Origin of the sequence: Natronosalvus halobius (assembly GCF_024138145.1) — an archaeon.
In the GTDB taxonomy this organism is placed as follows: Archaea; Halobacteriota; Halobacteria; order Halobacteriales; family Natrialbaceae; genus Natronosalvus; species Natronosalvus halobius.
Genome location: NZ_CP099997.1, coordinates 2,144,056 through 2,597,303, shown reverse-complemented (window position 1 = coordinate 2,597,303; position 453,248 = coordinate 2,144,056). Strand labels below are relative to the sequence as shown.

The following is a 453,248-nucleotide window of genomic DNA, read 5'->3' as shown; positions in this document are numbered from 1 at the left end:
TCGCGTTGCGGAACTCGGCGGCGATCCAACTCTCCGCATGGCGACGCACAAGGACGGGCCCGTGATCACGGACAACGGGAACCTCGTCCTGGACTGTGCCTTCGGTTCGATCGACGACCCGGCCGCACTCGGGCGCGACCTCGCCTCGATTCCCGGCGTCCTGGAGCACGGCCTGTTCGTCGACTTCGCGGACGCGACGTACGTCGGAACCGACGACGGACTCGATGTGCGGTCGTACTAATTCGAAGCCGGGTACGTCGAGGCGCCCGTCTTGTGTACCGTGTCTTGCGTTTTGCGTCCTGCGTCCCGTCTATGGGAAAAGATGCTACTCCAGGCGAGTATTCTCCTCCGATCGGTCGGATCGGTCGGATCGGTCGGATCGGTCGGATCGCTCCGATCACTCCGACCGAGAGTCCTCGCCGGGTGCCGACACGCGCCCGGCGACCGTACCGAGGACGACGTAGCAGAGACCGATCGCCCTCGTCGCCGGAACCACCCACGGTTTCAACTCGAGGTCGTCCGGATTCCGGTAGGCGAGTTCGAGCGCCGTTCGAACGAACCGCTCCGGGGCCAGGAGGGCTGGTACGCCGAGGATGGCGAGAGCCGGCCCGACGGACGGCGCACTATCTCGTTCACGGAAGGCGAGCCACGCGAACAACACGCCCTCGAGTCGAGCCATCGGAACAGTCCACGTGTGCAACTCGCCGGCGTTCGGGTTCTCGAACGCTCTTCGTTCTCCCCACGCGATGATCCGGTCAGGAAATAGGGTTTCGACGACGCTGAAACCGAGGAGGATTGCTCGCCACATGGAGAGTCGTTCGACGGGCAATCGCAAAAACCTTCGAGCGGCGAACCGCCGGGCATGGAAACGTCGGAGCGCCGGCCGTGTGCGGTCGTCACTGATCGAGCGGGCTGCGAGTGGATTTCGAGTGGGTCGCGAACAGGTTGTGAGCGGCTCGCGAGCGGGCTGTGGGCGGCTCCGGACGGGTCGTGAGTGGAGTTGTGGCCCGATCGCGATCAGGGCCGCAATTTTGGGATCCGTTTAACGCGTGCGTGCCACCAGCGAGATACTCTTGACGCCGTAAGTCTGGCACGCGCTCTTGGCTCGATCCGAGGTGAATTCGTACCGATCGTTCTCTCGGAGGTCGATCACGTCGAATCCCGGCGTCTCGATGGCGTCGGCGTAGTCGTCGACTTGCACCGCCCCGCCGATGCAGGCCGCCCAGAGGTCCGCGTTCGTCTTGATGGAATCGGGCATCTGCTCCTCGCTGGTGATGTCAGACAGCGCTAGTCGGCCGCCTGGAGCGAGGACGCGGCGCACCTCTTCGAAGACGCGACCTTTCTCGGCCGAGAGGTTGATCACGCCGTTGGAGATGACCGCGTCGAACGACTCGTCCTCGAACGGAAGGTCCTCGATGTACCCCTTTTCGAAGCTGACGTTGTCGAATTCGCCGTGGTCGCGGTATTTGCGACCGTTCTCGAGCTGGTCGTCGGTCATGTCGATGCCGACCACCGCGCCCTCGTCACCGACGTGAATCGCAGCGACGAAGACGTCCATCCCCGAGCCACTCCCGAGGTCCAGGACGCGCTCGCCAGGCTCGAGGTCCGCGAGGTCGAAGTGGTAGCCGACGCCCGCGAAGGAGTCGATGGCCCCGGCCGGAATTCGATCGAGTACCGAGGGATCGTAGCCGAGGCGTTCGGCCAGGTCACGCCCCATCTCGAAGTGAAAGTCTCCGTCCGGCGACCGTGCGACGTCCTGGTAGACGGCCGTGACCTTCTGCTCGAGTTCGTCCGTATCGAGCCTCGGTGGGTTCGTTTCGCTCATGGCTTCGTGGCGGCGACCAGGTCGGTCTCCACCGGAACCTCGTTCGTGATGCTGTCGATGAGCGGCGAGGTCGCCTCCACGCGCTCGCGAAGTTCGGCCAGTTCGGCCGCCGAGGCGTCTGCGTCCACGTACGCGGTGCAGGTGATTCCCTCGTAGCCGGGCCGAACGGCCTCGTCGATGCCGAGGAAGCCCCGGAGGTCGACGTCGCCGTCCATCTCGAAGCGGAGGTCATCGAGTTCGATGCCCATCGCGGCGGCGTTCGCGGCGTAGCCGACGCTCAGGCACGAACCGAGGGCGGCGAGCAGGAGTTCGACCGCGTTGGGCGCAGTCCGCTGGCCGAGGATCTGCTCGGGTTCGTCGCCCTCGATCGTGAACTCGCGCGTCTGCACGCGCTCGCCCGCCTGGTCGAATTCGTCGATCGTCGTCTCACACCGGAGTCCGTCCGTCCACTCGGTTTCGGCGTGGAATTCGAACTGGCCGACGGCCGGGTCGTCGCCGATCGCGTCGATCGCCTCTCCCAGCGCGTCGACGTCGACGCCGTTTTCGACGCTCATCGGTCTTCTCCCCGGGGTGCTGTTCGGTCGGTGAAGTAACTGTCAGTCATTGGTATCGCCTCTGCGGACCTCTCTATGTGCGGAGAAATTATGTAGGCATCTAGTGAGATGAAGGCATCCGTTGCCAATGGGGCAGAGGGTGCCCGCCGGTCACCCCGTGCAATCAACTGACAACTGACCACCACGACAGGAGATTATCCGATCTCGGTCTCGGCCTCGAGCGCCAGCGGTCGCGCTGCCTGCCGATACTGGTCGAACGTCTGTTCGGCCCAGGTGCGAACCGCCAGCGAGTCGGTGTCGACCATCGCTTGCAGGGTTCCGGTGTCGGGCGCGTAGACGCAGAGACCGACCCGGTCGTCGAAGAGGCTGAGACCGTTCGGGGGCGGGTCGTCGTGGAGCAAGGCGGTGAGGTTCCCGCTCCGGAGCGTTCTCGTCGAGAGGTCAGGATAGGTCGAGCGAATGTAGTTCGCGACGTTGGGCAGGTCGATGATGGTCGCTTTTAACCCGTCTGTGATCTGTCTGCAGAGGTCGTCCATACAGGGTTCGATCAATCCCAGTTCGAAGCCGACGAAACGGAACGTATCGCTCTCCTCGACCAGTGCGAGGAAGCGAGACACCGGCCCGTACGGATCCTCCACGGTGGCCGGCGTCACGACGGCGTCAGCGAATTCTTCGAGTCCTCCGTCGATCTCACCAACCGGCAATCGGTCCCAGATATCGCGAAGGTTTCGCTCGGCCTCCAGTCGCTCGAGCAGGTCAGTGACGCCCGTCGCGACGTACGCTCCGAGCGGCGTCGCCTCGTAACAGTGGCCGTTTCGGACGGCCCAGCGACGTTGCTCGAGCGTCCGGAGCGTTCGGCTGATCGTCGACGCCGATGCGCCTGTCGACTCCTGCAATTCGGCCCGCGTTCTCGGCGCTTCCGAGAGTGACGCGAGCACCGTCACTCGGTGAGAGGAACGAGCGAGGTACTCGACATCCTCGAGTGCTGATCCCATGTACTATGATAACACGACCCAGAATATGAATGCAACTGGTCCGGCGACGGTGGTGATTGAGCTACCGGCGATAGCATCGAGTAGGTGATCCAACCGTCGCGAATGGACACCTTTTCAATACCGCCGGCGAACGACACAGCAGAGACGAAGCGATGCCCGAGACATCCGACCGCAAAGACGACCACATCCGCATTATCGAAGAAGAAAACGTCGAGACCTCGGGGACCGGCTTCGAGGACGTCGAACTCCTCCACGAGGCGCTGCCGGAGATCCACCGGGACGATATCGATACGAGCGTGGATCTCTTCGGCCACGAACTCGCGGCCCCTATCGTCATCGAGAGCATGACCGGCGGCCACCCCAACACCACGAAGATCAACCGATCGCTCGCCGCCGCGGCCCAGGAGACGGGCGTCGCGATGGGCGTCGGCAGCCAGCGCGCCGGCCTCGAACTCGACGACCCGGACCTCCTGGAGTCCTACACCGTGGTCAGGGAGGCCGGCCCCGACGCGTTCCTCTACGGCAACGTCGGCGCCGCCCAGTTGCTCGAGTACGACGTGAGTGACGTCGAGCGCGCCGTGGAGATGATCGACGCGGACGCGATGGCGATCCACCTCAACTTCCTCCAGGAGGCGGTCCAGCCCGAGGGCGACGTCGACGCACGCGGCTGTCTCGAGGCGATCGAAACGGTCGCGAGCAAGCTTTCGGTGCCGGTGATCGTCAAGGAGACGGGCAACGGTATCGCCCGGGGCACCGCTAAGCGGCTGACGGCGGCGGGCGTCGACGCCATCGACGTCGCCGGAAAGGGTGGGACGACCTGGTCGGGCATCGAGTCCTATCGGGCGGCCGCCGTCGGCGCGACCCGTCAGGAACACGTCGGGCGACGCTTCCGAGCCTGGGGCGTCCCGACCGCGGTGAGCACGCTCGAAGCCGCAAGCGTTCACGACACCGTGATCGCCAGCGGCGGCGTTCGCTCCGGTCTGGACGTGGCGAAGGCCATCGCCCTCGGTGCGCAGGCTGGCGGTCTCGCCAAACCGTTTCTCTCGCCAGCCGGGCAGGGAACCGACGCGGTCGTCGACCTCCTCGAGACCCTCCGGGTCGAACTCGAGACGGCGATGTTCGTCACGGGGTCGGAATCCGTCGCGGACCTCCGAAAGGCGGAGTACGTCGTGCTCGGGCGAACGAAGGAGTATCTCGAGGGTCGAGGGCACGGGCGCTGAGGTCCTCGAGGCGGCAACGATGCTGAGATCCCCTGCCCGGTAATGACGCTGGCGGCCCGCTTCGGCCTTCTCCGGCCATCGAGGACCCCGAAAAATTACTTTCGGCGATAATCTCCCAGATCCATCGACCAGTCGTACTCGTCGTACTGGAGCGTCGGCGTCACGTCGGACGGAATCACGTCGTAGCGTTCGAGGAACGACCGAATCCCGCTCGAGCCGCCGAAATCGCCGCGGTACCAGAGGAAGACGCGCGGCACGCGGGCGACGCGTTCCCGTGGCTCGTAGCTCACGTTCTCCTCGAGGAACCAGTCGGTCGCGGTCTCGAGTTCTGTCTCGACGTCGGACGGACTGTAGACGGCGACCGGTGGACAACTTTCGGTGCCGCAGTTCAGCGCGAAGTGGATCCGGGGATCGACCGACTCGAGCCGAAACTGGCGCTCGAAGGCCGTCGGGAACGGTCGTGGCAGGTACCCCATCCCCCAGGGGTGTCTCGAGCCACGAAGGAACCCGTGTTGGATGTCGTTGAGACTCAGCCAGACGCCGGCGATCGGAACGCGATCCCTGGCGAAGAACTTCCAGCGGTCGAGCACACCACCTTCGAGCAGCGAGGGATCGTCCTCGAGGAGGATCTGTACGTAGGCGTTGTAGCAGTTGAGCCAGAAGGCGAGTTTCTCCGCGCGGCCGCCGAGCGCTCGGTCGAGCCGCGATCGCTCGAGCGTGGCGAGATGGTCGCGGAGGGCGCCCCGCTCCCCGTCCGTCTTGACCGTGTAGAGTAGGTCGGCCGAGATCGAGAGCGGGTCGAGCTGGGTCGACATAACCGGTACTTGGCGAACCACGGCCTTGAACCCGTGTGACGAGCGACGAGACAGTCGACACGTACGAACCGTTTACGCCGGTCAACCCCGTGTTTCCCCGATTCCCCAGCAGTAATCGGATCTTCACGTGGACGTCTTCGACGGCGTCCTGGCCGTCACTCTCGACTGCGCACCGCCGTCGGCCTGTACCTGCCGCCACCGCATTTAACCCCCTCCCCGTTGAGTTCGAGGTGTGAATCGATCGAGAGGGACGCTACTCGTTCTCATCGCCGTCCTCCTGCTGTTGTCGGCGCAACTCGTCCTCCCGTATATCCAGTACGTGCTGGCCGCCGTCCTCCTCGCGTTCGTGCTGACGCCGGCCCAGCGTCGCCTGGAACAACGAACATCGCCTGCTATCGCCGCGTTTTCGCTCGTCTTGCTGGCACTCCTTCTCGCCATCGTCCCCGTTGTGATCGTCGTGGCGTACGTCTTTCGCGACGCCCGCGCACTCGTCGAAGGCGCCGACGCCGATTCGCTTCCGCTCGAGCCCTTCCAGTCGGTCGCCGAGCGATTCGGGGTCGACCTCGAGTCGACGGCCATGGACTGGGCCCAGTCCGCAGGACAGACCCTCCTGGAGCGCAGTCCGGAACTGCTGGCGGGGCTCACGCACACGGCCATCGGCATCGGCGTGGCGCTCTTCTTGCTCTACTACCTCCTCCGGGATGGCGACTCCCTGCTCAGATGGCTTCGCGAGGTGACGCCGCTCCCGGACGCCGTCCAGACGAATCTCTTCGAGGCGCTCGAGAACGTGACGTGGGCGGTGCTGGCCGGCCACGTCCTCATCGCGCTAATCCAGGGCGGACTGGCGGGAATCGGCCTGTTCGTCGTCGGCATCCCCAACGCGCTGTTCTGGACGGTCGTCATGATCGTCCTCTCGTTGATCCCCATCGTTGGCTCGTTCCTGGTCTGGGGCCCCGCCGTGATCTACCTGCTCATGGTCAATCAGCCGACGTTCGCGATCGGGTTGGCGATCTACAGTATGGTCATCGTCGGTCTGTCGGACGACTACCTGCGACCGATCGTCGTCGACCGTTACGCCGAACTCAACCCGGCCGTGATTATTGTCGGCGTCCTGGGCGGGGTCACCGCTTTCGGGTTCATGGGGTTGTTCTACGGCCCCATCGTCCTCGGCGCGCTCGTCGCCACGCTCGAGGTGTTCAGCGACGATTACAAGTCGTTGTAGGAACTGACGGACGAACGGCGTGGACACGCATTCGGGCGCGAGACACCGCTTCTCGAGACGAAGACCCAGCACTTCTCGAGAAATCACCACCTTCGGCACGTTTTTCGGGATCCGCTCCCCTACGAAGCATATGACAGCCGTCACGCTCGGCCCCGAAGGGACCTATTCGCATCGCGCGACGCGAGCGCTCGACGACGACGTCGTCTTCCGCCAGTCGGTCACCGACATCGTCGCCGCCGTCGCCGCCGGCGAGTTCGACCGCGGGGTGATCCCCATCGAGAACAGCATCGAGGGGAGCGTCACCGAGAGCCAGGATGCCCTCGCGGAGTACGACGTCGCCGTCGTCCGCGAGATCGTCACGCCGATCCGCCACGCCCTGCTCGCCCAGGGACCGAACTTCGACACCATCGCCAGCCACTCCCAGGCGCTCGCCCAGTGTCGCGCCTACCTCGAGTCCGAGTACCCCGATGCGACCCTCGAGGCCGTCTCGAGCACGGCCCAGGGCGTCGAGTACGCCCGCGAGAACCCCTCCGTCGCGGGCATCGCCCACCCCGCCACGGCGGGCGACGACCTCGAGGTCCTCGCCGCCGACATCCAGGACCAGACGTCGAACGCGACGCGGTTCTTCGCGCTCGCACCCGCCTCCGAGCGCTCGGAGGCCGGCGGGAAGACCTCGCTCGTGGTCTACCCGAACGCGAACTATCCTGGACTGCTCCTCGAACTCCTCGAGCCGTTCGCCGACCGCGACATCAACCTGAGCCGGGTCGAATCGCGCCCGAGCGGCGAGCGACTCGGCGACTACGTATTCCACATGGACGTCGACGCCGGCCTCTACGAGGAGCGCACCCAGGAGGCAATCGCCAACCTGGAGGCCCTCGCCGAGAGGGGGTGGGTTCGCCGACTGGGGTCGTACGACCTCGAACACGTCGTCGAGTGAGAGTGTACGTGGTTGAGTGAAAGTGTACGACCTCGAACACGTCGTCGAGTGTACGAAACCCGCGCGACCCTGCCGGTTCTGTCGTCCTCGCCGGGGCACAATTTATCCTCTTCGAGCGCCTATCGACTCGCATGCGACGCAATCCGTTCGACGACCTCGAGGAGATGCTCGACCGAGTCAGCAAGCAGTTCGAAACGGGCGTCGGCGGTAGCGGCCTCTCGTTTCCGGGTTCGGTCGCCGTCGACGTGGCCGATCACCGCGACGAGTACGTCGTGACGGCCGACCTCCCTGGCTTCGAGACCGAGGACATCGAGTTGACGCTCGTCGAGGGGACGCTCCGCCTCGAGGCCGAACAGGAGACCGATCGCACCGACGAACACGACCGCTATCTCCGCCGGGAGCGGTCGCACAAGTCGGTCAGTCGACGGCTGCACCTCCCCGAACCGGTCGACGAGGAGTCGATATCGGCCAACTACAACAACGGCGTACTGACGGTCACACTGCCGAAATTGCAGGAAAGCGACGACTCGAAGCGCATCGACATCGACTAGCGAAGCGCGAAACCAGGCGGTATCGAAGCCTTTTCACTCGGAAGTACGCGCTCGAGCCGTCGCCCTCATCGGCGCTCGAGAGACAGCCAGAACCGAGTGAGGAACAGGCGAGAATTCCGCCGAGAACGCGTCGGCGGCACACGGATGGATTGTTTCCTCGGTACCCGAGACAAACGTCGGGTCGAACGACGCGTTTAGTCGAGTCAGACGACACGCCTGACCGGGTCGAACGACATGCTGGACCAGGTCGAACGACATGCTTGGCCGGTTGAAAACGCGTTTCGACGACGAAACGGGAAACCGCTCCGAACGGCTCAGATCGGCACGCCGAACGCGCCGACGTTGAGTCCCAGGACTGCGTTGAGCACGAACAGGATCACCAGTGCCGACAGCCAGGCGACCACGCCGATGGTTGCGGCAGTCACCCACCCGCCGGGGTAGCGCCAGTTGATCACGCCGATCCAGACGATCAGGGCGATGATCGGCCCCAGGAGCGGAATCCAGGACGTGAGCGCCCACGCGATGGCGCCGATGATAGCCGTCACGATTGCGTGCTCGTAACTGTGGGCGTCGATGACGACGCTCGCGGCGAGGTAGATTGCCAGGCCGCCAACCAGTAGTGCGACGATGAACGCGACCAGTGCGCTGATGAGTGGTGCCATTGTGGTCCGTCGTTCCGTCGGCGTACGTATATAAAGCCGCGACGGTTGCATCGGTTTTTGATCGTTCCATCTTGTTCCCGTTTCCCTGCCACAGTCTAGCGGTTTCACTCTCGAGAACGGTCCCACTTCGTCCCCTCGACCCGGTTCGAAAACGTACCGGAACGTAACTACTGGTTCGGGTGCTCGCCTCGAGGCGAGCGGGAACTGTCCGTTTGCCCGCCAATGGAAAGGTATAGAACCTCGCCTCCGCCAATCCTATATAAGCAAATGAGCGACTCGGGATACGACCACGCGACGGTCGAACGACGCTGGCAGGAGGCGTGGGACGACGCGAACGTGTACCGAACGCCCGACGACGTCGAGGATCCGACGTACGTCCTGGGGATGTACCCCTACCCCTCGGGCAAACTCCACATGGGCCACGTTCGAAATTACACGATCACCGACGCCTACGCCCGCTACCGACGGATGCGCGGCGACGACGTGCTCCACCCGATGGGGTGGGACGCCTTCGGCCTGCCCGCCGAGAACGCGGCCAAGGAGCGCGACACCAACCCGCGCGACTGGACGTTCGACTGCATCGACACCATGCGCGGGCAGATGGAATCGATGGGATTCGGCTACGACTGGGACCGCGAGATCGCCACCTGCACCCCCGAGTACTACCGCTGGAACCAGTGGCTGTTCACCCGCTTCCACGAGGAGGGCCTGGTCGAGCGACGGGACGCCGAGGTCAACTGGTGTCCCCACTGCGAGACCGTCCTGGCCGACGAACAGGTCGAGGGCGAGGCCGAACTCTGCTGGCGTTGTGACACCCCCGTCGAGACCCGCGAACTCGAGCAGTGGTTCCTCCGAATTACGGAGTACGCCGACGAGTTGCTCGAGGCCATCGACGACCTGGAGGGGTGGCCGAACTCGGTCCGCCAGATGCAGCGTAACTGGATCGGTCGCCAGCACGGGACCGAACTCGATTTCGAAATCGAAGGCCACGGGGACGTCCGGGCGTTCACGACCCGCGTCGACACGCTCTTTGGCGCGACGTACTTCGCGCTCGCCCCGGACCACCCGATCAGCCAGGAACTGGTCGAGGAGGACGAGGACGTCCGTCACTTCGTCGAACACGAGGCCGACCCCGAGGGCGACGAACCGAACGGCGTCGCCACCGATCTGTCCGCCACCAACCCCGCCACGGGCGAGGAGATTCCGGTCTACGTCGCCGATTTCGTCCTCTCGGACGTCGGGACGGGTGCGCTGATGGCTGTCCCGGGCCACGACGAGCGCGACCACGCGTTCGCGACGAAGATGGGCGAGGACATCGTCCCCGTCGTCGCTCCCGAACCGGAGAACTGGGACGGCGAGACGGTCCCCGGCGCGTCGGACGTCCAGGAGGAAGCCTACACCGACGACGGCGTCCTCGTCAACTCGGGCGAATACTCGGGTCTCGACAGCGAAACCGCACGCGAGCGCCTGACCGAAGAGATCGAGAGCGCCGAGCACGCCACCCAGTACCAGCTCAGAGACTGGGGCATCTCGAGACAGCGCTACTGGGGGACGCCGATTCCGGTCGTCCACTGTGCCGACTGCGGCCCCGTGATGGTGCCCGAAGAGGACCTACCAGTCGAGTTACCGGAGTTCATCAATACCACCGGGAACCCGCTGGACGCCGCCGAGCAGTGGAAGGAGACGGCCTGCCCCGACTGCGGCGGCCCGGCCGAACGGGAGACCGACACGATGGACACCTTCGTCGACTCCTCGTGGTACTTCCTGCGGTACGTCTCGCCCGACCTCGAGGACGCTCCCTTCGACATCGAGCGGGCCAACGACTGGATGCCGGTCGACCAGTACGTCGGCGGCATCGAGCACGCCGTGATGCACCTGCTGTACTCGCGGTTCTTCACGAAGGTGCTCTCCGACCACGAGGGTCTCGAACACCGCGAACCGTTTACGAATCTGCTCGCCCAGGGGATGGTCCAACTCGAGGGCGAGAAGATGTCCAAGTCGAAGGGCAACACCGTCTCGCCGCAGCGAATCGTCGAGGAGTACGGTGCCGACACCGCCCGGTTGTTCATGATGCAGGCCGCTCAGCCCGAGCGTGACTTCGACTGGAGCGAGGAGGGCGTCCGGTCGACCTACGCGTTCCTCACGCGATTGCAGGGGATGGTCCAGGACTACGTCGCGGACGCGCCCGCGGGCGAAGACGACGCCGTCGCGAGCTACGTCGAGAGCGAAATCGACGCGACGCTCGCTATCGCCGCCGAGAAGTACGCCGACCTGACGTTCAACCGCGCGCTTCGCGAGACCCAGGACCTGGTCCGAACGCTCCGGCAGTACGCCGACTACGCCGAACCGCACGCCGAGACCTACGAGCGCGGGCTGTCGGCCGTCGTTCGTCTGCTTGCGCCGGTCGCGCCCCACCTCGCGGAGGAACTCTACGAGCAACTCGAGGACGAGGACGGCGGCTTCGTCGTCGAGGCCGGCTGGCCGACCGCGACGGTCGACCGCGATCACGTCGAGAAACGGCGCAAACTCGTCGAGAACACCCGCGAGGACGTTCGCCAGATCGTCGACGTGGCCGGTATCGACGACCCGCAGGAAATCGACGTCGTCGTCGCCCCCGACTGGAAGTACGACGCCCTCGAGATCGCGGTCGAGAGCGACGCGGACAACCTGATCGGCGAACTCATGCAGGAATCACACATCCGCGAGCAGGGCGATGCCGCCGCGAGTTACGGTCAGGACCTGCAAGCAGAGCGAGAGGCGCTGTCGACGACGCTCGACCCCGACGAGGAACACGCGGCTCTCGAATCGGCGGCCTGGCTGATCGAACGAGAGTTCGACGCGCCAGTCAGCGTGGTTCGCGCCGAAGACGCCGACGACTCGGTGCTCTCGAACGCGGAGCCAGGCCGGCCGGCGATCGAGATCGAGGAGTAGCGTTCGGGGTTCTGAAATACCGGAATTGATGACAGGTCTGGCCTGTCACCACGCCAGTATTTTATCGTTCTCGCGAGTAGGATCGAGCATGAGACGACGGCTCGACGACGACTTCGACGCCCAGCGAACTCGAATTCGACCGCCGAACGCGACCTCCTTCCGGGCCACCGACGGGCCGGTTATCGAGGGATCGGTGTGAATCGGGACGCTCGAGGACGGGATTCTCGAGATGCCACTGCCGAGGAGAGTGACGGCTACGAGCCAAAGAAACTCGAGGCGCGCTGGCGCGAGCGGTGGGTGGAGTCGGATCGGTACGAGGCCGATCCGGACGGTCGAGACCCGTCGGAAGCGACGTTCGTGACCGTCCCCTACCCGTACCCGAACGGCGGCATGCACATCGGCCACGCGCGCACGTACACCGTCCCCGACGCGTACGCCCGCTACCGGCGTCAGCGGGGCGACAACGTCCTCTTCCCCATTGCGTGGCACGTCACCGGCACGCCCATTGTCGGCGCCGTCGAGCGACTGAAGCGCGGCGACGCCCACCAGCTCGACAGCCTGCGAAACGCTTTCGAGGTACCTGAATCCGACCTCCGGGACCTCGAGACGCCGATGGGATTTGCCCGATATTTCATCGAGAACCACTACGAGGCTGGGATGCGTCGCCTCGGGCTGTCGATCGACTGGCGCCGGGAGTTCACCACCGAAGACGAGCGCTATTCGCGATTTATCGGCTGGCAGTACGAGACCTTGCACGAGCGCGGCCTCCTCGAGAAGGGGCTGCACCCGGTGAACTACTGTACGAACGAGGAACAGCCGGTCACGACACACGACATCTACGAGGGCGAGGACGCCGAGTTCCAGGAGTACACGCTGATTGCGTTCCGCGCCGCGAGCGACGACTCGAGCGGAGCGGGCGGCGAGGCGGAACCGGGAGCGGAGAGCGAACGCACCGTCTACCCGATGGCAACTCTGCGCCCCGAGACCGTCCGCGGGGTCACGAACGCCTTCGTCGACCCCGACGCGACCTACGCTCGAGCGACCGTGGACGGCGAGGAGTGGGTCGTCTCGCTCGAGGCGACCGAGAAACTCGCGTTGCAGGCGCGCGAGGTCGAGGTGCTCGAGACCGTTCCAGGAACCGAAGTCGTCGGCACCCGCGTCCGGAACCCTGTCACCGACGAGGAGATCGTCGTCCTCCCGGCCGATTTCGTGGACACCGACAGCGCCACCGGCGTCGTCATGTCCGTCCCCGCCCACTCGCCCGACGACTGGGTCGCCCTCGAGGCGTCGAAAGCCCGCACCGACGACCTGAGAGCGTACGGTCTCGACCCCGAGGCGGTGCGGGCCATCGAATCGCGGGCCGTCCTGACCCTCGAGGGTTACGGCGAGTTCCCCGCAGCGGACGCCGTCGCCGAGTACGGCATCGAATCCTCGGACGATCCCGAACTCGAGGCGGCTACCGAGGAACTGTACACCCGCGAGTTCCACCGGGGCGAACTGAACGAGGACTACGGCGAGTTCGCCGGCAGGGTGGTCGAGGACGTCCGTGAGGAACTCGACGCGCACTACCGAGAGCAGGGGGCTTTCGACGCGATGTACGACTTCGCCGAGACGGTCGTCTGTCGCTGTGGCGGACGCGTCGAGGTCGCCGAACAGGACACCTGGTTCCTGCGGTACGACGACGCGGGGTGGCGCGAGAAGGCTCACCAGGCCGTCGCGAACCTGGACGCGATCCCTGAAAACACCCGCGAGCAGTACGACCACACGATCGAGTGGCTCGAGGAGTGGCCCTGCATCCGCAACTACGGACTCGGGACGAGACTGCCGTGGGACGACGCGTTCGTCATCGAACCGCTGTCGGACTCGACGATCTACACGGCCTACTACACCATCGCTCACCGGATCCAAGAGGTCCCGGTCGAGGACCTGACGCGGGAGTTCTTCGATGCGCTCTTGCTGGGGCCCGAATCCGTCGACGAACCCGACGAGCGCGCCCTGGACCTGCGCGAGGAATTCGAGTACTGGTACCCCGTCGACTACCGGTGCTCGGGCAACGACCTGATCTCGAATCACCTGACGTTCTTCCTCTCCCACCACGCCGAGCTGTTCGAGCAGGCGAAGTGGCCCCGGGGAATCACCGTCATGGGCATGGGGCTGCTCGAGGGCGAGTCGATGAGTTCCTCGCGGGGACACGTCGTCCTCCCCGGCGAGGCCATCGAGCGCTACGGGGCCGACACCGTGCGCTTCTTCCTGCTCAACAGCGCCGAACCCTGGCAGGACTACGACTGGCGGGCCGAGGCCGTCGCCGCGACGCGCGATCAACTCGAGCGCTTCTGGAACCACGCCGTGGACCTGATCGACGGACCGGCAGGCGAACGGGACCTCGAGCGGATCGATCGCTGGCTCCTCGCCCACCTCCAGGAGACGGTTCGCGAGGTCACCGGCGCGATGGACCGATTCGAGACCCGGAAAGCCAGCCAGAGAGCCTTCTACCGCTTCGAGGAGTACCTGAAGTGGTACCGCCGCCGGACGGACCTCGGACGCGCGGGGGCGCGATGGACCCTTCGTACTGTCCTCGAGACGCGACTGCGCCTGCTCGCGCCCGTCATCCCGTTCGCGGCGAACGAACTCCACGAGCGACTGACAGGCGAGCTAGCCGAGGACGTGCCGTGGCCCGAGCCGGTGCCCGAATTCGAGGATTCGAGCGTGATCGTCGAGGAACGACTGGTGAGAGCGCTGCTTGAGGACGTTTGCGACATCGTCGACGTGACCGACACCGACCCCGAGACGATTCGCGTCTACGTCGCGGCCGACTGGAAACGCGAGGTGTTCGAGACGGTCGTGAAAACCGGCCCGGACCAGGGAGCCGTGATGGAGCAGGTCATGCAAAATCCTGCCCACCGGGACCGAGGGGACGCCGTCAACGGCCTCGTGGGCGACCTCGTCTCGTTCGTCCGCGAGCGCGAGGACGCCGCACTCGAGACGCTCGCCGGAATCGACGAGCGGGCCGTCTACGAAGCGTCCGCAGACTTCCTCGAGAGCGAGTTCGACGCCGACGTCCTAATCGACGCCGAGGACGCCGATCCGATCGATCCCGCCGGCAAAGCGAGCCAGGCCCGACCGTTCCGCCCGGCGATCCACCTCGAGTAGGCCGTTTTACGGGCGATTCCGTGTCCGCTTTTTCATTCGAGCTCACTCGTTTGAGGCCGCAGCCTCTGTGCACTCGTTACCGGTCCGGACTCCGCGCACTCGCTCCCGATTTGGGCTCCCGATCGAGTTCGTATAGCACTTCGATACATTCACCTGAACTAATTGGTTCCTGAGTGATTTATCCCCGCAGGTAACGTAGAGACGCATATGAATAACGCCGCTGCGACCGACCCCTCGGCGCCGACGAAAGCGCTCGGACCCGTCCCGCTAGGGGTGCTCGCCCGACCGTTCTTCGAACGAGAGGTCGCTCCCTCGCATCGACCATGACCGAACAGCGAATCCTTCACCCCGATTCGGCGACCGTCGAGACGGAGCCGTCGTCCCTCCCCTGGCTGCCACACCCCTTCTCGATGGTGTGGCGCGACGGAGCCTTCCTCCACTGGCCCGTCGACCCGGATCGCCTCCGGCCGCACGTTCCCGATCGGTTCGACCTCGAGACCGTCGAGGGTCGAGCCTGGCTCACGATCGTCCCGTTCGTCCTCGCTCGGGCGGGCGTTCGAGACACGCCGAGCGCGATGCGCGTCACGCGTCCCGAACTCAACCTCCGGACCTACGTTCGCTACCGGGACGTCTCCGGGCTGTACTTCTTCAGCATCGACATCGACGGCCCGTGGCTGGCGTTCCTCGCTCGCAGGGGACTCGACGTCCCCTGTTTCGACGCTCGCCAGCGCGTCGACGGCACCGACGGTCGGGTCACGTTCTCGAGCGAACGCGACGACCCGAGTGGGGGGCCCGCGCGCTTCGACGCAGAGTACCGACCGGTTGCGCCCCCGACTCGCGCGAGGCCCGACTCCCTCACCCACTGGCTCACCGAACGCCGACGGATGCTCGTCCCCTACGGCGATCGAACGCTCGTCGCCGAGATTGCCCACGAACCCTGGTCGCTCGCCCCGGTGGAGATAACGATTCGAGAAAACGACCTGTTCGAGGCGGCGGACGTGCCGACGCCCGCCGGCGACCCGCTCGCTCACTACTGCGAGCGACTCGAGATAACGGGGTCTATTCCGCGGTTCCTCTGATCGTTCGCGGGTCCGGTTTTCGACGCTCGAGGTAGTTCTGGATTCTGGATTCCGGGCTCTGGATTCTGGATTCCGGGCTCTGGATTCTGGATTCCGGGCTCTGGATTCTGGATTCCGGGCTCTGGATTCTGGGCTCTGAAGCCACGACAAACCGAAGGTGAAATACTGCGCCATCCTGATTATCCCGTCATGGTCGAGGTCCGTTTCGAAGACGTGCTGGCGGCCCGGGAACGCTTCGACGACGAGTCAGTCGTTCGCGAGACGCCGGTCGAGTCTAACCGATCACTGAGCGGGATGGCCGATGCGACGGTGTTCCTGAAGATGGAACACCTCCAGCGGACGGGCTCGTTCAAGACGCGAGGCGCCTACAACAAGCTCGTCCAGGTGGCCGAGGAGGGAACCGTCGACCGCGTCGTCGCCGCCAGCGCGGGCAACCACGCCCAGGGAGTGGCCCTCGCCGCGACGAAGACGGGCCTCGAGTCGACAATCGTCATGCCGAAGAACGCGCCGCAGGCGAAGGTCAACGCCACCCGGAGCTACGGCGGCGACGTCGAACTCCACGGAAACGACTTCCAGGAGGCGATGGCCCACGCGAAGACGCTCACCGAAGCCGAGAACGTGGGCTTCGTCCACGCCTACGACGACCCCGACATCGTCGCCGGGCAGGGGACGCTGGGACTCGAGATTCACGAGGCGCTCCCCGAGGTCGATACCGTCATCGTCCCGATCGGCGGCGGTGGCATGATCGGCGGCATCGCTACCGCTCTCGCCGGCCTCGACCCCGAAATCCGCGTCGTCGGCGTGCAGGCGGACTCCGCCGCGACGGTGCCCGAGAGCCTCGACAAGGGCTTCCCACAGGGGATCGACGACCCGACCACCATCGCCGACGGGATCGCCACGGGCGGTATCTCGGAACTCACCTTCGAGATCATCCGCGAGCACGTCGACGAGGTCGTCACCGTCACCGACGACCAGATTGCCCAGAGCACGCTCGTCCTCTTAGAGCGGGCGAAACAACTCGTGGAGGGGGCCGGCGCGGCGTCGGTCGCAGCGCTGCTCTCTCCCGACCTCGACGTCAGCGGCGAAACCGTCGTTCCGGTGCTCGGGGGCGGCAACATCGACATCTCCATGCTCCAGACGGTCCTGGAGCACGCGCTGACCGACCGCGACCAGCTGTTGCGACTGCGCGTCCGCATTGCCGATCAGCCCGGCAAGATGGAGGAAATTTCGGGCGTCATCTCGGACCTTGGAGCGAACATCCGGACGGTTCGTCACGACCGGGCCGTCGGCGATCTCCGGGTCGGGGAGGCCTACCTCGTCTTCCAGGTCGTCACCAGCGGTCGCGAGCACGCCAGAGAGGTCCTCGACGCGATCGAATCTCGTGGGTACGACGCGACCCGCGTCGACTGACGCCGCCTCGCTCGAGATCCGCACGCCCCTCGCTCGAGATCCGCACGCCCCTCGCTCGAGATCCGCACGCCCCTCGCTCGAGATCCGCACGCCCCTCGCTCGAGATCCGCACGCCCCTCGCTCGAGATCCGCACACCCCTCGCTCGAGACCTCGAACACCCCGTCGCTCGGCGCAATACCTGCCCGTTTTTATATCTCGATTGGATTTGCTCTAGTATAATGGTCGTCGGAGACATTTCGACTGGAACGGACGTACTCGTCATCGGCGCGGGCCCAGCAGGCTACGTGGCCGCGATTCGGGCCGGCCAACTCGATCTCGACGTCACGCTCGTCGAGAAGGAGGCCTACGGGGGAACCTGCCTCAACCACGGCTGTATCCCCTCGAAGGCGCTCATCACTGCCAGCGACCTGGCCCACGAGGCCGGCAACGCAGAGGAGATGGGCATCCACGCCGACCCGGCCATCGACCTCGAGGGAATGGTCTCCTGGAAGGACGGCGTCGTCGATCAACTGACCAGCGGCGTCGAGAAGCTCTGTAAGGCCAACGGGGTCAACCTCATGGAGGGGATCGCCCACTTCGACGGCGAGAACACGGTTCGCGTCTCCCACGGCGGCGAGGGGCAGGGCAGCGAATCCATCGACTTCGAACACGCGATCGTCGCCACCGGCTCTCGCCCGATCGAGATCCCGAATTTCTCGTACGACGACGAGCCCGTACTCAACTCGCGGCAGGCCCTCGCGCTCGACTCGGTCCCCGACTCCCTGATCGTCGTCGGCGCCGGCTACATCGGGATGGAACTCGCGACCGTCTTCGCGAAACTCGGCACCGACGTGACGGTCGTCGAGATGCTCGACGAAGCGCTCAACGGCTTCGACCCCGACCTCGCTCGTCCGGTCAAAAAGCGCGCAAAAGACCTCGGGATCGACTTCCACTTCGGCTACGGGGCCTCCCGCTGGAGCGAGCACGGCAACGGCATCCGCGTCGAGGCCGCCGCCGAAGACGGCGAGGACACGCTCGAGATCGACGCCGAGAAGGTCCTCGTGGCCGTCGGCCGCGCACCCGTCTCCGATACGCTCGAACTCGAGGCCGCCGGCATCGAAACCGACGATCGGGGCTTCATCCCGACCGACGACCGCGGCCGGACGAACGTCGAACACATCTTCGCCGTCGGCGACGTCGCCGGCGAACCGATGCTCGCCCACGCCGGCAGCAAAGAGGGCCAGGTCGCCGCTGAAGTCATCGCCGGCGAACCCTCCGCACTCGACTACCAGGCGATGCCCGCGGCCGTCTTCACCGACCCCGAAATCGGTACCGTCGGTATGACCGAGATGGAGGCCGAAGAGATGGGCTTCGAGACCGTCAGCGGCAAATTCCCGTTCCAGGCTAGCGGCCGCGCGCTCACCACGGGCCACACCGACGGCTTCGTCAAGATCGTCGCCGACGAGGACGCCGGGTTCGTCCTGGGCGCCCAGATCGTCGGCCCCGAGGCCTCCGAACTGATCGCCGAACTCGGCCTCGCTATCGAACTCGGAGCCACCCTCGAGGACGTCGCGGCCACGATTCACACCCACCCGACGCTCTCGGAGGCCGTGATGGAAGCCGCCGAAAACGCGCTCGGTCACGCGATTCACACGCTGAACCGGTGACCGGTATCAGATGACCGCTGACCGCTAACCGACCGACATCGCTCGTTGCTGTTCGTCGCCGCTCACCGTTGTTCATCGTCACTCGTCCTTTTTGCTTCCCCTCACACTCGAGCAACCGTTCGCTTCGTCAGCCGTGGAACTCGAGAAGCCGTTGTACTCAGACGATCTCGAGCGCCCCCTTCATCCCACGGTGACGGTGGGGGGTGCAGTAGTAGGTGTAGACACCCGGCTCGTCGAACGTGAACGAGAACGTCTCCCCCTCGCCGTACTGCTCGCCGCTGTCGAACACACCGTCGGTCTCGACCACGTCGTGTCGACCGCCCGAACCCGTCCACTCCCAGGTAACCGTCGAGCCCGCCCCGACCCGAACCGCCCGCGGGGCGTATCCCATCCCCTCGCGACCGGTGCCGACCGCGACGACCAGCGCTTCCTCGCTGGCCCCCGTCCAGTCGACCGTCCCCGGATGGTCGATTCCGTCGAGGTGTCCACCGAAATCGGGTTCGTCGTCTTCGGCGACGAACGATTCGCCCTCGTAGTAGTCACCGTCGTCACCGCGTCCGAAAAGACACCCCGCTAGCCCCGCGGTCGCCGCGAGTCCGACGCCCTCGAGAATTCGCCGCCTGGTCGCTCGCTCGCGCATGTATCTAGCCGTTCGGCTTCGTGGTCATAGTTCTCTCGCTCTCGCTCCCCCGTGCAACGCATCCAACGTCTTCTTACGCGTGCACGCACGACCGTACACGTACGCGGGTACCACTCGATCCGACCCCACCTGCCAGGGAGGGATGACCGATCGACCTCCGCCCGCGGGACACTACTCGACGAGCAACCGCGCCGTTCGACGGACCTGCCCCCGAATTAGGGGATACATTTATTAGCATTTTGACGTTCCTCGAGCACCCGTGATCGGTGGAAAACCGTGCCATGGTAGGGGGTTCCCACGGTGCTACCAGTTCGACGGCCTTATATACTAACCCTCTCCTCGAATAGAATGCAAACGACGTGGCCCACGCCGCCACGTCCCCTCTGGCCGTTTCCCGGCACGGAGGTTGGCACTGCATTCCACCCTTACACCGGGCGTCGAACCGATCCGACGACCTTAAGTGTGTAAGCCAATTCGGATTGGACGCAACCGTGGTCGGCTTCGCCGGCCACACCGATCCAACGGCCTTATATACTTAGGGGCGTTCAGATTGGAACGCGAACGCCTCGCCGGATGCGACTTCCGGCCGGGCCGCGATCCGATGCCCTTAAGTGTGTAAGGCTACTCGGATTGGATGTGAACGAGGTCGGCTTCGCCGGCTTCGATCCGATCCGACGCCCTTAAGTAAACGAGGGCATTCGGATGCAAACGCAAAGAACGCGTGATCGATGGGGCGTTCAACTCGCTCCATCATCTCGGACTCGGTTCGAAGGGGTTATGTACCCCGGACGACCTACAAAGTAGTCCGAAGGAAATGAGGATCTCACCCCTGCGGTCCGCCGTACAGATGGGATCTGATGTTAGCCTTGGTAGTTCGGTGACGCTCGATCGGTTAATCGAGGCAGGTCACCGAACGGACCCATTTAGTGTGAGTGTGTACCTACATTCACCGCCAACTCCTCCAGCTCTGCTGGAGGGATAGCATTCCGGTTGATCCTGCCGGAGGTCATTGCTATTGGAGTCCGATTTAGCCATGCTAGTCGCACGAGTTCAGACTCGTGGCAGATAGCTCAGTAACACGTGGCCAAACTACCCTGTTGAGGGCGATAACCTCGGGAAACTGAGGCTAATAGCCCATACGGCTCGATGCCTGGAACTGGCTCGAGCTCGAAATGCTCAGGCGCGACAGGATGTGGCTGCGGCCGATTAGGTAGACGGTGGGGTAACGGCCCACCGTGCCGATAATCGGTACGGGTTGTGAGAGCAAGAGCCCGGAGACGGAATCTGAGACAAGATTCCGGGCCCTACGGGGCGCAGCAGGCGCGAAACCTTTACACTGCACGACAGTGCGATAAGGGGACTCCAAGTGCGAGGGCATATAGTCCTCGCTTTTGTGTACCGTAAGGTGGTACACGAATAAGGGCTGGGCAAGACCGGTGCCAGCCGCCGCGGTAATACCGGCAGCCCAAGTGATGACCGCTATTATTGGGCCTAAAGCGTCCGTAGCTGGCCGCACAAGTCCGTCGGGAAATCTACTCGCCTAACGAGTAGACGTCCGGCGGAAACTGTTCGGCTAGGGACCGGAAGACCTGAGGGGTACGTCTGGGGTAGGAGTGAAATCCCGTAATCCTGGACGGACCACCGGTGGCGAAAGCGCCTCAGGAAGACGGATCCGACAGTGAGGGACGAAAGCTCGGGTCACGAACCGGATTAGATACCCGGGTAGTCCGAGCCGTAAACGATGTCTGCTAGGTGTGACGCTGGCTACGAGCCAGCGTTGTGCCGTAGGGAAGCCGTGAAGCAGACCGCCTGGGAAGTACGTCCGCAAGGATGAAACTTAAAGGAATTGGCGGGGGAGCACTACAACCGGAGGAGCCTGCGGTTTAATTGGACTCAACGCCGGACATCTCACCAGCACCGACAGTATGCTGTGAAGCTCAGTGTGATGAGCTTAGTGGAGCTACTGAGAGGAGGTGCATGGCCGCCGTCAGCTCGTACCGTGAGGCGTCCTGTTAAGTCAGGCAACGAGCGAGACCCGCACTCCTAATTGCCAGCAACACCCTTGTGGTGGTTGGGTACATTAGGAGGACTGCCAGTGCCAAACTGGAGGAAGGAACGGGCAACGGTAGGTCAGTATGCCCCGAATGTGCTGGGCTACACGCGGGCTACAATGGTCGAGACAGTGGGATGCTACGCCGAGAGGCGACGCTAATCTCCTAAACTCGATCGTAGTTCGGATTGCGGGTTGAAACTCACCCGCATGAAGCTGGATTCGGTAGTAATCGCGCCTCAGAAGGGCGCGGTGAATACGTCCCTGCTCCTTGCACACACCGCCCGTCAAAGCACCCGAGTGAGGTCCGGATGAGGCCGGCGTAACGCCGGTCGAATCTGGGCTTCGCAAGGGGGCTTAAGTCGTAACAAGGTAGCCGTAGGGGAATCTGCGGCTGGATCACCTCCACAGACCGGGACTGGGGCGACGCCCCAGCCCACACGCGGTCCGTTCACCGACCGCTCGATTGGCCGAGCGAGCACCTTTGAACTACCAAGGCTAACGTTGTGCCCCCGAGAGGGGGTGGGCCCATAGCTCAGTGGTAGAGTGCCTCCTTTGCAAGGAGGATGCCCAGGGTTCGAATCCCTGTGGGTCCATCTCTCGGGTGACGATCGTTGTGCTCTTTCGAGTACGGCGTCTGATCCCGAATGAACCGATGCACCACCCCGCGCAAGCGTGGGTGGGAAGGGTCGATGCCACCAGCCGTCTACTGGTGGCAGATGAGACCGTGTGTACGTGTAGTCCAGGCGTCCACTGGACCCGTTCCCGGGTCACAACCGCTGCATTCTGTGCAGCACCGATCCGAAAGAACGTGGCTACTGTGCCAACTGGTGGATCGCTCGGCTCGAGAGCCGATGACGGACGTGCCAAGCTGCGATAAGCCCAAGGGACCCGCACGGAGGGGAAGAACTTGGGATCTCCGAATAGGAATCCTCTTGCAATTGCTTAGCGCAATGGGGAACGTCGAGAATTGAAACATCTTAGTATCGACAGGAAAAGAAAGCAAACCGCGATGTCGTTAGTAACGGCGAGTGAACCCGACACAGTCCAAACCGAAGCCCTCACGGGCAATGTGGTGTTCGGACTGACTCTCAGCACTTGACCATCGACGCGAAATCCCTTGGAACAGGGTACGAAACAGGGTGACAGTCCCGTACCGTCGATCACTAAAGTGTGCGTCAGCTCCAGAGTAGCGGGGGTTGGAAATCCCTCGTGAAAACCGCGGGCATTGACCGCGAAGACTAAACACTCCTCGAGACCGATAGCGAACAAGTAGCGTGAGCGAACGCTGAAAAGCACCCCAAAAAGGGAGGTGCAATAGGGCGTGAACTCAGTTGGCGATAGAGCGACGGGGCATACAAGGTCCCTCTCACAATGAACCAGGTGCGAACCTGTAGTAAGCCGAGAGGGAAGCCGGTGTTCCGTCGTACGTTTTGAAAAACGAACCAGAGAGTGTGCCTGTCTGACGAGTCTAACCCGAGTATCGGGGAAGGCAGAGGGAAACCGATATGACCGCAGTCTTACGACCAGGGTCACCGTGTTCAAGCGCGGGGAGTCAGGCGGGCACGACCCGAAACCGGATGATCTAGGGCATGGGCAGGGTGAAGCGTGGCGAAAGCCACGTGGAGGCCCGCTAGCGTTGGTGTCCTACAATACCCTCGCGTGACCTATGTCTAGGGGTGAAAGGCCCATCGAATCCGGAAACAGCTGGTTCCAACCGAAACATGTCGAAGCATGACCTCCGCCGAGGTAGTTCGTGGGGTAGAGCGACGGATTGGGGGACCGGACTCCGAGAGGAGTTCGCCCCCCTGTCCAACTCCGAACCTACGAACGCCGTCGACGCGGGGAGTCCGGTGCGCGGGGTAAGCCTGTGTACCGTGAGGGAGACAACCCAGAGCTGGGTTAAGGTCCCCAAGTATGGACTAAGTGCGATCGAAGGTGGTCGCAAGCCCTAGACAGCCGGGAGGTGAGCTTAGAAGCAGCTACCCTCTAAGAAAAGCGTAACAGCTTACCGGCCGAGGTTTGCGGCGCCGAAAATGATCGGGGCTCAAGTTCATCACCGAGACCTAGCGACGTGCCTCACCGCACGATTCCGTAGGTTGGCGTACTGTTCGGGTGGAAGCACGGAAGAGATTTCGTGTGGACCGTGCAGTAACGAAAATTCTGGTCATAGTAGCAGCGTTAGTCGGGTGAGAACCCCGACGGCCGAACGAGTAAGGGTTCCTCAGCAATGCTAATCAGCTGAGGGTTAGCCGGTCCTAAGTCAGCCCGCAATTCGAAGCTGACAAAAGGGAAATAGGTTAATATTCCTATGCCAGTGTGCACTCAAAGCCGACGCTTTGGGGCCGCCTCTCCCGGGCTTTCGCCCGGGTGAACAGTCCAAGACCGTGGAAGCCGTAATGGCACGAAGCGGTCGAATGGCTGGATAACGCAAGAGAGGTCAACCCAGAGCCCGTGAAAAGGCAAGCACACTGTCCGTACCGAGATCCGACACAGGTACTCGTGGCGGCGAAAGCCAAGGTCTGTCGGGAGCAACCGACGTTAGGGAATTCGGCAAGTTAGTCCCGTACGTTCGCAATAAGGGATGCCTGCCACGGAAAGTGGCAGGTCGCAGTGACTCGGGCGCTCCAACTGTCTAGTAACAACATAGGTGACCGCAAATCCGTAAGGACTCGTACGGTCACTGAATCCTGCCCAGTGCAGGTATCTGAACACCCCGTACAAGGGGACGAAGGACCTGTTAACGGCGGGGGTAACTATGACCCTCTTAAGGTAGCGTAGTACCTTGCCGCTTTAGTAGCGGCTTGCATGAATGGATCAATGAGAGCGCCACTGTCCCAACGTTGGGCCCGGTGAACTGTACATTCCAGTGCGGAGTCTGGAGACCCCCAAGGGGAAGCGAAGACCCTATAGAGCTTTACTGCAGGCTGTCACTGAGACGTGGTCGCCATTGTGCAGCATAGGTAGGAGCCACTACACAGGTACCCGCGCTAGCGGGCCACCGAGGCATCACTGAAATACTACCCGATGGTGACTGCGACTCTCACTCCTGGCGGAGGACACTGGTAGCCGGGCAGTTTGACTGGGGCGGTACGCGCTTGAAAAGATATCGAGCGCGCCCCAAGGTTTCCTCACTCGGGTCGGAGACCCGAGAAAGAGCGCAAGAGCATACGGAAGCCTGACAGTGTCCGGCACAACAACGGACGCTGACGCGAAAGCGTGGTCTAGCGAACCAATTAGCCCGCCCAATGCGGGCAATTGCTGACAGAAAAGCTACCTTAGGGATAACAGAGTCGTCACCCGCAAGAGCACATATCGACCGGGTGGCTTGCTACCTCGATGTCGGTTCCCTCCATCCTGCCTGTGCAGAAGCAGGCAAGGGTGAGGTTGTTCGCCTATTAAAGGAGGTCGTGAGCTGGGTTTAGACCGTCGTGAGACAGGTCGGCTGCTATCTATTGGGGGTGTTACGGTATCTGACGGGAACGTTCGTATAGTACGAGAGGAACTCCGAATGGGTGCCACTCGTGTACCGGCTGTCCGAGAGGGCACGTGCCGGGCAGCGACGCACCACGGGGTAAGAGCTGAACGCATCTAAGCTCGAAACCCACCTGAAAAAGAGATACCACCGAGATCACTCGTAGAAGACGAGTTCGATAGACTCGGGGTGTACGCACCGAGGCAACGAGGTGTTGAGCCCGCGAGCACTAACAGATCAAGCCACCATTCATTTCGCATGGATCAACCCGTAAGAACGGGTCCAGGCGCTAATTGGACTACACGTACACCACGGTCACAACCGACCAGAGAATCTTAGACACCGTACACCGACCCAGGTATAATCGCGGTTCGACTCCGCGAGTCGGCATTACGGCGGCCAGAGCGGCGGGGCACCACCCGTACCCATCCCGAACACGGTAGTTAAGCCCGCCCGCGTTTCGGCCAGTACTGGCGTGGGAGACCCGCTGGGAACCCCGGCTCGCCGCCGACTACTCATACACTATTCAACCCTCACGAGCGATCGCGCTCGTGGGGGTTTTCGTCTTTATAGCGGGCGCATCGTACCGCTACGCTTAAACGAACGCGGTGGGTACATTCGAGCGCGCCAAGGTGGCAGAGTTCGGCCGAACGCAGTTGCCTGCAGAGCAACCCATCGCCGGTTCAAATCCGGCCCTTGGCTCTTTCACGTTTCGTGCCTGATCCGTCCGTTTAGACTGCTTTGTCTCTTCCTTCGAGCATATGGTTCTGATTCCTGGAGCCCACTCCTTCGAATCGTCGAGTGTCCGTCGGTCGCGACGATCTCGATTGGGTTTGGCTCGACCGAATACTATACCTGGCCCCGCTCTTTCGAGAACTTAGTAACCGTTATACGACGGGCGGACAACGCCTCATACATGCAATTACGCGCAGGGATCGTCTACGCCGTCCTGTTTATGGTGGTCGCTGCGGGCGCGTACGCCGTTATCGCGACCGCGGAATCACCGCAGGTAACGATCGACGAAGCCGATGCGGATCATCAACTCGAGCAGGGTAACGAGATAACAGTCGAGGATCGGACGTACAACGTGTCCGAGGTGGACGGGGCTGCCGGAACGGGGACGTTGGAGCACATCAACGATTCAGTCCCGACGGACGTGGCGTGGTCCGGTGCGAGTGCTGCGAACGGTGATGCCTGGGACGATGGCGATACGGTTCAGTTCGAAGAGGAGGGGACGGAGTACTCCGTCTACATATACGCGCCGCCAGAGGGTGGTGACGGCGAGGATGGTAACGAGAGCGACAGTAACGGTGAGGATGGTAACGAGAGCGACGAGGAAGCCCAACCCGAAACCTTCCTGCTGATTGAGGCAGTCGAATCCGAAGACGGAGAGGGATACACGTTCCTCGAGCGCCCTGACGGCGTCTACGTGATCGTCGAAGAGGACGGCCAGGAGGTCGTTCGCCACGTCACGGAGGTCGACGACATCGACACCCGGGAGTACGCAGTCGGAGACGAAGTGACGTTTTACAACTCCGACCTGGAAGAGCAGGTCGATGGTGAGGTGACGTCGCTCGCAACTGACGAGGTGACCGTCGAGTATACCGGTGAGGAAGTCACGGAGGTATCACTCGCCCACAATGAGGAAGTGATGATCGAGCAGACGCCCTACGGCGTTCACTTCCCGAGCGAGGACGTGGTCTACCTGACCGAGGACGTCGAGAGTTTCCAGGCCCAGCATCAGGCTGTCGACGACCACAACGAGCGAATTCATGGCTTCTGGTGGGCGATCGGGCTGTCGGTGATTGCGATCGTGTTGCTGGCCGGGTTGGCGTTCATGCCGTTGCGAGGCTGAGGGCTTGGATTTCTAGACGATCACGGTTCGCGTGCCGGTTCGTCAACGTGGTTGGTATCGGTGTTCGGTTTTCGGTGGTTCAGTGTTCAATGTCTGTGCTCTGTGGCCGTTCTCGAGTGGCAACTGCGGCTCGCTCGGTGTGGTTCGGTACGGTTCGATACTCGAGAAACTCATCTGTCGGATGATGACGTGGGATCGATCCGAATTCGTCACTCACGAACGTACTCGCGGCGGGGACGCGGGACGGGCGCGATTGTGAACTACGCCCAGAAATGCTCGATTCGCTGTGCCTTTCGAGTCTATTAAACCGCAGGGTCGTTTTGTCACTCGCGAATTTGCTCGTGGCAAAAGCGGGCCGGGCGCGATTTGAACACGCGACCGTCTGGTTAAAAGCCAGACGCTCTGCCGAACTGAGCTACCGGCCCTGTACCCTCCTCTTTCGGGGACGCGTGGTTAAACGTTTCTTTCTCCCACGGTATTATATCGGGGTCCGACGTGGTCTCGCACATGAATTTCCGCATCTGGGAGGATGATCTTCGAGAGTTTGTCGACACGTGCTGTTCGTTCGAGACGACTGCAGGAAACGAGAAGCGGGCCCAGGTGTGGCTGCGCGAGGAACTCGAGGCGGCGGGCTTTCGAACCTACACCTGGGAGGCTAACTCGGCCGTCCTGGCTGAGCATCCGTCGTTTCCGGACGACCCCGACGACATCGAGGTGGCGGATCGGCCAAGCGTCGCCGGGGTTCTCGAGTTTGGGAATCCTGATGCAGGACCGACCCTGGTGTTGAACGGTCACGTCGACGTCGTTCCCACGGGGTCTGGTTGGGAGGGTAACCCGTTCGAGCCTCGGTGGCGCGACGGTCGCCTGACGGCCAGGGGTGCGGCGGACATGAAGTCGGGGCTTGGGGCGTGCGTATTTGCGGCGCGTCACCTCGCGGAGGGCAGTGCGGATGGCAACCTCGGCCACGACTCCGACCTGGACGGTCGAATCGTCGTCGAGAGCGTCGTCGGCGAGGAGGAAGGCGGGATCGGTGCGGCCGCGGCAGCACTCGAGAGCCCGTACCCGTTCGAGCGGGACGCGGCGATCGTCGCGGAGCCGACCGAGTTACGTCCGGTGACGGCGGTCGAGGGGAGCCTGATGGTCCGAATTGGCCTCGAGGGCCGCTCGGCACACGCGGCGACGCGGTGGCGGGGGGCGTCGGTGTTGCCGGCGTTCGAGCGCGTTCGCGAGGAACTCGAGGCGTTCGAACGGGACCGAAGCGAGACCGTGCTCCATCCGTTGTACGACGAGTTCCCGATTCCGTGGCCGATCTGTATCGGGCGAGTCGAGGCGGGACGATGGGCGTCCTCGGTTCCGGACGAACTGACGGCGGAGGTTCGAGTTGGCGTTGCGCCCGGGGAGACGGTGACGGACGTCGAACACGCGCTCCGAAGCCGTCTCGAGTCGCTGTTGGACGAGCCGTCCTGGACGGCCGGGGTCAGCGGACCGACGATCGAGCGGTTCTCGGTGCAGTTCGAGCCGGCGGAAATTGCGGCGGACGAACCGGTGGTTTCGGCGCTCCAGGACGGGATGGCAGCGTGCGGATTCGATGCCGAGGCGGCCGAACCGCGCGGGGCGACGTACGGGGCCGACAATCGACACTACGTCGAGGCGGGGATTCCGACGGTCCTGTTCGGGCCGGGGAGCATCGATCAGGCGCACTTCCCGGAGGAGACGATCGAGTGGGACGAGGTGCTCGAGGCGGGGGCGGTGGTGGCGGAGACGGCGCGGACGTACCTGTCGCAGTGATGGGATTGTGACGCTCGCCTGGGACTGGGACTGGGAGGACTGGGCTGGGACTGGGACTGGGAGGACTGGGCTGGGACTGGGACTGGGAGGACTGGGCTGGGACTGGGACTGGGAGGACTGGGCTGGGACTGGGACTGGGAGGACTGGGCTGGGACTGGGACTGGGAGGACTGGGCTGGGACTGGGACTGGGAGGACTGGGCTGGGACTGGGACTGGGACTATTCGAACGGGTTAGCGAGTGTGTTCGTGACGCTTGCTCCAGAGTGTACTCGAGTGCGTGCTCCAGAGGCTACTCACGCGCGTTTCCGAGGGCGTCAGCAACGATCGTTCCTGGATCGACGCCCTCGAGGGAGGCTCGTCGACGGAGGTCGCGGTAGGCCGACGCCGGGAGGGTGAGTTCGAGGCGACCGAGGGTGACATCGCAGTCGCCGAGTGCGTGCTCGATCGAGGCTCCATCGTTGACCTGACTGGCGACCTGACGGACGTCGCGAACGGTGAGGTCACCGTCGAGGACGGCCCAGGCGAGCAGGAGTCGGTCCTCGCCGCCGACGCGGGCGATGTGTTTGGCAGCGGAGGGGGCGATTTCGCCGAGGGCGACCTGTCGACGAACCGATCGGGGGAGGTCGTGGACGCGGGCCCACTTGCGGATGAACGAGACCGTGACTGTCCCGTCACCCTCGACCTGGTCGCTGGCTCGCTCGGCGGCGGTCTTGTAGGATCCTACCCCGCGGACGAGGGCGGCACAGGCCGCGGCGCCGCGGAGCATGTAGAGGTGATCTTCGTCGACGGAGCCAGTGGCGAACTGGGCGACGGTTTCGGCCGCGAGTGCGAGACTGTCCGGGTCGTCGGGGTCGAACTGGACGGCCTGACGGGCGTGGGTTCCCGTGATCGATTCGTCGCCCCGGATGACCGGTGCGCCGACCGGCGATTTTCGATCCGTCGGGATCGGAGGCTCGTTCCCGGGGTCGCCGTCTCGAGTGCGGCGGTCTCCGGTGTGATCGTCGGTCATGTACCGCTGATAGGGGCGACGTGCCTAAAAAGCGTTCCAGACGGTCCGCTGTGGCTCGACGAGGAGTGCATCCGGGTCTCCTCGCTACTCCTCGCGTCGCTCGGCGAGGTGTTCCCAGATTTCCGTACAGCCAGCGCCGACGTCGACGTCCTCGAGGTGGGTTGCGTCGCTCTCGTCGTGAGTGGCGTCCGGGGTGGTTCGGTCGCTGACGATTTTTCCGTTGTCGTCGCTGCTTCCGTCACCGTCACCGTCGCCGTCGGCGTCGCCGTCGCCGGATTCGTCCAGCTGGCGTCCGTCGGGCGTCGCATTCGTCATCGCGTATCCTCCGGATCGTCAGTCGGAGCAGACCGCGACGGGCCGAGTTCGACGGGAGGACGGTGCAATTCAGGTGCCACGTCGGCGGAGACGTGCTGGCGACTCCGTACCCTACGTTCGGAGGGCTGGCGGCGTGATGGGCGGTCGTGTGGCCGTGACGGATCGTCGGGCATACTCCCCCGTATGGTCGGCCATCGCTTAAGCACGGCTTCGGGTGCAAGCGATACCCCGGCTCCCGTTCTCGGGTAACGATTGCTGGTATCTCTGACGGGACGAAACGAAAGATGGCAACGCCTGCTGGCGATCTCCGCCCAAACAGCCGTCACGACAACGGCGAAGCATTGCACGGGCCGATGGACGAAGGTGGCTTCCACCCGAAGCGAGGGTATGGCAATTTCGTTGCGTACCCTCGACGACGGGGCGTGGATCAGCGTCGACGACTCCCGGACGGTCGGCGCGAGCGACGTCTGGACCCTCGCTCGCGGCCAATTCTGTCGGTGCGAACCGGCGTACGTCCTGCTCGAGGGGTTCACGGACGTCGGCGTCGACGGCACCAGCGTGGTCGCGGGGGCGGTCGGCCGGTGTCTCGAGTGCGGCTGTCACTCCTCGGTCGAGCGCCTGCCAGTCGGCCGGGTCGTCGACGGCGAGTTCGAACGGTACGAGGCGTCGGCCGTCCAGGCGAGGCTCGAGCCGTCGTTCGGCGAGGCAGTCGAATCGGCCCGGCAAATACCGCCGGAAGGGGCGAGAGGCGGGGAGAACTGACGCCACGGCTGGGGCCTTGTAGGCAGTCCGCGTAGCCCGGTGCAGATGCCAAGCGACGTCGAGAACTGGAAAGACGAACTGTACGGGACCGACATCAGGGAGGCGATCGAGGAGTTCGCCGCGTTGGGGTGGGAGTCGATTCCCGAGGACGAACACGACGCCTGGTTCGAGCGCTTCAAGTGGTACGGACTGTACCACCAGCGCGCCGGCCAGGAGTCCTATTTCATGCTCCGGGTCGGTCCGCCGAGCGGGGTCCTCGAGCCGGGACAGTTTCGTGTCCTGGCCGAACTCGCGAAAGAGTACTCGAACGGCCCCGCCACCAATCCGGAATTCGGCAACGGCTGGCTCGACGTGACGACCCGCCAGGCGATCCAACTTCACTGGATCAACCTCGAGGACGTCCCCGACATCTTCGACCGGCTCGAGGACGTCGGCCTCTCGGCGGTGCAGGCCTGTGGCGACTCCTGGCGGAACATCGTCGGCTGTCCGGTCGCGGGGAAAGACGAGCACGAACACGTCGACGCCGGTGCGCTGGCCGACGAGCTTCACGACACGTTCAAGCGAAACGAGGCGCACTCGAATCTCCCCCGGAAGTGGAAGGTGGCGGTAACCGGCTGTGACGAGGGCTGTGGTCAGGGCGACATCAACGACCTCGCGTTCGAACCCGCCGAAAAGGAGATCGACGGCGAGCAGGTCACGGGGTACAACGTCCGCGTCGGCGGCGGTCTGGCTCGCAACGAGCCCCGCTTTGCCCGCGGGATCGACGTCTTCGTCACGCCCGAGCAGGCCGTCGAGGTCGCCGGCGGCATCTCCGGGCTGTTCCGGGACTACGGCAACCGCGAGAACCGCTACGCCGCTCGGATGAAGTTCCTCGTCGACGAGTGGGGGCCCGAGAAGGTTCGCGACGTGCTCCAGGACGAGTACGTCGACTTCGACCTCGAGACCGCGGGCGAGGACCTGCGTTCGTCGTACTCCTACAACGCTGGCGGGGCCACTGGCAAGCACGACCACGTCGGCGTCCACGACCAACCGGACGGCAATTCGTACGTCGGGCTGAACGTCCTCGTCGGTCGGATCGGCGCCGACGATGCCCTCGAACTGGCCGACATCGCCGACGAGTACGGTTCCGGCGAGGTTCGTCTCACCCAGCGCCAGAACGTCGTCTTCACGGACGTCCCCGACGAGAACCTGGACGACCTGCTCGCGGAGCCCCTGCTCGAGACCTACAGCCCCGACCCGCACCCGTTCCAGCGCGGCTCGATCGCCTGCACCGGCACCGAGTTCTGTTCGCTCTCGATCGTCGAGACGAAGAACCGGCAGGTTCGCTTCTCGCGCTGGCTGGTCGAGAACGTCGACCTGCCGGAGGGCGTCGACGACTTCCACATCCACCTCTCGGGGTGTACCGCATCGTGCGCCCAGCCCCAGATCGCCGACGTCTCCCTGCGGGGGATGAAGACCCGAAAGGACGGCGAGCCGGTCGAGGCGCTCGACATCGGCCTTGGTGGCGGCCTCGGCGAGAACCCGCAGTTCGCCTCCTGGGTCGGCGAGCGGGTCCCCGTTGACGAAGTGCCGGGAGCGATCGCGAACCTGCTCGAAAACTTCGCTGATGCCCGGGAGGGCGGAGAGAGCTTCCGCGAGTTCGTCGCCGCGCGTGACGACGACGAACTGGCGGACCTCATCGAACCCGAGGAGACCGACTACGAGGATCCGTACATGCACAACACCAAGCGGACCTGGTACCCCTACGCCGATCAGGACGCCCTGGACGAGAGCCCGGCCCCGGCGACGCCCGACGGGTCGCCGATACCGTCCGACGACTGAACCGATGGTCGACCGACTGATGCGCGTTACCGCGTACACGACGCTGGACCTCGCCGACGCGGTCGTGACGGGACACGACTTCCAGGACGAACAGGATGCGGTGGTGGATGCGACTGCTGCCCGGACACAACCCGACCACGTCAAACTGCAACTCGAACTGGACAACATGATGGAAGACCACTTGCCGGCGCACATGGAGGAAGTTCGTTTGACACCAGATCAGGCACGGGCGCTGGCGGCTGATCTCGAGAAACATGCCGGTCGCGTCGAGGAAGCCGCGGATGCGGATACGGGCTCGGAAGCAGACTCGAGTTCGACCTCGACTGCGGATTCGGATTCTGAATCAGCATCCGAGTAACCCGCCTGCCATCGCAGGCTGACGAGGTTTGGTCGTGCTTGGCGGAGTCCGAATCGGTGGTTCCATGAGCACCGAAACGATCCACGACCTGTTCGAGCACGGACTCGAGGACATCTACCACGCCGAGCACCAGCTACTCGACGCGCTGGAAGACCTCGAGGAACACACCGAGCGTGAGGAAATCGCGAACGCCTTCGTCGAACACCGCGAGGAGACCCAGACGCACATCGACCGCCTCGAGGAGGTGTTCGACGCGTTCGGCGAGCCGCCTGAAAAGGAAGAGTGCGAAGGCATCGAGGGGCTAATCGAGGAGTACGAGGAGTTCCTCGAGACCGACCCCAACCAGGACGTCCTCGACTACCACAACATGGCGGCCGCCGAGAAGACCGAACACTACGAGATCGCGGCTTACGGCAACCTGATCCCGCTGGCGGCCCAGATGGACTTAGGCGACGCGGCCGACCTGCTCGAGGAGAACCTTCGTGAGGAACAGGACGCCCTCGAGGAGTTGAAGACGCTCACCGAGGAGTTCGATCTGGGGGCGATCCCGGCCTGAGACGGCATTCAGCTGAAACGCCGACTTCGAACCGAAATCCACACTCGACGAACGAGGTAAACGGTCGCGTACTTCTTTTACCCCCACGTCGATACTCCCTCCTGTGACGACCCCGACCGAGTCGACGCGGACTCGAGACGGCGTGACGATTCGCCAGGCAGAGCGCGCCGACCTCCTCGCCGTCGTGCGGATCGAGAACACGTCGTTCCCCCAGCCGTGGCCCTACGACGCGTTCACCCAGTTCTTGGGCGAGCCCGGGTTTCTGGTCGCCGAAACCGACGACGGGCGGGTCGCTGGGTACGTCGTTTCGGACGTGACGCCGAACTACGGCCGCGACATCGGCCACATCAAGGACGTCGCCGTCCACTCCGATTGGCGCGGCTCGGGTATCGGCTCGGCGCTGCTGGGTCGATCCCTCGCCGTTCTCGCGAGCCAGGGCGCTCACTCGGCGAAACTCGAGGTCCGGGAATCGAACGACGGGGCGAAACGCCTCTACGATCGGTTCGGCTTCGACCCGCTCCGGCGGGTGCCGCGGTACTACGAGGACGGCGAGGACGCCATCGTGATGGTTCGCGAGCTGTCGTGATCCGTTTGCGATACTCGCGACACCCCGTGAACACGTGACGCTCGCGAACCGAGGAAACCTTGCATAGGCACCCACAGCCGCTATTCTCACGCTCCACGGAGCCTCGAGTATGGACTTCACGCCGGAGTCGAGTACCTGTCTGCGCTGCGGTCGCCCGGTCTCGATCGATTACCGTCGAACTCACGGTGACGAGAACGGATTCGTGGAGGTGTGTCCTCGGTGTCGGCGCTCTGGGTGACGCTAGCATTCGCTAAAATCAGTAGCAGATGGCCGATGGATCACCGGCCTAATTGGGGACCAGAGTTAATAATCTCCGTGAATAATCTGATTTAGTGAGTAACCAGGTCGAGCGCGGTACGCGACAGCGAGGACCGGACCGCGAGGGCGGGTTGGGAGCGCTGCATCAACACTCGGAGCTTCGGGAGTCGATCGAGCCCCAGGACACCCACGACCACTCGAACGACCATTTTGCACTGATCTACGAGCGCCGTGAAGACCAATTTGCATCTGCAATTCCGTTCATCTGCGAAGGGCTCGAACGCGGCGAACAGTGTCTGTACGTCGCCGACGACAACTCCAGGGAAGCAGTCGTGGAGGCGATGCGGGATCACGGTATCGACGTGAACACCGCCCTCGAATCGGGTGCACTCTCCGTCCTCACACCAGCGGATACCTACCGCCGAAACGGCGAGTTCGACAGGACCACCATGCTGGAATTCTGGGAGGAGTCGCTCGAACAGGCGAAAGACGAGGATGGGTACACGGGACTCAGAGCGGCCGCCGAGATGACGTGGGCACTGGAGGGAGACACGAGTACCGACGAACTGGTCGAGTACGAGGCCGTGCTCAACCCCCTCTACCAGGACGAAGACTACGCCGTCATGTGCCAGTACAACCGGGAGCGGTTCCCGGCGTCAGTTATCCACGACGTTATCAAGACGCACCCACACATCGTCTCTAACAGCACCGTCTCACAGAACTTCTACTACACACCACCCGAGAAGTTCTTCGGCTCCGAGAAGGTGGAGACGAAGGTCGATCGCATGCTGCAGACGCTGCAAGAGCGGACGGAGGTGAAGACGGCGTTAACGGAACGACAAGAGTACCTGGAGCGCATTTTCGAGAGCAGTCACGACGGCATCCTCATCGTCGACCCCGAAGCGGACGAGATCGTCGACGCGAACCGGGCCGCAACCGAGATGCTCGGCTATACGCACGACGAATTGATGGCCCTCGCTCCCTCCGACATACACCCCAACGAACTCGACGCGTTCCGGGAATTCGTCGAGGGGGTGTTCGAAGACGGCACTGGGTGGACTGATGAACTCACCTGTCACACCAGCGACCGGGGCCAGATTCCGGCCGAGATCTCTGCGTCTCGAATGGAGCATCACGGCCGGCCAGTCCTGCTCGCGGTGGTCCGCGACAATAGCGAGCGCAGGAAGTGGGAACGGGCCCAACGGCAATTGTACGAGATTACCTCCGATCCCGATCGGACGTTCGAGGAGAAACTCCAGGACTTGCTCGACCTCGGCTGTGAACGGTTCGATATGGAACTCGGTGGTATCGCCGTCGCTGAACCGGACACTGATCACTTCGAGGTGGAGATCACGAACGGGGAGCACGAACACCTCGTTCCGGGCGAATCGTGTCTTCTCTCCGAAACGTACTGCCGTGTGCCTGCGGACGAGGGGGGTACCTGTGCGATTACCGCACCGACGACCGACGGGTTCGAAGGCAAGCTGTGCTACGACACGTTCGGCGTGCGGACGTACCTTGGAACGTACCTCGAATTCGAGGACGACAGTAACCGGACGTTCTGGTTTGTTTCGACCGAACCGAGAGCGGAAGCGTTTTCGGAGGCCGAACGGACGTTTCAGCACCTGATGGGTCAGTGGGTGCAATACGAACTCGAGCGCCGCCACCGCGAGCAGGAACTGCGCGAGCGCACAGAGCACCTGAGTGCGCTCGTCGAGACCGCGCCCGAGTGCATCAAGACCGTTGCCGACGACGGCACTCTGCTCCAGATGAACTCCGCCGGGCTCGACATGGTGGGGGCCGACTCGGAATCGGCGGTGATCGGCGAATCCGTCTACGGGCTGATCGCCCCCGAACACCGCGAAACGTTCCGCGAGTTCAACGAGCGGATCTGTCGGGGCGAGCGAGGCGTCCTGGAGTTCGACATCGTCGGGCTAGACGGCACGCGCCGGCACATGGAAACGCACGCGGTGCCGCTGCATCGCCCCGACGGGACGACATCCCAGCTTGCATTGACGCGCGACGTTACCGAACAGATCGAGCGCGAACGTGAACTCGAACGGACGCTCGACTTACTCGAGAAAACCGAACGCATCGCGGACGTCGGCGGCTGGGAGATCGACCCGGAAACGAAGGACGTGTTCTGGACCGATCACATCTTCGAGCTTCTGGAAGTGGATGCCGAGGAGGAACCGCCGCTGGAGAATGCCCTCGACATGTACCACGAGGACGACCAGGGGATCGTCGAGGACGCCGTCGAGAACGCGCTCGACTCGGGCGACCCCTTCGACGTGGAGGCACGGATTCGTACGAACAGCGGCGACATACGGTGGCTGCGGCTGCAGGGTGTTCCGGAGATCGTCGATAATAAGGCCGCCTCGCTCCGCGGAGCGGCTCAGGATATTACTGAACGCAAACAGCGCGAGCAACGGTTAGAAGAGGTGATCGAGCGACTCGAAGCGTCGAACGAACGGCTCGAGCAGTTCGCCTACGCCGCTTCCCACGACCTGCAGGAGCCACTCCGGATGGTCTCGACGTACCTTCAGCTGCTCGAACGACGGTACGAGAACGCGCTCGACGAGGACGGCGAGGAGTTCCTCGAGTTCGCGGTGGATGGGGCCGACCGCATGCGCGAGATGATCGACGGGTTGCTCGCCTATTCGCGTGTCGAGACGCAAGGCGATCCGCTGGAACTAATCGACCTCGATACCGTGTTCGACGACGTACTGGCGGATCTTCGGATCCAGATCGCGGAGAGCGACGCCGAGGTCACCGTCGACGACCTTCCTCGCGTCAGCGGTGATGCCAGCCAGCTCCGCCAGGTGTTCCAGAACCTGCTGGAGAACGCGATCACTTACAGCGGCGACGAGAAGCCCCAGATCCACGTCTCGGCCAAACGCGATCGATCCGAGTGGATCGTGTCGGTCCGCGACGAGGGTATCGGCATCGATACTGACAATCAGGACTGCATCTTCGAGGTGTTCCAGCGGCTTCACACCCACGGGGAGTACGACGGGACCGGCATCGGACTCGCACTGTGTGAGCGGATCGTCGAGCGCCACGGCGGGGAGATCTGGGTCGAGTCAGAACCGGACGAGGGAGCGACGTTCTCGTTTACGCTGCCAGTAACGGCTGGCGAGCGACGGGATACAGGTGTGAGCGGATAGCCGGAACCAATCCAACAGTCAAACGCGACTGCACGCAGGCGCCGGTTCTGTCTTCCTGAAGAGTTAGCTGTGCCGAACACAGTGTTCCTCTATCCGCGTATGCAGCGCGGACTCAGCCCGAATTAGTCTTCTTCACCAGAGCCGACCTGAGCGTTCGGTATTGGTTACAGCCCTCGAGACGACTATCGGGAATACGTGAAAACGACGAGCTACTTGTCGGTCAGTAACCGGCGCAGAATGTCCCCGTAGGCCGGTCGCGTGATCAGGACCCCGATAAGAACGCCCAGGATCGTGATGATGGCAAACCCACGGAGGTCGCCCAGGCTGAGCACGGCCAGCGGTGACATGGCGACGATCGTCGTCGCTGCCGCAGCGCCGATGACCCAGAACGCCTTCCGGAACCGGGACTCGAAGACGCGTCTCGAGTTGACGTCGCCCTCGTCTAACACCTCGTCGGCGATGATGATCAGGTCGTCCACCCCTGTCCCGACGACGGCGATGAACCCGGCGACGTGCGAGAGATCGAGTGGCATCCGCAGGAGGGCGGCGAACCCGAGGAGGATGACGACCTCCGAGAGGGCGGTGACGATCATCGGGAGAGCGACGCGCCGGTCGCCGTAGCGCAGGTAGACGACGCCGCTGACGGTGAGCACGGCCAGGATCCCGATCAGCAGCGAGTAGTTCTTGAACTGGTCGGCCAGCGCGGGGCTGATCATGTAGGTCTGAGCCCGGTCGAAGTCGAGCGGCGCGCGCAGTTCGCCGGCGCGGAGGTTGATCGAAAGCGTCTGGGCCTCCTGCTGGCTGGGCGTGATCATCTGGAACTGGCCACCGTTTGCCCACTGGCCACTCTCCATGTCTGCGGCGAGCCCCGGGGAGAGGCTGTGTGCGTCGACGACCTCGCCGTCGACCATCGTGAGCAGACAGTAGTTCGATCCTTCGGCCTCGGGGTTTCCGTAGCTACAACTGCTGGGATTCTGGGTGAAGCCGGTCTCGACCATCCGCTGTTGGTACTCCTCGGCGGGACCGGGGTTGACCGAGACGGGGACGTAGTCGTACCCTTCCTCGCCGTTGTAGGAGGCCGTTCCGATGTTCCCGAAGTCCTGCTGGACGAGCGCCGTCTCGTTTTGCTGGCCGCCCTCGCCATCGGGGTAGTGCATGACGATCTCGACGATCCCGCGGTCCTCGAGCAGCGCCCGCAGTTCCTCGTTGGTCATCGCGGGCGCTTCGGTCACGATGTAGTAGGTGCCGCCCATCTCGGCCTGGGAGACCTGACTGCCCGAGAGGCCGGCCTCGTTGATTCGCGACTCGATCGTCATCTGGATGTCGTCGCGGGTGGCCTGGGTGACGCCTTGCCTGACGTCCTCTTCGGTGACGTCGAGGCCGGCTTCCTGGAGCGCCCCGGCGAACTCCGCTTCGGTGACGTTCTCGGTGAACACCTCGACGCTGACCTCGCCGTTCTGGTGGTCCGTCCGGACGAGAGCGTCGCCGGTCTCGAGGTCGAGTTCCTCCGAGACCGTGGCCTGGATCTCCTGGCCGCGTCGGTCCAGTTGGTTCCCTTCAGCGTCGACGCTCACTTCCTCGACCGTCAGCCCCGTGACCGGGGCGCTGATCTTCGTCCCGCCGTCGAGACCGAGTCCGAACTCGAGGTTGTGCATGCTCCTGGAGCTGTCGTTGGTCGCGTACGTCTCCTCGCCGCCGATGACGCCACCGGGGATGAACAGCGCGACGAGGGCGACGGTGAGGAAGACGACCAGGAGCAGGACGCGCCAGTTCGCTTTAATCGACCCGATGGCGCTCATCGGGCCACCCCCTCGAACTTGTACCACCGAAGTAGGCTGAGGTTCAGCAGGTAGGTGTTCATCAGGTCGGCTGCCAGTCCGACGGTGAGGATCAGGCCGATCGAGAGCAGGAGTTCGACGCCCAGCGCCCACGCGGCGACGGCCATGACCAGCATCGCCGCCATCGACGTGACGGTCATGGTGACCCCGGTTCGCATCGCCCGGTGGGTACTCTCGTAAAAGTCACCACCCCGCCTGAGAATGTGGTTGTTCAGCAGGATGTCCGAGTCGACGGAGTACCCGATGATCAAGAGGAGTCCGGCGACGGTCCCGAGCGAGAGCGGAATCCCGAGGACGTTCATGAACGCGAGGGGGATCACGAGGTCGGAAAACGCCGAGATGACGATGGCGACGGAGGGAACGAACGTCCGGAAGAGGACGAACGCGATGACGCTCATTCCGACGAACGCGGCCCCGATGCCGAGCAGCGCCGTCTGCTGGGCGGCCGCCCCGAAACTCGCCGACGTCTCCGCCGAGAGCTGGACGACCTGGTCGTTTCCGGGGGCGGGCTCGAGGTTCGCCTCTGCCTCTGACTGTACGTCCGCGTCGGTTGGCGCGAACTGCACGAGGTACTGATTTTCGGTGGCCTGGACTGACTGTACCGACTCGGGTTGCTCGCTGAAGGCGGCCTCGATCTCCGCTTCGGAACTCGTCGTCTCGATCGTCAACTCGGTTCCGCCGGCGAAGTCCATGCCCAGTTCGACCGGCGTGCCGTAGACGACGTAGCCGCCGAGGAGAACAAGCAACGCGAAGGCAAGGACGGCGAGTGGAACCGCCGCCAGCTGGCGGTTGGTGTACCGGGTGTAATCGATCTCCGGTACCGCGAAAGTCCCCATATACCCTGGGTGTTGCCGTCGGCGAAAGTAAGCCTTCTCAATTACATCACGATATTTCAGCTACCGAATTGACGAACGAAACGGAACCCGTCATCACGCTCGAGCGCGTAGCCCTCGTATGGAACACTCGAGTGATGCGGTTACAGCGCGTGATGGGGCCGCGAAGAGCGACTCGGCTGTGAACGCAGACGGAGTCGATGGACAGACGGCCGCTCGTCTCGTCCTCTCGTATCCCGAGGACCTCTCGAACTGGGGGCGGTTTCAGGTCGAGAAGCCTGCATTTCGAGCCTTCCTTCGCAAGACTCGCGAGCGGGTCGAACCGGGCGACGTCTGGGAGGAGTTCGTCGGCGTCGGCTGCTGTGGGAACACCCTCGACGTCCCCCTGCGCGTCGAGTCCGTCGAGGGAGGGTCGCGGCTAGGGACGGAGACCGAAATCGACTACGAGGTCCGGGAGGCCTGCGGCATCGAGGGAAGCTGGCGCGTCCAGAGCGCGGGCGGGCCACGCCGTTCGTAAGCGGTTCGTCCGGTAGCGTCGGGATCGGTCGGGATAGCTAGCGAGCGCCGAGCCGAGAAACACCTGGGCCACCGGACGGCTCGCTCACCGCTGTGGGCGTGCGAGAAATGAGAACAACGAAACCGGGTCCGACGACCACTACCCCTCGTAACCGCTATCGTTCGGTGTCGTTACTTATGGAAACGTCTCCGTCCGCCCGGACGGTGACGTCGTATCCCAGGTACCTGAACGAAACCTGGCCGGATTCGCGCGATTGACCGCGACTGGTCGGCGCGAAGAGCGCGTTTAGCGCCTCGGGATCGATCACGTCGTAAAGCGGCGGCTGCAACTCCATTGGATCCGTTCCTTCCCGGTCGGCGACGAGTTCGACGACGGTCGTGACGGGCGAATTGGAGGAGACTGATTGCGTGGGTGTAACGGTTTCCATCACTGTTAGGAAGCCGGCGGATACGTATAAATCCCGTCACCGGTTCTGGGAGGCCTGGATTTTACCGCTGAACGCTGCTTATTCCACAGAAAACGGATCGAAATTGCGGGGCGACCGTTTCTCACCCCTCTCTCGAGGGGACGTCCTTGCCGAAGTGATCGAACGGCTGGACGTACTCGTCGTCGAGCACGTCCGATCGAACGATCTCGAGGCCGCACTCTCGAATCGAGTTCGCGATGTTCGACACGTCCTTCGTGTCCGTACCGACAACTCTGATGTGGTAGTTCTCTCGACCGGCGAGCAGTTTCCGGACGGAAACGATGCCGTGTTTCTCCAGTAAGTCCTCGGTGAGCGGTTCGGACGGATCGCTGGCGGTGCAGGTGAAGAGGATCGACAGCTGATAGCCCGCCTGCTCGTAGTCGATCTTCGGGACGTATCCCCTGATCACGCCCTCGTCCTCGAGCGCTTCGATTCGATTCCGGACGGTGCTCGCGGAGACGCCTACGTCCTCCCCGATTTCCCTGGCTCTGTTGTTCCGGGCGTCCATCTGTAGCATGTGGAGAATCCCTCGGTCGACGTCGTCGAGTGTTGACTGTCGTCCACCCATGCTCGCCGGTACCGGGGAGGAAGCGATGTATCTTGTGTGCGCAGGTGCTGGTCGTCTTTACTGAATCGATCGTTACCGAACCAACCGGCAATCGCCGCCGATCGATCGACTCGCCCTCGAAGTACTCGTGTGAGTCGAGGCCTTCATCGGTGCAGCGCGCTTTCGACCGACGACCGTCGAATGAAAGCTATACTATCTATAGTATACGCCGTTGGTCGTTCCCGACCGCCGAGGGCCTCACCCGTCGCGATAGCGCTGAACCCCAAACTGGCTGTAGCCCCCGTAGGCGACCTCGAGCGACCCGATCCACCAGTTCCACCGGTCCGCGGGCGTGCCGTGGGGCGCATCGGCGAGTTCCTCGAGCACCGCCTCGGTGGTCAACTCGGCGCCCACGTCGGCTTCGTACTGTCCGGAGTCTGCGAGGTCGACGGCCTGGCGGACGACGACGCGGGACTCGCCCACCGTCCCGCCGAAGCGGTTCCGGAGGCGAACCTCGAGCGGACCTGGCTCGACGGTCACGGTCGTGAGCACGCGAAACTGGATTGGCGCACTGTACGCTTTCTCCGGTGCAGGTGACGACGGGTAGCGATTCCGGCAGTGTCTGTGGGCGTCATGTGTACCAACCCTGTATTCTTCGCGAGCGATTGAAAAACTGGTCACTGGTTCGTCTCCGTTCGCGCCGCTGGTGGTCACGATTCCGGTCGTTCCATGTCGCCGAGGGTAACAACGACGACTGCGACACGCTTCAGCGAAATGCGTGAAAGAACTTTACACGGGGTTCTCGTCCGTAGGAGTGCTGCGTGCCGTCCAATACGCCGATCTGGTGAGGAAAATGACCATCGACGTATCCCTCGTAGACGACCTGGACGAGTGGAATAGCCTGGTCGAACAGTCGCCCCATCGGACGCCCTTCCACCGCTACGAGGCCCTGGAGGTCATGGAAGACTACGCCGGAACGCTGTATCCGTACGTCGGGTACAAAGGCAACCAGCCGGTCGGCATATTTCCGGTATTCTCCAAATCGAAAGGCCCCGTTCAAACGGCCTATTCCCCGCCGACCGGTTTGCGAATCAACTACCTCGGGCCAGTCCTGCTCAACCAGGAGTCGCTGAAAGAACGGAAGGCGTTGCGGCGTCACAACCGCTTCGTCGCGGCCGTCGACGAGGCGATTCGAGAAACGATCGGCCCAGCGTACATCCACGTTCAGACCGGAACGGACTACGGCGATCCGCGGCCGTTCTTCTGGAACGAGTACGCCGCCCGCAAGCCGTACTTCACGTACGCCGTCGATCTCACGCCGTCGGAAGAGGATTTGCTGATGACGTTCAGCAGCGACCTTCGGCAACACATTCGAAATACGCCGGACGACAGCTACGAAATAACGGAAACGAACGGCGCAGAGATACCCGCTATCATCGACGGGCTACGGAAACGTCACGACGAGTACGCCGCACCGCCGGCGTTCTTTGCGGACCTGTACGGCGTACTTCCCGACGGGATCATGCGCGTGTACCGGTTCGATGCCGACGGCGAACTCGTCGGCGGTCAGATAACCATCGAAGACGATAGAACGCTGGTCACGTGGCAGGGGGTTAGCAATCGCGACCACAGCGTCCCGGTGATGGACCTCATGCTCTGGCACGTCATCTGTCAGGCGCGCGACCGCGGCCTCGAGCGCCTCGACCACGGCGGAGCGAACCTCTACGGTCTCTCCGAGTACAAGGCGAAGTTCGCCCCGGAGATCCGGATGTACCACCGACTGACCTGGTCGAGTCCGCTGGCTACCGTGTACAGCGGGTTCAAAACGAATATCGTCGACAACCTACGGAGTTAACCGGTCCGCCTCCAAGCGCCACGTCAGGGGCGTGCGACGCGAGACAGAAGCGCAGTTGATCCGACGAACATCCGAACGGAGTCGCTCACCACCAGCCGCGGTCACATGAAGTCCGCAATGCCGCTTTGCTTGTTCTTGTCGTTCTCGAAGACGCTCTCGAGGGATCGCTCGAGCACTTCCAGCCGTTGTTTGGTATAGTCCCGACAGCCGTACTCCTCGGCGACGTCGATGGCTGTCTGCATGTACTTGTTGACCGACCCCTTGTGGACGGTCAGGTTGACGCGGCCGCCACACTCCCGGCAGACCTCGGTCAGGGGCATCCGTCGGAACTTCTCCCCGCAGTCGAGACACCGCGTCTCCTGGCGCGAGAACGCCCGCAGATTGCCGATGAGGTCGGGCAGGAAGTGGTACTCGATGACCCGCTCGGCGACGTCCGTCTCGTCGACGGCCTCGAGTTTGCGTGCCAGCTCGAGCTGGGCGTCCATCTTGTCCATCATCGACCCGAGCGTCTTGTAGGCCGACAGATCCGGCCCCATCGCGATGTCGGTTGTGTCGTGGGTGTGCCCGAAGCCGGTGTACTCGCGGTCGGTTCCCAGCGTATCTTCGGCGATTTCGACGATGCCCTCGACGTCGCCGGGGTCGGCCTGCTCGAGGGTGGCCTCGTAGAACTCGCGAGGATAGCGGGAGACGACGTCCATGTTGTGAGCCTCGTCGTCGATCTCGGAGGGGTCGATCCTCGAGGACATGACGAGGGGGGCGTCCATGCGGCCGCCCCGTTTGTCTGGCAAGAAGCTGATACTGAAGTTCAGCAACCCGTCCATGAGAAGCATCACACAATCTTCATCCCCGTCACAGTTGCGTCTTTTTGCTGCATGGAAAAACGGGTGCGCATAGCCGACGGCGGCGCTCGTGAAACCGATCACTCTCCCGACAGTAGCTGCGGAGGTGTGCGGTGCCATACCAAATACTAGCTTGCCGACGAGTTCCTGGCGATCGTCGATCTCGTAGAACGGCTCGAGCCCGTAGTACTGCTCGAGCAGGTCGTCGATGAAGTCCGCAGTCTGCATCATGTGCTCGGCCGCGCCGTCCGAGAGGACGACGTCCTGGACCTTGAGTTCGACCAGCTGGTCCTCGTGGGTCAGCGGTTCGCCGTGAATATCCTCCTCGTAGCCAAGCGCCTCGAGCTGGCCGACCGTCACGTCGAGTTCGCTAGCCCGGACGGCCGTCACGGGGAGGTCGGTCATGTCGTAGCGGACGGTGCCGTCCTTGAACGTCGAGACGTCGTGTTTCGCCCGAAGGATGCCCTTCTCCATCGGCTCCGGCACCTTGGTCGTCGAGGTGAGCCCCTTCACGCCCTTGAGGATCTCGAAGGCGTTCTCGCGCTCGCCGACGGCCTCGAGGGCGTCCCGGTAGACCTCGTGGACGTCGATCTCGGTGTGCTCGACGCAGGTGGCCTCGATCTCACAGCGGTCGCACTCGACGCGGCCCGCCTCGTCCGGGTCGACCCGGGACTCACAGGAGGGGCACTCGTAGTCCGGAACCGTCCGCTCGTTGCACTCCGGACAGCGGTTCTTGAACGTCTCCTCGCCGCAGGCCTCACAGCGTTTGCGCCCGATCTCGAGTTCGACGACGCCGGGCGTGTCGCTCATCGTCTCGGCGTACTTGCCGGCGTCGGCGACGTTGCGCTGGGCGCCGCCGGCCTCGCCGATGGGAAAGAGGGTGTGGACGGGTGGGCTGAGGTCCCGGCGCTCGGACTTCTCGGGTCGGCCCATCCGCGTGCCGATACGGGTCGGCGCGAGCTCGCGAACCGTGACGGGCGCGACCTCGTTGACCGCCTCGATGGCGTTGTCGCCGTCCTCGTCTACCCCCCAGGTGCGTGCCCGTTCGCTCAGGTCCTCCAGGGACCAGGTACGCTCGAGGTCCGTCGTCAACCCCAGACTGCGAACGAAGGGCTCCCAGTCGTCGAGCTCGATCCCGTCGGGGCGCTGGCGGTGCTCGATGACGATGGTCTCGAGCGCCTCGCGAGTGTCGTCGGTGTGCTCCAGGACGAGTGTCTCGCCACCTACGCCCCCCTCTTCGAACGTCCCCTCGCTGACGGCTTCGGCGAGTCCGTCGAACGCCGCGACCGAGAGGTCGTGCCACTGGTAGGTGTATTTCGGGTGCAGCGGCGCGTCGTACTCGAGGGCCCACTCGAGGACCTGCTCGGCGGGCGGGTCCTCGAGGTCGATTCGGGGGTCGTCCTCGAGCGCCTGGACGTCTGCACCGGCGGCTTCGAGGTCCTGGACCCACCACTCGACAGCGTAGGCGGCGGGCGCGAGTGCGTGATTGTTCTCGACGAACTCGCCGTAGTTGACCAGGTACTCGCCGGCGTCCAGGATCTTCTCGATCCCGTTGCGCACCTCGAGGGCCTCCTCGACGTCGTCGATCTGTCGGACGTCGCCGTTGGCCAGGCGGACGGTCGGGCCCTCGATGCTGTCGACGGGAATCACTCCGGCGGCCTTGCCGGGGCGCTCGGTCTTGATCTGGGTGCCCGTCGCGAGGAAGTCGTCCAGGATGTGCATCGAGGCGGGGTGGACGCCCGCGGTCGCGAAGCCGTGGTTGCGCGCGCGGCCGTAGCGCAGGCGGAAGCCACCCTCGGCGCAGGGGTGTGAGAAGACGGGGCGACCGGCGATCAGGTCCCGGAGAAACTTCGTGGCGGGTTCGACTCGCGGGGGTCCCGCAGGCCGGTCGTCCTCGTCGGGTTCGGAACTCGAGTCGTCGGCGTTTGCCCCCTCGTCTCCCTCGCCGTCTTCGTCGTCTCCATCCCCGCCCTCGTCGTCACCCGCTGACGCCTCGTCGTCGTAGTAGCTCCCGTCGATCAGGTCCTGGAGCCACGGCCAGTCGATTTCGTCGAGCTGGGACGTATAGCGCTGGATCTTGGGGGCTTTCAGCGCGATCCCTTCGGCCATCACCAGACACATCCCGCCGCGGGCGGAGTTGGTGTCGACGCGCTCGAGATCCCGAAAGCCCGAGACCTCCTCGTCACCTGTCGCCTCCCCGTCGAGCATGATCGGGAGGTGTCTGGCGATGAACTTCGTCTCCTCGTCCTTCGGCGAGTACTGCAACCCGGTCTCCTTGTCGTAGAGGCCGACCTCCTCGGCGTAGCGTTCGATCTCCTCCTGGCGAGCCTCGTAGGTCTCGAGGCCGACCAGTGCGCGGGTGTAGTCCGCGACCAGCACTGAGAGGGCCTGGGCGGTTCCGCCCGCGGAACGAATCGGACCTGCGTAGTAGACGTTGACGAACTCGGTGCCATCGTCGTTGGTGAGGATCTCGACCCTGTCGATGCCCTCGATGGGCGCGGCGACGACCCCCTCGGTCAGGAGCGCGACTGCGGTCCGGACTGCGCCCTCGACCTTCCCGGCTTTCGTTTCGTAGTCCCCGACGGAGCCGTCGGCGAAGTCCTCCGCGAGCGCGAGAGCGGCCTCCTCGCGGGACATCTGCCCCTCGAGTTCGCGCACGCGCTCGGCGACGCCGTCTATTCCGAGAATGTTCTCGACGCGGTCGGCCATGTCCTTCGCGACCGGAATCTCGACTTCCGGCTTCGGGTCGTCGCCTCGCTGCTTGGCGGTTTCGGCGACGTTCATGGCCTCTTCGAGCTGGGATTCGAGCGTCTCGAAGTAGCGCTCGTCCTCGGCCCGCATGTTAGAGCCAGAGGTCGAGATCGGTGGTCTCGTCGTGCTCGCGCTCGAGGGGTTCCTCGAAGGTGCGCATGTACACTTCGCCCGCGAAGACGGTCGCGGCGTTCAGGTGGCCCGCGAGGGCCGTGCCGTCGGGCCGCGAGAGGACGGCGTGGGTGTGGGCGAATCGCTCCCCCTCCAGCCAGGAGACGTTCCCCACGCAGCTGGCCACCTCGAGCGGTTCGTCGAAGCTCACGGGTTCGTACTCGAGGGTGTCCTGGTTGTAGAACCAGATTTCGGCATCCTGGACGGCGCCGAGGGCGGTGAACCAGGCGGCCTCGGCGTCGACCTCGGCCGCGAGCGATTCGATCTCGGCCCGCCAGTCGGCGCCGTGTTCGAGGCTGGCGACGTACTCTCCCGTCGGTTCGACTGCACGATAGTTCATGCCACCATCCTGGACGCGCAGACAGGAAAATCCCATCGGTTGTCAGGCGGCTTTGGTCGGCGGTGGGTCGAGCGTTCGACCGCTGGAGGCGAAAGACGGTTGCGGTCCCGAGAGTCGGAAGTCGGTTGCGGTCCCGATAGTGTTTAATATGCTCATTCCGTACGGGCGAACGTAATGTCGGAAGTCTGCTCGACGTGCGGGCTGCCCCAGGAACTCTGCGTCTGCGAGGACGTGGCCAAGGGCCAGCAGCAACTCACCATCCGCATTGACGAGCGCAGATACGGTAAAGAGGTAACGGTCATCGAAGGATTCGACCCCAAGGACGTCGATCTCGACAGTCTGTCGTCGGATCTGAAATCGAAGTTCGCCTGTGGCGGGACCGTCGAGGACAGCCACATCGAACTCCAGGGTAACCACCGCGGCCGCATCGAGGACTTCCTCCGCGATCGCGGGTTCAACGTCGCCTGACCGTCGATGCGCTGACCGGACTTCCGATCCACGGCGGATCGTGAACCGAACGAAACTAGCACCTGCGGTGCGGTTTTTCGTTTCGCCGGCGGCTCGAGCGGGAGCGCTGCTCTCGTTTTCACGTGACACTTTCGAGTCACGCCTCGAGTCGCGTCGCTCGCTACCTCTGTCGGTTTCTGACCCACAACTCGAGGACTCGAATACGCCGACAGCAAAACCGGCCACGTGGGGGGTGTGGCCGGGTGCTGATGCGGCTCTCAGCCCGCTGAAATCCTGACGGTCTGTCCCATTGTGGTGCGATGCGGAAGCAGACCATTCGTGTGTGCATCATTCACAGGGAAGATCGTTCGGCCGTCATAGTCAGGGTCGTTACTACGGGAGGGGTGTCGTCCGACGCTCGCTTCGCCAGAGGTGTGTCTCTCAGACCGATTCGGTCGGCTGATGCAGTGATCGTCGTCACGACCACCTTGGCGACCCCGACCGAGAATCAGAACGGCGCACTCGAGTCGGCGTTTCCTCGAGTATCGTGTTCGCCTTCGTTTCGCTCACTTCGTCCGTCTCGCTCGCTTTGCTCGTCGCCCTCGCCGTCGTCGGCCGACAGCTCGTAGGCCTCGGCCCAGGCTTCGAGTCCCCCGGCCATGCTCTCGACGCGGGCATCCGCGCTCCCCTCGTAGGAGCCGATGAGCCGTGCCGCCTGGACGCTCGCCTGCCCGTGCGGGCAGACGGTGACGATCCGGTCGGTGTCGTCGAAGTCCTCGATTTTCGCCGTTAGCTCGTGAAACGGGACGTTCTCGCTGCCGGGAATGTGGCCGCGTTCGAAGCTTGCCTGGTCGCGAATGTCAACGATCCGTACGTCGGCGTCGGACTCGAGCAGTGCCGAGACGTCGTCGGTGGAGATTTCGCCGTCCATTGTGTTGGTCGGAATTGGGTCTCGAGCGGGTTAAACGATACTCCTGGATCAGAACAACCCGTCCTCGCGCGCCAGCAACAGCGCGCTCAGCGTCGAGTCGTTCGCCGGCTCCTCGCGCGCTCGAGCCAGCGCCTCTTCCTTCGGGATCGTCCGTACCTCGAGGAACTCGTTGCCGTCCAGGTCGCGCTCGCCAGGTTCGAGTCCCTCCGCGTAGACCACGCCGCGGTCGTGGCGAAGGACGCCAGTCGCGACGCGATACTCCTGCAAGAGGGCGAGACTCGAGGGACGAAAACCGGTCTCCTCCTCGAGTTCGCGCGCGGCCGCGGCGGTGTAGGACTCGCCCGCTTCGACGATTCCGGCGGGTAACTCGAGGTGTGTCTCCTGAATCGCGGGGCGATACTGCTCGACGAACAGGATCGAGTCGTCGGTCGTGGCGACGATCACGACCGCGGGGGGAAGGTCGGCCCAGTAGTAGCGCTTCTCGGAGCCGTCGGGCTGTTCGACCAGATCGTAGCCGCCGTCGTACCAGCCGGTTTCGTACTCGGTCCGGGACTCGAGCACGGGCCACGCCGGCGCATCCTCGGTGACGCTCGGGTCGGCGTCGCCTTCCCCGTCTTCCGCGTCGTCAGGATCCATCGACATCGCTAGCCGGTGTGATCTCGAGGCGGTAGTAGGTACCGTTTCGTTCGAGATAGACCACGTCAGCCTCGGGGTCGGTCGCTGCGCGGTTCCACGTCTCGAACTCGGAGAACTCGTCGAACGGCGTGTGCGTGAACGCCGACTCGAAGCCGAATCGCCCCTCCTCGTAGGCCGCCGAGCGACCGTCCTCGAGCGCGCCCGTCGTGTACGGGAAGCGATTCTCCGAGAGGTTCTCGGCGGCGATCGTACTCGTGACGTTCGCCTCTGGTGGCTCGCCGTCCTGGAGGTCGACCTCGCTCGCGACCACGTAGTAGACGTCCCCGCCGCCGATCAGTCCGGGGACGGCGCCGAGAGAGACCAGAAGGACGAGCGGCACGAGCACGAAGGCCGAGACGAGGAGGAGGGTCCGTCGACGCATTAGTCGACTATCGGAACCGACGGAGGATACGCGTTTCGTCGTTGCTTCATCGTCGCCTCGCTGGCGTTCCGCCGGCGCTTCGCGGCGCTCCGTCGTCTCGAGAACGCTCCCGCGCAAGTGATAGCGAACGCAGGCCGTGAAACGCGCCAGCACGCTTATATAAACACCCTCGAAGTCACCGCATGGTTGCTATCCCGTTGTGGCCCCTCTAAGGGCCTACATGGACGACCAGGTTGCGGGAGACGACGTCGCCGAATCGGCGTCAGACAAAGTCGCAGGTGAAGACGAAGATGACGTCGGCCGCGAGCACGAGCGCGAACGCGTTCAGAAAGTCGCGGCGATCTGTACGTCCTGCGGGGCGGCGTACGCGGCGGAGCGGTGGTCCGAGGGGAAAATCCGCCCGATAGGGCGACGAGAGGGCTGCCGGTGCGGCGGGACGTCGTTCGAAGTGGTCGACGGTTCGAGTTCGGATTTGGATTCGCGTTCGCGTCTGGATTCGGACTCACGTTCGGATTCGGATTCGAGTTCGAGTTCAATTCCGAACTCGTCCTGATCGCCGTGAGTTCAATTCCGAACTCGTCCTGATCGCCGTGAGTTCAATTCCGAACTCGTCCTGATCGCTGACGCCTGTGCACGCCGGCTTCCACACCGTTACGCGAAGCAATCGCTTTCCTTTCGTGCAGCAAAGTCCGTCCTTTCGTGCAGCAAAGTCCGTCCTTTCGTGCAGCAACCCCCTCGAGGTTCTCTCGAACGTTCGCAGTTCCGCTCCGGGCGACGCGCTCCGGCACTCGGTCGCCGACGGGCCGTTGGCGCTTGGAAGGACACTATAACTGGTCGCGGTACAGTCGTCCGAACGCCTGGCGCCGAAGCGTCGCGATGGCGGCTTCCTCCTTCTCGTGGAAGGTCGCGGCAACGGCCTCGCCGGTCGGGGCGGCGTGCCAGACCACGTGGTCGACGTGCTCGCTTCCTGCTTCGATCACCTCTCCGTCGTACTCCTCGCGCCAGTCCTCGTACTCCTCGCGGGTGCCGACGCGAACCTCGAGCAAGCTCGCGAACAGGGCATCCCGAGCCGTCTCCACCACGTCGCTCGAGACACGGTCGGCGTACTCCTCGCGGCCGAAGTCCATGGCCTTGGCGACCTCGCGGACGACGGTCTGGGCGGCGGGGCCGACCGATTCGTACTGCTCGCTCGCGTCCTGGAGGGTGTCGGGGGCGAAGGTACCGACGGTGTGCATGTCGAGACGGTTGGCGGGAGGACAGTTACGCGTTTTCGTTTCCGGTCTCGTTTCCGGTTTCGTCTCCAGGCCCGTCTTCGGCGCGCGATTTTACCCGGCTCTCGGGTGCACCCTCGCCCTCCATTCGAGCCGTCAACGCCTTCGCCTCTTCGAGGACGTCCTCGGTTTCGGCGGTCACGTCTCCGCGTCCAGGTTTCTGCGCCTGTCGGGCGATGGCGTCCTCGAGTCTGGGGTCACTCGGGCCCCCTGGGTCCTTCTGGTTCCTCGCGTTAGCCTTCCGCCCCGACTGCACCCTCGGCCCCTCGGGAGCGTCTTCCGAGACCGGCAACTCCACCTCGAGCGCGTGCGGGGTGGCGGCGCTGGCGAGTTCGCCCCGCGTTCTCGAGCCCCAGTCCGGGACGTGCTCCTCGAGCCACTCGAGGTGAGCCGTGCGACCGAGCGACGCGGTGACGGCGAGGTGGTCGGCGAGTTGGCGGCCGTCGGTGACGCCCGCCTCACAGATCGGACAGACGTATCCCATGGGTAGCGCTACGACACGAGTCCCAAAAAGTCAATTGCTATCCGGCGGGCGTGCGGGCCAGTGCGGAGACCCACCCGTCCAGCTCGGTCACCGTCACCCGTTCGAACCCGGCCGCCTCGAGCAGGTCCCGGACCGCTCCCGGCTGGTAGGGCTCGAAGTGGCGGTTGCTCCCGTCGCGGGCGGCCAGGTCGGGTCGCTTCACGGAGAGGTACAGGACGCCGTCGGCGTCGAGCACGCGCCGAAACTCGCGGAGCGTCGCGGGCGCGTCCGCTCGGGGGACGTGGAGAAACGATGCGCACACCCAGAGGCCGTCGACCGCGTCGGTCGCGACCGGGAGCGCCCGCATGTCGCCCCGGAGGAACGACGCCGACGGGACGTCCTCCGTTGCCGCCTGAAGGAACGCCTCGGTCGGATCCAGGCCGACGGCGTCGTAGCCGCGGGCCTCGAGAGTCGCCGAGTCCACGCCAGGCCCGCAGCCGACGTCCAGGACGCGCTGCCCGCCGGTGGTCTCGAGCGCCTCGAGGAACGCCTCGCCGTACCGGGCGAGCACCGACTCGGTGCGGTACTTCTCGACGTAGGCGTCGGCGTCCGATTCGTAGGCCTGCAGGGTTCGAGCGACGTCGTCTTCGCTCATACCGGCGTATTTCGGGCGGGGGTACGTCAAAATTGCTCGAGTCCGGTCTGTTCGGCGTCGGCGAGCACGTCGGCGCAGGTCGACCACGACGCGCGGGCGAACGCCGGCAACGCTCCACATCTCACGACGTACTCCTCGAGAAACGCCCGCGTGGTCGGGTCGGAGGGGTAGCCGCTCCCGATTTCACCGTACTCGTCGGCGATGGCGGCGACGTGGGCGTCACGTTCGACCTTGGCGACGATGCTCGCGGCGCCCACGAGCGGGTCGTCGTCGTCGGCGCCGTGGGTCGCCTCGACCGTGGTCTCGAGGGCGCAGGCGTCGGCGACCCGGCGGGCGAAGCGGTCGGCGTCGGTGTCGCAGGCGTCGCAGTGGGCGACCGGCGGTTCCGACGCTCCCCTGTGCTTGAGGTCGGAAGCGAGCTCCTCGGCGGCCGCCTCGAGCGCGCTCGCGTGGGCCTCGACGGCCAGGCCATTCATGTCGGTATCGGGGGCGTCGATCCGCTCGGTGGTAATTTCGGCGACGCCGACCTGAATTCGGTCGTCCGCGCGGATGGTCTCGGCCAGGGTCTCTCGCCGCTCCGGTGAGAGACGCTTGGAGTCGGCGACGCCGTCGGGGAGGGCGTCTCGAGTCGGGGCCCAGACCGCGGCGGCGAACATGGACCCGAAGACGGGGCCTTTGCCGGCTTCGTCGACACCGAAGGGCATGGACGGAGGATTTCGGCTGGAGCAGTTAGCTGTTCCGTTCCTCGCCGTGGGGTTCGTCGATGTGTTCGCCTCCATCGACGTCGTCTCGCGGATCGTTCGTCCCGCTCGTCTCGTTGTTCGTCCCGCTCGTTCCGCTATCGTCGTCCGCCCCCTCCCCACCCTCGCCGTCGCCGTCCTGCCTTCCACCACCATCGCGGTCGCCCTCGAGTTCCTCGACCGGATCGAAGGTCACCATGCCGAGCCCGCTCGTGTACTCGTAGGTGTGCCACTCGCTGATCGCGAGGACACCCCGGAGCTTGCGCACCCGAAGCCGACGAAAGAGCGTGTCTTCGACGATCGAGTTGTCGAGCGCGAGGTCGATCACGCCGTCGACGGCGTACGCGAGGTTCCGGGGGAAGACCTCCTCGCCGCCCGCCACCGTTCCCCCGGCGATCAGCGGCACGAACCGGCCTTTGCAGACCTCGGCGCGGGCGTCCCGGACGAAGTCGTAGGCCTGGACTGGCTGGACGAGCGAGGCGAACTCCGCGATGGAGTCGACGACGACCAGCCCCGTCTCGATCATCTCGAGGTCCTCGAGGCCGTTGTCCAGGACGTTCAGCACCTCGTGGGCATCGCTCGGATCGCGGACGGTGGCCGTCTGTGGCTCGACGACGCGCCGCAGGTGGGTATTCCACTCGGTCATCCGTTCGTGGAGGCGCTCGGGGTCGTCCATCCTGGAGGTAAAGCAGTCGAGGACCCGAAGTCGGCCGGACTCGAGGTAAGGGAGGACGTTCCAGTCCATCGCGAGGAAGTTCTCGACGACCGAGGTGGGCGGTTCGGTGAACGCCACCACGATTGCCGGTTCGCCGCGCTCGAGCGCGCGCCAGACCAGTTCGGCCTGGATGGCCTCCTCACGGGTTCCGGAGTTGCCCACCAGGAGGACGAACGAGTTGCGCGGGAGTCCCTGCGGGAGGCTCGCCTCGAGGGCGGCGACGCCCGTCTGGAGCGTCCGGTGTCCGTTATCGTGCCGAAACCCGTCTTCGTTCTCCTGGAAGGCGTCGCGGCAGGCGCGCGAGCAGAAGACCCGATTCGCTCCCTCGCCCTCATCTGTAAGCGGGTCGAGCGGGCAGGAGTGTCCACAGAACGCACAGCGAGTCTCGTCTGTCGCCGACGCGTCGTTCATGGGGTGCGTTTTGCCTCCCTGGCACAAGAAAGTGCGCGCGTCGACGGCGTTGGGGCGACGGGCTCGTGGCTCGTCGGATTTATATTCGTGCGTGGCATTGACAAACAGTAATGAACGTACGGGATGCCCTCGAGGCCGACGCCGACGCGATTGCCGCCATCGCCGACGCTCCGACCGACGTGGCCCGGAACCTCGTCCACGACCGGACGGTGCGCGTGGCCGAGGACGGTACCCACGACCCGAACGCCGACGTCCCACCTGCGGACGACGCGAGTGACGCGGACGCCTCGCAGTACGGCAAGTCCGATCCCGAAGACCTCCTCGGGTTCGTCAGTTTCGACGCCCAGGGCGACACCGTCCACGTCACCCAGATCGACGGCACGGAGGCCGCCTGCGAGCGCCTGCTGGCCGAACCCGTTCGCTTCGCCGAGTGCGAAGGGATGGCCGTCGAGGTACTCGTTCCGGACGGCCACGGAGCGGTCGAGGAGGCCGCCGAGGAACTCGGCTTCGGCGACACCGGGTCGGGCCCCCGGTTCGACGGCGCGCGGACGGTCCGGTACCGTCTCGAGCCCTGATCGCTGGTCCCTACTCCGGGCTCGACTGGTCGTCGTTTCGAGCGTGCCGACCAGGTCACCTCCGGCGACTCCAGGACGTGCCTCGAAGCCCCGATTCGTCTCCCGGTGTACGTTCGGGGCGACTGATCCCCAGAAACCCGCAGATGGATTGAACTGTCGCCACGCCCCAGAACTGGATATGGTACACTACAAGTCGACGATGGTCGAACCGATCGACCTCCCGTCGCGCGGCGAGCGCGAGCGCGCACTCGAGGAGGCGGGCTACAACGTCTTCAATCTCGACGCCGAGGACGTCTTCATCGACCTGCTGACCGACAGCGGGACGGGAACGATGAGCGAGGACCAGTGGGCAGCCCTGCTTCGTGGCGACGAATCCTACGCCGGATCGAAGAGCTTCCGACGACTCGAGGCGGCTGTCGAGGAGGTCATGGGCTTTCCCCACGTCGTCCCCGCCCACCAGGGGCGCGGGGCCGAGAACGTCCTCTACGGCACCCTGCTCGAGGAGGGTGACGTCGCCCTGAACAACACGCACTTCGACACGACGCGGGCCCACGTCGCCAACCAGGGTGCCGACCCGGTCGACTGCCCGGTCGAGGTAGCGACCGACCCCGGGGCCCCGGGCGACTTCAAGGGCGACTTCTCGATCGAGCGCGGCCGCGAGGTCGTCGAGAAGGTCGGGGCCGACCGCGTCCCCGTGGTGATCCAGACGATCACGAACAACTCGGCGGCGGGGCAGCCGGTGAGCGTCGAGAACACCCGTCGGGTCGCCAAATTCGCCGACGAGATCGACGCCACGTTCGTCATCGACGCCTGTCGCTTCGCCGAGAACGCCTACTTCATCACCGAGCGCGAGGCTGTCCACGCCGAGGCGTCGGTCGCCGACGTCGCTCGCGAGCAGTTGGGCTACGCCGACGCGCTGGTGATGAGCGGCAAGAAAGACGGCCTCTCGAACGTCGGCGGGTTCGTCGCCACCCGGGAGGAGGCGCTGGCCGACCGCTGCAAACAGCGGGCGATCCTCTACGAGGGCTTCCCGACCTACGGCGGCATGGCTGGGCGGGACATGGAGGCCCTGGCGGTCGGCCTCCGCGAGGCCATCGAGGAGGCCTACGTCGCCGACCGCATCGAAGGCATTCGGACGCTCGCAACCTTGCTCGAGGATCGCGGCGTCCCCGTCTACACTCCCACCGGGGGCCACGCGGTCTACCTCGACGCCGCGGCCGTCTTCTCACATCTCGAGTCAAGTGATTTCCCCGGACAGGTGCTGGTCTGTGAACTCTACCGCGAGGGCGGCGTTCGCGGTGTCGAACTCGGAAGCTTCGCGTTCCCCGGCACCGACCGCCCGGAACTCGTCCGACTGGCGGTCCCCCGCCGGACCTACCACCACGAGCACTTCGAACACGTCGCCGACACCGCGGCGGCCGTCCTGGAGCGCGCCGACGAGACGACGGGCCTCGAGATCAAGCGCGAACCCGAGGTGCCCGAACTCCGTCACTTCACGGCCGAACTCGAGCCGATATCCGGGTAGCCCCCGCTCGCAGACGTCCTGAAGCATCTCGAAATCGCCATCGACAGGGTTCTCGAGGGGCCCGAGTCGAACGCTCTTTCCACTCAGGACAACTGCTATCGTGATGCCCCGGGGCCTCTTCCAAAAACGCGTCCGTCGACTCGACGGTGCGAGCCTCGCCCCTCACGACGGCGAGGTCGATGGGGGCACCTCAAAGCTCGTCGAAGTCTGAAAAACGATGGTACGCTTTCGGTCCTTGCTCGAGGCGATTCTACGCTTTTACGAGCTTACGAGCCTACGAGTCTACGAGCCTACGAGCGGACGAAGCCCGTCGCTCGATCCCGCAGCGAGGGTTCGGGCTCCGGTTCCGACTCCCGGCCGAGTCGTTTCTTGGCCATCGACGCGAAGTCGTCGCCGCTCCCCTCGCCCTCGAGCGCCTGGAGGAGCACGTCGGGAACGGATTCGCGCAGTTCCTGTTGTTTCTGCTCTCTGAGGCTGCCGTACTTGTGCAGTGCGATCCCGACGCCGAGGAACAGGGCGGCGTCGAGCAGTTCGCGTTTGAAGCGCCGCTTGTCGTTGCGGACTGCCAGCGCTTTCAGCAGCGAGATGGCGCCGATTCCGAGGTAGAGCATCGAGCTCCGTTTCGGATTGCCGGTGAGGAGTTGTCTGGGGTTCATACCGGGGCCACCTACCACGTTCGCCGGTATAAATCTGCGTCCGGCATCTCCAACGGCGAGCACCCGGATCGAGACGCCTTCGGCTGCCGAGAGTGGATTCGACGACGGCACTCGGAGCGTCCGTTTCCGCTCTTCACGACCGACCACGTTCGTCGTCCTGGCGCTCCGTCCCCGATTCGAGTCGTTGCACTCCACGATACCGCCCCTCCGCGATCGATTCGACATCGAAGCCGAGCGACTCGTAAAACGGCCGCACGTCCGCGTCGAAGTTCGCCGTCAGCGCGCCCGCTCGCTCGAGCGCCGTCTCGAGCAGGTCGGTCCCGATGCCGCGGCCGCGGTGGCGCCGGTGGACGGCAATTGCGGCGACGTGTACCCCCTTCGTTTCGCCTCGAACCGGCGTCTCGAGGACGACCGCGCCGAGGACTCGTCGCGTCTCGCCTGCGGCCGTCGGCCGCGGTTCCGTCGCGACCAGGACGTCACCGTCGTCGATCCGGGACTCGACGTCACCGACCTCGAGCAACGCGCCGTCGACGAGTCGACGGACGGCCAGGGCGTCGTCCGGCGTCGCCCGTCGGACACGGCGATCGGTCACGGACGGCCCTCCGACTCGCTGCCCGTTTGGACGGTGACTGGTCGCTCGTACACGGCGCGGGCTACGCCCCCGGGAACGAAAACAGCCCGGCTTTCGTCGATGGACCGCCAGGATGCCAGAACGTATATCGACTGAACGTCAGGAAGCCAGAACAGTCTTGCTCGCGCGGCAGAGAAGGAGACGTGTGACACGCCGGTTCGTCGCTGCCCTCCTGATGGTAATCGTCCTCGGAAGCGTTCCCGCGAGCGTCGGTGCGGGTGCATTCGTCGCCAGCCCTGCGCCCGCTTCGCCGTCTCCATCGCTCGAAACCCATGGCGCGAACGTGAACGCCAGTTCGAGTGTGAGTGCCGAGCCCGACCTGATTCGCGAATCCGTCGTCCTCCAGCAGCGACCCGACCGTCCCGGCGAGTTCGAGGCGGTCGTCACCTACGACGTGCCGGAGCCGGTGACCCGGCTCACGGTGACGCCCGGATCCGAGGCGACCGTCCTGGAGGCGAACAACTTCGAGGAGACCGACGACGGCGCCTACCGGTGGGCCGAGAGCGACCACGAGGGCCGCTCGCCACAACTCACGCTCAGGCTCCCGGCGAACCGGACGGACGTCGGTCGCCACGGCCACGACGGGAGCGGCTACACGTTCGTCGAAACCGGCGAGTGGGGCATCGTCGCGACGCCGCAACTCCAGTTGGCCTGGCGAGAACGCTCGTCGGTCGACGTCCACCGCGAGGTCGCCGTCGCCGGTGAGGGAGTCGCCGGGAAACACGTCGCGTTCTTCGGGGCCAACGAGGTCCACGAGACGACCGCCGGAAGCGAGACCATCCGCCTCGTCGTGCCCGAGGCCGCAGACCTCGAGGAATCGCCCGGCGACGTGCTCGAGGCGCTCGCTCACGCCAGCGAGGAGCTTCGCGTCGGCAACCGCCACAACGAGGTAATGATCGTGGCCGCGCCCACGGGGTCGGTCGAGTGGGGCGCCAACGGCATCCAGTACGGCGAGCGCGACGCCTGGGTGCGCGACGACGCCCGTCTCGACGTGGCGGGCAGCGTCTGGCTCCACGAGTACGTCCACACCCGCCAGCGGTTCGCCCGCTCGAATCTGGACCGGGCCAGCGGCTGGCTTGTCGAGGCCCAGGCGGAGTACTACGCTAGCCTGCTCACCTACGAACGCGGCGACCTCGACTACCTGACGTTCCGACGCTCGCTCGGCGAGGGCCGGGACTCGCCATACGCCGAGGGCGTCCTCACGGACCCCGGCACCTGGCAGGACCCGCTCACCGACTACGTCAAGGGACCGCTCGTCTACGGCGCCATCGACCGCCAGTTGCGCCTCGAGAGCGACGGCGAGTCGACCATGGAGGACGTCCTCCGGGCACAGAACCAGCGCGAGACGGCCACGTTCGAGGACTGGCTCGCGGACCTCGAGGACCGCGGCGGGAGCGACGTTCGCGAGTTCGCCGAGACCTACGCGCGGACGGCGGCGGCCCCCAACACCTGGAACCGGTTCGAGCACGCCGACGCGTTCGACCAGCCGACGCCGGTGATGACGTACGGACTCGCCGACGGCGAGGGAGTCGAAATCGAGGGCCTCCGCGAGACGACTACCGACGGCGTTCCCCGGACGCTCGTCGTGGGCGAGACGGTCACGTTCCCGGTCGCGGTCGACAATCGCGGCGATCGGGAGGGGCCCTACCGGGCGACCGTCCTGGTCGACGACACCATTGCGGCCGAAGCGACCGGTCGCCTCGAGTCCGGCGAGGCGACCGTCGAACGCCTGTCCTGGACGCCCGAGTCGGCCGGTCGATACGCGCTCCACGTCGGTGACGACCCGTTCGTCGTGGACGTCGTCGACCCCGCCGACCTCACGGTGACGGCCCTCGAGGCCAGCCCCGACCGGGTCGAACGCGGGGAGGAGATCACGGTGACGGCGACGGTCGAGAACGAGCAGTCTCGGGTCGGGCGGACGACCGTCGAGATCCGCACCGTCGACGGCGTGGCCGCCGAGGAGACCGTCACCCTCGGACCGGGCGAGTCGACGACCGTCGAGACGACGTTGTCGTTCGAGGATCGCGGGCGCCACGAGATTGGGGCCGGCGACCAGCGGGTGACGGTAACCGTCGAGTCCGGGATCGAGTCTCGGGTTTCGGAGGGGGCTGAGTCCGTACCGGGATTCGGCGTCGGGGCGGCGATCGTCGCCGTCGCTCTGGGGGTCGTTCTTGGGCGGCGGTTTCAGTAGGCGGCCTCGAGTTCAACCTTACCCTCTTCCTCCGGTCGGCATCCAGAGAGCGTAGAGGATTGCCAGCAGACCCGTCACCTGGCTCGACTGTGAGGCGACGACGACGGCGGATTGGGGGATTCCCGGAATCGCGGCGTACAGGACGAAGAGACTGAACGGCACGGCGAGCACGAGGACGAACCCGAGCGCGAGAAACAGCATCGGTCGACTGTCGTTGCGTCGGTAGCCGCGGTAGGCCTGGTAGGCGATGAACACGCCGATGAGCACGCTCACGATCTGCGTCACCTGCTGGAACGCGATCACCCAGTCCGGCGGCATCGCCGGATCCCACAACTGGAGCGGCTGGAACGCCATCTCACATCCCCTCGATCAGCCGCGTGAATCGGTCCGCGGGGTCCTCGCGGCGGTCGACCCGCAACTCGAGGTGTCCGTCGCGCAGTTCGACCGTGAGTCGTTCGAAGTTCGTCGAATACATGGTTCGGTGGTGGCCGCGTTCGGGGTCCGGTTTCGTCCGCTCGACGAGCAGGTCGCACTCGCGAAGGTCCTCGAGCCGACGGTAGATCGTGGGTTCGGAGACTCCACACCGCTCGCTCAGGGTTCTCGCCGACAGTGGTTCCTGGCTCGTCTCGGTGAGGATGGTCCGCGTTGTCGGATCCTCGAGCACGGTCGCGAGTCGCTCGACGTCCGCGTCATCCTCGGCGTCGGCGTCCGCATCCTCACTCACGATGGCATCATTTCGAGCCTACACTCGTATAGAACTTCCCACGACTACAGAGTCTGAAGCCGTGCTCGAGCCGTTATACTGGTCCTTACCGTCTCGAAAAACGCCATGGTCACGACTACCCCTGGCCGACCGGACGGCTCGAACCTCGAACGCGCGCGACCGCTCTCACTCGGTGGTCTCGTGATCGTCCTCGCGAGCGTCGCGTTGAGCGCCGTCTCGTACGGGCACCTCGCGGACACCGTCCGAATTCGGTGGACGATCGGCACCTACTACGGTCCCGAATATGCGCCGACGCTGGGCGTCCTGGTCGCGTTTCCCGTGGCACTGATCGGGTTGTACGTCGGCGCCCGGTGGCTCCGAACCTGGCTGGTGCGCCGAGGAGCGGTCGACGAGTTCGACGAGTTCCGGCTCGTCTACGACGCCTGCGTACTGGCGACCCTCGGCGTGATCGTCGCGTGCCAGTTCGTCCTCGTAGTCCTGAACCTCTAGTTCCGCTCGAGCCACCGACGCGGCTCACAACACCGCGAGTGCAACCGCGAGCGACACCACGCTCGCGATCATCACCGCGGCGATCACGACGAGCGCGGGAGTGATGCCAGCTCGCCTGAGGTCCGCCACCCGGATCTCCGTCCCGAGGCCGACGAACGCGAGCAGGAACAGCCAGTCGACCGCATTCGCGAGCGACTCCTGCTGGGCCGGCGAGAAGACGCCCGCGCTCGAGAGCGCGACGAGCGCGAGAAACCCCAGCACGAACTTTGGGACGTTCGACCACAGCAGACCCAGGGACGTCGATTCGCCGGAGTTCCGGCGAGCGTAGTAGCTCGCGTAGCCGACCGCGACGACGCCGATGAGGGCGTTGCGAGCGAGTTTCGTCATCGTCGCCCACTGCCCGGCGGTCTCCGAGTGGGCGAACCCGACGGCGACCACCGGACCAGTCGAGAGCATGCTGACGCCGGCCCAGACGCCGAAGACCTGTCCGGAGAGTTCGAGCACGGAGCCGACGATCGGGTAGACGACGAGCGTGATCGCGTCGACCAGTAATACGACGCCCGCCGCGTAGGCGATCTGGGTCTCCCGGGCGCGGATTCCGCCGCCGACGGCGACGACGGCGGAGACGCCACAGATTCCGGCACCCGCCGCGAGCAACGACCCGAAGCGTTCCGGGAGTCCGCCGACGGTTCGAGCGATCGCCTCGACGGTGAGGACGGTCAGCGTCACCGTCGCGGCCAGCAACAAGAGGACCGTCGCCCCCGTCTCGAGGATCGACTCGAGGGTCACCGACGCGCCGAGCAACACGATTCCCGCGGCGAGCCAGATCTTGTGGGTCGCCAGTCCTGGACGGAGCCGATCGGGAACGCCGACTCCGTTCGCCAGCACGACCCCGAGGGCAATCGCCAGGAGCAACTCGTTCGGCCCTGCGAGCGTCGAGAGGCCGCGAGCGAGTACCGCTCCGAGACAGAGCACGACCAGGCCGGGCAGCGTTCTGGCGACGGCCGCTACCATGCGACATCTACGCCGAAACCGCCGACGAGGGCGACGATCACCAGGCCGACGACCACGCCCTGCCAGTCGGTATCGAGTTCGGTCCAGCGATCGACCGCGCCTTCGAGTACGCTGCCAACTCGATCGCCGTTCATGTTGGTAGCTGATCTATCTGGGGCTGTATAGCTACTGATTCTCGTCGTAGACTGCGGCAATTCTTGCCTTCCACGCTCGACGACGTCGGAGACGCATCTGGAAGAATATGCACACGAACTCGAGTGCCAGTTTCTCGTTACTGTCTCGAACGCATACCTGTGAGCGCAATTATTGCAGATTGACATCCTCCCGCGCCTGAAGACGCAGGAATCCCACGGCACCGCACCGCTGAGTTGGGATATTAGGGTTCGCGGTTAGCAACCTGTTCTCGTGGGGCGAAGCGGCCCTCACTACAGTCGAACAGGTGAACCGCTGGCTGTGCCAACCAGCCGTTATCCCTATCTCCCCCATCGTAGGCAAGACTCGGGAGTACCTTTTGCCGAATATTCTCCGCACCGTTCACGTCCGCGTTCGCAACCGTATCACACTCCTCACACACGTACAACCCGCGTTCGACGCGCTGAGTATCGTCTGTGTGGCCGCACGCCGAACACGACTTCGACGTATCGCGTTCGGACACCAACTCCACGTCGATACCTTCGGCTTCCGCCTTGTACTCAAGGAGCGTTGTGAACCGGTCGAACGCCCATCCGTGCAAGTCGAGATTGCCGTGGTCGCCCCAGTTGCGGACCTCACCGCTTTTGTCGTCCTCTCGGATACCACCGAGGTCGCCAACGACAAGCGTCCCGACACTCCGTTCGACACACTCCTCCACGATTGCTTTCGAGAGGGTATGCAAGAAGTGCGTCCGACGACCAGTCCGCTTCCGATCAAGACGAGTGGCCTCTCGGGATGAGGAATCGTCGCACTTGGCTTTCTTCTTCGTGAAGTAGTATTCGTCCTCTTTGAGTGCGCCACCGGGGTACAACACCGACTCGCCGCCGAACGAGACAACGGCGAAGTTGCATATCCCGAGGTCAACACCGGCCACTTCGTCGCCCGGCGGTTCCGGGTTGATGGTGGTTCGGCAGACGAATTGGAGTCGCCACTCGTCGCGCTTGTAGACGGCGCGAACCTGTTGAATGTCCCACTCGGTCAGGTCAACATCAGGACGCGTCTGGTACTCGCACAAGATGAAGTCTGACCGGTGTTCTTTGAGGTTACGGCCTTTTGAGAGGCGGACACGGGTGAACTGTGCGTCGTGCTTGAAGCCAGCCGCTTTGAACGACACGGTTGAACGTGGGTGGGAGTCTCCGTTTTTACGGAAGCCGGGCGGTCGGGCACGGTCGTCGCCGTTACGACGCTTGCCGAGCCAGCCGTTGAACGCTTCAGCGAGTTCTTCGAGAACGCGCTGACTGGATTGAGAATGCAAGTCCGTGTAGCGTTCGTGCCTTTTGAGTTCGGCTTTGAGTTCCCCGTCATCGGGGATCTCGCCCGTTTCATCCCACCGTTCTTGTGCGTAGTAGCGACCGACGTTCCAGAGCTTTGAGGCGGCCCATCCAAGCTGGTCGAGGTCGTCACGGACCTGTCGCTGGTTCGTAATCGTCGCCTCGAACGTTCGGACGGTTCGACTCATTTCTGGCTTCATAAGTGGTTATGAACGCCTTTTTGTTAATAGTATCGGTTGACGTGGAATATCCGGCCTTGCTATCGACGGTGGACTGTGTAGGAGTTGTCGGATTCATCCTGACCCTGAAGGGTCAGGTATTCTCCTCAATTCTGTATAAACCGTTTTACAACCATGTTCTGGACGCTCACCCACCCGGAAACACGCTGGATTTATCAGGCAGGATAGCCCAGTTTGGGATGCTATGGGACAGACGCTCACCGAGAAAATTCTCGACGACCACCTCGTCGAGGGCGATCTCGAGACCGGCGAGGAGATCGGGATCGAGATCGACCAGGTGCTGACACAGGACACGACCGGCACGATGGTCTGGCTCCAGTTCGAGGCGATGGGACTGGACGAGGTCCAGACCGAACTGGCCGCCCAGTACTGTGACCACCAGACCTACCAGTTCGATTTCAAGAACACCGACGACCACCGATTCCTGCGTTCTGCAGCCGGCACCTACGGGGCCCACTTCTCTCGCCCCGGCAACGGCATCTGCCACAACGTCCACCGCGAGAACTTCGCTGCCCCCGGCAAGACCCTGCTCGGCTCGGACAGTCACACCCCGACGCCGGGTGGGCTGGGCGAACTCGCCATCGGCGCCGGCGGGATCGACATCACCGTCGCGATGGGCGGCGCCCCCTACTACATCGAGATGCCCGAGGTCGTCAACGTCCGCCTCGAGGGCGAACTCCCCGAGTGGGCCACCGCGAAAGACGTCATCCTGGAGATGCTCCGCCGACTCACCGTCAAGGGCGGCGTCGGCAAGATCCTGGAGTACACCGGCCCCGGTGCCGAGAGCCTCAGTGCCCCCGAGCGGATGACGATTACCAACATGGGGACGGAACTCGGTGCGACGAGTTCGATCTTCGCGACCGATGAGCAGACCAAAGACTACCTCGAGCGCGTCGGTCGCGGCGAGGAGTACGTCGAACTCCAGCCCGACGACGACGCCGAGTACGACGACGAGATCGTCCTCGACCTCTCGGATCTCGAGCCGCTGATCGCCGAACCGTCGATGCCCGACAAGGTCGTGCCCGTCAGCGAGGTCGCGGGAACGGACGTCGATCAGGTCATCGTCGGCTCCTGTACCAACGGCGCCTTCGAGGACATCCTCCCCGCAGCGAAGATGCTCGAGGGCCGCGAGGTGAACAAGACAACCGAGATGATCGTCGCCCCCGGCTCGAAGCAGGCTTCGGAACTGCTGGCCCGCCAGGGCTGGGTCGCCGAGATGATGGCCGCCGGCGTCAACTTCTCGGAGGCGACCTGTGGTGCGTGTATCGGCATCGGCCACGTGCCCGCTTCCGACTCCGTGAGCCTGCGGACGTTCAACCGCAACTTCGAGGGTCGTTCGGGCATCGAAGACGACAACGTCTACCTCTGTTCCCCGGAGGTCGCCGCCGCCGCGGCACTCAAAGGCGAAATCGTCGACCCGCGCGACCTGGCCGAGGAACTCGGCGACCTCGAGGACCCCGGCTTCGAACTCGCCGAGACCTACGACGCCTCGAAAGCCGACCTCATCAGCCCCGACGAGGCCGTCGACGACGAACTCATCAAGGGGCCCAACATCGGCGACGTCCCCCTCAAGGACCCCCTCGAGGCCGACCTCGAGGGCCCGGCGCTGCTGAAGATGGCGGACAACATCACGACCGACCACATCATCCCCGCGACCCAGGACATCCTGATGTACCGGTCGAACGTCCCCAAACTCTCCGAATTTACGCTCAGCCGCGTTGACGACACCTTCGCCCAGCGTGCACTCGAGTCCGACGGCGGCTTCCTGGTCGCCGGCGAGAACTACGGCCAGGGCTCTTCGCGCGAGCACGCGGCCCTGTGCCCGATGTACCTGGGGGTCGACGGCGTGCTGGCCCAGAGTTTCGCCCGGATCCACCGCGCGAACCTCTTCAACTTCGGCCTGCTCCCGCTGACCATCGACGAGGAGACCTACGACGCCATCGACCAGGGCGACGACATCGAGATCGTCGACGACGTCGAGGAAGCCGTCTCGAGCGGCGCCGAGGAGTTCACCGTTCGCGTCAACGGCGAGGAGGAGTTCACCGCCACGCTGAACGCCTCCGAGCGCGAGCGCGACATCCTCGCTGCCGGCGGCAAACTCGCCTGGACGAAGGCCCAGGCCGAGGGCGGCTCCGGGGCGGCACCCGCCGACGACTGAGTTCGCGTCTGCCGTCGCTATCGCCGACAGCTTCTCTCTTTCAGCACCCGATTAGCCCCGCCGCAGTCCGTTCGCTCGCGTTCCGGTTTTCCCACTTCTCAACCTCGAGTTAGCCCGATTCCCATCCCTCGGCTCGCTCGCGCCACCGTCGCTGCTGTTCGCGCTCGGTGACGTGTCCCTGGCCGTCGGCGAGTTCGTCCCGGACGGTCGCCTCGAAGTCGGTGAGCTCTCGCAGGAACCCGTCGGAGAACTCCTCGATCAACTCGTAGGTCCACCGGTCGCCCACCGAACCGGCGGGCAGGTACTCGTTCCTGAGATCGTTCGCCCAGGTCTCGTGGCCCGCCTCCTGGAGGCGGTCCTCGGCGTCGGCGATCTGATCCATCGCGTGGCCGACCTCGTGGTGACACTCGAGCAGGGCGCCGTAGCCCCGGTGGAGGTGTTCGACCGCGAGCTGGAGGTCGTGGAGGGCGTCCTTCTCGGTGTCGCTCAACTCGAGGTCGGTCGCCTTCGCGTCGTCCGCGTTCTTGTCGTCGGGATCCATACGCGCTCGACATCGGACGGCCGGAAAAATGTTTTCGGGGCACCAGAGCGTCGTCACTGGGTTGGCTGTTGGACTCCCCTCGTCGCTGCTACTTATCGCGGTCGCTGGCCAGGGCGTTGTGGTTGGTCGGCGACTTCTTGGGTTTGTAGTAGCGCTGCCAGCGGTCTCCGCCCTGAATTGGCTAACCGGTGTCGTCCTCAGGTTTGGCGGCCCGGTGCAGCCCACCCCTGTCATTTGCGCCGCTGGGTTCGCAATCGCTGTCGGCATCGGTACAGTTGCCGCTATAATCGTGGTTGACGTCTCAGCCGGACCTCAGCGCTTGCGAGGTTGGACTTATCGCGCTTCAATTCACTCATAATTGGGCAATACGTCCGGAAGAGTCGTTACGGACCCTGACTCGAAGCCAATTATGAAGATCGTCGAGGGGGAGCGTACATAGGAAAGTGCTCCTTCAAGAACGTGGCCCCAACCCCAATTTCCGAATATGGGGCCTCTCGGGCAGTTTGGGGCGCATCTACCTTTCTCGAGGCGGGTACACAGAGTAGGCGGTGAGCGCAGCCGTCTCGTGGCCGGCACTCGCTGCGTAGAGCCAAGCCTCGAGCAGCCATACAGGCATGACCGCCAACGAGATTCCCTATAGTACGCGTTTTCTCTCTCAAAGGCCGTCTCGGCCTTCCTGGCTATTACAGTGCTGGTTCTACTCTCAAAACCGATAGCAGAGAACCGATTATGAACTTTCAGACAGCCTGCTGAGAGCCCACCCGTTCGATTCGAGCAGGTGAACGTGATCTCCGCAGAGAAGGCTCGACACCGCCGAACCCAATTTCGAGATCCCAATTCGAGTCACTCTTCGTCTCGCTTCACTTTCGAGTGGCTACCAACTTGAAAACCGCAAGACTGAAACCGATTATGAATATTTGAGCGGGCGATCTCCGCCACGTTTTCGAACCACTCCCTACTCATCTTCTCCCCGCTAGTGACGACTATCAGTGACTGACCGCTATCTCGAGTTCCCACCGACCGCTCAAACACGTCTTCCTAGTTCCGCCTCCAACTTACGTCTTCACCGTTCTTCCGGATACTCAGTCCGGTTATGAATAGTTACGAGGCGTTCGAACTATGATCGTCTACAAGCGTCGCGAACTCGCCGGCAAACGCCTCGATGTCGTCCCAGTCTGTGTACTCGTGATCTCGGCTGGTGTCGGTCGCCAGTCCCTCCTTGCCGGCAATGCGGCGCACGACGAAGCGCGTGAGCAGTCCGTACTCGCGGTATTTCAGCGCACCGGCGACGATGTGGGTCCGCGTCGGCGACCACCCGGTCTCCTGGAGGACATCCTGAACGTACTCGTTCGTAGTCCGGTCAGCGTCCTCGCTGTCGGTCGCTGCTGTCAGGCTAACCGAGACGAACGCCGAGGGGATGCGTTCGAGCGCGTCGAGGTTTTCGCGGACGAACGACACGGCGTCTGGTTGGTGGTCGCCCATGTGGACCGAGGCGGCGACGACGACTCCGTCGTAGCGCGCGATGTCGATCTCCGGCGGCGGGTGTTTCGTGCTGATCACGAGCGGGTCGTGGCCGGCGTCGGCGAGTACGTCACCGATCCGGTCGGCGATGGCGGCCGTCTGGCCCTCGGTCGAGCCGTACGCGACGAGGACGCGCCCCATCAGTGCTCACCGTGTTGCTCGCCGGAACTTGAGGATCGGCGTGCGTGTCTCGGTGAATGAGGGGGTCGTTTACGCGTGGTCATCTGAAAAGCCACCACACCGATCCCTATCAAGCACTAGTGGAACTCACGTGACGAACGGCCGGTCCCCTGATGGTACTGATGTCCAGTCCGTTTTTGTCGGCCCGCCCTCAACTGCACCTGACGACCAACCATTTAAATATATATTACACTATTTCGATGAACCAGGATATAAATTACAAAATACAATCTGGATTCTGCCCCATACGGCGCTTTTAACGGCAATAGTGACCTGTTGGGTCTAAATGATTTTATAGTAGGAGTCCCATATCTGGTAGTGATATGTTTTCCAGGACTGGTGGACGTGATGGGTCTGGAGAGTCGCGCGATACAACCGTACCGGTCGATCGGCGTTCCGTTCTTCGATCGGGGGCGGTCGTCGGTGGGATGGCCCTCGCCGGGTGTATCGGCGGGGATATGGGAGGCGACGCCGAGTATCAGATGACCATTATCTCGAGCCCAGCGGGCTTCGACGACCAGGCGTTCAACGACAACGCGCTCGAAGGACTGGAAGAGGCAGCCGACGAGTGGGACATCGACGTCAATACGATCGAAGAGACCAACCAGGGCGAGTACGGCCAGCGCCAGGCTGACGCCGCCGAATCCGAGCCGGATCTGATCGTCCTGGTCGCCGACCAGCACACTGAGCCGCTCCAGGAGAACGCCCAGGAGTACCCGGACGTGAACTGGATGCTCATCAACAACGTCGTCGAGGCGGAGAACGTCTCGGGGTGGATCGAGATGAACAACGAAATGTCGTTCCTCGCCGGTGTCGGCGCCGGAACGCTGACCCAGGAGGAGGTCGAACACGAGGGGAGTTCGACCAATCCCGACGAGAGCGTCGTCGGCTTCGTCGGTGGCGAGGAAATCCCGCTGATCGAGGCGTTTCAGGTTTCGTACGAACAGGGCGTCCACTGGGTCGACGACAGTATCGAGGTGCTCACCGGTTACGGCGGCAGCTTCAACGACCCCTCGGGGGTCAACGACCAGGCCGTCTCGCAGATCGAGAGCGGGGCCGACATCGTCTGGCACGCGGCCTCGGCCGCCGGCGAAGGGGCGTTCCAGGCCGCCGAAGACAACGGCCGATTCGCGCTCGGCGTCGACAGCGACCAGTCGGTCGCGTTCGACAGCTATCAGGACGTGATCCTTGGCTCGGCCATCAAAGCCCTCAACGAGGCCACCTACGAGGTCGCCGGAGCCGTCGTCAACGACGAGTGGGAGAGCGTCCAGGGCGAACAGAACCTCTCGACCGAAGGTGGACAGATCGACTGGGTGACTGGGCAGGCGTTCGAGGATAGCATGCCCGACTCCCTCGACCAGAATATCGAGGACGCAAAGCAGGCCATCATCGACGGCGAGATCGACTTCGAGTGCGGACCGACTGGATGCTAGTCGACGAGACGACCGTGCAGTCAGGTTTTCCGTTCTCACATCTTTGACTACTTCATGACTTCGCACAACTCACCACCGGCCGTCCGACTCGAGGGGATCACGAAACGGTTCGGCGACGTCGTCGCCAACGAGCGCGTCGATTTCACGCTCGAGGCCGGCTCGATCCACGCTCTCCTCGGCGAAAACGGCTCGGGGAAGACGACGCTCATGAGCGTGCTCTACGGACTCTACGATCAGGACGAGGGGACGATCGCCATCGACGGCGAGGAACGGACGATCGACACGCCTCGCGACGCGATGGACGCGGGGATCGGCATGATCCACCAGCACTTCCAGCTCGTCGAGCCGATGACCGTCCTCCAGAACGTCATCCTCGGCCACGAACCCGTCGAGAACGGATTCGTCGACGAGGAGGCCGCACGAGGGTCGATCGAGGCGATCAGCGACCGTTACGGGTTCGAGGTCGCCGACCACCTCGACACCCCGATCCAGGACCTCGACCTCGGGACGAGACAGCGCGTCGAAATCGTCAAGAGCCTCTACCGGGGAGCGGACGTCCTCATCCTCGACGAGCCGACGGCCGTCCTCACGCCACAGGAGGTCGACGGGCTGATGGCCGTCATGGAAGACCTCAGAGCGGACGGTCGCTCGCTCATCTTCATCTCGCACAAGCTCGACGAAGTCATGGCGATCGCCGACGACATCACCGTTCTCCGCGACGGGAAGGCGGTCGGCACCGTCCCCGCCTCGGACACCTCCGAGCAGGAGCTGGCCCAGATGATGGTCGGTCGCGAGGTGCTGTTCGATCGTCAGCCTCGCGAAACCGAACCGGGATCACCGCTCCTCGAGGTCGAGGGGATACGGGTCACGGGCGACCGCGGCCTCGAGAAGGTCTCCGGGGTCGACCTCCAGGTTCGGGAGGGCGAGATCCTCGGCATTGCCGGCGTGCAGGGAAACGGCCAGACCGAACTCGTCGAGGCCCTCACCGGTCTCCGGACGCCCGATTCGGGAGCGATCCGATTCGACGGCGACGACATCACCACGCTGTCGCGACGCGACCGCATCGAGGCGGGCATCGCCTACATTCCCGAGGACCGCCACGCCGAGGGGCTGGTGATGGACTACGATCTGGTCCGGAACGGACTGCTCGGCAACCAGACCATCGAGCCGTTCGCGAAAAACGGGTTCATCGACTGGGCGCACGTCCGTGATCACACCGAGGAGATCATCGCGGAGTTCGACGTCCAACCGCCCGACGCCGACACCAGGGCGGCGTCGCTATCTGGCGGGAACCAGCAGAAGTTCATCGTCGGCCGAGAGGTCGGACATAATCCATCGCTGTTGATCGCCTCGCACCCGACTCGCGGCGTCGACATCGGGTCGATCGAGTTCATTCACAATCGGTTGATCGAACTCAGGGATGACGGATTGGCAATCGTTCTCGTCTCGTCGAAGCTCGAGGAGATCCAGAAGCTCTCGGACCGAACCGCGGTCATGTACGAGGGGTCGTTCATCGACACCGTCGATCCAGCCGCGGTCACCGAGGAGGAACTCGGTCTCCTGATGGCGGGCCAGCGCCTCGTCGACCAGAACGAGCTGTCGGAGCCCGACAGCGAGGTCCAGCCATGAGCTCGGCCGACCAGAGCGGTCCCCGTTCGATGGCGGATCGCGTCGCCGGTCGACTCCTCCAGGCGACGGTCCTGGAACGCCTCGGAATCGCCCTTGCGTCGGTCACGACGGCGATTCTCATCGGCCTGGTGATCGTGGCTGCCGCCGGATACAATCCGATACTATTCCTGAACAACCTGATCGTCGGCGCGCTCGGCAGCGAGCGCATCCTGGCGCGGACGTTGCGGCTCTCGACGTTCTTCATTCTGACGGGCGTCGCCGTGGCGATCGCGTTCAGAGCCGGCGTGTTCAACATCGGCGTGCAGGGACAGTTCGTCGTCGGCGGCCTGTTTTGCACCGTGTCGATCCTCTGGACGGCCCCGTTCTTGCCGACCGGGACCGTCGGTGGAATCGGGTTGATGCTCATTGGGACGGTCGCCGCCGCCGTCGGTGGCGGCCTCTATGGAGCGCTTCCCGGTGTGTTGAAGGCGTACGCCGACGCGAACGAGATCATCACGACGATCATGTTGAACTTCATCGCGATCGGTGTCGTCAGCTGGCTGCTCACGAACCCGCTCCGGGCGGAGGGATCGACGAACGTCCAAACCGAACGGCTCCCGGATTACGTCGGCCTCCCGCCGATCGTCTTCGGCGATTCGGGGTTCTCGGTGATCGGTCTCGTCCTGACGCTCGCACTCGTCGCGGTCGTCGCTATCGCGATGACGCGGACGGGGATCGGGTACGACATGGTGACCAGCGGCTACCAGGCCGGGGCGGCGGTGTACTCTGGCGTCGATGCGAAACGGACGATCGTCGCGACGATGACGTTCTCCGGGGCCGTCGCCGGGCTCGCCAGCGCGGTCTACGTCATCATGTTCCAGGGGCGGTTCATCGAACCGGCCAGCATCCACACCTACGGCTACGACGCAATCGCCGTCAGCCTGCTCGCCGCGAACAATCCGCTCGGCGTCCTGCCGGCTGGGCTGTTGTTCGGCGGGCTCAACTCGTCGAGTTCGTACATCCAGACCTACAGCGACGTGCCCGTCCAGTTGATCGACGGCATCGTCGGCATCGTCATCGTCTTCGTGGCCGCACCGGAGCTGTTCCGAATGGCTGCCAAACGAGCCGGTCTCGGTGGTGACGACCGATGAGCGGCCTCGACAGCCTCGAGTACGCTCGTCACCGCGGCGTCCGACTCGTCGGCCTCGTGCTCGTCATGCTGGCAGCCCTCGGGGTCGTCGGGGCCGTCGTCTTCGACGTTCCGCTCGCCGAGGTGCTGTCCGACGGCCTCGAGACCCTCGCCAGCATCGTGACGCCGGGCTACGTCGCCCGGTCGATGGAGATGGCCGCCCCCATCACGCTCGCGGCGATTGGCGGGCTGTACGCGGAGAAAAGCGGCGTGTTCAACATCGGCCTCGAGGGGTTCATGATCTTCGGCGCCTTCTTCGCCGCCGCCGCGACGTACTTCGTCGGCGCCGGCGGGGCCGTCCACGCCTGGGTCGGGATCGTTATTTCGGTCCTGCTCACGATGGGGCTGGCCGTGCTCTTCGCCGTATTGTTGATCCGGTACAAGGCGGATCAGATCGTGGCCGGGCTGGGGGTCTGGTTCATCGGCCTCGGGCTCGTGCCGTTCACGGCGGCCGTCATCTGGGGGAGCAGAAACAGTCCGCGCCTCCCCGGAGTCGGGCGGTTGACGGTTCCGGGACTCAGCGAGATTCCCTTCCTCGGTCGGGTCGTCTTCGACCAGTCGCCGCTGGTCTGGCTCACCGTTCTCGTCGCGGTCGGGGCGTGGGTCTTCCTCTACCGCACGCAGTACGGCTACTGGATTCAGGCAGCCGGCGAGAATCCGGAGGCGCTCGACACCGCCGGTATCGACGTCAATCGAGTCCGCTACGCGACGGTGATCTTCTCCGGTGGGCTGGCCGGCCTCGGCGGTGCGGTGCTTCTCGCACATAGTTCGTCGTTCATCGGGACCGGGCAGACGATGGTCGATGGTCGCGGCTGGCTCGGCATCGTCGCCTACCTGTTCGGCAACTACAACCCGCTCGGAGCGGCGGCGGCCGCCCTCCTCTTCGGCGGCGTCGACATGTTGCAAGGCCAGTTCCAGACGCTCAACATCGAGGCCTCCTCGAAGCTGCTGGGGCTGCTTCCGTACGTCGTCGTCATCGTGGTCCTCACGGGCTGGGGGAAGACGCAGGTTCCCTCCTCCGTCGGCGAACCCTACGAGTCCGAGGAGTGATCTCTGGAGGTCGACCGAGCAGTTCACACTCTTTCTACTCGAGGACTACGCGCTCGCCCAGATCGGGGGCGGACGCGTCGAAGCCGTCGGCCCGGAGTTCCTCGGCGAACCAGCCACAGCGGTCCCCGTGGTTCACGAGCACCCGTGAATCGCGGTAGGACTCGAGGAACGACTCGAGCCCCGCCCGGTCGGCGTGGGCCGAGAAGTCGTACTGCTCGACTTGGGCGCTGACGGGCATCACCCGGCCGTCGATTTCGGCGCTGCCGGTCTCGAGGAGGTCCCGGCCGGGGGTCCCCTCGACCTGGTAGCCCGTCATGGCGATCTTGTTCGCCGGGTGGCCCCGGATCGCGGGGACGTAGGTCATCGCGGGGCCGCCGTGGAGCATCCCGCTGGTCGTTATAATCGCCGCGTTCTGATCCGCGATGCGTTTGCGCTGGCCGTCCTGTCCGGTAACGAATCGCGAGTGAGATTTCGCCTGCTGGAGTGCGTCTGCATCGCGGACGAACCCAGGATGATGCATCAGCATTTCCGCGATTCGCTTCCCCATTCCATCGACGTAACAGGGGATGTCGTACGCGTCACATACCAGCATCATCTCTTGGGTCCGTCCGATAGCGAACGCGGGAACCACGACGGTCCCGCCCTCCCAGAGTGTTCGCTCGACGCTTTCGGCGAACCGCTCTTCGACTTCACCCCGAACGTCGTGTTCGACGTCCGAATACGTGCTCTCACAGATCACTGCGTCCGCGTCGGGGCGGGCAGTCGACGCGGACACGAGCTGCTGATCGTCCGTGTGGAAATCGCCGGTGTAGAGCAGTCGGGTCTCGCGATCGTCGACATCGGACGCCGTCCGATTGCTCGAGGGGCTTCGCCCCTCGCTGATGAGCACATGAGCGCTCCCTGGAATGTGGCCGGCGTCGAAGAAAGTCACCTCGTGACCCGCGACCTCGAACGGCTCCCGGTAGCCATGTGTCTTCGAGACCTGCGTCACGCGCTGGACGTCCGTCTCGGTGAACGGACACTGCATCGTCCCGCCGTGCAGTTTCAGCGTGTCCCGTGCGAGCGTCAACGCGAGATCACGCGTCGGTGGCGTCCAGTGAATCGGCGGTCGGGCGCCGCCACTGAGAAGCGAGGGGATCGCTCCCACGTGGTCGAGGTGGCCGTGGCTCACCACCACCGCCTCGGGGTCGACGTCGCCCGGGAACTGCGGCGGGTTCCCCGACTTCATCCCGTAGTCGAGCAGGAGCCGGTCGTTGACGAGGATTGCGCTCCGACCGACTTCTCCTGCACCGCCCAGGAACCGAATATCCATTAGCGACTGGTAGTCGTTCGTGCTGTTTGACAGCGTCGAATCATCCCGCCTCCAGGAGCCGAATGCTCGAGGAGATCATCGACGATGAACCCGACGATACAGCCCCCGAGATCGGCGAGTCGCGAGGTGATGGTATTGAGCAATACGACACCAGTCAGTGACGGTGCTGCCGTGCTCGGCGAGCGTTGAGCCCTCGCAGAACCAGCGTTCGGCGACTCTCGATGACTCTCCAATACCCAAATCCAGAGGTGGCTGACTCGGAATTGGGTATTCCTTCGTCAGCCGAAAATAACTGTCACACGTCGTGAGGGGGCCACCGAGAGAGCCCTGGACGGACGTTCTCCCAGGTCACCAACTCGAGTATCGGCGGCACGAGCGAGAGCCGTTGCTCGAGGACATTTACCGGATGGTTATCGTAGAATACGGCCGGTTTTCGGGTGTGACCGTTTCGTTACGGCGCGACCGGTAGCGGGCTGGCCTTCGAGATCACCTCGAGGTCGTGCATCGGTGCGTCGCGTTCGGTGCCATGAACCAGAGCGGAAGACGGCAGCCCGACCGAATGGTCGGATCGGGAGTCACGTTACGTCGAGTGCGTACACGTGGCCGTCGTTGCTCGCGATGTACGCGACGCCATCGACGATCGTGGGCGAGGCGTTCACGGCGTTTCCCGTTTCGAATCGCCAGTGGGCCTCACCCGTCTGCGGGTCGAGTGCGTACACGATGCCCCACGAATCACCGATGTAGAGGACGCCGTCCGCGATCGTCGGCGACGAACTCACGTGACCGTACGCGTCAACCTCCCACGTTGACTCTCCCGTCTCGAGATCGACCGCATAGATGTTCGTATCCCAACTGCCGAAGTACACAGTCCCGTCGTGGACCGTCGGTGAGGAGGCGACACCCTCGCCCACTTCTTTCGTCCACAGTGGATCCCCGTCTGCCCGGGAGACAGCGTACACGCGGCCACCCTGATCGGCATCGCCGTGGTCGGCAAAGAGGACCCGATCGCCAGCGATAGTCGGCGTGACTGAAACCCGGTGGTCGGTTGGGACCCGCCACCCGATCGTGCCATCGTCCCGGTGCAACTTGACGAGATCGCCGTCCCCACCGCCGATGTAGACTTCCTCGGAGTCGACTGTCGGTTTCGATAGAACAATACCGCCAATACGCCTCCGCCATATCGCCTCACCACGATCCGATTCGAGCGCGTACAGATACGAATCCCGACTCCCGATTAGTACCCGATCCGCTGTGACCGTCGGCGACGCATGCACTTCGTCTCCCGTTTCGACGGACCAGCGTTCGGTGCCGTCGAGTCCGAGTGCGTAGAGATGGTGGTCGAGACTTCCGATATACAGTGTTTCATCGTCGATCGCTGGCGAAGACTTCACTTCATCGCCCGTTTCGAACCGCCAGATCTCGCGACCGGTATCCGCAGCCAGCGAATAGACGTTGTGATCGTTGCTTCCAACGTAGACCCGACCCTCGCGGACAGCAGGCGTCGCCGAGACGCGTTGCTGGTCGATTGATTGAAACGACCACAGTTCCCGTTCCGGCTCGAGCCCTGGGACGTCCGTCTCGGTCTGCGTGCAGCCGGCAATGGCGATCGAACTGCCGGTCATAGTGGCCAGGAACTGTCTCCGGTTCACTGGCATTACTTCCCGTTTCTTTTCCATATAGCTGTCGTTCAGTTTAGTTCGAACAGTGGGTGAGCGACGCGTTTCTGAAGGCGGCGCGTCGCCGTGAAGTACGTCTCACGGAGTTGTCTGACCCGCTTGCCTTCGTCGTTCCAGAGGGCGGGTGTAGCCGGGGAGCCGCGCTCGTCACGGTGACACCTCTATCAACCAGTCTTCATACATGCGAAGTGATCTTTAGCGTAGTTCCTCCGAACCCTCATCCGGTTATTCTCGTAAACGGGGACCAGTGAACTGGATTACGGAGAGACGCCGTTCACGTTGACGAGATTGCCCTGGCCATCGAACCGGGCCCGCACCTCGTACCAGTTCCCCTCGTCGTCGGTAAGGTAGAGCACTGCCTGTCCGCGGTGTTGGATTTCGTGTTGAATACCGTCTCCGTCCGGGGCACTGACGCCGAACCAGAACGCGCTCCCACTCCCCGCTAGTCCATAGACGTCGGGCCCAGTGCGAGCGGGCTCGCGGTACTCTTCGAAGGTGTACTCTCCCGCGAATCGAACGACGTAGTAGGTGAACTCCTCCTCGAAGTTCGACGCTTCAGGGTCGGACGTTTTGGCTTCGACCGTCACGTCGTCCAGGAGTTCGGCGTCGCGTCGGCGGCGATTGTCGCGCCCCTGGCCCCCCTGGTCCTGCTGTGCGAGGACGCCTGACGTCCCCAAGATGCTTGCTCCCGCGATCCCGCCCGCTGCCTGTAGTAGCTGGCGTCGATTCATGGTGTTCTCCCCCGCTGATGGGGCGATTCAACTGCGACGGTGGATCGTATAAGGGTATTCACCGTTTCCAGTCCAATCCAGGTTTGTTCGTGACTGTCAGTTAGCCCGAGCGTCGTCAGTTTCGTGCCCTCGTCAGCATAATGGGATATTTCTGACATTTGGTCCGCAGTTTGATTTGCGATAAAAATTCTCTTCCACGCAACTGAATTTCAAGCCCTAGTAGATGCTGCAACTCAGTCGATCAACGTCTTCGCTGTACTGGGCACTCCCACTAGGTGAGGCTCAGTTCTTCCCAGAGACCGGCAACGGTCGCGGTCAGTCACGCCGGCCCTCAGTCGCTTCGAACCCATTTCCACGACCCAGTTCGGCCTCGAGCCAACGAAGCGGTCGCTCGAGCCGACCCAGCGCGGTCTCGTCGAGGTGATCGGCGAGGCGTTCGTGGGCGGTCATCGCCGCCTCGAGCCGTGGGACGAGCGCTGTCCGAAGACGGGGGTCGTCGGGGAGCGAACCAGTGATCACTTCGCCCTGGAGACCACGAATCATCGCCTGGCGGACCGTCTTTCGGTGGTCTCGAGCGAGGCGTTCGGGTGGGCTCGCGATTTCGTCGAGCGACCCGCCCGGGACGGCGTCCAGGAGGGTTCCGAGTTGGCGCCCGTACGCTCGAAGCGGGTCGGCCGCGTCGGATCGGTCACCGACGATGGCGCCCAGGACGCAGCCACAGCCGGCGAGGACGGCTAGTGGGCCTGTTTCGACAGTCGGTTCGGGTTCCGGTTCCGATGCCGATTCCGATTCTGATTTTAATTTTGATTCCGATTCCGTTTCCACCTCCTCGTCGCCCGCTCTCTCGCTACGACCGATCGCCGCAGGTAACTCGCTCGAGGCGGCAGTGAACGCACGAACGCTCGCGAGCGCTCGCTCGGCGTCGAGCGGGGCCGTCCCGACCGCGCCGTGGGCGCGAGCGAACAGGTAATCGCTCGCCAGTAGCGCCGTCTCGCGGTCGTCGGTTCTCTCCGATAGCGTCGCGCGTCGCAACCGGACGTACCCCTCGAGGGCGATCAGTGCGCTGGCCAGGGGCTCGAGCGCTGGCGCCTCGGCCGCGACGCTCGAGTCGGCGTCGACGGTCGTCGCGACGGTCCGACAGAGGGCGACCGGAAACGAGTCGTCCGGACGTGGACAGGCACGCAGTGAGAGCGTCCGGACGGGCGGGGTGAGCCCCGTCCCTCGCACGGGTTCGGCACCGTTGCCGTCATCGTCACCGTCGCCATTACCGTCGTCTACGAAGGGATTCGACCCGGTCATCTCAATCACCGGCGGGTGCCGACGCGACGTCCTCGGTCACGACGTTGTCGGTCCAGGTCCCGCGCAGGAACCAGACGGCGGTGACGATGGCCGATAGGACGTACGAGAGGGCGATGGCGTACCAGACGCCGTAGATGCCCAGCCCGAAGTGGAGGATGGCGATCGCCGAGATGGGGATGCGATACATCCAGAGTTCCTGAATCGAGAGGAACATCGCCGCGCGGGTGCTGCCACTGCCCCGGAGGCCACCCAGCAGCACCTGGAAGACGCCCATGAAGATGTAGGAGGGCCCCGCGATCAGGATGAACGCGGCGCCGTAGGTGACGACCTGCTCGCTCCCCTCGCCCTGGATGAAGACGGCGGTAATCGGTTCGGCCAGCGGGTAGGCGACCGCGACGACGGCGACGAAGATTCCGACGACGACGACGGAACTCAGCTTGACGGCCTTCCAGGCCCGGCCCACCTGCTCGGCGCCGAGGTTCTGCCCGACGACGGCTTCCGTGCCGCGGGCCAGCCCGAGCGCCGGCAAGAAGAGCAGCGAGGAGAGCCGGTTAGCGATCCCGTAGGCCGCGACCGCGTCGGTTCCGGCGATTGCCACCAGCGCGGTCAGCAGGGCGATCCCCGAGGAGCGAAAGCCCTGCTCGGTCGCGATGGGCCCACCGATCTCGAGGATCTTCTTCACCGTCGGCAGTTCGAGGCGCAGGTCCGCGAGGGTCGGCTCGAGCCCGACCCGTCCGCTGAAGAGCAGGTAGAGGCCGACGAGGGCGGCGACGCCGCGAGAGAAGACCGTCGCCACCGCGGCTCCCTCGACGCCGAAGCCGGTGAAACCGGTCTGTGCGTAGAGCGTCGACTCGAGACCAGTCGCGCCGATCCAGGCGAAGATCGGGTTGTCGACGAATCCCAGGATGAGGATGGGGTCCAGGACGACGTTCATCGTCACGCTGAGCGCCATCAGGTACATCGGCGTCCGGGTGTCGCCCCAGCCTCGCGAGAGGGCGTCGAAGATGAAGAACCAGAACATGAAACCGACGCTGACGAAGATGATCCGGGTGTAGTTGACCGCGTAGGTGTAAGCGGCGGTGCCCGGTTCGGCGCCCACCAGCTGGATCAGCCAGGGCGAGAGCGCGAAGCCGAGCGCGCCGAAGACGAAGGCGACGACGGTCACGAACGAGAGGGTCTGTCCAGCGACGTGGTGAGATTTCCGGAAGTCCTCCGCGCCCTTGTACTGAGAGACCAGGACGGTTCCCGCGGCGGTGAGGCCACCCCCGATGCTCACCATCAGGAAGACGATAGCCCAGGAATAGGAGAGTGCGGCGACGGCGTCGCTCCCGAGGTGACCGACCCAGAAGGTGTCTGCGAGGTTGTAGCCCACTTGCAGAAGTTGGGAGAAGACGATGGGGGCCGACAGCACGAGGAGGGGCTTGAACAGGTCGCCGTCCGTGACGTTGACCGATCGGTCGCGTTTTCGGCTCATTCGGGGTCGTCACCGGCCGCCGTGTCCGCGTCCGCGGCCTCGAGCGAGACGGCCCCTCGCTCGGGGAAGGATTCGCCCTCGACGAGCAGGTCCGCGACGACGACGTTGGCAACGCCTGACCGCACCTCTTCGAGATAGGCGTCCCGGTCCATCGTCAGCTGCCGGATGCGCGCGCCGTCGAGGGCGGCGATCAGCACCGTCGCCGTCTCCGCGGGGTCGTGGTCGCGAAAGACGCCGGCCTCGAGGCCGTCCTGGAGGATTCCCTCGAACGCTGCACGGAGCGCGTCGTCGCTGCGCCGGAGGTGTGCCTGGAACCGCTCGTTGTACGGCGCCTGGGCGCGTAATTCGAGCATCGCCGTGTGAAAGGATGCGCGCTCGTCGTCGTCGGGGTCGTAGAGGAACCAGTCGACGAGTGCGGCCAGACGGTCGACCGGGGATACCTCCTGGCTGGCCGCGAGGCGCTCGTCGAAGTGCTCGAGCAGGAAGTCGAAAAATGCCGAGACGATGTCGTCCTTGGAGTCGTAGTGATAGAACAGCAGGGACTTGCTCTTGTCCGTCTGGTCGGCGATGGCCTGTGTGGTGAGTTCCGTGTAGCCGTGTTTGCACAGAGCCTCGTAGGTCGCCGTCATAATTTCGTCGCGGGCGCTCTCGTCGGTCACTAACTAACCGGTTAGTCAGCGAGCTACAAGGGAGTTTCGGTTCGAAATGGTCTGGAATCGTCGAACTCGTTACTGCGGCCGCGTTCGTCCAGCCGTCGCGTTCTTCCAGCCGTCGCTACGCTCGATCCACCACCACGCTCACCCAACGGCGCTACTGGTCCTCGAGCCCCTTCGCGATGTCCTGGAGGCTCGTCGACGGCGGTTCGTGGGCGTCGTAGACAGCGCTCTCGCCAGGGGCGCGAACGCCGTAGAGGAAGTCGGGTTCGACGACGTCGAGCAGGACCGACCCGCCGCGGCGAGCGCCGTGGTCGTCGATCCAGTCGGGCAGGGCGTCGACGCCGTCGCGCGGATCTCGCGCCTGGTCCGGCGTCTCGTAGAGACCGGGGACGACCAGTTCGTCGCCGGTCAGGCCGCGATCGACCCGGCCAAATCGCTCGGTTCCGTCCAGGACGAATCGGACGACCTCGCCCGCCTCGTCGGGAAAATGTCCCATCTCGTCGCCGGGGATCTCGATGCGAACGCCGGTGGCGGTCTCCGCCAGCGTCGCTCGAACCGTCTCGACGCTCGGGTTGTCACTCGAAATTCGATCGGTCATAGAAGCGCGGAAGGATTACTCGTCGTCTCCGTCCTCGTCGGACTCGAGGCCCAGCAGGCTCTCGACGCTCTCGGAGCCGCGCTCGGTGATCGTCGCGTTGATCTGGGCGGTCTCGGCGGACATCTCGCGTCCACGAGCGGTGATTCGGCGCCGTTCGCCATCACGGCCGGGCTTGTAACCCGTCTGGCGCTCGTTCATCAGGACTTCCTGGAGCCGGGAGCCCGCGACCGTCTCGTTGTGGGGGCGGCCCGCGTTGTCCGAGCCACCGGTGATCTCGAGCGTGTAGCCGTCGAGGCCGACGGCGCTTCCGTCGACCTCCTGGCCGATCTCCTTGCCGATGAACCGGTTCGCGTCCTGACCCTCCGCCTCGAGCTGGTGGGCGAGCCCCGACTCGGGGTCGCCGACGACGACAGTGAAACTTGCCATGGGCGGGCAAAAACGGTCTGCGGTGAAAAATACGTCGATCGGCCGTTTCTCGGGATGGGGGGTTTCGTCGGCGGCCGGGCTGGTGGGCGTTGTAGTTTTATGCCCGTACTCGTGGGAGCTTCGCCCATGGGAGAAACACCGGCCAGAGAGGGCGACGAAGAAGCCGTCGAAGACGTCCACGAGGTCCAGTTCGGCCAGACCGTCTACGGCGAAGACGGAGAGGAACTCGGAACCGTCCGCGGATTCGACCTCGGCGGCTTCTTCGTCACGACCCGGGAGGGCGTCGAGGCGATGAGCGTCGAACACGCTCGCTCGGGCCACGAGTACGGCGAAGCCGAGTTGATGTGGCGCTGTACCGAATGTGGCGAGATGGGAGCGATCGACGAGGGCTTTCCCGACACCTGTCCGAACTGCGGCACCGAGAAGGAGAACCTCATGTACTGGACGGAAGACTGACTGCGGTTACTCCCACTCGAGGCTACCGCCACTGCGGTACTCGGTCACTTGCGTCTCGAAGAAGTTCTTCTCCTTGTTCAGATCGACCTGCTCGGAGAGCCACGGGAACGGGTTCTCGACCCCGTACTGGGCCGGCAAGCCGAGTTGCTCGAGACGGCGGTCGGCGACGTGTTCGACGTACGTGGCGAACTGATTGGGCCCCATACCCAGTATCTCGTCCGGGCAGGCCTCGTGAGCGTAGACGCGCTCTAACTCGACGGCCCGGGTGATCAGGTCGACCACCTCCTCGCCGAAGTCGTCGGTCCAGGCGCCGGGGTGTTCCCGGCGGAGTTGATTGATCAGGTCGACGCCGAAGCCGACGTGGAGCGATTCGTCACGCATGATGTACTCGAACTGCTGGCCGACGCCGACCAGTTTCTGCTGGCGTTTGAGCCCGAGCATCATGGCGAAGCCGGCGTAGAAGAATATGCCCTCCATGATGACGTAGAAGCCGACGAGGTCCCGGAAAAACTCCCGCAGGTCGTCGTCGGTGTCGATGGTGAACGTCGGGCGATCGATGGCTCGCGTCAGGTCGACGACGAAGGCGTCTTTCTCCTCGATCGCCGGAATCCGGTCGTACATCCCGTAGAGGTACTCCGGATCGAATCCCAGCGAGTCACAGCAGTAGATGAAGGTATCCGTGTGAATCGCCTCCTCGTAGGCCTGGCGCAGGAGGTACTGTCGACACTCGGGTGCGGTCACGTACTCGTACAGTGCGAGGACGATGTTGTTCGCCGTGAGCGACTCCGCCGTCGAGAAGAAGCCGAGGTTCCACTCGACGAGTTGTCGTTCGGCCGCGGAGAGTTCGTCACCGTTCCACTGGGTGACGTCGTCCTGCATCGGAATCTCGGCAGGAACCCAGTTGTTGTCGACACCGGCTTCGTAGTACTCTCGCGCCCAGTCGTACTCGATGGGGAGGATCTTGTTCGGGTCGTGTTCGCTGTCGGTGTTGATGAGAGACATTGGTGGTGAATACTGGTTACTGACAGGCCTCACAGGTCGGATCGTCGAGGGCGGGGAGGTCGTCGCTCGAGTCCTCGTCGGCGTCGCCGGGACCCGATTCGCTCCCTTCGTCCCCTCGCTCGCCACGGTGCTGGGTCTTCCCGTATTCGGCCATGTCGAGGGTCGACTTCTCGATCTGGGAGGCACCGAGGGTGCGCAGGTAGTACGTCGTTTTCAGCCCCAGCTCCCAGGCCGTTTTGTAGACGTCGCCGAGCAACGTGCCGTCGGTCGACGGGAAGAAGACGTTGTGAGATATCGACTGGTCGATCCACGTCTGTCGGTGGGCCGTGAGCCGAAGCTGGTGGCGCGGGTCGATCTCGAACGCGCCCCGGTACAGCGCTTTTACCTCGTCGGGAACCGTGTCGAGCTCCTGGACGGAGCCGTCGTGATACTTGAGCCGATCGACGAGGTCGTCGTCCCAGCACCCTCGCTCTCGCAGGTCCTCGACCAGGTGCTCGTTGACGATCGTAAAATCACCCGACATGTTCGACTTCACGTAGAGGTTCGAGTACATCGGTTCGATCGACGGCGTCGTCCCGTTGATCGTCGAGATGGTCGCCGTCGGCGCGATCGCCATCGTGTTCGAGTTTCGCATGCCGTGTTCGGCGACGTGCTCGCGAACGGTCTCCCACGCGAGCGTCTCCTCGCGATCGGTCGGAATCGCCCGGCCACGTTCGGCCTCGAGGCGGTCCACGGTATCTTGCGGCAGGAGGCCGCGGTCCCACTTCGATCCCTCGTAGGACGGATACGTCCCTCGTTCGGCGGCGAGTCTCGAGGAGTTTTGTATAGCGTGATACGATACAAACTCCTGCCAGCGGTTCGCTTTCTCGATGGCGTCCTCGCTGCCCATCGGGATCCCCAGTTCCATCAGCGCGTCGTGAAAGCCCATCGTGCCCAGGCCGACCGGGCGATGACGTTGGTTCGAGTGCTCGGCCGCATCGGTCGGGTAGAAACACAGGTCAACGACGTTGTCGAGCATCCGCATTGCGGTTTCGACCGTCGAGGCGAGGTGTTCGCGGTCGAGTTCGCCGTCCGCGACGTGGGTCGCGAAGTTGACGCTCCCGAGGTTGCACACGGCGTGTTCGTCGGCGCTCGTGTTCAGCGTGATCTCCGTACAGAGGTTCGAGGAGTGGACGGTCCCGACGTGGTCCTGCGGCGAGCGGACGTTACACGGATCCTTGAACGTCAGCCACGGGTGACCGGTTTCGAACACGCGGGTAAGCAACTGCCGCCAGAGCGACTCGGCGTCGACGCGCTCGTACTGGCGCAGTTCGCCCGCGTCGGCCAGGTGCTCGTACTCCCGGTATCGTTCCTCGAACGCCGCGCCGGTGAGTTCGTGGAGATCGGGTACCTCGTCGGGACTGAACAGCGTCCACTCGCCACCGTCCTGGACGCGCTTGACGAAGAGGTCCGGGATCCACGCGGCGGTGTTCATGTCCGGGGTCCGACGTCGCTCGTCGCCGGTGTTGCGCTTGAGGTCGACGAAGGCGGGAAAGTCGAGGTGCCAGCACGCCAGGTAGGCACAGGCTGCTCCACGGCGTTTTCCGGAGCGGTTGATCGCTGCCGTCACGTCGTTGCTGATTCGAAGAAAGGGGACGACACCGGTCGACTCGACGCCGGTCGACTCGATCAACGCGCCCTCGGCTCGAACGTTTGTCCAGTCGTTACCCAGGCCGCCGCTCCACTTCGAGAGCTGTGCGTGGTGTTTGTAGGCGTCGAAGATCCCCTCGAGGTCGTCCGGAACGGTCGTCAGGTAACACGACGAGAGCTGTGGATGGGCTGTCCCGCTGTGAAAGAGCGTCGGCGTCGACGGCGTGAACTCGAGTTTCGAGAGCACCTCGTAGAATTCTATCGCCCGGTCTTGCGGGTCGTCCTCCTCGAGAGCGAGCCCCATCGCCACCCGCATCCAGAACGCCTGCGGTAACTCCAGTGGCTCGTCGCCCTGTTCGATTCGAAGGACGTACCGCTGGACGAGCGTCTCCATCGCCATGTACTCGAGGTACCCGTCCCGGTCGAGGTCGAGCGCCTCGGCGAGTGCCTCGAGGTCGAATCGTTCGAGGAGGCGTTCGTCGAGACGGCTCGCGTCGACCGCCCGCTCGAGGTTGGCCACGAACGTCGCGCGATAGGCCTGCTCGAGTTCGTCCCCGGAGACGTTCGTGCCGAGGACGGTTCGGTAGTATCGGTGTCGGGCGACCGTTCCGGCGATACGTTTGTACGCGGGATCGCGCTCGATTCGAGCCGTTAGCGCCTGGATGACGGCCTCGTATTGCTCGTCGACCGTCGCTCCCTCGTAGAGGGAACGATCGATCGTATCGAGAAGCGATTCGTCCGCGAGTAGTGACGGTCCGTCGGCAGGCTGTGCGCGCTCGAGAATCGAGCGGACGTCTGGAATCGATGTCGGCGTGTGGTAGCTCATAGGTAAGTTCGTCGTTCGGTGCGAGACGACGGCGCCCGAAACCGGCAGCGTTGCCACTGTCGATACTGGTGTGTGGCTCCTTCGGTCCCGCGTCGCCTCCGCAGTACCGGTATCCGACCGGACTCACATAAACGCTCCCCAATGAAATTGTAGTAGTGAAAGTTTAGTTGTTCAATTGGTCGTTCGACCTTCGCCGTCGGCGGGCTTCTCGAGTTCGCACGCGAGTTCCCGGCGCCGGGAGCGACGCGCTTCGAGCGCTCGGTCGCGAAGGTCGATTTCGGCCGTCGTCGGACAGCGAAGTGCTGGCACGGCCGTCGGCGTCTCGGATTCGTCCAGCGCGATGAAGGTGAAAAACGAGGTCGCCGTCTCGTTCGTTTCGCCGTGTTGGGGGCGCTCGGCACGAACGTCGACTCGGACGTCCATGCTGGTCACCCCCGTGTCGAATACGTAACCGGTCACGGTTACGATGTCGCCGAGTTCGATCGGCGCGATGAAGTCGACGTGGTCCATCGCGGCCGTCACCACCTGCCGTCGAGCGAACCGTTTGCCGGCGATCGCGCCACAGATGTCCATCCAGTGGAGTACGGCGCCGCCGAGCGCACGCTCGAGGTTGTTCGTCTCGTTGGGCATTAAAATCTCGCTCACTTCGGTGTACGACGTTTGAAGTGACCTCGCCCTGCTCACGGACCGCTCGCGGTTCATGATGCGTTCTGGAGTCCCGATCCACTAATTACTATCTAATTTGGACTACTACAAGTGTGGTTTATTACCGGCGGTGGTATCTCGTCGTTGCCGGTGAGCGATCGAACTCGAACGTATTCATGAATCGACAAGTAATACTCAGGCCGAGGAAACCCGGCGTTTACGCCGGGTCTCGGTCGCGCCGCCGGTAGTGGGCGAGAAACTGGACCCCACAGCTCCGACAATTGACCCAGACTTTCCCCCCCGCGTTTGCCTCGTCGTCCACAATGTCGCTGTTCTTCGGGACGATCGCGAACGCCGTTTCGTTACACTCTGGGCACGGTACTGATTTTCCGGTGGGGGTGTCGCTCACGTTTTCACCTGTTGCTGAATCTATGTGTGCTTTTCTCCCTCGGGTATAAGTACGTGTTGGGAATTTTCTAACCTGGCCAACGTACCCTCCCTTCGAAACGACTATCCTAAGTAAGCGTCCAGGCTCCGCTCGGCTCGACGGGCGGCGTTTCCTGGTTCGATCAGTGGTCGTCTGTCGGCTCCAGCCCGCACACGTACTTGAAGGGACGCGTGTATTCAGCCCGGATGAGGTTCTCGTCGTTGATCTCTAGCGCGAGGTCGTCGAGCTGTTCGGCGACGTGAGTGATGTCCGCGTCCTCGGCGCCGACCGCCTTGATGTGGAGGTTCTCCTGGCCCGTCATCAGTTCGGTCACCTCGACGACCTGTGGGAGCGCCAGTGTCTCTTTGGCCACGGCGGACCGCTCGCTGATCCGGGTCGTGCAGGTGAAGTGAAAGAAGAGTCGAAGCCCGGTCGAGTGGTAATCGATGGCCGTCGTGTAGCCGGTGATGATCCCGTCCTCCTCTAATCGAGCCATCCGATTGTGGACGGTGTTGTCGGAGACCCCGATCTCCTCGGCCAGACTGGTCGCCTTGTATCGCGCGTTTTCCTGTAACAGGTCGAGCAACTGTCTGTCCGTTTCATCGAACGGGGGCGTCGCCATACTCGGCATCTCCTCTCCACACCAAAATTTTTTCCGATCTCTTTTATTAATGGGAGCTTTGCTTAGATATCTCCCATTTTATGGGACTCAATGAGAAATCTCTAATTTGAACACACCCTCCTTAAGTACAACTTAATCCCGATGAGAAAACCGATCGTCTCCGCCGTCACAGTTCGAGAGTCAACGTAGCGCCAGTAGCGAGCCTCCCCTCGGCCCGTCGCTATCGACGGTGACCGCCGGCACGCCGGTGAAGACTGAGGCGTTGCTCGGCGAACCGGCCCGTTCCCGTCTACTACGGAGTACCGCTAGTGAGGGCGGAGGGGAACCGTTTTACCACTTCCTCGAGCCATCTCCGCTATGGACATCGTCGTCTTCGGCGCCGGCAGTCTGGGCAGCCTCGTCGGCGGCCTGCTCGCGCGCTCCCACGACGTCACGCTCGTCGCTCGAGAGCCACACGCGAGCGTCGTCGCCGAGGACGGCCTCCAAATCACGGGTACCCTCGAGGAGACCGCCAATCCAGATGCGAGAGCCGACGGGGCCGACCTCGAGGCCGACATCGCCGTCGTCACGGTCAAATCCTATGCCACCGAGGACGCCGCCCGAACCCTCGCGACGGGCACGTTCGAGGCCGCACTCTCGCTGCAAAACGGCATGGGCAACGAGGAGACTCTCGCCGAACACCTGTCGTGTCCGGTCCTCGCAGGGACGGCGACCTACGGAGCGATCCTGGAGGAACCCGGCGTCGTCACCTGCACCGGTCTCGGGGAACTCGTTCTCGGCGCTCGAGACGGTGGCCCATCGCCGGTCGCTGATCGCGTCGGCGAGGCCTTCTCTCGCTCGGGACTCGAGACGATCGTCTCGTCGTCGATGCCACACCGGTTGTGGGAGAAACTAGCCGTCAACGCCGCGATCAATCCCGTGACGGCCCTCGCCGACGCGCCGAACGGGGCCGTCCTGGAGGACCCCCTCCGTGACCTGTCGCGGGCCGCGGCGCGCGAGACGGCTCGGCTCGCCCGCGCGAACGGAGTCTCGCTCGCCAACCGGGAGGCGCTCGCCGCGCTCGAGTCGGTCGCGACAACGACGGCGACGAACGCGTCGTCGATGCGCCAGGACGTTCGCGCCGGAAAACGAACCGAGATCGACGCGATAAACGGCTACGTCTGTGACCGGGCCGCCGCCTGCGGTCTCGCCGTTTCGACGAACCAAACACTCGCGGCGCTCGTGCGGGCGTGGGAACGAGAAACGCTTGACGGGAGGTAGTTACGACGTAGCGTAATCAGAACGGGGCCTGCGGCCCTTCGTCGTCCTCGCCGTCGTCGACGGTCTCGCCGGGGAACGAGGGGCTCATGCCGGCGCCACCGGCGCCGTCCATACCCGTACCCGCGTGGACCTTCGTGACTTCGGGAATTTCCTTGACCATCCGGCTCTTGATCGCCTGGATCGTCATTGGGGAGATGCCACAACCGCTGCAGGCACCGCCGAGCTGAATGTACACCTCGCCGGTCTCGCGGTCGATCTCCTGGATGGCCGCGCTCCCGCCGTGCATCTGGATCTGTGGGAAGTTCCGTCGCAGGAAGTTCGCCACGCGCTCTTCGAGGTCGTCGCCTTCCTGGGTCTCCGTGCTCATACTCACTCGTTGGGCGTCGCCCTCCCTAAACCTTCCGTCGTCAATGTTCGGCCGACGTTTGGCTCCGGTCCGGTTTCACACGTTGAAGACGCGCTCGAGTTCCGTCTCGATGGCGTCGACGTGGGCCTCGAGCACCGTCTCGAACCGTTCCCGGTCGACGACGACGCCGGTGATCCGGTCGTGGGGATCGTCGGGGAGTTCGATCCAGAAGCCGTCTTCCTCGTCGTAAAAGGGCTCGCTCTCGTTGAGTACCTGCTGGTCGATCGCGTGGACGAGCGAGGAGTCGTAGCGCTCGTTGATGCGGCTGAACGCGTTCTTGTAGGCTTGCTGGAGTTCGGGGAAGTAGTGGACGTACTTGTCCTCGAACTTCGCCGGGTCGAACTCGGTCATACCCGGGCAATTGGGACTCGAACGTATAGTACTCGTTGAATCCGTTCGTCCGTCTACGAACACGAAAGCGGGGCTGGCGCCGGCCGTTTGCCCACCGTTTCGAACCGGCCTTTCCCGAGGAGGACTCCCGAGACGACAACCAAACGATCCGGCGACGCTTCACCTGGATCGACTCTCAGAAAACACGATACGGCATGGGGATCCTATTAAGGGTGGTTACTTACGCAAGCCCAATCCACTCGTAAGGCAGTGGCCTCCCATCGGCTGTATGTCACTGGACCACCACCCCATCCCACACGAAGCGTTGCCGCCAGGATGGGGGCCGTCCACCGTCAGCGACGGCCGGTTCGTCTACCGCCGCCACGAGCCGTTCCTCGAGGTTCTCGCCGAGCAGACCGACGGAGACCAGGCGAACCCACGGCTCGGCCTCGGTCGGTGCTGGAAACTCCAGCTTCGCCATCAGATCGGTGAACTCGAGGTCACCGAATCGATCGGTCACGTCTCGACGAAACGCGCAGCGCTCGACGGATTGCTCGAGTGCCTGCACCGAATCCACAACACCGTCGAGACGCCCGACGATCCAATCGCCGTCCAGGCAGCGCTCGACGAGATCGAGCTCGGTGACACTGTTCCAGGCCCGGAGTGAATGTTGGCGGTCCTCTTCGTTCTTCTCTCGTACAATCGTCGAACGGCGTCAGCGGGAACCGCGTCCCGAGTTGACTCGAGAGTCTCTACAACGCGGCGACGCCCGTTCCTCGCCGGAATCGCCGTCGACGCGCTGGATTTCGTGATCGACGAGTTCGTAGCGATCGACGAATCGCTATTTGTCTAATACTGGCGTTCTGTATATCATCATTCGATTTATGACTGCCCGAGAGAGGCATGAGAGCCGGATACAACCGCCGGCGATTGCATGGGTGGTTGACTCCCGCCGTCCGGGCTCGTCCCTGAACGTTCGCTAAATCCGTCGCTCACTTCCCCTTCCGTCCGGACCCGCGCTTTTCTCGGACTCGATCGAAGACGACGCGAAACCAACCACTCCGCTGCGTCACGTTCCTGCGGAACGTTTACACCGGTATCGTCACTCCAGGACGCGTCTCGCCATCGCCGACGAATGGTGGCCCGACGAGTGGTCGAACCGAACGGGGCGGTTCGTTCGAGTGTCCACCAGTTTATCGGCCGATCACGACGGGGAATTGAAGCGGAGTCGTCCGTCCAGGACACCGTCTTCTCGCGCGCTAGTGATGGTGGCCCTCGAGTCCACTCCGAGAGGTTCTTATGTGGGCTCGGGGGTGTGTCGCTGTTGCTCTGGAGCCCCTGGCTTCTCGCTCGTCGATTGGCCCTCGGTCGGTCGTCGCTCGGTTACGTGGGATTAGCATGGCTCGGTTTCTCGCTTCTGTTGGCCAATCTCGAGGAGGCGTCGGGTGCGTCCTCGAGTCGCTCGTCGTTGTCGACCGCCTGCGCGTTGCCGAGTGGGCTCCGCTTTGCCGATGAAACTCGGATCCGAGTCGCCAGTTCCCGATGAAACCCGATTAATGGCTGTTCGAGGGCTCTTACAGAGCATCTGCCTCCGAACGCCAATAGCAGGCATATATCACATGATGATATATGGAATTAGACGGACGTGGACGGTCGGTTCACTGGAGGGACACCGAAGGGTCGGTCGTCGGTGTTCTTGCTTCCCGAGAGTAGAAAGTTTATAACGCGCAACCGGTTATCTCTCATCGAGACCTACTCTCCTCGTATGTCCGCTCACATCCCCTTCGCTATCGATTTTCACGTCCACTCGGAGACTTCCTACGACGGACACGAGCCCGTCGAGCTCATCCTCGAGCACGCGGCAGACATCGGTCTCGACGGTGTCGTCATCACCGACCACGACGAAATCGATGCGTCCCTCGAGGCAGCCGAACTCGCCTCACGTTACGGGCTCGTCGGAATTCCCGGCGTCGAGGTGTCGACGGCACAGGGCCACCTCCTCGCGATCGGTGTCGAGGAGCGACCCGAACCGGGCCGGCCGTTCCAGACGACCGTCGAACGGGTTCGCGAACTCGGCGGCCTCGCCATCGTTCCCCATCCGTTCCAGCGAAGTCGCCACGGGGTTCGACGGCGCCACATCCTCGACGTGGACGCCGTCGAGGTGTACAACTCGATGCTCTTTACGGGCTACCAGAATCGTCGAGCACGCCGGTTCGCGCAGCGACGCGAGTACCCGAAGGTCGGCGGCAGCGACGCCCACTACCTCCCGAACGTCGGCCGTGCGTACACCGAGGTGACCGTGACGAGTGCCGACGAGGACGTCACCAAGACGACCATCGACGGCGACCACCTCGTCGACGCCATCCTCGAGGGGAGAACGCGCATCCAGGGGAAACGGACGCCGATCCGAAAGAGCACCGTCCAGTACGCGAAGGGCGCGGTGCGGAAATCGTCGTACGTGATCACGAAGCGAACGCCGCTGATACCGACGGTGCCGGCGTCGATGGATCGCTCACAGTAGCTGTCGGGGTGGAACTCGTGTCAGTTCTCAGCCGTCAGTGACCAGCTATCAGCCATCAGCTATCGCCGAGTTGCTCACCGACGATTTCGTCGGCGCGCTCGACGAACTCCGCTTGCTTCCCTGCGGGTACCGTCGCCCCGGCAGCGACGTCGTGTCCACCGCCGTCCCCGCCGACTGACCGTGACGCCTCGCCCATCACGACCGAGAGGTCGAGCCCTTTTCTGACGAGGCTGTGGGTCCCGCGGGCGGATACTTTGACCTCCTCGTCGTTCTTGTTCGCGAACGCGAGGATGGGCATGGACCGGCTGATGCCGGCGTTGCCAACGGCCATCCCGGCGACGATGCCGACGATGGTCTCGCGGATGCGGTCGCCCGCGTCGAACCACTGGACGTGGGCTTCCTTCGTGACGCCCTCCCTGGTCACGAGATCGATACCGTTCGAGAGATTGCGGCGGTGTTCCCTGAGCAGTTGGCGAGCGCGCTCGAGGGCCTCGTCTCGATCACCGAGACAGACCCCGAGACCCACGTCGGCGCGCTCGTAGCGGGCCGTCGCGTTGAGCAGGGTCGAGAATTCGCTGGCGTCACGGAGTTCGGTGCCGACGGGCTCGGCCGCGAGGACGTAGCTCGTGCCCACGAGGTCGTCGATCTTGTGCGCCGGGACGCCGCTCGTGACGGCCTTCTTGACGAGCGCGCTCGCGACGGTCTGTTTCTCCTCACTCGTGAGATTTGCCCAGCAGCGCCACTCGCCGTCACGTTTCAACTCGAGGTCGAGGCCGTCCAGGAAGCGGAGCGCGCCGTTGCCGTCGTTCGAGATTCCCGGAATGTTGACGTCGCTCGCGTACTCGAGCAGTTTCGGAAGGGGGCGGGTCTGTTTCCCGTAGAGGGCGAGGTCGGTCGCGGTCTCGAGGACGCCGGCCTCGACGCCCTCGGCGACGATCTTCGCGTTGGCACCGTGGAGTTCGCCGCCGGAGGCCTGCATGTCGCCGACGGCGCCGACGACAGCCAGCGCGGCGAGGTCGCGGTTGTCGGCTCGAGCGGTGGCGCTGCCGCCGTCCGTTGCCGTCGGCTCTCCCGCCGTTTCGGCCGCCCCAGCCGTTCCGGATCCCTCGCCTGCTTCCGCGAGCGCCCGCGCGAGGACGTAACTCGCCCCGGCACCCGAGAGTTCGGAGGCACCATTGATGCCGAACAGGAGGGGGTTGAGGTGGTAGGTGGTGTCGGCCTCCGCGGGCTGGTGGTGGTCGGCGATGACGGGCGTGAAGTCGCCGGCGTCCTCGTGGTCGGCGATCACGTCGAGTTGGCCGCTCCCGAAGTCGGTGAACAGCACGGTGTCGTAGTCGGTGTCGGCGATTGCCTCGATCGCCTCGGCGTCGAGTTGCTTCTCGAAGACGGTCTCGAAGGGCAGCTCCGCTCGTTCGAGGGCGCTCGCGGCGACTGCGGCGCTCGTCAGTCCGTCGGCGTCGATGTGGGAGGCGAGGAGCACGCGGTCGCACTCGAGCAGGTGCTCGGCGCAGGCGGTGGCGCGTTCCTCGAGGGCGGGGATCGGGCCTGCCATCGTATCGATTGGTGGTTGGGTCGGCTTCCGGGATAAACCTGCGGGTGCCCCGCTCCTGGAGATCCGTTCGGTGTCGGGCCGTCCCGCGCCTCCTGGCGCGAGAGTCTCAACGGTTATCACCCGTCCGTCCCTGGTCGCGAACGATGGTGCTCTGGCGCGACCTGCTTCGATGGAGCGCGTTCGTCGCGATTGCCGGGGTGACCCTGCTCGTGCCTGCGTTGCTCCTCGAGTTCGGTTACACGCACGGCCGGTTCGCCCTCCTCGCGGCGCTGGTGCTCTCGGGGTGGGTCGGCGGGTACGGCGTCCGTACCGGACGGACCAGGCCGGCGTACCTGGGAGCACTCGGCCTGGTGATCTTCTCGATCTGGGACGACGTGATCCAGCTCGCGGCGCTCCCGGCCGCGGTGCTGGTCGTTCTCGGGGCGCTCGCGTCGCGGCCCTCGAGCGAGCCGGCGGGCGACAGCGATAGCGATTAACGACTGACGGCGGGTATTCGGGGGCGCTTCGATACCCTTTACCACCTTCGTTCCGAAACTTCGTCCCATGAGTTCCGTTCCCACGCGCTCGGAGATCGAGGAGGAGTACACCTGGGATCTCGAGAGCATCTACGCCACCGACGACGACTGGGAGGACGCCTACGAGGCGGCGACGGACCAGGTCGAGGACCTGGCAGCCTACGAGGGCCAGACGACCGAGGACGCCGAGACGTTACTCGAGATTCTCGAACTGCGCGACCGGCTCATGCGCCAGATCTCGACGATCGCCGCCTACGCCCGGATGCGAAGCGATGAGGACACGACGAACCAGGAGTACCAGGCCCTGAGCGCACGGGCACAGTCGCTGGCCGCCGATGCCCAGTCTGCGGCCTCGTTCATCGAGCCGGAACTGCAGGAACTGTCCCGGGAGGACTTCGAAGCCGTGGTCGAGGACGAACCCGACCTCGTGACCTACGCCCACTACGTCGACGACGTGTTGCGGATGAAACCCCACACGCGCTCGGCCGAGGTGGAGGCGCTGCTGGCGGACCTGAGCGAGGTCACCGGTGCACCCGGCGAGGTCTACAGCATGCTCTCGAACGCCGACATGGGCTTTCCGACGGTCGAGGATCCCGACGGTGAATCCGTCGAGATCACCCAGAGTAACTTCGTCAACCTGCTCAAGCGACCCGACCGCGACTTCCGACAGCGGGTCTACGAGGCCTACTTCGACGAGTGGGAATCGGTCCGAAACACGGTCGCCGCCTCCTACAAGAACAGCGTCAAAGCCGACGTCAAACTCGCCCGGGCACGAAACTACGAGACCGCCCGCGAGGCGGCCCTCGACGGCCCCAACGTCCCCGTCGAGGTGTACGACACGCTCGTCGACAGCGTCCACGACAACCTCGAGCACCTCCACCGTCACGCCGACCTCAAGCGCGAGGCGCTCGGCGTCGACGAACTCCGAATGTGGGACGTCTACATGCCACTGACCGGCGAAGAAGGGCCGGACGTCGAGTACGACGACGCCGCCCAGTACGTCGTCGACGCCGTTGCCCCCCTGGGCGAGGAGTACCAGTCCCGCGTCGCGGAGGGCCTGGAGTCACGGTGGGTCGACGTCTACGAGAACGAGGGCAAGCGCACGGGCGCCTACTCCGGGGGTACCTACGACACCCAGCCGTTCATCCTGATGAACTACCAGGACGACGTCGCCTCGATGTACACGCTGGCTCACGAACTCGGCCACTCGATGCACTCGGAACTGACGAAGCAAGAACAGCCGTACATCTACTCGGGCTACGAGATTTTCACCGCCGAGGTCGCGAGCACGGTCAACGAGGCCCTGCTGACCCACCACCTGCTCGAGACCGTCGAGGACCCCGAGTTCCGCAAGGCCATCCTCAACGAGTTCTTAGAGCGGGTGCGTTCGACGCTGTACCGCCAGACGCTCTTCGCCGAGTTCGAACACGAGGCACACGCGCTCGAGGAGGGAGGCGAGCCGCTGACGGCCGACCGCCTCGACGAACTGTACGGTGACCTCAAGGCCCAGTACTACGAACCCGCCGAAATCGACGACCAGATTCCCCGTGAGTGGATGCGCATCCCGCACTTCTACCGCGCGTTCTACGTCTACCAGTACTCGACGGGAATCTCCGCGGCGCTCGCCATCGCCGACGACATCGTCGAGAACGGTGCCGATGCGGCCGAGGACTACCTCGAATTCCTCCGCCGGGGTTCCCGGGAGTACCCCCTCGAATTGCTCGAGATCGCCGGCGTCGACATGCGCTCGTCGGAACCGATCGACCGGGCGCTGTCGACCTACCGCGACCGACTCGAGGAACTGGACGCCCTGCTCGAGTGAAGGCGTCGGGGTAGCGATTCTGGTTTGCCGATCGATTCGACTTGTCCGAATACGATCCCCTCGCCAGCGACGGGGGCCAGTTCGGAGGCCGAACGTGTGGGTCGGGCTACAGCTCCTTTTGCATGTGCAACACGTCGAACGGCGCCCCCTCGAGTTCCCGAACCCGCACGTCGTGGTAGCCGCGCCGACGGTAAACCTCGGGGAGAAACGGGTGGTCGGCGAACGTCCGCAATCGCATCCGGTCGTGGTCTTCCCGCCGGGCGAGCGTCTCGACGTGCTCGATCAACTCATTGCCGATTCCCTGGCCTCGAGCGCGCGGGGGGACCGCGAGGCGGCCGAACTCGGGGGCGTCGGGGTCGTACTTCCCTTCGTCGCGGTAGCGGATGGCGCCGACGAGTTTGCCGGCGGCGGGCCGGTCGTCAGCCCTGCCGCCTGAGTCCTCTCCAGCGGTGACCGCAACGAATACGCGACTCTCCCGAATCCAGGCCTCGAGGGCCCCGCGGTCGGCGCGCGCCGCTCGCGAAGGAAAGCCGAGGTCGACGTTGGTCGCGTAGGCGTCGCGGTAGAGACGCGCCAGCGTCGGAGCGTCGGCGATCATCGCCGGGCGAATGGACGCGGCGGGGGACATACCTCGTGGTGGTCGATCGAGCGAGATGAACGCATCGACTTCTCGACTACTCGCGGACGAGCAGGGACTCGCCGGTCATCTCCGGCGGCCGGGTGAGACCGATGCACTCGAGCATCGTGGGCGCGAGGTCGGCGAGCGTCCCGCCCTCGCGGATCCGGACGTCGGCACTCGCATCGCCGTCGGGAGCCACGTAGAAGAACGGCACGTCGTTGTATGTGTGGGCCGTGTGTGGCTCCTCTTCGGTTCCCATGTCGTCGGCGTTGCCGTGGTCGGCGGTGACGAAGACGTGTGCGCCGTGGGCCTCGAGGGTCTCGAGCAACCGACCGAGTTGGGTGTCGACGGCCTCGACGGCTTCGACGGCCGCTCGGTAGTCGCCGGTGTGGCCGACCATGTCGGGATTGGCGTAGTTCAGTACCAGGACGTCCGGATCCCGGCTCGCGATGGTGTCGATGGCCGTGTCGGTCACCTCGGGGGCGCTCATCTCCGGCTGGAGGTCGTAGGTGGGGACGTCCGGGCTCTCGACGATCTTCCTGACCTCGCCGTCGAACTCGACCTCGCGGCCCCCATTGAGGAAATAGGTGACGTGGGCGTACTTCTCGGATTCGGCGATCCGGAGCTGGGACTTGCCGGCGTCGGCGAGCACTTCGCCCAGGACCTGTGAGGGCTGGGTCGGCGGGAACGCCACCGGGAGGTCGAACGTCTTGTCGTACTGGGTCAGCATGACGACCTCGATGTCGGGTGGGTGCGTCTCGAACACCCACTCCGGACGGATGTCGGCGAGCATCCGGGTTAACTGGCGGGCGCGGTCGGATCGGAAGTTGAACCAGATGACTGAATCGCCGTCTTGCAGCGCTGGCTGTCCCGCAATGACCGTCGGCTTGACGAACTCGTCGGTCTGGCCGCGCTCGTAGGAGTCGGTGACGGCCTCGACGGCCGAGGACGCCTCGAAGGCGGCGTCACGGTCGACGATGGCGTCGTAAGCTTGCCTCGTCCGCTCCCAGTTCTGGTCGCGATCCATCGCGTAGTATCGTCCGGAGACCGTGGCCATGTCTCCAGTTTCCGCCTCGTCGATCACGGCCTCGAGTTCCGCGAGGTAGCCCTCGCCGCCGTGGGGCGAGGTGTCACGCCCGTCGGTGATGGCGTGGGTGACCGCCTCGACGTCGCGGTCGGCGGCCATCCTGATCAGTGCGTGGAGGTGCTCGTGATCGGCGTGGACGCCGCCGTCGCTGACGAGGCCGAGGAAGTGGACTCGCCCGCCATTTTCGAGGGCGTGGTCGAAGGCGGCGTCGATAGCCGCGTTTCGACGAAAACTGCCGTCGGCGACGGCGTCCGTGATACGGGTGTACTCCTGTAACACGACCCTGCCGGCGCCGATGTTGAGGTGGCCGACCTCACTGTTGCCCATCTGGCCGTCCGGGAGGCCGACGCGTCGGCCGGCGACCTCGAGGCTTCCCGCCGGCCCCGCTCGAGTCAGGCGATCGACGACGGGCGTATGCGCCGCCTCGACCGCGTTCCGGCCGCCGTCGTCGCGTCCGAGGCCCCAGCCATCGAGGATAATGAGTGCCGCGTCCATGCTCGAGGAGTACCGGTCCGACCGTATTTAACTGTCGTCTGGTGGAAATCGTTGCCGACCGATCGCTCGGTCGCCGCGGCGCTCGAGCAACACTATCGATATTATAGCATTGAGTTCCGCTCGAGCGTCGCTTCCCCGAGAGATTGGTTCTCCAGGACCCTATGCTGAACCGTCGAACGACAAGTCGTCGCTCTCGACGACCTCACCGAACAGCCAGTCCGCGTGCTCCAGGGCGTACTCGTGGTGGTCGTCCTCGAGCGCCCCGATGCAGTCCGCAACCATGAGCGGGCGGTAATCCCGGAGTCCCGCGCTCCCGCCGGTGTGGAGGACGCAAACGTTCGCGAGGGTGCCACAGATGACCAGATCCGAGATTTCGCGCGCAGAGAGCCAGCCGTCGAGCTGGGTCTCGTGGAAGGCGTCGTAGGTGTGCTTCTCGACGATCAGGTCCTCCTCACGAACGTCGAGTTCCTCGACCAGTTCGGTCTCCCACGACCCCTCCAGGACGTGTTCGCCCCACCGGTCGAACTCGTCGTAGTAATGGGCGTCCTCGAACTGTTCGGGGGGATGGACGTCACGGCTGTAGACGATTCGACTCCCTGCCTCTCGCGCTCGCTCGACCAGGGTCGCGATTGGGTCGATCACGGATTCGCTGCCCGACGCGTACAGCGCCCCGTCGGGGTGACAGAAGCCGTTTTGCATGTCGACGACGACCACTGCGGTGGCGTCTGGCTCGAGGTGCATAGTCGAAAATATCCACTGTCGAGCCATAAATCCACGCACGGCGGGTCAGTCCAGGCGTAAATCGAACTCGAAACTCGGCCCCATCGACTGCAACGAAGACACACGCTTTTTTCGACGGTCGTTGATACCGATCCATGGGCGCCGAGCGAGCGATCGACGAGACGAAGACCCAGAGCGACCTCGTTCACGAACGACTCCGCGAGTCGCCGGCGCAGCGCTGGGTCCTGCTCGACGGGAATCGCTACGTGTTGACGGCTCTCTTTGCCGGACTGGTGTTCACCGTCTGTCTGGCGATCGGTGCTGCCGGCTGGATTCCGGTCACGAATCCTGCTACGGCGACGACGCTCGTCGGCGCGATCGTCGGTGGCACCCTCCCGTTCATTACCATCGTCCTCGCGATCAACCAGCTCGTCCTCTCCCAGGAACTGGGGTGGACCGGCGACCTGCAACAGCGCTACGAGGCGATGACCGACTTCCGACGAACGGTCGAAGACGCGACCGAGACGCCGGTCAGTCCGGCCGCGCCTGCCGAGTTCCTCCGGCTCATCGTCGACGCCGTCGTGGCGGAGGTGGGCGACCTCGAGTCGGACGCGACGGACGCCGACGGAGCCGTCGCCGCGAGCCTCGAGACGTTCGCCGGAGCCGTCACGGAGGAGGGCGAGACCGTCTCGAAGACGCTCGAGACTGCGGAGTTCGGGACGTTCGATGCGCTCTCAGCGGTCCTGGGTCACTTTAACGGGGCGCACCTCCACGCCGCCCGGACGATTCGAGCCCGGTACGCCGACGAACTTTCGATGGAGGCCATCGAGGGACTCGACTCGCTGATCGAACTGCTCGGCTACCTCGCCGTCGCCCGCCAGTCGTTCAAGACGCTGTACATGCAACACGAACTCGCTCACCTTTCGAAACTCCTGTTGTACGTGGGGTTCCCGACACTGCTCGGCGGCGGCCTGTTCATGATGACGTACCCGTCGATCATCGCGGGCCTCGAGAGCACGCTCGCGCTCGTCGTCGTCGTGAGCGTCGCGGTCACGCTCGCGTTCCTGCCGTTCGTCGTCCTGTTAGTGTACACCTTCAGAATTGCGACGATCGCCAGCAAAACTGCAGATTTCGGACCCTTCGTCCCTCGGGTGGATGTCCAGGTCGACGAGTGAGTGGGCCTCGAGGCGGCCGGTAGTATAGACGAACGATAGACGCGATCAAGTTCGAGACTGGCAAGTGGACGGCTCTCAGTCGTCGCTCCCGAACCCGACGGCTGCCGCATCGGCGAGACACCGCTCGGTCGCCGCCTCGAGGTCCGCCTCGCGGACGACCTCGCCGTCGCGAACCAGCGGCTCGAGCAGCGCGTCGCCGTCCTCGGGAGCGGGCTGGTCGGCCAGCCGGACCTCGTGACCCCCCTCGGCGGTGCGGTAGACCTGCTTATCGCCCGAGAGCTTCCCGCGTTTCGAGGTCATCTCGCCCTCGATTTCGACGATGTCGAGTGCAAAGTCGACGCTGTCGGCGCCCGTCACGTAGCTCCCGATGCCGAAGCCGTCGGCGACGTCCCGAAGCTCCCGAATCGTCTCGGGGGTCAGCCCGCCGCTGCAGAAGATGTCGACGTCCTCACGGCCGCGAGCGTCGAGTTCCCAGCGGACCTCGCGGGTGATGTGGCGGAAGTCGCCGCGTCGTGACCCCGTCGTATCCAGGCGAATCCCGTCGAGACGGTCGCCGAGGGTCTCGGCGGCGAGCAGGGTTTCGCTACTCTCGTCCCAGAAGGTGTCGACCAGCGCGACTCGAGGCACGTCCTCGGGGACGGCCTCGTCGAAGGCCATCCAGGCCGCGTCCTGCTCGCCTTCGCCGAAGATGAGCATCAGCGCGTGGGGCATCGTCCCGCCGGCCTCACGCCCGAGGACGTCGCCCGCGGCGACGTGGGAGAAGCCGTCGAGTCCGGCGAGCAGGGCCGATCGTTCGACCGTAGCGGCGATGGCGGGGTGGACGTGGCGCGCGCCGAAGGAGAGTACTTGGGAGTCGGGCGCGGCCAGACGGGCCTCGAGCGCCGCCGTCGCGAAACCGCTTGGCTGAGAGAGAAAGCCCAGGAGGGAGGTCTCGAGTTCGGCGAACTCGAGGTAGGGCCCCTCGATGCGCATGACCGGCCCGCCGTCGAACAACGTGCCCTCGGGGAGGGCGTCGACGTCGACTGCGCGGCCCGAAAAGAGCGTCGCGACGTCCTGGACGCCCGTGAAGACCTCGAACTCCCCTGTTGGAAACTGGTCGGCCGTCACTTCCGCGACGATGCGGGGGTTGCGACCCGCGTGTTCGAGGGTCGCCCGGGTACGCTCGAAGTAGGCGTCGGTGGCTCGTCCCTCCAGGATGGCCTCGCCGGGGACGATTCCGAACGGATTCGACATACTCTCGCTTTCCGGCGCGAGGCGTTAAAGCTCCCGTCTCGCGTCGGGGTGGGTAGCGGGCTATACCTTCCGTAGCTACTATAGGTACAGCCGCAGTTTGAGCTTGAGGTGTCCTTTTCTACCATCGTACTCTAGTTTCCCTCGTGAAACGTCGACCCTACCTCGCGACCCTCTGCTCGAGTTTCGTCGGTGGCTGCCTCTCGAGCGTCCCTGGCGTCGACGACGACGCGACCAACGTGACCAGTTCGGAACTGGCACCACCGACGAACTGGTCCGACGAGGTAGTTGCCGAGGAATCGTTCGACCGGTCGGCGACACCGATCTGCGCCGACGGCGAGGATCGCAACGGGCGCATCGAGGGTAATCCGGGTGGCACGATCACGGATCACCACTTCTTCGACGACGACGGGACCGATCGATACGGCGTTCGCGGACGCATCGAGTTCGACCGCCCCGGTAGTTACATAGAAACGGTACGGGCGGCGTTCGACCGGGACGACGGAGACCGCGTCGTCGAGAGTAAGCTGTTCGTCGAACGGAGTCGGGAGACGTACCTCTTCGAGATCGTCACGACGGAGGGGAGCGCGGATGGCGTGGATCGATACACGCTCGAGGAACCGGAGGGCGGAACGTCGGGCCCGGGCCCAACGATCGAAGACGGATCGGCGCTCGTCGAGAAGGGTTGGGGCCAGCTAGGGACGGCCGACGGCGAGCCGGTCTACGGGTCCGCCGTCACGTTACGGAACGTGACGCAGGTGAAAACCGGCGAGGTCGGAGTCGTCGTCGAGGCGCTGCTCGAGGACGGAATCGTCGTGTTCAACGATTCTGCCAGCGCCGAACTCGAGCCAGGGGAGACGCACACGTTCTACTTTCCGTACCTGCGGTGCGATCCGGGTGCCGTAGTCGAGACGGCGGTTCAACATTGGTTGCTCGAGTAGCGATTCCGTATCCGTACCCATGGCCGTGGCTCAGGCCCACGAAACTGGGTGAGAGGAGTAAGCCCCCTTCTGTTCGACCCGGCATTCGGCTGAGCGTCCGCGCCGCCCGCCTAAAGCGGTCCTGTCGGGCTACCTGCGACGCGGACTTGCACCGGTGAGGATTCGCCGTTCCATCGATCCTCGGCCGTCCGTGGGGCGGCTACACCGCCTCACGTAACGCGGTCCAAATCGACCACGCAGACTCTCTGCGGGTTACCTCCCCGTCCTCGCGGTTGGGTTCGCGCGCATCATCGATCGGGCCGAGACGTGTCGTTGCTGTTCCAGAGCCAGCGGTCTCCCGCTCCGGACTTGCGTCCGGTCACCCGCCCGACGGGTGGGGGGACTTTCCTCGCAGGCGCGAGCGCCCGAAACCGAAATACGAGCGCTCGCGTGTGGTGGCCGATCCGTTTCCGGACCGGCCATCGCGGCAGCCAGGCTCTCTCTCCCGTCTGCTGGTAGGGTCGGTCGCCGGTTAAGTGTCTCGTTTACGCGTATTTGCGTTCGGGGGCTGACGCTCGGCGCTCAAGTTTCGGCGTTCGAGGTTCGAGGCTCGGCGTTCGGTGGTCGGCGGCTGGCGTTCGGCGCTCGACAATCAGGTTCCGAAAACCGCCCCTCGTTTCGACTCGAGCCCCGCTCACAAACCACCGCGATTAAGAGTATCGACTGTCCACAGCGGGTATGCGCAAAAATCTCGGCCCGCTCGGAATCCTCGGCGTGATCCTCGCGATCGCCGGAATCGCCCTGATCGCCACCCAGAATTACCTGATCGCTGGCGGCCTCGCCCTCATGCTCATCGGGGTCGCCCTCGTCGTCAAGTCGCTGGTCACGGGCGTGCTCCAGTCGTTCGGAATGGTTTAGGGCTCGAAAAAGACACGCCGAATCCGGTCAGACCTCGTTATCGCCCGCCCGGTGCTCGCTGATCAGCTGATCGACCATCTCCGCCTTCTGGTCGCGCTTGCGTTCGAGCGCCCGGTCGTGCCAGTCCTCGATGACCGCCTCGACATCCGATTCGCGGGCCACGGCCAGCTCGTCCACTTCCTGCATCGCCACGTCGTCGCCGGGGCCGACCGGAATCTCGCGGTCGAAGAGGATGGCGTCGGCGATCTCCGAGAGGTTGCCGTTCTTCAGCACGACTCGCGGCTCGAAACTCGCCAGGAGCTCCGCGGTCGAGCGCCCCGCGCCGCTGGCGTCGCGCACGTAGACCACGTCGCCGGGCGCGATGCCGTAGGCCTCCTCGGCCGCCCTGATCGCCCCCTTCGTGAACTTCTCGATCACCTTCACGGGGACGAGGCCGGCCTTCTTCTCGGAAACGTCCGCGAAGTTCGAGTGATCGAGCTTCCAGAGGGTCTTCATCCGCTCGACTTTCTCCTCGAGGGCGTCGACCTCCTCGCGGGCCTCGTCGCGCTCGCTCTCGAGGCGGTCGGCCTTGCGCTCGAGTCGACTCACTTCCCGCTCCTTGCGGATCTGGCGGCGCTCCTCCCGGCGGGTAACGGCGAGTTCCGCCTCGAGGTCCTCGATCTGGTCGTCCCGATCCTCGATCCGACCCTCGAGGGTCTCGACGTGGCCCTCGAGGCGCTCGACCTGGCGCTCGAGGTCGCGGATGCGCCGTTCCTCGGCCGTCAGCTCTCGAGGCTGGTGCTCGCGCTCCTCCTCGTCGCTCTCTTCGTCCTCGGTCAGGTCTTCGAGGACGGTCTCGACGGTCTCGCCGTCCGCGACGACCCGGGCGGTCACCTCGCCGCGATCGATCCCGGCGGGGAGTTTGCGGGCGATGCGCTCGAACTGGTCCTCGTGGGCGTCGACGGCGTAGAGGGCGGCGGCCATCGCGTCGCGCTGGTGGTCGTCGTCGTAGGGTTCGTCCGCCGTGCGGTGCTGTTTCTCGTCGACCGGCAGGTCTCGCTGGGGCGTCCAGCCCGCCGCGTTGAAGCTCCGGCGGATCTTCTCGACGGTTTCGGGCATCGGCGTCACGTCCGCGGCGACGATCACCGGGCGGCCGCGCTCGACGATCCACTCGATCACGTCGGCCATGGTGTTCGTTCGCGAACTCCAGACGTCGAGCACCTCGCCCTGGAGACCGACGATGGCGACCGCGGTGGTCGTCCCGGGGTCGACGCCGACGACGACGTGATCGCGGCGCTTCGCGAGCGGGCGAAACTCGATGCCGTCGCGTCGCTCCCGTTCGATCTCGACGCGCACGTCGCCCGAGCGCTCGTTCGACACCGGAATGTCCTGGGGGCGGGCATCGACGGTAAAAACGGCGTTGGCGAACCCGCCGTAGGCTTCCCGGACCTCGCGTTCGAAGTCGAGGCCGGCGTCCTCGAGGGCACTCTCGACTTCGCGGGCGCGGCGCTTGACCGAGCCGTGAATCCGTCGGGTATAGCGGTCGGCGCTCCAGCCGCCCTTGCCGGTCGAGCGACCTCTGGAGACTTTGACCTCCGTGGTGTCGGTAAAGGCCGACACCTCGTAGCCGACACTGTGGGCCGCCAGGCGGGCCGCGGCCTCGGCTTCCTTCATGGGCTCCTTGCCGTAGGGGACGCCGTGGCGCTTCGCGACCCGCGAGAGGGACTCGGGGCGTTCGTCGCCGGTCACCTGGACGAGTTTGGTCCCGGCGGGGAGCGAGCCGAGAAAGTGGATCAACTGATCCTTGTCCGCGGCCAGTTCGTACATATTGTCGGTCGCGACGATGGCTGGCTCGATGTCGGCGATCAGGCGGCGCAGTTTCCGGTGGGAGACGACGTCTCGCTCGAGGCCGTCCTCGTCGCCGTCGTAGACGACGAGTGCGTAGGAGGGTGCGTCGCCGCGAACGTCACCGCTCTGAACGTCGACGCCGAAGACGACCGCGTCGAGTGCGTTCGTTCGCGTACTCACGGCGCAGTATAGGGCAGAACGACGTATAAATCCGACGCGGAGGCGAAAAACGTCTCAGGACTGCTCGGCGTCGATGCTGCAGACGAAGTGGCGACTCCGGTTGCGCGCGATGTAGGCGTACACGCGGTTGCCGACCATCCTGACCGGCGGGAGCGCCATCAGGAGGACGATCGGGGCAAAGACCCGGAACTGCTTGAACAGCTGGCGGAATGCCTCGTAGCCGCCGTAGGCCTCACCGTCGCGGAACAGGTACATCTCTTCGTCGAGGTCGACGCCGTCGCGGTCGACGAGTTCTCGCGGCGCGTCCGACTGCGAGCGAAACCGAACCGAGTCGTTGACGTCGAGGTGCTTGAAGAGATAGAGGCTCCGGGCGCAGAAGTAACAGCGCTCGTCGTAGACCAGCGTGACGCGGTCGTCCGCATCCGCGGCGAGCCAGCGGTAGGCCACGTCCCAGGCGGCGAACAGCGAGAGGACGAGGATCATGTCGATGAAGTACAGGCCCAGCGTCGCGACTACGGAGAGGTGGAACCCAATCAGGCCGAGCGCGGACAGCGTGATCGGCAGCCCCAGCAGAACCACGACGATGAGCGACGCCTGGACCAGGCCGGTACCGAGGAAACCGATCCAGGCCAGCGCGTCGTACTCGAGGATGGGCTGGGCGAGCGGCCGTACCATACCGGTCATCTCCTGGTTGCGCAGGATGTCCCGTTGAAGGTCGGCGCCGGAGAGCCAGATGTCGATCGGCCCGTTCATGAACTTGCCCCAGGCGGACCCGAGGTAGAGCAGGCCGACGGTGAGCAACCCCCACTTCAGGGCGCGCGCCCGATGCGTTTCGTCACTCCCTTCTTTCAGGAACGTATTTAATTGATCGATCGACCTGTCTTTCGTTCGAATCACGGTATCGACCGACAGCACGTCGTCCTCGCAGAACAGTGCGAACAGGAGAATCATGTACGCACAGGCGAACAGCGACTCGATGGTCCCCGCGAGGTAGATGGTCGACTTGACTGCCAGCATGTGCATCATCAGGAGGCTGGCGAGACCGCCCGACCACCGGGTCTTGTACCCGACGATGAACAGGACCAGCAACCCTGCGAGGACCCACTGCAGGTACGGCAGCAGGGTGAAGAAGACGTCCTGATGGAGGTAGGCGATTGGCGGGTTGAAGTGCCGGGGCCACTCGCCGTAGAAGTCCCAGTCGAGCGAGAGCATTCGCCAGAGCACCCACGATCCGAGGAGCACGCGAACGACGGCGAGGTTGATCGGGGTCGATCGGGTGTCGTCGTCGAAGTAGTTGACGAACGCGCTCATGCCTGCTCACCCTCGATTGCAGTCTCGTTTTCGGTAACGGTCTCGTTAGCGATGTCGATCGTCACGAGGTGCGTTTCCTCGTTGCGCTCGACTGCATCGTTATCCTCGTTAACGACTATGGTTCGCTCGTAGATACGGACTGACTCGAACTCTTCGTAGTTCTTGAGTTGCTCGGCGGTCCACTGCTGGTCGTCGACGTAGCGTGGCGGTTCCAGCGCCGTATAGATCGGGGGACCGCCCGATTCGATCGTCGCTCGATACCTGTTCACCTTCTCGATGTAGAATCTACCCATCTCCATGCGTTCCTCATCGTCGTACTGGTAGGCCATCTTCTGGCCCACAGACGACGTCCGCGAGCCAGTCATCGGCGGCGTAGCACGATCGTCGAGCTCGATTTCGTTCCCCGCTGAGTCGACGATTCGGACCTCGTAGTAGGTCATCTCGTCGCTGTTCGGCTGGGAGTACTTGTGCATCTCGACGACGGGCATGACGGTCATCCCGACGACCGTCACCGCCACCAACAGGGCGAAAAAACACGCCAACCAGACCTTTTTCGCGATGGATCTGTTGGCGAACGCCAGAACGCCGATCGTCCCGATGAAGAACAGGATGTACACCGCCGGAAAGACGATGTCGGTGAAGGGTTTGATGTACTCTAACACTGCGTACTCACCATATCGGCCGGTCGACGATGAGTTATATAGCAATTACGAACGTAAAGTCGATGAACTGAGTCTAAATTCGACTACCGTCTCGTTAAGGTCCGGTCGGCTTTTCGATATGTTTGGTTTATGCGCTTGTTAGTAGCCGAACGCTTCCCGCCATCTGCTGGACGAAACGCCCTCGCTCGTCGCCTCGCATGGTCGACTCGTCGCTTCTCGAGCACCGCCTCACTCGTCCGGATACGGAACATCGATGGAGCCGCCGTCGTCGGGAATTGAAACGACCTCCGGATCGCCGTCGAACGCCTCGCGGGCCTCTGCGAGGTGAGACGTCGGTCGGCCGGCGTACCGCGAGGAGATGTGGACCAGCGCGAGCCGTTTCGCCCCGGCCCGGCTGGCGACCCGGCCGGCCTGGCGCGCCGTCGAGTGAGCCGTGTGGTCGGCCCGGTCGGCCCAGTCGTCGGCGAACGTCGCGTCGTGAATCAGCAGGTCGGGGTCGTCGGCGACCTCGAGGGTCGCCTCGGTGGGGCGCGTGTCGCCCGTGTAGACGAGCGACCGACCAGGACGTGGCTCGCCGACGACCTGTTCGGGCCGGACGACGGCGCCGTCCTCGAGTTCGACCGGCTCGCCCTCGTGGAGTCGCGAAAAGGCGGGGCCGACGGGGACGCCGAGTTCCTCGGCTCGCTCGCGGTCGAAGCGTCCCTTTCGATCGTCCTCGACCAGCGCGTAGCCGACCGATCGGGTGTCGTGGTCGGTGTCGAACGCCCGTACCTCGTAGTCGCCGCCGCGGTAGACGACGTCACCGCCGTCGACCTCGTTGATGCGGACCGGAAACGAGGGTCGATTGCCGAGGAGGGTGACGAGCGACCGAAGGTGACGGCGCGTCCCACGCGGGCAGTGAATAGCCAGCGGCTCCTCGCGGTCGTTGAACGCCATCGTCTGGAGGAGGCCTGGAATCCCGAGGACGTGGTCGCCGTGGGTGTGCGTGACGAACAGGTGAGAAACTGAGAACCCGGTCCCAAAGCGCATCATCTGGCGCTGGGTCCCCTCGCCGGCGTCGAACAGGAACTGCTCGCCCTCGCGGGCGACGAAGAGGCTGCTCGGGTTCCGACCGGTCGTCGGAATCGCCCCGCTCGTCCCCAGGAACGTCACGCACAGTGTCATTGGTCCGTGATCCGTCCGCTGGGGCTAAACCCGCTTCGAATCCAAATTCGACCGTCGACGCGTCCGACATCGAGGTAATGGATTCGCCGTCACTGACCGACCCGGTATTCGACGACTACACCGACAAGTCGACGGGAACGAACCGGTCATTTTACCGTGTGTGTCTCGTAGGACAACGTACCCGAAGCTTCGATGAGTTCGAACCTCACCCTCGGAACGGCCAAACTGCTGCTCGCGTTACTGGTCGCTATCGCCGTCGTCCTCGCCGCCGGACTCGCCGTCGGCCAGGCGCCGGCGTTGTTCGGCGTCGAAGAGGAACCCGAGGCATCGATCACGTTCCCCGATCAGACGACCAACGGCTCGGGCGTCGAGGTCGAGTCGGTCACGCTCTCAGACGGGGGATTCATCGTCATCACGAACAGCGCCGGCGAGACGGTCGCGGTCTCCGATCGCCTCGATTCCGGCTCACACGAGAACGTCACGATCGAGCAGACCGATGAGGACGGCGGCGACCTCGTCGGGCAACTCACGGCGACGGTCCACCAGGACACGGCGGACGAAGGGACCTACACGTTCGAGGAGAGCGACGGCCAGGAGGATCGTCCGTACACCGAAAACGACCTTCCGGTCTCCGATACCGCGAGCGTCACCCTGAGCGAGCGCGAGGGCGACACCCCAACCGACTCGTTCCAGGTAGAGTCGCTCTCGCTGCCGACGACGGCGACGACCAACGAGACGGTCACCGTAGAGGCTGAAATCCGCAACCCAAGGGACGTCGAGAATCGTCAGCGCGTCGAGATTCGTGTCGATGGCGAGGTACTCGAGCGAAAGATCATCGCTCTCGAGGCCGAGGAGACCACCACCGTCAGCTTCGAACTCGAGACGGCGCGGCTCGACCCCGGAGACCGAACGATCGGCATCTACACGACCGACCACGGCCAACTCGACACGCTCACCATCCAGTACGACACGCCCCCCGAACTCGCGCTACTCGAGGCGAACGAGTCGACGGCGACCGTCAACGTCACGCTTCCCGAAGACGGGTTCCTGACCGTCGAAAACGAGTCGCAGGCCGTTCGCGGGATCAGCGAGAACCTCTCCGCTGGGACCCACGAGAACGTCACTCTCGAGTTCGAGGCCGAAGGCGACGAAACCCTGTTCGTCGTGCTCTACTCGGGCGAACCGGACGAGTACGACGAGGAAGAGGGGTTCCCGAACGCCGATGCAATCGTGATCGACGGCGATCGAATTCGGGCAGCGCTCCCGTCGGACGACGACCAGATCCAGGAGGGGTGACGTTGGAATGCTGATTGCGAACCGCTGGCCGCAAACCGCTCGCTAACCGACCGATTCTTACCTCGCCCCTCCCTACGAACAGGCGATGGACGCGCCGCTGTGGACGGAAACGTACGCGCCGACCCTCGAGGAGTTGCCCCAAGACGACGCCCGCGCGTACCTCGAGCGCGCCGTCGAGGAGCCGATCAACCTCATTCTGCAGGGCCCGCCCGGAAGTGGGAAGACGGCGGCAACGAAGGCACTCGCGGCGGCGGCGCACGGGGTCCCGGAGTCGGCTACGAATGACTCCGGGGAACGCCGAACGGGGTCCAGCGGTACTGCGGACAACGACCTGATCATCATCAACGTCGCGGACTTCTTCGGGCGGACGAAGACCGAAATCAAGAACGACCCTCGGTTCGCACACTTCCTGACCGGCCGCTCGTCGATGTCCAAACGCGACATGATCAACCACGTCCTCAAGGAATCGGCGAGCTACGCTCCTGTCTCGGGATCGTACAAGACTGTCCTCCTGGACAACGCCGAGGCCGTTCGCGAAGACTTTCAGCAGGCGCTGCGCCGGATCATGGAACAGCACCACCGGACGACCCAGTTCGTCCTCGCGACGCGCCAGCCCACGAAGCTCATCCCACCGATCCGCTCGCGGTGTTTCCCCGTCTCGATGCGCGCCCCCTCGAGCGAGGAAACGGTCGCCGTCCTGGAGCGGATCGTCGAGGCTGAAGACGTCGACTACGACTGGGACGGCCTCGAGTTCGTCGCGGGCTACGCCGACGGCAATCTCCGGCGGGCGATCCTGGCGGCTCAGACGACCGTCGAAACCGAGGGCGAACTCACGATGTCGACGGCCTACGAGACGATTGGGACCGTCGGCTACGGCGACGAGGTCGAGTCCATGCTCGACGACGCCGAGGCGGGCGCGTTCACCGACGCCCGGTCGACGCTCGACGAGTTGCTCGTCGACGAGGGACTCGACGGTGGGGAGGTCCTCGAGGAAATCCTGACCGTCGCCAGAAAGCGCTACCAGGGTGAGGCGCTCGCGCGGATGCACCGCCTCGCGGCGGATGTCGAGTTCGAGATGACCGAAGGAGCGAGCGATCGCATTCACGTCGGTCACTTGCTCGCTGAACTGGGGCGGAACGCCTGACACCTGGGCGTTGGCGGCTAATGAGCGGTGATAATTCCTGGAATCTCCCGACGTGGAGCCCTCGAGCGCCGCCTCTCGAGCTGGCAACGTACTCGTCGAGTGTCGGAAGTGATCGAACCCGTACAAAAAAAGCCGATCGAGCGCGGTCGGATTCTGGGGCCGCAGCTATCTGGCGTTAGCCGTCGGTCTCGTTGTCGTCGGTCGTCTCGTTGTCGTCGCCTCCGTCGCTATCGCCAGACTCCTGGAGCGTGGCGATGAGCATCTCGTCGTCGCCGGACATCTCGATGGTGGTCTGGGCGCCCTCGTAGCCGTCCGCGGTCACGGTGACTTCGTACTCGCCGTCCTCGAGCTCGAACTCCGCGAATCCGTTTCCGTCGGTCGATTTCTCCTCGCTGTATCCGAAGATCATCCCGTCGTCCTCGACCTGGACGGTAGCGCCTTCGATCGCGTTGCCGTCGTCGTCTTCGACGATGATGCTGAGTGTCGACGTGTCGCCGTCACTCCCGTCGTCGCTGTCGTTGTTATCACCGTCGTCGCCGTCACTGCCATCGTCGCTGCCGTCATCACTCCCATCGTCACCGCTGCTGCCGTCGTCGCTACTACCGTCGTCATCGCTTCCGTCACTGCCATCGGTACTATCACTATCATCACTGTCTCCGCCATCACTGTCTCCGCCATCACTGTCTCCGCCATCACTGTCTCCGCCATCACTGTCTCCGCCATCACTGTCTCCGCCATCACCGTCTCCACCATCGCCATCTTCGCCATCACCACTGTCGCCACCGCCGTCGGTATCCGTCTCGTCACCGTCCGACCCATCTTCGGTCTGCTCGCCGCCATCGCCATCACTATCACCGCTCGAGTCGTCACTTCCGTCGGAATCCCCGTCCTCGGAGGGTTGCTGGAATTCGTCATCGTCGCCCGAAGAGCCCGAATCCCACGGTGCGAGCCCGCCAACTGGACCATCCGATCCGATGAGGCTCGACCCACCTGCGGCGAGTACCAGCCCGGCGACGAGGAAGGCGACGCCGATGAAGACGAGTAACAGCTGTACGCCGGTGTGGATCGATCGCGTCTCGTTCGTCTGTTGGTCGTAATTTTCCATGGTTCTTACCTCTGGGGTGTCGGTCGATTGTGACTCGAGCGCGAACTCGAGACGGCTGTGTCCATACTCACCGTATCGACCGTCAGCCTTTCATTATACGGCTACTAAGCCGCTCGCGACTCGAGCCGTACGATCGCTGTGAGCGGTGCTCGTCGACGGTTCCTTGCTGTGGGTTCGATGACTGTTAGTAGTGGTACTGAGTGCAACGTCGAGTGGGTGGAGAGAAAGGGCCGAGAGAGACTATTCGACCGTGACGCTCTTCGCGAGGTTCCGTGGCTTGTCAATCGGCCGCCCGAGTTGATTCGCTGCGTGGTACGACACCAGCTGGAGCTGTACCGTCGCCAGCAGGCCCGCCCAGACGGGGTGGGTCTCAGGGATTTCGAGTTGAACGTCGGCGACGTCAGTCAGCGGGTTCTCCTCGGGGCCGACGGCGACGATCGGTGCGCCGCGACTCTGGGCCTCGATCGCGTTCGTCTTGGTCTTCTCGTCGTTCGCCCCCGTACAGGTGGCGAAGATCGGCGTCTCGTCGGTCACGAGCGCGAGCGGCCCGTGCTTGAGTTCGCCCGAGGCGAACCCTTCCGCGTGCTCGTAGGTGATCTCCTTGAACTTCAGGGCGCCCTCGAGCGCCACCGGATGGCCCAGGTCGTTCCCGATGAAGAAGTACGACGGGCTGTCGACGTACGCTGCCGCCAGTCGCTCCGCATCGGTCGACTCGAGGAGCGTCTCGACCTGGTCCGGAAGCCGCTCGAGGTCCTCCAGGAGTTCGGCCTGGTCGTCCCGGGGCGTAGCCGACGTTACGTCAGCGGCGAGTCGCTGGCCGAGCAGGGTCAGCGTGACCGCCTGCGAGGAGAACGTCTTCGTCGCGGCGACGCCGACTTCCGGCCCCGCCCGGATGTACAGCGCGTCGTCGGCAGTTCGTGCCGCCGTCGACCCGACGACGTTGGTGACGGCGAGCGTTCGCGCCCCCTGTTCGTCGGCGCTGCGGAGCGCCTCGAGCGTGTCGGCTGTCTCGCCGCTCTGGGTGACGGCGATCGTCAGGGTTCGCTCACAGACCGGCCCCGCAGTCGAGTCGTACTCGCTTGCACGGATGACTTCCGTCCGGATCCCCGCCTTGCGGAGCTGTTGGGTACCGTAGACCGCCGCGTGGTAGGAGGTTCCGCAGGCGACGAACTGGACGTACTCGACCTCGGAGAACGTCCCCGCGGGGAGGTCCTCCAGGACGACCTCGCCGTCGTCGACTCGTCCCTCGATGGTGTTGGCGAGCGAGGTCGGCTGGTTGTGAATCTCCTTGAGCATGTAGTGGTCGTACTCGCCTTTGCCGGCGTCTTCGGGGTCCCACTCGACGGTATCGACCGAGCGCTCGACGGGGGTTCCCTCGAGGTCGGTGATCCAGTAGTTGTCGGGGTCGAGCACGACGACATCGCCGTCCTCGAGGTAGATCACCTCGTCGGTGTGATCCAGGAACGCGGGGACGTCGCTCGCGAGGTACCACTCGTTGGAGTCGAGCCCGAGGACGAGCGGAGAGCCCTTTCGGGCGGCGTATACGGCTTCTTCGCCGTCGACGATGGCGGCGATCGCGTAGCTCCCCTCGAGCGTCGAGACGGCGCGGCGAACGGCCGTCTCCGTGTCGGGGGCCTCGGCCCGGTACTCGTCGATCAGGTGGGGGATGACCTCGGTGTCGGTGTCGCTCTTGAACTCGTGGCCCTTCGCCTGGAGTTCGTCCCTGAGTTCGTCGTAGTTCTCGATGACGCCGTTGTGAACGACGGCGACGTCACCCGCGGTGTCTGTGTGGGGGTGGGCGTTCGCGTCCGTCGGCGGTCCGTGGGTACTCCAGCGGGTGTGCCCGATTCCGATATTCCCGCTGGGTTTCGTCTGGAGACGGGACTTGAGGTCGGCGACCTCTCCCGAGCACTTGTGGACCTTCACGCCGGAGCCGTTCTGGACGGCGATTCCGGCGGAGTCGTAGCCGCGGTACTCGAGGTTCTCGAGCGACGAGAGGAGCGTCTCGGTCGCGTCGTCGTGACCAACTCGCGCGATGATTCCACACATTAGCCGCTCACCTCTGGAGCAGACGCCGCGGTTGGCGGTGCCGTGACGGACGAACGAGACGATCGACCAGCGGTCGACCGGACCACTGTGTCGGTTTCCGTGGTCGTGCTCGTCGAGACAGCGGTGCGTAGATGGCGGCTAGTTCGTATCATGGATGTGTGGTACCCGTGATTGCTCCGCCAGCTGGCGGGTGGGCATCTACTCGTTCACCAGACGGAATGACGGTATTACTATACCTCAGGTAAGACGCATTCCGGCCCCTCATATTCCCCTGTTAAAACCGTTTCACAGGATACGAACGTACTTTTTACTGATTAGTGGTGCCGGTATCAATGGGCTGAACCCCTCAAGCTGCCGATCTTGTTCAGGGCTCGGTTCCCCGACGAGTCGTCAGACGGGTGGCTGACGATCGATATTCCTTCGAACAACCATTACAGTACCGAGTTATCGAGAGCACCACCGACGAATTGGGGTCGGCTCACCGGACAATCCCCGCCGCCTCGCAGCCTGATCGCCGAGTGACCTGACGGACGCGTTCGTCGAGATTGGTCGGGGTCTCGAGTGCGTTCTCGAGCCCGTCGGCCTGCGCCGACGGGCGGGACACCTGGTGGATCCGCTTCGGGTTTCTCCTCGACCCCTTTCGTGAGGACGAGGAAATACGAGACGTTCTCATCGTTTGAGGGACGACCAGCAGATGGGTCCAGGTGGTGCCGAAGCTCTCTCCGGTGATACTGTGGGCCACGCCAGTAGCGGAACGCAGCCAGGACGACGCATCGAAAGAATGGAAGTCGATCCCGAATCGTCTCGGCGGTTCGTTCGACGTGTACCGAGAAAACGCTGGACCGGAGCACCCAGTCGTGATGTGTACTGGTGGTGCGATTGCGGTGGTGGTGCGATTGCGGTGGTGGTGCGATTGCGGTGGTGGTGCGATTTCAATTACAAAACGGCGATCGATACGCCGCACAGACGCGCTGTCTGTTATTCTTGTTGTGCCTCCGGAACCAGCGTGATGTGATTCTCACGACCGATCGAGATCTTCTCTATCACTCCCTCGTCGTGCATATCGGAGAGAATGCGACTTACCTTCGACTTCGACCATCCCGTTTCCGATGCGATCTGGTGTTGACGGAGCGTTCCGTCGTTCTGCATGAGCAGTTTGATCACTTCTCCCTCGTCGCTCAGGAGCAACGAAGGAGTGGAAGCCGAGACGGCGTGGTGGAACTCGTGCCCGGTGCTATGCTGGTCGTCCGTCGGTTCGTCGCCCGCCGGGTCCGAGAGTGAACCCCCCAGGGTGACGCTAATCTCTCGAGCAGACAGGACGTACGCGAGACGAATACCGACGAGACCACCGACGAGCAGCGAGAGCACGGTCACCAGAACCATATCCCAGTCCGACGCGGGCCGGTTCGTGAACCAGTTCACGAACGCGACCGCGGGTGCCCCGTTACCGATAGCCGCCATCCCCGCCGACAGCCCAATTCCGTGCGTGCGGTAGTCGCAGTCACGGGACGGCGATGGACGACTGACGACGTCGGGACGAGACGCACACACCGACTCGGAGCGTGCTGTGGAACCACGGTCGGTGGCGCTGTCGTCTGTCGACCGTACGTTCGCAGGCGCTGGCTGGGGAGTCGAATCGGTCGACTCTCCAGTGTCGGCCCGGGAACGCACGACCCCGGACGGGGCAACATCGATCTGAGAGGTGGGTGCCGTCATATCTTCGGTCCTTCGGAGCTGGTTGATGATCGATTTCGTTTCCGGCTTCGGTATCGGTGATCGTGATCTCGCGAATCGGATGATCACGCACGGCCGAGCCGACCGATCGAAACGACGATCGGGTACGACCGTACGTCCACTAATACGAGACACCCTTTTCATTATAAAGCGCTACAGGGCCGCTTAACGGCAGGCTAAGCCCTCGAGGCACTTCTGTGGCTCAATTTCGGCTCATACCCCGGTGACTGGCCGGTACCGGCCCTGAGGACGATCGTCTCCGCCGCTGCAACAGTTTTACCAGCGGTATAGTAAACGGAGGGAGGCTGGAAAGGGGGAATAGCGCGTCCCGCTCCCGGGATCGCCAAATGAACGACCTTCCGATCGGTCGGACCCGGTCGGCCGGCACACGAAGAAGACGGTGATGTACCCATGAATCCACCACTCAGCAATACGGAATCGCGAAGCGAGAATCGATCGAACGTGCCCGTCGTCACGGACTACTCCCAGCGCGGCCAGGAGGGAACGCTCGAGGAGCCGGCGATCGAACGCGCACGTGAGGCGACGATCTGCGTCGTCGGGCTGGGCTACGTTGGACTGCCACTCGCCGTCCGGTTTGCCGAGGCCAACTTCGACGTCGTCGGATTCGACGTCGACGAGTCGAAGGTCGAGACGCTCCAGAACGGCGTCGACACGACTGGCGACCTCACCGACGATGCCGTCGCGGAAAGCGGCGTATCCTACACGACCGAGGCCAGCCAGATCGCCGACGCCGACTACGTCATCATCGCGGTTCCGACGCCGGTCGACTGCGACAACCGCCCGGACTTCGACTTCGTCGAGGCAGCCGCGAGCACCGTCGGCTCGAAGATGACTGCGGGGGCGACGGTAATCCTCGAGTCGACCGTCTACCCGGGTGCGACCCGCGAGGTCATGATTCCTGCGCTCGAGGAGGCCTCCGGGATGACCGCCGGCGAGGACTTCTTCGTCGGCTACTCGCCCGAACGGGCGACCCCGGGCGACGAGGAACACGGCCTCGCCGACGTCGTGAAGGTCGTCAGCGGGCAGACAGAGCAGGTACTCGAGGACGTCGCCACCCTCTACGAGTCGGTCGTCGACGCCGGCGTCCACCGCGCGCCCACGATCGAGGTCGCCGAGGCGAGCAAGGTCGTCGAGAACACCCAGCGGGATCTCAACATCGCGTTCGTCAACGAGCTGTCGATGGCCTTCGAGCGACTCGACGTCGACACGCGAGAGGTTCTCGAAGCCGCCGGAACGAAGTGGAATTTCCACGACTACCGGCCGGGGCTCGTCGGCGGACACTGTATTCCGGTCGACCCGTACTTCCTGGCCTACCAGTCCGAGCAGGCGGGATTCACGCCGGAACTCATCCAGACGGGTCGCGCGGTCAACGAGCAAGTACCACAGCATGTCGCCGACCTGACGATCAAGGCGCTCAACGAGTGTCAGAAGACTCTCTGTGAGAGCCGCGTTCTGGTTCTGGGCCTCTCGTATAAGGCCGGCGTAGGCGACATTCGGAGTTCGAAGATTGCGAACGTCGTCGAGAAACTCAAGGAGTACGACATCGGCATCGAAGGATACGATCCGTTCGCAGACGCCGACGCCATTCACGACGAGTTCGGAATCGACGTCCAGACCGAACTCGACTTCACCGACTTCGACGCAGTCCTCCTCGGTACACCGCACGAGGAGTTCGTCGAGATGGACCTCGAGCACGCCGCCGCCGAACTCAACGAGAAACCGGCACTGGTTGACGTGACCGCAGCACTCGACGAGAACGCCGTCGTTGATGCTGGCTTCGTCTACCGGAGGGTATAATGTACCGTGGACACACCATCGGCGTCATCGTGCCAGCGTACAACGAGGAAACGCACGTCGGCGGCGTCCTCGAGACGATGCCCGATTTCGTCGACCGGATCTACGCCGTCGACGACCGCTCGACCGACGACACCTGGCAAATCATCCAGGAGTACGCAGCCCGCTCGAGACGGTCGACCGACGAGGGGAGCGTCGATCCGGCTACCGACGAGCAGGTTGCACCGCGCGCCTTGCTCTCCGACGGCGGGGCGATCGGGGGGACAGAGATTGTCGCGATCCGCCACGAGGAAAACCAGGGCGCCGGCGGGGCGCTCAGAACCGGATACGTTCGCGCGCGCGACGACGGAATGGACGTCGTCGTCACGATGGACGCGGACGGCCAGATGGATCCTGACCAGCTCCCGAAGCTGCTCGATCCGATCGTCGAGGGCGAGGCCGACTACGCGAAGGGCAACCGACTCGCCGACCGGGAAAGCCGACGGGAGATGCCGCCGTTTCGCCTGTTCGGCAACTGGGTCTTGACGCAGTTGACGAAGGTCGCCAGCGGATACTGGAGCCTCCAGGACCCACAAAACGGGTACACGGCGATCACCAACGAGGCACTGTCGGCGGTCGACATCGAGTCGCTGCCGGACGATCACGAGTACACCAACGACCTGCTCGTCAGGCTCAACATCGCGAGGATGCGCGTCGCCGACGTCTCGATGCCGGCGAAGTACGCCGACGAGGAGAGCACCATCGACTACAAGCGATTCATCCCGATCACGTCGGTGACGCTGCTGCGTGGCTTCCTCCAGCGAATGCGAGTACGCTTCGCCGACGATCGTAGCGACCCGACCGCGCTCGGGTACCTGATCGGCGTCGCGTCGCTGGTCGGAGCCGTCGCGTTCGCCGGCGGCGCTACCACGAATGCCCTCGAGGGCGAGACGTCACTTCGCGAACTGTTCACGACCGGGCTCGCGTTCGTCGCAAGCGCGGTCGTCTTTCTGGTTGCGATGGTGATCGACGCCGGTGAGAACGCGGAGAAGGGGGTGCGTCGTTAGATGCGCGTCATCGTGACGATCCAGCACCCCGGACACGTCCACTTCTTCAAGCACGCGATCGCCGAACTCGAGTCCAACGGTCACAGCGTTCACGTCTTCGCGCGCGAGAACGAGGTGGTGACGGACTTACTCGAGTGCTACGACATCGACCACGAGATCCTGGCCGGCGAGTCGAACTCGCTGCTCTCGCTGGCGGCGGTCCAGGCGACCTACGAGGCGAAACTGCTGGCGCGAGCGCGTCGCATCAAGCCCGACGTCATCACCGCGATCGGCGGCGTCGCTGCCGCCCACGTCGCGAAACTCGTCGGTGCGAAGAGCGTCGTCTTCTACGACACCGAACACGCGACGATCATCAAGGCGCTCGCGTACCCGTTCGCCGACGTCGTCTGTACGCCGGAGTGTTACGACGGCGACATCGGTTCGAAGAAGGTCGAGTACCCGGGCTATCACGAACTCGCGTACCTCCACCCCGACCGGTTCGAACCCGATCCCGGGATCCTCGAGGAAGCCGGGCTGGAACCCGACGACACGCTCGTCGTGATGCGCCTGAGCAGTTGGGACTCCTCGCACGATATGGGACAGGGCGGCTTCGACGATCCGGTCGAGGCCGTCGAGCGACTCGAGGACGCCGGCGCCGAGGTCGTGCTCACGTCGGAGGTTCCCCTCCCCGACGAACTCGAATCGAACCGGCTCACGACGTCGCCCGACCGAATGCACGACCTGCTCGCGTACGCCGACTGTTTCGTCGGCGAGGGCGCGACGATGGCCGCCGAGGCTGCGGTGCTGGGCACGCCGGCGGTGTACGTCAACTCCCTGTCGCTCGGGTACACGACCGAACTCGAGGAGGAGTACGGCCTCGTGTTCAACTTCAACGGATCGGACCGCCACGCCCGCTCGCTCGAGAAGGCCATCTCGGTGATCGAGGAAGACGACCCCGAGAAGTGGGGCCGTCGACGCGAACGACTGCTTGCTGACCGGATCGACGTGACAGACGTCATCGTCAGGGAGGTCGAAACCGTCTCCGGGACCAGGCCCGACCGACCGGCGCTCGCCGCTAACGCTGACTGACACGACATGCACGTATTACACCTCATCACCTCTACGCGTTCGTTCTTCGAGCAGCAGATTTCCGTCCTCGAGGAACGTGGCGTCGAGTGCACCGTCATCGGCGTTCCCGGCGAATACACTGCCGACTCGCCGCGGACGCCCGTCGACTACCTGCGGTTTTATCCGAAGGTGCTCTCGCACGTCTGGTCGGGAGAGTACGACCTGATCCACGGCCACTACGGTCTCGTCGCGCCGTTCGCGCTCGCCCAGCCGACGCGTCCGGTGGTGATGAGCCTGTGGGGAACCGACCTGATGAGCGACATGCGCTGGCTCGAGTCGATCAGCCGCTACGGCGCCCGCTTTGCGGACGCCACGATCGTTCCGAGCCCCGCGATGTCGCGCGAACTCGACACCGACCACGTCGAGATCCCGTTCGGCGTCGACACCGAGCAGTTCAGACCCGTCCCACGCGCGGACGCCCGTGAACGCGTGGGCTGGGATCCCGACGAACGCATCGCGCTCTTTCCGTACGATCCAAACAGGGATGAGAAGGACTATCCGCGGGCCGAACGCATCGTCGAGCGCGCCGACGCCGACATCGAATTGCGAACGATCGACGGCGTCCCCTACGAAGAGATGCCCTACTACATGAACGCCAGCGACGCCCTCCTCGTGACCTCGAAGCGCGAGGCCGGCCCGATGGTCATCAAGGAGGCCGCCGCCTGCAACGTGCCGGTCGTCTCGACCGACGTCGGCTTCGTCCGCGACACGATCGGCGAGGTCGACAACTGCATCGTGAGCGACGACGACGCCGACCTCGCCGCGGGCCTCGAGACGGTCCTGGACGGCGACCGGCGGTCGAACGGCCGCGAAGTCGTCGACGGACTGAGCCTGGACGCCATGGGCGACCGTCTGCTTGAGTGCTATCGCGACGTCCTCGGACGACGGTCCCGGCCCACGGGTCGGCCCCGCGACCTCGAGGTGACGGAGAATGCGTAACTCGTCGTTTCTGTCGGGGATCCGGCCGTTGCGCCTCGATACCGTCGCCGCGATTATCGGACTCGGACTGGCGCTGGTGATGTTGCCACTCCGGTTGCTCGCGTCCCAGATCTACATCGAAACCGTGCCGATCGTCCTCGGGTTAGCCTGCGGGCTGTACCTGCTGTCGCTGTACGCCCAGAACGACAATCCGGCGATGCCGACGCTGTCGAGACCGGCCCTGATGACGTTACCGACGCTCGTCTTGTTCGGCCTGTCTGCCCTCGTCGCGCTGTCGTTCGTACAGGGCGAGCGGACGATCGCGTTCTTCGTGTTGTCGGGTGTCGTCGGTACGCTGTTGATCGCTCAGATCGTTTTCTCCGAGGACGAGACGTTCAATACGGGACTCGTTTTGCTCCAGCTCGTCCTCTTTGCGTTCGTCTTCCGGTTTACGGCGCTGTACGCGACGCCGGGATACATCGGCATCGACATCTGGACGCACATGGACCTGGCCGGATCGATCCTCGAGGAGCGGTCGCTGAGCGCCATCTCCAACGACAAACACTACGGTTCACCGCTGTACCACCTGCTCGTGGCGTCGAGCGCGCTCGTCTTCGACGTTCCGCTGCGGGCAGCGCTGTACCTGACCGTTGGTGTAGTGATGCCGCTCTCAATTTTGCTCGTCTACGCGACGGCGAACCTGTTGATCTCGCCGCGCTGGTCGGCGCTCGCAGCCTGCCTGTTCGCCATGGCGAGTTACGTCTCCCTGTGGGGGATGCACCTGATCCCGACAAGCATGGGGCTCGTGTTCTTCCTCGGCGTCCTCTACGCACTGATTCGCGTCATGCGGATCGAGTACACGCTTCGGGACTTCACGTTACTCCTGGTGTTGAGTCTCGCGGTCATCCTCACCCACCAGGTGTCGACGTTCATCATGCTCGTGGTGCTCGTGACCGCGTTCCTCGCCCAACTCGTCTTCATGATCGGTCCGTTCGGCCTCAACCGCCTCGATACGAACACGTTCCGGACGAAGAAACCGGTCAATCTGATCGGCCTGGTCGTCTTCAACTTCGGACTGACGATCTTCGTCTGGTCACTCACGCCGTATCGCCAGGATTCGTTCCTGGGTACCGTTCTGAGTTTCTTCACGCAGACGGTCGAGGAGAGCGCCGGATTCCTCAACATCGCTAGCGGATCGGGAGGCGGAGGAACGGAAACCGAGGCCGCGGCGCCGTCGCTCCTCGATCAGGTCGTTCCGTACGTCGATTCACTCGGATTCTTGCTCCTGCTCGGATTGACGTTCGTGGGGTGTTTGTACGTCGTTCATCGGAAACGGGCGGAGCAGTCCGTCTTCACCCTGTTGCTCGCGTCGGCGTTCATGCTCGTCTTCGTGATGGGACTACCGATGTTCGGGATTCGGAACTTCATCCCGACGCGATGGTTCGCCTTCCTCTACGCGCCGATGGCGATCCTCGGAGCGATCGCGATCCGGGTATTTATCCGCGACCTCGATCCTCGGCTCGCAGTCGTTACCGTGCTCCTGGTGGTCCTGATCTACCCCGGAGCGATGGCCTTCGCCGCCGAGACCAACACCGAGAATCCGATATTCGACCAGCAACACGAGCAACTGGCCTACAGCGAATCGGAAATCGTCGCCGTCTCGTCGATCGGCGAGATGACCGGATCACCGACTGGCTCCGAGATCCGTCCCGATCAGCAACTGCACACCGACCACCCGTACTTCACGGTCTTCGGCCGAACGGGTGCCTACCCGTCGTCGGTGTACGTCACGATCCCCGAAGACGGCACCGTCCAGCACGATTACGTGGTGTACCGAACCGAACAGACCGAGAACGTGGTGTACTTCACCAACGAAGATGGGCGAGCGTACCACGACTCGATCGAGCGGTCGCAGCTGTGTCGTCCGACGCAGGCAACGGTGTACGACAACGGTGACGTCAACTTCTGTGTGCCGTCGCCGGTTTCGAACTGATTACGATCGTTCGAATAGTACGCGATCTCCGCGGGGCGCTTCTACGAGCCAAGCGGGAACGGATTTTCCAGCGCGAACGCGCCGTCACGTCTCTCGAGCCAGCAGTGACCTCCGCACCCGGTGTCGGGAGTCGGAAACACTCTCGTGACCTCGAGATAGAAGTCGGTAGAATCCGCGTCACGAACTCGTCAGTGAATCCCAGGTTTGTCATCGGGACGCCAGCAGCGTACTCGTCATTCGGGTTCAGCGTCCCCCAGCTGCGCACACTGACGGGATGCGCTTCCACTCGAGTCGGCCTCGAACGCCGATGCGTCGAGAGCGTACGATCGGCGTTCTCGTCCGCGTGGTACTCACTGTCCAGTCGATATTCGTTGGGTGGCACTCCTCCGTTCCAACACTAGTATCGGACCGGTAACGGATCGAACTAGCGTATGACCTCGTGGCCGACTCGAGAGCGTCCGCTACTGTTGCGCTGTGACGTCACGAGAGTGTGCGATCGTTCGCCTGGTTCGTCTGGGACACCATGATCGACGGTGACGACGATAGCGACGTTCGCAGGACTCACGTGACGAGTGCTCGAGCTACGACCGCCGAGACACCCATCGCCAGCAATCGGCGGCGATCGGTGCCCCGTCGTACACCCACAGGACGACTGTGAGGGCCAGCAGCCCGAGTAGCACCGCCAACTCCTGTGGTAATTCACCGCCGAGAAACATCTCGAGAGACCGGTTGCCGTAGATGACGACGTGATCGAGGAAGTTGCCTTGATCGACCGTCGGCGGCGATGCGACCGGCCACGTGACGGCTCTCGGGTTGAGGTGGCCACCCGTGAGCCACGGATAGACGATGTCCCCAGCGAGATGGGACAGAATTGCGATCGAGAACGCAGTCGCCTGTCGAACCGATCCGCGCTCCCAGCGGTGGAGGAGCACGTAAACAGCCAGACAGACGAATGGAACGACGAAAATCGAGTGGCCGACCGAGTAGCCGGTCTGCGTGATGTCGAACGTCCAGGACAGGGGCTTATCGACGAGATCTGGCAACTGTGAGCCGACGGCAACCGCGAGGGCTTCAGGCCCCGACGGACTGCGTCTCCAAACGACGTTCGCGTATAGCGAGTACAGCAGGTACGCGAACAGCAAGTGCTCCCAGGGCCACATTCACTCCACCACGATCGGTGCGTGCACCGCTCGGTAGGCGTTTTCGGTCGAGGGGTCGGACGGTGGTTCCCCTTTGTACAACAGTACTGTCAGCCGGACGTCGTCTCCTTGCATCGTCGGCGTCATCTCGAGCGTCTGGTTTCGCTGTTCGCCGTCCACGAGTGTAACGGATTCGCTCGTGAGCTGTTCTCGTTCTTCAACCGTTACGTCTGACTCACCGTAGCTCACCCGTTCGAGAAGTATCACGGTAGTGTACGTTTGCTCCGTTCCCTCGTGGTTCGTGATCGAAACGGGCACGTCCGCGGGTTCACCCGCCGCGTAATTGGTCTGGTACACCGTGTCGATATCGCCCGTGATGGGTTCGGTCTCGAACGCGAACTCCGTGAATGACTCTGAGGTCGGTGGGTTGGCGACCGCGAAGCCGGTCGTCGCGACGAGCACTAGGAGGGCGATGACGATCGCGATGTTGAACGGTCGAGTGGACACGCCAGTGGATCGACTCGGTGGACCGAACAGGAGACCGGACATACCGAACGTCAACGCGAATCGCTGATCGGGTGCGCATCGGTATCGTGCGACAATCGCCAGAAGTGTCAATAAACCAGTCAGTCCCGCAATGCCGAGGATGACCGTTTCCGGAGCAATACCCCTAGGGGCTACACTCGCAAAAAGGGCAATCACCGGGACGAGAAAAACACTCGCGACGAATGATAGGATAATTCGCTCTGTAGACGCCAGACCGCCAGAGACTAAAAGCGGGTTTCGAAGCCCAGTACGGTCGATATCGAACGGTTGGTAGTCGTCGCTCGGCGCGTCCGGGAACAGTACGGCGATCAGCGCGTATCCAGGCAAGAATAACACGAGTGGCAGGGCAAATGCCACTCGAGCGACGCCTGGAACGCCGAGCAGGAGGCCGAACGAGAGGAATCCGGTCGCCGCGACGACGGCGGCCAGATCGAGAAACCACCAGTTGTTGTCGCTCATTGGTTCTCGAGAGGTCCTCACGGCCATTTATTATCTGGACGGTAATTCTCGGGGGTCACAGGCGGAAAAAACGAAGGATATGGTCCGGAATGTAACGTTCCAGACACTGTTTCGATATCCTCGATTTGCTTCCGGTACGAGGTTCTCAAATGGCCAAAAAAATGGTCTTGAACGCTAGCTAATATCGTTCTATCCTAGATGAAATTAACAATTAGTTGGGGAACTGATATGTGCGGGATTCTGGAGATAGATGCTTTGAGTGCGCCGATACTACGGTATTAAAACAACGAAAAAAGTCTGGGACGGCCCGTGAACTCAACTAAAATAAATCGTTCATCACTGGACGGTTTCTATCCTTTATTACCTGTAACTGTTTCCAGAAGACTGGTGCGATGAAGTCCGAATATATCAGCCCTGAAGAAGAGGACGAGCAGACGACTGATGGGAGCGCCGATGCTCCGGAAGAGGACGTCCCATTTTCGAAGGACGAACTCTTTCACCTGTTGCAAAACGAACGTCGCCGGCTCGTGCTCGAGTATTTGCGCGATGCGGAGGGGAGCGTCCGCATGCGCGACGTAGCAGAGCAAGTCGCCGCGTGGGAACACGATACGACTGTCGACCAGCTCACGTCCGCACAACGCCAGCGCGTGTACATCCCGCTTTACCAGTCACACCTGTCGAAACTCGACGAGGCCGGCATCATCTCCTACCAGAAGAACCGCGGGATCGTCGAGCGAGAGCCGCTGGCCGATTACGTCGACCAGTACCTCCAGGTCGGAGAACCGACGGATGAAGCGTCTTCAGAGCCCAGCGCGAGCGGCGGGTGGGACGATTACTATCTCGGCGCGACTGCGCTGTGTTACCTGGTCTTCCTGGGCGCGATCTTCGAACTGCCGTTCGTCTCGCTGCTTTCCGGGATCGGCCTGAGCGCGTTGATACTGCTGTTGTTTACGGTACTGACTGCTGGGCGATTCGTTAACTGAATCTCCCGTTGATCGGACGACGGTCGTCTCACCGTGCTGACGACGGCCCTCCTTTCTGTGACAGCTACGTTACCTCGAGAACACCATCGTTATTCCGTTGAGACGGCCGTTGGGTGCTACTGCTACGAATACTACGAATATTACGAATATTAGAACGGGGTCGCCGTCACGACACCGGTAGAGACGAGAAACAGCGTCGTCGCGAGCAAGACAAGCGAGAGTAATCCGAGAACCGGCCGAGAAAACCAGAGCCCTTCGGTGTGACCTTCGGTTTCTCGTACGTGTTCGATTATCCCTTTTTCCGGATCGAACGCCAGCACTCCGCGGGCTTCGAGTGCGGGAAGCCGTTCGTCGTAGAGTAGTTCGTGGACGTCGGCCCACGTTTCGATCGGCGGATCGGCCGGCCAGATGAGGTGGTCAGCGAGCTCATCGACCGTAACGGGTGCATCTAGCTCGGTGATTTCCTCGAGGAGCGCCATATCGGATTCTGGCACGAACGAGGCGGCCGATACCGGAGAAGTCGACGACGAATCCGTCGACTCGTCGGTCGCGTAATAGATTGGTACCTCGGGTGCGGGTGAAGCGCTGTCGTCGGGGGCGGACCGGTTGCCCGAAGACGCGTCTCGCGACGAACGAACCCAAGACGGCGTCAGACGCATATTCCAACCAAACAAGTGATGGGTTATAAGTATTCTCCTCATTTTTCGATTTTGAACAGTACTACGAGTCCCTTAGGGAGCGTTGAGACGAGCAAAACCGAGTATTGATTCATCAATCGGTACGTTCACCAATTCGGACACCTTTGTGAACGAACGTGTGTAAAAGACGGTGACAGAACCACTGTTGAGCAATTTGAAACCGACTGCGAGGCCTCTTTTGAGCTATTACTCACCGAAACGGTCCGCTACTGTCACACGTACGGCCCGCTACTGGGGGAGTGGCCGCGTCGAACGATCATCGTTTCCGTCTCCGTCTTCCGCTACCGATCCTGGGTGAAGCCACGAACGGGCACTGTCGTCGTCGGTCGAAGCACCGATCCACCGGTTAAGATCGTTCAGTCGTAATTTGTGTCTCACCGGTAGCCCGTGTACGTGCTCGAGATCGGGGAGGAGTTTTCGGTCGAGCCCGTAGTGATCGAAGATCCACTCGCGGTCCGGCCACGGCGGTTCGAACGGCTCGAGCAGGGGCGTCTTCCGGCGGACGAACCGCTCGGCCTCGTTGAGCAGGGTCACGTCGTGCGGGCGATCGGGCGGGCGGTGGTGGAGGAGGTCGGAATCGAGGCGTTTGCAGGCCTCGAGGAAGGTATCTGTCGTTCGGTGGGCCGGCGGCGTCTCGAGGTGCCACCGGACGAGCTCGATGTCGGCCGCGAGGAACGACGCGAAGAAGTTGTCCGCGAGGTGATTGTGAAACGGGATCGACGGCTGGTTAGCGATTCCACAGCACGTCAGCGAGTTCTGGGTCGTCACGGCTCGATCACCGACGGCGTCGAACTCCGCCGCAATTGCGTCCCGGACGAATGAATCGGGGTCCTCGTTGAAGGCGATGTGCTCGGCGAGGGCTTCACTCGACTCCCGGTCGTACCCGAATTTTCCGAGGAGGGAGTCGACTGGATCGGGATCCGGATCGAGTCTGTTTCGTGGAACCTCCGTTCCGAAGAGTTCGATCGTGTCCTGTGCGGTGAAGTGACCGCGGAAGAACGTATCACAGAGCAGGCCGTGATACATCGTATCGACGTTTATCTCGTCAGTGTATCCGGAGTGGTGGATGTGGAGCGACTCTTTGATGCCCTGTCCGTACCGGGTCTTCGACTCCTCAGCCAGCAGGTACCGCTCGTCGGGTTTGAAGGCGACGTGATTGGCCCCGTACTGGGTCGCGACGCGCCGCGCGCCGGTGACCTCCTGGGCTGACGGCGTTCCGACCGTGTAACAGCGGTCGATGTCAGGTATCGTCGGCAGGAAAATGCGGGAGTCGTAGCCGGCCGATAGGAGCAACCCCTTCCGTCCCGGGAGGATGGATCGGCGTTCCAGTGCCCGGTTCAGCCGATCAGCCAGTTCTCCGACGTAATCGAACCGGTGGGGCCGGTAGACGAAGCGTTCGAGTGATTCTACCCTGGATCGGGTCAGCCGACTATCTATCGGCAGTCGCGAGAGTTCTTCGAAGGCAGTTTTCTCTCCGAGGGTGACACCCAGGTGGAGGTACTCGAGGACGGCGTTTCGATTCGCCGACGGTGCGTCGATCGTCCGGGCGACGCTGGCCGCGTCGGTCCCGAAGGTTCGGAGGTCCGGCTCGTCGGTGTAGAAACACTCTCGAGAGCGAACCGGGTCGGTCGCGACGAACGCATCGTCGTCGACCGGATCGACGATGGCAAGGTAGGACCCGTTCAACACGTCGAATGCTGCATCGCCTTCGGAATCGTACTGATCGAGCAGCCAGCGGGCCGCGTTGGTTTCGTCGCCGGGAACGTAGGCTTCCCCCCAGACGACGCAGATGCCTCGCTCGTCGGCGTATCGTGCGCTCCACCCGGGGGTGCCGAGACCGGGGTCCCTGATACCGACGGTGACTTCCGTTCCCACGAGTACGTCGTCGAACGCCTCGACCGACCGGTGTCGTTCGAACACCTCGATGCTTCCAAACACGCCGAATAGTTCCTTATTCATCGTCGAATGTCTCCCTCGAACGAACCGTCGACGGCGTCCCGACGATTGTGGTGGGGCCGTCGCGCGTTCGCTTGCGTACCTACCAGTATCTGGCGCCGCGTCGTTTACTATGGCGTCATTAAGCATCGGGCGAGCGACGGGCTCGGTCCGAGTCGCGCCCGATTTCGCGGACTCTGGGGTCGGAACCTGCTGTGGCGGTCTGATGCGGTGTCGGACGGGTGCTCGAGGGGTCTATCGCATCTATAATAATGGGGTCGTTGCCGGTACTGCCGGGTACCAATGACGCGAGACAACACGACGCGGCGACGCTTCCTGGCCACCTCGGGTGCGGCTGCGATGGCGGCCGGGCTCGCGGGTTGTACCAATCGTCTGAACTCCGTGAGAGGTAACGGGGGCGGGAACGGTAACGGTAACAGCACTGGCAACGGCAACGATACCGATTCCAACTCGGACGGCGACAACGACACCGACGAAAACGAGGACGGAAACGGCGTTCCGGCACTCGAGACCGAGTACAACAGCCGCGAGGAGTACCGTCAGCCAGGCGACTCCATCGACGACTTCGAGGACCTCGGTCCGTGGGAGGTCGTACAGGGGTCGGGCGAAGCCGACGAGGAGGTCGTCTTCGACGGGTCACAGAGCTTCCGGCTCACGGCGGGAGAGGACGAGAACATCGTCGTCGAACGCGAACTCTCGGACGTCGACCTGACCGACCTCGACCTGTCGTTCGCCGTGCGAACGACGACTCCCGACCGAATCACCATCAACATCCGTGTCGTCGACTCCTACGGAAGCGAGCGAGTCTACTCCCTCCGGGAGATCACCTATCGCGCGCCCGACGTCGGCTGGTTCCGCTCGAGCCCCGGCGTGTTCGAGGAGAGCTCGATCGAGCCGATGATGGACGACATCGCCACCCTCCAGATTCAGGTACTCCACTCGATGCCGGAGGCGGAGGTGTGGATCGACGACCTTCGCGCGGTTCCGACGGCCGATAATGGATACGTGATGCTATCCTGGGACGACGCGTCTCTGGACTTCTACGAGAAAGCGAGCCCGGTTCACGACGATTACGGATTTAGCGCGATTCAGGCCGTCATTCCCCGGTGGTCCGAGGAGGCCCGCGAGGGAATCATGTCGGTCTCACAACTCAAGGAGCGACAGGATGCGGGTGACCAGATCGTTACCCACGGGACCCACTCTCGGATGCACGAGTACGATGACGAGGACCAGCTGGAGGGTCGCCTTCGCGGGGACAAGAACTGGCTCATCCAGCACGAGTTTATGGGCGCTGACTACATCGTTTACCCGCACAACAGTTACGACGCCACCAGCCTCGAGTACATCTCGAAGTACCACTACTGTGGCGGTTTCAACCAGGCCGGGAACGTGAACCTCACGAACGTCCACGGCTTCGATCCGCTGGCGCTGCCCCGGACGATAGGTCACGACCTCGACATCGCCAAACGCTGTGTGGACCTCGCTGGCACGTACAACCAGTGTACAATCCTGAACTTCCACGAGTTCTCCGCAAACAACACCATGCCACAGGAGGACTACGAGGAGTTGCTCGCCTACATCGACGAGTCGGACGTGGAGGTTATCACGTTCGACGAACTCTGGGAGATGCGCACGTCCGGAAACTGATTCAGCCGAATCGCCAGGAGTCACTCGTCTCGCCGTTTATCGTTTGGCGACGCACGAGCGAGTACCATTACTTCGAGAACTATCGTACGAGACAGTCTGCTCGATAGCACTCGCTCTTCTTTCGAACGAACTGTCTCGAGGCGTCAGGCCGCCTTCTCTCACGAACTAAACGGGTAGTGCAGCCAGTCGCTCTCTTCGAGTGGAAATCAGGAACTCTTCACCGAGAGCGTGATCTTCGCGGTATCGGTTCGTCCCCCGTCGTCTTCGACGCGGAGGACGATCGGGTGCTCGCCCTCGCCGCTGATCGTCACGTCGATCGTCTGTCCGGGTTTGTCGAAACTGCCCTCGTCGTAGACGCTCCCTCGTAGCGAACGATCTTCCCTCCGGCGCACGCGAACAGGAGGCGTCGAGTTCGACGGTATCGTCGACCGAGAGTGTCCGCTCGGCCGCGTCTTCGGGCGTCGTTCGGATCTCGGCGAGCGGATCGCGACCCGGTTCGCCCGCATCGGGGTCGTCAGGTTCAGGCTCCGGTTCGGGTTCCTCCGGATCGTCGACGTCCGGGTCCTCAATGCCGGTCTCGTCGTCTTCGCCACTTTCGTCGTCGACGTAGTCCCGGTCGACGAGGGCTGCTGCTTCCTCGGCGGCGGCCGCCCCGTCATCGCTCGAGTGGAAAATCGCTTGTCCGACCCCGTCGACGTCGTCGCCGGTGTAGACCCCAACCGACTCGTGAAGTCGATGAGGGCGTCGGGTTCGTACTCGAGGAGCACGTCCCAGACCGCGCGAGCGAGGTCGGTTCGTGGCTCCCACCCTCAGGAAACTGCCGGTTGAGGTCGGTGCCTTCCTCGTCAGTTCGCGTCCCGCGTTCGATGGCGGCAACGTTCACTTCGGGGATCGTCACGAGTGTTCCGGCCGTAATCTCCCAGTCAGCGATCTTGCCGGCGGCCGTGTACCCGGCTACCTCGTTCCGGTGTACACCACCAAGAACGACGACCGTCGGCCCGTCGACCTCTGCCTGCGTGACGTATCCGGTCGTCTCCCGGTCAGTGCCAGCCAGGATGGTGAATGTGTCTCAAGTGACGGCCGTTCCCTCGGCCACCGTGTTTCCATCGTTCGCAGTACCTTTGCTCGCGTAGGCGACGCCGACGCTCGCCAGCGCACAGCTACCAGCAGCGGTCAGTAGCGATCGGCGTGTGGATTGGACCTCGGTCCATGCCGGCCCGGACTCATACTCGAACTGGCTGTACTATCTCGGCGCTAACGCTACCGAGCGACGAGGACATTCGAGACACCCGTTCCCGAGCAAATATTTCAACTGATGAAACGTTCGACCGCTTCGTTCCCAACACGTGGACTGCTCGACGGCAGTCGTTACCGCGACGACGAGCGATCAAAAGCGCGGTTCGTGAGCGTTCGTCGACCGAGTGTGCTGGCGACGAAGACCAGCGCGAGCGAGGCGACGATTGGGAGCGGCCGTCGCCGGACGCCCGACCCCGTCGCCCAGAGGAGTCCAGGATAGTGCCGGGCGGAGACGGCGGCCTTCCGCAGGTGCCAGGCCCCCCGGAGCAGTCGCCCCTCCGCGAGGTACCGCTTCGCGACGACGAGTTCGTGTCTCGAGCGAATCTCGTAGCCCTCGGCCTCGTAGCTCTCGACCAGGGCCTCGTGTTTCGAGAGGTACTGCTGGTCGGCTCGACGGACGATGTCTGCCGGCGGGTGGCCCGTCTCCTCGCGGACGACAAGCTTCTCGTCTACGTACGCGAGTTTCCCCTGCTCCAGGACGCGGAGACAGAACTCGGGATCCTGGAAGCGATCCAGGTCCTCGTCGAAGCCGCCGATCTCGCGGGCGACGTCGGTTCGAACGAGCAGCGTCGAGCCGGCACCCGGCTGGACGCCGTCGGAGAGGATTTCACCGATCAGGTCGTCGTTGCCCTCCATCGTCGGCTGGTCGTCCGTCCGCGAGAGGAGACTCGCGGCGACTCCTCGGAGTCGGCCGCTGGTCCCCTCGAGGTCGAAGGCCGTGTCGCAGTAAGTCCCGATCCAGTCGTCGCCGCGGTCCTCGATCGCCGCGAGCTGTTTCTCGAGCTTGGTGGGGTCCCACTCGTCGTCCGAGTCGAGGAACGCGACGTACTCGCCACGAGCGTGCTCGATGCCGGTGTTGCGAGCGACGTTTGCCCCCTGGTTCGTCGCGTGGACGACCGGACGAACCCGCGGGTCGTCGTACTCGGCGAGGACCAGTCCGGTGTTGTCCGTCGAGCCGTCGTCGACGACGACGACCTCGAGATCGTGATCGTGATCGTGGTCGTGGTCGTAGTCGTAGTCGTAGTCGTGACCGTGGTCGTCGATCGTCTGCTCGAGCGCGCTGTCGATCGCGCGCACGAGCGAGCCGGCCCGATTGTACGTCGGGATGATAACGCTAACGCGTGGCATCTACCCCGGATAGCGACGCCGCGTCCATTATTATCAGGTGAATAAGCGCCGTATATGGCGTATTTCCATCGAATAAGGCGTTTCGCTCGAGCCACCTATTACCTCTATAAGAAAGGTGCAACGTGTTGACCACTCTGGTGATGACGAACCGAAATCGACGATCGTTCATTCGTACTGCTGGGACAGTTGGTGCACTCGGACTGGCGGGCTGTCTCTCGAGCGACGGGGACTCGTCTCCGTCAGACTCGAGTGGTAACGAGACGAACTCGTCGGACGACTCAGACACCGGCAACGGTAACGAGACCGAGACCCCCCAGGACTCGGCCGGCGAACTCGATCACCTTCCGGGTGAAACGCTCGAGGACTTCGAATCCCTCGACAACTGGGCCACGTTGCTCGACGGCGGGTCCATCGAGGCGACGACCGACGACCCCTACGCGGGATCTCAGTCTGCGCGGCTACACGCGAGCGAAGATAACCAGTTCGCCGGCTCCTCGTTCATGCTCCCCGAGAGCAAGGACCTGTCCGACGCGGCTTTCTCGATGGCCGTCAGGTACTCGGGCCGAGAACAACTGATGATCACGCTTGAAGTCCTCGCACCGAACGCCCGGAACAAGGTGACGCTGCGTCGGGTGCTCACCGGACCGGTCGACCGCTGGGTTCGCGTCGACTTCGGGACGACGAACGTCGATACCTCACCCGACCTCACGGACGTCCGAGAATTCCGGGTCATCGCTCACCGACGCGGCTCGAACGAGGGACCGATCGACTTTGCGATCGACGACCTTCGCGTAACCGAGCGCCCGGACCAGGGATCGGTGCTGTTCCTCTTCGACGGCACACTCGAATCACACCACGCAACCGCGTTCGAGCACATGGAGTCGTTCGGCTTCGCTGGTGTCGAGGCTGTAATCCCCGAAGCAGTCGACGAGACCGGACGCCTCACGCACGATCAGATGCAAGACCTCGCGGAAGCCGGCTGGGACATGGCTGGTCGCCCACGAACCGGCTCCAGAAACATCAACGAGTTCACGCGCGAGCAACAGGAGGGCGCGATGAAACGGACGAAGAAGTTCCTCGAGCACCGTGGGTTCGAAGACGGAGCCAACTACTTCGTCACGCCGCGTAACATCATGGGGCCGAACACCTACGACCTGGTCCAGGAACACCACGAAGTGGCGTTCCGCTACGGGGGCGGCCCCAACGGCCTGCCGCTCACCGACCCGCACAACGTCGGTACGTTCTCGGGGGCGGCTGGCTCGGAAACGGCCCAGTACGTCGACTACGCCGCCCAGTACGGTCAACTCGCCGTGATCCGATTCGAGGAAATCGGCGGTTCCGATGGAATGTCCGAGGACGCGTTCGTCGACCTGCTCGAGTACGTCGACTCGGCAGACGTCCAGGTCGTGACGGCTTCAGAGTTGGCCGGTGACGCATAATAAGACGTGCGTATCGCCGTCCAGGATCGGAATGAACCGTCGAGTTCGACAGTAAGCGTGACCTCGGCCTCGGCCTCGACCTCGAGTTCGATCTCGGCCTCCTGGTGACCGCAATCGACGCAGTGCTCGTATTGTTCGCGATGTTTTTCAACGTGTTCGTATTCGTATTGTTCGCGATGTTTTTCGACGTGCTCGAGAGCGAACTTCTCGAGCACCAGGTCGAGTGACTGCCGGATTTACCCTCGGCTGTCGGGGAGTCTAGCGGTCGACAGCCAGAACTCCCTGACCGACTCGATAATCTCGAGGAACTCGTCGGGGTCGATCGGCTTCGTGAGGAACGCATTCGCACACTTGTCGTACGTTCGTAGCACGTCCTCACGCGCCTGCGAGCTGGTGAGCACGACGACCGGAATCCGCCGGAGCGTCGGTTCGTTCTTCATCTCCTCGAGGATTTCGTCGCCGTTCTTCCGCGGGAGGTTGAGGTCGAGCAAGACGAGGCCCGGAGTGGGACTGTCGCCGTAGTCCCCGCGCTGGAAGAGGAAGTCGAGCGCCGCGATACCGTCGTGGACGACGGAGAGCGTCACGCCCTCGCTGTGTGTCTCAAAAGCTTCCTCTATCAGGCGGATGTCGCCAGGATTGTCTTCGATCAGCAGCACGTCGGTGTGTTCGTTCCTAGTAGCGTTCATTGCAATCTCTTCGCGGTGATACGTCTGCGGGTATCCGGGACGTCCCACCGACCCGGCTCGCCAGTCGCCGCCCCTGTCGCTTCTCGGCGTTGGTTCCGCCGATCACGAGCACCACAGCCGCCTCGGCCGAATGTCCATTGTGGAATCTAGGAACGTCCATCTTGTAAACCCTTCTTCCAAAAATTTTCGTGTCAGGTTCCCACGGCTGCGGTCATGGGTCTGTGAGTGACCCCGCCGATCAGGGATGGGTCATCCCGATCCCCGGGCCGACCAGGCCGAGAACGAGCCCGGAAACCAGCAGCGACAGTCCGATAGCGACGAGCAGGCTCTGTCCCATCGCGATCGGCGAAGCACCCGGCGTCGTCTGAAGGCGCCGACAGAACTTGCCCGCGACGGAACCGATCGGATCTGGTGCCATCGCGAGAATTTCGAACGGTTCGGAGGGATCGAGTGCGCCGAGTAAGATCGCAAACCCGACGAAGATGGCGAGTCCGACCGGCGGGACCACGAGGAGTGCGAGCCACGGGTTCTGGATGGCGGTCGCGAGTGCGAAGATCGGTAGCCCCGCGAGCCCGGATGTCGCCATGGCCTGGCTAAGCCGCGCGTCCGAGAGCGGGTTGAATCCGATCGTTCGAGCGCTCATGATGTGGAAGGCGAACATCGATCCGTACCCGACGCTCGTCGCGACCGCCGCGCCGTGCATACCGAATCTGGGAATCAACAGGGAGTTGAGGATGACGTTGATTACGGCGGCGACGCCGGTCGCGGCAACGGGATACCGGAGCTGTCCATTCCCCTGTGAAATCGCCAGCACGGGACGGGCGAGTGCGAACCCGAGCGCGCCGGGTAACAGGAGGATGAGCGGCTCGACCGCGGGGCGGGCGTCGTTTCCGAAGTAGATCGGAACCGCCACGTCCGCGAGCGCGGCGAGGCCGATGGCCATGACGGCTGTCAGGAGGAACGTATAGCGGGTCGTTCGGGACGCGAGCGACGAAATCTTCTCGAACCGGTTTTGCGACCAGAGTTCCGAGGTCGAGTGGACGTAGACCGTTTGCAGGGCGAGCGGGACGAACCACAGGAACTCGGCGAGGGTGAGTGCTGCCTTGTAGTTCCCGACCTGCGAACTCTCCCCGAATCGCTGTAACATGATGATGTCGACGTGGTAGAGCGACATCAGGAGGAAGACGAGAACGATGCTCATCGAGTTGAATGTTAGCATCTCCCGGCGGGGGAAATTCGCCGGCGGCGACGAGAATACGCTTGCCAGGGATACCCGTCGGTTGACCAGGAACAGCCCAATCAGGGCCACGAGAATACTCGCGACGATGTGTCCAACGAGCACGCCCATCACGCCGAATTCGAAGTAGACGAGCGGGATCGCGACAACGACGAAGGCCACCTTGTTGAGAACCTTCAGTGGCTCGGAGTAGCGCTCGAGGCCGAACCCCATGAGGGTCTTTCGAGCGTAATCCCGGAACTGGGCGAGAATAACGAGCAACGCCAGGACGTAGAAGTACGCCGAGTACGTGTCTCCGAACGTGGTCGAGATGACCTCGAAGTACGCGGCCACGGCGAGTAACGCCGCTCCGGCGACCGCGAAGCCAGTCGCCAGCCGGAAGTAGAAACCGACGACGTGGCCGCTCCAGTCGTTGGTGTTTCGATCTTCGGCGAGGTACTTTCGAACTCCGTCGGTGATACCGGAGCTGACGAAAATCATGTAAATCGCGAACACCGACATCAGAAACGCGTAGTCACCGAACGCTGAGACACCGAGCAAACGGTACAGTAACGGCGTCGTAATCGCCGTAATAATGAGAACGAGGACTTTGGTGCTGACGACCGAGAGAACGCCACTCGCGATGCTTCGGTTCATCTGTTCACCTGGATTCTGCCGAAATGACCGTCGACGACGTCGTCCGCCCCATCCCATTCCCACGTCCCATTTCGACGCCCGTCCAGCACATTCACAGTACTAAAACGGTGACTCGCGCCGGGCCTTATTATACGGCTCTTAAACGAGCACAACCGTGGATCGGGCTCTGGCACGCCGATTTCGCGGCGCCAATTCGCCCGACCGGACGGACTACACGTCGACCTGGTAGGAATCCCCATTGGGGTCTCCACGTATCGTCGCTATGCCGCTTCGATTTCGTCGTTCGTGAGCGCTGCAATTGCGGTATACAGGACGTACCGGTGCTGGCTGGTGTGTGCACCGCCGCTCCAGGCGACCCGGTTGATCGCCTCCTCGGAGAAGTACTGATCCAGCTCCGACGACGTCCGCACTGCCTCGGCCAGGGCGTGGACGGGACGCTCGTCTGTTCCGTTACCGTTTTGCTTCAACAGACTGGTAACGCGCGATTTCAGCTTTGGATGGTTGGTGAGCCAGTTGTACCCATACTGCTTGATCCGGAACTCGAGCGAGTCGATTGGCGCCCCGAAGTCGACGTAATCGATCCCGACGACCGTCGGTGACAGTCCGGAGAGAAACTCGCGGTAGAGATCGTTCCCCCGCTTCTGTTCGGGCGGGCACGCCATCGCCTCCTCGAAGAACGGCAGCGCGTAGAACGGAGTCGTCGACCACAGGTAGTGTCGGGTTCGGTCCTCGCCATGGTTGAGCCAGTTGACCCCCCGCTCGCGCACGAGAAAGTGAACGTGCTTGGCCTCGAGCGTCGTCTCCGGGTAGGACGCGACCCGTTCGTGAACGGAGCCGACGAGGTCCTCGACGGTCACGTCGACGATGTCGGCGACCTCCTCGGGCGTGAAGAGTTGCTGGCCGTCGAGGAGTGCCTCGACGAGGTCGTCCGTCGTGGTGACTTCTCGCGAGGGGGTCAGGTCCGGAATCGCCTTGTCACCGCCGTCGCCGGTAACGAACACGGCGTTTTCGTGTCGTTCGGCTACCTGCTCGGCGAAGTCGAGCCCGATCGACATCCCCAGGTTGTTCATCCCCTGTGTCGCCTCGAGGAGAAACGACTGGTGGTGTTCCGTCCGATCGGCGATGTACGACGACCATGGGACGTTGAGCGCGTCCGCGACCTGCCTGGCGACGTTGACTTCGGCGGTGTTGCCGCCGTCGGCCCTGGCGGACGTCGCCGCGTACAACTGACAGTCGACGCGGTTGTAGCCGGCGATCACCGCCCGCGAATCGAGTCCACCGCTCAGCGAGACGATGGTTTCGTCGCCGACGCTGGCACGGTTTTCGCAGGCTTCGACGAACCGATCCCGGAGCCGAAGCGCGTTCGCCCGGACGCTCCGATCGGCGTTGGCGTGGCTGTCGAACCGAAACTCGTGTAGCGACGTGATCTCTCCGGTCTCGACCTCGAGAAGTGACCCCGGGGGCAGGTGTTCGACGCCCTCGTACAGCGACCGGGTCCCGAGGGGATACCCGAAGAGCAACTGTTGTCCGAGCGCCAGTCGGTTCGGCTCGAGGCCGTCGTCGAGCGTACGAGCGAGCTTCCGGACCGCTTTGAGTTCGCGCGTGACAACCGTCGTGTCGCCGATGGTCGCCCGATAGGTCGGCAGTCGGCCGAATGCGTCGTTGAGCGCCCACAGCGATCCCGTCTCCCGGTCGGCGACGGTCAACAGGAATTCGGCGTCTCTCTCGGCGAGCCACGACGACAGCTGCTCAGTCTGCCCCTCGCGAACGTACGACGCCGCTTCCGTTACGGCGGCTTCGACGTCGTCGGTCCCGTAGAGGTGCCCCTCGAGTACGATGGTGCAGTCGTCGGTTTCGAAGACGTCGACGGGATACTGTTCGTAACCGGTGGCCGCGACGACGAGTTCGTCCGCCAGCAGAAAATCCTCGCGCGCGTAATCATCAGTAAAGCAAATTGTCTCGAGTACCTCGTCGAGAACGTCGGGTGCCGGTGGCGATTCGACGGCCGTGATTCCAGGCATACACGAACTGTCGCGACCGACGTGGTTTATTATCGGGGGGTTAAATCGCTCGTCGACTCTGACTTGAGCGTCGGTGACGTCGGAGTCATTCGAATAGATGGAGAAACGGCGGGTTTGATTCCAGTATCAGTAGGTGTTGTTATACAGTACGAGGCCGCTAGAACCGAAGTCACGGATGCCGTTTTTCATTCGGCTACTCTTGATTGCGACGTCGTAGCTCTCGTCGTAGAGGCAGGCGGCTTGACGGCCGCTGTACGACTCGGCGTCGACGTCGAGGTACATCGTGTCGTTACCGACTTCGACGATGGGGTACTGGCTGGCCTCGAGCGTCGATTTGTAAATCGTCAGCCCCTGACCGAAGTTGGCGACCGCGTTTCGAGCGGCGCCGTTTTTGCCAGGCTGATAGATCTCACACGCATTCAGTCGGCAGTTGTCCCGATCGATGCGAACGGCGTCGCGGAAGCCGCTTTTGTCGCCGGCCCGACCGTCGATCGTGAGGTATTCACAGAGAAGGCGGTCGTCGTTGCCGGTGCCTCGTGCCCAGAGGGGGTAGCCACCGTCGGAGGTATGCGTGATGTCGGTGTCGACGATGACTACTTCGCCACAGCCCGCCGAGGTAACGATCCCGTGCTGCACAGCGTTGCCGGACAGATTGATCTTCACGTTCTCGATCCAGGCGTCGCTGCAGGAGTTCATCACGCTGATGGCGTAGCAGTTCTCCTTGTCGACGGAGATGTCGATCGCGGCACCTTTGACCGTGGCGCCGCCGCTCTCGAGGCGGATCCCCCGCTGGGACGTGCTCCGGCCGGAATCCGTGTCGACGATCACCTGAGGCCATCGAACAATACTGTCCGTGCCACCGACGCGGAGGCTGGCGGAGGAACTGTTCTTGTAGACGCCGCCGTGAACGATGATCTTCCCCGACCCGTTGATCGCGTACAGGCCCGACCCGGGGAAGTCGTACAGGTGACACCGCCTGAACATGAGTTCTCCCTCGGTTCGGTTCGCAACGATACCGATCGGTCCGCGAGAGGATCTGTGCTCCGCGTGCGGGGTGTTGTCCGTCCACTCGCCGCCGTCTTTTGCGTGGAAGTCGACGACGCGACCGGTGCCGTTCGGGTCGACGACGTTGAACCGGGCGGGACCCCAGGTACCGCTGTCGTGTTTCCCGTAAATCTTGATGTCCTCGACGTCGAGTCGGGTCGTGACGTTGGCCTCGATCGCTCGAATACCGGTGTCGGGAGCCGTCTGATCGACTCGAAGTCCCTCGACCCGCACCTTGCGACCGGGATTTTTGACCGTTCCCAGCCGGAACAGTCGATACTGTGGTCCGTCGAAGTTGTAGTAGTTTGCCGGAACAATTGTCGCGTTGTTGCCGACGATACCGAAGTTATCGAACCCCGTGAATCGGAACTGCTCGTCCATGTAGTACCGTCCCTCGGGGAAGACGAGGAGCGTATCGTCAGCCCGGACTTTCTTGAGAACGGGGGTGATCGACTTCGAACCCGTGTTATCTGCGCCCGCATCGACGATGTTGACGACGTTGTCGTACTCGTCGGCGTACCCGTGGTAGGCGCTCGCGCTCGAACTGAACGCGGCGAGCGAGACGCCGGCAGCGGCAACGCCACCGATAAACCCTCGCCGTGACCGACCACCGGCGGTTGAAGAACGACGCTCGTCCTCTGCCTGTACTTCCGCTTCGGAAGAGTCGAAAGAACCCTGAGTGGGTGAATACTGCGTACCGCTTCGTTTCGCCATTGATATTCACTTTGGTAAGAGTAACGTTCCGGGCCAATATCTATGGATTCGAATAGACAGCTTTTAAGTCAGCCTGGATTATCGGTCTGCTAAGCGTGGAAATTCTAAATTACGACTGTTCCATATAGCACAACATTTGCTAAAACCCCTCTTCAAGCGCCCAAACTACTGAAAACACGAACCGATGTCGCTGTGAGTCATTCGGACCGAGTGCTCGAGGTAATCTTCTCAGCAACAGTCTCACTGCGAGCATCCCATTCAATCCCGCCCACTTTCACGCCGTTATCGGTCGGGCGTTCGGCTGTTCTCGAGGGTCGATTCGATGAGTTCGCCAACGGCACGGCGGATCCGTTGTGATACCGCCGACGTCGAGATCCCGAGCTGGTTCGCCAGGTCGTCCTGCGACGCGCGGCGCGGAATCTCGAAGTAACCCGAATAGTAGGCCTTCGAGAGAATTTCGTGCTGGCGTTCCGTGAGAAAGTATGTGTCGCCATCGTCGTCTGCCGTCGACTCGGACAGCCGATTGACCCGAAAGGAGATCGATCGCGACCGGCAGTACTCGCGGAACGCAGACAGCGTCTCCCGGTCCGGTATGTGGACGCGAACGTCCCACCCGTTGTCGTTGCTGATTGTCTCGAAGACGAAAATACCTCTCACCGAACACCGGTAGGGGACGATCTCGAGCCCGGTTTCGACGGTCATCTGATAGATGGATCGTCCACTGAACGTCGCGACGCGTGTCGGGCTCGAAATTGTGCGATCGTTCGCCATCGTCTGCTCGATGTGGTCGAATTCGTCGCTGAATATCGAGACGAAACAGCGTTCGCGGCTGTCGGTGACGACACCATACTCGAATCGCATCGTTACGTTCGAATGTGCCCGGATCGTCGGCGCGAGTACGAGATCAGGATGTGACAGTGAGACGTGTGCAACGAAGCCCATGGTGCCAGTATAGCTGAACTAGTGGCGGGCAGGGCAATACTTATGAGTAAGATAAGATCGACTGACTGTTTCACACAGTGGGACGATCAATTCATGTAGCCCAGGTCGGCGAGTCGAGCGGTTACCGTCTCGTCTGCGGCGTCTCGAGTCGCTGTCGTCGACTCGCCGGCGGCCGGATATGCTTCGGTCCCGAAGGAGTCGACGATTGGAAGTACACCCCCGTCCATTCGATCGCTGTGGGGCACGCCCAGTGCGGCTAACACAGTCGGTGCCACGTCGTAAATGGTGGGGTGGCCGATCGCCGCCTTCTCGTCGATTCCTCTCCCGCTCGCGGCGAAGACCCCGTCGAGCTTGTGGTTCCACGGTTCGACGGGACCGAACTGCTCGCCACACAGCTCTTCCGAGAGCGCGTGATCGAAGTCGGCGGGAATCGTCACGATGTCGACGGCGTGTTCCTCGTACGGGCCGTGGAAGTACTCCTCACGGGGGGCGACCGTCTCGAAGACCGGCTCCCCGTCGGGCGTCTCGACGGCCCGAAGATCAGCCATCAAGGATTCGCGGAGGGCGTCGTACTTTGACGGTGGGACGATACCGTTTGGCTCTCGTCCTTCGAGGTTGATGCGAACGCCGAGTTCAGTCCGGGCCCTAACGTACGCCTGCGAGGCAGCGAAATCGACCTGCCGATTGGCCGTCCGGGAGACGTTTTGAGGGACGTACTTGATGACGTGGTCAGCGAGACCGACCCGCTCGAGGGCAATTCGAGCCCGTCTGGCGGTAATACCGAACTTCGCGGCGACGGCGGCCGCTCGTTCGGTCACCGTCGGCTCCCAGCTGTCACAATCTTTCCCCTCTCGAAGCTGGTGGCGCATGGGTTGCCACGAGGGCATCCCCTTCCCGCTGGTCGTCGCCTCGAGGTATCCTGCCTCCTCGAGGAACTCGTTGACCCGGAACTCGTAACCCTCGTACGGCCCCATGCCGTGATCGCTCACGACGAAGACGGTGTCTGGATCACACTCCTCCAGGATCTTTCCGATCTGGTCGTCCGTCGCCTCGTACACCGTCTCGACCTTGTCGGGGTCGCCCGCGAACTCGTGAAAGACGGTGTCGGTCTTCTGGAACTGCACGAACCCGAAGTCCGGCTCGTGCTTACCGACGAGATAGCGGAACGCTTCCCCGCGCATACGAATGAGGCGCTGATACTCGGCCATCTTCTCGTGGTCGGAGATCGATTCGTCGCCCCGAGTGTAGCCTGGATAGACGCGGTACTCGCCGATGGCCTCTCGAACCTCCTCGAGCGTCCCCTCGGGGTGACACTGCGGATCCTCCGGGCCGATGAACCCGGGGATGATCGCGCCATCGAATTCGTCTGGCGGGTGTGTCACTGGTACGTTCACGACGACGCTCGAACGATCGTGGTGGTCCAGGAGCGACCAGAGGGAGCGTTCGTGGACGTCGTCGTTGCTGGAGACGTGCCAGTCGTAGCCGTCGTAGCCGACGAAGCCGACGACGCCGTGTTTGCCAGGATTGACCCCGGTAAAAACCGACGGCCACGCGCTCGGCGTCCACGGCGGAATCTGTGATTCGAGTGGGGCCGAGACGTTCCCGGGCTCGGTACAGAGTCGCTCGAGGTTCGGAATGTGCCCCTCCTCGTAAAGCCGTTCGAAGACCGGTAGACAGCCAGCGTCGATACCGATTAGTAGTACGTCGAGGCCCGAGTCGTCGGTCACTCGGTCCGTTGTCGATGCCCCATTCAATCGATTGTGTCGTCCTGTCATCCTCTCACCGCCTCCCCATTGGTTGTTGTTTCCGGCCGTCCACATCCACTGAATCTGGACAGGGGTTGATTCGGAGTTGCTTCATACGGATGCCAACACGCGGGGCGCCCTTCATTATCGATGCGTTAAACCCTGAAATTCACGCTTCAACCCGATATACCAGCCAGTTCGACCGGATCAGATACCCACCCTGGCTGACCGTTTCCCTCGTTGACGTGTCCTCGAACGCCGAACGGCGTTCGATCGCTCGCTCGATTCGCTGATCCGCGCCGAGCCCGCTTTACAGCGCCGAGTAACCCTCTATTTCTTCGTTTCGAAAGTGAAACGCCCGTCTAAAGATACCCGAGGTCGGCGAGCCGATCCTTCGTCGAGTCGGTCATCTCCGGGGTGGCTCCCTCTGCGGGACGTTCGACGGTATCGACGCCCTCGAAATGTGCCTCGAGTCGCTCACGAAGCGTCTCGGCGCAGTCGCGTTGCCGGCCGGACAGGTCGTCCGCCTCGGTCGGGTCGCTCGAGATGGCGTGGAGACGCTCGAATCCGTCGTCGCCGCGGACGTACTTGTACTGATCCGTGCGGATCGCTCGTAGCCGACGGTCGTAGGTGTAGACCTGCTCCGGGAGCGATCCGAATCGGGCCTCGAGGCGTTCGATCGACGGCTGAGGGGCGACGTACTCGGCGAACACCGCGTCCCTCGTCTCGGTGACCGCGTCGGGATGGAACGAACGCCCCCGACTCTGGGCCTCGAAGTCCGGATCCGACACGCCAGTCGCCTCGAGCATCGTTTCGGGCAGGTCGAGCAACTGGACGAAGTCCGTCCGTCGCCCGCCGTCGGTAAACGCCCCGCCGTGAACGACCAGCGGGACGTGGATCAGGGTGTCGTAGAGGTTGTACTGGTGGCCGAAGAAGCCGTGGTCGCCGACGTTCTCGCCGTGGTCGCCACAGACGACCAGCAGCGTCTCCTCCCAGACGCCCGCCGACTGGAGCGCGTCCTGGAGGCGTTCGAGCTGACTGTCGACGTAGGCGAGTTCGGCGCGGTAGAGGCCGTGGAGAGCGGCGAACGCCGACTCGGAGATGTCGTAGTCCTCGCAATCGTAGGCCCGGGGGTCCTGGCGGATGTTCGTCGCAGCCTCGTAGTCCCAGCCGTCGGGCAGGAATCGCTCGGCGAACGCTCGGGGGGGATCGTATGCGATGTGGGGCTCGATGTAGTTACAGAACAGGAAGAACGGGCGTTCGTCCTCTCGCGAGTGGAGCCAGTCGGCGACCCACGCCGTCGACCGGTCGGCGCCGTCGTCGCCGTTCGGCTGGAGGACTTCACTGTAGAGGACGTTGGCGGCGTTGATCAGCGGGTTTCCCTCGAAGAGGCGGTCTCGCGTCGCCTCGAGTTTCTCGCGGAGGTCCTCGCCGCGAACGACCGTCCCCATGTCGACATCGGACTGGATGTACTGCCAGCCGCGACGGAGGTCGTCGAATCCCCGGTCGAAGCCGAACTCGTCGGTGATCCAGGTGTTGTTCGAGACGCCGACGGTCTCGTAGCCGGCGTCTCGAAAGGCCTCCGGGAGGGTCCGGAGATTCGAGTCGAGGTAGGTGTAGCCGCCGTGGGCGCCGTGTTCGCTGGTGTAGGTGCCGGTAAACAGAGACGCGTGCGATGGGAGCGTCCAGGGGGCCGTCGCGAACGCGCGTTCGAACGTCGTCCCCGCTTCGGCGAGCTGGGTGAGCGTCGGCATCGTCTCCCGCGAGACGCTCGTTTTTCGCGCCGTGTCGAGCACGACGAGAACGACGTTCCGCGCGTTTCGATGGGTTTGTACATCACGCTCGTTAGAGTCGCCCGTTACCATAGGATTCATGCGCCGCAGACGGGGAAGGTCATCGGGCCAGCGTATGCAGGTTCTCGAGCGCCCGGGTTGCGATTCTCGGTCCATCTCTCGACGTCGCGGTTACTCGAGGTATCCCTCGACGCCATCGCTACTCGGGGCGTCCCTCGAGGACACTCGCGCCCGGCGCGTTCCGTACGACGCTTCGAATGCCGTTGCGGGCGTTCTGCTTCGTCGTGTATCCCTCGCCGCTGTCCGCGATGATGTTCCCGTTATGGTGACGGAGGTGCCAGCGCCACTCACCTGCCCGATCCTCGAACAGCCGGAACTCGGCGAGCGATTCGGGTGGTGAGGTGACGGTAACCGCTTCGTGGGGGCGCTCGGCGTCGACCCGTTCCGTCTCGCCCGTCGGTTCTACCTCCTCGCCAGACTCGGCCGTCGATACGACCTCGACAGCGTCCGCGTCGGTCACCGGCCACCCGAGTTCGATCTCGAGTTCGATCCTGAGTTGTTCTTTGCCGTCTTCGTTCTCGTTCTCGGTTTCGTTCTCGGTTTCGGTCTCGGTCTCGGTCTCGGTCTCGGTTTCGGTCTCGGTCTCGGTCTCGGTCTCGTTCTCAGTTTCGTTCTCGTTCTCGGTCTCGTCCTCGCCCTCGCCCTCGCCCTCAGCCTCACTTCCGCTCTCGCTTCCATCTACTCCCTCGAGTTCCAGTTCCACTTCGAAATCGACCGCGTTGGGAAACGAAACGGTCACTCGACGGTCGTTTCCGTCGAGTCGTAGTTGGTCACCGCGCTCGAGCTGGTCGGCGATCGCTCGCAGCGTTCCCGCGGCAGCGGTCGGCGATCTCTCGTCGGTCACGGTCAGGAGGTCCTCGTCCATACGCATCGTCCACCAACCCTGCGTAAATAGGTGCCACCGGGTGAGCGTTCGTCGAACGTGATAGTCAGATCGACGGCCAGTAGCCCGTTACCCGTCTGGGGACCGAACGACGTCCATGAGAGGCAGTGATCGCGCCGATCGTGGGAACTCCCCGCTCGACCGCGAGGACCAGGATATCGCCGCCGATGTCGCCGACGAGGGCGACTCACTCCTCGCGCTCTTACCGCACTACTACCGGGGCGAGGTCAGCCAGGCCAACAACGCACAAGACCGGATCGATCAGACAACCAACTGGGCGATCACGGTCATCGCGGCGCTGCTGTCGCTGGTGTTCTCGAGCCGCGAGATGCCCGCCTACCTGCTGTTGATCGGTCTCGTCGTCCTCTGTATCTTCCTCTCTTACGAAGTCCGACGCTACCGCTTCTACGACATGTACCGGGCTCGAGTCCGGTTCGTCCAGGAGAACGTCTTCGCGAACGCCTTACAGCCGGTCGGCGTCGAGCATCCGCGCTGGCGCGAGGAACTGGGCACCGACCTGCGCGAACCGACGTTCAAAGTCTCGCTCCTCGAGGCACTCTCTCGTCGCATACGACGCATCTACGGGCTACTGTTCGTCATCGTCGGACTCGCCTGGATCGCGAAAGTGTCCCTCTTCACGCCGGAGACACAGTGGACCGAGGCGGCCGAACTGTCCGGCATCCACGGCTTCGTCGTCGCCGGGATTCTCGGGACGTTTTACCTCGCAGTCGCGGTGCTCGCGGTGTGGCCGGGCAGGCGGAAGGCGAAGGGCGAAATTCACGGCGAGAACACAGGCGACTGGAAGTAGCCGCGAAACCCGGTGCTCGAGCGTCCGATTCGGTGCTGGGCGCTAGAACCGGATCCGGAACTGGAACTGAAACTGGAACTAAAACTGAAACTGAAACTGAAACTGAAACTGAAACTGGAACCGACGGGCCTAACCCCCACAGGGCCGTCTCGACGCTCGAGAATCGATGCGCGCCTACCGGATCGCCTACGACGGGACCGGCTACTACGGCTTCCAGCGCCAGCCCGACGTCCCAACCGTCGAGGACGCCATCTTCGACGCGCTCCGGAATCTCGAGGTAATCGGCGACGACCCCAAACCCGCCGGGTACGCGGCGGCCGGGCGGACGGACGCTGGCGTTTCGGCACTCGCCCAGACGATCGCGTTCGAGGCGCCCGATTGGCTCACCCCGCGAGCGTTGAACTCGGCGCTTCCGGCCGACGTGCGTGCCTGGGCCAGCGCGGACGCGCCGGCGGATTTCCACGCCACTCATCACGCCACGCGCCGGGTGTACACCTACCATCTGTACGCACCTCGTGCGGGTTTCGGTACAGGCTCCGGTTCCGATGCAACGACTGAAACCGTCGACGACGACCGCTTTCACGCCGCCCTCGAGGCCCTCTCCGGAACCCACGACTTCCACAACCTCACGCCAGACGAGGAGGGGACCCGCCGGTCGCCGACGCTTGAGGCCCGGCGAGACGGGTCGTTCCTCGAGATCATCGTCAGCGCGTCCGGATTCGCACGCGAACTCGTCCGCAGACTCGTCTCGCTCGCTCGCGCGGTCGGGGCCGGCGAGGAATCCCTCGAGAAAATCGACCGTGTGCTCGCCTCCGAACCGCTTCCCGGCCACGAGGGTATCGCCCCCGCGGCGCCGGAGTCGCTGGTCCTTACGGGCGTCGACTACCCGACTACGTCCCTCGAGTTCGCTATCGACGCGGAGGCCGCTCAGCGGACCCGAGAGATTCTCGAGGCCCGACGGATCGACCAGCTGGTGGGGGCTCGCGTGGCGAGACAGCTTCGGGACGGACTCGATACGGATTCGTCGGGTTCGTCGGGTTCGTCGGGTTTACCAGGAGAGTCGAGTGCGTCGGGAGAGTCACGAGACTCGAGCGAGCCCGGACCCACGACACAGTGACGCGCGTCGACGACCACCGGAAGTTATCACCCGCGAGCGCCACTTCGAGCCAAAGGGACAGACACAAACATGGAGGTCTCACCCGAAGAGTACGGCGCGTACTGGCAAGCCGCCATCCGAATCGCCATCGGCGTGATCGTGCTCGTCTTCGGCTACCGCTTCACCGCCCCTTTCCTCGAGTACACGGCGCTGGGGGCCCGAGCACTCGGCTTCGTCCTCTTTTCGGGACTCGCACTCGTCGGCTCGGTCGCGATCACGATGGGCCTGGCTCGAGTCGTCAGAACCGCGGTACGGGCCGAGCAGCGGTGAGAAACGATAAACCCTTAACCGTACCGGGATCAAACGCCGGCATATGAGCGACGACGAGGGTGGGCGCAAGAACCTCCGAATGCCCGACGACGACGAGGTCTTTGCGACCGTCACGAACATGCTCGGGGCGAACCGCGTGAAAGTGCGGTGTGCCGACGGCGAGGAGCGTACGGCCCGCATTCCGGGGAAGATGCAAAAGCGGATCTGGATCCGTGAGGACGACGTCGTCCTCGTTTCCCCCTGGGACTGGCAGGACGAGAAGGCCGACATCACCTGGCGCTACGAGAAGGCCGACGCCGACCAGCTCAGGCGGGAAGGCCACATCCAATAAAACGACCTTTTGCGCTGCGTTCGTATCGCGACGGGAGCGCCAGTGGCGCTCCACGTCGCGTTGACACTCGGCAAAAGCTCGACCAAAAAATACGGAAAACGGTTCCGTTCACTCCGCTCACGGACTGTGACTTCCGAGTTCTCACTCGCGTTGCTCGCGAGAACACTCCTCTTTCCGTTCCGTGACGCCTCCTCTTTCCGTTCCGTGACGCCTCCTCTTTCCGTTCCATAACGCGCTGCGTCACTCCACGTCAGTCGTTGGCCCGCTCGCCTACGAATTCGCTCGCGGTTCAATTCAGGGAATCGCCTGCCTTCTCCCAAGTCGCACGTCTCTCGCGTTGCTCGAGTCGTGCTCCCGGCCACTACAGCACACGTGCAGGGCTGACCGAAATTCGGTCGGCAACTCCGTTTCATCCGGCGATCGAGGCAGTTACAATGTTCAGAGCGACTCGAGGCCGCGTTCGTCCAAGTGATGCGAACCCACCGTTGCGAAGGTCCCGCTGTGAATTCAGGAGACGTTACTCACGATTCGTGTAGCCGTACCAGCAAAACCGACTGACGACTCCGTGAATTATATTGTACATTGGTAACAACGTACGCGCGGTGATGAAATGTCACGCAGGGACGACCCACCAGACGACGAGGATATAGCCAGCGAACAGTTCGTCGATCCGACCGACGAGGAACCGGCGATCACGTTCTACGGCGGTCGAGGAATGAGTGCGTTGCCAATCGCGTTCTTCGTCCTCTGGGCGATCGTTCAGACCGCATTGTTGCGCATCTCGAGCGAAGAGGGCCTCGTGCTCGGGATCCTCCTGGGACTCATTCTCGGGATGTTCTTCGTGAAGGGCTCCTGGAAGGGGTACGCGAACACCATCTTCGAGGGGATGACCCAGCCGGTCGCGGTGACGGCGATCGTCGCCTGGATCTGGGCAGGGATGTTCGCTCAGACGATGCAGACCGGCGGGTTCGTCGAGGGGCTGGTCTGGATGGCCGACCTCACCGGCGTTGGCGCGGCGCTGTTCCCGGCGATCACGTTCGTGCTGGCGGCGCTCCTCGCGACCGGCATCGGGACGGGTTACGGGACGACGATCGCCTTCGTCGCCCTGTTTTTCCCGGCCGGCGTGCTTCTGGGCACGAACCCGGTGTTGCTGTTCGGTGCGATTTTGTCGGGCGCGATTTTCGGCGACAACCTCGCGCCGGTCAGCGACACGACGATCGTCAGCGCCGTCACGCAGGACGCTGACATCGGCGGCGTCGTCGCGTCCCGATTCAAGTACGCGATCATCGCCGCGGTGCTCGCGTTCGTCGGATACGTCGTTGCGAGCTCCGTGCTCCCCGGTGCCGAGATCACCAACGGGGCCGAGGCCAGACAGCTCTTCGTCGAGGAGAGCACTCCAATCGGGCTCGTTCACCTGCTCTCGATGGGCGTGGTCATCGCGACGGCGGTCGCCGGGCGACACATCGTCGAGGCCATCTCCTGGGGGATCGTCTTCGCTGTGGCTTCGAATCTCCTGTTTGGCCTCACGGCGCCGAGCGCCATCGTCAACTTCGAGGCACCCGCTGACGCACCGGCAGCGGACCAACTCGCGGTGTTGCCGATCGTCGAGATCGCCGAGGATCCCGCCGTGACCGGCAGCCTCGTCGAGGGCGCCGCCGGCTTCTTCACGCTGTCGATCCTCGTGCTGTTCATCATCGGCGCTGCCCAGATCATGATCCGTGGCGGTGCGTTCCAGGCGATACTCGACTGGTCGCTCGACACGCTCGCGACGAACGTCCGCAACGCCGAACTGACGATGGTCGGATCCGCCGCGTTGATCAACGCGACGATCACGATCAACACCGCCGCCGAGGTCGCGATCGGTCCCTACATCTCGAAGGTCGGCGAGCGCTTCAACATCAACGGCTACCGGCGCGCGAACATCCTGGACGCCCAGACGGCCGCGCTGGGTTACATCTTCCCGTGGTCCGGCGGGGTCCTGGTAGGCTACTCCGAGATGCAGGGGCTGCCGGGGACGTACGACTGGTTCGACGAGTCGCTGATCGTCAATCCGATTGACGTCGTCCCGTTCGTCTTCCACGGCTGGCTGCTGGTGGCGGTGTTTGTCCTCGCGGCAATCACCGGCTTCGGCCGTGAGTACGTTATCGACCGCGAATCGGAGGAGGTGGCCCGCGTATGAGCGTCCTGGAGAAGTTCCTCAGCGGGTGGCACTTCCGGACGACCAGGCCGACGCTCACCCCGGGAACCGAGGTGGACGTCTTCCTCTCGGAGTTCGACGCTGACGACGTCGGTATCGCCCGTATCGGTGACACCGTGTTGTACGTCGAGGGAGTGAGCCCCGGGCACGTAGAAAAGCGCGTCCGGGTCCACGTCACCGAGTTCGACGACTCGATGTCGACTGGTCGCGGCGAGTACGTCGAGACCGTCGGCGAGAGTTCCTACACCCAGTAGGTTGGTTGCGACGACCGAGACGACGGCTGCGAACCTCGCCTGTTACAACCCGGCGACGTCCTCAATCGCGTCGGTCAGGGCTTCGATCGACTCGAGGTCGTGTTCGCCCACGTAGACCCACCTTTTGCGCTGCGTTCTGGCTCACCGTCGGTAGCTTCGCTACCGCCCGGTTCGCCGTCACTCGGCAAAAGCTGGATCAAAAACACTCCTCACTCCCTCGGAGCGCGGCACTTCGCGCCGCGCTTCGGTCGTTCGTCGGTCCGCTCACTCACTTCCGTTCATTCGCGGTGAAAACGCTACGAGGGTCGCCTCACAACCCGGCGACATCCTCGATGGCGTCGGTCAGCGCTTCGATGGACTCGAGGTCGTGTTCGCCCATGTGGCCGATGCGGAACGTCTTCTCGCCCAGTGCCGAGCCGTAGCCGTTCGAGAAGACCATGTCGTACTCCTCGGAGACGGCCTCGATGGTGCCGGCGACGTCGATCCCACGCGTGTTCTCGATACAGCTCACCGTCTGTGATTCGTAGCCCTCTTCGGGAAACATGTCGAAGTGCTCGCGGGCCCACTCCTGGGTGTACTTGGCCATCTCCCGGTGACGTCGGTCACGGGCGTCGTGGCCCTCCTCGAGCATGTGCTTCATCTGTATTCGGTACGCGAGCATGACCGGGATAGCCGGTGTGGAGTGAGTTTGCCCCTTCCGGTCGTAGTAGTCGATGGTGCGCTGGAAGCCGCCGTACCACGAGGCGGACTCACTCTCGAGCTCGCGCTCGTAGGCGTCCTCGCTGACGACGCACACGGCGAGCCCGGGCGGCATGGCGAACGCCTTCTGGACCGAGGTGAAGATGACGTCGATGCCGTGGGCGTCGATGTCGACGTAATCACCCCCCAGTGCGGAGACGGCGTCGACGACGAAGGAGGTATCCGGGTACTCGGCGACGACGTCGCCAATCTCCTCGACGGGATTGCGGACGCCGGTCGAACTCTCGTTCATCACGCAGGTGACGACGTCGTAGTCGGTGTCGCTCTCCTCGAGGCGCTCGCGGACGTCCTCGGGTTTCACCGCCTGGCCCCACTCGTACTCGAGGGTGTCGACGGTCTTACCGAGGCGTTCGGCGACGTTGGCCTGTCGCTCGCTGAAACTGCCGCAGGTCGTGACGAGGGCGTGTTCGTCGACGAGGTTCAGAATCGAACTCTCCATGAACTCGGTTCCCGACCCCGTGAGGACGATCACGTCGTTATCGGTGCCGAGGAACGCCTTCGTGTCCTCGACGATGGTCGTGTAGAGGTCGGTCATGCGGTCCATCCGGTGGCCGAACATCGGTTCGCACATCGCCTCGATGACGTCCTCGCGCACTTCGGTCGGACCCGGAATGTACAGCGTCTTGTCGGGGTAGTCGTCTCTGTATTCGCGTTTCTCGGTCACGGGACTCACCTGATAGGCGGTACTGGGTCACGTGAGGCTATGGTCCTTGTGAATGGCACAATTCCACAATGGGTGACCAACCAGGTGCGGCAGTCGCGAGAAGGGACACAGGTGCGGCAGTCGCGAGAAGGGACATCGAGGCGCGTGTCGATCGTTAGTCCGCAGCGACGGCGTCGCCTCGAGCCGACTGCGTCGATTCGGGGGTCCGGTCCTGGTCTCGGTCCTCGTCCACGAGGTAGACGTTCCCGCCGACGACGACGCCGTCGATGTCGCTCGGACGGTAGGGTCCGTAGCCGATCGCGGGCGCGGCCGTCTGCCAGAGGGCACCGAGTTTACATAGCGCGAATCCGACGATGATCAGCGTGAACCCCGCGACCGTCCCGGCGGTGAGCGACTCGCCCAGTGCCGCCCAGCCAACGACCGCCGCGACGACCGGCACGGCGTAGTTGACGAGACTGAGTTCCGTCGCCCCGATGCGCTCGAGGAGGACGAAGTAGACGAAGAACCCGCCGCCGGTGGCGACGACGGCGAGGTACGCCAGGGCGAACACCGCGTCGGTCGTCATCTCGAGGCCGACCAGGGTTTCGGCGGGGTGGAGGCCGCTGAGGGTGTGCAGGACGACCGCTCCGAGTCCCATCGCCCAGGCCTGCTGGGAGACGATCGGCAGCGTTCCCCGGGTGCGTTCGGTGAGCACAGAGCCCAGGGCGAAGACGACCGCCGAGACGAACAGCAGGCCGACGCCGAGGGCCTGGCCGCCGAACGAACCACCCTCGAGGGCAATCGTGCTGACGCCGACCAGCCCCAGCAACAACCCGACGACGGCCTGTGGGCGAATCCGCTCACGGGGGAGCAAAGCGAGCGCCAGCGGCGGCGTCACGATGGGCGTCAGGCTGAGGACGACCGCCGCGACGCTGCTCGAGACCATCGACTGGCCGAGAAAGAGCAGCGCGAAGTGAGCGCCGACGAGGAGGCCACCGCCGATCGCGATCAGGAGCCAGTCGGCTCGAACGCTTGGCCACCAGGACGCGCCAGTGAGGGCGACGGCGGCGACGAAGAGGAGTGCCGCGACGTCGAACCGGAGCGCGGCGAAGAGGATCGGAGGCACGGTCGCCAGGCCAACCTCGATCGCCGCGAACGAGGTGCCCCAGACGAGTGCAAGTCCGAGAAAGAGCACGATATCTCTCGTATCAGTCATTATCCTCAAAATGGGTCGACCGTATATCTATGTTGCTATTCACTCTTCTCGAGGGCCATAGGCGGATAATTCGGGGGTGTATGATAACATTCGACAATGGGTCGAGTGGGTGTGTTACTATCTCACGTGACAGCTAAGTGGAGTCGGGGGCGATCGACTTCGTCCACGGGGAGCGGCAGCGAGCAGGAGCCTCGTGGCTCGGCGTTTCGTCAGTCTGTCCCCTCGAGCGGTGCTCCAACTGGTCGGCAAAAACGATCGGTGCGCGACGAATTATTCGTCTTCGGTTTCGTTGTCGTCGCCGACGTCGGTTTCGTTGTCGTCACCAACGTCAGTTTCGTTGTCCTCTTCTTCGTCGTCACCGACATCGGTTTCGTTGTCTTCTTCTTCGTCGTCACCGACATCGGTTTCGTTGTCTTCTTCTTCGTCGTCGCCGACATCGGTTTCGTCGTCTTCCTCGTCGTCGCCGACGCCGGTGTCGGTTTCGTTGTCGTCGCCAATACCGGTCTCGTTCTCCGGCGCACCCTCCTCATCGCTCGGTCCGCCACAGCCGGCGAGGACGGCCGAAAGCGCAACGCCTGAAATACCGAGTATTCGTCGTCGTGAGTAGGGTTGTTTTGATCCCATAATCACCGGTTCATCAAACGGATGGATATAACGATGACCTGCAACTGCCGGTTTTTTGTTACGAACCGACACGTCGAACGGACGACTCTCGATGGCTGAAGCCCCGAAAACAGCCCGATCCCGGCGTTATTCGTCACTAATACGATGAGAATTCGCTCCGTCAGTGAGGGTTCCGTCCGACTAGACGTCTCGACCGCGAAGCGACAACGATCCCTGGCCGAGCGAGAGGCGCACGAACGCCGGGGCGGCGACGATCGCGATCGCGATCTCGAGGCCGCCGACGACGAGGAACGCCAGACTGTAGCCGTACTGGCTGGCGACCGTGCCTCCGATGAGGAAACCACCGAGAAAACCGAGGCTGCCGGCCAGGTTGAACCCGGCCATCGCCAGTCCGCGCTCGCCGTCGGCCGCGAGGTCGGTGACGAGGGCCATCGTCGCCGGCGAGATGAGCGCCCCCAGGACGCCGACGACGACCATCATCGCGGCGGCGAGGGTTACCGTTGGAGCGGCGCCGACCGCCAGAATGCCGACACCGTAACAGAGCGACCCGACGACGATGGGGATTGTTCGACCGATTCGATCCGAGAGCGCGCCCATGGGGTACTGCAGGAGGGCGAACGGCGCGAAAAAGCACGCGAGCAAGAGGCCGGTCGTGGCCGCGTCCACCTCGAAGGTCGCCTGAAAGTACAGCGTCCCGACGAGGGCGAAAAAGCCCGCCGTCAGCCGGTCGATGAAGCCGAACGCGTAGGGGATCGACAGCGTCGGCCGCCGTCGGACGCCCTCCAGGATGGCGCTCGCTCGCCGGCGCGTGCTGGGTGCACGGTCAGTCGCGAGGGTCACGAGGAGGCCGACCAGGCCGAGCAAGAGGGCCGCGACCGCGAGCGGGGCGAGGGGGTCGACCGCCGTGAGCTGCCCGCCGACCGGGGCGCCCATCGCGGCGCCGAGACCGATGGCGATTCCGGCCGCACCCATGTTTCGCCCGTGGCCGCCCTCGAGGTCCATGAGCATCGTCATGGTGAGCGAGAGCGCGCCGACGGTCATCGCTCCCTGGAACGCGCGCAGGACGAGCACGGCCCCGAAGGAGAGCGAGGCGAACGCGCCGATGAGTGCGAGGGCAGCGTAGCCCGCGCTCCCGCCGAGCGCGCTCGCGACGATGAACGGCGTCCGCTTGCCGGTCGCGTCGCTGGCGATTCCCCAGAATCCGACGAAGACGACGTAGGCGGCGAACTCCGCGACGAGGAACCACATACTGGCGTCGAGGGTGGTCGACGTCAGCGGCGAGGTGGTTGCCCCGGCGCCGAGAGCCTCGACGAGGTCCGCGATGCCCGGGTAGAGCAGTAGCTGGGAGAAGAGCACGGCGAAGACGACCGTCGCGAGGACGATTCGATCCCGGTCGCTCGAGTGCACGTACACGTGTTGGCACTCGATACCTATGAAACCGTCAGTTCCGGGTGGGATCGAGCCCCTTCTAAAACATTCTCTCGGCCACCGTGCAAGCGAATCGCTCTCATCCGATGGCCGTATTTGCCGTTACTGCTGTGCATAAGTCTACGTAGAAGTATGCATACGAAACATGAGAAACGACGAGAGCGACGGCCCCTCGAGCCCCGGGCTGGCCACCCGGAGCGTCCACGCCGGCTACGACGGCGATCCGGCTACCGGTGCGGCCGCGGTACCGATCCACCAGACGACCTCCTACACCTTCGACGACGCGGATACTGCCGCCGACCTGTATGCCCTCGAGCGCGAGGGCCACATCTACTCCCGGATCAGCAACCCCACGGTCGAGGTTCTCGAGGAGCGCCTCGCCTCGCTCGAGGGCGCGAGCGGCGCCGTCGCGAGCGCGAGCGGGATGGCCGCACTGGACTCAATCGTCCTGGTGCTCGCCGAATCCGGCGACAACGTCGTCTGTTCGACGGATACCTACGGGGGGACGACCGCGTACTTCGCGAAGACGGCGGCACGCCGAGGGATCGACACCCGGTTCGTCCCGACGCTCGAGGCGGATGCTTACACCGAGGACATCGACGAGGACACCGCGTTCGTTCACGTCGAAACGGTCGGCAACCCCTCGCTCGTCACGCCCGACTTCGAAACCATCGCCGACATCGCCCACGAGAACGGCGTCCCGCTGGTCGTCGACAACACGTTCGCCTCGCCCGCGCTGTGCCGGCCGCTCGAGCACGGCGCCGACGTCGTCTGGGAGTCGACGACGAAGTGGATCCACGGCTCCGGGACGACGGTCGGCGGCGTCGTCGCCGACGGCGGGTCGTTCGACTGGGGCGCCCACGGGTACGACGAGGTCGCCGGTCCGAACGACGCCTACCACGATGTCGACTTCTCGCGTGACTTCGCGGACGCGCCGCTGGCCGCCGCCGTCCGCTACCGGTCGACGCGTAGTCTCGGCAACCAGCAGTCGCCCGTCGACGCCTGGGAGACGCTCCAGGGGCTCGAGACCCTTCCCCTTCGAATCGAGAAACACTGCGAGAACGCCGCCATCGTCGCCGACTACCTCGCCGACCACGACGACGTGGCCTGGGTCACCTACCCGGGGCTCGAGAGCCACCCGACGCACGACAACGCCGCGACCTACCTCGCGGACTACGGGAGCATGATCGCGTTCGGGCTCGAGGGCGCCGCCGATTCGGATTCAGACGACGCGCACGGCGGCTACGAGGCCGGCAAGCGGTTCTGCGAGTCCGTCCAGGTCGCCCAGTTCCTCGCGAACATCGGCGACGCGAAGACGCTCGTCATCCACCCCGCGAGCACCACCCACGGCCAGCTCACGCCCGAGGAGCAGGCCGACGCCGGTGTCACGCCCGACCTCGTTCGACTTTCGGTCGGTATCGAAGACCCCGAGGACGTCCTGGCCGACCTCGAGCAGGCGATCGAGTCGGCGACGACACCGGCGGGAGGCGAGTGACCCGATGACCACCAGGGATACGGTCGACCTCGGGTCGTTCACCTTCGAGTGCGGGGAATCCATCCCGTCGCTCGAGGTCGCCTACGAGACCTACGGCGAGTTCGACGGCTCGAACGCGGTCCTCGTCTGTCACGCGCTCACGGGAAGCGCCCACGTCGCCCGCCGTCCCGACGCCGGCGACGAGACGGCCGGACAGGCCCGCGCCTGGTGGGGCGACGTCGTCGGCCCCGGAAAAGCGATCGACACCACGGAGTACTACGTCGTCTGTGCGAACGTCCCTGGCTCGTGTTACGGCACGACGGGGCCCGCGAGCGAGAACCCCGATACTGGACGGCCGTACGGGACTGATTACCCACCGGTCACAGTCGGCGACTGGACCCGCGCCCAGCGGCGACTGCTCGACGAACTCGGCGTCGGTCGCCTGCGGGCGGTCGTCGGCGGCTCCGTCGGCGGGATGAACGTTCTCGACTGGCTGCGGCGCTACCCAGACGATATCGAGTGTGCGGGCGCCGTCGCGACCGCCCCGCGGCTCGATCCACAGTGTCTAGCCCTGGACGCGGTCGCTCGGCGGGCGATCACGAGCGACCCGGACTGGAACGGCGGTCACTACTACGAGGTCGAAGACGACGGGACCGAGGCTGGCAGCGGATCGCTCGAGGCCGGCCCGACGGACGGCCTGGCTCGCGCCCGCCAGATCGGCCACATCATGTACCTCTCGAAGGCCTCCATGGACCGAAAGTTCGGCCGTCGAGCGGCCGGCCGCGAGGCGACGCGAGACGGGCCGACGGACCCAGCCGGTGCGTTCTTCCCGTACCGTGATGTCGAATCCTACCTCGATTATCAGGCCGAGCGCTTCGTCGACCGGTTCGACGCGAACAGCTACCTCTACCTGACTCGGGCGATGGACGACTTCGACCTCGCTGCTGGCTACGAGTCTGACGCCGACGCGCTCGCCGCCTTCGAGGGCGACCTGTTGCTCCTCTCGTTTACCGGCGACTGGCACTTCACCGTCGAACAGGCCGAAGCCCTGGCCGAGACCTGTCGAGAAGCCAATATCGACGTCGCCCACCACGTCGTCGACTCCGATCACGGTCACGACGCGTTCCTCGTCGAACCCGAGAAAGTCGGCCCGCCGCTGTCGGGATTGCTCGAGGCCGGCCTCCAGGGGCGAGCGATCACGGACACCGTCGAGCGTCCGGAGTCGAGCCCGTTCGCGCCCGTTCACACTAGCCTCTTCTCTCGGTGAGTACGCTCGTCCTCCTGGTCGCCGCAGGATAATTCGCGAGGACCGTCTTACTGATCAAAAGACTAACTAGTGTTGGGTTCGTCGGACCGGTATGGCCCCCGAGCGCCGCCTCGAGTACGAACGGTCCTCTGCACCTCCTGCCTCCTCTGACGACGGAGCAGGAACGAATCGACGAACGCTGGCGGACGAGCGCGACGAAGCGACTTCGGGTATCGGCGTGGCGCGTTCCAAGATGATACAGTTCGTCGACAGGGTCCCACAGTACGCCAAAATTGGTTCGCTCACCGGCGTGACCGCGTTCGTCGTCGTGTATCTCGTGGCCTACCAGCTTACCCTGGCCACCAGAAGCGGGATGACTCCCGCCGAGGGCGAACCGGGTGTGTGGGTGTACGCGGGCATCGTCACGCTCGTCAGTCACGGTGGAACCCTCGCCCAGGAGCCTGAGGGTACGCCCTACCTGATGATTCAGACCCTTCAGATCGGACCGATGTTTCTCGTTCCGACCGCGATACTCGTCCTGGTGACCGCGGGCGCCGTCGTCGGCAGGTACTTCGAGTCAGAGACGATCACCGAGATCGCCGTCGCCGTTAGTGCGGCCAGTGTGGTGTACGTCGGCGCGCTCTCGTTGCTGACCCGATTCGCGAGGTACTCGCTGGAAGCGGCCGATTCGAACATCAGACGGGAGGCCGACATCGAAACGATAGCCATCGGGCTCGACCTGTCGTTTCTCCTCACATCCATCGTCCTGGTTCTCGCATTTACGTCGCTGGGCGCTCTCCTCGCTCGCTCCTGGACGCACTTTGCGATGCCGTCGCGGGTCGATACCGACTCGAGTGAGGAAGAACCGTCGGAAGGAGACGACCCAGGCGAACTGGCCCCGCGGTCACGGATCGCGGATGAAACTTCGTCGCTGGTGACGAATGGCGAACCGGATGGCGAACCGCACGGCGAGCACATGGACGACGCCGAGGCCAGATCCGAGACCGCGAAGGAGTCACCTCCTGAAACCGGCCAGGACCACGATCACGACCGCTACAAACCCGATGATTTGCCGTCCGAATCCGCCGATGGCCACGACCGGGGCCACAATCGCAACCGAGACCGTGGCCAGAACGGAGACCGCGATCGAAACCACGACCGGTATCGCCCGTCGGACGATTAGTCGTCAGCGGTGTGTGGGTGATCGAACCCAATGCTGGCATCGACAGGTCCGTTTCCGTATGCCGATCCGGCATACTCGCCGTCGACGACGAACTGGTCGCGCACGCTCGTTTCGCCGACCAGGCCCTCGAGCCAGCGTTGTGCATCTCGGACGAAGAGTGCGAGGCCGTCGACGCGAGTAATCGGTGCCGCCTGGCTTCCAGGAGAGCGGAAAAGCGCGATTAACGCCCACATCGTACCGGCACAGAGCGCGCCCGTTGCCGAGAACGTCATTCCCATCGTCGAAAACGTGAGGCCGTACACTATCCCGATTCCCATCGAGGGAAGGCTCGTTCCGAGGGGCACGCGCGCTGTCGCATCCCGTAGCGTCGGGGCGAGAAAGAATATCGACAGGCCGCTACCAACCATGAAAACCAAATCTTGCCACATCGTTACCGGTCTTATTTCGGGAGCGGGTAAATACTCATTGGTATCAAAAATGCGTGGTTGGAATTAACTTAGTGCGAAATTGACTATCATTCGAGTTAATTTGTAGCCCTGTGATGGTCAGAACCGTCTTCGGTCCGTTTGCGTCCGCTTCACGGGGAACATCCAGACGCTCACTCGAGTATGCCCGCCTTACGAAGTTCTGATCGAACACCGTCCATGGACGTCACGACGACGTCACAGTGGGGTTCGACGGCTGGCTTGGGATCGAAGCCGATGGCGAGACCGGCCACCCGAAGCATCGGCAGGTCGTTCGCACCGTCGCCGACCGCGACCGTCGACTCGAGGGGCACATCGACGGTGTCGGCGAGAGTGGCAAGCGCGTCGTCTTTCGTCCCCTCGACGAGCGGCCCCTCGACGTCGCCGGTCAGCGCCTCGCCAGCCTCGTCGAGCGGCAATCGGTTCGATACGACGTGATCGACCCTCGTGCCGTCGCGCTCGAGCGCCGCTTCGACGCCGCGCTGGAAGCCACCAGTGAGAATCGCCGTCGTGACCCCCGCCTCGTTCAGGTCCCGTATCAGGTCCGCTGCCCCCTCGCGGAGGACTACGTTCGCGTACGCGGCCTCGACCTCGACGCGCTCGAGAGACTCGAGCAGGGCCGCCCGCGAGCGCAGGCTCTCGGCGTAGCCGATCTCGTCGTTCATCGCTCGCTCGGTGATCTCGGCCATCTCGTCGGCGACGCCGAGTCGATCCCCCAGCAGGACGGTCATCTCCGAGTCCGAAAGGGTGCCGTCGAAGTCGAACGCAACGATCGTTTCGCGCATCACTCCTGGATTGCCAGTCCCGGGATAAACCAGTTCAGGTTCCCGCGAGTCTGGTCGCCGCGAGGGAAAGGATACCAGTGACGGGGCCGTTAGCACGAGTTTGACCGACTCGAGCGACGCCGTTCGATGCTGGCTCGTCGAACGAACCTTCGACGATCGGAACCTCGTCACGCTCGTCTACGCGATGTCGAACGGCGAGCGGTACCAGCGACGGGAGCGGTCGGCGACGGCCCTTCGAAGGGGGCCGCCGGTACCGGCTGCCAAGAGAATCGACGCGTCGGAACTCGCGCCGGTTCCGGACGAAGACACGCGGGAGCGATACGCGGAGGAAGCGTCTCGGGTCGCCGACGAGTACGCGCCCGACGATCAGAGCTAGCCGCCGACGCTCGCGGTGGGCTCGCCTGACGGTACGGACGCGCTACCGACGCCTATCTCCCGATTACTTACGCTCCTGCTCGAGGCCGATGTAGTCGATGTGGTGGGCCGACTCGGTATTCGCTTCTCGATTCGTCGGTGAGCACGCCGTGATGTCGATCGTTCGCCGGTACCACCGACAGCGCATTCGTTTACTGACCTGGTGGACCTGCGGACGGCACTACGCGGCCCCGATCGACCCGTTTCGCGTCGTCGAAGTCGCTCCGGATCGGATACGATACGCGCTCGAGCCACGCCAGCGCAGAGTGCTCGAGTCGAAGTCGCCGACGCACGTCCCGGCCGTCGTGCCCGGGACGTGGGACCTCGAGAGCGCCCGGGTACGGGAAACCGATCGCTATCGTCGCGTCGTCCAGTGGCTCACTAACGAGGGACGTCCGTCGTCGGCGCTCGCGGATGAACCACTCACCGTAGCCGCAGACGGCGGCCCTCGATCCGGAGGCGATCAGGGGACGAACCCGCGAGCAACAGTGCGACTCGAGCGGACAGGCGTTTCCGGCGACCGGAGCGCACTCGAGTGGTACCTCGCCGACCTCGCTACGCGGGGCTGTCCGCGGATCAGCGAGCGTCGTGACGAACGATCGACGGTTCTCGAGGCTGGGTCGGTCCTCGATCCCTGTCCGTCGTTTCCGGCCGCGACGGGCGAAGTTCGGGTCGACGTTGGTCGCGACGGTCGGTGGATTCTTCACGACGGACTCGAGCGCCTGGTCGTCGCGCAGCTACTCGGACTCGAAACGATCCCGGTTCACGTCTCCGTTCGTCACCGGCGGTGGCAACGCCGGCGCGACCGGGTGGTCCTGACGGGGGCCGATGCGGGTGATCATCCCGACCTCCTGGACATCGACTCGAGGTCGGAGAGTCAACCGGAGGCGTCGGTAGGCGGTTACGAATGCGCTCGATAGATGCGTTTTGTCCGTCGAAATCCCCACTGCTTATACTGGTTGACAGACGACAGGGAGTCGAGGGCACGTAGCTCAGTCTGGATAGAGCGTCGGACTTCTATCCCCGTCGCGGTTGCGGTTGCGGTGGGGGAAGACATCCGACGGTCGTGGGTTCGAATCCCATCGTGCCCGTGATTCTGCGACGAACGGACGTGAGGAGCGAATCACGAACGACGATGGGTTCGAATCAGGGAGCAGCTTCGTTGCGACCGTGGTTCGAATCCCATCGTGCCCGTGTACCCTGACGAGCGGACGTGAGACGAACGGATCGAGAACGGGTTCGGACGAGATAACGACGAGTGCAATTCGTTCCGCTACCTGTCGTGGGAACGGCGACGGTGTCGACGTCGCGATTCACGATCCAGAGATCGCGCCTGGTCGCCACGAACGCGGATCGGTGTGAGCAAAACCGATCACTGCACGAGCGGTACTGATCAGTCGGCTTCACCAGTTGGGTCCGCCTCGTCGTGCTCGGGGCTCGAAGCCAGCTCTACTTTCTCGAACGCTTGCTCCTCACACGAACATCCGTTCCGACCGATCGGGAGGATCATCCCGTCCAGGAGCTCGTGTGCGACGGATATTGATCTACAGGTCGCACAGAGTGCCAGTATCCGCTTTCTCCGTTCATTGGTTCACTCATATCGTTACACTCTCTAATCCTGATACCATTGTCGACACAGCGTCTAATAACGCCCAGACCGGCAATTTCGAGGTACCATTACGGCCAGAGACAGATCGATCAGCGTGTAATCCCCGGTGCGTCTGAAGGGATTCGGGCGCTCCGGCGGTGTTATATCGGCGGTCGTCCGCGAACTTACTCGAGACGTGCTTCGAACACCCACGAGAGGAGAGAAGAACGGGGGTGACGCGACGGTGTGTCAAGTGTTGTGCCTCTGATCAGTGACGGCACCAGTACCTCGCGTAGCGAACTGCCTATACCACCAGTGTTGCGGCAACATCTTCCGATGACGTGGTCGTACGAGATTGATCCCATTCAGCGGAGAACATCGACTGGATCGACACGCGATGACTGTTGCCTCAAATCGACGGTACCTCCTCGGGATTCCGGCGGGCGGTATCCCGCTGTGTCACGGCTGTGATGGCGTCGCCGGCAAGTACACGTTCGGCGCGCGATCCGGCGGTGCGAACGTTATCTTGGGCAGGTTCTACCTCGTGGCCGCCGTCTTCGCCTCGGTGACCTTGCTCGAGGCGTTTCCGCTGGCGATGCTGGGGGTCTTGCTGGTCGTCGTCGCCGTTATGCTGGGATCGGGTGTTCGCCAGTCCGAACACCTTCCGCTGTCGATCGGAATTGGGTTCCTGGCGCTGGCTACGAACATCGGGATCGCGTTCGTCGTCGGAATCGTCGCTCATCTGGGTTATCGGCGTGTCTCGAGTGGACACTGATGGTCGTCTCGCTCGATCGAAGCCGCCTTCTGACTCGCTCGTCACTCCCCCAACGCTCGTCACTTCGTGACTCGCTCGCAAAAGCTGGACCAAAAACTTCTATCTCACGCCTCGAAGCCGTCCTCGAATCGGAACGTCCCGTTTTTCTGAACAACCTCGCCATCCACTTCGATGAACGACTCCTCACTCATGTCGACGATCATGTCGACGTGGACCGCAGAGTCGTTCGCCTCGTTACCCTCGCCGACCGTCTCGTCGTAGGCGCGACCGACCGCCATGTGAACCGTATCGCCCATCTTCTCATCGAACAGCATATTGTAGGTGAAGCGGTCGATGTCGCGATTCATACCGATGCCGAGTTCGCCAAGCCGACGGGCACCGTCGTCCGTCTCGAGCACTTCCGTCAGCAGATTCTCGTTCTTTTCGGCCGCGTGGGAGACGACCTCGCCGTTCTCGAACTCGAGATAGGCGTCGGTGATTTCTCTGCCCTGGTGGTACAGCGGCATGTCGAAGAGCACCTCGCCCTGGACGCTGTCGGGAACGGGCGCGGTGAATACCTCGCCGCCGGGGAGGTTGTGCTCGCCGTAGTCGTTGAGCGTCGTGTTCCCGGCGACGCTCATCGTCACGTCCGTCGTGTCGCCGCTGACGATGTGTACCTCCTCGGCTGGGTCGAGAATCTCGACCATCTGTTGCTGGTGTTCGCGCACGGCGTCCCAGTCTTTGTTGACGGCGTCCCAGACGAAGTTCTCGTAGCCGTCGCGTGACATCTCGGCCAGTTGCGCGTTCGCGGGCGCGGGGAACTGCGTGAGACACCACCGCTTCGAGAGGCGCTCGTCCTGGACGGGGCGGTAGGCCTGTGAGTAGGCCGCGCTGACCTCGGGATCGACGTCGCTTGTCTCGGTCGCGTTGTCGTCCGCGCGGATCGCGATGTAGACGTCCGTATTCTCGATCAGTGCGAGTTCGTGTGATGGGGTGTCGAACTCGGGGTCGTCACCGTCGCCGTCTGCCGCCGCACGAAGAAACGCCCGGTGCTGACGTTTGCCTGCCCGCTTGCTCGTCGTGAGCGGGTTCGCGCCGGCGTCGCCAACGACCTCGTGGAGGGCGACGACCAGGTCCTCCGCGACGGGGTGGGCGTCGATAATGACGTTGTCGCCGGGCGTGAGGTCCACGGAGTGGTCGGCGATGATCTGTGCGTGCTCGCGGATTCGCGGATCCATGCTCGGCTATTTCGATTCGAAGTCGAATATCCTTTCGTTCCGAACGTCACTCGAGGCACTGGCAACCGAATCAGCGAGGCGCCACTCGAGCGCGGGAAGCCGAAACCAACGAGTCACGACGCGTTCGCCCGGCACCGACCGGGAGCGTCGCCTATTTCTTCGGCGAGACGAAACGGACACCTACCATGATCGATTTGCGCTCGGACACGGTCACGAAACCCGGCGACACGATGCGCGACGCCGCCCACGAAGCCGACGTGGGCGACGACGTCTACGGCGAAGACCCCACAGTGAACGAACTCGAGGAGCGCGCCGCCGACCTCGTGGGCAAGGAGGCGGCCCTCTACGTACCGACGGGGACGATGGGCAACCAGATCGCCGTCCGCGAACACACCGAGCGTGGCCAGGAGGTACTCGCCGACCGAGAGAGCCACGTCGTCAAGTGGGAACTCGGCGGGATGGCCCAGCACGCCGCCGTCCAGGTGCGGATGGTCGACGGCGAGCGCGGCGTTCCGTCCGCCGACCAGGTCGAAGCGGGCTACGTCGCGGAGGACCTCCACCGCCCCGGAACCGGGTTGCTCTGTCTCGAGAACACTCACAACGCGCGCGGGGGGCTGGCGATCGAACCAGTCCGGATCGCCGAGGCCGCCGACGCCGCTCGCGAGCGCGACGTAGCGGTTCACCTCGACGGTGCGCGCGTGTTCAACGCCGCGACAGCCCTCGACGTCGACGTCACCGACATCACTCAGCACGTCGACTCTGTGATGTTCTGTCTCTCCAAGGGGCTCGGCGCACCCGTTGGATCGATGCTCGCGGGCGACGCCGACTTCGTCGAGCGTGCGCGCCGAACGCGAAAACTCTTCGGCGGCGGGATGCGCCAGGTGGGGATCATTGCGGGCCCCGGCCTGCAGGCTCTCGAGAACGTCGACGACCTCGAGGCCGACCACGACAACGCACGGCTTCTGGCAGCAGGCCTGGACGACGTCGCGGGCCTGTCGACTCCCGAACCGGAGACCAACATCGTCGTCGTCGACGTCGGTGGAACGGGATTGGACGTCGAGAGCGTTCTCGAGCGCCTGCGCGAGCACGACGTCCTGGCGACCGCGTTCGGGCCGACGACGATTCGGTTCTGTACTCATCGAGACGTGTCGCGCGAGGACATCGAGCGAGCGGTCGAGCAGGTTGCTGGAGCGCTCGTCTAGGCCGCGTTTACCCTTCCGCCGATACCGTTTGTCACTCCCAACCTTCGAGCACCAGTTGCTCGCGGTCTCACCGCCGTGGCGAATCAGCGCCGTGGCGAATCAGCGCCCCATGGAGAATCAGCGCCCCATGGAGAATCAACGACCGACGACGGCCAGTCGTGAGAAATGGCGCTATCGTCGCTCCATTCCGTCCCGAAACTCGAGGACGGTCCGCCGGAGCAGAAGGTAGAGGAAGAAGATGAGCGACAGCAAAATGACTACCATCGCGATGATGACCGGGTCGTCGGGGATGAGGTCGAACATACGTCGAGGGTACACGGGGCGGTCGCAAAACCGTTTCGACGCCTCGAAGACGGTGAGATTCGAGGATCTGTGGGGTGGGGAACTGGCTTCGAGGCTGAGAAACGGATAGCTAAAATCGATTTTTTAGCTTGCGGTGAGTCTTTTTATACCCGACACGTAGGTGCTGATGGACTTCGGTCGCACACGTTCCCGTGACATCCACTGGTGCGACCGGTACAGTCCACCCACCGTCCGGGGCCGACCCAGCGCTCTCCCCCAGCGCGGAAGTCACGACAAACCGACCGATCGACCGATCGACCGACCACTCGCGGTCGGCCCCTACTCGTCCCCTCTGATGCTTCGGCGGTCGCCCGAACCGCCATTTACAGTCGCGTGCCCTCCCCCGTGGTCACCTGAACTTTCACATACGTCGCTCACTCACTCCTGTTTTCGCGCTCGAGCGCAAACGATTCAAGCAGCGTGCCGTCCGGTTCTCGAAGTTCGCCACGAACCGTCCCGTCCTTACCTCGCTCGAGCGTCGCAAACCCCGGCCGGTTTCCGCGTGGCTGGGCGTGGCTCCCGGGATTGAGCAACAGGACGCCCTCGGCGTCGACGACCGACGGGCGATGCGTGTGTCCCGAGACGACGACGTCCGCCTCGCGCGAGCGGCCGAACATCGCCAGACCGACATCGCCGCCGTCGCGACGGTGCGTGACCGCGATCCGGATTCCCTCGCAGTCGACGATCCGAACGGGCGGTAGCTGTTCGGTGACGGTAACGTTGTCGGCGTTGCCGTGAACGGGATAGAAGACGGGGCAGAGCGAGCGAAACGCCTCGAGAGTCTCTACCGTAGTGAAGTCGCCGGCGTGGACCACGGCGTCGGCCTCGCGGGCGGCCTCGAGCGCCGCACCCTCGAGGTGGTGACCGCCGGTGCTGTGAGTATCGGAGAAGATGGCGAGCATCGGGACGCGGTAGGCCGCGAGGGAGTACCACTGTTTCGACATCGGTTGGGCGCCTGTAGTCGCACCGTTTATACTCGTCCCCATCTTCGGACGAGACAGTACGTATGTGGCCACTCGGACACGCCGCCCTCGCTTACCTCCTCTACTCGCTCTGGACGCGCCGTCACCCGGCGCGGGTCCCGAGCGCGGTGGCAGTCGTCTGCGTCCTCGTCGGCAGCCAGTTTCCCGACCTGATCGACAAACCGCTCGCCTGGTACGCGACGATGCTCCCGACGGGCCGATCGATGGCGCACTCTCTGCTTTTCTTGCTCCCGGTTTCGCTCGTCGTCCTGGCCGTCGCGAGCCGGTACGATCGTCCGACCTACGCGATCGCCTTCGCCATCGGCGCGTTCTCACACCTCCTCGCCGACATCGTGCCGGCCCTCTGGGGTGCCGAAGAATTCGGGTATCTGTTGTGGCCGGTCGTCCCCGTCGAACCCTACGAAGAGGGCGTACCGAGCGTCCTCGAGTTGTTTTACAGCTCCCTGGGCGACCCCTACTTCCTGCTCGAGTTCGTCCTCGCCGCGGCGGCCCTGGTCGTCTGGCGTGCGGACGGCTATCCAGGACTCGACCTCGTGACGGACCGACTCGAACGGAGCCGAGACGAGCGTGAACACCCTTCGCGCTGACCGGTCGGCCGGTGAACCGGCGCAACGGTTTTCCTCCGGGGCGTCGCACACGAACGCATGCACGTCCTGTTGGGACTCGACGGAAGCGACGAGTCGGTGAAGACGCTCGATACGACAATCGAGCGCGTCGACGAGGTGGGCGACGACCTGCTCGTCGCCGTCCTCGACAAGCCGGAGGCGGACCGAACGGCCGAGGAGATGCACGATCTGGCCCAGGAACGACTCGTGGCGGCGGGGATCGACGCCGAAATCCGGACGCTCGAGGGCGATCCCGGCAGTTCGCTGGTCGACCTGGCCGAGCGTGAGGCCGTCGATCAGCTGGTGATCGGTGGCGGAACCAGGAGCCCGATGGGGAAAGTTCGCCTCGGGCCGATCACCGAGTTCGTCCTGTTGAACGCGACGATGACCGTCAAACTCGTTCGATAACGATGACGGGGAGACAACGACGAGTGTACCCGGACGAACCGGCAGGTCCGTTTCCGACGCCGCCGACGACCTACACCGATCCAGAGGGGCGAGACATCGAGATCGACCCTCTCGACGGCGGTACCGGACCCGAACCGGCCGACGGAGCGCTCGAGGCGCTCACCCGAATGTACGTACAGTTCGACCCCGCCGACCGCGCCCAGGGGATTCCACCGACCGGCGAGGAGCGCATCCGCCAGTGGCTCGAGCCGTTGCTCGAGGACGGGATCAACGTCGTCGCGCGACACGAGGAGGGGGTGATCGGTCACGCGACGCTGGTTCCGGACGTCGACGATCCGGAGACGATCGAGGACCTGAGCGAGATCGAGTGGGAGCTGGCGATCTTCGTCCTGCAGGCCTACCAGCGCGGCGGCATTGGAACGCAGTTGCTCGAGCACCTCCTCGGGGAGGCTGCCGACCGCGGCGTCGAGTGGGTCTGGCTCACCGTCGAACGCTGGAACGGCCCGGCCATCGCGCTGTACGAACGCGTCGGCTTCGAACTGTGTGGAGCCGAGAGCTTCGAACAGGAGATGTCGATCCACATCGTGTAACCCTGCTCGCGACGGGAAACCGCAACCCCTACCACGCCCGTGCGCGCACGGCTATCCATGCAACTGGGCGTAGTCGGACTCGGACGAATGGGCCGGATCGTCGTCGACCGGGTGCTCGCCGCGGGCCACGACGTCGTCGCCTTCGACCTGGACGAGGACGCGATCGACGCGGCGGCCGCCGCGGGGGCTAGCCCCGCCGACTCGATCGACGACCTGTGTGACCAGCTCGGTGACGACAAGCGGATCTGGCTGATGGTTCCTGCGGGCGCGCCCGTCGACGCGAGCCTCGAGACGCTCGAGCCCCGCCTCGAGGCCGCGGACGTGGTCGTCGACGGTGGTAACTCGAACTTCCAGGATACGCTCCGACGCGCCGAGGCGTGCCCGGCGGCGTATCTCGATTGCGGAACGTCTGGCGGCCCCGCCGGCGCCGAACTCGGCTTCTCGCTCATGGTCGGCGGTCCCGAGTGGGCCTACGACGAACTCGTCCCGGCGTTCGACGCCGTGGCGACGGGGCCGGATGGCCACGCCAGGATGGGACCCTCGGGGTCGGGCCACTACGTCAAGATGGTCCACAACGGCGTCGAGTACGCGCTGATGCAGGCCTACGGCGAGGGCTTCGAACTGCTCCACGAGGGCCGGTTCGACCTCGACCTCGAGGCCGTCGCCTCGGTGTGGAACAACGGCGCAGTCATCCGGTCCTGGCTGCTCGAACTCTGCGAGGAGGCGTTCCGCGAGGAGGGGTCCGACCTGGGAGACGTCGCCGACCGGATCGAGGGTGGCTCGACGGGCACCTGGACTGTCCAGGAGGGCCTCGAGCAGGAGGTTCCCCTCCCGCTGATCTACACGGCGCTCGCCGAGCGATACAGTTCGCGGGCGGACGAGGGTCGGTTCTCGAGGCGGCTCGCGAATCGTCTGCGGTACGGGTTCGGTCGCCACGAAGTAAAGCGGCGGTAGGCGGTTTGTGGGGTAGATGGGGGGGGGGGGGGGTGGGTCGACGACGCGGTGTTCTGGTGAACTGATGAGTTGGCGTTTTGCCGATTTGGCGAGTTTGTGAGTGGCGTTCTGCCGATCTAGCAACTTGACAGCCTATACGCTCACCGACCGACAGACGCACCCACCTATATGTACCCCTCGACACATCGGTCAGGTATGCAGACAGTCGAGGTCACGGACGAACAGTACGCGGTGATCCAGCGATTGCGAGCGGCCATCTCCGAAGACGTCGTCGGCAGGTACGGCTTCGTGCGCGAGCGCGACGCGATCCAGTTTCTGATCGACAATCTCGAAGCGGGCGAGGACGGTGAGGGCGGCCTCGATGTCGACTTCGAGGCCGACACATCGGGTCGAACAGCGACGGACGACGTGGCGGCGGCCGTCGAGACGGCGATCGAGTCGGGCTCCCAGGCCAATGGGGTGGCGGAAGTCAGTTACGACGAGGAGTTAGAGACGAGCGCTGCCGACGAAGATGACGGCGCTGTGGATGCCGACGGCGACGCCGGTGCGGACTCGGCGGAATCCGAGTCGGATGTAGATGCGGATGCGGATACCGAGGACTCGAGCGAGGACGACGCCGGGGGCGACGACACCTCAGACGATGCCGACGCCAGCGAGAACGACGGTGAGGGTGCAAATGAGGACGACAGTGAGAGCGCAGACGAGGGCGAGGACGAAACCGAGGACACCACCGAGAACGAAGACGAGGCGGACGGAGACGCAGACGACAAAAACGAGGACGAGGGTACAGACAGCGGCGGCGCCGCCGACGACGACGACATGCTGAACAAGATGATGAACCTCCTCGACACCCACGAGGACAAGTGGGACGAATCACCCGCTGCGGACTATCGCTACCGGGTCACGCTCCCCGACGACTCCACCGAGGACGTGCAGACGAAAGACGACGTGCGCGCACTCCTGTTCAAGAATTACTGACCTATTACTGACCTACGTTACCGGTAGCCACCGCCGGCTCACCTGCCGATGCGCCGAGGTGAGGACGGAATCGCTGTAGCTGGTCTGTCGGGTACACCAGCCCACGGGATTTGTCGTACTCGAGGAGCCCCTGCCGGTCCAGTTTCGGGAGGACCGACGTAGAGAGGGAGACGTATACTCGCTTTCGCTGGCGGTCCTCGAGGTCGGCAACCGTCGTCTCGTGTTCCCGGGCGGCAACCCGTTCGGCGAGGGCCCCCATCTTTACGGGCTCGTTCGTCCCGTGTTCGAGCAGACAGGTGGCCGTCTCTCGCTGACGGGGCGTCTCCAGGACTCGTCCGCCGGCGTTGCCTGGACCGTCAGGGCTGTCGGTGGTAGCCGGTCGGTCGTCCGTCGAATCGTTCCGCTGGGGTTCTTTCACCTGGGTGACTGGGTTGGAACGGCGCACCGACGTCTCGACGTGGCGTGCAACTCGCTTGATCGTCTCGTTCTTGGGTACGGTATCTTTCATTGACAGCATGGTGGCCTCTGACGATGTGATGGGCGTCGTGCCCGATTCGATGAGAGTGCCGTATCGTCAACGGTCTCGCGTATAGGATACTCAAATAGTCCTGTCGTTATGCCCATTGTCCCAAAACACGTTGGGTAAATATAGGGGAGTTAACATGCTGACGAATACGCGCGTCCTCCCCCGAACGTCGATTCCAGCCCGCTCGATGGTGCACTCGCCGAACCCCATCGATTCGTCAGGTGTTGCACGTGGCACAACGCTTTTCCCGGCGCTCGCGCTTCGGAGGGATATGAGCGAACGCGAGGTCCTCGAGTTGCTTCGTGAGAACGCGCGGTACGACACGGCCGACATCGCGCGAATGACCGACCTCGACGAGGACGAGGTAGCCGACGCCATCGAGGCGCTCGAGGTCGCCGGAATCGTTCGGGGCTACCGGGCCGTCGTCGACTGGGACCGCCTCGAGGACGAACGCGTTCGTGCCGAGGTCGAACTCAACGTCACCCTCGACCGCGAGACGGGCTACGACGACATCGCCGAGCGACTCGCTCGCTTCCCGCAGGTGAAAGCACTCCGACTGATCAGCGGTGACTACGACTTCGACATGGAGGTCGAGGGCGACTCGATCCGCGAGGTCTCCCGGTTCATCAGCGAGAAGGTCGCCCCCGTCCCCGAAATCACCCAGACGGTCACCCACTACGTGATGGCCTCCTACAAGGAGAACGGGATCGAACTCGGGGACGGCGAGGACGACGACCGACTCTCCGTGTCGCCATGACCAGGAGCCTCGAGCCAGCCGAACGCGTCCAGGCGGTCGGCCCTTCGGGTATCCGTCGCTTCTTCGAAATTGCCGAGGAGCGCGACGACGTCATCTCCCTGGGCGTCGGCGAACCCGACTTCTCCGCACCGTGGGCGGCGCGGGACGCCGCCATCCAGTCACTCGAGCGGGGGAAGACCTCCTACACGGCCAACCGCGGCATGTACGACCTTCGCGAGGCCATCTCGAGGCACGTTGCCGATCGCTTCGGCCTCGCGTACGATCCCGACGCGGAGGTTCTCGTCACTGCGGGCGCGAGCGAGGCCGTCGACCTGGCCTTTCGGGCGTTCGTCGACGCCGGCGATACCGTCGCCGTGGCTCAGCCGGCGTACATCTCCTACGGACCGGGCGTGATCTTCGCAGGCGGGGAGGTCCTCCCCGTGCGGACGCGGGAGGAGGACGACTTCCGGCTCACAGTCGAGGCGCTCGAGGCAGCCGGAGCCGAGGCTGCGGACCTGCTCGTCATGTGCTATCCGAACAACCCGACCGGCGCCGTGATGACGCGGACTGATCTCGAGCCCATTACCGAGTTCGCCCGCGAGCACGACCTCGCGGTCCTCTCGGACGAAATTTACGCCGAGTTGACTTACGACGAGCGCGACGCCGACGCGAGTCCCGGCACCGCCACCCACGCGTCCATCGCGACGCTTCCGGGCATGCGCGAGCGCACCATCGTCTGCAACGGGTTCTCGAAGGCCCACGCGATGACCGGGTTGCGACTGGGCTACGCGCTCGGTCCCGGCGGGGCGATCGGTGCGATGAACCGCGTCCACCAGTACGGCATGCTCTCGGCGCCGACGACCGCCCAGTACGCGGCCCTCGAGGCGCTCGATTCCTGTGCGAACGACGTCGAGGCGATGGTCGACCAGTACGGCCGCCGGCGCCGGTTCGTCATCTCGCGGTTTCGCGAGATCGGAATGCCGTGTTTCGAGGCGAAAGGGGCGTTCTACGTCTTCCCCGAGGTGCCCAACGGGTGGGACGGGAGCGCGAATGACTTCGCCGAGCGACTCCTCCGCGAGCGCGGCGTCGCGGTCGTCCCCGGTGACGTCTTCGGCGTCGGCGGCGAGGGCCACCTCCGGGTTTCGTACGCGACGGGCCTCGAGGACCTACGCGAGGCGCTGGCGCGGATCGAGTCGTTCGTCGAGGAGCACGTCTGAAGCCGTTTCGTCCACAGCGTTCTGCCAGCTGCGTGGCGAGTACGTGACGTCTTCGGGAGAATTCGTTACCCGACTATCGGATCGCGACGGCAATTCGAGTCAGTCGTCGCCCTCGACCAGGATCCGCTCTTCGGGCCGTGGTCGTCCTGGATGGACGCCGTAGCGCGCCATCGCGTAGAGCGCCGTTACCGCAGTTGCACACAGAAACGTGCTCCCGGCACCGGCTTCGAATGCGACGAGCGGTATCGTGGCGGACAGGGAGTCGGCAACCGCCGTCGCTCCCTCGCTCGAAGGCGCTGCCACGAGTCCGTAGGGGAGGAAGGCGACGAAGGCGACCGTCCACCATCGAACTGTTGCCCGATGAACGCCCTCGAGCGGACGCTCGCTCACCTCGCTCGCGACGCCGGCGAGTCCGACCGAGACGAGACACAGCGCCGCGAGCGATCGGGCCGAGGGCGTCAAACCGCTGCTGATGGCGACGCCGGCGGCGACGAGCGCCGCCGACGTGACGGTCACGAACCGCGTCGACTCGAGGAGACGAGTGGGCATCGCGTGGCGGTAGTGAGCAATTACACATAGGTCTCTCGAATCAGCTATCGTCACGAAAAATTGACTTTCAGGGCATCGAGGCCGACGAACAACAAAGGACGTATTACCGGTGGCGAGAAGTCACGGCCAAGGATGGCGAGCGTACGTGATCGGACGAAGAAAGGGGGTAAACCCGGGTCCGGGTCCCACGCTGGACTCGAGGTGATCGAACCGTGCTAAAACGCCTGTGGAAACGGTACGTCGCGGAGCGGCCGGACGAATACCAGGCGTACATCTCCCTGCCGACGGAATCGTCGGCACCGACGATGGGCGCGCTTCACGACCTGATCCAGGACGCCGAGTTCGCGTTCGAGGGTCGACTCGACGTCTACGCGCGGCGCCGACGCCTCGCCGTCGTCACTGACCGCGTTCCACACGAAACGTTCGACACCGCTGCGTTCGATGCGGTGATCGAGACGCTCGAGTCGCTGTACGAGGCTCATGCCGTCGCGCGCGTCGAGAAGTGGCGCTCGGTTAACGGCCGATTGGTGAAGACGTACGTCGTCGTCCCGGTCAAACCGCTCTTCTCGAAGCTGGCGAAACCGAAAGCGGCGCGGCCGGCCGTCCGGTGACCGGGATCAGTCGTCTAAATCCGCTCCAGGACCGGGGCCCGGCTCGGAACCGTGTTCGCGGTCCGATCGAGGGCTGGACCCGCTCCCCGTTCCAGCGCCACTCTCGCCCGCTCGCCGCTGATTGGACGACTCATCGGACGGCGCCATCGAGTTCGTCCGGCGCATCCAGCTGTCGATGTTCTCGGCGACGTAGTCCTTGCCGCCCCAGCCGAAGGCGACGCCGGCGCCGATTGCCACGGCCGCGGCCAGGCCCCACGCGAGCGCTCGCGCGAAGACTAACAGGATGCCGACGTCGATGCCCATCGTCCCGAGGCCGATCACGATGGCCGTGAAGTAGAGGAACACCCGGGCTCCGTCGGCGAACCAGGACGTGTAGGCCGTCTGGGTTGCTGCTCGAGTCCGCTCGATCATGTCGCCGACGAAGTCAGCGACGATGAACCCGAAGACGATGACGAGCAGGCCCGCGACGAACGCCGGCAAGTAGGAGACTGCGGTCGAGATCCACTCCGACAGGAGTGCGATCGCGAGGGCGTTCGCGGCCGCGAGGATCGCGAGGGCGTAGACGAACCACTTCGCCAGTTTGCCGAATGTTCTCGAGACGGCTTGCTCTGTTCCGCCGAGGATGCGACCGAGCGGCGTCTCGAGCACCATGCGATCGAGTTCGATGCCGTCGGCGATTCGCATGACGACGCGGCCGGCGAGGCGGCCGATGATCCAGCCGATTGCCAGGATGACCAGTGCGCCAACGAGTCGCGGCAGAAACGTCACCAGTTCGGCGATTGGATCCTGGAGCCAGTCGGGAACCGTTACCTGTGCGGGTTGTGTGTGAACCATACCCGAACGATGGTCCCCACCCGACTTTACGCTAGACGTTGCTCTCGGTGGAAATATCCTGTTTCCGGTGTCGTATACCCGTCGGGAATCAACACGTATCGGTCCGACGAAGTGTGTCGGGTATCAGAACTGTCGGGAATCGACATAGAGTCTCGACGGCCTCAGGCGGTGGTCGTCACCGCGCGTTGCCGTGACGGCCACGCGTTCCCACTGAGTCGCACGCGGTTCAAAACCCGAGAGACGACGCGACGGTCTATCGGTATTCGAGGCCGAGTTCTCGCTCGGAGCGGTCGTCCCGACCGACCAGTAATCGTCCGTTAGCTGTGAGTGCATTCGTTGCCCGGTCGGTACGGGGGTTCGACATCGACGACCGCTAGCACGGACTGTTTCCGGAGCAGCCGGTGTTCCTGTGTGACGGATTTTGACCGAAACGCGAAACTCGAGTTGGAGGACGACTACTCGTCGGAGTCGTAGTGTTCGCCCGCGGCCGACGGCATCCGGGTGCGACCGACGAACGTGAGCACGACCAGGACGGCGACGTAGGGGATAATTCCGACGAGCGTCGAGGAGATGTCGTACGCGGCGATCTGTTGAAGTTCGATCTGGAGCGCGTCGAGGGCCGCGAAGAGGAACGACGCGAGGAACGCGCCGATCGGGTTGTAGTTCCCGATCAGGTACGCCGTCAGGCCGATCCAACCGCGGCCATCGATCATGGTGTCGCCGGTTCCCGTGAACTGACCCACGTTGAGCGCCCAACCGGCCCCACCGATGCCACAGTAGACGCCCGAGAGCAGGACGCCAGCGTAACGCACCTTTCGGACGTCGACGCCAGCCGTGTCGAGCGACTTGGGGTCCTCGCCGCTGGCCTCGAGCCACATCCCGAACGTGGTCCGGTTGAGGAGGTACCACGAGACGGGAACGGCCACGAGCAAGAGCAGCACCTGCGGCGAAACCTCGAAAATCTGGCCGACCCCCGGCAGCGCGGAGAGTCCCGGAATCGAGATGGACGAGAACGTGCCGACGTTCCCCGGACTGCTTCGGCGATTCCAGATGACGACGCTGAGGAACGGGGCGGCGCCCAGCGCGATCAACCAGACGGCGAGGCCGGCAATGATCTGGTCGGCCTTGAACTCGATGCAGACGATGGCGAACAGGAGGGCGATCAGCGTGCTCGCGAAGATGGCCCCCAGGAGCGCGAGCCACGGATTCGGCTCGATCGGGACGGACTCGGAACCGAGTGCGTACATGGTCGCGATCGAACTGAACGCGCCGACGATGAGCAGCCCCTCGAGTCCGATGTTGATGACGCCGGATTTCTCGGCGAAGATGCCGCCCATCGCGGCGAAGGCGATTGGGACGGTGAACCGGAGCGCCGAGCCGAGATAGGAGACGCTGATGACGCCGGCAATCTCGCCGACGAACTGGCGTCCGCCGTCGACGACGAGGCCGAGCACGAGCACGCCGAGGAGCCCCGCGCCGATGGCCAGTCCTTGTCGACGGGTGACGGTCGGCGCGTTCATCGACGCTCACCTCCGTCGGTCGCGACGGGTTCGCTGCCGAATCCGTAGTGCTTGCCCAGTAACCGGAAGAACTCGGGCATGGCGATGAAGAGGATGATCAATCCCCTGAGCACCTCGACGAGTTCGTTCGGGATGCCGAGTGAGATGTCGACCGCCACGCTGCCGGTCTTGAGGGTTCCAAAGAGGAGGGCGGCCGGAATCACGCCGATGGGGTTGTTCCCGGCGAGGATGGAGACGGCGATGCCGTCGAAGCCGAGCGGCGGGATGCCCGCCTGCCAGCGATACTGGACCATCGTGACGTATATCGCCCCGGCGATACCGCCCAGTACACCGGATAGCGTCATGCTCGTGACGACGTTTCGTCTCGCATCGACGCCGCCGTACTCCGCTGCGGCCTCCTGGATGCCGCTCGTGCGCAGGTCGTAGCCGATGACGGTTCGCGAGTACAGGAGGGCGATGCCAATGGCGATCGCGAGGGCGCCGACCAGGGCGATCAGCGAAAACCGGCTCCCGTCGATCGACGCCGGCAGTCGGGCGACCCCCGGGATCGGCTCCGTTTGCACCGAATCGCTCGCCAGGTCGCCGATGTGGACCTGCACGAGCCAGTAGGCGACGCCCGCGGCGACGAAGTTGAGCATGATCGTCGTGATCACCTCGTGGGCGTTCGCGTAGGCCTTCATCAGGCCGGGGATCATCCCCCAGACTCCGCCGACGAAACCGCCGACGACGATTCCGACCGGGATGACGACGAGTGAGCCGAGCAGCGTATCCGGCACGAACTCCCCGACCGTGAGTACCGTCATCGCCGTCGCCAGCGCGCCGAGTACCATCTGCCCCTGTGTCCCGATGTTGAACAGGCCGGCGCGAAACGCGACGGCGACCGAGAGCCCGGTGAACAGCAACAGGGTCGTCTGCAACAGCGTCTGGCCAAGGTCGGTGAACGAGCCGAACGCCCCGTCCAGGATCGTCCAGTACATCTCGAGCGGGTTGTAACAGCCGTACCCGAGCCCCGGCAGGTAGATGAAGGGACTCGAGCACTCGGCGACGAAGCCGGAGACGAACACCAGGACGGCGCCGACGACGAGTGCGAAGACGAGTGAGCCGAGGCTGATTGCGACGCGTTCGGCCGCCGAGGCGTCGACGAGGCGGTCGAGGGTTGCTCCGCCGCGTTCGCGCCAGCCGCCGTCCTCGCTACTGCCCTTGCTGCCGTCGCCACTCATACCACCGACCTCCCGACTCGAGCGCCGTCGACATCGAGTCCGTCGGGTCGTTCGCCGGCCATGAGCAAGCCGAGTTCCTCTTCGGTGACGGCTTCGGGGTCGACGACGGCGACGAGTTCGCCGTCGTGCATGACCGCGAGTCGATCCGAAAGCTGGGTCACCTCGTCGAGTTTCGAGGAGACGAGCAACACCGCTTTCCCCGCCGAACGGAGGTCGAGCAGTCGGTTGTGGATGAACTCGATGCTCCCGATGTCGACCCCCCGAGTCGGTTGTGCGGCGACGACCAGCGAGGGGTCACGCTCGAACTCGCGGCCCACGATGAACTTCTGCTGGTTCCCGCCCGAGAGCGAGTGGGCCGTTGCCGAGGGGTCCGGTGGCCGCACGTCGTACTCCTCGATGATCTCGTCGACGTAGTCGCTGGTCGCCGCCCAGTCGATCAGTCGACCGTCCGAGAACGGCGCGAGGTGCTGACGGCCCAGCAGGCCGTTGCGCCGAAGATCGTAATCCATCACGAGGCTTCGTTTCTGCCGGTCCTCGGCGACGTAGGCCATCCCGGCGGAGATACGCTCGCGACGTGGCACCGAGGTGATCTCGCGCCCGTCGAACGTGATCGCTCCGCCGGTCGTCCGACGGAGCCCCGTGATGGCCTCGACGAGTTCCGACTGGCCGTTTCCGTCGACGCCCGCGATGCCGAATACTTCGCCCTCGTGGACGCGGAACGTCGCCTCGTCGACCGCGACGACGCCCCGCTCGTCCGTGACCGTCACGCCGTCGACGTCCAGGACGACGTCTCCGCGCGTAGCGGCGGGTTTGTCGACCTCGAGGAGTACGTCCCGACCGACCATCATGCGCGCGAGTTCCTCACGGGTGGCGTCGGCCGCCGGAACCGTTCCGACGAGTTCGCCGTTTCGCAGGACGCTAATCTCGTCGGCGACCTCGAGCGCCTCGCCGAGTTTGTGCGTGATGAAGATGATCGTCTTGTCCTCGGCGATGAGTTCCTCGAGGACCTCGAGCAAGGCGTCGACCTCTTGCGGAGTGAGGACAGCGGTCGGTTCGTCGAGGATGAGGACGTCCGCGCCACGATAGAGCGTCTTCAGGATCTCGACGCGCTGCTGTTCGCCGACGCTGACGTCCTCGATGCGCTCGGTCGGGTCGACATCGAAGCCGTAGCGGTCGGCCAGCGCCCGCGTCTCCTCGTTGGCCCTGGCTCGGTCGGTCGCGAGGCCGCCCCACTTCGTCGGTTCGTCCCCCAGGACGACGTTCTCGGCGACGGTCATCGTGTCCACGAGCATGAAGTGCTGGTGGATCATGCCGATGCCGACGGCCATCGCGTCGCCGGGATCGTCGAACGTTTGCTCCCGGCCGTCGATTCGAATCGTTCCCTCCGTGGGTTCGTACAGCCCGTAGAGGACGTTCATCAGCGTCGTCTTCCCGGCCCCGTTCTCGCCGATCAGGGCGTGGATCGAGCCGCGTTCGACGGTGAAGTCGACGTCGTCGTTCGCGACGACGCCCGGGAACCGCTTCGTGATCCCTTCGAGGGCCACCGCCGCCGGCGTCTCGCCGTCCGTCCCGCGCTCGTCAGGCACCATCGCGTCTAGAGGTCGTCGGTGGTGTCCGGCACGTCGATTTCACCGTCGATGATCGCCTGCCGGGACTCCTCGAGCGCGTCGACGATGTCCTCGGGGAGTTCGCCCTCGAAGTCCTGGCCGATGGTTGCGCTCACGCTGCCGTCGTCGTCGAGGCCCAGGTCGTTCATGCCGCTCTCGAACTCGTCGTTGACGACGGCCTCGACCGAGTCGTAGACGGCGTTGTCGACGCGCTTGACCATGCTCGCGACGATCACGTCGCTGAAGTCCTCGGCGCTGATCGACTGGTCGTCGTCGACGCCGATGGCGAATCGACCGGCCGATTGGGCGGCCTGGAAGACGCCGCCACCGGTGCCGCCCGCGGCGTGGTAGACGACGTCCGCGCCGTCGTCGTACATTCCGCTGGCGATCTCCTGGCCTCGGGACGGGTCGTTCCAGCTTCCGGCGTACGCCGATGGCGTCTCGATGCTGTCGTCGGCGTGGCGAACGCCTGCGATGTAGCCCGCCTCGAATCGATCGATGAGGGCGGTCTCCTGGCCGCCGACGAAGCCGACGACGGTCTCGTCGGTGTTCGTCTCGCCACCGCCGTGGGCGTAGTCGGTCGTCGTCAACAGGCCAGCGAGGTGACCGACCTGGAAGGACCCCTCGTGTTCCCGGAACGTGTAGTTGGCGACGTTGTCAGCCTCGACGACCGCGTCGACGAGCACGAACTGCTGGTCGCTGAACTCCGCGGCGTTCTCCTCGAGGTCGGTCGCGTGGTCGAAGCCGATACAGCAGACGAGGTCGATTTCTTCGTCGCCCGCGAAGTTCCGCTGCATCTGGTTCATGTCGGCGGGGGCGTCGGGTTCGGCGTCCTTGTAGGAGATGCCGAAGTCCTCTACCGCTCGCTCGATGCCGGCGTTGGCCATGTCGTTGAACGAGTCGTCACCGAGGCCACCGGTCGAGTAGATAATGCCGACGGTGATGTCGGATCCGGCGCCGCCGTTGCCGTTGCCGTCGGCGGTGTCGTTCCCGTTCCCGTTCCCACCGTTGCCGCCGTTGCCGCCGTTGCCGCCGTTGCCGTCGTCGACCAGACAACCAGCCAGTCCCGCCGTTACCCCTACACCTGCTGTCGTGAGAAACGTCCGTCGTTGCATATCCGTGCAAGTGCACGCGACCGGTTTATAGATTCGGTTTCGAAAGGAGATAATGACTTTACGTGAATTACCTGAAGATTCGGTCGCAGAGAGTTACCGATCGGTCACTCCTCCTTCTCCCCTTCACCCTCCCTCCGATGGGGATTCTCGTACTGAAACGCGTCGAGCAGCATCCGCCTGAACCGGTCGCCATCGACTGACTCGATCACTCGCGTCTTCGCCTCACCGTCGGTCACGCCGAGTTCGTCGACCAGGCTGTACCCGCGGGTCATCCCCTCCCGGTCGTCGACGGCCACGTAGTACGTGCTCGCCGACTCGACGATGTCTGGCTCGAGCACCGTCGCGATCGCCAGCGAATCGGGCTGGGTCGTCACGTCCGCACCGAGGGCGTCGTGGTCGGACTGGCGGTTGAACGCGCGGACAGCGTCGGTGACGGTCAGGTAGAAGTCCGCGAGCGGCGTGTCCATCGCCTCGACCGCCCCGAAGACCTCGGTGTCGAACATCGAGTCCTGGAGCGTCAGTCCCCAGTCGATCAGCGTCGTCTCGAAGGCGTCCATCACGGCCGCCGCGGCGTCGGGATCGACCCAGAAGTTGTACTCCGCCGCGGGCGTGACGTTTCCGAGCGTATTGACCGCGCCGCCCATGATCACCACTTCGTCGAGCAGATCCGGCAGGTCGGGTTCGCGCTCGAGCGCCAGGGCGACGTTCGTCAGCGGGGCGATGCAGGCCAGGGTGATCTCGCCGGGGTTCTCGCGAGCGGTCTCGACGATGAAGTCGACGGCGTGTACCTCCGCCGAGGGGATTCCCGTCTCGGGAAAGAGGTCGCCACCCAGGCCGCCCTCGCCGTGGATGTACTCCGCGAACTCGTGGTCCTTCTCGAGCGGCTCGCGAGCGCCCTCGTAGACCGGCACCTCGTCGTCCCCAGCGAGGTCGAGGGTGTACTTCGCGTTCTCGACCTGGTACTCGAACGGAACGTTACCCGCACAGATTGTCACGCCCTCGAGGGTGATGCGATCTGAGCAGGCCGCGAGCACGAGCGCCTGCGTGTCGTCTCCCGCGGTGTCCGTGTCGACGATCAGCCGAGTCGGGTCCGAATCGCTCATCGACCGACGGTTCGGGACGGACGAGGAATACCCTGTCGACCCTTTCGAAGTCGGTTGGTGTCTGCTCGTCGAATTGGCGCGAGTAGAAGGCGCGCACACAGCGCGGACGCCGTCCGAATAGAACGAACGAAGAATCAGCCAGTATGGTGCTCTCGGCAGCGAAACTACCCTGAACTAGTCGCTGGCCCACGACCCTCTGCACTCGTCGCTACAGAACGAGACTGGAGAGTCTTCGCCGCCGTCGGTGACCACGTCGACGATCGGTGGAGAGGCAGCGGTACTGTACTCGATCCCACACTGGGCGCAATAATTCCAGAAATCCGGTCTGTCGTCACTCATTGTACCCTCCCGTCGTGACTCGCCCATCACTGGAATCACGCACCTGGGTACCGCCATTGGTACCCTCGTCAGTCACATCATCGACAGCTCGATCGAGGACGCGGTGGGCATCCAGGTCAGTTACCGTGGCCAGCGGTGGCGACGCAGGTAGTGGCCTCCCTTCTGTTTCAGCAACAGCTCTGACAACGGTTACTGTGGCCGTGTCAGATCCGTGGGAGTTCACCACCGAGGACGGAACAGGTAGGCCCGACTTCACAGTCGTTCAATGGCGTCTACGTATAAAAAACCCAGGTTGTGGGATTCGATACTTCCCGTAAAGATAAGATATTCTGTGGAATCTCGAGCTAAATCAGAATTGCTATTCGATATTACCTTGACTTCGCCACTCCTCTTAAGTGCCCGAAAACGTATTTCGATAATACCTTTCCAACGCCTGTTTCCCGAACTTCTCGAAAATCACTCTCGGAAACTGTGGAGTATCGATAGTATCATGGAGGCGGCCCGACAAGCTCGATTGTGACCGAGTACGAACTCGACGACGTAGACAGGTGTTTGCTCAATCTGCTTCAGGAGAACGCTCGGTCCAATGCAATCGGACTGGCCGAGGAACTCGGCGTCTCCGACAACACCGTTCACAATCGGATGGAACGGCTGGAGGAGGCCGGCGTCATTACTGGATACACGACGAGCGTCGACCACGACCGGACGGGCCTTCGTCTCTACTTTCACTTCAGCTGCACGGCCCGCATCAGCGAACGCTCCGACGTGGCCGAGAAGGCGCTGGCGCTCCCCCAGGTCACCGAAGTGACCGAACTGATGACCGGACAGGAGAACCTCCACATCAAGGCGGTCGGGACCGAAAACGAGGATATCACCTACGTTGCCGAACAACTCGACGACCTCGCACTCGAAATCAACGACGAGAATCTCATCCGAACCGAACACGCCACACCTCTCGACTACGTAACGGTGAGGGACCTGCTCCCGATCGAACGGTAACGCGCCGAGCATCGCACTGCGAGGTGCGCTGCGGTCAGCACGGCGAGTATCGCACCGCGGAGCGCCTCCGTGATTAGCCGCGGTATTCTCGACGCAAACCGAGTAGCGTACGTCCCGTCGCGTTCTACCGGCCGCCTGTACCGGTCGATGGAATTTCCGAATAGCAGTCCCGACACCGTCGAACGCCGTCTCGAGCCCGAACCGGACGCCCATCGGCCACGACACTGAAATACCGGGTGGGGTAACTATGAGTCAACGGAATGAGAGACAGGCGCGTTCGGTCGGTGTCGCGGACGAGTCGGCTAGCGCCGCGAGTCACGACGCCTCGCCGCCGACCCGTCGCCCTCGAGGCGGGTGGTCGCCGGTGACCCTCCGAACCGTTCCCATGATCGACCGCGTCCGCGACGCCTTCTTCGCCCTCGACACCGACTTTCGGTTCACGTACCTCAACGAGCGCGCCGAGGCGCTCCTGGAGCGCTCCCGGGAGGACCTCCTCGGGCGGGTCATGTGGGACGAGTTCCCCGAGACGGTCGAGACCCAGTTCCCCGACGGTTTCTACCAGGCGATGGACGAACAGGTGCCGGTCTCCTTCGAGGTGTACCACACGCCGCTCGAGACCTGGTTCGAAGCCCGGGCCTGGCCCGCCGAGAACGGGCTCTCGGTGTCCATGCGCGATATCACCGAGCGAAAGGAACAGGAGACGAAACTCGCCCGGAACACGGCCGTCGTCGAGGCGATCCAGGACGGCGTGGTCACCCTCGACGACAACAACCGGATCCTCTCGATCAATGCCACGGTCGAACGTGCCTTCGACACCGACGCGAGGGACCTGCGAGGTGAACACGTCGAGGCCCTCCTGGACCTCGCCGCCGTCGACGCCGACGACGCCGTCCACGTCGGCCGCGCGCTCAGCGACGTCGACGTCGGCAGCGCGGCCCAGCGAACGTTCGAGGTGGCCTACACCGACGCGACGGGCGCCGATCGGGTCGCCGAGGTCAGCGTCGTGCCGGTCGACCACGGCTCGGCGAATCTCGCGTGCATCGCCCGCGACGTCACCGACCAGCGCGAGTACGAGCGGGTGGTGACCTCGCTGCACGAGGTCACGCGCTGGCTCCTGCAGTCGAGCGATCCCGAGGAGATCTGTGCGATCGCCGTCCACGCCGGGAGCGACCTCCTTGACCTTCCGATCAGCGGCGTCTGGTTGCTCGACGACGAGTACGGCTACCTCGACCCCGTCGCCGGCACCGCGGGCGCGCACGACGAGTTCGGCGGCCTCCCCCGATTCCACCCCGGTGAGGGTCTCGTCTGGGACGTCTTCGAGGCCGGCGAGACCAGACACATCGAGGACCTGCAGGAAGCCGACGGCCTCTACAATCCCGACACACCGATCCGCTCTGAGATAATTGCGCCGATCGGCACCCACGGTATCCTGATGACGGGATCGAAGCGGGTCGCGAACTTCGACGACACCGACGTCGAGTTACTCTCGACGCTCGCCGAGAACAGCCGCGCGGCGCTCGATCGTGCGATCCGCGAGCAGGTACTCGAGGATCGGACGACCCAGCTCGAACACCAGACCGAACGCCTCGAGAGCGTGGCGAACGTACTCTCGAGCGACCTCAAGCGCCACCTCGAGGCCGTCGCGACGGCGCTCGAGGAGGAACCCGATCGGCCCGGCGAGTGGGAGTTTCCGCTCGCCGAAAACGCCGTCTCGACGACGCTCGATCGCACGGAACGCCTCGTCGACGACATTCGGGAGTTCGCCCGAAACGCGACAGCGGTCGGCCCCCGGACGCGGATCGACCTCGCGTCGGCGATCGAACACGCAGTCGAGGACTCCCGTCTCGATCGCCCCGCCGTGGTCGTCGACGCCGACGCGACCCTCCGGGCCGACCGGGAGCGATTCGATCACTTCCTCCAGACGATCTTCGACGATGCGGCCGCCCGCGCCGACGGATCGGTCACGATCCAGGTCGGACTGCTCGGCTTCGACGATCCCCGTTCGAGCGAACGCGGCTTCTTCCTCATGGACGACGCCGCCGAGATCCCGCCGACCGATCACGACCGGGTGATCGACCTGGAGTCACGTGGGGAGGACGCCGACGAGGAGCGCGGCCTCGGTCTCGCTCTCGCCCGGGCAATCGCCGACGCCCACGACTGGTCGCTGACGGTGACCAGCGGCCAGCACGGCGGGACGCGAATAGAGGTGTCCGACGTGACGACGCTCGAGCGTCACCCGTAGACGCCGGGCGAGGGCGGCGATCTCAACTCGGGAGCTTTCCGCTCCGCTCCAGGACGACGAGGGCGACGACCGTCGCGCCGAGAAACAGCGCGGCGACGGCGAACACCTCGTCGTAGGTGTAGTTCCCCTCGACGAAGACGCCGAGGACGTACGAGCCGAGCGACTGCGAGAGCATCCAGACGGAGCTGAACACGGCGTAGGCGCTCCCTCGCGTCGAATCCGGGAGCGTATCGAGCAGGTACGTGTCGACGGCCGGAAACAGCGCGTGGATCACGAAGCCGACAACGATGGTGAGCGCGACCAGCGGGATCATCCCCTCGACGAGCGTCAGCGCGAACAGGCCCGCGGCGAACGTGCCGACGATGCCGAGCAGGTACGGGATCTGCGGAAGGCGATCGGCCAGGTCGCCGCCGAAGAAAAACGCGGGGACGCCGGCGGCGAAGACGACGGTGAGCATCATCCCAGCCGCTCGGTCGGAGAGTCCCTTCGACTGCATGTACAGTTCGTAGAAGTTGAACACGCCCTGCCAGATGAACACGGCGACGCCTGCAATCGCTAGTGCGGTCACGATGAGCCGCCACTCCGAGAGCGCGCCGGCGACGAAGGCCCGATCCGACCGCCCCGCGTCCGGCATCTCGGTTCGCCTCGCGGTGAGCCACGTGTAGGCCGTAACCACGGCCCCGCCGACGGCGATTGCCCACAGCGACAGGCGCCAGTCGACGAAGAGCGTGAGCGCGACGAACGGAGCGGCGATCACCGCGGCGACCTGATTCGCCGCCCCGTGGATTCCCATGACGCGCCCGACGCGGTCGGGGTACAGTTCGCTCAAGAGCGGGTTCGCCGAGACGAAGTACACGCCCGACGCGATCCCCATGAGGAAGGCGCCGCCCATGAGGTGGGTGATCGAGGTAGCGGTCGCGGCGATCGCGGACGAAATCGCGAGAATAACTCCCGAGGCGAGCACGACGTGCTGTCTCGGGACTTTCGTGAGCACCCACCCGGTCGGCAGACGGGGGAACGCACTCCCGACCCACACGAGGGTGACGATGAGGCCCGCGGTCGCCTCGCCGATCCCGAATTCGGCGATAAACACGTTCAGCAGCGGTGCGAAGACGATTCTGGCGAGATTGATGAGAAAGACGAGTCCACAGAGGGATCCGAAGAGACGAGCGCGGGCCACGGTCAATCTTTTCTGCAGACCGTCTCAAGGCTTCCGAAAGCGGAATCCCCCGCCTCGACTGGCGGCGCTGTACCGGCGGAATCAGGAATCAGGGCTCTCGAGCCACCTTCGGCACGCTCGAGCCACCCTCGGCACCCTCGAGCCACCCTCACCCTCAGGAGAGGACCAGCACGTACCGCGTCAGCGACCGGTGAACCCGGCGTTCGAAGGCCGCCTCGAGCGTCCAGCCCGCTTCCCGAGCCTCGCTCGTCCAGGAGCGGTCGGCGACGACGACGGCCCGATCGGCCACTCGGCGGGATTCTACGAGCGCACCCGAAACCAGATCAGCCAGCCGGTGGCTTTCGATCTTCGACTGGCGGCCGTAGGGCGCGTCGAAGACGACGGCGTCGACGGCACCATCCTGGAGCGGGAGTCGGGTTCCGTCGCCGCGGGCGACGTGCCAGGACCCGCGCGGGACGCCGGTCGGCGACGGATCCTCGCGGTCCAGGAAGTGTTCGAGGTTTGTCCGCGCGCCGGCGACCATCTTCGCCTGGGCGTCAGTTCCGACGACGTTAGCCCCGACCAGTCCTGCCTCGACGAGGACGCCGCCGGTGCCACACATCGGGTCGAGGATCGTTCGTTCGGGTTCCGCGCCGGCGAGGTTGGCGACCGCGCGAGCCAGAAGTGGATCCATGCTTCCGGGCTGGAAGAACGGCTTGTCGGTCGGCGCCCGCGAGCCGAAGTCGCGGACGCTCTCGGCGGCGAGCCAGCCGAGGGCACAGACCGACACCCGTTTCCCGGATTCGTCGACTCGTTCCTCAGTTTCGTTGTTTCGCTCCCCAGTTTCGCCGTTTCGCTTCCTGGCTTCGTCGCTCGCGACCGACTCGAGCAGACCACCGCGGCCATCGTCGGCCTCGGACTCGAGGCTCCCCTCAGAGAAGACCGCACGGAGGACGTGATCGGGGTCCTCGAGGTCCACGGCGAACCCCCGGTCGACGAGGATGCTCCCGAGTTCGCGTTCGGCGTGTGTCGTGGCGACGCCGCTCGAGCCGTGGACGTCCGTCGCACGGACGGCGACCGTCCCCTCCCGATCGATCGAGGCGGCCTCGAGCAGGGCTCGCGCGCTCGTAACGGAGGCGTCGGTTCGGCCCACCAGGTCGCTCGCCGCGCGAGTGTAGGCCAGTCCGCGGACGCGCTCGGGAGCGAGAGCGTTCGCGACGGCCAGCCCCGGCGCGATCCGGGTGACGCCGGTGGCAGCGTGACGGCTCTCGACTGCCGCGAACGCGTCGTCTTCGCCGCCGTACTCGAGGAGATACACGTGTCTCGAGTGATGCTGGACGAGCAATGATCCTGTCGGTCGACTCGCGGGACGGTTCCTGGGCCGCGGTGAGCGTCATCCACTCGTCTGACACACTCAAAGAACCGGACAAATCAGCACGTAGTACCAAGCTTTATAAACCTTAAATACGTCTTTTTAAGCGACTTATGACGGATCCGAAGGACACCATCAACATCGAAAACGTGGTGGCGTCGACCGGCATCGGGCAAGAACTCGACCTCCAGAGTGTCGCGATGGACCTCGAAGGGGCCGACTACGACCCCGAGCAGTTTCCCGGTCTCGTCTACCGAACCCAGAATCCTAAATCCGCCGCACTGATCTTCCGCTCGGGGAAGATCGTCTGTACCGGCGCGAAGAGCACCGACGACGTCCACGAGAGTCTGCGAATCGTCTTCGACAAACTTCGCGAACTCCAGATTCAGGTGAACGAGGATCCGGAAATCGTCGTCCAGAACATCGTCACCTCGGCTGACCTCGGCCGCAATCTCAATCTCAACGCGATCGCTATCGGCCTCGGCCTCGAGAACATCGAGTACGAACCCGAGCAGTTCCCCGGCCTGGTCTACCGTCTCGACGAGCCGGAAGTGGTGGCGCTACTGTTCGGATCGGGCAAACTCGTCATCACCGGCGGGAAGAAGCCGGCCGACGCCGAACACGCCGTCGACAAGATCGTCTCCCGACTCGAGGACCTCGGTCTGCTCGAGTAGCAGTCCGACTCGCGGACTCAATTTTTGCTCGAATCTCCCCCTCGAGCGACGCGAATTCGGCACACACAAACCGCGTGATATCGTCTCTCGAGTATGCACGCTCCATCGTTTCTCGCGCAAGTCCCCGGCGGGATCGATCCGGCTGGGGGTGGCCCCCTCGCGTACCTCGGGACCTTCCTGCTGGCGACCGTCTTCTACGGCGTCACGCTCCACATCGCGGCCCGGTACGTGCTCGGGACGGTCCCGGTCAAACGCGCGTTCACCATTGGACCGGTACTGGCACTCGTCTCGGTCGTCCTCCAGCGGTGGGGCCCGCTGGTGGTCGTCCCGTTCATGGTCGCCGTCGCCTACACCGCGATCCTGATCGTCTACGACCTGGACTACAAACTCGCCGCGCTGGTCGCGGTGGCGTACTACACCGTCGCCGTCATCGTCGGGTTCACGATCTTGAACCTCTGGTTGTTGCTCGGAACGGCGCCTGCGTGAGCTGGCTGTTGCCTGGGACGGTACCGCGTGACGCCAGCGACCGTTCGTTTATCCTCGAGATAACCGATCAGCGTTCGTGATACTCGAGGCGAATTCAACCCGAATTTGCGATCGACGGACCGATTTTCACGCGTGGCAACGATCCCCCAGACGGGTCCTTGCAGCGAGTAATATCGTTTTACCGCCGGCTAAACGATTCGACCGAGTTGCGATCGGTGACGAACGACGAAACGACCACGCCGCTTTATGCGTAATATTCGAGTGAGTGGTTATCACCCATGACGTTCCGCGTCCCGACCAAGACGGCGAACTCGAGCGGTCGTGGCACGACCGCCGCTACGCACCCTGGCGCTGGTAATCGCGACACTCTCGCTCGTACCGAAGTCACTCGTGTGCTATCGTCGGACCGTCGCCGGACGCTCCTCGAGCACCTGCTCGATGCGGGAACGGCACTCGATGTCCACACGCTGATTGGCTGGCTCGCCGACGACGAACACGGGCCGACGGTCGAGACGACGATTCACCAGCTCCGCCAGCGCGTCCACGTCTCGCTGCGTCGGACGCACCTCCCGCTGCTCGAGGAGTACGGACTCCTCGTCTACAATCAAACGGAGGAACTCGTCGTCCCGACGTGGCGTCTCGAACTGTACGAATCGGTGCTCGAGTCGGACGATCGATCGTAGGAGGCGAGTAGGGGAAATAAGAGGCGAACGATGGACGAACGTCCGCTCGAGGTGCGCATCTAACGGCTCGAGCGAAGAATCGGCTTGGCCTCGGAAAGTCAGCTGTCCGGACTCTCCGCACGAGCCACGAGAAATCTTTTGTGCGCGCTCGCTCGACTACATTCATGGCCATGCTGATTCTCGCCGAGGCGGCCCTCGCGTTCGCCGGGCTTCTCGACGATGCTCTCGTGTATCTGGTTCAGTCGAGCGGCGTTCTGGGCCATCCCGTCCGACGACGCGTGATGTCGTTGCTCGTCGACCGCGAGATAGCGACCCGGGAGGAACTGGTGGCGGCGCTTTCGGACGACGAGACGCTCTCGGAACGCGAGGTCGAGCGACTCGAGACGATGCTCCACCACGATCACCTGCCGCGACTCGAGGAGGAACTCCTCGTCGAGTACGACGATCGAAACGGCGACGTCGTCCTCCGAACGGATCCGGCGGAGGCACGCGAGTTACTCGAATCAACCCCGAAAAACTGACCGCAATCCTCGCTACTCGTACTCGATCGTCGCCGGCGGCTTGTGCGTCACGTCGTAGACGACGCGCGCGACGTTTTCATTTTGCCCGGTGATTCGCGACTGGATCCGCTGGAGGGTCTCCCAGTCGAGTTCCTGGGCGCGAGCGGTCATGCCGTCGCGGGACTCGACCGATCGCACGGAGACCACCCAGCCGTGGACCCGGTTGTCGCCCTTGACGCCCGTTGCCTTGCCGATGACCGCGGCGAGCGCCTGCCAGGGATCGTACTCTTCGAGTTCTTCCTCGACGACGTGACAGGCGTCGCGGGCGACCTCGAGTTTCTCCTCGGTAACCTCGCCAATGACGCGCACGGCGAGTCCTGGACCGGGGAACGGCATCCGCTCGGCTACCAGTTCGTCGAGGCCGAGGTGGCGGGCGACATCGCGAACCTCGTCTTTGTAGAGATCTCGAACGGGTTCGACGATGCCGTCGAAATCGACGACTTCGGGGAGGCCACCGACGTTGTGGTGGGACTTGATCCCACCCTCGCTCTCGATCCGGTCGGGGTAGATCGTCCCCTGGACGAGGTAGTCGGCGTCGGCCTCGAGGGCCTCGCGTTCGAACTCGCGGATGAACTGCTCGCCGATAATTTTGCGCTTCTCCTCCGGATCCGTGACGCCGGCGAGCCCCTCCAGGAAACGCTCTTTCGCGTCGACGATTTCGAGGCTCTCCATGAACGAGAACGTCTCGCGGATCTGGTCGGTCTCGCCCTTGCGCATCAGGCCGGTGTCGACGTAGACCGGGGTGAGTCGGTCGCCGATGGCCTCGTAGGCCAGTGCGGCGGCCACCGAGGAGTCGACGCCGCCCGAGAGGGCGATGACGGCGTTCGCGTCGCCGATTTCGTTTTCGATCTCCGCGACGGCGTCGGGGACGAACGTGTCGGCGTCGACCATCAGTGCGTCACCTCGGTTTCGTCCGTGTCGCCCGCATCGTTCGGTACGTCTCCGCCATCCATCCGACCCGTCTGGAGCACGCTCTCGACCAGCCCCACGAACGGCGGACTCGGGTCGCCCGGTCGGGAACTGTACTCGGGGTGGTACTGCGTGCCCAGGAAGAACGGGTGGCCCTCGAGTTCGAGAATTTCCATCCGGTTACCTGCCGTCCCGGAAAACGTCAGCGGCTCGTCCGCGAACGCGTCGAAGTACTCGGGGTTGACCTCGTAGCGGTGGCGGTGGCGCTCCTGACACGAGGTGTCCTGGTAGAGGTCGTAGGCGAGCGTCTCGGGCTCGATGACGGTCGTGTGTTCGCCCAGACGCATCGTCCCGCCCATGTTCTCGACCTCGTACTGCTCGGGCAGGATGTCGATGACGGGGTGAGGCGTGTCCGCGTCCATCTCTGCCGAGTGTGCGTCCTCCAGACCGAGGACGTGGCGGGCGTACTCGACGACGGCCATCTGGAAGCCCAGACAGAGCCCGAGGAAGGGGACGTCGTGCTCGCGGGCGTAGCGAATCGCCTCGATCTTTCCCTCGGTGCCGCGCATGCCGAACCCGCCGGGGACGATGACGCCGTCGACGTCCTCGAGCTGGCCGTCGTGGCCGTCGGCGAGGTCGTCGGCGAACACCCACTCCACGTTGACCTCGGCGCCGAGTTCGAACCCGGCGTGTTTCAGCGACTCGTGAATCGACATGTAGGCGTCCTCGAGGTCGTACTTGCCGACGAGCGCGATGTCGACCGATTCGGTCTTCTCGGTGGTGACGACCTCGCGCCACTCGCGGGTGCGCTCTTCGGGCGGGAGCGCCGCGTCGGCCAGGTCGAAGTGTTCGAGGACGTACTCGTCTAAGCCTTCTTCCTCGACGGCCAGCGGGACGTGGTAGACGTCCTCGACGTCGGGGTTCGAGAAGACGGCCTCGGTGGGAATGTCACAGAACAGGGCGATCTTCTCTTTGGTACTGGGCTCGAGTTTGTCGTCCGACCGGCCGACGATTACGTCCGGCTGGAGACCGATCGACCGAACCTCCTTGACGCTGTGCTGGGTTGGCTTCGTCTTCTGCTCGCCGTTTTTCGAGTACGGGACCAGGGTCACGTGGACGAACAGGACGTTCTCCTCGGGTTCCTCGTGGGCGAACTGGCGCAGGGCCTCGAGGTAGGGCATCCCCTCGATGTCTCCGACGGTGCCGCCGACCTCGATGAGGCAGACGTCCGATCCCTCGGCGGCCTCGCGGATGCGACGCTTGATGTCGTCGGTGATGTGCGGGATGATCTGGACCGTCTTCCCGAGGTAGTCGCCCGCGCGCTCCTTCTCGATCACGTGCTTGTAGGTCTTGCCCGTCGTAACGTTGTGATCGGAGTGCATGTCGATCCCGAGGAAGCGCTCGTAGTTCCCGAGGTCGAGGTCGACCTCGCCGCCGTCCTTGAGGACGTACACTTCCCCGTGCTGGTAGGGGTTCATCGTCCCGGCATCGACGTTCAGGTACGGGTCGATCTTGACGGCAGTGACGTCGAAGCCCGCGTTCTTCAGGAGTCGGCCGGTGCTCGCGGCCGTAATCCCCTTCCCGAGACCTGACATCACCCCGCCGGTGACGAAAATGAACTTGCTCCCCAGCGAGGAGTCGTATTGGGTGTCCGGTTCCGTCGGCATACCGAGTGTCCGGGTGAGGGGATCAAAACCATTTCGGGACGGGTCCGCCCACGGTACGAACTGGCAGCCGCAACCCGCTGCCGTCGCCGCCGCGAGGGTGCGTCATCCCCCCGAGACCGTTCCCGCCGCCGTTTCCACGACCAGTTCCGGAACCGTCGTCCGCTCGGCCAGCACGACCGCCACGACTCCGAGGGCCGCCCCGACCAGCATCGCCTCGAGCATCTGCGAAATCGACACCTCGAGCACCATCGTCGCGGTCACGCCGAACGGCAGTGTGAGAACGGCGGCACCGAAGCCGACCAATGCGGCGAGCTCTCGCGGCCGCGCTTCGAGGAGGCCGCGAGCGAGCCAGGCGAACGGGCCGAGCAACACGAACCCGGCGATGGCTGCGGCGACGACCAGTGCCCAGGGAGTGGGGTCGGCCGCGAGCAAGCGTCGGCCGGAACGAAACGCGAGCGCACCGACCACGACGAACGCGGGGAGCACTCGCCAATCCCATCCGGCCAGCGCCGGGTCTCGAATTTGTGCGTTCGGCACTCCCGATCAGCCCTCGTCCTCGAGAAGGCCCAGGTCCTCGACCACGAGGTCGGCTAGTTGCGCCTTGAGGTCCGGATCGACCTCCGCGATCGGTTCGCCGTCGTGAACGGTCTCGTTGTGGCGCTCGATCGACTCGGCGAGTTCCGACAGCGGCACGCGAGTTCGCGTCTCGCACGCGGAACACTCCACTGGAACGCGGGCCTCGTCTGAATCCGTCATCACGTGGACACTCGAGGGGCACCCTCAAAGTGGTATCGTCGCTCGCGAGAGCTTCGAGGCTACGCCCGCTCGGTCAGACACACCTCCTCCAGCGTTACGTCGACATCGAACCCCGCGAACTCGAACCGGACGCGAACGTCGTCACCACCCTCGAGCACCCCGTCCAGGGCATCGCCGTCGACGGAGTCGTACAGCGGTTCGAGGTCCTCCGGTTGACGACCCGCAGCGGCCGCGACGGCCTGGACGACCGCGAGCGTCGGCGATTCCCCATCGACCGGCCAGCAGTGATTCCCCATTTCCATCTCCGTCCCTCAAGAGGTGCTCGATACTGACCCTCGCGCCGGTTCTCATCTCGTGGGAACGATCGAGTGTGACGTTGTCTGGCTAGTCGACAGTCGTCGGTCCACAGTTATCCAGGCACCTAGGCACTCAGGCACTCAGGAACCCAGACCTACATCGTCTTCAGCCCGCTCCCCGTGAGCGGGACCACCACGTCATCGTCGTCGTCCAGGACACCCGCCTCACGGTACCGACGGAGGGCCGCCGGGGCCGCCGCACACGTCGGCTCGACGTAGTAGCCGTTCCGGTGGAGCCGATCCAGGGTCGTCTCCAGGACGTTGCTCCCCAGCGCGATGGCGTCGCCGTCAGTCGCGTCGATGGCCTCGAGGATCTGGGTGCCGCGGGCGGGTTCGGCGATCTGGATGCCGTCGGCGATGTCGGTTCGCTCTCCATCCTCGCCCCTCGTCTCCCCGCCGAGGGCGGCGACGATGGGCGCGTAGCCCGCCGCCTGGGCTCCGAGCAGGCGTGGCATCGACTCGACGATTCCGGCGTCGTTGAGCAGTTTGAACCCCCGGTAGGCGCCCAGGAAGAGCGTTCCGTGGCCGATCGGGAGCACCAGCGCGTCCGGGACGGTCCACCCGCGCTGGGCGGCGATTTCGAACGCGAACGTCATCGTCCCCGCGTAGAACGCCGGGTTCCAGGCATGGGAGGCGTACCACCCCTCGCCGCTCTCGACGGCGTCGAGACAGGCCGCCGTGACGTCCTCGCGACTCCCCTTGACGCGGACGGGGCGTGCGTCGACGCGCTGGATCGCCATCAGCTTCGACTGCTTGACGTCCGCGGGTACGTAGATGTCGGCCTCGAGGCCGGCTTTCGCCGCGTAGGTCGCGATGGCCGCTCCGGCGTTGCCCGAGGAGTCCTCGACGACCTTCTCGACGCCGAGTTCGACCGCGCGAGAGAGGGTCGTCGTCGCGCCGCGATCCTTGAACGAGCCCGTGGGAAAGACGTACTCGAGTTTGAACTGAGCGTCCCACTCTGGAGCGTCGACGAGCGGGGTGAACCCCTCGTGGAACGTGACGTGTTTCTCGATGGGGAGGAACTCGAAGAACGTCCACAGCCCCTCGGTGGTGTCGAGCTGAGAGAGCGGCAGCGGGTTCCCCTCGGGGTGGGGACGAGCTGCGAACTCGAGGCCGTGCCCGCAGGTACAGCGCCAGGGTTCGTCCGGGCCGGCGGCGTACTCGGCCCCGCAGTCGGGACAGACGAGGTCGCTTGGGGTGTCCACGTCAGATCACCTCGAGGTCGGTTCCAACCGAGCAGACGTACTCGCCGGTCGCGACCTGTGGGAGGCGCCGACTCCGCCAGAAGATGCCGTCGCTGTCGGCGGTCACGGTCGCCTTCGACTCGCCGAAGGGCGTGGTCACCTCGAAGAGGGTGTCGCCGGCCGCGACGCGCTCGCCCAGCGACGACTCGAAGCGGACGAGGCCGCCGACCGGCGAGCCGTACTGGTCGAACCCGGTCGCTCGCGTCTGGTCGACGAGTTCGCCCTCGCCCTCGAGGAACCCGTAGTACCGGAGGACGTTGAACAGGCCCGCGACGCCCTTCTCGATACTGCCCTCGTCCCAGCCGGTCGCCCCGCCAAGTTCGGGATCGATCGTCGGGATGCCCTCGTTCGGTGCCGCGCGGGCGAGTTGCCCCTCGGGCCCCTTCTGGTCCAGGACGTGCCCGCACTCGAGGGCGAACGCGCGCGCGAGTTCGAGACACGACTCGTGGAGGCGGTGGCGGTGGCCACAGCGGACCCGCACCTCGTCGATCATGCGACTGGTCGACCCCTGGTGGAGGTCCACGATGAGGTCGGCCTCGCGGGCGATCTGGAAGGTGGCGTGGGCGATGCGCTCGCTCGAGGTGCCCGACTCGTTGCCGGGGTAGGTTCGGTTCATCTTCGTGTCGTCGATCGGGTTGCGGTGTTCGGCCACTTGGAAGGCGTGGTAGTTGACGATTCCCACGACCAGGATGGTTCCCGACAGTTCGGTGGGATCGATCCGTGGAACGGCGCGGCTGAGCACGCCGACGCCGTTCAACTCGTCGCCGTCGCTGGCTGCCTGCACGTAGAGCGTCTTCCCCGGTTCGGCGCCGTTGATCACGGCGACCGGGAGGCCGAACGGGCTGCCGTCTCGGGTTTCGCCGACCTCGAGTCGGCCCGTGTCGATCTCGCCGGGTGACGCGCTCGCCGTCCCGAGCGTCGTCGTCATGTGCCCGAGGAAGCGCCCGCCTGTCTTTACTGGTTCGGTCTTTCGATGCGGGCGGGAGCCGGCGTGGCGCCTCGGGTGCGCGGCGTTCAGCTCGTCGGGACGGAAATGTCCTTGTCGGTGGAGCCAGAACCGGCACCGTATGAGCCTCGAGGACTCCCAGACGGACGCGGCCGACCCGCTCGACGCCTGGCGCCAGTTTTTCGCCCTCGAGCGGGACGTGATCGTCCTCTCGCTCGCCATGTTCGCGTTCAGCCTCAGTTTCCAGATGACGAGTCGCTACATGGCCGAGTACATGGTCGCGCTGGGGGCGACGGGCGTCGCCGTCGGACTCTTCGGAACCGCTGGGAACGTAATCAGCGCCGTCTACCCCTACCCCGGCGGCGCGATTTCGGACCGCATCGGCTCCCGGTACGCCCTCACCGCGTTCGGCCTTCTCGCCACCATCGGATTCGGCGTCTGGCTCGCGGCGCCTCTCCTGGCCGACGTCGCCGTTGGCCCTACTAACCTCGCCATCGTCGCCATCTTCCTCGGGCTGATCCTCGCCCAGGCCTGGAAGTCCTTCGGCCTCGGGGCCACCTACGCCATCGTCAAGCAGGCCGTCCCGCCCTCACAGCTGGCGGCGGGGTTCGCCAGCACCGAGAGCTTTCGTCGGACGGCGTTCCTCGTCGGCCCCCTGATCGCTGCTATTCTCTTCGCCCCCTTCACCAGCGCTAGCGACGAGGTGGTCTTCGCCTTCCAGCTGATCCTCGTCGTGGCCGTCGCCTTCGGCGTCTTCGGCACGCTGGTCCAGCATCGGCTGTACGACTCGAGCGACGACTCCTTCGGCAAGGAGTTCGAGGGGATTTCTCAGCTCCTCGCGGATCTTCGGAACCTCCCCGACCCGCTACGGCCGCTCCTGGTCGGCGACACCCTCGTTCGGTTCGCCAACGGGATGGTCTACGTCTTCTTCGTCCTCGTGGTCACCGACTTTCTCGCGGTGGGCCTCGCGCTCCCGGCGTCGATACCCGTCGTCGGCGACTCGCTCTCGCCGCAGGCGTTCTTCGGCCTCCTCTTGGGCCTCGAGATGGCGGTCGCCCTGCTGGTGATGATCCCGGCCGCGAAAGCCGCCGAGCGCGTGGGACTCAAGCCGGTCGTCTCGCTCGGCTTTCTCGTCTACGCGGTGTTCCCGATCATGCTGATCTCGGTGCCTGAGGGCGGAGTCGGTGCACTCTCCACAGCGGGGGTCCTCGCGGTCCTGTTCGCCTTCTCCGGACTCCGATTTGCGGGCCTGCCGGCCCACAAGGCCCTGATCGTCGGCCCCGCGGAGATGGGCGCCGGGGGGCGAGTCACGGGCGCGTACTACCTCCTGCGGAACGTGATCGTCATCCCCAGCGCCGCCCTCGGGGGATTTCTCTGGGCGGGACTGTCGAATCCCCTGACGGGGGAGCCGATCCTGGCCGGCGATCCGGTCCTCGCCTTTACCATCGCGACCGTCATCGGCCTCGTCGGGACGGGTTACTTCCTCGCCTTCGGCCAGGAGTTCGAGGCCTACGCCTGACTCGAGCGGAGAACAGAGTTGCGACCGATTACTGAAGCGCTTCGTCCGACTACCGACCCAGATCCGCGTGCGCGCTCGCGAGGTGCCTCGAGGCCAGCGCCGCCAGGAGCGAGAGTTCGCCCGCCAGTGCGCCGACCGCGATGACCTCCGCGAGGGCGTCGGCGTTGCTCCCCGCGGGGTCGCCGCCCCCACGCAGGCCCAGCACGTCGAGCGCCTCTGACTGGGTCGGGAGTTTCGTGCCGCCGCCGACGGTGCCGACCTCGAGCGAGGCCAGCGAGACGGAGGCGTAGAGGTCGGACGCCCCGTCGTCGTTCGGACGGGCGTCCATCGTCGTGATCGCGTTCGCCCCCTCGACGACCTGGGCCTCGTCCTGGCCAGTCGCGAGGAAGGCCGCGCCGACGACGTTGGCCGCGTGGGCGTTGAACCCCAGACTGCCCGCCTTGGCGCTCCCGATCAGGTTCTTGCGGGTGTTGGCCTCCGCGATGGCGTCGGCGGTGGTGTGCAAGCGTTCTTCGACGATCTCGCCGGGGATCACTACGTCTGCGGTGACGGAGCGGCCGCGACCCTCGACGGCGTTGATCGCCGCGGGCTTCTTGTCCGAACAGAGGTTTCCCGAGAGAGCCACGAGAGAAGCGGGCGTCTCATCCTCGACGACCGTGCAGGCCGCTTCCGTCGCAATGGTAGCCATGTTCATCCCCATCGCGTCCTTGGTGTCGTAAGCGAAACGCAGGTAGACCGAGTCGCCGACGACGTAGGGCTCGACGTCGAGCAACTCGCCGTGGTTCGTCGTCGACTCGGCGGCCTCGCGCAGGGCCTCGAGGTTCTCGCCGACCCACTCGACGGTCTCGGCAGCCTCGACGACGCCCTCGACGCGGAAGACCGGGGCGCGGGTCATGCCATTTTTCGTCACGCGGGCGCTCGCACCGCCAGCCGACTCGATAACCGAGAGGCCGCGGTTGACCGAGGCCAGGAGCGCGCCCTCGGTCGTCGCCAGCGGCAGTCGGTACTGCCCGCTCGCGGCGCCGCCGTCGACGGTGACGGGGCCGGCGACGCCCATCGGCACCTGGGCCGCACCGATCATGTTCTCGATGGCGGATTCAGCCACCTCGGCGTCGAAGGCGTAGTCGCCGACCGTCTCGAGGTCGGCGTCGGTCTCGGCCTCGACCAGGACCCGGCGGGCCGCGGCCGCGGTGTCGTGATCGGCGTGGTCCTCGAGTTCGTGCAGTCGCAAGTCGCCCGTCCGGACGCGCTCGGCGAGGGTCTCGGCGTCGGTCATGTGCGAGGAATCGGGGCGGTGGGTGCTAAGGGTTGCTGATTCGTCACCGCGAGCGCTCGACTCGAGTCGCCGACGAACTGGTTTCGCTCGACGTGCGATAACCGGCCCAGAACTCGTGACCTACCAGGATCACGAACGTCCCGCCGGCGACGACCAGGATGGCCCACCGCTGCCAGCCGGCGGCGTCCCCGCCGATCATCGCCGCGAAAACCAGCGTCGCGATGACGGCGAATCGAACCCGGGCGCGAGGGGAGACCTCGTCGTCGGTGATCGCGAGGTACAGTTGCGGGAGAACGACCACGAACCCGGAAAACAGGAGGAATGTGAGGAGGGGCGAGTCGAGCGGACCGACATCGAGGACGGCCTCGAGACCGATGAGCAGTCCGATCGTGGCAACGAACAACACGAACGAACCGAGTATGACGCGGTTTTCACGAGAGACCATGGGTAAGATATTCTACTTCTTACACAAAATACCCCGCCTCCTCTGACCCGCCCGCTGGTCACGACGCGGTCGTCCGCTTTTCCAACCGTTTTGCGACGAGGTCACCCGCTTTCCCAACCGTTTTGCCCTCTCCGTGCGCGCACTCGAACATGACCGAAGCCGCCGACACGCTGCTCGTCGACGCCCGCGTCTACTCGCTGGCGGACGTGGACGGGACCGACCCCGACGCTCCCGAACCCAATCCGACGGAGGCGCTGGCGATCCGCGACGGCGAGATCGTCCACGTCGGCCGCGAGTACGAGGTCCGCTTCCTGGAGGGCGTCGAAACCAACGTGATCGACTGCGAGGGCCGGCCCGTTCTTCCGGGATTCATCGACGCGCACACGCACGTAGAGAATCTGGGGCAGTACCTGGTCCACGCCGACCTCTCCGCGGCCGAGACGCTCGAGGGCGCCCTCGACGCGCTCGCGACTCACGCCGGCGACGCGAGCGACCGAGAGTGGCTCCTCGGGTTCGGCTACGACGAGAGCGAGTGGCCCGAGAACCGGTACCTCTCCGCATCGGACCTGGATGCCGTCAGCGAGGACCGCCCCGTCGTCGCGATGCGCGTCGACATGCACACCGCCTCGCTGAACTCGGTCGCGCTCGAGCGTCTGACCGGGTCGATGCCGGACGACGACGTCGAAACCGAGGGCGACGACCCGACCGGTGTCGTGGTCGAGGAAGCGACCGAGGCCGTCTGGGACGCCATCGAACCCGACTACGCGGAGACACGGGACCTCGTCATCGCCGCCCTCGAACACGCGAACGTGCTGGGCGTAACCAGCGTCCACGACAAGGTTCGCCAGTCCCACGCCCCGCGGGTGTACCGGGACCTCGAGGCTGCGGGCGAACTGACCTGCCGGGTGCGACTGGATTACTGGAGCGACCACCTCGAGAGCGTCCTGGACGCGGGCCTCGCGACGAACGGCGGGAGCGAATTCGTAGAGATGGGCGGGATCAAGTCGTTCACCGACGGGAGTTTCGGTGGCCGGACGGCGAAGTTGTTCGAGCCGTACGCGGATCTGCCGGGGGATGGGGGCGACAGCCGCGATGACGGTAACGGCGGCGGCGGCGGTGTCGGTAACGGCGACAGCGATGGTGACGATAACGGCGACAGCAACCGCGACGACCCCGGAGCGGGCCGCGGCCAGTGGGTCGTCGACCCCGACGAACTCGAGGAAATCGCCGCGAAAGCCACTGCTGAGGGCGACTACCAGCTCACCGTCCACGCCATCGGCGACGAAGCCATCGAAGAGACGATTTCGGCGTTCGAGGCAACCGCCAACGGCGGGTCGGCCCGCCACCGCGTCGAGCACGTCGAACTCGCGACCGACGACCACCTCGAGCGGATGGCCGAGGCGGGAATCGTCGCCTCCGTCCAGCCGAACTTCCTCCAGTGGGCGGGCGAGGGTGGCCTCTACGACCAGCGCCTCGGCGTCGAGCGCCGCGAGCGGACGAACCGCTACCGGTCGATGCTCGAGGCGGGCGTTCCGCTGGCGTTCGGTTCGGACTGCATGCCCCTCGACCCGCTACTCGGGGTTCACCACGCGGTGAACGCGCCCGTCGAGGCCCAGCGGCTCTCGGTAACGGCAGCGCTGCGGGCGTACACCGCGGGCGCAGCCTACGCCGGGTTCGACGAGGGCCGACTGGGGACGCTCGAGGTCAGCAAAAAGGCGGATATCACGGTTCTCGAGGCGTCACCGTGGGATCGGCCGGAGCAAATCGACGAGATCGACGTCGCGATGACGCTCGTCGACGGGGCCGTAGTCCACGACGCGGGGCTCGAGTCGAGCTGACGCTCGGAGCGTCAGCAGACCTCGTCTTCGTCGGGTGCGTCGTCTTCCACACTGTCGTCCGCACCGTCTCCGCCATCGGGGTCGTCGCCGGACGATCCGTCCTCGCGACCGTCCCCGGAATCAGTTTCCGATTCGTCGTTGTCGTCTTCGTTCTGATCCCCGTCCTCACCCTCGTCTTCGCGGTCTCGGTCGTCCCCAGCGTCGTCATCCCCCTCGTCCGTTTCGGCCGGGCGCAACGCCCGGATTCGGTCGCCTCCTGGCTGTGGTAGATCGCGTCCGTAATCGTACAGCGTCTCCTCGTCGACCGCCTGTACTTTGTACACGTCGATGCCGTCCTCTTTGGACGGCACGTCCCATCGCCTCGTGCCGTCCTCGAGGTCGAATCCGTATGCGGTTTCCCCCTGCCCCCATATCGTCGCGGTCGTGACGACGAGCGTGTCACCGATGATCGTCACGCTCCCGCCGTCTCCGTACTCCCTGCTGGTACCCCGCATATCGTTCCACCCACGTTCCAGGTGACTCACGTACACTCCCATTTCGTCGTAGGAGGCTCTGATCTCACCGGTCGCGGCGGCCGGCCCCCATCCCTTGATTTTACTCGTCTCCCCGGTTTCCGGGTCGAACGCCAGACTCTCGTACCCTGCGTGAGATCGGATATACACCGCCTGTTCTGTCGCCGTGGCCGGCCCGCGGATCGTCTCGCCAGTAGACGACGTCCACGCCGTCTCGCCAGTGGCCGCGTCGAACGCCGCCACTTTCTCTTTGTCGGCAGTTACCGCGTACACCTGTTCACCCGCGACGGCGACCGGCTCCGTCTCGAGCGGACGGGGTTCCTCCTCCTCGTCGGGGATTTCGGCGGTCTCGCGCTTCCAGTCGGTCGAGCCGTCCGCCGGGTCGAGCGCGTAGAGCGTTCCGTTCGCGACGGTGTACACGCGTCCGTAGATGACCGTCGGACTCGAGACGGTCGGGTCGTCGACCTCGAACTCGCGCGTCCAGCGGACCGAGCCGTCCGCGGCGTCGAGCGCCGACAACTGTTCGCCGCCGACGTAGACGGTATCGCCGGCCACCGCGGGCGTCTCGTCGACGGGTAGTTCCTCGCTCACCCACTGGACGGAGCCGTCCGCGGCGTCCAGGGCGTGAACTTCGGGGAGCCCCTCGGAGACGGTGGTGCAAACGTACACACGGCCGTCCACGACGGCGATGTCTCCGCCCTGGTCGTACTCCCAGGCGACTCGCTCCGGTTCCGGGAACTCGCCGTCCACAGGCAGGTATCTGGCGTTTCCCGGGTTCCCACCGGAGGACGACCAGCCGGTCGGTTCTTCGAGGTCGGCTTCGGCCATCCCCTCCGATGTCACTCCTGCCGTAGCGAGCACACTTCCAGCGACGAGCGTTCCACCAGCTGCCAATACGGATCTTCGATTCCAGTCTGGCATACTCCATTCGTCGGTAGATAGTATGATTACTAACAGGTAATTAGAGAAGAATTTCGAATGAGCCAACTGCTGCAGTCAGCTAAAAACGGCATCGACTGGTGTTTTCGGTCGGGAGCGTTCCGGTTACGCGGACTGGACATTCCGGTGACTGTTTCGGGTCGAACGACGCCGCGAGCATCAGCCGACCGGCTGGCGATCAGGTCCGCTCGAGTCGGGCGACGAAGAACGTCCACGGGTGGTCCTCGTCTTCTCCATCGCCTTCGCTGTCGTTGTCCTCTCCGTACTCGTCTTTCCCTTCGCTGTCCTCTCCGTACTCGTCTTTCCCTTCGCTGTCGTTGTCCTCTCCGTACTCGTCTTTCCCTTCGCTGTCCTCTCCGTACTCGTCTTTCCCTTCGCTGTCCTCTCCGTACTCGTCTTTCCCTTCGCTGTCGTCCTCGATTTCGACCTCTCCCTCACCTTCGCCGTCGTTGGCGAACTCCTCCGGCACGCCCCACTCCTCGAGCACCGCGAACCCTGCTTCTTGTAACTGGCCTCGCGTCGCCTCCGCACCCGCAATCTCCCAGGACATCTCGACGCCACTCTCGAGCCAGTCCAGGTTCTCGCCGGTCCAGGCGTTCGTCCCCTCACACAGGAGGAGTCGTCCACCCGGTCGGAGGACGCGCTTGAACTCTTCGACCACTGTCCGGTGCTCGTCGAGCGGGACGTGGATCAGCGACCAGTAGGCGACGACTGCGTCGAACGACGACTCCTCGAGCGGCAGTGCCGTCATGTCACCCTGTACGTGCCCGGCTTCCGGCGCGTTCCCCGTCGCCAGTCCCAGCTGCTCGCGCGAGAAGTCGAGCCCGACGGCGGTCGTCGTCTCGGCCAGCCGCGACAGCACCGGGGTTCCCTGGCCACACCCCGCGTCGAGAACGCGTCTGGGGTCTTCGAGCGAGTCCAGGAAGCGCTCGAGGACCCCCGTCCCGGGGCCGTCGTCCGACCGCTGGGCTGCGTATATCGGGGCCAGCTCGTCGTAGCTCCGGCGAACGGCGTTCTTGTCGGCCATTTCGATGGTGTCTCGAGGCTGGCCTGTTGAAGCTTTTCGTGCCGTGTTAGCAGTGATCGTACATCCCTCGAGTGAGCCCGAGACCGAAACGGCCGTAGGGCTTCGCCGCCAGGTACCGGTATGCACGCGAGCGCCATCGAGTCGATCCACGAAGACCACGGCGCGACGTTCACCGAGCGCGGCGGGCGCCGGGTCGTCGACCACTACGGGCGACCCGAACGCGCCCACCGCGCCGTCAGGAACGGCGTCGGGCTGATCGAGACCGCGTACGACGTGATCGTCGTCGAGGGCGACGACCGCCTCGAGTACGTCGACAACGTCGTCTCGAACCGAGTCCCGGGCGCCGACGGCGAGGGGTGCTACGCCCTGTTGCTCGACCCCCAGGGTCGAATCGAGTCAGATCTCTACGTCTACAATGCGGGCGAGCGCCTGCTCCTCTTCACGCCGCCCGGTCACGCTGCCGAGGTCGCCGCCGACTGGTCCGAGAAGGTGTTCATCCAGGACGTCGAGATCCGCGAGGCGACCGACGAGTTCGCCATCTTCGGGGTTCACGGTCCGAACGCGACCGAGAAGATTGCGAGCGTACTCAACGGAGCCGCCGCTCCCGAGGATCGATTCACGTTCGTCCGGGGCTCGATGGGCGACGCCGGGGTGAGCGTCGTCCGGACCGACGACCTCGCCGGGGAGGAGAGCTACGAGGTCGTCTGCGGCGTCGACGTCGCACCCGACGTCTACGAGGTCCTCTCGATCCAGGGGCTCAACGCGGCCCCGTTCGGCTACCGGACCTGGGACACCCTCACGCTCGAGGCCGGCACCCCGCTGTTCGAGTCGGAACTCGAGGGCACGATTCCGAACGTGCTCGGCCTGGACCTGGCGCTCGACTTCGAGAAGGGGTGTTACGTCGGCCAGGAGGTCGTCTCCCGGGTCGAGAACCGGGGGCAGCCGAGTCGCAAGTTGATCGGGCTGGTTCTCGAGTCCGACGTCGATACCAACCCGGAATCCGAATCGCCGACCGACGCCCTGCCGACCTCCGGCGCGACCGTCTTCGACGGCGACGCCACCGTCGGTGAGATCACCCGCGCCGCGGTCAGCCCCGTCCTCGAGGAACCGATCGCGCTCGCGCTTGTCGAGTACGATCTCGAAGACCCCGACCTCTCGGTCCGGGTGGACGGCAACGAAGTGGAAGCGACATCGACGGCGCTCCCGTTCGTGGAGGGATCGGAACGATCCGCGCGCGTGCCGACCTACGAGTAAGTCTCTCGGAGTGATCGCGTTGGAGGGGGCGTCTCGGAGTGAGCACCTCGAGGGGCGAGCGAGACGGATTCGAGAATCGACCGAGCGTACCGTCACCGAAGCCGCGTCTCGAGGTGGACGATCGACCCGTTCTCGATCGTGAACGTGTCGACGAACGCGAACAGCACGTCGCCGTCGCCTCCATCCTCGAGCACGCGACCCTCGACCACGACGGTGTCCTCGTCGCTGATACTGTCGTCGATGACGTGAGCGGTGTCGGGGCTTGGCCGCTCCTCACGCATGAACCGAACGAAGGCGTCCCGCCCCTCGAACCGACGGTCGGGCCGCTCCTGGACGAACGATTGGCTCAGGATCGACTCGAGGGTGTCGTACTCGTGGTGGTCGAGAGCGTCGTAGTAGCGCTCGACCGGCGTCGGCGTGGGTGGGTGGTTCGAGGGCATGGAGACGATAGCGTGTCGGCCGGAGGCCGGGACCCGACGAACGTTTGGCACTTTCTGTGGACGATTCGTCGATGTGGGCGTTTCGTCGTTGGAGGGGATTCGTTGTAGTTCCACCGACGTCCTCGACGGCCGGCCGAGAGGATCAAGGACCTCCGACCCGAACGTTCGAGCGATGAAAAACCCGGGCATCCTGTGGATGCTGCAGGTCGGCCTCGGCCTCTCGCTGGCCGGACCGATGTTCGTCGCCGGCGCTATCTTCGTCACCTCCGGGCGGTACCTGTTCGGCGGCTTCGTGTTCGTCTGCGGACTCGCCGCGCTCTTCGCGCCGAATCTCCTCCTGCGACGGGTCGGGGGCCCGCGATCCTGGATCGGGCGACTCACCGGCGGTCCGCGGTCCTGGATTCGGCGCCGAACTCCCGGTCGCCCCGACGACCCGTCCGCCGAGAGCAGGGAAGACGGTTCGGGCGTCGAGTCGGCCGAGGACGGATCGACCGCGGACGGATCGACCGAGGCCAGCGGGGTGGGTGGGGTGCTCACGCGGCTTCGAAACCGCTGACTGCAGATCGTCGACGGCCCGTGCCGGCTCCGTTCGGTGACTCGAACCTGGACATCGACGCGAGAACGGTGATTTTCGCTCACGCTTGCCTTCGCTCTCGTACTCCCAACGTGCACTCGCACTCGTGCGCTCGAATAACGGACTCACGATCGAACGACGGACCTCACGACCGCGCGAAGGCCTACGAACGATCGAGTGACGAACTCACAACCGATCGACGTCGACCGGAACCTCACACCGCTCGTCCACGGACTCGTAGGCCGCCTTGACTACCGCGAGGTCGGCCACACCGTCCTGGCCGTCGGGTTCGGGCGTCGTCCCGGTGAGCACACAGTAGCCGAAGTAGTCGAATTCCTCGCGAACTTCGTCAGTGGGCTCGCCGGTGTACTCCATGCCCACGTCGCCGTGCTCGACGCGAATCTCGTGGGGGACGACGCCGCCGAACGGCGAGGAAACCAGGACCGATCCGTCGGTGCCGACCAGTTTCAGCTGACTGCTCGCGTGGGCGTCGTAGCTGGCGGTACAGGAGGCCGTCGCGCCGGTCTGCAACTCGAACTGGAAGGCCACGTCCCGGTCGACGGGCTCGAAGGGAGGCTCGGTGTGGGTGTTCGCGTAGACGCAGACGGGTTCGCACTCGAGCAGAAACCGGATACAGTTCAGCGGATAGATGCCCAGGTCGACGAGCGCGCCACCGCCGGCCAGGTCCGGATCGAGGCGCCAGGTGTCGGGGTCGGTCTGCTCGAGCAGCGGGTGTGAGAACCCGGCGTGAATCTGGACGACGTCGCCGATTACCCCGTTGGAAACGACCTCTCGGGCCCGGCGAACGATCGGCTCCGTCTGGTGGCGATAGGCGGTCATGAGCGTCACGCCGGCGTCCTCGCAGGCGTCGACGACCTCCTGGGCGCGCTCGACGCTCGTCTCGAGCGGTTTCTCACAGATGACGTGGGCGCCCTGCTCGGCGGCCGCGATGGCGTACTCGCCGTGGAGCGCGTTGGGCGTCGAGACGTAGACGGCGTCGTAGGCGTCGGCGTAGTCCCCCGACTTGAAGTCGTCGTAGTCGATACAGTGGTCGACGTCGGCGGCGATCGATTCCGCCGCCACCGACTCCGGCGAACTCGTGACCAGGACGGTCGTCTCGCAGTACTCGCCAGCTTCGATTCCCGGGAGCGCCCGGTTGCGCGCGAATCCGCCGACGCCGACGATGGCGATTCTGACCGTGCCGTCGACCGATTCTTGCTCCCAGTCGCGACGGGTAATCCCTCTGAAGTGTTCCTCGAGTTCCATAGCGAGAGTTGGTGAGCCAGGGAAATAGGCGCAGTGCCCTCGTGTCTGGTCGACACCCGACCAGCCGCCTGGGCCGGCGTACGTCATCAAAATATCGATCTGCATCAGGCTAGTTTGAAGGAAAAATATTTTCAATACTGGGGTATGACCTCTATATAGATACGAGAAACGACTATGGTTACACTAGATACGGCGGATCTCGACACCGAACTCAGTCTGTTCAAGTACGATAATCTCGAGCAATTACCACCGAGGTATCGCGACCTCGAAGCGGACCAGCGAACGGCGCGGATCGAGGCAGCGCTCGAGGAACTGGGCGACGACGTGGTCGTCCTCGGACACAACTACCAGCGTCGAGAGATCGTCGAGCACGCCGATTTCGTCGGTGACTCCTACCAGCTATCGGTCGAGGCCGCCGAGAGCGACGCGAAGTACGTCGTATTCGGCGGCGTCACCTTCATGGCCGAGAGCGCGGACATCATCACCGACGACGACCAGACCGTGATCCTGCCGAGCATGGAGGCGTCGTGTCCGATGGCCGGGATGGCCGAAGCCCTCCAGGTCGACGCTGCCTGGGCGGAGATCACCGCGGCCGCACCCGACGCCGACATCGTCCCGATCACGTACATGAACTCCTACGCCGACCTGAAGGCGTTCTGCGCCGACCAGGGAGGTCTCGTCTGCACCTCCTCGAACGCTCACCGCGCCTTCGAGTGGGCGTTCGAGCGCGGCGACAAGGTGCTCTTCTTGCCCGATAAGCACCTCGGGGAGAACACCGCCCACAGATTGGGAATGGAAGATCAAATCGCCGAGTGGGACCCCTGGGACCCTGAGGGAAAGGATCCGGCCGAGGTCGCCGAGAGCGACATCATCTGCTGGGAGGGGTACTGCCAGGTCCACGAGCGTTTCCGGGTCGAGCACATCGAGCAGATTCGCGCGGAGGATCCGGATGCGAACGTGATCGTCCATCCCGAGTGTCGTCGCGAGGTCGTCGAGGCGGCCGACAGAGCCGGCTCGACCGCCGAAATCTGCCGCACTGTCGAGGCGGCCGACCCCGGCGACACCTGGGCCATCGGCACCGAAATCCACCTGACGAACCACCTCCAGCGCTGGCACCCCGAGGTGAACGTCCTCCCGCTGTGTGGCGAGGCCTGCATGGACTGCAACGCCATGCGACAGATCGACCCCAACTACCTCGCCTGGGTGCTCGAGGAACTCGTCGAAGGCCGCGAGCGCAACGTCATCGAGGTCGCCCCCGAGGAGAAAGCGCTGGCGAAGATCGCCCTCGATCGGATGCTCGAGGTGTAAGCGATGAGTAACGACCCAAAAACAGCAGACACCGCTGACGTTCTCGTCGTCGGCAGCGGCATCGCGGGCTGTGCGGCCGCCCTCGCCGCGGCACGGGAAGGCGCCGACGTTTGCCTCGTGACCAAGGCCGCCCGTCCCGACGACGCCAGCACCGACCGGGCCCAGGGCGGCATTTCGACGACCCGCGGCGATCCCCGGGCGCTGAAAGCCGACATTCTCACAGCCAGCGACGGCACCGCCGATCCCGATGCGGTCGACGTCCTGGTCGAGAACGCCGACGCCGCCGTCGAGGACGTGCTGCTCGAGACGCTCGAGATCGACTTCGACTCGACGGACGACGGCGCCAGCGGAAGCGACGGTGCCAGCACGTTCGACTACGCTCGCGAGGCAGCCCACTCCGAGGAACGGATCCTGCACATCGACGCCGCGACGGGTACACACATTCTCCGGCCGTTCCTGGAGTACGTCGACGATCACGAGCGCATCGAGGTCCGAGACGACACCGCCGCCCTCGAGTTGCTCACCCACGAGGGGCGGGTCCACGGCGTCGTCACCGACACCGATCCCGCGGGCCACCCGATCTACGCCGGCACCACGATCCTCGCCACCGGCGGCATCGGCTCGCTGTACGCCCGCTCGACGAATCCCGAGGGGGCGACCGGCGACGGTATCGCGATGGCCGCCCTCGCGGGGGCCGACGTTGCCGACCTCGAGTACGTGCAGTTTCACCCGACTGCGTACGCGGGAAGCGGGGAGCCGTTCCTCCTCTCGGAGGCCCTCCGCGGCGAGGGCGCGCTGTTGCGAAACGGCGACGGTGACCGGTTCATGCCCGACTACCACCCCGACGCCGAACTCGCCCCACGCGACGTCGTCGCCCGCGCCGTCGCTACCGAGCGCGAGGCCACGGGCGAGGTCGTCCTGGACGTAGACCCCATCGCGTTCGAGACGGAGTTCCCCGCGCTCGCCGAGGCGTGTCGCGACCGCGGCGTCGACGGCGACGAGATCCCGGTCGCCCCCTACGAGCACTTCCTCTGTGGCGGGATCGACGTCGACGACCACGGACGGACCTCGCTCGAGCGACTCTACGCCGCTGGCGAGTGCGCCAGAACGGGCGTCCACGGTGCGAATCGACTGGCGAGCACCAGCCTCCTCGAGGGACTGGTCTGGGGACTCCGGGCGGGCGAGCACGCGGCGGGGCTCGACGTCGACGCCGAAATACTGGAACCGCCGACCCTCCGGAACAGCGATCCCGACCTCCCGCCGCGGTTCGCCGCCGAGAAGTTCGCCCGTCTACAGCGAACGATGGACGAGAACCTGGGCCTCGAGCGCGACCTCCAGGATGTCGCCCGCGCCGCCGGCGTCCTCCGTCGGCTCAAGGGCGAGGTCGACGCCTACGTCCGGACGCGCACGGCCCGAGACCTGTACGAACTCCGGAACGCGAGCGTGACCGCGCTCCTGATCGCCCGTGCGGCCCGGGAGAATCCCGAGTCGGCGGGGTGTCACTACGTGGTCGACGACGCGCCGCTCGCTCGATAGCGATCAGGGACAGCGACCTCGGGTTGGATTCGACGGCCTATCGCTTCGAGACCGCTTTGGCGCCGCTCGCGGACGACGGCGATGCGTCCGTCACGTCACTTTCGTCGGAAACGCCGAGCGATTGCAGATTGACGTCGCGCTGGGGGAACGGGATCTCGATTTCCGCCGCGTTCAGCGCCTTGTACATCGCTCGATTGAGTTTGTGTCGGGCCTTGTTGGCGCGGGTCGGTGACGCCACCCAGCAGAGCAGTTCGTACTCGAGCGCCGAGTCCCCGAACGATCGAAACCGCATCCGGGGCTTCGGCGAGTCCAGGACGAGTGGTTCTTCGTCCGCCAGCTCCAGGACGAGTTCCTCGAACGCGTCGATGTCCGTCCCGTAGGCGACGCCGATCGGGACTTTGAGCCGCCGTCGACGGTTGGGGGCCGACTGGTTGATGACCTTCGCGGCGTTCAGCGCCGCGTTCGGTACCGTGATCAGCACCTCGTCGCGCATCATCAGCGTCGTCGACCTGACGCCGACTTTGACGACCGTGCCGGCCTCGCCGGAGTCGAGTTCGATGTAGTCGCCGAGCTTGTACGTGTCGTCGAAGTACAGCGCGATTCCGCCGAAGAAGTTGGCGACGGTGTCCCGGGCGGCGAACCCGACGGCGATGCCGGCGACGCCTGCCGCGCCCAGCAATGGCGAGATGCTGTACTCCCAGAGCGACAGCAGGATGCCGATGGTGCCGACGACCACGATCAGCGTCCAGACGTTCGAGAAGACCGGCGCGAAGTCGAACCGCGAGCCCTTGTCCTTGACCTCCTCGACGAACCGGTTGACGAGACGATTCGACGCGAACGCCCAGGCGACGACGATGACCGACAGCGACGGCTTTCCGAAGAACGTGTCGAGTTGTGCCGTCGTGAGCAAGACGTTTTCGGTAACCGACGGGATCTGCGTGAGCACGTAGACGCCCGCCAGCGCGGCCGTCAGCACGACTGGCGCCCGAAGTTCCTGGACGAGGATGTTGTCGTACTGGGTCTTCGTTCGACTGGTGTAGCGCAGGAGCGTCCGGAGGATCACGACCTCGAGGAGGGCGGCGATCCCAAACGAGATGCCGACGAGCAGGAGGGTCGCTTGCCAGGCGGGGACCTCCTCGAACAGCGTGGCGAGCGAACCGAGGAACGCGTCTATCATGACGGAGACTGGGCGGTGATCGACGTAACTGTTTCCCTACCCTGAATGTCTGGGTTCTCGAGTTGTCGATGGGATCGTCGACCCTGGGTTGTGGACCAATTCCCGACCCGGGCTGTCGACGAAACTATCGACCCGCCGAAAACGGGCGCATTTATTCGCCAGGAACGCACAGCCGCGAACGACACTCGCATGATCTCCGACTTACAGATCGACCGCTGGCTCCGCGAGGACCTCGGCCACCATGACGTGACGAACGACGTTCCAGGCGAGACGACTGGTCGCCTCGTCGCCAAAGAGGCGGGCACCGTCGCGGGGCTCGAGGCCGCGACCGCCGTGTTCGAGTACCTCGACGTCGACGTGTTCGAGACCCTCGAGGACGGCACCGAGGTCGACATCGGCGACGTCGCTCTCCGCGTCGAGGGCCCGGCGCAGGACGTGTTGCGCGGCGAACGCGTCGCCGTCAACCTCGCCGGCCACGCCTCGGGGATCGCCACGCGGACAGCTCGCGCGATCGAGGCGGCTCGCCAGGGCGGGGAGTCAGGGCGCACCCGAATCGCGGCGACCCGGAAGACCACACCAGGTCTCCGGGGGCTCGAGAAGCGCGCCGTCGTCGCCGGCGGGGGCGACACCCACCGCCTCGACCTCTCGCACATGGTCATGGTCAAGGACAACCACGTCGCCGAGATGGGGCTCGAGGCGGCCGTCTCCCACTTCCGCGAGCGCGTCTCCTTCGCCACGAAGATCGAGGTGGAGGTCGAGTCGCCCGCCCAGGCGGTTCGGGCGGCCAAGTCTGGAGCCGACATCGTCCTGCTCGACAACATGGATCCTGAAACGGTCCAGGAGGCGCTGGCGGCGCTCCAGGACGGCGGGTTCCGAGTTGGGGACGGCGACAGTACAGGTGCCGACCGCGTTCTAACCGAGGCCAGCGGCGGGATCACCCTCGAGACCGTACCCGCGTACGCGGCGACGGGCGTCGACGTGATCTCGATGGGGTCGCTGACGCACTCCGCGCCGTCGTTCGATCTCTCCTTTCGGACAGGACCTCCGTCTCCGTCGTAGGTACTTGACGCCGGTCACTCGAGGGGCTTCTCCATCGAGACGAACGCGTAGTCGTGACGCGAGGATTCGTGGTGCTCGGTCGGCTCGTATCCGCGTTCGCGGTACCACTCGAGGAGGAACGGGTGTTCGTCGAACGTCGTCAACTGGATGCAGTCGTACCCACGGTCGCGAGCGAGTTCCTCGACGCGGTCGACGAGCGTCGTCGCCACCCCTTCACCCTGCCAGTCGGGGTGGACCGCCAGGCGCTCGAGGTACGGTTCGTCGCGCTCCTCCAGGAGACGGACGGTACCGACGAACTCGTCTTCGTCGGTGGAGGCTGTGGAGCTGGTGGGGGCTGCCGCGGGGCCGGTGTCGACTGCCGCGCCGTTGGCGCTCGCGACCAGCGTCACGGCCTCGCGCTCGAGCCACTCCGCGACGGTTTCGGCGTCGATCTCGGTCATTCGCGAGGGGTACCCGAGTTGAGCGGCGCTCGCGTAGGCCTGCCGGTAGAGCCGCGCGATGGCGGGGGCGTCCGCGCCCGTCGCTCGTCGGATGTCGAGACGGGACATACTCGAGGTGCTGTCGGGCGAATAGAAAGAGCCGTCGAATCACCCTCGGGCGGTCACCTGAGCTCGAGTATCGACCCGAGCCGCCAGAGGCTCCAGGCGACTATTACGACGACGAGGCCGCCGAACACGACGAACAGCGGGAAGTCCTCGAGCCCCGGTGGCTGAAGGTCGGTCAGATCGAACACGCCGAGTCGGTCGAGCAGCCAGCCCGTGACGACAACGGCGAGCGCAGTCCCCACGACGGCGACGGCGGTTCGGTTCTCGCGGATTCGATTCCCGCTCGTCGTCCGTTCTGATCCTCTATTTTGGTCGGCCATGGCGTTTTCGACTCGTTTCATCGTGAAGATAGACGCGGTGGGTGTGAAACCGTCGTCCCTGCAGATTCCGGCCGCGACCTCGATTCCGGGGCCAGAGAGACGACTCGCTCCGGACGCCGTAACTGACAGGTTCTGTCGCTGATGCAAGTGCTTTTACGCTTCGCGGCGGTCGTTAGGGGTGAATGCCGTCATCTCCGTACGGAGACGCAGATCCGGCACTTGCCGCCTACATCCGCCAGCAGGAAGCCATCGCCGAACTCGGCCAACAGGGGCTCGAGACTGACGACCTCGACCAGCTGATGCACGACGCGACAGTCGAACTCGTCGAGACGCTCGACGCCGAGTACGCTAAAGTCCTCGAGTTGCTTCCCGACGGGGAGGCGGTCTTGCTTCGACAGGGGGTCGGCTGGGACGACGGACTGGTGGGGACCGGGACGGTGTCGACCGACCGGGACTCCCAGGCCGGCTATACCCTTCTGACCGAAGAGCCGGTCGTGGTCGACGACCTTCGCACCGAGGAACGGTTCTCCGGACCCGATTTGCTGACCGATCACGACGTCCGAAGCGGTGTGAGCGTCATCATCGGATCGGTGGACGACCCGTGGGGCGTCCTGGGCGTCCACACGACCGAGGCGTGCGAGTTCGAAGAGCACGACGCGACTTTCGTCCAGAGCGTCGCCAACGTACTCGCGACGGCGATCGAAAACACGCGGACACAGCGACGATTCCAGGCGATCTTCGAGGATCCCAACATCCTGGTCGGCCTGCTCGAGCCAGACGGGACGGTGATGGACATCAACCAGACGGCGATGGAGTACATCGACGCCGACCTCGACGACGTGACCGGCGAGATATTCTGGGAGACGCCGTGGTGGGGCGAGGGAGACGACGTCCGGGCCGATGTAAAGGAGTGGACCGAACGCGCCGCAGCGGGCGAGTACGTCGAGTTCGAGGCCGACCTCACCCGGCCGGACGGCGAGCGCTACACCCTCAACGGGACCTTCAGACCGGTGACGGACGACGACGGTGACGTCGTCTCGATCATCGTCTCCGATCGAGACGTCACCGAGCGAAAGCGACACCAGCGGCGACTCAGGAAATCCGAACAGCGCCACCGCACCCTCGCCGAGAACTTCCCGAACGGGATCGTCACGATGTTCGACGACGACCTCCGGTACACGCTCGCGGCGGGACGGGGTTTCGACGACCTGCCCGTTTCCTCGAGCGACCTCGAGGGGCAATTCGTCAGGGAGGCGTGGCCGGACGAAGTCGGCGAGACGCTCGAGGCCGCGTTCCAGGACGCCCTCGAGGGCGAGACGCGAACGGTCGACGTGGAGTATGCTCACCGGGAGTGGATTATTCGTGCCGTTCCGCTCACCGCCGACGACGGCGCGGTATTCGGTGGGATGACCATCGCCCAGGACGTCACCGAACAGGTCGAGCGCCAGCGAAAACTCGAGGCCTCGAACGAGCGCCTCGAACAGTTCGCCTACGCCGCCAGCCACGACCTCCAGGAGCCCCTGCGGATGGTCTCGAGTTACCTCCAGCTGATCGAACGGCGCTACGGCGACGACCTCGGCGAGGATGGCGAGGAGTTCCTCGAGTACGCCGTCGACGGCGCCGACCGCATGCGCGAGATGATCGACGGCCTCCTTCAGTACGCCCGAGTGGATACGCAGGGCGATCCGCTCGAACCGGTCGACCTGGACGACGTCGTCGGCGACGTGATCGAGGATCTTCACCTTCAGATCGAAGAGAGCAGCGCCGAGATCGCGGTCGGCTCACTGCCCCACGTCGAGGGCGACGTCAGCCAGCTACGACAGGTGTTCCAGAATCTCCTCACGAACGCGATCGCCTACAGTGGTAACGAACCCCCGAGCATTCGAGTGACGGCCGATCGACGCGGCCGACGATGGCTGGTCTCAGTTCACGACGAGGGGATCGGCATCGATCCCGAGGATCAGGATCTGGTCTTCGAGGTGTTTCAACGCCTCCACAGTCGCGACGAACAGGCCGGAACCGGTATCGGCCTCGCGCTCTGTCAACGGATCGTCGAACGCCACGGCGGGCGTCTCTGGGTCGAGTCCGAGCCTGGCGAGGGGTCGACGTTCTCGTTTACGCTTCCAGCAGCCGAGGAGTGACTCGAGTCTGCCCGAAATCGTTTCGGGTCAGACGCCGACCGTCTCCTGTCGATGAGGATCAGACGATGGCCGTCTCCTGTCGATGAGGATCAGACGATGGCCGTCTCCTGTCGATGAGGATCAGACGATGGCCGTCTTCTCGTCGATGAGGATCAGACGATGGCCGTCTTCTCGTCGATGAATGTGTGATACCACGCGACGTAGGTGAGGATCAGCCAGAGCGTTCGCCCAACCGACTCCTCGCCGCGACGGTGGCGATCCCGCAACCCCGCGGCCCTGTCCGCGTCGACGTACGGCGTCCGCTCGAGGCGCCCGCGGTCGAACCACCGTTCGATTGCGTCGTGGTCTCCCCGGAACCAGTCCTCGACGGGCGGTCGCATCCCCATCTTCTCGCGCTCGAGGATCTCCCTGGGGAGCAGGTCACCGACGGCGCGTTTGAGCACGCGCTTGACGTCCTGGTCGGTCGCCTTGTACTCGATCGGGAGCGAGTGGGCGAACTCCACGATGTCGGCGGATAGGAACGGGACTCGGAGTTCGAGTGACTGGGCCATGCTCGTGTGGTCGGCCTTGAACAGGTGGAAGTTCGGGAGCGTCTGGCTCGTCTCGAACGCCGAGATGTGCTGTTCCGGCGTCGGGTCCTCGACCCGGCTCGTCACCTGGCTCACGCTCGAGCGAAGGCCCGACGTCTCGGTGGTTTCGCCCGTCGTGAGGAAGTCGTCCGGCTCGGGACGGAACGGCATGAATCCGCAGGTGTTGTGGAGGACGAGTTCGGTGTTGTCCTTCAGCCAGGAGTAGTACCGCAGGTGTTTGGAACCGACGGGCGCCACCGTGGCGACGGCCCCGGCGACGTCGTGGGTGAACCCCGGGAGGAAGTCGACCTTTCGCTTGTACTGGGGCGCCTGCTGGTACCGCGAGTACCCCGCGAACAGTTCGTCGGCGCCCTCGCCGGCCAGTGCGACCTTCACGTCCTCCCGGGCGCGCTGGGAGAGCAAGAAGAGTGGTAGCATCTGCAGGTGTCCGGTCGGCTCGCCGAGGTGGCGAATCATGTCGTCGAACACGTCCATTGAGGAGAGGTCGACGTGCACTTCGTGGTGGTTCGTCCCGAAGTGATCCGCGACGAGGCGGGCCTCCGCGCTCTCGTCGAAGCGCTCGTCGCTGAAGGCGACGGAGTAGGTGTCGAGTGGCTCGTCCCTGAGGTTCGAGGCGATGCCGACGATCGCCGAGGAGTCGAGGCCGCCCGAGAGGAACGCCCCGACGGGGACGTCCGCCATGAGGCGCTGTTCGACGGATCGCTCGAGTAGGGTCGACAGTCGATCGGCGGCATCCGCGAAACTCGTCGCCGCGCTACCGGTTTCGACGTCGAGGAAACTCCAGTATTCGCGGTCTCGAACGCCGTCGGGTCCGATCTCAACGGTGTGTCCCGGTTTCACCTTCCGAACGTCCCGCAACAGCGTCTGCGCGCCGGGGGCGTACTCGAGCGAGAAGTGATTGAAGACGGCCGCGGGGTCGATGGATCGGTTCACGCCGCCGATCAGGAGCGCAGGGAGTTCGCTCCCCCAGACGTACCCCACGTCCGTTCGTCCGAAGTACAGCGGCTTGATGCCCATCCGGTCGCGAGCCAGAAAGATCGTTTGCGACGTAGCGTCCCAGATGGAGAAGGCGAACATGCCCTCGAGGTGATCGACCATCCGGTCGCCGTACTCCTCCCAGAGGTGGACCAGGACCTCGGTGTCGGACTGGCTCTCGAAGCGGTGGCCGTCCCGTCGGAGGGACGCTCGCAACTCGTCGTGATTGTAGATTTCGCCGTTGAAGACGACGCCCACCGTCTCGTCCTCGTTCCACTTTGGCTGGGAACCGCCCTCGAGGTCGACGATGGCGAGGCGTCGCGCCCCCAGCATTACCCCTGCGTCTCGGTCGATGTACCGGCCTTCGTCGTCGGGTCCTCGGTGTTCGATCCACTCGAGCATCGACGAGAGCGTCTCCTCGTCGACCCGACCGTACGCACCAACGATGCCACACATACGAGCGGCATTCGGCGTTCGGGTCGTTGTTATGTCGCCGCTACCGCGTCGTAGTGGCCTCCTGATATGTGCTCGACGGGAGACTGTGTGCTCGGACGGACTGTCTCGCGGCGTGTGAGAACGGTTGCTCGTGGGTCTCGTTCAAACTCCAACTGTTCGATTGTTGTCACTAACGATTTTCGCAACAGCAATGCGAGGGTTGGGATTTGAACTACGCGAAGACGGTCGCTTCGCGTTGCTCGGCGCTGCGACTTCTCTACTTCAAATCCAATTGGTCGATCGCTATTGCTCGCGATTTACTCGCACAGCGATGCGAGGGTTGGGATTTGAACCCAAGGACTCCTACGAGAGCGGGTCTTAAGCCCACCGCCGTTGGCCTGCTTGGCTACCCTCGCACAGAAGGCAACTCGAGGATTGCCACCGATGGGGGTTGTGCGTTTCGGTGTCGGTTTCGTCTCACTAGCCGCTCCCCGCGAGCAAACGGAGTGTACGAGCGGGCCGAGGAACCCTCGAAGAGGGTGACGACGGCTTTTGGTGGAACTTTTGCCAGCGAAGCGAACGAAGTGAGCGACGCGCAGGAAAAGGTCCCGGCGTTGTAAGCCCACCGCCGTTGGCCTGCTTGGCTACCCTCGCACAGAATGCACTCGAGAGTTGCCACCGGCGGGGGTTGTGCGTTTCGGTGTCGAGTTCGCACTTTCGTGTAAACTTCAAATACGATGACTCCAGCGCTTCGAAGCCCTTACACGCACGACGGGCCACCCTCGAGTATGGAAACGGACGACGTCACGCGGGTCGAGTGGCGCGAATGGGGGACCGACGCCTTCGAAGAGGCAGCCGACCAGGACGTCCCAGTCTTGCTCTCGCTCACGGCGACCTGGTGTGACCACTGTCACGAGATGGACGCCGAGACCTACGCCGTCCCGACGCTCGCGGCCAACGTCAACGACGGGTTCGTCCCCGTCCGCGTCGACGTCGATCGCCACCCGCGGGTGCGCGACCGGTACAACATGGGCGGCTTTCCCTCGACGGTCTTTCTCGCCCCCGACGGCTCGATCCTGACGGGCGCCGGCTACCTCGGTCACGATGGCCTGCGACAGGTGCTCGAGCGCGTTCGATCGGTGTGGGAGACGAAGGGTGCGGAGGCGGGCTCGATTCCGCGACCGTTGCAGGACACCGAACCGCCGGCAGGGCAGCTCACGGCGGACGTCGAGCGCCAGATGCTGGGCCAGCTCACCGACCAGTATGACGAGGCCGCCGGCGGCTGGGGCGAGGAACCGAAGTTCCCGCTGCCCGACGCCCTCGAGTTCGCGCTCAAGCGCGACCGGGAGATGGCGCTGCGGTCGTTCGACGCCGTCTCGGCGAACCTGCTCGACGAGTACGAAGGGGGCTTTTACCGCTTCGCGACGGGCCAGGACTGGTCGGGCCTCCAGCACGAGAAGCTCCTGGACTCGAACGCGGCGCTCCTGCGGGCGTTCGCCAACGCCTACCTCTACACGGGCGAGGACAGCTACCGAAAGCCGGCCGAGCGCGCGCTCGAGTACCTGACGACGACGCTGTGGGTGCCTGGAGACGGTGAGGACGGCGACGGTCGGCCCCACGGCGGCGCCTTCGCCGGCAGCCAGGCCCCCGGCGATCCCGAATCCCACGTCCTGGAGGCGAGCGACCGCGAGGCGGTCGACCAGCCCCCCGTCGACGAAACCGTCTTCGCTGGAGCGAACGCGCTCGCGATCGACGCCCTGTGTACCTACCGGGCCTACACCGACGACGAGCGCGCCGGGCGGTACGCCGAACGTGCCCTCGAGACGCTTCGAGACGCGATGCTCGAGGACGGCATCGTCACCCACTATCGACCGGCCAGGGTCAACGGTGGATGGAACGTCGAGAGCGAGCGCGGACTGCTCGCCGATCAGGCCCGGGTTTTGCAGGCGCTGACGAGCGCTCGATCGATCCTCGGCGCCGACACCGTAGACGACGCGGCCGCCGTCGCGGACGCAACGATCGATCGGCTCCGGGTCGACGACTCGTTCGTCGACGGCCCTCGATCCGGCGCGGGATTGCTCGAGCGCCCCCTGCGGCCGCTCGACGCGAACGTCGAACTCGCGGACGCGCTGCTCGACCTCGGGGCGATCACGGGCGACGACCGGTACGAACGGGTGGCTCGCGAAACGCTCGAGGCTTTCGCCGGGGCGAGCGACCGCTTTTCGGTACAGGTCGCCCGCTACGCGAGCGTGGCGGCGCGCGTGCTCGAGGGGTCGCTCGTGATTCGGATCGGAGCGCCGGCCGGGTCGGACCTCCACCGGGCGGCCTGTCGCATCGCGGATCACGAGAAGGTCGTGGTCCCAGGCGTCCAGGACGCCTCTGACGTGCCTGACGGAGCGGCGGTTGCCGAACGCGACTCGCGGCGAACCGACCCCGCGACAACGCCCGCGGAGTTGAGCGATCGCGTCTCGAATCTCCTGGCGTAGGTTCTCGATCCTTCGCGGGAACTCACCGGGCGATCAAACTATCCAAGCGTTTATGGACGTCGCCTCTCGAGGACGTAGTATGGCCACACTCAGGGACCTCGGCCTCTCGGAGTACGAAGCACGGGCGTACCGGGCCCTGCTCAACACCGGTCCCACAACGGCGAAGGAGTTGTCGCGCGCGAGCGACGTGCCGATGGGACGGATCTACGACGTCCTCAACAGCATCGAACAGTACAATCTCGTGCGAAGCCAGACGGCCAGTCGACCCAAGAAGTACGTCGCCGTCGAACCGTCGACAGCTCTCGACCGCCTACTCGACGACAAGAAGCGCGAACTCGAGGAGAAGGCCGAGCAGTACGAGTCCATCGTCGACGACCTCGCGAACGAACTCGACGCGGCCGAACCCGTCGAGGAGCAGTTCTGGACGGCCGCCGTCGGTCCCGACGAGACGATCGACCTCCTGCTCGAGCGCCTGGCCGCGGCCGACCGGGACATCGTGATGGTCGCCGCCGACCCCTCCCCGCAAGTGGACATCCGAACGGTCGGCGACGAAGTACTGGCTCACCTCGAGGCAGCCCTCGACAGAGGTGTCTCGGTGAACGTCCTGATGAGTCGGAGCCTGGTCAACGCCCTCTCGCCGACCGTCGGGCGCCGGTACCAGGAGGCCCTCCAGGAGCGCGAGGATTTCGCGGTGCGGACGAACGAGGACGTCCGCGGGTCGTTCAACGTCATCGACGGCGTCGAGGTGGTGATCCAGGTACCGAACCCGCTCGGATCGGGTGAGGCGTTCGGGATGATCGACCTCAAGGATCCGGAGTTCGCCGCCGACGTCCACGAGAAGTTCCTCCCTCGGTGGGAGGAGGCGACGCCGCTCTCGTTCTGAGTCGGACGAGGGGAGCGTCAGCGCCACGCCCGAATCGGATAATATCAGCAACACTTTAGGATCGAACGCGCGAACCCCGGCGTATGTCCCCCACGTCGCCCGCCGACTCGTCGACCCCCGGCACCGGCCCCGCCGCCGCGATCGAGACTCGAGGCCTGACCAAACGCTACGGCGACGAGACCGCGGTCTCCGACCTCGACCTCGAGATCGCCCGTGGCACCGTCTACGGCTTCCTCGGTCCGAACGGAGCCGGCAAGACGACGACGATGCGGATGCTGACGACGCTCACCCGCCCCACATCCGGGACGGCCCGCGTCGCCGGTCACGACGTCACCGACCGGAACGCCGTCACCCCACACATCGGCTACCTGCCCGAAGAGCCGCCGATCTACGACGAACTCAGCGGCCGCGAGCAACTCGAGTACGTCGCTGGCCTCAGGGACCTCCCGAAAGCGGAGGCGAGCGAACGCATCGAGTCCCTGCTCGAGCGCTTCGACCTGCTCGAGGACGCCGACAAACGCATCGACGCCTACTCGAAGGGAATGCGCCAGAAAGTGGGCGTGATCCAGGCAGTTCTCCACGAACCCGCCGTCGCCTTCCTGGACGAACCGACCAGCGGCCTCGACCCGCGGGCGGCCCGGACGATGCGAGACACCATCGCGGACCTGGCCGATCAGGAGATGACCATCTTCCTTTCGACGCACATCCTCTCGGTGGTCGACGAACTCGCCGATACCATCGGTGTCCTCCACGAGGGAACCCTCGTCGCCGAGGGCGACCCCGAGACGCTGAAGTCACGGGCCGAAACCGGCGAGAGCGGCAGTCTCGAGGACGCCTTCCTCGAGATCACCGACGACAGCGAGGCGGCGGTTCGAGGTACTGAAAAACGAGTCTGAGTCTAGATCCGATCCTGGGCCTGGCCTGATCGCGATCAACGGACGTACCCGTCGAACGTGCGAACCGCGTAGCCCGCCGACAGCGCCGGCCCGGCGAGTCCCCCGAGAAGCGCGATCCAGGCGAGCGCGAGGACGGCGGCACTCGGGACGGTGAGTTCGACGACCGGCGCCACCGCGACCAGTGCCGTCGCGACTGCCGCGACCGCGTCAGCGGCGTCGGTGTAGATGATGCCGAACGCCCCAATGGGAATTGCGAGTGCGAGCGTGTAGGCGACGAACGCGGACTTACTCGGCATGACCGCCTCCCGGTTCGAGGAGATGGTGACACTGCCGAATCGGGGGAACAGCGAGCCGATGCCGACGGCCAGTGCGGGCGCGGCGAGAGCGCCGACCACCGTCGCAGGAACCAGCAGGGCGACCCGCTCGAGCGATAGCGGACTCACGAGGCCGACGCCGAGACTGACGACGACGGCGACGGGGACGGCGACGAGGGCGCTCGCGACGAGCCGGCCAGCGACCACCTGTCGACCCGAAACCGTCGAGGTGAGAACGGCCGGGAGCGCCGGTCCGAGGTCGCCCAGCGGGTTGAGCGAGACGAACGCGCCGGCGCCCCAGACGACGTACAGGCAGGTGAGCACGGCGACGGAGGACGGAATCGTTCCCGCTCGAGCGATCTCCTGGACGAAGAAGGCTGCCATGAACAGCGGGTAGGCGACGTACAATAGGCGAATGGGCGCGCGCTTCGTCCGGCGAAGCGCCGTCACGGCGACGGTTCGAACCGGCTGGCTCAGTCCTGGCTCGAGCAAGGTTGCGAGCCGGCTCTCGCCGGCGTGCTCCGCGACGGGTTCGTCTTCGTCCTCGCGGAACGGATCGGATCGCCAGTGGACGGCAGCGAGACGGGTGCCGACGACGATGGCGAGCACGGCGAGCGCTCCCGAACCGACGACGCCGGCGACGGCGTGTGGCATCGAGAACGTGACATTCGGGAGTCCCGCCAGCAGGAGGTGGCCAGGCCAGCCGAGGGGTGTCCCGTCCAGGAGGTCGAACAGGACGCCGGTGACCTGGTCGAACCAGCCGAGGGCGATCGACCCGAAGTAGGCCGCCCCGACGAGGACGAAAATTGCGGTGCGGTAGCGCGCGATCGGTTCGTAGACGGTGATGAGGTGGCGGATTCCGACGCCGAGGGCGAACCCGACCGGGAACGCGGACAGGAACAGCACGGCGACCGTCGCCGGGGCGACGAGGATGGGCCAGATCGTGCCCGTTCCGTAGGCGAACGCGCCCGACAGTAGCAGCGAAATCGGGAGTAACCAGGTTCCGAAGGCGAGTAGCTCCGAACCGACGAGGCCGACGACGAGCGTTCGAATCGGGGTCGCCGTCAGGACGAGTGCGGGCTCGTCCAGGTTGGCCACCGTCGAAACGACGCGGATCGTCGCGAACGCGACCAGTCCGACCCACGCCAGCGCGACGCCGCCGGTGACGATGTCCGCAATGGTGAACCCGGCGATCGGTTCGACCGGCCCCGCGGCCAGCATTTCGCCTGCGACCGGCAACAGGAGGAGGCCGACGGCCATCATCGGGCCGAGGGCGACCAGGATGATTCCGACGCTCAGGAGGAGCTTCGTTCGATCGCCGACGACCGTTCGAACCGTTCGCCGGTACTCCGTCGTGGCGATTGTAACGGGAACGAATCCCATCAGATCGTCACCTCGAGCGCACAGGGACCCACCTCGTTCGGGTGGGGTTCCGGACCGACCGACTGGGCTGCGCCGAGGGGATGAGGCCCGGGATCGAGCGACCGAGACCTCGCCTCGAGCGAGAGTGACCTCCGGAGTGGGTTACGAATCAGGGGGCGGCACATAGGTCCCCGTGTGCGGGCCGCCCGCGTAAATCGTTCGGTCCGCTGTCACCTCGCTACTGACCGTCGCCGTTCGCTTCCGCTCGCAGGGTCGCGAAGTCGACGACGCGCTCGGCGTGTGCGTTGTGCTGGTGGATCGACTCGTCGTTCGACTGGGACATGCGGACGACCGCGCCGTCCGGCAGGTGGCCGAACTGCTCGAGGACGCCCTCGGCCATCGCGCGGACGCAGTCCTCGACGAACTTCGCGTCGCTGTGGGCCTCGTAGGTCATGTGGTCCTCGTCGGGGCGCTTCGCGAGATTGTAGATGTGCGCGCTCATCGAATCTCGGGCGACGTCGATGACGTCGTTCAGGTCCACGTCCGGGGCACCCTCGGATTCGATCGTGAGCGTCGCGTGCCCGCGCTGGGAGTGGCCAGGCTGGGGCACCTCGTCTAAGAACTCCGTGATCTTTGCCTCGGGCACATCGAGGTCCTCGAGTTTCTGCTTCGCCCGCGCGACGGACATGCCCTGGGAGCACGGGCAGACGGTCATGCCGACGACGCGGGCGCCGACCTCCTCGCGGGTTCCCTCCTCGGTGGCCGTCGCGGAGGCGATGACGTCGACGGTGTGCTGGGTCTCGCGGTCGCTCGCCGGCGTCTGTTCGCGGCGCATGAACTCGGCTTCCATCGAGACCTCCGCACGAGAGGTGTAGTCGTGTTTCTCGAGCAGGCGCTCGGCAGCGTCGCCGCAGACGTCCTCGACGCGGTAGGCCTCCTCGCGGGTGGCCTCCTCGAGGGTCTCGTCGATGACCTCCATGTTGCGACTCATGTCCGCGCCCTTGCGCCAGGCGGGGAGATCGACGAAGACCTCGAACTCCGCCGTGAACACGAGCGGGCGTTTGTCCTCGCGGGCGATCTTGACGAGTTTCTCGACGCCGGTGACGCCGACCTGGCTCAGTCCGACGGTGACGTCGGGCGCGCTCGCCTGGACGTCGGGCAACTGGTGACTCATTGGTCGCACTCGGGCCAGAACGCGATTAGGCCTTTCGGAAGGGGCTCGCTGATCGGTTGCGGACGTCGATTGCGGACTCGTGGGCGGGGACTCGAGATAATCACGACCCCTCGCTTTCGGGTGAGCGACGTCTCCGGTCGTTCCTTTAAGTACTTCTGGTCACAAGGTAGAGCTATGAAGGGCATTCTGGCGTCGTTCCACCTCGCGAGCCATTGCGCTGGACCTGCCCGTGTGCCTCGGTAACACTCCTTTCTCCTTTAAGTACTTCTGGTCACAAGGTAGAGCTATGAAGGGCATTTTGACGTCGTCACGTCCCTCGAACGACGGCACTCGCGGACTCTCTGACCGTCGACGACGGGAACGAGCCGTTTGGTCCTCGATGACAGCCGTCGGGTCGAGGCCGTGACGACGGGATTAAGGGCGTGTGGTGACTAGGTTCCGCGAATGAGTACTCCGGCGCTCGAGGTCGTCGAGTTCCTGCTCACGGCGAGCATCTACTCGAACGACCGTTCTCTCGACGAAAACGACCTCCCGCCGGCGATCCGCCGGGTCTTCTGGACGGGCGCCGCTGGTGGGACCGACGACGACACCGACGACGCGTCCGATACAGGCGACGCCGCGAGCACTGGCGCGGGTTCCGGCCGCGGACGACGCCATCGCGGCGGCATCTCTCGCCCGCTGTCGGCGACCAACACGACCATCCGGGAGGCCACCGGCGTCGACCGCCCGTGGAACGCCGTCAGCGACCTCATGTTCACCGAGCGCGACGACTTCTCGGGGTCGATCTCGCTCACCGAAGACGACCTCGCGGAACGGTGGTACCTCGAGCGAACCGACGCCGACCGCATCCAGGCGAACCCGACGCTCGCGAAGCACTTCGAGGGGCGCGAGGGGCTCGATGGCGACGTGGACTACGAAGCTGCCCGCGAGCAGAACCGACCGATCCAGGCCGACCGGGTGTGGATCGACGGCCTCCTCCAGGAGTACTTCGAGGACGAAGAGGACGAGGAGATGCTCGACCTCGTGGAAGTGCGCGCCCCCGAGGAGGTCGACGTCACTCTCGACGACCTGGTGTTGACGTCGGACCAGGAGTCCGAAATCGAGAAGATCGCCAAGGCGATCGAACACCGCGACTACCTCGCCCAGATCGGCCTGCGCGAGATCGGTAAACTGCTGTTCGTCGGCCCGCCGGGCACCGGGAAGACGTCGACGGCCCGCGCGCTGGCTCACGACATGGACCTGCCGTTCGTCGAGGTCAAACTCTCGATGATCACCAGCCAGTACCTCGGCGAGACGGCCAAGAACGTCGACAAGACGTTCGAGGTGGCAAAGCGACTCTCACCCTGTATCCTGTTCATCGACGAGTTCGATTTCGTCGCCAAGACCCGCCGCAGCGACGAACACGCTGCGCTCAAGCGGGCGGTCAACACCCTGCTCAAGAGTATCGACAACGTTTCGCTCATCCAGGACGACGTCCTCCTGATCGGGGCGACGAACCACCCCGACCAGCTCGACGCCGCGGCGTGGCGGCGCTTCGACGAAATCGTCAACTTCCCCAAACCCGACACGGGGATGCGCTCGGACATCCTGCGGGTCATCACCCGCGCGATGGACATCGACGAGTTCGACCCCGACGCCGTCGCCGACGCGACCGAGGGGATGACCGGGAGTGATCTCCGGATGGTCATGCGGGAGGCTGTCCTCGAGGCCCTGACCGAGAACCGGACGACGCTTACACAGAAGGACCTCCTCGAGGCCGTCCAGGACTTCGAGGAGCGAGACAACCTGAAGAACATGGATATGATCGACGGCGATCACGAGGCGCTGGTCGCCGGCGGAGATCTAGGGGCGGCGAGCGACGGGGGGCACTCGCACGATCACGATCACGGTCACGACCACAACCACTGAACGGTTCGAACGACCCACCGACTGGGAGTCGACCATCTCATCTACCCGTCGGTCTTTCGATCAACGGGCCCGGGTACCGGTTGGACGGATATTCCGATTCGATCGGAATACGTTGTCCGGGTCGTACGTCGTTTTGGCCTCGACGAGGCGATCGAAGTTCTCGTCGTACGTCGCCCGAACTCGTTCCTCGTCGTCGTCTGCGGTCTGGAAGTTGACGTAGTTCCCGCCGGTCGAGAACGGCTGGAACCGCTCCCACGCGTCGCGGATCCATCGCTGGTACTCCGCCGACAGGGGCTCGTCCGGCTCCCACATGCCGGCGGCACCGTACACGAAGCGAATGTCACGGTTGCCGACGGCCCCGTCGTCGTCGTCGCGCTCGTTGAGCGCCCCGGCGACGTGAGCGAAGACCAACTGCGCTCCCGGGATGGGGCACTCGTCGGCTAGCTCTCGCATCGTCGAGAGAAACTCGTCGCTCAACTCGGCGGCAAACTCGGTCTTCCAGTAGTACTCGTTGCCTTTCGGCTGGGTCGCGTCCAGATACGACTGCAGTTGCGTGTATGGCTGCTCTTGAAGGAGATCGACGACGGGATTTTCTAGCGCTCGGATCGGGGCGAGGGCCTCGTCCACCTCGTCTACGTCACCGCTGTAGCAGACGGTCATGGCGCAGATACGCTTGCCGTGCCAGTCCTCGGGAACGAACGGTGCTGGCGGAGCCCGACGGATGATCAGGAACGCCGTCAGGACTCTGGGCGCTTCGGCCGTAATCTCCCGGTACGCCTTGAGTATCTCGCCAGCTCGTTCGAAGGGCCAGGCGATGAGTCCGCCGTAGACGGTCGGCCCCACCTCGTGCAGCTGGAACGTAAACGAGGTGACGATACCAAAGTTGTGGCCGGCACCGCGGATGGCCCAGAAGAGATCCGCGTTCACCTCGCGGCTGGCGCGTCGGACCCGGCCGTCGGCGGTGACGATTTCGACTTCGAGCAGATTGTCCACTGTCCATCCGAATCGGCGGGTCAGGTACCCGAAGCCGCCGCCGAGGGTTAGACCGGCCAGTCCAGTTTCGGAGACGAAGCCCAACGGCGTCGCGAGCCCGTGAAGCTGTGTTTCGTGGTCTACGTCGCCGATGAGACAACCAGCCTGGGCCGTTGCAGTCCGCGCTTCGGGGTCGACGATGACCCCCCGGAGACGGGACATGTCGATTGTCAGGCCGCCGTCGACCAGTGCCGTGCCAGCGATGTTGTGCCCACCTCCCTTCACCGAGAGCGAGAGGTCGTGCTCGCGGGCGAACTCGACCGCGGTCACGACGTCAGCCGTCCCAGTCGGTTGGACGACGATCGCCGGCGTCTTCTCGATCATGCCGTTCCAGAGACTCGTCGCTTCCTCGAACTCCGGATCCGCCGGGGAGAGCAACGGGCCGCGTAAACGCCGGTGAAACGTCTCGATCGTCTCCTCGGGGAATGTGGTCGTCACCCCCTCGCGGGTGGTGATGGTCATGTGGGTCATAGCGTCTCCGGTGATACGATCCCGAGGGGTAGGTAGCTAGCTAGTGACTTTCTGTCACCCACTGCCGTTCGTGCAAACGATGCAAGACGGTCATTAGTTACAAATAACGGAGATCTCCCCTTCCTGATCGACTCTCGCCCGCTTCAGTCGTCGTCGCGGTTGGTGTAGCCATTTCTGGCGTTAGCAGGCCGGTCGATTTTGCGATCCAAACCTCACGAACGTTTTGACGGGATTGTCAACACCCTCTTTAGGGCGACTGTTGTGCTCGAGCGTATGTCACGGCAGCCAGTCGATCGGCGATCGGTTCTGAAAGCGTCCGGCGTCCTCGCCGGGGCGAGCGTGCTCGGTCTGCTCGGGTCCGCGTCCGTCGCGGCGACGGACGGGATCGAAACCACCAGCGGGGAGACCGAACCACGCTACGACCTCGGCGACCCCGAGTCCCACTCCATCGAGGTCGAGTTCACCTTCGAAAATCGCGACGGCGAAGGGGTGACGGAGTCGCCATCGCTGTACGGCGAGGTTATCCGTCCCGTCGACGCAAGCGGTGAGCCCGTTTCCGACGTTCCGGTGATCCTCACCTACTCGCCGTACAACGACCTGTATCAGGCGCTCAACGGTGGCGAGAGTCCCGCGAGAGACGCCATTGCCGACTTCTTCGTGCCGCGTGGCTACGCTCGCGCCCAGTTCGACCTCATCGGGACGCGCAACTCCGGGGGCTACTACGACTACGGCGGCATCCGCGAGCGCCTCAGCGGGCGGGAACTGATCGATGCGCTCGGCGAGGCGGACTGGACCAACGGGAACATTGGAATGATCGGGGGCTCTTACGACGGGACGACCCAGCTGGCGGCCGCTATCGAGGCTCCCGAACACCTGCAAGCAATCGTCCCGCAGGTCGCCATCGACCGCTGGTACGACTACCGGTTCCACGGCGCCTGTCCGTGGGACACCTACGGGACGCCGACGCTGTTCGACTTCGGCTTCGGGCTCATCCCGCCGGCAGCGGTCGAGTATCCCGAGGAACTGCTCGACTCGCTCACGACTCGCGTCGAGCCCAGCAACCGGCTCGAGCACGAGATCCGATCCTACGAGTACGATCCCAATTACGACGAGTTCTGGATCGAGCGCGACTACCGCCGACGCGCCGCGGACGTCGAGTGTCCCGTGATGATGGAAGCCGGCTGGGAGGACCGCAACGTCAAGCGCTGGGGATCGACCCGGTTCTACGAGGCGCTCCCCGACGACCACCCGAAACGGCTCGTCGTCGGCGACTGGGGTCACGCCGCCGGGCAGTACCCCGATAGTCCGGCGCTGTATCACGCCTGGTTCGACCACTGGCTGGTCGACGGCGTCGAGACCGACGTGATGGACCTCCCGCCGGTCGACGTCCAGTCGGCGTCCTCACCGCGGACGCAGTTCGACGTCTGGCCGCCGGCTGCCGCCGAGAAGACGGCGTTCCCGCTCGTCCGCGACGACCCCGCAGCGGGCGAACTCGAGTTGCTGGGGACCGGCGTCTCGAGTTTCGAGGACGCCTCGCCGCCCGTGGACGAAGACGGGATGTTCGCCGAGCGATCCTCTGGACCCGACCACCTCATGTTCGAGAGCCCGCGCCTCGAGGAGTCGGTGCGAGTCGCCGGGCACGTCACGGCGGACCTCCTGGTCGCCTCGAGCGACGACACCTGGTTCACGACTGTCGTCTACGAGCGCCGACCCGACGACAGCACCCGGATCTTCGCCCGAGGCTTCTGGAACTCGCGGTTCCGCGACGGAATCGACGACGAGTCCCCGACGCCGACGGACGGCGCCTACCGCGTCCCGGTCGCGTGCTGGGACATCGACTGGACGCTCGAGGCCGGGTCGCGACTCGGCGTCGCCGTCGCCTCGGACAACGCCGACTGGGTCAGACACGACCCCGACAACGAGTCGACGAACCAGGTCGTCCTCTCGGAGTCGTGTCTTCGGTTCGACGGCATCGCCGAGGGCCTCGACGCGCCGACGTTCCCCACCGCGACCCTCTCGCGTGAGCAAGATTCGTCGGCCTACACCGCCGGCCAGACGGCCAGGATCGACCTCACCGTCGACTCGACGACGGAGGCGACCCTGGTTCGCGACCGCCTCCCCGATGGCTGGACGGTGGTAGGCGGCGACGACCACTCGGTCACCGAGGTCGAGGGGTCGACCTACGTCGAGTTCGACGACCCGCTCGAGGCAGGCGACTCGGTGCGTTACTACGCGGAGGTTCCCACAGAGACGGGCGAGCACGAGTTCGGGCCACTCGAGTACAGCGCGAGTGGCGACCTCTGGGCGAGCGCGGACGGGACCGCGGCGTCGGTCACCGTGATTGGTCTCGACACGTCCCTCTAAGCTGCCTCGAGATTGCGCGAGACCTTCGCGTCGGATGCGCTCGTTATCTTTGGGCCGGAGGCTGAACGGCGAATTCCTGAACGCGAGCGGGTAACACCCTTATCCCCCACGGTCGTATCTCCTGCCAATGACGTCCCCTTCCTCGAGCGACCGGCTCCGGAGGTGGCCCTGACCGTGGAGGTCACGTTGCTCGGTACCGGAGACACCACCGGGACGCCCACCGTCGGCTGTGACTGCGAGACCTGCCGGCTGGCCGAAGAACGTGACGTCGAGCGCACCCGATTCTCGGTCCACATCGAAAACGAGCGAACGGGCGAGTGCCTCCTGATCGACGCCAGCCCCGACTTTCGCTATCAGTTCCTCCGTGACGAGGTCTCCCTTCCCGACGCGGCGATCATCACGCACATTCACTTCGATCACCTCGACGGTCTGGGCAACGTCTTCCGCTTGCTCCGTCACCTGGACGTCTACGCGGCTGACGAGACCGACCCCGAGACCGGGAAGACCGTCGCCGAGACCGTGGACGCGGACTACCACTACCTCGACGCGGTGACGGTCCACCCGCGGACGCCGCTCGAGCCCTTTTCGACCTGCGGACTCGAGGTCACGCTGGTTCCGGTCGTCCACCCGCCGCTGGTCTGTTACGGGCTGGCGGTCGAGGACCCGGAGACAGGCGCGAAGCTGTCGATCACAGGCGACACCAGCTACGCGATTCCGGACGACTCGCGGGCCGTTCTCGCCGACCCCAACCTCCTGCTCGCGGAGGCCATCGTTCCGGCGCACCTCGCCGAGAAACACCCAATCGGTGGCCGCCACGAAGGGCCCGACGGGATTCCGCGGACGTTCGGCACGAAGCACATGACGCGCGAGGGAGCGCTCGCGCTGGCCGACGAACTCGCGGCCGAGCGCACGCGGCTGGTGCACCTCGCACACTTCTACCCGGCGGAGGAGGCCTTCGAGGAGCCGTTGGCGGTGGACGGGGAGCGATACTCGCTGTAGACCTCTTTACCTCCCTCTCCTCGAGCGTTCGTGTCCGCTCAGTTATCGCCCGCTCAGTGATCAGGAGAACCGATCCAGTCCCGACTGTCGGCGCCGCTTTCCGGCCGGATCGGCCACCCACGGCGTCCGTTCGTCGCGCTCGGCCTCGAGGTCTACCCGAATTTCTGTCTCCTGGACCGGCTCGTAGCCCGGACACGCCGTCCCGCACTCCGAACTCGCGTCCACGACGCGGCCGGCCCACCGGCAGTGCGGCAGGGTCGCGTCGTCCCGCTCGAGCGGCCCGCAGGCCGCACACGCGGGAAACTCGTAGGTTCGCCACCCCTTCCCGTACGCTCGCTCGGCAAGTCGGCGCCTGGCTCGAGCCTTCCGTTCCGGCGAAACCACCGCGACGTCGGTCCGTCCAGGATGGTACTCGAGGGGTTCGATACCGGCCGCTGCGGTCGGTAATGGAGCGGGGTCGCGTATTATTTCAATTTCTATAGTATTGTCTACCGGGCCCGTCGGCGCTGCCGTCTCATCGCGGTGTATCCGCCAGACGCCCACCTCCTCGGGGATTCGGTTGAGGTGCGCTCGCGTCACGTAACTCTCCGTCGCCAGCACCGCCTCGTCGACCAGCGCGAGGCTCGCGTCGAGGCGCAACTGGGCTTCGAGGTCGCCTGGTCGACCCAGATCCGGCTTGTTCTCGATTCCCACCAACTTCCCGTACCAGTCGGGATAGCGAGCCACCTGCCGGACGTACTCCCGCCCGTTGCGACGCTCGGACTCGAAAAACCCAATCTCGACGGCGCGCTCGACCGCCCGGCGGGCCCGTTCGGGGTGGCAGTCGAAGCAGTCCTTCCAGTAGCGCGCCCGGCCCGTGCCCACGTCGGCCTCGAGGGCTGCGTCGGGGATCGAATCGGCGGTGATGGCCGTGCGCCGGTCGAACTCGGGGCCCGGCTCGACGGAGACGACGTCCAGGATGCGGGAACCGGGGCTGGCAACGCTCCCGCCGAGCTGGCGGGCGAGAATTCCCTCTCGACGCGCCTCCAGGGCCGCACACAGCTCGAGTTCGAACGCAAACTCGCTCACTGTCTGGGCTGGGGGCGGAACGGGCTTAAGCCTGTGGCGGCTCGGTTCCGGGAGTCGCACTCGAGTCGAGTTCGATGTCCGGGTCAGCGGAGGCAGTGCGAGCCCCGTACTCCGCGAGCGCGACGAACGCGGCGGCCCAGGCGATCACGGCGAGTGACCCTGCGGTCCCGAGACTCGAGCCCTGCTCGGCGCCCGGGAACGCCAACGAACCGACGGCGAAGAACACGGCAAGGGTGGCGCTCCCGTAGACGAGTGCACGCCAGCCGGCGGGCCGGAGGGCTCCCAGCAACGCGAACAGGCCGATCGACGCCGCCGCGAACGACAGGAACTCGTAGTGGCCGAAGACGACGTGTTCGTTGGTCAACGTCGTGTGATTCGCGAACTCGCCGACGGCGACGGCAGCGAAGCCGAGGGCGCCGACGGCCGCGAGGGCGAACAGCCGTGCGTCGAGGCCCCGTCGCTCGAGCGACGGGATCAGGTCGCGACGGGCCGGGTGCAACAGGGCGATGACGAACACCGGTACGACGAAAGCCACGATCTCGGCGGCGGCCGCTAGCCCGGATGCGGCGACGGTGATGAGGAACGCCGCGATCACGAACGCGAGCGCTGCCTGGAGCGCCCCGACGCGCTCGGCCGGCCGGAACAGTTGCACTGCAATAGTCGCGGCGAACACCGTCAACGTGGCGCCGATCATCACGTGGTGGACGCGGTGGCCCGGAAACGCGTACCCTGCCGTCCACGCCCGGCCGACCATGAGCATCGAATCGCGGAGCGCGAACAGGAGAAACGCGAGAAAGGCCGCCGTAACGAGGTAGAACGCGGGCTTGCGCAGCCGTCGTGTGCCGTGGCCGATCGACCCCACTAGTCGGGTGCCGGCGTGCACCGTAGACGACGCGAAGCTCATCGCTCCACCTCGCCGTAACGGAACACTGCCTGTACTTTTCGCTCGAGTGGTAGTATCGATATCATCTCCATCGAGAGGAGTACGCTCGCAGCGAGCATAACTATATTCAATAATCATTAAGAACTTCTCGGACGGTGACGATGGCGGTACGTACGACTCGTTGGCGGCAAATCGTCGACGTGCCCGCCAGCAAAATCCGTCCGCTTGCGGTCAGAACCGGCTCAGACCGTGAACTCGGCTCGAGCCGTACAGTCGTGATTCGCCGCGTTCAACTCGCCGACGGCCGTGTACTGTCCGGGTTCGAGCTGGTCGCCGGTCGCCTCGAACGTGGTGGCCTCGCCGGCGTCGAGGTCGGCCTGGGAGAGCACCTGCGTGAACATACGGGTGTTCGTGAGTCGCCAGCGCTCCGCGCCGTCGTCTTCGACCGCGAAGTCGGCCTTGCAGCCGTTTCGAAACTGGAGCGTGACGTCGTCCGAACCGGTGTTTTCGACCGTCAGTTCGAACGTCGGAACGCCGTCCGTCACGGTCACGTCGAGCGTGCCCTCGAGTGTCATGACCAGTGATTCCGCCCCTGGGTCTATATTCCTTGTGCTATCGACGAAATATAGTCGTCCGTTCCGGCCTGGCTGTTGTGGCACGGCTGTTGGCTTCTGACGAACACGGCGGGGTAACACCTTCCTCTTCGCTGGCCGATAGACGGGTATGGCCACCGACTGCACCTACTGCGGCAGCGACGTGGAGTGTCACGACCCCGTCTTCGTGAGCGAGGCGACGGACGACGGCCGCGAACGGGCGGGCCAGTTCTGCAACTACGCGTGTCTCGCGGCGTACATCGACGAGCAGGCGTTGACCGTCGGCGCCGCGTGCGAGTGGCCCTGACGGGGGCGAGCGTCACGGCTTTCTATCGCGGGTCCGAAGGACGACCGTGCAAGTCGTCGGGTACAGACCTCGCCGCCCGGTGTCGGCGGACGGGGCGGACGTCGAGATATCGGATGCCACCTCGAGTGCGGACGCCGAAACGACCGATCCGACGCCGCTGAGTGACGCCGTCTTGCTGCTCAGTGACCCCGAAGCGACCGCGAGGGACGACCGAACCGTCGCCCCGCTCACTCTCGAACCGGGCACCGTCCTGGAGTACGCCCTCGGAACCCGCCACTGCGCCGGGTCCCTCGAGGGCGACGTCCACCACCCCTGTGACCGCCCGGAGGCGCCCTACTGCGAGTACCACACGAGCACCTGGGTCTGCGCTCGGTGTACCGGTACCTGCCTGAAAGACGAGATGGACTGCTACGAGGAGCACGCGGTCTACCTCGCGGCGTTCGCGCCGGGGACGTTCAAGGTCGGCGTCACCCGATCGTGGCGCCTGGAGACCCGGCTTCGCGAGCAGGGGGCTGACCGCGCTGCCCACGTCCATACCGTCTCGAACGGCCGCATCGCCCGCGAACTCGAGGCCGAAATCGCCCGCGAGCAGGGGCTGGTCGACCGCGTGCGAACCGACGCGAAGATCGAGACGCTGGCCAGCGTGGTCGACGACGACGCCTGGAACGCGCTGCTCGACCGCGACGCGTTCGACGTCATCGACCGGTTCGACTTCGCATACGGTATGGACCTCGATCATCGACCCGTCCAGGAGACCATCGCTGCGGGGACTGTCGTCGGGACGAAGGGGCGACTGCTCGTCCTGGAGCGCGGTGGGACGACGTACGTCGTCGACATGCGGGATCTGGTGGGGTACGAACTCGAGGCCGCCGATACCGAGGGGCGGCGGCTTCAGTCGTCGCTCGGCTCGTTCGCTACTCGGCGGTGAGTGCATCAGTCGAGGCCGTGCTCGACCGGGGTTCCGGTGCCCAAACTCCCGAGATAACAATCCTTTTCCGCCGTGCTCGAGAATGACGGGTATGGCAGACGATCACGATAACGACGCCGGTGCGGGGGAGGAGACCGACGTCGACGTCGACGTCGATAACAGCGGAGACGGCGACAGCGACGGCGAGGAAAAATCCTTCCGCGAGCGCGTCGAAGAGATCCGCGAAAAACGTGAGGCGGAAGCCGAGGAGGGCGAGGGGCCACCGGAGAGTCCGTTCGGCGGTGGCGGTGGCGGCGGACCCGGCGGCATGGGCGGCAACCCACTCGCCCAGATGATGGGCGGCATGATGGGCGGCGGCCCCGGTGGGCCGGGACCAGGCGGCCCCGGTGGTCGCGGAGGCGACGAGGTCGGCAACGAGGAACTCGTTCGCGAGGTTCGACAGGTCCGCGACGAACTGCGCGATCAGACCCGCGCGCTCAACCGTATCGCCGACGCGCTCGAGGACGACTGAGGCCGCTTTCGACGGTACTTTTGCGATTTTCGGTTCGAGAGCGACAGCCGCGGCTTCGGTGGCGAGATGTCGTCCAGGATTCTCTTGATGCGCTCCCTGACCCCGTTCCTCTGGTCCCGTCCCTCTGGAGTCGTTCCTCTGACCCGTTCCCCTGAAGTCGTTCCTCTGGCCCGTTCCCCTGAAGTCGCTCAGGGGCTCCGATTCCACAACCCACGACGTTCGAGTCCGTCGTAAACCGACCAGCGGCCCACGAGGTGCGTCGAGAGCTCGACGGCGAGCCAGGCGAGGCCGATGCCCGCGACCACGTCGATGGCCCAGTGGATGCCCAGGTACATCGTCGAGAGGGAGACGCTGACGGCCAGCCAGGCGGCGAGCCAGAACCAGCCGCGGTAGACCTCGCGAGTTCGGTAGGCGAGCAGGGCGACCGTCGTCGAGAGCGAGGCGTGGAGCGACGGGAAGACGTTGGTGTTGCGGTTAACCTGGCGGGTGAGGTGCTGGTACTGCGGGTACGTGTCGTACAGCAGCGCCTGGATGAGTTCGGGCATCATGTTCCGGGGACCGAAGGCGATGACGAACACGTAGCAGACGAGCCCGAGGGTGTAGTTGAGGGTGTACGCCGCGAGCAGTTCCCGGAGCGGGCGCGTGTTCGGGAGCAGGAAGTAGGCGATCACCGGAAACACGAGGACGAAGACGTAGCCGTAGATGTAGATGAACGAGAAGTACGCCGTCACCTCGGGGGTCGCCTGGGCCTGCAGCCAGACGATGAAGTCGCCCTCGATGTCGTAGATCATCCCGGTGAGTTCCCAGCCGATCATCCAGGACACCTCGGGGGCGAGGTCCCTGGCGACGCTGTTGAACAACAACACGGACACGAGGACGAGCACGATCGGGAGGATCCCCGCCACCCGCCGGCGCCAGTCCCGAGCGGTTTCGACCAGTCGCTGCCGACCCGCGAACGCCGCTGTCGAGACGACGATCATGGCAGCGACGACGACGACCACCTGCGTGAGCGTCTGGAGGAACATTACTGTCTCACCACCAGGGCGTCGCCGTCGTAGTGGTACCCCGCGTCCTCGAACGCCGCTCGAGCGGCGTCGACGTCGAGATTTCCGTCGGAGCCGTGGAAGGGGACGACGGGGTCTCCGTTCTCGTCGTCGAACGCCAGCGACGACGGCGTCCACGCCGGGGACAGCGGCGTCGCGATCGGGTCGGCGTGGCCGTGAAACACCGTCTCGGCGAGCCACGCCTCGTCGATCACGCCGGCGACCGCCCGACGGAAGTACGGGTCGCCGAACGGCGCACGCCGGACGTTGAACCCGAGGTGGTAGAACGCCGCCGTCTCCGACTCGATCCGCTCGACGTCGTCGTCGGATTCGACGTCGTCCAGGACGTACGCCTCGAGCGGCGAAATCGTCACGTCGGAGTCGCCGTCACGAATAAGCGAGATGGCGGAGGTGCTCCGCGGGTCGATCTGGACCCGGAACGATTCGGCGGTCGGCGCCGGCAGGTCCACCTCTTCGCGGGTCGTGAAGTGACCGGCGGAGCGCTCGAGCGTGAGGTGTTGGCGATCCACGTGGTCGGCGTACTGGTAGGGGCCGCTGCCGATAGGCGGGAAGTTGTTCGCGACGAGCGCCTTGGTCGTTCCCTGTGCGAGGCGAACGCCGGGAACGTTCGGCGGGTCGGATCGCGACTCCCAGACGTGTCGCGGGAGGATGGGTGCGACGAGCGCTCGTTCGGCGATGGCTTCGGTGCCGTCGACGGTAAACTCGAGCGTTCGTTCGTCGAGCACGTCGACCGACTGGACGGCCGAGATCCGGCCCCGGTACCGCGGGGACGGGGCCGGAACGTCGCTCGTCCCCATCGAGGTGTCCGCGAGGAATTCGTAGGTGAACCGGACATCGTCGGCCGTCACCGGTTCGCCGTCGTGAAAGGCGTGCTCGCGGAGGGTGACTTCGAGGGTGCCGTCGTCGTTGTCGTTGCCGTCGTCGCTATCGCCGCCATCGCCGGTATTGCCGTCGCCGTCATCGCCGTCATCGCTGCCGTCGCCCCCATCGTTACCGTTACTGTCACCGTCACCACCGCCCTCACCACCCGTCCAGGTCCAGTCCTTGGCGAGCCACGCCACGACCTCGTCATCGTCCGGCGGTTCGATGACGAGTGGATCGTACATGAGGTCGACGACTGGGTCCGGTCCCCGGTAGGCCGCCGAGAGGGGATTGACGTTCTGTGACGGGGCAGCGTCCATGATCGCACCGCGTAGCTGTCCGCCTTCGCCGACTGGCTCGAGCCCGAGGTAGCCAAGTCGCGTCGTGATGTCCTCGGCGCGCCAGCCGTCGAATCGGCTGGTGCGGACCAGCCGAACCTCGTCGGGTCGACAGATGGGGACGAACGGCTGTTCGCGGGCGACCAGCGTCGCCAGTTGCTCGACTACCTCGCGTCGGTCCGCACCCGCGACCCGGCGCTGGCGCTCGAGCAGGTCGTCGACCGCCATGTTCGTGACGCCGAACGGGTTCTGCCAGCCCGATTCCTCGGCGTACCGGGAGTAGAGCGCTTCGTACAGGAAATCGGGATCCGTGCCGCCGGGGTGGCGATCGACCACCAGGTCGAAATCGTGGTTGACCAGGACCTGTCGGCGAAGTTCCTGGGGCGACCGGAGCTCGACGTGGACGTCGATCCCGACGGCCTCGAGGTTTGCGGCGATCTCCCGGCTGAGTCGAATCGATTGCCGGTCGCCGTCGGCCGGTTGGGTCGTGATCGTCACCGAGAGCGGTTCGAGTCGATCCCGGTTGACGGCGCTTCGAAGCTCGCGGACGCAGCCACTCAGCGACAGCGAGCAGCCGGCAGCGGTCGCGGCGAGCAGGGAGCGTCGGTCCATCGCGGTCGCGTCTCCGCCGTCGGCGGTCGCTGTCCCACTGGGAATCACGGTCTGTTCTCACAAGTAGTTCACCGGGAGCCGTATAACAGTATTGCGGCATCGACACGTCGGTGCGTCGTCTGACACACTCGAGGTCGCCGTCCCGTCCGAGGCCGCTGGATTTCGGTACCTAGTTACAGGCGACGACCGAACGAACCGACGATGAGCGTCGCTGCCGAGCGAATCGAGCGCCTCCACGCCCTCGCTCGAGCGGCCGCCGCCGACGGCGACGACGAGCGTGCGAGCGCCTACGTCAGGCTCGCTCGTCGAATCGCCGAACGAAATCGGCTCGAACTCCCACGACGATTCAAGCGCTTCACCTGCGACGCCTGCGACGCCTACCTCCGCCCGGGGAAGAACGCCCGCGTTCGCCTGCGCGACGGCCACGTCGTCGTCACCTGCGATTGCGGGAGTCAGGCGCGCTATCCGTACGAGTGACGGTCGCTCGGCCGTTTCGCGTTTCGCGACATTGAAAGTGCCCGCGCACATAGGGCGGTCCATGAACGATCACGAGCAGGAACTCAAGCGTCGCGCACACGACCTCGACGTCACCGTCTGGGTCGGAAAGAGCGGCGTCGACGCGGTAGTCGACGAACTCAACGATCAGCTCGCGAACGAGAACCTCGTCAAGGTCAAGTTCCTTCGGGCAGCACGAGCAGGCAGTTCCACGGAGGAGAAGGCCGCCGACCTCGCCGAGCGGGTCAACGGCCGGTTGATCGACACGCGAGGGCACACGGCAGTAATCCATCGATGAGTGGGGGCGGGGTCGGAACGGGAACGGTGCTACAGGGTGGCCTCGGCCCGATCGGTCAGCAACTCGACCGACTCTCCTGGGTCGACGAGACGCTCGCGGCGACCCTCGAGAGTGGCCTGGTCTTCCTGGTGACGCTGCTCCTCGTCTGGTTCGTCGGGCGGGCACTCGTCGTTCCGCTCGTCGGGCGGGCGATGGATCGTCGCGGCCTCGATCGGCACGCCCAGACGCCGTTGCTGGTGGTTACCCGGTTCGGGATCCTCTTTCTCGGTGTCGCCATCGCGTTCGGCGCCGCCGACTACGGCAACTTCCTCGTGTCGATGGCCGGGATCGCTGCCGCGGGCGCGCTCGCGATCGGCCTCGCGCTCCAGAACGTCATCTCGAACTTCGTTGCCGGGATCTTCATCTACACCGACAAACCGTTCCGTATCGGGGACTGGATCGAGTGGGACGACGGCACCTATTCGGGCATCGTCGAGGACATCAGCCTGCGGGTCACCCGCGTTCGAACCTTCGACAACGAACTGCTGACGGTGCCCAACAGCGTCCTCACTGAAGGCGTCCTGAAAAATCCCGTCGAGGCGGACAGGCTCCGCCTGAAGTTCCTCTTCGGGATCGGCTACGACGACGACATTCAGGAGGCGACGGACATCATCGTCGAGGAAGCCGAGAAACATCCCGACATCATGGACGAGCCCGGCCCATCGGTGCGACTCACCGAACTCGGGGACTCCGACGTCGGCCTCCAGTCGCGGTTCTGGATCGCGAACCCCTCTCGCGCCGACTTCGTCCGCACCCGCGCGGAGTACGTCACGAGCGTCAAGGAGCGATTCGACGAGGTGGGCATCGACATTCCCTACCCCGTTCGGACGCTCGATGGCGGGTTGCACGTCGGTAATCCGGCGACGCTCGAGGCAGCCGACGACTGACCCGAAGCGAACGCAGTGAACGATCGGGCGACGACTGACTCGAAGCGAACGCAGTGAACGATCGGGCGACGACTAACTCGAAGCGAACGCAGTGAGTGAAGGTGAAGGAGGAGTGCTTGTGGTCGAGCTTTTGCCGAGTAACAGCGAGACGCAGAGCGATCACTCTGCGTCTCGCTTCGACGCAGCGCAAAAGATCGGTTATGAGTGTTGGACCCCGTGGTTGCCCGGCGTTCCGGCCGGGGGAATCCCGGTTGCCTCCTCCACCCCGCAACCCGTCGAGCGACAGGTGTCCGGCGGTCCACTGCTCGCTTCCGCGCCTGATGGGCTGTCGCCGGCTAACGACGATGAGTCGTCCCTGCGGACGGTCATAGTCGACCGCTGTCCCCGACGGACGAGGCTTCCACGTTGGCTCCCGGGGCCCCGGCCGGTCTGACCGGACGCCCGCGGGCTTCGGTCCCCACTGAAGGCCATACCGTGGGTTGTGAGCAGGGCCTAACTGCCCGACCTAGTCCACATCTGGATAGTCGACCGTGACTTAAGGCCCTTTCGTCTCTCGTTCTCACTTTCGCACGTGCTCTCACCCTCACTCCCGTTCTCGCTCGTGGTCGTGAACTCCCGACGAGCAAACTTCTCGAGCCGCCAAACTGGGGGACCCCTCGGAGAGGCAACGTTTTAGTGGTGGACTGAGATAGTCGACCAGACAATGGCTCCGGAGTTACCCGACAGACTCCTCGGGATCAGTATCGAGGACCCGAGCGAGCGACAGACGACCGACGAGACGAAGGCCAAGGAAGAAGAACGCGTCCGATTCATCTTCGTCCGACTGGGCGACCACCGCCTGGCCATCCCCGTCGACGAAGTGAAGACGGTCACAGACCCGCCGGCAGACACGAACCTCACGCGGGTGCCGCGGTCGCCGGCGGCCGTCGAAGGCCTGGTCGACCTCCGCGGGGAGATCACCGCAATCGTCGACCCTCGCGTCCACTTCCCCGTCGGGCCGGCGCCGGCCGCACAGCGACTCGTCGTGCTCGACCGACCCACCGACCAGCAATCGGCGGCGCTTCGCGTCGACGAAGTGCTCGGCGTCCACAACATCGCCGAGGACGACGTCCTGGAGCCCGACGAGGTCGAGGACCCCGGGGTTGCCGGCGGCGTCATCGAACACCCGCTCGTCTGCGGGCTCGTCGAACGTGAGCGCCGCCCGCGCCAGGAGTCGCGAACGCGGCGCAGGGATCGATCGTCGCGGTTTTCGAGGAGTCGGTCGAAGTCGGGTTCCGCTTCGGCTTCGCCCTCCTCGACGGGACGTATTTCGCGCCGCGGTTCGGCGGGTTCTGGTGCTGATGCTGGCGTGGACGCGGACGAGACCGTCGTGAGCGACGAGTTTGTCCTCGAGGACGAAGATGCCGACGAGGCGTCCAGGACGCCGTCTCGAACGGAGGCGACCATCGTGATCGAGGCGACCGGAATCCTCGACGTGCCGGCGCTTTTGTTAGCAGCCGGGGCCGAAGCGTAACAAACCCGCCGTCGAACGGCCGGTAGACCTATTCGTATTCGCCCGAAAACCCGGAGAATTCGGCCGCTGCCGTCGGTTATCACGTCTGATAATCGAGAGACAGCATTTATGGTAGTTGTATCTCTATCGGAATTTGGTGTACAATTGAATGTCGACAGGGGTGCTCATCGTAGACGACTCCCATTTTATGCGTAATCTACTGCGACAGATTCTCGAGCAGGATTACCATATCGTTGGAGAGGCGTCGAACGGCGCTGAGGCGGTAAAACTCTACAAGGAACAGAACCCCGACATCGTCATGATGGATATCGTGATGCCGAAGTGTAACGGTATCAAGGCGACCGCGGCGATCAAGAAACTCGATCCCCGGTCGCGGGTCATCATGTGTACGAGTGTCGGGCAACGAGAGAAGATGAAACTCGCCGTAAAGGCTGGTGCTGACGGCTACGTTACGAAGCCGTTCGAGGAACCAAGCGTACGGAAGGCACTGGCTGACGTCGTCGCGGCATGACGGGCGTACTCGTTGTCGACGACTCGCAGTTCATGCGAACAGTCGTCGGTAACGCGCTCGATAACGCCGGGTACGATGTACGGACCGCCGACACCGGCGAGGCGGCTATCGAGGCCGTCGCGTCGGACGACGCGATCGACGTGATCACGATGGACGTCGAAATGCCGGGAATAGGCGGCATCGAAGCCGTCGAGCGCATCATGACGCACGATCCCACGCCGATTCTCGTGCTCAGTGCCCACACGGAGGCCGGGGCGGATGCGACCCTCGAGGCGCTCGAACGCGGAGCGCTCGACGTCCTCCAGAAACCCGACGGCACGGGGACGCAGAACCTTGGTCATCTCACGGACGCCGTCGTCGCGAAGGTCGACGAGCTCTCGGCGGCCCCAGTATCGGCGCTGGCACTCGCGCGCGCGACGGCCGCGGTTACGGCGACCGAACGCCGGCAGGTGAACGCGACACAGCCGGCGAACGGCGTTCGCGCCAGTACCGGGACCGGGACCGGGACCACCGAGGTTCTCGAATCTGGAAATGCGGGCACGCTAACCGCTCGTGGTCCGTCTACCCCGCCAACGATGGACGCGCCGACCCCTGTCGACGGCACGTCCCTCGACCACCCGACCGTCGTGATCGGTGCGTCGACCGGCGGCCCGAAGATCATCGAGCAACTGCTAGCGCACCTGCCGGCCGATCTCGAGGCAAAGGTGCTGATCGTCCAGCACATGCCGGCGGATTTCACCCGGCGACTCGCCGCTCGCCTGGACACCATCAGTGTCTACGACGTGTTCGAGGCGAGCGACGGCGACCGGATCGACGCCGGCGACGTCGCCATCGCCAGAGGCGGCCAGCATCTCCGGGTCGTGAACAACGTCAACGGATCGCTCCGCGTTCGCCTCGACGACGGCGAGCGCGTTCACGGGGTCCGCCCGGCGATCGACGTGACGATGGAGACCGCCGCACAGCGCGTGGTCGATCCACTCTGTGGCGTCGTCCTGACCGGAATGGGTCGGGACGGTGCCGTGGGCATCGAGGCCATCGCCGACGCCGGCGGCCACACCATCGCCCAGGACGAGGCGACGAGCCCCGTCTTCGGTATCCCACAGCAGGCGATCCGGACGGGTCGCGTCGACGAGGTCGTTCCCGCGTCGGCGCTCGTCGATCGGATCGTCGACGCGTTCGTCACGGACGGTGAGACCGATGAGTGAGTACTGGACGGACTTTACCCAGGAGAGCGACGAACAGATCACGGAACTGAACAACTCTCTGCTCACACTAGAGCGAGAACCGGACGACGACGATGCGATGGAGGCCATCTTTCGGACCGCACACACCCTCAAGGGGAACTGCGGCGCGATGGGGCTCGCCCGCGCGAGCGACCTCGCACACGCCATCGAGGACCTCCTCGATGCCGTCCGACGGGACGCCCTCGAGATCACGCCCGAGGTCATGGATGCCATCTTCGACGGCGTCGACGAACTCGAGGCGATGCTCGACGAAGCGCCCCCGAACGGCGAAATCGATCGCGATCCGGCGGCGAAGATCGAGACGCTCCGAAGTTTTCTGGACGATTCGACGACGAGGGCGAGGACGAGCGGGGACGTTTCGGCGCCAACGAAGGCCGAAATCGACGGCATCCTGGCCCGATTCGAGCCCCCGAAAGACGCCGACCACGACGCGTTTCTCGTTCGACTCGCGATCACCGACGGCGAGGGAGTCAACAACGGTCAACTCGTCGTCGAGGCGCTCGTCGACGCGTTCGATCTCGTCGGCACCGATCCTTCGCGTGAAGCGATCGAAAACGCCGAGTACGGCGCTGGATTCGACGCCGTATTCGGAAGTGCCGTTGGCAAGGACGCGATTAGCGCGGCCCTCGAGCCGGTCGACGCCGTCGAGGCGTTCGAGATCGTCGAGGTGACCGATCGGTTCGCGTCGAGCAGCGATCCGTCCCCAGCCAGTGAACCCGACGAGGCGCTTGCCGCAGACGATCCCGTCGAGGACCTGTCCTCGAACGACGCACAGAACCTCTCGGTCGACGAACTGCTCGACGAGTTCGACGAGTTCGACGACCTGGACGCGATGGTCGAGGAGGTCGAGGGCGAGGACCTCGATGCGTTCGACGCGATGGGTGATGCAGGGTCGTTCGACGACTTGCTCGGCGAGTCGACGTCGGCGGATGCCTCACTGGAAGGGGACACCGACGATTCGGAGGCCGAATCGGTCTCTGCCGACGGGGCAATCGCCGCCGAGCCATCGGATGCGGAATCCGCGAGCGGTGGCGGTGTAGACGATAGCGAAGACGTGGCCGACGCTGGCGACGCCGACGACGCCAGCGCGGTGTTCGCCGAACTCAAAAACGAGGTCGAGATGGTCGGCTTCGACGAACTCCAGGACGAACTCGAGGAACTCGAGTTCGACGAGTACGACAGTGACGACGAGGTCGACATGGACGAGCTGCTCGGCGACGACGTCGACGTCGACGACAACAGTTTCCTCGAGGTCGAAGACGAGTTCGGGGCCGAGTTTAACGACGAGTTCGATGACGAGTTCGACGACGAATTTGACGACGTGAACCTCGAGAGCGACGCCGAGGGCGTGGAAGGTACGCACGTCGATAGCGAGGTGACAGCCGCCGAGTCGTCCGACCTGGACGACGCTCCGTTGGAGCTGTCGTCGGATGCGGGTGCAGAATCGGATGCGGATGCGGATACAGAGGCGGAGACGGATTCGACACCGGCTGACGCCGACGACTCGATCGTCCCAACTGACGACTCGATCGTCCCAACTGACGACGACTTCGAGGCGTTCGCGTTCGACGACGCGGACCTGGACCCGGACCTGGACGACAGTCCCGCGGAGCAAGCCGCCGAGGCGTCCGGCGCCGACTCGCTCGAACCGCGAACGACGGACGCCGAGGGGGCCGACGAACTCGAGGAGGATGACGTTGCCGCCCTCGACGGCGTCGACTTCGGTGAAACCGACGATGAGGCGGCCGATTTCGAATTGGATTCCGACGCCGATTCCGTTGCCGACGATCAGGGAGCGAACCTGGACGTCGAGGGCGTTGCTCTCGATGACGATGATCTGGACCTCGAAGACGACCTGGACCTCGAAGACGACCTGAACCTCGAGACGCCCAACCGGGACGAGGCCGCAGACGACTTCGCGGTCGACTTCGGCTTCGATCCGGTCGACGACCCGGCACTCGAGGACGAACAGGACGCCTCGTTCGACGAGTCGGCGCTCGACGTGGACGTCGATGAAGACCACGACCACGACCTGGACGGGGACCTCGAGACGCCGGACGATACCGCGTTCGTCGACGACCAGCCGGCACCGACGGCGTTCGACGCGGACGACGCGGACGACGCGTACGCGTTCGAGGACGACGCTGGACTCGAGGCTCCCGTACTGGACGACGGTTCCGCCGATGAGTTCGACGAACTCGACGAAACGGCCGCCGCGGGCGACTCGTTCGGTGGTGCCGAATTCGAGAATGCTGGCGGTGTCGACGACTTCGAGGACGCGGACGACCTCGACATTGATGCCGTCGATTCCGCTCCAGGGGACGGCCTCGCGGCCGGCGCAGACGCGTCGAGCGCCGCTGCGTTCGGCGCTGCAGAAAACAGAGACGCCGGGAGCGCTACCGGCGAGGAATCGGATCGCGTCTACGAGGACGCTCCGGCGATGCCGATTCCTGACGTTGGCGTGCCCGAAACGGACGAGGAGGCGGATTCGGAATCCAACGCCGACCAGGCGCAGTCGATTCGCGTCGACATCGATCAGGTCGACACGCTCCTCAACCTCGTCGAGGGGCTCGTCACCGCTCGTGTCCGCCTCCGTCACACCATCGAGCAGGACGACGACCCGAAAACGCTGCGTCGCGAACTCGACGACCTGGACGACATCACGGCCGAACTCCAGGAGACGGTGATGGACGTCCGACTGGTCCCCCTCGAGACGGTCGCCAACCGATTGCCCCGGACGGTTCGGGACATCGCGCGCGACCAGGACAAGGCGGTCGCCTTCGAGACCGAGGGCGAGTCGGTCGAACTCGACCGCAGTATCCTCGACCGGATCGGCGACCCACTGATCCACCTGGTTCGAAACGCGGTCGACCACGGTATCGAGGCGCCGTCGGTCCGCGAAGAGGCCGGAAAACCCCGCGAGGGGACGGTCCGACTCACGGCCGAACGAGCCCGCGACCGCGTGAAGATTCGGATTCACGACGACGGTCGCGGCCTCGACGCCGAGGAGTTACGCGAGGCGGCGGTCGACGCCGACGTCCTGGCAGCCGAGGAGGCCGCGGACCTGGACGACGAGGAGGTCTACGACCTGGTGTTCCACCCCGGCCTCTCGACGGCAACGGAAGTGACGGACGTGAGCGGCCGTGGCGTCGGGATGGACGTCGTCAAGCGGACGATCGAAGATCTCGACGGCACTGTCTCCGTCGACAGCGACCCCGGCGAGGGGACGACGATCACGATGGAACTCCCCGTGACGGTCGCCATCGCCGACGTCCTGTTCTTCGAGATCGGCGGCGAGGAGTTCGGCGTCCCGATCAAGGCCGTCCAGGACATCGACGACGCGCGAATCGTCGAGACGGTCGACGGCAATCCGGTGATTCCCTCGGGCGACTCGTCCGTTCCCGTCGTGGAACTCGCCGAGCGACTCGAGACGCCGGAGTCGTCCGACCTCGACGACGGAATGGTGATCCGAATTCGGGACGACGTCCGATCGGTCGCCCTTCACTGCGACGTCGTCCACGGGCAACAGGAGGTCGTCATCAAGCCGTTCGAGGGGTTCATGAGTGGGCTTCCGGGTTTGAGTGGGGCGACAGTTCGCGGTCGGGGGGAAGTGGTTACGATCCTCGACGTCAATACACTATGAGCATGCACACCCACATCCATATCGAGAGTGACGGACGGTCGGGCGAGAACCCCCACTCGACGGAGACACCGATGACGGACACGAGAACGAACTCGACAACGCACACGGAGGTACCTAATCTATGACGATGATGGTCGACATTCGGAAGCTGAGCTTTATCAACGAAATGGCGAAGGTCGGAACGAACGGCGTCGCCGACAACATGAGCAAACTGACCGGCGAAGACGCCCAGATGGAGGTCACGAAGACGAACTTCATCGACGTCGACGACATCCAGAGCCAGCTCGAGCCGGGCAAGCGCGTCGGCGTCCGGGTCCGGTTGCTCGACCCGCCACACGGTCACATCCTCATCCTCTTCCCCGAGGCGAGCGCGAAGAAGATCACCGCGATCATGCTTCGGGACGTCGTCGACGACATGTCGAACGTCTCCGGGAAGATGGCCCGAAGCGCCGTCGAGGAGATGGGCAACATGATGGCCAGCGGGTTCATCGACGGCTGGGCCGACGTGCTCGGGCGCGCGATCGACATCGCCGCCCCACAACTCGTCTACGCGCCGGCCGGCGACATCGTGGTTCGAACGGCCGGGCTTGGCGGGGACGACCTCGCGCTCTTCTTCGACTCCGATCTCTCGGTGCCGAGCTACCAGATCGAGGCCGAAATCTACGCCTTCCCGGAACTCGAGGAGTTCGTCGAGATGGTCAACGGCATCGATGTGCACCCCGCATGAAACTCGACGTCAACGCCCTCGGTACGTTCTACCGGATGGCCCGTGAGGGCGCCGGGCTGGCGGCCGGTCGGCTGACGAAGATGACCGGCGTCGAGACACAAGTCGGCGTCACGAAGCTCAACTTCATGCGCGGCGAGGAGATTCGCCACGACTTCGAGGACGGCACCGAGAAGGTCGGAATTCGCGTCAAACTCAGCGGCGGCCTCGACGGTCACTCGGTCGTCGTCTTCGATCGCAACAGCGCGCTCCGCATCGTCGAGATGCTGATCGCCGAGGCCGACGTCGAGGAGTTCGACGAGATGAGCATGAGCGCCGCCACCGAGGTCGGCCAGGTGATGAACAGCGGGTTCATCGACGGCTGGGCCGACGTGCTCGAGACCGTGATCGACGTCTCGACGCCGCAGTTCATCGAGGGGGCGACCGCCGAGCCCTTCTTCGGCGACATCGACGAGGCTCCTGGCGAGGGGGACATGGCCCTACTCTTCCAGAGTCACATCAACGCCGTCGGCACCGAACTCAGTTTTAGCCACTACCTGTTCCCCGCTCGCGACTCCATGGCGAGCCTGCTCGAGCGACTGCGCACCAGCGACGGGATCGAGTACGACAAACTCGACGGCTTCGACCGGATGGCCGAGCAGGGCGCCGAGGAGGTAGCGAAGACGGCGACGACGCTCACCGGCATCGAGACGAGCGTCGAGATTCGACGCCTGAACTTCGTCTCGCTCGAGGCTATTCCCGCGTCCGTCCCGAACGAGCGTCTCGTCGGGGTCGCCTTCGAGTTCGACGGCACGCCGAGTGGGTACCTCCTGTTCCTGTTCGACGAGGAGTCTGCACACGAGATCGTCGACGCGATGGTGCCGATGGAGACCGACGACGAGGAAGGATTCGGCGAGATGGAGCGAAGCGCCATCACGGAACTCGGGAACATCATGGCCAGTGGCTTCCTGGACGGCTGGGCGAACGTCCTCGACACGACGATCGATCACTCGCCGCCGGAGTTCATCCACGACATCGGCGCCGCCGCCATCGACCCCGTCATCATCCAGTTGGGCGAGAACCAGGAGTTCGCGTTCGTCTTCGACACCCAGGTGATGGCCGACGGGCGCGAGTTCGACTGTGACATCTACGCCATCCCCGACGAGCGTGACCTGGAACGCGCGCTGAACGACCTCGACGTCGACCGCATCGAGGAGACGCCGACGACGGCCGAATTCGGAGACGTAGAATGAAGACGTACGGAACCGAACCAGGGGTCCCCGAACCGGTGCAGGTCGGTATCTCGGAACTCGTCGTCAGCGAGGGCGAGGACACGCTGAAATCCTACGGACTGGGTTCGTGTCTCGCCGTCGCGCTGTACGATCCGGACTCCGACATCGGCGGCCTTGCACACGTCATGCTCCCGGACGGTGACACTGCCGACAATAGCGACGTCAAGCCCGGGAAGTACGCCGACACGGCCATCCGGGCCCTCCTGCGACGGATGGTCGAACGCGGTGCCAGCTACACCTCCGTCGAGGCCAAGATCGCCGGCGGGAGCGACATGTTCCAGTTCGAGAGCTTCGGTGACGGCGTCGGCCAGCGAAACGTCGACGCCGCGAAGGTCGAACTCGAGAAACTCGGCGTCCCCCTGATCGCCGAGGACGTCGGCGGGAAACACGGTCGGACGGTTGAATTCACTCCCGGCACCGGCACACTTATCGTTCGGACGGCCAACGGTGAGCACGGAGTGACCGAGTTGTGAGCACCGACCCGGCGTTCGAACGCCTCCTCGAGTACGTCGAGGCGGAGCTGGCTTTCGCGACGAGCCACTACAACACGAGTTACCTCGACCGGCGGGTTTCCTCGCGGATGCGCCGAACCGGCAGTGACAGCTACGAGGAGTACTTCGAGTTGCTGCGGTCGGAGACGGACGAACAGCGGGCGCTGCTCGACTCGCTGAGCATCAACGTCACCGGCTTCTTTCGCAACCCCGACGTCTGGGAGGGGATTCGCGACGTGCTCCGGACGCTGACCGAGCACCACGAGAGCGTACACATCTGGAGCGCCGCGTGTGCCGACGGCCGCGAACCGTACTCGCTGTCGATGCTCGCCCACGACGACGACAAGATCGACGAATCGTCGATCCACATCCTCGCGACCGACATCAGCGAACCGGCCCTCGAAACCGCGCGCGAACGGACGTATACCGAGTCCAGGACGGTCGACCTCGGCGACCAGCTCGAGTTTTTGAACGACTACCACCGGTACGTCGACCACGACCCGTCGAACGAAACCTACCGGGTGTGTGAGTCCGTCGCCCGGCCGATCACGTTCGAGCGACACGACCTCATCAACGGCGAGGCGAAGTCCGGGTTCGACCTCGTGATCTGCCGAAACCTGTTTATCTACATCGACAACGCGTACAAGCAGTCGATGCTCGAGACCATCGGCCGATCGCTTCGGGCCGACGGCTACCTCGTCATCGGCAAGGCCGAGACGATTCCGCCGACGCTCAAGTCCGCGTTCGCGATTACCGACGGCAGACTTCGAATCTACCAGCGAGAGGGTTCTTCGGTGGGTGTTTCGATGAATTCCGAGTCGACCAACTGATCTCCCGTTCTCGTGGCGGCTACCGAAGCAACGTCCGGACCGACTGCTTCGTCTCGACGAACGCCTCGTCGTCGATCGATCGTGATCGCTCGAGGTCGACGGATACGAGGTCGCGATTCTGGCCGGGCTCGGTGTCTTGACGACGATTCATCGGAAGAGCGTGACCGCCGCCTCGACGTCGTCGGTGACGAGGGTGACCGATTACCGTTCCGTCTGACTGCTGGGACCGATGGGTGCATTGTTCTAACGACTACTGTCGTCCTCCTCACGGAGGTAAAGCCGTCCGACGAGTCGTCACCGTCGTGGTCGTCGTGTGGCGCAGTGTCGTCCGCCTCTGCCGTCGGCTTTGTCGGCGTCGACTCGCTGGTTCTCGGGGACTTGGACGCATGCTCGACGATTCACGTGCCGGCTCGTCCTCGAGCAATGGATCCTTATCCGGTCTCGGGAAGCGACGTCGAGGCGGCGAAAAACGACGAAAGATAACGAGAACGAAACAGAAAAACGGCGATTCGATGCAGACTCGATTATCGAGCCGCTCAGGAGCTGTTACCGAACGTGAACATGTCGTCGCTATCGTCTGATTCGTCGTCGCCGTCGCCGTCGTCGGCTTCGACTTCCGACTCGAGTGCCAGCGTCGACTCGTTTACGCCCGCCGAGTCGACGGAATCGACGTCGTCGGTCTCGCCGCCGTCGCCCGCTCCATCGCCGCCCGCTCCGCTTCCGGCCCCGATCTCGACGGGGTTCGATTCTTCGGTCTGTTGCTCAGACTGGTCGGTAGCTGGCGCATCCGTCACCGACGGGGTCGCGTCGTCGAACGCGATTGCCTCGCTCTCGAGGTCGTCGACGCCCCCAGACTCGAGCGCCGGCTGGGCGTTGGTGTCGAACCGGTCGAGGGCCTCCGAGAGCTGTGCTGCCTGGTTCGCGAGGTCGCTCGCGCTACGGGAGACCTCGGTCAGGGCCGTGGTCTGCTCTTCGGCCGCGGCAGCGACGTTCTCGCTCTCGGCGGTAGTCTCCTCGGAGATCGTCGCAGCCTCGTCGACCATCGAGACGACTTCCTGAGTCGACGCCGCCTGTTCCTCGCTCGCCGCCGAAATCTCCTGGACGCCCACGTTGGTCTCGCCGGCGTAGTCGGCGATCTCGTCCAGCGCGTTGGCCGCCCGCTGCACCGAGTCGGTGTGTTCGGCCACCCGGTCGCTGGTCAACTGCACCTCGGTCGCCGTCTGCTCGGTCTGGTTCTGGATCGCCTCGAGTCGCTCCTCGATGTCTTCGGCCGCCGTCTTCGTCTCCTCGGCCAGTTCCTTGACCTCGCCGGCGACCACGGAGAACCCTTCACCGGAGTCGCCCGAGCGAGCGGCCTCGATGTTGGCGTTCAGCGCCAGCATGTTGGTCTGTTCGGCGACCTCGGTGATGAACTCGATGAGTTCGTCGATCTGTTCCATCTCCGCCTCGAGTCGTTCGATCTCTTCGACTGCGGACTGAGACTCGGATTCGATCTCGGCCATGCCCTCGATGGCGTCCTCGGCGGCATCACGCCCGCGCTTGCCCGTCTGGGCGGTGCGTTCGGCGATGTCGGCAACCTGATTCGAGGAGGCCGCGATCTGCTCGATCGTGGTCGAGAGGCCGTTCATCTCGTGGTTCACCGACTGGAGGCTCTGGTTCTGGCGCTCGGCACCGTCGGAAATCTCCTGGACGGATTCGGTGACCTGTTCGCTGGCGGAGCGAACCTCCTCGCTCGAGGCGGTGACCTGCTCGCTGGCGGTCGCCACGTCCGTCGCGAAGGCCTTGACGCCGGCAGTCGTCTCCTCGAGTTCGGCGACCATCGCGTTGAACTCGAGGGCGATGTCCTGCATCGCCTCGTTGTCGGTGTCGGCGTTCATCCGGGCGGTGAGGTCGCCCTCGGCGGTCTCTTGCATGACTGCGCGGTACTCGTCGGCTTTCGCCTCGAGGTGGCGGTTGATCGCCTCGGTCTCCGCGCGGGCCTGTTCGGCTTCCTCGCGGGCGTCCTGGGCGTTCTGGATCTGGTTCTTCAGCGAGTCGCGCATGGTGGCGAATCCGGCGTAGAGCCGACCGATGCTGTCGACGCGCTGGGTCTCGAACTCGACGTCGAGGTCGCCTTCTTCCATTCGCTCGGCTTTCGTCGTGAGTCGGTCGATCGAACGCGAGGTGTTGCGCCCGATGACGCCGCCGATGAGCATCACGAACAGGATGCCGCCGATGGAGGCGTAGATGCCGTACTGTTGAACGTCCTGTACGAAGCCGAAGGCCTCGGACTCGGGCGTGTGGATGACGACGAGGAACGGGCTGTCCTCGGTGACGCGAGCCGCCGCGCCGATGTACGGTTCGTTTCCGTAATCGCTGCCAACGGCGGACGCGAGTGCGTCGTTCGGCTCGTCGATAGAGAAGTGCTCGCCCTTGAGCCCGACTGCACTGAGGTTAAAGTCCTTCGTCGAGTACTCCTCGAGGTAGACGTTTTCGCTTGGGTCCATGACGACCTGGGCGTCGCCGTCGCCGGTCTCCATGACGATGAACGAGATTCGACCCTCGTTTTCGTTGTGGATCATCTCATCAGTGTACGCGCCGATCTCGAGGGAGGAGACCATGAACTCGTTTTTCCCATCGACACTCGTGATGTAACTCAACACGAGCGTCCCATCGGACGCGACGTGTGGCACGATCGCAACCTTGGTGTTGAGGCTCGAAACCCGCTGGCCGAAAGCTTCGCCTCCAGATTTGAGCGGGTCATCGTTGCTCTCGTAGTGAGGCTCGATCCTGGCGAACTCCGCTGCCCAGGTAATTTCACCATTTTCGGGGCTGTGGTCTCGTGCGATCTCTGCAGGAGCCTTCCCGCTAATGTCTCCCACCGTGCTGTGGGTGACGTTGTTGTTGAGGTCGACGTAGTGGACGCTATGGGCTGACATCGAGTTTCGTGCACCTAGCAACTCTCCTGTTTCACCCGTCGTCAGCGTCGCTTCAGCCGATTTGTGTGCCTGTACGTTCAACTGGTTCCACTTGTCGACGTTCCGAGCCTCCTGTTGTGCCAACTCTGCGGAATCGTTCTGCACCTGCGACTGTACTTCATTTGCGATTTGATTCGTCCCCAGATACCCCATTGCCCCCACAGACAGACCGATGACGAGAAGCACGATAGCGAACTTGAGTGCATATCGCCGTCTGATGAATTTGGGAATGACTTTTCGGACCGGGCCTAACATACGGTCATAGACAGGTATCACCCACAATAAATCCTCTCCCGTGATTATCACGACTGAGAACAGGTCACCTCCGAACAGTGTCGTTTAAGTTGTCACCCCGGGATACCTACCCGAGTATCCTCCACTGAGCGCACATGTCTACCCACCGCCTCGAGACGTTCGTTACCCGGATACAGCTCCTGTGTGAAGCCGCGCCGCCGGAGACGCTCGCCGAAACGACGCCGATCGTCGACATGCTGCTGAGCGCCCTCGGCTGGGACACCATCCAGGACTGCCGGCGAAACGTCCCGGTGGTGGGAACCACACTCGAGTACGTCTGTTCGATCGAGGCGACCCCCGCGCTGTTCGTGGCCGTCGATCCGGCGAGCGCGTTCCCCTCGAGCGATCGTCTCTCGGCGCTCGGGACGTGCCTCGTCAAAACCGGGGTCGATCGAGCGATCTACACCGACGGCCGCGAGGCGGTGTTACTCGCTGGAACGGACTCGATCGACACCCGCCGTTGCGACCTTCGCCGCCGGGAGACGCTCGAGCCATTGCTCGAACATTACCAGCGACGGGCGCTCGAGCGGCGCCTCGGGCGCCACTCCAGAGCGACCGTCGCCCGCCGGCTAGCCGTCGAGCGCGCGGCGGTGCGAGAATCGCTCGTCGGCGACCTCGAAGTGGTCACCGGGGCGGCCTACACCGACGAACTGGAAGCCGCCGTCGACCGACTGCTCGAACACCTGGTCGATTCGTTCTCGGGGACCGGAACCGGGTCCGTATCCGTGTCCAGGAACGTCGACGCCGGGGTGCCGACGTTCGAGGGCGAAGACGAGGATGAGGCCGAGGGCGAGGGTGAAAGCGAGAGCGAGAGTGAGAGCGAGAACACCGATTCGTCGACTCGAGAACGCGTTCAGTATCGCGACCGGTTCCTGGACGGTCCTTCCGACGAGCGAGGTGACTTGCGGTCGCGTTCCTCGTTACACGGTCGGTCGACCGATTCGGCCCACGACCGGTCGACTGATTCGGCTCACGACCGGTCGACCGACTCGTCGACTCGAATCGACACTGGCGACACCGGTGACTCCGACGAGGCCTCCAGCGTCGGCGTCGGCGTCGGCGTCGGCGACGGTGATGATGATAGTGGTGGTGACAGCCAGGATGGCGATAGTGACGCCAGCGACGATGACAGTCAGGATAGCGATGATAACGCCAGCAACGGTGACAGTGAAGACGACGCCGGTGACGGCAACGATCACAGTCAGGATAGCGAATACGTCGCTCGATTCTTCGCCGACCACGGTTCGATCGGGGCGATCGGCCACGGTTCCTCGACAGGGGCACTCGTCCACGCCACCGAGTTCCTCCTGGAGCGGGGGCTCTCGGGCGTCCGCGTTCCGTGGCCCGAATCGGAGCCGGAGACCCACGACACCGACGGCGTCCTGGATCTCCCGGTTCTCGTCGGCCAGGACGGTGCAACACGCCTCCCGCGGAGTCGGCAACTCTCGAACGGCTATTACCTCAATACCGCGGGTTCCTCGACCGACCACGCCGACCGAGTCGAGGCGCTCGGCGCTCGCGCGGGGTATCGGGTGATGTTGACGGGCGACTGGAAGTGAGTAGTACTCGAAGTTAGCGTGACGTTCAGTACTCAGTTTGATGTGACGTTCAGTACTCGAGGTCCGCGTAGACGACGTGAATCGTGACGCGGCCGTCGCCGCCGCTGAACGTACATTCTCCTCCGAATCCACGCTCCTCGAGCGTTCGCTCCCAGGCCATCTCGTACTCGGAGTCGCCGACGGTGATACTCACCTCGTCGACTCCGGTGTAGGTTCGCCGGGTCGTCTTCGACTCCATGAGACGGAGCTGGTTGATCTCGCTGCTCTGGAGGGTCCGCGGTTCGGCGTCGATGACGAGCAGGGAGATGACGGCGGTACCGGAGCCGTCCTGACAGCGGAGCATGGGCTCCTGGAGGGCGACGTTGCCGGTGTGGTCGCCGCGGAAGATGGCGCCGCCCTCGTAGGCGATGGTGTCGGTGCCGCTGCCGGCTTCGTAGACGAGGCCGCCGGTGGTGACGTCGTACTCCGCGTCTGGAGATCCATTGCGTTCGATCTCGATCGCCAACTCCGTCCCCTCGTGCGCCGTCGACACCGATCCACCACGAAGGTTGAGTTCGCCCGCTCGAGCCGTCACGCCGTCGTACCGGACCACGTCGTTGAAGTTGTCGCTCAGGGCGTCCATCGCCCGTTCAGCGTTGCGCAACTGTTCGCCCTCCTGGTAGCTCGTCAGCGACTGCATCCCGAAGACCGACACCATCGTCACCGAGCCGATGATGATGGTGAACACGAGGATAAACGCCAGGACCTCGGAGACGGCGCGGTCCTCGCGGTCGTGGGTGGAGGGGGTACGACCAAACATTAGCGATCACGCTCGAGTCTGACTTTGTCGCCGTCGTGGACGATTCTGATGGTGCCACCTGAAACCGAACTTCCATCGTCGACGGGAGCAGTGACCGGCACATACACGTCAACGTCCGCGCTCTGTGCGCTCAGTCGCATGCAGTTCGTCGCGTCTGTGAGTAACGGTTCCTCCGCACACGTTTCGTTATCCAGTAACGTGATCGTGTAGCGATTCGAGGCGACCATCGACGGGTGGTCGACGGTCAACTCGGTCGTCCCGTCTTCCGTTGCCAGTCGGTCGACCCTCGAGATTTCGCCCGAGAGTCGTTCGCCAATCGTCTCGAGCGATTGCTGGGCGCTACGATCGGTCTGGGACTCGAGGAGCGACCCGGCGGAGATGAGGAGCCCGGCGATCAGGACGGTCGTGATGCCAAGGGTGAGAACGTGGGTGATGGCGATGGAAACGCCGCGGTCGTTCGATTCGGGTTCGATCACGAGTCGGACACCCCCAGTGGCATCGGCACCTCGAGCGTTCGAGACTGCGTGAGGTCGTTCGTGGTGTACTCGAGGTCGATTTCGATCGCGACGACGGCGTCCTCATCGTCCTCCCAGTCTGCCGGCGCACTTCCCTCGGCGAAAAGCACCTCGAGCTGCACGCCGCTCATGTTCTCACTGGGCGCAACGACCAGGTCGGCGCTCGCCGGCGGGAGCCTGCTCGCCGAACACGTCGTCCGTTCTGCACCGTGGACCGTTCCCGTGACGAAGTCGATCGTCGCCGGCTCTCCGTCGAGTTCGATCTCACAGCGGTCGTCTCCTCGCTCGATCTCGAGGGTGCCGTTGTTCTCCGATATCGTGACGTCTGGGCTTCCGTTCAGTTCGACGGTGACGTTTTCACTATCATTGAGGTCGACGCTCTCGAGCGTAAGCGCCACTCCGTAGATATCGGCGTTCGACACGTTTCGCTCGGCGGAGAGATTCGCGGTCGCGTACGTTCCATTCACTGTCGACACGTTGCTCGAGACGATCGCCGGCCGATTCGCTGCCGTCTGGTTCTGATACTGGTCCAGGAACGAATTGACGTCGTCGAGGAGCGGGCCGCTGTCGTCCGGATGGACGACCACCGCTTCTCGATGCTCGGTTACCGTCAGTACCCCCTGTGTCACCTCTGCTGCCGTCCGCTCGGCGTCCGAGACGGTCTGTCCCGACGCACTCGAGGAGAGCGTCTGCGTGTAGAGGACGCCATTGAACACGACGACGACGCCGAGGAGGATGAACGCGATGGTGATCGCCGAGATGAGGACGAGTTGACCGCGTTCGTGGTCTCGCGTCGGTTCTCGAGTCGATCGCGCTCTCACCATACGACCACCCGCACCTCCACGACGTTGTAGAGGCCACCATCGTCGTCGATATCGGGGATATACCCAGCCGTCCCCTCGATTTCGCCGAGGGTCCGATCTTCGTAATCGGGCGAGGTCAGATTCTGATCGTCGTGCAAGACGACCGTGTAACTCGCCGTCACCGCCGTACTCGAGGGCGGTCCCTGGTTGACGAGTTTGATCGGCGACGCCGCCTCTCCGGACTCGTTTTCGTAGTGTAACTCCACGTTGTAACTCTGTCCGGCGTCTAGGTGCTGGTTCAAAATCGCACCCAGGGTCGACACGTTCTCGAACGCCGCCGTCGAGTAAACCCCCTGGACGCCGCTCGAGTGGTTGTGGAACTCCTCGAAGCCGTCGCTCGAGTTAAGGTCGACGTACCGAACGGTTCGCGAGAGGTCGTGCTCCCGCTGGGCGATGATCAACGCGTCCTGGACCTGTTGTTGTTGCTGGGCCTGGGCCGTGCGGTCGACCGCTCCGCCCGACGATGGCGTGATGACCACCGACTGCACTGCGAACAGCACCGCGATCAGCAGGATGAACGCCGCGATGAATCCCTCGAGCGTGTATGCCTGGGCGCGGTCGGTCGACGTCGGTGTTTCTCGTGTATTTCGTCTCATGGTTACCACACCCTCACGACGAGTCGACAGGCGGGGTCGCAGTCGTGGGACGGGTCGGACACCGTCACGATCCGCGTCGCACTACCCGCCGACTGGCCCCGGTACTCGTTTCCAACGCCAAACTGGGGTTCTCGAGTGGCGTTCACGACCGTCACGTTGATCCGATCGATCCGAACCGACCCGGTGTCTCGCAGCCCCATTTCCGCGAGCCCGTCGGGATCGGCGTCCTGGAGTGCTGCCAGATCGAGCTCGTTCGCCTCCCCGCTCGAGTACTTCGTAATGATTTCACCGGCGATTCGGTCGGCCTGGGCCGACTCCGGCGCCGTCGACGCCGAAAACGGCGTGATCAGCGACGGAACGAACGAGAACACGAACGCGACCGCGAGCAGGAACACCCCGATGCCGACCGCGAAGTCCTGGGTGGTCTGGCCTCTCGTGTCGAGCGAAACCGAGACGGTGTGGGGGCGTCGGCGCGTCATCTCAGGCCACCAGCGCCCAGGCGACCAGGGCAATCGTCGAGAGGATGATCACGTATTTCAACCCGCTCAACAGGTCGGCGTCGCGGATGTAGCCGCTGATGAACCCCGAGAGGACGGCCTGCAAGGTCACCGCGTGGAAGAACAGCAACGACAGCTGATCGATGTCGACGTTCTCGCTGAAGTTGGCGTCCGCGAGCTGGCTGTTCGCCCCGGCGTCGACGTCGCTGCCGCCCGTCTCGAGGCCCGCCATCGTCCCGATGAACTGGGTCTGGAGGATGGCGATCACCGCGAGCAACGTCATGAACGTCATGATGATGATGACGACCTGCATCCGTGTCCTGGACTTTCGTTCCCGTTCGATGTCGTCGTGATTCTCGCTCGAGCGGGCGGCCGTCCGCAACACCGCCGAAATCTGGTTCGACGCCTCCTGGGACTTCGTGATGAGCTTGACCGTCCGGGCCAGCCGCGGAATGTGGTACTTGTTGTTGAACTCGACGAGCGCCTCCGAGAGGCTCATCCCGTAGTTGACCTTGGTGTGCATCAATTCGAGTTCTCGAGCCAGCCGCCCCGAGGTCGTTTCAGAGACGGACTTGAGCGACTCGAGGAGCGTGAGGCCGGTGTCGTTCGCGCTCGCGAGTTTTCGTAAGTCTTCCGAGAGCGTCTTGACGACGGCGTTTCGCGAGATGACGTTCCACTCCCGGAAGATCGAGAGCGGGACCATCGTGATGTAAAGCGGCGCGTAGAGGTAGATGAACGTGCCCCAGACGGGCCGTGCTTTCATCCCTTCCCACGAGGTCGGCGCGCTTCCGTTGACCATTGCCGTCGTCACGACGACGAGGGCGGCCGGCACGGTCAGCGCGAGCGTGTACAGCGGGTTGTCCCGGAAGAAGATGTGCGGTGCCTGCAGAACCTTAACGGTCTCGTGGGTGCCCTCTCGGTTCTTGATCCGGTCGAAGACGCGGTGAGCGCCGGTGTACTGTTCGACGAGGCCCAGGTTGAGGAGGCCGCGATCGTGCTCGTGCTTGATCCGGCTGTCCTCGCTCGACGTCCCGAGGTAGCCGTCGCCGGGCTCGTCGTGTTTGACCGTCGAGACGAGGACGATAAAGCCCGCTCCCGTGAGCGGGATAAGTCCGTAGACTGACATGTACAACAGGTTAGGATCGACGTCCGCGTCCGGCACCATCTGCATGATCACCAGGATGATGATCAACAGGAGCGGAAACAGCGAGAGCGTCATGTACATCTCGCCGAACAGCTCGAGCGTCTCGAGGGTGAGTTCTTGCTCCTGTTTAGCAGTTCGCATGTGCTTTTCCTTCTTGTCCTCGAGGAAGCTCTCCATGTCACCGCCGCTGTTGACGATCGAGAGCATGTCGGTCAGGAACTGCGAGAGGTCGTTGCTCGGCGTCTCGATCGCCTGCTTTCGGATTGCCGTCCGGTAGTCGACGTCGAAGTACTCGGTCTCCTGGACGATGCTCTGGAACTCCTTCGAGACCTCGCCGTAGGTGTCGTCGGCCTCGGCCATCGCCTCGAGAATCTCGAGCTGGTTCAGTCCGCCGACCGAGAGGGCGTACATGTAGGAGACGGAGTCCGTCAGGAGCATGTTGATCTCGCGCTTGCGTGTCGACGCACGCGAGTACGGAATCGCGACGAGCGTGCCGAAGCCGAAGGCGAACCCGAGGCTCCCGAAGAACAGGCCCGTCGTGACGATCAGTGCCGGAATCCGCAGCGTGTCGATGATCGCGAGGACCGTCTCGCTGCTGACGGGGAAGCCGATGATCGTATCGACCTGGATCACCCCGGTTGCGAACAGGCCGTACCCCAGCATTAGCCCCATGAGCCAGAGCACGAGGCCGGCGATGAATCCGATGCCGAGCGACCGCGAGAGGTACATCTCGACGGTGTCGGTCATCCGGGCCTGGGCGAGTTTCGTCTCCAGGTCGGAGACGAACTGGTTGTCCTCGTCGAACAGCCAGTCGTAGAGCGGGTAGAACGTCTCGCCGAGGAGGTCGGAACTGTTTGCGATGGCGCCCGGTCCGTCACTCGACTGGAGGCTCATGCGTCGTCTTCCTCCGCGTCGTCGTCGGCCGGCTCGTCGTCTCCGTCCTCGGAGAAGATCGAGCCCGACATGCTATCCTCGCTGGCGTCGCTTGCGTCCTCGTCGGCTCCATCCTCTGAGAAGATCGAATCACCGCCGTCGTCGCCGAAGATCGAGCCGCTTCCATCGGTCGAATCGGTCGAGCCGTCATCCGCGCCAGCGTCGGCTGTCGAACTTTCGTCGTCGAAGATCGATCCGTCGTCCTCGGAGAAGATCGACCCCTGGGGGGCCTCCGCCGGGGTGTCGTCGCTCGAGCCGTCAGTATCGGAACGAGCGTCGTCGCTCGAGCTGTCGGCGCTCGAGCTGTCGGCGTCGTCGGTCGTCGGGCCGGACCCGAAAATCGAGTCCAGATCCCGATCCGGGAACATCGCGTCGAATCCCGACGTGTCGGGGCCTGGCTTCGAGTGCGTTTCCGTCTGTGTCTCCGTGCTCGGCCCCTCCTCGAGGCGCTCGAGCGTCGACCCCATGTCGGAGAACAGTCCCTCTAGGGTGCCGTCTCCCTCGTCGGTCGTCTCCGGAGTAGTCGTCGTAGAAGTGGTGTTCGTGGTTGACGTGTCGGTCGTAGTGGACGTATCGGCTGTAGCTGACGTATCGGTCGTGGTGGTTGTGTCAGTAGTGGTTGATGTATCGGACGTGGCTGACGTATCGGTTTCGGCAGACGTACCGTCCGCGGCGCTCGATTTCCCTGACGTACCGTGATCGGCGGTCGCAACCGTCCCTGTGCCTGCCTGCTGAGTCGCCGCTTCCTCGCTTTCGTCCTCGAGGTCGGACTCGGGGCTGGGTTCGGCCGCCGGCCGACTCGCCTCGCTCGCCGTCTCGTCGGACCCGGTCGGCGGCTGGATCTCGTCGGTGGATCGGCTGGATGTCGTTTCCGCCGGCGCAGTCGTCGATGTCTCCGACGGCCCGGCCTCCAGTTCCGGTGCAGACGCCGGTGCCGTAGCGGGTTCGGCCGTCGATTCGTCCGCGGACGACGCGTCCGCCGTCGCCGTCTGACTCTGACCGCTCGAATCGCCGGTGGCGAAGTCCCCGTCGTCGTCCAGCCACGCAGGACCGTCGCCCGAGTCGAAGGCGAACTCGGTCGAGCCGTCGCCGAGGTCCCAGTCGTCGTCCGGGACGTCCTCGTCGACCTCGCCGCCGAAGTCGAACTCGTCGACGTCGGCCCGGTCGACCTCGATTGTGTCCGCCTGTTCGACGTCGCCGAGTGCGCTCGCGAGGCCGCTCGGAACCTGTCCCCGGTACTCCTCGAAGAGCGACTCCTCAGCCCGCTCGAGGATGTCCGTCGAGAGGTTGTACGTCTCGGTGGTCGAGTCCGGCCGCGGAACCAGTTCCTCCTTCTCGGGGTCGACGTCGATCAGGACGCTCTCCATCTCCTGGAGGTCCTCGAGGCTGTTCTCGAGCTGGCCGTTGGCGATCAGCGTCAGGATGGTTTCCTGATCGTTGATGAACGCCTGGACGGTCGCCGCGACCTCCGAGTACGTGTTGAGGCCGTTCTTGATCAGGTACGCGAGGATGACCTGGCGCTTGAACAGTTCGGTCCGGAGCTTCTCGTCGTTCCAGCCGCGGTCGAACTTGATCTCTTCCAGGGTGTTCGAGTCCCCCATCTTGAGGTACTCGTCGGTCTCGGCCTGCCACTGGTAGACGTCCTGGACGTTGATCTCGTCGTGTTCGGCCTCGTAGTGGTTGATCTCGGTGAGCGATTTGTTCCGGCGGACCTTCTGGCCCTGCACCCGGGTCTGGGTCTGGATCGAGACCAGGTCCAGCGCCGTGAACATCGTCTTCGAGACGTTAATGGGGTCCGTCGTGAACCGCTTGAGCACTTCGTCGACGGAGTCGGCGTGGAAGGTCGTGTACGTCGTGTGCCCCGTCGACATGACCTGGAACAGGGTTCGTCCTTCCTCGCCCCGAATCTCGCCCATCACGAGGTAGTCGGGACGTTGACGCAGCGCGGCGCGCAGCAGGTCGAACTCGTCGACGTCGCCCTGGTCGTCGTCGGCGAACGAGGGGCGGGTGACGGAGGCGATCCAGTTTCGCTGTGGGAGTTCGACCTCGCGGGTGTCCTCGATGGAGACGATTTTGGTGTTGCTCGGGATGAACAGCGAGACCGCGTTCAGGCTGGTCGTCTTCCCGGAGGCCGTCCCGCCCGCGAAGATCAGGCTCTTGTGGTTCTCGATGGCGAGCCAGAGGTAGGCCATCTCGTCGAGGCTGAACGTGTTCCAGTTGATGAGGTCGACCGGGGTGAACGGGACGTCCTTGAACTGTCGAATCGTGTAGTTGGTCCCGTGATCGGAGACCTCCTTGCCGAGGGTCAACTGGGCGCGCGAGCCGTCGGGGAGGGTGGTGTCGACCTGCGGAAGTCGCTTGCTGATCCCTTTGCCCGAGCGCTGGGCGAGTTTGACGACGAAGTCGTCGAGTTCGCCCTCGCCGTGGTAGATGTTCGAGATGACCTGTTCGTATCCCGAGTGGTAGACGAACACCGGCGAGTTGTAGCCGTCACAGGAGATGTCCTCGACGTTGATGTCGTGTTTGATCGGGTCGATCCGCTCGTAGCCGAGGAAGTTTCGTTTCAGGAGGTAGAGCAGTTTCTCGACCTGGTACTCGGTCAGCGTGTCCGGGTCGTCCTCGAGAATCGCTGGCTCCGGCCTGGCCGCCGTGCCCTCGAGGTAGAGGTCGGCCGTCGTCGGCGTCTCGTCCTCGTCATCGAGCAGCGTTCGCAGCGATTCGATGATCCCCTTCGTGGTCTTCCCGCTCGACTTCTCGAACAGGTCGTAGCGTTTCAGCAACCGACGGGTCTCCTCCTCGATGACCTCCCGGCGGCCGTCCAGGTCGGCGGTGTGTTTGATCCCGTCGTCGGAGTACTTGATCGCCGTCCGCAACTTCCCGCCGAGGAAGTCCCGTAGCTCCTCTTCGATTGGATTCAGGTGGGGCTCGACGGCGTAGTACTTCTTCTCGTTTTCCTTCTCGGAGTGGAAGATGATGACGAACGCGTAGGGTTTGTTCACCCAGTAGCGCTCGACTTCGCGGTAGTGGCGCTTCTTGGCGAACGGAACCGCCTTCTCGAGGTCGTACCGGTTGACGACCGTCGTGTCGCCGATTTCCGTCGAGAAGAACTTGTCTTCGTCGAGTTCTTCGCTGACGTTGACCGTCCGCTCCTCGACGACGTCGTCCAGTTCCATCGCGGCTTGCCCGCCCTGGTGGAGCTTCCGACGGATGTCGTCCGGGTCGAACCCGAGTGCCTCCTCCTCGTCGAACGACTCGATTTCGCCCGACCCGTCGCGGGGGCGGCTGCCGTCCTCGTCGTAATAGTACTCCCACTTGTAGTGCTCCCAGGTGTAGAAGTCCTTCAGAACCGGGGTGGATTCGGGGTCGACGTAGGTGAGAAAGATGTCCTGGAGACGGTCCCCGTTCGGCTGAAATACCTCGCCGATCAGGTCCGGCAGTTCGTCCGGATCGTAGCCCAGGTGGGCCTCCGGATCGAACTCAACGCGCTCCCAGTCGGCGCCGTAGGGTGCGGTCGACTCCGCCGAGCCGTCGGTATCGAGCCCGAGCTGGTCGTCGGGGCCGCTCACTCCGTGGGGATAGAGAATCGAAATTTCGTCCTCGTAGCCGTACTCCGTCATGAAATCGGCCCACGTGTACGCTCCGACCCGAACGTCGGCGCCTCGAGTCGGTTCGTGTGTCGTCTGTGTATTCGACCCCGACGCCGATCCCGAGTCACCTCCCTCAGTGACCGCACCCGGATCGGTCTGGTCGACGTCCTCAGTAGCCATTGACGTCCTCCAATCTCTCATCCATCAAAAGTTTCATCCAGAAATTACCACTTCTGATAATCTCGGACAATGCCGTCCGTGTCACTGTCTCGCGCCCGGTCGCTCGTCTCGATCTCACGCGCATGTCAGCACCTCCACTGTATCTACCGCCCGTTTCGACCACGTTTATTTTTGTCTTGTGGTTAACGTTAAAATACTATCATTTGCGATCGGCGGTTGACGACTCGGTGATGAGTGTGACCCACCGGTCTCGTTTGTCCAGTCTCACGGGCTCTGATCGCCGAAAACATTCCCCGGCTGAACAAACCGCTCATTTTATTATTCGATGCGGCCGTCTCTCAGCAGAACAGGCACTATGGCACTTCCTCGTCTTCGTGACGACCTCAGTCCGCTCGCGTGGTGGATACTCGTCCTCTCGACCATCGCCGTCGGGGTCGCGCTCGTCGGGACGATCATCCTCGCCGCCGAGTTCGGGGCCATCTTCTAACACACTATGCAGCACACTTCCCTCATCCCCTCGAAAACGGTCCTCTACCACGCCGCTGGGCTCTTCCTTCGCGTCTACATCACCATCGTGATCGTGACCACCGTCTACAGCCTTCTCTGGTTGCTCGAGATTGCGGGCTACCTGGACGAACAGATCATCGGCGTCATCTGGATCTCGATCGCCGCGATGGGATCGGTGTTTCTCGTCCTCTTGATCCCGCTCTACTGGTCGAGCCGGTCGAAAAACAGGTAGCCGACCCCTTCTCCACGAGCGACATGCGTTTCAGGTCGGGTGATCGGACTCGCAATCGACGCAATCGACGAGAAGCAGCGATCGGTACGCGTGCCAATTCCTCGAGGCAACTCTCGACCCGGCAGGTTCTCGATCACGGTATCCGACGTGGACTGCCGTTCTCTCCCGACCGACTTTCGACTCCCGGATAAAGGGATTTGAATATGCATGGCCGAGTATGATCGGCTATGGCTCGAAGGGGAGACGGCTCGAACAGAGTGGTCGCGATCTGCGTCGAGTGTGGATCCTCCCACGCAGCGATCGTCTGTGAGGGCGGACGAATTCGCCCGATCGGTACGGACGCGTGTTCCTGCGGTAGCCGCGACTTCGAGATAATGGAGTGACGGGTACTGCTCGAGGGCCTCTGCCATCGAGTCGTTGCTTCTGGTTCGTGTCCTGGACGCTGGAATCGATCGGACTGCGTCACTGCTCTATTTCCAGCGCTCGTTCGACGGGGCTGGATTACCGGGCACTCACAGTTCTGTGACTGGATTGCTGGCCGTTCACAGCTCTGTATATACTTTCGGGCCCCCTTCGAACCGGATTTCGTACACCGGCCACGTTTCGTCTTTCTTTCCGCCCATCCCCGGCGACCCTGGCGGCATTCCCGGTAATGCAATTCCAGCGATACTGGGCTCGTCTTCAAACAGCGTGGCGATGATTTCGGCTGGAACGTGACCTTCCACGAGGTAGTCGTCCAGTTCGACGGTGTGACAGCTTCGAAGGTCGGGTTCGATTCCGCGATCGTCCTTGAAGTCCTCGAGGTCGTCGGGAACGACTGTCTCCAGGTCAGTCGTGAGGAAGTCGTCGAGATACTCCGCGTAGACGTCACAGCAGTCGCAATTCGATCCCTTGTACATCGTTGCGGCGGTCGCCGGAATTGCGTCGTCCGTCTCCCACTCGTCAGTTCCATCGCTCAGGCACCCTGCCAGCGCAATGCCGATTGCACTCCCACCGGCAAGCAAGGCCGCGCGTCTCGATGTCTCTCTCATTCGCACTCCGATAGTCTCTCTCGAGTGCCATCTCTGTGTCGACGATTCCAGACGTGCGAGAATCGCCTGATTGTCGATGGCTGCGTCGCCCACAAACGAACGGACGAACCGGATAACCGAAACTGAAACTGAAACCGAAACTGAAACCGAGCGGGCGATCTGATCGCTACTCGAGGTAGCCCAGCGACTCGAGTCGCGCTTCGACTTCGTCCTGGGCCGGCCCCTCGTAGTCGTCCGTCTCGGTTTCGGCTTCGACGGACGTGAGCACTTCCCGGACGACGAACGTCACGTACTCGTCGGCTGAGTCGAAGTCGCTTCTGGGGAGCCGAGATTCGATCCTGGAGACGAGGTCCGGCGGAAGGGTAATCGACTCGCGTTCGTCACGTTCTATCGCAGCGTGGTCCGAAGCCATTGGCGTGAGTTGGACTGCGAAGCGTATTATTATCGGGTGTATAAGCTATCGCCACCGCTTCGTCGAATACAAACATTGATTGGTGAGACTGGAGACCGTAGCGACAGTAATGGGAGACCAACGGAACGTCATACTCGTCACGGTCGACAGTCTTCGACTCGACTACTGTAGCTACGCGGACGAGCTCTCGGACGCGATGCCGACGTTAGAGCGGCTCGCGGACGACGGTCTCGCGTTCGAGAACGCGATCGCCACGGGGCCTGCAACCCACGAGTCGGCGACGACGTTCATGACCGGAGAACACGCGGTCGAGCGACCGGGGAGCACCGAGATTACCAAATCACAGATGCGGACCCACATCCGAGCGCATCTCCGATCGCAGCGAACGCTCGCCGAACGGATGTCGGCGGCCGGATACGAGACCGCGGGATTCACCGCGAACCCGTGGACATCGCGCCACTTCGGGTTCGATGCCGGCTTCGACTACTTCGAAGATTTCATGGACGAAGACCTCTCACAGGGGCTCATCGAAGGTGGCCGGCCGGACAACACCGTTCGCTACGCGCTCGTCCAGGCGCTCAACTGGTGGCAGGGCCAGGACATGTTCATGTCGTGGGAGAACTATTACGACGAGATAGCCACGTGGCTCGAGAGCGCCGACGACCCGTACTTCGCGTGGGCGTTTCTGGTCGACCCCCACCTCCCGTACATTCCAGGTGACGAATATCGCTCGCGGTCGCGACTGATGACGTACCTGGCGAACATGTGGATGTACGCTGGACGGCCGGACTGGTTCGACGAGCGGTTTCGCGCGGCGCTTCTGGACGCCTACGAGGACACGGTTCGACACACCGACGCGTTCCTCTCGCGGCTCCTAGACGACCTGGAGGAGATGGACGACGACCCGTTGCTCATCGTTCACGCAGATCACGGCGAACTGTTCGGCGAACACGGACGATACGGCCACGGCGGGTATCCCCACGAGGAACTGGCTCACGTTCCGCTGGTCGTCGGCAACGGGCCGAACGACACCGTGACGGAGCCGTTCTCCTTGCGACGCCTCCCGGAACTCGTCTCGACGCTGGCGGCGGGTGGGGACTACGAAGCGCTGACGGAGCCGTGGGTGGTCACGCGGAACAGAAACCCGACGACCTGCATCCGCGGGAAGAACTGGAAGTTCGGCAGAAGACACGACGGCGAGGAACTCCTCCACGCACTGCCGGGCGACGAAAACGAACAACTGGACAACGAGGAACTGCGCGCGATTGGTCGTCAGTTGGTCGACGACTGGGAGGAGGCAAAACGAGAGCGCGAACGAATCGTCCGCGGCGTCGACGAGCTTCCGATCGGCAGCAAAGTATGAGCGGGCTGGATCATCAGTCGGCTCCAGGGAATCTAATTAGGACCTGAGGGTCAATCATTACCCAGCTGCAGAACATACGGGACGTAAACGCTGTTTCCTGGAGACACGTTGGCTCGGAAGCGTGTAGTCGCTGGATGGGCCCTGACGGATTCGAACCATCGACCACTCGGTATCTCACACCCCCTCATACCCACACGGCGGGTACAGCGCGTGTTATGAGCCGAGCGCTCTAACCAGACTGAGCTAAGGGCCCTTCAATCGGGGGAAAACGGGCGGGCTAATTAACGCTTGCTGTCTGCCCTCACTCGAGACACCTTCCCTGCCCGTTTCGAGCCTCGAACTGGCGCTACTCCCCGTCGAAATCCGCGAGCGTCTGTGTACCCGTTCCGGCGCGGTGTTTCGTCGCCAGCCCCGCCAGGTGGGGCGCCTCGGGGACGATCAACTGCTCGCAGGCCGTTCGGCAGGCGTTCGTACTCCCCGGGAGACAGAACACGGGCGTGTCCGCGGCGATACCCGCCGTCGCTCGCGAGGCCATCGCTCGCGTGCCGACCTCGTCCCACGAGAGCGAGCGGAAGAGCTCACCGAACCCCGGCAGGTCGCGTTCGAAGAGCGCCGAGGCCGCGTCCGGAGAGACGTCGTCGGCGGTGACGCCCGTTCCGCCGGTCGTGAGCACGACGTCGATCTCGGGCTGGACGACCAGACTCCTGACGGCCGTCCGAATCGCCGCGTAATCGTCGCGGACGAGTTCGCGGACCTGGACCTCGTGACCCTTGGCCTCGAAGCACTCCTGGATGGTGTCGCCGCCGGGGTCGTCCGGATCGGGCTCGTCGCTCGCGGCTCTCGAGGACGAGACGGTGACGATTCCTACGTGTAGCGGATCGATGACGTCGTGTCCATCGTCGTCGGTCGTTCGTCTGTCGGCGGGTGTCGACATGGGCGTCTCTCCGGTGGGCGGCCACTAATAGCCATTCCTCGGGAACGGTGTTGTGGTAGTCGTTTTCGAAGTGCCGTCGCGTCTTCAAACCTCGGCGTGAGTGCTCCGCGAGCGTGAGTTCGAGTGTGAGTGCGAGAGAAGGCGCCGAAGCCAGGACTCGAACCTGGGACCGCCTCGTTAACAGCGAGGTGCTCTACCAACTGAGCTACTTCGGCTTAGGGCATCTGCTGGTTGTCGGGTTGATTTGATAGGGCTTTCGCTTTTCGCCGGGTCGTGCTCCGGGTTCACAGTCCACGTCGGGCAGGCGTTCACGTACGCTTTCACTTCCGCCGTTGTGCTCGTCTTCGCCTCTGCCCTCACCCTCACCTTTTCAGTCGGTCTCGCCTCTGCCTCCGCCCTCACCTTTGCTCTCGACCCCGCGCCTCTTCTCGCCCCGCCTCGCCCCACCCTCGCTTTCGCTGTCCCTCCCCGAGGACGCGTCGTCGTTCGATACCCTTTCGGCCGTCGCTCGTGTACGTCCCCCGTATGAGCGACGACACGGGGGAGGGCGAACCCGAACGCGGAACCGGAGGGGCGCCCGAGGCCGCGGACGCGGGGAACGCTGCACTCGAGGCCGTCACCGAGCGCGTCCTGGAGCGAATCAGCCCCGACGACGACGAACGAGCCACCATGCGCGCGGTCGCCGAGGAACTCATTGCCCGGGCGACCGCCGCGGCTACCGACCGCTGTCCGGACGCCGATGTCGTCCAGGTCGGATCCACGGCGCGCGACACCTGGATTGGCGGCGACCGCGACATCGACGTGTTCGTCCGCTTTCCACCGGCGCTCGACCGCGAGACCCTCGAGACCTACGGGCTCGATGTCGGTCACGAGACGCTTCCGGAGGGCCACGAGGAGTACGCCGAACACCCCTACGTCACGGGCGAGTACGACGGATTCGACGTGGACGTCGTCCCCTGTTTTCGACTCGAGGAGGCCACCGACATCCGCTCGGCGGTCGACCGGACGCCCTTTCACAACCGGTATCTCGAGGCCCGACTCGACGACGAGACTGCCGATGACGTTCGTCTCGCCAAGCAGTTCCTCAAAGCGATCGGTGCGTACGGGTCGAACCTCCGGACGGAGGGATTCAGCGGCTACCTGACCGAGTTGCTCGTCGTCGAGTACGGTGGCTTTCGGCCCCTGCTCGAGGCAGTGGCCGACTGGCACCCGCCCGTCGAACTCGATCCCGAAGACCACGGGCGGGCGCGCGAGACGTCGTCTCGCAACGGAGCGGACGCCACCTTCCCGTTCGACGACCCGCTCGTCGTCATCGATCCGACCGATCCCGAACGCAACGTGGCCGCGGTGTGTTCGGCGGCGAATGTCGCCCGATTCCAGCACTACGCGCGCGAGTTGCTCGAGTCGCCCCGAATCGATCTATTCGAGCCGGACGAAACGGTGCCACTCGAAACCGACGAACTCGCGGCCCACATCGACCGACGCGAGACGACGCCCGTCGCGATCCGATTCGATGCGCCGAACCTCGTCGACGATCAGCTCTATCCGCAACTCCAGAAGTCCCTCGACGGCGTTGTGAGCGGTCTCGAGCGTCGCGAGTTCGACGTCCTCAGAGCCGAGGCGTTCGCCGACGCGAGCGCCGTTCTCCTCGTCGAACTGACCGTCGCCGAGCGCCCAGCCGTCGAGCGCCACGAGGGGCCGCCTGTTCACGTCAGGAGCCACGCGGAGGGGTTCCACGACGCCTACGCGGACGACGAGGCGGTGTACGGCCCGTTCATCGACGGCGACCGGTACGTCGTCGAACGCGACCGGGAGTTCACCGACGCCGTTTCGTTCCTCGAGAGCGACCGACTGCTGGACGTCGGACTCGGCGCCCACGTCGAGACGGCACTCGAGGGCGAGTACGAAGTGCTGGTCGGACCCGACGTGAGCGCGCTGCTCGAGGAGTTCGGGGCAGGGTTACGGACGTATTTCGAACCGACGCCGTGATCGAATCAGTGCCGTTTCAGTCGGCGTCGTCTCAGCTAGCGCCGTCTCACTCGGCCTCGCCTGCGTCCTCGATGACGCCCTCGACGAGCGAGAACACGTTTGCCTCCTCTCGCCCCTGGGTCTGTTCCGGGTAGACGCCGATCGCCACGAGGTGGTCCTCGCTGGTCTGGATCGCTTCGGTGACGTGGATGAACACGTCGAGGTCGACGCCGTCGAAGTTCGCGCTCGCGCTGAACCGTGACATCGTCGCCTCCTGTCCGAGCACCGACACCGACTCGTCGGCTTCATGGGTGACGTCACCGAACCCGTCGTAGTTGTTCTTGACGAGTTCCACGACCTCCTCCGTCGACATCTCCTCGATCGGGTTGAGTTCCTGTCCGAGAACGTCGACCTGCGGCGTCGTTAATACGTTGAAGACGGCCGCACGTAGACTCCCGAGCGGGCCGAGGTCGACGCTCTTGTCGTACTCCGTCAGGTAGTTCGTCACGGTCACCGTTTCGCTGTAGAGGAGCAGGTCGACGTCCTCGTCGACGCCGATCGGTTCGGTCCTGCTCTCCTGGTAGCCGGTTTCTTCGAGTACCGACTGGTCGACACCGGCCGGTGCCGATTCGTGTTCGGCAAGTCCCAGTACACCCAGACACCCCGAGAGACTCGCGAGACCGACGACACCGGTCCCCGCGAGGACGTCTCTGCGATTCATCGTGTGCTATCTGGCGAGTCAGTTCTAATGAGTGTGTTGGCTTCTATCTGGTCACTCGATTGGTACGATCTGGCCCTCCTCGGTGAATTGATTCGTTTCCGGTGGCGCTACTCGAGATCGAGACCGTGTGCCTCGCGTACCTCCTCGAGCACCGCGGCGACGTCGTCGCTCACCGGATCGTCCGGCCCGAGCGGGTCGCGCCCGTCGAACGTCTCGTGAACCAGCGCGACGCTATCGGCGAGCACCTCCAGGCCGTAGCCTCCCTCCAGGACGAACGCGAGCGCTGCGTCGACGTCTTCGGTCAGCGTCCGGAGCCGATCGGTCATCAGCGCGTACGCTTCAGTCGACAGGCGAACGCGCGAAATAGGGTCGTGGCGGTGGGCGTCGAACCCGGCGCTCGTGAGGACGAGTCCAGGATCGTACTCCTCGAGAACCGGGGCGATGACGCCGTCGAGCGCCTCGAGGTAGTCGCCGTCGTGGGCGCCGGCAGGCATCGGGACGTTCATGGTCGTCCCCTCGCCGGCGTCGGCCCCGATCTCGTCGATGTCGCCCGTCCCGGGATACAGCCCCTTCTCGTGGAGCGAAACGAAGAACACGTCGTCGCGCTCGTAGAACAGGTCCTGGGTTCCGTTGCCGTGGTGGACGTCCCAGTCGATGATCGCGACGCGGTCGACGTCGTACTCGTCGATGGCGTACTGGGCCGCGACCGCGACGTTGTTGACGAAACAGAACCCCATCGCGTCGTCGTAGACGGCGTGGTGACCTGGTGGCCGACCCAACGAGAACGGCGTCTCCCGACCGTCGTCGCCCTCGAGGGCGCGTTCGGCCGCCCAGCACGCGAGGCCGGCGCTGGTCCGGACCGCGTCCCACGTCTCTTCGACGGCACTCGTGTCCGGGTCCCAGTTGCCGCCGCCGTCGGCACAGAACTCGCGAACTTCCTCGAGATACGAGCAGTCGTGAGTGGCGGCGATGGTGTCTATGGAGAGCGGATCGACGTCGACGTACTCCACGCCGTGTTTTCGCTTCAGTCCCTCCCGAATCGCCCGAAGACGGTCTGGCGTCTCCGGGTGGCGCGGGCCAGGGTCGTGTTCGAGGCAGGTGGAGCTATACCCAAAGCGCATGTGATTACTGGAAGAGCGCGAAGTACGTCTCGATGTCGTCGGCCGTGATCGTCCGGCGGTCGGCGTGATGGGCGAGTGTCGCCGACGCACGGGCGACGTTGTCGGCGTAGTCCTCGAGAATGTCCGCGAGCGCGATGCGGGCGTCCATGGAGACGCGATAGTGTTCGTCGATGTCGATGCGCGCGATCCGGTCGACCGGGGCGACCGGCAACTCGAGGTCGTCCTTGTCGACGACGGTTTCGACCTCGAAGTCCTCGGCCATCAGCGTCTTCCGGCCGTCCGCGGTCGCTCGTTCGGCCGCGTCGATCGCTAGCCGGGCGCCGTGGGCCTGAATCTCCCTGGCCAGTTCCTCCGCCGCACCGGCGCTCACCCGAAGGTCCCCCGCGTTCCGTCGAATTATCGTGTCCACCGGAGCGAACGGAAGTTCGACGTTCATACACAGATAGCCGAAGTTGACCTTCTTAACGCTTTTCGTACAGGCTACGGGGCGTGCCCGCTCAGAAGACCTCGTCGGCCTCGAGTCGCCCGTCGTTGACCTGTCCGCGAGCCGTTATTTCTTCCCCGAGACCGACGTCGACGGTCGTCTCGACGCTCATCGTCGTCTCGCCGTCGTCGAGGACGACCGGATCGCCGGCCTGGACGACGACGCCGGTGAATTCGATCTGTTGGCCGTCTTCGGGGTCGTTGGCGTCTTCGGGGTCGTTGGCGTCGTTGGCACCGCTGGCATTGGCGGTATCGGCAGCACCGTCTGTATCGTTTGTATCGCCTGTTTCACCTGTATCACCATCTCTGCCGTCTTCGGCCGCGTTCGCCCCGCCGGCATCGCCGTTCGCGAACGCTGAAAGCCCGGTCGACTCGCTCCCACCGTCGCTCGAATCGGCGCTGGCACCACCGCCATCGCCCTCGCCGAGCACCGTCACAGTCGAGCGCCACCCGGCGGAGGCCTCGAGGTCGTCCTGCCAGCCGTCCTTGATCTCCACGTCCGCCAGCGCAACCTCGTCGCCGGGACCGACGTCGACATCGGCCTTCTCACTCCACATGGCGACGCGAATGTCGCCCGTCGCGTCCTGGACGCGGATGTTTCGAACCTGCCCCTCCGAGCCGTCGTCCCTGTCGAACGTCCGCTTCGGGTCCGCCGAGCGGACGACGCCCGCGATGTCGACCGTATCCCCGATTTCGAGGGATTCGATCGGCGTGCTCTCGGGGACGTACTCGACGTCCACGTCGACTTCCTCGACGGCGCCGCGGTTGCCGACGTGGAGTTCGAGCGAGCCGTCGCGGTCGCGCACGTAGCCGTCGACGACCTCGACGGTGTCGCCGGGGGCGAACTCGTTGGCGAGATCGGCTCGCTCGTCCCAGAGGGTGACCCGGACGCGTCCGGTCGAGTCGCCGAGCGTGAGGTTGGCCACTTTTCCCTCCGAGCCGTCGTCCCGGTCGAACGTTCGGACGGTGTCGGTGTCCAGGACGACGCCGACGAGGTTCACGTCCGAGAGGCCGAGCGAGAGCGCCTCGACGGTGTAGGTGTCGGAGATCTGGACGTCGATTTCGGTGTCGTCGTCCTGCTCGACGTCGTCGACGCTCACTTCGACGCCGCTGAACCCCTCCTTCGGGCGGCCCTTGATCTTCAGCACCTGCCCCTCCTCGAGTTCGTCGACGGCCGCCTGGGCGTGTTCGTCCCAGAACGCAGCCCGGACGCTCCCGGTCTCGTCGGCGACTTCGACGTTGACGACGCGCCCGTCCTCGTCCTCGCCGTCGCGTTCGAACGTGCGGATGTCGCCGATTTTCACGACCTTGGCGGTGAACTTCGCCTCCTCCATCCCCGGTTCGATGTCCGCGACGCCGGTGACCTCGCTCTCGCCGAGTTCGTGTGCGATGAGCATCGCCGCCGTTTCCTCGTCGGCGAGTCCACCCATCTGCTCGACTTTGGCCTCGACGGCCTCCTGGAACTCCTCGAGGGAGACGTCGGCCTCGAGGTCTTCGTAGATACCCTCGATCTCGCTCATTCTATGCTCGTGCATGGGTAGCCCGCGCATAAGCATTGTCCATTTGCGGTCGTCGCCGGATTCGGTCGTTCATACCGGGATCTGCCGCGGTATGGTATTTAAATCGTCGGCCGCCGTCAGTCGGTGCCGAACGTGCGCTGGTGCTCGAGGTGGCGTCGGGAAAACCGCCTCGAGTTCGCGTCCCGAGAAAGCGTCTCGAGAGCTGTGCGTTACGGTCACGTCCCACAGAATCGGCAGCGACACCGCCTCCCTTTCGAAAGGGCTTTAACCGACTCCGGGTTACGAAGAGATGAGTCCTGGTAGGGTAGTGGACTATCCTCTTGGCTTGCGGAGCCAGGGACCGGAGTTCAAATCTCCGTCAGGACGTTTCTGTCGACACCAACCCGCGAGCGGAGCGAGCGGCTGGTGTCGACGAAACTCACACACGGAGATTTGAGCAGACGAGTCGCAGCCCGGGAAGCGAACGAAGTGAGCGACCCGGACCGTCTCGGCGCGTTCAAATCTCCGTCAGGACGCTCACTTCTGGCGAGTACTTCGCGTTGCTCAGCGCTCGCTGCGGGTTCGGTCCTGACGTGCCTTCCGCTCGCTTCGCTCGCGAAAGACTCCGTCAGAACGCTCTTAGATGTGACTCTCGAGCGAAAGACCCCATCACTCTCTACGAGCGCTCCAAAAAACGCAGGCCGAAAGCGGTCCAACTGTCGTTACCGTTTGTCTTTCACGCCGCCGGGGAAGTCGTTGTTCTGAAGCGAGACGTTACTCGAACCGTCCAGGATGAGCAGAGAGACGCGATCTCCGTAGGACTCGCTGTAACTGTCTTCGATCACCACGTCGTTGGAGCCGTTGACGACGACCGGGATGTGATCGGTCCGGAACTCACTCTCGGTGATCTGGTAGTTGTCACCGCGGAGCTCGAGTCCGCCACGGTCGTCGCCAGGCTGATCGATCGAGAGGTTGTGGAACCGGCAGTTACTCCGCTCGCAGAAGACCGTGTGCCGGAGCGGCGAACCGCTCGCGTCGCCGGTAATCGCCACGTCTCGAAGGGTGACTACGTCTTCGTCGTCGCCGAGGAGGCGGAAGGCGTAGCCACTGCCGTCAATGTCGATATCCACGTTCTCTGCGGACATCGGACCCCCACCGGAATCGAGCCGTATTCCCGAATTCTCTCGATTCCCGATCGAGATGCTGGTGTTCGCGATCGATGTCGAGTTGACGCCGTCCATGATTCTGATCGCGTCGCCGTTGGGCTTGGGCATCCTGATCTCGACGCCGTCGATCTCGAAGGTTCCCCCCTTGTCGACTCGAATCGGGTGTTGCCCGGCTGCATACGATGGATTATCGTCGACGACGATGACCGCGTCGTTGATGGACGCTCGCGCCCCGGCGAGCCGGATCGACGCCGTGGCGCTGTTCTCGAAGTATCCGCCCTGGATGTCGAGTGCGCCGTTCTCAGTGGACTCGTACAGTCCGGTTCCGGGGAAGCCCCCGAGCGTACAGTCCCGAAGGACGAGCGACCCGTGATGGTTGTTGACGTGGATCCCGGTGGGTCCGCGCCACATGTTTCCGCTGTTGGGCGTCTCGTCGACGTGGATCCCCCCGCCGTACGCACGGAAACACTCGACGAGCCCCGTCCCACTGGGCTCGAGGACGTTGAATAGTCCGGGACCCCACGTGCCGCTGTCGTGCAGGCCGTAAATACCGATTCTGCCGACGTAAAGTCCGTCTTCGACCTCCGCGTTGATCACGCGGATGCCCGTGTCTTTGGCACGCTGGTCGACGGTAAATTTCTCGAAGTGCAGGTCACGTCCGGGGTTTTTCGCGGTCCCGAATCGAAACAGCCGATACTGCGGGCCCTGGAAATTGTGGTAGTTCGCCGGTACCAGCGTCGCCTTGTCACCGACGAGTCCGACGTTCTCGAAGCTAGTGAACCGGACCTGCTCGTCCATGTAGTAACGCCCCTCGGGGAACTTCAGCAGCGTGTCGTCGTCGACGAGCCGCTGTATAACGGGTGTCACCGATTCGTCCCCGGTGTTGTCCGCCCCCTCCTCCGTGACGTCGATAACCGTCCGGTACTGGTCCTCGAGTGTATCGTCAGACGCGGACGTCACCCCCGAAAGAGCGAGCGCAGAACCGGCGCCGACGAGACAGCCTTTCAGATACGATCTCCGACCGAATCGAGCCGACTGTGGTTCGTTGGAACTCACGGAAGGCCCTGAGAACAGTGACTATTTGGCTATAGGCTCTGTAACGTTTCACGCTTGGATTTCAGGAATAAAACAATGGAGTTGCAATTTTTCGAACCAAAAATGCTCCCCCAGAAACGACATTCACGCACGCGAGGCAGTCGATAGGTTACTCGCCAGCTAACTCCTTTCAGACCAGTGCATTCGTCGATCGGCCGCTCGAACGGACGCTAAGTATGTGAACTGGGTTAGTTAACCCGGATTGATCGCAGTTCGTGGGTTTCTCTCAGCGGAATCGTGCGCCCTCACTCGGTCCGGTCTGAACGGAGCACATATTTGTCATGACGTGAAACGAACGGCGTATGCCAGGTAGTCGTCAGTTCGCTTTCACGACGGTACTCGTCGGCGTCATTGCCCTCATGCACGCGGCGTTTACGTGGCCAACGCACGTGACGATCGCGTTCTTTGTCGGTGGCGCGCTGATTGCGTTCGTCGCGGAAGCGCTCGTCATCGGCCTCGGCTGGCTCGAGCACCACGTCGGCCCGAAGGTCGCGGGCGTGCCGCTCTACGTACTGTTCGGCTGGACCGGCGTGATTTACGTCGCGCTTCGGCTCGCGTTTCTCGCGGTCGACGGCTGGAGTGCTGTCGTCCTCGCGGCCGCGCTCGCGACCGGGTACGATCTGTTAGTCGACCATCAGGGCGTCGAGGAAGGGTACTGGACCTACACCGACAGTCTCCCCGGACCCCGTCGCCGCCGAGTTCCGTGGTGGAATTTTCTGGGGTGGTTCGTCATCAGCGGACTGACGGCGGCGATCGGCGTCTCGTTGCTCTAGTTCGGCCTCCCTGTCGCCGAGTAGTGAGTCAGGACTCGAGAACCTCGAGAACGCCCGCCGTATCGGCGGGCACCGGTTCCGGATCGCGGCCAGCCGCGGCGGCCGCGTCGGGGTCCTTGAGCAAGTGTCCGGTGGTGAGGCAGGCGACGCGTTCGTCTGCGGCGACAACGCCCTGTGCTCGAAGTTTTCGAAGGCCAGCGACTGACGCGGCGGATGCGGGTTCGACACCGATCCCTTCCTCGGCCAGGTCGCGCTGGGCCGCAGTGATCGCCTCGTCACTGACAGCGACAGCGGTCCCGCCGGTCTCCCTGATCCCGGGCAGTGCTTTCGGCGCGTTCACGGGATTGCCGATCCGGATCGCCGTCGCGCGCGTCTCGACTTCGTCCCAGCGGCGCACCGCGTCCGCGTCGTTCTCGATCGCTTCGACCATCGGTGCGGCCCCCTCGGCCTGCACGCCCGTCAGCTTCGGTACGTCCTCGACCGCGAGTTCGCCCGCCTGGACCAGCTCGCGGAAGACCTTGTACAGCGCCGCGGTGTTCCCCGCGTTGCCGACGGGGAGGACGATCCGGTCGGGCCAGGTGCCGTAGTCGGCCCGGAACCCCTCGAGAATCTCGAGGCCGATCGTCTTCTGTCCCTCGAGGCGGAACGGGTTCAGGGAGTTGAGGAGGTAGGTTTCGCCACGGCTGGCCAGTTCCTGGACGATGTCGAGACACCGATCGAAGTTGCCGTCGACCTCGAGGATGCGCGCCCCGTGAAGGCTGGCCTGGGCGATCTTGCCGGCGGCGACCTTGCCCGCGGGGAGGAGGACGAGCGTTTCCATGCCGCCGCGAGAACCGTACGCCGCGAGCGCGGCGCTGGTGTTGCCCGTGGAGGCGCACGCGAGGCGGTCGGCGCCGAGTTCGCGAGCGACGGCGACGCCGACGGTCATTCCCCGATCTTTGAAACTTCCGGTCGGGTTCATCCCCTCGTGTTTGATCCGAAGGGTCTCGACGCCGATGTCGGCCTCGAGCCGGGGGACCTGGTAGAGCGGCGTGTCGCCCTCCTGGATCGTGACGCTCGAGTCGAGCGGGAGCGATTCAGCGTACCGCCAGACCCCGGTTCCCGAGAAGTCCTCGAACGTAGGGAGTTCGTCGGAGCGAACCTCGAGCAGTCCGTCGCAGGCGTCACAGGTGTAGCGGATGGCCTCGAACGGAGCGAACGTCTCGCCGCAGGCGACGCACTCGAGCCAGGTACCGTCGACCGCGGTTTCGGGCGGTGACTCCCAGTCGGCCGTGAGAGAGAGGGTGTGGGAAGGATCGTGGCTATCGGTCATTATCCGGCGGGAGGGAGCCAACGGGGAAAAGTGGGCGGGTTGCTGCGGATGCTGCCGTCGAGGACTATCGGGTCACTGGTCACGACGCCGGTGGCCATCAGGACGCCGGTGGCCATCACGACGTCGGCGCTCAAGAAAAGTCGTCGATGACGTCGTGAACGCCCGCGGTCCAGGTGTCGAGCGTCTCATGCCGGTGAAGGCGGGTCGGCGTATCGCAGTAGTACGTACCGTCGACGACGCGAAGCGTGATGTCGTGGCTCTCGCCGAGTGCCCGGGTCGCGATCACGACTCGGCGTCCGTTTCGAAGCGCCTCGAGAATCGTTTCAGGCGGGTGCTCGCCGGCCGCGATCCGCAACGGCGTCGTCATTCGTTGTCCGTTCGAGGACCACGGGAAAAACGGTTTCTCTCCGTCACCCCCGTCCGTTCCCTTCGCCACGCACGCGCGGTCGTGTATGGACGAGTCCACACCGGGATAGACGTAGTTCCTTGAGGACTGTACGATCTCTCGTATGGCATCAGGTACCACTTCACAGACGGCCGTCACGAATCGAACATCGATCCAGCCCTGGCAAGCCGGGGTCGTCGGCGGGCTACTCGGATCCATCGTCTTCGGCGCGCTCATGATGACCATGATCCCGGACCTCGTCCTCGAGGTCGCGATTCCGAATATGTACGGCATCGAGGCCACGCCCGCGAACTCTGCGGAACTCGCTGGCTGGGTGATCCACCTCTCACACGGCGCCGTTATTGGCGTCGTCTTCGCCGGGGTGGTCCACCGCGGACCGATCGCTACCTGGACGAACTCGGGCGTCAAGACCGCGCTGATCGGACTGCTGTACGGCGTCGTCGTGTGGGCCGTCCTGGCGGTCCTCGTCATGCCGATTTGGCTCGAGGCGGTCGGCTTTCCGGGCGCTCCCCCGCTTCCGAACGTCAACGAACTCAGCCTCGTCGGTCACGCCGTTTACGGCCTCGTCCTCGGCACGGTCTACGCCCTGATCCAGCCCTGATTGGGCCAGCGGCTTCTTCGCTCGATTTCGTACCGCTTCGACACACACAAACCCCCGGGGCTCGTCGCCTCAGCCACGATGAACGCGATTGTCACTGCGCCCGACGAGGACGGTATCGCCGACGCGCTCGAGGCCGTTGGCGCCGACGTGAAACGGCTCGAGGGGCCCCTGACCCGGCCGGTTCTCGAGGAAGCAGGCATCGTCGACGCTGAATTGTACGTCCTGACTGACGTCGGCGAGTCGACGACGATTCCGATCGTCTGTGATCTCACCGACGACGTTCGGACGGTCGTCTACGACCGAAATACGGTTCCAGAGTTCGTACGCGGCCAGCTCGACCTCGCGGTCGACCCGGCGCTGATCGATCCCGACGTGCTCGCGAGCGAACTCGTCCGGGAGCCGTCGTCGTGACCACTCGTCGCTAGTCCTCGCGGGATTGGCACATTTTGCCTGCAACTGGAATAAATTCGTCGCAATCGATCGTGTGGGTTTCGAATACTCCGTCAATGAACTTTCTAACCTTTGAATTCGGCCGATTAAATCCGGGTAAAGTGTGGTAGAATCCGACCGAATTGAGTGGACTGACACCGCCGTTGAAGTAACTACCACTCGTTGTCGATGATGGAGGTCGACGGGCGAATCCCACCACAAGAGGCACCCCAAGCCTTAGTCGATCCCGTGACTTCCAGCAACCCACCACAGCACCCTTCCCCACCATTGCCGCGCCGCGTTCGCGGACGGAGGCCTGCACCTCCTCCGGCCGGTTCGTGGCTGTCGACGACGGAGGCTCTGCACCGGCCTCTTTCGTCCCTGCAATTTTCCACCCTCGAGCCCGTTCTTTAGCCATCGATATCGAGCCCGTTCTTTAGCCATCGATGTCCTCCCGAAGCGCCCGCAATATCGGAATCTCGTCGAGTCGATCGTCCGCGAGCGCATTCCAGTCGATACCCGCCGGTCTGTCGGCCGATTCCGGGCGGACAATGCGCTCCGGTGTGACGATCAGGTCTAGCGGGACGTCGTGGGCGTCCGGCTCGAAACTCGCGATCAGTTGTCGTTCGTGGACGGTCGTCGCGACGACTGTCTCATCGTCGACCAGGTCGAGTTCGCGAAGGATGGCGTACTCGAGGTCACTGTAGCCCTCGCCTTTGCCGATCCGGGTTCCCGTTTCGGCGACGGCGACGCTTCCAGAGACGATCAGATCGATTTCGGGGACGGCTTCGGGTCGAACCGCGGTGCCGTGTGTCGACGATCCGGAGACCGTCGTCGCCGCGTCGTAGTCCTGGAGCGTCTCTGGATCGAGTTCCAGGAAGCACCGCTCGTCTCGAAGGCGCGGTGCCGCCATGTAGACCGTCTTTCCGTCGCGAAGCGCTCGCCGCCGGACGGGTAGCTGTGGTGCATCCGGATTGGCCTTGATCGTCTCTGCGGCCCGCCACTCCGGTTGGTCGGCCAGCACCGTCGCGGCCTCACTTGCTCCCTCGAAATTCGGAATGCGGCCGTGCGGCGGGTAGGGAAAGCGGGCCACCCCCGAGGACTCGAGGTCGTCCCAGATTCGTTCGCGGATCGCGTCTTTCTCCATACGAGTCGTACGTCTCACCGTCCCTATGGTGATTACGACCGAACGCCGCCGTCGCTCGCCGCAGATTCTGGTGGTCTTCGATGATTTCCGCAGGACCCCGAACTCGATCGACCGCTCCGTCACTGCGGCCGCTCGTATGGGCCGCTTACACTTCTCAATTCAGCTAACACCGCGACTTCCGGCAAGCATACACAGGTGGGAAACCCTTATGCGCGGCGGGCGGAAAGATTCGATGAACGGCATGACTGTTACGCTCAAGGACTTCTACGCGGACTGGTGTGGCCCCTGTAAGACCCAGGATCCGATCCTCGAGGAACTCGAGGACGACTGGGACGGCCGATTCGAAGTAGAGAAGGTCAACGTCGACGAAGAACAGGACGTCGCGAACGAGTATCAGGTTCGCTCGTTGCCGACGCTCATCATCGAGAACGACGACGGCGTGGTCGAACGCTTCGTCGGCGTTACCCAGCGCGAGGACATCGAGGACGCCCTCGAATCGGCCGGTGCGTAAGGGCCGCGACCGAACGCAGACCCGACGATCGTTTCGCATTCCTTCTCGAGGCTCGAGGCCGATCCATCGATGCTCTGCGTTCGCGCCCGTGAGAGGGAGTGTCGTCGACAATCAGTGTCGTGACGCCGTCGTATCTTCCTCCCGTTGCGGGGTGACGGCGTGCTCGTTCTGCAGGCTGGTCAGTGAAATTGAACGCCGACGTCGCGCATGTCGTCGTTGTACCGGGCGACGTTGATCACCAGCGGCGTCACGCTCTCGACCTCGGGTGCGTTGGCAATGGGGCCGGCGTCGAGCGCCCGGAGACCGTCGATTTCCGTCGCCAGCCGCCGCACCGTCTCTTTCGCCGAGTCGTCGTCGCCGACGACGAGGGTATCGACGTCCAGGTCGGCCTCGAGGTTCGACAACTTCGCGGCGGCGAGGTTGTGGAACGCGCCGACGACCGGCACGTCGTCGGGGGCCCGCTGGGCGACGAGCGCCGTGACGCTCCCGGTTCCAGGCGGGTGGTAGTGCAGGCCGTCTTCGTCGCCTTTCATCCCAACCGCGGGGCTGACCAGGATCGAATCCGCGTCGAGTTTTTCGGCGACTGCCTCGACCGTGTCGCCGACGTGGTACGGCGGCACCGCGAGCACGACGACGTCCGCACGGTCGGCCGCCATCTCGTTGGCGAAGCCCTTGACCGTGGGCTCCCCGCCGCGGGACTGGGATTCGATCGCCTGGACGTACGTGTCGGCGGCGTCTCGAGCCTTCTCCGGGTCGCGAGAACCGATCAGAATCTCGTGGTCGGTGTCCCGAGCAAAGCGCAGCGCCAGTCCTTCGCCGATGTCGCCGGTCCCACCGAGGAGTGCGATTCGCATACCCAATTCTGGGGCCGGCAAGGTGATTAAACGCTAGGTGTTCGGCCGGCGCTGCCGGTTTCGGCGCGCGTTCACTAGAGAGCGAAAAAGGGTCGAATGCGGCCTGGCCGTCCATCGCCAGTTCAGGGCGCGTCGCCGTCTCCTGGATTCATCGCCGATCCGAGCCCGCCGTCGTAGGCGTCGCGATTCTCGATTTCGCGAATCCGCTGCTCGATTCGGGTTTCCAGGGCTTCCCGAGGCGATGCGTGACCCTCGAGGTCGACGTTCAGGTCCGCCTCCTGGAGTTCCGAATCGTCGAGGTCCTCTAGCTTTCGTCGCGCGTCTTCGAGGACGGTAACCGCCTCGTTGGTCTCGAGGTCGGTCGCGCGCTCGAGGGCTGCCTCGATTTCGTCGAGGGAGTGATCGGCCATACGGTCGCTACGAGCTGGGGCGGTATCAAGGTCGGGCCGTCTGGTTTCGGCTGGGTGCGGAGGCGATCGGCGGTCTGGATGAGTGCTGCGCGTCGAATGCTGTTGCTCGTCGGCATTGGGGCGTGCGAAAAAATCGAAACGTCACGTGTGGACTGAGTCCACTACGTCGTGGCTTCTCAGCCGAGGAACGGTAGTTGACGCTGATCGGTTTCGGTGTCGTTGGTGTCGTTCTCGGTTTCGGTGTCGTCTGTGTCGTCAGTGTCGTTTCCGGCCTCGGTGTCGTCGGTGTCAGTACCGGTGTCCGTCTCGTTGGCACCGTCCTCACCGAGTGCCTCCTCGAGTTCGCTCGTGTCGCCGAGCGTGACCGTTTCGGCGGTGGAGTTCTCGACGGTTACCTCGCTCGCGGAGACGAACTCGATCGTTTCACCGGTGTCGTCCATCTCGTCGTCGGTGCCGATGTCGGTCTCGTTATCTTCGTCGTCCGTACCGACGTCCGTCTCGTTGTCCTCGCTATCGTCGGTCCCAACGTCGGTTTCGTTGTCGTCATCGTCGTCGGTTCCGATGTCCGTCTCGGTCTCGTTGTCGTCCTCGGTGTCGACGCCGTCTTCGTCGCTACTTTCGAGCGACTGGATGGTCATCGATTCGAAGGTGAGTTCCTCGATTTCAAAGATTTCGATGGTGAGTTCCTCGATTTCCTGGGTGTTTTGCTCGTCCGTTTCGTTGTCTTCATCGTCTGTACCGACGTCAGTATCCGTTTCGTTGTCTCCGTCCTCGGTGCCGACGTCAGTCTCGTTGTCTCCGTCCTCGGTGCCGACGTCAGTCTCGTTGTCTTCGTCGTCCATGCCGACGTCAGTCTCGTTGTCGTCCTCATCGTCGGTCCCAACGTCGGTGTCCGTCTCGTTGTCGTCGTCACCGTCTAACAGCCCCTCGAAGAAGCCGCCGATCTGCTCGAGGACGCCCTCTTCGTCTTCCTCGACGGTGAGCTCCTCGATGGTGAGCTGTTCGACGTTCATCTCCTCGATGGTGACGTTCTGGACGACGAGTTCGTCGGTATCTTCCTCGATGACGTTCTCTCCAGTGGTTTCGTTGTCTCCGTCCTCGGTGCCGATGTCGGTCTCGTTATCTTCGTCGTCCATACCGACGTCAGTCTCGTTGTCTTCGCCATCGTCGGTTCCGACATCGGTTTCGTTGTCGTCGTCCATCTCGCTATCATCGTCGGTGTCAACACTGTCGTCGTCGGTATCGACACCGTCGTCCATCTCTTCTTCCTCGAAGCTAAGATCACTCATCGAGACGTTCTCGAGTTCGAGCGACTCGATCTCGATATCCGAGATGGTAATCTCCTGGGAGTCCGTTCCGAGGTCGTCGCCGTCGTCCGCGTCGGTGCCGACGTCGGTCTCGTTGTCTTCGTCGTCCATACCGACATCGGTGTCGTTCTCGGTATCAGTCCCCGTATCGGTGTCGTTCGCCCCCGATTCGTCCGTCTCGTCCGTCTCGTTGTCCTCCTCGAGTGCCTGCTCGAGTTCTTCGTCTTCGACGTTCAGGCTCTCGACGTTCAACTCTTCAATCGTCACGTTCTCGAGGGTAACGTTCTCGAGTTCCAGGGTCCCAACCTGGACGTTCTTGATCGATGCGCTCGTGTCTCCTGCTGTCGCGTCATCGCTCGCACTCGTCGTCCCTGTTGTCGCCGCTGCCAGAGCAGGGCCGCCGCCGATCGCGACGGCGACCAGGGCGGTGACGAGGATGACGGTTAGTTTCTGTGCTCGTGAAACCATGCGATTCGACCGACGGCGACGGTGAGAGTAAAACAAAGAGACTGTTACGGGCTTTCTTCGCACGAAACCAGCGCTGTACTCTCAAAACGGTTGATAATGGCGTTTTACTGATACTACCGTCCTCGATCGGCTTCGCTGGGGCCCAGTGGGGACACGTAGGTATTGGCACATCGCTTGCATACGCTGACCACCCGGACTCAGCGCTTCAGAACGGAACGTTTACCGGCGCGCTCGTCAACACTCGGTCGATGCGCGAGTGCTTCGAAATCCGGGCAACGGACGCCGGCGGTCGCCTCGGCGAGTTGACGGTCCCGCGGGCCAACACTACGGTCGAGACACCGGCGTTGCTCCCCGTCATCAACCCCCACCTGGACACCGTCGAGCCGGGCCGCCTGGACGAGGACTTCGGCGCGGAGATCCTGATCACCAACGCCTACATCATCCACAATAGCCAGGATGTCCGCGAGCGGGCGCTCGAGGACGGGCTCCACGACCTCCTGGATTTCGACGGCGCGGTCATGACCGACTCGGGCTCGTTCCAGCTGTCCGAATACGGCGACATCTCCGTCACGACCGAGGAGATCCTCGAGTTCCAGCGCGCGATCGGCTCGGACATCGGGACGCCCGTGGACATTCCGACCCCGCCGGACGTCTCCCATGAACGCGCCGAGACGGAACTCGAGACCACCCAGGAACGCCTCGAGGCCGCCGAAGCCGTCGACACCGGCGAGATGCTCGTCAACGCGCCCGTCCAGGGCTCGACCTACCCCGACCTGCGCGAACGGGCGGGTCGACACGCCGACGGAACCGACCTCGACGTGTTTCCGGTGGGTGCGGTCGTCCCGCTGATGAACGACTACCGCTACGACGACATGGTCGACGTCGTGGCCGCCGCCAAGCGGGGGCTGGGCGCCGACGCGCCGGTCCACCTCTTCGGGGCGGGCCACCCCATGATGTTCGCCCTCGCGGCCGCCATCGGCTGCGACCTCTTCGACTCCGCCGCCTACGCTCTCTACGCCCGCGACGACCGCTACCTCACCGTCCGGGGGACGCGCCACCTCGATGACCTTACGCACCTCCCCTGTCCCTGTCCAATCTGCACCAGCCACGATCCCGACAGCCTTGCCGCCCTGGACGACGACGCCCGCGAGACCGCCCTCGCCGAACACAACCTCCACGTCAGTTTCGCCGAGATCCGGCGGATCAAGGATGCGATCCGTGCCGGCCGCCTCCTCGAACTGGTCGAACAACGCGCCCGGTCGCACCCGACGATGCTCGACGGCTACCGCGCCCTCCTGGATCACGCCGAGCAACTCGAGCGGACCGACCCCATCTCGAAGGGGACGTTCTTCTACACCTCTCACGAGAGCGCCCGCCGACCCGAAGTGCTCCGCCACCACCGCCGCCTCGAGCGCCTTTCCGTACCCGACGCTGTCTTCCTCACCGAGGGCGACGCCTCGAACGAGGACCGATACGACGCCTCCTGGCGCGTTTTGCCTCCCTTCGGCCCCTTCCCGCGGGCACTCTCGCGAACGTACCCCCTCGCGGCCGAGGTGCCCGACCGCCGGGACCGGGCGGCCCTCGAGGCGGCGGCCGTGGGGATCGCCCGCTTGGTCGATGCCAACCCCGGCAGCGAGTTCACGCTGGGCCACCGCCACTGGCCGGCGAGCGTCCTCGAGTCGGTGCCCGAGAACGTGCGGTGTCTCGACCTGACGACCGATCACTCGCCACGCTGATGCCGTCGGTGTCCAGACCGCCCTCGAAACGCCGTTCGAGGAAAGAGCAACACACATAAATCACTGCACCCAAATCCCACGCATATGGACTATAGCCAGATGGGGCTCATCATCGGGCTCACCCTGACCCTCGGGGCGACCGTGCTTCACTTCGCCCGCGGGACCCCGTGGCGCCCGACCGAGGACATCTCCCAGGACGTCCTCGAACACCGTGCGAAGAGCGTCCCCGAGACGGACTTCCCGGAACCGATGAACCGGGCCATCGGCGGCGGTGGCGCCGTCGCGGCCGTCGGTGGCGGGGAAGCAGGCGGCGAACTCGAGGGCGGTGAGGGCGAGAGCGAGGCCGCCTCGGGCCCGGGGGACATCCCCGAGGACGAAATCGAGTACTACGAGGTCGAGTGGGTCAAGGAAGGCGAAACGATCGAGGTCGCGAACAACGAACCGCTGCTCGACCAGGGCGAAGACCAGGGCTGGGACCTGCCCTACGCCTGCCGCGAGGGCAGTTGCGTCTCCTGTTCGGCCAAGATTTCCGGTGATGCGAACGAACTCATCGAACACGACAACCAGCAGATGCTCGACGAGAACGAGATGGGTGAGGGGTACGTCCTTACGTGCGTCGGCTACCCACGCGGAGAGTTCTCGATCGAGACGAACGAAGCGCCGTAGTCGGTTCGACTCTCGCTTCCCGACTCGTTTCGTGGCCGCTATTCTTTCACTCGTCGCGTAACTTCGACGCGTTCATCGAGCGAACGAGTTGACTCGAGAAATGCTATAGAAACTATCGTATTCCTTGTACTCCTCCTGCGGTCTCAACTGGCTTCCTGGACGTATCGATGTACGAAACGCCCGCTCGTGGCCGGGCTTACTACACGATCACCGAAAGCGGAAGGCCGACCGTCTCAGGCGCGAGCGCGAGTGCGATCGGGCGCGTCGGCCTTGTTGTTGGCGTACGCGTTGTACGCCGAGAGGAGGGCCACGAGCGCCCCGGAGATGGCGGTGCCGGTCGCTAGTTGGTCACTCCCCATCTCGATGAACGAGGGCGCGATCAACAACCACAGGCCGAGCAGGACGGTCAGCGATGCGGCGCCGACGCTCGCCAGTCGATCCCTCGAAAGGCGGTAGAAGTTGTACCCAGCGAGCAGGAAAACCGCCGTTCCGATGAGTGTGTCGTTCCAGATCGCTGTGTCCGTCGCTTCGAAGATGAACGGCGACGCGACGACGTACAGGCCGATTAGTGCGACCAGGGCGCTCAGCCACTGCATGACGTCCGTGTTTATAGTATTTCGCGCAGACTCGCGGCGACCGCTCGATTCGGTGTCAGTCGGTGTATTGCTCATGATGAACTCCATCCAGACCTGTAGCCCGGTTAAGAATAACGGCAGCGCTTGCACCCGTCGGGACGACGAAAACCTGTAGCCGTAACCCCGAGTTACCACGGTTTTACACGCAGCAAGCCGCCCGACGACGGCCGACGTTTTTCCTCTTTACCGCGCGTTCATCGTTGATTGGAGGGTTAGTGCGCGTCGCTGCGCGTCGCTGCGCGACGAACTCACTTCGATTCGTTTGGATCGTTGTGCGTCTCCGGATCGAGCTCCGGAGCGACGACCTCGCCGTCTCCGGGTTGTTCCGCCAGGTCGTTCCGCGAGGGAAGAGAATTGGCGACCGAAGAGGATTCCGCATATTCAGTCACGAACTCGTGAACGGAACGACAAACGGCGGACAGCCGTACACGTGGGGACGCAGGGAGCGTATCACCCCGCTCTGATTCACTCCTCGAGTTCGTCGTCATCCGCGGTCTCCGCACTCGAACTCTCGACAACGTCCTCGAACGCCTCCAGGATGACCTGTTTCGTGACCGCGCCGCGGGTCGTCCAGTGGTGGGCGTAGTCGAGCATGTCGTCGTAGATGTCGGGCTTACAGCCCGCGGCTTTCGGGTGGCCGCCGCCGTTGACCCGTCCCGCGACCTCGTGGCAGCGGTCGAATTCGTCGGTGCCGCGAATCGAGGCCGACCCGGCGGGTTTGACGACGACGGAGGCGTCGGCGCCCTCTTCGCGCATGGCCTCGGCGACCTCGTTCTGGGAACAGCGGCCGTAGGTGACGCCGACGGTGTAGCCACCGACGTCGTGAAACTTCGCGCGGCCGACTGCCTGCTCGATCAGGGCCTCCTTCTCGACGCGGCGCTCGGTGATGAACTCGCGCACCCACGCGGGGAAGTCGACGCCGTACTCCCGGACGACTTCGACGTACTCAGCGGGGTTCGTCCAGTAGGCGTAGTCGGCCAGGTCGTCGCTTCGCGGGTCCTCGCGGAGCCAGAGGTCGTGATCGCGGGTGACGGCCGCGAGGGTTTCGTACTTCCGATCGAAGTCGTAGGCGAGCGACCGGAGGGTCACGTCGGCGGTGCACTCCTCCTCGGAGTCACCGACGACGAGGTCGACGCCCGCGTCCCTGACCGCTTCAGCGACGGCATCGTCCCACTGGTGGTGGTCGTACCACGAGACGTCGCCGGCGACCTCGAGCAGCGCCGCGAGTTCGTCCTCGACGTACTCGTAACGATCCGGGCAGAGATCACAGACGAAACAGTCGATTCCCGGTTCGGCGTAGGCGGCGACCCGCTCGAGAGCCTCCTCGACGTTGTGAGGGCTCGCGGGGAGCAGGGCGACGCGGTGGGGGGTCGGTTCGAGTTCATCGAGGGGGTCGGTGACGGCATCTGCGTCACCGTCATCAACCCCGTCACCTTCTTCCTCGTCCCGGTCGTCCGTCGACGGCTCCGGAACCACCTGCACGTCGTCGTACGCCTCGCGAATCATGGCCACGCAGGCCAGTCCGTCGGCGTCCGGGTCCGCGACGACGGCGACCTCGGCGCCCTCGAGGGCGGCCCGCGCTTGCTGCTCTTCGAGGTCGTCCTCGACGTCGTCGGGCAGGAAGAAGCCGGTGCCCGGGAGTACAGATTTGCGAGCCAGTGGAAGATCGGAACTCGAGATGAGATCGGCGTCCATACCCATCCTGTGGGGTCCGGAGGGAAGTAACCGCCGGATGTGGCCGGTTCGGATCAGCTCGTCGCCTGACCGCTCCCGGCAGCCGATCCCTCGTGTTCGTGTTCGTTTTCGTGTTCACCGTCCGCGTCGGGGAGCTGTCTGACCGTCAGGATCGGGATCGGCGACGTGCGGACGACGCGCTCGGCGACGCTCCCCAGCAGCAGCCGGTTCTCGCCGTGGCGACCGCGCGTGCCGGTGACGATCAGGTCCGCGTCCTGCTCGCGCGCGTACGTGACGATTTCGGGGGCCGGACGCCCCTCCCGGACCGCGGTCGTGATTCCGGGACCGGCCTCGTCGCGAACGCTCGAGAGCGCGCCTTCGGCGTGGGTCTCGAGGGCGGTTCGGAACTCCTCGCGGAGCTGTTCGGGCGAGGCGTCGACTTCGCTGGCGTCGACGACCGAGAGGGCGTGTACGTCGGCGCCGAACCGGGCGGCGAGGTCGATGCCGACCTCGACGGCGCGCTCGACGCTCTCGGACCCGTCCGTCGCGACGACGACCGTGTCGAACATGGTCGTACGTTTCCCCTCCGGGCCTATAAACGCATTCGAACGTCGCTGGTGCGGTGTCAGTCGGAACCGATCGGTCGGAATCGATGCCTCGAGCGAACGGCGCGTCTCCATATCTCGAAGACGAAGGGCGCGTTTCGACACTCCCGTCGACGGTGGGCGCGTCTCGACAGCGCGGCCGACGGACGACCGCCCGAGCGTGGAGACGGTTGGTTTTTTGCCACCGGCACACCCACTGGCCGTATGGACGTCAGCGATCCGCTCACCGTCGACACCGTGCTCGCCCCCGTCGACGGCAGCGAGGACTCCGCTACCGCCGTCGAGTACGCCGTCGCCATCGCCGACCGATACGACGCCACTGTCCACGTCCTGTTCGTCCTCGGCCGGGAGGTCGTTCACGGCATGGATTCGGGCGTCGTCACCGAAGCCGACGTCGCCGAGAATACCCAGGGCTTCCTCGAGGAGGTCGCAGGCGTGACCGACGCCTACGACGTCCAGTTCTCGACGTCGACGGCCCACGGCTTCTCGCCGTCGATCAAGACGCGCCATCCTGGAAGCGTCGTCCTCGACGCCGCCGAGTCCGTCGACGCCGACTTCATCGTGCTCCCGCGCGAGTCCGTGACCGACGCGCCGACGGAGGTCCTCGAGAAGGCCGCCGAGTACGTCCTCTCGTACGCGAGTCAGCCGGTGCTTTCGGTCTGACCGCGGCCGCGGACGACCAACCACGCGATAGCACGCCGGGGAACTACGGCGATTACGCTCGAACATTGGTCCATGCCCATTCCCGGCTACGATCCACAGGACATCATCGAACGGACGCTCGAGCGGACCGCTCCCGGAACGACCGCTCGCCTGGAACTGGTCGCCTCCTCGGTCCCCGACGCCGTCGAAATCGTCGAATCCGATACGGAGGCCCCGCCCGGCGCGCTGGGCGATCCGGTCGAACTGAACGCCGTCGACGAGGTCGAGGGACTCGTGGCCTGCCGCATCGAACTCCCGTACGATCCCTCGGAACTACCGCCGGGAGCCAGTCCGACCGACGTCGCGGTCGCCGTCGAGACGGACGACGGCTACGAGGTCCTTGAGTCCGAAGCGGACCTCGAGGAGACGACGGTGACGGCGACGGTGACTGACGCGCCACCGGGGTCCGTGGCCGTACCGGTGACGACCGACGACAGGGAGGTTCCGGTGGACGATTCGCCTCGAGAGTGAGCGTCCAGGACGCCGCAGTTGCTGGTCTCACCAATCCCGGAACCCGCCCCGGCGATCAGCCGATCAGATTTCGAAGAGTGTTTCTGCGATGGCGATGGTCAGGTACGCCTCGACGAACGCTGCAAGTACCAGCAGGAACCAGCCGAAGCACGCCAGCAGGCCGGTCCGATAGAGGTACCGCTTCGTGAGAAACGAGTCGCGGCTCCCGCGGAGACGCTGACCGAACCGGTGGACGAGCCGGAAGCCGATGCCGGCGGCGATGAAGAGCGCGGTGAGTTCGAACACGCCGTGGGGGACGAGCAGGGTGACGAACTCGGCGTACCCCATCTGACCGCCGATGCCGACGGCGAGATTTCCGATGAGGATGCCGTTGAAAACCATGATGAGAAGCGTGAACGCTCCGAGCGAGACGGCGCCGAGAATGGCGAGCGCGAAGGGGCCCGAGTTGTTGACGACGAACAGTCCGGCCGTCAGTTCGATCGAGGGGGATCCGGACCCCGATCCGGCACCGGGTTCGAGTTCCTCGTCGCCAACGAACTCCTCTCCGAGGGCCTCGAGCACGAACTCGAGCAGGTCGACCCCGAGCGCGTAGAGGAGCACTCCCAGGAGGATCCCAATAGCGAAGGTCGCGGCGGCGAAGCCGACGTACGGTCGGTGCTCGCGCCACCCTGCCTCGAGGGCTACGAGCACCCGTCGCTCGCTCAATTGATCGACGGCGGCGAACGCGGCGAACCCGAACGCCAGGAGCGACGCGCCGACGGCCGGTCGAATCGACGATTCCGTGACCAGGAGGTACAGCGCCGTCAGGAGCGTTAGAACCGCTAGCGCAAGCACGAGCACGAGTGGCCCGTCCCTCGAGTCCGTCGCCGGTCGCGAACGTGTCGCCATACGTCACGTACGGTCAACAAAGCGATAAATCCGCCGACTGTAACGGGCGCGATGAAGGTCGCTGCGGGTCTCGAGGGTAGCGAATCCTCACAATCGCGTCCGACGTCGTGGTGTCTCCGGCGGTCCGACCGATGCGGAGACTGTGGCGGTTGCTACCACACTTGCATCGATTCCCGATCGATTGTGCCGAATACCGGTGACAACCGTCGCTCGTTACGATTTTCAGGGTGTGGAGCACACAGGTTTTATCTCACCCTTCTCGTAGTGTCCCGTCGTCTATGTCGGCGTCCATCTCAACGATCCGATCGGGAATTGATGGCCTCGATACGCTTCTGAACGGCGGATTCGTCCGTGGTCGTATGTATCTCGTTCAGGGCGAACCGGGCACGGGGAAGACGCTTCTCGGTATGCACTTCCTCGAGGCTGGGCTGGACGAGGGAGAGACCGTGCTGTGTATCCACGGCGAGGAATCCCAAGAGGAAATTGTCTCGAACGGGCTGGCCGTCGGAATCGACGTCAGGGATGCCGAATTCCTCGACCTGGGGCCCGAATCGGACTTCTTCACCCAGGACGAGGCCTACGACCTGGTTCACCCGAGCGACCTCGAGCAAGAGCAGTACACCCGCGATATTCACGACGCGATCAAGGAGATCGATCCGACGCGGGTCGTCCTCGACCCGATTACCCAGCTCCGGTACGTCGAGTCGAGCGGCTATCAGTTCCGCAAGCGGATGCTCGCGTTCATGCGTTTCCTCAAACAGCGCGACATCACGGTCGTCGCCACGGCGCCCACGTCCTACGACGAAAAGTCCGACGCCGAGGTTCGTTCGCTGAGCGACGGGATCATCGAACTCACTCGCGGGATCGATGGACGACGCATCACCCCCGCGAAACACCGCGCGCTCGGCCAGATGGAGGGAGAACACGGTCTCGAGATCCGCCAACACGGGATCGAGGTCTACCCGGACGTCGTTCCCGTGCACGAAGAGACGACGTTCGATCCGACTCCGCTTCGGTCGGGAGTCGACGAACTCGACGACCTGCTCGAGGGCGGGTTCGAGCAACGGACGGTCACGTTCATCAGCGGCCCCTCTGGCGTCGGGAAGACGACCGTCGGGACGCAGTTCGTGACCAGGGCGGTCGAGGAGGGGATGACCTGTGCGGCCTACCTCTTCGAGGAGAGCATCGAGACCTACTGTCACCGAACCAAATCGATCGGGTTCCCCATCGGCGACATGCGCGAATCGGGTGATCTCACGATCGAGCAGGTAGAACCACTCACCCTCTCGAGCGAGGAGTTCGCTCACCGAGTCATCGAGCAGGTCGAGACTGAGGGAACCGACGTCGTGTTCATCGACGGTATCGACGGCTACACGATCTCGGTTCAGGGTGAGGAGTCAGAACTGATTCGAAAGCTTCACGGCCTGACCCGTTACCTCAAAAACGAGGGCGTGACGGTTATCTTCACGAACGAGATCTCCGAGATCACCGGTATCTCGACGGCGACGAGCCCGAACATCAGCTACCTGGCTGACAACCTCATGTTTATGAGCTACGTCGAGATGGACGGTCGACTGCGGAAGGTCATCGGCGTCCTGAAGAAACGAACCGGCGGGTTCGAGCACAGTCTCCGGGAGTTCGAGATCACCGACGACGGCCTCCGGGTCGGCGACCCGCTCTCCGGACTCCACGGCGTGCTCCAGGGGAACCCCCGTATGAGCGATATTCGCGACCTGGCGCAGGATGAGTGACCGAGGCCCGAGTCGATCGACAGCCCTCCACCAGCTGGAACACACGACCAATGAGTAACCCGAACCGCGTCGAGCACCGACGGTCCGAAAGCCGCGTTCAGCTCCTGATCTCCCAGGACCGAAACCGGGCGGCCGTCCGTCACCTGCTCGAGGATCGCTACGAGGTGCTCACCGACGAGTCGGTGGTCGAGGCCGACGCATACCTGGTCGACGACTTCTCGTTCCCCGATTACCACGCGCCCCTCGAAGAGCACGTCGAAAAGAGCGATCCGGCGTTCTGCCCGGTCGTCCTCGTCCGGCGGGAACGGACGAACCCTCGAATCGTCCTCCCCGACCCGGACGAGAACGACGACTCGCTCCTGGTCGACGAGATCGTCACCGCGCCGATCGAGCGTGAGCCGCTGGTTCGACAGCTCAACTCGCTGCTCGCCCGGCGCCAGCAATCCCTCGAGTTGATGCACTACGTCACCCGACTCGAGGACTCCAACCGCGCACTCGAGCAGTTCGCCTACGCGGCCAGCCACGACCTCCAGGAGCCCCTGCGGATGGTCTCGAGTTACCTGCAGCTGATCGAACGCCGGTACGGCGACGACCTCGACGAGGACGGCGAGGAGTTCCTCGCGTACGCCGTCGACGGGGCCGAACGCATGCATCGGATGATCAAGGCGCTCCTCGAGTACTCGCGGGTCGACACCGAGTCGGGGTCGTTCGAACCGGTCGACCTCGAGACGGTCGTCGAGAACGTGCGTTCGGATCTGCGGATGAAGATCGGGGAGTCCCAGGCGGACCTCAGAGTCGACCCGCTTCCGATGGTTCGTGGCGACGCCGAGCAGCTCCGACAGCTCTTTCAGAACCTGTTGAGCAACGCCCTGGAGTACACCGACGAGGAGTCTCCGACCGTCCATATCGGCGCCGAACAGGATGGGGAGCTGTGCCAGGTGAGCGTGACGGACGACGGGCTCGGCATCAGCCCGGAGAACCAGGATCGGATCTTCGACGTGTTCGAGCGACTCCACACCCGCGACGAACATCCGGGGACGGGGATCGGACTGGCGCTGAGTAAGCGCATCGTCGATTGCCACGACGGGCGCATCTGGGTGGAGTCCGAACCCGGGGAGGGGTCGACGTTTGCGTTCACGTTACCGCTGGCCGGCGAATCGGCGGAGAGCGAGGCGGCGTCGAAATCGGAGACGGCAGATTAACACCTCCCCCGCCGAAACGTCACGCAATGACCACGCTGGCGATCGTCGGCGGGGACTGCCTCCGCCCCGACGGAACCGTCGACCGCGCGGACGTACTGATCGATCAATCGACCGGCGAGATTCTCGAGATCGGCGAGGACCTCGCGGCCGACGAGACGCTCGAGGCGACCGACTGCCTGGTGACGCCCGGCTTCGTGAACGGCCACACCCACGTCGCGATGACGCTCCTGCGGGGGTACGCCGACGACAAGCCCCTCGACGCCTGGCTCAGAGAGGACATCTGGCCCGTCGAGGCCGCCCTCTCGGCCGAGGACGTCCGGGCTGGCACCGAGTTAGGGTTGCTCGAGTTCATCAAGGGCGGCGTCACCGGCTTCGCCGACATGTACTTCGAGGTGCCCGAAATCGCCGCCGCAGTCGAGGAGGCTGGCCTCCGGGCGCGACTCGGTCACGGTATCGTCACCGTCGGCAAGGACGAGGCCGATGCCCGAGCGGATGCCCAGGAGAGTCTCGACGTGGCCAGCGAGTTCGACGGCGCGGCCGACGGTCGCATCTCGACGGCGTTCATGCCCCACTCGCTGACGACCGTCTCTCAGGAGATTCTCGAGGAGTTCATCCCGAAGGCCCGTACTGAGGATATCCCGGTCCACTACCACGCGAACGAGACCACCGACGAGGTCCACCCCATCGTCGAGGCACAGGGCATTCGCCCGCTCGAGTACGCCGACGAGGTCGGGATGCTCGAGGACGAGGACTTCGTCGCCCACGGTGTTCACCTGAACGAGCGCGAGATCGAGTTACTCGCCGAGACGGGAACCGGCGTGATCCACTGTCCGGCGTCGAACATGAAACTCGCCAGCGGCATGGCGCCGGTCCAGGGACTCCTCGACGCAGGGGCCACGGTCGGCCTCGGTACGGACGGCGCCGCCTCGAACAACGATCTCTCGATGCTCGACGAGGCCCGCGACGCCGCGATGCTCGGCAAGCTCGCCGCGAACGACGCCAGCGCGGTCCCCGCCGAGGCGGTCGTCGAGATGCTCACCCAGGGGAGCGCCGACGCCATCGGTCTCGAGAGCGGCCGCCTCGAGGTCGGCGGCGCGGCCGATCTCGCCGTGATCGACCTCGAGGCGCCCCACCTGACGCCCCGCCACGACCTCGTGAGCCATCTGACGTACGCGGCCGCCGCGAACGACGTCCGCCACACGGTCTGTGACGGGCAGGTGCTGATGCGTGACCGGGTCGTCCAGACGCTCGACGAGGACGCCGTTCGACGACGAGCGACCGAGCACGCCGCGGCCGTCCTGGAGCGGGTGGCCTGACCGGGGTCGTTCGCACTGTTCAGCGAAACGAACGGTCGGTCTCGGATGCGCTGCAGCCGTGAGCGTACGTTGAACACTCAGTGTATTCTATAAACGCTATAAACGGTTCTCGGACGGCCAAAACGAACGTCAACGAACCCGAACTGCTGACGGGGTTTATCAGTGATCTCGAGGGTGTTCCAGCCGGGATGAGACGCCACACACTCACCGCAGCGGTACTGGCTGCGGCGATGATCCTCTCGGTGCTGGCCCCGCTCGGTGCGGCGGCCATGGCCAGCGAGGACACGACCGAATCGCAGCTCACGATCGATGTCGACCAGACGGACGACGTCGTCGTGACGATTGAACACAACGGAACGGCAGCCGACAACGCCACACTCGAGGTCGCCCCGAGCGACGAGAACGCCTCCTACGCGGGTAACGGAACGTACACGGCCGACGAGAACGGAACCGTCGCGTTGCCGACCCCCGAGGAGAACGTCTCCGTCGATCTCACGGCGTCCGCCGAAAACGTGACGGCCACCACGAGCGTGACGCTCGAGGCGGCCGATGACGAAGACGGTGACGAAGACGAGTCGGCCGACTCCTTCGGTGCCCTCGTCTCGCAGTTCATCGAGGAGAACCGTAACGACACGGATGGTCCGTTCGGAATCGCCGTCGCGAACTTCGTCGTCCAGAACAATCCCGGGAACGCCCCGGATCACGCCGGTCCACCGAGTGACGACGAGCGCGGCCCACCAGCCCACGCGGGTCCTGACGGCGATGCGGACGACGATGGTGACGCCGACGACGAAGGCGATGACGCTGATGACGACCGTCGTGGCCCGCCGGACAGAGACGATGACGACGAGCGCGGCCCACCAGCCCACGCAGGTCCTGACGACGATGTGGACGACGATGGGGAAGAAGTTGACGGGATCGACGAAACTGACGAAGAAAGCGACGACGAAGACAGCGACGACGAGGACGGTGGCGACAACTAACTCCGCTCGACCACGATAGAACCCGAATCGAGCCCGAATCAGAACCCGAACCCGGACTGACCCCCCAACCGGCTTCGGGTCGAACGCGCTGCTGGGGGAGCGTACCGGACGCGGTCGCTGTCAGAGGCACTCACTACGCTCCTCGCCGGATACCCCGCTCCTGGACTCCCCTCTCGAAACGTGACCTCTTCGAGCCGCTACTCCACACCCGAACCGACAGGTTTCTTCGGACCCGCCGCCGATCGGGGCCCAATTATGACCTCGAGACGTCGACGACTCCCTCGCAACCCGACCCGCCTTCGGTAGGGTTTTGAGCGCCCTCTGCCTCTATCGGAACATGACCGACTATCCACCGATCAGCGACCAGCTATCGGCCGCCGCCGAGGACCCCGACTCGGACGTCCAGGACCTCGAGTCCGCACGCGAGGAGGGCCGACGCAAGATGGACTGGGCCGCCCAGCACATGCCGATCCTCACCGCGCTCCGGGAGGAATTCGAGGCCGATCAGCCACTCGAGGGCGAGCGCATCGCGATGGCGATGCACGTCGAGGCCAAGACGGCGAACCTCGTCGAGTTGCTGGCCGATGGCGGCGCCGAGGTCGCCATCACCGGCTGTAACCCGCTCTCGACCCACGACGACGTGAGCGCGGCGCTCGACACCCACGAGCGCATTACGTGCTACGCGAAACGCGGCGTCGACAGCGAGGAGTACTACGACGCGATCCACGCGACGCTCGACCTGGAGCCGACGATCACCGTCGACGACGGGATGGACCTCGTCGCGGCCGTCCACGAGGACTACCCCGAACTCATCGACGGCATTGTCGGCGGTGCCGAGGAGACGACCACGGGCGTTCACCGCCTGCGCGCGATGGACGAAGACGGTGCGCTCGAGTATCCCGTCTTCGCGGTCAACGACACGCCGATGAAGCGACTGTTCGACAACGTCCACGGCACCGGCGAGTCCTCCCTCGCGTCCATCGCGATGACGACGAACCTCTCGTGGGCCGGCAAGAACGTCGTCGTGGCCGGCTACGGCTACTGCGGGAAGGGCGTCGCGAAGAAGGCTGCCGGCCAGAACGCGAACGTGATCGTCACCGAGGTCGAGCCCCGACGGGCGCTTGAGGCCCACATGGAGGGCTACGACGTGATGCCGATGGTCGAGGCCGCCGAGATCGGCGACGTCTTCCTCACGACGACGGGCAATCGCGACGTCATCGTCGAGGAGCACTTCGAGGTCATGCAAGATGGCGTCTTGCTGGCCAACGCGGGCCACTTCGACATCGAGGTCGACCTCGAGGGACTCGCCGACCTCGCAGTCGACACCTACGAGGCTCGCGACGGCGTGCAGGCGTACGAACTCGCGGACGGCCGCCGCCTGAACGTAATCGCGGAGGGACGACTCGTCAACCTCGCGGCCCCCATCGCGCTCGGCCACCCGGTCGAGGTCATGGACCAGAGCTTCGGTATCCAGGCCGTCTGCGTCCGCGAGATGGTCGAGAACGGCGAGGCGTACGGCCCCGGCGTCCACGACGTGCCGGACGAACTCGACAAGGAGATCGCCGAGATCAAACTCGCCGCCGAGGACGTCGCGTTCGACGACCTGACGGACGTCCAGCGCGAGTACATGGGCTCGTGGGACCACGGGACCTAGATACGTCCGCCGAATTTTCCGGTACCGCCGGTCGAACGCACCCTCGAGCGCGGGCAGACAGATGGTTTTAAGCGAATCGCTCGCCGAGTTGGCGCCATGAGCACTGCAACGAAGGTCGTCGTCACCACGATCGCCGCCTCGGCCCTATTGGCGCTGCTGTTCGTCGCCCAGGCGATCGTCGCCGCCTGATGTTCGAGGAACGCACCCTCTCGCCGGCCGTCGACGCCGTTCGCGAGGAACACGCCCCCGAGGCGCTCGTCCTGGACGCGGGCCGTGATTTCGAGACGCTTCCGCCGGCCCAGGCGGAGGATCTCGGCCTGCTGGTCGAGGGTCTCGAGCCGTCGACCTACCCAGCCGAGTGGCTTCCCGAGGACGCACCGCGCCTCCTCGCCCGGTACGCTGGACGGGATTTCACCATCGGGATGCCCGGAGACGGGAGCATCGTCTGGACTCGCCAGACCAGGCCGCCGGTCGTGCTGGTCAAGAGTCGCGTCCAGGGGACGCCCGAGTCCTTCCTCGACTTCCTACTCGCCGAAGCGCTCGTCGAACTCGGCCTCGACGTACCCGAACACTTCCTGGGGTTCTTCGAGGAGGCGTATCGAGACCTCGACGCGGCCGTCCCGCTCGAACCGAACGCCACCTACCAGATCGCCGCCGCGCTGTACGACGGCTGGACGGGACTACAGACCCGCGATGTCTTCCGGTCCTGGACGGACGCCCACCCCGAACTGGCGGAAGCGTGGGCGGACGCCGGGACGAGACTCGAGGGTCGGGTCTCCGAACTCCCGGGGGCCGTCGCCCACGGGGAGACGGACCTCGCCGACGCGACGGAACTCGCGTGTGCAGCTATCAAACACGGCCTCGAGTTACCGGCCCCGTTCGCGGCCCTCGATACGAGCGCCTACCGCGACCACGGCCCGTCCTACGCGGTCCGGTGGGCCGAGAAGACGTTCGCGGCGCTCGAGGATGCGTAAGCACTCGATGTGTGAGCACTCGAAGTATGAGCACTCGAAGCGTAAGCACTCGAAGTAGAACTCGAAGACTCGAAGTAGTAAATCCGCGCCCGCGACCCGCCGATCAGAACTCCGCCGTGACGGTCCCGTCCTCGTCCAGGTCGACGATACCGGCGAACAGTCCTCGGAACTGATCGACGACGTCGGCGTCGTGGACCTCCTCGGAGAGGTGAAACAGGCCGACGGCGTCATGCTCCTCGAGCAACCCCACCAGCCGTTCGACGGTCTCGAGAGCGGCGTCTTCGCCGGCGTAGTAGGCGAGTTCGGTGACCGAGTCGAAACTCAGCCGTACCTTCCCGTCGTTTTCCTCGAGGAAGCGCTCGACCTGACGGACGATGCCGTCGACGTCGTCGGGGGCGGCGACGTAGTGGACATCGTCGCTCGAGCGCCGGGAGTAGCCCCGCTCGATGCTCAGGGTGTCCAGGATTACGGCGCGGGATTCGTCGACGTCGTAGTACTCGAGTTTCTGGGTGACCTCTCGGGCGGTGGTTCGCGTCGAGACGACGAGGAACGAATCGGTGTCGGTCTTCAGAAAGTCGGTGTCGATGCGGTCCGTTTCGCCGGTGCTCGGGTGCAGGAGGAGAATTCCCGTCCCCCCCGGTACGGTCTCCGGCGTCCCCTCGATTTCGAGCGCGTACTCCATACTGGAGGGAACAAGTTTCGGGATTGACTTAAGGATGCGGATGTCCGACGGCGTTCGGTTTCCGTCGTCGTGACCTGACCGAACGGCTGCGCGAGTTCCGCGCCGTACCGCGGGCGGAGGTGACGCGCGCCACTCGGGTTCGTGCATCGTCTCCTCGATATCCCGTCCATCCAGGAGTGATGTCTCGAGCGGCGGCTACCGGCGTCACACCCGTTCCTGCCGGAGGATGATGACCATCGAAATTCCCGAAACGAGGATGAGTATGAGGGCGGGAATCGCCGCGTGGCCGTAGAGGCTGGCGCTCTCGGCCGCCCAGATCCGCGTCACGAGCGTCTCGAAGCCGGTCGGCCGCAGGAGCAGCGTCGCCGGTAGCTCCTTCATCGTCGTGAGAAAGACCAGTGCTGCGCCCGCGACGATACCGGGGGCAATCAACGGCAGGGTCGCTTGTCGGAACGCTTCGAGCGGGCCGTGTCCGAGAGTTCGAGCGGCCTCGTGGAGACGGGGGTTTACCTGCAGAATCGACGTCCGGGTCGAGCCCACCGCCTGAGGCATGAACCGGACGACGTACGCGAAGACGAGGATCGGGATCGACTGGTAGACGCGCAGCGAGAGCGGTCCCAGGGCGAGGTCGCCGTAGTTCGCGCCGAAGAACACCAGCGCGAGGCCAATGATGATCCCGGGAACGGCGTAGCCGACGTAGGTCGCCCGCTCGAAGAGGTGCCCGAGCCGGGAGTCAGAGCGCGCCGAGAGGTAGGCGACGGGCAGGGCGAAGAGGGCGGCTACGACCGCCGCCAGTCCAGCCACCTGCACCGAATTCCAGACGTACACCCACTGGAACGTGAAGCTCTCTGGGACGTCGCTCTGGCTCGTCGAGAGCCACGAGAGGTAGATCAGGATCGGCATCGCCAGCGTCACGAACCCGAGGAGCCCGCAGGCGAGCGTCGCCGGATATTTGAGGCGGCCGAGGCGGATGCGGTCGTCGGTCCTGCCGGCAGCACCGGAGGTGTGAATCGTCTCGCTCCCGCGCACCCGGGACTCGACGGCCAGGATGAAGACCGTGATGACGATCAACTGCAGCGAGAGGAACGCGGCGTAGTCTGCTCCGCCGAGGCTCCGGTGCTCGAGGTAGATCTGTCGCGTGTAGACTTCCGCCTGGAGGAACGCGGGAGTGCCGAAGTCGGAGACGGCGTAGAGGGCGACGAGCAGGGCACCGGCGACGATCGCCGGGCGAATCTGGGGGAGGGTCACGCGCCGGAACGCCGCCAGGCGGTCGTGCTCGAGCGTTCGCGCGGCGTCGACGAGCGTCGTGTCCAGCCGGATCAGGGCCGCTCGCGTCGTGACGTAGACGTAGGGGTAGGTGTAGAGGGCGATGATGACGATGGCACCCGGGAGGCCGTAGATGCTCGGCAGTTCCTGGACGCCGAGTGGCTCGAGCCATCCCTGAACGATTCCGCGGGGTCGGAAGACGGAGACGAACGCGAAGGCGCCAATGTAGCTGGGGACGGCCAGCGGGAGGGCGACGACGACCGTCCAGAACCGACGGTAGGGGAGGTCCGTCCGGACGGTCAACACGGCGAGCGGGACGGCGATGAACACTGAGAGAAGGGTCACGCCGACCATCAACAGGACGCTGTTGGTGAGAATTTCGAGAGTGCGCGGGCGGACGACGATCCCGTAGGCGCGTTCGAACTCGACCCCGCTGGCCCGATAGAGGAGCCAGGTGAGCGGAAAGACCATCAGGGCGGCGATGGCCCCGCTCAGGAGGGTCAATCCGAGCGGTCTGGCGGCTCCCGGTCGGGCAGGTTCGGAGACTGGTTGGTCGCTCATGGTGTGGCGGGGCCGCAGACAGTACGTTTCGCTACTCGAAAATTGCCAGAGTATGCTGTAAAGGGTTTCGGAAGGGGGGACATCGTTCGACGCTGTGATACGCGAGACGGGTCGAACCGGATCGAATTGAATCCGGAGGCATCGAGACCCGGCAGGACGACGCGCCGAAACCGGCGGCGTGCTATGGGACGTGCCGGTCGAGTCGGCGGGCCGGACGCTTGCGTTCCCGTCTCGAGTGAGCGACGGGCGCTCGCCTTCGAGTGCTCGTGGTCGCTGTCGGTTTACCGGATGCCGACCTCGCGGAGGAGGTCGACGGCGGGCTCGATGTCGGCGAGCTGGTTCAGGTCGAAGTCGGGGTAGTTGATCTCGTCGAGCGGCGGTACTTGATCGTGGACGTAGTCGACGCCGGGGATGACGGCGTACTCCTTGTTCGTCTCGACGAAGAATTGCTGGCCCTCGTCGCCCAGGAGGTGGCGGATGAAGTTCGTGGCGAGGGTCTGTTCGTCGCTGCTGTCGAGGACGGCAGTCCCGGAGACGTTGAACAGCGACCCGAGGTCGCCGTCGGTGTAGGTGACGTTGATCGGGGCGTCAGGCTGGTCGCTCATCAGCCGGCCGACATAGTAGTGGTTGACGAAGCCGACGGTAACCTCGCCGGTGGTGATCGCCTCAGGAGTCGTCGATCCGCCCTCGTAGCCGGTGACGCCCGCGTCCTCCATGTCCGTGAGGTACTCGCGGGTGGTCTCCTCGCCATGTTCGATCATGAGCGCGCGGACCCACGCGAGGAACGATCCGGAGTCGACGCGCCACCCCATCTCGTCCTGGAACCGCTCGTCGTCGGGGTACGCGAAGATGTCCGTCGGCAGGTCGCTGGGGCTCCACGTGTCCGTATTGTAGGCGATACAGCGAACGCGTCCAGAGACGCCGGTCCAGGTGCCGTCCGGGTCGCGCCACGCGTCGGGAACGGTGTCGATGATGTCGTCCGGCAGTGACGTCGTTCGTCCCTCGTTCGCGAGCGCGCCCAGCGTACCGGAATCCTGGGTGTAGAAGATGTCGGCCGGGCTGTTCTCGCCTTCCTCGAGAATGGTGCTCAGGTGAGTCTCGTTGTCGTCGTAACGGATTTCGACGGTGAGGTCGTCGTAGTAGTCTTCGATGTCCCGGAGCACGGGATCGATCTGCGATTCCTTTCGGCCGGAGTAAATGGTGAGCGAGCCCTCGAGGTCGGGGAGGTCGTCCCAGGACGTTCCCTCGGCGGTGACTGGTTCGCCATCGGGGTTGGAGGAGTTGCTTTCGTCACCGTTGCCGTCGTTTCCATCACTGTTACCGTCGCTTCCGTTGCCGTCGCTTCCGTTGCCGTCGCTTCCGTCACCGTTACCATCGTCCCCTCCGCCGAGGCAGCCGGCCAGCCCGGCAAGCCCGGTGACGGCGAGGCCGGAACCAGCGAGGAGTCGACGGCGGTCGGTATCCAGCGAGTCGTCGCGGTCGTGCGTTGCCATACGTAATTTTAGGTTGACCTAAAGCACAAATACCTGTCGGTATCGTCCGTCGAAAACGTGAGAACGGAGGGCTGGCAGTGGCTCGTCGACGAACCATCGCCCGATGCCCACGGGTTTTGGCTGGCCTAAATCCCTCCACGTGCATCTATTTAGGACGACCTAAAGAGTGTGTCGGTCCGGACGCGGTCGGGGCGGCAACCGAAAGTACCTTTCGTCACTCGCGCTCGAATAGTATCATGAGCGTTCGCGAGGAATTCGACGAGTGGGCGACCGACGGTCGAGACAAGGGTATGGAGACACGCCATTGGCACACGGCGAAGCACGCGCTTGCGCGGATGCCGGTCGAAGCAGGCGACACCGTTCTCGACCTGGGATGTGGCAGCGGCTACGCCGGACGCGCCCTCCAGGAGACGAACGATGCCGGAGCGGTTTACGGTCTGGACGGCGCACCCGAGATGGCCCGCAATGCCGCGAGCTACACCGACGATTCGCGCGTCGGCTACGTCGTCGGCGACTTCGGATTCCTCCCGTTCGCCGACGATAGCGTCGACCACGTCTGGACGATGGAGGCGTTCTACTACGCCGCCGACCCTCACGAGGCGCTCGCGGAGGTCGCTCGCGTGCTTCGCCCGGGCGGGACCTTCTACTGCGCCGTGAACTACTACGAGGAGAACGTCCACTCACACGGCTGGCAGGACACCATCTCGGTGGAGATGACCCGCTGGAGTCGCGACCAGTACCGGGAGGCCTTCCAGGAGGCGGGGCTGTACGTCGCCGAACAGGACTCGATTCCGGATCGCGAGACCGAGATTCCGGACGAGAGCGCTTTCCCTACCGACGACTGGGAGACGCGCGAGGACATGGTCGAACGGTACCGGGAGTACGGGACGCTCTTGACGGTGGGCGTCGCGCCCTGACGTCGTCGATTCCCGCTTAGTACGATTTTCCTCGCCTCTCAGTCCACTTTCTCCTCGCCTCTCAGTCCACTTTCTCCCCGCCTCTCAGTCCACTTTCTCCTCGCCTCTCAGTACGTCTTCTCACCCGCCGGAATCGCCACATCGAGCCAGTTCTCCTCGGGCGGAAGCGGACAGTCGAACGTCTCGCTGAACGCACAGAACGGCGAGTACGCGAGGTTGAAGTCGACGACGAGGGCCTGTCCGTCCTCGAGGTCGCCGTCGACGTCGAGTTCCATGTACCGGCCGCCGCGGTAACTCTGCTGGCCCGTCGTCTTGTCCCGGAACGGGACGAACAGTTCGTCGATGCGCCCGTCCTGACTATAGGCCGCGAGTTCGTACCTTCCCCCCGCGAGGTCCGGATCCCCCCGATCGAGGTCGAACGTGAGGGTTGCGACCCGGAGGTAGCGCACTTCGCGTCCAGCGGTCGTCTCCATCGCGACGGGGTCGGCCTCGGGGTCTTCCTCCAGGTCGACCGTCGCTTTCACCCGGTACTCGAGGTCCGGTTCGAAGTACCCAAGGCCGTCGAAGTCCTCGCGGTCCTCGGGTGGGATCGGCGACTGGGGGTGATCGGCGAAGAATTGGTCCTTCTCCGCGCGTTTTTCCTCGAGTGCCCGGCGGTACTCCTCGCGGTCGACGTCGGTGGCGGCTCCGCGGTCGCTCGAGGAGCCAGGATCAGGGTTAGGGTCAGAGTCAGGGTCGTCGGTCGTCATAGCCGCCGATTGGCCCGCCGGACGGGTATGCCTTCCGTACTCAGCATTCTTCCAGGCGTCGACTGGTGAGTGAAAACCGGATAAACGCTATCGGTTTCACCCATCAGATCAGGCTTGGAACGCCACTCAGGGGCCCCCGGGCCCGCCGTCGACGTCGGGGAGGCGGGAGGGGTCCTCCTTCGCGGCGCGATAGGCAACCAGGAACTCGTAGCCGAACCAGCCGACGACGGTGAGGGCTGTGAGGCCGGCGATCGCCTGTCGCTCGAGCCCCTGGGCGCCCCCCACGAACAGGAACGCGAAGACGACGGTCAGGAAGACCACGATCCGTAGCCGGGTGAGGGGCGATCGCTCGTCGTCGGTGCGTGCGAGGTACAGTTGCGGTACGGCGACGCCGAGCCCGACGATCACTAGGAAGCCAAAGAGCGGACTCGACCAGCGAGGCAATCCGAGCGCGTTCGTCACGAGGTCCAGCCCGAGGATGACGGCGGCGACGAGCGCCATCGATCCCAGCAGGACGCGACTCTCTCGAGAGACCATACACGGGGGATTCGTCTGCCAGCGAGTAGCCGTTTTGGTTCGCAGTCGAACGGGCGGAGCGTCCGCGGTCGTTCCGGGTTCCAGAAAGTGAACCCGGTTCCGGAACGATTACTCGGCTGTACCCCGGAGGTGGAGGCATGCTGTCGATCGTCGGTCGCTTCCTCTCGCTCTTTCGCGTGGACCGGCGCGTGCTGGCGCTCGCGTTCGCCCGGATGGCCGACGGCGTCGGCAACTCGTTTCTAATCATCGTCATCCCGCTGTACGTCGGCAGCGACCTGATCGCCGGAAACGCGTTCGGCCTCGAAGAGGCCGTCGTCATCGGCACGATCCTCTCGCTGTACGGCTTTCTCAGCAGCAGCGCCCAGCCGTTCACCGGGCGGTACTCCGACCGAACGGGCAAGCGAAAGGCGTTCATCCTGGTCGGCCTCGCCGGGTTGGCCGTGACCAACCTGGCGTACGTCTTCGCCGACACCTACACGCACCTGTTCCTGATTCGCGGCCTGCAGGGTGTGAGCGTCGCCTTCATCGTCCCGACGTCGATCGCGCTCGTGAACGAACTCGCGACCACGCGGGATCGAGGCGGCAACATGGGCGTCTACAACACCTTTCGGCTGATCGGTTTCGGCGCCGGTCCGGTCGCTGCCGGGGCGGTCGTCAGTGCGGGACCGTACGCGCTGTCGATCCCCGGGACGAGCGACCCCGGAGTTGCCATCAACGGGTTCGACGCAGCCTTCTACGTCGCGACGGTCACCGCGGCGGTGAGCTACCTGCTGGTCACCGTCCTGGTCTCCGATCCCGAGTCGACGGTGGCGGACGCAGGGTCGGATCTCTCCATCGACGTGTTCGATCGGTCGGGTCGTCACCTCCTGGACCCGGTCTTCACCCTCGGGGTTGCGACGCTCTTTCTCGCGGGCTCGATCGCTCTGTTCGCGACACTCCAGCCCCAGATCAACGCTCGTCTCGAGCAGGGATCGACCTGGTTCGGGCTCCAGTTCGCCGGCTTCGTGATCGCGCAGATCATCCTCCAGACGCCGATCGGTCGGGCGAGCGACCGGTTCGGGCGACGACCGTTCATCGTCGCCGGGATGGTCCTGTTGATCCCGACGACGATTGTGCAGGGGTACGTGTTCACCCCCGAGACGATGTTGCTCGCCCGCCTGGCCCAGGGCGTCGCCGGTGCGATGGTGTTCGCCCCCTCGCTCGCGCTGGCCGGCGACCTCGCGGGCGCGGGCGAGTCCGGGACGAAACTGTCGGTGCTGACGATGGCCTTCGGGTTCGGCATCGCCCTCGGCCCCTTCGCCTCCGGGACGCTCGTCGGCTACGGCTTTCGAGTGCCGTTTCTCTTCGGCGGCGCAATCGCTGCGGTCGGCGCGGTACTCGTCATAACGCAGGTCGAGGAGACGCTCGAGGTCGACCGAGCCGACGACCAGAGCGAACGTGGTGAACCGGCTGACGGGTAGCGTCGATCCGCTTCAGCACTTGAGGCGTACACATATCCAGCCGTGAGATTGTACCACCCGGATCGCAAATGACGGGTAATGGACCCTCTCCCAGCCGCACTCGAGGTCACGATCTACGCCGTCCTGGTCGCGATCGGGCTCGCGGGACTCTCTCTTCACGTCCACTTTCGACGACTCGGCGAGCATCGATAATCGGCTCCGCTGCTGGAGTTGGAACCCACCTGGAAGCGGACCGGTAGCTCCCGATAGATGCCGGCTGACTCCGGACCGGTAGCTCCCGATAGATGCCGGCTGACTCCGGACCGGTAGCCACCGATGGGTGACGACTGGCTCGCGACTCGGGCGGCGACAGTCGCGCGCTTCGCTACCTTTTTCCCGCCGCTGTGGGTACGACACGCCATGCGAACCGTGCGAGCGCCCGCGACGAGCGCGAATCTCGGCAGTGGCTACGACGTATTCGGCCTCGCACTCGAGACGCCCGCGGACGTCGTGCGCGCCGAGCGCGCTGAGGAGACCTCGATTTCGGTGACAGGCGTCGGTAGCACCTACATCCCGGAAGATCCGAAGTCGAACACCGTCGGGGCGGTCGCGGAGGCGCTCGGGGTGACCGCCCACATCCACATCGACAAGGGCGTCCGTCCGTCGTCGGGGCTCGGCTCCTCGGCCGCGAGTGCCGCCGGTGCCGCCCTCGCGCTGAACGCCCTTTACGACCTCGGACACAGTCGAACGGACCTCGTCTCGGCGGCCGCCGAGGGCGAGGCGCTGGTCTCCGGAGAGGCTCACGCCGACAACGTCGCGCCGTCGTTGCTGGGCGGGTTCACCGTCGTCACCGAAGACGGCATTACGCAGGTCGACGCCTCTCTCTCGCTGGTCGCCTGCCTCCCCGAAACCGTGGTTTCGACGCGCGACGCCCGCGAGGTCGTCCCCTCGTCGACGTCACGAGCGGCCGTCACCGAAACCGTGGGAAACGCGGCGACGCTCGCGGTGGGAATGACGCGAAACGATCCCGACCTCGTCGGGCAGGGGATGGACGACCCGGTCGTTACACCCGCTCGAGCGGCCCTGATCGACGGCTACGACGACGTCAGGGCGGCGGCCCTGGAAGCCGGCGCGACGGGCGTAACGGTCAGCGGCGCCGGCCCGTCCCTGTTGGCGGTCTGTCGGACCGGCAACCAGCGGGCGGTGGCCGACGCGATGCTCGAGACGTTCGACGACGCGGGCGTCGAGAGTCGCGCCTACCAGACCCGGGTAGGGCAGGGTGCGATGCTCTACGACTGACGCACCGTTCAGCGACCTGTCGACTGACGCGAGGTCCGAGGACGTACCGACTGAGGCGACGTTTGGCGACGTACCGATTGAGGCGACGTTTGGCGACGTACCGACTGGCACGAAATCCGACGACCCACCCACTGGCGTGTGACCTGGCGACCGATACCCATACACACGAGGCGCCTCGAGTATCGAGTATCCGTATGCGCCAGTTCGTCCTCATCGCCCACGACGTCCCCACCGACGCCGACTTCTCGCTCGACGACCTCGCCGGCGGCGCCGGCCGACTCGATGCCCTCTGTCGATCGATTACCGCCGCGTTCGTCACCTCACACGGCATCCGCACCGACGTCCGGGTCCACCTCGTCGTCCAGGACACCTACACGATCACCTTCGACGGGAGTGACCTCCGGAACCTCAACCCCGACGAGCGAAGTACGGCTGCGCTGGTCCGGACTGCCCTCGACCACCGCGAGGGGGCCATCGGTGCGCTGCCCGCCGAGCCGAGCCCCGGGGTCGAACTCTACCGACGCGGGTTCGCCGAGACGCTCGACGCAGTCGCCGGGGACGGCCCGGTGATTCAACTCCACGAGGACGGTGATCCTGTCGTTGACGCCGATCTACAATCGCTCGCCGACCCCACATTCGTCCTCTCGGATCATCACGATTTCACCGAGGAGGAGGCCGACCTGCTGGCCGAGGCGGCCGACCAACGACTCCGACTCGGACCGACGCTGCTCCACGCCGACCAGGCGATCACCGTCGTGCACCACTACCTCGACACCGAGGGCTACGAGCGGATCTGAGGGCCATTGCGAGTCGTCGTGAACGGGACGCCTCTGGGCCCGTATCGAAGCGCAAAGGCCAAACCCCCTCCGTCCCATTCACTCACCGAACCCGAAATGTCCGAACGGAAGCGTCTCGTCGTCGTCTGCGGGCTCCCCGGCACCGGAAAAACGACCGTCGCGTCAGACCTCACGGAGCGACTTGAGGCGGACCTCGTCCGCACCGACGTCGTGCGCAAGGATCGGTTCCCCAACCCGGAATACACCGAGACGGAGACGCAGACGACCTACGAGGCGACGCTCGCCCGCGCGTCCAGGGCGCTCGAGCGCGACGGCGTCGCCGTCGTCGATGGGACCTTCCGCCGGGAACCTCTCCGCGAACGGGCGCGAGCGGTCGCCGACGACGCCGACGCCCGGTTCGAACTCGTTCGCGTCGAGTGTGACACGTCCGTCGTTCGCACGCGTATCGCGGAACGCGAGGGTGACGAGAGCGACGCCGACTTCGCCGTTTACGAGCTCCTGGAGTCGGAGTTCGAGCCACCAGCGGAACCTCACCACCGGGTAGACAATTCCGGCTCGCTGGCGGAGACCCGTCGCCAGCTGGCCGCGATCTGTGAGACGCTCGGGGCGCGAGTCTCCTGAACCGGACCCATTCGCAAGCGTTAAACTGTCGGCGGGCCTCGACTCGATTGCGGGCCGGTGGGGTAGCTTGGTATCCTTCGGCCTTCGGGTGGCCGTAACCTCAGTTCGAATCTGAGCCGGCCCATTTCTCCCACCGAACAACGACGACGAGCGGAGCGAGTCGTCCGTGAGGTAGAGAAATGCAGCCGCGCAGATTCGAATCAGGGAGCGGCTTCGCCGCGACCGTGGTTCGAATCTGAGCCGGCCCACTTTCGGTTTCCCGCACTCTGGTGCCGCCTGTAACCGCCCAGATGTCGACGGGTTTCGCACTGCTATCGCGCCCACGGTTGGTTTTAATTCTATTTGCAGTGCTGTGGAGTGGTCAAAGCAGTTATACGTTTTCCGTCGAGCCGACAACGGCTGGAGGTTGTTGCAGACGTCGATGTTGCTGGCAGTACCGGAACTGTCACCAATATTGTCGACCGGCGTAACGAGTACGAAACCCGAATGCTTGAACACTGATACACGTATCCGGACATGGAACCAGAGCCAGCGAACTAGCCGATGATAGGGCGACAGGGAAAGTATGATACTGGTCTGGTGGAAGGAACAAGTCATGAGTGAACTTTCGGAATCTATCTCTGAACACTTACCTGACGATTTTGACGAAGTCGTTGAAGATCCCAACTTTGGTGAGGAAACCGCAGCCAAGAACTATGGCGTCCCGATCCTAAAGGAACTCGGGTTAGAGCATGCAGACTATGAAGAAATTATCGAGTCGGGTGATCGGCCAGACTTCGTCTGGAGCGACAAAGATGGTATCACTCGAATCGTTGGTGAGCTAAAGAAACCCTGGGACGAAGACCGGAGTGAGGACAACCCTCGATACAAAATCGAGCAGGCTATCGAAGAGGCCCGCATCTACAACGACCAACTCAAACTCAAATACATTCTGGCAACCGATGGACGGTACATCTTCTTCAGCAACGAATACGACTCTCCCGCTTCTGAACTCGAACTTGATCTCCTCGAGGTTTACCAGAACACCAACAGTGATAGTGTCGAACGTACTGCTGCACAACTCGAAACCCGCATCATGCAAACGTATAGTGGTGAATGGAACGATCACCCCAGTGAGCGTAATATCAGTAACGATGGGATCTTCCAAGAATTCATAAAGGCGTCGCGCGCGGCGCTCAATGAAGATTTGTTCCCTTCTATCCAACGGCGATTTACTGCCTACCAAAACCAGTACGAGGAATTCGAGGAAGAACTCGATGACATCGATGAGAAACGCGAGAAACTTAGAGAAGAATATCGCGACTACATCGACTGGGAACCCTACCGAGATACGATCGACACACTCGCAGAGGACTTACAGTTCGACTACGAAGACCATCTCGACGGAGCAGCTTCTTCAAGCAACCTCAACGAGGGAAAATGGATCGATAGAGCGGGTGAATTCCGTGAGGAACTCATCGGCTTCCGAAATGACGTCTCAGAACTAAAGTCGGAGTACGTACACTCCCGAGATTGGCACGACAAGTGGCAGGAATGGCTTGTATTGACCGGCAAGGACTACGAAAGCGCAAGTAAATCGGATAAAGAGGAGATTCGAGAGACGTTCCAACTCCAGACTCTCAACGTCCTCTACAACCGCTTACTCCTCATTCGCACCTTCGAAGACCTGGGTATAATCGGCCAGGTCATCTCTGATGGCTTCATCAAGTTCTTCGACGAGAAAGTGCAACTGCGGAACAACAAGTATACAGAACCACTCACGACAGCGTCTCGCCAAGCAGAGGAAGTTTACTCGCCGCTCTTCCGGCGAGACACACCGCATGACTGGTACCATTACGAAGAGGACGTTCTCAAGACCGTTCTTCGACGATTTGACAACTTCAACTTCCGGGATATCGACCGTGACATCTTCGGAGAGATGTACCAGCAGTGTTTGGACAGCGAGAAACGGAAACGCCTCGGTGCGTTCTACACACCGCCGCAGGCGGTCCACTTCTTGATGGACTACTCCGGTTTCACTACCCAAGAGTCCAACATTGCTCGAGCCGGGGACAAAGTGCTTGACCCGGCCTGCGGTAGTGGGACGTTCGTGTTGGAGGCGATGAGTAGGGTAATTGGGTCGCTGAAGGACAGTGGCTACGACTTTACTCGAGATGATGACTTCCTGGAAGCGATTGGAGTGATTAATGAGAAACTGCGTGGGTTCGACATTGACCCCTTTGCAGTTCAGCTCGCCCAAAGCAATCTCCTGATTCGGGTGCTTCAGGAACGATACAGTGGAAGTGGGGGTAATACTCATCTTGAAATGCCGTCGTTTAGCACCTATGAGACCGATTCCCTGCTTACGGTGAAGGAAACCGGGCAGGTAGACAAAGATCGGTTCTATCGAGCCAGAGAAAACGACCCAGAGAACCTGGACAACATCATCGAAGCGAAAGAAGACGACTACGAGTGGGTATTCGGGAATCCACCTTACGTACGCACGCACAACCAAGACCCGAGAGTTAGTGAGGAATATGATTCGCTCCACGATACCTTTGGTGACGAACAAAGCGACATCTTCCTAGCCTTCATCGAACAGGCCCTCGAATGGCTTGACGATGGGGGGCGACTAGCGTTCGTTATCTCGAACAAACTGCTTGTTACCGACGCGTCTGAAGATGCGATGCAGTTCATGCTGGACAACGCGACGATCGATTTCGTCGGTGACCTCACCCGCTGCAAAATCTTCGGGATAGACGTCAACGTCTTCCCGATCTTGATTGTCCTAACAAAGCGGAGTGGCGACGAGTACGAGCAGGAGCGCGAAGAAAACGAAACGCAGGTCGCGAAGATCTACCCGAAGGGAAGCAAGGAAACCAACGAGTGGGGGCACGCGCTTGATTACGTCGCATCAGAAATAATCGAGTGGCGTGACGAACCGTCGGATTACGATTTTGAGGATAACTTTGAAAGCGATGAGTACCCCGACGTTACGAACGAAGATACGTACGACACGTACACAGTAGCCCAAAACCGTTTCACTGAGAACTGGAGCGACTGGGCTGACGTGCTGAAGCTGAACTACCAGATCACGGACGACCTGTGGGATGTAGTTCAGGAAATGGAGGACACAGACGACTGTGTTCCTCTCAAGAATATTTGCCCGACACTGGAGGATGGCGGCGGTCGGGGTGGCCCGCCAAGTCGCGGTGAAGAACCACGCTATTACCGTGAGTACCTGACCAACAAAAGCAATGGCGTCCCCGTAATCACCGGATCGAACTTGAACAAGTTCTACCTCGGTGACGAACAGCCGGACGTCAACGAGTACGTCGATATCGATACGATGGAATCAGACTTAGACGACCATACTATCGATACAAACATCTCGGAATCCAAACTCGACGTATTCCAGAACAAGACGAGAATCGCGTACCGTGCTGCTGCGCCGGAACTCACGTTCGCTGTCGATGATCCGTCCGATAGGGTTCGGTACTACAACAAGCGTGCGTACTTCATCCTCCTCAACGGGGGGTCGAACAACACGCTTGGGCAGTTCACTGCACAGGGCTCAATCAACGACCCGTACTACATTTGTGGGCTACTGAACAGTGAGCTTCTGGATTTCTACTACAAGGCCTACTACGAGCATCTGTCCTTCCGGCACGCACCCGCGATTGAATGCCGAACATCCCATATGACTCATCTGCCGATTTACGTCTCTAACGACGATGAGCGTGATCGGGTTAGTGGGTACTCAGAGGATCTACACACGGCAAAGCGTGACATTCAGGCTATTCGATACGACCGGGCCACGCTGATGGAAACCTTTGAGGAGCGGGGGGACACGGTGCCATTCCGGACGTTTGTTAAATCAGTCGTAGACAGTCATGACCGGTACAGCCTCAAGTCCTACAATATTGAGCAGGACGGTACCGAGGTCAAACTGAATCGGTACTATCGGGTTGAGCTAGAAGATGAGGAAACTGCGAGCGATCTCACAGACTTCCTAAAGGAATTCGGTGATGAGTATGTCTCTGGTGGACAGTTGCGGGATCTGTCGTTGCCATCGGATCTCGACGAGTTCCGTGAGGAACAGGCAGGTCTCACAGAAGATATCGAGGATTTGGAGTCTACAATCAGCAATGCAGAAGAGAACCTGAATAGTGCTGTGTACGAATTGTATGGTGTAGAAGATCACCGCGAGGAGGTTGAAGAGTACTTGGAGAGTTTCTTGAAGGTTATCAAGTAATCATTTGTATGGTTTCTGTAGTGAACGTTGCTGGTGCCGATGGGCCTGGCCTTTCATCGGAACGAGACGATATCGATGCTGGGGAAGTGAACTACGGCGATGATTTTCACTCCCCTGTGCAGTCTCCTGTGGATCTTTCAAAGTGGTCAGAACGGCAATCGGAGGTTCCTGCTTCAGCACAGGGTTGGGGAGTTGCGGGTGGAGAGCAGAATACACAGACGTTCGGACAGATGAGTAGTGGGGATTATGTTCTCTTCTACAGGGTAGGTGAAAGCGCCTATAAGGGAACGGCTTCGACACGACCGTGGTTCGAATCTGAGCCGGCCTCCCGTTCTTCCCGCGTTCGACCTCCTCGCTGTCGATCGGCGTCGCTGAACGCGGCTGAACGGTTGGAGACTCAACTCGGGATCGTGAGCTCCGTCCTGGAGGGCGAACGAAGCGGACGACCCGGGCGCCTCGGGCCCGCTCGGGGGAGGGGGGGGGGGTGAACCAGTCACGTTTGACAGACACTCGAGAACCGACCATTCACCGCTGACTGCCATTGTTCCGTCCTCCTGGATCGGGTCTCGCCGTCGGCGGCCGACCTGGACGAAGGGCGGTCGCGTCGATGCAGGTGACTGCAGTCGTTGTCCTGTCGGGCGAATCGACCTGAGCAATACTTTTATGCTTGCCTGGTATCGATACGCACCAGAGAGGGTTGTGAAAGAATGTCACGCAAGGAGACGGTCGGGACCGATCGCCGAACCTTTCTGGCGATCACTGGAACGGGCGCACTGACGACGGTCGGCCTCGCCGGCTGTATCGGGACCGAAGACGACGGAAACGGAGGTAACGGCGGCAACGGCGGCAACGGCGGCAACGGCGGCAATGGCGGCAATGGTAACGGTGAGACGCCCGACACCGTCGTGGTGGGACAGCCAGGGTCGTTGACTGGCACGTGGGACTTCCTGCAACCGGCCGCCTCCGACGCGACGGACCTGGCGGTACAGCAGATCAACGACGCTGGTGGGCCGCTCGATGCCGAGTTCGAGGTCAACCGCCAGGACACCACGGTCGACCCGCAACAGGCTCGCGAAGTACTGAGGCAGTTCATCGATAGCGACGGCGTGGCCGCCATCAACGGCCTGTATTCCAGCGAGATCGAACCGCTCTGGGAGTTCATCCAGGAACAGGAGGTCCCGATAATCACGCCGTGGCCGGGGTCGACGTATCTCGACACCAGAGGCGGGGACAAGGGAACCGACGAGACGGACGACGACGAGTGGCTCTGGCGAACCGTCATCGGCGACACGGTCCACACGGCGGGCGCTGCGGAGGCGATGATCGACGAGGCCGGCGTAGAGCGAATGGCAATCCTCAGCGCCACGAGCGCCGGCGAAGAGGGCTGGACGCGGCAGTTCACCAGCTGGTACGAGGAACTCGGCGGCGAAATCGTCGAGGTTATCTCGGCGTCCGAGGGGCAGTCGTCGTATCAGAGCCAGTTGAACGAACTGTTCAGCAACGACTTCGACGCATGGGCGCTCTCGTTCGCCCTGGAGGACGCGATCACGATTCTCCGCAACTGGGAGGACGGCGGCTACGGCGGACAGTTGCTGATGGAAGACGGCCTCCGGGACGACTCCCTGATCGACGAAGTCGGCGAACAGGCGGACGGCGCCTGGATCGCCGCCGGCAGTACGGAGGGGCCGAACTACGACCAGTTCCTCTCGAGTTACGAAGAGGTGAGCGACGAGGGGCTTCACCCCTGGGCGGTCGCGGCCTACGACGCGACGAACATCATCGCGCTGGCGATCCACCACGCCGGCGAGACGTCTCACGAGGCTATTCAGCGGAGCATCGGTGCGGTTTCTCGCCCCGACGGAACGACCGTCACGACGTTCGCCGAGGGAAAGGACGCGCTCGACAACGGCGACGAAATCAACTACGAGGGTGCCGTCACGGACTGCGATTTCACCGAACACGGGAACGTCTGGGGCGACGTGGTCGTCGAGCGAGTGACGCCGGACGGCTTCGAGACGGAGTTCACTATCAGCGGCGACGAACTGCAGGACGAGATCGACGAGTACTGACGAGTCGTAGAACTATCTATGGAAATTCCACTCGCACAGGAGATCATCTTCGGTCTGGTTATCGGTTCGTACATCGCCCTCGGCGCGATCGGATTTACGCTGGTGTACGGCCTCGTCAACATGATAAACTTCGCTCACGGCGAGTTCATCACGGTCGGCGCCTTCGTCGGCTATCTCGCCGTCGTGTTTGGCGGTCTCTCGATCCCGATGGCCGTCGCCGTCGCCCTGGCGATCACGGCGGTCGTCGGCTGGGTCATCGCCCGCGTCACGTTCGAACCTATGAACGAGGCGGGCGCCGTCCCGTTGCTGTTGATGTCTATCGGTCTGGGCCTGGTTTTGCGTAACGGGTTCCGGGTGATCGCGGGGGCGGACCGTCGGACCATTCCCCGGGACGTCACGACGTACCGCTTCGACGACTGGGGCTTCTTCGTCACGAGTCAACAGCTGTTCATCATCGGCGTGACGCTCGTCGCCGTCGTCGTCCTCCACGTCTTTCTCAGCCGGACGATGCTCGGAATCGCGATGCGCGCGACCTCGGACAACGAGGACCTCGCGCTGGTCTCCGGGATCGACACCCGTCGAATCAGAAACGCGGTCTGGATCGCAGCCTCCGGGCTAGCGGGTGTCGCGGGCGTCATGCTCGCCGTCTCGCAGTCGGCCAATCCCAACGTGGGCTTCGGCCAGCTCCTGTTGATCATCACCGCCGCCATCCTGGGCGGCGCGGGCAGTCCCTACGGGGCCATCGTCGGATCGTACCTGCTGGGTATCGGCATCACCGTCTCCGTCGCGTTTCTCCCGTCCGGGCTGACGGAACTCAACGCGACCATGGCGTTCGTCGTCCTCATCGTCGTCCTGCTCGTTCGTCCTGGCGGCCTCGTCAACGCGGAGGTGCGGACGTCGTGAGCGCCCCGACGACCCGCCTCGAGAATCTACCGATCGACGCAGTCCACGCTGGATTCGCGTTGCTTGTGCTCTCGGTGCTGTTCTTGCTGAGTCCGCTCTTCGTCCAGCCGCCGGGCGGTTCGTTCGTCTTCTTCGAAGTCGGCGTTCTCTTCTTCCTGTACGCGATGATCCTGGTCGGGTTGAACCTCCAGTTCGGCCACACCGGGCTGGTCAACTTCGGCCCGGTCGCTTTCTTCGCGGTCGGCGGCTACACCGCGGCGATCCTGACCGCGAACGATCCGTACCAGGCCGTCGGGCTCGGATTCCCGTGGCCGGTCGGAGTGGTCGCCGCCGTCCTCGCGGCGGCCGCGCTCGGCATCCTGATCGGCGTCTCGACGCTCAGGCTTCGCGACGACTTTCTCGCCATCGTCACGCTGGCCGTCGCCGAAATCGTCCACGGGTTGATCGTCGCGTTCCGCGACGTAACCGGCGGAACGGTCGGCCTCACCAGCGTTCCGCGGCCGATCGCCGGGACAACCGACGCTGGCGGTGGCGCGGCGCTGGTGTCAACGATCCTCATCTTCGCGGCGCTCGCGTTGTTCTTCTACGGCGTCTTCCGTCGTCTGTCGGGCTCGCCGTACGGGCGAGTCCTCCGCGCGATTCGCGCCGACGACCAGGTGACCGAGACGCTCGGCAAGCGCGTGTTCCGGTACAAGGTCGCCGTGTTCGTCTACGGTGCCGCCATCGCGGGACTGGCGGGGGCGCTACTGGTCTTCTACAACGGCGCTGCCGCGGAGGGCTTTTTCACCATCGACGTGACCGTCATCGTCTGGGTCGGGATGCTCATCGGCGGGGCGGGCAACGACCGCGGCGTCATCGGTGGGCTCGCGATTATCATGGGCTTTCAGCTGATCACCCGATTCTTCAACGACGCGATTCCGTTCATTACCCAGGACCAGTTCGCCTCGATCCGGCTGATGTTCGTCGGACTCCTGTTGATGTTCATCATCAGGTACCGCCCGGAGGGACTCTGGGGGGACGCCGACAGGCTGGGGGTGGAGTCGTGACGTTGCTCACTGTCGAGGACCTTCGCCGGTCGTTCGGTAGCCTCCTCGCCGTCGACGGCGTCTCCTTCGAGGTCGAAGCGGGCGAAATCGTCGGTATGATCGGCCCGAACGGCGCCGGGAAGACGACCACGTTCAACTGCATCTCGAGCGTCATCGAGAGCGACGCCGGAACCGTGACGTTCGACGGGGAGGACGTCACGACGCTCCCGCCCCACGCCCTCGCACGACAGGGACTCGTCCGAACCTTCCAGCGGACCCGCGAACTGGAGACGTTGACCGTCCAGGAGAACGTGCTCCTCCCGGCGCCCGATCACCCCGGCGAGCGAGCCTGGCACGCCGTTGGACGGACGGGAGCGAGCACACGGCGCGAAGCCGAAGCCCGAAGCCGGGCGCTCGAACTCCTCGAGGTGTTCGATCTGGAGACGATGGTCGACGAGTACGCGGGCACCCTCTCCGGGGGTCAGCGAAAACTCCTCGAACTCGCCCGGTCGCTGATGCTCGACCCGAAGATGCTCATGCTCGACGAGCCGTTCGCCGGCGTCAATCCGTCGCTGACGAACGAGATCGTCGCGCACATCGAGGCGCTCAACGAGGACGGTCTCACGCTGCTCATCATCGAGCACGAACTGGAGACGCTGACCGAACTGGTCGACCGCCTGGTCGTCCTCGCGGACGGACAGGTCCTCGCGACCGGGACGCCGGCAGAGATCATGGAACACGAGGACGTCATCGAGGCGTACCTGGGTGGGTGAGAACAGGACAATGAACACACTTCACGAGCACGTCTCTGAACGGAGGCCCGAACGCGAACCGCGACGGGGTGGGCGATGAGTTTACTCGAACTCACCGACCTGGACGCTGGTTATGGCGAGCTACAGGTGCTGTACGGGGTGAACCTCCACGTCGACGACGGCGAGTACGTCGCGATCGTCGGCCCCAACGGTGCGGGGAAATCAACCGCGATGAAGGCTGTCGTGGGACTGGCGACGCACATGGGCGGCGAGATTCGATTCGACGACGAGAACGTCGCCGGACTGGAGCCACAGGCGATCATCGACCGGGGCGTCGGCTACGTTCCCCAGACCGAGAACGTCTTCCCGTCGTTGACGGTCGAGGAAAACCTCCGCATCGGCGCGTACCTGCTGGGTGACCTTCCGGACGACCGGCTGGCGGCGGTCCTCGAGCAGTTCCCGATCCTGGAGGAGCGCCTCGACCAGCGGGCGGGCAACCTCTCGGGCGGTCAGCAACAGATGCTCGCGATGGCGCGGGCGCTGATCCCCGACCCGCCCTTGCTGTTGCTCGACGAGCCGTCTGCAGGGCTCGCTCCGGACCTCGTCGGCGAGATGTTCGATCACATCGACGCGATCAACGACCGCGGCGTGACGATCCTCATCGTCGAACAGAACGCGACGACCGCGTTGCGTCGCTGTGATCGCGGTTACGTCCTCGCCCAGGGGGAGAACCGGTACGTCGACGAGGGCGAGGTGCTGTTGAACGATCCCGATGTCCGGCGGCAGTTCCTCGGTGGGTAGTGAGCGGCTCGCTCGAGAAACGATTCCTGGAGACAGTCACTCCACCCCCTCGCTCGTCGGGCCAACGCAAAGAGTGCGGTTCGACGAAACGAGACTCGCTACAGCGAAACCTCCGTCCCGGCGTCGCGCTCCAGCGCCCGCCGGTAGACGGTCGCCCCCGCGGCCGCATCCAGCGTCGCGGAGCCGACGCTGTCGACGACGACCACCTCGTCCGGGGATCGACGCTCGTAGCCGTCGGCGACCAGTTCGCCCAGGGGGAGGAGGGCCTCGTCGTCCAGGCTGGTGGCGAGGATGTCGCCCGTCTCGGCGACCTCGGACGGGACGTCGGCGAACACCACGCCAGCGTCCTCGAGAACGGCCGATTCGACCTCCTGCATCTCGGCGGTGAACGCGCCGACGGCGACGACGAGCGCCCCCGGCTCGAGCGCGCCGGCCGGGAACACCGGCGCGGTAGCGGTCGTCGCAGTCACGACCACGTCGGCCCCGTCGACGGCGGCCGCCGGGGTGTCGACCGCTCGAGCCGGAACCCCCTCGTCGCTCAGGTCGGCGGCACAGGCGTCCCGCGACGAACTCGGCGAGTAGATGCGCACGTCCTGGAGCGTGGCGACCGTCTCGATGGCCCGGGTCTGCCAGCGAGCCTGGGCGCCCGCGCCGATGACGCCGAGCGTGATCGCGTCGGGGGCGAGTTCGCGGACCGCGAGCGCACCGAGACAGCCCGTTCGGGCGTTCGTGATGGTCGTCCCGCCCACGAACGCCTCGGGAACGCCGGTTCGGGCGTCCGTGAGGACGATCTGTGCGTGAATCGTCGGCAGCCCGCGGTCTGCGTTCCCCTCGTGGACGCCGACGAGTTTCGTCGCGTACTGGTCGTCGCCGTGGACGTAGGCGGGCATCGCGATCCCGGTTCCCAGCGGCTCGTCTCCCTCGAGCCCCGAGCCGACGGGAAAGTGCGGCCGGTCGGGTCGTTCGACGTCCCCTGCGGCCTGTTTGACGAGCGCGTCCCCGACCACGTCGACGAGGTCGGCGAGGTCGAGGGTCTCCTGGACTGCCGCCTCGGAGAGTACGAGTACCATGGGCGGCCATCGCCGTCTTCGGACTTAGCTTTTGGTTAGGGGCCATCCGAATCGGCGGGTGCCTCGAGTCGGCGAACGATTATGCCTCCCGGGGCCGATGGAGGGGCATGAACGTAGTCGTCGTCGGTGGGGGCATCGTCGGACTCGCGTCGGCACACTATCTAGCCGAGCGTGGCGCGTCCGTGACGCTCTACGAGCGCGGATCGCTCGGAACCGGCAGTACCGCCCGTGCGGCCGGCGGAATTCGGTCGCAGTTCTCGACGGCGGTCAACGTCGAACTCTCGCTCGCCAGCAAGCGCGTCTGGAACGCGTTCGAGGAGACCTTCGGCGTCGACATCGGACTCCGGAAGAACGGCTACCTGTTTCTCGCCCGCACCGAGCCTACGGCCGACGAGTTTCGCGAGAACGTCCGCATGCAACGGCGTCTCGGGGCGGAGAGCGAGTACCTTTCGCCGACGGAGGCGACCGACCACTGCCCCGGCCTGGACCCCGAGCCGTTCGTCGGCGCGACGTTCAATCCCGACGACGGCGTGGCGGATCCGAACCTCGCCGTACAGGGGTACGCGGCGGCGGCCCGGGAACTGGGCGTCGAGATACGAACGGGGACGGCCGTCACGGACGTTCGCCTGGATGACGGTCGAGTCGTGGGCGTCGACGTGCAAGGAACCGACGGTCGCGAACGACGCGAGGTGGACTACGTGGTCAACGCCGCCGGGGCGTGGGCGGGCGCACTCGCCGAACTGGCTGACATTGAATTGCCCATCTCGCCACGACGGCGACAGGTCGCGGTCGTCGATCCGACGCCGCCGATGCCGGAATCGATCCCGCTGACCATCGACCTGGAGACGGGATCGTACTTTCGCCCCGAACGCGAGGGAATCGCCCTCGTCGGTGGCCACTTTCCCGAGGACGACGATCCGGAGGTCGACCCTGGCCACTTCGACGAGGGAATGGACATCGAGTGGGCGGCCCGCGCCGTCGAGCACGCGGCCGACTACGCCGAGTACTTCGGCCCGGAAACCCGGATCAGACGAGGCTGGGCGGGATTGTACGCGGTGACGCCGGACCACCATCCGATCCTCGAGGAGACGATCTCTGGATTCGTGACCGCCGCGGGCTTCTCGGGGCACGGCTTCCAGCACGCCCCTGCAACGGGGCAGGTCGTCGCGGAGATCGTGCTCGACGGCGAGGCGACTCTCGTGGACGTATCGACGCTCGACAGCGGCCGGTTCGACCGTGGTGAGGCGCTCGCCGAGCGGAACGTTGCCTGAAGCCACGTCCTTGGCGTCCTCCGCTGGGCCGAAACCAGTGGGGCGTTATGCGGGCGTACCGTTCTCGAATTCCGCGTCTCGAGGCGCTCGAACGATCGGGAGTTCGAAAGCTCGAACGCCGACCGCCTACACGCTCGAGCGATTCTCAGGATTGAATCTTCTCGACGATGACTTTCGCCTGCTCTCTCGCTTTCTCCTCGCCGACCGACTTTTTGATCAGGACGCTCTGGACCTTCCAGTCGTCGTCGCCCTCCGTGTTGCCGGTCCTGACCTCCGCGCCCTCCGAGACCGACTCCGCCGGGTTCTGCGCCCAGTCGGGCGTGCGAATCTCGTCGAACTGCTCGGGGTCGCGAAACTGGACGTGAATGTAGTCGTCTTCGGTCTCGACGGTCTCGATGTCGGGTACGTCTGCCATGTCTGGGTGGACACCGCGGAGGGGCAAAAACGGCGAGGCAGCAGGTTCACGCTGGCTGCCTCCTCGAGTGGGTGGTTCGACTACTCACTCCTCGAGTACCGTCGATCGACACGATCTCAGCCGGGTAGGGGTCAGGTCAGCCAGCAGTCGTCAGAGGTCCTACGGCTCGAGGACGATCTGGTGGTCGGCGTCGACGGTAACGAGCCAGCCGCCGTACTCGAAGGAGAGCGCCCAGGATCGTCGTGCTGGCCCGGACCGTGGTTGAGACACGAGTCCGTTCAGTGCGTCGGGATCGATCGCATCGAAGAGCGGCGGGAGCGAGAGCGGATCACAGCCATTGGCAGCGGCGACGGCGTCGATGATCGCCTGCGCTGGCGTTTCCTCCATCGGATCGAACGTAAAGGTGAGCGGGGCGTCCTCGGCGGTCGATTTTCGGTGATCCGGACCGACAGTGGACGCTGGCGTCTCGACGGCTCCTGTCGTCGACGACTCCGCTTCTAGACCCCCTCGATCGCCCGCATCGGACTTCGAATTCGTGTCCTCAGTTCCTGGCCGTATCATCAGCACTACACAGACGACGCCATCGGAAGAAGGGCCGTTTTGACGACGAAACGAGCTTATGTTAGGGGAGATATCGTCACGGCTGCGATGATAGTTCCGCTGTGACGACAGTCATTGCGACGACAATCGTAGCGACGGCGACGACGGCAATAATCGCCCGGATAGTCCCTCGAGACGAGGCGCTGTCAGCAATATCGCTACGCCGGCTGGTTGGGTTCGGGCTTCGAGGCGTCGTCTTCCGGATGTGTGGGATGAGTCCCATTGAGCGCAGTCAGGACGAGTTCCCGATAGGCACGCCGGAAGCGCTCGGAGAGCGCCTGGTGGGAGATGCCGAGTTCGTCGGCGAGTTCCTCCATCGACGTCTCACGTGGGATAGTGAAGTAACCCTGTTCGAACGCCGTGAGCAACGTTTCGTACTGTTTCTCCGTGAGGCGGTCCGTCGTCGATGGGGCCTCCCGTAACTCGGTCAGTCGCTTGAGCGTCGAGCTCGCTTCGCTCTCCTCGAGTCGATCGTAGAGGCGACTCGCGTCGTCGTGATCGATGAACCGGACGCGGAGGTGCCAGCGTCCCTCGCTCGCGGACGCCGACAGGACCGTGCCGCGCTCCTTCAGGATGAGTTCGAACACGTCGATCGCGTCGTCACCCATGGTCACGTCGTAGAGGAGTTGCCCGTCGGCCTTGTCGGCCGCGATCAACGCGATGTCGTCGACCGTCGGGTCGTCCTCGAGGGCTGCCTCGAGTTCCGAGCGGTCGGCACCCTCGAACCAGAGGCCGCGGTCCGCGGCCGCGATGACCTGCTCGACCGAACAGGTCAACTCCGGAAGGGTGTCGAAGGTCTCGCCGAGGGCGACCGTCGACGCGTCGATCTCGAAGTCAGCGATTGTCGTCATGGGTACCTATCGGCTACTGCTACGAGAGGGATAACGACCATTCCAAAACATTTAGCTTCGAATTTCTTGACTGTAAGAAATTCAATCATTAGTAAAATGATTGGTATTGCCGCCAATGGAAAATACGACGGCATATTGTGAATGCTGTTTCAACTCGACCGACAGTATTCGACGTTGATCGAAGGCGAATGTCGTGGTCGACGGCGGTCGAATCAGCATCCCGCGGTCCATCGCTCCGTCGTCTCCATCGGTGTACGGAGTGCTTTCCGCGCGGTATCGTCACCCTACACGCGCCGCTCGCGAGTAAACCGGACCACGGGCGCCACAACCGACTGGGCGCTTTATCCGGTCGGCACTCACGAATTCGATCGCATGACCAGGACACGACCCACGGCACTCGAGTCGCTCGACGGCGCGGGCCGCTCGATCCAGATCGCGGGGTCCGAGGGCGAGCACGACCCCGTCTTCACAGTGAACGACCACGAGCACGAAGACGAGTCGGACACACCGTTAACGGCCGTTCGCGTCACTCACCTCGCGCCCGGCGCACCGAGCGTCGACGTCGCCGTCGACGGGGAGTCGATCGTTTCTGGGATCGCTTCCGAGCGGACGACGCCGTACTTCGTCGTCGAACCCGGCACTCACGACGTCACGATCACAGCGACCGGCGACGAGGAGACCGTCTTCTACGACGAATCCATCGCGCTCGAGACGGCGTTCTACACGATCGCCGTCCTGGACGCTCCGGAGGAAGCGGTCCGAGTGGAGTTGCTGTCCGATGCCGGATCGGCGCTGCTTCGGCTCGTTCACGCCGCCCCCGACGCACCGGCGGTCGACGTGCGCGACGCCGAGAGCGAACGGGCGGTGTTCGACGGTGTGGCCTTCGGCCGGGGGACGAACTACGTCGCTCTCCCGTCGGGTTCGTACACCCTCGAGGTGGTGCCTGCGGCGGCCGGTAACGGGGCGAGCGGTGTGTCTGCGGGCGGCGGCGAAGCGAGGGGTGGCGAGTCGGAGACGTCGGATGGTGAGGAGCCGTCGGACGATGAGGAGACGACAAACGATGAGGAGACGTCAGCCGACGGCGAGAATCGCACCGACCAAAGTCAGGACGCCGTTGCCACCGTCACCGTCGAACTCGAGGCGAATACGGCCTACACGGCGTTCGCGGAGGGATTCCTCGACCCCGATACCGATACCGACCGGCCCGATCGCGCGTTCACGGTGCAGTTGACCGAGGACGGGCCGGCAGCGCTCGAGGAGTCGGAGGTGGAGCCGGAACCAGGATCGGAACCGGAGTCGGGAGAGCGAGCGCCAGGTGATGACGACGATTCCGACAGGGGTGACAATGGCGACGAAGCCGGGATGGACGAAACCGATGGTGGCGCCGACGATGGCGATGACGATGGCGATGGCGCCCCCCAGGACGACACCAACAGGGATTAACCCAACGGAACGAGCGGTACCGACGGAGCCGAATCCAATTGAACCACCAGTACCGACGGAACAAGCAGTACCGACAAAACCTACAGTACCAGCGAATCTGACCCCTGAACCCACACTCGTCTTCGACAGAAGAAGTCAGCCGACGTGACGCAACTCGGTCAGGGAAGCGCACGCAGCGCATCCCTGCCTGTCGGCCGTGTCAACCGTCCGGCGCCGACGCCTAGACGTCGACGTATCGCTGTACCCACTTCTGGCGCCGCTCCAGGACGCGCCGTCCCTTGGGGGTGAGCGCGTAGTAGTTCGTCCGCCGGTCGAGCTGTCCCTTCTCGACCAGTTCGCGTTCGACGAGCGTATCGAGGTTCGGATAGAGCCGGCCGTGTGTCACCGGCTGATCGATGTACTCGTTGATGTCGTCGAGAATTTGCTGTCCCGACGGACGGTCCATCCCGGCGATGACGTACAGCAAGTCGCGTTGGAAGCCTGTTAGTTGATCCATGGATCACCCTCTGAAAACGAACCTTCACCGATCTGTGGCTTTGTTATAGAGCGGGTACGTCTGCGGAACGGAGGGCGTAGCGACGGCGTAGCGGCAGGGACCGGACGACCCGTTCGACCGACCTCGACTCGAGTCGGGATGGGACCGGACGTTTTTGCCCAAGACGCCCATACTGGCGGGTATGCCGACTGATCCCCTCTCCTGGGAGACCGTCGACTCTGACGTAGCCTACTCCTGTCCGGGCTTCGACGTCGTTACTCAGACCGTACGGCTCCCCGACGGCAGCGAAACCGATTTCGATTACCTTTCCGAACCAGCGAGCGTCTGCATTCTTCCCCTGACCGACGACGGGCAGGTCGTCTGCATCGAGGAGTGGCGCCAGGCGGTCTCCCGGGTTAGCCGCGGGTTGCCCGTCGGGACCACCGAACCCGATGACGACGATCTCGAGGCCGCGGCCCGCCGCGAACTCGCCGAGGAAACCGGCTACCGGGCCGAGACGCTCGAGGCGCTGCTCACCGTCGAACCCGCGAACGGCCTCGCCGACTCGGTCGTCCACTTCTTTCTGGCCCGGGGCTGTGAGCCGGCGAGCGAGCAGCGGCTAGACCACGACGAGAGTATTCGTGCGTCGTCGATGGACTACGAGACGTTTCTCGAGTCCGTGCGAGAGGGAACGATTCGCGACGGGCGGGCCGTGCTCGCGGTGGCCTACTACGAACTGTTGTCGCAATCGAAACGGTCATTCGATTGACCACAGGCGGTCCCTGAGGCCGAACCGTGCAGGTAGTCTCTGTAGCCGGACCGTGCAGGCAGTTCCTGCGTCGACGGTCGATCGGTGCGCGATCACCGAGCGAACGCCGGAGGCAGGTGGGCTTTTGGCCCACCGCACACAACTGCTCGCTATGCGCATCGTCACCACCCTTCCCTCGGCGACCGAGATCGTCTGTGCCCTCGGTCTCGAACCCGTCGGCGTCTCTCACGAGTGTGACTTTCCACCCGCCGTCCGGGACCGCCCGTCGGTGACGGCCTCCCGGATCGACGCCGACGCCTCGAGCGGCGCCATCGACGAGCAGGTGCTCGAGGCCGCCGCAGGAGACGGCGTCTACGACGTGGCCGTCGACACGCTCGACTCGCTCGACCCAGATCTCGTTGTCACCCAGGGAATGTGCGACGTCTGTGCGGTCGACGAGGTCGTCGTCGAACGCGCCCTCGAGGCAATCGCTGCCGACCCCGAGGTGCTGACGACGGACCCTCACTCGGTCGCGGACGTGCTCGCGGATGTCGAACGCGTAGGCGAGGCGGCGGGCGTCCTGGAGCGTGCTCGAGACGTGGTTGCCGCCCTCGAGGAGCGCATCGACGCTGTTCGGACTCGAACGGCCGACATCGCGCCCGGAGACGGAGAACGCCTACGGGTCGCCATCTTCGACTGGACCGACCCCGTCATGATCGCGGGTCACTGGACGGCCGAACTCGTCGAGTGGGCCGGCGGTCGGTACGGGCTCGCCGACGCGGGAGAACGCTCTCGTCCGCGAGAGTGGGACGAAATACGCGCGTACGACCCCGAAATCGCGATCGTCGCCCCCTGCGGCTTCGACCTCGAGCAGACGGCAGCCAACCTCGCGGACCTCAGTGACAGGGAGGGGTGGGACGAACTGGCTGCCGTCCGCGAGGGGCGCGTCTGGGCGCTCGACGGGAACCAGTACCTCAACCGGCCCGGTCCGCGGCTGGTGGACACGCTCGAGGCCATCGCACCCATCGTCCAGCCCGAGCGATTCCCGGAACCGCCGGACGAATCCGTTGCCGTCCCGCTCGACGTCCTGGATCGAAGGCTCGAGGTCGACCCGTGAGCGCTGGAGGTGACGGAGACGGCGACGGCGATGGAGAGGGAGACGGTGGTCGAGAGATACCGGACGAGGATTCGCCCAAGACGGCGACGCTCGTCCTCCCAGACCCGATCGAACGGGCGGTCCTCGGGGACGCTCGAGCGAGCGTCCCCGAGGAGTGCTGTGGCGTTCTCGGCGGCGAGTTTGGCCCCGATACGAGTCGCGTTCGGTCGCACTATCCGGCCCGGAACGTCGCCGATGAACCGCGAACCCGGTACCGAATCGATCCCGAAGAACAACTCGAGATCTTCGAGCGACTCGAGGCTCGAGGCGAGGGCATCGTCGGATTCTACCACTCCCATCCGCGCGGACCGTCGGGACCCAGCGCGACCGACGTCGAGGCGGCCGCCTGGCCCGATCGGTCGTACGTGATCGCCAGTCTCGAGGGCAGTGGTGGCAACGACGATGCAGCCGTCAGATCCTGGCGGTGGCGAGACGCGAGTGGCGAGGATGGGCAATTCGTGCGTGAGCGACTCGAGCGACCCTGATACCGGGAAGCCCGCGCGTTACTCCTCGAGGCCGTCGACCAGTTCGCTCGCGACGCCGACGTACGTCTCCGGGCGCAGGGCCATGAGCTCTTCGCGGACGTCCTCGCTCACCTCGAGGTCGGCGAACAGGTCGTGGAAGTCCTCGAGGGTAACTTCGCGACCGCGGGTGAGCGCCTTCACCTGCTCGTAGGCGTCGTCCCGGCCCTCTCGCCGGAGGATCGTCTGGACAGCCTCGCCGATGATCGCGGGGGTGTCCTGGAGGGCTTCGCGCATGACCGTTTCGTTGGGGACGACCTTCTCGAGGCCGACCTGCGTCTTGCCGTACCCGATCAGGCAGTGTGCGAACGCCGCCCCGACGTTCCGTTTGACCGTCGAGTCCGAGAGGTCTCGCTGGAGGCGGGAGGTGGTGACGTAGTCGGCGAGGAACGTGAGGTCGGCGTTGGCCTTCGAGAGGTTCCCCTCGCTGTTCTCGAAGTCGATGGGGTTGACCTTGTGGGGCATCGTCGACGAGCCGGTTTCGCCCTCGACGGCCTCCTGGCCGAGGTAGCGGTCGGAGACGTACAGCCAGACGTCGAGGTCGAGGTCGAGCAGGACGTTGTTGACCCCGCGGAACGCGTCGAAGACGGCGGCGAGGTCGTCACACGGGTTCACCTGCGTGGAGAGGGGCGTGAATTCGAGGCCCAGTCCGGTGACGAACTCGCGGGCAAACGCCCGCCAGTCGACGTCGGGGTAAGCGGCGACGTGGGCTGCGTAGGTGCCGGAGGCCCCGCCGAGCTTTCCGGAGAGCGCGTCGGTCGCTGTGCTCACGCGGGCCGTCGCGCGCCCGAGGCGGGCCGCGTAGACCGCGCATTCCTTCCCGAACGTCGTCGGCGTCGCGGGCTGGCCGTGCGTTCGGGCGAGCATCGGGACGTCGCGGTGCTCCTGGGCCATCTCGGTCAGCGTATCTCGAAGGTCGTACAGCGCGGGCAAGAGGACGTCCTCGACGGCCCCCCGGACCAGCAACCGGTGGGCGAGGTTGTTCACATCCTCGCTGGTCAGCCCGAAGTGGATCCACGGCGACGCCTCGCTGCCGTCGCGGAGGTGGTGGCGGACGAAGTACTCGACGGCTTTGACGTCGTGATTGGTCGCGTCGAATCCCCCATACCCTTCGATCTCGAGCGTCTTGATCAACTCGGCGTCCTCCTCGTCGAAGCTCTCGTAGAGCCCGCGGAGGTAATTTCGCTCGTCAGACTCGAGTTCGAGTGGCGTCGCCCCGAGGTCAGCGAGCGCGAGCAGATACTCGACTTCGACGCGGACGCGGGCGCGCATGAGCGCGGCCTCGCTCACGTACGGCGTCAGGGGTTTCGTCCGGGAGCCGTAGCGGCCGTCGAGCGGCGAGACGGCGTACAGCGCGTGGATGTCGGTCATGTGCGTGGATCCACGAGCGGTGTGCAAAAGCGTGTCGGAACGAGTCCCACGGCCGTGCATATCGTCTGGGTTATCACGCGCTTTCCGGCTGACTTTGCGGCACGTTCGTGCATACTTCGCGTCTCGAGACCGCAACCACTTTGCCGTTCGCGAGCGCTCCACCAGGTATGACACGACTCGCCGGACTCGCCGGGAACCGCGGGCGAAATCTGCTGAACGTCGCCGATCGGGCGCCAGGTAGCGCCGAACTCGCCGTCGTCCTGACGAACGACCCCGACGCACCGGTGCTCGAAGCTGCCGCCGAACGCGGGATTCCATCGGAGGTCGTCCCGCTCGAGGACGGGATGGGCCGACGCGACCACGAGAGGTCCGTCAACGCCGTACTCGAGGGCTACGACTACGACCTGGTCTGTCTCGACGGCTACATGCGCATTCTCTCGGATACCTTCCTGGAGGCCCAGCCGACGACGCTCAACGTCCACCCGTCTCTGCTCCCGGCGTTTCCCGGCACGGACGCCTGGGGCGACGCTCTGGAGACTGGCGTCGCCGTTACGGGCTGTACGGTTCACGTCGTCACCGACGCCACCGACGACGACGGCGAGGTCGTCGAGAGCGAGGTCGACATGGGCCCGATCGTCACCCAGGAACCGGTGCCAGTCTACGAGGGTGACACCCGTGAGGCGCTCAAAGACCGCGTGCTCTACGAGGGCGAGTTCCGTGCGTACCCGCGGGTGGTGAAGTGGTTCGCCGAGGGAGCGGTGGACGTCGACCTCGAGCGAGGGGAGGTCACAGTCGACGGCGACGAGGCTGATGGAGCCGACGGCGCCGACGGAGCCGATGAAGATGGCGGGCTCCCGGCTCGACGCCTCACCTCGAGCGACCGCCTCGATACCCTGCGATACGGCGAGAACCCCCACCAGGACGCGGCTATCTACGCCGACTACACCTGCGAGGAGGCCTCCGTCGTCCACGCCGAGCAGTTGAACGAGGGAGCGAAGGCGCTCAGCTACAACAACTACAACGACGCCGACGGCGCTCTCAACCTGATCAAGGAGTTCGACGAGCCGGCCGCCGCGGTCATCAAGCACACGAACCCGGCCGGCTGTGCCACCGCCGACACCGTCGCCGAGGCCTACGACCGCGCGCTTGCGACGGACCCGATGAGCGCCTTCGGCGGCATCGTCGCCCTCAATCGGGAGTGCGACGCCGACACCGCCGCGGCGATCACCGACTCGTTCAAGGAGGTCGTCGTCGCTCCAGGCTACGCCGAGGACGCCCTCGAGATCCTGTGCGAAAAGAAGAACCTTCGGGTGCTCGACGTTGGCGACCTTGACGGCACCAGCGAGCGGTTCACCGAGAAACCCCTCGTCGGGGGCCGACTCGTCCAGGAGCGTGACGACCAACAGCTATCAACTACGGACCTCGAGGTCGTCACCGATTGCGAGCCGACCGACGAGCAACTCCAGACGATGGTCTTCGCCTGGCAGACGCTCAAGCACGTGAAGTCGAACGGCATCCTCTTCGCGAAGGGCACGGAGACGGTCGGCGTGGGAATGGGCCAGGTTTCTCGCGTCGACGCGGTGCGACTCGCGGCGATGAAGGCCGAGGAACACGCCGAGGGCAAGTCCGCCGAGGGCGCGGTAATGGCCTCGGACGCCTTCTTCCCGTTCCCGGATGGGCTCGAGGAGGCGGCGAAGGCGGGAATCGAGGCGGTGATCCAGCCCGGCGGTTCGGTCAACGACGAGGACGTGATCGAGGCGGCGAACGAACTCGGCATGAGTATGGTGTTTACGGGGCAGCGGTCGTTTCGGCACGACTGAGTGAAACGAAGGTATGCCGAAATCACGAAGGATGAGCGAAGCGACGTCCGTCGTTGGTTTCGACACGACTGAACCGCGAGTGAGCAACGCGAACGAGCGGTTTTTGGTCCAGATTTTTTTGGAGACGGGTGATCGAAGAGAACCCGTCGAGAAAAAGGTGGATGCAGGATGGTGTTTACGGGGCAGCGGTCGTTTCGGCACGACTGAGTGAAACGAAGGTATGCCGAAATCACGAAGGGCGAGTGAAACGACGTCCGTCGTTGGTTTCGACACGACTGAGCCGCGAGCGACTGGCTCGACGCACTGCGGAACGGTAAAGAACCCGTATCCGAACGCGAATCGTTGCCGATCGAGGTCAATCTCCCGAATCGCCTCGAGTTCCATGACGTATCTGTATAATTGATAATAATCGAACGGGTTCAGTCGAGAACTGCACGACGCGGACGTACGCGCCCCATCGCGCGATCGGACAAGTGTCGGTCATCGAATGGGTTGGCCACATCCCTTAATAATGCCGCCGCCAGTTCAGAGACAGATACGGTATGCACGAGAAACTCCCCTGTCTGTTACGGTGGTTTGGCGTCCTGTTACTCGCCGTCCAGGCCGGGGAGGTACTGACACACTGGGTTCTCGGTGCGAACGTCCTCGTCAACGGCGCCTTCGTGATGGGCGCGGCCTCGACCGCTATCGCCGCAATCGGGATTATCTACGGCGGGTACTGGCTGGAAGGAGTCCAGGTGTCGTCCCGTCGGTATCCCCGCATCGCCTGGTGGTGGATCGGCGGACTCGTCACGTTCACGCTACTCAACGTCGGATTCATGGCCGTCATGCCAACCGAATCGTGGGGCATCGTGGTGGGCTGGACGCGGTGGGCGGTCGCCTTCGGCGCCGGTGTCGGACTGCTCCTCGGCGTCCTCGAAGGACGGGCCATCGATCAGGCGATCACCGCCGAGCGAGCGACGGTCCGATCCGAACAACTCGAGGAGCAACGGACGATGCTCGACTACCTGAACAGCGTGCTCAGACACGAAGTGCTCAACTCCGCGAACATCATCGACGGATACGCGACACAGATCCTGGAAGCGGAGTCGGAACTGGATCCAGAGTACAGGAAGCACGCTACGATCATCCACGAGGAGGCAAACGAGATGAGCACGGTCATCGCCGACGTTCGCGTCCTCCTGGAGACGGCCTCGGGGACGCACGAGCTGTATCCGGTGGACCTCACTCGAGTTCTGGCCGAGGAAGTGGCCAAGCTCACGAACCGATATGGCGACGTCGAGGTTCGGACGGACGTCCCGGACGAACTCGTCGTCCAAGCCGACGAATTGTTGCCTCGCATCTTCGGGAACGTGCTCTCGAACGCGGTCACGCACAACGACGCCAACACCCCGACCGTGAGCGTCAGTGCTGAACGAATGGACGACACCGTCCGCGTTCAGATCGAAGACAACGGGCCGGGGATTCGGCCGGACGCGATCGACTCGCTCTTCGAGCGGGAGAAAGGACGAGGGACCACCCACGGGCTGGGGTTGTACCTTGTCGACGAACTGGTCAGTACCTACGGCGGCACCGTCGAGGTTACGGAGACGGGACCCGACGGAAGCCAGTTCACGATTGATCTCCCGCGCACGGAATCGTCGGACGACGAGACGGTGCCTGAACCGATCGCGGCATAAGTGACATCCCTTGACCGTGCGAACGCCTCGAGACGTCTTTTGGCGCCCGAGCGTCCCTCGAGGTCCGATTCGATTGTGACTGAGCCGACGTCGACGTAAAGTGCGCGCAACTACTCTGCCTGGCCGCCGTCGACCTCGCCGAGCACGTGTGAGAACCCGAAGCGGCCCGCAGGGTAGGGGGAGGAGAGTGACCTATCTCCTCACGTGCCATCTTAGCGTTGGATTCGAGTCGTCACAGAGTCTTGCTCGCAGAACCAGCACGAGCCAGCTGGTGGGGAACGAAACGACTCAATCGGCCACCTCGAGGGAAACCAACGGGGTGATTCTTTCCTGCCACGTTGTCGTTGAACGCCCCGAAATCAGCCAATACACTCATGTGGTGCGCTTTCCCTGTATGTCGTGTGAGTTGGCAATACACGCCAGTCGTACTCCCAATTCTCTTTGCAACGATAGTTACGTTTATAATCGTTGTTTACACCCTGTTTCGCGTGCGAACCCGAGGAGCGGACCCGTCGGTCGTCCTCTTCTTCGGCCTCTCGCTCGGTGCGTTCCTGTGGACGGGATTTTCGGCCCTCAAATTGCTTCACACCGATCCGGACGTGAAACTGCTGTTCTACCAGCTCCTCCACGTCGGCGTGGCGCTCGTCTCGCCACTGCTGTTCCTGTTCGCCCTCGCCTACACTGACCGCCATCGGTGGCTTCGATGGGACGTCGTCGCTGGCGTTATGGCTATTCCGACGCTGTTCGTCGTGTTGCTCTTCGTCGGACCCGACGACGCCATCATCGCTGGCGTAAACGTCATCGAAGGGGACTTGACCCTGGTTCGCGTCGAGGACGGGCCTGTATTCTACGTGTTCAGCCTGTACAACCTCGTGTTGACGGTCGCCGCGATCGTCGTCATCGGCCTCGAGGCGAGGCGCGTCGGACCGTCGTATTACCAGCAAGCGGGCCTGCTCACCGTCGGCGCCACGAGTCCACTCGTGTTCGTGATTCTGTCGAGATTTGGCGTTCCACCGTTCGGATTCGAGACGATAAACCTGGTCCCGATATCGGGCGCGATCGCCGCTACCGCGTTCGCAGTCGCCATCTTTCGCTACCGCCTCTTTTCGCTCCCGCCGCTCGCCTACGCGACGGTTATCAAATACTCGCCCGACGGCACGTTCGTCCTCGACGCCGACGGTCGGATCGTGCACGTGAACGAGCGGGGACGAACGCTGCTCGAGCACCTCGATGGCGACTTCGGGTCGCCGCTCGCGTCGATGCTCCCCTCGTTCGACCTCGAAACGCTCACGGGTGAGGACGATCCGATTCCGATCGACGTCGACGGCGAGATCCGATACGTCAGACCGCTCGCCGAACCGCTCGAACGCGGAAACCGACAGGTCGGCTGGGTCGTCGTCTTGCGCGACGTCACCGAGAGTCAACGTTCCAGGCGCCGACTCGAGGCGCAGTACGAGCAGATGGACGCGTTCGCGGCGACCGTTTCCCACGACCTCCGGAACCCGCTGGCAGTTGCCCAGGGCTACCTCGAACTCGCTCGCGAAGACGCAGACAGCGAGGCACTCGAGAACGTCGCGATTGCACACTCGCGAATGGAGAGCATCGTGACCGACATCCTCGCATTGGCCCGGCGAGGCGACCGAGTCGGTGAGCGAGAGAACCTTTCCCTAAGGAGCGTGCTGGACACTGCCTGGAGCACCGTCGACAGGAAGGAGGCGACCCTCGCCGTCGAGACCGACCGAACGATACACGCCGACCCGACGACGATCCAGCACGTGTTCGAAAACCTCCTGCGGAACGCTATCGAACACGGCGGCCCGAACGTCGAAATAACCGTCGGTGACGTCGACGGTGGAATCTTCGTCGAAGACACCGGCACCGGAATCCCTGAAACCGAGCGCGAGGCAATCTTCGATCCAGGGTACACGACCTCGCCCGACGGTACGGGGTACGGTCTCGAACTCGTTCGAACGATCGTCGACGCCCACGGATGGACGTTCTCGCTCGATGACGGATCGACCGAGGGTGCACGCTTCGAAATTACGGGACTACCGTCCGAGCAGGCACGCAGGTCGTGATCTGTCGAGGGCCTCGAACTCGAGTCCGACGTTCAGGAGTCGGACTCGTCGATTCCCTGTCGCTCGTAGAACTCTTCGGGCGTGTCGTCGATTCGCTCGAACGTCGCATCGAAGTAGTGCTCGTGGTGACGTACCACCTGCTCGACGACCCACGCGCTGAACGTCTCGTCGAAGCGCCATTGCCCCTCGAGCTCGGGAATGTCGAACCGCTCGTCCGTCGAGAATGCGGCGTAGACGTGGAAGAAACCAAGGATCACGTCAGCGAAATCGCGCGCCTTCTCGGCGCTGTCATCTCGCCGATTCTCGAGTTCGGTCTGCCCATCGTCGGTGAGTTCGAAGTACTTCCGGTCGGGTTCGTCCTCGCGTTCGATGCGCTCGGCCCATCCCTTCTCCTCGAACTTGTAGAGGATCGGATACACCGACCCGTAGGACGGTTCCCAGTGGCCACCGCTGATCTCACGGATTTCCTTGAGAATTTCGTAGCCGTATCGGGGTTTCTCCTCGAGCAACTCGAGGACGAGGTACGCGATGATGCCTTTTGGCGGCCCACTTTTCCGCATTATGCCCTGATTTAAATCGGCGGGCATAAATGGTTTCGGTCGCCGGAAGGTGGCGTTCAGGCGCCGTCCGCGACGGCCGGGTCTGTCGATTCCGGCGACCCGTCCTCGAGGCCCTGGATGTAGCGAATCCGGTCGGGAATCGGCGGGTGGGTGTAGTGGAACGTCGCGTACCACGGGTGCGGAAACGGGTTCGAGAGGTTCTCGCTGGTCAGCCGACAGAGTCCGTCGACCAGCGGCTGGCCACCTCCCATGACCTCGGTTGCGAACGCGTCGGCCTCTCGCTCGTGGGACAGAGACAGTTTGTTCTCGAGCGGCCGGCTGAGCTTCGCCAGCGGCTGAATCCAGAGCGCGCCGACCGCGAGCCCGACGTAGGCCGTCTCCGGGAGCCCGAACATCGCGTACAGCCACGAGGTCTGGAGGAGTGCCCAGAGCGCGACGAACATTGCACCCACGCGGAGGGTACCGACGCCGAACTGCTTCCAGATGTGCGCGCGCTTCCAGTGGGCGAGTTCGTGAGCCAGGACGGCCTCGACCTGCTCGAGGGTCATCTGGTCGACCAGTGTGTCGAAGAGAACGACCCGTTTGGTCCGTCCGAAGCCGACGAAGTAGGCGTTAGAGTGCGAGGATCGCTTGCTCGCGTCCATGAGGTAGATGCCGTCACAGGTGAAGCCCGCGCGGTCGAAGACGCGCTCGACGGCTTCCCGGAGGTCGCCGGTCTCGATGGGCTCGAAGTCGTTGAACAGCGGGGCGATCACGCGCGGATAGACGACGAGCATCGTGAGCGAGAAGGCGACGTAGAGGGCGACGGCGGCGAGGGGCCAGTAGGTCGGGACGGTAGCGATAAACCAGAGGACGCCGGCGGCGAGCGCAGCGGTAATGCAGAGGCCGACGAGCGTCCCGAGGACGAGGTCCTTGACGAACAGGGCCGGCGTCTGTTCGTTGAAGTCGAACCGCTCCTCGATCACGAACGTGTCGTAGGCGTCGAACGGGAGCGAGAGCACCTGCAGGACGACCACCATGCCGGCGAAGAAGCCGACGCCGGTGACGACCGGGCCATAGCCCAGTCCCTCGAGTCCGTCCACGACGGCGGCGAGCGCCCCGGAGTAGAGCGCGGCGAGGACGAGCGCGAGGGTGACCCAGGTCTGAACCTGTGAGAGCTGGGTTGTCGCCTGCTGGTAGGCAGCCACGCGGTCGAGGTCGTCGAAGTCCAGACGCGAGGTGACCCACTCCCGCTCACGCTCGAGTGCCCGTTTGCCGTAGCGGACGTTCAGGACCGAGAGCGCGCTGAAGAACGCGGTCGTCCCGACGACCAGGAGGAGAAACGCGAGGTGATAGCCGAGCATACCCGACTTCTGTCACGCAGGTGGGTTAACGCTGTTGGTGAGGTCGGGTTCGAAACTGGTGGCAACGATCACACTCGACCTCGAGTGTGGTTCGACGGTGCGACTAACCGCCGGTTCGACGGCGCAGCTAACCGATTGATCGGTCGAGAGATCGAGGGCATCGGCCACCGGTTTGGGATCGACTCGACGGCGTCAGTCCGCGTCGGACCTGCCGGACCCATCTGGCCCGCCCATCGGATCGACGCCAACCTCGAGCGACGACCCGAAGTACTTCGAGAGGACCTCGGTGACGTCGTCGGCCTTGAACGACTCGAGGTCGTCCCCGATCGCCGATTTCAGCGCCTCGAGGTAGGGTTCGTCCGCGTAGAACGCCCGGAACTCGACGGCTTCGACTGGTTGCCCGAGTTTCTCGGCAATCAGCGCTCGAGCGTGGCGCTCGTCGCCGAGTTCGCCGCGCCAGAGGAGGTCGCGAAACAGCCGCCACCCCTGGTCGCCGGGTTCGGGTGCCGCGAGCAGACAACGTCGCTCGACGACCGGCGAATCGATTGTCAGCCCGGGGTCGACGGGCGTGAGTCTGGCTTCGACCAGGAACGCGTAGTGAGCCTCCATCGTTACGCTCTGGGCCAGGGTTCAGGCGCTGTGTTCGGACTCGATCAACTCCGCCATCTCGATGTCGTTCTCCGTGATACCGCCAGCGTCGTGGGTCGTGAGTCGAATTTCGACTTCCTCGTAGCGGATCGTTATCTCGGGGTGGTGGAACTGTGATTCAGCGATTTCGCCGACCATCTGGGCGAAGTTCACGCCGCGAAGGTAGTCGTCGAACTCGTAGACGCGAACGATTTCGTCGCCCTCGCGGTCCCACGTTTCCGGGAGTCGGTCCGAGATCTCGTCGTCGGAAAGTACGTCCGCCATAATCCCTCGAACGCAAGCCAGTGAAATAACGATTGTGCCGACGACCGCCTCAATCGTCGTCGAGTGCGCCGATCGAAGCGTCCTGGTCGGCGGTCGCCTCACTCGCGACTGCCGCTGTTCTCGCACCGGCTGTAACGACCTCGTCGCCACCGAAGTCCGGATCGAACAACTGCAGGGCCGTGTTGATCGTCGCCCAGTCGTCTTCGGCGGCGGCCTCCCGCAGGCTCTTCGTCGGCGGGGCGAGCAACTGGCCGACCAGCGCGTCGGCCATCGCCTCGATGATCTCGTGCTGGTCGTCGGTGAGTCCCTCGTCGGTCGCCTCGAGTCGCGAGAGCGCCGTCTCGAGTTCTCGTCGTTTCAGGCGTTCGGCGGACTCGTACATCGCTGCAATCACCTCGTCGGCGCGGGCACGCTTGTACTGCGCACAGAGGTGGTCGAACTCCGCGGCGACGATGGCTTCCACGTCGCGAGCGGCGTCCAGGCGCTGCTCGCGGGTTTCCGCGGTGAGCTCCTCGAGGTCGTCCAGGTCGTAGAGCGTCACGGTCTCGAGGGACCCGGCGGCAGGGCGAACGTCGCGAGGCTGGCCGAGGTCGACGACGACCTGCTCGCGCGCGCCAAGGTGAGTCGGCTCCAGGACAGGGTCGGCGCTGCCGGTCGCCGCGACGACGACTCCCGCGTCGGACGCGGCCGCCTCGAGCGTCTCGAGGGAAACGGCCGTCCCCTCGACTGAGAGGTCGTCGACCAGGTGTTCGGCGTGGGGGACGGTTCGGTTGGCGACGACGACCTCGCCGACGCCTGAATCGGCGAGGCTGCGAGCGGCGAGTTGCCCCATTTCGCCGGCACCGACGACGAGGGCGGTTTCGCCCTCGAGGTCGAGGGCCGTCGCGGCGAGTCGGGTCGCGGCCGAGCCCAGGGAGACGACGCCCTCGTTGATCGCCGTTTCGGTGCGGGCGCGTTCCCCGGCCCGGATGGCTTTGGTGACGGCTCGCTCGAGCAACTCGCCGATGCCGCCGCCGGTACGGGCGTCCTCGTAGGCGGTCCGAACCTGCCCGATAATCTGGTCCTCGCCGACGACGACCGACTCGAGGCCGGCGGCGACCCGGAGGAGGTGTCTGAGACTCGACTCGTGGTCGCTCGCGATGATCGCATCCGCATCGACGCCCTCGAAGAACGCCTCGAGGGCTGCCCGTCCGTCGGCCGGGTCGGCGGTGACGACGTAGGCTTCGACCCGATTACACGTCGAGAGGACGTACGCCTCTTCGACGTTTGGGGCGGACACCAGGGTGCTCACGGCCAGTCGCTGTCTCTCGGGGCTGGCGGCGGCGATGTCGTCGATGCCGCCGCTCTCGTGGGTCACCCGCATTCCGGAAACGACGCCCGCGCGGATCACCGCGACTCACCACCCAGTCGTTCCTCAGCTAGCACGTCGTCGATCACTTGCCGGTGGTTGGTGGTACCCGTACGTAAAGCTGTCCAAACCGACGACGTATTGACGACGTCTGTGACGACCTGCCGCCGTCGTTCGGGGTCGACACCGTGGGCCTTGAGTTCCGCTCGCAGCTCCGCGAGCAACGTCGCCATCTCGCCGGCGCCTGCCAGCGCGTCCTCGAGTTCCTGCCTGAGGTACTTGCTCAGCGCGGGTGCGGTTCCCCCGGTTCCGACGGCGACGGTCACGGGCGGGTCCTGGACGGTCGCGGGCACGACGACGCTTCCCGGGTCGCGCGATCCGGCCCTGTCGGCCCGGTTGACCAGGACGCCGCGATCTCGAGCGGCGGCGACGACGGCGTCGTTGACCGCCTCGTCGTCGGTTGCGGCAACGACGAGCGCGGGGTCGTGGCGCTCGAGCCAGCCTGCTACGTCCGGAGGGTCGGGAGCCGCTCGAATCCGCTCGGCGTCACCGAAGTCGGTCGCGGCGAAGTCGGGACTGACGACGTACACCTGCGCCTCGCGGGCGAATCGGCGAGCCTTTCGTGCGCCGACGGGGCCGCCGCCGAAGACGAGGACGGTCGCGTCCGTGAAGTCGTGAAACAGTGGGATCATCGGTAGCGTCTCGAGGAGTTATCGCGACGTCGCCTCGGGTTGCGTCTGCGTGTCCGTGTCCGTCTCTGTTCCCGTCTCCGACTCGGTATTTGCGTCCGCCCGCTCCGCGAGTCTGATCCCGGTCTTCTTCAGGATCTGCGTCGAGAACAGGGTGTCCCAGTCGTCGTCCGTGACGTCCCAGTACTCGGCCATCGTCTCGCGAACCTGTTCGACGCGTCGGTCGCTCTCGGCTTCGCTCCGACCGTGGGTCATCGCGAAGACGTTGTACGGCCAGACGCCCTCGTGGCGCGGGCGCTCGTAGCAGTGGGTGACGAACGGCAGGGCGGCCACCTCGGGACCGACCGCCGAGACCATCTCGTCGGGGACGTTCCAGACCGTCATCCCGTTTTCCGTGTAGCCGAGCGCGTAGTGATTCGGGATCACGCCGATCCGTCGGATCTTCCCTTCCCGGTCGAACCGGGCGAGCGTCTCGAGCGTCCACTCGAGGTCCTTCCCGATGGCTTCCGCGACGTCGGCGTAGGGCGTCTCGGTGATCGGGAACCCGTCCTGAACCTCGAGCACGAGGTCGCGCTCCGCGGGTGTCAACGATGCGCGGTCGATCGGCTCGACGGCGGGGCCCTGGTGAGTGAGGTCGAGACCGCCGTCCTGGAGGGGGCCGTCGACGTAGAATTTCGCCTCGACGCGGAACTCCTGGAGTTTGGGCAGGTTGTACGTCTCCTGGCCGGTCTCGGCTTCGATATCTTCAAGCACTCGCTCGACCTCGGCCTCATCTGCTACTGAGACGACGAACCAGACGTTCAGGTGCGGATGCTCGCGCTCGTAGTTGTGCGCCACCTCGCGGTGGTCGTTGACCGCCTCGACGACCTCGTCGAACCGGTCTTCGGGGGCGTGCATGGCGACCAGGGTCGCCGCGCCGCCGATCTCCTGGGCGTTCACGAGGGGGCCGAACCGGGAGAGCACGCCACGCTCGTCCAGGTCGGCCACGGTCTCGAGGAGTTCGCTCGCGGTGATCTCGACCCCGGCCTCGCGCATGGTGGTCGCCGCCGGTTCGAAGGGCGATTCGACGACCGGAAAGCCGCCCTGGAAGGCGTTGACGACCGCCCGTTCGCGCTCGGTGAGGTCGACGTCCGTGTTCATGCACGGGTGTCGGGACGGACGGGACATAAGGGCCTCGGGACGGCTGGACGACCCGGGACCACCCCGCCGACGGGCCGAGCGCTTCGGACAGATAGAGTCAATTAGAAGACATTATTACCGGGGCTCGCCCACGGTCACGTATGGACTCGAGCGAGTGGCGCGGGTACGCCGACGCCACGGTCACCGACCCTCGAGCGGCGTACGACGACCTGCTCGTTCGACGCGACGGTGAGACGGTCGACGCTGACGCGTTCGCGGCGGCGACGGAGGTGGAGGCCTATCGATCCGGTTGGGTCGCCGTCGGCACCGTTCTCGACGACAACGGGCGTCTGCTCCTGATCTACCAGGAGAAGGACGAACAGTGGTTCCTCCCGGGTGGGACGCTACGTCCCGACGAATCACTCGAAGAGGGGCTGATCCGGGAGGTCCACGAGGAGACCGGCATCGCGGTCACCCCGGAGCGCCCGCACGCGGTGGCCCGGTGGGAACTCCGCCACGAAGACCGACGCGTGGGATTCCGCGTCGTCAACTTCGAAGCGACTCCCGAGGGGACGGAACCCGCGTCTGATCCCGGCGTCGAGGACGAGTCGATCGGCGAGGTACGGTGGGTCGACTCGTTGCCGGATCGCGTCTTTCAGCGCGAACTGACCGAAACGGTCCTCGAGCGAGTTCGCGAGCGCTGACTGTGGGTACTCACGGCGCGGCTCACTCGCCTTCGACGCCCGTCATGTCGTAACCCAGTTCCTCGATATCCTCGAGGATCGCCTCGTGGTCGGCGCTCGCCTCGTAGTATATCACGACGTCGAACGTCCCCTGGCGCAGTAGCTGCTGACACTCCCAGACGAACTCCTCGTCCTGGAGGGTCAGCCCCTGGTGCTGGTTCGAGGAGAAGTTCGGGTCGTCGTTGCCCGAGTAGACGAAGCAATCTTTCGGGTCGTGACCCGCGTGCTCGGCGATGACGTCGCCGACGTCGATCGTTGCCTGCATCATCTGGACGTCCTCGTCGGAGCCGTACTCGGTGTGAACGACGGCCCCGTTGAGCTGGATGTCCCCTGGCTCGAGCAACGCCTTCGTCCGCTGGTAGAGGTCCTCGTCGATCGCGTTTGCCATGCCTCGAGGGTTCGTGCGCCGACGGATAGCCGTCACGGTTCGCGTTCGGGCGGCGACCGCGTCGCCGGCACCCCCTTTCGTAACCGCAGCCACGAGCGCGGCCCACGCCCCCTCGAGCGCACCGTTTGCGGACGAAACACACACAAGAACCATAACGATAGCCATTCTTGGTACCGACGATGAGGAGTTGGCTTCGCCGGCGAATCAACTGGGGCTACGAGCGGCTGCTTTCTAGTGAGGTCTCCGGCGCACCGACGCACGTCGCCGTGATCCAGGACGGGAACCGCCGCTACGCCCGGCAACACGGTGACGACGCCCCCGACGGACACCGGGCCGGTGCCAACACGACCGAGCGAGTCCTCGAGTGGTGTCAGGAGATCGGCGTCGAGGAACTCACCCTCTACGCGTTCTCGACGGAGAACTTCTCCCGACCCAAGCACGAACGGGAGGCGCTGTTCGACCTCCTCTGTGAGAAACTCCGGGAGTTCGCCGACGCCGATCGCGTCCACGACAACGGCGTCTGCATCCGCGCCATCGGCGACATCGAACGCCTCCCATCCCGGGTTCGCGAGACGATCGACTACGCGGAGTCGCGGACGGCCGACTACGACCGATTCGTGCTCAACATCGCGCTGGCCTACGGCGGTCGAACTCACCTGCTCGAGGCAGCTCGGAGCGTCGCTCGGGACATCGAGGCGGGGACGCTCTCGCCGGCGGACATCGACGTCGAGACGATCGACGAGCGCTTATACGGGCAGTCGGTTCGCGACGTGGATCTGATCATCCGAACCGGAGGCGACGAACGAACCTCGAACTTCCTGCCCTGGCACGCCAACGGGAACGAAGCCGCAGTCTACTTCTGTGCGCCGTACTGGCCGGAGTTCTCCAAAGCCGACTTCCTGCGCGGGATCAGGACCTACGAACACCGCGAGGCGTCCTGGCGACGGACGCGCGCCCGACGGGCGCTGGCCCTGCTGGGTGCCGTGAGCGAACCCGAACTCGCCGACGCGCGGGCGATCCTCTCGCGGTTTCGCGATTCCTTGCCGACGGCCGAACAGTCGGCAGTCGACGAACTCGAGAACGTGAGCGCCGATGCCGACGGACGGGTCGAAACGGTCGACTCGAACGGGCGAGTGGCGGACTGATCGGCTCCGCTACCGGGAGAGCGTTCACGTAACGGCGAGTCGGCGTACCGTTCGGCGACCTGTGTGCAGTTGCGACTCGAGAGCGTAACGCCACCGCGACGAGCGACGATAAAAGGTGCTTACGACTGGTCGGTTCGGCCGAAGACGCCGTCGTTGAACTTCTCCGCCGTCATCAGGGTGTACCCCAGGAGCCCGACGGCGAACAGGATGGCCATCGAGAGCGGCGAGAAGGCCGTGACCTCGAGGATGGCACCGAGGAACACCATCGCCGAGACGCCGGTGAAGCCCACGAAACGACCCGATGCGAAGTCGGGGCGTGCGCTGGCGTCCGGCCCCTGACCGTCTCCGTCCCGTTCGGCGTCGATGTATCGGTCCATCTCGTCGGCGAGGGGTTTCCGCTCGACGATGCCGCGACTCTGGTTGTAGTCGATGATCCCGGCCTTGTCCAGCTTGGGCAGGTGGGACTGATAGAGCGGGATGTACACGCGCTGGCGCTCCTGTGAGGACAGTTGCTCGACCGTCGTGTCGTTCTCCCAGGCGGCCACCTGTTCTGCGATGTCGGGCATGCGTACGGAATCGTCCTTCCCCTGCAGGAATTGCAGGACGAAGCGACGACGCTCGTTTTGCAGCAGGTGGAAGATTTCGTCCTTCGAAAGGGCGGGTTCTTCCTCCGCGTCCGCGTCTCCGGACGCGGGTCCGCTGATGGGGGATTCGTCGACGGCCGGTGTGTCGTGCGTCGTGGATGCGGTTCGTGACTGACTCATCATCAGGTACGATAGCGGAGAGGGTAATAAAGCAATAAACCCCATCCAGTAGATTTCGAACAGTTGCAGTGACCTCTACAATCGTTTCCGCCGTTCGAAAACTGTTGCAGAATCCAAAACCCACAGCAGTGGCGGCAATACCTGGAAAACGTAAACGGTTCTTACCGAGGCGTAAACGTTGCTTGCAATTTGCGTTTTTCGTGCCATTTCACGCGCTTTCAGGAGTTTGCCCCGCAATTGCCCGGGACGGCCGTAAGATATATAGGTAGGCCTCGGGCCGGGTATTACTCATCAGTATCTCTATGAGTCAGACGCGGTCGAAATGCCCGTCGTCTCGATTGCGTCGAAACGGAAGTCCCGTTCGGCGAAGTTCACTCACGACCTGTGTCGAACTCGTCTCTGTCACATATTCGGACTGAACCGCATTCGGACTGTACCGCGCACGGCGTCACACAGAGACATTGGTACTCACCTGGGGCGACGCCACTCGAGATCTGAAAGGCAAGTTCTCGAGCGCATCGCATCGTCACCTGGACACTCGCTCGTGACCTGGAGTCTGGCATTGAAGGCGGGTTCCTGCTCACGAGAGGGACAGTCCGTCAATCTCGAATCGCGCGCCGGTCTCGCTGCCGACCGCTTCGATCTCCCACCCGTGTGCTTCGATGATCTGCTTGACAATCGGGAGGCCGAGGCCGGTCCCCTGGCCTCCGGTCGTGAACCCCCAATCGAAAATCGTTTCGCGGACGTCGGGGTCGATGCCGGGGCCGTCGTCATCGACGAACACGCCCGACCGCCCGTCTTCGAGCAATCCGACCCGCACCGTCACGTCGTCCGCCGCGTGCTCGATGGCGTTTCGAAACAGGTTCTCGAACACTCGCTCGAGCCGATCGACGTCCGCTTCGACGGTTCCGGACAGTGACTCCGTTCGGAGGGTCGCCTCGGGTGCAGCCACCTGCGACCAGGCGTCGTCGACGACCGCGTCGAGCGGGACCCGTTCGGTGACATCGAGCGTCTCGCCCTCTCTGGCGAGCGAGAGCAGTTCGTCGATCATCTCACTCATCCGCTCGAGCGAGTCGTCGATCTGATCGAAATCCTCCGTCTCGTAGCTCTCTCGTGCGATGGAGAGGTACATCTGGGCGATGCCGAGCGGATTTCGAAGCTCGTGAGCGAGAATGCTCGCGAACTCGTCGAGGCGCTCGTTCTGGCGCTCGAGTTCGCGTTTCTGTCGGCGCTGTTCGGTTACGTCGCGAAAGGTTCCGATGATCTCCTCGAGTTCGTCCTCGGTGTCGATCCTGGAGGTGTTGACCTCCGCAATTCGACGGCGACCGTCGACGGTTCGGTACGCAACTTCGCGTTCCTCGTCCCCTGCCTCGTCCACCGGACGAAGCTGTTCGAGAACGTCGTCCGAAAACGCGTCGAGGTCCTGCAACCGCTCGCCAACGACCTTGGTGGGCTCGAGCCCCATCTTCGCGCAAAACGCCCGATTGACCTCCTGGACGAGGCCGTCGGCTCGGAAGACGAACGCCGGATCCGGTGCCGTGTGAAAGAGCGTCTGGAATCGCTCGTGACTCTGTCGCTTTTGCTCGGTGAGCACGACCGACTCCCGTCGTTTAGAGAGGAGATCGTCGATCTGCTCGCGCAACTCGGCTTTCCTGACCGGGACCGACACGACCGCGTCGATACAATTTCGGTCCAACGCAGTTGGGGTGTGGGATCGATTCGTGATCAGCAGGTACGGCAAGAACGTCGGGCGAACGGCTTCCTTCCGGGACGTACACCACTCCTCGAGTCGTCTGAACGCCCCTTCGTCGACGATACAGAGGTCGAAGGATACGTCGACTGTCTCCACGACGTCGGGGACGACGACATCGTATCTCGGCGTTAACCAGTCGACGAGCAACTGCCGGTTCTGATCGTGATCGACGAGCATCAAGACTCGCGATCGGGGCGTGACGGCCGACTCGTCGTCGCTCGCCGCCCGTCTCTCACCGGTCGACGATGGAGTCATTCTCCTGGATAGAGGGTTGAATCGGGGTGGCTGGATCGTTCGTCGGTTCGTGTTGGAATCCCGCTGAGAATGCCCTGGAGATTTCTGAGGGGTTCGCCGACCTTGATGCCGTGACTCGAGATCTCGAACTCGCGCATCGTCCGCTCGAAGTCGCTCGTACGCTTTTTCAATACACCGATGACTTTCTTCATTTCACCATCGACTTCGATGTACCGTAGGAAGATGATGTTGTCGGAGAGGTAGCTGATGTCGACGTCGGTCGCTTCGAACTGACTCGTCACTGTCCCGACCTCCTCGACGAGGATCACGGTTACTCCCCTGGACTTCAGGTACCGACCCAGTGAGTGAAGCTTTCGAATGAGCCGTTCTCGTTCGCCGCGCAGCGAGAGTCGGTACCCGTTGATGCCGTCGATCATCACGATCTTCGTGTCGTTTTCCTCGACCTCGCGTCGTACCTCGTGTGCAAACTCCTCGGCGGAGCGGTTGAGCGGTTCAACTTCCTCGACGGCGAGCGTCCCGTGTTCGACCATGTTCGTGACCGGGATGTTGACGTTCTCGGCTCGCGTGAAGAACGTCTTCTTGGTCTCCTCGAACATGTAGATGACCGACCGCTCACCGCGTCCAGCGGCCTCTTTCATGAACTGGGCGCCGGTCGTCGTCTTTCCAACGCCGGTCGGCCCGCTGATGACGGTGATCGTCCCCCGGTCGATACCGCCCATCAATAGTTCGTCGAACGCCGGAACACCGGACTGGACCGTTCCCAACCCAGCATCGGCGGCCTGCTCTGGAATCGTGAGGCGGGGAAACACGTCGACGCCGTCGTCTCGAATTCGAAGCGAGTGTGGGCCCCGCCTGGCGTCCGACCCGCGAAGTTTCGGGACGGAGACCGTCCGCCCGTGCTCGGTATTGTCGAGGTGAAACGTCCCGTCGCTCAGAAACTGGAGGTCGTCGTCGGAGGCTCCCTCCATGTGCTGGGACGTGAACATCACGGTGGTGCCCATGTTCTGCAAAAATCGCATGAAGGAGATGACCTGCTGGCGGAACTGGTACTCGTCGGGGACGAGGTGACGAAGTCGCGTGATCGGATCGATGAATACGCGACTCGGCTCGACCTCTTCGATCCGGGCGGTCACTTCGTCAGCAAACGACTCCTGGTCTACCTCGTCGGGGGAGAATATGCTGTAGTTCTGTGACTCGCGGAACAGATCTGAACTCGGACTCATGTCCAGGAATTCGACGGCGGACAAATCGAGGCCGACGGACTCGGCATTTCGTTTGATGTCGGCCGTGGACTCTTCGAGGTTGATGCAGAGGACGTCCTCGCCGTTTTCGGCTCCCGCGAGCAGGAAGTGCAGGCCGATCATCGTCTTCCCCGTTCCCGGGTTTCCTCGTAGCAGGTAGCTTCTGTTCGGGATCAATCCGCCGTCGATAATCGTGTCGAGACCGGTGATTCCGGTCGAGATTCGATCTGCTGATGGCATGGATACGCTCGTTTCGTCGTGATGAGTGGGTTTTCGTCTCTGTGTTCGATCAATCCTCGAGCGGCCTCACGGGAACCGATTCGTTCGGCGTTCGGCGTTCGGCGTTCGGCGTTCGGCGTTCGGCGTTCGGCGTTCGGCGTTCGGCGTTCGGCGTTCGGCGTTCGGCGTTCGAATCGTCATCGAGTACACAGGCTGTGGCGCAGTACCGTATCCCCACCCAGCCGACCCGACGAACGACGGACGAATCAGTGGTTGTGGAACTCCGCACGGAGATCTTCGTCGTCCAACTCCATCGCCGTGGCCGAGAGGTCCGCTCGCAGGGAATCGACCTGATCGGCGAGCTCCTGGTACTCCTCGTTCGATGAGAGGTCGTCTTCGTTCTTTTTCGCCTCCAGCGACGCCTTCTTCGAGGCGAGCGAGAGGAACTGCTGCATCTGTTCGTCGTACGTCGACCGATCCAGCAGTTTCGAGACTGTCTCCCGGAGTTCGCTCGGCTCCGAAACCGGCTTTTCCAGGTACATGTCGAACCCCATGTCGATGATGTCGAAGTCCGGTTCGACGGCCGAGACGATCGCAACCCGACAATCCAGGCCGCGCTCTCGGATCGTCTCCAGGAGTTCGTCGCCGGAGACGTCCGGCATGCGCCGGTCGAGAAGAACGACGTCGACCCCCTCGTCGAGGTTCTCGAGTGCACCCGGGCCGCTGTTTGCGGCCCTGACCTCGTAGGTTCCTTCGAGCCACCGTGCGTATGCACTGGTAATTGCGGGCTCGTCGTCGACGATGAGCACCGTCCCCCCATTCGAGTCGTCTGCTGTGTTTGTTGATGTCGCCATGTATTATACAGGAAAGATGTTGTCGCTTTGGTCGTATTTAACGCTCTTTGGTATCTGCTTACGTACCTTAGTAATTTCGGCCATCCCAACCAATCCCGGTGTGTCCCATTCAGCGTTACCGGGGCGTACACGCGATCTTGGGCGCGGTCGTGTCGACTGACAGCAGACGACCTATTCGCCTTTCAGCGGCGTCGTTCGTTCGCTCGACGTGCCGGATGGGGAGACGGCCGCGTCGGGTTCGTAGCCGGCGAGGAAAACGAGGTTCCCGCGGCCAACCTGCACGCGCGTGATCAATCCTTCTTCCTCCATGCTCGAGAGTTTGCGACTGACGGAGGAACTCGACCACTTGGTCTCCTCGACGAGGTCCGACTGTCGCATTCGGCCGCCGGACTGGGCAACCAACTGCTGGATCTGTTCTTGGTCCGTCAGCAGCGGATCGTCCGACTCGGGCGCCGCCGACTGTTCGACCGATTCACTCGTCCCGTTCGACCCGTTCTGGGACGGTGCCGGCGGTTCGGTGCCGGCGTCGCGGGGTGGCTGGTTCGTTTCCGTATCGAGCGATCCGTTAGTCACGGAGCCGGTTTCGCTCCCGTCGGGCGTCCGGTCGTGTGTTTGCTTCAGAGCGCTGTCGCCTCTACCGTCTCCGTCGCTTCTGTTGCTTCCATCGCCGGACCAGAGCGAACTAACCCACGTCTTGAACTCGGTGAGCGGCGAGTGGTCGTCTCCGCCGCTGTCTCGTCGCGGTTCGTGGGGGCGTTCGACGTCAGGCGCACGGTCATGAGTCGACTGGTCCAACGTCGCCTCCGACTCCAGATCCGGCTCTACCGAGTCGTGGTCGTGGGGGGCGTCTACACGTGACTTGCTCCCGACGAGTGTCCACTCGTCCTCACCGCTTTCGGTCTGGCTGACCTCGGCGACGACGTCGAAGAGCACCGAGAGTGTGTTGATCGTTTCCTCGTCGTGGATCGTGGGATCCATCTGGTAGTACCCGATCGCTCCAGCAGCCTGCACGCGGTGGATGAGAATGTGCAGATATCGAAATGCGGTGTCGAAATCGATGTACTCGAGCAGGATCGTCAACGTCTGGACGGAGATGACCGACTGCCCGCCCTCGTCTTGCCAGCGTTTCAGTTCGTCGCCGAGGTGGGTGACGACGTCGATGGGGTCCTGTGGGCTCGCACGAACCGTGTTTATCGTTCCCGGTCGCTGCTGGTCGGTACTAATCTCCTCGCCAGGTTCCGATCCGTTGTGGATGAACGTGATTTCGTTCGGTGGGCCGTTGTTGGCCGCTTCCCAGTCCGTCAACCACATGCTCGGTGGCTGCGTGTACGTCACGACAGCCATGTTCGTCCTGGATGGGTTGGTCGTCGAAAGCAGCTCGGAAAACGCTTTCGTCCCGTGTGGGGTGAGCGGTGAGAGAACGAGAACGTTCGTTCCCTCCTGAATGTGCTCTCGTTTGAATTCCTCTAATTTCATACGCGTCTTAGTCACCGTTTATCATCTGACTGATGCCTCGACAGGGACAGGGTTCCGTGTGCCCCTCGTCGTTCCTCTGACCGACCATCACTCGCCGGTGTGGTCGGTGTCGCCGATGGCCGTCGCGATCGGTCGCGGTCGGGCCGTCGTTTGCCCCCACGGTATACGGCTGCCGCTGGATTTGGTTGCCCATCGTTCGATGGACGACTCGACTGAACCACGCTACCGTTACGTTTTCTTGCCATTTGTCCAGACAGCACGCGTCTCGTCGTGATTGTGCTCGTGTAGCCGTTCTCCACCCGTCGAGGATTGGTTGCACCGCCAACCTGATCCGGATACACGCTTCCCCGGCCCACTCACGTCGTCGTACGGGGGTGCTCGATATTCGTGAGGTGGCCTTCCGATAGACTTGCTATCTCTGTTTCAATTCTGGGAACTGAGGGGGCTTTGTCCTTGCCCCAAAATACTTCGGTATGATCGAGAGTGACACCACTTCGTCCTGGCTCCGTCCCGGAACGGGGTGTTCGCGCCGGCGTCCCAACCGTTTCTGTGGAAACGACCGCGTGTCGCCTCCTCGAACACACCGTCCGGCTTCGGCAGAGACGTGGATCGAACCGGCTGGCCATCACTGCCCGAAGCGCCTCGAGCGGTTACAGAACTCCCGGACCGCCCGAAGGAAATCCCGCTTTCGAACGTTGCGCCAGTTGACGTCGGTGAAGTACAGTTCGGAGTACACCGACTGCCAGATCATGAAGTCCGAGAGCCGCTCGGCACCGGTCTTGATCACGAGATCGGGTTCGTCCGGGAAGATCAGGTGTGCTTCGACGTCGTCGTCGTCGATCATCGCCGGTTCGAGGTCGCCCGATTCGACGTGCTCGGCGAGTGTCCGGACTGCACTCGTAAATTCGTGTTTGCCGCCGAGCCCGATCCCGATCTGGATGGGCGTGTCCGCCGATTGCCGGTCGTCCGGTCCCCGGACGGCTACCGCTCGAGGGGCGTCGATTTCCTCGAGTTCACGTCGCAGCGTCGGTACGGCCGCCGCGTCGAGCACGCTCACGTAGACGGTGACACGTTCGGCGTACTCGAAGGCCCAGCGGAAGAACTCCGCGAGGGTCTCGTACGCGTCGCGCTCGAGGAGGTCTCGTTCGGTGATCACGAGTGCGACGTGAGCCGGCGGCTCCCCCTCGTGACGACGGATCCGTGTGGCGAGATACCGTTCGTACAGGCCCACGGCGTCTCGTATTCCCGGCCGGCAGATACCGATTACGGTGTGGGTCCGTTCGTCGCACGGACCGGTAGTAGGGCGATAGTGGGGCGTTAGTGGGGGTGAAAGTGGGACAAGAGTGGGACAAGAGTGGGACAAGAGTGGGACGAGAGCGGGACGAGAGTAGGGCAATAGTAGAGCGATATTCGAATCGACCAATCAACCGATCTGGCCCGGCTTAGCGCTCGAACGGCCGAATGCGTCGCCTCAACACGCCCGGGGCAGTTGACGAACCTTCAAGTACCCCCCACAGAAAGGAATCGACACCGTGACGACACCGGTTCGACGGGCAGGAGCCTTCGCCGCACTCTGTACGCTCTCGCTGGCCGTTCCGATTCTCGGCCCGGAGCTGTCGGCCCCGATCGCTCTCGTCCTCGCGCTGGTGGCTGTCGCCGTCACCGACGGCCCCGTCTTCGATCTCTTCGCGTTTCCGGACGACTACGCCGAGGGACGCCTGTTCGGGCTCCTCACGTTCATCCTCGCCGCGACGACACTCGGCCTGCTCGCCGTCAACTGGTCGCTCCCGCTCTCGATCTTCGTCGGCGTCGTTTTTCTCGTGGGATACGGCAGTCTGGCGGAGACCCTCGCTCGAACGCGAACCGACGCCGACATTCTCCAGACGATCGCGTTCGGAGCAGTCGGCTCAGTCGCCGCCATCGCCGGACAGCTCGGCGCTCGACTGGCCACCGATGCTCCGCTCGAGAGCGCGTTTCCGGTGGTCGTGTTTCTGGCCGTGAGCGGGACGTTCCTCGCGGCGTTGCTCCGCGACGTGCTAATCAGCTATGACGATCCGATCGTCCTGCTCACCGTCGGCCTCTCGCTGTGGCTCCTGTACGAACTCGAGCCGACCATCGACGTCGCCGGAATCGTCGTCGCAATCGCAATCACGATCGCGATCGGCTACGTCTCGTACGCGCTGGGCGCGGCCTCTATCGCCGGAATGCTCACCGGTATCTTGCTCGCGCTCCTGACCATCGTCCTCGGCGACTACGGCTGGTTCGCCGTCCTCATCACGTTCTTCGGCGTGGGAAGCCTCTCGACGCGGTTCCGATACGAGCAAAAGACCGACCGCGGCGTCGCCGAGGAAAACGACGGCGCACGCGGGAGCTCGAACGTGATCGGCAACACCGCGGCCGCACTCGTCGCCGTCGTCGGGTTCGCTGCCAGCGAAGCCGACCTGCTCGCCGTTGACCCCGACCTCTTTCTATTCGCATTCGCTGGGTCGATCGCGACCGCGCTCAGCGACACGCTCTCAAGCGAGATCGGGGGCGTCTACGACGCGCCGCGGCTGATCACGACGTTCGAGCGCGTCGAACCAGGAACCGACGGCGGCGTCACCTGGCAAGGCGAACTCGCCGGCATCGTCGGTGCGGCCGCGATTGCGGGCATGAGCTACGTGGCGTATCCCGGCGTCGGGCACATGGGGGCGCTCGTCATCGGCGTTGCCGGCTTCCTGGGGATGACCACCGACAGCGTTCTGGGAGCGACCCTCGAGGGTGACCTCCTCGGCAACCAGAGCGTGAACTTCCTCGCGACGCTCGCGGGTGCGCTTGCGGGTGCGGTGCTGTACGCCGTCATCTGATTCGCTTGCCGCCGTCGTCCGAACTACTTCTCGACCTCGAGCAACGCAACCCGTTCGCACACGAGGTCCTGGAGGCTCGCCGTCGTCGCCGATCGCTCGGCGTCGCTGATTTCGAAGAACGAACGCAGGGTGTCCGGGTCTGCGTCTACGTCTGGGTCCACGCCTGCGTCCACGCCCACGTCTATCTCCGCGTCCGCGTCTACGTCTCCGTCCGCCGTCTCGAGCGTCGACACGGACTCGAGGCCAAATCTATCCTCGAGGTCGGTCCGCGTCGCGAGTTCGTTACCCGCTCCGTCGACCAGGACGACCACGTCGGATTCCCCCTCGTCGACGCCCATCTCGAGGGCGCGATCGATCTGGCGTCGTCCGGCGGCGTAGCACAGTATCTCGACGGCCCGGTCGCGGGCGATGTTCTCGCCACGCTCGATGGCTCGATCCGCGAGGGCGACGGCTCGCTCGAGGTGGCGTCGACCCGCGACGTACCGGGCGTCGAACGCCTGGATCGTCACGTCGTGTGTATCGCCAATCCCGCCGAGGTCCGCGACGAACGAATCGAGGTTGTCCACGTGGAGTCGGCCCGCGAGTAGCTCCATCAGAAATCACCCAGCGAGGCCTGCGTTTCGTCGTCATCGTCGCTGCCGTCGTCGCCGGCGGATTCGACGCCCTCGCTGGCGCCACCGCCGCCACCACTTCGGGACGACCCGTCAGGCGCCCGCGGTTCGACGCCGCCCATCGACGGGTCCTCGCGACCCGCATTCTCGAGGATCGTCTCCGCGGTCTTCTCCCCCCTGAGCGCGCCGAGAACGATGCCCTTGTCCGCCGCCCGGAGGTCCGCGGGCGTCTCGAGCCCCGCGGCGTACAGCTGTCGCGCCCGTTTGCGACCGACGCCGCGGATCCCGACCAGTTCGAGCAGGTCCTCGCGGACGCCGTGTTCGACGCGGGCGCGGGCCTCCCGCACCGCGACCGTCCACTCGCTGCCGATTTCGCCGGCCAGCGACTCCGCTGCGCCCAGGAGCCACTCGGCCGTGTCGACCTTCCCGCGCAGGTCGCCCGGCCCGATCTTGTAGCGATCGGTGAGCCGATCCTCGTCGTCCTCCTCAGCCCAGTCTTCGAGTAGTTTCCCGGTCTTGAGGGCGGCGAGCCAGTCCTCGAAGCGGGCGTCCTCGTACTCGCTCGGGGCGTCGCCGAGCAACTCGGCCTCGCGCTCGTAGAACAGCTCGCCGAACTTCTCGTCCTCGCCCGACCGGAGGTAGAGTTCGTACATGTCCGGCGTGCGGGCGATCAGCTGGTACAGGCCGAGGGGCGTGGGTCGTTCGTCTGCAGATTCGAGCCCGTGGACGATTTCGGCGGCACTCATCGGATCGAGGTAGAGCCGCGAGACGGTGTGGCCGAGGCTCGTCGCCCGGAGCGTGATCTCCTCGTCGCTCGAGTCGGACTCGGCGAGGTCGGCTGCGGAGACGAACGCGCCCTCGTCGACGGGTTCTGTTTCGCTTCCGTTCCCGTTCCCGCCCCCCTCGCGCTCGATAAAGTCGTTTCGCTCGAGGTACCCCAGCACGTCGTCGGTGACGTTCTCGAGACGACCGGCCTCGCCCGACTGGCTGGCGTAGAGTGTATCCGAGAGAAACGAGAGCAGGCCCTCGCGCGTGGTGGCGAACCCGGACGCGACCGTGGCCAACACGTGCGTCCGGAGGGCGGGCTCGGCGGCGAGTTTCGAGCGAACGTCCTCGGGGTCGGCCCAGATGTAGCGCTCGAAGAGGTCGTCCATCTCGTCGTGGTTCTTCGCGAGCAGGACAGCCTCGCCGTAGGGATCGAGTCCTGGACGACCGGCCCGTCCCATCATCTGGTGGACCTCGAGGACGTTCAGGGGGGCCATCCCACCGGCGGTGGCATCGAAGCGCCGCCAGTCGCGAACGACGACGCGGCGAGCGGGTGTGTTGACGCCGGCGGCGAGGGTCGGCGTCGCGGAGATGACCTTGAGAAGCCGATCCCGGAAGGCGTCCTCGACCAGCGTCCGGTGCTCGCTTGCCAGGCCGGCGTGATGAAACGCCGAGCCCTGTTCGACGCAGGTCGCGAGGTCGTCGCTCGTTTCGGTGTCGCTCACGTCCCGGATCTCGGTCGCCAGGTCGGCGAGTCGTCCTCGTTCGTCGGGCGTGAGCTGGGGACCGCTCGTCCGCGCTAACCGGCGGGCCGCCGCCTCTGCGTTCCGCCGCGAATTGACGAACACGAGCGAGGAGCCGCTCTCCTCGAGGATGTCCCTGACGAGGGCTTCCTCTTGCTTCTCCGAGCCCTCGACGGGCACTTCACGGTTCGTCCCATCGTCGAAGTGGAGGGCGTTGCCGTAGTGGACGCCCGTCTGGAGGTCGATCGGGCGCCAGTCGCTGTCGACCAGCTCGGCGTCGAGCCAGCCGGCGATCTCGTCGGCGTTACCGACCGTCGCCGACAGTGCGACGACCTGGAGGGACGGGTTGAGTTGCCGGAGTTTGGCCAGCGTTACCTCGAGCGTCGGTCCCCGGTTGCGGTCGTCGATCAGGTGCACCTCGTCGCTCACGACGCAGGTCAACTCCGAGAGCCACTCGGCGCCGTTGCGTACGAGCGAGTCGACCTTCTCGCTCGTGGCGACGATCAGGTCCTTCGTGGCCAGCCATTCGCTCGTCGACTCGTAGTTGCCCGTGGTGACGCCCGTCGTCACGCCGAACCGTTCGAACGCGTCGAACTCGACTTTCTTCTCGCTCGCGAGCGCCCGGAGCGGAACGATGTAGAGTGCCTTCCCGCCGCGTTCGATAGCCGACAGCATCGAGAGGGCGGCGATCATCGTCTTCCCGCTCGCGGTCGGCACTGCAGCGACGAGGCTGTCGCCCTCGAGGATGCCCGCCTCGACGGCCGCCGCTTGGGGCGGGTACAGTTCCTCGATCCCCTCCTCGCGGAAGTGCTCGCGGGCACCGGGGGGCAGCCCCGAGAGGTCCTCGACGTTCATTGCCCTCCGTTCGGTCGTGCTCGGGTTTAAAGTGTCGTCTCTGGACCGATGGAGGTGACAGCGAACGCTTGCGTGCTCGACCGCCCCGGCGCAAGACGCCGAAAGCCGCCAGCGCACGACGCCGAAAGCCGCCAACGCACGACGTCGACTGTCGCCGCCACGCGACGCCGAAAGTCGATACGTCCATACGGCAGGCCATCCAGGAATCAGCTATGCACGCAGACGCCGTCGTCCTCGACATCGACGGAGTGATCGTCGACGTCGCCGACTCCTACCGACGGGCCATCGTCGAGTCTATCGATCACGTCTACGGCCGGACCATCGAGAAAGACGACATTCAGCTGTTCAAGGACGCGGGCGGGTTCAACAACGACTGGGAACTCACTTACGCCGCAGCGCTCTACCTGCTGGCCACCGGCGAGGGCTTCCAGCAGTCGATCGAGGACTTCACTGACGCCATCGCCGACGCGGGCGGCGGTCTCGAGGCAGCCGAGTCCGTCGTCCGTGAGGAGTGCGGCGCTCGAGCCACCGAGCGAATCAAGCAGCGGTGGGACTGCGAGCGACTCCAGGACGTCTTTCAACAGCTCTACCTCGGAAGCGACCTCTACCGCGGACTCGAGGGCGACGAACCGGACTCGGACCTCGAAACCCGTGGGTTCATCCACGACGAGCCGCTGTTGCTCGCCGACGAGACCCGCGAACACCTCACCGAGGGCTACGACGTGGGAATCGTCACCGGCAGGCCGGCCGCTGAAGCCGAGATTGCCCTCGAGCGCGCGGGGCTCGACGTCCCGGCCGAGCATCGCTTCACGATGGACGACTGGGAGGAGGGCAAACCGCACCCGCGGGCTCTGATGACCCTCGCCGACCGCTTCCAGGCGGACTCGGTCGTCTTCGTGGGCGATACGCTCGACGACGTCCGGACGGCGACGAACGCCGCGGATGCCGACCCCGACCCCGACCGCGAGTACTTCGGTATCGGCGTCCTCACGGGCGGACTGACCGGTGAGCAGGGCCGCCGGAAGTACGACGCGGAGGGGGCCGCCGCGGTCCTCGAGTCGGTGGACGGGGTGCCGGAATTGCTCGGGTGATCGAACCCAACTAGGTCGTCTCCCTCGGCGCACCTCGTTTTCTCCCTCGACGCACACCCGTTTTCTCTCCCTCGGCGCACCTCGTTTTCTCCCTCGACGCACACCCGTTTTTTCTCCCTCGGCGACGAGTATCGAGACGAGACGATGGTCGAGCCTCCATCCTTCCACGACGACGAGACCCTCCCCGGCGAACCGACCTCCCCGTGGCTCGCGACGACCCCCGATGGGACCTACCCGGCGCTCGAGGGTGACGCGACGGCCGACGTCTGCGTCGTCGGCGCCGGAATCACCGGCCTCTCGACGGCGTACGAACTCAGGGAGCGCGATTTGTCGGTGATCGTCCTCGAGCGCGACCGGATCGCATCTGGCGTGACGGGCAAGTCGACGGCGAAAGTCACGAGCCAGCACGGCCTGCGGTACGATCACTTGCGTCGGGAGTTCGGGCGGGAGACGGCGCGGACGTACGCCCGGGTCAACGAGGCCGCTATCGACACCATCGAGTCGCGGGTGAACGACCTCGAGATCGACTGCGGGTTCGAACGCCAGCCGTCCTATTGCTACGGCGACGACCCCGACGGATTCCGACGGGAGGCCAACGCCGCTCAGGAAGCCGGCCTCCCCGCGTCTTTCGTCAAATCGGTGCCGCCGTTCGAGCGCGCCGCGGCGGCCGTCAAGTTCGACGACCAGGCCTGGTTTCACCCGCGGAAGTATCTGCTCGGCCTCGCCAGCGCGCTCGCTCCGAAGGATGGGGTTCGCATTCACGAACGAACGCGCGTGACCGACATCGCTCCGGGGAACCAGCCACGCGTCGAAACGCCGAACGGGACGGTGCAGGCTGACCGGGTCGTCCTCGCCACCGGCTTTCCGCTCCTCGATCGGGTTGGGTTCTTCACCCGACTGTACCCGAAACGGTCGTACGTCCTGGGCGTCAGGCTCCAGGACGAGCCACCCGAGGGAATGTACTACCGGGACGACGACTCGTACCGGTCGGTTCGCACGTACCGCGGGGACGACGAGACGCTGTTGTTAGTCGGCGGTGAGAACCACAAAACCGGACAGGGCGGTTCGACCGCCGACCGGTACCGCCGACTGGCCCGCTGGACGCGCGACCATTTTTCCGTGGCGTCGATCGAGTACCGCTGGTCGACGCAGGACTACGTCTCGGTCGATACCGTGCCGTTCGTCGGCCCCGCGGGTCCGGGGGCGAAACACGTCTTCGTCGCGACCGGGTTCGGCGGTTGGGGGATGACCAACGGCACTGCCGCTGGACAGCTACTCGCCGAGACCATCGCCGATGACGCGCCGACACCACGGGCGCTCGAGACGTTCGACCCGCTTCGATTCACCCCGAAGCCCTCGCTCCCGAAGACGCTCACCGAGAACGCCGACGCCGCGAGCCAGTTCGTCACCGACTGGGCGCGGACGCTCCTCTCGCCGGCCGTCGCGTCGATCGAATCGGGCGAGGGCCGAGTCCTGCGACGAGGACCGAAACCGATCGCGGCCGCCCGCGACGACGAGGGCGACCTCCACGCGGTGTCGGCCATCTGTACGCACACCTACTGCGTCGTCGACTGGAACGACGGCGAGTGCACCTGGGACTGTCCCTGCCATGGCTCACGATTTTCGCCCGACGGGACCCTGCTCGAGGGACCGGCGACCGAGGACCTCGAGCCCGCAGAACGGGACCTCGAGTGACGTCGTAGCGCTCGACCGATCGTCGAGCTAGTCGATCCGACGGCCGTCACGTGACGGTACGTTTTTGCCCCCGACGAACCGACGCTCGCACACGCACATGTCCGATCTCGAGCGAGCGGCGACGGCCATTCGGACCGGACGCCTCGTCGTCTACCCGACCGAAACCGTCTACGGCCTCGCGACGAACGCCCTCGACCCCGAGGCCGTCGAGCGCGTCTTCGAGGTCAAACGCCGCGATCGAGCGAAGCCGATCTCGCTCGCCGTTCCGTCGGTTCCGGCGGCCCTCGAGTACGTTCGGGCGAGCGACCGCGAACGTCAGTTCATGGCGCGGTTTCTTCCCGGACCGGTGACGGTGCTCTGTCGCCGCCGCGAGGACGTTCCCGACGTGCTCACCGCCGGCACCGACCGCGTGGGCATTCGCGTTCCGGATCACGACCTCGCGCTCCGTCTCTGTGAACGCGCCGAAACGCCGATCACGGCGACGAGTGCCAACGTCAGCGGCCGCGGGAGCGTTCGCCGTCCTGCCGACCTCGATCCCGAGGTGCGAGAGGCCGTCGCCGTCGTCCTGGAGGCTGGCGAGACGGCCGGCACCGAGAGCACCGTCGTCGACGTCGCCTCGGGGACGATCCACCGGCGTGGGGCGCTCGCCGACGAGATCGAGGCGTGGTTCGGTGCTCACTGACGACACTCGCGTTCTCACCGCCGATTCGAGTCAGCCGAACCCCAGCAACGACCGGAGGCTGCGCGTCCGGACGCCACAGGTGTCGGCGTACTCGCAGGCGGTACACTTCTCGCGGTTGCTGAGTCGCGGCGGCGGCCCGTCGAGTTCGCGGACGGTTCGGAGCGCCCGTCGATACTCGGCCTTTCGGCGCGTCGTCATCGGAACGTACCGGATCTCCCCGTAGGCTGGATACTCGAGCCAGGCGCCGCCGACCCGCTGTTCGTGTGTCCAGGCGAGGGCCTTCGCGGCGGCGACGGCGTGGACGCGCTGGGATTTCCAGACGCCCTGGTCGGGCGGTTTGCCGGCGGAGACGAGGGCCGGTTCGAGCGGATCGCCCAACACTTTGTGAACGATACCACGGCACTCTCGACCGGTGACGAGGGCGTCCACGGTGACGGGGTCACAGGTTGCCTTCCACCGATTCCCGTCTACCGCCGTCGCTTCGTGGTCGCGATCCGGCGGCGGCTGGAACCGCGTCTCCTCGGCGGCGTTCGTCAATCGATCGCGCGTCCGACACAGGCTGGCGCGATAGACGGACGGCTCGAGTTCGATCGGTTCGGCAGCGAGCGCCTCGTCGGTCGCCACGAGGAGGGATTCGTATCGGGTCGCGAGGCCGCGGACGGCGGCGACTCCTGGCGGAGGCTCGCGGTCGTCGTTGCGGCGGGCGTAATAGAGCTTTCGCGGACAGTAGGTTGCCGTCCGGAGGTCGCTGAACGCGACGTGTGACATGGGCGGTCTGGCCGCGTGTTACTATATAAACCGTCGGCTCGGTGGGGGCGGATCGGACTGCACGGGCGTGGTGCGGTCAGAATCAAACAGCTGTCCGGAGTGGTCAATAGAAGCAAACAGCTGTACTGAGTGACCGATCAGAAGGAGACGTCCGTTTCCATGCCCTCGGTCGCATCCTCGAGGCCGTCCTCCCGGACGTCACTCGCCATCCTGGAGGCGAGTTCCGAGTCGGCCAGCAGGCTATCGAACTCGTCACGGTAGCGGTCGTTCGCTGCTCGCGATTCCGCTTTCGCGGCCGCGACCAGGCGGTAGCGCCGGATCGTCTTTGGATCGACGTCGTACTCCTCGGCGAGGGTCGCGTCGGCTTCGTCCCGTTCGCGGATCGCCACCAGATCGATCTCGTCGGCGTCGCCCTCGTCCACGAGGTGAAGCGCACATCGAGCCTCGAAGACGTCCTGTGGCTCGACCTCGAGGTCGGCGGCGATCTCGTCGTCACCGTCGCGTTCGTAGTAGCGTCTCGCGACGGTCTGTAGCTCCGCCTCCGATAACGGCGTCTCGAAGCCGTAGCGTTCGTGCATCTGTGCGATCACGTTCTCGAGGCGCTCTTCGACGGTTCGCTCGTCCTTCTCGAGCGATCCACGGGTGTCTTCCTGGGATTCGGTGACGGTCTCTTCGCCGTCGGTGACGCTGGTGAAGATGTCTCGGAGTTCTTCGGTTTTCTCGTTCATGGATGCACACTGGAGACGGGTGGATATTTAAGCCTGTTGCCGTATAGCGTTGGCCGACCAGTGAGTGAACTGTACTCAATAAACTCTCAACTGAGTAGTAATTCTCGGACGACGGCTCCGGGTCATCCAGTGGCCGGTGTGACAAGAGTTAAGTACACTCTCTCCGCGTCATAGTACATGATCGTTGTAGCGCAGACGGAGGTGACCCGGGAAACGTACTACGGCATCTCTTCCGTGGAGAAGGTGCTGTTTTACTTCCTCGCCGCCGTCGCCATCCTCGTCTTCCTGTTCGGTGTCTACGCGCGGTTCGCCCGCTACGCCGAGGGAGACGACGACCCCGTCCCTCGCGTCGACGACCTCGCGAGTCGAGTCGTGGCCGCGGCGAAAATCGTCCTGACGAACGAGAAGCAGTTCAATCGCGACCTCTACGGCGGATTGATGCACGCCTTCATCTTCTGGGGCTTTCTCTCGCTGTTCATTGCGACCTCGATTCTCGCCTTCGACGAGTACGCCTACGGCCTCGTCCTCGACGCCTCCTTCTGGCACGGCGACTTTTATCTGGCCTACCAGTTCATGGTCGATGCGATGGGCCTGCTGTTCGTCGTCGGCCTCGGAATGGCGATGTACCGCCGGTACTGGGTACAGAACGAACGCCTGTGGGGGCGACACACCTCCTTCGAGGACACCGCGTTCGTCTGGATCCTCTTCTTACTCGGCCTGGGCGGGTTCGCCCTCGAAGGGATCCGGATCTACGCGACCGGTATGCCCGAGTTCGAGGTGGTGAGCTTCGTCGGCTACGGCCTGGCGATGAGCCTCGGGGCGCTCGAGTCGGTGGGCATGAGCGAGTCGCTCGCGACCTCGATGCACTGGTGGGCCTGGTGGTCGCACTCGCTGCTCGCGTTCTTCTTCATCGCGTGGATCCCCTACGCGAAACCGTTCCACATGCTCTCGTCGTTCGCCAACGTCGTCACGCGCGACGAGAAGGCCGGCAAGCGACTGCCCGGCGTGCCAGCCGACCTGGACGCGACGAACGCCGAGTCCATCGACGACTTCACCTGGAAGGAAATCCTCGACCAGGACGCCTGTACCAAGTGTGGCCGCTGTTCGTCGGTTTGCCCTGCGAAGGCCTCCGACCGGCCGCTCGACCCGCGGAACGTCATCCTCGATCTGAAGTCCTACCGCGAGAGTCTCGACGCCGGTGGCGAGGAACGACCGATCATCGCCGACGGCGGTACCTCGGTTATCGACGCGGAGACGATGGAATCGTGCATGGCCTGCATGGCCTGTATGGACGCCTGCCCCGTCGAGATCGAGCACCTTCAGTCCTTTACGCGGCTCAACCGACAGCTGGTCGACCAGGGTGACGTCGACTCGAACATGCAGGACGTCTTCCAGAACGTCATGCAGAACGGCAACACCTTCGGCGACTCGCCGCGCAATCGCGCCGACTGGGCCGACGACCTCGAGTTCGACCTCGCGGACGCCCGCGAGCAGGAAGTCGAGTACCTCTGGTACGTCGGCGACTACCCGAGCTACGACGAACGCAACAAGCGAGTCGCCCGCTCGCTGGCAACTATTCTGGAGGCCGCCGACGTCAGCTTCGGCATCCTCTTCGAGGACGAGAAGTACGACGGCAACGACATCCGCCGCATCGGCGAGGAGTTCCTCTACCTCGAGCTGGCGGGCCACCACGTCGAATCGTTCGAGGCCTGTGACTTCGAGAAGCTGATCTGCACTGACCCGCACAGCTATAACACGTTCGAGAACGAGTACCCCGAGGTCGACTTCGAGGAGTTTGCCGACGATCCGATGATGCCGTTCGAGTACGACGAGTATTGGAACCAGGACGGCGACGTCGAGGTACTTCACTGGACGCAAGCCGTCGAGGAACTGGTCACCGACGGGAAGCTGGCCCTGTCGGGTACCGAACTCGACTACACCGTCACCTACCACGATCCCTGTCACCTCGGGCGGTACAACGACGAGTACGAGGCCCCGCGCGAACTCATCCGGGCGACCGGCTGTGACCTCCAGGAGATGCCCCGAAACCGCGCCGACTCGTTCTGTTGTGGTGGCGGTGGCGGCGGCCTCTGGATGGACTTCGACGAGGAGCCGAAACCGAGCGAGGAGCGGCTTCGCGAGGCGCTCGAGGATACCGACGCTGGCGCTGGCGTCGAGAAGTTCGTCGTCGCCTGCCCGATGTGCATGACGATGTACGAGGACGGGCGCAAGACCGGTGGCTTCGAAGCGGACATCGAGATCGTCGACGTCGCGGAACTGCTCGTCGAGGCTATCGGCGAGCGAGAGACGGCGGGCCTCAAGTGAGATTGACCAGCCCCGTCGTCGTGTGTGAGGTCAGCCCTCGTACCCTGCGCCCTTCATCAACGCCGCGAACTGCTCGGTCTCGAGGGCGTCTTCGTAGACGATCCCGGTGAGCATGCCGCCGGGATAGCGTTCGCCGTTCATCACGTGGTTGACTCTGTGACAGTGCATCGCGTAGATGCCGGGGTCGGCGTCGGCGGTGAACTCGATGGTTTTTCGCTCGGCGGGCGAGAGCGGGACCACGTCTTCCTTGTATCGGGCTCCCTCGGGGACGACGCTCCCGTCCTTTTCGACGACCTCGAAGCGGTGGTTGTGGGTGTGCATCGAGTGGGGCTGGTAGCCGTTGTTGGTGATGTGGATGCGGACCCGGTCGCCTTGCTCGACGATCATGGGTGACCCCTCTTCCGGGTGGAGGCTGTACGGTGCGACCCGCCCGTTGACGGTGAACACGTCGGGGTTCCGGTCGCGATGGCTGAAGTTGACGTCACCGCCTGCCATCGAGGCCGAGAGTCGGCTGTCCCAGTCTTTGATCGTGAGGAAGAACTCCTTGTCCGGCGGGTCGTAATCGACGGGATCGACGCGGAGAATGCCGTACATTCCCATGTCGAGGTGATTCTGCGTCTGGAAGTGGCAGTGATAGAGGTGGGTGCCGGGCACGTTGGCCGTGATTTCGTAGGTCCCCGTTTCCCCGGCGTCGACCTGCCGGCCGGTCGTCGTCGGGGCCCCATCGTCCATCCAACTCTTGCTCAGGGCGTGGACGTGGAAGGTGTGCGGGCGGTTGTGTTTGGTGTTGTCGTAAGTGATCTCCATCTCTGTTCCCTCGGTCACGCGGAGCAGCGGGCCCGGTACGCTCGGGTCGCCGTCGGCCGTCTTCCAGGCCCACACCTCGGGAAGTTCCCACGGTCCGCCGCTGGCGTCGTCGCCCAGTAACTGATGGCGAGCGGCCTCGGTCGTCAGCGTCACCACGCCGTCGGTTTCGTCGAGGTCCACGACCTCGGGGGCCGAGGTGTATGGGTGGTCGGTTTCGACGTCCGTTGCGTCCGCGCCACTCCAGTTGTCAGTCGGACTGGATGCTCCGCTGGAGTCGCTGTCCGACCCAGTTTGATCCTCTCCTGGCTCTCGGCCACTCGTCGGCGACGTACAGCCGGCAAGCGTTGCGAGCCCGACGACGCCGACGGTCGAGAGCATCTGTCGTCGCGATACCGTTCGTTTGCCATTCGAGTGAAACGATCTCATCGTGGCTAGCGCTACGGAGTAGACATATCTATCCCACTCGCTGATTCCTGTGGGCTGGGAATTTCGGTCCCCGTTGGCGCCGGTCCTGGTCAGGCTGAAATATCGGTGGTGTCCAGTCCTGCCGATTCGTGCTCTCCGTCGGTGCTCGCCTGCAACTCCTGTACGTAGTTCGTAAAGTTCTCGAAGACCAGACTCGCCGGACGTGTCTTCGCGTGGTTCTCGTCGGTTACCTTGGTGAGCAGGCGCTCGCGGATTTCGGGCTCGATGTCTTTGTTTTCGAGCAACTTTCGCATCGTCGACTGGTCGAACTCGGGGTGGAACTGAACGCCGAAGACGCTCCCGAGGCGATACCCGTGGTTCGAGTATTCGTTTTCAGCCAGGGGTTCGGCACCGGCGGGCAACTCGAGGACGGCGTCGGAGTGGCTCGTGTAGGCGACGAACTCGCGGTCGATCCCGTCGAACAACGGCGAGTCGCCGGTGTGTTCGATATGACTGTACCCGACCTCGTACTCGCCCATGTCGTCGACAGAACCGCCGAGGACGTCAGCCAGGAGCTGGTGGCCCCAGCAGATGCCCAGAAACGGGACGTCGCGGTCGATGGCCTCGGCGACCCACGCTTTTGCCGGCGCGATCCAGTCTTCGTCCCAGTAGACCGAGGCCCTCGAGCCCGTGACGACGACGCCGTCGTAGTCGTAGGTTTCCGGGAGTTCGCCGTCGGTGATGTCGAATTCAGCGAGCGAGGCGTCGAGTTCGCGTCGAAAGTTTCGCCGCGTGCTCTCGCCCTCGTAGGCGGCGTTGAGCAGCGCGAGACGCACCTGTGTCATAGATCTGTAAATGTTCTCCGGATAGTAAGGCCTTCTGCCCGCTCGGTTTGCGGGAATCGTGGGGGTCGTTCCCGGGAAAACACGGGGGAATGTGGTGGTTGATAGGTGGTGTGGGTGGAACGTCGACGATCGATTCGACAGACTGATTCCGCCCGCCCCCCGCGCAGGTTCTACTCCGGACTGAGCGAGCATGAACCCACCGGATACCGTCAGTTAGCTATCGGTTTTCGGCGTCAGCGTCTTCGTTTGCGGCTGGCACCGCTGGGGCGCTCACCGTTCCAGACGGTCCTTGCACGAGCCACCCCTCGCTCCACGGTTCTCGCTCCAGGCGGTCACCGTTCGAGGTCGTCGGTGTGGTCCTCGAGGAACCCGAAGAAGCGATCGTTCACTGCGCGGGAGCGTTCGACGTTAGCGAGGTGGCCGGCGCCCTCGAGCGGGACGAACGTCCCCCTCGGCAGGCCGTCGGCGAGGTCGCGTCCCGCGTCGGGCAGGACGAGCGCGTCGGCCGTGCCGTGGACGACCAGCGTCGGCTGGGTCACCTCCACGAGCCAGTCACGGGCGTCGAACTCGGCGAGAGCGGCGAGTTGTGCGCGCCGGCCTGCGAGGTCGGCGTCGCCCTCGAGGCGCCAGTCGACGATGCCGTCGACGACGTCCGGTTGGCGGTCTCGAAAGTCCGCGGAGAGGGCGGATTCGAGGGTGGATCGAATCGCGTCGCGTCGGTCGTCGCCGGCGCAATCTGAGGCAGCGCTATCGTCGTCGACACTACTTTCGCCGCTATCGCCCTCGACCGTTGCCTCCCCGTTGTCGACCGGCGGTTCGAACAGCGCCTCGAGGTCGAACGCCGACCCGTGCGCGGCGGTTCCCAGGAGCGTTAACGTCTCGACGCGCCCGCTCGAGCGAGCGGCCTCGAGGGCGATGGCGCCGCCGAGTCCCAGGCCGACGGCGTGGACGCTCCGGCCATCGATTTCGCGGCAGACGGCCTCGAAATCGCTCGCGAGCGTCTCGAGGTCGTACGGCCCGGCCGTTCCCTCGGAGCGACCGGTGCCCCGGAGGTCCCAGACGACGGTCTCGAATGGGCCGGCCAGGGAGGCGTGTTGCCAGCCCCAGAGCCAGCCACCGAGTCCAGCTTCGTTGACGAAGACGACCGGCGGGCCCTCGTCGCCGTTCCCGACTTCGGCGCTGTAGAACAGCGACGCGCCGCGGTTCCGTACGGTCGGCATGCGTTATTCGAGGGGCCGGGAACACAGGGGCGTTTCGGTTCGTGGGCGGCGACTCGCGAACGAAACCGAGAACGTGAACGAAAACCCGACCGCGACGGTTCCGATTTCGTTTTGACACTCCCGCCGCGAGTACGCCCATGAACGCGATCAAAGACGCCGTCCACGACTACGTCGAGGTCGACGGCGTCGCACAGGATCTCCTGGACACGGCAGCGATGCAGCGACTCCGGTACGTCAAACAGCTCTCGACCGTCCGACTGGTCTACCCCTCGGCGAGTCACACCCGGTTCGAACACAGCCTCGGGGTCTACCACCTCGCGCGCCAGGCACTCACCCACCTCGGCGTCGAGGGGGCCCGCGCGGAGGCCGTCCGCGCGGCCGCGTTACTCCACGACGTCGGCCACGGTCCCTACGGCCACCAGACCGAGCGGATCATCGAGCGCCGTCTCGATCGCCACCACGACGACGTTCATCACCTCTTCCAGGACTCGGAACTGGCGGCCGTCCTCGAGTCACACGGCCTCGCGCCGGACGTGGTGGCAAATCTGATCGCCGGCGAGGGCAAACTCGGCCAGCTCGTCTCCGGCGACCTCGACGTCGACCGGATGGACTACCTCGTGCGCGACGCCCACCACACGGGCGTCCCCTACGGCACGGTCGACCCGGGTCGGCTCGTTCGAGTCCTCCAGTTCGTCGACGACGCGCTCGTCCTGGAGGAGGGAAACGTCGCCACCGCCGAGAGCCTCCTGGTCGCTCGCGCGTTGATGAACGCGACCGTCTACCGCCACCACGTCTCCCGTATCGCGGGGTCGATGCTCGAGCGCGCCTCCGAAATCCTGCTCGAGGAAACCGACCTGACGGCTGAACGATTCGCCCGGATGACCGACGCGGACCTCCTGTCGGCGCTGCGCGAGTGCCAGCCCACTACCGATTTCGCGGCGCGACTCGCAGAACGGCGCCTCTACAAGCGAGCGGCCTGGACCGAACTCGAGGCGGTGCCGGAGTGGCTGCTCGAGGCCGGCCACGACGAGGTTCGGGAACTCGAGGCTGACGTCGCCGACCGGGCCGACGTCGATCCCCGATCGGTCGTCGTTGACTGTCCAGGTCGGCCAAGCATGCCCGAGACGGAGACGCGCGTCGTCGTCGGTGGCTCCGTCCGCAGGCTTCACGAGCAGTCGCCCCTCGTCCAGGGGCTGCAGGCCGCCCAGCGCGCCCAGTGGCGACTCGGCGTCTACGCCCCGGAGCCCGATCTCGAGGCCGTCGAACGAGCGGCTTCGTCGGTACTGGCACTCGAGTGATCGCGGTCGGTGTGTCGCAGATACGGGAGATTGCCCACGGTCGATGCGTCGTAGAAGGGAGATTGCCCACGGTGGGTGCCTCGCAGTGCGGAAATTGCTCACGGTCGACGTGTCGCAGAATACGGGGGATGGACGACGCGTGTGACGCCGCCACCGTAGGATTCGTGGCCCGTCGCAGGTACCCCTACCCAGGACAGGCTCTGTGTGGTATGCTCTCAAGGGGCATGACTCTATCGTTCGCTGTCGGTCAGTGAGACGCGAGTACGTCGCTTCGCCCTCGACAGAGCGACGGCTGTCTCGATTCGTCAAGACTCGAGCCATCGCGTCTGACTCACGTTTTTGTTCGTCCGGTTCGGACGAATAGCCATGCGCGCGATCCAGACCTGTGACTTCTGTGGCGAACCGGCCGCCGGCACGTTCGAAATCGTCTCGGCGGCGCTTGGGCCGAGCGAGCGCGAACAACGTCGCGCGGTTCTCTGTAACGCCTGCCACGACCGCCTGGAGACGCTCCTCGAGCCGTTACTCGACCGACTCGAGGACGGGGGCGAGAGCGGGCACGACGGAAACGGACGTTCCTCGCGCGACGACACGCCTCCCGAAACCGATGACGTCGCCGTGTCGATCGGCGGAAACGACGAAACCCGTACCGCCGACGGGAGCCGAAGCGACGGCGTCGAGGCCGCCGCTCGAGCAAGCAGACAGGGCGTCACGACAGAATCGAACGCCGACATCGAACGAGAGTCAGCTGAAGACGGCGCTGAACCCGACGATCGGAATACTGAATCCGCGTTGGGCGACGACTCGCAGCCGCCAGCCGCCTACGGCAAGGTCCTTCGACTCCTCCGTAACCGCGAACTCCCGATGGACCGCGCCGACCTCGAGGGACTCGCCGCCGGCGCCTACGATCTCGAGAGCCACGAGGTCGACGCGATCATCGACCACGCCCTCGCGAAGGGGAAACTCGCCGAGGACGGCGATCAGTTGCGACGGCCGTAGCGGGTGCCGTCGTCGCCTTCGCTAGAGCGTTCCCTTCGTGCTCGGCGTCCCCTCGCGCCGTTCGTCGATTCGCGTCGCGTCGTCGAGCGTTCGTGCGAGGGCCTTGAACAGCGCCTCGACTTCGTGGTGGGCGTTCTCACCGTCGACCGCCAGGTGGAGGGTGAGTCCGGCGTGCATCGCCAGTGACTCGGCGAAGTGACGCGCCATGTCGCTCGTAAATTCCCCGATCCGATCCTGTGAGAACCTCCCGTCGAAGTAAAACCGGGAGCGCCCGCTGACGTCGACGACTGCGTCGGCGACCGCTTCGTCGAGCGGGACACGGCGGTCGGCGTACCGGACGATTCCCGCGCGGTCCCCGAGCGCTTCGTCGAACGCGGTCCCGACGACGATGGCGACGTCCTCCACCGTGTGGTGATCGTCGACGTGGAGGTCGCCGTCGCAGTCGAGTTCGAGGTCGAACAGGCCGTGCTCGGCGAAAGCGGTGCACATGTGATCGAAGAAGCCGATCCCGGTGTCGACCTCGGCGGTTCCCGACCCATCGACTGTCAGGGTGCACTCGATGGTCGTCTCGCTCGTTTCGCGGGAGACGGTCGCCGTTCGCTGGCTCATGTTCGAGGTATGCGGCGGCCGATACAAGGCGATTGCGCTCGAGTCGGCGTCGGATCGGCTCGAGTTGGGGCCTCACCTGGGGCTGTACTCGACGACGAGAGATACCGGTTTTAATGCGGTTTTAAAATTTTAGGAGCGTTCTAAACGCGTTTCAGGCACCCGATACCCCGGTCCATAATCGGTGAAACGGACCGAAACGACCCCAATGTTCGTCCCCTTATATGATGGGTGCAGTGAATGTCTCTACTACCCAGAGGTGTTCGATGACCATGCCAAATCCGTCCCCGCCCTCAACTGAATCGCTCACGCCGTCCCCCGAAGCGGTCAGCCAGTACAGTTCCCGACTTCGCCAGACGCTCGGCGTCGTCAGGCCCTCAGCACAGTTCCTGAGTTTCTGGATCGCTATCGCGCTGCCGTTCGCGTACCTGCCCCTCCTCGCGAACGGCCTGAACGATCCGACGATCGCCCTGACGTTCGTGACGCTTCTGGTCGTCAACGTCTTCGCCCTGTACGCCGGTCACGGCTACAACCAGCACTGACGGTCGACGCTACTGGGGCCCTCCACTCCTCTAACTTCGACCCTCCACTCCTCTAACTCTGTCTCCCTTCTCGACCCACGTACCACGCTCCATTCCACTTTTCACACGTCATCGGACACCTCGAGCGGCGAGACGGTCGTCCATCGTCGGTGAACGACCGTCTCGCCGCTCGCCCGATTACCCGTCGTCAGCCACTCTCTGGGCCGCCTCGAGCGTAAACCTCCCCTCGTAGAGCGCGCTCCCGACCACGACCGCCGCGGCCCCGGCGTCGCGAAGCGCCACGACGTCCTCGAGCGACGCTACCCCGCCGCTCGCGACGATCGGAACGTCGGTCGCCGCGACGAGGTCGCGGACCGGGTCGGTCCGGACACCCTCGAGTTGCCCCTCGACGTCGACGTTCGTGAAGAGGATCGCCGCGGCGCCGAGGTCGTCGTACCGCCTCGCGGCGTCGACGGGCGTGATGCCGGCGCCTTCGGTCCAGCCCTCGACGACAACTTCGCCGTCTTTCGCGTCGAGGCTGACGACGACGGAGTCCGGGTACTCGGCGCTGATCTCGGCCACGATGTCGGGATCCTCGACGGCCGCCGTCCCCAGGATGACCCGGTCGAGGCCGCGCTCGAGGAGGTCGAACGCGTCGCTGGCCGTCCGGATGCCGCCACCGAGCTGGGTCGGCACGTCGACGGCCTCGAGGACCGCGTCGATGGCGTCGGCGTTCGCTCGCTCGCCCTCGAACGCGCCGTCCAGGTCGACCAGGTGGAGACTGCGAGCACCGGCGCCGATCCATCGTTTCGCAGCCGCCACGGGGTCCCCGTAGCGTTTCTCGGTGCCGCGCTCGCCCTGGACGAGCTGGACGACCTCGCCGTCCTGGACGTCGACTGCCGGAATCACCTCGAACTCCGCGAACTGCTGGCTCATGCGGAGTACGCAGAGGGCGACCCGAGTAAAGGCCCCGGTTTTCGGTTACGGTGCGGTCCCACGGTCGTCGTTTTACCACTCCTGTTGACGCTCGTACCGACTCCCGGAATCGTCGCCCTCTGAAGCGTCTGACCGTCCGACCTCGAGCCAAATAGGCGCGTTTTTAGGCCCCTGCCCCATACGTTCGTCCGTGTCGGAGATACTGTTATACGCAGGTGTTCTCGTCGCGATTTTCGTCGGCTACAACATCGGCGGCGCGACCACGGGGCCTGCGTTCGGTCCCGCCGTCGGCGCAAACGTCATCACGAAGGTCGCCGCCGCGGGACTGATGTCTATCTTCTTCTTCGTCGGCGCCTGGACCATCGGCCCTGCCGTCGTCGACACGCTCGGCAACGACCTCATCACCGACAGCGACATCTTCACGCTCGAGGCCAACGTCGCCGTCCTCTTCTTCATCGGCGGCGCGCTCTTCATCGGAAACTACGCGGGCGTCCCGGCGTCGACCTCGATGACCGCCGTCGGCGCCATCGCCGCGCTGGGGTTCGCGACCGGCGAGTTGAACGTCGGCGTCGTCCTCGAGATCGCCATCTGGTGGGTCGTCGCGCCCGTCATCGGCTTCTGGGTGTCGGGCGTCATCGGCCGGTACTTCTACCCGCAGATCAACGCCTGGGTCGCCATCGAGTCCAAACGCGGCGGCGAGCCGATGCTCTCGCTCGACCGCTCCGGACTGGTCCCGCGGGTCGCCTACCGAACCGGCTCGGGTCGTCGACAGCGAACCGGTGCCCTGGTCGTCGTCGTAATCGGCTGTTTGATGGCCTTCAGTTCCGGAACGAGCAACATCGCCAACGCCATCGCCCCGATCTACGGCGCCGGCGGCCTGGACCTGGGCCCGCTCATCGTCATCGGTTCGATCGCCGTCGCTGTCGGGGCGTTCACCATCGCCCGTCGGACTCTCGATACGCTCGGCAACGACATCACGAACCTGCCGCTGACGGCGGCGATCGTCGTCGCGGTCGTGGCCTCGGCGATCGTCATCTTCCTCTCGCTCATCGGGATCCCCGCTAGCTTCGTCGTCGTCGCGACCATGTGCATCGTCGGGCTGGGCTGGGGACGCGCGACCCGGACGACGACGCTATCTGACGCCGCCCGCGGCGAGGAAACGGCGGTCTCGATCGGCGCGCTCACGGCCGACGAAGAGGGCGAACGACCGCCCGAGATCGGCGAGGAGAGCGCCGCCGACATCCCGAAGGCGGCCGACCTGTTCGACCCGTCGACGACCGCTCGCGTCATCTTGATGCAAAACGTCGTTCCGCTCATCTCGACGGTCGCGGCGTTTCTCACCTTCCGATTCGTCCCGCTGTTTGGCTTTTGAACCCGGATTCCTCACAGCGGAGGACTATCAAGCTGATAAACCGTTGCAAATGAACAGCAAGCTATACCAGTACGGGCCTCGAAGCGCCACCTGATGCCCACGGTAGAATACCTCAACTACGAAGTACTGGACGACCAGGGATGGAGTGTCGACGACGACGACGTCTTCGAAAAAGCCGCCGACGCCGACTTCGACGCCGAGGACTACGGCACCCTCGAAGTCAACGAGGGCGAGTACATCCTCGAGTCCGCCGAGGCCCAGGGCTACGACTGGCCCTTCTCGTGCCGTGCTGGCGCCTGTGCAAACTGTGCGGCCATCCTCAAGGAGGGCGAGATCCAGATGGACATGCAGCAGATCCTCAGCGACGAGGAAGTCGAGGACAAGAACGTCCGCCTGACCTGCATCGGTACTGCCGAGTCCGAGGAGGTCAAAATCGTCTACAACGCGAAACACCTCGACTACCTGCAGAACCGCGTCATCTAATCCAAAACACGCTTTCCGACCCTTTTCTAGTATCACGCGGTAAACGCATTTGTAGCCGAGCAGTCCGGATCGTGAGCGGGTCGTCCCGAGAGAGACAGGCCGGAAGCTACGGGCCGGAATCTGTGAGCGAACTCGAGCGAGCGTGGACGCCAGCTAAACGAGTCGAGGATCGCCACGGGTTCTAGGCGCCTTCCCAGTGATTGTATGCGAGCCACGCCGTTCGAGAGTCCGTCGCAGCCGTAACACCTACCACCTATCGGGACGCCGTAGCGAACGTGTACGACGTCGTCCCGTTCGCCTCGATGCCCGACCTCCTCCGGCTGGTCGCTGTCCCCGTCTTCGCCTGGGCGGCCGTCCGCGACGTGAAGACCCGCCGGATCTCGAGTTCGATCTGGATCCCGCTGTCGGCGCTCGCCGTGGTCCTGTTCGTCTGGGACGGCTGGGTCGCCTATCGTGCCGGTGGGGTCGCCTGGAGCCACGAGTTTCTCGTCCCCTCGGCACTGAGCCTCGGGGTCGTCGTCCCACTCGCGTACCTCTTCTGGTGGTTCGGCGGCTTCGGTGGTGCCGACGCGAAGGCCTTGCTGGTGCTCGCGCTACTGTTTCCGACGTACCCGACGTACGCCCTGGGCTCGTGGACACTCCCCGCCGTCACCCCGCAGATAGCCAGCGCGTTTTCGCTCGCCATCCTGACCAACGCCGTCCTCCTCGGCGTCCTCGTCCCAGTCGTCCTCGCGATTCGAAACGCCGCCGCCGGGCGAATCGCCCCCGTGATGTTCGTCGGCTGGCCGATCGAGTGGACGGCCGTCTCGAGTACCCACGGACGCCTCCTGGACGCGCCCTCGGGGCGGTCCCTGAGCGGCCTCGACCTGGACGCCCTCCGGATGTACCTTCGCTGGCGGGGGCTCGCTCTCGAGGAACTCCGGACGGACCCGGAGACGTATCGGGACCCGGCGACCCTCCCCGACGAGCCGAATCCGCCGACCGACGGCGCGGTGACGGCCGAAGTTCGGAGCGACGGCGGTTCGAGTCGCGTCCAGAACAGCCTCGAGCGCGATACCGACGCGCCTTCCGACGTCGAAGTCGAGGACCCCTGGGGCGCCGCGGCGTTCCTCGAGGACATCGACGGCACGGCCTACGGCACCGATCCCGAGACCCTCCGGGACGGCCTCGAGGTTCTCGTCGAGCGCGAGGTCGTCTGGGTCTCGCCGGGAACGCCATTCCTGGTACCGATCTTCGCGGGGCTGGTCGTCGCGCTCGTCTACGGTGACCTGCTTTTGGCGCTCCTGTTCTGACTCGTTACCCTACTCGAGTTATTCGAGTTACTCGAGTGACGACCTATCGAACCACTCCCTACCCATGTCGGCGAGCCACGACGGATCCCCGAGGTCGACGCCCTCGACCCGCGCCAGCGTCCGCAGCGCGTAGAGATTTCGATTCGAGGGGGCGGCCTCGAGGATCGCATCGTCGACGATTCCGTGCCAGGCGAGCGGGTGGGAGCCGGGTTCGCGCCACCGTTCGCGCGGCGCCAGGAACGGCGGCTCCCAGTCGCCGCCGCGTTCGAGGAACTGCTGAACGGGAGTGTGACGGACGACCGAGATCAAGCGATCGGCAGGATCGAGCGTTCGATCCGTCACCGCGGCCCGGTCGTGGGTGATACCGGCGACCCGCCAGTACGTGGCCGTAGCGAGGTCGGCGTGGAGCCCCTTTCCACGACGGAAAGCGAGGGGAACCGCCTCCCAGGCCCGGACGTAGGCAGGGTCCCACAGCGGGAGCCACCACTCGAGGCCGGCGTCCTCGTAGACCCGGCAGTCGCCGTTGGTAAACGTCGACATGCGCCCGCGCCACTCCCAGCGCTCGTAGGCCGCGGCGGCCGTCGCGGGGTCCCAGACGGCCGCCGGTGACCGGTCGCCGAGGAGACCACGTCGAATGCGCTCGCGAAACGCGTCCTGGATGCTTCCGCCATCGCTCGTGGACACGTTCGCGACGTCGTCCAGGTCCCAGAGCACGTAGTGCGTTTCGAGGACGTACTCGACCAGCGCCTCGAGCGTGGGGTCGACCGTTTCGAGTGCTTCGTCGGCGGTTCCTCGCTCGTCGGCATCCACGGCGGGCCCGCAGCCGACGGTCGCCCAGTCGATATCGAACTGGGGCTCGCCCGCGAACCGCGGCAGTCGTTCGCTGGGGGTCGCCACGGTGTGACCTGGACAGTAGAGCGCGTCTTCGGGAAGTCGGTCGTCCTCGAGCAACCCGCGAACGGCGGGCCACTCGGCCAGAAACGGGAGGGCGTCCCCGCCGAAGGCCCACTCCCGGTAGTGGCGGCCAGCCTCGCCGTGGTACCCCTCGCGCCACGTCGCTCGCGAGTAGGGATAGAACTCCCAGCGGATCCCGAGTTCGGCCGCGACCGCCCGGCTGACCTCGACGTCGGGGTGGCCCGAGCGCCCGAACGTGAAGCCGATCACGTCCCGTCCGCGCTCGACGAGGGCTGCGGCGAGCAGCCGGGAGTCGTACCCGCCAGAGAGCGGGAGGACGACGGGGCGGTCGCCGGCGACGACCTCGAGTCGATCGAGTGCGGTCCGGAGGCCGGCCTCGAGGCGCGCGAGGGGAATCTCGGGCTGGTCACCGGAACACTTGTCCTCGTCCTCGTCGGTCGGCGTCTCGGCGGCGGGCCAGTACTCGCGGTAGGTGTGGCGAGTGATGGTTCGGTCGCCGTTATCGGTGACGCCAGGAGCCTCGTCGGCGTCGTTCGATCCGAGCCGAACCACTTCCCCCGGTTGCACGGCGAAGACGTCCTGCCAGATGGTGTCGGGACCGGTTACGTACCGCGTCAGGAGAAACTCGCGCTCGGCGATCGGGTCTCGAGGCGCGTCGACGGCGTCTCTGGCAATCCACCCGCGATCGCTGACGACCGACCCGGCGGCGTCGTACCAGAGGGGAATCGAGCGAGCGCCGTCGGCGACGAGGTACGTCGAGTCTGCGTCGAGGCCGACGACGGCCGCGAAGAAGCCCTCGAGGGAGTCGGCGCAGGCGGCGACGGCCTCGAGGTGAGCGTCCGCGTCTTGGTTCCGGCCGGCCCCGTCCTCGAGCGCCCGTGCGAACCGCTCGGCGATGGCCGGCGCCTCGAGGAGGTCCGCCCCGTCGAATGCCTGGCCCCGGACGGCGACGCCGCGGCGGCGCACCCACCTCTCGTCCTGTAGTCGAACGTTCATCCGTCGATGTATTCACTACTGAAACCACCCAGTTATAGCTCTCGACTGATCGCTGCCGGATTCGGGTCGATCGAAGGGAGCGCGCTCGAGTGCTCGTGCGGACCGTTCAGCGATGACTGCAGTGACGGCAGACGCCTCGAGGAGCGTCCCGCCGATCGGATGTAGTCGACGTATCCGTGAAAAAACACCTGTGGCAGCAGGAGCGAGGTGTACCATGGTCCTCCAGCGATTGAACCGGTACGGATACGCCGTCCTCGGCTGTCTGATCGCCGCACTCGCGTCGGTGATCGCGGGTGTGAGCGAATTCGCCTGGGCGTTTCTCGTTCTCTCCGGCGTGGTCCTATGGCTGGCTCTGACCCGGAACACGCGCTCGGATTCGGGGGGCGTCTATCCCCACGATCGCGAACCCAACTCGGAGGCGGAAGAAGAACGGACCCGTACCCGCGAATCCGAACTCGAGGGCGACAAGGCGAGAGGGGGTGGACTGGGGTAGTCGCGTTCCCGCTCAGTCGGCCGCCTCGGCTGGTCGATCGGACGCGCGCTCGGGATAGATGTCCGCCACCTCTTCGTCGAATTTCTCGAGGATTACTCGGCGCTTCTTCTTCATCGTCGGGGTCAGCATCTCGTTTTCTTCAGTGAACTCCTCGGGGACGAGCTGGAAGCGCTTGATCTGCTCGTGTTTCTCGAAGTTCTCGTTCACCGCGTCGACCTCCGCCTGGACGAGGTCGTGAGCGGCCTCGCTGTCGACGATACGTGCGTCGTCCTCGAGTCCGAGTTCGTCCCGGAGGTACTGGAAGTTGGGGACGATGAGCGCGCCGACGAACTTCTCGCCGTCGCCGACGACCATGCACTGTTCGACGACCTGGCTCTGAGCGAAGCTGTCCTCGATGGGGGCGGGAGCGACGTTCTTCCCCGTCGAGAGCACGAGCATCTGTTTCGAACGCTCGTGGAAGACGAGGTAGCCGTCGGGCCGAATAGTGACGATGTCGCCGGTGCGGAACCACCGTCCCTCGTCGTCCTCGACGAACGCCTCCGCGGTCTTCTCGGGCTTGTTCCAGTACCCTTCCGCGACCTGTGGCCCCTTGACGAGCAACTCGCCGGTTTCGCCGATCGCGGTGTCGGTGCTCTCCTCGGGGACGACGGTCTCGTCGACCTTCAGATCGGTGTCGACGAGGGCGGGGCCGATCGTCCCGATCTTGGGCTCTTCGGGCGGATTGGTCGTGACCACGGGGGCAGTCTCGGTCAGGCCGTACCCCTCGTAGATGGGTAGGCCCATCCCGTGATAGAGCGTGCAGAGCTCGGCCGAGAGGGTGCCGCCGCCGCTGACGAGCATGTCGACGTTGCCGCCGAGAGCCTCCTTGACCTGCGAGAAGACCAGCCTGTCGGCGACCGTCATCTTCAGCTTCAGGCCGGTTCCGGGACTGTCAGCGCGGTAGTACGCCCGGCTGACGTCAGTCGCCCACTCGAAGATGCGCTCCTTGATCGGCGATTCGCTCGCCTGTTCGCGGATGGCGTCGTAGATTTTCTCGTAGACGCGGGGCACGCTCGTCGCCGTCGTCGGCGAGACGAGTTGAAAGTCCTCTTTGAGCGTGTCCGAACTCTCGGCGTAGGCGACGCAGGCTCCGCTGGCGAACATCAGGAAGTGTCCCGCGGTGCGCTCGAAGACGTGTGCCAGTGGGAGGAACGATACGCTTTGTGTGTTGCTGTTGATCGAGGGGGTCCCCGCCGGTTTCCCCGGACGCGGCCCGAACCGCCGGTAGGTCTGGTTGACGTTCGCCCGGAAGTTCCGGTGGGTCAGCTGCACGCCCTTCGGCTGGCCGGTCGTCCCGCTGGTGTAGATCAGACTCGCCAGGTCGTCCAGCGTGCGCTCGGCGAGCCAGCCCTGGTAGATCTCCTCGTCGTAGGCTTCGTCTCCACGGGCGTAGACGTCGGCGAGCGTGTAGACGTCGTCGCGGTCGTCGTACGTGCCGGAGAGGTCGTCCATGGAGACGATGAACTCGAGGTCGAGGTCCTCTTCCACCTCCAGGACGCGCTCGAGCAGTGCTTCGTTCTCGACGACGACGCTCGTCGCACCCGGGTCGTCGAGCAAGTAGCGGACCTTATCGGGCGACGAGTTTCGGTAGACGGTGGTGACCACCGCGCCCGCCGAGAGCAGCGCGAAGTCGGTCTGGGCCCACTCCATGCGTGTCCCGGCGAATATGGCGACGCGATCACCGGCGTCGACGCCAAGGTCGCGAAAGCCGGTCGCGAGTCGCTCGACGATCGCCCCCATCTCGGCGTAGCTGAGCACCGCGTAGTCGCCGTCGGGTGCGGGATCGACCACCGAACCTGCGAGCGAGCGGTCGTAAATCCCGCCCTTGTAGCGCTGGGCTGGTGCGTCCCTGTTTCGCTCGACCGTCTTCGCAAACATCTGGCCCAGCGTGTCAACATCGAGCACGTCATCCTCGAACTGGCGTTCGGATTCCCTCCATCCCATGGTATGGTTCCTCAATGCACATGACCCCTCTTGAACTATTCGGCTGTTCAGAGTGGTATAGGCGGTGACGGTACTCGAGCGACAGCGGACGGCGCTCAATCGGCGGCGGACGGCAGAACGAGACGAGGTGGGGTCGGGAACGTCGAAACCCCCCGTCAGGCGTCGGCGTAGAGTTCGTCGACTCGGTCGTCGAAGCGCTCCAGGATGACCCGGCGCTTCTTCTTCATCGTCGGCGTCAGCATCTCGTTGTCTTCGGTGAACTCGACGGGGACGAGGCGGAACTGCTTGATCGTCTCGTGTTTCTCGAAGTTCTCGTTCACCGCGTCGACTTCCTCGCCGACGTAGGATCGAACGCGCTCGTCCGCACAGATGGCCTCGGCGTCCTCGGGGAGGTCGATTCCCTCGCGGTCAGCCCACTTGCGGACGTGCTCGACGTTCGGGACGACGAGTGCGCCGACGAACTTCTCGCCGTCGCCGACGACCATGCACTGCTCGACGACCTCGCTGGCGGCGAAGGCGTCCTCGATGGGGGCGGGGGCGACGTTCTTGCCCGTCGAGAGCACGAGGATCTGCTTGACCCGCTCGCGGAACTCGACGTAGCCGTCCGGACGCAGGTGGACGATGTCGCCGGTGCGGAACCAGCGGGCTTCGTCGTCTCCGTAGTCGTCCTTGTCCTCGTCCTCGTCCTCGGCATCGCTCTCGCTCTCGCTCTCGTCCTCAACCTCGGCCTCGAAAAACGCCCGGTCGGTAGCGCTGGGTTTCTCCCAGTAGCCGTCGGTCACGTTCGGTCCCCGAACGAGCAACTCCCCGACCTGGCCGGGGTCATCGAAGACGTCCTGGTCGGCGACGGACTCGTCGATGCGAAGCGTGACGTCAGGCAGGGCGGGACCGATCGTCCCGATTTTGGGTTCCTCGGGCGGATTGACGGTGACCACGGGGGCGGTTTCGGTCAGGCCGTACCCCTCGTAGATGGGCAGGCCCATTCCGTGATAGAGCGTGCAGAGGTCCTTCGAGAGGCTCCCCCCGCCGCTGATGAGGAGTTCGACGTTGCCGCCGAGGGCTTCCTTGACCTGTGAGAAGACGAGTCGGTCAGCGAGGGCGTGTTTCGCCCGCAGGGCCGGCCCCGGCGCCTCCGCCTCGGCGTACTCGACGCCGACGTCGGTCGCCCAGTGGAAGATCCGTTCCTTGATCGCGGATTCGCTCGCCTGTTCGCGGATGGCATCGTAGATCTTCTCATAGACCCGCGGCACGCTCGTCGCCGAGTTCGGCCGAACCGCGCTGAAGTCCTCTTGCAGGGTGTCGGAACTCTCGGCGTAGGCGACGCAGGCCCCGCTGGCGAACATCAGGAAGTGTCCTGCGGTGCGCTCGAAGACGTGAGCCAGGGGCAGGAACGAGACCGTCTGCGTCGATTCGTCGATCACCGGTAAGTTGGGAGACTTGTCCGGACGCGGCCCGTAGCGCTTGCGAATCTGGTTGACGTTCGCCCGGAAGTTGCCGTGGGTCAACTGCACGCCCTTCGGCCGACCGGTCGTCCCGCTGGTGTAGATCAGACTCGCCAGGTCGTCCGTCTCGGGTTCGTCGATCCAATTCTGGTAGGCCTCGAGGTCGAACGTTTTCTCCCCGCGCGCGTAGACGTCGGCGAGGGTGTGGACGTCGTCGCGGTCGTCGTAGGCGCTCGAAAGCGTATCCATCGAAACGATAAACTCGAGATCGAGGTCGTCTTCGACCTCCAGGACGCGCTCGAGCAGCGCTTCGTTCTCGACGACGGCGCCCGTCGCACCTGGGTCGTCGAGCAGGTACCGAACCTGGTCGGGCGACGAACTACGGTAGACGGTGGTGACCACGGCGCCGGCGGAGAGTAACGCGAAGTCCGACTGCGCCCACTCCATGCGGGTGTCGGCGAAGATGCCGATCCGATCGCCGTGATCGACGCCGAGGTCGCGAAAGCCAGCCGTAAGTTTCCGGACGACGTCGCGCATTTCGGCGTACGAGATCGCGCGGAAGTCGCCGTCGGCGGCCGCCCGCAACACGTCATCGGTGAGCGAGCGGTCGTAGACCCCGCCCTTGTAGCGCTGCGCTGGGCGATTGGGGTGTCGCTCGGCGGCATCCTCGAACAGCCGACCCAGGCTGGTCGTGTCGATGACCGCGTCGTCGTACTCGCGTTCTGCGTCCCGCCAGTTCATATGCTCGTGGCAAGGACTCACGGGCGATAAAACGTGAGGGAACGCGTTTCACGTGACGGGCGGTTTATTCGGCACTTCGAGCGACAGGGGCGAGAACGGCAGAGTATATCGTCATCCTGGGCGGTCGCTCGCGGTCCGAAATTGGCATTCGATCAGTCGGGACTCGATCAATCGGAACTGCGGACGAACGTCACGGGACACGGCGCCGAGAGCAAGACTTCCTGGGCGGTCGAGCCGAAGACGGCCTTCCCGGTCGGGGAGCGTTTTCGCCCGCCGACGACGACGCGGTCGGCGCTCACGTCGGTTGCCAGATCGACGATTGCCTTGCCGTGGTCGCCCACCGAACCGCGAACCTCGTAGCTCACGCCCGCGTCGTCGAGCGGCTGTCGCAGGTCTCGGATAGTGGCGTGGCGTCCGGCGACTTCGTTCGGGTCGACCTCCTTGACGTCACGGTCGAACGAGAGCTGGTCTAAGACCTTTTCGTACTCGTCGTCGGTGAAGACGTGAGCGAGCACGACCGTTGACTCTGCGGGCGCTGCGACTTCGATCACTGCTTCGGCGAGTGCGTCCGTCCGTTCGGCATCACCCGGACCAACCGCGAGCAGGATTCTTTCGAGCGTCATATTCAGTACGTATACCGTCCACGACCTTAAGCGTTCATACTCTTACTCGACTTTGAGTAAAAATCCCCAACTACCGACCCCGGCGACTTTTCGTGCTCCTGAGCGAGGATGGGATATGGACGACCCAGACCTCACCGGCCGTACCGCAGTGGTCACCGGCAGCGCTCGCGGCATCGGTCGAGCGTTCTTGCTTGCACTGGCTGAACGCGGCGCGAAGACGGCTGTCCACTATCACACCAGTGACGCGGCCGCCCGCTCGGTCGCCGACGAGGCTCGAGACCGCGGCGCCGAGGCCGTCACGACGGTTCGCGGCGACGTGACCGACCCCGGAAGCGTCGACGAACTGTTCTCGAGCGTCGAGGACGACCTGGGGACCGTCGACGTACTCGTCAACAACGTCGGCGACTTCGCGCCCACCCACTGGGCCGACATCGAGTTCGAGACCTGGGCCCGCGTCCTGGAGACGAACCTCAACGGCACCTACCTCTGCTCGAAGCGCGCCCTCCCCGGCATGCGCGAGAACGGATTCGGCCGCATCGTCAACCTTGGCAATGCCTCGAGTGAGAAGGGACTCGTCAACCCGGTGAACTTCCCGTACTTCGTCGCCAAAGCGGGCGTGATCATGTTCACGCGGATGCTCGCCGCCGACACTCAGGACGACGGTATCACCGTGAACGCCATCTCGCCGTACGTCGTCGAGAACTCCGACGCGTTTCCCGAGGAGATTCCTCGAGGGCGTCCTGCCAGTTTCGACGACCTCGTCCGTCCGCTCCTGTTCTTCGTCGACCCGGAGAGCGACTACGTGAGCGGTCAGAACCTCGAGGTCGACGGTGGGTGGCTCCCGGAGACGGTCTGACGGTGGGTGGCTCCCGGAGACGGTCTGACGGTGGGTGGCTCCCGGAGACGGTCTGACGGTGGGTGGCTTCCGAAGACGGTCTAGCGACTGACGGCTCCCGGAGACAGTCTGACGGCTGTCGACTCGAGCGACGCGCCACTCGATTCGACCTTGTTCGCACGTCGTCACTCGAGCCTCGGCAAATGCCCGTAATCGGTCCCTCGAACACGGCTTTCCCCGTCGATGAACTCGACTATGGAGTTGTTATATGGCGACCAAGGAGACTTATCAGGGTTATAATGATATGACGGAAACCGATACCGACGTCCAAGATGCAGTTCAGAACACTCGCTGTGGTCTGCGTCGTCCTGCTCGTCGCCCTCTCGGGGTGTACGTCCCTCGGAGGGTTCGGAGCGGGCGACTCGCCGGAGGAGACACAGCCCGATGTGGAGGATCCGTCGGAGAACACGTCAGAGACCGATACTACCGGGGACGATTCGTCGAACGAGAGCCAGGACGCCGAAGACGACTCGGACGGTGACGGTTCCACCGAGGACGCGAACGGTGGCGGTTCCACCGAGGATCGGGAAGACGACGAATCGACCCAGTCCAGGTGGTCGCCGCCACAGCAGCCGAACATGCCGCTCGAATGGAAAGACGAGAACTCGACCCGGATCAAAAGTGTCGAGTTCGTCGACAAAGTAGAGGCGGAAAACGGCGAGGGCTACTCGGACTTCAACATCGAGATCGTCGCCAACACGAGCATGGAGGACGTCGACCCGCCGGAGTACGGTGACGTCGTCGGTGAGCCGTACTTCTTCGTCAAGATTAACGAAGGGAAAGGCAATCGAAAGATCGTCGAGCGCACCGGTCAGGTCGAGATGACCGACAACGGGACGTTCCACATCGAGGTCCGGCCTGGCGGTCTCGAGGAGTTCGGCGAAAACGAGCGCCTGACCGTCGAGGTCTTCCTGATGGACAAAGACAAACAGTACGACGACATCTACGGTGCCGTCGCCAAAAACATTCACTTCAACCCGGATGTCGAGTCAGATTCGAGTGAGGAGACGGACGAGACCGAGTCTGACGAGCCAGACGATTCCAACGAGAGTGACGAGACAGAGGGCACCGACGACGCTAACGACACCGACGATACCAACGACTCCGAAGAATCGAACGACACCGACGACACCAACGACACCGACGACACCACGAAAAACGAAACCAGCAACTGACGATCGGTTCGCTCGAAACCGTATCCTCTCTTCGACTTTCTTCGACCGTAGCGACGAACGCCTCCCGGAACGTATTCTCGAGCGCCGTCAATAGCCGTCGCTCTCGACTGGTCCAACCGACATCCAATACTGTCGATTAAAATCTCTCGAGCGCCAGCAATAGCCGTCGCTCTCGACTGGTCCAACCGACAGTATAACGTAACCGTACGTCACACTCCTCGCTATGTTCGGAACGAGCGGTATTCGCGGTGCCGTGGGTGAGGAAGTCACGGCCGAACTCGCGCTCTCGGTTGGCCGAGCGGTCGCCTCCGAGGACTACGAGCGGGTCGTCCTCGGCCGCGACGCCAGGGAGAGCGGCAGGGTGCTCGGCCGGGCGCTCGAGGCCGGCCTCCGTGAGTGCGGCGCGGACGTCGTCGACCTCGGACTCGCAGCCACGCCCACCGTCGCCCGCGCGGTCGGAACACTCGAGGCCGACGCAGGCGTTGTCATCACGGCCTCACACAACCCGGCAACTGACAACGGAATCAAGCTCTGGACGCCCTCCGGAAAGGCGTTCGGGCCCGACCAGCGAGACGCGATTTCAGCCCGCATCGAGCGGGGGGACTACGACCTCGCAGGCTGGGACGGCCACGGCACCGTTCGCGCGTACCAGGACGCCACAGCGGACCACGCCGACGCCATCCAGGACGCCGTCTCGCTCGAAACGCCGCTCTCGATCGTGCTCGACCTCGGGAACGGCGCGGGGCGGGTCACTGCGGACGTGCTCGCCGACCTCGGGTGTACGGTCACGACGCTCAACGGCCAGCCCGATGGCTCGTTCCCCGGCCGGCCGAGCGAACCGAACGAGGAGACCCTGGAGACGCTGCTCGAGACGGTCGCCGCGACAGACGCGGATCTCGGCATCGCCCACGACGGGGACGCCGACCGAATGGTTGCGGTCGACGAGACGGGGAGGTTCGTCCCGAAGGACGTCCTGCTGGCGCTGTTCGCCCGGGAGGCCGCGGGCGAGGGTGACCGGGTGGCTGCACCGGTGGATACCAGCCTGACCGTCGACGACGCGCTGGCCGACGTCGGTGCGACGCTCACGAAGACGCCGGTCGGCGACGTCTACGTGGCCGAGCGGGCGACCGACGCGGACGTCGTCTTCGGCGGCGAACCCAGCGGCGCCTGGATCTGGCCCGCGGAAACGCTCTGTCCGGACGGTCCGCTCGCGGCCGCGAAACTCGTCGAACTGGTCGCCGAATCCGGCCCACTCTCGGCACTCGTCGACAGCGTCGACACCTACCCCATCCGGCGGGATTCCCTCGAGGTCGACCAGAAGGGCGCCGTGATGGACGCAGTCGGGGAGTCGGTCCTCGAGCGCTACGACGACGTCGACACCCTCGATGGCGTGCGTGTCGACCGCGGCGACGGCTGGTTTCTGCTCCGGGCGAGTGGTACGCAGCCGTTGATTCGGGTTACCGCCGAAGCGCGGTCTGCCGACCGGGCGGACGAACTCCGGGCGGAGGCGATCGAGTTGCTCGAGGCCAGAAGGGCGCCGTGATGGACGCAGTCGGGGAGTCGGTCCTCGAGCGCTACGACGACGTCGACACCCTCGATGGCGTGCGTGTCGACCGCGGCGACGGCTGGTTTCTGCTCCGGGCGAGTGGTACGCAGCCGTTGATTCGGGTTACCGCCGAAGCGCGGTCTGCCGACCGGGCGGACGAACTCCGGGCGGAGGCGATCGAGTTGCTCGAGGCGGCGGAAAGCTGAGACTGGGACCGAGACCGGGACTGGGACCGAGACCGGGACTGAAACTGGGACTGGTTTTTGCCCTCCGGCGTCTACGCGAGCGCGCTGTACGCCAGGTACGCGAGCGCGACCACCACGGCGAGGATCACGAGGCTGACGACCGCCGAGACGATGCCGACGACGACCTCGAGGACGACCCAGAGGACCACGAGCGCGAGCAAGCCGAGTCCGGCGAGGCGGAGGAGCGAATCCATGCGGTACCCTTTCCAGTCGGCGACTATGAACGTTGCGTCCGTCCCCAATGCACTACCGGCCCTCGAGACTCCACGAAACGCCGTATGTGCCCTTCTCATTCGCACGAGCGTCGACTCGTCGTATCCTCGCGCGCTCTCCTCGAGGACGCGGTATCGTGACGTCGTTTCGAAAGATTGTACTTAAAGGATCAATATAATCAGCACCAGAGACATGGGGGCGACTCGAGTGGATGGCTGTATGGATTCCGCTGACGATTCGCTCCCTCCATCCGCGACCGTCGATCGAACGAAACGCACGCACACGGAATCGTTCGATCCGACGGAGGGGCCGGTCGAGACGATCGTCGACCTGGTTGCCGCGGCTTCCGGGCGGTCGCTGATCGAGATGCCGCCAATCTACGAGGTCATCGACCCGGACGCGCTAAACGCGCTGTTCCGTCCACGAAACAGCGGCGCCGACCTCGAGGATCGGGTCTTCGAGTTTACCTACGAGGGGTACCACGTGACTGTTCACGGTGATGGCCGGGTCCGTCTCACCGAACCTACCAACCCCGCGAAGGTGACGGAGCCGCTCGAGTGAGCAAGGCTGATACTATTGCTTCTATAGTAAAATAATTCAACAACAATAGTGAGCGGTCAGGCTCGGGCGACTGCCAGGATGTGATTCGACCAGTCGACAACGGCAGGATCAGTTCGCAGGCCGCGAACGGCTTCGGTGACGGCCTCGACCGCGTCCGGCTCGAGGTCCGCCAGGTCCTGTCGCTCGCCGACGTTCGCCGCGATTCCCTCGAGTCCGACCAGCGCGCCGACATCGAATCCGGCCGACTCCAGGACGGCCTCGAGTTCCGCGGCCCGGAAGAAGTGACACGCGGTGAAGCCGGGTTCCTCGAGGTGGGCGAGGTGCTCGCGGGCGAAGTCGGCGTCGTAGGTCCCACTCTCAGCCATCGCTGGGACACCGGGAACGTACTCGGCGGAGCGAACGAGGTTCTGGAGGACCGCGAGTCGACCCATGACGGAGACGAAGACGGGGCTCTCGGGTCGGGCGACGCGGCGGAGTTCCGCGAGCGCCCGCTCCCGGTTGGCCTCATCGGTAAGATGGGAGAGCGGCCCGCCGGTACAGCAGACGGCGTCGAAGCGCTCGTCGGCGAACGGGAGCGCGCGCAGGTCGGCGCGCTCGACCGTCACGCGGTCGGCGACGCCATGTTCGCGGGCCTTCGCTCGAGCGAGTTCACACTGACGGCGACTGCGATCGACGAGCGTCACCACGTAGCCGCGCTCGGCGAGCCAGACGGCGTATCTGCCCGCGCCGCCGCCCGCATCCAGGACGCAGCCCGAGTTCGGCAGGTACCGTTCGAGGTAGGTCGTCGTCCCCTCGAACTCGAGGTGGCCGCCCAGGGTCGCCTCGAGGCGGTCCCACTCCTCGTAGCCGTACTCGTCGTAGTAGCGCTCGGGGTCGAGCGACGACAGGTCCTGCGCTCGAGTGCGGTCGTCGTCGTGGTCCGAACGTTCGCCGCGCTCGCACCGTTCGGCGCCCGAATCGGAGTCCCGCGTCTCCTCGCTCATACGTTCTCTCACGCCGACGTGCCCATCAAGGCAATGGTGGTGTGGCACTGTGTATCACTCGAGAGGCGACGTCACGGCTTGGCAGACTCCCCTTCGAGGCGAACGTGCCGGTCAACAGGTATTTGCCGTCGAGCGCCTATATACGAGTAAACGGTCTACAGCGCGATGTTCGCGCCGCAGGTCCAACACGGGCCGGATCTCCCATGGAAGACACGTCAAAATATCTCATTCGGGCGAACGTCATGGCCGACGGGGTGGTCGAGCGTAGTGACGTCGTCGGCGCCATCTTCGGCCAGACCGAGGGCCTCCTCGGCGACGAACTCGATCTTCGGGATCTTCGCCAGTCGGGAAAAGTCGGTCGTATCGACGTCGAAATCACCAGCACTCGCGGAACGTCGCAGGGTCACCTGACGATCGCGACCAGCCTCGACAAGGTCGAGACCGCCACGCTCGCGGCCTCCCTCGAGACGATTACCCGGGTCGGCCCCTGCCGAGCGAATCTCGAAGTCGGCGACATCGAAGACGTCCGCGCGGCAAAGCGCAAGGACGTCGTCGAGCGGGCGAAGGAACTCCTCCGAACGGGCTTCGACGACTCCGTCATGTCCTCAGACGAGATCCTCGAGGAGGTTCGCGAGTACGTCCGCGTCGCAGACGTCACCGAGTTCGAGGGGCTGCCAGCCGGTCCGCGGGTCGCCGAAAGCGACGCCATCATCGTCGTCGAGGGGCGGTCGGACGTCCTCACCATGCTCAAGTACGGCGTCAAGAACGCTATCGCCGTCGAGGGGACGAACGTGCCCGACGCGGTCGCAGAACTCACTCACCACCGGACGGTGACGGTGTTCCTCGACGGCGACCGCGGCGGCGACCTGATATTCGAGGAACTCTCCCAGGTCGGCGACATCGACTACGTCACGTTCGCCCCGGCGGGGACCTCGGTCGAGGACCTCGACCACACCCAGCTGTTCACGGCCCTGCGAAACAAGGTCCCCTTCGAATCCGTCTCCGGGGCGAACGAACCGCGGGACGCCATCGCCGCGACCGACGGTAGCCAGACGCCCGCGCCGCCGGCGAGTCCTAAATCACCAGCCGATGGGCCGGCTCAGCCCGACTCGAGTCCAGGAACCGAGTGCGATTCGCCGTCGCTCGAGGGAGACGTCGACGACGGCTCGGCATCGAATCGAAGCACCGGACCCGCTCCCGAATCCGAGGCGGCGCCCACCGATTCTGCGGAGCCGCAACCGCGAACCGTCTACGACCACGCCACCGAGGTGATCCGAAACGGAAGCGAGCGCGTTCGCTTCCTCGATGCCGACGGCGAGATCCTGGAGGAGGGCGAGACGAGCGACGCCCAGGCGTTGCTCGAGACGGCTGATCCCGATTTGGTTTCGACGATGCTCTTCGATGGGATCGTGAGCCAACAGCTGCTCGACGTCGCTGCGGACGCGGGGGTCGACCGTCTCGTGGGGCGGTCGCTCGGACAGTTCACGAAGCGGCCGACGGGCGTTCGCGTGTACGCGATCGACGACGTGGCGGAGTCTGCTCCCTGACACTCCCCTCTCCTGGTCGGTGTTCAGTGTCGGCGTCGATGTCGACGTTAGCCGACGCGTTAGGCTGAGGCGCCCGTCCGATCTGCGTCCGTCACTCCTCCGATTCGTCGGGATCCCGAACCGCTTTTCCGGCCACTCGACTCGCGACCATCCCCGGAACGTCGCCGGGCGTCGTTAGATAGTGGTCGATGACCACCAGCATGATCGCCAGGGCGACGAGTGCGCCGCCGACGAGCGTGTTCCCCCGCAACGCCAGTTCGAGTCCGGCGAGTCCTGCAGGGATGGCGAAGACGAGGATACCGGCGAGTTTGATCGTGTCGATGAGGCCACCCATTGCGGGTGTATTCGTCGGGAAGCGGGAAAAACACGACGACTACGCTCGAGCATCATAACGAATGTGGAACGCGTTACAGATTCGGAACGTATTTGGTCGCGAGTGCGCGAATCTCGAGCATGTTCACCGGCATCGTCGAAGAGACCGGGAAAATCGTCGACCGAACCGAGACGGACGAAGGTCTGAGGCTCCGAATCGGTGCGGACGAGGTCGCCAGGAACCTCGCACACGGGCAGTCGATCAGCGTCAGCGGCGCCTGCCTGACCGTCGAAGCGTTCGACCCCGGTACCTGGTTCGAGGTCTTCCTCGCCAGCGAGACCGTCGAGCGAACCTACCTCGGTTCGCTCGCAGTCGGAGACGCGGTCAACCTCGAGCGAGCGATGCCCGCCGACGGTCGCTTCGACGGCCACGTCGTCCAGGGGCACGTCGACGGCGTCGCGACTGTTCGCGGCGTAGAGTCCGTCGGCGACGACTGGTTCTTCGAGTTCGACCTCCCCGAGGGTTACGACCGCTACGTCGTCGAGAAGGGGTCGATCACCCTCGACGGCATCAGCCTCACCGTGGCCGACCTGACCGACGACGGCCGGGTGACGGTGGCGATCATCCCGACGACCTACGACCTGACGACCCTCTCGGAGAAGTCCACGGACGACCCCGTCCACCTCGAGGTTGACGTCCTCGCGAAGTACGTCGAGCGGTTACTCGAGGGGCACCTCGAGCGCGACCGCCTCGCGGCCCCGCAGTAGCGGGATGGCGTCGAGGCCGCGTGCTCACCGCTGACCCGGTTCGAACTCCGTCATCTCGGCGCCGTGGTCGTCGCCGTCGTCCCGGACGGCGCGGTAGGTTCGCCGGTAGCGGCTGAGTTTCCGGTAGAGGTAGAAGGCGGCCAGCCCGTCGTAGACGACGACGTAGACGATCACTGCGAGCGCGGGCCCCAGTCCCCAGAACGCGGCGATCACCGGCGGGACGATCTGTACGGTGACGTTGTACGTCGCGTGGATGAACGAGGCGACGAGTAGCCCTTTGACGACGATGGGGCCGGCGTTCGTCGGATTGAACTTCGCGAGACCGAGGTAGTAGCCGGCGATGGCGGAGTAGATGACGTGGCCGGGGCCGGCGAGCGCGCGGGTCGTCGTGATCCCGCCCGCGGCGGCGAACAGGCTGGTCTCGGCACCGACGGTGCCGACGGACTGGGTGATGTAGAGGGCGTTCTCGATGGCGGCGAAGCCCAGCCCCGCGACGGCCCCGTAGACGGCGCCGTCGATGACGGCGTCGAAGGAGTCGCTCCGGTAGGCGAAGACGCGCACGGCGAGGAGTTTGACCGCCTCTTCGACGGGGCCGACGATCAGGTAGAAAAAGAGGATCGTTCCGACGATGGGAACCGGCCGCAGGAAGGAGCCAGCGAACGTATTCGTGACGGCGGCGAACGTGGCGAAGAGGACGGCCAGAACGAACGTGCTGACGAGGAGCGAGAGCGGTTCGCTCGTGGTGATGTCGGCGTACCAGATGTACGCGGCGAGGAACGCGGCGGGGACGACCGAGAGTGCGAAGAACGCGCCGATGAGTGGCTCGTCGAGAACGAGAAACGTGGGCGAAGCCAGGAGCGAAATCGTGATCAACAGGGCGACGGCGAGAACGATGGCGTGGAGTCCGTAACTGATCGCGGCGTACAGCCAGGCGGCGAAACGGTCGAGTCGCGAGCGAGGCTCCCAGGTCGAGACGTCGTAAAGGTCGGCCGAGGATCCGGCCGCTCGTTCGATCGGGTCGCGCTTGCTGGCCATATCCACCATACACGAGCCAGCAATCAAATACGTTCGTGGGCACTCGTTCCTTATATGGCATTATATGACAATAGGTGTTTAAGGATCGGCTTTATGCGGTATGCGTTTCATCCCTTCACCATGACTCGACCCACCCGTGGAGTCCTCCTTACGTCGCCACCCTCCCCGGAGGACACAACACACGTACGAAACCTTCCGCCGGCGATCGCCGGCACACTCGAGAAAGAGGCCAAACGACTCGAGGACGAACCTGAACCCGAAACCAAATCCGAACGCATCGAACCCGAACAACCCGACGCCGACCCGACGCCGACGACGTCTCTGCCGTCCGATCCCACCTATTCTTCGCTGACCGGCGCTCACGCCGACGACTGATTTCGACAGCGAGCAGTTGCTGCCAACACCGCCGTCTCGAGCCGTTGCCGCCGTCACCGCCGACTCGACCTCTCACCATCACCGCCGTTTCGACCTCTCACCATCACCGCCGTCTCGACCCGCTGTCGTGTCCGTCGCAAAGGTCGCGCCCACCGATAGCGCCGAATCAGCTCTCGATGGCCGTGACCCCAGCGTCCGATGCTCGCCCCGAAATCTCGCTCACTCGAGTCACCGTTCGCCGCGAACCCACAATCCACAAACGCTCCCGGTTCTAACCGTCGCCCATGCACTTCGACCAGCGAACCCAGCGGGCCCTGCGTGAGGTCGGCCTCGAGACCGACGACCTCCGGCGAGCCTCGGAACTCGTCGTCGAGGCCGTCGACGCAGACGCTGCGACCCTCGAGTCGTTCTTCGAACGCCACGACACCGTCTACTCGGACCTGGACATGGCCCACTCGAGCGCCGAGTACCCCGAACACGCCGTGGAGGGCCTCGACCTGACCACCCACGCCGCCGAGATGCGCGGCTGGCTCCGATTCGACACCTGGGGCGTCTACGTCCAGGACGGTCGGGTGTTCGACGAGGAGTACGTCGAACTGACGCTCGGCCCCTCGGTCAACGACCGGGTCCGATTCGCGGCCGACCGGGAGACGCTCCGATGAGGGAGGGGGGTAGCGGTACCGACGGGTCGGCCGATCCAGGTACCGCCGTCGACGCTCGTGTTCGCGTCCGCGGCATCTACACCACCGCCGTGACCCAGCGCTTGCTCGAGGCCGGGCACACGGTCGTCCAGGCCTCGGAACCAATCCGTGCGCGATTCGAGACCGACTTCCCGACGGCGCCCGCCGACGTTCGAATCGAGACGACCCGCGACCGCCAGGGACTCGAGGTGTCGGGCGACCCCGACTGTGTCGACTGCGTGCTCGAGCACCTCGATTCGCTGGCGCTCGACACGTTCGGCTGGGCGGATTCCGTCCCTCGGGGAGCGGTGTTCGACGGCGCGGTCCACGAGGCCGACGGCGGCCGCGGCGCTCCCGTCTCTCTCGGCGACGGACGACGAGGCTACCTCACGTACGATGACGTCGACGGCTACGTCGACGCTGGCGACTGCTACCGCCTGCAGGTTCGCGAGCCGACGCCTCCGTGGGACGACGACGCCCCTCGCCTGACACCGGGACTCACCGTCGAGGGCGGCCTCTGTACACTCTCCCGGAAGCGAAACGGCGTCGGCGCCGATTTCGACGGGGCGCGGGCCGAGGAACTCGTCGGGATGACGGACCTGCTCTCGATTGCGATTCCGGAGGGGTGGGGCCTCCGGTGGCACCGCAGCGCCGTGGACGCCGACCTGGAGGCGATGACCGCAGCCCTCGAAAACGCGGTTTCTCGCGCCCAGACGCTCGAGTCGCGTCTCGAGGAAGTGCCCGAGGAACCCGGCGACCCCGCCCGTCTCGCCGACCCACAGGCGACCGCCTGGCTCTGGTTCGGCCGCGAGTCCCGGTTCGCCCTGGACGAGGTGCGACGAACTGCCGAGACCACGATGGTCGGCCACCACCGGATCAAGGCCGGCGACCGGTCGGCGAGCGCGGCCGTCGACTTCGCCGAGGCCGTCGCCAGCCCGACGGGCGAGGAGGCGTTTCCCTTCGCCGCCGTCTCCCGCCAGTTCGGCCCGACGACGGGCGACCGCCTCGCGCTCGGCCACGGCAAGCCCGACGGTCGACTCATCACCCTCGGAACGGGCGAGGTCACCGACTGGAGCGAGGACGGCAGCCTGACCCTCGAGCGCGCCATGCGCGGGGGTGGGATCTACGACGCGCTCGAGGTGCCCATCCAGGACGGCGACGTGGCGATCACCAAACTCAAGGAGGGGCGCTGGTGGTATCCGACGACGTACAAGGGTGCCGACGGAACCACGAAGGGCACCTACGTGAATGTCTGTACCCCCGTGGAACTGTTCTCTCACAGCGCCCGGTACGTCGACCTCCACGTCGACGTGATCCGGCGGGCCGACGGGTCGGTGTCGGTCGTCGACGAGGACGAACTCGAGGCCGCCGTCGCCGACGGCCAGATTTCGTCGGAACTCGCCGAGAAGGCCCGCAGCGTCGCTGCCGCGGTCGAGCGGGCGCTCTCTTGACCACAACGCTTTTGGCGCAACTCGCCGCAGTAGCGGATATGGCACCCGAATCCCGACCGCGTGCCCGCATCGACGCCCAGCCGACCAGCCGCCGCGCGGGATTCGGCTTTTTTACCCGGTAACCGGCCGGTGGACCCTCGGAGGCGACGCTGATCTCGCCCGCGGGACGAAACCGGTCGGAGGACGTCCCGACCGCTGGGGCCGCGACTTCGGAACCGCTAACTGACCGACACCCAGTCATACGAGCAAGCGAATGCACCTACCCACACCACAGGCCGCGGTCGTCCAGGCCGCGAGCGCAGACGAGGCACGGAGCGTCGACGCCCTCGCCGACGCGACCGACCTGCCCCCCGAGACCGTCACCGGCGCGGTTTTCGAACTTCAGGAGGCAGGGCTGGTCGCCGTCAGCGAGTGGGTCGACGAAACGATCGCCCTCACCGACGAGGGTCACGAGTACGCCACCGACGGCCTCCCCGAGGTGCGCCTCTACGAGGCCGCCCTCGCGGCCGGGGCCGACGACGAGGCCGTCGAAATGGGCCGGGTCATCGGCCAGTCCGGGCTCGAGGGCCCCCAGGTCAACATCGCACTGTCGAACTACGCGCGCAAGGGCTACGGCGTGATCGACGGCGGCGAGATCACGGCCGACCCCGACGCTGACCCCGAATCGGACGCCGAGGCGGGCGCGCTCGAGGCGCTGGCCGATGGCCACAGCAACGGCGACGCCGACGGCGACGCCAACACCGACGCCGAAACGGCGACCGCCACCCTCGAAATCGACGAGGACGTCCTGGAGCACCTCGAGCGGCGAGGCCTGCTCGAGCGAAGCGAGTCGACCGTCCGCGAGGCGACGCTCACCGAGGCGGGCGTCACCGAGCTGATGGCGGGCATCGAGACGGCCGAGACGGTCGGTCAGATCACCCCCGACCTCCTGACCAGTTGGGCGAAGCAGGGCTTCGCTGACCGTTCGCGCGGCCAAGGGCCACGCGAAGACGGCGACTGGCGCGACGCCGAGTTCACCGAGTACAACGTCGAGGCCGACGCGGCGCCCGTCGACGGCGGCAGCGTCCACATCTTGCGCCAGACCGCCGAACGGGTCAAGGACACCCTCGTTGGGATGGGCTTCCAGGAGATGGACGGTCCCCACGCGGACGCGGACTTCTGGATCAACGATTGCCTGTTCATGCCCCAGGACCACCCGGCGAGAACGCACTGGGACCGGTTCGCCCTCGAACACCCGACCCACATCGACCACCTCCCAGAGGACCTCGTCGAACGCGTCGAACGCGCCCACCACGAGGGCGTCGGCGAGGACGGTGAGGGCTACAACTCGCCGTGGGACGAGGACTTCGCGCGCGCCATCGCGCTTCGTGGACACACGACCTCGCTCTCGGCGCGATACCTGTCGGGCCACCAGATCGGCGACCTCGAGCCACCACAGCGGTACTTCAGCGTAGAGAAGGTCTACCGGAACGACACGCTGGACCCGACCCACCTGCTGGAGTTCTTCCAGATCGAGGGCTGGGTGATGGCCGAAAACCTGTCGGTGCGGGACCTGATGGGCACCTTCGAGGAGTTCTACGCCCAGTTCGGAATCACGGACATCGAGTTCAAACCCCACTACAACCCCTACACCGAACCGTCGTTCGAGCTGTTCGGCACGCACCCGACCACGGGCGAGATGGTGGAAATCGGCAACTCGGGCATCTTCCGCGAAGAGATGCTAGAACCGCTGGGCGTCGAGTGTGACGTGATGGCTTGGGGGCTCGCCCTCGAGCGCCTGCTCATGTTGATGTACGGCTTCGAGGACATCCGGGACATCCACGGGACGCTGTGTGACCTGGAACTGCTGCGCGAGACGGAGGTGACCTACTGATGCCCACGGTCGAAATCGACCCCGACGAACTGCGCGAACTGACCGGCCACGAGGAGAAAGGCGACGACGACCTCAAATCGGATCTGTTCGGCCTCGGCCTCGAGTACGAAGGCCGGACGGACGAGGGGGAGTTCGAACTCGAGTTCGCCCCGGACCGCCTCGACCGGCTGTCGGTGGAGGGCGTCGCCCGCTCGCTTCGGTACCAGTACGGCGATTCCCGCGGCGTATACGTTCCGACGACGAACGCCCACGACTGGACCATCGTTGTCGACGACTCCGTGCCCGACGAGCGCCCGTACGTCACGGGCGCGGTGATCCGGGACGTCGACCTGAACGAGGCGGCGCTGGAGTCGCTGATCCAGCTCCAGGAGAAGCTTCACGCGACGATGGGGCGCAAGCGAGCGAAGGGAGCTATCGGAATTCACGACCTGACGATGTTGAAGGGGAGCGCGGCGACCGAGGGCAACCCCACCATCGAGTACGTCGGCGTCGAACCCGACGAGGACCGCTTCGTGCCCCTGGACTCGGATAAGGAACTGACGCCCGCCGAGGTGCTCGAAGAACACCAGACGGGCAAGACGTACGCCGACCTCGTGAGCGAATACGAGCGCTACCCGGCAATCTACGACGACCTGGGCCAGTTCTCGTTCCCGCCGGTGATCAACGGCCGCCGGACGGAGGTCTCGACGGACTCTCGAGACCTCTTCGTCGAGATGACGGGCACCGATCAGTGGACGATCGACCGGATGCTCAACATCGTCTGCTACGCGCTGTCGGCCCGCGGCGCGACGGTGGAGGAGGTTGCGGTCGAGTATCCAGACCAGCGAGTCGTCCGGCCCGACTTCTCGACCAAGACCAAGACCGTTCCCCACGCTCGCATCGAGTCCATCCTCGGGATCGACCTCGAGCCCGAGCAGGTGGTCGACCTGGCCGAGCGGTCGGGGCTCGAGGCCGAGCGATCCGATCGGTTGGAGACCGACGGACCGGCGGCTGGCTCCACGGCTGGCTCCGCGGACGGCGAAGGAGACGAGAGCGACGAACACGAGAGCCTCACCTACGAGGTCACCATCCCGCCCTACCGCGTCGACGTCCTCCATCCCCTCGACGTCATCGACGACCTCGGGCGCGCTTACGGCTTCAACGACCTCGAACCGCGCTACCCCGACGTGGGGACCATCGGCGGCCGCCACGAGCGCTCCCGCCTCGAAAACGCCGTCCGAACCCGACTGGTCGGCCTCGGCTTCCAGGACCTGCTGAACTTCCACATGATCAGCGAGGCCGAGAACTTCGAGCGCATGACTCTCGGACCCGACGACGACGCCTACGGCGCGGGTGAACCCGCGACGATCAAGGGGCCCTACAGCGAGGACTACACGATGCTGCGCACCTGGATCACGCCCTCGCTGCTGATGGTCCTCGAGAACAACACCCACCGCCGGTATCCCCAGGACCTGGCCGAAATCGGGTTCGCCGCGCGGGTCGACGACGCCGAGAACACTGGCGTCGGCGAAGGACGCTACGTCGGCGCCGTCCTCGCCCGCTACGACGCCGCCTACGAGGACGCCAAGGCCCGCCTGCAGGCACTTGTCCGGAGCTTCGGCGGCGACCTCGAGACGCCGCCAACGGAGCATCCATCGTACATCCCCGGTCGAACGGCGGCCGTCGTCATCGACGGCGAGGAGGTCGGCGTGATCGGTGAGGTACACCCAAAGGTCCTCGTCGAGCACGACCTGGAGGTCCCCGTCGCCGGTTTCGAGTTCGACCTCGAGGCGCTGGCGGAGTGAATCGCCTCGACCTGATCCGCCTATAGCTCCCGGCTCAAGTCGTATCCAGGTCTAGCCGCGACAGGTGCCAGTCGTCGACCGTGCTCGAGGCGAGTCGCCGACCCACGTCGTCGTCGAGTCCGCGGGCGTACAGCGTTCGCGTGGTCGGCCGGAGGATCGGCTCCAGGGGAACCTGGGTGTCCGGAAGGAACCGGTAGCGGAGCGGATCGGGAAGGATGTCCCCGAATGCCGTGAGAAACGGCTTCTTCCGGTACGCCTCGAGCACCGCGAGGAACAGGTGCTCGAGCGCCGCAGCGGCGGGGTCGTTCGCGTCGACGCCGCGCGGGAGGGCGTCGACTAGCCGGACGTGGTCGTCCTGTGGCGAGACGATTATCGCGGCGATCGGGAGTCCGGTGTCCGTTCGCCTCGCGAGAACGGTCACGTACTCGTGGAGGGGATTGTCCAGCCGCCACCGGTAGAACGTGGACGACCGGCGGACGCGGATGCCGTCCAGCCGTGACCGGCGCGCGAGCGTCTCGAGCGTTCCAACTGGTGCTAGATCGTACCGCTCTACGTTCACGTCGACGTCCGCGTCGCGCAGTGATCGCCGTACGAGCAATCGATCACCCAGTCGGTGGCCCGTGGTCACGGCACTGGTGAGGGCGCGAGCGAACGCGTCTGCCGGCCTCGTCGTTTCGCCGGTGGTCGACTGATCGGTCGACTCGAGGCCGGCGTTCGTACCGGCTGAATCGGCGGTAATCGGCACGCGGGCGTCGACGGTCGAACCGACCGCCCGGAGCCATCGAGCGAGGACCGCCACGGGATTCTGGACCCGGTAGTACATCGGCACGGTTCCGACCGGGCGCCAGCCGAGTCGTTCGTTACCCGGTTTCGCCTGCGCGTTCGGGAAGTTGAAGAAAAAGGCCGGCCCGTCGTTATCGTATCGCTCGAGGCCCCAGCGGTTCATCGCCGTGAACAGCCCGCGACGGCGGTGCTCCGGGTGGACCATCGTGTCACAGGGTTGGAACGCGAGGTACGTCTCGTCGTCGACGCTGACCTCGAGCGGGAAGTAGGCGCGACAGCCGACGACGGTCCCCGAAGGCTGTCGTCTTGCGACGGCGATGGGAACGTGATCGACGTACGGGTTGGCCTCGTACTTCCACCGAAACCACTCGTCGGTTCGCTGGCGGCCGAAGACGGCAGCGTAGAGGTCCAGAAACGACTCCCGGTCGTGTTCGCGAAACCAGTCGATTGCGTACCCGGAGAGGTTCGGTGAACGTGTGTGTGTCACGATGTGGGGGGTGGGGTCGCGTGGTAATCTGTGCGATCTGGTACCCGGTACCTGGTACCGCCATCGGTCATAGCCGGGTTCGGTCGATTCGATTCAGACGATGCGGGCGGCAAACGGGGCCGCGATTGCAGCCGATCCCCTGGTACCGAGGACCCGACTCGACGCCGGCGTATCCGTCCGATAGCCCACTCTCTTTGGGAATACACCCACGAGTAGAATATAACCACCACCCTGCGATGACAACCGCCGAGGTGTATCGACCGCATACTCGCTGATAAGCAGCACGCTCGAGAGCAATTCGATACCGGCCGGCCGAGCGCGTTAGAATTCGTGTTCGACGTCGTCCTCGTCGGCTTTCTGGATGATGATCTTACCGTCCCTGACGCGGACGAATACCTCGTCGCCGATATCCATACCCGCGACCGCGAGTTCGTCCTCGTGGAGGTTCAGGTGAACGTTGTGATAGTTGCCGTCGTCGTCTTTCGCACCGCTTGGACTCAGCTTCTTTTTCCGTACCATCGCGGGTTTCTAGCACGAACTTCGCCGTAGGATATACTTAAGTGTTTTCTACGCCACAACGAATGCCTCCCGTTCACACGGGAGACGGAATCAGTCAATTCGCTTACCACGGCGTCGTCTACGAGTCTTGCCGAAAGGTGGTGTTCGCTACCCACTTAAAGATACCGGCGCCGTCGGCCGGTTTTCGGGGATATCTTTATAGTAAACCGTGTGCTGGGTTGACACGGAGGTCGAAAACCATGGTACGTGAAGACGGTAAGCGAAACTTTGCACTGCGCGAAAACGGCGGCGACGAATCGAGCGTCTTCTCGGGCAACACGCCCCGACAGGCCGCGCTGAAGGCGGCCCGGCGGCTCGATCCCGGTAGCAGCGAGGACAGCGCCGATCGCGTCGAACTCCGACTCCGCGAGAAAGGCACGGAGAAGGTCCACATCTACGACGGCTGGGCCTGGGAGGAAGAGGCGCCGGACGACAAGCCAGACTGGATGCCGAGCGATATCACCGAGGCGAACGTCTCGAAGAAGGGTATCGAGCACCTCGACGAGTAAGTCGCACACCACGACGATTTCTTGGCCGACGACGAGCGCTCGAGCGACGGCGTCGTCAGGGGATCAGTTGCTCGCCGTCGTCGTCGTAGATCGTGATCGCGTCGACGGGGCAGGTCCGGGCGGCGAACTTCGCGTCGAGTTCGGCGTCCTCGGGCACGTCGCGGACGAAGATACCGTCTTCGCCCTCCTCGGATTCTAACAGGACGGCTTTTCCCGCCGACTTGTCCTTCTCGAAGGCGCTCCACTCGGCGACGCACTGGTACATCCCGATACACGTCTCTTCGTCGAACTCGACTCGCATACTTGCCGGTTCGAGGGGCGAGCCTAAATCGATGACGGAGGGGGAGAGCGAGGCCTTGCACTCGAAACGGCACCATCGAAGCGTTCTTCTTCTAACTGCGATTCGGATAGGCCGGTCGGACGCTCGAACGCGAGGCACACTACGTGGCGTTTCTCCAGAAGGGAGGCTGATACCACTCGATCCGTCAGTCGGCCGTACTGATCTCGGCCGCCGGGTTCAACGCCCCGCTTTCGCGGATGATGTTCAGTGCGGTCATCAGGTCTGTCCGCGTGATCAGGCCGACGAGGTCGCCCTCACCCCTGCCGTCGACGACCAGGAGCCGGCCGATGTCGTCCTGTTGCATCCGCTCGAGTGCCGTCATCGCGTCGGCGGTCGGCTCGATGGTCTTCAATTCGGTGCTCATCACGTCCGAAACGGTGAACGCGTCGCGCTCGACGGGCTTGACGTCCCGGGCGTCCGAGAGGGTGACCAGACCGACCAGGTAACCGTCCTCCAGGACGGGGTAGCCGGTGTGGCGTTCGCTGAACATGCGGCGGATGAGGTCGGCGACGCTGGTACTGGGGCCGACAGTGTGGAGGTCCGTCGCTGGCGTCATGATGTCCGAGACGGTGACGCCCTCGAAGGCAGCCTTCATCGTCACTTGGCGAGACTCGCCGGAGGCGGCGATGTAGACGAAGAAGGCGACGGCGATGAGCAAGACCCGAAAGGTCAGGACGCCGAAGAGGGCCATGAGCACGGCGAACAGTTTTCCGACGCTCGCGGCCTGCTGGGTCGCCCTGGCGTAGGGCTGGTTGCGCGCCAGTAGCGCCCGGAGCACCCGTCCCCCGTCCATCGGAAACGCGGGGACCATGTTGAAGATCGCCAGGCCGACATTCAGGACGGCCAGGTAGCCGAGCACGAACCGAACCCCGTCGAGCGACGCCGGCGTCACGGTAAAGAGACCGTAGGAGGCGAACCCGACGAGGACGGAGACGATTGGGCCGGCGATCGCGATCGCGAGTTCCTGGCGCCAGTCCTCGGGCATCTCCGAGAGCGCCGCGAGGCCGCCGAGCAGCCAGAGGGTGATCGACTCGATCGGAAAGCCAAAGTGCTGGGCCGTCAGCGAGTGGCCGAGCTCGTGAAGTACGACGCCGACGAAGAGCCCAATCGCGGCCACGAGACCGAGTACCCACGGCGTCGTGCCGGTGGTGATGGCCTCGCTCGAGATGCCCGCGCCCATCACCTCGTTCAGGAGGTCGGCGACTGGTTCGATCTGGACTCCGATCAGGTACGCGAAGAAGGGGAGCACCAGGAGAAAGGTGACGTCGAGTTTGATGGGAATGCCGAACAGCGACCCGATCCGGAAACTCGTCATGACAGTGACTAACGGGGCAGTCCCCTTAAACGCGCCGTCGATCGGCAGTCAGTGGGGCGTATTTCGGTCGAACTGACGCACGTTTCCGAGCCGAATCAGGGGGACGATTGCGAGCGTCCTGGTCTGAATCCCGGTCTCTCACACCCACGGTACTGCAGGAACGGTTCGAAGCCTTTATTCCCGCGGTGGGCCTCGTTCCCATCAAGTAACCATGTCCGACAAACCTGCCTCGATGTACCGGCAAATCGACAAGCCGGCCTACACGCGACGCGAGTACATTACCGGGATCCCCGGTTCGAAGATCGCCCAGCACAAGATGGGTGACACCGGCGCCGAACCCGAGGACTATCCCGTCCAGATCAGCCTCGTCGTCGACGAGGAGTGCCAGATCCGCCACGGAAGCCTCGAGGCCGCCCGCCTCTCGGCGAACCGCCACATGATCAAGAACGCCGGCGAGTTTCAGTACAAAATGATCCTCCGGAAGTTCCCCCACCAGGTCCTGCGCGAGAACAAGCAGGCGACGGGTGCGGGCGCCGACCGTGTCTCCGACGGGATGCGCCAGTCGTTCGGGAAGATCGTCGGCACCGCCGCCCGCATCCAGCGCGGTGAGCGTCTGTTCACCGTCTGGTGTGACGTCGAGGACGCCGACTTCGCGAAGGACGCGTTCCGCCGGGCGTACAACAAGATCACGCCCCCATGTCGGATCGTCGTCGAGCGCGGCGAAGAGCAGCTGATCTCCTGATCGGTTCCTCGATTTTCGGCGTGTTCCGGTGCTCGAGCGGTCGCTTTCTCGTGTGTCGACTTTCGGATCGTACAACGTTCAATAGACGCCACGGTGAACGAACACGACGAATCTACAGGAGTCGTCGTGACCCGTTTGTCACCCTTTCTGTCTGAGAGAATCAACTGCTATCCAGGTCCGAAGGCTGCGATATCGGCTCCCACTGTGGCCAGTGCGTCGGCGGGGTTCGGGTCGCTGTCGGCCAGGTGCGTATACTGGTGGTCCGGGATGCTCGACAGTGCCGCCGTGACGGCATCGCTGTACGTCTCGACGCCCGGTTCCGTCGGGTCCTCGCCACCCCAGACGTCTCGGATGACCGTCATCGAGTCGATGCGCACGTCCAGCCTGCGTGGCTCGTACCGAGCCACCAGTTCGGAGAGCCCGAGCTGGAGGGCGACGTACTCGGCGGTGTTGTTTCCCGTCCGGGAGCCGACGGGTTGGCCGAGACGGGCGAGTTGGTTCTCCGCAGCGTCCACGATGACGGCGCCCGCCCCTGCGGGGCCGGGGTTGCCGCGTGAACTGCCGTCAACGTAGAGGACGAACGTGTCGCTCGTCGGTTCGGGGACGGGTGAACGGGTGAGTTCTGACGCCAGCAGGCTCTCGAGTGCGCGACGTAACTCGGCCGGGGTGGTTTCGGGGTCGAATAGACCGCCGTAGCCGGGGACAGCGTCGTCGATGGCGTCGATGGCGACCGCCATCTCGTAGCCGACGCCCGCGAGCACCTCGTCGACGAGCGTGGCGAGCGGTGAGAGGTGTCCGGCCGGGAGGGGGTCGTCAGTCACGCCACGTGCCCCTCCTGGCTTCGGTTCCGGGCGCTCACACTATCGCCTCCGGATAATCCTGTTGACTGGTCGCACCACTGCATATCGGTCCTCGATGCTCGAGCGGGATAACTGCTTCAGGTGGCACCGATTGCAGGCTGTTTCGAATCAGTCGCCCCTCGAAATCTGCAGCAGCTGAGACAAACGGCCTGCTGAATATGGAGGATTCGTGTCACTGCGTGCTCTCCCGTCACAATGGCAGTGGCAACGTTATCACTTATTATTTCCCACCATGACTTTCTACACGAATGGATCGAGCATTCCGCGACGGTGACCAAGAGAATGAAGAGTCGAGGGTACCAATTCCCTCGTCACCTACCCTTAGTAGACGATAGAAATACCAGATGGTACAACCATTGGGACACGTTGCTGTCGGATTGCTCTTCGCACTGCCCGCGTGGATTCTCTGGGATGGACGGACGAGCGTCGCATTTATCGCGTTCGTCCTGGTGACGTCGCGCTTGCCGGACATCGACCTCGCGTTACAATCACTCGGCCTCCCAGTGAAACACCACGGCGTGACCCACACCGTGGTGTTCGTGGTCGGGTTCGCCATCGTCGCCGGGTTCCTCCTCACCGCTGTGCTTAGCCCGCTGCTCCGACGGTGGTGGCAGACGTCCGAGGGAGAGGATGTGAGCCGGGAAACGATCTATGCGTTCGTGATCGGCGGGCTCACACTGGGCGGACTCGGTCACCTGCTGGCGGACGCCCTCGCATCGGACTGGGCCGAACCGATCGAACCGTTCTGGCCGATCTTCGAAGCCTCGTTCGAAATCGGTGTCGTCTCGTACGACTCGATGTGGGCGAATCTCGGGCTGCTGATCGTTGCGGTCGGACTCCACCTCCCGCTCGTCGCCACGGACGTGTTCCCCCTGGAAACCCGGTTCCGGGAGTGGACGGTGGAACTCCCGGACCTCCAGGGCAACGACGGCTATTGATGCTCCACTCTCTACCGAGCGATCACTCCTCACTCGAGGCCAGCGGACCAACACTCGAGTCGCCTACAACCCGAGAATCTCCCGTGCCTGTGCCGGCGTCGCAACCTCCCGCTCGAGTTCCCCAGCGATGCGAACGACCCGCTCGACCAGCTGGGCGTTGCTCGTCGCGAGTTCGCCCTGGCGGTAGTAGACGTTGTCCTCGAGGCCGACCCGGACGTGCCCGCCGAGGAGAATCCCCATCGTCGTGAGCGGCAACTGGTGGCGCCCGAACCCGAGCGTGTTGAAGAGTGCCCCGTCGGGAAGGTTGGAAACGGCGTTCAACAGATTCCGCGGCCGGGGGCGCGTGAGCGTGCCGCCGCCAAAGATGAGCGTGGCGTACACCGGGTTGGCCAGGTCGCGACGCTCGAGCAGACCGTGGACCTCGTTCAGGTGGCCGTCGTTGAACACCTCGAGTTCCGGTTTGATCCCGCGGTCGCGCATCTCTTCGTGGAGGGCATCGACCGTGCCACGGGTGTTCTCGCTCGTCAGATGGTCGTACCGGTTGAGCGGCCCCATATCGAGCGACGCCATCTCCGGCGGTGGATCCGTACGAAGCGGCAGGTGGCGATCTGCGGCTGGGGCGCCGGTCCCGCCCGTCGAGTGCTGGACGACGACGTCGTCGGCGTGCCTCCGCACCGCATCGTCGATGTCCTGGAAGCGTTCGGTGGCAAACGCGCGCTCGCCGTTTGGTTTCCGGGCGTGGAGGTGAACCACGGCGGCTCCCGCTGCCTCCGCGGCCGCGGCGGCGCGTCCGATCTCCTCGGGCGTCTCCGGGAGGTTCGGATTCGCCTCCTTGCCGTGGACGCCGCCGGTCAGCGCGGCGGTGACGATCAGCGGCTCGCCGGCGAGGTAGTCCGCGTAGCTCACGGCTCCGGCCCCTCGGCGTGTGCGCGATAGATCTCGCAGTGGGCCTCGTGCTCGAGGGCGTACCGGTCGCTGCAGATATCGGCGCGCATCGGCTGGACGAACCGCTCGGCGGCGGTACAGTACGCTCGCGGTCGGTCGAACTGTCGACCGTCGGCTTCGTCGCGGTACTCCAGGAACGGGCAGGTCATGGGGGTCCTTCACAGGCCGTCCCAATAACGATTCGGCGACGCCGACGTCCGGTGCTAACCGCCTCGTCACCCGATAACGTCGGTGTCCGAACAACCCATACGTACCTCCGGGTCCTACCAGGACGTACGATGTCACCGACTACGCCGGGAATTCATCACGTGACCGCCATCGCGGGCGATCCGCAACGAAACGCCGAGTTCTACGTCGAGACGCTGGGACTGCGGTTCGTCAAGCGGACGGTCAACCACGACGACACGGGCACGTACCACTTCTACTTCGGCGACGGCGAGGGGACGCCCGGGACGAACGTCACGTTCTTCCCCTGGACCGACAGCGGCCGACGGGGCCAGTTCGGTGCGGGGCAGACCCGGGAGACCGCCTACCTGATTCCCCCCGACTCGGTCGAGTTCTGGATCGACCGCCTCGAGTCGGCGGGGGTCGAGGTCGACCAGGACGAACGTTTCGGCGAGCCGGTTATAGGGTTCGACGACCCGGACGGGATCGGCCTCGAGTTCGTGGCCTCGGAGGGGGCGCTCGAAGCCGACACACAGCCGTGGCCGGAGAGCCCCGTTCCGGCGGACCACCAGGCCCGCGGGTTCCACAGCGTCACGCTCGCCGTCTCGGCGTTCGGACCGACCGCGTCGGTCCTCACGGACGTCTTCGGGTTCGAACTCGAGGCCGAAGCGGGCGGGCGTCGCCGCTACCGCGCGACGGGCGGCGGCCCCGGATCGATCGTCGACCTCGTCGAGACCGACGCAGAACGTGGGCGGATGGGCGTCGGCACCGTCCACCACGTCGCGTTCGAGGCGGCCGACCTCGAGGAACAGGAACGCTGGCGGGAGGCGTTCGCCGACCACGGCCTGAACGTGACCGAGATCATCGACCGCAAGTACTTCCGCTCGATCTACGCCCGCGAACCCGGCGGTGTCCTCTTCGAGATGGCGACGACGGAGCCTGGATTCACCGCCGACGAGGACGTCGACGACCTGGGATCGGGACTGATGCTTCCGGAGTGGCTGGAAAGCGAGCGCGACCGGATCGAGGCACAGCTTCCCGAGTTCGACCCCAAGACGATCGGGTCCGGGACGGGGGCGAACTGACGTGGCGCGTGACGACCAGTTTCGGTTCGAGTACGAGCCGGGGGTGCTGCGGTTCGGCACGGGCTGTGTCGACGCCCTGTCGGACGAACTCGCCCAGCAGGGGTTCGACCGCGCGCTCGTCGTCTGCGGATCGACGGTCGGCAGTACGCCCGAAGTGATTGACCCCGTCAAGCGGGGTCTGGGAGAGCGGCTGGCTGGCGTCTTCGCGGAGACGACCGCGAGCAAGCGCCTGTCGACGGCCGTCGACGGCCTCGAGGCGATGCGCGCGTGCGACGCGGACGTGCTCGTCGGCCTGGGCGGTGGCAGCAGTCTCGACGTGGCGTCGGTGATCGCCGTCCTGGACGCGAGCGACCGCGAGCCTGCCGAGGTCGGTCAGGAACTCGCCGAGACCGGTTCGATCTCGGTCCCCGACGGATCGTTGCCACCGATCGTCGCGGTTCCGACGACGCTCGCCGGTGCCGAGCAGTCGCAGGTGGCTGGCGTCACCGCCTCGCCCACCAACGGACTGGTCGACGAACCGGCGAGCGGCGGCGTCTCCGACCGGCGACTGATGCCGCGGGCGGTCGCGTACGATCCGGCGCTGTTCGCGACGACGCCAAAACCGATTCTCGCCGCGTCCGCGATGAACGGCTTCGACAAGGGCCTCGAGACGCTGTACGCCCGAAACGCGACACCGATCACTGACGCGACTGCGATGCGCGGCCTGCGATTGCTCCGTGATGGGCTGGAGGCACTCGGTGAGCGTTCCGTCGACGAGAACTTGCTACAACCGATCGCCGAGGGCATCGTGCTCGTGCAGTACGGCGTCTCGAGACCCGGGGAAACGACGCTCTCGATCATCCACGCGTTCGGCCACGGGTTGACTCGCACCTACGACGTCCAGCAGGGCACCGCCCACGCCATCGTCGCCCCACGAGTGCTCCGGTACCTGTTCGACACCGTCGACGCCCGGCGCGACCTGCTGGCGGAAGCGCTCGCCCCTGACCACGATGGCGACCCAGCCGATGCGGTCGTCGAGGCAGTCGAGGACGTCCGCAAGGCGCTGGATCTTCCCTCGCGGTTGCGCGACGTCGACGGCCCCGAACCCGAGGCGTTCCCTGCGGTGGCCGAGACGATTCTCGAGGATTCGTTCGTGGGCAACGCGCCGCCCGGGCTCGAGCCGACCGCTGAGGAGATCGAGGCCGTTCTCCAGGATGCGTACTGACCACCTGGTGACCGACGAGGCGCTGGACCTTTTACCGACTCGCACCCACTACCGGTATGATCGACCTCGCCGTCGCCAACCGGCAGGAGACCTTCGAGCGCATGCGCGAGCCCCTCGCCGAACGAGGGATCGCCTGCCACCACGTGCCGGTTCGCGAGCGAACCGTTCCGCTAAGGGAACCGCCCTGGACCCCCGACGAGTACGACCTCGGCTTCGTCTACCCCGGCCGGCTGATGGAAGGCGGCGTCGCCGACGCCCTCCTCCAGGTGCCGTGGCTCAACGGTCTGAAGGCCGTCGTCACCTCTCGGAACAAAGCGGGCGTGCTCGCTCGCCTCGAGCGCGCCGGCCTGCCAGTTCCCGACTCCGTCTACGTCTCCAATCCAGTCGACGACGACGAACTGACGGCCGTCTTCGACCGCTTCGACCCGCCCGTCGTCGTCAAGCCGAACTCGACGACCCGGGGCATCGGCGTCGCGAAGGCTCACGACCTCGACTCGTTTCTCGGGATCTGTGAGTACCTCTCGCTGGTCCACGACTACCGGGCGACCGGCGACAAGTCCTTCCTCGTCCAGGAGTACGTTCCCGGCGCGAGCGACTACCGCGTGATGGTCCTGGAGGGCGAATACGTCGGCGCGGTCGAGCGTCGACTCCCCGAGGGCGCTCGAGCCGACGGGCGATGGAAGCACAACGTCCACCGCGGTGGGCAGGCCACGGGCGTCGACCTGCCCGACGACTTCCGGGACCTCGCGCTTGCGGTCGCCGAAGAACTCGAGATTCCGTTCCTGGGAGTCGATCTCCTGGTGTCGGACGCTGGGGAGGCCGTCGTCAACGAGACCAACGCCCGCCCGACGATCGACGCCGCGACGAAGTACGAACCGGGTTTTTACGACGAGCTGGCGGCGGCGCTCGAGAAGCGAGTTTGAGGCAACACCTGTCACCTCGGATGCTGAGCGCTCGAGGGTCCGGTTAGGACCAGGTTGCATAGATATACTATCTATAGTTAGTTCTCGAGTGGGTCGTTGCCAGACCAAGGATGTCGGACACACCGCTGTCCGGTGGGAAAAACGAAAAATACGGGCCGATTACGCGTACGTTACTCGAGAGCGTGGGAGGTGGGGAGCTGGCGCCTGGAGCGCTTACATTGCGCCGCCCATGCCACCCATACCGCCCATGCCGCCCATGCCGCCACCCATACCGCCGCCGGGTGGCATCTCGTCGTCGCCGTCGTCGTCGCTGCTACCGCCCTTCAGTTCGCCGGCGGCGATCACGTCGTCGATGCGCAGCAGCATGACGGCGGCCTCGGTGGCCGACTCGATGGCCTGGGTCTTCACGCGCAGGGGCTCGTAGACGCCTTCCTCGGCCATATCGATCGTCTCGCCCGTGTAGGCGTCCAGTCCGGCAGCCGTGTCGCCGCCGTCGTGGGCGCTGCGAAGCTCGACCAGGGAGTCGATGGGGTCGAGTCCGGCGTTCTCGGCGAGCGTGCGCGGGATGACTTCGAGCGCGTCGGCGAACGCCTCGATGGCCAGCTGTTCGCGGCCGCCGACGGAATCGGCGAAGTCGCGCAGGGCCAGCGAGAGTTCGACCTCGGGGGCGCCGCCGCCGGCGACGACCTTGCCGTCCTGGAGGGTCGTGCGGACGACGCCCAGGGAGTCCTCGATGGCGCGGTCGATCTCGTCGATGACGTGCTCGGTGCCACCGCGGAGGATGAGGGTGACGGCTTTGGCGTCCTCGACGTCCTCGACGAAGAGGCGCTGGTCGCCGGCGACGTCCTTCTGGGCGACGCTACCGGCGAAGCCGAGGTGGTCCTCGGTGAGGTCGTCGACGCTGTTGACGGCTCGAGCGCCGGTCGAGCGGGCCAGGCGGTTCATGTCGCTGGACTTGACCCGGCGGAGCGCGATGATGCCCTCCTCGGCGAGGTAGTGCTGGGCCATGTCGTCGATGCCACCGTCGACGAAGACGACGTCGGCGCCGACGTCGACGAGCTGGTCGACCATCTCCTTGAGCTGGGCCTCTTCCTGCTCGAGGAACTGCTGGAGCTGGTCGGGGTCGGTGACGTTGACCTCGGCGTCGATCTCGGTTTCCTTGATCTCGAGGGCACCGTCGATGAGAGCGACGTTGGCGTCCTCGGCGAAGTAGGGCATGCTGTCGCTGACGCGCTCCTTGTCGATGATGACGCCCTCGACGAGTTCGGAGTTCTCGACGGAGCCGCCGACGACCTTCTCGACCTTGACGTTGTCCGTGTCGACGCCGTCCTCGTCGGCGACGGTCTGGACCGCGCGGACGACGAGCTCCGAGAGGAGGTCCTTCGCGTTCTCGGCGCCCTTGCCGGTCATCGCCGTCGCGGCGATCTGCTCGAGGATTTCGTCGTCGTCCTCGTCGACGTCGATGGCAATCTCCTCGAGTGCGTCGCCGGCTTTCTCGGCAGCCTGGCGGTACCCCTGAGCGAGGGTGGTGGCGTGGATGTCCTGTTCGAGGAGGTCCTCGGCGCGCTTGAGCAGTTCACCGGCGACGACGACGGCGGAGGTGGTGCCGTCGCCGACTTCCTCCTCCTGGGTCTCGGAGACTTCGACGATCATGTTGGCGGCGGGGTGATCGATCTCCATCTCCGTGAGGAGGGTGACGCCGTCGTTCGTGACGACGACGTTGCCCGTCGAGTCGACGAGCATCTTGTCCATCCCCTTCGGGCCGAGGGTCGTGCGCACCGCCTGGGCGACGGCTTTCCCGGCCGTGATGTTCATCGACTGTGCGTCCTTGCCGGACGTCCGCTGGCTGTCGTCGGAGAGTACGATGAGGGGCTGGTTGCCCATTTGCTGCTGTGACATACTCATGGATTGTTTGCTATTCTATATAAATGCTTCGTTATCGAGTTTGTTAAACCGACACACAGCGCCCGTGTCTTGCGTTTGTGTGTAACGTCGCTGGCGAGTATATATGTAGTCCATTACCGTGCGCCTGGGTTCGGTGGATCGATGAGCAGACTGGATAATGGGACGTGGGCCGACGGAACGTTCACTCCTCCCGTGCGTCCGCGAAAGCTCAAGTCCGGTCGCTCGAGGTCAATCACCTCGCCGATGCGGTCGACGGATACCCGAACCGTAATTTCGATCGACTTCCCTCGTCGCGTTCCGTCGTCTCGCCGGACCAGCCGCTGATGTGCCCGTCGCGAATACCGACGATGGTAAACTCGGTGTCCTGGACGGGAATCGCGTTGGCGCTCCCGGTCGGGACGGATCGAGGCCTCGATCAGGATTCGCTGCCGGGGAAGCGGTGATACTGCATTCCCTGGTGTTTCATCTCGTTGTGCCGGTCCTCGAGGAACGAGTAGACTGCGCCGTGGGGGGCGCCGTCGAGCAACATTTCGGCGGCCGTCCGGGCGGCGTCGACCTCCGGGGGCGTGCCGATGATGCCGAGCGTCGACCCGTAGATGACGACCGAGGCTCCCGAGAGTTCCTCCATGAGTTGGCGCGTGCGTCCGCCCTCGCCAATGAGCCGGCCTTTCTGTCGCTGGAGGTCGTTCTTGTTGCGGGCGACGGCGTCGATGTCGACCAGATCGAAGAGCATCATGTCGTCTGCGAGCAGGCGGAGCGCGTCGTCGGGGGCGAATCCGCGACCAATGGCTCGAACGATTTCGGGCCCCTTGAGGCCGCGGACGGGGTCGCCGACGGTCTCGACGGCGACCGACCCGTTCTCGGAGTCGATGTCGAGGCGGACCTCGGCTTCGGACTCGATCCGACGCATCGTCTCGCCACCCTCGCCGATGAGAACACCGATCCGGTCCTGCGGAATCTTCACGTGCTGCATGCCTCGAGTGTACTTCGTCGGGCCGGTTAAGCCCTTTGTCCGTGCGGGACGCCTCCACACGGCCCGGTTTCGCGTCGTACGCTCACGTACTCGTGGACGTACGCTCACCCGCTCGCTCCCCGCTCGATCACGCCGTCTCGAGCCTCCCACTCGGTCAGGCTCCCCTCGTAGAAGCCGACCCGCTCGAACCCGAGCCAGCGGAGGACGACGTACGTGTGGCTGATCCGGCGCGCCGTGTTGCAGTAGAGGATCACCCGTCTGTCGGGCGTGACCCCGTAGTCGGCGAACAGGTCTTCGAGGTCGTCCCTAGATTTGAGCCGACGGCGGTCCTCGTCGACGGTCGAGCGCCAGTCGAAGCGGACAGCCCCCGGCAGGTGCCCCGTCTCGAACTCCTCGCGCTCGCGCGTATCGACCAGGACGTGTTCGTCCGAGTCGGGTTCCTCGAGCACGGCCTCGATCATCTCGGTTTCGACCAGGGGGCTCGTCTCGCGTTCGCGGTCGCGGTCGTGTTCGCGTTCGCGGTTCTTGTCGAGGTCGAGGTCCAGCGGCCACGCCTCGTACGCAGTTTCCTCGAACGCCGTCGGCTCCTGGGACGTCTCGTGCTCGCGGGCCCAGCCGCTGTAATCGGTCTCGAGCAGGCGAACGTCGTCGTGGCCGTAGAGCCGGAGAGTGACGAGCACCCGGGCGGCGAAGACGCCGTAGGTGTCGTCGTAGACCACGACGGTGTCCGCGGGCTCGATGCCAGCCGAACCCAGGAGGGATTCGATGACCGATTGCCCCGGAAGCGTCCCCGGGTCGTCGCTCTCGCGGTCGCGAAACGCGTCGAACGGGAGGTTCACCGCTCCCGGAAGGTGACCGATGCCGTCGAACTCCCAGGCGTCGCGCACGTCCAGGAGACGGACCGACGGGTTCTCCCGGTGGGCTTCGAGCCAGTCGACCGAGGCGACGATGGTCTCGCTCATCGACGAGGATTCGTCGTCGAGGCTCCAGAGACCACCGGTCACGGCAGGTGTCCCCGTCTGACCGAGGTAGCGGCAAGAATGTCCGAACCCGGGACTCGATCGGTCGGAAACGCCTCGAGAACGCCGGTCGCGGTCCCGAGGCGCTTCGAAGTGGCGGCAAGATTAGCCAGTATGGTCGAGCGACGACCGTATTGGCCGATTCGCCAGTCGCTTTCCGTGCCGTCCCCATTGTACCGGCCATGGCAGACGACACCTACGCCAACGACGTCCTGGTCACCGCCGACTGGGTGGCCGACCGACTCGATCAGTTCGAGAGCGACGACCCCGAGTACCGACTGCTCGAAGTCGACGTAGACACCGAGGCTTACGACGAGAGCCACGCCCCCGGCGCCATCGGGTTCAACTGGGAGACCCAGCTCCAGGACCAGACGACGCGCGACATCCTCTCGAAGGAGGACTTCGAGGACCTGCTGGGCAGTCACGGCGTCAGCGACGACTCGACGGTCGTGCTGTACGGCGACAACGCCAACTGGTTCGCCGCCTACACCTACTGGCAGTTCAAGTACTACGGTCACGACGACGTCCGCCTGCTCGACGGCGGCCGCGAGTACTGGCTCGAGAACGACTACCCGACGACCGACGAGGTCCCCGAGTTCTCCGCCGTCGATTACGATGCGTCCGGCCCGCGCGAGTCCATCCGCGCCTACCGCGACGACGTCGAGAACGCCATCGACAAGGGTCTCCCGCTCGTCGACGTCCGCTCGCCCGAGGAGTTCTCCGGCGAAGTCCTCGCGCCTCCGGGACTGCAGGAGACCGCCCAGCGTGGCGGCCACGTCCCCGGCGCGAAGAACATCTCCTGGGCGGCCGTGACCGACGACGACGGCACGTTCAAGAGTCGCGACGAACTCGAGGAACTGTACGGCGAGGAGGGCATCGACGGCGACGAGACGACCGTCGCCTACTGCCGCATCGGCGAGCGCTCTTCGGTCGCCTGGTTCGCGCTTCACGAACTGCTGGGCTACGAGGACGCCGTCAACTACGACGGCTCCTGGACCGAGTGGGGCAACCTCGTCAACGCGCCAATCGAGACCGGCGACGGGAGTTGAACGGGGCCGAACCCGACCCGGTGCAATCGAGACTCGAGAACCCGAAAACGACCGTTCGAGCACCGAATCCGCTAAATTCGTCCGCCGTCGTGAGCGGCTCTCGCCGATTACGGCGATAGGGCGATAGAAACACGATTCTCCGCGTCCATCGTTTACACAGACTCATGACCGACACCGACACGTTCCCCGAGACCATCGAAGACGAGAACCGGACTCCCCTCTCCCGACTCGGCTCCTCGAAGTCGTTGTACGCCGCGACCGAGGGCGACATCGACACCGACCCCGTCCTCCGGGCGGCCGCGGATGCCGAGTACGCCGCCTGGCGGACGTTCGAGGCGTGGGCCGACGACGAACCCCACGACGGCGCTCGCCGGGCCTTCGCCTCGGCCGCGAGCGACGAGCGCGACCACTACGAGACCGTCACCGACCTCCTCGAGGACGATCTCGACCCCGGGGAAGCGGAGACGCCCGCGCTCCACGAGTTCCTTCGCGAGCGCGAGGACACCGTCTCGCGGCTGGGCGGTCTCCTCGGCCGTATCCTCGCCAGTGACCGCTCGAAGAGCCAGACCGTCGGCTTCTTCGTCGGCAGCGCCGACCCCCGGACCGCACAGGTCTTCCGGGACTTCGGCGACGATCTCGAGACCCAACGCGAGGTGACGCTCGAGGCGCTCTCGACGGTCTGTGAATCCGAGGAGGACTGGAACCGGGCGAAAGAAGCCGCGACGGGAGCAATCGAGGCGGCCTACGGCGAGTACGTCGAGACCCTCGAAGGACTGGGAGCGAACCCGAAGCCGGTCTGTTGAGATCACCGTTCGAATGGTCGTGTTCTCCTCTCGTCCAATATATAGCCTACCGCAGCGAAGAATAGTCAGAAAATCGAGAGGCCTTCACGTCCTGCGCTTTTAGGCTCACCTAACTCGAGAGTGCGCCGCGGAGTATATAAATAGAGGGATACAGTTAAGGGCCCGTCGTACGATGTGGATGTTAGCAATGGCCATTGATCCGCAGTTCCACGAGAATCGAGAGAAAGTCGGCGAGGAGAACGGCGTCGCCGTCTGGGGGCCGGTCGACGAACCCGAGCAACTCGGGATCCACGGCACCCACGTCGCCGTCGACTACGACATCTGCATCGCGGACGGGGCCTGCCTCGAGGACTGTCCCGTCGACGTCTTCACCTGGGTCGACACGCCGGGTCATCCTGAGAGCGATCAAAAGGCTGAACCAACGAAGGAGGCCCAGTGCATCGACTGCATGCTCTGTGTCGACGTCTGTCCGGTAGATGCGATCGACGTAGACGCGGGTCGTACGGCGTAAAAAGGGCGCAAGCGGCGTTTTTTCACTCCGCGCGGTCGACGTTGACTCGTTCTTTCAGCGTCTCGAGACCGTCTGCCTCGGCGAGCTCCTGCAACCGCTCCCGGAAGTGCTCCTCGCAGAGGCCGACCCTGAGCCCGTCGGACTCGGCGGCGAAAGCGGCTTCCTGGTCGCAGTAGTGGCAGTTCATACGGCCCTGTATGGCACCAGTTGCATTGAACCCTCCGTTCTCGTCCGACGGGCCCACTCCGATGTCCGCCGACACGACGACGCGGCCCCAACCCAAACGCGTAAGATAACATCCTGTATACAGGTCGATAATGCAGGGTAGCGCCTCCCGTGCTGGTCTCGTGATTCTCCTGGTCATCCTCCTTGCCGGTTGCAGCGCGTTCGGCTCGGGTGTCGGAGATTCAGATCGAGAGCCCTACGGTGTCGACGAGCCGATCGATCCGGAGCCCCCGGAGCCCGACGAACTGCTTCCAGGACTCACGAGCGAGGGCGTGACGAGTTCACACAAGCTCGCCGGGGCCCACGCCAGCGCGCTCTCAGACCGACACTTCAGCCTCGAACAGACCACGACGAGGTATCGCTCGAATGGCTCCGTCGCTCAAGAGCACCGACTGAACACGACCGGTGAAGCTGACGGGCCGATACTCAGTTACGTGCGTTTTGACTACGTTGACACGGAGGACGAAGCCAGTTACGTCAGCCAACAGGACGTCTGGCACGCGAACGAGACATACCTCCGCACCCGAAGCACGGACGGCTCAGTTCACTACGATCGGGCGGCCGGTTTCTCCTCGGCATTCCTGGGTGTCGGCGCCGTTCAACAGGGTCTCGACTCGATGAAGAACGTGTCTGTGGCGCGCGCCGAACGCGAGGGCGAGACGTACTACGTCCTCGAGTCGTCCGATCTCAGTCCGGATTTCTCCAACAGGGAGAACGCCTCGATGCGCGCGGTCGTCCACGAGGAGGGCTACGTGGCGTCTTTTCGCTGGGAGTACCAGACCGTCAGACAGGAGACGTTCACGGAGGTCGTCGAACTGTCGACCGCTCGCGTCGGTGACCCCGACCTGAACGTCACGGCTCCGGAGTGGCTCGAGGATGCGAAGGAGGCGACTCGAGACGAGCAGGGTGAGCCATCCGAGACCGAGACTGAGGCCGAGGAAACCGGAACTGAGACCGAGACGTAAGTATCCGCTCCCTCAGACGCCCTCGACGGGAACGGGAAACTCGAGGGCCTCGTACTCCGCCTGTGACAACCCGGCGACGCCCAGTTCCGTCTCGTGAGCGTCCGTCCCCCCGGTCGCGAGCAGGTCGTAGCGCTCGATGGTTCGCTCGACTGGCTCGAGGTCGACCTCGCGACCGTAGGGGTAGGCCAGCTCGACGGCGTCGAGATCGGCGGTCAGCGCGAGTGCGGATTCGGGATCGGGGTATCGCAGAGGGTGAGCCAGCGAGACGATCGAACAGGCCTCGACGAGGATCTCGCGTCCCTCCGAGAACGACGTGACGTCCCGCGGCACGTAACAGGGCCCGTCGTTCCCGATGAGGTGATCGAACGCTCCTCTGTAGTCGTAGCCCGAATCGGGATGGCTGGCGATGGCTCGAGCGACGTGCGGACGGCCGAAGCCGGTGTCCACATCGAGACCGAGGTCGATCCGCAGTCGTTCCTCCACGCTCTCTACGATCTTCCGCCCGCGTTCACGCCGATCTCGCTGAATGCGTTCGGTTTCGGCGACCAGGGCGTCGGTTCGCTCGACGCCGTAGCCGAGCAGGTCGACGCGCTGGCCCTCCTCGGTTTCGACGCGGAGTTCGATCCCCTGGACGAGCGTGACGCCGTCGCGCTCGACGACCGTTTCGTCGAATGGCTGGAGGCGGTCGTGGTCGGTGATGGCGACAACGGAGATATCGGCGCGGCGGGCGGCAGCGGGGACGTCGGCGAGTTCGAGGCTGCCGTCCGAGCGCGTCGTGTGAACGTGAAGGTCGGCGTAGGGCATAGTGGGTGCTGACGGGCCGACGTTAAAGCGGTTGTCAGTTCCTTCGGGACGGGTCGGGTGCTCGTCTCGGGGGCCATCGACGAACACGCCGATCGACTGTCCTTACTATATTTCCTATATCAATAACTAGATCGCCTCTCATACGAGAAATAGGCCAATCGACAGGTGACTCTAGGGGTCATTAATGAATCAAAGGAATACAGCCCTCCTGGGAGATGTTTATGGACAATGTTTATAATTATTGTTCAGGTTGGTCTGGCTGTAATGTTTCGTAACCGAACCAGCGAGTTCATCGACGCCCACGAGTACCCCGCGACGACGGAGGAACTGATCGAGGCCTACGGCGACCGGGACCTCGAACTCCCGAACGGGTCCGAGCAACTCGGTGACGTACTCGGCCGCCTCGAGGGCGAGACGTTCGAGTCCGCCGACGACGCCCAACTGGCGGTCTACTCCGCGGTGAGCGACAAGGCGGTCGGTCGCGTTGGTTACTCCGACCGGGATCCGACGCCGCTCGGTAGTCCGTACGCGCCCGTGCCGATGTCGTTCTAATTCCGGATAAGGACTATAAATTCCACCATCTCGTCACTATTATAATGTAGGATTTAGTAGTAATCACCATGGTCGAAAAAACACTGATAATAGCCGGCTTGACTGCTATCGCCGCTGTGGCCTCACTTTTCACCGTTCTGAATGCAAATTCGACCGAAGGACAGTTGTGGGCCCTAGTCGCAACTGTCGTCCTTGGAACTGTGACATTCTATTTTGCAAGTCGAGGACTATCCATCATATCTTAACTCACCTTTTCGGATAGTTTTAGCGTCAACAAAGTCTCGTCACCTTTTAGCTGAGGACCTCCTCAGAACCACACCCTTTCTAACTAACGTATTATAAATCTACACAAAAATATTTACTAATATGAAATAGGAATATATATTAAATATAAGTACAACTAATTACACGATGGTAAAGGAAATTAAACGACGGACAGGACGACGCCGATTTATTAGTAGCACCATCGCAGTAGCTGGTTTCACGATGTTCGGGGCGACGGGGGTAGGTAGCGCCGATGGGCGATCCAACGGCGGTCAAACTGCAATCGTACTCGAAAACGGAGAACTGACATTAGATGAGTCGGGTGAGGGCATTTCGAGTGCACAAACTGCCACCTATAATCTCGACCGGATACTTGAAGGACTCAACGACGAGAAACAGGAGGGATATCTCACCTTCGAGAGACATAAGGGTGACGTCTTTGCGAACCCAACCGACTTGGCCCGCGAGGAGTACGTTTCCTTGACCGACGGAGGGGTAGGTACTTATTGTGGAACGACTGCCTTCGACTACAAATTGCCAGGGCTGACACGGCCATACGCGACCTATTATTTCTACCTCAATGACGAAGATACTGAATACGTCGCAACGCGAGCCAGCCAGGGGGCTGCCGTTTCGGGGCTCGCCAGTTGGATTGCCTCAGCCACTGGAGCAGGTACCGTAGCGGCCGGAGTTCTCGCCGCTCTGGCTGCCTTTCTCGCGATCAGTGCGGCGGAGTTGAGCTACAAGAACGACGGGTGTGGGGTCAGAATTCGGGTATACGATCTCCCTATCACACCAGGGCCCAGCTGGGTCAGCGTGAGCGCACAGTAGCTGGTCACGCGACCCGCTCAGTCGACAAACGAAATCGCGTCCCCGAGGTCGAGCGGTACCGACCCCTTCTGATACCCCTCGACGCGCCCGTCGGGCCGAGCGCGGTAGACCACCGCGGGCCGGTGGCGAACGTCCGGTTGTTCGCCCCGAACGGCCGCCCAGGCGTCGTCGGGGAAACTCGAGCAGTCGACGAACAGGGTCGCGCCGCCGCCGTGATTTGCCAGCTGGCCGCTGGTCTTCGTCTCGGCGGTGTCTCTGACGGCGGCGACGGGGCCCGCGGCGGCGCGGTTGGCAGGCGGCTGGGGGCGGGTGACCTCGACCAGCACGTTCGTGCCGGTCGCGGCGTCCTCGGCTCGATAGTCGAGCGAGTGGCCCGTCGTCACCTCGATCTCAGGCGTGATCTCGTAGCCGGCGTCGACGAGAATCTTCGCTGCGATGAACTCCGCCATCGCTGCGCTCATGCGAACCCGGTCGACGTGCGGGCTCGTGCCGAGTTTGCCTGCCATCACGTCACGATAGGGGTCGAGCGCGCCGGTCTCGAGGATTTCCTCGATGAAGCGTGTCGCTTCTCGCCGGCCCGCGTCGGGGAAGCCCGCGGCGTGTTCGCGGAAGAACGCTCGCGTCGACTTGCGGCCGTCTTTGGACATGAACACCGGGAGGAAGAACCACGAGAGGTACGGGTAGTCGGCCAGCCAGGACTCGCGCTCGTGGAGCGTCGCGAGAAGTTCCCGCTGGGCCCACCGGGCGACCTGGTAGGGGACGTCCTCCCAGGCGTACTTGTCCGTTCGCCAGAGCGACGAGGGCGTTTCGGTGTTACCCATCCAGTAGGCGTCGTCGTCTGACCGAGCGAAGAGGGCAATGTCGCCGTTGGCCATCTCGAATCGATGGGTGTCCCACTGATCGCCGATGGCGTACCACGGACCGGCGTCTCGAGCCCCGATGTTACCGTTTAGCGGGTTGAAAATCTCCTGTCTGACGCGCTGGTCGGACCAGCGCTGGGGCGAGTATCGAAAGCGAAGCGGCCGTGCCACGAGCGATCGTACGGACCGAACCGGCATACGTCTTCCTTTCTTTCGAAGTGGTGATGTGAACGACCGTTACATTCATATGGCGATCGTTCCTACAATGAGTGTACTTGCCATGTCAATGGGTGCCTATGACGAAGACGAACACGAGCGCCGCGAACGCCAGGTGTCCCGGGTTGACACCGACTTCGACGACGAACGAACGATCCACGAGGGAACGATCGAGTACGACTCCGGCGACTCCGCCGACGCGCTGCTCGACAAGTTCCGCGAGATAAAGTCGAACTGAGGGCTGCGGCCCATTTTCGACGTTACTGCCCCCCGAGAGCCATCCATAGCGACCGCCTCCTCAATCGGGCCAGCCCGGCGTTTCGGGAGCACCACGAGCGACCTCGACGGCCGCTCCCTGTGACGGGTCGGCCGGTGTCTCCGACGCGCGCTGTTCCCACTCGCGGATCGCCGCGCCCGCCCAGGAGTCGGCCTCCAGGACACGCTCGTACGCCTGATCGTAGTGGTGATCGGAGATCGCGAGCGTCCCGGGTGCGGAGGCGGCGGCGACGGCGACGAAGGCCGCCCGATCCTCGGTCGTGAGCTCGCCCGACACGAGGCGCTCGAGCCGTCCGTTGAGGGCGTTGGGGTCGGGGTGGACGAACAGCTTCTGGCCGATCGCCTGGGGACCGAGGAGCAGGCCGTCGGTGGCTTCGACGTCGACGGTGACGCCCTCCTCGTCCCGTTTCGTCCCTTCGCCGTCGTTCGAGTCGTCGAACCGTATCCGCTCGCCGCCGACGGCATCCTCGACGCGTTCGCACTCGGTTTGTTGCTCCAGGGCGACGTTGTGGGCGGGGTACTCCGCGCACTCGCCCGGGTACAGGTCGTCGCCGTGGATGCGACACTGGAGGGTTTCGGGGTCGAGAAACGTACAGGTCGGCAACCAGGCGGCGTCTTCGCGACCGAAGGGAGCGACCGGCTTCGGGGGTTTTCTGAGCCCGACGAAGAAGGCCGGGCGCCCGGCGATGGCGGCGACGTCGTAGCCGTCGATCGAGACGGAGTCGTCGACCGCGTCGGCCTCCCACAGTCGTGGGATCAGTACGTCGCCGAATCCGGCCTCCAGGAACGCCCGGACCTCGTCGCGGGTGAGCGGCACGAGGTTGTAGACGTCGTCGATTGCGTTGCGACGGCGAATTGGGGTGCCATTCGTTCTCGTCTCCGTCTCCGTCTCCGTCTCCGTCTCTGTTCCTGTTGCAGTCTCTCCTCCCGTCCCCGGTTCTTCCCCACCCCCCTCACCCGAAGCGACACCGAGTCCGCGTCGCTCGTGCTCGATGGCGTCTCGCTGATCGCCCTCGAGCAACGGTCGCCAGTCGATGCAACAGCCAGCACAGCCCTGGCAGTACACCCGCATATCGTGTGGTTGGCTGTCCAGGAATATCAATTGTCCACCGAAATACTGGAAAAACGGAAAATCGGAAAACCGTTACTGGGGCTGGGACCCCGAATAGTCGTGGCCCACGACGAGCGCGAGCACGTTGAACGCGACGAGCGCGAAGAAGATGCCGAGTCGGGTCGTCGAGTTGAGACCGGTGAGAAACACCGGCACGTAGACGAACGGCAGGAGGGTGCCGACCCAGAACCCGACGGTCGTCACGGTCTCTCCGAGGTACATGGTCACGGCGTCTCCTGTTCCGGGGGGAGTGTGGTCACTGTCGCGTCGGTGGCTCGACGGGTGCGGGGTCCGTCGAACGAACCGGCGCGAGCAGGCGGTACGGTACGACTCGAGTGAGGGGGATTCATGGCTGAGGCGGTAGCGACAGTTCGAAGTGTTGACGACGAGCCCTATTGTTATCGACCGGTTAACGGCCGTCCTCCGCGGATTTCTCTCGACAACCGGCCGTTTCGAATCCGTTCGTCGACCGATACCGACGCTCACGAGAACTGATCTGTACGGGTGGCTTACTCGAGTGAGGACCTCGTACTCGAGTGTAGGGGTTGCCTTCTCCAGGAGGATCGGCCGATTCGGCTCGAGGCGGTTTGGTTCGAGGCGGTTTAATTTGACGGCTCAAAACGCCTTCAGAACGACTCAAAACGCCTTCAGAACGGACCAAAATCCGGCTCGGGCCGCTCGCCGAGGGTCAACTCGACGGTTCGCTCCTCGCCGTCGCGCACCACCGCGATCGAAATCGTGTCGCCGGGGTCGGTCTCGAGGGCGAGATACGTCGAGAGCGCGTGGTTGTCCAGGATCGGTTCGCCGTCGATTTCCCGGATCACGTCGCCGCCGACCGGGATCCTGTTCTCGATCTCGCTCGGCTCGAGGACGCCGTCTGCGGGCCCGCCGTCCGGCGTCTCGACCACCAGGATCCCCTGAGCGCGGTCGAGGTCGTTGGCCTCGGCCAGCGTAGGATCGACTGGGACGAGACGAATTCCCATGTGGGAGTGGCGGAACTCGCCCCGACCGACGAGCGCGGGGACCACGCGACGCGAGAGCGCCGCGGAGATGGCGAAGCCGATGTTGTCGCCCTGGGTGGCGTGGACGACGCCGACGACCGCGCCGTTCATGTCCACGAGCGGGCCGCCGCTGTTGCCGGGGTTGACTGCCGCGTCAGTCTGGACGACGTTCGGGTAGGAGAAGTCGTGCCAGCCCGGCGAGACGGCCCGGTTGACGCCGCTGACGATGCCCTGGGACATCGAGCCGTCGAGGCGGACCGGGTTGCCGATGGCGAGCACCTCCTGGCCGACGACGGGACGCTCCTCGGCGAACGAGAGCGGCGTCACCGACTCGGGAACCTCCTCGAGTTCGACGACCGCCAGGTCGCTGTAGAAGTCGGTGCCGATCACCTCGCCGCTCGTCCAGCGGCCGTCGGCGTACTGGACGGAGACGTCGACGTCCGTGCTGCTGAAGACGACGTGGTCGTTGGTCACGAGGTAGCCGTCGCCGTATAGGAACCCCGATCCCTCGCCCTGTGTCGGGATCCGGCTCCCGTCCTGGCCGTTCTCCGCCACGCGGACGAGGGTGACCGCGTCGCTCGTGGCCCCGTACACCTCGGTGTACGCCGAGCCGTCAGCCCGGTCGTCCTGGTCGACGTCGATGGTCGTGTTCCCCTGGTCGAACGGCACCGCGCTCGAGGACGAGCCGGGTTCGGCACAGCCCGCGACGGCGGCGAACGCGCCGGTGGCGGCCATCGAGAGGACGCTGCGACGGCTCGGTCGTGGGTCGGTCATACAGGAGAGACGGGCCAGACGACTGTAAAGGCCACCACCGACTCGATCCCGGACGGGAAGGGAAAGCGTGTTACCCCCGGCCTCCCCATACCGGGACATGACGCTCACGGAAGACGCCCGGGCGCTCCTCGCGTCGGGACCGGTCTGTGACGCCTGCCTGGGCAGGCCCGTCGCCGACCGGAGTTTCGGGCTGACCAACGCCGAACGGGGGCGGGCACTGCGGACGACGGTCGCGCTGGCCGACGACGAGGACTTCGAGCCAGTCGACCCGCTCGACTGCTGGGTCTGTGAGGGGTACTGCGGGGCGTTTGACGCGGTCGCCGACACCGTCGTCGCGGCCCTCGAGGGAATCGACTTCGATACCTACCAGGTGGGGACACGGGTTCCGCCGCTGGTCGAGGAGAACGACCGCCTGCTCCGCGAGGACGCGGGTTTCGAACCCGACGCCGGCGAACCGCTGAAACGGGAATACAACCGCGAGGTCGGCCGCCGTGTCGGCGCTCGGACTGGCGCCGCGTTCGAGGTCGAGCGCCCCGACGTGCTGGCGGTGATCGACCTCGAGGCGTTCGATCCGTTCGTGGTGTTCGAGGCCGTGAAGGAGAGCGAGAGCGAGGCCGTGAACGAGGGTGAGAGCGAAAGCGCGAGCGCCAGCACGGACGACGCGCGCGTACCCGTGACGAGCCACGCCGTCGACCTGCAGGTCAACCCCGCGTTCGTCTACGGCCGCTACCGCAAACTCGAGCGCGACATCCCCCAGACGGAGTGGCCCTGCCGGGAGTGCGGCGGCGACGGCGTTCAGCTCGGCGACGAGGGCGAGGAACCCTGCGAGTACTGCGGCGGCTCGGGGTACCTCTACGACGAGAGCGTCGAGCAGTTCGTCCGTCCCCACGTCGTCGACGCGATGGACGGCGAGTCCGGCACCTTCCACGGCGCCGGCCGGGAGGACGTCGACGCCCTGATGGTCGGGACGGGCCGGCCGTTCGTCCTGGAGGTGAAACGCCCGCGAATCCGGTCGCCCGACCCGGCGGCCCTCGAGGCGGCGATCAACGAGTCCGCCGACGGGTCGGTCGAGGTCGAGGGACTGCGCCTGGCGACCTACGAGATGGTCGAGCGCGTCAAGGAACACGACGCGAGCAAGCGCTACCGGGCGCAGGTCGCATTCGAGGAACCCGTCGACCAGACGACGTTCGACGCGGCCCTCGAGGCGCTCGACGGGGCGACACTCGAACAGTACACCCCCGAACGGGTCGACCACCGGCGGGCGAGCCTCACCCGCGAGCGCACCGTCCACGCCATCGAGGGCGACCTGCTCGAGCCGACCCGCGCGGAGGTGTCGGTCCACGGGGAGGGCGGCCTTTACATCAAGGAACTCATCAGCGGCGACGGCGGCCGGACGGAGCCGAGCCTGGCGGGCCTGCTAGAGGTCGGCGCCGAGGTGACGGCCCTGGACGTGATCGCGGTCGAGGGCGAGGACGAACCGTTCGAGCGCGACGAATACTTCCGTGAGCCGTCGTCGGCCTGAGGGTCAATCTTCCACGTCAATTCGACGGACGAACGCGATCAGTGACGGGGGTCGAGGGTGGCAGTTCGAGACGATCGAACGACGGTAAAAATGCGACGGAGGGACACAGTTATTTGCACCCTGTGGTAACGGTCTGGCATATGAGTGAAGCCACCGCGACGCCCTCACCCTCGGCCAGCCGAGTGATTCGATGCGCGTCGTAGCCAAGTTCGGCGGGACGAGCCTCGGCAGCGGCGATCGGATCAACCGTGCAGCCGACTCCATCGCGGCCGCCGTCGCGGACGGCCACGAGATCGCCGTCGTCGCCAGCGCCATGGGCTCGACAACCGACGACCTGCTCGAAGAGATCACGTTCGAGGCCGACGACGCCGACCGCGCCCAGATCGTCAGCATGGGTGAGCGAACCTCCGTCCGGATGCTCAAGGCGGCCCTCTCCGCCCGCGGGGTCGATGCCGGCTTCTACGAACCCGGGAGCGAGGGCTGGCCCGTCATCACCGACGAGTTCGGCGAGGTCGACGTCGAGGAGACCAGGCGCCGTGCGGCCGCCCTCTCGGCGGAACTCGGGGACACCGTGCCGGTCATCACGGGCTTTCTCGCGGAGGGGCCGGACGGCTCCGTGACGACCCTCGGACGCGGCGGATCGGACACGACCGCGGTCATGCTCGGCAACTACATGGACGCCGACGAGGTCGTCATCGTGACCGACGTCGAGGGCGTCATGACGGGCGACCCACGGGTCGTCGAGGGCGCCCGTAACGTCGGCGAAATATCCGTCGACGAACTCCGGAACCTCTCGTTCCGCGGCGCAGAGGTCGTCGCCCCCTCTGCACTTTCGTACAAGCACGAGCAACTCGGCGTTCGCGTCGTCCACTACCAGCACGGCGACCTGCTGGCTGGCGGGACGAACATCGAGGGCCAGTTCCAGAGCCTCGTGGACATGCGTGAGGAACCCCTGGCCTGTCTCACCGTCGCCGGTCGCGCGATTCGGAACAAGCCGGGCGTCTTCCAGTCGCTGTCGGCCGCCCTCGGGGAGAGCGACATCAACATCGACGCCGTCGCCAGCGGCCTCGACTCGGTGACCTTCTACGTCGACGAGGACGCCTCCGAGCGCGCCGAGAACATCCTCCACCGCGAGGTCATCGCCCGGAACGAACTCTCGAGCGTCACCGTCGACGCCCCGCTCGCCGTCGTCCGCGTCACCGGCGGCGAACTCCCGAACCAGCCGGGGGTCATCCAGGGCATCGTCGGCCCGCTCGCGGACGCCCGCATCAACGTCCACGACCTCATCACCTCGGCGACCAGCGTGGCCATCTTCGTCGACTGGGACGACCGGGAGGAGACGCTCGAAATCACGCAGGATCTGTTCTGACGGCGTCGCCGGTCGTGATCGAAATCGACGCCATCCGAGTTCGGTCGAGTCGGAGGTGCAGTATGCGGGGTTGGGATATGCAGTACGCAGCGCTGGCTGTGCAATAGGCGAGGGGCGTTCGGTGGCGGAAGGTGACGGTTCGGACGATACGACAGTTCGATCGACCGCCGATACGATTTACAGTTCGTACTGTCGTGCCAAATATTGTCATGGAGCGCAAGCGCGACACCCCGACGATTCGGCGCCGGACGCTGCTCGCAGCCGCCGGTTCGGTGGGCAGTTCATCCGTGATCGGAACCGCGACCGCGAAGCGGTCCGAACGCTCGAGTCGACGCTGTCCGGAGGCAACGATCGAACCGGACGCGGCCCCGTGCGACGGTGCGAGCACGGACGGGTGTGCGGACGACCATCCGACAACGGCCGAACTCAGGGAGCGAGCGAGGGCGGCGATCGAGGACCAGTACGCCACTGTTGGCGACCTGCTCGATCGGGGATTCGTTCCCTACTTCGACGCCGCACGCCTCAAGTCCGAGAACGGGTGGTCACACTGGCTGCACCCGGCCCACATCGGCGACGACGTCGTCCTGGACCCCGACCGTCCCGAGGCGGTCCTCGTCGACAACGAGTTCTGGCGCCCCATCGGCGTCATGTTTATCGCCACCGTCGACGGCGACCCGGTCGACCGCCCGCCGGCGCTCTACGCGCGAGAGGACGCGGAGAGCGACGGAGCAGGCGACTCGTCTGCCGCGAAGCGTCGGTGTTCGCCCTGGCACTACCACCGCGGCCTGCCCGGCCGCTTCGCGTGGAAATACTACCGTCAGGTGTACGAACGCGACTACCGAGAGGGGAATCTCTCGCTCCCCTGTCGGACGCCGTGCGTGCTGCACGTCTGGACCGTTCCACACCCCGACGGCACCCACGCTCACGGCGCGCCGCCTCCGGCCGAACGCGGCGGCCCGCCGGCCAACGACCCCGGGTTCGAGACCGACGTCGATCCGGACGAGGCGCGCCTCGACTGGGACGTCTTGCCGGACGACGTGGTTCCGGACCGAAAACCCGGAGACCTCCTGGAGTCGTGGTGATTCCCGGGAGGCTCCAACGGTCTGCCGTTCGGCTTTGCCAATGTTCTTCGGCTCTGTCGGCGTTCGAGCGTCCGGGCGCCGACCGCCCCGTCAATTACTGGCACCTCGAGCGCCGGGGTCGATTCTCGTGATCTGTTCCGGGGTTCCGCACCGGTAGGTCACCTGGTACACGTCCGGAATCGTGATTTCCTGCCAGAAATCGAAATCGTACCGGTCGTCGTAGGCACGCAAGATCAGCGCCAGGAGGTTACCGTGGGTGCCGACGATCACGTGGTCGCCGGGCCACCGCTCGAGCGTTCGCTCGACGGCCTCGAGGCCGCGCACCTGCGCCTCGTCGTTCGACTCGCCGCCCGGCCAGGCGAACGTGGGTTCCGACCAGACTCTCTCGATTGCTGCCTCGAAGTCCTCGACGTGGCTCCCGGCCAGCGCCCGCTCCCGGAACCCATCGTCCGTGACGACGTCCGTTCCGGCGGCTACGGCTATCGGCTGGACGGTCTCGACCGCCCGCGCATAGGGGCTCGAGACGACAGCGTCGACGGGGCGCCCGTCGCGAGCGACCACGTCGGCGACCCGAGCAGCGTCGCGATGCCCTCGCTTGGAGAGTCCTCGTTCAGCCTCCCGGTTCGGCACGTAGGGAGAGTGGGCGTGGCGGACGAAGGTGAGCGTCGTCGGTTCGGCCGTCGGAGAAGCAGTCACGAGAAACGGGCGTCAGCGGCGCGCCTCGAGTTCCGCCTCGAGTTCCGCCAGGTCTATGCCCTTCATCGAGAGCAGGACGAGCAGGTGATAGACGATGTCTGCGGCCTCGTGGGCGATCTCCTCGCGGTCGTCGTCTTTGGCCGCCAGTACGAGTTCCGTCGACTCCTCGCCGAGTTTCTCGAGGACGGCGTTTTCCCCTTTCTCGTGGGTGAACAGCGACGCCGTGTACGAGTCTGCCGGGAGCGTTTCTTTGCGATCCTCGATCACCGCGAACAGGGCCTCGAGCGTGTCGTCCATCTACAGGTCACCGGTCTCGTCGAGGGGTTGTAACTGTTCGAACTTCTCGCTGTCGTCTCGTCCGGCCTCGAAGACGCCCTCGGTGACCTCGATCGGTACGTTCGTCCGGGCGGCCAGCGCCAGCGAATCGCTCGGCCTGGCGTCGACGACGACCGTCTCTCGGGGCGTCTGGACGTGCAGGTCCGCGATGTAGGTGCCGCCCCGCCCGTCGTCGCGCTCGGAGAGTTCGCTCACGACGATGCGGTCGACCCGGCCGCCCAGTTCCTCCATCACGTCGAGCAACAGGTCGTGGGTCAGCGGCCGGCCGATGTCCTCGGCCTCGAGGCCGCGGACGATGCTGGTCGCCTCCTCGAAGCCGATGAATATCGGGACCACGTCCGTCTCCCCTTCGACCTCCAGGACGACGACCGGAACCGGTCCTTGTGGGGTTCCCGCGACGCGAACCGCGTCGATCGATGCCTTCATACGGCTTCTCACGACGGCGGGTGAGAAAAAGAGTAGGTACGCGCTGGTCTCGTCGAATTCGAATCGTCCACGGAGGCGGTGAAATGCTTGGCGGCCTCGTTCGAACGTGGTCGAGTCTGCGCTCGGATCGTGGATGAAAATCAGGAGATACGCGGCGCAAGCGGGCTCTTCGCCCTGTCCACAACCGCGACCTCGAGACGCTCGGGTCTATCGACGACCTCGACCCGCCACCCGTTCGTCGAATCGCTCGCGGTCGCGGACACGGGAAGCCAGGCCTGCTGACAGCGATACCACTCGACGACGACGGGCAAGAGCGGAAGTCGGCCCTCGTTGGGCGACAGCGCGTACTCACCGAGGTCGATCACGGCCCGTCTCGAGGCAGGCGTCGTCTCGGTGGGCCCCGTTCGCACACACTCGAACGTCTCGAGGATGCCGACGGCCCGGAGTCGCGAGAGCGATCCGTCGATGGATCGTTCCACTCGACCGTGGCTCGGATCGACGCTCGGGTCGTCGCTCACGTTCAGCCGAGCCGCCGTCGCCGAGAGGAACGTCACCTGATCGGTCGGCGACAGCCGGGTAGCGAGTTCGATCGCCGTACTCTCGAGCAAGCAGAGACAGAGCCCGTCGGGACTCGAGAGGCGTTCGGCGAGTGCGAGGTAGGCGTCCATGACCGCGGATTCGAGGGCGTCGTAGCCGTGGGTCGACATCGTTTCGAACGCGGCACCGGCAACGCGGTGACAGAACTCGACGAGGTCACGTCCCTCGCCCGTCCACCGCCCAGCATCCGATTTCGAGGAAGCGTTCGAAGCGACGCCGCTGGCTGGACGGGTGCTCGAGTTCTGGTCCCCGATCACAGCCCAGTCGCCCGGTGGGTGTTCCTGACGAACGATCACGTCGTAGTAGGGCAATTGTGGGTCGTACCGACGGAGCGTATCGCGATACTGTTCGGTGGCCCTGGCAGCCAGGCGGGCGGTCGCTCGGCTCTCGAACCGGAGGTCGGCGGCCGGTACCGGTCGGTCGCCGTACCGGGCGCAGACGAGCGAATACTCGCCGCCCTCGCTGGCCAGCCCCTCGAGGTGGGTTCGGATGGCCTGGAGCGTCGTTCCGACCATCGCTCTCGTTACCGCCGCACGGTCGCTGGCCGTTCGGCGTGGATGAACGGCTCGGCGCCGTCCGCGGCGAACGCGATGCCACCCGACTCCGGCTCGAGGACGGTCCACGCCGGTACCGTCGGGACGTCGTAGTCGGCCGGGTCGCCGAATCGGGCCGCCAGGACCCACGTCCGGGCCAGCATGCGAGGCCGGTCGTCGGTCGACGGGCCGGATCCCGTTCCCGCTCGTCTCGACGTACGGCGCCGTCGGTTCTGGGGGCGTGAATCGTCGCTGCTCATGCGTCGCTACCCTCCGTAACGATAGTGCTCACCCGCTGGCGATCGAACAACTGCTCGTCCGCGTCGAAGTCGGGATAGCTGTCGCCGTCTTCGTATCCCGGCCACTCGCCGACCTGCTCCGGATAGAGCTGTTTGGCCGTCATCTCGAGCTGGAACAGGTTCATGAGCGGTCCCTGGAACCGCGTTCCCTGCGTGTACACTCGCCCCTCCTGGACCGCGGAGAGGTGGCCACCAATGGAGTGATCCTCGAGATTTGCGCGCAACGCCTCGAGATCCACCGACGACGTCATCCCCCAGAGCACGAGGAGGACGTCGGGGTCGGCCTCGAGCAGCGTCTCGAAGTCCACCGAGGCGAACTCGCCGGTGATCTCGAGGTCTTCGAACGCGTCGGTCGACCCGAGCGGTCGCGTGTGGGCGTTGTAGTAGCCGGGGGCGTTCAACCGGAGGACGGAGACGGCGCTGAGGTCGGTCGGCAGCTGGAGGTAGCCAACGGTTGGACGATCCGCTTGTGCCGGCCGGTCGCGCTCGATCCTGGCGAGGAGGTCAGCGTGGACCGACGCCAGCGCCTCGTACCGGGCTCGCTCGCGGTAGACGGCGGCAACCTGTTCGAATAGTTCCCAGAGCGTGTAGTACTCGTAATCGGCGGCCCACGCCTCGGGCGGCGTCTGGTGGAGGTTACTGTACTGGTTGCCGAACCACGGTGCGACGGTGTCGGCGATTCGATCGATGGCGTCGCGGTCCCAGCCGTCTTGGGTCGACAGCCAGGCGGGGTCGACGAGGTGGAGGTCGCTGTCGAGTTCGTACAGTCGCTCCTCGTTCGCCCCGTACTCGCCCTCGAGGTCTGCCCACGAGACCGACACGCCCTCGAGGTCCGCGGTGAAGTACTGCAAGATCGCGTCGAACTCCTCGGCCCACCACAGTGAGTTGATACTGTCGCCGTGTCCGAGCGCGACCGCCATGTCGGCGTACCAGGGGAAGACGGTGAAGACGGATTCCGGAACCGCGTCGAACGTCACCTCGCCCACGGGCGCCAGTGTGGCGGTGTGAGGTTCGCCTTCGGAGCGGGTGGCTTCGCCGTTCGGATCGCCTTCGGCACCCGACCCGGTCGACGTGGGCGAACCCCCGTCTCCGTTCCCCTCTCCGGACAGACAGCCAGAGAGTACGCTACCACCGAGGACGGTTCCACTGTACGCGATCGTCTCTCGCCGGGTCAGCCCTCGGCGAGTCCCCGCTTGTCTCGACATGCGAGTTAGGCTCGCCTAAACCAATATAACTCCCTCGATCTTTAGGCAGGCCTAAATATGGTGGATTTGTCGGCTCTCCCCCGTGGAGACGGCTCCTCTCGAGCGAACCGTCTTCCTGCGGCGGGAGACGGCGCCGGCCGACTACCGTAGCTGCTGACCCACGTTGTCTCGGCTCACTCGAAAAACGCCAGTTCGTGGATTCGGTCGTCCTGCGTCAGTTCCGGGTGGAACGACGTGGCGACGACCGATCCCTGTTGAACCGCAACCGGGCGCCCCTCCCACTCGGCGAGCACCGTCGCGTCGCCGACCTGGTCGATCACCGGCGCGCGGATGAAGACGCCAGGGAACGGTTCCTCGAGTCCCGCGACATCGAGCGGAGCCTCGAAGCTGTCTTTCTGCCGGCCGAAGGCGTTGCGCTCGACGTGGACGTCCAGGAGGTTCAGCGTCTCGACGCGGTCGTCCTGGGCGTCGGCCGCGGCGATGATCAGGCCCGCACAGGTGGCGAGCAGCGGTTTCCCGGCGTCGACGTGGTCGACGACCTCCTCGGCGATTCTCTCGCGGTGGATCAGCCGCGAGATGGTCGTCGACTCACCGCCGGGCATCGCGAGCAGGTCGCACTCGGGCACCACGCCGTCGGTTCGAATTTCGTGGACGACGACGTCCTCGCCTCGCGCCTCGCAGGCGCGTTCGATGGCCGTCGTGTGTTCGCTGACGTTCCCCTGCACCCCGACGACGCCCGCAACCAGAGTCATAGCTTGCCGTAGTGGGGGTAGGGAGAAAAATGGCGCGTCACGAATGCGAGACGGCAATCCAGGACCCGAACGGTCGTGCGCTGGGGCGTACAGTAGTGACTCGTCGGGATCTCCTTGCCTGGTGGTTCGAGGCGTTCGAGGCGTTCGATGGCGCGAAAGGCACCGAAGAGCGACCTACGCGACGAACGTCAACAGCTGTACGAGAACGCCGAGCAGGACGCCGAAGGCGATGACCGTCTTCGGATCGATGCGAATCCCGCGGTTGTCCTCAGCGTCGAAGTAGCGAACGAGTCCCGCACTGGACATCAGCCCGCCGGTGTTCTGTCCTTTATCCATACCTGATCATACGTCAGCCCCACACTAAGTCTTTCGACCCCGACCGACCCTTCGAAGCGCTTTTGATCGCCGCGACGAAATCCACGCTATCATGCTCGAGCGCGACCGACTCATCGAAATCGGCGTCGCAATCCCGATGGTGGCCATCATGATCGGCGCGATGATGGTCGTCGGCGAGAACTACAAGACGAACGGGACGCTTACCCCCGAGGGCGGACAGCTGCTCGTGGGGACGATCATCGGTTTCGTCGTGCTCATGCTGGCGGTCGGCGTCGCACTCGCGTACGTGACGAACGATTCCGTCGACGCATCGGCCTGAACAACCGACACGTCGGCCTGAAACTCGAGTCGGTTCGATCCCGCTTGCATCGCTACGCTTCACGTTCGCTTCTTCACGCTCGCTTCTTCGCGCTCGCTTCTTCACGCTCGCTTCTTCGCGCTCGCTTCTTCACATTCGTTCCGCCGACCACACGATCCCCGAGATCCTGCGACGTCAGTCGCCCTCGGCCGACTGCCCACTCTCGGCACGCCAGTCCTCGAGGTCGTCCTCGTCGGCGTCGTCGATTCGGTGTTCGTAGTAGGCCATCGGGTGTGGAATCCGCTCACAGAGATCGTCCTTGTTCACGCAGTCGCCGTACGACTGCATGGTGGCACACGACGGCGGCGAGTACTCCGTCGGGGAGCTATCGCCCCGAATGTGGTCAGTCTGGTAGCGCGTCATCTCCTCGCCGAAACTCGAGTTGACCCGATAGAGGTCGACGATCTGATCGGTGGTCATCCCGATACTCGTCAAAAAGGCGGTGATCGCGAACCGTGAGTGGTGAGGCAGGTGCTCGCCCTTCTGAACGTCGTCGAGCAGCGCCTTCATGCAGGGTGGGAACAGGTCCGGAACGACGGTGTCGATCTCCCGCGTGAGGTCCATCTCGGCCAGCACCTCGCGGATCTCGGCGGCCTCGTCCTCCAGGGCGGCCGCGATTGGTTCGGGCACGTCGAAGGGGAGGCCGTCCTGGACGCGAGTCCGGACGGCCTCGCGGACGAGCGTCAGGAGTTCGGCTTCGGTGATCGGCACTTCGCCGTCGGCGAGCGCCCGGTTGACCAGTCGCCACTCGTCCGCCCAGAGGTCGTCCGCGAGCGGAAGGTAGGCACCGACGTCGATCCGATACGTTGGGGGGTCGTCGGCGACCGACCACACCGATGGCCCGAGGTCGAACTCCGCGAGTAGCGTCTCGAGGTCGACCCCGGTCGACTCGACGCTCTTGAGTTCGGTCGTGTCCGTGAAGTCGGCCGTGAACCGATCGAACGCCGTCTCGGCCTCCGCGCGGGCGTACTTTCGAATCAGGACGTTCTCGGCGACCAGCGACACGAGGACGCGCGCGACCGGGTAGGAGAGCAGTTCGACGCGGGCGTCGCGACTCGGCTCGCCCGTTCCGCCGTCCTCGAGGGCGGCGACGACGCGCTCGCGGGCGCGCTCGACGACCGCCCGGTCCTGCTCGACGACCGTCGCCAGGTCGACCGCCTCGGTGGCGACGGCCTCGCGAGCGGCCTCGAGGAAGGGGTAGCGAGCGTGGAGCCGTTTCATCAATCCATACATTCCGCCGGGGGTGGTTAAACACACGGTTTACTCGTTCGGCCATTTATCTTACCGGGCAGGTGCCAGAACGCGCTCGACCTGGGCCCGGGTCGGCAGTCGGCAGTGGTGTCCGTTCAAGAGGCCCGACCTCGTACCTCGAGGCATGCCACGGGTCACGCGAGATGGGGTGTCGATTCACTACGAGCGCGAGCGAGGGGACGGACGAGGCGAGGGGGTACCCGTCGTCTTCCTGCAGGGACTGGGCTTCGGGCGCTGGCAGTGGCGCTGGCAGCGCGAGGCGCTCGCCGGTACCGGCGAGTACGACCTGATCGCTCCCGACACGCGGGGTACGGATCGCTCCGACGCCGGGCTCCCCCCGCTCGTCGGCCGACTCCCGCGACGCCTCCGGTCGCCGCTCCTGCGGTCGCGCCTGAGCTACTCCGTGGGCGGACTCGCTGCCGATCTGGAGGCCGTACTCGAGGACGCCGGGGTTCGAGAGGCCCACCTCGTCGGCCTCGACCTGGGCGGGATGGTCGCCCAGCGCTACGCGCTCGAGTACTCGCGCGCGGCCTCCCTCACCCTGATCGGGACGAGCCACGGCGGGGTCGACGCGATGGCGATGGACGAGGACGTCTTGTCGGAACTCCTCGCGAGCGCCGATTCGTCCCGCGAGACCGCTCGCGAGCGACTGCGTCCGCTCTTCACCGAACGCTTCACCAACCGCAACCCCCACCTGCTGGATCGCCTGGTCGAGTGGCAACTCGCCCAGGCGCCGTCGAACCCGGCGCTCGAGTCCCAGTTGGGAGCGATGACCGGGTTCGACGTGAGCGACCGCCTCGAGGGCATTCGCCTGCCGACGCTCGTGATCCACGGGAGCGAGGATCGGATCGTCCCGGTCGAGAACGGTCGTCTGTTCGAGGCGAAACTCCCGAACGTCCAGTTCCTCGAGCTCGACGGTGGCTCCCACGCCTGCTTCCTCGAGCAGGCCGACCGGGTGAACGACGTGCTCACGTCGTTCCTCGCGGAAGTGTCGGCGACCACGACGGCGACAGTCTGACGTGACGACGAAGCGCCCGGTCTCGCGCACGTCGACAGCCGGAGCGTTTTTGCGCCGCCGGCGTGACCACCAGTCGTGGAACCCGACGCTCGACCCTGGCAGGCGGATCGCGAGGCGATCTTCGAACGCGACGATCACGCGTGCCGATACTGCGACAGCGACTCCGGCTCCCGTACCGACTCGTCGTCCTGCCGCGTCGCGGCGGTCGGCGACGTCGACCTCGAGGGCACGGTTCACGAGAGCGCGCTCGTCACCGTCTGTGACGACTGTTTTCGGACGCTGCACCGCTCTCAGGACGGCGTTTTCGACGAGCGAACGCGCCTCTTCGAGACGATTCGCGACGTGACGAGACGACAGAGCGACGCCATCTCGACCGTCGCCTCGTTCGCCTCACTCGCGACGCAGTTGCCGGCGGCGATCGAGGAGGGCGAGAACGACCGCGCGACCTACGTCACCGCTCGCCAGGACGCCTGCCTCGCGCTCGCGATGGTCGACGCGACCCTCGACCCGCTCGAGCGGGCGCCGGCCGAGTCTGATCTCGAGGCGCTTGCGGCGGGAGCGGCCGACGAAACGGGCGAAGCGGCCGACGAAACGGGCGAAGCGGCCGACGAAACGGGCGAAGCGAACGACGACCCGCCAGCCGAAACGCTCTCGACGACACTCGAATCGTTCTGCACCGCGGCGCGGAGCCTCCAGCGCGACCTCCGCGAGGTGGTCGAACTCTCGGACGGTATCGCGGTCGGACTCGGGTGCTGTTACGGCTGTTTCACGGGGCTCGAGGGCGCGGACGACCCCGCCGTTTTCGACCCCGACTCGTCCCGCCAGTGCCCGACCTGTGGCCTCGAGTCGCCTGCGCTCGAAGACTGGCGCGATGAGGACGGCGACCTCGCGTTCGACGCGCTCTACGGGGCGATCAACGACTCGCTCCAGGCGAGTTCGAAGACGACGACGGCGCTCACGGCACGGACGCAGGTCGTCGCCGAGTGCCTCTTCGAAACGTGAACACGGTCACTATAGCAGGCGTTGAACGTCATTGCACCCTCGGTCGCGACTGTACGGCCAGAACGGCTGGTTCCGGCCGTTCGCCTGCGACGGATGGGTGAATCGTTTCGACGACTACTATATCAGTACGGCGCGCGCTGCTCACGGATCACGCCGACGAGTTCGCTCTGTTCGTCCGCCAGCAGTTCGCTCAGGTCGTCGAGCGTGATGATCCCCACGAGGGAGCCGTCGTCGTCGACGACCGGCAACCGCCGGACGTTGCGTTCGTTCATCCGTTCGGTCGCGTCGTAGAATCCTGCGTCGACGCCGATCGTGTGAACCGTCCCGGACATGACATCCTGGACGGTCGCCGATTCGGGGTCGTCGCCGTCGACCAGGACCGCGAGCGCGAGGTCGCGATCGGTCACGATGCCGACCGGTTCGTCTCCTTCGGTGACGACCACGCTGCCGACCATCTCTTCGTCCATCATGGACGCGACGTCTCGAATGGAACTGTCCGGCGACGCGGTGACGACGTCGCTCCGGGCGAGCGTCTCGAGTGACATACGTCGTGCTACGAGGTCGAGATACGTAATATCGCCACCGGTGACTGCAGGCGTGGCGGCCGGTTCGTTCAGCCTACGAGTGCAAGGTGGTCGCATATCTCACGCGAGTGTGACGTTCATTCGCGAACATAACTGGGTATACTCATAATGCTCCAGCACAGTCTGTGCCTTATGAACGGAGATTGCGACGTAGTGATCGCCGGGGCTGGGCCCGCTGGTGCGCAGTGTGCGCGGGACCTGGCTGCCCGCGGATACGACGTCGTCGTCCTCGAGACGGAGGCGGAAGACGAGTTCCCGAAACAGAGCAACAAGTCGACGGCTGGCACGTTCCCATCGATGATGGCCTCGTTCGGGATTCCCGACGACGTCGTCCAGCAGTTCACCGAATCCGTGGTGCTCGAGTCGCCGAACGACTACTACGTGCAGGATCAGCCAGGTGCCGTCCTGGACTTCGGGAAGTTCAAGCGATTCCTGGTCGAGGACGGCCGCGAGAAGGGTGCGGAGTACCGCTTCGACTCGCGAGCGACAGCGCCGATCACGGAGGGTGACGAACCCGTCGGCGTCACCTACAGCGGCTCCGAGGAACTCCTCGCCGACATCGTGATCGACGCGACGGGTCCCGCGGCGCCGCTGGCGAAGAAACTCGGCGTGAGCGACCTCAAGCGGAAGAACCACGCCATCGGGATCGAGTACGAACTCGAGGGGATCGAGGTCGACCACCCCGACTACGCCGACCTGACCGACGCCATGATGTTGCGCCTCGACCACGACATCGCGCCGGGGGGTTACTCCTGGATCTTCCACACCGGCGAGGACACCGCGAAGGTGGGCGTCTGTTACATCCAGAACGACAGTCACCACCAGCACGGCCGGGACAACTTCAACATCGACGATTACCTCCAGCACTGGATCGACACCGATCCCCGATTCGCAGAGGCCGAGCGAATCGAGGGCCGCCAGCATCGCGGATCGGCGCACATCCAGCCGCCAGGCCAGATCCACACCGATCGGTTCATGGCGATCGGCGACACCGTCCCGACCGTCGACCCGCTGTGGGGCGAGGGAATCCACACCTGCATGAAGTCCGGGCGGGCGGCCGCCGTCGCCGCCGACAGCTGTCTCAAACACGGCCAGATCGAGCCCACCGCCGACAATCTCGCGGTCTACGACACGCTCTGGCACCGGGACGTCGCCCCGAACGTGGACACGCGGCTCCTGATGACCCACCTGCTCTACCTCGCCTCGAACGACCGCTACGACGACCTCATGGCGGACCTGAACCGCTTCGACACCGACACGCTGGCCCAGGCTAACAAAGGGAGCCGACTCGCGCTCGCGAAACTCCTCGGCGTTCGGGACCTGCCGTTGATCGCCCGTGTGCTCCGGGCGCGGCGGGAGTGGTACAACTAGAGTTCTAGATATCTGGAGGCAATCCGTTTAGAACCCTCGAGCGCCAACCACCGATATGGACTCGCTGGGGCTCGCCACGCTCGTTCTCGCCTCGATCACGTTTTTCGCCGGTCTCGCTGCGTACGTCTACCGCGACGCCCGCGAAGTCGGGATGTCTAACCCGCGGAAGTGGGCCGTGATCGTGTTCGCGGTGCCGGTCTACGGCGCCATCGTCTACTTGCTCGCTCGCAGCGAACTGGACTACGACCCCGAGACGGACCCCTACCGGGGCGGCGCCGTCAACGTCCACCCCTCGAGGGCCGACGAGGTGCCCTGGACTGTTCGGTCGGGGACCGACGAGGATGTGGGTGAGGATGGAAGCGGAGACGCTGATGCCGAAGACGAGTGGAACGATCCCGCGCCGCTCGAGGACCTCGAGGACCTCGGGGCCGACGAGGGCGACCGCGAGTGAGCGCCGGACCTCGCCGGGACACTCGGACGGCACGGACTGACGGCGACCACCGACGTCAGGTCGAGTGACGAGTACGGCGTCTCCAGCGATTGGTGAGCCACGCCAGCTAGCCCACCCACCTCGACACAGACTGTTACTATATTTTCTATAGCAATGAGCTATGCCAATTACTATATGTTCTATACTATTGAGTGGAGACAATTCCTATATGTTCTATACTATTGTCTCATCCTCCGGTCGCACCAAATGCCAAACCGTGAGAGTGAACCACCCCCCGGTGTAACCTCGAGCAGTGACCTCCTCGAGTCAGCGCGTCCTCGCCGCCGCTCGCGCCGCGGGACAGATTGCGGCGGTTCGCCATCGCGTCGAACTCCGGCGCCGTCGTCGCCACCCGCAACTGGCGGCCGCCGTCGTGCTCGGCGCGACGTTCGCCACGCTGTTGCTCGTCGGCACCGTTCCGGTCCCCCTCTACGAGTCCGTCTGGCCCGAACCCGGCGCCTACCACTACGGCACCCTCGTCGGCACCGAGAGCGACCGCGTCCTGGAACGTACGCGCGAACTCGCGGCGACGGGACTCGTTCTGACGGCGGGTCTCGGCGCGCTGGGGGCGACGACGAGCGACGGCTGGGAGACCCCACCGACCGAGGCCGTCACCGCAGTCCCGCTCTCGTCGGCGATCACCGGCGTCCTGGGGGCAGCCCTGCTCGAGCACGGCTGGTTCGTCGCCCCGGCCACGCTGGGGGCTGCCCTGGCGTTCACGGCCGGGACGGGGTCTCCCGCGACGCTGGCTGGCGCAGTCGTCGGCGGCGGCGCCATCCTCCTGACCGGCCTGCTCGCCGGAACCGCCGTCGGCGTCGCCATTCGGGCCGCCATCCGACGTTCCCCGCGACTCTACAGCGCCCGGTACGCCGTGAGCGTCCTCCTCCTGTTCGTCACCTTCGTTGGACTCGCCGTCAGCCGTCGGGTCGCCGGCGTGCTCGGCTCGACGCCGCTCGGCTGGTACGGCGACCTCGCGCTCGCGACCACGCCCGGTCTCGAGGCGGGGCCAGTCCAGGCCGGGGCTGCACTGCTCGTCGCCACAGGCGTGATCCCCCTCGCCCTGGGAACGACCCTCGTTTCCGGCCGCTCGCTGTGGTTCGCCGAGACCGTCCTGGACGACGGTATCGTCTCCGACTCGCGTCCCGGCCGGCCGACGCGTTTCGTGGGACGGGCGCTCGAGGCGCGATTCGGCCGGGCGACGGCGGGAGCGACCGCGGCGGTGTGGCGACGGATGCGTCGGTCGCCGCGGGCGATGCTCTACGTCGTCCTGCCGCTGGCGTTCGTGGGTCCGGTGACCGCCGACGTGTCGACGACGGCACCCGCCCTGCTCGCGCCGCTCGTCGTCCTGTACGCCGCTTCGGCGGTCGGCCTCGGGACGACGCTCAACCCCCTCGGGAACGAACGGGTCGTCCTGGAACTCGTGCGGACCACGCCGGGCGGGCCGGACGCCATCCTCCGGGGGCACGCCCTCGCCGCGCTCGTCCCCGGTGTGCCAGTCGTCGCCACCGCCGCGCTCCTCGTCGGTGCCGCCGCCGGCTATCCACCTCTGACGAGCGTCGGATTCGCGGTCGCCGCGACGCTGGTGACGATTGGCGGGACGGGCCTCTCGCTCGCCGTCGGCGCCTACCTCCCGAACCTGGAGGGACCGACGCCCGCCTCCCTGTCGCCGCCCGAACTGTACGCCATGCTCGTCTACCTCGCCGCGATGGTCGTCGTCGCGAGCCCGCTCTTCGTCGGATTCGGGACGGAGATCGCCGACTCGCTCGTGGGAATTGCGGCGACGGTGGCCCTCTGTGGCGTCTCCGGTGGAGTCGCGGGGCTCGGCGGGTATCGATACGCGAGACGGCGGCTCGAGGCGTTCGAACCCGGCGTGGACAGCTGAAACGGCGAGAACGGCGAGAGCGGCAGAAACAGCCGAACCAGTCAGTCGTCGCTCGAGACCGGCTCGCCCGCACCGACGGCTTCTGTCGGGACGGTGCCGTCGTCGTTCCAGCCACGCTCGGCGTAATACGCCGACAGGGCGTCGTCGAAGCCCGGAAGATCGTAGGGCAGTCGGTCGTCAGCCCGATCCATGCCGCGCCGGTTGTTGAAGTGGCGCTCCATCGCGACGACCTCACCGCCGATAGCCAGCAGGTCGTCGTAGTCCGCGTCGAGCAGCGTCTCGAGGCGGTCGGCGTCGACGAAGTCCCGGGAGAACTTACACAGGACCGCGCTGTCCTTGACGACGTTCAGGTTCTCCTTCTCGACGACCTTCGAGGGTTTCCCCTCGAGCCCCTCCTTGTCGATTGCCTGGTCCTGGTCGACCAGCGGGTACTCGAGCGAGTAGAACTCGGCGTACATGTGATCGGCACCGCGGTTGGACGTGGCAAAGGACAGTCCCTGCCCGTTGAGCGTGCGGCCGTCGTGGGCGGGGAACTCGAGGCCCTTGACCGACCAGTTGTCGACGCCCAGTTCGTCGTGGATGCGGTCGACGCCCTCGGCGAGCGTATCGCCAATTCCCTCCCGGTGGGCGATTCTTTCGACGGTCTCGTGGATCAGGTCGGCGTCGCCGAAGGCGTCCTCGCTCGCGAGGTACGCCGAGACGACGTCGCCCGCGGAGATGGTGTCCATCCCGAGTTCGTCACACAGTTTGTTCGACTGCATCACGTCGACGATGTCGTCGACGCCGGCGTTCGAGCCGAACGCCATCACCGTCTCGTACTCCGGGCCCTCGGTCTCGAGGCCGGATTCGTCGTCCCTGGTCGGGAGTTTGCAGGCGAACGCACATGCCGAGCAGGTCCCCTTCTTGTACTTCTTCTCCTCGACCCGGTCGCCGCTGATGCCTTCGGCGCCCTCGAAGCTCAGTTCCGAGAAGTACCGCGTCGGTAGGGCCTCGACCGTGCTCGCGAACTCGGTCATCGAGGAGGTGCCCTGCCGTTTCATGATGTGGTCGGACTGGGCGGCCTCGCGGTGGACGTCCATCTGAAGGGGCGGAATCTCGACGTCGTGCGTCGAATCTCCGTCGAAGGTGATCGCCTTGACTTTCTTCGACCCGAGCACGGCTCCGAGGCCGCCGCGGCCGAACGCGCGTTCGCGGGAGGTCATGATCGAGGCGAAGCGAACCCGGTTCTCGCCTGCGGGGCCGATCGTCACCGTGTGCTCGGCCTCGAGGCCGTGTTCGTCCTCGATGTACTCACAGATTTCGCTCGTCTCGGCCCCCTCGAGCGCCGACGCGTCCTCGAACTCGACGCCGTTGTCCGTAACGTGCACGATCACGAGGTCGTCGCTCTCGCCCGCGACCTCGACGGCGCCGTAGCCCGTCGCCGTGAAGTTCCGCGAGAGGAAGCCCCCGGCGTTCGAGGAGAGCAGGCCGTCGGTCAGCGGCGAAAGCCCTGTCGCCGACATCCGTCCGGTAAAACTCATCGTCGAGTGCTGGAGCGGCCCCGTCGCGAAGAAGAGGCGGTTCTCGGGCCCGAACGGGTCCGCGTCGAACGGAATTCGGTCGTGAGCGAGTTTTGTCCCGACCGCACGACCGCCGACGTAGTGCTCGAGTACGTCGTCGATCGATTCGGTCTCCCACGAACGGTTCTCGAGGTCGATCGTGAGCAGTGGTCCCCTGGCGTGGTTCATACCTCACTGTGTCACGCGGCCGTGCAAAACGGTACCGGTTATCGAGCTCGAGGCGCGGAGGCTACGACGACAGGTCGGAGGTCGCGGGGGGCTACGACGAGCGATCGTAGGTGTCTCGTGGCTCGCCACAGATCGCGTCCATCCGGGCGGCGATGCGTTCCCCGGTTTCGGTGAGGAGGGCTGTCTTCGTCTCCGGGTCGTAGTCGATCGCGTCCGCGTCAGCGAGTTTTGGAATGTGTACGTGGTGGAGCGAGATCGTGATCGACCGGAGGTGGTCGTGCTGGGCGTCCGCGTGGTCTGAGATCGAGTGCAACCGATGGCTCGATTCGCGAGACGAGATTTCCTCGGCTAATTCCCCGAGGGTCGCCGGGCCGGTCGTTTCCTCGAGGTACCGTACCACCACGCGGCGCCGCTGGTCGGCCAGAAGGTCGAACGTCGAGGTCGCTACGTTGGGCTGCTCGAACAGCGCTGGTGATGGGATGTTCGTCGTCATGTGCTGATCGTACTCCGGGGTTGGGTGGTGACGGGAATAATCTCGGTTCCTACGTGTTTTGACCGGATTTTCCGTACCGTTCGGACCACGTGAACGTTCCGCGAGGAGCTGACGACCGACGGCTCCTGGATCCAGCGGTCAGAAAACGGCGGCTGTTCGTGAGCGACGAGTCGTGTTGTGCACGACAGTTGCGGCTCGGAGGGATCCTGCTCGTTATGCGTTGCTCGCTCGATTGCTCAACCGCTCGAAGGCTCGAACGATCAGTCCAGGTGCTCGATTCGAACCGTGCCGGTGCCACGGACAGTGACATCGAAGCCGTTGCTCACGAAGTGAAACGACTGTCGGCTCGACCGGGAGCCGACGCGTTCGAGCAGGGCTGGATCGACATCGTGGTAGAGCGGTCGCAGATCGGTCGACGAACAGCCCTGAATCGTCGCCATTGCCTCGGCGATCGACACTGTCGTTTCGCGGTCGTCGTCGAGTCGAAGTTCGTACGCGTCTGTAGAGGTTTCCCGTACCACGGTATCGAGATTACGGTCCATACTGGTCATTGGTGGATCTCTGTGAGTCGTCCGTTCGAAGGGAACGACGCCCCATCGTTCGAAACGGACACCAGCGAGTTGTATATACCCGATGGAATAATCCGGCAACGAATCGTCTGAATCCCATAAACGGGACGTTTCCGAACGTTCGACAGCTTTGTATCAGTCGAACGAGTTGCATTGATCGAACAAGTTGCATCGATCGAACAGCACACGCTGATACGGCAATCGAGGACGTCCAGGAGGCGTCGAATCGTCCAGGGACAGCCATCTCGAGACGCCAGCAGTCGCTGATTCCAGCGTCTCGCGTGGCGGAATCGAGATTTCCGTCACTCCATCCGGAACGCGTCCGTGTCCGCCGCGTACTCCGCGTAGAGCGATTCGGCCCACGACCGCGCCCCGGGATCGGTCGTCTCGACGAACGCACGGGCGATGCCCGACTCGTCGTGTGCCGCCAGGCCCACCCGCTCGTCGAAGAGAAAGAGTTCGAACGGAACGTTTTCGGCGACGTAGACCTCGAATCGCCCGGTCTCGAACGCCTCCATCGCCTCCTCGACGTGTTGCTCGAGGATGATATCGATGATCCGTTGGTCGAAGATCACCTCGATTTCCGTGCCGTCCAGGATCTCCCGTCGGGCCACGTCGACGTAGAGTGGCGAGATGATACTCGAGAACATTCGGAGGGAGTCCGTCGCTTCGATGAGATCGGTGATGCGCTTGACGCCGACGTGTGCCTGCCGGTGGCCCGAACAGGTCACGGTCGCGTCGGTGAAGTGCTCGATCGGGAGCTCCGGCGCCGAATCGTCGATCGTGTTCAGAAACGGCTCGATCCGTCGCGCGGCCTCGAGGTTCGTTCGAAGCGTGCGAAGTTCGCCGGCGACGACGTCGCCGAGGCCGGTGCTCTCGAAGCGGTCGGCCGGTTTCTCGACGAGCCCGTGCGCCTCGAGCGCATCGGCCGCCCGGTGAACGGTCGACCGGGCCATCTCGAGCTGGTCGGCCAGTTCGCGGGCCGTCCGCGGTTGATCGGCCAGTCGTTCCAGGAGCTCGGATCGAGTCATCACCTCCTGGACGAAGTCTCGATTCCGGCGGGGTTCCGGATCGGTTCGCTCTCGGTCAGTCACGTCCCATCACCGCCGAAACGGGGCGTTCGTGTGGTCGGCTGCCTCCGGTCGTGGCGAGTCGGTGTCCGTTTCCGAACGGCTATTCTCGCGTTCGTGTTCCCGTTCACGCTCGTATTTCCCCGCCCCGTCATTTTCGGCCCCGGCTTTCCAGATGGCACGCGAGCACAGTCTCGAGCCCCTCGAGAAGCGCTCGGACGTCGACGCTCTCGATGTCAGCGGCGTACCCCTCGACCCGCTTGTAATGTTCCGACCACCGTTCGAGTAACCGGTCTTCGATATTCGCCTCCTGGATCCGTGCGACGATCTCGTCTCGGTCGGCGGTCGCAGGATCCGCACGCAATCGCTCGAGTTGCTCGCGTGAAACGATGTCCCGTTCCAGGGCGGAGACGACGACGCCAGAACTGCAGTCTCCCTCCTCGAGTTCGCGCTCCCACGTGGTGACCCAGTTGCCGATACGGGTCATCTGCTGGGCACGTCTGAGCACGTCTCGCAGCTGTCCGAGTTCGGAACGGTCGAACGACGGCGAGTACAGTAGATCGATAGAGGCGTAGGTGAACAACATCATGTTGTGACTGTCGTAGACGGTGGTTTCCTCGAGGGATGCCAGCTCGAGGTGGTGGTTCAGCAGGTAGGTGTACTCGATGGCGGTGTTGGTTCGATCGAGGTCGAACTGGAGCAGGTCACAAAATTCCGCGTACCGGGGTGCCGACTCGAGTCCGTCGGCGACGTGCGCCCAGACCTCGTGGGCGAGTGTGACGGCCGCCGCGTCGACCTCCGGACGCGTCTCGTCGGCCACCTGGTGGTCGAACGGCGCTTTCGCGGCCTCACGAAACGTGTGTACGTCCTCGTCGCGTTCTGCGAGGTCGTCGAGGATGGTGACGTACAGCGACGCCAGTAGCTTACTCTCTCGGACCTGCTGGCTGTCGCCGGGACGGACGCACGAGAGGGTAATCTCCGGAAAGAGGAAGTAGAGCCACCTCCAGAGGAAGCGGTCCCGTTCGTCGACGGTGTCCTCGTAGGTCTCCAGGAGGGTCGAAACGGACGCGGGAAGGGCAGTTTGCTCGATCTGCTCGAGGTGGGCCGTGCCAGTGAGATTTGTGTTCGGTGTGGTCATTATATAGGGGGTCGGTACGACGAAGGACGTTTTTCGGTCCGAGGTGTCACCGAGGGTGCGACTCGTCGGTGTCAGTTGACAGGGTGGCGCGCGCTATGGGCCATAGTAGCGTGTGACAACCTCATAAATATAACCATGTGTTATTTTGTATGTTCAGGTGACACGACTCACTCGAGTGCGTTCGGCGGGTCCGGCAGGCGTCGCTGTTCGTCTGGATCGTGGTGGACGACGACGTCCGCGTCGGCGACCCGGGCGCGATCCTTGATCGCGGCGATCGAGTCGACCGACGCCTCGAGCGACCACGCGAACGAGGCCGCCAGTTCCTGCTCGTAGCCCGCGCGACTGTTCGCCGCGTCGGCCGTGAGGATCGTCGTCCCCGATGTGAGGCCCACTTCGAGGGACTGGTGACCCGGCGTGTGTCCAGGCGTCGGGAAGGCGACGGCCGATTCGTCGCCGAAGACGTCGTACTCGCCCGTGATCGCGACGACGTCGGCGTCGAGTTCCCGGAGGTGGCGAAAGTCGCCCTCGAGGTAGAACAGCCGCTGGGGGCCGTCGGGCCAGAACGCGTAGCGCAGTTCCTCCTTCCGGACGACGACCGTCGCCTCGGGGAACGAATCGAGATTCCCCGCGTGATCCGTGTGGAGGTGTGAGAGGACGACTGTGTCCACGTCCTCTGGTTCGTAACCGAGGTCCGCGAGGTGCTCGACCGGGGGCTTCCCCGCCGAGAGGTCGATCGTCTCGGCGAATTCGGCCATGTGGGGTGCTCCTCGCGGGCCGTATTCGAGCGGCGCCGTCGCCATCTCGTGGCTCACGCCCGTATCGAACAGGGCGAGTCCGTCGGGGTGCTCGAGCAGGTAGCACGGACACCAGCCGACGTAGGGTTCGCCGGGGTCCTGGAGCTGGGTCGCGGCGCTGTTGTCGAAGGTCCACGTCGCCGTGTTCAGCCGGTAGAGTCGCTCGACTGGCATACGTGTCCCTTCGACTCGAGGGTGATGAATCTATCCGGGAGATCGGGTACGGCTGCGTTCGGCGCCGTCTGTCTCTGCTCACGTGAGTTTTCGGCTCACCGCTCACTGACCGACGACGTGCGCGTCACCCGGCTCGAACCCGACCCGGACCTCCCCTGAGAGCGGCTCGCGCGTTCGCAACACGACGTCCCGGCCCTGCCAATCCAGGTGAACGCGCGTCGTCTCACCGAGGAACTCCGAACTCTCGACGGTGCCCACGAACGTGTTCGTCGGCGCCTCGAGCGCGAGGTGTTCGGGGCGAACGCAGAAGGTCAGCGCCTCGCCTCGGTTCGCCACGTTGCTCTGGTCAGCCGCGATGTCGAACTCGGTTCCAGCGACGCCGACTCGAGCTCGCGTCTCGCCGCCGTAGCCGTCGACATCGACGCCGACCACCTCGCCCTCGAAGACGTTGTTGTCCCCGACGAACTCGGCGACGAAGCGCGTCTGGGGGCGGTGGTAGATCGTTCGAGGCGGGGCGACCTGCTCGGGCGCCCCCGCGCGCATGACGGCCACGCGGTCGGAGATGGCGAGGGCCTCCTCCTGGTCGTGGGTGACGTACACCGTCGTAATCCCCAATTCCCGCTGGATCGCTTTCACCTGGACGCGAAGGCGCTCTCGGAGTTGCGCGTCCAGGGCGCTCATCGGCTCGTCGAGCAGGAGGACGTCCGGGCCGGGCGCCAGCGCGCGGGCGATGGACACACGCTGTTGCTGGCCGCCCGAGAGTTCGTCCGGGTCGCGGTCGGCCATCCCCTCGAGGTCGACCAGCTCGAGCAACTCCCGTACTCGCTCCTCGCGCGAGACGTCCCCTGGCGGGTCGGCGAAGTTGAGCCCGTAGGCGACGTTCTCGCCGACGGTCATGTGTGGGAACAGCGCGTAGTTCTGGAAGACGACGCCGACGTCGCGATCCTCGGGCGGGACGTCGGTCACGTCCTCGTCGTGGAACCGGACAGTCCCTGTACTTGGTGCCTCGAACCCGGCGACGAGCCGGAGCGTCGTGGTCTTCCCACAGCCCGAGGGGCCGACGAGGGTGAAGAACTCGCCCTCGCGGACGCGGATCGAGACGTCGTCGACGGCCGTCGTCTCGCCGTACGTTTTCGAGACGCCCGTGAGTTCGAGCGCGATCGGCGCCTCACCGTCGCCGTCGTCGGCCGATCCGTCGATTGTCCGTACGCGATCGAGCCCGTTCCGTTCAGAGGCCAACGCGATCACCCCCGAGGCGGTCGATGACGACGAAACTGAACGCGGTGACGACGAGCAAGACGACGCCCATGGCGGTCGCTGGTCCGAGGCGACGACCGATGAATCGTTCGATCGCGATCGGCATCGTGTACTGGTCGGTACCCGTCGCGAGAATCACCGTCGCGGAGAACTCGCCCATCGAAATCGCCACCGCAAACGCCGCGCCTGCGACGACGCCCGGCCAGACCAGGGGCAACTCGACGTCGAGCAACGCTCTGGTTCGGGAGGCCCCGAGTGCACGAGCGGACTCGAGGAGGCTGTGATCGATCGACTCGAGCCCCGGCGCGACGGTGCGGACGACGAACGGGTAACAGGCGACGGCGTGGGCGGCGACGATGGCCACCGCGCCCGTGACGGTGATTCGGTAGTGCCAGACCTCGAATCCGAAGACCGGGCCACGAAGCAGGCCGATACCGACGACGATGCCGGAGACGGCGAGCGGGGCCATGGCGACCACGTCGACGAGTTTCCGCCCGCGGTAGCGCCGCGTCGTCAGCACCGAGACGACGACACCCATCGGGAGGGAGACGGCAAGTGCCGCGGCGGCGAACAGCAGGGAATTACGGATGGCGGGCCAGGGCCGAACCTGGAACGCCGCCGCGGTCGCCTGGCGCTCGAGGAGGAAGCCGTAGTGGGCCAGAGTGAACTCGCCGCCGGGGGTGGTGACACTCCGGACGAGCAGGCTCGCGATGGGGGCGACGAAGACGAACAGGGCGATCACGCCGTAGACGGCCAGGCCGATTCGGGGAAGGAGTTCGCGCATAGAGAACGACGACGGTGCGAGCGACTTCCGGGGAAGCGGTCGAATTCCGCTCGAGCGAACCGTGTGTTTCGCCTCATAACGGAGGTAGCCGTAGAGTACGCCGAGCGAGATCAGCAGCTCCACGATCGCCAGGGCGGCGGCCTCGGCGTAGTTCAGGTCCTGGACGAGCTGGTAGACGAACACCTCGACGGTCGACAGCCGGATGCCTCCGAGTGCGAGGACGATGGGGAAGGTGCCGAACGTGAAGACGAACGTCAGCGCTGCCCCCATCAGCGCGGCGGGGTACAGCTGCGGGGCGACCACGTCTCGGAAGGCCCGGAACGGCCCGGCCCCGAGGCTGCGAGCGGTCTCGAACGCGCTGGCGTCGACGGACTCCCAGGCCGCCGTCGTCACCCGTGCGATCAGCGGCGCGTTGTAGAAGGCGTGAGCTATCAGGATCGCCTCGAGACTGTACATGAGCGAGACCGGTCCCAGCCCGAGGGGCTCGAGGACGGCGTTGAGCGTGCCGCTCCGGCCGAAGGTGGCGACGAAGCCGACGGCGACCATGATCGACGGCATGACGAAGGGGAGAATCGTCAGCGAGCGCAGCGTGCGTCGTCCCCGGAACTCGTAGCGCGCGAGCAGGTAGGCCATCGGCAGGCCGAGCGCGAGCGAGAGGAGCGTCGAGAGGAACGCCTGGTAGGCGGTGAAGCCGACGATGCCCAGCCGACGGTCGCTCGTGAGCAGGTCCGAGAGGACCTCGAACGGGGGTTCGCCGGCGAGGAGTCTCGCGAAGTCGCCGAAGTAGAACGGATCGGTCACCAGGTCGGCGAAGACTGCGAGCGTGAGGACGCCGTCGACGACGACCGATTCGACGAACACCGTCGCCACGGGGTAGTAAAACATCGCGAGCAGCAACCCAATCGTGACGACGGCGCCGGCGGCGAGCGCCCGCCGTTCGAGGCGGTCGCGGACGGTTCGGTGGGGGGTGGGGGATCGACCCGACCCGCCGCCGGAGGGACTCCCCGGCATCGCCGCACTCGCGTCACCGCCGTCGGGGCTTGTACGGTCGGGATCGGTCGTCACGTTGGTGCCTCCGTCGGTCGTGGTCGCGTTCGGACTCGAGCCCAGGATCGAGAGCGACGCTGGACGCTGAACCGTCCAGGACGGGCCCGACGTCGGCGACCGTCACCACTAACTCCCGCTCGCGCCAACGCCCGACTATGACCGTCTTTGCACTGCTCCGCGTCTCGCCCATCACCGAGGACGACATCACGACCGACGTGGCCGCCGCCATCGACGCCCTCGAGGACTACAACGTCACCTACGAGACGACGCCGATGGCGACGACGCTCGAGGCCGACGACGTCCACGAACTGTTCGCGGCGTGTGCGGCAGCCCACGAGGCCGTCGACCGCGCGCACGTCCAGACGCTCGTCCAGGTCGACGACAAGCGTGAGGTCGAGATGACCGCGAGCGACAAGGTCGACGCTGTCGAGGGCGAACTCGGGCGCGACGCCAGGAGTCAGCGCGAGGAGTGAGGTCGGCGCTGACGCCACACTCGAGGTGCGCGGCGAGGGGACGCGATACGGCGGGACGGAGGCGAACATCTCGATTTTCGTGTCGCGCTCAGCGGCCGCCGGCGGCCATGCGACTCCAGTCGTCGAGCCACCCCGAGAGGTTGCCGCTGAGTTCCTCGTAGTCGTAAAAGACGGGCTCTTCGGGCTCTCTGGCGTACTCCTCGAACACCTCCGGTAGTTCCGTCTTCTCGTTGGTCGGCCCGGTGACGTTACGCTCGGCGACGACCGCCTGGACCTCCGGATCGAGGACGAAATCTATGAACTTGTGGGCCAGGTCGTCGTTCGTCCCGCTCGAAAAGCGGACGACGCCGGAGTAGTTGGCGTAGGACTGCCCGTCGAGCAGCGCGACCTGGTGTTTCTCGAGGTCGTTGCCGAAGCGTTTGGCGTAGACGCGGTCGTTCGCGTAGGAGACGATGATCGGGAGTTCGTCGTTCTCGAACTGGGTGTAGACGTCGCTCCAGGAGTCGAGCACGCGGGCACCGTTGTCGAGCAGGTCCGACCAGTAGTCGAGGTAGTCGTACTCACCGCCCTCGCCGAACTCGTTGAGCGTCCACAGCAAGAATAGAAGTCCCGTCGTATCCTGGGGAGTCGGGATGCCGATCTGTCCCTCGTAGGCCGGATCGAGCAAATCCTCGAACGTCTCAGGCGTCAGGCCGGTACGGCCGTCGTAAACGATTGCACAGAGGGCCCGGTAGGTCGGGATCACGCGTCCCTGAGGATCGAACTCGTGTTGCTCGCCGATGTCGTCTGCGTTCTCGAGCACCGAGCGGTCGGTTTCGACGAAGAGGTCGCCGTCGGTGTTCTCGTCGACGCGGACGAGGTCGTGGGGGCTCGCTCCGTAGTAGAGCTCGGGTTCGATCTCGGCGCCCTCGTTGTAGCGTTCGACGTAGTGAGTGAGTTCGCGCTCGGGCGTGTGCCACTCGAGGGTGGCGTCGTAGCGCTGTTCGAACTCCTCTTTGATCCAGACGCCGGGGCTGTCACTCGGTGCGTCGACGAACGAGGTGTAGGTGGCGACGTGGAGCGTGTCGTCGTCAGCGTTGCCGTTGCCATTGCCATTACCATTGCTATCGTTTGCGTCGCCGTTTCCGTTAGCGCCGTCCCCGTTTCCATTTCCGTTCCCGTCCCCGTCCCCGTCCGACGTATCCTGGATGCACCCCGCCACGCCGACGATCGTGCCGCCAGCCGTACTCGTGAGAAACGTGCGTCGTCTCATTACCTCGTGGTTGAACCGGGTGGTATGTAAACGGCGTGGTACGCGAATTGTGTGCTGTGTGGTGGCAATCTCACTGCGTCGGCGTCCGTTATCCGGTTGCGCTTACAGCAGTCGTTCGTACAGCGGCACGACGAGCGTCCAGAACAGGACGAAGACGCCGCCGGCGGCGATCACGACGAGCCACAGCCGATCGCCGGTAACGGCCCCAGTCGGTGGTCCGCTCGCGACGGCCGCGACGGTCGCGAACAACAGGAGAAAACAGGTCAGAAAACTCCCGAGCTCGATCGCTGTAGCGACCGGATGGGCTCGAAACCGCGCGCCGATACCGGCGATCCCGCGCATGGCTCGAGGCTCGCGGTCGAACGAAATAAGACTCCCGGCCTTCGGTTGCAGGCTGGCACGACTAGCGGCACGCAGCACCCGGGTTCGTCTCGCCGTTCCGGCTTCAGACCCGTTCGTCGATCGCGGCCGCGATTTCGTCGAGTTCGTCGTCCTCGAGGTCCGGCGTCTCGCCCGCGACGGCGTGAATCGGGCCGCCACCGTCGCCGTCGAATCGCGGGACGATGTGGCAGTGAACGTGGGGCACCTCCTGGCCGGCGGCCTCGCCGTTGTTGAACGCTACGGTCGTCGCGTCGGCATCGACGACGTCTTCGACCGCCGGTACGAGGCGGTGGATCGTCGCGTACAGATCCGCGGCGACGTCCTCGGGGACGTCGTTCAGCCGCTCGTACTCGTCTCTCGGGATCACCAGCGTGTGCCCCGGCGCGAGCGGGTTGGCGTCGAGGAAGGCGAACGTGGTTTCGTCTTCGTACACGACCCGCGCGGGAATGTCGCCCGCGACGATCTGGCTGAATATCGTCGACATACGAGACGATGGGACGGCCTGATCAAAGAACGTTGCCACCGGCGACGGTCGCGGGGCCGGCTCGACCGACGACTTTCCCTGCTCGAGTCGCGTCGGTGCGTCCCGAGCGGTGGCTTCGCGCTCAGGCAGCGGGTTCGGGTCCAGGCAGCGGGTTCGGGTCCAGGCAGCGGCTTTGCGTCCAGACAGTGGCTTCGAACTCGGGTTGTAAGTTCGCGTCTAGACAGTGGCTTCGCGGCAATGGTCAGCCGTCGACCAGCGCGTCGAGTTGCGCCCGCAGGTCCGCGCGGTACTCCTTGGGGTCGTACCCCAACCGCCCGAGCCACACATCCTGGTACGATGGGTGCAGGATCGGCAACAGCCACGCCTCCAGGCGATCACACCACCTGGGCTCGAGCACCGTCTCCAGAAAGCCGTCGAGTGAATCGTCCTCGAACGCCAGCACCGTCGTCGTTGCGTGCCTACCCGTCGCGAGGATCACGGCGGGATCGGCCCGCTCGAGTTCGGTCAGCAGGTGCCCCCGGCAGGCCGACCGTTCCTCGGCGGTCGGCTCGCGATTCGTCGTCGGATCCTTCGAGTCCGCCGGAAAGCACTTCACCGCGTTCGTGTAGAAGACGTCGTCTCCGTAGCCCACCGCCTCGAGCAACTCGCGAATGCGTCGACCGGAGTGTCGCGAGGTGTAAGCCATGCCGGTCCAGTTCCCGCCGCGCCAGCGTTCGGCCTCCGGATCACCCTGGCCGGGGGCCTCGCCGACGACGAGCACCGAGGCCGCGAGCGGGCCGGTCCCCCAGGAGATACACTCGCGGTGGTCGACGAGGTGAGGACAGCGCGCGCAATCGGCCTCCAGGACGTGTCGTTCGCTTGGAAACGCGGGATCGGCGTCGGTCGGCGGCGTATCGGGCACGTGCCAGTGAAGGGGTCGGTCGGGTTTAGGTGGTGCGTTTTTGCTCGAGCTGAGCGAGGCGTTCGAGCCAATCGAAACCGACGGCTGCCTCGCATCTTCGCCTCGTTCTGGCGGAGTCAGGAGTTAGAAGCGAGAACGCCCGCCACCGAGGCTGCCTGGGCCACCTATAACGAAAACCGTTCGCGCAATCGCTCGAGCAGGGAGTCCTCTTCGTCGAGGTCGTTCTCGTCGGGAACGACGCGCTCGTCCGGTTTGATGACCGTCCGGCTCGTCTGGTTGTCGATCACGATGAGCCCGTCGTCCTTGAGCGTCGCGAGGGCCTCCTCGAGGTCGTCGATGCTGACGGCGACCTCGGCTCGAAGCTCGAAGACCGTCATCCCGTTCTCGGTTCGGTCGACGAGCGCGTCGAGCACGGCGACCTCCGTCGCGGACCGGTCCCGGAACTCCCGTTTCGCTCTCATCCGGTCTGCCCTTCGTGACGCTGGGATTTGACGTTTGCCGTTGTCCCACTCGACGGCGGTTCTTGCAGTACGTTTTTTATGGCCTGGGTTGGAACGGTCTGACAATGGCCCTTCGATGTTCGCTGCTCGGGCACGACTTCGGCGAGACTGAAGTCGACCGCGAGCGCGAAGAACGGGGAAGCGAGGTCGTCGTCACCGTGACCGAGTACCAGCGGTGTCAGCGCTGTGGCGAGAAGAACGTCATCAGCGAGAACACTGAGGTGACCGCCCTCGGTCCCGATACCGCCGCGCGTTCCCCAGACGAATCTGCATCCGACCAGCCCCCGTCTCCCGGGATCGACGATCCAGCCAGTGGCGGTCTCCAGGACGGTGAATCGACCGAGGAAGCGGCGACGAGCGCTGGGGATCCCAGTGATGCGGCTGAAGTCGATGTCGAAGCCGAAGCTGAAGCCGTAGCCGGGGATGCGGACGAGACGGCGGAGGAGGACGAAGACGGAGACGACGACCTCGAGATTCCCACGGACGAAAACGGCGACCCGATCACCGACGACGCCGAAATTCTGACCGAACCCGATCCCGATGACGGCGACCGGGAACACGGCGAGTGGCCCGAGTCGGACGACGTCGGCCCGCCGGTCGGTTCGGCGGCCGAACCGACCGCGTGGCCCGAGGAGGAAGGCGCCGACGGGGACGGGAACGGGGACGACTCGTCGGTCGAGTCCGACGATCTCGAGACGACGTTCGTCGAGGAGGACGTCGGTGCGGGCGCGAACACGAACGTGAATACAGGCGAAAACGAGACCGTGACCGAAAACGAAGCCACTCGAGACGAACCGGTCACCGACGACGCGGTGTTCGTCGACGCCGAACCGGAACCGTCGCCCCAGCAATCGGACTCTTACACCGGTATCGCTAGCGCACAGGCCGCACCCGACCCGAGCAAAGCCACGACACAGGGTGGCGCCAACACCGAGTTCTTCTGTCCGCAGTGTTCGTTCGTCGCTCCCGGCGACCGCGGCTCCCTTCGCGCGGGCGACATCTGCCCTGAGTGTCGCAAGGGATACCTCGGCGAGCGCGAACGGTAGGCCGATTCCTTCGTCTCGTCCCTTATTTTGGTCTCGACGTCCCTGATTTCGGTCTCGCCCTCGGTGCTCGAGTCCGTTCCAGACCACGATCCCATCCCAGGTCTCGGCCTAGTTCCAGGTCTCGGTCCAGTTCCAGACCTGGAGCCCGTTCCAGACCTGGAGCCCGTTCCAGACCTGGAGCCCGTTCCAACCTCGAGCACCGAACACAACCCCCTCCCTCTCG

General features: G+C 64.6%; 420 protein-coding genes, 9 tRNA genes, 3 rRNA genes, 2 other RNA genes and 2 pseudogenes (1 of these 436 running past the window's edge). 202 read left to right on the top strand and 234 right to left on the bottom strand.

Features of this window, described 5'->3' with window-relative positions; genetic code table 11:
* A protein-coding gene (gene rpiA, locus NGM15_RS12685) for a ribose-5-phosphate isomerase RpiA (protein ID WP_253431539.1) crosses the window boundary here: on the top strand, nt 1–241 show its 3' portion. 473 nt of this gene lie to the left of the window's left edge; only the last 241 of its 714 coding nucleotides appear in the window; its start codon lies off the left edge, out of view; it ends in the stop codon at nt 239–241.
* Nucleotides 242–397: 156 nt separating this feature from the next.
* Here the strand turns inward: rpiA and NGM15_RS12680 are convergent, their stop codons facing one another.
* The 4 genes from NGM15_RS12680 to NGM15_RS12665 form a co-directional block, all read right to left on the bottom strand.
* The gene (locus NGM15_RS12680) at nt 398–808 is read right to left on the bottom strand and encodes a hypothetical protein (protein WP_253431537.1); all 411 of its coding nucleotides are present in this window, start codon (nt 806–808) and stop codon (nt 398–400) included.
* A gap of 234 nt (nt 809–1,042) precedes the next feature.
* A complete protein-coding gene (locus NGM15_RS12675; protein ID WP_253431534.1) occupies nt 1,043–1,825 on the bottom strand; it encodes a methyltransferase domain-containing protein in 783 nt (260 codons plus the stop codon).
* The gene (locus tag NGM15_RS12670; protein WP_253431531.1) at nt 1,822–2,379 is read right to left on the bottom strand and encodes an OsmC family protein; all 558 of its coding nucleotides are present in this window, start codon (nt 2,377–2,379) and stop codon (nt 1,822–1,824) included. The genes NGM15_RS12675 and NGM15_RS12670 overlap by 4 nt, the downstream gene beginning before the upstream one ends.
* A 194-nt stretch (nt 2,380–2,573) precedes the next feature.
* The gene (locus NGM15_RS12665; protein ID WP_253431528.1) at nt 2,574–3,374 is read right to left on the bottom strand and encodes a helix-turn-helix transcriptional regulator; all 801 of its coding nucleotides are present in this window, start codon (nt 3,372–3,374) and stop codon (nt 2,574–2,576) included.
* 152 nt (nt 3,375–3,526) lie between these two features.
* Between NGM15_RS12665 and fni the strand changes: the two genes are divergently transcribed.
* Nucleotides 3,527–4,594, top strand: a complete 1,068-nt coding sequence (fni, locus tag NGM15_RS12660) for a type 2 isopentenyl-diphosphate Delta-isomerase (RefSeq protein WP_253431526.1) — start codon at nt 3,527–3,529, stop codon at nt 4,592–4,594.
* A 95-nt stretch (nt 4,595–4,689) separates the two neighbouring features.
* Here fni and NGM15_RS12655 read toward each other — a convergent pair whose 3' ends face one another.
* A complete protein-coding gene (locus NGM15_RS12655; protein ID WP_253431523.1) occupies nt 4,690–5,409 on the bottom strand; it encodes a DUF547 domain-containing protein in 720 nt (239 codons plus the stop codon).
* 232 nt (nt 5,410–5,641) lie between these two features.
* Here NGM15_RS12655 and NGM15_RS12650 point away from each other — a divergent pair, with 232 nt between their 5' ends.
* The 3 genes from NGM15_RS12650 (at nt 5,642) to NGM15_RS12640 (ending at nt 8,119) form a co-directional block, all read left to right on the top strand.
* A complete protein-coding gene (locus NGM15_RS12650; protein ID WP_253431520.1) occupies nt 5,642–6,631 on the top strand; it encodes an AI-2E family transporter in 990 nt (329 codons plus the stop codon).
* Between the two features lie 130 nt (nt 6,632–6,761).
* A complete protein-coding gene (gene pheA, locus NGM15_RS12645) occupies nt 6,762–7,568 on the top strand; it encodes a prephenate dehydratase (protein WP_253431517.1) in 807 nt (268 codons plus the stop codon).
* 131 nt (nt 7,569–7,699) lie between these two features.
* Nucleotides 7,700–8,119 carry an Hsp20/alpha crystallin family protein gene (locus NGM15_RS12640; protein WP_253431515.1) on the top strand — a complete coding sequence of 140 codons (420 nt, stop codon included), beginning with the start codon at nt 7,700–7,702 and terminating at the stop codon, nt 8,117–8,119.
* A gap of 314 nt (nt 8,120–8,433) precedes the next feature.
* On the opposite strand, the gene NGM15_RS12635 is transcribed toward NGM15_RS12640, so the two are convergent.
* Nucleotides 8,434–8,781, bottom strand: a complete 348-nt coding sequence (locus tag NGM15_RS12635; protein WP_253431513.1) for a hypothetical protein — start codon at nt 8,779–8,781, stop codon at nt 8,434–8,436.
* 267 nt (nt 8,782–9,048) lie between these two features.
* Between NGM15_RS12635 and leuS (NGM15_RS12630) the strand changes: the two genes are divergently transcribed.
* The 5 genes from leuS (NGM15_RS12630) to lpdA all read left to right on the top strand — a co-directional run bounded on the left by leuS (NGM15_RS12630) (nt 9,049) and on the right by lpdA (nt 18,998).
* Nucleotides 9,049–11,712 (top strand): leucine--tRNA ligase, encoded by a 2,664-nt coding sequence (gene leuS, locus NGM15_RS12630; protein ID WP_253431511.1) that lies wholly within the window; start codon nt 9,049–9,051, stop codon nt 11,710–11,712.
* 195 nt (nt 11,713–11,907) lie between these two features.
* Complete coding sequence (gene leuS, locus NGM15_RS12625; RefSeq protein WP_253431508.1) at nt 11,908–14,862, top strand: leucine--tRNA ligase; 2,955 nt, start codon at nt 11,908–11,910, stop codon at nt 14,860–14,862.
* A gap of 323 nt (nt 14,863–15,185) precedes the next feature.
* The gene (locus NGM15_RS12620) at nt 15,186–15,941 is read left to right on the top strand and encodes a YqjF family protein (protein ID WP_253431504.1); all 756 of its coding nucleotides are present in this window, start codon (nt 15,186–15,188) and stop codon (nt 15,939–15,941) included.
* A gap of 189 nt (nt 15,942–16,130) precedes the next feature.
* Nucleotides 16,131–17,351 carry a threonine ammonia-lyase gene (gene ilvA, locus NGM15_RS12615; RefSeq protein WP_253431502.1) on the top strand — a complete coding sequence of 407 codons (1,221 nt, stop codon included), beginning with the start codon at nt 16,131–16,133 and terminating at the stop codon, nt 17,349–17,351.
* Nucleotides 17,352–17,570: 219 nt separating this feature from the next.
* Nucleotides 17,571–18,998, top strand: a complete 1,428-nt coding sequence (gene lpdA / locus NGM15_RS12610; RefSeq protein ID WP_253431499.1) for a dihydrolipoyl dehydrogenase — start codon at nt 17,571–17,573, stop codon at nt 18,996–18,998.
* A 157-nt stretch (nt 18,999–19,155) separates the two neighbouring features.
* Here the strand turns inward: lpdA and NGM15_RS12605 are convergent, their stop codons facing one another.
* On the bottom strand, nt 19,156–19,638 hold the full coding sequence (locus NGM15_RS12605) for a halocyanin domain-containing protein (RefSeq protein ID WP_253431496.1): 483 nt from the start codon (nt 19,636–19,638) through the stop codon (nt 19,156–19,158).
* A 983-nt stretch (nt 19,639–20,621) separates the two neighbouring features.
* Between NGM15_RS12605 and NGM15_RS12600 the strand changes: the two genes are divergently transcribed.
* From NGM15_RS12600 to NGM15_RS12575, 6 genes are all read left to right on the top strand, one after another.
* Nucleotides 20,622–22,096, top strand: a 16S ribosomal RNA gene (locus NGM15_RS12600).
* Nucleotides 22,097–22,212: 116 nt separating this feature from the next.
* Nucleotides 22,213–22,284: transfer RNA gene (locus NGM15_RS12595), tRNA-Ala, on the top strand.
* Nucleotides 22,285–22,494: 210 nt separating this feature from the next.
* Nucleotides 22,495–25,414, top strand: a 23S ribosomal RNA gene (locus NGM15_RS12590).
* 140 nt (nt 25,415–25,554) lie between these two features.
* Nucleotides 25,555–25,676, top strand: a 5S ribosomal RNA gene (rrf, locus tag NGM15_RS12585).
* Together the 16S, 23S and 5S rRNA genes with 2 tRNA genes alongside form the textbook arrangement of a ribosomal RNA operon.
* Nucleotides 25,677–25,789: 113 nt before the next feature.
* Nucleotides 25,790–25,865 (top strand) — tRNA-Cys (locus NGM15_RS12580).
* Nucleotides 25,866–26,079: 214 nt separating this feature from the next.
* A complete protein-coding gene (locus NGM15_RS12575) occupies nt 26,080–27,018 on the top strand; it encodes an ICP22 family protein (RefSeq protein WP_253431494.1) in 939 nt (312 codons plus the stop codon).
* 351 nt (nt 27,019–27,369) lie between these two features.
* On the opposite strand, the gene NGM15_RS12570 is transcribed toward NGM15_RS12575, so the two are convergent.
* A tRNA-Lys gene (locus NGM15_RS12570) sits at nt 27,370–27,443 on the bottom strand.
* Nucleotides 27,444–27,525: 82 nt separating this feature from the next.
* Between NGM15_RS12570 and NGM15_RS12565 the strand changes: the two genes are divergently transcribed.
* Entirely contained in the window at nt 27,526–28,806 is a 1,281-nt protein-coding gene (locus NGM15_RS12565) for a M20/M25/M40 family metallo-hydrolase (protein WP_253431491.1), read from the top strand.
* A 289-nt stretch (nt 28,807–29,095) separates the two neighbouring features.
* Here the strand turns inward: NGM15_RS12565 and NGM15_RS12560 are convergent, their stop codons facing one another.
* Entirely contained in the window at nt 29,096–29,815 is a 720-nt protein-coding gene (locus NGM15_RS12560) for a DUF7119 family protein (protein WP_253431488.1), read from the bottom strand.
* A gap of 84 nt (nt 29,816–29,899) precedes the next feature.
* A complete protein-coding gene (locus NGM15_RS12555; RefSeq protein ID WP_253438273.1) occupies nt 29,900–30,130 on the bottom strand; it encodes a hypothetical protein in 231 nt (76 codons plus the stop codon).
* A 387-nt stretch (nt 30,131–30,517) separates the two neighbouring features.
* Here NGM15_RS12555 and NGM15_RS12550 point away from each other — a divergent pair, with 387 nt between their 5' ends.
* The 7 genes from NGM15_RS12550 to NGM15_RS12525 all read left to right on the top strand — a co-directional run bounded on the left by NGM15_RS12550 (nt 30,518) and on the right by NGM15_RS12525 (nt 37,638).
* A complete protein-coding gene (locus tag NGM15_RS12550) occupies nt 30,518–30,892 on the top strand; it encodes a DUF8134 family protein (protein WP_253431485.1) in 375 nt (124 codons plus the stop codon).
* A 45-nt stretch (nt 30,893–30,937) separates the two neighbouring features.
* Nucleotides 30,938–32,713, top strand: a complete 1,776-nt coding sequence (locus NGM15_RS12545) for a nitrite/sulfite reductase (RefSeq protein ID WP_253431482.1) — start codon at nt 30,938–30,940, stop codon at nt 32,711–32,713.
* Nucleotides 32,714–32,717: 4 nt separating this feature from the next.
* Nucleotides 32,718–33,071: a DUF6360 family protein gene (locus NGM15_RS12540; RefSeq protein ID WP_253431479.1), complete on the top strand. Its 354-nt coding sequence runs from the start codon at nt 32,718–32,720 to the stop codon at nt 33,069–33,071.
* A gap of 64 nt (nt 33,072–33,135) precedes the next feature.
* Nucleotides 33,136–33,627 carry a DUF892 family protein gene (locus NGM15_RS12535; protein WP_253431476.1) on the top strand — a complete coding sequence of 164 codons (492 nt, stop codon included), beginning with the start codon at nt 33,136–33,138 and terminating at the stop codon, nt 33,625–33,627.
* Between the two features lie 103 nt (nt 33,628–33,730).
* On the top strand, nt 33,731–34,213 hold the full coding sequence (rimI, locus tag NGM15_RS12530) for a ribosomal protein S18-alanine N-acetyltransferase (RefSeq protein WP_253431473.1): 483 nt from the start codon (nt 33,731–33,733) through the stop codon (nt 34,211–34,213).
* Nucleotides 34,214–34,322: 109 nt separating this feature from the next.
* The gene (locus tag NGM15_RS18925; RefSeq protein WP_425494447.1) at nt 34,323–34,451 is read left to right on the top strand and encodes a DUF7563 family protein; all 129 of its coding nucleotides are present in this window, start codon (nt 34,323–34,325) and stop codon (nt 34,449–34,451) included.
* A 94-nt stretch (nt 34,452–34,545) separates the two neighbouring features.
* Nucleotides 34,546–37,638, top strand: coding sequence for an MEDS domain-containing protein (locus NGM15_RS12525; protein ID WP_253431470.1), 3,093 nt, complete (start codon nt 34,546–34,548; stop codon nt 37,636–37,638).
* 209 nt (nt 37,639–37,847) lie between these two features.
* Here the strand turns inward: NGM15_RS12525 and NGM15_RS12520 are convergent, their stop codons facing one another.
* Complete coding sequence (locus tag NGM15_RS12520) at nt 37,848–39,437, bottom strand: preprotein translocase subunit SecD (RefSeq protein WP_253431467.1); 1,590 nt, start codon at nt 39,435–39,437, stop codon at nt 37,848–37,850.
* Complete coding sequence (gene secF / locus NGM15_RS12515; protein ID WP_253431464.1) at nt 39,434–40,312, bottom strand: protein translocase subunit SecF; 879 nt, start codon at nt 40,310–40,312, stop codon at nt 39,434–39,436. The genes NGM15_RS12520 and secF overlap by 4 nt, the downstream gene beginning before the upstream one ends.
* A 118-nt stretch (nt 40,313–40,430) precedes the next feature.
* On the opposite strand from secF, the gene NGM15_RS12510 reads away from it, so the two are divergent.
* Nucleotides 40,431–40,826 (top strand): DUF7968 family protein, encoded by a 396-nt coding sequence (locus NGM15_RS12510; protein ID WP_253431461.1) that lies wholly within the window; start codon nt 40,431–40,433, stop codon nt 40,824–40,826.
* Between the two features lie 154 nt (nt 40,827–40,980).
* On the opposite strand, the gene ddfA (NGM15_RS12505) is transcribed toward NGM15_RS12510, so the two are convergent.
* From ddfA (NGM15_RS12505) to NGM15_RS12495, 3 genes are all read right to left on the bottom strand, one after another.
* On the bottom strand, nt 40,981–41,253 hold the full coding sequence (ddfA, locus tag NGM15_RS12505) for a DdfA family disk-determining factor (RefSeq protein ID WP_253431458.1): 273 nt from the start codon (nt 41,251–41,253) through the stop codon (nt 40,981–40,983).
* A gap of 121 nt (nt 41,254–41,374) precedes the next feature.
* Nucleotides 41,375–41,860: an Lrp/AsnC family transcriptional regulator gene (locus NGM15_RS12500; RefSeq protein WP_253431454.1), complete on the bottom strand. Its 486-nt coding sequence runs from the start codon at nt 41,858–41,860 to the stop codon at nt 41,375–41,377.
* A gap of 237 nt (nt 41,861–42,097) precedes the next feature.
* Complete coding sequence (locus NGM15_RS12495) at nt 42,098–42,379, bottom strand: WNWW family protein (RefSeq protein ID WP_253431451.1); 282 nt, start codon at nt 42,377–42,379, stop codon at nt 42,098–42,100.
* Nucleotides 42,380–42,692: 313 nt separating this feature from the next.
* On the opposite strand from NGM15_RS12495, the gene NGM15_RS12490 reads away from it, so the two are divergent.
* On the top strand, nt 42,693–43,694 hold the full coding sequence (locus tag NGM15_RS12490) for a lipid II:glycine glycyltransferase FemX (protein WP_253431448.1): 1,002 nt from the start codon (nt 42,693–42,695) through the stop codon (nt 43,692–43,694).
* 101 nt (nt 43,695–43,795) lie between these two features.
* Here the strand turns inward: NGM15_RS12490 and NGM15_RS12485 are convergent, their stop codons facing one another.
* Nucleotides 43,796–47,374 (bottom strand): DNA polymerase II large subunit, encoded by a 3,579-nt coding sequence (locus NGM15_RS12485; RefSeq protein ID WP_253431445.1) that lies wholly within the window; start codon nt 47,372–47,374, stop codon nt 43,796–43,798.
* A 1-nt stretch (nt 47,375) separates the two neighbouring features.
* Nucleotides 47,376–47,795 carry a PPC domain-containing DNA-binding protein gene (locus NGM15_RS12480; protein WP_253431442.1) on the bottom strand — a complete coding sequence of 140 codons (420 nt, stop codon included), beginning with the start codon at nt 47,793–47,795 and terminating at the stop codon, nt 47,376–47,378.
* Between the two features lie 174 nt (nt 47,796–47,969).
* Between NGM15_RS12480 and yciH the strand changes: the two genes are divergently transcribed.
* Nucleotides 47,970–48,263 (top strand): stress response translation initiation inhibitor YciH, encoded by a 294-nt coding sequence (gene yciH, locus NGM15_RS12475; RefSeq protein WP_253431440.1) that lies wholly within the window; start codon nt 47,970–47,972, stop codon nt 48,261–48,263.
* A 487-nt stretch (nt 48,264–48,750) separates the two neighbouring features.
* Here yciH and NGM15_RS12470 read toward each other — a convergent pair whose 3' ends face one another.
* The 3 genes from NGM15_RS12470 to NGM15_RS12460 are packed head-to-tail and all read right to left on the bottom strand — an operon-like array spanning nt 48,751 to nt 50,230.
* The gene (locus tag NGM15_RS12470; RefSeq protein WP_253431437.1) at nt 48,751–49,173 is read right to left on the bottom strand and encodes a rhodanese-like domain-containing protein; all 423 of its coding nucleotides are present in this window, start codon (nt 49,171–49,173) and stop codon (nt 48,751–48,753) included.
* 48 nt (nt 49,174–49,221) lie between these two features.
* On the bottom strand, nt 49,222–49,809 hold the full coding sequence (locus NGM15_RS12465; protein ID WP_253438067.1) for an NUDIX hydrolase: 588 nt from the start codon (nt 49,807–49,809) through the stop codon (nt 49,222–49,224).
* Nucleotides 49,799–50,230, bottom strand: coding sequence for a hypothetical protein (locus NGM15_RS12460; RefSeq protein WP_253431434.1), 432 nt, complete (start codon nt 50,228–50,230; stop codon nt 49,799–49,801). The genes NGM15_RS12465 and NGM15_RS12460 overlap by 11 nt, the downstream gene beginning before the upstream one ends.
* 220 nt (nt 50,231–50,450) lie before the next feature.
* Here NGM15_RS12460 and NGM15_RS18815 point away from each other — a divergent pair, with 220 nt between their 5' ends.
* The gene (locus NGM15_RS18815; RefSeq protein WP_311136448.1) at nt 50,451–50,783 is read left to right on the top strand and encodes a hypothetical protein; all 333 of its coding nucleotides are present in this window, start codon (nt 50,451–50,453) and stop codon (nt 50,781–50,783) included.
* Nucleotides 50,784–51,054: 271 nt separating this feature from the next.
* Here the strand turns inward: NGM15_RS18815 and NGM15_RS12450 are convergent, their stop codons facing one another.
* Genes NGM15_RS12450 through NGM15_RS12430 form a run of 5 tightly spaced genes read right to left on the bottom strand, consistent with a single transcriptional unit; the run spans nt 51,055 to nt 54,485 of the window.
* Nucleotides 51,055–51,465: a DUF5809 family protein gene (locus NGM15_RS12450; RefSeq protein WP_253431431.1), complete on the bottom strand. Its 411-nt coding sequence runs from the start codon at nt 51,463–51,465 to the stop codon at nt 51,055–51,057.
* A gap of 25 nt (nt 51,466–51,490) precedes the next feature.
* A complete protein-coding gene (locus NGM15_RS12445; protein ID WP_253431428.1) occupies nt 51,491–51,985 on the bottom strand; it encodes a DUF5810 domain-containing protein in 495 nt (164 codons plus the stop codon).
* Between the two features lie 37 nt (nt 51,986–52,022).
* Nucleotides 52,023–52,619: a class I SAM-dependent methyltransferase gene (locus NGM15_RS12440; RefSeq protein ID WP_253431425.1), complete on the bottom strand. Its 597-nt coding sequence runs from the start codon at nt 52,617–52,619 to the stop codon at nt 52,023–52,025.
* A gap of 26 nt (nt 52,620–52,645) precedes the next feature.
* Complete coding sequence (gene rnhB, locus NGM15_RS12435) at nt 52,646–53,323, bottom strand: ribonuclease HII (RefSeq protein ID WP_253431423.1); 678 nt, start codon at nt 53,321–53,323, stop codon at nt 52,646–52,648.
* A gap of 25 nt (nt 53,324–53,348) precedes the next feature.
* Nucleotides 53,349–54,485 carry an ATPase domain-containing protein gene (locus tag NGM15_RS12430; RefSeq protein WP_253431421.1) on the bottom strand — a complete coding sequence of 379 codons (1,137 nt, stop codon included), beginning with the start codon at nt 54,483–54,485 and terminating at the stop codon, nt 53,349–53,351.
* Between the two features lie 110 nt (nt 54,486–54,595).
* On the opposite strand from NGM15_RS12430, the gene NGM15_RS12425 reads away from it, so the two are divergent.
* Entirely contained in the window at nt 54,596–55,060 is a 465-nt protein-coding gene (locus NGM15_RS12425; protein WP_253431418.1) for a hypothetical protein, read from the top strand.
* A gap of 178 nt (nt 55,061–55,238) precedes the next feature.
* The gene (locus NGM15_RS12420; protein WP_253431415.1) at nt 55,239–56,585 is read left to right on the top strand and encodes a tryptophanase; all 1,347 of its coding nucleotides are present in this window, start codon (nt 55,239–55,241) and stop codon (nt 56,583–56,585) included.
* A gap of 290 nt (nt 56,586–56,875) precedes the next feature.
* Here NGM15_RS12420 and NGM15_RS12415 read toward each other — a convergent pair whose 3' ends face one another.
* Both NGM15_RS12415 and NGM15_RS12410 read right to left on the bottom strand, forming a co-directional pair.
* Complete coding sequence (locus tag NGM15_RS12415) at nt 56,876–57,241, bottom strand: hypothetical protein (protein WP_253431412.1); 366 nt, start codon at nt 57,239–57,241, stop codon at nt 56,876–56,878.
* 133 nt (nt 57,242–57,374) lie between these two features.
* A complete protein-coding gene (locus NGM15_RS12410) occupies nt 57,375–57,833 on the bottom strand; it encodes a GNAT family N-acetyltransferase (RefSeq protein WP_253431409.1) in 459 nt (152 codons plus the stop codon).
* A 184-nt stretch (nt 57,834–58,017) separates the two neighbouring features.
* Here NGM15_RS12410 and NGM15_RS12405 point away from each other — a divergent pair, with 184 nt between their 5' ends.
* Entirely contained in the window at nt 58,018–60,063 is a 2,046-nt protein-coding gene (locus NGM15_RS12405; protein WP_253431406.1) for a CARDB domain-containing protein, read from the top strand.
* An 18-nt stretch (nt 60,064–60,081) separates the two neighbouring features.
* On the opposite strand, the gene NGM15_RS12400 is transcribed toward NGM15_RS12405, so the two are convergent.
* Together NGM15_RS12400 and NGM15_RS12395 are read right to left on the bottom strand one after the other, a co-directional pair.
* Nucleotides 60,082–60,417 (bottom strand): DUF7521 family protein, encoded by a 336-nt coding sequence (locus NGM15_RS12400; RefSeq protein ID WP_253431403.1) that lies wholly within the window; start codon nt 60,415–60,417, stop codon nt 60,082–60,084.
* A gap of 1 nt (nt 60,418) precedes the next feature.
* Complete coding sequence (locus tag NGM15_RS12395) at nt 60,419–60,787, bottom strand: winged helix-turn-helix domain-containing protein (RefSeq protein WP_253431401.1); 369 nt, start codon at nt 60,785–60,787, stop codon at nt 60,419–60,421.
* A 105-nt stretch (nt 60,788–60,892) separates the two neighbouring features.
* Here NGM15_RS12395 and NGM15_RS12390 point away from each other — a divergent pair, with 105 nt between their 5' ends.
* Nucleotides 60,893–61,276: a hypothetical protein gene (locus NGM15_RS12390; protein ID WP_253431398.1), complete on the top strand. Its 384-nt coding sequence runs from the start codon at nt 60,893–60,895 to the stop codon at nt 61,274–61,276.
* A 24-nt stretch (nt 61,277–61,300) separates the two neighbouring features.
* Here the strand turns inward: NGM15_RS12390 and NGM15_RS12385 are convergent, their stop codons facing one another.
* From NGM15_RS12385 to NGM15_RS12375, 3 genes are all read right to left on the bottom strand, one after another.
* Nucleotides 61,301–62,290 (bottom strand): YeiH family protein, encoded by a 990-nt coding sequence (locus NGM15_RS12385; RefSeq protein ID WP_253431395.1) that lies wholly within the window; start codon nt 62,288–62,290, stop codon nt 61,301–61,303.
* Nucleotides 62,284–62,424 carry a hypothetical protein gene (locus NGM15_RS12380; protein ID WP_253431393.1) on the bottom strand — a complete coding sequence of 47 codons (141 nt, stop codon included), beginning with the start codon at nt 62,422–62,424 and terminating at the stop codon, nt 62,284–62,286. Before NGM15_RS12380 ends, NGM15_RS12385 begins: the two co-directional genes overlap by 7 nt.
* Nucleotides 62,425–62,666: 242 nt before the next feature.
* A complete protein-coding gene (locus tag NGM15_RS12375; RefSeq protein ID WP_253438063.1) occupies nt 62,667–63,941 on the bottom strand; it encodes an RNA-guided endonuclease InsQ/TnpB family protein in 1,275 nt (424 codons plus the stop codon).
* A gap of 235 nt (nt 63,942–64,176) precedes the next feature.
* Between NGM15_RS12375 and NGM15_RS12370 the strand changes: the two genes are divergently transcribed.
* Nucleotides 64,177–66,150, top strand: a complete 1,974-nt coding sequence (locus NGM15_RS12370; protein WP_253431392.1) for an aconitate hydratase — start codon at nt 64,177–64,179, stop codon at nt 66,148–66,150.
* Between the two features lie 109 nt (nt 66,151–66,259).
* Here the strand turns inward: NGM15_RS12370 and NGM15_RS12365 are convergent, their stop codons facing one another.
* Both NGM15_RS12365 and NGM15_RS12360 read right to left on the bottom strand, forming a co-directional pair.
* Nucleotides 66,260–66,691 carry a hypothetical protein gene (locus NGM15_RS12365; protein ID WP_253431389.1) on the bottom strand — a complete coding sequence of 144 codons (432 nt, stop codon included), beginning with the start codon at nt 66,689–66,691 and terminating at the stop codon, nt 66,260–66,262.
* 1,101 nt (nt 66,692–67,792) lie between these two features.
* Nucleotides 67,793–68,353 (bottom strand): flavodoxin domain-containing protein, encoded by a 561-nt coding sequence (locus tag NGM15_RS12360; protein WP_253431386.1) that lies wholly within the window; start codon nt 68,351–68,353, stop codon nt 67,793–67,795.
* 362 nt (nt 68,354–68,715) lie between these two features.
* Here NGM15_RS12360 and NGM15_RS12355 point away from each other — a divergent pair, with 362 nt between their 5' ends.
* From NGM15_RS12355 to NGM15_RS12340, 4 genes are read left to right on the top strand one after another with little or no spacing between them, the layout of a single operon-like run.
* The gene (locus tag NGM15_RS12355; protein ID WP_425494446.1) at nt 68,716–69,825 is read left to right on the top strand and encodes a BMP family lipoprotein; all 1,110 of its coding nucleotides are present in this window, start codon (nt 68,716–68,718) and stop codon (nt 69,823–69,825) included.
* A 54-nt stretch (nt 69,826–69,879) separates the two neighbouring features.
* Nucleotides 69,880–71,454, top strand: a complete 1,575-nt coding sequence (locus NGM15_RS12350) for an ABC transporter ATP-binding protein (protein WP_253431380.1) — start codon at nt 69,880–69,882, stop codon at nt 71,452–71,454.
* Nucleotides 71,451–72,584, top strand: coding sequence for an ABC transporter permease (locus NGM15_RS12345; RefSeq protein WP_253431377.1), 1,134 nt, complete (start codon nt 71,451–71,453; stop codon nt 72,582–72,584). The genes NGM15_RS12350 and NGM15_RS12345 overlap by 4 nt, the downstream gene beginning before the upstream one ends.
* Nucleotides 72,581–73,672, top strand: coding sequence for an ABC transporter permease (locus tag NGM15_RS12340; protein ID WP_253431375.1), 1,092 nt, complete (start codon nt 72,581–72,583; stop codon nt 73,670–73,672). The genes NGM15_RS12345 and NGM15_RS12340 overlap by 4 nt, the downstream gene beginning before the upstream one ends.
* 34 nt (nt 73,673–73,706) lie before the next feature.
* Here NGM15_RS12340 and NGM15_RS12335 read toward each other — a convergent pair whose 3' ends face one another.
* From NGM15_RS12335 to NGM15_RS12300, 9 genes and pseudogenes are all read right to left on the bottom strand, one after another.
* On the bottom strand, nt 73,707–74,984 hold the full coding sequence (locus tag NGM15_RS12335; RefSeq protein WP_253431372.1) for an MBL fold metallo-hydrolase: 1,278 nt from the start codon (nt 74,982–74,984) through the stop codon (nt 73,707–73,709).
* A 575-nt stretch (nt 74,985–75,559) separates the two neighbouring features.
* A complete protein-coding gene (locus NGM15_RS12330; protein WP_253431370.1) occupies nt 75,560–76,606 on the bottom strand; it encodes an outer membrane protein assembly factor BamB family protein in 1,047 nt (348 codons plus the stop codon).
* Nucleotides 76,607–76,680: 74 nt separating this feature from the next.
* A pseudogene (locus NGM15_RS18920) lies at nt 76,681–76,818 on the bottom strand (RNA-guided endonuclease TnpB family protein); the annotation flags it as partial.
* A gap of 99 nt (nt 76,819–76,917) precedes the next feature.
* Nucleotides 76,918–77,391: a hypothetical protein gene (locus NGM15_RS12325; RefSeq protein ID WP_253431369.1), complete on the bottom strand. Its 474-nt coding sequence runs from the start codon at nt 77,389–77,391 to the stop codon at nt 76,918–76,920.
* A 315-nt stretch (nt 77,392–77,706) separates the two neighbouring features.
* Nucleotides 77,707–78,690 carry a polyprenyl synthetase family protein gene (locus NGM15_RS12320; protein ID WP_253431367.1) on the bottom strand — a complete coding sequence of 328 codons (984 nt, stop codon included), beginning with the start codon at nt 78,688–78,690 and terminating at the stop codon, nt 77,707–77,709.
* 1 nt (nt 78,691) lies between these two features.
* Nucleotides 78,692–80,164 (bottom strand): MATE family efflux transporter, encoded by a 1,473-nt coding sequence (locus NGM15_RS12315; protein WP_253431365.1) that lies wholly within the window; start codon nt 80,162–80,164, stop codon nt 78,692–78,694.
* Nucleotides 80,161–80,823, bottom strand: coding sequence for a TetR/AcrR family transcriptional regulator (locus tag NGM15_RS12310; protein ID WP_253431363.1), 663 nt, complete (start codon nt 80,821–80,823; stop codon nt 80,161–80,163). The genes NGM15_RS12315 and NGM15_RS12310 overlap by 4 nt, the downstream gene beginning before the upstream one ends.
* A 151-nt stretch (nt 80,824–80,974) precedes the next feature.
* Nucleotides 80,975–81,418 carry a DUF7112 family protein gene (locus tag NGM15_RS12305; RefSeq protein WP_253431361.1) on the bottom strand — a complete coding sequence of 148 codons (444 nt, stop codon included), beginning with the start codon at nt 81,416–81,418 and terminating at the stop codon, nt 80,975–80,977.
* 15 nt (nt 81,419–81,433) lie between these two features.
* A complete protein-coding gene (locus NGM15_RS12300; protein ID WP_253431359.1) occupies nt 81,434–81,844 on the bottom strand; it encodes a 30S ribosomal protein S6e in 411 nt (136 codons plus the stop codon).
* A gap of 126 nt (nt 81,845–81,970) precedes the next feature.
* Between NGM15_RS12300 and NGM15_RS12295 the strand changes: the two genes are divergently transcribed.
* On the top strand, nt 81,971–82,300 hold the full coding sequence (locus tag NGM15_RS12295) for a DUF7130 family rubredoxin-like protein (RefSeq protein WP_253431356.1): 330 nt from the start codon (nt 81,971–81,973) through the stop codon (nt 82,298–82,300).
* A 6-nt stretch (nt 82,301–82,306) separates the two neighbouring features.
* Here NGM15_RS12295 and NGM15_RS12290 read toward each other — a convergent pair whose 3' ends face one another.
* The 4 genes from NGM15_RS12290 to NGM15_RS12275 form a co-directional block, all read right to left on the bottom strand.
* Nucleotides 82,307–83,302: a ribonucleotide-diphosphate reductase subunit beta gene (locus NGM15_RS12290; RefSeq protein ID WP_253431353.1), complete on the bottom strand. Its 996-nt coding sequence runs from the start codon at nt 83,300–83,302 to the stop codon at nt 82,307–82,309.
* Nucleotides 83,303–83,318: 16 nt separating this feature from the next.
* A complete protein-coding gene (locus NGM15_RS12285) occupies nt 83,319–85,757 on the bottom strand; it encodes a ribonucleoside-diphosphate reductase subunit alpha (RefSeq protein WP_253431350.1) in 2,439 nt (812 codons plus the stop codon).
* Nucleotides 85,758–85,928: 171 nt separating this feature from the next.
* Nucleotides 85,929–86,459, bottom strand: coding sequence for an acyl-CoA thioesterase (locus NGM15_RS12280; RefSeq protein WP_425494445.1), 531 nt, complete (start codon nt 86,457–86,459; stop codon nt 85,929–85,931).
* 512 nt (nt 86,460–86,971) lie between these two features.
* Nucleotides 86,972–87,451: an Lrp/AsnC family transcriptional regulator gene (locus NGM15_RS12275; RefSeq protein ID WP_253431345.1), complete on the bottom strand. Its 480-nt coding sequence runs from the start codon at nt 87,449–87,451 to the stop codon at nt 86,972–86,974.
* A 357-nt stretch (nt 87,452–87,808) separates the two neighbouring features.
* Here NGM15_RS12275 and NGM15_RS12270 point away from each other — a divergent pair, with 357 nt between their 5' ends.
* On the top strand, nt 87,809–88,711 hold the full coding sequence (locus tag NGM15_RS12270) for a ketopantoate reductase family protein (protein WP_253431342.1): 903 nt from the start codon (nt 87,809–87,811) through the stop codon (nt 88,709–88,711).
* A 16-nt stretch (nt 88,712–88,727) separates the two neighbouring features.
* Here NGM15_RS12270 and NGM15_RS12265 read toward each other — a convergent pair whose 3' ends face one another.
* Both NGM15_RS12265 and NGM15_RS12260 read right to left on the bottom strand, forming a co-directional pair.
* Nucleotides 88,728–89,078 carry a NifU family protein gene (locus tag NGM15_RS12265; RefSeq protein ID WP_253431339.1) on the bottom strand — a complete coding sequence of 117 codons (351 nt, stop codon included), beginning with the start codon at nt 89,076–89,078 and terminating at the stop codon, nt 88,728–88,730.
* Nucleotides 89,079–89,153: 75 nt separating this feature from the next.
* Nucleotides 89,154–89,468: a DUF5783 family protein gene (locus NGM15_RS12260; RefSeq protein WP_253431336.1), complete on the bottom strand. Its 315-nt coding sequence runs from the start codon at nt 89,466–89,468 to the stop codon at nt 89,154–89,156.
* Between the two features lie 268 nt (nt 89,469–89,736).
* Here NGM15_RS12260 and NGM15_RS12255 point away from each other — a divergent pair, with 268 nt between their 5' ends.
* Both NGM15_RS12255 and NGM15_RS12250 read left to right on the top strand, forming a co-directional pair.
* Nucleotides 89,737–90,114 (top strand): hypothetical protein, encoded by a 378-nt coding sequence (locus NGM15_RS12255; protein WP_253431333.1) that lies wholly within the window; start codon nt 89,737–89,739, stop codon nt 90,112–90,114.
* A gap of 1,098 nt (nt 90,115–91,212) precedes the next feature.
* A complete protein-coding gene (locus NGM15_RS12250; RefSeq protein WP_253431330.1) occupies nt 91,213–91,968 on the top strand; it encodes a CehA/McbA family metallohydrolase in 756 nt (251 codons plus the stop codon).
* 55 nt (nt 91,969–92,023) lie between these two features.
* Here NGM15_RS12250 and recJ read toward each other — a convergent pair whose 3' ends face one another.
* Nucleotides 92,024–93,520: a RecJ family nuclease gene (gene recJ, locus NGM15_RS12245; protein ID WP_253431327.1), complete on the bottom strand. Its 1,497-nt coding sequence runs from the start codon at nt 93,518–93,520 to the stop codon at nt 92,024–92,026.
* A gap of 143 nt (nt 93,521–93,663) precedes the next feature.
* On the opposite strand from recJ, the gene NGM15_RS12240 reads away from it, so the two are divergent.
* Nucleotides 93,664–93,996, top strand: a complete 333-nt coding sequence (locus tag NGM15_RS12240) for a hypothetical protein (RefSeq protein WP_253431325.1) — start codon at nt 93,664–93,666, stop codon at nt 93,994–93,996.
* A 67-nt stretch (nt 93,997–94,063) separates the two neighbouring features.
* The gene (gene pepF / locus NGM15_RS12235; protein WP_253431322.1) at nt 94,064–95,857 is read left to right on the top strand and encodes an oligoendopeptidase F; all 1,794 of its coding nucleotides are present in this window, start codon (nt 94,064–94,066) and stop codon (nt 95,855–95,857) included.
* A gap of 106 nt (nt 95,858–95,963) precedes the next feature.
* Here the strand turns inward: pepF and NGM15_RS12230 are convergent, their stop codons facing one another.
* The 3 genes from NGM15_RS12230 to NGM15_RS12220 form a co-directional block, all read right to left on the bottom strand.
* Nucleotides 95,964–96,485: a GNAT family N-acetyltransferase gene (locus NGM15_RS12230; RefSeq protein ID WP_253431320.1), complete on the bottom strand. Its 522-nt coding sequence runs from the start codon at nt 96,483–96,485 to the stop codon at nt 95,964–95,966.
* 46 nt (nt 96,486–96,531) lie between these two features.
* Nucleotides 96,532–98,058 carry a 2,3-bisphosphoglycerate-independent phosphoglycerate mutase gene (gene gpmI / locus NGM15_RS12225; protein ID WP_253431317.1) on the bottom strand — a complete coding sequence of 509 codons (1,527 nt, stop codon included), beginning with the start codon at nt 98,056–98,058 and terminating at the stop codon, nt 96,532–96,534.
* Between the two features lie 159 nt (nt 98,059–98,217).
* Nucleotides 98,218–98,799, bottom strand: a complete 582-nt coding sequence (locus NGM15_RS12220) for a cysteine hydrolase family protein (protein WP_253431314.1) — start codon at nt 98,797–98,799, stop codon at nt 98,218–98,220.
* 134 nt (nt 98,800–98,933) lie between these two features.
* Here NGM15_RS12220 and NGM15_RS12215 point away from each other — a divergent pair, with 134 nt between their 5' ends.
* Complete coding sequence (locus NGM15_RS12215; RefSeq protein WP_253431311.1) at nt 98,934–99,953, top strand: DUF7972 family membrane protein; 1,020 nt, start codon at nt 98,934–98,936, stop codon at nt 99,951–99,953.
* Between the two features lie 75 nt (nt 99,954–100,028).
* Here the strand turns inward: NGM15_RS12215 and NGM15_RS12210 are convergent, their stop codons facing one another.
* Nucleotides 100,029–101,186: a nicotinate phosphoribosyltransferase gene (locus NGM15_RS12210; protein WP_253431308.1), complete on the bottom strand. Its 1,158-nt coding sequence runs from the start codon at nt 101,184–101,186 to the stop codon at nt 100,029–100,031.
* Between the two features lie 143 nt (nt 101,187–101,329).
* Here NGM15_RS12210 and NGM15_RS12205 point away from each other — a divergent pair, with 143 nt between their 5' ends.
* Nucleotides 101,330–102,124, top strand: coding sequence for a hypothetical protein (locus tag NGM15_RS12205; RefSeq protein WP_253431306.1), 795 nt, complete (start codon nt 101,330–101,332; stop codon nt 102,122–102,124).
* A 46-nt stretch (nt 102,125–102,170) separates the two neighbouring features.
* On the opposite strand, the gene rnpB is transcribed toward NGM15_RS12205, so the two are convergent.
* Nucleotides 102,171–102,610: RNase P RNA component (gene rnpB, locus NGM15_RS12200), an RNA gene on the bottom strand.
* 231 nt (nt 102,611–102,841) lie between these two features.
* Here rnpB and NGM15_RS12195 point away from each other — a divergent pair.
* Nucleotides 102,842–103,021, top strand: a complete 180-nt coding sequence (locus NGM15_RS12195; protein ID WP_253431304.1) for a DUF7470 family protein — start codon at nt 102,842–102,844, stop codon at nt 103,019–103,021.
* A gap of 27 nt (nt 103,022–103,048) precedes the next feature.
* On the opposite strand, the gene NGM15_RS12190 is transcribed toward NGM15_RS12195, so the two are convergent.
* The 4 genes from NGM15_RS12190 to rnz form a co-directional block, all read right to left on the bottom strand.
* Nucleotides 103,049–105,028 (bottom strand): DUF460 domain-containing protein, encoded by a 1,980-nt coding sequence (locus tag NGM15_RS12190; protein WP_253431302.1) that lies wholly within the window; start codon nt 105,026–105,028, stop codon nt 103,049–103,051.
* 54 nt (nt 105,029–105,082) lie between these two features.
* The gene (locus NGM15_RS12185) at nt 105,083–106,339 is read right to left on the bottom strand and encodes a thiol-disulfide oxidoreductase DCC family protein (protein WP_253431300.1); all 1,257 of its coding nucleotides are present in this window, start codon (nt 106,337–106,339) and stop codon (nt 105,083–105,085) included.
* Entirely contained in the window at nt 106,336–107,001 is a 666-nt protein-coding gene (locus tag NGM15_RS12180) for a hypothetical protein (protein ID WP_253431298.1), read from the bottom strand. The genes NGM15_RS12185 and NGM15_RS12180 overlap by 4 nt, the downstream gene beginning before the upstream one ends.
* A 228-nt stretch (nt 107,002–107,229) precedes the next feature.
* Nucleotides 107,230–108,165 (bottom strand): ribonuclease Z, encoded by a 936-nt coding sequence (rnz, locus tag NGM15_RS12175; protein WP_253431296.1) that lies wholly within the window; start codon nt 108,163–108,165, stop codon nt 107,230–107,232.
* A 192-nt stretch (nt 108,166–108,357) separates the two neighbouring features.
* Here rnz and NGM15_RS12170 point away from each other — a divergent pair, with 192 nt between their 5' ends.
* On the top strand, nt 108,358–109,461 hold the full coding sequence (locus NGM15_RS12170) for a DUF7282 domain-containing protein (RefSeq protein WP_253431293.1): 1,104 nt from the start codon (nt 108,358–108,360) through the stop codon (nt 109,459–109,461).
* A gap of 85 nt (nt 109,462–109,546) precedes the next feature.
* Nucleotides 109,547–110,605, top strand: coding sequence for an AAA family ATPase (locus NGM15_RS12165; protein WP_253431290.1), 1,059 nt, complete (start codon nt 109,547–109,549; stop codon nt 110,603–110,605).
* A 175-nt stretch (nt 110,606–110,780) separates the two neighbouring features.
* On the opposite strand, the gene NGM15_RS12160 is transcribed toward NGM15_RS12165, so the two are convergent.
* From NGM15_RS12160 to NGM15_RS12150, 3 genes are all read right to left on the bottom strand, one after another.
* On the bottom strand, nt 110,781–111,710 hold the full coding sequence (locus NGM15_RS12160; protein ID WP_253431287.1) for a carboxypeptidase-like regulatory domain-containing protein: 930 nt from the start codon (nt 111,708–111,710) through the stop codon (nt 110,781–110,783).
* Nucleotides 111,711–111,950: 240 nt separating this feature from the next.
* Complete coding sequence (glmS, locus tag NGM15_RS12155) at nt 111,951–113,759, bottom strand: glutamine--fructose-6-phosphate transaminase (isomerizing) (protein WP_253431284.1); 1,809 nt, start codon at nt 113,757–113,759, stop codon at nt 111,951–111,953.
* 978 nt (nt 113,760–114,737) lie between these two features.
* Entirely contained in the window at nt 114,738–115,475 is a 738-nt protein-coding gene (locus tag NGM15_RS12150) for a helix-turn-helix transcriptional regulator (protein WP_253431282.1), read from the bottom strand.
* Nucleotides 115,476–115,904: 429 nt separating this feature from the next.
* Here NGM15_RS12150 and NGM15_RS12145 point away from each other — a divergent pair, with 429 nt between their 5' ends.
* The 5 genes from NGM15_RS12145 to NGM15_RS12125 are packed head-to-tail and all read left to right on the top strand — an operon-like array spanning nt 115,905 to nt 122,372.
* Entirely contained in the window at nt 115,905–117,311 is a 1,407-nt protein-coding gene (locus tag NGM15_RS12145; RefSeq protein WP_253431279.1) for a nucleotide sugar dehydrogenase, read from the top strand.
* The gene (locus tag NGM15_RS12140; protein ID WP_253431275.1) at nt 117,311–118,354 is read left to right on the top strand and encodes a glycosyltransferase family 2 protein; all 1,044 of its coding nucleotides are present in this window, start codon (nt 117,311–117,313) and stop codon (nt 118,352–118,354) included. The genes NGM15_RS12145 and NGM15_RS12140 overlap by 1 nt, the downstream gene beginning before the upstream one ends.
* Nucleotides 118,355–119,422 carry a DUF354 domain-containing protein gene (locus NGM15_RS12135; RefSeq protein ID WP_253431272.1) on the top strand — a complete coding sequence of 356 codons (1,068 nt, stop codon included), beginning with the start codon at nt 118,355–118,357 and terminating at the stop codon, nt 119,420–119,422. It abuts the gene before it with no gap.
* A 6-nt stretch (nt 119,423–119,428) separates the two neighbouring features.
* Entirely contained in the window at nt 119,429–120,400 is a 972-nt protein-coding gene (locus NGM15_RS12130; protein ID WP_253431267.1) for a glycosyltransferase family 4 protein, read from the top strand.
* Nucleotides 120,393–122,372 (top strand): hypothetical protein, encoded by a 1,980-nt coding sequence (locus NGM15_RS12125; RefSeq protein WP_253431264.1) that lies wholly within the window; start codon nt 120,393–120,395, stop codon nt 122,370–122,372. Before NGM15_RS12130 ends, NGM15_RS12125 begins: the two co-directional genes overlap by 8 nt.
* 581 nt (nt 122,373–122,953) lie before the next feature.
* Here the strand turns inward: NGM15_RS12125 and NGM15_RS12120 are convergent.
* Both NGM15_RS12120 and NGM15_RS12115 read right to left on the bottom strand, forming a co-directional pair.
* Nucleotides 122,954–123,532, bottom strand: a complete 579-nt coding sequence (locus NGM15_RS12120; RefSeq protein ID WP_253431262.1) for a metal-dependent hydrolase — start codon at nt 123,530–123,532, stop codon at nt 122,954–122,956.
* Nucleotides 123,533–124,516, bottom strand: coding sequence for a DUF1616 domain-containing protein (locus NGM15_RS12115; RefSeq protein WP_253431259.1), 984 nt, complete (start codon nt 124,514–124,516; stop codon nt 123,533–123,535).
* A gap of 392 nt (nt 124,517–124,908) precedes the next feature.
* Between NGM15_RS12115 and NGM15_RS12110 the strand changes: the two genes are divergently transcribed.
* Entirely contained in the window at nt 124,909–125,499 is a 591-nt protein-coding gene (locus tag NGM15_RS12110) for a DUF7344 domain-containing protein (protein ID WP_253431256.1), read from the top strand.
* A gap of 149 nt (nt 125,500–125,648) precedes the next feature.
* Here the strand turns inward: NGM15_RS12110 and NGM15_RS12105 are convergent, their stop codons facing one another.
* Together NGM15_RS12105 and NGM15_RS12100 are read right to left on the bottom strand one after the other, a co-directional pair.
* Entirely contained in the window at nt 125,649–125,978 is a 330-nt protein-coding gene (locus NGM15_RS12105; protein WP_253431253.1) for a hypothetical protein, read from the bottom strand.
* Nucleotides 125,979–126,425: 447 nt separating this feature from the next.
* On the bottom strand, nt 126,426–128,156 hold the full coding sequence (locus tag NGM15_RS12100; RefSeq protein WP_253431250.1) for an asparagine synthetase B family protein: 1,731 nt from the start codon (nt 128,154–128,156) through the stop codon (nt 126,426–126,428).
* A gap of 279 nt (nt 128,157–128,435) precedes the next feature.
* Here NGM15_RS12100 and NGM15_RS12095 point away from each other — a divergent pair, with 279 nt between their 5' ends.
* Nucleotides 128,436–129,800 (top strand): polysaccharide deacetylase family protein, encoded by a 1,365-nt coding sequence (locus tag NGM15_RS12095; protein ID WP_253431247.1) that lies wholly within the window; start codon nt 128,436–128,438, stop codon nt 129,798–129,800.
* A gap of 206 nt (nt 129,801–130,006) precedes the next feature.
* Here NGM15_RS12095 and NGM15_RS18810 read toward each other — a convergent pair whose 3' ends face one another.
* The 3 genes from NGM15_RS18810 to NGM15_RS12085 form a co-directional block, all read right to left on the bottom strand.
* On the bottom strand, nt 130,007–130,192 hold the full coding sequence (locus tag NGM15_RS18810) for a hypothetical protein (RefSeq protein WP_311136447.1): 186 nt from the start codon (nt 130,190–130,192) through the stop codon (nt 130,007–130,009).
* 263 nt (nt 130,193–130,455) lie between these two features.
* Nucleotides 130,456–130,854 (bottom strand): succinylglutamate desuccinylase/aspartoacylase domain-containing protein, encoded by a 399-nt coding sequence (locus NGM15_RS18805; protein WP_311136462.1) that lies wholly within the window; start codon nt 130,852–130,854, stop codon nt 130,456–130,458.
* 314 nt (nt 130,855–131,168) lie between these two features.
* Nucleotides 131,169–132,224, bottom strand: coding sequence for a glycosyltransferase family 2 protein (locus NGM15_RS12085; protein WP_253431244.1), 1,056 nt, complete (start codon nt 132,222–132,224; stop codon nt 131,169–131,171).
* Nucleotides 132,225–132,364: 140 nt separating this feature from the next.
* On the opposite strand from NGM15_RS12085, the gene NGM15_RS12080 reads away from it, so the two are divergent.
* On the top strand, nt 132,365–133,663 hold the full coding sequence (locus NGM15_RS12080) for a polysaccharide deacetylase family protein (protein ID WP_253431242.1): 1,299 nt from the start codon (nt 132,365–132,367) through the stop codon (nt 133,661–133,663).
* Between the two features lie 236 nt (nt 133,664–133,899).
* Here NGM15_RS12080 and NGM15_RS12075 read toward each other — a convergent pair whose 3' ends face one another.
* The 8 genes from NGM15_RS12075 to NGM15_RS12040 all read right to left on the bottom strand — a co-directional run bounded on the left by NGM15_RS12075 (nt 133,900) and on the right by NGM15_RS12040 (nt 145,406).
* Nucleotides 133,900–134,349 carry a response regulator gene (locus NGM15_RS12075; protein ID WP_253431239.1) on the bottom strand — a complete coding sequence of 150 codons (450 nt, stop codon included), beginning with the start codon at nt 134,347–134,349 and terminating at the stop codon, nt 133,900–133,902.
* Nucleotides 134,350–134,587: 238 nt separating this feature from the next.
* Nucleotides 134,588–136,222 (bottom strand): flippase, encoded by a 1,635-nt coding sequence (locus tag NGM15_RS12070; RefSeq protein WP_253431236.1) that lies wholly within the window; start codon nt 136,220–136,222, stop codon nt 134,588–134,590.
* 260 nt (nt 136,223–136,482) lie between these two features.
* Nucleotides 136,483–138,243 carry an asparagine synthase-related protein gene (locus NGM15_RS12065; protein ID WP_253431233.1) on the bottom strand — a complete coding sequence of 587 codons (1,761 nt, stop codon included), beginning with the start codon at nt 138,241–138,243 and terminating at the stop codon, nt 136,483–136,485.
* Nucleotides 138,244–138,369: 126 nt separating this feature from the next.
* Nucleotides 138,370–140,001 (bottom strand): right-handed parallel beta-helix repeat-containing protein, encoded by a 1,632-nt coding sequence (locus NGM15_RS12060; protein ID WP_253431230.1) that lies wholly within the window; start codon nt 139,999–140,001, stop codon nt 138,370–138,372.
* Between the two features lie 282 nt (nt 140,002–140,283).
* Nucleotides 140,284–140,943 carry a helix-turn-helix domain-containing protein gene (locus NGM15_RS12055; RefSeq protein WP_253431227.1) on the bottom strand — a complete coding sequence of 220 codons (660 nt, stop codon included), beginning with the start codon at nt 140,941–140,943 and terminating at the stop codon, nt 140,284–140,286.
* A gap of 86 nt (nt 140,944–141,029) precedes the next feature.
* Entirely contained in the window at nt 141,030–142,718 is a 1,689-nt protein-coding gene (locus NGM15_RS12050; RefSeq protein WP_253431224.1) for an alkaline phosphatase family protein, read from the bottom strand.
* A 332-nt stretch (nt 142,719–143,050) separates the two neighbouring features.
* Nucleotides 143,051–144,553, bottom strand: a complete 1,503-nt coding sequence (locus tag NGM15_RS12045; RefSeq protein ID WP_253431221.1) for a sulfatase — start codon at nt 144,551–144,553, stop codon at nt 143,051–143,053.
* A 127-nt stretch (nt 144,554–144,680) separates the two neighbouring features.
* On the bottom strand, nt 144,681–145,406 hold the full coding sequence (locus NGM15_RS12040; protein WP_253431218.1) for an HVO_2922 family protein: 726 nt from the start codon (nt 145,404–145,406) through the stop codon (nt 144,681–144,683).
* 115 nt (nt 145,407–145,521) lie between these two features.
* On the opposite strand from NGM15_RS12040, the gene NGM15_RS12035 reads away from it, so the two are divergent.
* The 6 genes from NGM15_RS12035 (at nt 145,522) to NGM15_RS12010 (ending at nt 150,440) form a co-directional block, all read left to right on the top strand.
* Nucleotides 145,522–146,232: a DUF2270 domain-containing protein gene (locus NGM15_RS12035; protein ID WP_253431215.1), complete on the top strand. Its 711-nt coding sequence runs from the start codon at nt 145,522–145,524 to the stop codon at nt 146,230–146,232.
* Nucleotides 146,233–146,398: 166 nt separating this feature from the next.
* Nucleotides 146,399–147,349, top strand: a complete 951-nt coding sequence (truA, locus tag NGM15_RS12030; protein WP_253431212.1) for a tRNA pseudouridine(38-40) synthase TruA — start codon at nt 146,399–146,401, stop codon at nt 147,347–147,349.
* A 69-nt stretch (nt 147,350–147,418) separates the two neighbouring features.
* Nucleotides 147,419–147,658 (top strand): hypothetical protein, encoded by a 240-nt coding sequence (locus tag NGM15_RS12025; RefSeq protein WP_253431209.1) that lies wholly within the window; start codon nt 147,419–147,421, stop codon nt 147,656–147,658.
* Nucleotides 147,659–147,701: 43 nt separating this feature from the next.
* Nucleotides 147,702–147,989: a translation initiation factor eIF-1A gene (gene eif1A / locus NGM15_RS12020; protein ID WP_253431206.1), complete on the top strand. Its 288-nt coding sequence runs from the start codon at nt 147,702–147,704 to the stop codon at nt 147,987–147,989.
* A gap of 610 nt (nt 147,990–148,599) precedes the next feature.
* On the top strand, nt 148,600–150,168 hold the full coding sequence (locus NGM15_RS12015) for a Na+/H+ antiporter NhaC family protein (protein WP_253431203.1): 1,569 nt from the start codon (nt 148,600–148,602) through the stop codon (nt 150,166–150,168).
* On the top strand, nt 150,165–150,440 hold the full coding sequence (locus NGM15_RS12010) for a DUF7513 family protein (protein ID WP_253431200.1): 276 nt from the start codon (nt 150,165–150,167) through the stop codon (nt 150,438–150,440). The genes NGM15_RS12015 and NGM15_RS12010 overlap by 4 nt, the downstream gene beginning before the upstream one ends.
* Nucleotides 150,441–150,750: 310 nt before the next feature.
* Here NGM15_RS12010 and NGM15_RS12005 read toward each other — a convergent pair whose 3' ends face one another.
* The 4 genes from NGM15_RS12005 to NGM15_RS11990 all read right to left on the bottom strand — a co-directional run bounded on the left by NGM15_RS12005 (nt 150,751) and on the right by NGM15_RS11990 (nt 155,089).
* Nucleotides 150,751–151,863: a pyridoxal-phosphate-dependent aminotransferase family protein gene (locus tag NGM15_RS12005; protein WP_253431197.1), complete on the bottom strand. Its 1,113-nt coding sequence runs from the start codon at nt 151,861–151,863 to the stop codon at nt 150,751–150,753.
* A gap of 154 nt (nt 151,864–152,017) precedes the next feature.
* Nucleotides 152,018–153,058 carry a DMT family transporter gene (locus NGM15_RS12000; protein ID WP_253431194.1) on the bottom strand — a complete coding sequence of 347 codons (1,041 nt, stop codon included), beginning with the start codon at nt 153,056–153,058 and terminating at the stop codon, nt 152,018–152,020.
* Nucleotides 153,059–153,328: 270 nt separating this feature from the next.
* Nucleotides 153,329–153,682 carry a hypothetical protein gene (locus NGM15_RS11995; protein WP_253431192.1) on the bottom strand — a complete coding sequence of 118 codons (354 nt, stop codon included), beginning with the start codon at nt 153,680–153,682 and terminating at the stop codon, nt 153,329–153,331.
* Nucleotides 153,683–153,862: 180 nt separating this feature from the next.
* The gene (locus NGM15_RS11990; protein ID WP_253431190.1) at nt 153,863–155,089 is read right to left on the bottom strand and encodes an MFS transporter; all 1,227 of its coding nucleotides are present in this window, start codon (nt 155,087–155,089) and stop codon (nt 153,863–153,865) included.
* A gap of 166 nt (nt 155,090–155,255) precedes the next feature.
* Here NGM15_RS11990 and NGM15_RS11985 point away from each other — a divergent pair, with 166 nt between their 5' ends.
* The 3 genes from NGM15_RS11985 (at nt 155,256) to NGM15_RS11975 (ending at nt 159,013) form a co-directional block, all read left to right on the top strand.
* Nucleotides 155,256–156,605 carry an O-acetylhomoserine aminocarboxypropyltransferase/cysteine synthase family protein gene (locus NGM15_RS11985; protein WP_253431188.1) on the top strand — a complete coding sequence of 450 codons (1,350 nt, stop codon included), beginning with the start codon at nt 155,256–155,258 and terminating at the stop codon, nt 156,603–156,605.
* A gap of 4 nt (nt 156,606–156,609) precedes the next feature.
* Nucleotides 156,610–157,851 (top strand): homoserine O-acetyltransferase MetX, encoded by a 1,242-nt coding sequence (gene metX / locus NGM15_RS11980; RefSeq protein WP_253431186.1) that lies wholly within the window; start codon nt 156,610–156,612, stop codon nt 157,849–157,851.
* Nucleotides 157,852–157,942: 91 nt separating this feature from the next.
* Nucleotides 157,943–159,013 (top strand): hypothetical protein, encoded by a 1,071-nt coding sequence (locus NGM15_RS11975; RefSeq protein WP_253431184.1) that lies wholly within the window; start codon nt 157,943–157,945, stop codon nt 159,011–159,013.
* On the opposite strand, the gene NGM15_RS11970 is transcribed toward NGM15_RS11975, so the two are convergent.
* Both NGM15_RS11970 and serB read right to left on the bottom strand, forming a co-directional pair.
* Nucleotides 159,010–159,441 (bottom strand): hypothetical protein, encoded by a 432-nt coding sequence (locus NGM15_RS11970; protein WP_425494444.1) that lies wholly within the window; start codon nt 159,439–159,441, stop codon nt 159,010–159,012. The genes NGM15_RS11975 and NGM15_RS11970 overlap by 4 nt on opposite strands.
* A gap of 170 nt (nt 159,442–159,611) precedes the next feature.
* Complete coding sequence (gene serB, locus NGM15_RS11965) at nt 159,612–160,262, bottom strand: phosphoserine phosphatase SerB (RefSeq protein WP_253431180.1); 651 nt, start codon at nt 160,260–160,262, stop codon at nt 159,612–159,614.
* 100 nt (nt 160,263–160,362) lie between these two features.
* Between serB and NGM15_RS11960 the strand changes: the two genes are divergently transcribed.
* From NGM15_RS11960 to NGM15_RS11945, 4 genes are all read left to right on the top strand, one after another.
* Nucleotides 160,363–160,638, top strand: coding sequence for a DUF7967 family protein (locus tag NGM15_RS11960; RefSeq protein ID WP_253431179.1), 276 nt, complete (start codon nt 160,363–160,365; stop codon nt 160,636–160,638).
* A gap of 151 nt (nt 160,639–160,789) precedes the next feature.
* The gene (locus NGM15_RS11955; RefSeq protein ID WP_253431177.1) at nt 160,790–161,596 is read left to right on the top strand and encodes a hypothetical protein; all 807 of its coding nucleotides are present in this window, start codon (nt 160,790–160,792) and stop codon (nt 161,594–161,596) included.
* Nucleotides 161,597–161,657: 61 nt separating this feature from the next.
* Nucleotides 161,658–161,767: transfer RNA gene (locus tag NGM15_RS11950), tRNA-Arg, on the top strand.
* Nucleotides 161,768–162,619: 852 nt separating this feature from the next.
* The gene (locus NGM15_RS11945; RefSeq protein ID WP_256498864.1) at nt 162,620–163,039 is read left to right on the top strand and encodes a putative sulfate/molybdate transporter; all 420 of its coding nucleotides are present in this window, start codon (nt 162,620–162,622) and stop codon (nt 163,037–163,039) included.
* Between the two features lie 104 nt (nt 163,040–163,143).
* Here the strand turns inward: NGM15_RS11945 and NGM15_RS11940 are convergent, their stop codons facing one another.
* Nucleotides 163,144–164,256 (bottom strand): aminopeptidase, encoded by a 1,113-nt coding sequence (locus NGM15_RS11940; protein WP_253431174.1) that lies wholly within the window; start codon nt 164,254–164,256, stop codon nt 163,144–163,146.
* Between the two features lie 185 nt (nt 164,257–164,441).
* Between NGM15_RS11940 and ltaE the strand changes: the two genes are divergently transcribed.
* The gene (gene ltaE, locus NGM15_RS11935) at nt 164,442–165,458 is read left to right on the top strand and encodes a low-specificity L-threonine aldolase (RefSeq protein ID WP_253431171.1); all 1,017 of its coding nucleotides are present in this window, start codon (nt 164,442–164,444) and stop codon (nt 165,456–165,458) included.
* A 171-nt stretch (nt 165,459–165,629) separates the two neighbouring features.
* On the opposite strand, the gene NGM15_RS18730 is transcribed toward ltaE, so the two are convergent.
* Nucleotides 165,630–165,761 carry a DUF7859 family protein gene (locus NGM15_RS18730; RefSeq protein ID WP_256498863.1) on the bottom strand — a complete coding sequence of 44 codons (132 nt, stop codon included), beginning with the start codon at nt 165,759–165,761 and terminating at the stop codon, nt 165,630–165,632.
* Between the two features lie 413 nt (nt 165,762–166,174).
* Nucleotides 166,175–166,702, bottom strand: coding sequence for a metallophosphoesterase (locus tag NGM15_RS11930; RefSeq protein WP_253438060.1), 528 nt, complete (start codon nt 166,700–166,702; stop codon nt 166,175–166,177).
* 104 nt (nt 166,703–166,806) lie between these two features.
* Here NGM15_RS11930 and NGM15_RS11925 point away from each other — a divergent pair, with 104 nt between their 5' ends.
* The 5 genes from NGM15_RS11925 to NGM15_RS11905 all read left to right on the top strand — a co-directional run bounded on the left by NGM15_RS11925 (nt 166,807) and on the right by NGM15_RS11905 (nt 170,318).
* Nucleotides 166,807–167,370: a metal-dependent hydrolase gene (locus NGM15_RS11925; protein WP_253431168.1), complete on the top strand. Its 564-nt coding sequence runs from the start codon at nt 166,807–166,809 to the stop codon at nt 167,368–167,370.
* Between the two features lie 57 nt (nt 167,371–167,427).
* The gene (locus NGM15_RS11920) at nt 167,428–167,796 is read left to right on the top strand and encodes a universal stress protein (RefSeq protein WP_253431165.1); all 369 of its coding nucleotides are present in this window, start codon (nt 167,428–167,430) and stop codon (nt 167,794–167,796) included.
* Nucleotides 167,797–167,798: 2 nt separating this feature from the next.
* Nucleotides 167,799–168,386 carry a GNAT family N-acetyltransferase gene (locus tag NGM15_RS11915; RefSeq protein ID WP_253431162.1) on the top strand — a complete coding sequence of 196 codons (588 nt, stop codon included), beginning with the start codon at nt 167,799–167,801 and terminating at the stop codon, nt 168,384–168,386.
* Between the two features lie 57 nt (nt 168,387–168,443).
* Complete coding sequence (gene gnd / locus NGM15_RS11910; RefSeq protein WP_253431160.1) at nt 168,444–169,340, top strand: phosphogluconate dehydrogenase (NAD(+)-dependent, decarboxylating); 897 nt, start codon at nt 168,444–168,446, stop codon at nt 169,338–169,340.
* A 195-nt stretch (nt 169,341–169,535) separates the two neighbouring features.
* Nucleotides 169,536–170,318, top strand: coding sequence for a hypothetical protein (locus NGM15_RS11905; protein ID WP_253431157.1), 783 nt, complete (start codon nt 169,536–169,538; stop codon nt 170,316–170,318).
* 4 nt (nt 170,319–170,322) lie between these two features.
* Here the strand turns inward: NGM15_RS11905 and NGM15_RS11900 are convergent, their stop codons facing one another.
* Entirely contained in the window at nt 170,323–170,826 is a 504-nt protein-coding gene (locus tag NGM15_RS11900; protein ID WP_253431154.1) for a DUF7344 domain-containing protein, read from the bottom strand.
* Nucleotides 170,827–171,115: 289 nt separating this feature from the next.
* On the opposite strand from NGM15_RS11900, the gene NGM15_RS11895 reads away from it, so the two are divergent.
* Together NGM15_RS11895 and NGM15_RS11890 are read left to right on the top strand one after the other, a co-directional pair.
* A complete protein-coding gene (locus NGM15_RS11895; protein ID WP_253431152.1) occupies nt 171,116–171,601 on the top strand; it encodes an Lrp/AsnC family transcriptional regulator in 486 nt (161 codons plus the stop codon).
* On the top strand, nt 171,598–172,797 hold the full coding sequence (locus NGM15_RS11890; RefSeq protein ID WP_253431149.1) for a pyridoxal phosphate-dependent aminotransferase: 1,200 nt from the start codon (nt 171,598–171,600) through the stop codon (nt 172,795–172,797). The genes NGM15_RS11895 and NGM15_RS11890 overlap by 4 nt, the downstream gene beginning before the upstream one ends.
* A gap of 99 nt (nt 172,798–172,896) precedes the next feature.
* Here NGM15_RS11890 and NGM15_RS11885 read toward each other — a convergent pair whose 3' ends face one another.
* On the bottom strand, nt 172,897–173,346 hold the full coding sequence (locus NGM15_RS11885) for a DUF1467 domain-containing protein (RefSeq protein WP_253431146.1): 450 nt from the start codon (nt 173,344–173,346) through the stop codon (nt 172,897–172,899).
* A gap of 212 nt (nt 173,347–173,558) precedes the next feature.
* On the opposite strand from NGM15_RS11885, the gene NGM15_RS11880 reads away from it, so the two are divergent.
* A complete protein-coding gene (locus NGM15_RS11880; RefSeq protein WP_253431143.1) occupies nt 173,559–173,957 on the top strand; it encodes a hypothetical protein in 399 nt (132 codons plus the stop codon).
* 6 nt (nt 173,958–173,963) lie between these two features.
* Here NGM15_RS11880 and NGM15_RS11875 read toward each other — a convergent pair whose 3' ends face one another.
* The 7 genes from NGM15_RS11875 to NGM15_RS11845 form a co-directional block, all read right to left on the bottom strand.
* Complete coding sequence (locus NGM15_RS11875; RefSeq protein WP_253431140.1) at nt 173,964–174,791, bottom strand: mechanosensitive ion channel family protein; 828 nt, start codon at nt 174,789–174,791, stop codon at nt 173,964–173,966.
* 455 nt (nt 174,792–175,246) lie between these two features.
* Entirely contained in the window at nt 175,247–176,311 is a 1,065-nt protein-coding gene (locus NGM15_RS11870; protein ID WP_253431138.1) for an ABC transporter permease, read from the bottom strand.
* Nucleotides 176,308–177,531 carry an ABC transporter permease gene (locus NGM15_RS11865; RefSeq protein WP_253431135.1) on the bottom strand — a complete coding sequence of 408 codons (1,224 nt, stop codon included), beginning with the start codon at nt 177,529–177,531 and terminating at the stop codon, nt 176,308–176,310. Before NGM15_RS11865 ends, NGM15_RS11870 begins: the two co-directional genes overlap by 4 nt.
* Complete coding sequence (locus NGM15_RS11860) at nt 177,528–179,120, bottom strand: ABC transporter ATP-binding protein (RefSeq protein WP_253431132.1); 1,593 nt, start codon at nt 179,118–179,120, stop codon at nt 177,528–177,530. Before NGM15_RS11860 ends, NGM15_RS11865 begins: the two co-directional genes overlap by 4 nt.
* Before the next feature lie 5 nt (nt 179,121–179,125).
* Nucleotides 179,126–180,253, bottom strand: coding sequence for a BMP family lipoprotein (locus NGM15_RS11855; RefSeq protein ID WP_253431129.1), 1,128 nt, complete (start codon nt 180,251–180,253; stop codon nt 179,126–179,128).
* Between the two features lie 104 nt (nt 180,254–180,357).
* Nucleotides 180,358–181,356: a nucleoside hydrolase gene (locus tag NGM15_RS11850; protein WP_253431126.1), complete on the bottom strand. Its 999-nt coding sequence runs from the start codon at nt 181,354–181,356 to the stop codon at nt 180,358–180,360.
* Nucleotides 181,357–181,530: 174 nt separating this feature from the next.
* Nucleotides 181,531–181,695, bottom strand: a complete 165-nt coding sequence (locus NGM15_RS11845; RefSeq protein WP_253431123.1) for a DUF7576 family protein — start codon at nt 181,693–181,695, stop codon at nt 181,531–181,533.
* A gap of 516 nt (nt 181,696–182,211) precedes the next feature.
* On the opposite strand from NGM15_RS11845, the gene NGM15_RS11840 reads away from it, so the two are divergent.
* Together NGM15_RS11840 and NGM15_RS11835 are read left to right on the top strand one after the other, a co-directional pair.
* A complete protein-coding gene (locus NGM15_RS11840; RefSeq protein WP_253431121.1) occupies nt 182,212–182,694 on the top strand; it encodes an Lrp/AsnC family transcriptional regulator in 483 nt (160 codons plus the stop codon).
* Between the two features lie 364 nt (nt 182,695–183,058).
* On the top strand, nt 183,059–184,936 hold the full coding sequence (locus NGM15_RS11835) for a sensor histidine kinase (protein ID WP_253438058.1): 1,878 nt from the start codon (nt 183,059–183,061) through the stop codon (nt 184,934–184,936).
* Nucleotides 184,937–184,958: 22 nt separating this feature from the next.
* Here the strand turns inward: NGM15_RS11835 and NGM15_RS11830 are convergent, their stop codons facing one another.
* Complete coding sequence (locus NGM15_RS11830; protein ID WP_253431118.1) at nt 184,959–186,116, bottom strand: MFS transporter; 1,158 nt, start codon at nt 186,114–186,116, stop codon at nt 184,959–184,961.
* A 154-nt stretch (nt 186,117–186,270) separates the two neighbouring features.
* The gene (locus tag NGM15_RS11825; protein WP_253431115.1) at nt 186,271–187,413 is read right to left on the bottom strand and encodes a methyltransferase domain-containing protein; all 1,143 of its coding nucleotides are present in this window, start codon (nt 187,411–187,413) and stop codon (nt 186,271–186,273) included.
* 167 nt (nt 187,414–187,580) lie between these two features.
* Here NGM15_RS11825 and NGM15_RS11820 point away from each other — a divergent pair, with 167 nt between their 5' ends.
* From NGM15_RS11820 to NGM15_RS11805, 4 genes are all read left to right on the top strand, one after another.
* Entirely contained in the window at nt 187,581–188,141 is a 561-nt protein-coding gene (locus NGM15_RS11820; protein ID WP_252700267.1) for a TATA-box-binding protein, read from the top strand.
* A 93-nt stretch (nt 188,142–188,234) separates the two neighbouring features.
* Entirely contained in the window at nt 188,235–188,627 is a 393-nt protein-coding gene (locus tag NGM15_RS11815; RefSeq protein WP_253431112.1) for a DUF7473 family protein, read from the top strand.
* 278 nt (nt 188,628–188,905) lie between these two features.
* Nucleotides 188,906–189,310 (top strand): DUF7344 domain-containing protein, encoded by a 405-nt coding sequence (locus NGM15_RS11810; protein ID WP_253431109.1) that lies wholly within the window; start codon nt 188,906–188,908, stop codon nt 189,308–189,310.
* A gap of 164 nt (nt 189,311–189,474) precedes the next feature.
* A complete protein-coding gene (locus tag NGM15_RS11805) occupies nt 189,475–189,831 on the top strand; it encodes a DUF7344 domain-containing protein (RefSeq protein ID WP_253431106.1) in 357 nt (118 codons plus the stop codon).
* A gap of 12 nt (nt 189,832–189,843) precedes the next feature.
* Here NGM15_RS11805 and guaA read toward each other — a convergent pair whose 3' ends face one another.
* The 7 genes from guaA to NGM15_RS11770 form a co-directional block, all read right to left on the bottom strand.
* Nucleotides 189,844–190,761 carry a glutamine-hydrolyzing GMP synthase gene (gene guaA, locus NGM15_RS11800; protein ID WP_253431103.1) on the bottom strand — a complete coding sequence of 306 codons (918 nt, stop codon included), beginning with the start codon at nt 190,759–190,761 and terminating at the stop codon, nt 189,844–189,846.
* The gene (gene pyrG, locus NGM15_RS11795) at nt 190,761–192,446 is read right to left on the bottom strand and encodes a glutamine hydrolyzing CTP synthase (RefSeq protein ID WP_253431100.1); all 1,686 of its coding nucleotides are present in this window, start codon (nt 192,444–192,446) and stop codon (nt 190,761–190,763) included. Before pyrG ends, guaA begins: the two co-directional genes overlap by 1 nt.
* A gap of 102 nt (nt 192,447–192,548) precedes the next feature.
* Nucleotides 192,549–192,983 carry a hypothetical protein gene (locus tag NGM15_RS11790; RefSeq protein ID WP_253431097.1) on the bottom strand — a complete coding sequence of 145 codons (435 nt, stop codon included), beginning with the start codon at nt 192,981–192,983 and terminating at the stop codon, nt 192,549–192,551.
* Between the two features lie 6 nt (nt 192,984–192,989).
* On the bottom strand, nt 192,990–193,202 hold the full coding sequence (locus NGM15_RS11785) for a DUF8149 family protein (RefSeq protein WP_253431094.1): 213 nt from the start codon (nt 193,200–193,202) through the stop codon (nt 192,990–192,992).
* 59 nt (nt 193,203–193,261) lie between these two features.
* On the bottom strand, nt 193,262–193,498 hold the full coding sequence (locus NGM15_RS11780) for a HalOD1 output domain-containing protein (RefSeq protein WP_253431091.1): 237 nt from the start codon (nt 193,496–193,498) through the stop codon (nt 193,262–193,264).
* Nucleotides 193,499–193,653: 155 nt separating this feature from the next.
* Entirely contained in the window at nt 193,654–194,763 is a 1,110-nt protein-coding gene (locus tag NGM15_RS11775; protein WP_253431089.1) for a pyridoxal-phosphate dependent enzyme, read from the bottom strand.
* A 1-nt stretch (nt 194,764) separates the two neighbouring features.
* Nucleotides 194,765–195,730, bottom strand: a complete 966-nt coding sequence (locus tag NGM15_RS11770) for a succinylglutamate desuccinylase/aspartoacylase family protein (RefSeq protein ID WP_253431086.1) — start codon at nt 195,728–195,730, stop codon at nt 194,765–194,767.
* Between the two features lie 139 nt (nt 195,731–195,869).
* On the opposite strand from NGM15_RS11770, the gene NGM15_RS11765 reads away from it, so the two are divergent.
* A complete protein-coding gene (locus NGM15_RS11765) occupies nt 195,870–197,267 on the top strand; it encodes an MFS transporter (RefSeq protein ID WP_253431083.1) in 1,398 nt (465 codons plus the stop codon).
* A gap of 49 nt (nt 197,268–197,316) precedes the next feature.
* Here NGM15_RS11765 and hmgA read toward each other — a convergent pair whose 3' ends face one another.
* A complete protein-coding gene (gene hmgA / locus NGM15_RS11760; RefSeq protein ID WP_253431080.1) occupies nt 197,317–198,543 on the bottom strand; it encodes a hydroxymethylglutaryl-CoA reductase (NADPH) in 1,227 nt (408 codons plus the stop codon).
* A gap of 43 nt (nt 198,544–198,586) precedes the next feature.
* Entirely contained in the window at nt 198,587–198,988 is a 402-nt protein-coding gene (locus NGM15_RS11755) for a hypothetical protein (protein ID WP_253431078.1), read from the bottom strand.
* A gap of 149 nt (nt 198,989–199,137) precedes the next feature.
* Here NGM15_RS11755 and NGM15_RS11750 point away from each other — a divergent pair, with 149 nt between their 5' ends.
* Complete coding sequence (locus NGM15_RS11750) at nt 199,138–200,826, top strand: amidohydrolase (RefSeq protein ID WP_253431075.1); 1,689 nt, start codon at nt 199,138–199,140, stop codon at nt 200,824–200,826.
* A gap of 11 nt (nt 200,827–200,837) precedes the next feature.
* On the opposite strand, the gene NGM15_RS11745 is transcribed toward NGM15_RS11750, so the two are convergent.
* Both NGM15_RS11745 and NGM15_RS11740 read right to left on the bottom strand, forming a co-directional pair.
* Complete coding sequence (locus NGM15_RS11745; RefSeq protein ID WP_253431072.1) at nt 200,838–202,232, bottom strand: PQQ-binding-like beta-propeller repeat protein; 1,395 nt, start codon at nt 202,230–202,232, stop codon at nt 200,838–200,840.
* Nucleotides 202,233–202,455: 223 nt separating this feature from the next.
* On the bottom strand, nt 202,456–203,304 hold the full coding sequence (locus tag NGM15_RS11740; RefSeq protein ID WP_311136446.1) for a class I SAM-dependent methyltransferase: 849 nt from the start codon (nt 203,302–203,304) through the stop codon (nt 202,456–202,458).
* Between the two features lie 120 nt (nt 203,305–203,424).
* Between NGM15_RS11740 and ygfZ the strand changes: the two genes are divergently transcribed.
* The gene (gene ygfZ, locus NGM15_RS11735) at nt 203,425–204,558 is read left to right on the top strand and encodes a CAF17-like 4Fe-4S cluster assembly/insertion protein YgfZ (RefSeq protein ID WP_253431069.1); all 1,134 of its coding nucleotides are present in this window, start codon (nt 203,425–203,427) and stop codon (nt 204,556–204,558) included.
* A 92-nt stretch (nt 204,559–204,650) separates the two neighbouring features.
* Here ygfZ and NGM15_RS11730 read toward each other — a convergent pair whose 3' ends face one another.
* Nucleotides 204,651–205,112, bottom strand: coding sequence for a nuclear transport factor 2 family protein (locus NGM15_RS11730; protein ID WP_311136445.1), 462 nt, complete (start codon nt 205,110–205,112; stop codon nt 204,651–204,653).
* A gap of 58 nt (nt 205,113–205,170) precedes the next feature.
* Here NGM15_RS11730 and NGM15_RS11725 point away from each other — a divergent pair, with 58 nt between their 5' ends.
* On the top strand, nt 205,171–205,554 hold the full coding sequence (locus tag NGM15_RS11725) for a hypothetical protein (protein WP_253431066.1): 384 nt from the start codon (nt 205,171–205,173) through the stop codon (nt 205,552–205,554).
* A gap of 204 nt (nt 205,555–205,758) precedes the next feature.
* Here NGM15_RS11725 and gfo6 read toward each other — a convergent pair whose 3' ends face one another.
* Entirely contained in the window at nt 205,759–206,838 is a 1,080-nt protein-coding gene (gfo6, locus tag NGM15_RS11720; protein WP_253431064.1) for a D-xylose 1-dehydrogenase Gfo6, read from the bottom strand.
* A 174-nt stretch (nt 206,839–207,012) separates the two neighbouring features.
* Between gfo6 and nadA the strand changes: the two genes are divergently transcribed.
* Together nadA and NGM15_RS11710 are read left to right on the top strand one after the other, a co-directional pair.
* On the top strand, nt 207,013–208,146 hold the full coding sequence (gene nadA / locus NGM15_RS11715) for a quinolinate synthase NadA (RefSeq protein WP_253431061.1): 1,134 nt from the start codon (nt 207,013–207,015) through the stop codon (nt 208,144–208,146).
* A 3-nt stretch (nt 208,147–208,149) separates the two neighbouring features.
* Nucleotides 208,150–209,682, top strand: a complete 1,533-nt coding sequence (locus tag NGM15_RS11710; protein WP_253431058.1) for an L-aspartate oxidase — start codon at nt 208,150–208,152, stop codon at nt 209,680–209,682.
* Nucleotides 209,683–209,719: 37 nt separating this feature from the next.
* Here the strand turns inward: NGM15_RS11710 and NGM15_RS11705 are convergent, their stop codons facing one another.
* A complete protein-coding gene (locus NGM15_RS11705) occupies nt 209,720–210,859 on the bottom strand; it encodes a mechanosensitive ion channel family protein (protein WP_253431055.1) in 1,140 nt (379 codons plus the stop codon).
* Nucleotides 210,860–211,048: 189 nt separating this feature from the next.
* On the opposite strand from NGM15_RS11705, the gene nadC reads away from it, so the two are divergent.
* Nucleotides 211,049–211,918: a carboxylating nicotinate-nucleotide diphosphorylase gene (nadC, locus tag NGM15_RS11700; RefSeq protein WP_253431052.1), complete on the top strand. Its 870-nt coding sequence runs from the start codon at nt 211,049–211,051 to the stop codon at nt 211,916–211,918.
* Nucleotides 211,919–211,932: 14 nt separating this feature from the next.
* Here nadC and NGM15_RS11695 read toward each other — a convergent pair whose 3' ends face one another.
* Nucleotides 211,933–212,466, bottom strand: a complete 534-nt coding sequence (locus tag NGM15_RS11695) for a GNAT family N-acetyltransferase (RefSeq protein WP_253431049.1) — start codon at nt 212,464–212,466, stop codon at nt 211,933–211,935.
* 53 nt (nt 212,467–212,519) lie between these two features.
* Entirely contained in the window at nt 212,520–212,804 is a 285-nt protein-coding gene (locus tag NGM15_RS11690) for a hypothetical protein (protein WP_253431046.1), read from the bottom strand.
* 161 nt (nt 212,805–212,965) lie between these two features.
* Between NGM15_RS11690 and NGM15_RS11685 the strand changes: the two genes are divergently transcribed.
* Entirely contained in the window at nt 212,966–214,924 is a 1,959-nt protein-coding gene (locus NGM15_RS11685; protein ID WP_253431044.1) for an ATP-binding protein, read from the top strand.
* A gap of 152 nt (nt 214,925–215,076) precedes the next feature.
* On the opposite strand, the gene asnB is transcribed toward NGM15_RS11685, so the two are convergent.
* Complete coding sequence (gene asnB, locus NGM15_RS11680) at nt 215,077–216,945, bottom strand: asparagine synthase (glutamine-hydrolyzing) (protein WP_253431041.1); 1,869 nt, start codon at nt 216,943–216,945, stop codon at nt 215,077–215,079.
* A gap of 311 nt (nt 216,946–217,256) precedes the next feature.
* A tRNA-Leu gene (locus tag NGM15_RS11675) sits at nt 217,257–217,340 on the bottom strand.
* 372 nt (nt 217,341–217,712) lie between these two features.
* Between NGM15_RS11675 and NGM15_RS11670 the strand changes: the two genes are divergently transcribed.
* The 3 genes from NGM15_RS11670 to NGM15_RS11660 all read left to right on the top strand — a co-directional run bounded on the left by NGM15_RS11670 (nt 217,713) and on the right by NGM15_RS11660 (nt 221,189).
* Entirely contained in the window at nt 217,713–219,410 is a 1,698-nt protein-coding gene (locus NGM15_RS11670) for a DUF255 domain-containing protein (protein WP_253431039.1), read from the top strand.
* Nucleotides 219,411–219,489: 79 nt separating this feature from the next.
* Nucleotides 219,490–220,293: a TrmB family transcriptional regulator gene (locus tag NGM15_RS11665; protein WP_253431036.1), complete on the top strand. Its 804-nt coding sequence runs from the start codon at nt 219,490–219,492 to the stop codon at nt 220,291–220,293.
* 83 nt (nt 220,294–220,376) lie between these two features.
* Complete coding sequence (locus NGM15_RS11660; protein ID WP_253431033.1) at nt 220,377–221,189, top strand: ABC transporter ATP-binding protein; 813 nt, start codon at nt 220,377–220,379, stop codon at nt 221,187–221,189.
* 35 nt (nt 221,190–221,224) lie between these two features.
* Here NGM15_RS11660 and NGM15_RS11655 read toward each other — a convergent pair whose 3' ends face one another.
* Nucleotides 221,225–222,886: a hypothetical protein gene (locus NGM15_RS11655; RefSeq protein ID WP_253431030.1), complete on the bottom strand. Its 1,662-nt coding sequence runs from the start codon at nt 222,884–222,886 to the stop codon at nt 221,225–221,227.
* Nucleotides 222,887–223,103: 217 nt separating this feature from the next.
* Nucleotides 223,104–224,039 (bottom strand): GTP cyclohydrolase MptA, encoded by a 936-nt coding sequence (mptA, locus tag NGM15_RS11650; protein WP_253431027.1) that lies wholly within the window; start codon nt 224,037–224,039, stop codon nt 223,104–223,106.
* Nucleotides 224,040–224,483: 444 nt separating this feature from the next.
* On the opposite strand from mptA, the gene NGM15_RS11645 reads away from it, so the two are divergent.
* A complete protein-coding gene (locus NGM15_RS11645; protein WP_253431025.1) occupies nt 224,484–225,947 on the top strand; it encodes an ATP-binding protein in 1,464 nt (487 codons plus the stop codon).
* Nucleotides 225,948–226,007: 60 nt separating this feature from the next.
* Here the strand turns inward: NGM15_RS11645 and NGM15_RS11640 are convergent, their stop codons facing one another.
* On the bottom strand, nt 226,008–227,441 hold the full coding sequence (locus NGM15_RS11640; protein ID WP_253431023.1) for an FAD-binding oxidoreductase: 1,434 nt from the start codon (nt 227,439–227,441) through the stop codon (nt 226,008–226,010).
* A 282-nt stretch (nt 227,442–227,723) separates the two neighbouring features.
* Between NGM15_RS11640 and NGM15_RS11635 the strand changes: the two genes are divergently transcribed.
* Both NGM15_RS11635 and NGM15_RS11630 read left to right on the top strand, forming a co-directional pair.
* Complete coding sequence (locus NGM15_RS11635; RefSeq protein WP_253431020.1) at nt 227,724–229,814, top strand: CocE/NonD family hydrolase; 2,091 nt, start codon at nt 227,724–227,726, stop codon at nt 229,812–229,814.
* Between the two features lie 174 nt (nt 229,815–229,988).
* Complete coding sequence (locus NGM15_RS11630) at nt 229,989–230,813, top strand: MBL fold metallo-hydrolase (protein ID WP_253431018.1); 825 nt, start codon at nt 229,989–229,991, stop codon at nt 230,811–230,813.
* Nucleotides 230,814–230,873: 60 nt separating this feature from the next.
* On the opposite strand, the gene NGM15_RS11625 is transcribed toward NGM15_RS11630, so the two are convergent.
* The 3 genes from NGM15_RS11625 to NGM15_RS11615 all read right to left on the bottom strand — a co-directional run bounded on the left by NGM15_RS11625 (nt 230,874) and on the right by NGM15_RS11615 (nt 233,339).
* A complete protein-coding gene (locus NGM15_RS11625) occupies nt 230,874–231,881 on the bottom strand; it encodes a DUF5787 family protein (RefSeq protein WP_253431015.1) in 1,008 nt (335 codons plus the stop codon).
* A gap of 25 nt (nt 231,882–231,906) precedes the next feature.
* Nucleotides 231,907–232,785 (bottom strand): hypothetical protein, encoded by an 879-nt coding sequence (locus tag NGM15_RS11620; protein WP_253431012.1) that lies wholly within the window; start codon nt 232,783–232,785, stop codon nt 231,907–231,909.
* 221 nt (nt 232,786–233,006) lie between these two features.
* Nucleotides 233,007–233,339, bottom strand: coding sequence for a BsuPI-related putative proteinase inhibitor (locus tag NGM15_RS11615; protein ID WP_253431009.1), 333 nt, complete (start codon nt 233,337–233,339; stop codon nt 233,007–233,009).
* Between the two features lie 148 nt (nt 233,340–233,487).
* Between NGM15_RS11615 and NGM15_RS11610 the strand changes: the two genes are divergently transcribed.
* The 3 genes from NGM15_RS11610 (at nt 233,488) to NGM15_RS11600 (ending at nt 235,103) form a co-directional block, all read left to right on the top strand.
* Nucleotides 233,488–233,664 (top strand): hypothetical protein, encoded by a 177-nt coding sequence (locus NGM15_RS11610; RefSeq protein ID WP_253431006.1) that lies wholly within the window; start codon nt 233,488–233,490, stop codon nt 233,662–233,664.
* A 106-nt stretch (nt 233,665–233,770) separates the two neighbouring features.
* Nucleotides 233,771–234,592 carry a DUF2797 domain-containing protein gene (locus tag NGM15_RS11605; RefSeq protein ID WP_425494480.1) on the top strand — a complete coding sequence of 274 codons (822 nt, stop codon included), beginning with the start codon at nt 233,771–233,773 and terminating at the stop codon, nt 234,590–234,592.
* A 91-nt stretch (nt 234,593–234,683) separates the two neighbouring features.
* Complete coding sequence (locus NGM15_RS11600; protein ID WP_253431004.1) at nt 234,684–235,103, top strand: hypothetical protein; 420 nt, start codon at nt 234,684–234,686, stop codon at nt 235,101–235,103.
* A 188-nt stretch (nt 235,104–235,291) separates the two neighbouring features.
* On the opposite strand, the gene NGM15_RS11595 is transcribed toward NGM15_RS11600, so the two are convergent.
* A complete protein-coding gene (locus tag NGM15_RS11595) occupies nt 235,292–236,128 on the bottom strand; it encodes a phosphatase PAP2 family protein (protein ID WP_253431002.1) in 837 nt (278 codons plus the stop codon).
* On the bottom strand, nt 236,128–237,978 hold the full coding sequence (locus NGM15_RS11590) for an ABC transporter substrate-binding protein (protein ID WP_253431000.1): 1,851 nt from the start codon (nt 237,976–237,978) through the stop codon (nt 236,128–236,130). Before NGM15_RS11590 ends, NGM15_RS11595 begins: the two co-directional genes overlap by 1 nt.
* A 201-nt stretch (nt 237,979–238,179) precedes the next feature.
* Between NGM15_RS11590 and NGM15_RS11585 the strand changes: the two genes are divergently transcribed.
* The 3 genes from NGM15_RS11585 (at nt 238,180) to NGM15_RS11575 (ending at nt 239,697) form a co-directional block, all read left to right on the top strand.
* Nucleotides 238,180–238,455 carry a ribonuclease P protein component 4 gene (locus tag NGM15_RS11585; RefSeq protein ID WP_253430999.1) on the top strand — a complete coding sequence of 92 codons (276 nt, stop codon included), beginning with the start codon at nt 238,180–238,182 and terminating at the stop codon, nt 238,453–238,455.
* Between the two features lie 61 nt (nt 238,456–238,516).
* Nucleotides 238,517–238,771: a YhbY family RNA-binding protein gene (locus NGM15_RS11580; RefSeq protein ID WP_253430997.1), complete on the top strand. Its 255-nt coding sequence runs from the start codon at nt 238,517–238,519 to the stop codon at nt 238,769–238,771.
* On the top strand, nt 238,768–239,697 hold the full coding sequence (locus tag NGM15_RS11575) for a mechanosensitive ion channel family protein (RefSeq protein WP_253430995.1): 930 nt from the start codon (nt 238,768–238,770) through the stop codon (nt 239,695–239,697). Before NGM15_RS11580 ends, NGM15_RS11575 begins: the two co-directional genes overlap by 4 nt.
* Nucleotides 239,698–239,902: 205 nt before the next feature.
* On the opposite strand, the gene ffs is transcribed toward NGM15_RS11575, so the two are convergent.
* An RNA gene (ffs, locus tag NGM15_RS11570) (signal recognition particle sRNA) lies at nt 239,903–240,212 on the bottom strand.
* A 188-nt stretch (nt 240,213–240,400) separates the two neighbouring features.
* On the opposite strand from ffs, the gene NGM15_RS11565 reads away from it, so the two are divergent.
* The 8 genes from NGM15_RS11565 to NGM15_RS11530 all read left to right on the top strand — a co-directional run bounded on the left by NGM15_RS11565 (nt 240,401) and on the right by NGM15_RS11530 (nt 249,924).
* A complete protein-coding gene (locus NGM15_RS11565; RefSeq protein WP_253430993.1) occupies nt 240,401–241,210 on the top strand; it encodes a chemotaxis protein CheW in 810 nt (269 codons plus the stop codon).
* Nucleotides 241,211–241,358: 148 nt separating this feature from the next.
* Nucleotides 241,359–241,721 carry a chemotaxis protein CheY gene (gene cheY, locus NGM15_RS11560; RefSeq protein WP_253430991.1) on the top strand — a complete coding sequence of 121 codons (363 nt, stop codon included), beginning with the start codon at nt 241,359–241,361 and terminating at the stop codon, nt 241,719–241,721.
* A complete protein-coding gene (gene cheB / locus NGM15_RS11555; protein WP_253430989.1) occupies nt 241,718–242,926 on the top strand; it encodes a chemotaxis-specific protein-glutamate methyltransferase CheB in 1,209 nt (402 codons plus the stop codon). Before cheY ends, cheB begins: the two co-directional genes overlap by 4 nt.
* Nucleotides 242,919–246,608: a chemotaxis protein CheA gene (locus tag NGM15_RS11550; RefSeq protein ID WP_253430987.1), complete on the top strand. Its 3,690-nt coding sequence runs from the start codon at nt 242,919–242,921 to the stop codon at nt 246,606–246,608. The genes cheB and NGM15_RS11550 overlap by 8 nt, the downstream gene beginning before the upstream one ends.
* A gap of 121 nt (nt 246,609–246,729) precedes the next feature.
* Nucleotides 246,730–247,335 (top strand): chemotaxis protein CheC, encoded by a 606-nt coding sequence (locus NGM15_RS11545; protein WP_253430985.1) that lies wholly within the window; start codon nt 246,730–246,732, stop codon nt 247,333–247,335.
* Nucleotides 247,332–248,564: a chemotaxis protein CheC gene (locus tag NGM15_RS11540; protein ID WP_253430982.1), complete on the top strand. Its 1,233-nt coding sequence runs from the start codon at nt 247,332–247,334 to the stop codon at nt 248,562–248,564. The genes NGM15_RS11545 and NGM15_RS11540 overlap by 4 nt, the downstream gene beginning before the upstream one ends.
* On the top strand, nt 248,561–249,076 hold the full coding sequence (locus NGM15_RS11535; protein ID WP_253430979.1) for a chemotaxis protein CheD: 516 nt from the start codon (nt 248,561–248,563) through the stop codon (nt 249,074–249,076). The genes NGM15_RS11540 and NGM15_RS11535 overlap by 4 nt, the downstream gene beginning before the upstream one ends.
* Nucleotides 249,073–249,924, top strand: a complete 852-nt coding sequence (locus NGM15_RS11530) for a CheR family methyltransferase (RefSeq protein WP_253430976.1) — start codon at nt 249,073–249,075, stop codon at nt 249,922–249,924. Before NGM15_RS11535 ends, NGM15_RS11530 begins: the two co-directional genes overlap by 4 nt.
* 19 nt (nt 249,925–249,943) lie before the next feature.
* Here the strand turns inward: NGM15_RS11530 and NGM15_RS18725 are convergent, their stop codons facing one another.
* Together NGM15_RS18725 and NGM15_RS11525 are read right to left on the bottom strand one after the other, a co-directional pair.
* The gene (locus NGM15_RS18725) at nt 249,944–250,075 is read right to left on the bottom strand and encodes a hypothetical protein (RefSeq protein ID WP_256498858.1); all 132 of its coding nucleotides are present in this window, start codon (nt 250,073–250,075) and stop codon (nt 249,944–249,946) included.
* A 385-nt stretch (nt 250,076–250,460) separates the two neighbouring features.
* Nucleotides 250,461–252,842, bottom strand: a complete 2,382-nt coding sequence (locus NGM15_RS11525) for a methyl-accepting chemotaxis protein (RefSeq protein WP_253430973.1) — start codon at nt 252,840–252,842, stop codon at nt 250,461–250,463.
* Between the two features lie 428 nt (nt 252,843–253,270).
* On the opposite strand from NGM15_RS11525, the gene NGM15_RS11520 reads away from it, so the two are divergent.
* Entirely contained in the window at nt 253,271–254,734 is a 1,464-nt protein-coding gene (locus NGM15_RS11520; protein WP_253430970.1) for a hypothetical protein, read from the top strand.
* Nucleotides 254,735–254,783: 49 nt separating this feature from the next.
* Here the strand turns inward: NGM15_RS11520 and NGM15_RS11515 are convergent, their stop codons facing one another.
* The 7 genes from NGM15_RS11515 to NGM15_RS11485 are packed head-to-tail and all read right to left on the bottom strand — an operon-like array spanning nt 254,784 to nt 263,848.
* Nucleotides 254,784–255,533 (bottom strand): DUF7289 family protein, encoded by a 750-nt coding sequence (locus tag NGM15_RS11515; protein ID WP_253430968.1) that lies wholly within the window; start codon nt 255,531–255,533, stop codon nt 254,784–254,786.
* A complete protein-coding gene (locus NGM15_RS11510) occupies nt 255,533–256,009 on the bottom strand; it encodes a DUF7266 family protein (RefSeq protein WP_253430966.1) in 477 nt (158 codons plus the stop codon). The genes NGM15_RS11515 and NGM15_RS11510 overlap by 1 nt, the downstream gene beginning before the upstream one ends.
* Nucleotides 256,006–256,872, bottom strand: coding sequence for a DUF7261 family protein (locus tag NGM15_RS11505; RefSeq protein WP_253430963.1), 867 nt, complete (start codon nt 256,870–256,872; stop codon nt 256,006–256,008). The genes NGM15_RS11510 and NGM15_RS11505 overlap by 4 nt, the downstream gene beginning before the upstream one ends.
* Nucleotides 256,866–257,507: a DUF7288 family protein gene (locus NGM15_RS11500; protein WP_253430960.1), complete on the bottom strand. Its 642-nt coding sequence runs from the start codon at nt 257,505–257,507 to the stop codon at nt 256,866–256,868. Before NGM15_RS11500 ends, NGM15_RS11505 begins: the two co-directional genes overlap by 7 nt.
* Before the next feature lie 2 nt (nt 257,508–257,509).
* The gene (locus tag NGM15_RS11495; protein WP_253430957.1) at nt 257,510–257,986 is read right to left on the bottom strand and encodes a DUF7287 family protein; all 477 of its coding nucleotides are present in this window, start codon (nt 257,984–257,986) and stop codon (nt 257,510–257,512) included.
* A 1-nt stretch (nt 257,987) separates the two neighbouring features.
* Nucleotides 257,988–260,042, bottom strand: coding sequence for a type II secretion system F family protein (locus NGM15_RS11490; protein ID WP_253430954.1), 2,055 nt, complete (start codon nt 260,040–260,042; stop codon nt 257,988–257,990).
* Complete coding sequence (locus NGM15_RS11485; RefSeq protein WP_253430951.1) at nt 260,039–263,848, bottom strand: ATPase, T2SS/T4P/T4SS family; 3,810 nt, start codon at nt 263,846–263,848, stop codon at nt 260,039–260,041. The genes NGM15_RS11490 and NGM15_RS11485 overlap by 4 nt, the downstream gene beginning before the upstream one ends.
* A gap of 355 nt (nt 263,849–264,203) precedes the next feature.
* On the opposite strand from NGM15_RS11485, the gene NGM15_RS18720 reads away from it, so the two are divergent.
* Both NGM15_RS18720 and NGM15_RS11480 read left to right on the top strand, forming a co-directional pair.
* Nucleotides 264,204–264,335 (top strand): hypothetical protein, encoded by a 132-nt coding sequence (locus NGM15_RS18720; RefSeq protein ID WP_256498857.1) that lies wholly within the window; start codon nt 264,204–264,206, stop codon nt 264,333–264,335.
* Nucleotides 264,336–264,341: 6 nt separating this feature from the next.
* Nucleotides 264,342–264,587, top strand: a complete 246-nt coding sequence (locus NGM15_RS11480; protein ID WP_253430948.1) for a hypothetical protein — start codon at nt 264,342–264,344, stop codon at nt 264,585–264,587.
* Between the two features lie 542 nt (nt 264,588–265,129).
* On the opposite strand, the gene NGM15_RS11475 is transcribed toward NGM15_RS11480, so the two are convergent.
* Both NGM15_RS11475 and NGM15_RS11470 read right to left on the bottom strand, forming a co-directional pair.
* A complete protein-coding gene (locus NGM15_RS11475; RefSeq protein WP_253430945.1) occupies nt 265,130–265,618 on the bottom strand; it encodes a DUF411 domain-containing protein in 489 nt (162 codons plus the stop codon).
* Nucleotides 265,619–265,784: 166 nt separating this feature from the next.
* Entirely contained in the window at nt 265,785–266,030 is a 246-nt protein-coding gene (locus NGM15_RS11470) for a hypothetical protein (protein WP_253430942.1), read from the bottom strand.
* Between the two features lie 109 nt (nt 266,031–266,139).
* Here NGM15_RS11470 and NGM15_RS11465 point away from each other — a divergent pair, with 109 nt between their 5' ends.
* The gene (locus tag NGM15_RS11465; RefSeq protein WP_253430939.1) at nt 266,140–267,393 is read left to right on the top strand and encodes a sulfatase-like hydrolase/transferase; all 1,254 of its coding nucleotides are present in this window, start codon (nt 266,140–266,142) and stop codon (nt 267,391–267,393) included.
* 135 nt (nt 267,394–267,528) lie between these two features.
* Here NGM15_RS11465 and NGM15_RS11460 read toward each other — a convergent pair.
* From NGM15_RS11460 to NGM15_RS11450, 3 genes are all read right to left on the bottom strand, one after another.
* A tRNA-Ile gene (locus NGM15_RS11460) sits at nt 267,529–267,646 on the bottom strand.
* Between the two features lie 93 nt (nt 267,647–267,739).
* Nucleotides 267,740–268,327: a MogA/MoaB family molybdenum cofactor biosynthesis protein gene (locus NGM15_RS11455; protein ID WP_253430937.1), complete on the bottom strand. Its 588-nt coding sequence runs from the start codon at nt 268,325–268,327 to the stop codon at nt 267,740–267,742.
* A gap of 142 nt (nt 268,328–268,469) precedes the next feature.
* Nucleotides 268,470–268,542, bottom strand: a tRNA-Asn gene (locus NGM15_RS11450).
* A gap of 310 nt (nt 268,543–268,852) precedes the next feature.
* On the opposite strand from NGM15_RS11450, the gene cca reads away from it, so the two are divergent.
* Nucleotides 268,853–270,316, top strand: a complete 1,464-nt coding sequence (cca, locus tag NGM15_RS11445; RefSeq protein WP_253430934.1) for a CCA tRNA nucleotidyltransferase — start codon at nt 268,853–268,855, stop codon at nt 270,314–270,316.
* A 46-nt stretch (nt 270,317–270,362) separates the two neighbouring features.
* On the opposite strand, the gene NGM15_RS11440 is transcribed toward cca, so the two are convergent.
* The 4 genes from NGM15_RS11440 to NGM15_RS11425 form a co-directional block, all read right to left on the bottom strand.
* Nucleotides 270,363–271,016: a DUF6517 family protein gene (locus tag NGM15_RS11440; protein ID WP_253430931.1), complete on the bottom strand. Its 654-nt coding sequence runs from the start codon at nt 271,014–271,016 to the stop codon at nt 270,363–270,365.
* Between the two features lie 107 nt (nt 271,017–271,123).
* Nucleotides 271,124–272,137: a histone deacetylase family protein gene (locus NGM15_RS11435; protein WP_253430928.1), complete on the bottom strand. Its 1,014-nt coding sequence runs from the start codon at nt 272,135–272,137 to the stop codon at nt 271,124–271,126.
* A 4-nt stretch (nt 272,138–272,141) separates the two neighbouring features.
* Entirely contained in the window at nt 272,142–272,573 is a 432-nt protein-coding gene (locus NGM15_RS11430; RefSeq protein WP_253430926.1) for a histone, read from the bottom strand.
* A 61-nt stretch (nt 272,574–272,634) separates the two neighbouring features.
* Entirely contained in the window at nt 272,635–274,140 is a 1,506-nt protein-coding gene (locus NGM15_RS11425; RefSeq protein WP_253430923.1) for a single-stranded DNA binding protein, read from the bottom strand.
* 293 nt (nt 274,141–274,433) lie between these two features.
* Here NGM15_RS11425 and NGM15_RS11420 point away from each other — a divergent pair.
* Nucleotides 274,434–274,506, top strand: a tRNA-Arg gene (locus NGM15_RS11420).
* Nucleotides 274,507–274,841: 335 nt separating this feature from the next.
* Here the strand turns inward: NGM15_RS11420 and NGM15_RS11415 are convergent.
* Nucleotides 274,842–276,341: a hypothetical protein gene (locus NGM15_RS11415; protein ID WP_253430920.1), complete on the bottom strand. Its 1,500-nt coding sequence runs from the start codon at nt 276,339–276,341 to the stop codon at nt 274,842–274,844.
* A 341-nt stretch (nt 276,342–276,682) separates the two neighbouring features.
* On the opposite strand from NGM15_RS11415, the gene NGM15_RS11410 reads away from it, so the two are divergent.
* Complete coding sequence (locus tag NGM15_RS11410; protein WP_253430917.1) at nt 276,683–277,153, top strand: carotenoid biosynthesis protein; 471 nt, start codon at nt 276,683–276,685, stop codon at nt 277,151–277,153.
* A gap of 28 nt (nt 277,154–277,181) precedes the next feature.
* Here the strand turns inward: NGM15_RS11410 and thrC are convergent, their stop codons facing one another.
* On the bottom strand, nt 277,182–278,465 hold the full coding sequence (gene thrC / locus NGM15_RS11405) for a threonine synthase (protein ID WP_253430913.1): 1,284 nt from the start codon (nt 278,463–278,465) through the stop codon (nt 277,182–277,184).
* Between the two features lie 130 nt (nt 278,466–278,595).
* Nucleotides 278,596–278,832: a DUF8001 family protein gene (locus NGM15_RS11400; RefSeq protein WP_253430910.1), complete on the bottom strand. Its 237-nt coding sequence runs from the start codon at nt 278,830–278,832 to the stop codon at nt 278,596–278,598.
* Between the two features lie 142 nt (nt 278,833–278,974).
* Between NGM15_RS11400 and NGM15_RS11395 the strand changes: the two genes are divergently transcribed.
* Nucleotides 278,975–279,472, top strand: coding sequence for a DUF6789 family protein (locus NGM15_RS11395; protein WP_253430907.1), 498 nt, complete (start codon nt 278,975–278,977; stop codon nt 279,470–279,472).
* 78 nt (nt 279,473–279,550) lie between these two features.
* A complete protein-coding gene (locus NGM15_RS11390; RefSeq protein ID WP_253430904.1) occupies nt 279,551–279,883 on the top strand; it encodes a DUF7126 family protein in 333 nt (110 codons plus the stop codon).
* A gap of 454 nt (nt 279,884–280,337) precedes the next feature.
* Here the strand turns inward: NGM15_RS11390 and NGM15_RS11385 are convergent, their stop codons facing one another.
* A complete protein-coding gene (locus NGM15_RS11385) occupies nt 280,338–281,048 on the bottom strand; it encodes a 5-formyltetrahydrofolate cyclo-ligase (RefSeq protein WP_253430901.1) in 711 nt (236 codons plus the stop codon).
* A gap of 241 nt (nt 281,049–281,289) precedes the next feature.
* Here NGM15_RS11385 and NGM15_RS11380 point away from each other — a divergent pair, with 241 nt between their 5' ends.
* Nucleotides 281,290–281,559 (top strand): thioredoxin family protein, encoded by a 270-nt coding sequence (locus tag NGM15_RS11380; protein ID WP_253430898.1) that lies wholly within the window; start codon nt 281,290–281,292, stop codon nt 281,557–281,559.
* A gap of 179 nt (nt 281,560–281,738) precedes the next feature.
* Here the strand turns inward: NGM15_RS11380 and npdG are convergent, their stop codons facing one another.
* The 3 genes from npdG to NGM15_RS11365 all read right to left on the bottom strand — a co-directional run bounded on the left by npdG (nt 281,739) and on the right by NGM15_RS11365 (nt 284,598).
* Nucleotides 281,739–282,413 (bottom strand): NADPH-dependent F420 reductase, encoded by a 675-nt coding sequence (npdG, locus tag NGM15_RS11375; RefSeq protein ID WP_253430895.1) that lies wholly within the window; start codon nt 282,411–282,413, stop codon nt 281,739–281,741.
* A 122-nt stretch (nt 282,414–282,535) separates the two neighbouring features.
* Nucleotides 282,536–282,823, bottom strand: coding sequence for a hypothetical protein (locus NGM15_RS11370; RefSeq protein ID WP_253430892.1), 288 nt, complete (start codon nt 282,821–282,823; stop codon nt 282,536–282,538).
* Nucleotides 282,824–282,999: 176 nt separating this feature from the next.
* Entirely contained in the window at nt 283,000–284,598 is a 1,599-nt protein-coding gene (locus NGM15_RS11365; RefSeq protein ID WP_253430889.1) for a midas domain-containing protein, read from the bottom strand.
* 248 nt (nt 284,599–284,846) lie between these two features.
* Here NGM15_RS11365 and tgtA point away from each other — a divergent pair, with 248 nt between their 5' ends.
* Nucleotides 284,847–286,334 (top strand): tRNA guanosine(15) transglycosylase TgtA, encoded by a 1,488-nt coding sequence (gene tgtA / locus NGM15_RS11360; protein ID WP_253430887.1) that lies wholly within the window; start codon nt 284,847–284,849, stop codon nt 286,332–286,334.
* A gap of 84 nt (nt 286,335–286,418) precedes the next feature.
* Complete coding sequence (locus NGM15_RS11355; RefSeq protein WP_253430884.1) at nt 286,419–287,000, top strand: 2Fe-2S iron-sulfur cluster-binding protein; 582 nt, start codon at nt 286,419–286,421, stop codon at nt 286,998–287,000.
* 233 nt (nt 287,001–287,233) lie between these two features.
* Here NGM15_RS11355 and NGM15_RS11350 read toward each other — a convergent pair whose 3' ends face one another.
* The 3 genes from NGM15_RS11350 to NGM15_RS11340 all read right to left on the bottom strand — a co-directional run bounded on the left by NGM15_RS11350 (nt 287,234) and on the right by NGM15_RS11340 (nt 289,878).
* Nucleotides 287,234–287,671: an SPW repeat protein gene (locus NGM15_RS11350; RefSeq protein WP_253430882.1), complete on the bottom strand. Its 438-nt coding sequence runs from the start codon at nt 287,669–287,671 to the stop codon at nt 287,234–287,236.
* Between the two features lie 429 nt (nt 287,672–288,100).
* A complete protein-coding gene (locus tag NGM15_RS11345; protein ID WP_253430879.1) occupies nt 288,101–289,330 on the bottom strand; it encodes a DHH family phosphoesterase in 1,230 nt (409 codons plus the stop codon).
* Between the two features lie 53 nt (nt 289,331–289,383).
* Nucleotides 289,384–289,878 (bottom strand): universal stress protein, encoded by a 495-nt coding sequence (locus NGM15_RS11340; RefSeq protein ID WP_253430876.1) that lies wholly within the window; start codon nt 289,876–289,878, stop codon nt 289,384–289,386.
* 240 nt (nt 289,879–290,118) lie between these two features.
* Between NGM15_RS11340 and NGM15_RS11335 the strand changes: the two genes are divergently transcribed.
* Nucleotides 290,119–290,577 (top strand): universal stress protein, encoded by a 459-nt coding sequence (locus tag NGM15_RS11335; RefSeq protein WP_253430873.1) that lies wholly within the window; start codon nt 290,119–290,121, stop codon nt 290,575–290,577.
* 72 nt (nt 290,578–290,649) lie between these two features.
* Complete coding sequence (locus tag NGM15_RS11330; RefSeq protein WP_253430870.1) at nt 290,650–291,087, top strand: hypothetical protein; 438 nt, start codon at nt 290,650–290,652, stop codon at nt 291,085–291,087.
* Between the two features lie 63 nt (nt 291,088–291,150).
* Here the strand turns inward: NGM15_RS11330 and NGM15_RS11325 are convergent, their stop codons facing one another.
* Complete coding sequence (locus NGM15_RS11325) at nt 291,151–291,975, bottom strand: stage II sporulation protein M (protein WP_253430867.1); 825 nt, start codon at nt 291,973–291,975, stop codon at nt 291,151–291,153.
* A gap of 278 nt (nt 291,976–292,253) precedes the next feature.
* Here NGM15_RS11325 and NGM15_RS11320 point away from each other — a divergent pair, with 278 nt between their 5' ends.
* The 6 genes from NGM15_RS11320 to NGM15_RS11295 all read left to right on the top strand — a co-directional run bounded on the left by NGM15_RS11320 (nt 292,254) and on the right by NGM15_RS11295 (nt 299,855).
* A complete protein-coding gene (locus tag NGM15_RS11320) occupies nt 292,254–293,726 on the top strand; it encodes an ATPase domain-containing protein (protein ID WP_253430864.1) in 1,473 nt (490 codons plus the stop codon).
* A gap of 50 nt (nt 293,727–293,776) precedes the next feature.
* Nucleotides 293,777–294,928, top strand: a complete 1,152-nt coding sequence (locus NGM15_RS11315; protein WP_253430861.1) for a sensor histidine kinase — start codon at nt 293,777–293,779, stop codon at nt 294,926–294,928.
* Nucleotides 294,929–294,954: 26 nt separating this feature from the next.
* The gene (locus NGM15_RS11310; RefSeq protein WP_253430858.1) at nt 294,955–296,244 is read left to right on the top strand and encodes an amidohydrolase; all 1,290 of its coding nucleotides are present in this window, start codon (nt 294,955–294,957) and stop codon (nt 296,242–296,244) included.
* A 188-nt stretch (nt 296,245–296,432) separates the two neighbouring features.
* Nucleotides 296,433–297,227: a hypothetical protein gene (locus NGM15_RS11305; protein ID WP_253430856.1), complete on the top strand. Its 795-nt coding sequence runs from the start codon at nt 296,433–296,435 to the stop codon at nt 297,225–297,227.
* Nucleotides 297,228–297,564: 337 nt separating this feature from the next.
* Nucleotides 297,565–298,881 carry an adenosylhomocysteinase gene (locus NGM15_RS11300; RefSeq protein ID WP_253430853.1) on the top strand — a complete coding sequence of 439 codons (1,317 nt, stop codon included), beginning with the start codon at nt 297,565–297,567 and terminating at the stop codon, nt 298,879–298,881.
* Between the two features lie 188 nt (nt 298,882–299,069).
* Nucleotides 299,070–299,855, top strand: coding sequence for a DUF7089 family protein (locus NGM15_RS11295; protein WP_253430852.1), 786 nt, complete (start codon nt 299,070–299,072; stop codon nt 299,853–299,855).
* A 103-nt stretch (nt 299,856–299,958) separates the two neighbouring features.
* Here the strand turns inward: NGM15_RS11295 and NGM15_RS11290 are convergent, their stop codons facing one another.
* The 3 genes from NGM15_RS11290 to NGM15_RS11280 all read right to left on the bottom strand — a co-directional run bounded on the left by NGM15_RS11290 (nt 299,959) and on the right by NGM15_RS11280 (nt 303,857).
* Nucleotides 299,959–300,537 (bottom strand): DUF7090 family protein, encoded by a 579-nt coding sequence (locus NGM15_RS11290; protein ID WP_253430849.1) that lies wholly within the window; start codon nt 300,535–300,537, stop codon nt 299,959–299,961.
* 204 nt (nt 300,538–300,741) lie between these two features.
* A complete protein-coding gene (locus NGM15_RS11285) occupies nt 300,742–302,364 on the bottom strand; it encodes an ABC transporter permease (protein ID WP_253430847.1) in 1,623 nt (540 codons plus the stop codon).
* A 281-nt stretch (nt 302,365–302,645) separates the two neighbouring features.
* Nucleotides 302,646–303,857: an extracellular solute-binding protein gene (locus NGM15_RS11280; protein WP_253430844.1), complete on the bottom strand. Its 1,212-nt coding sequence runs from the start codon at nt 303,855–303,857 to the stop codon at nt 302,646–302,648.
* Between the two features lie 236 nt (nt 303,858–304,093).
* On the opposite strand from NGM15_RS11280, the gene NGM15_RS11275 reads away from it, so the two are divergent.
* Nucleotides 304,094–304,774: a class I SAM-dependent methyltransferase gene (locus tag NGM15_RS11275; RefSeq protein WP_253430842.1), complete on the top strand. Its 681-nt coding sequence runs from the start codon at nt 304,094–304,096 to the stop codon at nt 304,772–304,774.
* Nucleotides 304,775–304,881: 107 nt separating this feature from the next.
* Here NGM15_RS11275 and NGM15_RS11270 read toward each other — a convergent pair whose 3' ends face one another.
* Both NGM15_RS11270 and NGM15_RS11265 read right to left on the bottom strand, forming a co-directional pair.
* Nucleotides 304,882–305,523: a DUF1684 domain-containing protein gene (locus NGM15_RS11270; protein ID WP_253430839.1), complete on the bottom strand. Its 642-nt coding sequence runs from the start codon at nt 305,521–305,523 to the stop codon at nt 304,882–304,884.
* Between the two features lie 126 nt (nt 305,524–305,649).
* Nucleotides 305,650–306,060, bottom strand: a complete 411-nt coding sequence (locus NGM15_RS11265; RefSeq protein ID WP_253430836.1) for a hypothetical protein — start codon at nt 306,058–306,060, stop codon at nt 305,650–305,652.
* A 137-nt stretch (nt 306,061–306,197) separates the two neighbouring features.
* On the opposite strand from NGM15_RS11265, the gene NGM15_RS11260 reads away from it, so the two are divergent.
* The 11 genes from NGM15_RS11260 to NGM15_RS11210 all read left to right on the top strand — a co-directional run bounded on the left by NGM15_RS11260 (nt 306,198) and on the right by NGM15_RS11210 (nt 320,000).
* The gene (locus NGM15_RS11260; protein WP_253430833.1) at nt 306,198–307,520 is read left to right on the top strand and encodes an MFS transporter; all 1,323 of its coding nucleotides are present in this window, start codon (nt 306,198–306,200) and stop codon (nt 307,518–307,520) included.
* A gap of 399 nt (nt 307,521–307,919) precedes the next feature.
* Nucleotides 307,920–308,798 carry a homoserine kinase gene (locus NGM15_RS11255; RefSeq protein ID WP_253430830.1) on the top strand — a complete coding sequence of 293 codons (879 nt, stop codon included), beginning with the start codon at nt 307,920–307,922 and terminating at the stop codon, nt 308,796–308,798.
* Nucleotides 308,799–308,992: 194 nt separating this feature from the next.
* Complete coding sequence (trmY, locus tag NGM15_RS11250) at nt 308,993–309,595, top strand: tRNA (pseudouridine(54)-N(1))-methyltransferase TrmY (protein ID WP_253430827.1); 603 nt, start codon at nt 308,993–308,995, stop codon at nt 309,593–309,595.
* A gap of 96 nt (nt 309,596–309,691) precedes the next feature.
* Nucleotides 309,692–310,216 carry a P-loop nucleotide/nucleoside kinase family protein gene (locus NGM15_RS11245; RefSeq protein WP_253430824.1) on the top strand — a complete coding sequence of 175 codons (525 nt, stop codon included), beginning with the start codon at nt 309,692–309,694 and terminating at the stop codon, nt 310,214–310,216.
* 51 nt (nt 310,217–310,267) lie between these two features.
* A tRNA-Pro gene (locus NGM15_RS11240) sits at nt 310,268–310,340 on the top strand.
* Between the two features lie 471 nt (nt 310,341–310,811).
* Nucleotides 310,812–314,450 carry an N-6 DNA methylase family protein gene (locus NGM15_RS11235; protein ID WP_253430821.1) on the top strand — a complete coding sequence of 1,213 codons (3,639 nt, stop codon included), beginning with the start codon at nt 310,812–310,814 and terminating at the stop codon, nt 314,448–314,450.
* Between the two features lie 707 nt (nt 314,451–315,157).
* Entirely contained in the window at nt 315,158–316,519 is a 1,362-nt protein-coding gene (locus tag NGM15_RS11230; protein WP_253430818.1) for an ABC transporter substrate-binding protein, read from the top strand.
* A gap of 18 nt (nt 316,520–316,537) precedes the next feature.
* On the top strand, nt 316,538–317,422 hold the full coding sequence (locus NGM15_RS11225) for a branched-chain amino acid ABC transporter permease (RefSeq protein WP_253430815.1): 885 nt from the start codon (nt 316,538–316,540) through the stop codon (nt 317,420–317,422).
* Nucleotides 317,419–318,468 carry a branched-chain amino acid ABC transporter permease gene (locus tag NGM15_RS11220; protein ID WP_253430812.1) on the top strand — a complete coding sequence of 350 codons (1,050 nt, stop codon included), beginning with the start codon at nt 317,419–317,421 and terminating at the stop codon, nt 318,466–318,468. Before NGM15_RS11225 ends, NGM15_RS11220 begins: the two co-directional genes overlap by 4 nt.
* A complete protein-coding gene (locus NGM15_RS11215) occupies nt 318,465–319,220 on the top strand; it encodes an ABC transporter ATP-binding protein (RefSeq protein WP_253430809.1) in 756 nt (251 codons plus the stop codon). Before NGM15_RS11220 ends, NGM15_RS11215 begins: the two co-directional genes overlap by 4 nt.
* A 75-nt stretch (nt 319,221–319,295) precedes the next feature.
* Nucleotides 319,296–320,000: an ABC transporter ATP-binding protein gene (locus NGM15_RS11210; protein ID WP_253430807.1), complete on the top strand. Its 705-nt coding sequence runs from the start codon at nt 319,296–319,298 to the stop codon at nt 319,998–320,000.
* Between the two features lie 98 nt (nt 320,001–320,098).
* Here the strand turns inward: NGM15_RS11210 and NGM15_RS11205 are convergent, their stop codons facing one another.
* On the bottom strand, nt 320,099–321,070 hold the full coding sequence (locus tag NGM15_RS11205; protein ID WP_253430805.1) for an ornithine cyclodeaminase family protein: 972 nt from the start codon (nt 321,068–321,070) through the stop codon (nt 320,099–320,101).
* 107 nt (nt 321,071–321,177) lie between these two features.
* Here NGM15_RS11205 and NGM15_RS11200 point away from each other — a divergent pair, with 107 nt between their 5' ends.
* Complete coding sequence (locus NGM15_RS11200; protein WP_253430803.1) at nt 321,178–322,341, top strand: NAD(P)/FAD-dependent oxidoreductase; 1,164 nt, start codon at nt 321,178–321,180, stop codon at nt 322,339–322,341.
* A gap of 145 nt (nt 322,342–322,486) precedes the next feature.
* On the opposite strand, the gene NGM15_RS11195 is transcribed toward NGM15_RS11200, so the two are convergent.
* The 3 genes from NGM15_RS11195 to NGM15_RS11185 all read right to left on the bottom strand — a co-directional run bounded on the left by NGM15_RS11195 (nt 322,487) and on the right by NGM15_RS11185 (nt 324,207).
* Nucleotides 322,487–322,756, bottom strand: coding sequence for a hypothetical protein (locus NGM15_RS11195; RefSeq protein WP_253430801.1), 270 nt, complete (start codon nt 322,754–322,756; stop codon nt 322,487–322,489).
* A 159-nt stretch (nt 322,757–322,915) separates the two neighbouring features.
* Nucleotides 322,916–323,317, bottom strand: a complete 402-nt coding sequence (locus NGM15_RS11190) for a HalOD1 output domain-containing protein (RefSeq protein ID WP_253430800.1) — start codon at nt 323,315–323,317, stop codon at nt 322,916–322,918.
* Nucleotides 323,318–323,514: 197 nt separating this feature from the next.
* On the bottom strand, nt 323,515–324,207 hold the full coding sequence (locus NGM15_RS11185; protein ID WP_253430798.1) for a helix-turn-helix domain-containing protein: 693 nt from the start codon (nt 324,205–324,207) through the stop codon (nt 323,515–323,517).
* Between the two features lie 372 nt (nt 324,208–324,579).
* Between NGM15_RS11185 and NGM15_RS11180 the strand changes: the two genes are divergently transcribed.
* Nucleotides 324,580–325,650: a DUF4397 domain-containing protein gene (locus NGM15_RS11180; RefSeq protein WP_253430796.1), complete on the top strand. Its 1,071-nt coding sequence runs from the start codon at nt 324,580–324,582 to the stop codon at nt 325,648–325,650.
* Between the two features lie 220 nt (nt 325,651–325,870).
* Here NGM15_RS11180 and NGM15_RS11175 read toward each other — a convergent pair whose 3' ends face one another.
* Nucleotides 325,871–326,146: a PadR family transcriptional regulator gene (locus NGM15_RS11175; RefSeq protein WP_253430794.1), complete on the bottom strand. Its 276-nt coding sequence runs from the start codon at nt 326,144–326,146 to the stop codon at nt 325,871–325,873.
* Between the two features lie 181 nt (nt 326,147–326,327).
* Between NGM15_RS11175 and NGM15_RS11170 the strand changes: the two genes are divergently transcribed.
* The 3 genes from NGM15_RS11170 (at nt 326,328) to NGM15_RS11160 (ending at nt 328,514) form a co-directional block, all read left to right on the top strand.
* Complete coding sequence (locus tag NGM15_RS11170) at nt 326,328–326,894, top strand: NUDIX hydrolase (RefSeq protein ID WP_253430791.1); 567 nt, start codon at nt 326,328–326,330, stop codon at nt 326,892–326,894.
* Nucleotides 326,895–327,045: 151 nt separating this feature from the next.
* Complete coding sequence (locus NGM15_RS11165; RefSeq protein WP_253430788.1) at nt 327,046–327,990, top strand: cobalamin-binding protein; 945 nt, start codon at nt 327,046–327,048, stop codon at nt 327,988–327,990.
* A 56-nt stretch (nt 327,991–328,046) separates the two neighbouring features.
* Nucleotides 328,047–328,514: a desampylase gene (locus NGM15_RS11160; protein WP_305882009.1), complete on the top strand. Its 468-nt coding sequence runs from the start codon at nt 328,047–328,049 to the stop codon at nt 328,512–328,514.
* An 18-nt stretch (nt 328,515–328,532) separates the two neighbouring features.
* Here NGM15_RS11160 and purB read toward each other — a convergent pair whose 3' ends face one another.
* The gene (gene purB / locus NGM15_RS11155; RefSeq protein WP_253430783.1) at nt 328,533–329,921 is read right to left on the bottom strand and encodes an adenylosuccinate lyase; all 1,389 of its coding nucleotides are present in this window, start codon (nt 329,919–329,921) and stop codon (nt 328,533–328,535) included.
* Between the two features lie 167 nt (nt 329,922–330,088).
* Between purB and purH the strand changes: the two genes are divergently transcribed.
* The 3 genes from purH (at nt 330,089) to NGM15_RS11140 (ending at nt 335,498) form a co-directional block, all read left to right on the top strand.
* Nucleotides 330,089–331,741, top strand: coding sequence for a bifunctional phosphoribosylaminoimidazolecarboxamide formyltransferase/IMP cyclohydrolase (gene purH / locus NGM15_RS11150; protein ID WP_253430780.1), 1,653 nt, complete (start codon nt 330,089–330,091; stop codon nt 331,739–331,741).
* A 542-nt stretch (nt 331,742–332,283) separates the two neighbouring features.
* Nucleotides 332,284–333,420 carry a sensor histidine kinase gene (locus NGM15_RS11145; protein WP_253430776.1) on the top strand — a complete coding sequence of 379 codons (1,137 nt, stop codon included), beginning with the start codon at nt 332,284–332,286 and terminating at the stop codon, nt 333,418–333,420.
* Between the two features lie 374 nt (nt 333,421–333,794).
* Complete coding sequence (locus NGM15_RS11140) at nt 333,795–335,498, top strand: sensor histidine kinase (RefSeq protein WP_256498853.1); 1,704 nt, start codon at nt 333,795–333,797, stop codon at nt 335,496–335,498.
* A gap of 32 nt (nt 335,499–335,530) precedes the next feature.
* Here NGM15_RS11140 and NGM15_RS11135 read toward each other — a convergent pair whose 3' ends face one another.
* The 7 genes from NGM15_RS11135 to ahbB all read right to left on the bottom strand — a co-directional run bounded on the left by NGM15_RS11135 (nt 335,531) and on the right by ahbB (nt 341,490).
* Nucleotides 335,531–336,058 (bottom strand): PadR family transcriptional regulator, encoded by a 528-nt coding sequence (locus tag NGM15_RS11135; protein WP_253430770.1) that lies wholly within the window; start codon nt 336,056–336,058, stop codon nt 335,531–335,533.
* A gap of 56 nt (nt 336,059–336,114) precedes the next feature.
* Complete coding sequence (locus tag NGM15_RS11130) at nt 336,115–337,401, bottom strand: M48 family metallopeptidase (RefSeq protein WP_253430766.1); 1,287 nt, start codon at nt 337,399–337,401, stop codon at nt 336,115–336,117.
* A gap of 192 nt (nt 337,402–337,593) precedes the next feature.
* A complete protein-coding gene (gene lwrS / locus NGM15_RS11125) occupies nt 337,594–338,010 on the bottom strand; it encodes an LWR-salt protein (protein ID WP_253430764.1) in 417 nt (138 codons plus the stop codon).
* Between the two features lie 21 nt (nt 338,011–338,031).
* Nucleotides 338,032–338,313, bottom strand: a complete 282-nt coding sequence (locus NGM15_RS11120) for a 4a-hydroxytetrahydrobiopterin dehydratase (RefSeq protein WP_253430761.1) — start codon at nt 338,311–338,313, stop codon at nt 338,032–338,034.
* A 49-nt stretch (nt 338,314–338,362) separates the two neighbouring features.
* The gene (gene hemA, locus NGM15_RS11115; RefSeq protein ID WP_253430758.1) at nt 338,363–339,703 is read right to left on the bottom strand and encodes a glutamyl-tRNA reductase; all 1,341 of its coding nucleotides are present in this window, start codon (nt 339,701–339,703) and stop codon (nt 338,363–338,365) included.
* Nucleotides 339,700–340,353, bottom strand: coding sequence for a precorrin-2 dehydrogenase/sirohydrochlorin ferrochelatase family protein (locus tag NGM15_RS11110; RefSeq protein ID WP_253430755.1), 654 nt, complete (start codon nt 340,351–340,353; stop codon nt 339,700–339,702). Before NGM15_RS11110 ends, hemA begins: the two co-directional genes overlap by 4 nt.
* An 18-nt stretch (nt 340,354–340,371) precedes the next feature.
* A complete protein-coding gene (gene ahbB, locus NGM15_RS11105) occupies nt 340,372–341,490 on the bottom strand; it encodes a siroheme decarboxylase subunit beta (RefSeq protein ID WP_253430753.1) in 1,119 nt (372 codons plus the stop codon).
* A 140-nt stretch (nt 341,491–341,630) separates the two neighbouring features.
* On the opposite strand from ahbB, the gene NGM15_RS11100 reads away from it, so the two are divergent.
* Nucleotides 341,631–342,173, top strand: coding sequence for an NUDIX hydrolase (locus NGM15_RS11100; protein ID WP_253430751.1), 543 nt, complete (start codon nt 341,631–341,633; stop codon nt 342,171–342,173).
* Between the two features lie 22 nt (nt 342,174–342,195).
* Here NGM15_RS11100 and NGM15_RS11095 read toward each other — a convergent pair whose 3' ends face one another.
* On the bottom strand, nt 342,196–342,600 hold the full coding sequence (locus NGM15_RS11095) for a DUF5778 family protein (protein ID WP_253438047.1): 405 nt from the start codon (nt 342,598–342,600) through the stop codon (nt 342,196–342,198).
* 179 nt (nt 342,601–342,779) lie between these two features.
* On the opposite strand from NGM15_RS11095, the gene uppS reads away from it, so the two are divergent.
* Nucleotides 342,780–343,745, top strand: a complete 966-nt coding sequence (gene uppS / locus NGM15_RS11090) for a polyprenyl diphosphate synthase (protein WP_253430749.1) — start codon at nt 342,780–342,782, stop codon at nt 343,743–343,745.
* A 119-nt stretch (nt 343,746–343,864) separates the two neighbouring features.
* Here the strand turns inward: uppS and NGM15_RS11085 are convergent, their stop codons facing one another.
* From NGM15_RS11085 to NGM15_RS11060, 6 genes are all read right to left on the bottom strand, one after another.
* Nucleotides 343,865–344,509, bottom strand: a complete 645-nt coding sequence (locus NGM15_RS11085; RefSeq protein ID WP_253430747.1) for a DUF7344 domain-containing protein — start codon at nt 344,507–344,509, stop codon at nt 343,865–343,867.
* A gap of 580 nt (nt 344,510–345,089) precedes the next feature.
* A complete protein-coding gene (locus NGM15_RS11080) occupies nt 345,090–346,517 on the bottom strand; it encodes an ATP-binding protein (protein ID WP_253430745.1) in 1,428 nt (475 codons plus the stop codon).
* Nucleotides 346,514–347,998, bottom strand: a complete 1,485-nt coding sequence (locus NGM15_RS11075; RefSeq protein ID WP_253430743.1) for an ATPase domain-containing protein — start codon at nt 347,996–347,998, stop codon at nt 346,514–346,516. The genes NGM15_RS11080 and NGM15_RS11075 overlap by 4 nt, the downstream gene beginning before the upstream one ends.
* 245 nt (nt 347,999–348,243) lie before the next feature.
* Complete coding sequence (locus NGM15_RS11070; protein ID WP_253430741.1) at nt 348,244–348,831, bottom strand: response regulator transcription factor; 588 nt, start codon at nt 348,829–348,831, stop codon at nt 348,244–348,246.
* Nucleotides 348,832–349,002: 171 nt separating this feature from the next.
* Nucleotides 349,003–350,307 (bottom strand): helix-turn-helix transcriptional regulator, encoded by a 1,305-nt coding sequence (locus tag NGM15_RS11065; protein WP_253430739.1) that lies wholly within the window; start codon nt 350,305–350,307, stop codon nt 349,003–349,005.
* Between the two features lie 625 nt (nt 350,308–350,932).
* On the bottom strand, nt 350,933–351,538 hold the full coding sequence (locus NGM15_RS11060; protein ID WP_253430736.1) for an undecaprenyl diphosphate synthase family protein: 606 nt from the start codon (nt 351,536–351,538) through the stop codon (nt 350,933–350,935).
* A 301-nt stretch (nt 351,539–351,839) separates the two neighbouring features.
* Here NGM15_RS11060 and NGM15_RS11055 point away from each other — a divergent pair, with 301 nt between their 5' ends.
* Nucleotides 351,840–353,153 (top strand): DUF92 domain-containing protein, encoded by a 1,314-nt coding sequence (locus NGM15_RS11055; RefSeq protein ID WP_253430733.1) that lies wholly within the window; start codon nt 351,840–351,842, stop codon nt 353,151–353,153.
* 23 nt (nt 353,154–353,176) lie between these two features.
* Here the strand turns inward: NGM15_RS11055 and cgi121 are convergent, their stop codons facing one another.
* Both cgi121 and NGM15_RS11045 read right to left on the bottom strand, forming a co-directional pair.
* Complete coding sequence (gene cgi121, locus NGM15_RS11050; RefSeq protein WP_253430730.1) at nt 353,177–353,746, bottom strand: KEOPS complex subunit Cgi121; 570 nt, start codon at nt 353,744–353,746, stop codon at nt 353,177–353,179.
* The gene (locus NGM15_RS11045) at nt 353,746–356,127 is read right to left on the bottom strand and encodes an ATP-dependent DNA helicase (protein WP_253430729.1); all 2,382 of its coding nucleotides are present in this window, start codon (nt 356,125–356,127) and stop codon (nt 353,746–353,748) included. Before NGM15_RS11045 ends, cgi121 begins: the two co-directional genes overlap by 1 nt.
* A gap of 212 nt (nt 356,128–356,339) precedes the next feature.
* Here NGM15_RS11045 and NGM15_RS11040 point away from each other — a divergent pair, with 212 nt between their 5' ends.
* The 3 genes from NGM15_RS11040 to NGM15_RS11030 all read left to right on the top strand — a co-directional run bounded on the left by NGM15_RS11040 (nt 356,340) and on the right by NGM15_RS11030 (nt 359,595).
* Nucleotides 356,340–357,218 (top strand): TIGR01548 family HAD-type hydrolase, encoded by an 879-nt coding sequence (locus tag NGM15_RS11040; RefSeq protein ID WP_253430728.1) that lies wholly within the window; start codon nt 356,340–356,342, stop codon nt 357,216–357,218.
* A 144-nt stretch (nt 357,219–357,362) separates the two neighbouring features.
* Nucleotides 357,363–358,913 (top strand): FAD-dependent oxidoreductase, encoded by a 1,551-nt coding sequence (locus NGM15_RS11035; RefSeq protein ID WP_253430727.1) that lies wholly within the window; start codon nt 357,363–357,365, stop codon nt 358,911–358,913.
* Between the two features lie 97 nt (nt 358,914–359,010).
* A complete protein-coding gene (locus NGM15_RS11030; protein ID WP_253430726.1) occupies nt 359,011–359,595 on the top strand; it encodes an L-threonylcarbamoyladenylate synthase in 585 nt (194 codons plus the stop codon).
* Nucleotides 359,596–359,625: 30 nt separating this feature from the next.
* Here NGM15_RS11030 and NGM15_RS11025 read toward each other — a convergent pair whose 3' ends face one another.
* Together NGM15_RS11025 and NGM15_RS11020 are read right to left on the bottom strand one after the other, a co-directional pair.
* Entirely contained in the window at nt 359,626–360,363 is a 738-nt protein-coding gene (locus NGM15_RS11025; RefSeq protein ID WP_253430725.1) for a CRISPR-associated protein Cas4, read from the bottom strand.
* Nucleotides 360,364–360,500: 137 nt separating this feature from the next.
* Nucleotides 360,501–361,091 (bottom strand): conditioned medium-induced protein 4, encoded by a 591-nt coding sequence (locus NGM15_RS11020; RefSeq protein ID WP_253430724.1) that lies wholly within the window; start codon nt 361,089–361,091, stop codon nt 360,501–360,503.
* A 177-nt stretch (nt 361,092–361,268) separates the two neighbouring features.
* On the opposite strand from NGM15_RS11020, the gene NGM15_RS11015 reads away from it, so the two are divergent.
* Nucleotides 361,269–363,416 (top strand): heterodisulfide reductase-related iron-sulfur binding cluster, encoded by a 2,148-nt coding sequence (locus NGM15_RS11015; protein WP_253430723.1) that lies wholly within the window; start codon nt 361,269–361,271, stop codon nt 363,414–363,416.
* A gap of 30 nt (nt 363,417–363,446) precedes the next feature.
* On the opposite strand, the gene NGM15_RS11010 is transcribed toward NGM15_RS11015, so the two are convergent.
* From NGM15_RS11010 to NGM15_RS11000, 3 genes are all read right to left on the bottom strand, one after another.
* Nucleotides 363,447–364,649, bottom strand: a complete 1,203-nt coding sequence (locus NGM15_RS11010) for a multicopper oxidase domain-containing protein (RefSeq protein WP_425494443.1) — start codon at nt 364,647–364,649, stop codon at nt 363,447–363,449.
* 89 nt (nt 364,650–364,738) lie between these two features.
* Entirely contained in the window at nt 364,739–365,473 is a 735-nt protein-coding gene (locus NGM15_RS11005; RefSeq protein WP_253430721.1) for a type 1 glutamine amidotransferase, read from the bottom strand.
* Nucleotides 365,474–365,805: 332 nt separating this feature from the next.
* Nucleotides 365,806–366,693, bottom strand: a complete 888-nt coding sequence (locus NGM15_RS11000) for an alpha/beta fold hydrolase (RefSeq protein WP_253430719.1) — start codon at nt 366,691–366,693, stop codon at nt 365,806–365,808.
* 137 nt (nt 366,694–366,830) lie between these two features.
* Here NGM15_RS11000 and NGM15_RS10995 point away from each other — a divergent pair, with 137 nt between their 5' ends.
* Entirely contained in the window at nt 366,831–367,991 is a 1,161-nt protein-coding gene (locus NGM15_RS10995) for an HD domain-containing protein (RefSeq protein WP_253430717.1), read from the top strand.
* A gap of 366 nt (nt 367,992–368,357) precedes the next feature.
* Nucleotides 368,358–368,987: a hypothetical protein gene (locus tag NGM15_RS10990; protein WP_253430715.1), complete on the top strand. Its 630-nt coding sequence runs from the start codon at nt 368,358–368,360 to the stop codon at nt 368,985–368,987.
* Nucleotides 368,988–369,008: 21 nt separating this feature from the next.
* Here NGM15_RS10990 and hisB read toward each other — a convergent pair whose 3' ends face one another.
* Nucleotides 369,009–369,596 (bottom strand): imidazoleglycerol-phosphate dehydratase HisB, encoded by a 588-nt coding sequence (gene hisB, locus NGM15_RS10985; protein ID WP_253430714.1) that lies wholly within the window; start codon nt 369,594–369,596, stop codon nt 369,009–369,011.
* A 269-nt stretch (nt 369,597–369,865) separates the two neighbouring features.
* Between hisB and NGM15_RS10980 the strand changes: the two genes are divergently transcribed.
* Entirely contained in the window at nt 369,866–370,135 is a 270-nt protein-coding gene (locus NGM15_RS10980) for a DUF8028 family protein (RefSeq protein ID WP_253430712.1), read from the top strand.
* Between the two features lie 177 nt (nt 370,136–370,312).
* Here NGM15_RS10980 and hisA read toward each other — a convergent pair whose 3' ends face one another.
* Nucleotides 370,313–371,050: a 1-(5-phosphoribosyl)-5-[(5-phosphoribosylamino)methylideneamino]imidazole-4-carboxamide isomerase gene (gene hisA / locus NGM15_RS10975; protein WP_253430710.1), complete on the bottom strand. Its 738-nt coding sequence runs from the start codon at nt 371,048–371,050 to the stop codon at nt 370,313–370,315.
* Nucleotides 371,051–371,240: 190 nt separating this feature from the next.
* Between hisA and NGM15_RS10970 the strand changes: the two genes are divergently transcribed.
* The 3 genes from NGM15_RS10970 to NGM15_RS10960 all read left to right on the top strand — a co-directional run bounded on the left by NGM15_RS10970 (nt 371,241) and on the right by NGM15_RS10960 (nt 374,197).
* The gene (locus NGM15_RS10970) at nt 371,241–372,422 is read left to right on the top strand and encodes an inorganic phosphate transporter (RefSeq protein WP_253430708.1); all 1,182 of its coding nucleotides are present in this window, start codon (nt 371,241–371,243) and stop codon (nt 372,420–372,422) included.
* A gap of 93 nt (nt 372,423–372,515) precedes the next feature.
* Entirely contained in the window at nt 372,516–372,905 is a 390-nt protein-coding gene (fer, locus tag NGM15_RS10965) for a ferredoxin Fer (RefSeq protein ID WP_253430706.1), read from the top strand.
* A 302-nt stretch (nt 372,906–373,207) separates the two neighbouring features.
* Nucleotides 373,208–374,197 (top strand): A24 family peptidase C-terminal domain-containing protein, encoded by a 990-nt coding sequence (locus tag NGM15_RS10960; RefSeq protein ID WP_253438045.1) that lies wholly within the window; start codon nt 373,208–373,210, stop codon nt 374,195–374,197.
* A 27-nt stretch (nt 374,198–374,224) separates the two neighbouring features.
* Here the strand turns inward: NGM15_RS10960 and NGM15_RS10955 are convergent, their stop codons facing one another.
* Nucleotides 374,225–376,108, bottom strand: coding sequence for an asparagine synthase-related protein (locus NGM15_RS10955; RefSeq protein WP_253430705.1), 1,884 nt, complete (start codon nt 376,106–376,108; stop codon nt 374,225–374,227).
* A gap of 214 nt (nt 376,109–376,322) precedes the next feature.
* On the opposite strand from NGM15_RS10955, the gene NGM15_RS10950 reads away from it, so the two are divergent.
* Nucleotides 376,323–376,601, top strand: coding sequence for a hypothetical protein (locus NGM15_RS10950; RefSeq protein WP_253430704.1), 279 nt, complete (start codon nt 376,323–376,325; stop codon nt 376,599–376,601).
* 12 nt (nt 376,602–376,613) lie between these two features.
* Here the strand turns inward: NGM15_RS10950 and NGM15_RS10945 are convergent, their stop codons facing one another.
* From NGM15_RS10945 to NGM15_RS10935, 3 genes are all read right to left on the bottom strand, one after another.
* On the bottom strand, nt 376,614–378,584 hold the full coding sequence (locus NGM15_RS10945; RefSeq protein WP_253430703.1) for an AMP-dependent synthetase/ligase: 1,971 nt from the start codon (nt 378,582–378,584) through the stop codon (nt 376,614–376,616).
* A gap of 155 nt (nt 378,585–378,739) precedes the next feature.
* Nucleotides 378,740–380,767: an AMP-dependent synthetase/ligase gene (locus tag NGM15_RS10940; RefSeq protein ID WP_253430702.1), complete on the bottom strand. Its 2,028-nt coding sequence runs from the start codon at nt 380,765–380,767 to the stop codon at nt 378,740–378,742.
* Nucleotides 380,768–380,934: 167 nt separating this feature from the next.
* A complete protein-coding gene (locus tag NGM15_RS10935) occupies nt 380,935–381,390 on the bottom strand; it encodes a universal stress protein (protein ID WP_253430701.1) in 456 nt (151 codons plus the stop codon).
* Between the two features lie 115 nt (nt 381,391–381,505).
* Here NGM15_RS10935 and NGM15_RS10930 point away from each other — a divergent pair, with 115 nt between their 5' ends.
* The 4 genes and pseudogenes from NGM15_RS10930 to NGM15_RS10915 all read left to right on the top strand — a co-directional run.
* Nucleotides 381,506–382,246: an SDR family NAD(P)-dependent oxidoreductase gene (locus tag NGM15_RS10930; protein WP_253430700.1), complete on the top strand. Its 741-nt coding sequence runs from the start codon at nt 381,506–381,508 to the stop codon at nt 382,244–382,246.
* 311 nt (nt 382,247–382,557) lie between these two features.
* Nucleotides 382,558–383,460, top strand: a complete 903-nt coding sequence (locus tag NGM15_RS10925; protein ID WP_253430699.1) for a hypothetical protein — start codon at nt 382,558–382,560, stop codon at nt 383,458–383,460.
* Nucleotides 383,461–383,683: 223 nt separating this feature from the next.
* Nucleotides 383,684–385,003 carry a phosphoglucosamine mutase gene (gene glmM, locus NGM15_RS10920; protein WP_253430698.1) on the top strand — a complete coding sequence of 440 codons (1,320 nt, stop codon included), beginning with the start codon at nt 383,684–383,686 and terminating at the stop codon, nt 385,001–385,003.
* Nucleotides 384,991–385,212: pseudogene (locus NGM15_RS10915) on the top strand (phosphoglucosamine mutase); the annotation flags it as partial. The gene glmM and the pseudogene NGM15_RS10915, both read left to right, overlap by 13 nt.
* 71 nt (nt 385,213–385,283) lie before the next feature.
* Here the strand turns inward: NGM15_RS10915 and NGM15_RS10910 are convergent.
* Complete coding sequence (locus NGM15_RS10910; protein ID WP_253430697.1) at nt 385,284–385,445, bottom strand: hypothetical protein; 162 nt, start codon at nt 385,443–385,445, stop codon at nt 385,284–385,286.
* Nucleotides 385,446–385,683: 238 nt separating this feature from the next.
* Between NGM15_RS10910 and ddfA (NGM15_RS10905) the strand changes: the two genes are divergently transcribed.
* Entirely contained in the window at nt 385,684–386,025 is a 342-nt protein-coding gene (gene ddfA, locus NGM15_RS10905) for a DdfA family disk-determining factor (protein ID WP_253430696.1), read from the top strand.
* A 56-nt stretch (nt 386,026–386,081) separates the two neighbouring features.
* Here ddfA (NGM15_RS10905) and NGM15_RS10900 read toward each other — a convergent pair whose 3' ends face one another.
* Entirely contained in the window at nt 386,082–387,008 is a 927-nt protein-coding gene (locus tag NGM15_RS10900) for a class I SAM-dependent methyltransferase (protein WP_253430695.1), read from the bottom strand.
* Nucleotides 387,009–387,211: 203 nt separating this feature from the next.
* Here NGM15_RS10900 and dnaG point away from each other — a divergent pair, with 203 nt between their 5' ends.
* Entirely contained in the window at nt 387,212–388,555 is a 1,344-nt protein-coding gene (dnaG, locus tag NGM15_RS10895) for a DNA primase DnaG (protein ID WP_253430694.1), read from the top strand.
* Between the two features lie 91 nt (nt 388,556–388,646).
* Here dnaG and NGM15_RS10890 read toward each other — a convergent pair whose 3' ends face one another.
* A complete protein-coding gene (locus tag NGM15_RS10890; RefSeq protein WP_253430692.1) occupies nt 388,647–388,889 on the bottom strand; it encodes a DUF7533 family protein in 243 nt (80 codons plus the stop codon).
* 119 nt (nt 388,890–389,008) lie between these two features.
* On the opposite strand from NGM15_RS10890, the gene NGM15_RS10885 reads away from it, so the two are divergent.
* Complete coding sequence (locus NGM15_RS10885; RefSeq protein WP_253430690.1) at nt 389,009–389,635, top strand: riboflavin synthase; 627 nt, start codon at nt 389,009–389,011, stop codon at nt 389,633–389,635.
* 24 nt (nt 389,636–389,659) lie between these two features.
* Here NGM15_RS10885 and NGM15_RS10880 read toward each other — a convergent pair whose 3' ends face one another.
* Nucleotides 389,660–390,670 carry a PrsW family intramembrane metalloprotease gene (locus NGM15_RS10880; protein ID WP_253430689.1) on the bottom strand — a complete coding sequence of 337 codons (1,011 nt, stop codon included), beginning with the start codon at nt 390,668–390,670 and terminating at the stop codon, nt 389,660–389,662.
* Nucleotides 390,671–390,790: 120 nt separating this feature from the next.
* Here NGM15_RS10880 and NGM15_RS10875 point away from each other — a divergent pair, with 120 nt between their 5' ends.
* The 5 genes from NGM15_RS10875 to NGM15_RS10855 all read left to right on the top strand — a co-directional run bounded on the left by NGM15_RS10875 (nt 390,791) and on the right by NGM15_RS10855 (nt 396,833).
* Complete coding sequence (locus NGM15_RS10875; RefSeq protein WP_253430688.1) at nt 390,791–391,045, top strand: hypothetical protein; 255 nt, start codon at nt 390,791–390,793, stop codon at nt 391,043–391,045.
* A gap of 284 nt (nt 391,046–391,329) precedes the next feature.
* Nucleotides 391,330–391,707: a DUF7532 family protein gene (locus tag NGM15_RS10870; RefSeq protein ID WP_253430687.1), complete on the top strand. Its 378-nt coding sequence runs from the start codon at nt 391,330–391,332 to the stop codon at nt 391,705–391,707.
* Nucleotides 391,704–393,176, top strand: coding sequence for a ribonuclease FAU-1 family protein (locus NGM15_RS10865; RefSeq protein ID WP_253430686.1), 1,473 nt, complete (start codon nt 391,704–391,706; stop codon nt 393,174–393,176). The genes NGM15_RS10870 and NGM15_RS10865 overlap by 4 nt, the downstream gene beginning before the upstream one ends.
* A gap of 253 nt (nt 393,177–393,429) precedes the next feature.
* Nucleotides 393,430–395,049 (top strand): phenylalanine--tRNA ligase subunit alpha, encoded by a 1,620-nt coding sequence (gene pheS / locus NGM15_RS10860; RefSeq protein WP_253430685.1) that lies wholly within the window; start codon nt 393,430–393,432, stop codon nt 395,047–395,049.
* Nucleotides 395,049–396,833, top strand: a complete 1,785-nt coding sequence (locus NGM15_RS10855; RefSeq protein WP_253430684.1) for a tRNA ligase subunit PheS family protein — start codon at nt 395,049–395,051, stop codon at nt 396,831–396,833. Before pheS ends, NGM15_RS10855 begins: the two co-directional genes overlap by 1 nt.
* Before the next feature lie 34 nt (nt 396,834–396,867).
* Here the strand turns inward: NGM15_RS10855 and NGM15_RS10850 are convergent, their stop codons facing one another.
* Complete coding sequence (locus NGM15_RS10850; protein ID WP_253430682.1) at nt 396,868–398,103, bottom strand: GNAT family N-acetyltransferase; 1,236 nt, start codon at nt 398,101–398,103, stop codon at nt 396,868–396,870.
* 321 nt (nt 398,104–398,424) lie between these two features.
* Entirely contained in the window at nt 398,425–398,622 is a 198-nt protein-coding gene (locus NGM15_RS10845; RefSeq protein ID WP_008013187.1) for a hypothetical protein, read from the bottom strand.
* A gap of 239 nt (nt 398,623–398,861) precedes the next feature.
* Here NGM15_RS10845 and NGM15_RS10840 point away from each other — a divergent pair, with 239 nt between their 5' ends.
* Complete coding sequence (locus NGM15_RS10840) at nt 398,862–399,170, top strand: non-histone chromosomal MC1 family protein (RefSeq protein ID WP_253430680.1); 309 nt, start codon at nt 398,862–398,864, stop codon at nt 399,168–399,170.
* Between the two features lie 55 nt (nt 399,171–399,225).
* On the opposite strand, the gene NGM15_RS10835 is transcribed toward NGM15_RS10840, so the two are convergent.
* Nucleotides 399,226–399,471: a ferredoxin gene (locus NGM15_RS10835; protein ID WP_253430679.1), complete on the bottom strand. Its 246-nt coding sequence runs from the start codon at nt 399,469–399,471 to the stop codon at nt 399,226–399,228.
* Between the two features lie 184 nt (nt 399,472–399,655).
* On the bottom strand, nt 399,656–400,825 hold the full coding sequence (locus NGM15_RS10830) for a CBS domain-containing protein (protein WP_253430677.1): 1,170 nt from the start codon (nt 400,823–400,825) through the stop codon (nt 399,656–399,658).
* Between the two features lie 211 nt (nt 400,826–401,036).
* Between NGM15_RS10830 and NGM15_RS10825 the strand changes: the two genes are divergently transcribed.
* Nucleotides 401,037–401,567, top strand: a complete 531-nt coding sequence (locus NGM15_RS10825; protein ID WP_253430674.1) for a 50S ribosomal protein L16 — start codon at nt 401,037–401,039, stop codon at nt 401,565–401,567.
* Nucleotides 401,568–401,734: 167 nt separating this feature from the next.
* Here the strand turns inward: NGM15_RS10825 and NGM15_RS10820 are convergent, their stop codons facing one another.
* Nucleotides 401,735–402,388, bottom strand: coding sequence for a ribonuclease HI family protein (locus tag NGM15_RS10820; RefSeq protein ID WP_253430672.1), 654 nt, complete (start codon nt 402,386–402,388; stop codon nt 401,735–401,737).
* 383 nt (nt 402,389–402,771) lie between these two features.
* On the opposite strand from NGM15_RS10820, the gene NGM15_RS10815 reads away from it, so the two are divergent.
* On the top strand, nt 402,772–403,365 hold the full coding sequence (locus tag NGM15_RS10815; RefSeq protein ID WP_253430670.1) for a metal-dependent hydrolase: 594 nt from the start codon (nt 402,772–402,774) through the stop codon (nt 403,363–403,365).
* Between the two features lie 63 nt (nt 403,366–403,428).
* Here the strand turns inward: NGM15_RS10815 and NGM15_RS10810 are convergent, their stop codons facing one another.
* Nucleotides 403,429–404,271 carry a beta-keto acid cleavage family enzyme gene (locus NGM15_RS10810; RefSeq protein WP_253430668.1) on the bottom strand — a complete coding sequence of 281 codons (843 nt, stop codon included), beginning with the start codon at nt 404,269–404,271 and terminating at the stop codon, nt 403,429–403,431.
* Nucleotides 404,268–404,459: a hypothetical protein gene (locus NGM15_RS10805; RefSeq protein ID WP_253430666.1), complete on the bottom strand. Its 192-nt coding sequence runs from the start codon at nt 404,457–404,459 to the stop codon at nt 404,268–404,270. Before NGM15_RS10805 ends, NGM15_RS10810 begins: the two co-directional genes overlap by 4 nt.
* A 129-nt stretch (nt 404,460–404,588) precedes the next feature.
* Here NGM15_RS10805 and NGM15_RS10800 point away from each other — a divergent pair, with 129 nt between their 5' ends.
* The 3 genes from NGM15_RS10800 to NGM15_RS10790 are packed head-to-tail and all read left to right on the top strand — an operon-like array spanning nt 404,589 to nt 407,687.
* Nucleotides 404,589–405,560 carry a ring-cleaving dioxygenase gene (locus NGM15_RS10800; RefSeq protein ID WP_253430664.1) on the top strand — a complete coding sequence of 324 codons (972 nt, stop codon included), beginning with the start codon at nt 404,589–404,591 and terminating at the stop codon, nt 405,558–405,560.
* 1 nt (nt 405,561) lies between these two features.
* Entirely contained in the window at nt 405,562–406,764 is a 1,203-nt protein-coding gene (locus NGM15_RS10795; RefSeq protein ID WP_253430662.1) for an iron-containing alcohol dehydrogenase family protein, read from the top strand.
* 56 nt (nt 406,765–406,820) lie between these two features.
* Complete coding sequence (locus NGM15_RS10790; protein WP_253430660.1) at nt 406,821–407,687, top strand: ATP-grasp domain-containing protein; 867 nt, start codon at nt 406,821–406,823, stop codon at nt 407,685–407,687.
* Nucleotides 407,688–407,900: 213 nt separating this feature from the next.
* Here NGM15_RS10790 and thsA read toward each other — a convergent pair whose 3' ends face one another.
* From thsA to NGM15_RS10775, 3 genes are all read right to left on the bottom strand, one after another.
* Nucleotides 407,901–409,571 carry a thermosome subunit alpha gene (thsA, locus tag NGM15_RS10785; RefSeq protein WP_253438043.1) on the bottom strand — a complete coding sequence of 557 codons (1,671 nt, stop codon included), beginning with the start codon at nt 409,569–409,571 and terminating at the stop codon, nt 407,901–407,903.
* Nucleotides 409,572–410,007: 436 nt separating this feature from the next.
* Nucleotides 410,008–410,565, bottom strand: a complete 558-nt coding sequence (locus NGM15_RS10780; protein ID WP_253430658.1) for a KH domain-containing protein — start codon at nt 410,563–410,565, stop codon at nt 410,008–410,010.
* A gap of 104 nt (nt 410,566–410,669) precedes the next feature.
* Nucleotides 410,670–411,527: a sulfurtransferase gene (locus NGM15_RS10775; protein WP_253430655.1), complete on the bottom strand. Its 858-nt coding sequence runs from the start codon at nt 411,525–411,527 to the stop codon at nt 410,670–410,672.
* Nucleotides 411,528–411,766: 239 nt separating this feature from the next.
* On the opposite strand from NGM15_RS10775, the gene NGM15_RS10770 reads away from it, so the two are divergent.
* The 3 genes from NGM15_RS10770 to NGM15_RS10760 all read left to right on the top strand — a co-directional run bounded on the left by NGM15_RS10770 (nt 411,767) and on the right by NGM15_RS10760 (nt 413,947).
* Nucleotides 411,767–412,633 (top strand): sulfurtransferase, encoded by an 867-nt coding sequence (locus NGM15_RS10770; protein ID WP_253430653.1) that lies wholly within the window; start codon nt 411,767–411,769, stop codon nt 412,631–412,633.
* Nucleotides 412,634–412,797: 164 nt separating this feature from the next.
* Nucleotides 412,798–413,436 (top strand): rubrerythrin family protein, encoded by a 639-nt coding sequence (locus NGM15_RS10765; protein WP_253430651.1) that lies wholly within the window; start codon nt 412,798–412,800, stop codon nt 413,434–413,436.
* 187 nt (nt 413,437–413,623) lie between these two features.
* Nucleotides 413,624–413,947: a 4Fe-4S dicluster domain-containing protein gene (locus tag NGM15_RS10760; RefSeq protein WP_253430650.1), complete on the top strand. Its 324-nt coding sequence runs from the start codon at nt 413,624–413,626 to the stop codon at nt 413,945–413,947.
* Between the two features lie 22 nt (nt 413,948–413,969).
* Here the strand turns inward: NGM15_RS10760 and NGM15_RS10755 are convergent, their stop codons facing one another.
* A complete protein-coding gene (locus NGM15_RS10755) occupies nt 413,970–414,134 on the bottom strand; it encodes a DUF6757 family protein (RefSeq protein ID WP_253430648.1) in 165 nt (54 codons plus the stop codon).
* Between the two features lie 130 nt (nt 414,135–414,264).
* Here NGM15_RS10755 and NGM15_RS10750 point away from each other — a divergent pair, with 130 nt between their 5' ends.
* Entirely contained in the window at nt 414,265–415,137 is an 873-nt protein-coding gene (locus tag NGM15_RS10750) for a hypothetical protein (protein WP_253430646.1), read from the top strand.
* Between the two features lie 12 nt (nt 415,138–415,149).
* Here the strand turns inward: NGM15_RS10750 and NGM15_RS10745 are convergent, their stop codons facing one another.
* The gene (locus NGM15_RS10745) at nt 415,150–415,941 is read right to left on the bottom strand and encodes a PHP domain-containing protein (protein ID WP_253430644.1); all 792 of its coding nucleotides are present in this window, start codon (nt 415,939–415,941) and stop codon (nt 415,150–415,152) included.
* A 264-nt stretch (nt 415,942–416,205) separates the two neighbouring features.
* Here NGM15_RS10745 and NGM15_RS10740 point away from each other — a divergent pair, with 264 nt between their 5' ends.
* On the top strand, nt 416,206–416,493 hold the full coding sequence (locus NGM15_RS10740; protein WP_253430642.1) for a DUF5789 family protein: 288 nt from the start codon (nt 416,206–416,208) through the stop codon (nt 416,491–416,493).
* A 411-nt stretch (nt 416,494–416,904) separates the two neighbouring features.
* Nucleotides 416,905–417,588: a hypothetical protein gene (locus NGM15_RS10735; RefSeq protein ID WP_253430639.1), complete on the top strand. Its 684-nt coding sequence runs from the start codon at nt 416,905–416,907 to the stop codon at nt 417,586–417,588.
* A 17-nt stretch (nt 417,589–417,605) separates the two neighbouring features.
* On the opposite strand, the gene NGM15_RS10730 is transcribed toward NGM15_RS10735, so the two are convergent.
* Nucleotides 417,606–418,619, bottom strand: a complete 1,014-nt coding sequence (locus tag NGM15_RS10730; protein ID WP_253430637.1) for a DUF5784 family protein — start codon at nt 418,617–418,619, stop codon at nt 417,606–417,608.
* A 109-nt stretch (nt 418,620–418,728) separates the two neighbouring features.
* Between NGM15_RS10730 and NGM15_RS10725 the strand changes: the two genes are divergently transcribed.
* Complete coding sequence (locus NGM15_RS10725) at nt 418,729–418,902, top strand: DUF5786 family protein (protein ID WP_253438040.1); 174 nt, start codon at nt 418,729–418,731, stop codon at nt 418,900–418,902.
* Nucleotides 418,903–418,962: 60 nt separating this feature from the next.
* On the opposite strand, the gene NGM15_RS10720 is transcribed toward NGM15_RS10725, so the two are convergent.
* From NGM15_RS10720 to NGM15_RS10710, 3 genes are all read right to left on the bottom strand, one after another.
* Nucleotides 418,963–420,012 (bottom strand): YkgJ family cysteine cluster protein, encoded by a 1,050-nt coding sequence (locus tag NGM15_RS10720; RefSeq protein ID WP_253430634.1) that lies wholly within the window; start codon nt 420,010–420,012, stop codon nt 418,963–418,965.
* 72 nt (nt 420,013–420,084) lie between these two features.
* Nucleotides 420,085–420,279, bottom strand: a complete 195-nt coding sequence (locus NGM15_RS10715; RefSeq protein WP_484549586.1) for a DUF8028 family protein — start codon at nt 420,277–420,279, stop codon at nt 420,085–420,087.
* Between the two features lie 419 nt (nt 420,280–420,698).
* Nucleotides 420,699–421,826, bottom strand: a complete 1,128-nt coding sequence (locus tag NGM15_RS10710) for a S1C family serine protease (RefSeq protein WP_253430628.1) — start codon at nt 421,824–421,826, stop codon at nt 420,699–420,701.
* A 97-nt stretch (nt 421,827–421,923) separates the two neighbouring features.
* On the opposite strand from NGM15_RS10710, the gene NGM15_RS10705 reads away from it, so the two are divergent.
* From NGM15_RS10705 to NGM15_RS10695, 3 genes are all read left to right on the top strand, one after another.
* Nucleotides 421,924–423,348 carry a tRNA pseudouridine(54/55) synthase Pus10 gene (locus NGM15_RS10705; RefSeq protein ID WP_253430625.1) on the top strand — a complete coding sequence of 475 codons (1,425 nt, stop codon included), beginning with the start codon at nt 421,924–421,926 and terminating at the stop codon, nt 423,346–423,348.
* Between the two features lie 190 nt (nt 423,349–423,538).
* Complete coding sequence (locus NGM15_RS10700; protein WP_253430622.1) at nt 423,539–424,717, top strand: aspartate kinase; 1,179 nt, start codon at nt 423,539–423,541, stop codon at nt 424,715–424,717.
* Between the two features lie 209 nt (nt 424,718–424,926).
* The gene (locus NGM15_RS10695; protein WP_253430619.1) at nt 424,927–425,799 is read left to right on the top strand and encodes a hypothetical protein; all 873 of its coding nucleotides are present in this window, start codon (nt 424,927–424,929) and stop codon (nt 425,797–425,799) included.
* A 90-nt stretch (nt 425,800–425,889) separates the two neighbouring features.
* On the opposite strand, the gene NGM15_RS10690 is transcribed toward NGM15_RS10695, so the two are convergent.
* From NGM15_RS10690 to NGM15_RS10655, 8 genes are all read right to left on the bottom strand, one after another.
* Entirely contained in the window at nt 425,890–426,495 is a 606-nt protein-coding gene (locus tag NGM15_RS10690) for a histidine phosphatase family protein (protein ID WP_253430616.1), read from the bottom strand.
* Between the two features lie 12 nt (nt 426,496–426,507).
* Nucleotides 426,508–426,792, bottom strand: a complete 285-nt coding sequence (gene hisE / locus NGM15_RS10685; protein WP_253430613.1) for a phosphoribosyl-ATP diphosphatase — start codon at nt 426,790–426,792, stop codon at nt 426,508–426,510.
* Nucleotides 426,793–427,257, bottom strand: coding sequence for a bifunctional nuclease family protein (locus NGM15_RS10680; RefSeq protein ID WP_253430610.1), 465 nt, complete (start codon nt 427,255–427,257; stop codon nt 426,793–426,795).
* A gap of 140 nt (nt 427,258–427,397) precedes the next feature.
* Nucleotides 427,398–428,369, bottom strand: coding sequence for a DUF7551 domain-containing protein (locus NGM15_RS10675; protein WP_253430607.1), 972 nt, complete (start codon nt 428,367–428,369; stop codon nt 427,398–427,400).
* Between the two features lie 8 nt (nt 428,370–428,377).
* Nucleotides 428,378–428,647 carry a hypothetical protein gene (locus NGM15_RS10670; RefSeq protein ID WP_253430605.1) on the bottom strand — a complete coding sequence of 90 codons (270 nt, stop codon included), beginning with the start codon at nt 428,645–428,647 and terminating at the stop codon, nt 428,378–428,380.
* Nucleotides 428,644–429,891 carry an ABC transporter substrate-binding protein gene (locus tag NGM15_RS10665; RefSeq protein WP_253430603.1) on the bottom strand — a complete coding sequence of 416 codons (1,248 nt, stop codon included), beginning with the start codon at nt 429,889–429,891 and terminating at the stop codon, nt 428,644–428,646. The genes NGM15_RS10670 and NGM15_RS10665 overlap by 4 nt, the downstream gene beginning before the upstream one ends.
* Before the next feature lie 173 nt (nt 429,892–430,064).
* Nucleotides 430,065–430,643: a pyridoxal 5'-phosphate synthase glutaminase subunit PdxT gene (gene pdxT, locus NGM15_RS10660; RefSeq protein ID WP_253430601.1), complete on the bottom strand. Its 579-nt coding sequence runs from the start codon at nt 430,641–430,643 to the stop codon at nt 430,065–430,067.
* A gap of 174 nt (nt 430,644–430,817) precedes the next feature.
* The gene (locus NGM15_RS10655; RefSeq protein WP_253430599.1) at nt 430,818–430,979 is read right to left on the bottom strand and encodes a preprotein translocase subunit Sec61beta; all 162 of its coding nucleotides are present in this window, start codon (nt 430,977–430,979) and stop codon (nt 430,818–430,820) included.
* A 91-nt stretch (nt 430,980–431,070) separates the two neighbouring features.
* Here NGM15_RS10655 and NGM15_RS10650 point away from each other — a divergent pair, with 91 nt between their 5' ends.
* A complete protein-coding gene (locus NGM15_RS10650) occupies nt 431,071–431,298 on the top strand; it encodes a DUF7472 family protein (protein WP_253430597.1) in 228 nt (75 codons plus the stop codon).
* Between the two features lie 174 nt (nt 431,299–431,472).
* Here NGM15_RS10650 and priL read toward each other — a convergent pair whose 3' ends face one another.
* On the bottom strand, nt 431,473–432,558 hold the full coding sequence (priL, locus tag NGM15_RS10645) for a DNA primase regulatory subunit PriL (RefSeq protein WP_253430595.1): 1,086 nt from the start codon (nt 432,556–432,558) through the stop codon (nt 431,473–431,475).
* 154 nt (nt 432,559–432,712) lie between these two features.
* On the opposite strand from priL, the gene NGM15_RS10640 reads away from it, so the two are divergent.
* Both NGM15_RS10640 and NGM15_RS10635 read left to right on the top strand, forming a co-directional pair.
* Nucleotides 432,713–433,606, top strand: coding sequence for an alpha/beta fold hydrolase (locus tag NGM15_RS10640; protein WP_253430593.1), 894 nt, complete (start codon nt 432,713–432,715; stop codon nt 433,604–433,606).
* Between the two features lie 75 nt (nt 433,607–433,681).
* Entirely contained in the window at nt 433,682–434,608 is a 927-nt protein-coding gene (locus NGM15_RS10635) for an HNH endonuclease (RefSeq protein ID WP_253430590.1), read from the top strand.
* A 122-nt stretch (nt 434,609–434,730) separates the two neighbouring features.
* On the opposite strand, the gene NGM15_RS10630 is transcribed toward NGM15_RS10635, so the two are convergent.
* On the bottom strand, nt 434,731–435,153 hold the full coding sequence (locus tag NGM15_RS10630; protein WP_253430587.1) for a CBS domain-containing protein: 423 nt from the start codon (nt 435,151–435,153) through the stop codon (nt 434,731–434,733).
* A 171-nt stretch (nt 435,154–435,324) separates the two neighbouring features.
* Between NGM15_RS10630 and NGM15_RS10625 the strand changes: the two genes are divergently transcribed.
* The 3 genes from NGM15_RS10625 (at nt 435,325) to NGM15_RS10615 (ending at nt 438,935) form a co-directional block, all read left to right on the top strand.
* Nucleotides 435,325–436,563, top strand: a complete 1,239-nt coding sequence (locus NGM15_RS10625; RefSeq protein WP_253430585.1) for a digeranylgeranylglycerophospholipid reductase — start codon at nt 435,325–435,327, stop codon at nt 436,561–436,563.
* 55 nt (nt 436,564–436,618) lie between these two features.
* Nucleotides 436,619–437,014: a PLD nuclease N-terminal domain-containing protein gene (locus tag NGM15_RS10620; protein WP_253430583.1), complete on the top strand. Its 396-nt coding sequence runs from the start codon at nt 436,619–436,621 to the stop codon at nt 437,012–437,014.
* A 292-nt stretch (nt 437,015–437,306) separates the two neighbouring features.
* The gene (locus NGM15_RS10615; protein ID WP_253430580.1) at nt 437,307–438,935 is read left to right on the top strand and encodes a hypothetical protein; all 1,629 of its coding nucleotides are present in this window, start codon (nt 437,307–437,309) and stop codon (nt 438,933–438,935) included.
* Between the two features lie 41 nt (nt 438,936–438,976).
* Here the strand turns inward: NGM15_RS10615 and NGM15_RS10610 are convergent, their stop codons facing one another.
* The 8 genes from NGM15_RS10610 to NGM15_RS10575 all read right to left on the bottom strand — a co-directional run bounded on the left by NGM15_RS10610 (nt 438,977) and on the right by NGM15_RS10575 (nt 447,952).
* A complete protein-coding gene (locus NGM15_RS10610) occupies nt 438,977–440,662 on the bottom strand; it encodes an aldehyde ferredoxin oxidoreductase family protein (RefSeq protein ID WP_253430577.1) in 1,686 nt (561 codons plus the stop codon).
* Between the two features lie 91 nt (nt 440,663–440,753).
* On the bottom strand, nt 440,754–441,155 hold the full coding sequence (locus NGM15_RS10605) for a DUF7344 domain-containing protein (protein WP_253430574.1): 402 nt from the start codon (nt 441,153–441,155) through the stop codon (nt 440,754–440,756).
* Nucleotides 441,156–441,415: 260 nt separating this feature from the next.
* Nucleotides 441,416–441,697, bottom strand: coding sequence for a HalOD1 output domain-containing protein (locus tag NGM15_RS10600; RefSeq protein WP_253430571.1), 282 nt, complete (start codon nt 441,695–441,697; stop codon nt 441,416–441,418).
* Nucleotides 441,698–442,026: 329 nt separating this feature from the next.
* Nucleotides 442,027–442,818 (bottom strand): helix-turn-helix transcriptional regulator, encoded by a 792-nt coding sequence (locus tag NGM15_RS10595; RefSeq protein WP_253430569.1) that lies wholly within the window; start codon nt 442,816–442,818, stop codon nt 442,027–442,029.
* A gap of 127 nt (nt 442,819–442,945) precedes the next feature.
* On the bottom strand, nt 442,946–443,932 hold the full coding sequence (locus NGM15_RS10590) for a hypothetical protein (protein WP_253430567.1): 987 nt from the start codon (nt 443,930–443,932) through the stop codon (nt 442,946–442,948).
* Between the two features lie 167 nt (nt 443,933–444,099).
* Nucleotides 444,100–444,900, bottom strand: a complete 801-nt coding sequence (locus NGM15_RS10585; RefSeq protein WP_253430564.1) for an N-acyl homoserine lactonase family protein — start codon at nt 444,898–444,900, stop codon at nt 444,100–444,102.
* 102 nt (nt 444,901–445,002) lie between these two features.
* Nucleotides 445,003–446,139 (bottom strand): ABC transporter ATP-binding protein, encoded by a 1,137-nt coding sequence (locus tag NGM15_RS10580; RefSeq protein ID WP_425494442.1) that lies wholly within the window; start codon nt 446,137–446,139, stop codon nt 445,003–445,005.
* Nucleotides 446,129–447,952, bottom strand: coding sequence for an ABC transporter permease (locus NGM15_RS10575; RefSeq protein ID WP_253438035.1), 1,824 nt, complete (start codon nt 447,950–447,952; stop codon nt 446,129–446,131). The genes NGM15_RS10580 and NGM15_RS10575 overlap by 11 nt, the downstream gene beginning before the upstream one ends.
* 191 nt (nt 447,953–448,143) lie before the next feature.
* On the opposite strand from NGM15_RS10575, the gene NGM15_RS10570 reads away from it, so the two are divergent.
* The gene (locus NGM15_RS10570) at nt 448,144–448,461 is read left to right on the top strand and encodes a thiamine-binding protein (RefSeq protein ID WP_253430561.1); all 318 of its coding nucleotides are present in this window, start codon (nt 448,144–448,146) and stop codon (nt 448,459–448,461) included.
* A gap of 88 nt (nt 448,462–448,549) precedes the next feature.
* Here NGM15_RS10570 and NGM15_RS10565 read toward each other — a convergent pair whose 3' ends face one another.
* The 5 genes from NGM15_RS10565 to NGM15_RS10545 form a co-directional block, all read right to left on the bottom strand.
* Nucleotides 448,550–449,713 (bottom strand): thiamine ABC transporter substrate-binding protein, encoded by a 1,164-nt coding sequence (locus NGM15_RS10565; protein ID WP_253430558.1) that lies wholly within the window; start codon nt 449,711–449,713, stop codon nt 448,550–448,552.
* A gap of 102 nt (nt 449,714–449,815) precedes the next feature.
* Nucleotides 449,816–450,055, bottom strand: a complete 240-nt coding sequence (locus NGM15_RS10560) for a hypothetical protein (protein WP_253430556.1) — start codon at nt 450,053–450,055, stop codon at nt 449,816–449,818.
* Nucleotides 450,056–450,158: 103 nt separating this feature from the next.
* Nucleotides 450,159–450,578 carry an HIT family protein gene (locus NGM15_RS10555; protein ID WP_253430553.1) on the bottom strand — a complete coding sequence of 140 codons (420 nt, stop codon included), beginning with the start codon at nt 450,576–450,578 and terminating at the stop codon, nt 450,159–450,161.
* A 241-nt stretch (nt 450,579–450,819) separates the two neighbouring features.
* A complete protein-coding gene (locus NGM15_RS10550; protein ID WP_253430551.1) occupies nt 450,820–451,479 on the bottom strand; it encodes a uracil-DNA glycosylase in 660 nt (219 codons plus the stop codon).
* Nucleotides 451,480–451,643: 164 nt separating this feature from the next.
* On the bottom strand, nt 451,644–451,940 hold the full coding sequence (locus NGM15_RS10545; RefSeq protein WP_253430548.1) for a DUF6432 family protein: 297 nt from the start codon (nt 451,938–451,940) through the stop codon (nt 451,644–451,646).
* Between the two features lie 104 nt (nt 451,941–452,044).
* On the opposite strand from NGM15_RS10545, the gene NGM15_RS10540 reads away from it, so the two are divergent.
* Nucleotides 452,045–453,025, top strand: a complete 981-nt coding sequence (locus tag NGM15_RS10540) for a DUF7093 family protein (RefSeq protein WP_253430546.1) — start codon at nt 452,045–452,047, stop codon at nt 453,023–453,025.
* The last annotated feature ends 223 nt before the right edge of the window (nt 453,026–453,248 follow it).

Bases quoted from the DNA above. Each gene is read 5' to 3' on its own strand.
- NGM15_RS11480 (WP_253430948.1), top strand. From the start codon at position 264,342: ATGCAGCACACTTCCCTCATCCCCTCGAAAACGGTCCTCTACCACGCC.
- NGM15_RS11540 (WP_253430982.1), top strand. From the start codon at position 247,332: ATGAAACTCGACGTCAACGCCCTCGGTACGTTCTACCGGATGGCCCGT.
- NGM15_RS12295 (WP_253431356.1), top strand. From the start codon at position 81,971: ATGGGAGAAACACCGGCCAGAGAGGGCGACGAAGAAGCCGTCGAAGAC.
- NGM15_RS12490 (WP_253431448.1), top strand. From the start codon at position 42,693: ATGACCATCGACGTATCCCTCGTAGACGACCTGGACGAGTGGAATAGC.
- NGM15_RS10955 (WP_253430705.1), bottom strand. From the start codon at position 376,108: ATGAACGTTCGACTACAGGACGAGAGGTGGGTGCGCCGCCGCGGCGTC.
- NGM15_RS11900 (WP_253431154.1), bottom strand. From the start codon at position 170,826: ATGAAAGATACCGTACCCAAGAACGAGACGATCAAGCGAGTTGCACGC.
- NGM15_RS12635 (WP_253431513.1), bottom strand. From the start codon at position 8,781: ATGGCACCACTCATCAGCGCACTGGTCGCGTTCATCGTCGCACTACTG.
- NGM15_RS12675 (WP_253431534.1), bottom strand. From the start codon at position 1,825: ATGAGCGAAACGAACCCACCGAGGCTCGATACGGACGAACTCGAGCAG.
- NGM15_RS11110 (WP_253430755.1), bottom strand. From the start codon at position 340,353: ATGATCCCACTGTTTCACGACTTCACGGACGCGACCGTCCTCGTCTTC.
- NGM15_RS11340 (WP_253430876.1), bottom strand. From the start codon at position 289,878: ATGTTCGACACGGTCGTCGTCGCGACGGACGGGTCCGAGAGCGTCGAG.
- NGM15_RS11470 (WP_253430942.1), bottom strand. From the start codon at position 266,030: ATGGCTTCGGACCACGCTGCGATAGAACGTGACGAACGCGAGTCGATT.
- NGM15_RS11440 (WP_253430931.1), bottom strand. From the start codon at position 271,016: ATGAATCGCAGAGACGTCCTCGCGGGGACCGGTGTCGTCGGTCTCGCG.
- ddfA (WP_253431458.1), bottom strand. From the start codon at position 41,253: ATGGAAACCGTTACACCCACGCAATCAGTCTCCTCCAATTCGCCCGTC.
- ygfZ (WP_253431069.1), top strand. From the start codon at position 203,425: ATGCACGCGAGCGCCATCGAGTCGATCCACGAAGACCACGGCGCGACG.
- NGM15_RS11670 (WP_253431039.1), top strand. From the start codon at position 217,713: ATGGAAACGGACGACGTCACGCGGGTCGAGTGGCGCGAATGGGGGACC.
- NGM15_RS10875 (WP_253430688.1), top strand. From the start codon at position 390,791: ATGACTCGACCCACCCGTGGAGTCCTCCTTACGTCGCCACCCTCCCCG.
- NGM15_RS10845 (WP_008013187.1), bottom strand. From the start codon at position 398,622: ATGGTACGGAAAAAGAAGCTGAGTCCAAGCGGTGCGAAAGACGACGAC.
- NGM15_RS11395 (WP_253430907.1), top strand. From the start codon at position 278,975: ATGGCATCAGGTACCACTTCACAGACGGCCGTCACGAATCGAACATCG.
- NGM15_RS12185 (WP_253431300.1), bottom strand. From the start codon at position 106,339: ATGAGCGCGTTCGTCAACTACTTCGACGACGACACCCGATCGACCCCG.
- gfo6 (WP_253431064.1), bottom strand. From the start codon at position 206,838: ATGGAACTCGAGGAACACTTCAGAGGGATTACCCGTCGCGACTGGGAG.
- purH (WP_253430780.1), top strand. From the start codon at position 330,089: ATGACACGACTCGCCGGACTCGCCGGGAACCGCGGGCGAAATCTGCTG.
- NGM15_RS10755 (WP_253430648.1), bottom strand. From the start codon at position 414,134: ATGAACTGCCACTACTGCGACCAGGAAGCCGCTTTCGCCGCCGAGTCC.
- NGM15_RS11185 (WP_253430798.1), bottom strand. From the start codon at position 324,207: ATGACGACAATCGCTGACTTCGAGATCGACGCGTCGACGGTCGCCCTC.
- NGM15_RS11905 (WP_253431157.1), top strand. From the start codon at position 169,536: ATGCAGACAGTCGAGGTCACGGACGAACAGTACGCGGTGATCCAGCGA.
- NGM15_RS11895 (WP_253431152.1), top strand. From the start codon at position 171,116: ATGAGCGAACGCGAGGTCCTCGAGTTGCTTCGTGAGAACGCGCGGTAC.
- NGM15_RS12380 (WP_253431393.1), bottom strand. From the start codon at position 62,424: ATGAACGGCGATCGAGTTGGCAGCGTACTCGAAGGCGCGGTCGATCGC.
- NGM15_RS11685 (WP_253431044.1), top strand. From the start codon at position 212,966: ATGCCGTCATCTCCGTACGGAGACGCAGATCCGGCACTTGCCGCCTAC.
- NGM15_RS10945 (WP_253430703.1), bottom strand. From the start codon at position 378,584: ATGGGATGGAGGGAATCCGAACGCCAGTTCGAGGATGACGTGCTCGAT.
- NGM15_RS11920 (WP_253431165.1), top strand. From the start codon at position 167,428: ATGCACGTCCTGTTGGGACTCGACGGAAGCGACGAGTCGGTGAAGACG.
- NGM15_RS12025 (WP_253431209.1), top strand. From the start codon at position 147,419: ATGGAGGTCTCACCCGAAGAGTACGGCGCGTACTGGCAAGCCGCCATC.
- NGM15_RS10540 (WP_253430546.1), top strand. From the start codon at position 452,045: ATGGCCCTTCGATGTTCGCTGCTCGGGCACGACTTCGGCGAGACTGAA.
- NGM15_RS12085 (WP_253431244.1), bottom strand. From the start codon at position 132,224: ATGCCACGCGTTAGCGTTATCATCCCGACGTACAATCGGGCCGGCTCG.
- NGM15_RS11200 (WP_253430803.1), top strand. From the start codon at position 321,178: ATGAACGTAGTCGTCGTCGGTGGGGGCATCGTCGGACTCGCGTCGGCA.
- NGM15_RS12075 (WP_253431239.1), bottom strand. From the start codon at position 134,349: ATGAACGCTACTAGGAACGAACACACCGACGTGCTGCTGATCGAAGAC.
- NGM15_RS11860 (WP_253431132.1), bottom strand. From the start codon at position 179,120: ATGGTGCCTGACGAGCGCGGGACGGACGGCGAGACGCCGGCGGCGGTG.
- trmY (WP_253430827.1), top strand. From the start codon at position 308,993: ATGCGCCAGTTCGTCCTCATCGCCCACGACGTCCCCACCGACGCCGAC.
- hisE (WP_253430613.1), bottom strand. From the start codon at position 426,792: ATGGACGACACGCTCGAGGCCCTGTTCGCGGTGATCGAGGATCGCAAA.
- NGM15_RS11435 (WP_253430928.1), bottom strand. From the start codon at position 272,137: ATGCGCTTTGGGTATAGCTCCACCTGCCTCGAACACGACCCTGGCCCG.
- NGM15_RS11855 (WP_253431129.1), bottom strand. From the start codon at position 180,253: ATGCAACGACGGACGTTTCTCACGACAGCAGGTGTAGGGGTAACGGCG.
- thrC (WP_253430913.1), bottom strand. From the start codon at position 278,465: ATGACCGATAGCCACGATCCTTCCCACACCCTCTCTCTCACGGCCGAC.
- NGM15_RS11645 (WP_253431025.1), top strand. From the start codon at position 224,484: ATGAGTACTCCGGCGCTCGAGGTCGTCGAGTTCCTGCTCACGGCGAGC.
- NGM15_RS12470 (WP_253431437.1), bottom strand. From the start codon at position 49,173: ATGGACGGCGAAATCTCCACCGACGACGTCTCGGCACTGCTCGAGTCC.
- NGM15_RS11325 (WP_253430867.1), bottom strand. From the start codon at position 291,975: ATGGCGACACGTTCGCGACCGGCGACGGACTCGAGGGACGGGCCACTC.
- NGM15_RS11175 (WP_253430794.1), bottom strand. From the start codon at position 326,146: ATGGATCAACTAACAGGCTTCCAACGCGACTTGCTGTACGTCATCGCC.
- NGM15_RS12035 (WP_253431215.1), top strand. From the start codon at position 145,522: ATGAGAGGCAGTGATCGCGCCGATCGTGGGAACTCCCCGCTCGACCGC.
- NGM15_RS12130 (WP_253431267.1), top strand. From the start codon at position 119,429: ATGCACGTATTACACCTCATCACCTCTACGCGTTCGTTCTTCGAGCAG.
- NGM15_RS12540 (WP_253431479.1), top strand. From the start codon at position 32,718: ATGGTCGACCGACTGATGCGCGTTACCGCGTACACGACGCTGGACCTC.
- NGM15_RS11035 (WP_253430727.1), top strand. From the start codon at position 357,363: ATGGTCGAGCCTCCATCCTTCCACGACGACGAGACCCTCCCCGGCGAA.
- NGM15_RS11535 (WP_253430979.1), top strand. From the start codon at position 248,561: ATGAAGACGTACGGAACCGAACCAGGGGTCCCCGAACCGGTGCAGGTC.
- NGM15_RS11010 (WP_425494443.1), bottom strand. From the start codon at position 364,649: ATGAGATCGTTTCACTCGAATGGCAAACGAACGGTATCGCGACGACAG.
- NGM15_RS11620 (WP_253431012.1), bottom strand. From the start codon at position 232,785: ATGAGCTTCGCGTCGTCTACGGTGCACGCCGGCACCCGACTAGTGGGG.
- NGM15_RS12080 (WP_253431242.1), top strand. From the start codon at position 132,365: ATGACGAACCGAAATCGACGATCGTTCATTCGTACTGCTGGGACAGTT.
- NGM15_RS12125 (WP_253431264.1), top strand. From the start codon at position 120,393: ATGCGTAACTCGTCGTTTCTGTCGGGGATCCGGCCGTTGCGCCTCGAT.
- NGM15_RS12220 (WP_253431314.1), bottom strand. From the start codon at position 98,799: ATGCACCTCGAGCCAGACGCCACCGCAGTGGTCGTCGTCGACATGCAA.
- NGM15_RS11275 (WP_253430842.1), top strand. From the start codon at position 304,094: ATGAGCGTTCGCGAGGAATTCGACGAGTGGGCGACCGACGGTCGAGAC.
- NGM15_RS11245 (WP_253430824.1), top strand. From the start codon at position 309,692: ATGTCCGAACGGAAGCGTCTCGTCGTCGTCTGCGGGCTCCCCGGCACC.
- NGM15_RS10930 (WP_253430700.1), top strand. From the start codon at position 381,506: ATGGACGACCCAGACCTCACCGGCCGTACCGCAGTGGTCACCGGCAGC.
- NGM15_RS12355 (WP_425494446.1), top strand. From the start codon at position 68,716: ATGTTTTCCAGGACTGGTGGACGTGATGGGTCTGGAGAGTCGCGCGAT.
- NGM15_RS10880 (WP_253430689.1), bottom strand. From the start codon at position 390,670: ATGGCCAGCAAGCGCGACCCGATCGAACGAGCGGCCGGATCCTCGGCC.
- NGM15_RS12670 (WP_253431531.1), bottom strand. From the start codon at position 2,379: ATGAGCGTCGAAAACGGCGTCGACGTCGACGCGCTGGGAGAGGCGATC.
- NGM15_RS12535 (WP_253431476.1), top strand. From the start codon at position 33,136: ATGAGCACCGAAACGATCCACGACCTGTTCGAGCACGGACTCGAGGAC.
- ddfA (WP_253430696.1), top strand. From the start codon at position 385,684: ATGGATTCCGCTGACGATTCGCTCCCTCCATCCGCGACCGTCGATCGA.
- NGM15_RS11295 (WP_253430852.1), top strand. From the start codon at position 299,070: ATGTTCGAGGAACGCACCCTCTCGCCGGCCGTCGACGCCGTTCGCGAG.
- pepF (WP_253431322.1), top strand. From the start codon at position 94,064: ATGAGTTCCGTTCCCACGCGCTCGGAGATCGAGGAGGAGTACACCTGG.
- NGM15_RS10590 (WP_253430567.1), bottom strand. From the start codon at position 443,932: ATGACCACACCGAACACAAATCTCACTGGCACGGCCCACCTCGAGCAG.
- NGM15_RS12015 (WP_253431203.1), top strand. From the start codon at position 148,600: ATGTCACGCAGGGACGACCCACCAGACGACGAGGATATAGCCAGCGAA.
- NGM15_RS11520 (WP_253430970.1), top strand. From the start codon at position 253,271: ATGTCTACCCACCGCCTCGAGACGTTCGTTACCCGGATACAGCTCCTG.
- NGM15_RS12520 (WP_253431467.1), bottom strand. From the start codon at position 39,437: ATGAGCGCCATCGGGTCGATTAAAGCGAACTGGCGCGTCCTGCTCCTG.
- cheY (WP_253430991.1), top strand. From the start codon at position 241,359: ATGTCGACAGGGGTGCTCATCGTAGACGACTCCCATTTTATGCGTAAT.
- NGM15_RS10925 (WP_253430699.1), top strand. From the start codon at position 382,558: ATGCAGTTCAGAACACTCGCTGTGGTCTGCGTCGTCCTGCTCGTCGCC.
- NGM15_RS11810 (WP_253431109.1), top strand. From the start codon at position 188,906: ATGACGTTCCGCGTCCCGACCAAGACGGCGAACTCGAGCGGTCGTGGC.
- NGM15_RS11925 (WP_253431168.1), top strand. From the start codon at position 166,807: ATGTGGCCACTCGGACACGCCGCCCTCGCTTACCTCCTCTACTCGCTC.
- NGM15_RS12620 (WP_253431504.1), top strand. From the start codon at position 15,186: ATGACCGAACAGCGAATCCTTCACCCCGATTCGGCGACCGTCGAGACG.
- recJ (WP_253431327.1), bottom strand. From the start codon at position 93,520: ATGGCAGGCCCGATCCCCGCCCTCGAGGAACGCGCCACCGCCTGCGCC.
- guaA (WP_253431103.1), bottom strand. From the start codon at position 190,761: ATGGTCGACGCCGACACGTTCGTCCCCGACGCCGTCGCGGAGATCGAA.
- NGM15_RS10760 (WP_253430650.1), top strand. From the start codon at position 413,624: ATGGCCATTGATCCGCAGTTCCACGAGAATCGAGAGAAAGTCGGCGAG.
- NGM15_RS12315 (WP_253431365.1), bottom strand. From the start codon at position 80,164: ATGAGCCGAAAACGCGACCGATCGGTCAACGTCACGGACGGCGACCTG.
- NGM15_RS11500 (WP_253430960.1), bottom strand. From the start codon at position 257,507: ATGAGACGAAATACACGAGAAACACCGACGTCGACCGACCGCGCCCAG.
- NGM15_RS11580 (WP_253430997.1), top strand. From the start codon at position 238,517: ATGAACGATCACGAGCAGGAACTCAAGCGTCGCGCACACGACCTCGAC.
- glmS (WP_253431284.1), bottom strand. From the start codon at position 113,759: ATGTGTGGAATCATCGCGCGAGTTGGTCACGACGACGCGACCGAGACG.
- NGM15_RS11120 (WP_253430761.1), bottom strand. From the start codon at position 338,313: ATGGCGGACGTACTTTCCGACGACGAGATCTCGGACCGACTCCCGGAA.
- NGM15_RS10700 (WP_253430622.1), top strand. From the start codon at position 423,539: ATGCGCGTCGTAGCCAAGTTCGGCGGGACGAGCCTCGGCAGCGGCGAT.
- NGM15_RS12110 (WP_253431256.1), top strand. From the start codon at position 124,909: ATGAAGTCCGAATATATCAGCCCTGAAGAAGAGGACGAGCAGACGACT.
- thsA (WP_253438043.1), bottom strand. From the start codon at position 409,571: ATGGGCAACCAGCCCCTCATCGTACTCTCCGACGACAGCCAGCGGACG.
- pheA (WP_253431517.1), top strand. From the start codon at position 6,762: ATGACAGCCGTCACGCTCGGCCCCGAAGGGACCTATTCGCATCGCGCG.
- NGM15_RS12360 (WP_253431386.1), bottom strand. From the start codon at position 68,353: ATGGGGCGCGTCCTCGTCGCGTACGGCTCGACCGAGGGCCAGACGGCC.
- glmM (WP_253430698.1), top strand. From the start codon at position 383,684: ATGTTCGGAACGAGCGGTATTCGCGGTGCCGTGGGTGAGGAAGTCACG.
- NGM15_RS12640 (WP_253431515.1), top strand. From the start codon at position 7,700: ATGCGACGCAATCCGTTCGACGACCTCGAGGAGATGCTCGACCGAGTC.
- NGM15_RS11690 (WP_253431046.1), bottom strand. From the start codon at position 212,804: ATGAAACGAGTCGAAAACGCCATGGCCGACCAAAATAGAGGATCAGAA.
- NGM15_RS11975 (WP_253431184.1), top strand. From the start codon at position 157,943: ATGGCCCCCGAGCGCCGCCTCGAGTACGAACGGTCCTCTGCACCTCCT.
- NGM15_RS12170 (WP_253431293.1), top strand. From the start codon at position 108,358: ATGAGTTCGAACCTCACCCTCGGAACGGCCAAACTGCTGCTCGCGTTA.
- NGM15_RS11915 (WP_253431162.1), top strand. From the start codon at position 167,799: ATGACGGGGAGACAACGACGAGTGTACCCGGACGAACCGGCAGGTCCG.
- NGM15_RS11195 (WP_253430801.1), bottom strand. From the start codon at position 322,756: ATGGCAGACGTACCCGACATCGAGACCGTCGAGACCGAAGACGACTAC.
- NGM15_RS11085 (WP_253430747.1), bottom strand. From the start codon at position 344,509: ATGAGTCAGTCACGAACCGCATCCACGACGCACGACACACCGGCCGTC.
- rnhB (WP_253431423.1), bottom strand. From the start codon at position 53,323: ATGCCCTTCGGTGTCGACGAAGCCGGCAAAGGCCCCGTCTTCGGGTCC.
- NGM15_RS12450 (WP_253431431.1), bottom strand. From the start codon at position 51,465: ATGCACACCGTCGGTACCTTCGCCCCCGACACCCTCCAGGACGCGAGC.
- NGM15_RS12230 (WP_253431320.1), bottom strand. From the start codon at position 96,485: ATGTCCCCCGCCGCGTCCATTCGCCCGGCGATGATCGCCGACGCTCCG.
- hmgA (WP_253431080.1), bottom strand. From the start codon at position 198,543: ATGACCGACGCCGAGACCCTCGCCGAGCGCGTCCGGACGGGCGACTTG.
- NGM15_RS11985 (WP_253431188.1), top strand. From the start codon at position 155,256: ATGAGAAACGACGAGAGCGACGGCCCCTCGAGCCCCGGGCTGGCCACC.
- NGM15_RS11145 (WP_253430776.1), top strand. From the start codon at position 332,284: ATGCACGAGAAACTCCCCTGTCTGTTACGGTGGTTTGGCGTCCTGTTA.
- ltaE (WP_253431171.1), top strand. From the start codon at position 164,442: ATGATCGATTTGCGCTCGGACACGGTCACGAAACCCGGCGACACGATG.
- dnaG (WP_253430694.1), top strand. From the start codon at position 387,212: ATGGAAGACACGTCAAAATATCTCATTCGGGCGAACGTCATGGCCGAC.
- pyrG (WP_253431100.1), bottom strand. From the start codon at position 192,446: ATGCCGACGGAACCGGACACCCAATACGACTCCTCGCTGGGGAGCAAG.
- NGM15_RS11180 (WP_253430796.1), top strand. From the start codon at position 324,580: ATGACCAGGACACGACCCACGGCACTCGAGTCGCTCGACGGCGCGGGC.
- NGM15_RS11345 (WP_253430879.1), bottom strand. From the start codon at position 289,330: ATGGACGCCGATCTCATCTCGAGTTCCGATCTTCCACTGGCTCGCAAA.
- NGM15_RS12465 (WP_253438067.1), bottom strand. From the start codon at position 49,809: ATGGATCCTGACGACGCGGAAGACGGGGAAGGCGACGCCGACCCGAGC.
- NGM15_RS10575 (WP_253438035.1), bottom strand. From the start codon at position 447,952: ATGCCGGGGAGTCCCTCCGGCGGCGGGTCGGGTCGATCCCCCACCCCC.
- NGM15_RS11285 (WP_253430847.1), bottom strand. From the start codon at position 302,364: ATGAGCGACCAACCAGTCTCCGAACCTGCCCGACCGGGAGCCGCCAGA.
- NGM15_RS10705 (WP_253430625.1), top strand. From the start codon at position 421,924: ATGACGCTCACGGAAGACGCCCGGGCGCTCCTCGCGTCGGGACCGGTC.
- serB (WP_253431180.1), bottom strand. From the start codon at position 160,262: ATGCGCGAAACGATCGTTGCGTTCGACTTCGACGGCACCCTTTCGGAC.
- NGM15_RS12300 (WP_253431359.1), bottom strand. From the start codon at position 81,844: ATGGCAAGTTTCACTGTCGTCGTCGGCGACCCCGAGTCGGGGCTCGCC.
- NGM15_RS10625 (WP_253430585.1), top strand. From the start codon at position 435,325: ATGAACGGAGATTGCGACGTAGTGATCGCCGGGGCTGGGCCCGCTGGT.
- NGM15_RS11225 (WP_253430815.1), top strand. From the start codon at position 316,538: ATGGAAATTCCACTCGCACAGGAGATCATCTTCGGTCTGGTTATCGGT.
- NGM15_RS11635 (WP_253431020.1), top strand. From the start codon at position 227,724: ATGTCACGGCAGCCAGTCGATCGGCGATCGGTTCTGAAAGCGTCCGGC.
- NGM15_RS12270 (WP_253431342.1), top strand. From the start codon at position 87,809: ATGGACATCGTCGTCTTCGGCGCCGGCAGTCTGGGCAGCCTCGTCGGC.
- NGM15_RS12060 (WP_253431230.1), bottom strand. From the start codon at position 140,001: ATGGCGAAACGAAGCGGTACGCAGTATTCACCCACTCAGGGTTCTTTC.
- NGM15_RS12375 (WP_253438063.1), bottom strand. From the start codon at position 63,941: ATGAGTCGAACCGTCCGAACGTTCGAGGCGACGATTACGAACCAGCGA.
- NGM15_RS12055 (WP_253431227.1), bottom strand. From the start codon at position 140,943: ATGGGCTTCGTTGCACACGTCTCACTGTCACATCCTGATCTCGTACTC.
- NGM15_RS10865 (WP_253430686.1), top strand. From the start codon at position 391,704: ATGAGGGAGGGGGGTAGCGGTACCGACGGGTCGGCCGATCCAGGTACC.
- NGM15_RS11595 (WP_253431002.1), bottom strand. From the start codon at position 236,128: ATGTTCCTCCAGACGCTCACGCAGGTGGTCGTCGTCGTCGCTGCCATG.
- NGM15_RS12320 (WP_253431367.1), bottom strand. From the start codon at position 78,690: ATGACCGGGTCGAATCCCTTCGTAGACGACGGTAATGGCGACGGTGAC.
- NGM15_RS12370 (WP_253431392.1), top strand. From the start codon at position 64,177: ATGGGACAGACGCTCACCGAGAAAATTCTCGACGACCACCTCGTCGAG.
- NGM15_RS11565 (WP_253430993.1), top strand. From the start codon at position 240,401: ATGGCTCCGGAGTTACCCGACAGACTCCTCGGGATCAGTATCGAGGAC.
- NGM15_RS10980 (WP_253430712.1), top strand. From the start codon at position 369,866: ATGCCAAATCCGTCCCCGCCCTCAACTGAATCGCTCACGCCGTCCCCC.
- NGM15_RS10620 (WP_253430583.1), top strand. From the start codon at position 436,619: ATGGACTCGCTGGGGCTCGCCACGCTCGTTCTCGCCTCGATCACGTTT.
- rnz (WP_253431296.1), bottom strand. From the start codon at position 108,165: ATGACACTGTGCGTGACGTTCCTGGGGACGAGCGGGGCGATTCCGACG.
- NGM15_RS11705 (WP_253431055.1), bottom strand. From the start codon at position 210,859: ATGATAGACGCGTTCCTCGGTTCGCTCGCCACGCTGTTCGAGGAGGTC.
- NGM15_RS11955 (WP_253431177.1), top strand. From the start codon at position 160,790: ATGTCGATCGTTCGCCGGTACCACCGACAGCGCATTCGTTTACTGACC.
- NGM15_RS12265 (WP_253431339.1), bottom strand. From the start codon at position 89,078: ATGAGCACGGAGACCCAGGAAGGCGACGACCTCGAAGAGCGCGTGGCG.
- NGM15_RS10735 (WP_253430639.1), top strand. From the start codon at position 416,905: ATGGTAAAGGAAATTAAACGACGGACAGGACGACGCCGATTTATTAGT.
- NGM15_RS12415 (WP_253431412.1), bottom strand. From the start codon at position 57,241: ATGAACCCCAGACAACTCCTCACCGGCAATCCGAAACGGAGCTCGATG.
- NGM15_RS12050 (WP_253431224.1), bottom strand. From the start codon at position 142,718: ATGACAGGACGACACAATCGATTGAATGGGGCATCGACAACGGACCGA.
- tgtA (WP_253430887.1), top strand. From the start codon at position 284,847: ATGCGCGAGTGCTTCGAAATCCGGGCAACGGACGCCGGCGGTCGCCTC.
- NGM15_RS11230 (WP_253430818.1), top strand. From the start codon at position 315,158: ATGTCACGCAAGGAGACGGTCGGGACCGATCGCCGAACCTTTCTGGCG.
- NGM15_RS10565 (WP_253430558.1), bottom strand. From the start codon at position 449,713: ATGAGACGACGCACGTTTCTCACGAGTACGGCTGGCGGCACGATCGTC.
- NGM15_RS11015 (WP_253430723.1), top strand. From the start codon at position 361,269: ATGATCGTTGTAGCGCAGACGGAGGTGACCCGGGAAACGTACTACGGC.
- NGM15_RS12425 (WP_253431418.1), top strand. From the start codon at position 54,596: ATGAACGTACGGGATGCCCTCGAGGCCGACGCCGACGCGATTGCCGCC.
- NGM15_RS12510 (WP_253431461.1), top strand. From the start codon at position 40,431: ATGGAACACTCGAGTGATGCGGTTACAGCGCGTGATGGGGCCGCGAAG.
- NGM15_RS10555 (WP_253430553.1), bottom strand. From the start codon at position 450,578: ATGTCGACGATATTCAGCCAGATCGTCGCGGGCGACATTCCCGCGCGG.
- NGM15_RS10605 (WP_253430574.1), bottom strand. From the start codon at position 441,155: ATGACGACGAACATCCCATCACCAGCGCTGTTCGAGCAGCCCAACGTA.
- NGM15_RS12040 (WP_253431218.1), bottom strand. From the start codon at position 145,406: ATGGACGAGGACCTCCTGACCGTGACCGACGAGAGATCGCCGACCGCT.
- NGM15_RS10665 (WP_253430603.1), bottom strand. From the start codon at position 429,891: ATGTCGAGACAAGCGGGGACTCGCCGAGGGCTGACCCGGCGAGAGACG.
- mptA (WP_253431027.1), bottom strand. From the start codon at position 224,039: ATGAGTCACCAGTTGCCCGACGTCCAGGCGAGCGCGCCCGACGTCACC.
- ahbB (WP_253430753.1), bottom strand. From the start codon at position 341,490: ATGAACACGGACGTCGACCTCACCGAGCGCGAACGGGCGGTCGTCAAC.
- NGM15_RS11890 (WP_253431149.1), top strand. From the start codon at position 171,598: ATGACCAGGAGCCTCGAGCCAGCCGAACGCGTCCAGGCGGTCGGCCCT.
- NGM15_RS10805 (WP_253430666.1), bottom strand. From the start codon at position 404,459: ATGACCTGCCCGTTCCTGGAGTACCGCGACGAAGCCGACGGTCGACAG.
- NGM15_RS11170 (WP_253430791.1), top strand. From the start codon at position 326,328: ATGCCGACTGATCCCCTCTCCTGGGAGACCGTCGACTCTGACGTAGCC.
- NGM15_RS11870 (WP_253431138.1), bottom strand. From the start codon at position 176,311: ATGAACGCGCCGACCGTCACCCGTCGACAAGGACTGGCCATCGGCGCG.
- NGM15_RS11615 (WP_253431009.1), bottom strand. From the start codon at position 233,339: ATGACACTCGAGGGCACGCTCGACGTGACCGTGACGGACGGCGTTCCG.
- NGM15_RS12145 (WP_253431279.1), top strand. From the start codon at position 115,905: ATGAATCCACCACTCAGCAATACGGAATCGCGAAGCGAGAATCGATCG.
- NGM15_RS12460 (WP_253431434.1), bottom strand. From the start codon at position 50,230: ATGCGTCGACGGACCCTCCTCCTCGTCTCGGCCTTCGTGCTCGTGCCG.
- NGM15_RS12305 (WP_253431361.1), bottom strand. From the start codon at position 81,418: ATGACCGATCGAATTTCGAGTGACAACCCGAGCGTCGAGACGGTTCGA.
- NGM15_RS11515 (WP_253430968.1), bottom strand. From the start codon at position 255,533: ATGTTTGGTCGTACCCCCTCCACCCACGACCGCGAGGACCGCGCCGTC.
- NGM15_RS11770 (WP_253431086.1), bottom strand. From the start codon at position 195,730: ATGACGACGACGCTCGGGACGGCGAGCGCGTCACCCGGCGAGATCGAC.
- NGM15_RS11695 (WP_253431049.1), bottom strand. From the start codon at position 212,466: ATGTCCCGTCTCGACATCCGACGAGCGACGGGCGCGGACGCCCCCGCC.
- NGM15_RS11260 (WP_253430833.1), top strand. From the start codon at position 306,198: ATGCTGTCGATCGTCGGTCGCTTCCTCTCGCTCTTTCGCGTGGACCGG.
- NGM15_RS10725 (WP_253438040.1), top strand. From the start codon at position 418,729: ATGTCAATGGGTGCCTATGACGAAGACGAACACGAGCGCCGCGAACGC.
- NGM15_RS12135 (WP_253431272.1), top strand. From the start codon at position 118,355: ATGCGCGTCATCGTGACGATCCAGCACCCCGGACACGTCCACTTCTTC.
- NGM15_RS10640 (WP_253430593.1), top strand. From the start codon at position 432,713: ATGCCACGGGTCACGCGAGATGGGGTGTCGATTCACTACGAGCGCGAG.
- hisA (WP_253430710.1), bottom strand. From the start codon at position 371,050: ATGAGCCAGCAGTTCGCGGAGTTCGAGGTGATTCCGGCAGTCGACGTC.
- NGM15_RS12070 (WP_253431236.1), bottom strand. From the start codon at position 136,222: ATGAACCGAAGCATCGCGAGTGGCGTTCTCTCGGTCGTCAGCACCAAA.
- secF (WP_253431464.1), bottom strand. From the start codon at position 40,312: ATGGGGACTTTCGCGGTACCGGAGATCGATTACACCCGGTACACCAAC.
- NGM15_RS10775 (WP_253430655.1), bottom strand. From the start codon at position 411,527: ATGAGCGAGACCATCGTCGCCTCGGTCGACTGGCTCGAAGCCCACCGG.
- NGM15_RS12345 (WP_253431377.1), top strand. From the start codon at position 71,451: ATGAGCTCGGCCGACCAGAGCGGTCCCCGTTCGATGGCGGATCGCGTC.
- NGM15_RS11130 (WP_253430766.1), bottom strand. From the start codon at position 337,401: ATGCTCGGCTATCACCTCGCGTTTCTCCTCCTGGTCGTCGGGACGACC.
- NGM15_RS12120 (WP_253431262.1), bottom strand. From the start codon at position 123,532: ATGTGGCCCTGGGAGCACTTGCTGTTCGCGTACCTGCTGTACTCGCTA.
- NGM15_RS11575 (WP_253430995.1), top strand. From the start codon at position 238,768: ATGAGTGGGGGCGGGGTCGGAACGGGAACGGTGCTACAGGGTGGCCTC.
- NGM15_RS10900 (WP_253430695.1), bottom strand. From the start codon at position 387,008: ATGAGCGAGGAGACGCGGGACTCCGATTCGGGCGCCGAACGGTGCGAG.
- NGM15_RS11805 (WP_253431106.1), top strand. From the start codon at position 189,475: ATGGCCATGCTGATTCTCGCCGAGGCGGCCCTCGCGTTCGCCGGGCTT.
- NGM15_RS11075 (WP_253430743.1), bottom strand. From the start codon at position 347,998: ATGCCATCAGCAGATCGAATCTCGACCGGAATCACCGGTCTCGACACG.
- NGM15_RS12210 (WP_253431308.1), bottom strand. From the start codon at position 101,186: ATGTCGAATCCGTTCGGAATCGTCCCCGGCGAGGCCATCCTGGAGGGA.
- npdG (WP_253430895.1), bottom strand. From the start codon at position 282,413: ATGCGAATCGCACTCCTCGGTGGGACCGGCGACATCGGCGAAGGACTG.
- NGM15_RS11385 (WP_253430901.1), bottom strand. From the start codon at position 281,048: ATGGAGAAAGACGCGATCCGCGAACGAATCTGGGACGACCTCGAGTCC.
- NGM15_RS11550 (WP_253430987.1), top strand. From the start codon at position 242,919: ATGAGTGAGTACTGGACGGACTTTACCCAGGAGAGCGACGAACAGATC.
- NGM15_RS11815 (WP_253431112.1), top strand. From the start codon at position 188,235: ATGCACGCTCCATCGTTTCTCGCGCAAGTCCCCGGCGGGATCGATCCG.
- NGM15_RS11845 (WP_253431123.1), bottom strand. From the start codon at position 181,695: ATGAGTGACGACAGACCGGATTTCTGGAATTATTGCGCCCAGTGTGGG.
- NGM15_RS11590 (WP_253431000.1), bottom strand. From the start codon at position 237,978: ATGGACCGACGCTCCCTGCTCGCCGCGACCGCTGCCGGCTGCTCGCTG.
- NGM15_RS18725 (WP_256498858.1), bottom strand. From the start codon at position 250,075: ATGAATCGTCGTCAAGACACCGAGCCCGGCCAGAATCGCGACCTCGTA.
- NGM15_RS11380 (WP_253430898.1), top strand. From the start codon at position 281,290: ATGACTGTTACGCTCAAGGACTTCTACGCGGACTGGTGTGGCCCCTGT.
- NGM15_RS11315 (WP_253430861.1), top strand. From the start codon at position 293,777: ATGAGTAACCCGAACCGCGTCGAGCACCGACGGTCCGAAAGCCGCGTT.
- cheB (WP_253430989.1), top strand. From the start codon at position 241,718: ATGACGGGCGTACTCGTTGTCGACGACTCGCAGTTCATGCGAACAGTC.
- NGM15_RS10950 (WP_253430704.1), top strand. From the start codon at position 376,323: ATGGTCCTCCAGCGATTGAACCGGTACGGATACGCCGTCCTCGGCTGT.
- NGM15_RS11165 (WP_253430788.1), top strand. From the start codon at position 327,046: ATGCGCATCGTCACCACCCTTCCCTCGGCGACCGAGATCGTCTGTGCC.
- NGM15_RS10745 (WP_253430644.1), bottom strand. From the start codon at position 415,941: ATGCCCTACGCCGACCTTCACGTTCACACGACGCGCTCGGACGGCAGC.
- NGM15_RS11665 (WP_253431036.1), top strand. From the start codon at position 219,490: ATGGCCACACTCAGGGACCTCGGCCTCTCGGAGTACGAAGCACGGGCG.
- NGM15_RS12095 (WP_253431247.1), top strand. From the start codon at position 128,436: ATGACGCGAGACAACACGACGCGGCGACGCTTCCTGGCCACCTCGGGT.
- leuS (WP_253431511.1), top strand. From the start codon at position 9,049: ATGAGCGACTCGGGATACGACCACGCGACGGTCGAACGACGCTGGCAG.
- NGM15_RS11490 (WP_253430954.1), bottom strand. From the start codon at position 260,042: ATGAGCCTCCAGTCGAGTGACGGACCGGGCGCCATCGCAAACAGTTCC.
- NGM15_RS12420 (WP_253431415.1), top strand. From the start codon at position 55,239: ATGGTACACTACAAGTCGACGATGGTCGAACCGATCGACCTCCCGTCG.
- NGM15_RS12140 (WP_253431275.1), top strand. From the start codon at position 117,311: ATGTACCGTGGACACACCATCGGCGTCATCGTGCCAGCGTACAACGAG.
- NGM15_RS12275 (WP_253431345.1), bottom strand. From the start codon at position 87,451: ATGGCGACGCCCCCGTTCGATGAAACGGACAGACAGTTGCTCGACCTG.
- yciH (WP_253431440.1), top strand. From the start codon at position 47,970: ATGTCGGAAGTCTGCTCGACGTGCGGGCTGCCCCAGGAACTCTGCGTC.
- NGM15_RS11875 (WP_253431140.1), bottom strand. From the start codon at position 174,791: ATGGTTCACACACAACCCGCACAGGTAACGGTTCCCGACTGGCTCCAG.
- NGM15_RS11140 (WP_256498853.1), top strand. From the start codon at position 333,795: ATGTGGTGCGCTTTCCCTGTATGTCGTGTGAGTTGGCAATACACGCCA.
- NGM15_RS12255 (WP_253431333.1), top strand. From the start codon at position 89,737: ATGTCACTGGACCACCACCCCATCCCACACGAAGCGTTGCCGCCAGGA.
- lwrS (WP_253430764.1), bottom strand. From the start codon at position 338,010: ATGGAGGCTCACTACGCGTTCCTGGTCGAAGCCAGACTCACGCCCGTC.
- lpdA (WP_253431499.1), top strand. From the start codon at position 17,571: ATGGTCGTCGGAGACATTTCGACTGGAACGGACGTACTCGTCATCGGC.
- NGM15_RS10750 (WP_253430646.1), top strand. From the start codon at position 414,265: ATGCAGGGTAGCGCCTCCCGTGCTGGTCTCGTGATTCTCCTGGTCATC.
- NGM15_RS11765 (WP_253431083.1), top strand. From the start codon at position 195,870: ATGAGCCTCGAGGACTCCCAGACGGACGCGGCCGACCCGCTCGACGCC.
- NGM15_RS10940 (WP_253430702.1), bottom strand. From the start codon at position 380,767: ATGAACTGGCGGGACGCAGAACGCGAGTACGACGACGCGGTCATCGAC.
- NGM15_RS12195 (WP_253431304.1), top strand. From the start codon at position 102,842: ATGCGCAAAAATCTCGGCCCGCTCGGAATCCTCGGCGTGATCCTCGCG.
- NGM15_RS11780 (WP_253431091.1), bottom strand. From the start codon at position 193,498: ATGGGGAATCACTGCTGGCCGGTCGATGGGGAATCGCCGACGCTCGCG.
- NGM15_RS10630 (WP_253430587.1), bottom strand. From the start codon at position 435,153: ATGTCACTCGAGACGCTCGCCCGGAGCGACGTCGTCACCGCGTCGCCG.
- NGM15_RS12445 (WP_253431428.1), bottom strand. From the start codon at position 51,985: ATGGGATACGTCTGTCCGATCTGTGAGGCGGGCGTCACCGACGGCCGC.
- NGM15_RS11095 (WP_253438047.1), bottom strand. From the start codon at position 342,600: ATGGCAAACGCGATCGACGAGGACCTCTACCAGCGGACGAAGGCGTTG.
- NGM15_RS12350 (WP_253431380.1), top strand. From the start codon at position 69,880: ATGACTTCGCACAACTCACCACCGGCCGTCCGACTCGAGGGGATCACG.
- NGM15_RS11005 (WP_253430721.1), bottom strand. From the start codon at position 365,473: ATGACACAGGTGCGTCTCGCGCTGCTCAACGCCGCCTACGAGGGCGAG.
- NGM15_RS11025 (WP_253430725.1), bottom strand. From the start codon at position 360,363: ATGTCACACGTCGCGTTCAGCGACCTCCGGACGGCAACCTACTGTCCG.
- cgi121 (WP_253430730.1), bottom strand. From the start codon at position 353,746: ATGGAGCTACTCGCGGGCCGACTCCACGTGGACAACCTCGATTCGTTC.
- truA (WP_253431212.1), top strand. From the start codon at position 146,399: ATGCGCGCCTACCGGATCGCCTACGACGGGACCGGCTACTACGGCTTC.
- NGM15_RS12260 (WP_253431336.1), bottom strand. From the start codon at position 89,468: ATGACCGAGTTCGACCCGGCGAAGTTCGAGGACAAGTACGTCCACTAC.
- NGM15_RS10600 (WP_253430571.1), bottom strand. From the start codon at position 441,697: ATGGACCGTAATCTCGATACCGTGGTACGGGAAACCTCTACAGACGCG.
- NGM15_RS10960 (WP_253438045.1), top strand. From the start codon at position 373,208: ATGCCCGACCTCCTCCGGCTGGTCGCTGTCCCCGTCTTCGCCTGGGCG.
- NGM15_RS11710 (WP_253431058.1), top strand. From the start codon at position 208,150: ATGAGTAACGACCCAAAAACAGCAGACACCGCTGACGTTCTCGTCGTC.
- priL (WP_253430595.1), bottom strand. From the start codon at position 432,558: ATGAAACGGCTCCACGCTCGCTACCCCTTCCTCGAGGCCGCTCGCGAG.
- purB (WP_253430783.1), bottom strand. From the start codon at position 329,921: ATGACCGACATCCACGCGCTGTACGCCGTCTCGCCGCTCGACGGCCGC.
- NGM15_RS10695 (WP_253430619.1), top strand. From the start codon at position 424,927: ATGGAGCGCAAGCGCGACACCCCGACGATTCGGCGCCGGACGCTGCTC.
- NGM15_RS12105 (WP_253431253.1), bottom strand. From the start codon at position 125,978: ATGGCGCTCCTCGAGGAAATCACCGAGCTAGATGCACCCGTTACGGTC.
- NGM15_RS12240 (WP_253431325.1), top strand. From the start codon at position 93,664: ATGGTGCTCTGGCGCGACCTGCTTCGATGGAGCGCGTTCGTCGCGATT.
- NGM15_RS12560 (WP_253431488.1), bottom strand. From the start codon at position 29,815: ATGACCGACGATCACACCGGAGACCGCCGCACTCGAGACGGCGACCCC.
- NGM15_RS10830 (WP_253430677.1), bottom strand. From the start codon at position 400,825: ATGACGAGTTTCCGGATCGGGTCGCTGTTCGGCATTCCCATCAAACTC.
- NGM15_RS12440 (WP_253431425.1), bottom strand. From the start codon at position 52,619: ATGAGCGAAGACGACGTCGCTCGAACCCTGCAGGCCTACGAATCGGAC.
- NGM15_RS10800 (WP_253430664.1), top strand. From the start codon at position 404,589: ATGTCACCGACTACGCCGGGAATTCATCACGTGACCGCCATCGCGGGC.
- NGM15_RS12385 (WP_253431395.1), bottom strand. From the start codon at position 62,290: ATGGTAGCGGCCGTCGCCAGAACGCTGCCCGGCCTGGTCGTGCTCTGT.
- NGM15_RS12285 (WP_253431350.1), bottom strand. From the start codon at position 85,757: ATGAGCTACCACACGCCGACATCGATTCCAGACGTCCGCTCGATTCTC.
- NGM15_RS10585 (WP_253430564.1), bottom strand. From the start codon at position 444,900: ATGCCAGTCGAGCGACTCTACCGGCTGAACACGGCGACGTGGACCTTC.
- NGM15_RS10990 (WP_253430715.1), top strand. From the start codon at position 368,358: ATGCGCGCGATCCAGACCTGTGACTTCTGTGGCGAACCGGCCGCCGGC.
- NGM15_RS11305 (WP_253430856.1), top strand. From the start codon at position 296,433: ATGAGACGCCACACACTCACCGCAGCGGTACTGGCTGCGGCGATGATC.
- NGM15_RS10655 (WP_253430599.1), bottom strand. From the start codon at position 430,979: ATGGATAAAGGACAGAACACCGGCGGGCTGATGTCCAGTGCGGGACTC.
- NGM15_RS11995 (WP_253431192.1), bottom strand. From the start codon at position 153,682: ATGGGATCAAAACAACCCTACTCACGACGACGAATACTCGGTATTTCA.
- NGM15_RS11600 (WP_253431004.1), top strand. From the start codon at position 234,684: ATGGCAGACGATCACGATAACGACGCCGGTGCGGGGGAGGAGACCGAC.
- NGM15_RS12565 (WP_253431491.1), top strand. From the start codon at position 27,526: ATGAATTTCCGCATCTGGGAGGATGATCTTCGAGAGTTTGTCGACACG.
- NGM15_RS11465 (WP_253430939.1), top strand. From the start codon at position 266,140: ATGGGAGACCAACGGAACGTCATACTCGTCACGGTCGACAGTCTTCGA.
- NGM15_RS10765 (WP_253430651.1), top strand. From the start codon at position 412,798: ATGACCGACACCGACACGTTCCCCGAGACCATCGAAGACGAGAACCGG.
- NGM15_RS10815 (WP_253430670.1), top strand. From the start codon at position 402,772: ATGGTACAACCATTGGGACACGTTGCTGTCGGATTGCTCTTCGCACTG.
- NGM15_RS11850 (WP_253431126.1), bottom strand. From the start codon at position 181,356: ATGAGCGATTCGGACCCGACTCGGCTGATCGTCGACACGGACACCGCG.
- NGM15_RS11930 (WP_253438060.1), bottom strand. From the start codon at position 166,702: ATGCTCGCCATCTTCTCCGATACTCACAGCACCGGCGGTCACCACCTC.
- NGM15_RS12160 (WP_253431287.1), bottom strand. From the start codon at position 111,710: ATGGAAAATTACGACCAACAGACGAACGAGACGCGATCGATCCACACC.
- fer (WP_253430706.1), top strand. From the start codon at position 372,516: ATGCCCACGGTAGAATACCTCAACTACGAAGTACTGGACGACCAGGGA.
- NGM15_RS10870 (WP_253430687.1), top strand. From the start codon at position 391,330: ATGCACTTCGACCAGCGAACCCAGCGGGCCCTGCGTGAGGTCGGCCTC.
- NGM15_RS12325 (WP_253431369.1), bottom strand. From the start codon at position 77,391: ATGAATCGACGCCAGCTACTACAGGCAGCGGGCGGGATCGCGGGAGCA.
- NGM15_RS11280 (WP_253430844.1), bottom strand. From the start codon at position 303,857: ATGGCAACGCACGACCGCGACGACTCGCTGGATACCGACCGCCGTCGA.
- NGM15_RS12000 (WP_253431194.1), bottom strand. From the start codon at position 153,058: ATGACTGATACGAGAGATATCGTGCTCTTTCTCGGACTTGCACTCGTC.
- NGM15_RS10680 (WP_253430610.1), bottom strand. From the start codon at position 427,257: ATGAAGGCATCGATCGACGCGGTTCGCGTCGCGGGAACCCCACAAGGA.
- NGM15_RS11390 (WP_253430904.1), top strand. From the start codon at position 279,551: ATGAACGCGATTGTCACTGCGCCCGACGAGGACGGTATCGCCGACGCG.
- NGM15_RS11190 (WP_253430800.1), bottom strand. From the start codon at position 323,317: ATGATACGGCCAGGAACTGAGGACACGAATTCGAAGTCCGATGCGGGC.
- NGM15_RS11355 (WP_253430884.1), top strand. From the start codon at position 286,419: ATGGACTATAGCCAGATGGGGCTCATCATCGGGCTCACCCTGACCCTC.
- pheS (WP_253430685.1), top strand. From the start codon at position 393,430: ATGCACCTACCCACACCACAGGCCGCGGTCGTCCAGGCCGCGAGCGCA.
- NGM15_RS12330 (WP_253431370.1), bottom strand. From the start codon at position 76,606: ATGACCGGCAGTTCGATCGCCATTGCCGGCTGCACGCAGACCGAGACG.
- NGM15_RS11070 (WP_253430741.1), bottom strand. From the start codon at position 348,831: ATGGCGACATCAACAAACACAGCAGACGACTCGAATGGGGGGACGGTG.
- NGM15_RS11270 (WP_253430839.1), bottom strand. From the start codon at position 305,523: ATGACGACCGACGACCCTGACTCTGACCCTAACCCTGATCCTGGCTCC.
- NGM15_RS11495 (WP_253430957.1), bottom strand. From the start codon at position 257,986: ATGACGCGCCGACGCCCCCACACCGTCTCGGTTTCGCTCGACACGAGA.
- metX (WP_253431186.1), top strand. From the start codon at position 156,610: ATGACCACCAGGGATACGGTCGACCTCGGGTCGTTCACCTTCGAGTGC.
- NGM15_RS10670 (WP_253430605.1), bottom strand. From the start codon at position 428,647: ATGAGCAGCGACGATTCACGCCCCCAGAACCGACGGCGCCGTACGTCG.
- NGM15_RS18925 (WP_425494447.1), top strand. From the start codon at position 34,323: ATGGACTTCACGCCGGAGTCGAGTACCTGTCTGCGCTGCGGTCGCCCG.
- hisB (WP_253430714.1), bottom strand. From the start codon at position 369,596: ATGAGCCAGCGAACGGCGACCGTCTCCCGCGAAACGAGCGAGACGACC.
- NGM15_RS12550 (WP_253431485.1), top strand. From the start codon at position 30,518: ATGGCAATTTCGTTGCGTACCCTCGACGACGGGGCGTGGATCAGCGTC.
- NGM15_RS11725 (WP_253431066.1), top strand. From the start codon at position 205,171: ATGAAAAACCCGGGCATCCTGTGGATGCTGCAGGTCGGCCTCGGCCTC.
- NGM15_RS11430 (WP_253430926.1), bottom strand. From the start codon at position 272,573: ATGAACGTCGAACTTCCGTTCGCTCCGGTGGACACGATAATTCGACGG.
- NGM15_RS12575 (WP_253431494.1), top strand. From the start codon at position 26,080: ATGCAATTACGCGCAGGGATCGTCTACGCCGTCCTGTTTATGGTGGTC.
- NGM15_RS10650 (WP_253430597.1), top strand. From the start codon at position 431,071: ATGCTCGAGCGCGACCGACTCATCGAAATCGGCGTCGCAATCCCGATG.
- NGM15_RS11820 (WP_252700267.1), top strand. From the start codon at position 187,581: ATGACGGATCCGAAGGACACCATCAACATCGAAAACGTGGTGGCGTCG.
- NGM15_RS11030 (WP_253430726.1), top strand. From the start codon at position 359,011: ATGTCCGATCTCGAGCGAGCGGCGACGGCCATTCGGACCGGACGCCTC.
- NGM15_RS10855 (WP_253430684.1), top strand. From the start codon at position 395,049: ATGCCCACGGTCGAAATCGACCCCGACGAACTGCGCGAACTGACCGGC.
- NGM15_RS11100 (WP_253430751.1), top strand. From the start codon at position 341,631: ATGGACTCGAGCGAGTGGCGCGGGTACGCCGACGCCACGGTCACCGAC.
- NGM15_RS11585 (WP_253430999.1), top strand. From the start codon at position 238,180: ATGAGCGTCGCTGCCGAGCGAATCGAGCGCCTCCACGCCCTCGCTCGA.
- NGM15_RS11300 (WP_253430853.1), top strand. From the start codon at position 297,565: ATGACCGACTATCCACCGATCAGCGACCAGCTATCGGCCGCCGCCGAG.
- NGM15_RS10995 (WP_253430717.1), top strand. From the start codon at position 366,831: ATGAACGCGATCAAAGACGCCGTCCACGACTACGTCGAGGTCGACGGC.
- NGM15_RS11040 (WP_253430728.1), top strand. From the start codon at position 356,340: ATGCACGCAGACGCCGTCGTCCTCGACATCGACGGAGTGATCGTCGAC.
- NGM15_RS11065 (WP_253430739.1), bottom strand. From the start codon at position 350,307: ATGAAATTAGAGGAATTCAAACGAGAGCACATTCAGGAGGGAACGAAC.
- NGM15_RS12010 (WP_253431200.1), top strand. From the start codon at position 150,165: ATGAGCGTCCTGGAGAAGTTCCTCAGCGGGTGGCACTTCCGGACGACC.
- NGM15_RS11370 (WP_253430892.1), bottom strand. From the start codon at position 282,823: ATGGCCGATCACTCCCTCGACGAAATCGAGGCAGCCCTCGAGCGCGCG.
- NGM15_RS12165 (WP_253431290.1), top strand. From the start codon at position 109,547: ATGGACGCGCCGCTGTGGACGGAAACGTACGCGCCGACCCTCGAGGAG.
- NGM15_RS11425 (WP_253430923.1), bottom strand. From the start codon at position 274,140: ATGAGCGAGATCGAGGGTATCTACGAAGACCTCGAGGCCGACGTCTCC.
- NGM15_RS12335 (WP_253431372.1), bottom strand. From the start codon at position 74,984: ATGGATATTCGGTTCCTGGGCGGTGCAGGAGAAGTCGGTCGGAGCGCA.
- NGM15_RS11320 (WP_253430864.1), top strand. From the start codon at position 292,254: ATGTCGGCGTCCATCTCAACGATCCGATCGGGAATTGATGGCCTCGAT.
- NGM15_RS11335 (WP_253430873.1), top strand. From the start codon at position 290,119: ATGGACGTCAGCGATCCGCTCACCGTCGACACCGTGCTCGCCCCCGTC.
- NGM15_RS10770 (WP_253430653.1), top strand. From the start codon at position 411,767: ATGGCAGACGACACCTACGCCAACGACGTCCTGGTCACCGCCGACTGG.
- NGM15_RS10790 (WP_253430660.1), top strand. From the start codon at position 406,821: ATGATCGACCTCGCCGTCGCCAACCGGCAGGAGACCTTCGAGCGCATG.
- NGM15_RS10610 (WP_253430577.1), bottom strand. From the start codon at position 440,662: ATGAACCACGCCAGGGGACCACTGCTCACGATCGACCTCGAGAACCGT.
- NGM15_RS11785 (WP_253431094.1), bottom strand. From the start codon at position 193,202: ATGACGGATTCAGACGAGGCCCGCGTTCCAGTGGAGTGTTCCGCGTGC.
- NGM15_RS11660 (WP_253431033.1), top strand. From the start codon at position 220,377: ATGTCCCCCACGTCGCCCGCCGACTCGTCGACCCCCGGCACCGGCCCC.
- NGM15_RS11750 (WP_253431075.1), top strand. From the start codon at position 199,138: ATGACCGAAGCCGCCGACACGCTGCTCGTCGACGCCCGCGTCTACTCG.
- NGM15_RS12100 (WP_253431250.1), bottom strand. From the start codon at position 128,156: ATGAATAAGGAACTATTCGGCGTGTTTGGAAGCATCGAGGTGTTCGAA.
- NGM15_RS11865 (WP_253431135.1), bottom strand. From the start codon at position 177,531: ATGAGTGGCGACGGCAGCAAGGGCAGTAGCGAGGACGGCGGCTGGCGC.
- NGM15_RS18720 (WP_256498857.1), top strand. From the start codon at position 264,204: ATGGCACTTCCTCGTCTTCGTGACGACCTCAGTCCGCTCGCGTGGTGG.
- NGM15_RS11970 (WP_425494444.1), bottom strand. From the start codon at position 159,441: ATGTGGCAAGATTTGGTTTTCATGGTTGGTAGCGGCCTGTCGATATTC.
- NGM15_RS11525 (WP_253430973.1), bottom strand. From the start codon at position 252,842: ATGTCAGCCCATAGCGTCCACTACGTCGACCTCAACAACAACGTCACC.
- NGM15_RS12390 (WP_253431398.1), top strand. From the start codon at position 60,893: ATGGTCACGACTACCCCTGGCCGACCGGACGGCTCGAACCTCGAACGC.
- NGM15_RS12215 (WP_253431311.1), top strand. From the start codon at position 98,934: ATGGGCGCCGAGCGAGCGATCGACGAGACGAAGACCCAGAGCGACCTC.
- nadC (WP_253431052.1), top strand. From the start codon at position 211,049: ATGATCTCCGACTTACAGATCGACCGCTGGCTCCGCGAGGACCTCGGC.
- NGM15_RS11135 (WP_253430770.1), bottom strand. From the start codon at position 336,058: ATGCGGAAAAGTGGGCCGCCAAAAGGCATCATCGCGTACCTCGTCCTC.
- NGM15_RS10720 (WP_253430634.1), bottom strand. From the start codon at position 420,012: ATGCGGGTGTACTGCCAGGGCTGTGCTGGCTGTTGCATCGACTGGCGA.
- NGM15_RS10825 (WP_253430674.1), top strand. From the start codon at position 401,037: ATGTCCGACAAACCTGCCTCGATGTACCGGCAAATCGACAAGCCGGCC.
- NGM15_RS11255 (WP_253430830.1), top strand. From the start codon at position 307,920: ATGCGAACCGTGCGAGCGCCCGCGACGAGCGCGAATCTCGGCAGTGGC.
- gnd (WP_253431160.1), top strand. From the start codon at position 168,444: ATGCAACTGGGCGTAGTCGGACTCGGACGAATGGGCCGGATCGTCGTC.
- NGM15_RS11330 (WP_253430870.1), top strand. From the start codon at position 290,650: ATGCCCATTCCCGGCTACGATCCACAGGACATCATCGAACGGACGCTC.
- NGM15_RS11455 (WP_253430937.1), bottom strand. From the start codon at position 268,327: ATGTCGACACCCGCCGACAGACGAACGACCGACGACGATGGACACGAC.
- NGM15_RS12115 (WP_253431259.1), bottom strand. From the start codon at position 124,516: ATGAGCGACAACAACTGGTGGTTTCTCGATCTGGCCGCCGTCGTCGCG.
- NGM15_RS11020 (WP_253430724.1), bottom strand. From the start codon at position 361,091: ATGAACGAGAAAACCGAAGAACTCCGAGACATCTTCACCAGCGTCACC.
- NGM15_RS11080 (WP_253430745.1), bottom strand. From the start codon at position 346,517: ATGACTCCATCGTCGACCGGTGAGAGACGGGCGGCGAGCGACGACGAG.
- NGM15_RS11000 (WP_253430719.1), bottom strand. From the start codon at position 366,693: ATGCCGACCGTACGGAACCGCGGCGCGTCGCTGTTCTACAGCGCCGAA.
- NGM15_RS12400 (WP_253431403.1), bottom strand. From the start codon at position 60,417: ATGGCGTTCCAGCCGCTCCAGTTGTGGGATCCGGCGATGCCGCCGGAC.
- NGM15_RS11485 (WP_253430951.1), bottom strand. From the start codon at position 263,848: ATGGCTACTGAGGACGTCGACCAGACCGATCCGGGTGCGGTCACTGAG.
- NGM15_RS18815 (WP_311136448.1), top strand. From the start codon at position 50,451: ATGGACGACCAGGTTGCGGGAGACGACGTCGCCGAATCGGCGTCAGAC.
- NGM15_RS10545 (WP_253430548.1), bottom strand. From the start codon at position 451,940: ATGAGAGCGAAACGGGAGTTCCGGGACCGGTCCGCGACGGAGGTCGCC.
- NGM15_RS12480 (WP_253431442.1), bottom strand. From the start codon at position 47,795: ATGAACTATCGTGCAGTCGAACCGACGGGAGAGTACGTCGCCAGCCTC.
- NGM15_RS11045 (WP_253430729.1), bottom strand. From the start codon at position 356,127: ATGAACGTCGAGGACCTCTCGGGGCTGCCCCCCGGTGCCCGCGAGCAC.
- NGM15_RS11205 (WP_253430805.1), bottom strand. From the start codon at position 321,070: ATGGTACTCGTACTCTCCGAGGCGGCAGTCCAGGAGACCCTCGACCTC.
- eif1A (WP_253431206.1), top strand. From the start codon at position 147,702: ATGAGCGACGACGAGGGTGGGCGCAAGAACCTCCGAATGCCCGACGAC.
- NGM15_RS12500 (WP_253431454.1), bottom strand. From the start codon at position 41,860: ATGGGTGGACGACAGTCAACACTCGACGACGTCGACCGAGGGATTCTC.
- NGM15_RS11265 (WP_253430836.1), bottom strand. From the start codon at position 306,060: ATGGTCTCTCGAGAGAGTCGCGTCCTGCTGGGATCGATGGCGCTCGTC.
- NGM15_RS12545 (WP_253431482.1), top strand. From the start codon at position 30,938: ATGCCAAGCGACGTCGAGAACTGGAAAGACGAACTGTACGGGACCGAC.
- NGM15_RS12555 (WP_253438273.1), bottom strand. From the start codon at position 30,130: ATGACGAATGCGACGCCCGACGGACGCCAGCTGGACGAATCCGGCGAC.
- NGM15_RS12065 (WP_253431233.1), bottom strand. From the start codon at position 138,243: ATGCCTGGAATCACGGCCGTCGAATCGCCACCGGCACCCGACGTTCTC.
- ilvA (WP_253431502.1), top strand. From the start codon at position 16,131: ATGGTCGAGGTCCGTTTCGAAGACGTGCTGGCGGCCCGGGAACGCTTC.
- NGM15_RS10890 (WP_253430692.1), bottom strand. From the start codon at position 388,889: ATGGGTGGCCTCATCGACACGATCAAACTCGCCGGTATCCTCGTCTTC.
- NGM15_RS12655 (WP_253431523.1), bottom strand. From the start codon at position 5,409: ATGTCGACCCAGCTCGACCCGCTCTCGATCTCGGCCGACCTACTCTAC.
- NGM15_RS10570 (WP_253430561.1), top strand. From the start codon at position 448,144: ATGACCGTCTTTGCACTGCTCCGCGTCTCGCCCATCACCGAGGACGAC.
- NGM15_RS11475 (WP_253430945.1), bottom strand. From the start codon at position 265,618: ATGAGAGAGACATCGAGACGCGCGGCCTTGCTTGCCGGTGGGAGTGCA.
- asnB (WP_253431041.1), bottom strand. From the start codon at position 216,945: ATGTGTGGCATCGTTGGTGCGTACGGTCGGGTCGACGAGGAGACGCTC.
- NGM15_RS10560 (WP_253430556.1), bottom strand. From the start codon at position 450,055: ATGCGCGGGATCGCCGGTATCGGCGCGCGGTTTCGAGCCCATCCGGTC.
- NGM15_RS11410 (WP_253430917.1), top strand. From the start codon at position 276,683: ATGCCAGGTAGTCGTCAGTTCGCTTTCACGACGGTACTCGTCGGCGTC.
- NGM15_RS11400 (WP_253430910.1), bottom strand. From the start codon at position 278,832: ATGACGACGCCGTTGCGGATCGCGGCCGGCGAGCACCCGCCTGAAACG.
- NGM15_RS10835 (WP_253430679.1), bottom strand. From the start codon at position 399,471: ATGCGAGTCGAGTTCGACGAAGAGACGTGTATCGGGATGTACCAGTGC.
- NGM15_RS12045 (WP_253431221.1), bottom strand. From the start codon at position 144,553: ATGGTAACGGGCGACTCTAACGAGCGTGATGTACAAACCCATCGAAAC.
- NGM15_RS12290 (WP_253431353.1), bottom strand. From the start codon at position 83,302: ATGTCTCTCATCAACACCGACAGCGAACACGACCCGAACAAGATCCTC.
- NGM15_RS12485 (WP_253431445.1), bottom strand. From the start codon at position 47,374: ATGCGGGCCGAGGACGAGCGCTACTTCGAGACGCTCGAATCCCAGCTC.
- NGM15_RS12605 (WP_253431496.1), bottom strand. From the start codon at position 19,638: ATGCGCGAGCGAGCGACCAGGCGGCGAATTCTCGAGGGCGTCGGACTC.
- NGM15_RS10740 (WP_253430642.1), top strand. From the start codon at position 416,206: ATGTTTCGTAACCGAACCAGCGAGTTCATCGACGCCCACGAGTACCCC.
- NGM15_RS12280 (WP_425494445.1), bottom strand. From the start codon at position 86,459: ATGAACCGCGAGCGGTCCGTGAGCAGGGCGAGGTCACTTCAAACGTCG.
- NGM15_RS12365 (WP_253431389.1), bottom strand. From the start codon at position 66,691: ATGGATCCCGACGACAAGAACGCGGACGACGCGAAGGCGACCGACCTC.
- NGM15_RS12250 (WP_253431330.1), top strand. From the start codon at position 91,213: ATGTCCGCTCACATCCCCTTCGCTATCGATTTTCACGTCCACTCGGAG.
- nadA (WP_253431061.1), top strand. From the start codon at position 207,013: ATGGTTACACTAGATACGGCGGATCTCGACACCGAACTCAGTCTGTTC.
- NGM15_RS12430 (WP_253431421.1), bottom strand. From the start codon at position 54,485: ATGAACGACGCGTCGGCGACAGACGAGACTCGCTGTGCGTTCTGTGGA.
- fni (WP_253431526.1), top strand. From the start codon at position 3,527: ATGCCCGAGACATCCGACCGCAAAGACGACCACATCCGCATTATCGAA.
- NGM15_RS11610 (WP_253431006.1), top strand. From the start codon at position 233,488: ATGGCCACCGACTGCACCTACTGCGGCAGCGACGTGGAGTGTCACGAC.
- NGM15_RS10840 (WP_253430680.1), top strand. From the start codon at position 398,862: ATGGTACGTGAAGACGGTAAGCGAAACTTTGCACTGCGCGAAAACGGC.
- NGM15_RS10675 (WP_253430607.1), bottom strand. From the start codon at position 428,369: ATGGTCGGAACGACGCTCCAGGCCATCCGAACCCACCTCGAGGGGCTG.
- NGM15_RS12665 (WP_253431528.1), bottom strand. From the start codon at position 3,374: ATGGGATCAGCACTCGAGGATGTCGAGTACCTCGCTCGTTCCTCTCAC.
- NGM15_RS18730 (WP_256498863.1), bottom strand. From the start codon at position 165,761: ATGTTCGACCTCATCCCCGACGACCCGGTCATCATCGCGATGGTAGTC.
- NGM15_RS10885 (WP_253430690.1), top strand. From the start codon at position 389,009: ATGTTCACCGGCATCGTCGAAGAGACCGGGAAAATCGTCGACCGAACC.
- cca (WP_253430934.1), top strand. From the start codon at position 268,853: ATGAGCGACGACACGGGGGAGGGCGAACCCGAACGCGGAACCGGAGGG.
- NGM15_RS12150 (WP_253431282.1), bottom strand. From the start codon at position 115,475: ATGACGGCACCCACCTCTCAGATCGATGTTGCCCCGTCCGGGGTCGTG.
- NGM15_RS11885 (WP_253431146.1), bottom strand. From the start codon at position 173,346: ATGCCCACTCGTCTCCTCGAGTCGACGCGGTTCGTGACCGTCACGTCG.
- NGM15_RS12340 (WP_253431375.1), top strand. From the start codon at position 72,581: ATGAGCGGCCTCGACAGCCTCGAGTACGCTCGTCACCGCGGCGTCCGA.
- uppS (WP_253430749.1), top strand. From the start codon at position 342,780: ATGAGGAGTTGGCTTCGCCGGCGAATCAACTGGGGCTACGAGCGGCTG.
- NGM15_RS11505 (WP_253430963.1), bottom strand. From the start codon at position 256,872: ATGGTGAGAGCGCGATCGACTCGAGAACCGACGCGAGACCACGAACGC.
- gpmI (WP_253431317.1), bottom strand. From the start codon at position 98,058: ATGGACGCGGCACTCATTATCCTCGATGGCTGGGGCCTCGGACGCGAC.
- NGM15_RS11210 (WP_253430807.1), top strand. From the start codon at position 319,296: ATGAGTTTACTCGAACTCACCGACCTGGACGCTGGTTATGGCGAGCTA.
- NGM15_RS10910 (WP_253430697.1), bottom strand. From the start codon at position 385,445: ATGGATTCGCTCCTCCGCCTCGCCGGACTCGGCTTGCTCGCGCTCGTG.
- NGM15_RS11290 (WP_253430849.1), bottom strand. From the start codon at position 300,537: ATGGAGTACGCGCTCGAAATCGAGGGGACGCCGGAGACCGTACCGGGG.
- NGM15_RS10780 (WP_253430658.1), bottom strand. From the start codon at position 410,565: ATGCAGCACGTGAAGATTCCGCAGGACCGGATCGGTGTTCTCATCGGC.
- NGM15_RS11640 (WP_253431023.1), bottom strand. From the start codon at position 227,441: ATGACCATCACCACCCGCGAGGGGGTGACGACCACATTCCCCGAGGAG.
- NGM15_RS11350 (WP_253430882.1), bottom strand. From the start codon at position 287,671: ATGAGCAATACACCGACTGACACCGAATCGAGCGGTCGCCGCGAGTCT.
- NGM15_RS11940 (WP_253431174.1), bottom strand. From the start codon at position 164,256: ATGGATCCGCGAATCCGCGAGCACGCACAGATCATCGCCGACCACTCC.
- NGM15_RS11740 (WP_311136446.1), bottom strand. From the start codon at position 203,304: ATGGCCGACAAGAACGCCGTTCGCCGGAGCTACGACGAGCTGGCCCCG.
- NGM15_RS10935 (WP_253430701.1), bottom strand. From the start codon at position 381,390: ATGACGCTCGAAAGAATCCTGCTCGCGGTTGGTCCGGGTGATGCCGAA.
- NGM15_RS11755 (WP_253431078.1), bottom strand. From the start codon at position 198,988: ATGGTCTCTCGTGAAAACCGCGTCATACTCGGTTCGTTCGTGTTGTTC.
- NGM15_RS11365 (WP_253430889.1), bottom strand. From the start codon at position 284,598: ATGGTTTCACGAGCACAGAAACTAACCGTCATCCTCGTCACCGCCCTG.
- pdxT (WP_253430601.1), bottom strand. From the start codon at position 430,643: ATGACTCTGGTTGCGGGCGTCGTCGGGGTGCAGGGGAACGTCAGCGAA.
- NGM15_RS10710 (WP_253430628.1), bottom strand. From the start codon at position 421,826: ATGACCGACCCACGACCGAGCCGTCGCAGCGTCCTCTCGATGGCCGCC.
- NGM15_RS11310 (WP_253430858.1), top strand. From the start codon at position 294,955: ATGACCACGCTGGCGATCGTCGGCGGGGACTGCCTCCGCCCCGACGGA.
- NGM15_RS11655 (WP_253431030.1), bottom strand. From the start codon at position 222,886: ATGGGATTCGTTCCCGTTACAATCGCCACGACGGAGTACCGGCGAACG.
- NGM15_RS11235 (WP_253430821.1), top strand. From the start codon at position 310,812: ATGAGTGAACTTTCGGAATCTATCTCTGAACACTTACCTGACGATTTT.
- NGM15_RS12680 (WP_253431537.1), bottom strand. From the start codon at position 808: ATGTGGCGAGCAATCCTCCTCGGTTTCAGCGTCGTCGAAACCCTATTT.
- NGM15_RS11545 (WP_253430985.1), top strand. From the start codon at position 246,730: ATGACGATGATGGTCGACATTCGGAAGCTGAGCTTTATCAACGAAATG.